General features: G+C 36.6%; 477 protein-coding genes, 1 other RNA gene, 11 pseudogenes, 3 riboswitches and 4 other annotated features (2 of these 496 cut by a window edge). Of the genes and pseudogenes, 103 read left to right on the forward strand and 386 right to left on the reverse strand.

What is annotated here, in order from left to right:
• From AB9L17_RS15110 to AB9L17_RS15150, 9 genes are all read right to left on the reverse strand, one after another.
• On the reverse strand, window positions 1-258 hold the 5' portion of the coding sequence (locus AB9L17_RS15110) for a BrxA/BrxB family bacilliredoxin (RefSeq protein ID WP_068984744.1). Its footprint begins 183 nt before the window's first position; 258 of the gene's 441 nt are visible here — the first part of the coding sequence; the start codon lies at window positions 256-258; the stop codon falls past the left edge of the window.
• A 190-nt stretch (window positions 259-448) separates the two neighbouring features.
• On the reverse strand, window positions 449-1546 hold the full coding sequence (meaB, locus tag AB9L17_RS15115) for a methylmalonyl Co-A mutase-associated GTPase MeaB (protein ID WP_223553382.1): 1098 nt from the start codon (window positions 1544-1546) through the stop codon (window positions 449-451).
• The gene (gene scpA, locus AB9L17_RS15120) at window positions 1546-3699 is read right to left on the reverse strand and encodes a methylmalonyl-CoA mutase (protein ID WP_375199353.1); all 2154 of its coding nucleotides are present in this window, start codon (window positions 3697-3699) and stop codon (window positions 1546-1548) included. The genes meaB and scpA overlap by 1 nt, the downstream gene beginning before the upstream one ends.
• Window positions 3696-5387: a methylmalonyl-CoA mutase family protein gene (locus AB9L17_RS15125; protein ID WP_375199354.1), complete on the reverse strand. Its 1692-nt coding sequence runs from the start codon at window positions 5385-5387 to the stop codon at window positions 3696-3698. The genes scpA and AB9L17_RS15125 overlap by 4 nt, the downstream gene beginning before the upstream one ends.
• Before the next feature lie 132 nt (window positions 5388-5519).
• Window positions 5520-6863 (reverse strand): dihydrolipoamide acetyltransferase family protein, encoded by a 1344-nt coding sequence (locus AB9L17_RS15130; RefSeq protein WP_223553385.1) that lies wholly within the window; start codon window positions 6861-6863, stop codon window positions 5520-5522.
• Window positions 6864-7163: 300 nt separating this feature from the next.
• Window positions 7164-8147, reverse strand: coding sequence for an alpha-ketoacid dehydrogenase subunit beta (locus AB9L17_RS15135; protein ID WP_068984749.1), 984 nt, complete (start codon window positions 8145-8147; stop codon window positions 7164-7166).
• Window positions 8147-9163, reverse strand: coding sequence for a thiamine pyrophosphate-dependent dehydrogenase E1 component subunit alpha (locus tag AB9L17_RS15140; protein ID WP_068984750.1), 1017 nt, complete (start codon window positions 9161-9163; stop codon window positions 8147-8149). The genes AB9L17_RS15135 and AB9L17_RS15140 overlap by 1 nt, the downstream gene beginning before the upstream one ends.
• Before the next feature lie 83 nt (window positions 9164-9246).
• Window positions 9247-10674 (reverse strand): dihydrolipoyl dehydrogenase, encoded by a 1428-nt coding sequence (gene lpdA / locus AB9L17_RS15145; protein WP_223553389.1) that lies wholly within the window; start codon window positions 10672-10674, stop codon window positions 9247-9249.
• A gap of 161 nt (window positions 10675-10835) precedes the next feature.
• Window positions 10836-11930, reverse strand: a complete 1095-nt coding sequence (locus AB9L17_RS15150; RefSeq protein WP_068984875.1) for a Leu/Phe/Val dehydrogenase — start codon at window positions 11928-11930, stop codon at window positions 10836-10838.
• Window positions 11931-12229: 299 nt separating this feature from the next.
• On the opposite strand from AB9L17_RS15150, the gene AB9L17_RS15155 reads away from it, so the two are divergent.
• The gene (locus AB9L17_RS15155) at window positions 12230-12466 is read left to right on the forward strand and encodes a DUF2627 domain-containing protein (RefSeq protein WP_068984752.1); all 237 of its coding nucleotides are present in this window, start codon (window positions 12230-12232) and stop codon (window positions 12464-12466) included.
• A gap of 184 nt (window positions 12467-12650) precedes the next feature.
• On the opposite strand, the gene AB9L17_RS15160 is transcribed toward AB9L17_RS15155, so the two are convergent.
• The 17 genes from AB9L17_RS15160 to nusB form a co-directional block, all read right to left on the reverse strand.
• On the reverse strand, window positions 12651-13376 hold the full coding sequence (locus AB9L17_RS15160; protein WP_068984753.1) for a glycerophosphodiester phosphodiesterase: 726 nt from the start codon (window positions 13374-13376) through the stop codon (window positions 12651-12653).
• Window positions 13369-14940, reverse strand: a complete 1572-nt coding sequence (locus tag AB9L17_RS15165) for a DUF342 domain-containing protein (RefSeq protein ID WP_068984754.1) — start codon at window positions 14938-14940, stop codon at window positions 13369-13371. The genes AB9L17_RS15160 and AB9L17_RS15165 overlap by 8 nt, the downstream gene beginning before the upstream one ends.
• A gap of 423 nt (window positions 14941-15363) precedes the next feature.
• The gene (locus AB9L17_RS15170) at window positions 15364-15558 is read right to left on the reverse strand and encodes a hypothetical protein (protein ID WP_223553393.1); all 195 of its coding nucleotides are present in this window, start codon (window positions 15556-15558) and stop codon (window positions 15364-15366) included.
• A gap of 91 nt (window positions 15559-15649) precedes the next feature.
• On the reverse strand, window positions 15650-16027 hold the full coding sequence (locus AB9L17_RS15175; RefSeq protein WP_068984756.1) for a PH domain-containing protein: 378 nt from the start codon (window positions 16025-16027) through the stop codon (window positions 15650-15652).
• A gap of 144 nt (window positions 16028-16171) precedes the next feature.
• Window positions 16172-16312, reverse strand: a complete 141-nt coding sequence (locus tag AB9L17_RS15180) for a hypothetical protein (protein WP_375199355.1) — start codon at window positions 16310-16312, stop codon at window positions 16172-16174.
• A 114-nt stretch (window positions 16313-16426) separates the two neighbouring features.
• The gene (locus AB9L17_RS15185) at window positions 16427-16633 is read right to left on the reverse strand and encodes a hypothetical protein (protein ID WP_375199356.1); all 207 of its coding nucleotides are present in this window, start codon (window positions 16631-16633) and stop codon (window positions 16427-16429) included.
• 477 nt (window positions 16634-17110) lie between these two features.
• A complete protein-coding gene (spo0A, locus tag AB9L17_RS15190) occupies window positions 17111-17902 on the reverse strand; it encodes a sporulation transcription factor Spo0A (protein ID WP_068984758.1) in 792 nt (263 codons plus the stop codon).
• A 356-nt stretch (window positions 17903-18258) separates the two neighbouring features.
• Window positions 18259-19206 (reverse strand): SpoIVB peptidase S55 domain-containing protein, encoded by a 948-nt coding sequence (locus tag AB9L17_RS15195; RefSeq protein ID WP_068984759.1) that lies wholly within the window; start codon window positions 19204-19206, stop codon window positions 18259-18261.
• Window positions 19207-19328: 122 nt separating this feature from the next.
• Entirely contained in the window at window positions 19329-21020 is a 1692-nt protein-coding gene (recN, locus tag AB9L17_RS15200; RefSeq protein ID WP_375199357.1) for a DNA repair protein RecN, read from the reverse strand.
• Between the two features lie 35 nt (window positions 21021-21055).
• Entirely contained in the window at window positions 21056-21505 is a 450-nt protein-coding gene (ahrC, locus tag AB9L17_RS15205; protein WP_054612951.1) for a transcriptional regulator AhrC/ArgR, read from the reverse strand.
• Window positions 21506-21605: 100 nt separating this feature from the next.
• The gene (locus AB9L17_RS15210; protein WP_375199358.1) at window positions 21606-22424 is read right to left on the reverse strand and encodes a TlyA family RNA methyltransferase; all 819 of its coding nucleotides are present in this window, start codon (window positions 22422-22424) and stop codon (window positions 21606-21608) included.
• Window positions 22424-24325: a 1-deoxy-D-xylulose-5-phosphate synthase gene (gene dxs, locus AB9L17_RS15215; protein WP_068984762.1), complete on the reverse strand. Its 1902-nt coding sequence runs from the start codon at window positions 24323-24325 to the stop codon at window positions 22424-22426. Before dxs ends, AB9L17_RS15210 begins: the two co-directional genes overlap by 1 nt.
• A 164-nt stretch (window positions 24326-24489) precedes the next feature.
• Window positions 24490-25371, reverse strand: coding sequence for a polyprenyl synthetase family protein (locus AB9L17_RS15220; protein WP_223553428.1), 882 nt, complete (start codon window positions 25369-25371; stop codon window positions 24490-24492).
• A gap of 3 nt (window positions 25372-25374) precedes the next feature.
• Window positions 25375-25608 (reverse strand): exodeoxyribonuclease VII small subunit, encoded by a 234-nt coding sequence (xseB, locus tag AB9L17_RS15225; protein ID WP_053597070.1) that lies wholly within the window; start codon window positions 25606-25608, stop codon window positions 25375-25377.
• Window positions 25609-25610: 2 nt separating this feature from the next.
• Window positions 25611-26963 carry an exodeoxyribonuclease VII large subunit gene (xseA, locus tag AB9L17_RS15230; protein WP_375199359.1) on the reverse strand — a complete coding sequence of 451 codons (1353 nt, stop codon included), beginning with the start codon at window positions 26961-26963 and terminating at the stop codon, window positions 25611-25613.
• Between the two features lie 455 nt (window positions 26964-27418).
• Complete coding sequence (folD, locus tag AB9L17_RS15235; protein ID WP_068984765.1) at window positions 27419-28285, reverse strand: bifunctional methylenetetrahydrofolate dehydrogenase/methenyltetrahydrofolate cyclohydrolase FolD; 867 nt, start codon at window positions 28283-28285, stop codon at window positions 27419-27421.
• Window positions 28286-28319: 34 nt separating this feature from the next.
• Complete coding sequence (nusB, locus tag AB9L17_RS15240) at window positions 28320-28700, reverse strand: transcription antitermination factor NusB (protein WP_068984766.1); 381 nt, start codon at window positions 28698-28700, stop codon at window positions 28320-28322.
• A gap of 419 nt (window positions 28701-29119) precedes the next feature.
• On the opposite strand from nusB, the gene AB9L17_RS15245 reads away from it, so the two are divergent.
• Both AB9L17_RS15245 and norA read left to right on the forward strand, forming a co-directional pair.
• Window positions 29120-29959: a MerR family transcriptional regulator gene (locus AB9L17_RS15245; protein WP_375199360.1), complete on the forward strand. Its 840-nt coding sequence runs from the start codon at window positions 29120-29122 to the stop codon at window positions 29957-29959.
• A gap of 181 nt (window positions 29960-30140) precedes the next feature.
• Complete coding sequence (gene norA, locus AB9L17_RS15250) at window positions 30141-31310, forward strand: multidrug efflux MFS transporter NorA (RefSeq protein WP_068984768.1); 1170 nt, start codon at window positions 30141-30143, stop codon at window positions 31308-31310.
• A gap of 87 nt (window positions 31311-31397) precedes the next feature.
• Here the strand turns inward: norA and AB9L17_RS15255 are convergent, their stop codons facing one another.
• The 20 genes from AB9L17_RS15255 to AB9L17_RS15350 all read right to left on the reverse strand — a co-directional run bounded on the left by AB9L17_RS15255 (window position 31398) and on the right by AB9L17_RS15350 (window position 46741).
• The gene (locus AB9L17_RS15255) at window positions 31398-31808 is read right to left on the reverse strand and encodes an Asp23/Gls24 family envelope stress response protein (protein ID WP_068984769.1); all 411 of its coding nucleotides are present in this window, start codon (window positions 31806-31808) and stop codon (window positions 31398-31400) included.
• Between the two features lie 528 nt (window positions 31809-32336).
• The gene (locus tag AB9L17_RS15260; protein ID WP_375199361.1) at window positions 32337-33776 is read right to left on the reverse strand and encodes an MDR family MFS transporter; all 1440 of its coding nucleotides are present in this window, start codon (window positions 33774-33776) and stop codon (window positions 32337-32339) included.
• 40 nt (window positions 33777-33816) lie between these two features.
• On the reverse strand, window positions 33817-34227 hold the full coding sequence (locus AB9L17_RS15265; protein ID WP_375199362.1) for a hypothetical protein: 411 nt from the start codon (window positions 34225-34227) through the stop codon (window positions 33817-33819).
• The gene (locus tag AB9L17_RS15270; protein WP_375199363.1) at window positions 34191-34316 is read right to left on the reverse strand and encodes a hypothetical protein; all 126 of its coding nucleotides are present in this window, start codon (window positions 34314-34316) and stop codon (window positions 34191-34193) included. The genes AB9L17_RS15265 and AB9L17_RS15270 overlap by 37 nt, the downstream gene beginning before the upstream one ends.
• Window positions 34317-34885: 569 nt before the next feature.
• Window positions 34886-35122: a small acid-soluble spore protein Tlp gene (gene tlp / locus AB9L17_RS15275; RefSeq protein WP_053595505.1), complete on the reverse strand. Its 237-nt coding sequence runs from the start codon at window positions 35120-35122 to the stop codon at window positions 34886-34888.
• A 655-nt stretch (window positions 35123-35777) separates the two neighbouring features.
• A complete protein-coding gene (locus AB9L17_RS15280; RefSeq protein ID WP_254660159.1) occupies window positions 35778-36278 on the reverse strand; it encodes an NUDIX domain-containing protein in 501 nt (166 codons plus the stop codon).
• Window positions 36279-37305: 1027 nt separating this feature from the next.
• A complete protein-coding gene (locus AB9L17_RS15285) occupies window positions 37306-37497 on the reverse strand; it encodes a hypothetical protein (RefSeq protein WP_375199364.1) in 192 nt (63 codons plus the stop codon).
• 216 nt (window positions 37498-37713) lie between these two features.
• Window positions 37714-37932, reverse strand: a complete 219-nt coding sequence (locus AB9L17_RS15290; protein ID WP_068984772.1) for a hypothetical protein — start codon at window positions 37930-37932, stop codon at window positions 37714-37716.
• A 76-nt stretch (window positions 37933-38008) separates the two neighbouring features.
• Entirely contained in the window at window positions 38009-39367 is a 1359-nt protein-coding gene (gene accC, locus AB9L17_RS15295; RefSeq protein WP_068984773.1) for an acetyl-CoA carboxylase biotin carboxylase subunit, read from the reverse strand.
• 12 nt (window positions 39368-39379) lie between these two features.
• Window positions 39380-39880, reverse strand: a complete 501-nt coding sequence (gene accB / locus AB9L17_RS15300) for an acetyl-CoA carboxylase biotin carboxyl carrier protein (RefSeq protein WP_068984774.1) — start codon at window positions 39878-39880, stop codon at window positions 39380-39382.
• A 199-nt stretch (window positions 39881-40079) separates the two neighbouring features.
• On the reverse strand, window positions 40080-40640 hold the full coding sequence (locus AB9L17_RS15305) for a SpoIIIAH-like family protein (protein WP_068984775.1): 561 nt from the start codon (window positions 40638-40640) through the stop codon (window positions 40080-40082).
• Complete coding sequence (locus AB9L17_RS15310) at window positions 40641-41060, reverse strand: hypothetical protein (RefSeq protein ID WP_068984776.1); 420 nt, start codon at window positions 41058-41060, stop codon at window positions 40641-40643. It lies immediately after the preceding gene.
• Window positions 41061-41267: 207 nt separating this feature from the next.
• Window positions 41268-42179 carry a stage III sporulation protein AE gene (locus tag AB9L17_RS15315; protein WP_068984777.1) on the reverse strand — a complete coding sequence of 304 codons (912 nt, stop codon included), beginning with the start codon at window positions 42177-42179 and terminating at the stop codon, window positions 41268-41270.
• 12 nt (window positions 42180-42191) lie between these two features.
• Window positions 42192-42569: a hypothetical protein gene (locus tag AB9L17_RS15320; RefSeq protein WP_068984778.1), complete on the reverse strand. Its 378-nt coding sequence runs from the start codon at window positions 42567-42569 to the stop codon at window positions 42192-42194.
• A gap of 5 nt (window positions 42570-42574) precedes the next feature.
• Window positions 42575-42784 carry a hypothetical protein gene (locus AB9L17_RS15325; RefSeq protein WP_008179863.1) on the reverse strand — a complete coding sequence of 70 codons (210 nt, stop codon included), beginning with the start codon at window positions 42782-42784 and terminating at the stop codon, window positions 42575-42577.
• Between the two features lie 90 nt (window positions 42785-42874).
• The gene (locus AB9L17_RS15330) at window positions 42875-43882 is read right to left on the reverse strand and encodes an NAD(P)H-dependent flavin oxidoreductase (RefSeq protein WP_068984779.1); all 1008 of its coding nucleotides are present in this window, start codon (window positions 43880-43882) and stop codon (window positions 42875-42877) included.
• A gap of 299 nt (window positions 43883-44181) precedes the next feature.
• On the reverse strand, window positions 44182-44739 hold the full coding sequence (gene efp, locus AB9L17_RS15335) for an elongation factor P (protein WP_068984780.1): 558 nt from the start codon (window positions 44737-44739) through the stop codon (window positions 44182-44184).
• A 17-nt stretch (window positions 44740-44756) separates the two neighbouring features.
• Window positions 44757-45818, reverse strand: coding sequence for a M24 family metallopeptidase (locus tag AB9L17_RS15340; protein WP_068984781.1), 1062 nt, complete (start codon window positions 45816-45818; stop codon window positions 44757-44759).
• A 2-nt stretch (window positions 45819-45820) separates the two neighbouring features.
• Window positions 45821-46255 (reverse strand): type II 3-dehydroquinate dehydratase, encoded by a 435-nt coding sequence (gene aroQ / locus AB9L17_RS15345; RefSeq protein ID WP_068984782.1) that lies wholly within the window; start codon window positions 46253-46255, stop codon window positions 45821-45823.
• 66 nt (window positions 46256-46321) lie between these two features.
• On the reverse strand, window positions 46322-46741 hold the full coding sequence (locus AB9L17_RS15350; protein ID WP_223553531.1) for a hypothetical protein: 420 nt from the start codon (window positions 46739-46741) through the stop codon (window positions 46322-46324).
• Window positions 46742-46910: 169 nt separating this feature from the next.
• Here AB9L17_RS15350 and AB9L17_RS15355 point away from each other — a divergent pair, with 169 nt between their 5' ends.
• Window positions 46911-47843, forward strand: a complete 933-nt coding sequence (locus tag AB9L17_RS15355; protein WP_083227002.1) for a DUF1385 domain-containing protein — start codon at window positions 46911-46913, stop codon at window positions 47841-47843.
• Between the two features lie 121 nt (window positions 47844-47964).
• Here the strand turns inward: AB9L17_RS15355 and AB9L17_RS15360 are convergent, their stop codons facing one another.
• From AB9L17_RS15360 to AB9L17_RS15415, 12 genes and pseudogenes are all read right to left on the reverse strand, one after another.
• Entirely contained in the window at window positions 47965-48696 is a 732-nt protein-coding gene (locus AB9L17_RS15360; RefSeq protein WP_375199365.1) for an ABC transporter permease, read from the reverse strand.
• Window positions 48693-49418, reverse strand: a complete 726-nt coding sequence (locus AB9L17_RS15365; RefSeq protein ID WP_375199366.1) for an ABC transporter ATP-binding protein — start codon at window positions 49416-49418, stop codon at window positions 48693-48695. The genes AB9L17_RS15360 and AB9L17_RS15365 overlap by 4 nt, the downstream gene beginning before the upstream one ends.
• Window positions 49408-49884 carry a DUF3021 domain-containing protein gene (locus AB9L17_RS15370; RefSeq protein WP_375199367.1) on the reverse strand — a complete coding sequence of 159 codons (477 nt, stop codon included), beginning with the start codon at window positions 49882-49884 and terminating at the stop codon, window positions 49408-49410. Before AB9L17_RS15370 ends, AB9L17_RS15365 begins: the two co-directional genes overlap by 11 nt.
• Window position 49885: 1 nt before the next feature.
• Window positions 49886-50326, reverse strand: coding sequence for a LytTR family DNA-binding domain-containing protein (locus AB9L17_RS15375; protein WP_068984786.1), 441 nt, complete (start codon window positions 50324-50326; stop codon window positions 49886-49888).
• 430 nt (window positions 50327-50756) lie between these two features.
• Window positions 50757-51683 (reverse strand): alpha/beta hydrolase fold domain-containing protein, encoded by a 927-nt coding sequence (locus AB9L17_RS15380; RefSeq protein ID WP_375199368.1) that lies wholly within the window; start codon window positions 51681-51683, stop codon window positions 50757-50759.
• 678 nt (window positions 51684-52361) lie between these two features.
• Complete coding sequence (locus AB9L17_RS15385; RefSeq protein ID WP_375199369.1) at window positions 52362-52751, reverse strand: hypothetical protein; 390 nt, start codon at window positions 52749-52751, stop codon at window positions 52362-52364.
• 309 nt (window positions 52752-53060) lie between these two features.
• Window positions 53061-54232, reverse strand: a protein-coding gene (locus AB9L17_RS15390) for an IS3 family transposase (protein WP_375199370.1) whose coding sequence is annotated in 2 segments (ribosomal slippage) — window positions 53061-53971 and window positions 53971-54232 — 1173 coding nt in all. Because the reading frame shifts where the segments join, the coding sequence is not laid out codon by codon here.
• 478 nt (window positions 54233-54710) lie between these two features.
• Window positions 54711-55838: pseudogene (locus tag AB9L17_RS15395) on the reverse strand (ribonucleoside-diphosphate reductase); the annotation flags it as partial.
• Window positions 55839-56083: 245 nt separating this feature from the next.
• Window positions 56084-56758: pseudogene (locus tag AB9L17_RS15400) on the reverse strand (hypothetical protein); the annotation flags it as partial.
• Window positions 56759-56965: 207 nt separating this feature from the next.
• Window positions 56966-57847: an endonuclease domain-containing protein gene (locus AB9L17_RS15405; RefSeq protein WP_068984790.1), complete on the reverse strand. Its 882-nt coding sequence runs from the start codon at window positions 57845-57847 to the stop codon at window positions 56966-56968.
• A gap of 93 nt (window positions 57848-57940) precedes the next feature.
• Window positions 57941-58735: pseudogene (locus AB9L17_RS15410) on the reverse strand (ribonucleotide reductase N-terminal alpha domain-containing protein); the annotation flags it as partial.
• 202 nt (window positions 58736-58937) lie between these two features.
• On the reverse strand, window positions 58938-59768 hold the full coding sequence (locus AB9L17_RS15415; RefSeq protein ID WP_068984791.1) for a lipoate--protein ligase family protein: 831 nt from the start codon (window positions 59766-59768) through the stop codon (window positions 58938-58940).
• A gap of 397 nt (window positions 59769-60165) precedes the next feature.
• Here AB9L17_RS15415 and AB9L17_RS15420 point away from each other — a divergent pair, with 397 nt between their 5' ends.
• Window positions 60166-60552: a rhodanese-like domain-containing protein gene (locus AB9L17_RS15420; protein ID WP_068984792.1), complete on the forward strand. Its 387-nt coding sequence runs from the start codon at window positions 60166-60168 to the stop codon at window positions 60550-60552.
• Between the two features lie 599 nt (window positions 60553-61151).
• A riboswitch (glycine riboswitch) is annotated at window positions 61152-61228 on the forward strand.
• A 161-nt stretch (window positions 61229-61389) separates the two neighbouring features.
• Entirely contained in the window at window positions 61390-62730 is a 1341-nt protein-coding gene (locus AB9L17_RS15425) for an amino acid permease (protein ID WP_375199371.1), read from the forward strand.
• Between the two features lie 423 nt (window positions 62731-63153).
• Here the strand turns inward: AB9L17_RS15425 and AB9L17_RS15430 are convergent, their stop codons facing one another.
• Entirely contained in the window at window positions 63154-64122 is a 969-nt protein-coding gene (locus AB9L17_RS15430; RefSeq protein WP_375199372.1) for a glutaminase, read from the reverse strand.
• 298 nt (window positions 64123-64420) lie between these two features.
• On the reverse strand, window positions 64421-67276 hold the full coding sequence (locus AB9L17_RS15435) for a hypothetical protein (protein ID WP_375199373.1): 2856 nt from the start codon (window positions 67274-67276) through the stop codon (window positions 64421-64423).
• 335 nt (window positions 67277-67611) lie between these two features.
• On the opposite strand from AB9L17_RS15435, the gene AB9L17_RS15440 reads away from it, so the two are divergent.
• The 3 genes from AB9L17_RS15440 to AB9L17_RS15450 are packed head-to-tail and all read left to right on the forward strand — an operon-like array spanning window position 67612 to window position 70274.
• Window positions 67612-68061, forward strand: coding sequence for a hypothetical protein (locus AB9L17_RS15440; RefSeq protein ID WP_375199374.1), 450 nt, complete (start codon window positions 67612-67614; stop codon window positions 68059-68061).
• A 19-nt stretch (window positions 68062-68080) separates the two neighbouring features.
• Window positions 68081-68983, forward strand: a complete 903-nt coding sequence (locus AB9L17_RS15445; protein WP_375199375.1) for a tetratricopeptide repeat protein — start codon at window positions 68081-68083, stop codon at window positions 68981-68983.
• Complete coding sequence (locus AB9L17_RS15450; RefSeq protein WP_375199376.1) at window positions 68976-70274, forward strand: AAA family ATPase; 1299 nt, start codon at window positions 68976-68978, stop codon at window positions 70272-70274. The genes AB9L17_RS15445 and AB9L17_RS15450 overlap by 8 nt, the downstream gene beginning before the upstream one ends.
• 166 nt (window positions 70275-70440) lie before the next feature.
• On the opposite strand, the gene AB9L17_RS15455 is transcribed toward AB9L17_RS15450, so the two are convergent.
• From AB9L17_RS15455 to AB9L17_RS15555, 21 genes are all read right to left on the reverse strand, one after another.
• Entirely contained in the window at window positions 70441-71133 is a 693-nt protein-coding gene (locus AB9L17_RS15455) for an endonuclease V (protein WP_375199377.1), read from the reverse strand.
• 78 nt (window positions 71134-71211) lie between these two features.
• A complete protein-coding gene (locus AB9L17_RS15460) occupies window positions 71212-71358 on the reverse strand; it encodes a hypothetical protein (protein WP_375199378.1) in 147 nt (48 codons plus the stop codon).
• 125 nt (window positions 71359-71483) lie between these two features.
• Window positions 71484-73817 carry an ATP-binding protein gene (locus tag AB9L17_RS15465; RefSeq protein WP_375199379.1) on the reverse strand — a complete coding sequence of 778 codons (2334 nt, stop codon included), beginning with the start codon at window positions 73815-73817 and terminating at the stop codon, window positions 71484-71486.
• Window positions 73805-73966, reverse strand: a complete 162-nt coding sequence (comX, locus tag AB9L17_RS15470; RefSeq protein WP_068984800.1) for a competence pheromone ComX — start codon at window positions 73964-73966, stop codon at window positions 73805-73807. Before comX ends, AB9L17_RS15465 begins: the two co-directional genes overlap by 13 nt.
• 328 nt (window positions 73967-74294) lie before the next feature.
• Window positions 74295-74948 (reverse strand): SMI1/KNR4 family protein, encoded by a 654-nt coding sequence (locus AB9L17_RS15475; protein ID WP_375199380.1) that lies wholly within the window; start codon window positions 74946-74948, stop codon window positions 74295-74297.
• A gap of 55 nt (window positions 74949-75003) precedes the next feature.
• Window positions 75004-75552, reverse strand: a complete 549-nt coding sequence (locus AB9L17_RS15480) for an RNA 2'-phosphotransferase (RefSeq protein ID WP_375199381.1) — start codon at window positions 75550-75552, stop codon at window positions 75004-75006.
• Window positions 75553-75793: 241 nt separating this feature from the next.
• Window positions 75794-76216, reverse strand: coding sequence for a hypothetical protein (locus AB9L17_RS15485; RefSeq protein ID WP_375199382.1), 423 nt, complete (start codon window positions 76214-76216; stop codon window positions 75794-75796).
• A 127-nt stretch (window positions 76217-76343) separates the two neighbouring features.
• A complete protein-coding gene (locus AB9L17_RS15490; RefSeq protein WP_375199383.1) occupies window positions 76344-76913 on the reverse strand; it encodes a suppressor of fused domain protein in 570 nt (189 codons plus the stop codon).
• 37 nt (window positions 76914-76950) lie between these two features.
• On the reverse strand, window positions 76951-77331 hold the full coding sequence (locus AB9L17_RS15495) for a hypothetical protein (RefSeq protein WP_375199384.1): 381 nt from the start codon (window positions 77329-77331) through the stop codon (window positions 76951-76953).
• Between the two features lie 223 nt (window positions 77332-77554).
• Window positions 77555-77944 carry an SMI1/KNR4 family protein gene (locus AB9L17_RS15500; RefSeq protein ID WP_375199385.1) on the reverse strand — a complete coding sequence of 130 codons (390 nt, stop codon included), beginning with the start codon at window positions 77942-77944 and terminating at the stop codon, window positions 77555-77557.
• 121 nt (window positions 77945-78065) lie between these two features.
• On the reverse strand, window positions 78066-78776 hold the full coding sequence (locus tag AB9L17_RS15505) for an Imm3 family immunity protein (RefSeq protein ID WP_375200801.1): 711 nt from the start codon (window positions 78774-78776) through the stop codon (window positions 78066-78068).
• Window positions 78777-78998: 222 nt separating this feature from the next.
• On the reverse strand, window positions 78999-79445 hold the full coding sequence (locus AB9L17_RS15510) for an SUKH-3 domain-containing protein (RefSeq protein ID WP_375199386.1): 447 nt from the start codon (window positions 79443-79445) through the stop codon (window positions 78999-79001).
• Window positions 79446-79589: 144 nt separating this feature from the next.
• The gene (locus AB9L17_RS15515) at window positions 79590-79886 is read right to left on the reverse strand and encodes a hypothetical protein (RefSeq protein ID WP_375199387.1); all 297 of its coding nucleotides are present in this window, start codon (window positions 79884-79886) and stop codon (window positions 79590-79592) included.
• 1 nt (window position 79887) lies between these two features.
• Window positions 79888-80319: a hypothetical protein gene (locus tag AB9L17_RS15520; protein WP_375199388.1), complete on the reverse strand. Its 432-nt coding sequence runs from the start codon at window positions 80317-80319 to the stop codon at window positions 79888-79890.
• Window positions 80320-80355: 36 nt separating this feature from the next.
• Entirely contained in the window at window positions 80356-80805 is a 450-nt protein-coding gene (locus AB9L17_RS15525; RefSeq protein WP_375199389.1) for an SUKH-3 domain-containing protein, read from the reverse strand.
• Between the two features lie 270 nt (window positions 80806-81075).
• Complete coding sequence (locus AB9L17_RS15530; protein WP_375199390.1) at window positions 81076-81510, reverse strand: SMI1/KNR4 family protein; 435 nt, start codon at window positions 81508-81510, stop codon at window positions 81076-81078.
• A gap of 41 nt (window positions 81511-81551) precedes the next feature.
• Entirely contained in the window at window positions 81552-81818 is a 267-nt protein-coding gene (locus AB9L17_RS15535; RefSeq protein ID WP_375200802.1) for an SUKH-3 domain-containing protein, read from the reverse strand.
• Complete coding sequence (locus AB9L17_RS15540) at window positions 81757-81996, reverse strand: SUKH-3 domain-containing protein (protein WP_375199391.1); 240 nt, start codon at window positions 81994-81996, stop codon at window positions 81757-81759. Before AB9L17_RS15540 ends, AB9L17_RS15535 begins: the two co-directional genes overlap by 62 nt.
• Window positions 81997-82119: 123 nt before the next feature.
• A complete protein-coding gene (locus tag AB9L17_RS15545; RefSeq protein WP_375199392.1) occupies window positions 82120-82566 on the reverse strand; it encodes an SUKH-3 domain-containing protein in 447 nt (148 codons plus the stop codon).
• Window positions 82567-82757: 191 nt separating this feature from the next.
• Window positions 82758-83195 carry an SMI1/KNR4 family protein gene (locus AB9L17_RS15550; RefSeq protein ID WP_375199393.1) on the reverse strand — a complete coding sequence of 146 codons (438 nt, stop codon included), beginning with the start codon at window positions 83193-83195 and terminating at the stop codon, window positions 82758-82760.
• 5 nt (window positions 83196-83200) lie between these two features.
• The gene (locus tag AB9L17_RS15555; RefSeq protein WP_375199394.1) at window positions 83201-83347 is read right to left on the reverse strand and encodes a hypothetical protein; all 147 of its coding nucleotides are present in this window, start codon (window positions 83345-83347) and stop codon (window positions 83201-83203) included.
• Window positions 83348-83637: 290 nt separating this feature from the next.
• On the opposite strand from AB9L17_RS15555, the gene AB9L17_RS15560 reads away from it, so the two are divergent.
• A complete protein-coding gene (locus tag AB9L17_RS15560) occupies window positions 83638-84858 on the forward strand; it encodes a DUF418 domain-containing protein (RefSeq protein WP_375199395.1) in 1221 nt (406 codons plus the stop codon).
• A 93-nt stretch (window positions 84859-84951) separates the two neighbouring features.
• On the opposite strand, the gene AB9L17_RS15565 is transcribed toward AB9L17_RS15560, so the two are convergent.
• The 9 genes and pseudogenes from AB9L17_RS15565 to AB9L17_RS15605 all read right to left on the reverse strand — a co-directional run bounded on the left by AB9L17_RS15565 (window position 84952) and on the right by AB9L17_RS15605 (window position 91181).
• The gene (locus AB9L17_RS15565) at window positions 84952-85146 is read right to left on the reverse strand and encodes a hypothetical protein (RefSeq protein ID WP_375199396.1); all 195 of its coding nucleotides are present in this window, start codon (window positions 85144-85146) and stop codon (window positions 84952-84954) included.
• A gap of 42 nt (window positions 85147-85188) precedes the next feature.
• A complete protein-coding gene (locus AB9L17_RS15570; protein ID WP_375199397.1) occupies window positions 85189-85329 on the reverse strand; it encodes a hypothetical protein in 141 nt (46 codons plus the stop codon).
• Window positions 85330-85415: 86 nt separating this feature from the next.
• Window positions 85416-86096, reverse strand: a complete 681-nt coding sequence (locus tag AB9L17_RS15575) for an Imm3 family immunity protein (protein WP_375199398.1) — start codon at window positions 86094-86096, stop codon at window positions 85416-85418.
• Window positions 86097-86475: 379 nt separating this feature from the next.
• Complete coding sequence (locus AB9L17_RS15580; protein ID WP_375199399.1) at window positions 86476-86619, reverse strand: hypothetical protein; 144 nt, start codon at window positions 86617-86619, stop codon at window positions 86476-86478.
• 37 nt (window positions 86620-86656) lie between these two features.
• On the reverse strand, window positions 86657-87154 hold the full coding sequence (locus AB9L17_RS15585) for a hypothetical protein (RefSeq protein ID WP_375199400.1): 498 nt from the start codon (window positions 87152-87154) through the stop codon (window positions 86657-86659).
• A gap of 161 nt (window positions 87155-87315) precedes the next feature.
• Entirely contained in the window at window positions 87316-88155 is an 840-nt protein-coding gene (locus tag AB9L17_RS15590; protein WP_375199401.1) for a pentapeptide repeat-containing protein, read from the reverse strand.
• Window positions 88156-88270: 115 nt separating this feature from the next.
• Window positions 88271-88642 (reverse strand): hypothetical protein, encoded by a 372-nt coding sequence (locus AB9L17_RS15595; RefSeq protein WP_223556321.1) that lies wholly within the window; start codon window positions 88640-88642, stop codon window positions 88271-88273.
• A gap of 369 nt (window positions 88643-89011) precedes the next feature.
• Window positions 89012-90250, reverse strand: a pseudogene (locus AB9L17_RS15600) (IS110 family transposase).
• Window positions 90251-90398: 148 nt separating this feature from the next.
• Window positions 90399-91181, reverse strand: a complete 783-nt coding sequence (locus tag AB9L17_RS15605; protein ID WP_375200803.1) for a recombinase family protein — start codon at window positions 91179-91181, stop codon at window positions 90399-90401.
• Window positions 91182-91387: 206 nt separating this feature from the next.
• On the opposite strand from AB9L17_RS15605, the gene AB9L17_RS15610 reads away from it, so the two are divergent.
• Complete coding sequence (locus tag AB9L17_RS15610) at window positions 91388-91603, forward strand: helix-turn-helix domain-containing protein (RefSeq protein WP_375199402.1); 216 nt, start codon at window positions 91388-91390, stop codon at window positions 91601-91603.
• On the opposite strand, the gene AB9L17_RS15615 is transcribed toward AB9L17_RS15610, so the two are convergent.
• The 8 genes from AB9L17_RS15615 to AB9L17_RS15650 form a co-directional block, all read right to left on the reverse strand.
• Window positions 91600-92421: a replication initiation protein gene (locus AB9L17_RS15615; RefSeq protein WP_375199403.1), complete on the reverse strand. Its 822-nt coding sequence runs from the start codon at window positions 92419-92421 to the stop codon at window positions 91600-91602. The two genes, AB9L17_RS15610 and AB9L17_RS15615, sit on opposite strands and share 4 nt — an antisense overlap.
• 595 nt (window positions 92422-93016) lie before the next feature.
• Window positions 93017-93436, reverse strand: a complete 420-nt coding sequence (locus AB9L17_RS15620; RefSeq protein ID WP_375199404.1) for a hypothetical protein — start codon at window positions 93434-93436, stop codon at window positions 93017-93019.
• 13 nt (window positions 93437-93449) lie between these two features.
• Window positions 93450-93779 carry a hypothetical protein gene (locus tag AB9L17_RS15625; protein ID WP_375199405.1) on the reverse strand — a complete coding sequence of 110 codons (330 nt, stop codon included), beginning with the start codon at window positions 93777-93779 and terminating at the stop codon, window positions 93450-93452.
• Window positions 93780-93816: 37 nt separating this feature from the next.
• Window positions 93817-94119, reverse strand: a complete 303-nt coding sequence (locus AB9L17_RS15630; RefSeq protein WP_375199406.1) for a hypothetical protein — start codon at window positions 94117-94119, stop codon at window positions 93817-93819.
• Window positions 94120-94141: 22 nt separating this feature from the next.
• Entirely contained in the window at window positions 94142-94543 is a 402-nt protein-coding gene (locus AB9L17_RS15635) for an EndoU domain-containing protein (protein WP_375199407.1), read from the reverse strand.
• 207 nt (window positions 94544-94750) lie between these two features.
• Window positions 94751-95194 carry an SMI1/KNR4 family protein gene (locus tag AB9L17_RS15640; RefSeq protein ID WP_223556327.1) on the reverse strand — a complete coding sequence of 148 codons (444 nt, stop codon included), beginning with the start codon at window positions 95192-95194 and terminating at the stop codon, window positions 94751-94753.
• Between the two features lie 390 nt (window positions 95195-95584).
• A complete protein-coding gene (locus AB9L17_RS15645; RefSeq protein WP_375199408.1) occupies window positions 95585-96019 on the reverse strand; it encodes an SMI1/KNR4 family protein in 435 nt (144 codons plus the stop codon).
• 772 nt (window positions 96020-96791) lie between these two features.
• The gene (locus AB9L17_RS15650) at window positions 96792-97070 is read right to left on the reverse strand and encodes a hypothetical protein (protein ID WP_375199409.1); all 279 of its coding nucleotides are present in this window, start codon (window positions 97068-97070) and stop codon (window positions 96792-96794) included.
• A 760-nt stretch (window positions 97071-97830) separates the two neighbouring features.
• Between AB9L17_RS15650 and AB9L17_RS15655 the strand changes: the two genes are divergently transcribed.
• Entirely contained in the window at window positions 97831-98328 is a 498-nt protein-coding gene (locus AB9L17_RS15655) for a YfbM family protein (RefSeq protein WP_375199410.1), read from the forward strand.
• A 138-nt stretch (window positions 98329-98466) separates the two neighbouring features.
• Here AB9L17_RS15655 and AB9L17_RS15660 read toward each other — a convergent pair whose 3' ends face one another.
• The 7 genes from AB9L17_RS15660 to AB9L17_RS15690 all read right to left on the reverse strand — a co-directional run bounded on the left by AB9L17_RS15660 (window position 98467) and on the right by AB9L17_RS15690 (window position 101539).
• Window positions 98467-98910: a hypothetical protein gene (locus tag AB9L17_RS15660; protein WP_375199411.1), complete on the reverse strand. Its 444-nt coding sequence runs from the start codon at window positions 98908-98910 to the stop codon at window positions 98467-98469.
• Window positions 98911-99121: 211 nt separating this feature from the next.
• Window positions 99122-99562, reverse strand: coding sequence for a hypothetical protein (locus tag AB9L17_RS15665; RefSeq protein ID WP_375199412.1), 441 nt, complete (start codon window positions 99560-99562; stop codon window positions 99122-99124).
• Window positions 99563-99784: 222 nt separating this feature from the next.
• Complete coding sequence (locus tag AB9L17_RS15670; RefSeq protein WP_375199413.1) at window positions 99785-100192, reverse strand: immunity 22 family protein; 408 nt, start codon at window positions 100190-100192, stop codon at window positions 99785-99787.
• A 95-nt stretch (window positions 100193-100287) separates the two neighbouring features.
• Window positions 100288-100410 (reverse strand): hypothetical protein, encoded by a 123-nt coding sequence (locus AB9L17_RS15675; RefSeq protein WP_375199414.1) that lies wholly within the window; start codon window positions 100408-100410, stop codon window positions 100288-100290.
• Window positions 100404-100715, reverse strand: coding sequence for an RHS repeat domain-containing protein (locus tag AB9L17_RS15680; protein WP_375200804.1), 312 nt, complete (start codon window positions 100713-100715; stop codon window positions 100404-100406). The genes AB9L17_RS15675 and AB9L17_RS15680 overlap by 7 nt, the downstream gene beginning before the upstream one ends.
• 6 nt (window positions 100716-100721) lie before the next feature.
• The gene (locus AB9L17_RS15685) at window positions 100722-100946 is read right to left on the reverse strand and encodes a hypothetical protein (RefSeq protein ID WP_223556336.1); all 225 of its coding nucleotides are present in this window, start codon (window positions 100944-100946) and stop codon (window positions 100722-100724) included.
• Window positions 100947-101299: 353 nt separating this feature from the next.
• Window positions 101300-101539 (reverse strand): hypothetical protein, encoded by a 240-nt coding sequence (locus tag AB9L17_RS15690; RefSeq protein ID WP_375199415.1) that lies wholly within the window; start codon window positions 101537-101539, stop codon window positions 101300-101302.
• Between the two features lie 215 nt (window positions 101540-101754).
• Between AB9L17_RS15690 and AB9L17_RS15695 the strand changes: the two genes are divergently transcribed.
• Window positions 101755-101928: a hypothetical protein gene (locus AB9L17_RS15695; RefSeq protein WP_223556347.1), complete on the forward strand. Its 174-nt coding sequence runs from the start codon at window positions 101755-101757 to the stop codon at window positions 101926-101928.
• Window positions 101929-102407: 479 nt separating this feature from the next.
• Here AB9L17_RS15695 and AB9L17_RS15700 read toward each other — a convergent pair.
• The 5 genes and pseudogenes from AB9L17_RS15700 to AB9L17_RS15720 form a co-directional block, all read right to left on the reverse strand.
• Window positions 102408-102824, reverse strand: a pseudogene (locus AB9L17_RS15700) (hypothetical protein); the annotation flags it as partial.
• 137 nt (window positions 102825-102961) lie between these two features.
• Window positions 102962-103354 (reverse strand): hypothetical protein, encoded by a 393-nt coding sequence (locus AB9L17_RS15705; RefSeq protein ID WP_223556349.1) that lies wholly within the window; start codon window positions 103352-103354, stop codon window positions 102962-102964.
• On the reverse strand, window positions 103338-104228 hold the full coding sequence (locus AB9L17_RS15710; RefSeq protein WP_375199416.1) for an RHS repeat domain-containing protein: 891 nt from the start codon (window positions 104226-104228) through the stop codon (window positions 103338-103340). Before AB9L17_RS15710 ends, AB9L17_RS15705 begins: the two co-directional genes overlap by 17 nt.
• A gap of 29 nt (window positions 104229-104257) precedes the next feature.
• The gene (locus AB9L17_RS15715) at window positions 104258-104545 is read right to left on the reverse strand and encodes a hypothetical protein (RefSeq protein ID WP_375199417.1); all 288 of its coding nucleotides are present in this window, start codon (window positions 104543-104545) and stop codon (window positions 104258-104260) included.
• Between the two features lie 356 nt (window positions 104546-104901).
• On the reverse strand, window positions 104902-105729 hold the full coding sequence (locus tag AB9L17_RS15720; RefSeq protein ID WP_375199418.1) for a hypothetical protein: 828 nt from the start codon (window positions 105727-105729) through the stop codon (window positions 104902-104904).
• A 459-nt stretch (window positions 105730-106188) separates the two neighbouring features.
• On the opposite strand from AB9L17_RS15720, the gene AB9L17_RS15725 reads away from it, so the two are divergent.
• On the forward strand, window positions 106189-107007 hold the full coding sequence (locus AB9L17_RS15725) for an IS4 family transposase (protein WP_375199419.1): 819 nt from the start codon (window positions 106189-106191) through the stop codon (window positions 107005-107007).
• On the opposite strand, the gene AB9L17_RS15730 is transcribed toward AB9L17_RS15725, so the two are convergent.
• From AB9L17_RS15730 to AB9L17_RS15880, 31 genes and pseudogenes are all read right to left on the reverse strand, one after another.
• On the reverse strand, window positions 106900-107748 hold the full coding sequence (locus AB9L17_RS15730) for a hypothetical protein (protein WP_375199420.1): 849 nt from the start codon (window positions 107746-107748) through the stop codon (window positions 106900-106902). The genes AB9L17_RS15725 and AB9L17_RS15730 overlap by 108 nt on opposite strands.
• 127 nt (window positions 107749-107875) lie before the next feature.
• Entirely contained in the window at window positions 107876-108052 is a 177-nt protein-coding gene (locus tag AB9L17_RS15735) for a hypothetical protein (RefSeq protein WP_375199421.1), read from the reverse strand.
• A 371-nt stretch (window positions 108053-108423) separates the two neighbouring features.
• Window positions 108424-109047 (reverse strand): hypothetical protein, encoded by a 624-nt coding sequence (locus AB9L17_RS15740; RefSeq protein ID WP_375199422.1) that lies wholly within the window; start codon window positions 109045-109047, stop codon window positions 108424-108426.
• A gap of 130 nt (window positions 109048-109177) precedes the next feature.
• The gene (locus tag AB9L17_RS15745) at window positions 109178-109600 is read right to left on the reverse strand and encodes a hypothetical protein (RefSeq protein WP_375199423.1); all 423 of its coding nucleotides are present in this window, start codon (window positions 109598-109600) and stop codon (window positions 109178-109180) included.
• Between the two features lie 419 nt (window positions 109601-110019).
• Entirely contained in the window at window positions 110020-110487 is a 468-nt protein-coding gene (locus AB9L17_RS15750) for a hypothetical protein (protein WP_375199424.1), read from the reverse strand.
• Window positions 110488-110694: 207 nt separating this feature from the next.
• Window positions 110695-111069, reverse strand: a complete 375-nt coding sequence (locus tag AB9L17_RS15755) for an RHS repeat-associated core domain-containing protein (RefSeq protein ID WP_375199425.1) — start codon at window positions 111067-111069, stop codon at window positions 110695-110697.
• 647 nt (window positions 111070-111716) lie between these two features.
• Entirely contained in the window at window positions 111717-112064 is a 348-nt protein-coding gene (locus AB9L17_RS15760; protein WP_375199426.1) for a hypothetical protein, read from the reverse strand.
• Between the two features lie 259 nt (window positions 112065-112323).
• Window positions 112324-112521, reverse strand: a complete 198-nt coding sequence (locus AB9L17_RS15765) for a hypothetical protein (RefSeq protein WP_375199427.1) — start codon at window positions 112519-112521, stop codon at window positions 112324-112326.
• A gap of 194 nt (window positions 112522-112715) precedes the next feature.
• Window positions 112716-113357, reverse strand: a complete 642-nt coding sequence (locus tag AB9L17_RS15770; RefSeq protein WP_375199428.1) for a hypothetical protein — start codon at window positions 113355-113357, stop codon at window positions 112716-112718.
• A 251-nt stretch (window positions 113358-113608) separates the two neighbouring features.
• Window positions 113609-114067, reverse strand: a complete 459-nt coding sequence (locus AB9L17_RS15775) for a hypothetical protein (RefSeq protein WP_375199429.1) — start codon at window positions 114065-114067, stop codon at window positions 113609-113611.
• A 146-nt stretch (window positions 114068-114213) separates the two neighbouring features.
• Window positions 114214-114474, reverse strand: a pseudogene (locus tag AB9L17_RS15780) (RHS repeat-associated core domain-containing protein); the annotation flags it as partial.
• A 311-nt stretch (window positions 114475-114785) separates the two neighbouring features.
• Window positions 114786-115901 carry an ankyrin repeat domain-containing protein gene (locus tag AB9L17_RS15785; RefSeq protein ID WP_375199430.1) on the reverse strand — a complete coding sequence of 372 codons (1116 nt, stop codon included), beginning with the start codon at window positions 115899-115901 and terminating at the stop codon, window positions 114786-114788.
• Between the two features lie 738 nt (window positions 115902-116639).
• On the reverse strand, window positions 116640-117515 hold the full coding sequence (locus AB9L17_RS15790) for a hypothetical protein (RefSeq protein WP_068984824.1): 876 nt from the start codon (window positions 117513-117515) through the stop codon (window positions 116640-116642).
• A 12-nt stretch (window positions 117516-117527) separates the two neighbouring features.
• Window positions 117528-123020 carry a DUF6531 domain-containing protein gene (locus AB9L17_RS15795; protein WP_375199431.1) on the reverse strand — a complete coding sequence of 1831 codons (5493 nt, stop codon included), beginning with the start codon at window positions 123018-123020 and terminating at the stop codon, window positions 117528-117530.
• A 30-nt stretch (window positions 123021-123050) separates the two neighbouring features.
• On the reverse strand, window positions 123051-123449 hold the full coding sequence (locus AB9L17_RS15800; RefSeq protein WP_053596527.1) for a DUF4280 domain-containing protein: 399 nt from the start codon (window positions 123447-123449) through the stop codon (window positions 123051-123053).
• Window positions 123450-123526: 77 nt separating this feature from the next.
• Window positions 123527-124024 carry a hypothetical protein gene (locus AB9L17_RS15805; protein ID WP_375199432.1) on the reverse strand — a complete coding sequence of 166 codons (498 nt, stop codon included), beginning with the start codon at window positions 124022-124024 and terminating at the stop codon, window positions 123527-123529.
• A gap of 39 nt (window positions 124025-124063) precedes the next feature.
• Complete coding sequence (locus AB9L17_RS15810; RefSeq protein ID WP_068984837.1) at window positions 124064-125161, reverse strand: pentapeptide repeat-containing protein; 1098 nt, start codon at window positions 125159-125161, stop codon at window positions 124064-124066.
• A gap of 15 nt (window positions 125162-125176) precedes the next feature.
• Window positions 125177-126712 carry a phage baseplate assembly protein V gene (locus AB9L17_RS15815; RefSeq protein ID WP_068984838.1) on the reverse strand — a complete coding sequence of 512 codons (1536 nt, stop codon included), beginning with the start codon at window positions 126710-126712 and terminating at the stop codon, window positions 125177-125179.
• Complete coding sequence (locus tag AB9L17_RS15820; RefSeq protein ID WP_375199433.1) at window positions 126709-127353, reverse strand: hypothetical protein; 645 nt, start codon at window positions 127351-127353, stop codon at window positions 126709-126711. The genes AB9L17_RS15815 and AB9L17_RS15820 overlap by 4 nt, the downstream gene beginning before the upstream one ends.
• Before the next feature lie 289 nt (window positions 127354-127642).
• Window positions 127643-128416 (reverse strand): DNA and RNA helicase, encoded by a 774-nt coding sequence (locus tag AB9L17_RS15825; protein WP_375199434.1) that lies wholly within the window; start codon window positions 128414-128416, stop codon window positions 127643-127645.
• Window positions 128417-128450: 34 nt separating this feature from the next.
• Entirely contained in the window at window positions 128451-131099 is a 2649-nt protein-coding gene (locus AB9L17_RS15830) for a molecular chaperone (protein WP_375199435.1), read from the reverse strand.
• A 24-nt stretch (window positions 131100-131123) separates the two neighbouring features.
• On the reverse strand, window positions 131124-131819 hold the full coding sequence (locus tag AB9L17_RS15835) for an iron-dependent peroxidase (RefSeq protein ID WP_375199436.1): 696 nt from the start codon (window positions 131817-131819) through the stop codon (window positions 131124-131126).
• A complete protein-coding gene (locus AB9L17_RS15840) occupies window positions 131810-133087 on the reverse strand; it encodes a normocyte-binding protein (protein WP_375199437.1) in 1278 nt (425 codons plus the stop codon). Before AB9L17_RS15840 ends, AB9L17_RS15835 begins: the two co-directional genes overlap by 10 nt.
• Before the next feature lies 1 nt (window position 133088).
• Window positions 133089-134735: a serine/threonine protein phosphatase gene (locus tag AB9L17_RS15845; protein ID WP_254660160.1), complete on the reverse strand. Its 1647-nt coding sequence runs from the start codon at window positions 134733-134735 to the stop codon at window positions 133089-133091.
• A 51-nt stretch (window positions 134736-134786) separates the two neighbouring features.
• Window positions 134787-135623: a PP2C family protein-serine/threonine phosphatase gene (locus AB9L17_RS15850; RefSeq protein WP_068984843.1), complete on the reverse strand. Its 837-nt coding sequence runs from the start codon at window positions 135621-135623 to the stop codon at window positions 134787-134789.
• A 6-nt stretch (window positions 135624-135629) separates the two neighbouring features.
• A complete protein-coding gene (locus tag AB9L17_RS15855) occupies window positions 135630-136154 on the reverse strand; it encodes an FHA domain-containing protein (RefSeq protein WP_068984844.1) in 525 nt (174 codons plus the stop codon).
• Between the two features lie 40 nt (window positions 136155-136194).
• Entirely contained in the window at window positions 136195-136770 is a 576-nt protein-coding gene (locus tag AB9L17_RS15860; RefSeq protein ID WP_375199438.1) for an FHA domain-containing protein, read from the reverse strand.
• Between the two features lie 36 nt (window positions 136771-136806).
• A complete protein-coding gene (locus tag AB9L17_RS15865) occupies window positions 136807-137241 on the reverse strand; it encodes a J domain-containing protein (RefSeq protein WP_375199439.1) in 435 nt (144 codons plus the stop codon).
• A gap of 92 nt (window positions 137242-137333) precedes the next feature.
• A complete protein-coding gene (locus AB9L17_RS15870) occupies window positions 137334-137759 on the reverse strand; it encodes a membrane-associated protease 1 (protein WP_068984847.1) in 426 nt (141 codons plus the stop codon).
• Between the two features lie 223 nt (window positions 137760-137982).
• Window positions 137983-140151: a transcriptional regulator gene (locus AB9L17_RS15875; RefSeq protein WP_375199440.1), complete on the reverse strand. Its 2169-nt coding sequence runs from the start codon at window positions 140149-140151 to the stop codon at window positions 137983-137985.
• A gap of 445 nt (window positions 140152-140596) precedes the next feature.
• Window positions 140597-141520 carry a serine/threonine-protein kinase gene (locus tag AB9L17_RS15880; protein ID WP_068984849.1) on the reverse strand — a complete coding sequence of 308 codons (924 nt, stop codon included), beginning with the start codon at window positions 141518-141520 and terminating at the stop codon, window positions 140597-140599.
• A gap of 231 nt (window positions 141521-141751) precedes the next feature.
• On the opposite strand from AB9L17_RS15880, the gene AB9L17_RS15885 reads away from it, so the two are divergent.
• Both AB9L17_RS15885 and AB9L17_RS15890 read left to right on the forward strand, forming a co-directional pair.
• The gene (locus tag AB9L17_RS15885) at window positions 141752-142189 is read left to right on the forward strand and encodes a hypothetical protein (protein WP_375199441.1); all 438 of its coding nucleotides are present in this window, start codon (window positions 141752-141754) and stop codon (window positions 142187-142189) included.
• 2 nt (window positions 142190-142191) lie between these two features.
• Window positions 142192-142488, forward strand: a complete 297-nt coding sequence (locus AB9L17_RS15890; protein ID WP_375199442.1) for a hypothetical protein — start codon at window positions 142192-142194, stop codon at window positions 142486-142488.
• Between the two features lie 54 nt (window positions 142489-142542).
• On the opposite strand, the gene gcvPB is transcribed toward AB9L17_RS15890, so the two are convergent.
• The 12 genes and pseudogenes from gcvPB to AB9L17_RS15950 form a co-directional block, all read right to left on the reverse strand.
• Window positions 142543-144006, reverse strand: a complete 1464-nt coding sequence (gene gcvPB / locus AB9L17_RS15895; protein WP_068983510.1) for an aminomethyl-transferring glycine dehydrogenase subunit GcvPB — start codon at window positions 144004-144006, stop codon at window positions 142543-142545.
• A complete protein-coding gene (gene gcvPA / locus AB9L17_RS15900) occupies window positions 143999-145345 on the reverse strand; it encodes an aminomethyl-transferring glycine dehydrogenase subunit GcvPA (RefSeq protein ID WP_068983511.1) in 1347 nt (448 codons plus the stop codon). Before gcvPA ends, gcvPB begins: the two co-directional genes overlap by 8 nt.
• A 25-nt stretch (window positions 145346-145370) precedes the next feature.
• On the reverse strand, window positions 145371-146474 hold the full coding sequence (gcvT, locus tag AB9L17_RS15905) for a glycine cleavage system aminomethyltransferase GcvT (RefSeq protein WP_375199443.1): 1104 nt from the start codon (window positions 146472-146474) through the stop codon (window positions 145371-145373).
• A 259-nt stretch (window positions 146475-146733) separates the two neighbouring features.
• Window positions 146734-146826: riboswitch (glycine riboswitch) on the reverse strand.
• Between the two features lie 144 nt (window positions 146827-146970).
• Window positions 146971-147486 (reverse strand): shikimate kinase, encoded by a 516-nt coding sequence (locus tag AB9L17_RS15910; RefSeq protein WP_068983513.1) that lies wholly within the window; start codon window positions 147484-147486, stop codon window positions 146971-146973.
• Window positions 147487-147505: 19 nt separating this feature from the next.
• Window positions 147506-147706 (reverse strand): hypothetical protein, encoded by a 201-nt coding sequence (locus AB9L17_RS15915; protein ID WP_068983514.1) that lies wholly within the window; start codon window positions 147704-147706, stop codon window positions 147506-147508.
• Complete coding sequence (comGF, locus tag AB9L17_RS15920; RefSeq protein ID WP_068983515.1) at window positions 147684-148109, reverse strand: competence type IV pilus minor pilin ComGF; 426 nt, start codon at window positions 148107-148109, stop codon at window positions 147684-147686. The genes AB9L17_RS15915 and comGF overlap by 23 nt, the downstream gene beginning before the upstream one ends.
• Window positions 148102-148419, reverse strand: a complete 318-nt coding sequence (locus AB9L17_RS15925) for a type II secretion system protein (protein WP_068983516.1) — start codon at window positions 148417-148419, stop codon at window positions 148102-148104. The genes comGF and AB9L17_RS15925 overlap by 8 nt, the downstream gene beginning before the upstream one ends.
• Entirely contained in the window at window positions 148412-148852 is a 441-nt protein-coding gene (gene comGD, locus AB9L17_RS15930; protein WP_068983517.1) for a competence type IV pilus minor pilin ComGD, read from the reverse strand. Before comGD ends, AB9L17_RS15925 begins: the two co-directional genes overlap by 8 nt.
• The gene (comGC, locus tag AB9L17_RS15935; protein WP_068983518.1) at window positions 148852-149190 is read right to left on the reverse strand and encodes a competence type IV pilus major pilin ComGC; all 339 of its coding nucleotides are present in this window, start codon (window positions 149188-149190) and stop codon (window positions 148852-148854) included. Before comGC ends, comGD begins: the two co-directional genes overlap by 1 nt.
• A 10-nt stretch (window positions 149191-149200) precedes the next feature.
• Complete coding sequence (gene comGB / locus AB9L17_RS15940; protein ID WP_068983519.1) at window positions 149201-150274, reverse strand: competence type IV pilus assembly protein ComGB; 1074 nt, start codon at window positions 150272-150274, stop codon at window positions 149201-149203.
• Window positions 150252-151025 (reverse strand): annotated as a pseudogene (locus tag AB9L17_RS15945) (ATPase, T2SS/T4P/T4SS family); the annotation flags it as partial. The gene comGB and the pseudogene AB9L17_RS15945, both read right to left, overlap by 23 nt.
• A gap of 261 nt (window positions 151026-151286) precedes the next feature.
• On the reverse strand, window positions 151287-152387 hold the full coding sequence (locus AB9L17_RS15950) for a hypothetical protein (RefSeq protein ID WP_068983520.1): 1101 nt from the start codon (window positions 152385-152387) through the stop codon (window positions 151287-151289).
• A gap of 583 nt (window positions 152388-152970) precedes the next feature.
• Here AB9L17_RS15950 and AB9L17_RS15955 point away from each other — a divergent pair.
• Window positions 152971-153849, forward strand: a complete 879-nt coding sequence (locus AB9L17_RS15955; protein ID WP_254660116.1) for an excinuclease ABC subunit C — start codon at window positions 152971-152973, stop codon at window positions 153847-153849.
• 488 nt (window positions 153850-154337) lie between these two features.
• On the opposite strand, the gene AB9L17_RS15960 is transcribed toward AB9L17_RS15955, so the two are convergent.
• From AB9L17_RS15960 to AB9L17_RS15990, 7 genes are all read right to left on the reverse strand, one after another.
• Window positions 154338-156293 carry a hypothetical protein gene (locus AB9L17_RS15960; protein WP_068983521.1) on the reverse strand — a complete coding sequence of 652 codons (1956 nt, stop codon included), beginning with the start codon at window positions 156291-156293 and terminating at the stop codon, window positions 154338-154340.
• 288 nt (window positions 156294-156581) lie between these two features.
• Window positions 156582-158201 (reverse strand): hypothetical protein, encoded by a 1620-nt coding sequence (locus tag AB9L17_RS15965; RefSeq protein ID WP_068983522.1) that lies wholly within the window; start codon window positions 158199-158201, stop codon window positions 156582-156584.
• Complete coding sequence (locus tag AB9L17_RS15970) at window positions 158198-159226, reverse strand: hypothetical protein (protein WP_068983523.1); 1029 nt, start codon at window positions 159224-159226, stop codon at window positions 158198-158200. The genes AB9L17_RS15965 and AB9L17_RS15970 overlap by 4 nt, the downstream gene beginning before the upstream one ends.
• 596 nt (window positions 159227-159822) lie before the next feature.
• Window positions 159823-160299 carry a hypothetical protein gene (locus tag AB9L17_RS15975; RefSeq protein ID WP_083226911.1) on the reverse strand — a complete coding sequence of 159 codons (477 nt, stop codon included), beginning with the start codon at window positions 160297-160299 and terminating at the stop codon, window positions 159823-159825.
• Window positions 160265-162388 carry a site-specific integrase gene (locus AB9L17_RS15980; protein ID WP_068983524.1) on the reverse strand — a complete coding sequence of 708 codons (2124 nt, stop codon included), beginning with the start codon at window positions 162386-162388 and terminating at the stop codon, window positions 160265-160267. Before AB9L17_RS15980 ends, AB9L17_RS15975 begins: the two co-directional genes overlap by 35 nt.
• A 2-nt stretch (window positions 162389-162390) precedes the next feature.
• A complete protein-coding gene (locus AB9L17_RS15985; protein ID WP_375199444.1) occupies window positions 162391-163716 on the reverse strand; it encodes a tyrosine-type recombinase/integrase in 1326 nt (441 codons plus the stop codon).
• 178 nt (window positions 163717-163894) lie between these two features.
• Window positions 163895-164143, reverse strand: a complete 249-nt coding sequence (locus AB9L17_RS15990; RefSeq protein ID WP_068983526.1) for an ATPase, T2SS/T4P/T4SS family — start codon at window positions 164141-164143, stop codon at window positions 163895-163897.
• A gap of 699 nt (window positions 164144-164842) precedes the next feature.
• Between AB9L17_RS15990 and AB9L17_RS15995 the strand changes: the two genes are divergently transcribed.
• Entirely contained in the window at window positions 164843-165553 is a 711-nt protein-coding gene (locus tag AB9L17_RS15995) for a helix-turn-helix transcriptional regulator (protein WP_068983527.1), read from the forward strand.
• 118 nt (window positions 165554-165671) lie between these two features.
• Complete coding sequence (locus AB9L17_RS16000; protein WP_024361272.1) at window positions 165672-165914, forward strand: DUF2626 family protein; 243 nt, start codon at window positions 165672-165674, stop codon at window positions 165912-165914.
• Between the two features lie 189 nt (window positions 165915-166103).
• Here AB9L17_RS16000 and AB9L17_RS16005 read toward each other — a convergent pair whose 3' ends face one another.
• Window positions 166104-166748, reverse strand: a complete 645-nt coding sequence (locus tag AB9L17_RS16005; RefSeq protein ID WP_375199445.1) for an MBL fold metallo-hydrolase — start codon at window positions 166746-166748, stop codon at window positions 166104-166106.
• Window positions 166749-166917: 169 nt separating this feature from the next.
• Between AB9L17_RS16005 and AB9L17_RS16010 the strand changes: the two genes are divergently transcribed.
• A complete protein-coding gene (locus AB9L17_RS16010; protein WP_068983529.1) occupies window positions 166918-167097 on the forward strand; it encodes a DUF2759 domain-containing protein in 180 nt (59 codons plus the stop codon).
• A gap of 352 nt (window positions 167098-167449) precedes the next feature.
• Here AB9L17_RS16010 and AB9L17_RS16015 read toward each other — a convergent pair whose 3' ends face one another.
• The 4 genes from AB9L17_RS16015 to rpmG form a co-directional block, all read right to left on the reverse strand.
• Window positions 167450-169345, reverse strand: coding sequence for an LTA synthase family protein (locus tag AB9L17_RS16015; protein ID WP_068983530.1), 1896 nt, complete (start codon window positions 169343-169345; stop codon window positions 167450-167452).
• A 280-nt stretch (window positions 169346-169625) separates the two neighbouring features.
• Window positions 169626-169835 carry a YqgQ family protein gene (locus tag AB9L17_RS16020; protein ID WP_068983531.1) on the reverse strand — a complete coding sequence of 70 codons (210 nt, stop codon included), beginning with the start codon at window positions 169833-169835 and terminating at the stop codon, window positions 169626-169628.
• A 1-nt stretch (window position 169836) separates the two neighbouring features.
• A complete protein-coding gene (locus AB9L17_RS16025; RefSeq protein WP_068983532.1) occupies window positions 169837-170421 on the reverse strand; it encodes a 5-formyltetrahydrofolate cyclo-ligase in 585 nt (194 codons plus the stop codon).
• A 66-nt stretch (window positions 170422-170487) separates the two neighbouring features.
• Complete coding sequence (gene rpmG / locus AB9L17_RS16030) at window positions 170488-170637, reverse strand: 50S ribosomal protein L33 (RefSeq protein ID WP_008408521.1); 150 nt, start codon at window positions 170635-170637, stop codon at window positions 170488-170490.
• Window positions 170638-170797: 160 nt separating this feature from the next.
• Here rpmG and AB9L17_RS16035 point away from each other — a divergent pair, with 160 nt between their 5' ends.
• Both AB9L17_RS16035 and AB9L17_RS16040 read left to right on the forward strand, forming a co-directional pair.
• Window positions 170798-171238: a hypothetical protein gene (locus AB9L17_RS16035; protein WP_375199446.1), complete on the forward strand. Its 441-nt coding sequence runs from the start codon at window positions 170798-170800 to the stop codon at window positions 171236-171238.
• 3 nt (window positions 171239-171241) lie between these two features.
• Entirely contained in the window at window positions 171242-171739 is a 498-nt protein-coding gene (locus AB9L17_RS16040) for a hypothetical protein (protein WP_068983534.1), read from the forward strand.
• A gap of 112 nt (window positions 171740-171851) precedes the next feature.
• Here AB9L17_RS16040 and AB9L17_RS16045 read toward each other — a convergent pair whose 3' ends face one another.
• The 12 genes from AB9L17_RS16045 to AB9L17_RS16100 form a co-directional block, all read right to left on the reverse strand.
• A complete protein-coding gene (locus AB9L17_RS16045) occupies window positions 171852-172424 on the reverse strand; it encodes an anthranilate synthase component II (protein ID WP_068983535.1) in 573 nt (190 codons plus the stop codon).
• The gene (trpE, locus tag AB9L17_RS16050) at window positions 172421-173806 is read right to left on the reverse strand and encodes an anthranilate synthase component I (protein WP_375199447.1); all 1386 of its coding nucleotides are present in this window, start codon (window positions 173804-173806) and stop codon (window positions 172421-172423) included. Before trpE ends, AB9L17_RS16045 begins: the two co-directional genes overlap by 4 nt.
• 111 nt (window positions 173807-173917) lie before the next feature.
• Window positions 173918-174411 (reverse strand) — a binding site (T-box leader).
• 25 nt (window positions 174412-174436) lie between these two features.
• On the reverse strand, window positions 174437-175519 hold the full coding sequence (locus AB9L17_RS16055) for a mechanosensitive ion channel family protein (RefSeq protein WP_068983537.1): 1083 nt from the start codon (window positions 175517-175519) through the stop codon (window positions 174437-174439).
• A 71-nt stretch (window positions 175520-175590) separates the two neighbouring features.
• The gene (locus tag AB9L17_RS16060) at window positions 175591-176463 is read right to left on the reverse strand and encodes a hypothetical protein (protein ID WP_068983538.1); all 873 of its coding nucleotides are present in this window, start codon (window positions 176461-176463) and stop codon (window positions 175591-175593) included.
• A 186-nt stretch (window positions 176464-176649) separates the two neighbouring features.
• Entirely contained in the window at window positions 176650-177309 is a 660-nt protein-coding gene (gene phoU / locus AB9L17_RS16065; protein ID WP_375199448.1) for a phosphate signaling complex protein PhoU, read from the reverse strand.
• Window positions 177310-177322: 13 nt separating this feature from the next.
• On the reverse strand, window positions 177323-178108 hold the full coding sequence (gene pstB / locus AB9L17_RS16070) for a phosphate ABC transporter ATP-binding protein PstB (protein WP_068984056.1): 786 nt from the start codon (window positions 178106-178108) through the stop codon (window positions 177323-177325).
• A 60-nt stretch (window positions 178109-178168) separates the two neighbouring features.
• Window positions 178169-179047: a phosphate ABC transporter permease PstA gene (pstA, locus tag AB9L17_RS16075; RefSeq protein ID WP_068983540.1), complete on the reverse strand. Its 879-nt coding sequence runs from the start codon at window positions 179045-179047 to the stop codon at window positions 178169-178171.
• Window position 179048: 1 nt separating this feature from the next.
• Complete coding sequence (pstC, locus tag AB9L17_RS16080) at window positions 179049-179996, reverse strand: phosphate ABC transporter permease subunit PstC (protein WP_068983541.1); 948 nt, start codon at window positions 179994-179996, stop codon at window positions 179049-179051.
• Between the two features lie 64 nt (window positions 179997-180060).
• Window positions 180061-181035 carry a PstS family phosphate ABC transporter substrate-binding protein gene (locus AB9L17_RS16085; RefSeq protein WP_375200805.1) on the reverse strand — a complete coding sequence of 325 codons (975 nt, stop codon included), beginning with the start codon at window positions 181033-181035 and terminating at the stop codon, window positions 180061-180063.
• Window positions 181036-181361: 326 nt separating this feature from the next.
• A complete protein-coding gene (locus tag AB9L17_RS16090; protein ID WP_375199449.1) occupies window positions 181362-181730 on the reverse strand; it encodes a hypothetical protein in 369 nt (122 codons plus the stop codon).
• The gene (locus AB9L17_RS16095) at window positions 181730-181960 is read right to left on the reverse strand and encodes a hypothetical protein (RefSeq protein WP_375199450.1); all 231 of its coding nucleotides are present in this window, start codon (window positions 181958-181960) and stop codon (window positions 181730-181732) included. Before AB9L17_RS16095 ends, AB9L17_RS16090 begins: the two co-directional genes overlap by 1 nt.
• Entirely contained in the window at window positions 181960-182313 is a 354-nt protein-coding gene (locus AB9L17_RS16100) for a hypothetical protein (RefSeq protein WP_375199451.1), read from the reverse strand. Before AB9L17_RS16100 ends, AB9L17_RS16095 begins: the two co-directional genes overlap by 1 nt.
• A gap of 78 nt (window positions 182314-182391) precedes the next feature.
• Here AB9L17_RS16100 and AB9L17_RS16105 point away from each other — a divergent pair, with 78 nt between their 5' ends.
• Entirely contained in the window at window positions 182392-182586 is a 195-nt protein-coding gene (locus tag AB9L17_RS16105; protein WP_254660117.1) for a hypothetical protein, read from the forward strand.
• A gap of 130 nt (window positions 182587-182716) precedes the next feature.
• Here the strand turns inward: AB9L17_RS16105 and AB9L17_RS16110 are convergent, their stop codons facing one another.
• Entirely contained in the window at window positions 182717-184918 is a 2202-nt protein-coding gene (locus AB9L17_RS16110) for a peptidoglycan D,D-transpeptidase FtsI family protein (RefSeq protein ID WP_068983544.1), read from the reverse strand.
• Between the two features lie 170 nt (window positions 184919-185088).
• On the opposite strand from AB9L17_RS16110, the gene AB9L17_RS16115 reads away from it, so the two are divergent.
• The 9 genes from AB9L17_RS16115 to AB9L17_RS16155 all read left to right on the forward strand — a co-directional run bounded on the left by AB9L17_RS16115 (window position 185089) and on the right by AB9L17_RS16155 (window position 187026).
• Window positions 185089-185358: a hypothetical protein gene (locus AB9L17_RS16115; RefSeq protein ID WP_375199452.1), complete on the forward strand. Its 270-nt coding sequence runs from the start codon at window positions 185089-185091 to the stop codon at window positions 185356-185358.
• Window positions 185355-185501 carry a hypothetical protein gene (locus AB9L17_RS16120; RefSeq protein WP_375199453.1) on the forward strand — a complete coding sequence of 49 codons (147 nt, stop codon included), beginning with the start codon at window positions 185355-185357 and terminating at the stop codon, window positions 185499-185501. The genes AB9L17_RS16115 and AB9L17_RS16120 overlap by 4 nt, the downstream gene beginning before the upstream one ends.
• A complete protein-coding gene (locus AB9L17_RS16125) occupies window positions 185437-185604 on the forward strand; it encodes a hypothetical protein (RefSeq protein ID WP_375199454.1) in 168 nt (55 codons plus the stop codon). Before AB9L17_RS16120 ends, AB9L17_RS16125 begins: the two co-directional genes overlap by 65 nt.
• A complete protein-coding gene (locus tag AB9L17_RS16130) occupies window positions 185601-185936 on the forward strand; it encodes a hypothetical protein (RefSeq protein ID WP_375199455.1) in 336 nt (111 codons plus the stop codon). The genes AB9L17_RS16125 and AB9L17_RS16130 overlap by 4 nt, the downstream gene beginning before the upstream one ends.
• Complete coding sequence (locus AB9L17_RS16135) at window positions 185912-186079, forward strand: hypothetical protein (RefSeq protein ID WP_375199456.1); 168 nt, start codon at window positions 185912-185914, stop codon at window positions 186077-186079. The genes AB9L17_RS16130 and AB9L17_RS16135 overlap by 25 nt, the downstream gene beginning before the upstream one ends.
• 158 nt (window positions 186080-186237) lie before the next feature.
• Window positions 186238-186447, forward strand: coding sequence for a hypothetical protein (locus AB9L17_RS16140; protein ID WP_375199457.1), 210 nt, complete (start codon window positions 186238-186240; stop codon window positions 186445-186447).
• Window positions 186444-186611: a hypothetical protein gene (locus AB9L17_RS16145; RefSeq protein WP_375199458.1), complete on the forward strand. Its 168-nt coding sequence runs from the start codon at window positions 186444-186446 to the stop codon at window positions 186609-186611. Before AB9L17_RS16140 ends, AB9L17_RS16145 begins: the two co-directional genes overlap by 4 nt.
• Entirely contained in the window at window positions 186608-186775 is a 168-nt protein-coding gene (locus AB9L17_RS16150; RefSeq protein ID WP_375199459.1) for a hypothetical protein, read from the forward strand. Before AB9L17_RS16145 ends, AB9L17_RS16150 begins: the two co-directional genes overlap by 4 nt.
• Window positions 186772-187026, forward strand: coding sequence for a hypothetical protein (locus tag AB9L17_RS16155; protein ID WP_375199460.1), 255 nt, complete (start codon window positions 186772-186774; stop codon window positions 187024-187026). The genes AB9L17_RS16150 and AB9L17_RS16155 overlap by 4 nt, the downstream gene beginning before the upstream one ends.
• Window positions 187027-187106: 80 nt before the next feature.
• On the opposite strand, the gene AB9L17_RS16160 is transcribed toward AB9L17_RS16155, so the two are convergent.
• The 3 genes from AB9L17_RS16160 to AB9L17_RS16170 all read right to left on the reverse strand — a co-directional run bounded on the left by AB9L17_RS16160 (window position 187107) and on the right by AB9L17_RS16170 (window position 190069).
• On the reverse strand, window positions 187107-187712 hold the full coding sequence (locus AB9L17_RS16160; RefSeq protein WP_068983546.1) for a superoxide dismutase: 606 nt from the start codon (window positions 187710-187712) through the stop codon (window positions 187107-187109).
• A gap of 178 nt (window positions 187713-187890) precedes the next feature.
• Window positions 187891-188370, reverse strand: a complete 480-nt coding sequence (locus tag AB9L17_RS16165) for a DUF456 domain-containing protein (protein WP_375199461.1) — start codon at window positions 188368-188370, stop codon at window positions 187891-187893.
• Between the two features lie 67 nt (window positions 188371-188437).
• A complete protein-coding gene (locus AB9L17_RS16170; protein WP_068983548.1) occupies window positions 188438-190069 on the reverse strand; it encodes a Na/Pi cotransporter family protein in 1632 nt (543 codons plus the stop codon).
• A gap of 194 nt (window positions 190070-190263) precedes the next feature.
• Between AB9L17_RS16170 and AB9L17_RS16175 the strand changes: the two genes are divergently transcribed.
• From AB9L17_RS16175 to AB9L17_RS16190, 4 genes are all read left to right on the forward strand, one after another.
• Entirely contained in the window at window positions 190264-190782 is a 519-nt protein-coding gene (locus AB9L17_RS16175; RefSeq protein WP_068983549.1) for a DUF1189 family protein, read from the forward strand.
• Window positions 190783-190834: 52 nt separating this feature from the next.
• The gene (locus AB9L17_RS16180) at window positions 190835-191179 is read left to right on the forward strand and encodes a hypothetical protein (protein ID WP_068983550.1); all 345 of its coding nucleotides are present in this window, start codon (window positions 190835-190837) and stop codon (window positions 191177-191179) included.
• 95 nt (window positions 191180-191274) lie between these two features.
• On the forward strand, window positions 191275-192390 hold the full coding sequence (gene ispG, locus AB9L17_RS16185) for a flavodoxin-dependent (E)-4-hydroxy-3-methylbut-2-enyl-diphosphate synthase (RefSeq protein ID WP_068983551.1): 1116 nt from the start codon (window positions 191275-191277) through the stop codon (window positions 192388-192390).
• Between the two features lie 12 nt (window positions 192391-192402).
• Complete coding sequence (locus tag AB9L17_RS16190; RefSeq protein WP_068983552.1) at window positions 192403-192975, forward strand: 5' nucleotidase, NT5C type; 573 nt, start codon at window positions 192403-192405, stop codon at window positions 192973-192975.
• Between the two features lie 55 nt (window positions 192976-193030).
• Here the strand turns inward: AB9L17_RS16190 and AB9L17_RS16195 are convergent, their stop codons facing one another.
• On the reverse strand, window positions 193031-193162 hold the full coding sequence (locus tag AB9L17_RS16195) for a hypothetical protein (protein WP_263297627.1): 132 nt from the start codon (window positions 193160-193162) through the stop codon (window positions 193031-193033).
• Window positions 193163-193354: 192 nt separating this feature from the next.
• On the opposite strand from AB9L17_RS16195, the gene AB9L17_RS16200 reads away from it, so the two are divergent.
• Window positions 193355-193840 carry a hypothetical protein gene (locus tag AB9L17_RS16200; RefSeq protein WP_375200806.1) on the forward strand — a complete coding sequence of 162 codons (486 nt, stop codon included), beginning with the start codon at window positions 193355-193357 and terminating at the stop codon, window positions 193838-193840.
• 60 nt (window positions 193841-193900) lie between these two features.
• Here AB9L17_RS16200 and AB9L17_RS16205 read toward each other — a convergent pair whose 3' ends face one another.
• Window positions 193901-194050 carry a hypothetical protein gene (locus AB9L17_RS16205; RefSeq protein WP_375199462.1) on the reverse strand — a complete coding sequence of 50 codons (150 nt, stop codon included), beginning with the start codon at window positions 194048-194050 and terminating at the stop codon, window positions 193901-193903.
• Window positions 194051-194466: 416 nt separating this feature from the next.
• Window positions 194467-195051 (reverse strand): YdcF family protein, encoded by a 585-nt coding sequence (locus AB9L17_RS16210; RefSeq protein ID WP_068983554.1) that lies wholly within the window; start codon window positions 195049-195051, stop codon window positions 194467-194469.
• A gap of 278 nt (window positions 195052-195329) precedes the next feature.
• Here AB9L17_RS16210 and AB9L17_RS16215 point away from each other — a divergent pair, with 278 nt between their 5' ends.
• From AB9L17_RS16215 to AB9L17_RS16245, 7 genes are all read left to right on the forward strand, one after another.
• On the forward strand, window positions 195330-195713 hold the full coding sequence (locus AB9L17_RS16215; protein ID WP_068983555.1) for a MerR family transcriptional regulator: 384 nt from the start codon (window positions 195330-195332) through the stop codon (window positions 195711-195713).
• Between the two features lie 32 nt (window positions 195714-195745).
• Complete coding sequence (locus AB9L17_RS16220; RefSeq protein ID WP_068983556.1) at window positions 195746-197074, forward strand: hemolysin family protein; 1329 nt, start codon at window positions 195746-195748, stop codon at window positions 197072-197074.
• 155 nt (window positions 197075-197229) lie between these two features.
• Window positions 197230-197634 (forward strand): hypothetical protein, encoded by a 405-nt coding sequence (locus AB9L17_RS16225; RefSeq protein ID WP_375199463.1) that lies wholly within the window; start codon window positions 197230-197232, stop codon window positions 197632-197634.
• A gap of 205 nt (window positions 197635-197839) precedes the next feature.
• Complete coding sequence (locus AB9L17_RS16230) at window positions 197840-198289, forward strand: helix-turn-helix transcriptional regulator (protein WP_068983558.1); 450 nt, start codon at window positions 197840-197842, stop codon at window positions 198287-198289.
• A 41-nt stretch (window positions 198290-198330) separates the two neighbouring features.
• Entirely contained in the window at window positions 198331-198462 is a 132-nt protein-coding gene (locus AB9L17_RS16235) for a hypothetical protein (protein WP_263297625.1), read from the forward strand.
• Entirely contained in the window at window positions 198447-198647 is a 201-nt protein-coding gene (locus tag AB9L17_RS16240) for a hypothetical protein (RefSeq protein ID WP_375199464.1), read from the forward strand. The genes AB9L17_RS16235 and AB9L17_RS16240 overlap by 16 nt, the downstream gene beginning before the upstream one ends.
• Complete coding sequence (locus tag AB9L17_RS16245) at window positions 198632-198832, forward strand: hypothetical protein (RefSeq protein WP_375199465.1); 201 nt, start codon at window positions 198632-198634, stop codon at window positions 198830-198832. The genes AB9L17_RS16240 and AB9L17_RS16245 overlap by 16 nt, the downstream gene beginning before the upstream one ends.
• Window positions 198833-199138: 306 nt before the next feature.
• Here the strand turns inward: AB9L17_RS16245 and AB9L17_RS16250 are convergent, their stop codons facing one another.
• Entirely contained in the window at window positions 199139-199363 is a 225-nt protein-coding gene (locus AB9L17_RS16250; protein ID WP_375199466.1) for a hypothetical protein, read from the reverse strand.
• A 211-nt stretch (window positions 199364-199574) separates the two neighbouring features.
• Here AB9L17_RS16250 and AB9L17_RS16255 point away from each other — a divergent pair, with 211 nt between their 5' ends.
• Complete coding sequence (locus AB9L17_RS16255; protein ID WP_068983559.1) at window positions 199575-200309, forward strand: metallophosphoesterase; 735 nt, start codon at window positions 199575-199577, stop codon at window positions 200307-200309.
• A gap of 29 nt (window positions 200310-200338) precedes the next feature.
• On the opposite strand, the gene cyoE is transcribed toward AB9L17_RS16255, so the two are convergent.
• Complete coding sequence (cyoE, locus tag AB9L17_RS16260; RefSeq protein WP_068983560.1) at window positions 200339-201289, reverse strand: heme o synthase; 951 nt, start codon at window positions 201287-201289, stop codon at window positions 200339-200341.
• Between the two features lie 735 nt (window positions 201290-202024).
• Between cyoE and proC the strand changes: the two genes are divergently transcribed.
• The gene (gene proC, locus AB9L17_RS16265; RefSeq protein WP_068983561.1) at window positions 202025-202825 is read left to right on the forward strand and encodes a pyrroline-5-carboxylate reductase; all 801 of its coding nucleotides are present in this window, start codon (window positions 202025-202027) and stop codon (window positions 202823-202825) included.
• Between the two features lie 64 nt (window positions 202826-202889).
• Here the strand turns inward: proC and AB9L17_RS16270 are convergent, their stop codons facing one another.
• The 4 genes from AB9L17_RS16270 to AB9L17_RS16285 form a co-directional block, all read right to left on the reverse strand.
• On the reverse strand, window positions 202890-203543 hold the full coding sequence (locus AB9L17_RS16270; protein ID WP_068983562.1) for an alpha/beta hydrolase: 654 nt from the start codon (window positions 203541-203543) through the stop codon (window positions 202890-202892).
• Window positions 203544-203684: 141 nt separating this feature from the next.
• Window positions 203685-204239, reverse strand: a complete 555-nt coding sequence (locus AB9L17_RS16275; RefSeq protein ID WP_068983563.1) for a hypothetical protein — start codon at window positions 204237-204239, stop codon at window positions 203685-203687.
• A gap of 261 nt (window positions 204240-204500) precedes the next feature.
• The gene (locus AB9L17_RS16280; RefSeq protein WP_068983564.1) at window positions 204501-205202 is read right to left on the reverse strand and encodes a tetratricopeptide repeat protein; all 702 of its coding nucleotides are present in this window, start codon (window positions 205200-205202) and stop codon (window positions 204501-204503) included.
• Window positions 205203-205379: 177 nt separating this feature from the next.
• Window positions 205380-205853, reverse strand: coding sequence for a thioredoxin family protein (locus AB9L17_RS16285; RefSeq protein WP_068983565.1), 474 nt, complete (start codon window positions 205851-205853; stop codon window positions 205380-205382).
• Window positions 205854-206050: 197 nt separating this feature from the next.
• On the opposite strand from AB9L17_RS16285, the gene AB9L17_RS16290 reads away from it, so the two are divergent.
• Both AB9L17_RS16290 and AB9L17_RS16295 read left to right on the forward strand, forming a co-directional pair.
• Window positions 206051-208363 carry a YhgE/Pip family protein gene (locus tag AB9L17_RS16290; protein ID WP_375199467.1) on the forward strand — a complete coding sequence of 771 codons (2313 nt, stop codon included), beginning with the start codon at window positions 206051-206053 and terminating at the stop codon, window positions 208361-208363.
• An 80-nt stretch (window positions 208364-208443) separates the two neighbouring features.
• Window positions 208444-208953: a PCYCGC motif-containing (lipo)protein gene (locus tag AB9L17_RS16295; RefSeq protein ID WP_068983567.1), complete on the forward strand. Its 510-nt coding sequence runs from the start codon at window positions 208444-208446 to the stop codon at window positions 208951-208953.
• A 33-nt stretch (window positions 208954-208986) separates the two neighbouring features.
• On the opposite strand, the gene AB9L17_RS16300 is transcribed toward AB9L17_RS16295, so the two are convergent.
• Window positions 208987-209523 (reverse strand): hydrolase, encoded by a 537-nt coding sequence (locus AB9L17_RS16300; RefSeq protein WP_068983568.1) that lies wholly within the window; start codon window positions 209521-209523, stop codon window positions 208987-208989.
• Window positions 209524-210682: 1159 nt separating this feature from the next.
• On the opposite strand from AB9L17_RS16300, the gene serC reads away from it, so the two are divergent.
• The gene (gene serC / locus AB9L17_RS16305) at window positions 210683-211771 is read left to right on the forward strand and encodes a 3-phosphoserine/phosphohydroxythreonine transaminase (RefSeq protein WP_068983569.1); all 1089 of its coding nucleotides are present in this window, start codon (window positions 210683-210685) and stop codon (window positions 211769-211771) included.
• Window positions 211772-211847: 76 nt separating this feature from the next.
• On the opposite strand, the gene AB9L17_RS16310 is transcribed toward serC, so the two are convergent.
• The 3 genes from AB9L17_RS16310 to AB9L17_RS16320 are packed head-to-tail and all read right to left on the reverse strand — an operon-like array spanning window position 211848 to window position 213891.
• Window positions 211848-212270, reverse strand: a complete 423-nt coding sequence (locus tag AB9L17_RS16310) for a Fur family transcriptional regulator (protein ID WP_375199468.1) — start codon at window positions 212268-212270, stop codon at window positions 211848-211850.
• On the reverse strand, window positions 212267-213130 hold the full coding sequence (locus AB9L17_RS16315; RefSeq protein ID WP_068983571.1) for a metal ABC transporter permease: 864 nt from the start codon (window positions 213128-213130) through the stop codon (window positions 212267-212269). The genes AB9L17_RS16310 and AB9L17_RS16315 overlap by 4 nt, the downstream gene beginning before the upstream one ends.
• 14 nt (window positions 213131-213144) lie before the next feature.
• Window positions 213145-213891: a metal ABC transporter ATP-binding protein gene (locus tag AB9L17_RS16320; RefSeq protein ID WP_068983572.1), complete on the reverse strand. Its 747-nt coding sequence runs from the start codon at window positions 213889-213891 to the stop codon at window positions 213145-213147.
• A 308-nt stretch (window positions 213892-214199) separates the two neighbouring features.
• Here AB9L17_RS16320 and AB9L17_RS16325 point away from each other — a divergent pair, with 308 nt between their 5' ends.
• Window positions 214200-214436, forward strand: coding sequence for a Nif11 family protein (locus AB9L17_RS16325; RefSeq protein ID WP_068983573.1), 237 nt, complete (start codon window positions 214200-214202; stop codon window positions 214434-214436).
• A 56-nt stretch (window positions 214437-214492) separates the two neighbouring features.
• Here the strand turns inward: AB9L17_RS16325 and AB9L17_RS16330 are convergent, their stop codons facing one another.
• A complete protein-coding gene (locus AB9L17_RS16330; RefSeq protein ID WP_068983574.1) occupies window positions 214493-215386 on the reverse strand; it encodes a deoxyribonuclease IV in 894 nt (297 codons plus the stop codon).
• Window positions 215387-215398: 12 nt separating this feature from the next.
• Window positions 215399-216700, reverse strand: coding sequence for a DEAD/DEAH box helicase (locus tag AB9L17_RS16335; RefSeq protein ID WP_068983575.1), 1302 nt, complete (start codon window positions 216698-216700; stop codon window positions 215399-215401).
• A 291-nt stretch (window positions 216701-216991) separates the two neighbouring features.
• Here AB9L17_RS16335 and AB9L17_RS16340 point away from each other — a divergent pair, with 291 nt between their 5' ends.
• Entirely contained in the window at window positions 216992-218047 is a 1056-nt protein-coding gene (locus AB9L17_RS16340; RefSeq protein WP_223555973.1) for a 2,3-butanediol dehydrogenase, read from the forward strand.
• A 111-nt stretch (window positions 218048-218158) separates the two neighbouring features.
• On the opposite strand, the gene kdpC is transcribed toward AB9L17_RS16340, so the two are convergent.
• The 3 genes from kdpC to kdpA all read right to left on the reverse strand — a co-directional run bounded on the left by kdpC (window position 218159) and on the right by kdpA (window position 222970).
• Entirely contained in the window at window positions 218159-218809 is a 651-nt protein-coding gene (gene kdpC, locus AB9L17_RS16345) for a potassium-transporting ATPase subunit KdpC (protein WP_068983577.1), read from the reverse strand.
• 11 nt (window positions 218810-218820) lie between these two features.
• Window positions 218821-220884 carry a potassium-transporting ATPase subunit KdpB gene (gene kdpB / locus AB9L17_RS16350; RefSeq protein ID WP_223555979.1) on the reverse strand — a complete coding sequence of 688 codons (2064 nt, stop codon included), beginning with the start codon at window positions 220882-220884 and terminating at the stop codon, window positions 218821-218823.
• 382 nt (window positions 220885-221266) lie between these two features.
• Window positions 221267-222970 (reverse strand): potassium-transporting ATPase subunit KdpA, encoded by a 1704-nt coding sequence (gene kdpA, locus AB9L17_RS16355; protein ID WP_068983579.1) that lies wholly within the window; start codon window positions 222968-222970, stop codon window positions 221267-221269.
• Between the two features lie 374 nt (window positions 222971-223344).
• Between kdpA and AB9L17_RS16360 the strand changes: the two genes are divergently transcribed.
• From AB9L17_RS16360 to AB9L17_RS16395, 8 genes are all read left to right on the forward strand, one after another.
• On the forward strand, window positions 223345-226062 hold the full coding sequence (locus AB9L17_RS16360; protein WP_375199469.1) for a DUF4118 domain-containing protein: 2718 nt from the start codon (window positions 223345-223347) through the stop codon (window positions 226060-226062).
• Window positions 226063-226110: 48 nt separating this feature from the next.
• Window positions 226111-226293, forward strand: coding sequence for a hypothetical protein (locus AB9L17_RS16365; RefSeq protein WP_375199470.1), 183 nt, complete (start codon window positions 226111-226113; stop codon window positions 226291-226293).
• Window positions 226290-226994, forward strand: a complete 705-nt coding sequence (locus tag AB9L17_RS16370; RefSeq protein WP_068983582.1) for a response regulator transcription factor — start codon at window positions 226290-226292, stop codon at window positions 226992-226994. Before AB9L17_RS16365 ends, AB9L17_RS16370 begins: the two co-directional genes overlap by 4 nt.
• A gap of 151 nt (window positions 226995-227145) precedes the next feature.
• On the forward strand, window positions 227146-227373 hold the full coding sequence (locus tag AB9L17_RS16375) for a FeoA family protein (protein WP_375199471.1): 228 nt from the start codon (window positions 227146-227148) through the stop codon (window positions 227371-227373).
• Window positions 227370-229349, forward strand: coding sequence for a ferrous iron transport protein B (gene feoB, locus AB9L17_RS16380; RefSeq protein ID WP_375199472.1), 1980 nt, complete (start codon window positions 227370-227372; stop codon window positions 229347-229349). The genes AB9L17_RS16375 and feoB overlap by 4 nt, the downstream gene beginning before the upstream one ends.
• 10 nt (window positions 229350-229359) lie before the next feature.
• Window positions 229360-229539: a FeoB-associated Cys-rich membrane protein gene (locus tag AB9L17_RS16385; RefSeq protein WP_083226914.1), complete on the forward strand. Its 180-nt coding sequence runs from the start codon at window positions 229360-229362 to the stop codon at window positions 229537-229539.
• Window positions 229540-229805: 266 nt separating this feature from the next.
• Window positions 229806-230345, forward strand: a complete 540-nt coding sequence (vrrA, locus tag AB9L17_RS16390; RefSeq protein WP_068983585.1) for a VrrA/YqfQ family protein — start codon at window positions 229806-229808, stop codon at window positions 230343-230345.
• Window positions 230346-230418: 73 nt separating this feature from the next.
• Window positions 230419-231387, forward strand: coding sequence for a 4-hydroxy-3-methylbut-2-enyl diphosphate reductase (locus AB9L17_RS16395; RefSeq protein ID WP_068983586.1), 969 nt, complete (start codon window positions 230419-230421; stop codon window positions 231385-231387).
• 44 nt (window positions 231388-231431) lie between these two features.
• On the opposite strand, the gene AB9L17_RS16400 is transcribed toward AB9L17_RS16395, so the two are convergent.
• Window positions 231432-232133, reverse strand: coding sequence for a response regulator (locus tag AB9L17_RS16400; protein WP_083226915.1), 702 nt, complete (start codon window positions 232131-232133; stop codon window positions 231432-231434).
• A gap of 282 nt (window positions 232134-232415) precedes the next feature.
• Complete coding sequence (locus AB9L17_RS16405) at window positions 232416-233999, reverse strand: sensor histidine kinase (RefSeq protein ID WP_068984059.1); 1584 nt, start codon at window positions 233997-233999, stop codon at window positions 232416-232418.
• Window positions 234000-234111: 112 nt separating this feature from the next.
• Between AB9L17_RS16405 and AB9L17_RS16410 the strand changes: the two genes are divergently transcribed.
• From AB9L17_RS16410 to AB9L17_RS16425, 4 genes are all read left to right on the forward strand, one after another.
• Window positions 234112-235161: a TRAP transporter substrate-binding protein gene (locus AB9L17_RS16410; RefSeq protein ID WP_068983587.1), complete on the forward strand. Its 1050-nt coding sequence runs from the start codon at window positions 234112-234114 to the stop codon at window positions 235159-235161.
• Window positions 235162-235566: 405 nt separating this feature from the next.
• Window positions 235567-236829, forward strand: coding sequence for a dicarboxylate/amino acid:cation symporter (locus AB9L17_RS16415; protein ID WP_068983588.1), 1263 nt, complete (start codon window positions 235567-235569; stop codon window positions 236827-236829).
• Between the two features lie 122 nt (window positions 236830-236951).
• Window positions 236952-237491 (forward strand): tubby C-terminal domain-like protein, encoded by a 540-nt coding sequence (locus tag AB9L17_RS16420; RefSeq protein ID WP_375199473.1) that lies wholly within the window; start codon window positions 236952-236954, stop codon window positions 237489-237491.
• Between the two features lie 410 nt (window positions 237492-237901).
• The gene (locus AB9L17_RS16425; protein ID WP_049663817.1) at window positions 237902-238081 is read left to right on the forward strand and encodes a hypothetical protein; all 180 of its coding nucleotides are present in this window, start codon (window positions 237902-237904) and stop codon (window positions 238079-238081) included.
• A gap of 68 nt (window positions 238082-238149) precedes the next feature.
• Here AB9L17_RS16425 and AB9L17_RS16430 read toward each other — a convergent pair whose 3' ends face one another.
• The 20 genes from AB9L17_RS16430 to AB9L17_RS16525 all read right to left on the reverse strand — a co-directional run bounded on the left by AB9L17_RS16430 (window position 238150) and on the right by AB9L17_RS16525 (window position 254330).
• The gene (locus AB9L17_RS16430; protein ID WP_375199474.1) at window positions 238150-239043 is read right to left on the reverse strand and encodes a PhzF family phenazine biosynthesis isomerase; all 894 of its coding nucleotides are present in this window, start codon (window positions 239041-239043) and stop codon (window positions 238150-238152) included.
• A gap of 39 nt (window positions 239044-239082) precedes the next feature.
• Window positions 239083-239649, reverse strand: coding sequence for a signal peptidase I (lepB, locus tag AB9L17_RS16435; protein WP_068983592.1), 567 nt, complete (start codon window positions 239647-239649; stop codon window positions 239083-239085).
• A 222-nt stretch (window positions 239650-239871) separates the two neighbouring features.
• Complete coding sequence (locus tag AB9L17_RS16440) at window positions 239872-240405, reverse strand: NADPH-dependent FMN reductase (protein WP_375199475.1); 534 nt, start codon at window positions 240403-240405, stop codon at window positions 239872-239874.
• Window positions 240406-240745: 340 nt separating this feature from the next.
• Complete coding sequence (locus tag AB9L17_RS16445) at window positions 240746-240994, reverse strand: DUF2164 domain-containing protein (protein WP_068983594.1); 249 nt, start codon at window positions 240992-240994, stop codon at window positions 240746-240748.
• 161 nt (window positions 240995-241155) lie between these two features.
• Entirely contained in the window at window positions 241156-241299 is a 144-nt protein-coding gene (locus AB9L17_RS16450) for a hypothetical protein (RefSeq protein WP_375199476.1), read from the reverse strand.
• A gap of 513 nt (window positions 241300-241812) precedes the next feature.
• Complete coding sequence (locus tag AB9L17_RS16455) at window positions 241813-242037, reverse strand: hypothetical protein (protein ID WP_068983595.1); 225 nt, start codon at window positions 242035-242037, stop codon at window positions 241813-241815.
• A gap of 15 nt (window positions 242038-242052) precedes the next feature.
• Window positions 242053-243174 (reverse strand): Nif3-like dinuclear metal center hexameric protein, encoded by a 1122-nt coding sequence (locus AB9L17_RS16460; RefSeq protein WP_375199477.1) that lies wholly within the window; start codon window positions 243172-243174, stop codon window positions 242053-242055.
• 1 nt (window position 243175) lies between these two features.
• Window positions 243176-243868 (reverse strand): tRNA (adenine(22)-N(1))-methyltransferase, encoded by a 693-nt coding sequence (locus AB9L17_RS16465; RefSeq protein WP_068983597.1) that lies wholly within the window; start codon window positions 243866-243868, stop codon window positions 243176-243178.
• 231 nt (window positions 243869-244099) lie between these two features.
• Window positions 244100-244450, reverse strand: a complete 351-nt coding sequence (locus AB9L17_RS16470) for a c-type cytochrome (RefSeq protein WP_068983598.1) — start codon at window positions 244448-244450, stop codon at window positions 244100-244102.
• A 476-nt stretch (window positions 244451-244926) separates the two neighbouring features.
• On the reverse strand, window positions 244927-245490 hold the full coding sequence (locus tag AB9L17_RS16475; protein ID WP_068983599.1) for a hypothetical protein: 564 nt from the start codon (window positions 245488-245490) through the stop codon (window positions 244927-244929).
• Window positions 245491-245775: 285 nt separating this feature from the next.
• Window positions 245776-246903: an RNA polymerase sigma factor RpoD gene (gene rpoD / locus AB9L17_RS16480; RefSeq protein ID WP_068983600.1), complete on the reverse strand. Its 1128-nt coding sequence runs from the start codon at window positions 246901-246903 to the stop codon at window positions 245776-245778.
• A 32-nt stretch (window positions 246904-246935) separates the two neighbouring features.
• On the reverse strand, window positions 246936-248756 hold the full coding sequence (gene dnaG / locus AB9L17_RS16485) for a DNA primase (RefSeq protein ID WP_223555999.1): 1821 nt from the start codon (window positions 248754-248756) through the stop codon (window positions 246936-246938).
• Between the two features lie 218 nt (window positions 248757-248974).
• The gene (locus AB9L17_RS16490) at window positions 248975-249787 is read right to left on the reverse strand and encodes a pyruvate, water dikinase regulatory protein (protein ID WP_068983602.1); all 813 of its coding nucleotides are present in this window, start codon (window positions 249785-249787) and stop codon (window positions 248975-248977) included.
• Window positions 249788-249806: 19 nt separating this feature from the next.
• On the reverse strand, window positions 249807-250439 hold the full coding sequence (locus tag AB9L17_RS16495) for a helix-turn-helix transcriptional regulator (RefSeq protein WP_068983603.1): 633 nt from the start codon (window positions 250437-250439) through the stop codon (window positions 249807-249809).
• Between the two features lie 865 nt (window positions 250440-251304).
• Entirely contained in the window at window positions 251305-252159 is an 855-nt protein-coding gene (locus AB9L17_RS16500) for a malate synthase (protein WP_375199478.1), read from the reverse strand.
• A gap of 498 nt (window positions 252160-252657) precedes the next feature.
• Window positions 252658-252909 (reverse strand): hypothetical protein, encoded by a 252-nt coding sequence (locus tag AB9L17_RS16505; protein ID WP_375199479.1) that lies wholly within the window; start codon window positions 252907-252909, stop codon window positions 252658-252660.
• Window positions 252910-253063: 154 nt separating this feature from the next.
• Window positions 253064-253369, reverse strand: a complete 306-nt coding sequence (locus tag AB9L17_RS16510) for a hypothetical protein (RefSeq protein ID WP_375199480.1) — start codon at window positions 253367-253369, stop codon at window positions 253064-253066.
• Window positions 253362-253685 carry a hypothetical protein gene (locus tag AB9L17_RS16515; RefSeq protein WP_375199481.1) on the reverse strand — a complete coding sequence of 108 codons (324 nt, stop codon included), beginning with the start codon at window positions 253683-253685 and terminating at the stop codon, window positions 253362-253364. Before AB9L17_RS16515 ends, AB9L17_RS16510 begins: the two co-directional genes overlap by 8 nt.
• A gap of 4 nt (window positions 253686-253689) precedes the next feature.
• Window positions 253690-254007, reverse strand: a complete 318-nt coding sequence (locus AB9L17_RS16520) for a hypothetical protein (protein ID WP_375199482.1) — start codon at window positions 254005-254007, stop codon at window positions 253690-253692.
• A 143-nt stretch (window positions 254008-254150) separates the two neighbouring features.
• Window positions 254151-254330 (reverse strand): hypothetical protein, encoded by a 180-nt coding sequence (locus tag AB9L17_RS16525; RefSeq protein WP_375199483.1) that lies wholly within the window; start codon window positions 254328-254330, stop codon window positions 254151-254153.
• A 326-nt stretch (window positions 254331-254656) separates the two neighbouring features.
• Between AB9L17_RS16525 and AB9L17_RS16530 the strand changes: the two genes are divergently transcribed.
• Window positions 254657-254872, forward strand: a complete 216-nt coding sequence (locus tag AB9L17_RS16530; protein WP_374966278.1) for a helix-turn-helix transcriptional regulator — start codon at window positions 254657-254659, stop codon at window positions 254870-254872.
• Between the two features lie 1173 nt (window positions 254873-256045).
• On the opposite strand, the gene AB9L17_RS16535 is transcribed toward AB9L17_RS16530, so the two are convergent.
• The 3 genes from AB9L17_RS16535 to AB9L17_RS16545 all read right to left on the reverse strand — a co-directional run bounded on the left by AB9L17_RS16535 (window position 256046) and on the right by AB9L17_RS16545 (window position 258840).
• The gene (locus tag AB9L17_RS16535) at window positions 256046-257374 is read right to left on the reverse strand and encodes a histidine--tRNA ligase (RefSeq protein ID WP_375199484.1); all 1329 of its coding nucleotides are present in this window, start codon (window positions 257372-257374) and stop codon (window positions 256046-256048) included.
• Between the two features lie 37 nt (window positions 257375-257411).
• The gene (locus AB9L17_RS16540) at window positions 257412-258284 is read right to left on the reverse strand and encodes a DMT family transporter (RefSeq protein WP_374966275.1); all 873 of its coding nucleotides are present in this window, start codon (window positions 258282-258284) and stop codon (window positions 257412-257414) included.
• A 376-nt stretch (window positions 258285-258660) separates the two neighbouring features.
• A complete protein-coding gene (locus AB9L17_RS16545; RefSeq protein ID WP_375199485.1) occupies window positions 258661-258840 on the reverse strand; it encodes a hypothetical protein in 180 nt (59 codons plus the stop codon).
• A gap of 541 nt (window positions 258841-259381) precedes the next feature.
• Between AB9L17_RS16545 and AB9L17_RS16550 the strand changes: the two are divergent.
• Together AB9L17_RS16550 and AB9L17_RS16555 are read left to right on the forward strand one after the other, a co-directional pair.
• A pseudogene (locus AB9L17_RS16550) lies at window positions 259382-260161 on the forward strand (MCP four helix bundle domain-containing protein); the annotation flags it as partial.
• Between the two features lie 123 nt (window positions 260162-260284).
• Window positions 260285-261103, forward strand: coding sequence for a methyl-accepting chemotaxis protein (locus AB9L17_RS16555; RefSeq protein ID WP_375200807.1), 819 nt, complete (start codon window positions 260285-260287; stop codon window positions 261101-261103).
• Window positions 261104-261489: 386 nt separating this feature from the next.
• On the opposite strand, the gene AB9L17_RS16560 is transcribed toward AB9L17_RS16555, so the two are convergent.
• From AB9L17_RS16560 to AB9L17_RS16570, 3 genes are read right to left on the reverse strand one after another with little or no spacing between them, the layout of a single operon-like run.
• Window positions 261490-261696 carry a hypothetical protein gene (locus AB9L17_RS16560; RefSeq protein WP_375199486.1) on the reverse strand — a complete coding sequence of 69 codons (207 nt, stop codon included), beginning with the start codon at window positions 261694-261696 and terminating at the stop codon, window positions 261490-261492.
• A 14-nt stretch (window positions 261697-261710) separates the two neighbouring features.
• A complete protein-coding gene (locus AB9L17_RS16565; protein WP_068985171.1) occupies window positions 261711-261914 on the reverse strand; it encodes a helix-turn-helix transcriptional regulator in 204 nt (67 codons plus the stop codon).
• 18 nt (window positions 261915-261932) lie between these two features.
• Window positions 261933-262319, reverse strand: coding sequence for a hypothetical protein (locus AB9L17_RS16570; RefSeq protein WP_375199487.1), 387 nt, complete (start codon window positions 262317-262319; stop codon window positions 261933-261935).
• An 863-nt stretch (window positions 262320-263182) separates the two neighbouring features.
• Here AB9L17_RS16570 and AB9L17_RS16575 point away from each other — a divergent pair.
• Together AB9L17_RS16575 and AB9L17_RS16580 are read left to right on the forward strand one after the other, a co-directional pair.
• Window positions 263183-263602, forward strand: coding sequence for a DUF4183 domain-containing protein (locus AB9L17_RS16575; protein ID WP_375199488.1), 420 nt, complete (start codon window positions 263183-263185; stop codon window positions 263600-263602).
• Between the two features lie 50 nt (window positions 263603-263652).
• On the forward strand, window positions 263653-263973 hold the full coding sequence (locus AB9L17_RS16580) for a DUF4183 domain-containing protein (RefSeq protein ID WP_375199489.1): 321 nt from the start codon (window positions 263653-263655) through the stop codon (window positions 263971-263973).
• A 268-nt stretch (window positions 263974-264241) separates the two neighbouring features.
• On the opposite strand, the gene AB9L17_RS16585 is transcribed toward AB9L17_RS16580, so the two are convergent.
• From AB9L17_RS16585 to AB9L17_RS16640, 12 genes are all read right to left on the reverse strand, one after another.
• Entirely contained in the window at window positions 264242-265063 is an 822-nt protein-coding gene (locus AB9L17_RS16585; RefSeq protein ID WP_375199490.1) for a hypothetical protein, read from the reverse strand.
• Between the two features lie 54 nt (window positions 265064-265117).
• Window positions 265118-265747: a hypothetical protein gene (locus tag AB9L17_RS16590; RefSeq protein ID WP_375199491.1), complete on the reverse strand. Its 630-nt coding sequence runs from the start codon at window positions 265745-265747 to the stop codon at window positions 265118-265120.
• Window positions 265748-265751: 4 nt separating this feature from the next.
• Window positions 265752-266183, reverse strand: coding sequence for a hypothetical protein (locus AB9L17_RS16595; protein ID WP_375199492.1), 432 nt, complete (start codon window positions 266181-266183; stop codon window positions 265752-265754).
• A gap of 257 nt (window positions 266184-266440) precedes the next feature.
• On the reverse strand, window positions 266441-267049 hold the full coding sequence (locus tag AB9L17_RS16600; RefSeq protein WP_289416778.1) for a BRO-N domain-containing protein: 609 nt from the start codon (window positions 267047-267049) through the stop codon (window positions 266441-266443).
• 499 nt (window positions 267050-267548) lie between these two features.
• Window positions 267549-267845 carry a hypothetical protein gene (locus AB9L17_RS16605; protein ID WP_375199493.1) on the reverse strand — a complete coding sequence of 99 codons (297 nt, stop codon included), beginning with the start codon at window positions 267843-267845 and terminating at the stop codon, window positions 267549-267551.
• 111 nt (window positions 267846-267956) lie between these two features.
• Entirely contained in the window at window positions 267957-268328 is a 372-nt protein-coding gene (locus tag AB9L17_RS16610) for a hypothetical protein (protein ID WP_375199494.1), read from the reverse strand.
• 266 nt (window positions 268329-268594) lie between these two features.
• A complete protein-coding gene (locus tag AB9L17_RS16615; protein WP_375199495.1) occupies window positions 268595-269116 on the reverse strand; it encodes an ERCC4 domain-containing protein in 522 nt (173 codons plus the stop codon).
• The gene (locus AB9L17_RS16620) at window positions 269117-269368 is read right to left on the reverse strand and encodes a hypothetical protein (protein WP_375199496.1); all 252 of its coding nucleotides are present in this window, start codon (window positions 269366-269368) and stop codon (window positions 269117-269119) included. It abuts the gene before it with no gap.
• Window positions 269369-269494: 126 nt separating this feature from the next.
• Window positions 269495-270406, reverse strand: a complete 912-nt coding sequence (locus tag AB9L17_RS16625; protein WP_375199497.1) for a hypothetical protein — start codon at window positions 270404-270406, stop codon at window positions 269495-269497.
• Window positions 270407-270443: 37 nt separating this feature from the next.
• Complete coding sequence (locus AB9L17_RS16630) at window positions 270444-270761, reverse strand: hypothetical protein (RefSeq protein ID WP_375199498.1); 318 nt, start codon at window positions 270759-270761, stop codon at window positions 270444-270446.
• 56 nt (window positions 270762-270817) lie between these two features.
• A complete protein-coding gene (locus AB9L17_RS16635) occupies window positions 270818-271087 on the reverse strand; it encodes a hypothetical protein (RefSeq protein ID WP_375199499.1) in 270 nt (89 codons plus the stop codon).
• Between the two features lie 26 nt (window positions 271088-271113).
• Entirely contained in the window at window positions 271114-271305 is a 192-nt protein-coding gene (locus tag AB9L17_RS16640; protein WP_375199500.1) for a hypothetical protein, read from the reverse strand.
• Window positions 271306-271448: 143 nt separating this feature from the next.
• Between AB9L17_RS16640 and AB9L17_RS16645 the strand changes: the two genes are divergently transcribed.
• From AB9L17_RS16645 to AB9L17_RS16660, 4 genes are all read left to right on the forward strand, one after another.
• Window positions 271449-272699, forward strand: coding sequence for a hypothetical protein (locus AB9L17_RS16645; RefSeq protein ID WP_375199501.1), 1251 nt, complete (start codon window positions 271449-271451; stop codon window positions 272697-272699).
• A gap of 75 nt (window positions 272700-272774) precedes the next feature.
• Entirely contained in the window at window positions 272775-273956 is a 1182-nt protein-coding gene (locus tag AB9L17_RS16650) for a tyrosine-type recombinase/integrase (protein WP_375199502.1), read from the forward strand.
• 506 nt (window positions 273957-274462) lie between these two features.
• The gene (locus tag AB9L17_RS16655) at window positions 274463-275848 is read left to right on the forward strand and encodes a glycine--tRNA ligase (RefSeq protein ID WP_068983604.1); all 1386 of its coding nucleotides are present in this window, start codon (window positions 274463-274465) and stop codon (window positions 275846-275848) included.
• Between the two features lie 543 nt (window positions 275849-276391).
• Window positions 276392-277804 (forward strand): S-layer homology domain-containing protein, encoded by a 1413-nt coding sequence (locus AB9L17_RS16660; protein WP_068983605.1) that lies wholly within the window; start codon window positions 276392-276394, stop codon window positions 277802-277804.
• Window positions 277805-277827: 23 nt separating this feature from the next.
• Here the strand turns inward: AB9L17_RS16660 and recO are convergent, their stop codons facing one another.
• The 13 genes from recO to rpsU form a co-directional block, all read right to left on the reverse strand.
• A complete protein-coding gene (recO, locus tag AB9L17_RS16665; protein WP_068983606.1) occupies window positions 277828-278622 on the reverse strand; it encodes a DNA repair protein RecO in 795 nt (264 codons plus the stop codon).
• Window positions 278623-278753: 131 nt separating this feature from the next.
• Complete coding sequence (gene era / locus AB9L17_RS16670; protein WP_375199503.1) at window positions 278754-279671, reverse strand: GTPase Era; 918 nt, start codon at window positions 279669-279671, stop codon at window positions 278754-278756.
• Window positions 279658-280071 carry a cytidine deaminase gene (locus AB9L17_RS16675; RefSeq protein WP_083226917.1) on the reverse strand — a complete coding sequence of 138 codons (414 nt, stop codon included), beginning with the start codon at window positions 280069-280071 and terminating at the stop codon, window positions 279658-279660. The genes era and AB9L17_RS16675 overlap by 14 nt, the downstream gene beginning before the upstream one ends.
• A 333-nt stretch (window positions 280072-280404) precedes the next feature.
• Entirely contained in the window at window positions 280405-280755 is a 351-nt protein-coding gene (locus AB9L17_RS16680) for a diacylglycerol kinase family protein (RefSeq protein ID WP_068983608.1), read from the reverse strand.
• Window positions 280756-281229 carry an rRNA maturation RNase YbeY gene (ybeY, locus tag AB9L17_RS16685; RefSeq protein ID WP_068983609.1) on the reverse strand — a complete coding sequence of 158 codons (474 nt, stop codon included), beginning with the start codon at window positions 281227-281229 and terminating at the stop codon, window positions 280756-280758.
• An 8-nt stretch (window positions 281230-281237) separates the two neighbouring features.
• Window positions 281238-283358, reverse strand: coding sequence for an HD family phosphohydrolase (locus AB9L17_RS16690; RefSeq protein WP_068983610.1), 2121 nt, complete (start codon window positions 283356-283358; stop codon window positions 281238-281240).
• Window positions 283359-283800: 442 nt separating this feature from the next.
• Window positions 283801-284757, reverse strand: coding sequence for a PhoH family protein (locus AB9L17_RS16695; RefSeq protein WP_068983611.1), 957 nt, complete (start codon window positions 284755-284757; stop codon window positions 283801-283803).
• A gap of 2 nt (window positions 284758-284759) precedes the next feature.
• Complete coding sequence (locus tag AB9L17_RS16700) at window positions 284760-285872, reverse strand: sporulation protein YqfD (RefSeq protein WP_068983612.1); 1113 nt, start codon at window positions 285870-285872, stop codon at window positions 284760-284762.
• On the reverse strand, window positions 285862-286122 hold the full coding sequence (locus AB9L17_RS16705; RefSeq protein ID WP_068983613.1) for a hypothetical protein: 261 nt from the start codon (window positions 286120-286122) through the stop codon (window positions 285862-285864). Before AB9L17_RS16705 ends, AB9L17_RS16700 begins: the two co-directional genes overlap by 11 nt.
• Before the next feature lie 54 nt (window positions 286123-286176).
• The gene (locus tag AB9L17_RS16710; protein ID WP_068983614.1) at window positions 286177-286656 is read right to left on the reverse strand and encodes a hypothetical protein; all 480 of its coding nucleotides are present in this window, start codon (window positions 286654-286656) and stop codon (window positions 286177-286179) included.
• A 25-nt stretch (window positions 286657-286681) separates the two neighbouring features.
• Window positions 286682-287686 (reverse strand): flotillin-like protein FloA, encoded by a 1005-nt coding sequence (gene floA / locus AB9L17_RS16715; protein ID WP_068983615.1) that lies wholly within the window; start codon window positions 287684-287686, stop codon window positions 286682-286684.
• A 3-nt stretch (window positions 287687-287689) separates the two neighbouring features.
• Window positions 287690-289018: an NfeD family protein gene (locus tag AB9L17_RS16720; RefSeq protein WP_375199504.1), complete on the reverse strand. Its 1329-nt coding sequence runs from the start codon at window positions 289016-289018 to the stop codon at window positions 287690-287692.
• 332 nt (window positions 289019-289350) lie between these two features.
• Complete coding sequence (gene rpsU / locus AB9L17_RS16725; RefSeq protein WP_004227078.1) at window positions 289351-289524, reverse strand: 30S ribosomal protein S21; 174 nt, start codon at window positions 289522-289524, stop codon at window positions 289351-289353.
• Between the two features lie 354 nt (window positions 289525-289878).
• A riboswitch (cyclic di-AMP (ydaO/yuaA leader) is annotated at window positions 289879-290021 on the forward strand.
• Window positions 290022-290158: 137 nt separating this feature from the next.
• Here rpsU and AB9L17_RS16730 point away from each other — a divergent pair.
• Complete coding sequence (locus AB9L17_RS16730) at window positions 290159-291496, forward strand: TrkH family potassium uptake protein (protein ID WP_068983617.1); 1338 nt, start codon at window positions 290159-290161, stop codon at window positions 291494-291496.
• Between the two features lie 25 nt (window positions 291497-291521).
• A complete protein-coding gene (locus tag AB9L17_RS16735; RefSeq protein ID WP_068983618.1) occupies window positions 291522-292178 on the forward strand; it encodes a potassium channel family protein in 657 nt (218 codons plus the stop codon).
• A gap of 67 nt (window positions 292179-292245) precedes the next feature.
• On the opposite strand, the gene AB9L17_RS16740 is transcribed toward AB9L17_RS16735, so the two are convergent.
• From AB9L17_RS16740 to AB9L17_RS16765, 6 genes are all read right to left on the reverse strand, one after another.
• The gene (locus tag AB9L17_RS16740; RefSeq protein ID WP_068983619.1) at window positions 292246-292815 is read right to left on the reverse strand and encodes a manganese catalase family protein; all 570 of its coding nucleotides are present in this window, start codon (window positions 292813-292815) and stop codon (window positions 292246-292248) included.
• A 371-nt stretch (window positions 292816-293186) separates the two neighbouring features.
• Complete coding sequence (locus AB9L17_RS16745) at window positions 293187-293450, reverse strand: spore coat protein CotJB (RefSeq protein WP_068983620.1); 264 nt, start codon at window positions 293448-293450, stop codon at window positions 293187-293189.
• Window positions 293443-293670, reverse strand: a complete 228-nt coding sequence (locus AB9L17_RS16750; protein WP_068984061.1) for a spore coat associated protein CotJA — start codon at window positions 293668-293670, stop codon at window positions 293443-293445. The genes AB9L17_RS16745 and AB9L17_RS16750 overlap by 8 nt, the downstream gene beginning before the upstream one ends.
• A gap of 585 nt (window positions 293671-294255) precedes the next feature.
• A complete protein-coding gene (locus AB9L17_RS16755) occupies window positions 294256-295470 on the reverse strand; it encodes an MFS transporter (protein WP_068983622.1) in 1215 nt (404 codons plus the stop codon).
• Complete coding sequence (locus tag AB9L17_RS16760) at window positions 295445-295933, reverse strand: MarR family transcriptional regulator (RefSeq protein WP_068983623.1); 489 nt, start codon at window positions 295931-295933, stop codon at window positions 295445-295447. The genes AB9L17_RS16755 and AB9L17_RS16760 overlap by 26 nt, the downstream gene beginning before the upstream one ends.
• Before the next feature lie 294 nt (window positions 295934-296227).
• Complete coding sequence (locus AB9L17_RS16765) at window positions 296228-296851, reverse strand: CPBP family intramembrane glutamic endopeptidase (RefSeq protein ID WP_068983624.1); 624 nt, start codon at window positions 296849-296851, stop codon at window positions 296228-296230.
• Window positions 296852-297008: 157 nt separating this feature from the next.
• Here AB9L17_RS16765 and AB9L17_RS16770 point away from each other — a divergent pair, with 157 nt between their 5' ends.
• Window positions 297009-297461, forward strand: coding sequence for a LytTR family DNA-binding domain-containing protein (locus AB9L17_RS16770; RefSeq protein ID WP_223556019.1), 453 nt, complete (start codon window positions 297009-297011; stop codon window positions 297459-297461).
• A gap of 4 nt (window positions 297462-297465) precedes the next feature.
• Entirely contained in the window at window positions 297466-297906 is a 441-nt protein-coding gene (locus AB9L17_RS16775; RefSeq protein WP_375199505.1) for a DUF3021 domain-containing protein, read from the forward strand.
• A gap of 130 nt (window positions 297907-298036) precedes the next feature.
• Here AB9L17_RS16775 and AB9L17_RS16780 read toward each other — a convergent pair whose 3' ends face one another.
• Entirely contained in the window at window positions 298037-298804 is a 768-nt protein-coding gene (locus AB9L17_RS16780; RefSeq protein WP_068983626.1) for a sulfite exporter TauE/SafE family protein, read from the reverse strand.
• Window positions 298805-298901: 97 nt separating this feature from the next.
• On the opposite strand from AB9L17_RS16780, the gene AB9L17_RS16785 reads away from it, so the two are divergent.
• Window positions 298902-299783 carry a LysR family transcriptional regulator gene (locus tag AB9L17_RS16785; protein ID WP_068983627.1) on the forward strand — a complete coding sequence of 294 codons (882 nt, stop codon included), beginning with the start codon at window positions 298902-298904 and terminating at the stop codon, window positions 299781-299783.
• Window positions 299784-299811: 28 nt separating this feature from the next.
• Here the strand turns inward: AB9L17_RS16785 and AB9L17_RS16790 are convergent, their stop codons facing one another.
• The 4 genes from AB9L17_RS16790 to AB9L17_RS16805 all read right to left on the reverse strand — a co-directional run bounded on the left by AB9L17_RS16790 (window position 299812) and on the right by AB9L17_RS16805 (window position 303689).
• Window positions 299812-300021 (reverse strand): hypothetical protein, encoded by a 210-nt coding sequence (locus tag AB9L17_RS16790; protein ID WP_375199506.1) that lies wholly within the window; start codon window positions 300019-300021, stop codon window positions 299812-299814.
• A 181-nt stretch (window positions 300022-300202) separates the two neighbouring features.
• Window positions 300203-300874: a deoxyribose-phosphate aldolase gene (gene deoC, locus AB9L17_RS16795; RefSeq protein ID WP_068983628.1), complete on the reverse strand. Its 672-nt coding sequence runs from the start codon at window positions 300872-300874 to the stop codon at window positions 300203-300205.
• Window positions 300875-301095: 221 nt separating this feature from the next.
• Window positions 301096-302445, reverse strand: coding sequence for a tRNA (N(6)-L-threonylcarbamoyladenosine(37)-C(2))-methylthiotransferase MtaB (gene mtaB, locus AB9L17_RS16800; protein WP_068983629.1), 1350 nt, complete (start codon window positions 302443-302445; stop codon window positions 301096-301098).
• A 371-nt stretch (window positions 302446-302816) separates the two neighbouring features.
• Window positions 302817-303689: an alpha/beta fold hydrolase gene (locus tag AB9L17_RS16805; protein ID WP_375199507.1), complete on the reverse strand. Its 873-nt coding sequence runs from the start codon at window positions 303687-303689 to the stop codon at window positions 302817-302819.
• A gap of 249 nt (window positions 303690-303938) precedes the next feature.
• On the opposite strand from AB9L17_RS16805, the gene AB9L17_RS16810 reads away from it, so the two are divergent.
• On the forward strand, window positions 303939-304058 hold the full coding sequence (locus AB9L17_RS16810; RefSeq protein ID WP_083226918.1) for a YjcZ family sporulation protein: 120 nt from the start codon (window positions 303939-303941) through the stop codon (window positions 304056-304058).
• 213 nt (window positions 304059-304271) lie between these two features.
• Here AB9L17_RS16810 and AB9L17_RS16815 read toward each other — a convergent pair whose 3' ends face one another.
• The 15 genes from AB9L17_RS16815 to AB9L17_RS16885 all read right to left on the reverse strand — a co-directional run bounded on the left by AB9L17_RS16815 (window position 304272) and on the right by AB9L17_RS16885 (window position 323045).
• Window positions 304272-304337: a hypothetical protein gene (locus AB9L17_RS16815; RefSeq protein WP_368072737.1), complete on the reverse strand. Its 66-nt coding sequence runs from the start codon at window positions 304335-304337 to the stop codon at window positions 304272-304274.
• Window positions 304338-304964: 627 nt separating this feature from the next.
• Complete coding sequence (locus AB9L17_RS16820) at window positions 304965-305732, reverse strand: CsxC family protein (protein ID WP_223556036.1); 768 nt, start codon at window positions 305730-305732, stop codon at window positions 304965-304967.
• Window positions 305733-305956: 224 nt separating this feature from the next.
• Window positions 305957-308323, reverse strand: a complete 2367-nt coding sequence (locus AB9L17_RS16825) for a BC_2427 family protein (RefSeq protein WP_375199508.1) — start codon at window positions 308321-308323, stop codon at window positions 305957-305959.
• A gap of 672 nt (window positions 308324-308995) precedes the next feature.
• Window positions 308996-309781 (reverse strand): CsxC family protein, encoded by a 786-nt coding sequence (locus AB9L17_RS16830; RefSeq protein ID WP_223553660.1) that lies wholly within the window; start codon window positions 309779-309781, stop codon window positions 308996-308998.
• A gap of 698 nt (window positions 309782-310479) precedes the next feature.
• Window positions 310480-311217 carry a 16S rRNA (uracil(1498)-N(3))-methyltransferase gene (locus AB9L17_RS16835; protein WP_375199509.1) on the reverse strand — a complete coding sequence of 246 codons (738 nt, stop codon included), beginning with the start codon at window positions 311215-311217 and terminating at the stop codon, window positions 310480-310482.
• A gap of 81 nt (window positions 311218-311298) precedes the next feature.
• Complete coding sequence (gene prmA / locus AB9L17_RS16840; protein ID WP_068983633.1) at window positions 311299-312240, reverse strand: 50S ribosomal protein L11 methyltransferase; 942 nt, start codon at window positions 312238-312240, stop codon at window positions 311299-311301.
• Window positions 312241-312261: 21 nt separating this feature from the next.
• Complete coding sequence (gene dnaJ / locus AB9L17_RS16845; protein ID WP_068983634.1) at window positions 312262-313380, reverse strand: molecular chaperone DnaJ; 1119 nt, start codon at window positions 313378-313380, stop codon at window positions 312262-312264.
• 244 nt (window positions 313381-313624) lie between these two features.
• A complete protein-coding gene (gene dnaK / locus AB9L17_RS16850; RefSeq protein WP_068983635.1) occupies window positions 313625-315466 on the reverse strand; it encodes a molecular chaperone DnaK in 1842 nt (613 codons plus the stop codon).
• Window positions 315467-315540: 74 nt separating this feature from the next.
• Window positions 315541-316116 carry a nucleotide exchange factor GrpE gene (gene grpE, locus AB9L17_RS16855; protein ID WP_375199510.1) on the reverse strand — a complete coding sequence of 192 codons (576 nt, stop codon included), beginning with the start codon at window positions 316114-316116 and terminating at the stop codon, window positions 315541-315543.
• 2 nt (window positions 316117-316118) lie between these two features.
• Window positions 316119-317147, reverse strand: coding sequence for a heat-inducible transcriptional repressor HrcA (gene hrcA / locus AB9L17_RS16860; RefSeq protein WP_068983637.1), 1029 nt, complete (start codon window positions 317145-317147; stop codon window positions 316119-316121).
• Between the two features lie 89 nt (window positions 317148-317236).
• A complete protein-coding gene (gene hemW / locus AB9L17_RS16865; protein ID WP_068983638.1) occupies window positions 317237-318382 on the reverse strand; it encodes a radical SAM family heme chaperone HemW in 1146 nt (381 codons plus the stop codon).
• 505 nt (window positions 318383-318887) lie between these two features.
• Window positions 318888-320048 (reverse strand): chromate efflux transporter, encoded by a 1161-nt coding sequence (gene chrA, locus AB9L17_RS16870; RefSeq protein WP_375199511.1) that lies wholly within the window; start codon window positions 320046-320048, stop codon window positions 318888-318890.
• Between the two features lie 139 nt (window positions 320049-320187).
• Window positions 320188-320355 carry a hypothetical protein gene (locus AB9L17_RS16875; protein WP_375199512.1) on the reverse strand — a complete coding sequence of 56 codons (168 nt, stop codon included), beginning with the start codon at window positions 320353-320355 and terminating at the stop codon, window positions 320188-320190.
• 184 nt (window positions 320356-320539) lie between these two features.
• Complete coding sequence (locus AB9L17_RS16880) at window positions 320540-321385, reverse strand: DUF4179 domain-containing protein (RefSeq protein ID WP_375199513.1); 846 nt, start codon at window positions 321383-321385, stop codon at window positions 320540-320542.
• A 469-nt stretch (window positions 321386-321854) separates the two neighbouring features.
• The gene (locus AB9L17_RS16885) at window positions 321855-323045 is read right to left on the reverse strand and encodes a DHH family phosphoesterase (RefSeq protein ID WP_068983641.1); all 1191 of its coding nucleotides are present in this window, start codon (window positions 323043-323045) and stop codon (window positions 321855-321857) included.
• A gap of 525 nt (window positions 323046-323570) precedes the next feature.
• Here AB9L17_RS16885 and AB9L17_RS16890 point away from each other — a divergent pair.
• Together AB9L17_RS16890 and AB9L17_RS16895 are read left to right on the forward strand one after the other, a co-directional pair.
• Window positions 323571-325214, forward strand: coding sequence for a pyridoxal phosphate-dependent decarboxylase family protein (locus AB9L17_RS16890; protein WP_375199514.1), 1644 nt, complete (start codon window positions 323571-323573; stop codon window positions 325212-325214).
• A complete protein-coding gene (locus tag AB9L17_RS16895; protein WP_375199515.1) occupies window positions 325198-326895 on the forward strand; it encodes a methyl-accepting chemotaxis protein in 1698 nt (565 codons plus the stop codon). Before AB9L17_RS16890 ends, AB9L17_RS16895 begins: the two co-directional genes overlap by 17 nt.
• A 118-nt stretch (window positions 326896-327013) precedes the next feature.
• Here AB9L17_RS16895 and AB9L17_RS16900 read toward each other — a convergent pair whose 3' ends face one another.
• The 4 genes from AB9L17_RS16900 to AB9L17_RS16915 all read right to left on the reverse strand — a co-directional run bounded on the left by AB9L17_RS16900 (window position 327014) and on the right by AB9L17_RS16915 (window position 329703).
• A complete protein-coding gene (locus tag AB9L17_RS16900) occupies window positions 327014-327955 on the reverse strand; it encodes an SDR family NAD(P)-dependent oxidoreductase (protein ID WP_375199516.1) in 942 nt (313 codons plus the stop codon).
• Window positions 327956-328040: 85 nt separating this feature from the next.
• Entirely contained in the window at window positions 328041-328610 is a 570-nt protein-coding gene (locus tag AB9L17_RS16905) for a TetR/AcrR family transcriptional regulator (RefSeq protein WP_068983645.1), read from the reverse strand.
• A 171-nt stretch (window positions 328611-328781) separates the two neighbouring features.
• Window positions 328782-329210 (reverse strand): GatB/YqeY domain-containing protein, encoded by a 429-nt coding sequence (locus AB9L17_RS16910; RefSeq protein ID WP_375199517.1) that lies wholly within the window; start codon window positions 329208-329210, stop codon window positions 328782-328784.
• Window positions 329211-329367: 157 nt separating this feature from the next.
• Window positions 329368-329703, reverse strand: coding sequence for a hypothetical protein (locus AB9L17_RS16915; protein WP_068983647.1), 336 nt, complete (start codon window positions 329701-329703; stop codon window positions 329368-329370).
• 105 nt (window positions 329704-329808) lie between these two features.
• Between AB9L17_RS16915 and AB9L17_RS16920 the strand changes: the two genes are divergently transcribed.
• On the forward strand, window positions 329809-329967 hold the full coding sequence (locus AB9L17_RS16920; protein ID WP_375199518.1) for a hypothetical protein: 159 nt from the start codon (window positions 329809-329811) through the stop codon (window positions 329965-329967).
• Between the two features lie 219 nt (window positions 329968-330186).
• On the opposite strand, the gene AB9L17_RS16925 is transcribed toward AB9L17_RS16920, so the two are convergent.
• The 7 genes from AB9L17_RS16925 to AB9L17_RS16955 all read right to left on the reverse strand — a co-directional run bounded on the left by AB9L17_RS16925 (window position 330187) and on the right by AB9L17_RS16955 (window position 335092).
• On the reverse strand, window positions 330187-330945 hold the full coding sequence (locus tag AB9L17_RS16925; RefSeq protein ID WP_068983648.1) for a formate/nitrite transporter family protein: 759 nt from the start codon (window positions 330943-330945) through the stop codon (window positions 330187-330189).
• A 439-nt stretch (window positions 330946-331384) separates the two neighbouring features.
• Window positions 331385-332386: a zinc-dependent alcohol dehydrogenase family protein gene (locus AB9L17_RS16930; protein WP_375199519.1), complete on the reverse strand. Its 1002-nt coding sequence runs from the start codon at window positions 332384-332386 to the stop codon at window positions 331385-331387.
• A gap of 39 nt (window positions 332387-332425) precedes the next feature.
• Window positions 332426-332617, reverse strand: a complete 192-nt coding sequence (locus AB9L17_RS16935; RefSeq protein ID WP_254660120.1) for a GNAT family N-acetyltransferase — start codon at window positions 332615-332617, stop codon at window positions 332426-332428.
• A gap of 55 nt (window positions 332618-332672) precedes the next feature.
• Complete coding sequence (locus AB9L17_RS16940) at window positions 332673-332834, reverse strand: hypothetical protein (RefSeq protein ID WP_223553638.1); 162 nt, start codon at window positions 332832-332834, stop codon at window positions 332673-332675.
• A 72-nt stretch (window positions 332835-332906) separates the two neighbouring features.
• A complete protein-coding gene (locus tag AB9L17_RS16945) occupies window positions 332907-333590 on the reverse strand; it encodes a VOC family protein (RefSeq protein ID WP_068983650.1) in 684 nt (227 codons plus the stop codon).
• Between the two features lie 123 nt (window positions 333591-333713).
• A complete protein-coding gene (locus AB9L17_RS16950) occupies window positions 333714-334052 on the reverse strand; it encodes a cupin domain-containing protein (RefSeq protein WP_375199520.1) in 339 nt (112 codons plus the stop codon).
• 284 nt (window positions 334053-334336) lie between these two features.
• Window positions 334337-335092, reverse strand: a complete 756-nt coding sequence (locus tag AB9L17_RS16955; RefSeq protein WP_068983652.1) for an N-acetyltransferase — start codon at window positions 335090-335092, stop codon at window positions 334337-334339.
• Window positions 335093-335286: 194 nt separating this feature from the next.
• Here AB9L17_RS16955 and AB9L17_RS16960 point away from each other — a divergent pair, with 194 nt between their 5' ends.
• Together AB9L17_RS16960 and AB9L17_RS16965 are read left to right on the forward strand one after the other, a co-directional pair.
• The gene (locus AB9L17_RS16960; protein WP_375199521.1) at window positions 335287-335679 is read left to right on the forward strand and encodes a GNAT family N-acetyltransferase; all 393 of its coding nucleotides are present in this window, start codon (window positions 335287-335289) and stop codon (window positions 335677-335679) included.
• Between the two features lie 173 nt (window positions 335680-335852).
• Complete coding sequence (locus AB9L17_RS16965; protein ID WP_375199522.1) at window positions 335853-336278, forward strand: GNAT family N-acetyltransferase; 426 nt, start codon at window positions 335853-335855, stop codon at window positions 336276-336278.
• Window positions 336279-336920: 642 nt separating this feature from the next.
• On the opposite strand, the gene AB9L17_RS16970 is transcribed toward AB9L17_RS16965, so the two are convergent.
• From AB9L17_RS16970 to hpaI, 16 genes are all read right to left on the reverse strand, one after another.
• Window positions 336921-338300: an aspartate aminotransferase family protein gene (locus AB9L17_RS16970; RefSeq protein ID WP_068983654.1), complete on the reverse strand. Its 1380-nt coding sequence runs from the start codon at window positions 338298-338300 to the stop codon at window positions 336921-336923.
• A 50-nt stretch (window positions 338301-338350) separates the two neighbouring features.
• Window positions 338351-339742: an APC family permease gene (locus tag AB9L17_RS16975; protein WP_083226920.1), complete on the reverse strand. Its 1392-nt coding sequence runs from the start codon at window positions 339740-339742 to the stop codon at window positions 338351-338353.
• A 537-nt stretch (window positions 339743-340279) separates the two neighbouring features.
• On the reverse strand, window positions 340280-341092 hold the full coding sequence (locus tag AB9L17_RS16980; RefSeq protein ID WP_068983656.1) for a helix-turn-helix transcriptional regulator: 813 nt from the start codon (window positions 341090-341092) through the stop codon (window positions 340280-340282).
• Between the two features lie 238 nt (window positions 341093-341330).
• Entirely contained in the window at window positions 341331-342824 is a 1494-nt protein-coding gene (locus AB9L17_RS16985) for an aldehyde dehydrogenase family protein (RefSeq protein ID WP_139114382.1), read from the reverse strand.
• Window positions 342825-343070: 246 nt separating this feature from the next.
• Entirely contained in the window at window positions 343071-343457 is a 387-nt protein-coding gene (locus AB9L17_RS16990) for a 5-carboxymethyl-2-hydroxymuconate Delta-isomerase (protein WP_068983657.1), read from the reverse strand.
• A 13-nt stretch (window positions 343458-343470) separates the two neighbouring features.
• Window positions 343471-344259 (reverse strand): fumarylacetoacetate hydrolase family protein, encoded by a 789-nt coding sequence (locus tag AB9L17_RS16995; protein ID WP_068983658.1) that lies wholly within the window; start codon window positions 344257-344259, stop codon window positions 343471-343473.
• 34 nt (window positions 344260-344293) lie between these two features.
• Window positions 344294-345052 (reverse strand): fumarylacetoacetate hydrolase family protein, encoded by a 759-nt coding sequence (locus AB9L17_RS17000; RefSeq protein ID WP_068983659.1) that lies wholly within the window; start codon window positions 345050-345052, stop codon window positions 344294-344296.
• A gap of 53 nt (window positions 345053-345105) precedes the next feature.
• Window positions 345106-346662 (reverse strand): solute symporter family protein, encoded by a 1557-nt coding sequence (locus AB9L17_RS17005; RefSeq protein WP_068983660.1) that lies wholly within the window; start codon window positions 346660-346662, stop codon window positions 345106-345108.
• 4 nt (window positions 346663-346666) lie between these two features.
• Window positions 346667-347020 carry a DUF485 domain-containing protein gene (locus AB9L17_RS17010; RefSeq protein WP_175401687.1) on the reverse strand — a complete coding sequence of 118 codons (354 nt, stop codon included), beginning with the start codon at window positions 347018-347020 and terminating at the stop codon, window positions 346667-346669.
• Window positions 347021-347083: 63 nt separating this feature from the next.
• Window positions 347084-348526: an aldehyde dehydrogenase family protein gene (locus tag AB9L17_RS17015; RefSeq protein ID WP_068983661.1), complete on the reverse strand. Its 1443-nt coding sequence runs from the start codon at window positions 348524-348526 to the stop codon at window positions 347084-347086.
• Between the two features lie 33 nt (window positions 348527-348559).
• The gene (locus AB9L17_RS17020) at window positions 348560-349456 is read right to left on the reverse strand and encodes a cytidyltransferase (protein WP_375199523.1); all 897 of its coding nucleotides are present in this window, start codon (window positions 349454-349456) and stop codon (window positions 348560-348562) included.
• Between the two features lie 21 nt (window positions 349457-349477).
• Window positions 349478-349951, reverse strand: a complete 474-nt coding sequence (locus AB9L17_RS17025; protein ID WP_068983663.1) for a flavin reductase family protein — start codon at window positions 349949-349951, stop codon at window positions 349478-349480.
• A 23-nt stretch (window positions 349952-349974) separates the two neighbouring features.
• The gene (gene hpaD, locus AB9L17_RS17030; protein ID WP_375199524.1) at window positions 349975-350958 is read right to left on the reverse strand and encodes a 3,4-dihydroxyphenylacetate 2,3-dioxygenase; all 984 of its coding nucleotides are present in this window, start codon (window positions 350956-350958) and stop codon (window positions 349975-349977) included.
• A gap of 30 nt (window positions 350959-350988) precedes the next feature.
• The gene (gene hpaB, locus AB9L17_RS17035) at window positions 350989-352458 is read right to left on the reverse strand and encodes a 4-hydroxyphenylacetate 3-monooxygenase, oxygenase component (protein ID WP_068983665.1); all 1470 of its coding nucleotides are present in this window, start codon (window positions 352456-352458) and stop codon (window positions 350989-350991) included.
• 27 nt (window positions 352459-352485) lie between these two features.
• Complete coding sequence (hpaE, locus tag AB9L17_RS17040; RefSeq protein WP_375199525.1) at window positions 352486-354003, reverse strand: 5-carboxymethyl-2-hydroxymuconate semialdehyde dehydrogenase; 1518 nt, start codon at window positions 354001-354003, stop codon at window positions 352486-352488.
• 70 nt (window positions 354004-354073) lie between these two features.
• Entirely contained in the window at window positions 354074-355000 is a 927-nt protein-coding gene (gene hpaI, locus AB9L17_RS17045) for a 2,4-dihydroxyhept-2-ene-1,7-dioic acid aldolase (RefSeq protein ID WP_068983667.1), read from the reverse strand.
• A gap of 132 nt (window positions 355001-355132) precedes the next feature.
• Here hpaI and AB9L17_RS17050 point away from each other — a divergent pair, with 132 nt between their 5' ends.
• A complete protein-coding gene (locus AB9L17_RS17050; protein WP_375199526.1) occupies window positions 355133-356038 on the forward strand; it encodes a LysR family transcriptional regulator in 906 nt (301 codons plus the stop codon).
• A gap of 269 nt (window positions 356039-356307) precedes the next feature.
• On the forward strand, window positions 356308-356526 hold the full coding sequence (locus AB9L17_RS17055) for a hypothetical protein (protein ID WP_254660121.1): 219 nt from the start codon (window positions 356308-356310) through the stop codon (window positions 356524-356526).
• Between the two features lie 214 nt (window positions 356527-356740).
• Here the strand turns inward: AB9L17_RS17055 and AB9L17_RS17060 are convergent, their stop codons facing one another.
• Window positions 356741-356896: a hypothetical protein gene (locus AB9L17_RS17060; protein WP_175401688.1), complete on the reverse strand. Its 156-nt coding sequence runs from the start codon at window positions 356894-356896 to the stop codon at window positions 356741-356743.
• A 283-nt stretch (window positions 356897-357179) separates the two neighbouring features.
• On the reverse strand, window positions 357180-358271 hold the full coding sequence (locus AB9L17_RS17065) for an IS4 family transposase (RefSeq protein WP_068983669.1): 1092 nt from the start codon (window positions 358269-358271) through the stop codon (window positions 357180-357182).
• 477 nt (window positions 358272-358748) lie between these two features.
• Here AB9L17_RS17065 and AB9L17_RS17070 point away from each other — a divergent pair, with 477 nt between their 5' ends.
• Together AB9L17_RS17070 and AB9L17_RS17075 are read left to right on the forward strand one after the other, a co-directional pair.
• Window positions 358749-359354: a stalk domain-containing protein gene (locus AB9L17_RS17070; protein ID WP_068983670.1), complete on the forward strand. Its 606-nt coding sequence runs from the start codon at window positions 358749-358751 to the stop codon at window positions 359352-359354.
• A gap of 140 nt (window positions 359355-359494) precedes the next feature.
• Window positions 359495-360628 (forward strand): hypothetical protein, encoded by a 1134-nt coding sequence (locus AB9L17_RS17075; RefSeq protein ID WP_375199527.1) that lies wholly within the window; start codon window positions 359495-359497, stop codon window positions 360626-360628.
• Window positions 360629-360755: 127 nt separating this feature from the next.
• Here AB9L17_RS17075 and AB9L17_RS17080 read toward each other — a convergent pair whose 3' ends face one another.
• On the reverse strand, window positions 360756-361187 hold the full coding sequence (locus AB9L17_RS17080) for a hypothetical protein (RefSeq protein WP_068983672.1): 432 nt from the start codon (window positions 361185-361187) through the stop codon (window positions 360756-360758).
• 2 nt (window positions 361188-361189) lie between these two features.
• Window positions 361190-361735: pseudogene (locus AB9L17_RS17085) on the reverse strand (IS21 family transposase); the annotation flags it as partial.
• 194 nt (window positions 361736-361929) lie between these two features.
• Here AB9L17_RS17085 and AB9L17_RS17090 point away from each other — a divergent pair.
• Window positions 361930-362220, forward strand: a complete 291-nt coding sequence (locus tag AB9L17_RS17090; RefSeq protein WP_375200808.1) for a tyrosine-type recombinase/integrase — start codon at window positions 361930-361932, stop codon at window positions 362218-362220.
• A gap of 202 nt (window positions 362221-362422) precedes the next feature.
• Here the strand turns inward: AB9L17_RS17090 and lepA are convergent, their stop codons facing one another.
• The 5 genes from lepA to gpr form a co-directional block, all read right to left on the reverse strand.
• Window positions 362423-364249 (reverse strand): translation elongation factor 4, encoded by a 1827-nt coding sequence (gene lepA / locus AB9L17_RS17095; protein WP_068983673.1) that lies wholly within the window; start codon window positions 364247-364249, stop codon window positions 362423-362425.
• 260 nt (window positions 364250-364509) lie between these two features.
• Window positions 364510-366408, reverse strand: a complete 1899-nt coding sequence (locus tag AB9L17_RS17100) for an acyltransferase family protein (protein ID WP_068983674.1) — start codon at window positions 366406-366408, stop codon at window positions 364510-364512.
• Between the two features lie 35 nt (window positions 366409-366443).
• Complete coding sequence (locus AB9L17_RS17105; protein ID WP_263297420.1) at window positions 366444-366575, reverse strand: hypothetical protein; 132 nt, start codon at window positions 366573-366575, stop codon at window positions 366444-366446.
• 1162 nt (window positions 366576-367737) lie between these two features.
• Window positions 367738-368586, reverse strand: a complete 849-nt coding sequence (gene spoIIP, locus AB9L17_RS17110; RefSeq protein WP_223553625.1) for a stage II sporulation protein P — start codon at window positions 368584-368586, stop codon at window positions 367738-367740.
• 53 nt (window positions 368587-368639) lie between these two features.
• Window positions 368640-369656, reverse strand: coding sequence for a GPR endopeptidase (gpr, locus tag AB9L17_RS17115; RefSeq protein WP_068983676.1), 1017 nt, complete (start codon window positions 369654-369656; stop codon window positions 368640-368642).
• Between the two features lie 162 nt (window positions 369657-369818).
• On the opposite strand from gpr, the gene rpsT reads away from it, so the two are divergent.
• Window positions 369819-370067 (forward strand): 30S ribosomal protein S20, encoded by a 249-nt coding sequence (gene rpsT, locus AB9L17_RS17120; protein WP_068983677.1) that lies wholly within the window; start codon window positions 369819-369821, stop codon window positions 370065-370067.
• A gap of 186 nt (window positions 370068-370253) precedes the next feature.
• Here rpsT and holA read toward each other — a convergent pair whose 3' ends face one another.
• Window positions 370254-371264 carry a DNA polymerase III subunit delta gene (holA, locus tag AB9L17_RS17125; protein WP_068983678.1) on the reverse strand — a complete coding sequence of 337 codons (1011 nt, stop codon included), beginning with the start codon at window positions 371262-371264 and terminating at the stop codon, window positions 370254-370256.
• Between the two features lie 164 nt (window positions 371265-371428).
• On the opposite strand from holA, the gene AB9L17_RS17130 reads away from it, so the two are divergent.
• Complete coding sequence (locus AB9L17_RS17130) at window positions 371429-371566, forward strand: YqzM family protein (RefSeq protein ID WP_083226922.1); 138 nt, start codon at window positions 371429-371431, stop codon at window positions 371564-371566.
• 30 nt (window positions 371567-371596) lie between these two features.
• On the opposite strand, the gene AB9L17_RS17135 is transcribed toward AB9L17_RS17130, so the two are convergent.
• The 3 genes from AB9L17_RS17135 to AB9L17_RS17145 form a co-directional block, all read right to left on the reverse strand.
• Entirely contained in the window at window positions 371597-373504 is a 1908-nt protein-coding gene (locus tag AB9L17_RS17135; RefSeq protein WP_375199528.1) for a DNA internalization-related competence protein ComEC/Rec2, read from the reverse strand.
• Between the two features lie 380 nt (window positions 373505-373884).
• A complete protein-coding gene (locus AB9L17_RS17140; RefSeq protein WP_068983679.1) occupies window positions 373885-374454 on the reverse strand; it encodes a ComE operon protein 2 in 570 nt (189 codons plus the stop codon).
• 125 nt (window positions 374455-374579) lie between these two features.
• On the reverse strand, window positions 374580-375227 hold the full coding sequence (locus AB9L17_RS17145; protein ID WP_223553620.1) for a helix-hairpin-helix domain-containing protein: 648 nt from the start codon (window positions 375225-375227) through the stop codon (window positions 374580-374582).
• A 308-nt stretch (window positions 375228-375535) separates the two neighbouring features.
• On the opposite strand from AB9L17_RS17145, the gene AB9L17_RS17150 reads away from it, so the two are divergent.
• Both AB9L17_RS17150 and AB9L17_RS17155 read left to right on the forward strand, forming a co-directional pair.
• Entirely contained in the window at window positions 375536-376831 is a 1296-nt protein-coding gene (locus AB9L17_RS17150; RefSeq protein WP_375199529.1) for a methyltransferase domain-containing protein, read from the forward strand.
• Window positions 376828-379413: a polynucleotide kinase-phosphatase gene (locus AB9L17_RS17155; RefSeq protein WP_068983681.1), complete on the forward strand. Its 2586-nt coding sequence runs from the start codon at window positions 376828-376830 to the stop codon at window positions 379411-379413. Before AB9L17_RS17150 ends, AB9L17_RS17155 begins: the two co-directional genes overlap by 4 nt.
• Window positions 379414-379633: 220 nt before the next feature.
• Here the strand turns inward: AB9L17_RS17155 and AB9L17_RS17160 are convergent, their stop codons facing one another.
• The 9 genes from AB9L17_RS17160 to AB9L17_RS17200 are packed head-to-tail and all read right to left on the reverse strand — an operon-like array spanning window position 379634 to window position 385466.
• Window positions 379634-380374, reverse strand: coding sequence for a class I SAM-dependent DNA methyltransferase (locus tag AB9L17_RS17160; protein WP_068983682.1), 741 nt, complete (start codon window positions 380372-380374; stop codon window positions 379634-379636).
• On the reverse strand, window positions 380375-380719 hold the full coding sequence (gene rsfS / locus AB9L17_RS17165; RefSeq protein ID WP_068983683.1) for a ribosome silencing factor: 345 nt from the start codon (window positions 380717-380719) through the stop codon (window positions 380375-380377).
• On the reverse strand, window positions 380716-381288 hold the full coding sequence (gene yqeK, locus AB9L17_RS17170) for a bis(5'-nucleosyl)-tetraphosphatase (symmetrical) YqeK (protein WP_068983684.1): 573 nt from the start codon (window positions 381286-381288) through the stop codon (window positions 380716-380718). Before yqeK ends, rsfS begins: the two co-directional genes overlap by 4 nt.
• Window positions 381257-381847 (reverse strand): nicotinate-nucleotide adenylyltransferase, encoded by a 591-nt coding sequence (locus AB9L17_RS17175; protein ID WP_068983685.1) that lies wholly within the window; start codon window positions 381845-381847, stop codon window positions 381257-381259. The genes yqeK and AB9L17_RS17175 overlap by 32 nt, the downstream gene beginning before the upstream one ends.
• A gap of 9 nt (window positions 381848-381856) precedes the next feature.
• Window positions 381857-382159 (reverse strand): ribosome assembly RNA-binding protein YhbY, encoded by a 303-nt coding sequence (gene yhbY / locus AB9L17_RS17180; protein ID WP_375199530.1) that lies wholly within the window; start codon window positions 382157-382159, stop codon window positions 381857-381859.
• A gap of 5 nt (window positions 382160-382164) precedes the next feature.
• A complete protein-coding gene (gene aroE, locus AB9L17_RS17185; RefSeq protein ID WP_375199531.1) occupies window positions 382165-382995 on the reverse strand; it encodes a shikimate dehydrogenase in 831 nt (276 codons plus the stop codon).
• 30 nt (window positions 382996-383025) lie between these two features.
• Window positions 383026-384129 (reverse strand): ribosome biogenesis GTPase YqeH, encoded by a 1104-nt coding sequence (gene yqeH, locus AB9L17_RS17190; protein WP_068983688.1) that lies wholly within the window; start codon window positions 384127-384129, stop codon window positions 383026-383028.
• Complete coding sequence (locus AB9L17_RS17195) at window positions 384126-384650, reverse strand: YqeG family HAD IIIA-type phosphatase (protein ID WP_223553664.1); 525 nt, start codon at window positions 384648-384650, stop codon at window positions 384126-384128. The genes yqeH and AB9L17_RS17195 overlap by 4 nt, the downstream gene beginning before the upstream one ends.
• Window positions 384651-384683: 33 nt before the next feature.
• Entirely contained in the window at window positions 384684-385466 is a 783-nt protein-coding gene (locus tag AB9L17_RS17200) for a phosphatidylserine decarboxylase (RefSeq protein WP_068983690.1), read from the reverse strand.
• A gap of 94 nt (window positions 385467-385560) precedes the next feature.
• Here AB9L17_RS17200 and pssA point away from each other — a divergent pair, with 94 nt between their 5' ends.
• The gene (pssA, locus tag AB9L17_RS17205; protein WP_083226923.1) at window positions 385561-386103 is read left to right on the forward strand and encodes a CDP-diacylglycerol--serine O-phosphatidyltransferase; all 543 of its coding nucleotides are present in this window, start codon (window positions 385561-385563) and stop codon (window positions 386101-386103) included.
• Window positions 386104-386190: 87 nt separating this feature from the next.
• The gene (gene sigK, locus AB9L17_RS17210; RefSeq protein ID WP_068983691.1) at window positions 386191-386898 is read left to right on the forward strand and encodes an RNA polymerase sporulation sigma factor SigK; all 708 of its coding nucleotides are present in this window, start codon (window positions 386191-386193) and stop codon (window positions 386896-386898) included.
• A gap of 602 nt (window positions 386899-387500) precedes the next feature.
• Here the strand turns inward: sigK and mtnN are convergent.
• From mtnN to hpaB (AB9L17_RS17295), 17 genes and pseudogenes are all read right to left on the reverse strand, one after another.
• Entirely contained in the window at window positions 387501-388193 is a 693-nt protein-coding gene (gene mtnN / locus AB9L17_RS17215; protein ID WP_068983692.1) for a 5'-methylthioadenosine/S-adenosylhomocysteine nucleosidase, read from the reverse strand.
• A 61-nt stretch (window positions 388194-388254) separates the two neighbouring features.
• A complete protein-coding gene (locus AB9L17_RS17220) occupies window positions 388255-388908 on the reverse strand; it encodes a YrrS family protein (RefSeq protein WP_068983693.1) in 654 nt (217 codons plus the stop codon).
• A gap of 213 nt (window positions 388909-389121) precedes the next feature.
• Window positions 389122-389610, reverse strand: a complete 489-nt coding sequence (greA, locus tag AB9L17_RS17225) for a transcription elongation factor GreA (RefSeq protein ID WP_068983694.1) — start codon at window positions 389608-389610, stop codon at window positions 389122-389124.
• A 186-nt stretch (window positions 389611-389796) separates the two neighbouring features.
• Window positions 389797-390435 carry a uridine kinase gene (gene udk / locus AB9L17_RS17230; RefSeq protein WP_068983695.1) on the reverse strand — a complete coding sequence of 213 codons (639 nt, stop codon included), beginning with the start codon at window positions 390433-390435 and terminating at the stop codon, window positions 389797-389799.
• Window positions 390435-391715, reverse strand: coding sequence for a peptidase U32 family protein (locus tag AB9L17_RS17235; protein ID WP_068983696.1), 1281 nt, complete (start codon window positions 391713-391715; stop codon window positions 390435-390437). The genes udk and AB9L17_RS17235 overlap by 1 nt, the downstream gene beginning before the upstream one ends.
• Before the next feature lie 14 nt (window positions 391716-391729).
• Complete coding sequence (locus AB9L17_RS17240; RefSeq protein ID WP_068983697.1) at window positions 391730-392662, reverse strand: peptidase U32 family protein; 933 nt, start codon at window positions 392660-392662, stop codon at window positions 391730-391732.
• Window positions 392663-392667: 5 nt separating this feature from the next.
• Window positions 392668-393300 (reverse strand): O-methyltransferase, encoded by a 633-nt coding sequence (locus AB9L17_RS17245; protein ID WP_068983698.1) that lies wholly within the window; start codon window positions 393298-393300, stop codon window positions 392668-392670.
• A gap of 555 nt (window positions 393301-393855) precedes the next feature.
• The gene (mltG, locus tag AB9L17_RS17250) at window positions 393856-394983 is read right to left on the reverse strand and encodes an endolytic transglycosylase MltG (protein ID WP_068983699.1); all 1128 of its coding nucleotides are present in this window, start codon (window positions 394981-394983) and stop codon (window positions 393856-393858) included.
• A 127-nt stretch (window positions 394984-395110) separates the two neighbouring features.
• Window positions 395111-395425, reverse strand: a complete 315-nt coding sequence (locus AB9L17_RS17255; protein WP_375199532.1) for a DUF1292 domain-containing protein — start codon at window positions 395423-395425, stop codon at window positions 395111-395113.
• Window positions 395426-395727: 302 nt separating this feature from the next.
• Window positions 395728-395844, reverse strand: a pseudogene (locus tag AB9L17_RS17260) (zinc ribbon domain-containing protein); the annotation flags it as partial.
• A gap of 602 nt (window positions 395845-396446) precedes the next feature.
• Complete coding sequence (locus tag AB9L17_RS17265; RefSeq protein WP_068983700.1) at window positions 396447-396701, reverse strand: DUF1292 domain-containing protein; 255 nt, start codon at window positions 396699-396701, stop codon at window positions 396447-396449.
• 195 nt (window positions 396702-396896) lie between these two features.
• Window positions 396897-397205, reverse strand: a complete 309-nt coding sequence (locus tag AB9L17_RS17270; RefSeq protein WP_068983701.1) for a DUF1292 domain-containing protein — start codon at window positions 397203-397205, stop codon at window positions 396897-396899.
• 18 nt (window positions 397206-397223) lie between these two features.
• Entirely contained in the window at window positions 397224-397640 is a 417-nt protein-coding gene (gene ruvX, locus AB9L17_RS17275) for a Holliday junction resolvase RuvX (protein ID WP_223553605.1), read from the reverse strand.
• A gap of 2 nt (window positions 397641-397642) precedes the next feature.
• Complete coding sequence (locus AB9L17_RS17280; protein WP_004226839.1) at window positions 397643-397909, reverse strand: IreB family regulatory phosphoprotein; 267 nt, start codon at window positions 397907-397909, stop codon at window positions 397643-397645.
• Window positions 397910-398311: 402 nt separating this feature from the next.
• Window positions 398312-400972: an alanine--tRNA ligase gene (gene alaS, locus AB9L17_RS17285; RefSeq protein ID WP_068983703.1), complete on the reverse strand. Its 2661-nt coding sequence runs from the start codon at window positions 400970-400972 to the stop codon at window positions 398312-398314.
• A gap of 269 nt (window positions 400973-401241) precedes the next feature.
• Window positions 401242-401456: a binding site (T-box leader), on the reverse strand.
• A gap of 97 nt (window positions 401457-401553) precedes the next feature.
• Window positions 401554-401727 carry a CorA family divalent cation transporter gene (locus AB9L17_RS17290; RefSeq protein WP_223553596.1) on the reverse strand — a complete coding sequence of 58 codons (174 nt, stop codon included), beginning with the start codon at window positions 401725-401727 and terminating at the stop codon, window positions 401554-401556.
• 148 nt (window positions 401728-401875) lie between these two features.
• Complete coding sequence (gene hpaB / locus AB9L17_RS17295) at window positions 401876-403312, reverse strand: 4-hydroxyphenylacetate 3-monooxygenase, oxygenase component (protein WP_223553594.1); 1437 nt, start codon at window positions 403310-403312, stop codon at window positions 401876-401878.
• Window positions 403313-403659: 347 nt separating this feature from the next.
• Between hpaB (AB9L17_RS17295) and AB9L17_RS17300 the strand changes: the two genes are divergently transcribed.
• Entirely contained in the window at window positions 403660-403848 is a 189-nt protein-coding gene (locus AB9L17_RS17300; protein WP_068983705.1) for a hypothetical protein, read from the forward strand.
• Window positions 403849-403907: 59 nt separating this feature from the next.
• Here the strand turns inward: AB9L17_RS17300 and AB9L17_RS17305 are convergent, their stop codons facing one another.
• Together AB9L17_RS17305 and AB9L17_RS17310 are read right to left on the reverse strand one after the other, a co-directional pair.
• Window positions 403908-405632 (reverse strand): polysaccharide deacetylase family protein, encoded by a 1725-nt coding sequence (locus tag AB9L17_RS17305; protein WP_375199533.1) that lies wholly within the window; start codon window positions 405630-405632, stop codon window positions 403908-403910.
• 32 nt (window positions 405633-405664) lie between these two features.
• A complete protein-coding gene (locus tag AB9L17_RS17310; protein ID WP_375199534.1) occupies window positions 405665-408097 on the reverse strand; it encodes an ATP-dependent RecD-like DNA helicase in 2433 nt (810 codons plus the stop codon).
• 174 nt (window positions 408098-408271) lie between these two features.
• Here AB9L17_RS17310 and AB9L17_RS17315 point away from each other — a divergent pair, with 174 nt between their 5' ends.
• The 4 genes from AB9L17_RS17315 to AB9L17_RS17330 all read left to right on the forward strand — a co-directional run bounded on the left by AB9L17_RS17315 (window position 408272) and on the right by AB9L17_RS17330 (window position 411304).
• Window positions 408272-408790, forward strand: a complete 519-nt coding sequence (locus AB9L17_RS17315) for a hypothetical protein (RefSeq protein ID WP_375199535.1) — start codon at window positions 408272-408274, stop codon at window positions 408788-408790.
• 137 nt (window positions 408791-408927) lie between these two features.
• The gene (gene hisA / locus AB9L17_RS17320; protein WP_068983708.1) at window positions 408928-409695 is read left to right on the forward strand and encodes a phosphoribosylformimino-5-aminoimidazole carboxamide ribotide isomerase; all 768 of its coding nucleotides are present in this window, start codon (window positions 408928-408930) and stop codon (window positions 409693-409695) included.
• Complete coding sequence (locus AB9L17_RS17325; RefSeq protein WP_223553588.1) at window positions 409692-409979, forward strand: hypothetical protein; 288 nt, start codon at window positions 409692-409694, stop codon at window positions 409977-409979. Before hisA ends, AB9L17_RS17325 begins: the two co-directional genes overlap by 4 nt.
• A 584-nt stretch (window positions 409980-410563) precedes the next feature.
• Window positions 410564-411304, forward strand: a complete 741-nt coding sequence (locus tag AB9L17_RS17330) for a GTP pyrophosphokinase (protein ID WP_068983711.1) — start codon at window positions 410564-410566, stop codon at window positions 411302-411304.
• Window positions 411305-411363: 59 nt separating this feature from the next.
• Here AB9L17_RS17330 and AB9L17_RS17335 read toward each other — a convergent pair whose 3' ends face one another.
• From AB9L17_RS17335 to cymR, 4 genes are all read right to left on the reverse strand, one after another.
• Entirely contained in the window at window positions 411364-412023 is a 660-nt protein-coding gene (locus AB9L17_RS17335) for a tetratricopeptide repeat protein (RefSeq protein WP_068983712.1), read from the reverse strand.
• A gap of 84 nt (window positions 412024-412107) precedes the next feature.
• Window positions 412108-413232 carry a tRNA 2-thiouridine(34) synthase MnmA gene (gene mnmA / locus AB9L17_RS17340; RefSeq protein ID WP_068983713.1) on the reverse strand — a complete coding sequence of 375 codons (1125 nt, stop codon included), beginning with the start codon at window positions 413230-413232 and terminating at the stop codon, window positions 412108-412110.
• A 44-nt stretch (window positions 413233-413276) separates the two neighbouring features.
• A complete protein-coding gene (locus AB9L17_RS17345) occupies window positions 413277-414425 on the reverse strand; it encodes a cysteine desulfurase family protein (protein ID WP_223553585.1) in 1149 nt (382 codons plus the stop codon).
• A 95-nt stretch (window positions 414426-414520) separates the two neighbouring features.
• Window positions 414521-414940 carry a cysteine metabolism transcriptional regulator CymR gene (cymR, locus tag AB9L17_RS17350; protein ID WP_053484768.1) on the reverse strand — a complete coding sequence of 140 codons (420 nt, stop codon included), beginning with the start codon at window positions 414938-414940 and terminating at the stop codon, window positions 414521-414523.
• A 194-nt stretch (window positions 414941-415134) separates the two neighbouring features.
• Between cymR and AB9L17_RS17355 the strand changes: the two genes are divergently transcribed.
• The gene (locus AB9L17_RS17355) at window positions 415135-416424 is read left to right on the forward strand and encodes a replication-associated recombination protein A (protein ID WP_223553583.1); all 1290 of its coding nucleotides are present in this window, start codon (window positions 415135-415137) and stop codon (window positions 416422-416424) included.
• 268 nt (window positions 416425-416692) lie between these two features.
• Here the strand turns inward: AB9L17_RS17355 and AB9L17_RS17360 are convergent, their stop codons facing one another.
• The 18 genes and pseudogenes from AB9L17_RS17360 to hisS all read right to left on the reverse strand — a co-directional run bounded on the left by AB9L17_RS17360 (window position 416693) and on the right by hisS (window position 434665).
• The gene (locus AB9L17_RS17360; RefSeq protein ID WP_223553582.1) at window positions 416693-417412 is read right to left on the reverse strand and encodes a hypothetical protein; all 720 of its coding nucleotides are present in this window, start codon (window positions 417410-417412) and stop codon (window positions 416693-416695) included.
• 312 nt (window positions 417413-417724) lie between these two features.
• On the reverse strand, window positions 417725-418285 hold the full coding sequence (locus AB9L17_RS17365; RefSeq protein ID WP_223553580.1) for a hypothetical protein: 561 nt from the start codon (window positions 418283-418285) through the stop codon (window positions 417725-417727).
• Window positions 418286-418456: 171 nt separating this feature from the next.
• Window positions 418457-418843, reverse strand: a complete 387-nt coding sequence (locus AB9L17_RS17370) for a hypothetical protein (RefSeq protein WP_068983717.1) — start codon at window positions 418841-418843, stop codon at window positions 418457-418459.
• A gap of 305 nt (window positions 418844-419148) precedes the next feature.
• The gene (locus tag AB9L17_RS17375; RefSeq protein ID WP_068983718.1) at window positions 419149-419910 is read right to left on the reverse strand and encodes a tRNA threonylcarbamoyladenosine dehydratase; all 762 of its coding nucleotides are present in this window, start codon (window positions 419908-419910) and stop codon (window positions 419149-419151) included.
• Between the two features lie 365 nt (window positions 419911-420275).
• Window positions 420276-421271 carry an N-acetylglucosamine kinase gene (locus AB9L17_RS17380; protein ID WP_223553579.1) on the reverse strand — a complete coding sequence of 332 codons (996 nt, stop codon included), beginning with the start codon at window positions 421269-421271 and terminating at the stop codon, window positions 420276-420278.
• Between the two features lie 215 nt (window positions 421272-421486).
• Complete coding sequence (locus AB9L17_RS17385) at window positions 421487-422569, reverse strand: DUF871 domain-containing protein (RefSeq protein ID WP_223553577.1); 1083 nt, start codon at window positions 422567-422569, stop codon at window positions 421487-421489.
• 26 nt (window positions 422570-422595) lie between these two features.
• The gene (locus tag AB9L17_RS17390) at window positions 422596-423924 is read right to left on the reverse strand and encodes a PTS sugar transporter subunit IIC (RefSeq protein ID WP_223553575.1); all 1329 of its coding nucleotides are present in this window, start codon (window positions 423922-423924) and stop codon (window positions 422596-422598) included.
• Between the two features lie 45 nt (window positions 423925-423969).
• Window positions 423970-424291, reverse strand: a pseudogene (locus tag AB9L17_RS17395) (PTS lactose/cellobiose transporter subunit IIA).
• 11 nt (window positions 424292-424302) lie between these two features.
• Window positions 424303-424614, reverse strand: coding sequence for a PTS sugar transporter subunit IIB (locus AB9L17_RS17400; RefSeq protein WP_068983724.1), 312 nt, complete (start codon window positions 424612-424614; stop codon window positions 424303-424305).
• A gap of 279 nt (window positions 424615-424893) precedes the next feature.
• The gene (locus AB9L17_RS17405) at window positions 424894-426069 is read right to left on the reverse strand and encodes a GNAT family N-acetyltransferase (protein WP_223553573.1); all 1176 of its coding nucleotides are present in this window, start codon (window positions 426067-426069) and stop codon (window positions 424894-424896) included.
• A 42-nt stretch (window positions 426070-426111) separates the two neighbouring features.
• Window positions 426112-427824: a phosphoenolpyruvate--protein phosphotransferase gene (ptsP, locus tag AB9L17_RS17410; RefSeq protein WP_068983726.1), complete on the reverse strand. Its 1713-nt coding sequence runs from the start codon at window positions 427822-427824 to the stop codon at window positions 426112-426114.
• Window positions 427818-428087, reverse strand: coding sequence for an HPr family phosphocarrier protein (locus AB9L17_RS17415; protein ID WP_068983727.1), 270 nt, complete (start codon window positions 428085-428087; stop codon window positions 427818-427820). Before AB9L17_RS17415 ends, ptsP begins: the two co-directional genes overlap by 7 nt.
• A 17-nt stretch (window positions 428088-428104) precedes the next feature.
• The gene (locus tag AB9L17_RS17420) at window positions 428105-428824 is read right to left on the reverse strand and encodes a sugar isomerase domain-containing protein (protein ID WP_068984070.1); all 720 of its coding nucleotides are present in this window, start codon (window positions 428822-428824) and stop codon (window positions 428105-428107) included.
• 4 nt (window positions 428825-428828) lie between these two features.
• Window positions 428829-429551 carry a GntR family transcriptional regulator gene (locus AB9L17_RS17425; RefSeq protein WP_068984069.1) on the reverse strand — a complete coding sequence of 241 codons (723 nt, stop codon included), beginning with the start codon at window positions 429549-429551 and terminating at the stop codon, window positions 428829-428831.
• Window positions 429552-429582: 31 nt separating this feature from the next.
• Window positions 429583-430740 carry an N-acetylglucosamine-6-phosphate deacetylase gene (gene nagA / locus AB9L17_RS17430; RefSeq protein WP_223553571.1) on the reverse strand — a complete coding sequence of 386 codons (1158 nt, stop codon included), beginning with the start codon at window positions 430738-430740 and terminating at the stop codon, window positions 429583-429585.
• Window positions 430741-431023: 283 nt separating this feature from the next.
• Window positions 431024-431223, reverse strand: a non-coding RNA gene (gene ssrS / locus AB9L17_RS17435) — 6S RNA.
• 138 nt (window positions 431224-431361) lie between these two features.
• Window positions 431362-433131 (reverse strand): aspartate--tRNA ligase, encoded by a 1770-nt coding sequence (aspS, locus tag AB9L17_RS17440; protein ID WP_375199536.1) that lies wholly within the window; start codon window positions 433129-433131, stop codon window positions 431362-431364.
• Between the two features lie 271 nt (window positions 433132-433402).
• Window positions 433403-434665, reverse strand: coding sequence for a histidine--tRNA ligase (hisS, locus tag AB9L17_RS17445; protein ID WP_068983729.1), 1263 nt, complete (start codon window positions 434663-434665; stop codon window positions 433403-433405).
• Between the two features lie 136 nt (window positions 434666-434801).
• Window positions 434802-435042: a binding site (T-box leader), on the reverse strand.
• 164 nt (window positions 435043-435206) lie between these two features.
• Between hisS and AB9L17_RS17450 the strand changes: the two genes are divergently transcribed.
• A complete protein-coding gene (locus AB9L17_RS17450) occupies window positions 435207-436784 on the forward strand; it encodes an N-acetylmuramoyl-L-alanine amidase (RefSeq protein WP_375199537.1) in 1578 nt (525 codons plus the stop codon).
• Between the two features lie 70 nt (window positions 436785-436854).
• On the opposite strand, the gene AB9L17_RS17455 is transcribed toward AB9L17_RS17450, so the two are convergent.
• The 16 genes from AB9L17_RS17455 to AB9L17_RS17530 form a co-directional block, all read right to left on the reverse strand.
• A complete protein-coding gene (locus AB9L17_RS17455; protein ID WP_068983732.1) occupies window positions 436855-438261 on the reverse strand; it encodes a YfcC family protein in 1407 nt (468 codons plus the stop codon).
• Between the two features lie 200 nt (window positions 438262-438461).
• A complete protein-coding gene (locus tag AB9L17_RS17460) occupies window positions 438462-439769 on the reverse strand; it encodes a transcriptional regulator (RefSeq protein WP_068983733.1) in 1308 nt (435 codons plus the stop codon).
• A gap of 425 nt (window positions 439770-440194) precedes the next feature.
• Window positions 440195-440410, reverse strand: a complete 216-nt coding sequence (locus tag AB9L17_RS17465) for a DUF2642 domain-containing protein (RefSeq protein WP_068983734.1) — start codon at window positions 440408-440410, stop codon at window positions 440195-440197.
• 73 nt (window positions 440411-440483) lie between these two features.
• Window positions 440484-440924 (reverse strand): D-aminoacyl-tRNA deacylase, encoded by a 441-nt coding sequence (gene dtd, locus AB9L17_RS17470; RefSeq protein ID WP_068983735.1) that lies wholly within the window; start codon window positions 440922-440924, stop codon window positions 440484-440486.
• 105 nt (window positions 440925-441029) lie between these two features.
• Complete coding sequence (locus tag AB9L17_RS17475) at window positions 441030-443225, reverse strand: RelA/SpoT family protein (protein WP_068983736.1); 2196 nt, start codon at window positions 443223-443225, stop codon at window positions 441030-441032.
• 210 nt (window positions 443226-443435) lie between these two features.
• Complete coding sequence (locus AB9L17_RS17480; RefSeq protein WP_068983737.1) at window positions 443436-444350, reverse strand: pseudouridine-5'-phosphate glycosidase; 915 nt, start codon at window positions 444348-444350, stop codon at window positions 443436-443438.
• Window positions 444351-444354: 4 nt separating this feature from the next.
• Window positions 444355-445446: a carbohydrate kinase gene (locus tag AB9L17_RS17485; RefSeq protein ID WP_068983738.1), complete on the reverse strand. Its 1092-nt coding sequence runs from the start codon at window positions 445444-445446 to the stop codon at window positions 444355-444357.
• 113 nt (window positions 445447-445559) lie between these two features.
• Entirely contained in the window at window positions 445560-445997 is a 438-nt protein-coding gene (locus AB9L17_RS17490; RefSeq protein ID WP_139114383.1) for a hypothetical protein, read from the reverse strand.
• A 175-nt stretch (window positions 445998-446172) separates the two neighbouring features.
• The gene (locus AB9L17_RS17495; protein WP_068983739.1) at window positions 446173-446685 is read right to left on the reverse strand and encodes an adenine phosphoribosyltransferase; all 513 of its coding nucleotides are present in this window, start codon (window positions 446683-446685) and stop codon (window positions 446173-446175) included.
• A gap of 34 nt (window positions 446686-446719) precedes the next feature.
• A complete protein-coding gene (gene recJ, locus AB9L17_RS17500; RefSeq protein WP_375199538.1) occupies window positions 446720-449038 on the reverse strand; it encodes a single-stranded-DNA-specific exonuclease RecJ in 2319 nt (772 codons plus the stop codon).
• Window positions 449039-449183: 145 nt separating this feature from the next.
• Window positions 449184-449975 carry a tryptophan synthase subunit alpha gene (trpA, locus tag AB9L17_RS17505; RefSeq protein ID WP_375199539.1) on the reverse strand — a complete coding sequence of 264 codons (792 nt, stop codon included), beginning with the start codon at window positions 449973-449975 and terminating at the stop codon, window positions 449184-449186.
• Window positions 449975-451183, reverse strand: coding sequence for a tryptophan synthase subunit beta (gene trpB / locus AB9L17_RS17510; protein ID WP_068983742.1), 1209 nt, complete (start codon window positions 451181-451183; stop codon window positions 449975-449977). Before trpB ends, trpA begins: the two co-directional genes overlap by 1 nt.
• On the reverse strand, window positions 451183-451797 hold the full coding sequence (locus AB9L17_RS17515) for a phosphoribosylanthranilate isomerase (protein WP_068983743.1): 615 nt from the start codon (window positions 451795-451797) through the stop codon (window positions 451183-451185). Before AB9L17_RS17515 ends, trpB begins: the two co-directional genes overlap by 1 nt.
• Window positions 451794-452585, reverse strand: a complete 792-nt coding sequence (trpC, locus tag AB9L17_RS17520) for an indole-3-glycerol phosphate synthase TrpC (protein ID WP_068983744.1) — start codon at window positions 452583-452585, stop codon at window positions 451794-451796. The genes AB9L17_RS17515 and trpC overlap by 4 nt, the downstream gene beginning before the upstream one ends.
• Window positions 452582-453613: an anthranilate phosphoribosyltransferase gene (gene trpD, locus AB9L17_RS17525; protein WP_223553557.1), complete on the reverse strand. Its 1032-nt coding sequence runs from the start codon at window positions 453611-453613 to the stop codon at window positions 452582-452584. The genes trpC and trpD overlap by 4 nt, the downstream gene beginning before the upstream one ends.
• Window positions 453614-453615: 2 nt before the next feature.
• Window positions 453616-454962, reverse strand: coding sequence for a chorismate-binding protein (locus tag AB9L17_RS17530; protein WP_068983746.1), 1347 nt, complete (start codon window positions 454960-454962; stop codon window positions 453616-453618).
• Window positions 454963-455244: 282 nt separating this feature from the next.
• Window positions 455245-455553: a binding site (T-box leader), on the reverse strand.
• A gap of 319 nt (window positions 455554-455872) precedes the next feature.
• Between AB9L17_RS17530 and AB9L17_RS17535 the strand changes: the two genes are divergently transcribed.
• The gene (locus AB9L17_RS17535) at window positions 455873-457561 is read left to right on the forward strand and encodes a methyl-accepting chemotaxis protein (protein ID WP_068983747.1); all 1689 of its coding nucleotides are present in this window, start codon (window positions 455873-455875) and stop codon (window positions 457559-457561) included.
• A gap of 258 nt (window positions 457562-457819) precedes the next feature.
• Here AB9L17_RS17535 and secDF read toward each other — a convergent pair whose 3' ends face one another.
• Window positions 457820-460087 (reverse strand): protein translocase subunit SecDF, encoded by a 2268-nt coding sequence (secDF, locus tag AB9L17_RS17540; RefSeq protein WP_223553556.1) that lies wholly within the window; start codon window positions 460085-460087, stop codon window positions 457820-457822.
• Window positions 460088-460433: 346 nt separating this feature from the next.
• On the reverse strand, window positions 460434-460742 hold the full coding sequence (locus tag AB9L17_RS17545; RefSeq protein ID WP_068983749.1) for a post-transcriptional regulator: 309 nt from the start codon (window positions 460740-460742) through the stop codon (window positions 460434-460436).
• Between the two features lie 93 nt (window positions 460743-460835).
• Between AB9L17_RS17545 and AB9L17_RS17550 the strand changes: the two genes are divergently transcribed.
• On the forward strand, window positions 460836-461373 hold the beginning of the coding sequence (locus tag AB9L17_RS17550) for a putative polysaccharide biosynthesis protein (protein WP_068983750.1). 980 nt of this gene lie beyond the right edge of the window; the window shows 538 of its 1518 coding nt (coding positions 1-538); its start codon is at window positions 460836-460838; its stop codon lies off the right edge, out of view.

The raw sequence follows: 461373 nt of genomic DNA on the forward strand, positions 1-461373 counted from the left end.
TTCTTTGTCTTGACCAGCAAATACCGTTACAAGATGGTCTGGACGTTTATCGTAATGTACGCATTGTGCTGCTGCTGGACGTGCAATACCCCCTGCACAGCCACATACTGAGTTTACCATGACTAATGTTGTACCTGGACGAGCAAACGCCTCTTCAACAGCTTCTGGTGTGCGAAGCTGCTCATAACCAGCACTCTCAATTTCTGCTCGTGCTGTTTTTAAAATTTCTTGCATAAATAAATCGTAATCCATATTCATATAGCGATTAGCTCCTTTCAAGTTGCGTCATCTTCATCAATTATGTCTCGGCATAATTGCGTCCGGAGGCTTAAACTTCTTTCAGCTGAAAGAAGTTTAACTCTAGCTTTAGATATTCGACGCTCATCATCTCCTATCATAGCAGTTAGTGACGAATTTGTGCACCTACTTGCTCATATAAAAGATGATATTATTTCTGTGATTGTTCATCGCTAAACAAACGATCCACACCTTGTGTTACTGTCAGCTGTCCATTTAAAATTTGACGTTCGAGAAGCTGCACTTGTGCTTTACGCTCCGGATTACCATAAAACGAATCAATTAACTGGTCAATAATCATCGATTGGAACCAATCTTTCGTCTGATTTTGGCGTCTGATTGACCAGTAATTATTTTCTTCAACAATTTGTCTGAATTCCCCTATTGTACTCCATACTTTGTCGAGGCCACGTTTTTCCCACGAACTTACCGGCATTGCTGTCGACATCCATCCTGGAGTTGCAGGCTGTAAAAAATGTAAGATTTGCTTGTACTCGGATACAGTTTTTTTCGCCAGACGAACATTATCGCCATCAGCCTTATGGACAACGATAGCATCAGCTAATTCCATAATGCCCTTTTTCATGCCTTGGAGCTCGTCTCCTGCACCTGTTAATACTAACAGTAAGAAGAAATCAACCATACCACGGACATACGTTTCACTTTGTCCAACACCGACTGTTTCTATTAAAATGACATCATAGCCTGCTGCCTCACAAACAAGCATTGTTTCACGTGTCTTTTTATGAACACCCCCAAGGGTACCAGCTGATGGAGAGGGACGAACAAAGGCATTAGGCTTTTTCACGAGCTCTTCCATTCGAGTTTTATCGCCTAAAATGCTTCCTCCTGATAAAGAGGAGCTTGGATCAATCGCAAGGACTGCCACTTTTTTTCCCATCTCACAAAGCATCGTTCCGAAAGCCTCAATAAACGAACTTTTTCCTGCACCAGGAACGCCAGTAATCCCAATACGGACACTGTTTCCTGTATGTGGTAGAAGCTCTTGTAGAAGTTCTTGTGCTTGCACTTTATGCGTTACGTTTGAACTTTCAATGAGTGTAATAGCTTTTGACAAGTGTGTACGAGAGCCTGCACGTACTTCTCGTGCAAGCTCCTGTATGTTTAAATTGTCTGCTTTTTTCTTTCGGAATTTTTTCGGTGTACCATATTGCATTCCGTCGTGAGTTGCCTCTACTCCGTCCATAACAAATAGCGCACTTTCTGGCATTCCTTTGTTTTTGTCCATTATTCAGACACTTCCTCATAACCTAGACGTTTGTAGATTTCTTCAATAATTTTTTGTGCCGATACAGGAATAACTGTACCAGGACCAAAGATTGCTACTGCACCTGCGTTATATAGGAACTCATAATCTTGTGCTGGAATAACCCCTCCAACAATGATGATGATATCTTCACGACCTAGTTTTTCTAGCTCTGCTACTAATTCAGGAACTAGTGTTTTATGACCGGCTGCTAATGAAGATACACCAATGACATGAACATCGTTTTCTACCGCCATTTGAGCTGCCTCAGCAGGTGTCATGAATAACGGAGAAATATCAACGTCGAAGCCTAAGTCCGCGTAACCCGTTGCCACAACCTTCGCACCACGGTCATGTCCATCTTGTCCCATTTTCGCTACTAAAATACGTGGACGACGGCCTTCATTTTCAAGGAACTCCTCAGTCATTTGTTTCACTTCAGAAATTTGCTCTTCATCTGAGAAATTTGCAGAGTATACGCCAGAGATCGAACGGATTACTGCTTTATGACGACCAGAAACAACTTCAATTGCATCGGAAATTTCACCTAATGAAGCACGAGCGCGTGCTGCATCTACTGCTATTGCTAATAAGTTTTCTCCACCATCTTGTGCTGCTTTCGTTAATCGTGCTAGATGTTTTTGTACTTCTTCTTCATTTCGAGCTGCCTTCATTGCTTCTAGACGTTCGATTTGCTTTTGACGAACTAGCGTATTATCAATGTCTAGAATGTCGATAGGTTCTTCTTTTTCTAAACGATATTTGTTGACACCAACAATCGTTTCTGTTTTAGAGTCGATTTTCGCTTGACGTTTTGCTGCAGCTTCCTCGACTTTCATTTTTGGAAGACCTGTTTCAATCGCTTTCGCCATACCGCCAAGTTCTTCGATTTCTTCAATTAATGCCCATGCAGATTTTGTAATTTCATCTGTTAATTTTTCCACATAGTACGAACCACCCCATGGATCAATAACTTTTGTCATGGCTGTTTCTTCTTGTAAGAATAGCTGTGTATTACGTGCAATACGTGCAGAGAAATCCGTTGGTAGCGCAATCGCTTCATCAAGTGCATTGGTGTGAAGAGATTGCGTATGCCCCATTGATGACGCATTAGCTTCGATTAATGTACGTGTCACATTGTTAAATGGATCTTGCTCTGTTAAAGACCAGCCAGACGTTTGTGAGTGTGTACGAAGTGCTAATGTCTTAGGATTTTTCGGATTAAACGTTGACATCATTTGTGCCCAAATGCGACGAGCTGCACGCATTTTTGCCACTTCCATGTAATAGTTCATACCAATTGCCCAGAAGAATGATAGACGTGGCGCAAAGGCATCAATGTCGATTCCAGCTTTTAGCCCGGTACGAACATACTCCAGACCATCTGCTAATGTATAAGCCAGCTCGATGTCATTTGTTGCTCCTGCTTCTTGAATATGGTAACCAGAGATCGAAATTGAGTTAAATTTTGGCATATATTTCGCTGTAAACTCAAAAATATCCGCAATAATCTTCATAGACATTGCTGGTGGATAAATATATGTGTTACGAACCATATATTCTTTTAAAATATCGTTTTGAATCGTACCAGCTAACTTGTCTGGTGTAACTCCCTGTTCTTCAGCAGCAACGATATAGAATGCAAGAACTGGTAATACCGCTCCATTCATCGTCATAGAAACCGACATTTGATCTAAAGGAATTTGATCGAATAGGATTTTCATATCTTCTACAGAGTCAATCGCTACCCCAGCTTTACCAACATCCCCTGTTACACGTGGATGATCTGAGTCATAGCCGCGGTGGGTTGCTAAGTCAAAGGCAACGGAAAGACCTTTTTGACCCATTGCTAAGTTACGCTTGTAGAATGCATTTGATTCTTCAGCCGTTGAGAAACCAGCATATTGGCGAACAGTCCAAGGACGAGCTACATACATCGTAGGGTATGGACCACGTGTATTAGGCGCAATACCTGCAACATCATTTAAATGTTTTGCACCTTTAACATCTTCTTTTGAATATATATCTTTAATTTCAATACCTTCATTTGTCATGAATTTTTCATCTGATGCTTGAGGTGCTTCAGCTACTAAAACTTTTTCGATTTCAACTGCACTAAAATTTGGCTTGCTCATCGTTGGACCTCCTTCATGCTAGCGAACACTGAATTTAATTTTTCAATGATGTTCTGTCCTGCGAAAATAAAGCCGTTTAAGCCATTTGCTAACCAAGCTTCTTCTTCGTCTCTAAATTTACCTGCAACGTCAACAATTACGTTAGCTGGTTTACCTGCTAAAATTGCTGGTACTAACTCTTTTGCATCATCATCGTTACCAGCAATCACCACATACGTTGCTTCTGTTGCATTTAGCCAAGCTAATGCTTCTTCAGCTGTTGCTACTGGTTCACTTTTTTCTGGTACTAGACCTACAGTGTTTAAGAAACCTGACACAAAATCAGCACGTGGTTTTGAGCTTTTCAGTGTACCTAATGCTAAAATTCCTGTTTTTACATTTGCAGCTGTCATCTCCATACGTAATTGCTCGAAAGGTACAGCAACTCGTTTAACTTCTGCAAATTGAGGATTTGTTTCGCTTTCAAGCACATCAGCAGGGTTAGCATAAATATTTGTACCGATTAATGATTGCTTACGCGTTTGTGCCGACTTGATACGAGCTTGATAAGATTTTTCTAGTTCCTCCGTAAGCTTTCCTGATGCAATGAAAGCGTCAATGCCTCCAGCTGCTTCTATTTCTATAAATAAAGCCCAAGCTTCTTTAACAAAATCTGCCGTTAATGACTCAATAAAGTATGAGCCACCAGCTGGGTCAGTAACTTTTAAAACGTTTGTTTCTTCTTTTAAAATTAATGATACATTTCTTGCAATACGAATAGATTGATCTGTTGGTTTCGTTAATGCATCGTGAGGGTGAACTGTAAAGACATCCGCACCACCAATTAAGCCAGAAAGCGCTTCATTTGCTGCACGTAATAAGTTTACATAAACATCCAGCTTAGAGAAGCTTCTTAAAGATGTTTCTGCAAGAGTAGGGATTTTTACGTTTTCTGTTACACCGTATGCCGATGAGAACGCTTTCCAAAGTACTTTAAAAGCACGGAGTTTAGCAATTTCTGTAAAGAATTGCGTATCAACCGCAAAGGATACATAAAATTTCTTAGCGAATGCTTCAAAGCTTTCTTCTTGATTTGCGTATTTTGCCGCTAATGCAAGTGCATATGCTAATTCCTGCACAGCGTTAGCGCCTTCATTGTGATAAACCGTTGTGTCCGCGCCGATCGAGCGCACGCTCGGGAAATCATTTAAAGTGATAGGTTTTTTTGATACGATGAAACCTTTTACAGTTTCTCGCTGATCAACTGTTATTTTTTCGAATACTGCTAATAATGGGTCATTTGAATTCTCAACCGAAATTTTAAACGAATATTCTGAGAAATAATTCGCTAATTTTGCCAATACTTCTTTAGTCCATTCAAAATTTACACGGCTATCAATTGTTACTACTTCATTGCCTCGAGCTAAACTGTCATCAAGCTTTGCAAAAAATGCTTCGCTTGTATCAGCATATATTTGTTGAGCCACTCGAAATGCTTGATTATTTTGTAGGGAACGGATTGTGGCAACTTGTTTATCAAGTTCTTCACCAAGTTTTGCTACTAAACTTTCTTGAGTGTAAAGTGGTTCTAATGTAAGACCTTCACTTGTTTTCGTTAAAAGAGACTCGAATGGTTTCCCTTTTAAAGCCTTGATTGCTGCATCTTGCCATTCTGAATAGGACGGCTTTTCAAATTCAATATTTTTCATGTTGTTTGACATGCGGACGCTTAATCAGCTTCCCCCCTTAGTAGTTTCTATTTTTTATTCTACATGACAAATTGCGACTGGAAAAGCAAAAAAAATTCGGAAACCGTTATACAACAGGTTTCCGACAAGTCATCAGTAGACTGACGTTGAAGATTTATTTGTATTTTCGAGTATTTCTTTTACTCTATTTAGGAATTTACCACAAACAAGTCCATCGAGAACTCGATGATCTAAAGATAAACATAAATTCACAATATCTCGTGCAGCGAACATGCCACCAGGTAAAACAACCGGTTTTTTTACAATACTTTCCACTTGAAGGATTGCTGCTTGTGGATAATTAATGATGCCCATCGACTGAACAGAGCCGAATGCACCCGTATTATTTACCGTAAATGTACCACCTTTTATATCATCCATCGTCAGTTTTCCAGCACGCACTTTCGCTGCAAGCTCATGAATTTCCTTGGCAATACCTTTAATGGATTTTTCATCAGCGTGTTTTATAACAGGAACAAATAATGCATCATCTGTCGCGACTGCAATGGAAATATTTATGTCATGCTTTTGAATAATTTTGTCCTCTGCCCACATAGAATTCATCATTGGGAATTCCTTTAGAGCTTGCGCGACAGCTTTTACAAAGAAAGCAAAATACGTAATATTAAAGCCTTCTCTTTGCTTAAACTCCGTCTTCATGCTATCGCGATATGCTACTAAATCAGTAACGTCTACTTCCATCATCATCCATGCATGCGGCACTTCATGAACACTTCGCACCATATTATTCGCAATGGCACGGCGCACCTTTGTTACTGGAATTTCTATATCACCTGCTTGAAGAGGCTGTGCCGGTGTGGCTGGTTTAGCATTCTCCAGTGAAGCAGGTACAGCAACTGGTGTAGGCTGTTCAACAGCTGTATGGACCGTAGTCAAAGTTTCAACTTGGGAAGTTGGTATATTTCCTGCTTCAATCAGTTTCATGAGGTCTTTTCTTGTAATACGACCTCCTTCACCTGTTCCTGTGACTTGATCAAGTGCAATATCATGCTCTTGTGCAAGTCGAAGAACCGCTGGTGAATAGCGAACTTTATCTTGTCGAACTGTTTTTTGCGCTACTACCGAAGCTGTTGTTGGTGGCTGAACCTCTTGCTTCTTTTGTACACCAGCATTTAAAATTGCTGTGCTTACTGCTGATTTTTTCGGTGGAGGCGGAGGAGGTAGCTCGCTGTCACCTGCTATTTCAACGCAACAAACCACTGCTCCAACAGGTAATGTTTGCCCTTCCTCTGCAAGTAGTTCTGTAATAACTCCTTCAAAAGAAGACGGAATTTCAGCATTTACTTTATCAGTTACAACTTCTGCTAGTGGATCATATTTTTTTACTGTATCACCTGGCTTTACAAGCCACTTTTCAATCGTACCCTCTGTTACGCTTTCGCCAAGCTGAGGCATTGTAATATTTTGAATCGCCATCATCTATTCCTCCCATCAATTATGCCTAGGCGTAATTGCACCTGACGCACCGCTATAGCATTGACAACGACACTGTTTCACTTACGCGTAGATAAACAATTGTGCAGATTATGACTTATCATAAACAGCTACTAGTTTCATCTCCTATCGCACTTGCTTAGGTGGGTCATCGCAGAAACTAGTAAGCAACGTTCATTCCAGCCAAAATCTATTTATCCGTCCGAGGCTTTAACTGTTTCACTAAGTATCCCTGCCACTTAGTGAATAAAACCACCAATATACAGAAGTTTGCCCTTTGTTTTAAAAAGCAGCTAGTTCTCGCATCGCGCGTTCTACTTTTTCAGGGTTGATCATGAAATACTTTTCCATTGTTGGTGCATACGGCATCGCCGGAACATCTGGTCCTGCTAGGCGTTGAATTGGTGCATCAAGCTCAAATAAACAATGCTCTGCAATGATTGCTGCAACCTCACTCATAATGCTGCCCTCTTTATTATCCTCAGTAACTAGTAAAACTTTACCTGTTTTACTTGCCGCCTCAATGATTGCTTCTTTATCGAGTGGATATACCGTGCGTAGATCAAGAATATGCGCGGAAATCCCGTCTGCTGCTAGACGCTCAGCTGCCTGTAATGCAAAATGGACAGCTAAACCATACGTAATGACAGTAACATCTTCCCCTTCACGCTTAACATCTGCCTTACCAATCGGTAATGTGTAATCGTCCTCTGGCACTTCACCTTTTATGAGTCGATAAGCACGTTTATGTTCGAAAAATAGTACTGGATCCTCATCACGGATTGCTGCTTTTAACAAGCCTTTTGCATCATACGGTGTGGATGGAATAACAATTTTCAAGCCAGGTGTTCCTGCAAAAAGTGCCTCTACAGATTGCGAATGATAGAGTGCTCCGTGAATACCTCCGCCAAATGGTGCACGAATAACCATTGGGCAAGACCAATCATTATTCGAACGATAGCGGATTTTTGCTGCCTCAGAAACGATTTGGTTAACGGCAGGCATGATGAAATCAGCGAATTGCATCTCGGCAATCGGGCGCATACCATACATCGCAGCACCAATACCAACTCCAGCAATGGCACTCTCTGCAAGAGGCGTATCAAGCACACGATATTCACCAAATTGCTCGTAAAGGCCTGTTGTCGCTTTGAAAACCCCGCCTTTGCGACCAACGTCTTCTCCTAAAATGAAAACACGCTCATCACGTTCCATCTCTTCCTTCATCGCTAATGTAATCGCATCAATATAAGACATCACTGCCATTACACGTCACCTCCGTCCACTGGTGCATATACGTATTTCAAAGCGTGCTCTGGCATTGCATACGGAGCAGCTTCTGCATAATCTGTAGCTTCATTCACCTCAGCCATGATCCGGTCTTCTATTTCAGCACGTATTTTTTCTGTCATAACTCCAGCATCCAATAGATACTTTTCAAATAACAGCACGGGATCCTTTGCCTTTCCTTCTGCTATATCCTCCGCAGTTCGGTATTGACGATCATCATCATCCGAAGAATGTGCCGTTAAACGATAAGTCACTGTTTCTATTAGACTTGGCCCTTCACCATTACGTGCACGATCTGCCGCTTCTTTGACAACCTTATACACTTGTAACGGACATTTTCCATCAACCGTAACACCTGGCATCCCATAGCCAATACCACGATCTGACACTTTCGCACAGCCTAATTGACGTTCAACTGGCACAGAAATTGCATATTGATTATTTTCTACCATGATAATTACTGGAAGCTTATGAACCCCCGCGAAATTCGCACCTTCATGGAAATCACCTTGGTTTGAAGAACCTTCACCGAGTGTAACAAAAGTAATAAAATCTTCTTTTTGTAGACGTCCCGCAAGAGCTACCCCCACCGCGTGTGGAACTTGTGTAGTAACTGGTGAAGAACCTGTTAAAATACGATTTTTCTTTTGTCCAAAATGTCCTGGCATTTGACGGCCACCGGAGTTAGGATCCTCCGCTTTGGCAAACGCTGATAACATCAATTCTCTTGGAGTCATTCCAAAATGTAACACAACACCCATATCACGATAGTACGGTGCAATATAATCTTTGTTATTATCGAGTGCAAAGGCTGCTCCTACTTGTGCTGCCTCCTGTCCCTGACAAGAAATAACAAACGGAATTTTTCCCGAACGGTTTAATAACCACATACGTTCATCTAGTCTTCTTGCCATTAACATCGTTTCGAACATTGCAAGTACATCTTCATTTGATAAACCTAAATCCTCATGCTTGATTTGAACATCTTGCATACGAACACCCCTTTCGTATTAAAAAAATACCTAAAGCATTTAAGATCACTCATGATAATACTTTAGTGATGAAATGTAGAATTTTAAAAATGAATAGCACGATGATCAACTGCTAAAGCTGATTCTCCTAACACCTCATTAAGTGACGGATGCGGATGAATGGCCTGACTAACTTCCCACGGCGTAGCATCAAGTAATTTGGCAAGTGATGCTTCTCCAATTAACTCTGTTACATGTGGTCCTACCATATGAATACCCAAAATATCATTCGTTTCTTCATCAGCAACAATTTTTACAAAGCCATCTGTCTCTCCATTAACTAACGCTTTTCCAATCGCCTTGAATGGAACCTTACCAACCTTCAATGTATAACCTTGCGCTTGTGCAGCACTTTCTGTTAAGCCAATACTTGCAACCTCAGGGTACGAATAAACGCATTTTGGAACCTTTAGAACATCAAGTGGCTCTGTTTTACCCGTTGCAATATGCTCAATTGCAGATAACCCTTCGTGTGAAGCAACATGTGCTAATTGTAAGCCACCGATCACATCCCCTATGGCATACATATGTGATTCCTTTGTTTGATACGAATCTTTGACTTTAATAAACCCATTTTCAACTTCTATCTCTGTATTTTCTAATCCAATACCTTGTGTATTTGCTTCACGCCCTACACAAAGCAATAATTTGTCTGCCTCAAATAATTCTTCCTTATCATTGACTTTTGCAGAAATGAAAACGTTATCATTTTCAATTTTCAAGGTACTCGTATCTAAGCGAGCATTGGTCACGATACGGACTCCTCTTTTTTCCAGCTGCTTCGTTACTTCTTTTACAATATCTGTATCCTCCGCAGGTAAAATGGATGGTCCATATTCTATGACTGTTACGTAAACCCCAAAATCACAAAGCATCGAAGCCCACTCAATTCCAATAACTCCTCCGCCCACAATTAACAATGACTTTGGCAGTTCTTCCATTTGCAGTGCATGATCAGAGTTCATCACATATTTACCGTCAATTGTTAGCCCTGCCATTCCTCTTGGTTTAGAACCTGTGGCAATGACAACATTTGTTGGTACAAGCATTTCATTTTCATCACCATTCGCCATTTCAACTGAAATAGTGCCAGGCATTGGTGAGAAAATGGACGGTCCTAAAATTCGCCCTGTTCCCTGATAAACGTCTATCTTACCTTTTTTCATCAGTGTATTCACACCTTGGCTCAATTGCTCAACAATCGCTTGTTTCCTAGCCTGCACTTTGTCGAATTGTAATGTAACCCCTTCAATATTTACGCCATATTCAGCGGATGTTTTAGTTGCCGTTCGATACACTTCTGCACTTCGAAGTAAGGCCTTACTCGGTATACAACCTTTATGCAAGCATGTTCCACCTAGACGTTCACGTTCAACAATGGCTGTTTTCAAGCCCAACTGTGCAGCGCGAATCGCTGCAACATAGCCTCCTGTACCTCCGCCTAAAATGACAACATCATAATTTTGAGCCATATTGATTCCCCCTTATGAGAAAAATGCTAAAGCATCCTATTCGCTTCAATCACATTCAGATGTGGTCGAGCTTTAGCTTATCTTCATTGAAAGCTATTCATTTACCATTTTAAAGGTAGAAGAAGTCGACAATGCGACTTCTTTCAACGACTATACGGTTCTTAACGACCGTTTAAAATATTTTTTTCATTTTTCAGGAATTGGCTACGAGACTTTGATACTCGAGCAATACGTTCCTCTGCTAAACGGTTAGCCGCTACATATGTCGGGATGCCGTCACGTTTAGAGATAGTGAAGATTTTTTCGATGCTATCATAAATGCCTTCAACACGCTTCATCGCACGCTCACTATTATATCCATATAATTCATCAGCTACATTAATTACACCACCTGCATTGATCACATAATCAGGTGCATAAACTATTCCTAATTCATGTAAATAATCGCCATGACGAGAATCTTGTAATTGGTTATTGGCAGAACCAGCGACAACCTTTGCTTTTAGTTGCGGGATCGTTTCATCATTTAAAATGGCACCTAATGCACAAGGTGAGAAAATATCAACTTCCTGTGAATAGATTTCCTCTGGTGCCACAGCAGTCGCACCAAAATCATTCACAACTCGATCAATTGCCGCTTTATTAATATCTGTAACAACAAGTTTTGCCCCCTCATTATGTAAATACTCGCAAAGCTTGTAGGCAACATTTCCAAGCCCTTGTACAGAAATTGTACGTCCCTCCAGTGAATCAAATCCAAATGCTTCTTTTGCCGCTGCTTTCATACCACGGTAAACTCCATACGCCGTTACTGGAGATGGGTTTCCTGATGAACCAAATGCCGGAGAAATTCCCGTTACATAATTTGTTTCCTCATGAATTAAATCCATATCTGTCACTGTTGTACCAACATCTTCTGCTGTAATATAGCGACCATTTAGCCCTTGAATGAATCGTCCTAGTGCACGGAACATTTCTTCATTTTTATCTTTAAATGGGTCACCGATAATGACCGTTTTTCCACCGCCAAGGTTTAAACCAGCTGCAGCATTTTTATAGGTCATCCCTCGTGCTAAACGCAATGCATCCTCAATTGCATTTTCTTCTGATGCATATGTCCACATACGTGCCCCGCCTAGTGCTGGTCCAAGTGTTGTGTCATGGATCGCGATAATCGCTTTTAACCCTGATGCTTCATCTTGGCAAAATACCAATTGTTCATAATCATACTTTTCCATATACTTGAAGATTTCCATGAAAACTCGCCCCTTTGCTTTGGAAAGTGCATCCCCAAATGCCCATCCCAACTCAGTATAATAAATGTTTAACAATGGATAATATTGCTCCATTTATTTTTACAATACTCACAATTTCGCAATTTATCAACTATTATTACACTTTCTTGTTTAAGTAAGAATTTTCTAAACATTCAGTTACAGTTACTAGGTTTATATTTTACTTGCAGTAAGGTTCATCCGTTACATAGATTTACTAGCTTCCTTGACATTCCAATATCCACAGGTACAATTAAAGTTAGGTATAAGGAGGGACATGCATGGCTCGTTTTGCTGCATTTATTGTAATGCTTATTCCAGGCCTTATGGCTGCGGGTGGCATTAAATTCATGCGTGATACATTATTTGGTAAGCTCATCTCACCTTTCCCATTTTTATGGCTGCAATTCGTCGTTGGCATTATTTTCTTTGTTATTGGCTTTGGCTTTTTCGCAGGATTTTTACTTCATCGCGATCGAAAAAATGGAAAAGTGGCCCCGCGCTTCCAAAAAAAATAAAAATAGCTATCCAAATAAGTCACGACAGACTTACTGGATAGCTATTTTTTTCTTACATATTTTTTTGTAACGAAAGCATAGCGTTAGCACAAATATTTTCTGTAACAAAGCACAGCGGCAGCTACAAATGTTTTATCTGTGCGAAAGCGTAGCGGCAGCAACAATTACGTCAAGGTGAAATGGATTAACGTTGCTGTTTCGCAATTACTTTATCAGGATAATCAGTAATCCAACCTATTACGGCTGGATGCGGATTCGTTAAAAATGTTTCATTACCATCAATCGCATAAAAACGACATGCTTTATTACTTGCTACACACGCCTCTATAAACCTAGGTTTATAATACCTTTTATGCATATGCACGCTGTCAATAGCTTTATAATCACTGAGCAAATCCCATTTTAATTTCTTTGTTGCGATAAGTGCTGTTTCATATTCTGGCTTATATTGCTTTACAATCTCCAGTAGCTCGTAGTGAAATGATGAAAAATGGCTACCTACAGGAAAAGTAAGATCATGAAGTATTTGAATGAGTGCGCTTTTATTATCTAGGACTGTCGATTTTAATTCGATATTTAAGGGTAGTTGTTGCGAATTTGCCCATGCTAAAACTAGATCAAACGTTGGTATTTTATACGTTGAAAATAATCGCTTCCATGGCTTTCCAAGTTTAAAGCTTAGTAGCTCCTCTATCGTACATTCATTCACAAGTTTATTGATGCCAACCAATCTTGACAGCTGTGGATCATGATACACAACCGGAATTCCTTCTTTTGAAAGCTGGATATCTAATTCAATGCCATCTGCCCCTAGCTCTAATGCCTTTTCAAATGCCTTAAAGCTATTTTCAAGTGCATACGCTGAAGCCCCACGGTGTGCAAATACTGGAATGAACGATTCTTTAGACATTTAACTCACCAAATTCAATTAAGAATTTACCATTTGTCATTTTACTTAAAAAAGATGATTTTTTACCAATTTGAATAAAGGTACCAGGATGAGCTTCCTTTTTCACAATAATTTCCTCTTTCCCAGCATGACGCATTTCATCCATCGCTAGTTTAATCTCACGATCATGTGTGGCCGCTTCCGCCTTCAATTTGGCTAAGCCTTGTTTTGTTTCCTCAAATGTAGCTATCTGTTCCTTAGACATTTGGTTAAGGAATGGTAGTAAGTTTTTAATTTTCGTCTCGTGCTCTGAAATTTCTAATTGCAGTTGCTTCAGATGCGTTGCCTTCCCTTGTATAACGGAATAGCTTTCCTGTTTATTGATGCTTTCGATGATTAAATCAGTCCGACGCTCTAAACGATTCCCAGAGATGGCAGTGACGATTGTATTCTTGGCTACTGCACGACCACCAATTATTTTCCCTTTTCGTTCGTCCACATAGATAGAATGTGCAGAGAGCTGTGATCCCAATGCATATGATCCTATATGAATACTGTCAGCCGCAACTAAATTCGCCTCATTAACATGCTTCACGAAAATATTGCCGCCTGCCTCTACAAGAGTTGATCCTAGGCCAAAAATTCCTCCTCGAATGTAGACATCACCTTCAATGGATTTAATTAGTTTGGCACCGCTTACACCTTCAGCACCCTCAATGGAAATATCTCCAGTAGCAATGACTGTATAACCCGATATAACTGTTCCTTTTATGCTAAGAGAGCCATTAAATTCGAGATTCCCTGTTTCAACGCCAACATCTCCATGAATTGGCAAATGTCTATTAACACCAATCATGCCCTTAACATCATCTAATACTCCAGCTATTTTCGAACGGATTACAACTTTTCCATCCTCTTCCACTTCATAAGCTGATTTTTTATCGTACCGTATAGGAAAATCTCGACCTGGTACAGCAGCCATAATTTCACCTAGTACATTTTGTCCTGGTTTACCTAATGTCGCAGGGATTTTCTCGCCTAGCCATGAACCCTCGGAAATTTCAGAAATAAAGTTCATGTCATAATAATCAGCTTTCCCATCTTCGCTAATTAACGGCTTTCTCTCGGGTTTAGGTAAATATGTAATTTGTGCATCGGTTCCTGTTACAGGATGTGTTCCTTGAGCAATTAAAAATGCTTTTCCTGGCTCAATCTTTGAAATATCGAAATCTAAAATTCCGTGGACAATTCCTTCGTTTTCGAGTGTTTCCAAAATTTGCCGAGTCAAATTTTCTTTATTCTTTAAAATAAAATCATGTGTTTCATTTATAAATATAGAGGCAGACATTTTATCTCGTGCAATTTCTGCTTCAACATTCGGAAGCCAACGACCAATTTCAACAGGGTTTGTATTTGCTGTTGCTAAAACATTCTTTAATATTGAAAAATTAGACAATTTAAGTCGGGGATGACTTCGTAAAATACTATCAAATTCTTTTAATGGGAAACCAGCACTGTATGTAAGTATAAATACCTTGCCATTTTCTTCTGATAATTCGAAGTTATCATTTCGAACTAGTATCAAGCTACCTCCTCCTTTCTTCTAACTGTAAGTATATACAATCTATTTACATTTGTTTAGAGACAATTGTCACTACTGATGAAGAAAATATACCTACTTTATCAGTAAAACATGTACACACCCATTCCATTTTCCTCACCTTCATTAGTCAATACAGACTATAATAAAGGTATTTTTTTACTAAACGACAAATTTACACCTTTATTACAACAGGTAATCATTGTGAATAATAGGGATATTTACTAAATCACAAATTAATTCATACAATATGTAATCTTTCTATCATAATTTTTATAACCCTGCATACGTCTTCAATACTAGAAATACGTATTATAAACAGACTAAATGAAAGAATAATAAGGCTACGAGTTATTCCCTCTTGTCGTAAATGTAGTAAGTTTTTCACCATCAGTACTCGATGATTCATTATAAACCTGGAGGAAAAAAAGTCTCAATACGAATATGACCGCCTAGTTGTTCGACATCTAGAAGTTGATCTCGCGTCATATAGTAAATGCTCATGCTCCCGTTAATTCCTAGTCGGACTTCAAATAAATTATTCTCTACCTGCGTTATCTCTAACGAATTGTTATCGTCAAGTTGAAAGTTTACGCTTTTCATATATTATCACCTCGTTCAATTATAACGGATTACTAATCAATAAAAAGAATCAACAGCTTAGATTTAAACTGTTGACCATTAAAATTTATAACTAACCTAATACATATTCTGCTAATACACTTTGAACTTTATAGATGTTAGTCGATTTATTAAAATGTTTCTGTATTGGGATCTGACTACTTGAAACCCAAATTTTTAATTCAGCATCTAAATCGAATGTTCCCGCAGTTTCAACTGAAAAATGAAGAATATTCTTATATGGAATTGAATGATATTCTGTTTTCTTTCCTGTTACTCCTTGTTTATCGATTAAAATAAGTCTTTTATCCGTAAAAATAAAGGTATCCCTTATAATTTTATATGCATTTTTAATTGTCTCATTCGGTATTAATAAATCTTTCACTTCTTCTTGTAATTTTTCAAAATTTACTTCGCTTGCGTTACCTATAATTCCATCAAATAACCCCATTTCAATTCCCCCTTCAAATGTTCATTCTTTATTTAAAATATGAGATTAATTTTCCATACATTCAATACGTTACAGGTAATCTCCAAATGCTTAAAACTCGATCATAAGCAGGAAACATCGATAAGGAAAATAAAAATAAGCTCATCACCATAACGTGTGGTTGATTTCCGTTCCGACTGAGCGCTTTGTTGCTGTCGCTTCGCTTTCGCACAGATTAAACATTTGTTGCTGTCGCTTCGCTTTCGCACAGATTAAACATTTGTTGCTGTCGCTTCGCTTTCGCACAGATTAAACATTTGTTGCTGTCGCTTCGCTTTCGCACAGATTAAACATTTGTTGCTGTCGCTTCGCTTTCGCACAGATTAAACATTTGTTGCTGTCGCTTCGCTTTCGCACAGATTAAACATTTGTTGCTGTCGCTTCGCTTTCGCACAGATTAAACATTTGTTGCTGTCGCTTCGCTTTCGCACAGATTAAACATTTGTTGCTGTCGCTTCGCTTTCGCACAGATAATACATTTGCTGCTGACGCTTCGCTTTCGCGCAGAGCAGAGCTTCCTGGGGGCGTCTGATGAGCCGCTTCACTCGCGTTGCTCGCTCCAATCAACCTATATATATGACATACGTTTTAGCAAATATCATCCACAACTATTGGTGATGAGTAGAAAAGTAGGCGCTTTTAGATTCCAAGGAAAAATGCACCATATAATACTAAGTATTGATTTTTAGACATGAAAAAGGCAGTAATTTATCATATAGCCTTTTACATTCTAAATCTAAAGTATTTTTGTGGCAGTTTTGACATTTTCGATAATACTTTCAAATTCACCACATTCCTCAAAATCAGGAAATGCGCTGAGTTTTCAAAAACAATGAAATTTTTGACTGGTACTTTGATTAAATCGAAATACTTTCTTGATACATGCATTGAAACTTGAAGCATAAAAAAATACGCCCCCTCAAACAGTCGGCATAAAACTGTCTAAAAAGGCGTTACATAGTAGTAGTATAAGTGCAATAATTAATTAGCTTAACCATCATTCTCAGTAACGTCTGACATCTATAATTTCATTTAAAACAACGTTTAACTAGCCATCATGTCGATGCGAATCTTGTCCGCAATCATGGCGATAAATTCACTATTTGTCGGCTTCGACTTTAAATGATGTACGGTATAACCAAACATCGACGAAATCGATTCATAATTGCCACGATTCCATGCGACCTCAATGGCATGACGAATCGCGCGTTCAACTCGTGATGGAGTTGTATTGAATTTTTTAGCGATTTCTGGATATAAAATTTTCGTCACAGAGCCTAATAACTCGATATCTTCGAACACCATCTGAATAGCCTCTCGCAAATAAGAGTATCCTTTAATATGCGCAGGAACGCCGATTTCCTTAATAATAGCTGTGATCGTGCTATCCAATTGATGTTGATTTAATTTTTGAGGTGCTGCCGGTTGTAAAACACTTGTCTTTTTCGGAAGTGTTGCCTTCTGTCCTGCACAGTTTAAAATCTTTTGAACCAATTGATCAAATTCAAATGGCTTAAGCATAAAATAGGACGCACCTAAGTCTACAGCCTGTTTCATGACATCTTCTTGACCAAAAGCAGTTAACATTATTACTTGAACAGATGACATTTGTTCATTTTGATACATTGACTCCAATACAGCTAACCCGTCAAGATGCGGCATGATAATATCTAGCAGCAAAATATCTGGTTTAAATTCCTCCAACATTTGCAAACAAACTTTACCATTTGAAGCAGTTGCAATTATTTCAATTTCTGGATGCCCTTGAAAATACTGCTCCATCGTTTTCAATAACTCACGATTATCATCTGCAATTGCTACTTTTACCTTTGTCATTTCAATTCCTCCTTCTGAACTTTGCTTTGAATCACCACAAAGCGTCACACTACCCCTTATGCATTTTTTAGCACACTGTGGAAGTTTCGACATTTTTGTTTTAAAAACCTTTTCTATTTCCAAAAATGAGTATGTAGTCCGATAATTTCTTTTTTTATCGACAAGTTATGATAAATATTAACAAATCGTTGTTTGCTACTACTAATTATTTTAGTGAAAAAATTGAGATATAACTACAGTTTTTTTAAAGAATCGCTAATCCCTTCATAAATAAACGAAATACTTGGAGAACGAAATAATAAATAGCACTTTCATGAAAGAATGGAGCCGCCATATGGTATGGTAGCTCCATTCTTTCATGATGATTTTTTTAACATTTCTGCTACTGTAATTGCTGCGCCTTTTTTAGGTTCCTCCACAAACATATGTGTAACCGCACCTACAAAACGACCGTCTTGAATGATAGGACTGCCACTCATTCCCTGCAAAATACCACCTGTTTTTTTAATGAGCTTTTCATCAGATACTATGAATTCAAGGCGTTCATTTTCGACCTTTGTTATTTCAATTGTAAAAGTTTCCACCTTACTGCCCTCGATCGCGGTGTAAATTTCAGCTTTCCCTTTCTTTATATCCTTTTCATGCATAATTTCAATTGCTTTAGGCAAACTTTGTGGATAACCGTCTTCCCAACGGCCAAAAATTCCATAAACTGTATTTTTATCTATACTCCCTAATCGTTCCTGATGTTTTTTAATGGAGGATATTTTATAGCCGGGTTGACCAGGTATGCTTTTACGAATTTGTTGAATCGAAGCTAAGAAAATGGAACCAGCATGAAAAACAGGGGCTTCTTGTAAGGTTGAATCGACGATTTGATGGCCTAATGCACCGTAATTTTTTGTCTCTGGATCAATGTATGTCAATGTTCCTACTCCATCTGTTTCATCTTTTAAAAATGAAATAACATGTTTTGCTTCTTTCTCCTGTAAATCCAGCGTTATTTCTTTTCCTTCACTTTTTATCGTCCATTTCTGTTGTCCCTGCTGAGCAACAGCTTTTTTGGCGTCTGCAAGTGTTTTTACAGAAATATCATTTATTTTTTCAATAACAGCGCCTCCCTTCATCCATTGATTGGAAGCTAATAGCACATCATGCGCTACGAAAACATGTGATAACTGAAGTTGAATTCCAATTGCTTCGCCCATCGGAATAAGCTTTTTGGCGGCAAAAGCCTGTACGGGCATGAACAATAAAACGATGAGCATAGGCAAAATGACAAATTGACGCCAACGACGATACATACGACACCTCCTTTTCATTTTTGTCTTTTTACTATGTGTTGTTGTGGCATTCTTATAAGCGGTAAATATTTGTGCAAAAAGAAAAAAACCAGAAACAACGGAGCTGTTTCTGATTTTCTTCGCTATCTCATTTGTTTTTTTCGTTCATTAGCCATATTTAACAGCTCTGTAGCGTGCTGCAAAGTTAACTCTGTAATTTCTGCTCCAGATATCATCCGGCTTACTTCTTCAATACGTGCATCTGTATCTATTTCCAACAATGACGTAAATGTTCGATCATGTTCGACTTCTTTTTTAATAAAATAATGATGATCTGCCATCGCAGCCACTTGTGGTAAATGCGAAATACACAAAACTTGAGAGTTGATGGATATTGCTGCAATTTTTTCTGCAATTGCTTGCGCTACACGACCGCTTACACCTGTATCTACCTCATCAAAAATAATGGACGTTATGCCATTAGAGGAAGAGAAAATCGTCTTTAGTGCAAGCATCATTCGCGATAACTCTCCACCAGAAGCAATTTTCGGTAAAGATTTTGGTGGCTCTCCTACATTCGTTGAAATATAGAAAATTACTTGGTCTTTACCATTCGCATCAAAATAAGGCAACTCATCAAAATTAACAATAAATTTTGCTTTTTCCATATGTAATTCACGTAGTTCAGCCATAATAGCTTCACTTAAATTATGTGCAGCAGCCTTTCGAACAGTAGAAAGTTCTGCAGCAAGCTCATTTAGCACCGCTTCCATTTTCAGTAATTTTTGTTCTTTTACTTGCAAAATTTCATCGCGATTTAAGAGCTCATTTAGCTCTGTTTTAATTTTATCATAATACGCTAATATCTCTTCGATTGTTGAACCATATTTGCGCTTCAAATTTTGTAGTAAGGCTAAACGTTGCTCCACCTCATTTAAACGTGCTGGATCAAATTCTAATTCATCTAACACATTTTTAACTTGGTAAGCTGCATCCTGTAATGCATAAAATGCAGTAGTGACAGATTCTGAAGCCTCTTTAAATTGCTCGTCAACGTTTGCAGCATCTTCTAAGGCGCCCATTGCATTGCCAATCCAGTCAAGGCCCTTTGATTCACCTTGAATAGCTTCATATGCTGCATTTGAACGTTCAAAAATCTTATTGAAATTCATAAGACGACGACGTTCATCAAGAAGCTCATCTTCCTCGCCAAGCTTTAATTTGGCATCCTCTAGCTCTTTCATTTGGAACTGGTACAAATCAATACGCTGTGCCATTAACTGTTCATCAATCGAAATCGAAGCTAATTCTTTTTTAAGTGAACGATATTCATCATACTGGGAACCGTACAAGTCTTGAATTGGTGTAAGTTGTTCCTCGGCAAAGTGGTCAAGCAAATAGATATGCTGTTTCTCATCCATGAGTTCTTGGTTTTCATGCTGTCCATGAATATCGATGAGGCTAGCTCCAATCTCACGTAGTACAGACAATGGCACAAGCTTACCGTTTACACGACAAACACTTTTACCAGAATCATTTAAATCACGGCGCAAAATAATCGTATCTTCTTCAATTTCAATGCCTGCATCTTCAAGTTTCTTATAAACAGGATGCCCAGAACTCGAAATTTGAAATAAACCACCTAATTCAGCCTTTTTAGCTCCATGACGAATAAATTCAGAATTCCCTCGGCCGCCAGCAAGTAAATGCACTGCATCTATAATAATTGATTTTCCTGCACCTGTTTCACCTGTTAAAACAGTTAAACCACCTGAAAAGCTAACTGTTAAATCCTCAATAATGGCAAAGTTTCGAATACTAAGCTCTCTTAACACAAAATGTCACCTCTGTATCAAATTACCTTGCTATTTTATAGCATGTCTAATAAGCGATTTTTTGTATTTTCACGCTCATTTTCATCACGACAAATAATTAAAATAGTATCATCTCCAGAAATAGTACCTAAAATTTCTGGCCAATCTAAATGGTCAAGCAGTGACGCAATCGCATTGGCATTACCTGGAAGAGCCTTCATTACTAAAAAGTGAGATGCACCATCAATGCTGACAAAAGCATCAGCCAACGCACGATGTAATTTTTGTACAGGATTGAAACGTTGATCTGCGGGCAAACTATATTTATAGCGTCCATCTTGTAATGGCACTTTCACAAGATGAAGTTCTTTTATATCTCGTGATACCGTTGCTTGTGTCACATTATAGCCTGCATCCTTTAAAAAATCGACTAAATCATCTTGTGTTTCAATTTCATGATTGGCAATAATATCCCGAATTCGTATATGTCTTTGTCCTTTATTCATGTTGGTCACCTCTTATAAATAGTTAGTTATTTGTATATTCATACTACCATTTTATACAGCAAAGCACAAGAAAAAACACGGCTCAGTAAACGAGCACGTGTTATTTCAGTGCACTATGCGCTTCTTCAACGAGTGCATTAAAAGCTGTATATGCAGGGATTTCTTCATGATCAATAGAATTCACTAAATGGAATAAAAATTCAATATTCCCCTCTCCTCCTGTAATTGGAGAAAACGAAGCATCCTTAACGACAAAGCCAACCTCCGTTGCCATTGCAGCTGTTTTTTCTAAAACTTCTAGATGTACTTTTTTATCGCGGACAATACCTTTTTTACCGACATTCTCTTTTCCAGCTTCAAACTGGGGCTTTACTAGCGCCATTACATCGCCACCTGGCATTAACAGCGTTTTTAAGACAGGTAAAATCAGCGATAATGAAATAAAGCTGACATCAATTGTTGCAAAGTCTGGTAAGCCTTCTGTTAAATCTGGCGCTGTTGTATAACGGAAATTTGTTTTTTCCATTACGGTTACACGTTCATCAGAGCGAATTTTCCAAGCTAATTGGTTGGAACCAACATCTAATGCATAGCAGTGTCTTGCGCCATGCTGTAAAGCACAGTCTGTAAAACCGCCTGTAGAGGAGCCAATATCGAGCATTAGCTTCCCTTCTACAGAAATATCAAAAATTTGCAGTGCCTTTTCTAGCTTTAAGCCACCACGACTAACATATTTTAAATCAGAACCTTTTACTTGCAGTGGTGCGTCTATTGCTATTTTCTCCCCCGCCTTATCGATGCGAGTTTCATTAGAAAAAACAAGCCCTGCCATAATAGAGCGCTTTGCTTTTTCACGTGTTTCACATAGCCCACGCTCTACAAGTAAAATGTCTACACGTTCTTTCGGATTTTTTGTCATTATTTATTCAAACCTACTTGCTGTTTTTGTTGAAGTAACACTTGCATACGTGCCACTGTATCTTCAGCCGTCATATGAATTTCAGCGAGTAGCTGATCTACATTGCCATGCTCAATAAATTGATCTGGGATACCCATACGATCGATCAGTGCACCTAAATAGCCATGGTCATGGGCGAATTCTAATACTCCGCTACCAAAGCCACCTTGTAGAACTGCTTCTTCAATCGTTAATATTGGCTTACGACTAGATAATAAACGATGGAGCATATCCTCATCCATCGGTTTAATGAAACGAGCATTAACTACTTCTATCTCCACACCTTGCTGTGCTAGCATATTGGCCGCTTCCATTGCCATTGGAATCGTTGTACCAAAGGTTAAAATCGTTGCATCTTTACCTTCACGTAATACTTCCCAGCTGCCAATCGGTAAAGTTATTAGCTCATCATCTAACGGAACACCTACCCCATTACCTCGTGGATAACGTAACGCAATTGGACCGCCATCATAGTCAATAGCTGTTTTTACCATATGCTGACCTTCATTTTCATCCTTTGGCATCATAATTGTCATATTTGGGATATGACGAAGGAAAGCAATATCAAATACACCTTGATGTGTTTCACCATCTGCGCCAACTAAGCCAGCACGATCAATCCCGATAAAGACATTCATGTTTGGACGAGCGATATCATGCAGTACTTGATCATAGGCACGTTGAAGGAATGTTGAATAAATAGCTAAAAACGGCTTCATTTTTTGTGTTGCTAGACCGGCCGCCATCGTAGCTGCATGTTGTTCAGCAATCCCTACATCAAAGAAACGTTCTGGGAAATCCTTTTGAATTCCTTGTAATTTCGAGCCTACTGGCATTGCAGGAGTTATTGTGACTACTCGTTTATCCTCATGTGCAATTTTGCGGACAGTCTCAGCAATCAAACTACTCCATGCAGGACCTTTTGCTTCTGATTTTACAAAGGCACCATTGTCAATCTTATAAGGGCCTGTACCATGCCAATTACCAATTGTATCTTCTTCAGCAGGTTTATAACCTTTGCCTTTTTTCGTAATAACATGAACGAGCACTGGGCCTTTTACTTTTTTAGCTTGTGATAATGATGCCTCAAGAGCATCAAAATCATGTCCGTCAATCGGTCCTAGATATTTAAAACCTAACTCCTCAAAGAACACACCTGATACCACTAAATATTTTAAGCTATCTTTTAAGCGCTCAGCAGTTGAAGCAAGCTTACCACCAAGCAAAGGAATTTTATTAATTAGAGATTCCAGTTCTTCTTTTGCTTTTGAATATTCCTTGGCTGTACGAAGACGTCCTAGTACACCGTGTAACGCTCCGACGTTTGGAGCGATTGACATTTCATTATCATTTAAAATGACAATCATATTTGTTTTGGCGTGGCCAATATGGTTTAATGCCTCAAGCGCCATACCGCCAGTTAACGCTCCATCTCCAATAATTGGTATCACGAAATTCTTTTCATTTTTAATATCACGTGCTGCAGCCATACCCATGGCTCCTGACAAAGATGTCGAGCTATGACCTGTTTCCCACTCATCATGTTCACTCTCCACAAGCTTTGGAAAACCACAAAGCCCTTGAAACTGACGTAATGTGTCAAATTGACTCGCACGACCTGTCAAAATTTTGTGCACGTAAGCTTGGTGGCCTACATCCCATAAAAACTTATCTTGCGGACTGTCAAACATTTTATGGAGCATAATCGTTAACTCCACAACACCTAGGTTCGGCCCGATATGACCGCCTGTGACAGAACATTTTTCGATTAAGAAAGTACGAATTTCTTGTGCAAGTTGCTCAAGACCCTTCTTATCTAAGTTTTTTAAAAAGGATGGACTAGTAATTTTATTTAAATCCACCTTTCTCACACACCTTTTCAATAAATTATTCACCGTAATTGTGTTTCCACCATTATAACAGTGTTATCAATATGCTAAAAGTACGAACACTTTACTGTTTGCACATCGGCAAACGCCCTCACCTATTCTAGCATATTCTTTGCCCTAAACGCCTTGATTTTCTCCTAGTTTTTACGATGAACAATATAGGCTGCAAACTCACGTAATAAGCTGACATCTACTTGTAATTTCTCTAACGCGTTAATGGCGTGCTGATAATGCTCAGCAAGCTTTTCTTTTGCTCCATCTAAAGATAACAGGGCTGGGTACGTGCTTTTATCACTCGCTACATCCTTACCTGCAGTTTTACCTAGTTCTTCTGTAGTTCCCTCAATATCTAAAATATCATCTTGAATTTGGAAGGCCAGGCCAATATGATGCGCATATTCCTTTAAAATTGTGCGCTCTTCTTGCGTTACATCAGCTAATACAGCTCCAGCTTCAATACTAAATCGTAATAAAGCACCCGTTTTATTAACATGGACATGCTCTAGCTCAGCTAAGTTTAGCTGACGTTTTTCACCTTCCATATCGAGTACTTGACCTCCAACCATACCTTCTGCACCCGCTGCTTCACTTAAAAGATTGACAAGCTCAATACGTTTTTCAGCTGACACATCCATGCGTGCTAAAATGCCAAATGCAAGTGTATTCAAAGCATCCCCTGCAAGTGTCGCTAGTGCTTCACCATATACTTTATGATTTGTCGGCTTACCTCTACGGAAATCATCATTATCCATGCTTGGTAGATCATCATGAATTAACGAATACGTATGAATCATTTCAATAACTGATCCTACCGTTAACCCTGCCTTCAAATTCTTATTATATAGCTCAAGTACAGCCATTACGAAAAGAGGACGAATACGTTTTCCTCCAGCTTTTAATGAATACAGCATCGATTCTTTTAAATCGGCTGGTGCATCAATTTTCTCAACAAGTGCAAACATTTCAGCTTCAACTTGTGGTATGTTGCTTTCAATAAAATGTTTTAATTGCTCGTTCATTTCTTAGTTCTCTCCCTTTAGTGGATCAAATGCTGTAGTCTCACCTGTCTCTTGGACAATTGAAATTAACTGCTCCTCAGCATGTTGCAGCTTGCTATGGCAAAATTGTGATAGCTCCATTCCTTGTTTATATAAATCAATCGCGTTTTCCAATGGCACATCACCTTGCTCTAGCTGGCGGACAATTTCCTCAAGTGCCGTCATGGCTTCTGCGAATGTTTGTTGTTTCTCTGCCACAATTATTCCTCCTCATTATTTGGCAAAATCTTTACCACATCAGCAATAACCTTCCCATCATGGAAGGAAAGTGTTAATTGATCATGCGGCTTTACATCAGCGGATGATTTTAACATTTCATTTTCTTTATAAGCTACCGTAAAGCCCCTTGTTAAAATAGCAAGTGGATTCAATGCTTCTAAAGTTCTGACAGTTGCTTCAAATTGTTGTTTTTGCTTCGTTACATAATGTGTTGAAGCACGTGTCAATTGTTGGATGCGTGTTTCAAGCTCCCGTTGATAGAAAGTTAGTGCCTTTTTCGGTGAATGCTGCTCCACCGCACTATGTAATTGCTGGAGCTTTGCAGTTTTCTTCATCACATCAACTTGCATCGCTTTTTGTAACCCCGATTCAAGCTGTGCTAGCTTTTCCGTAAACGGTCGATATAGACGTTCTGGCATCGACAACGGATAAGATTGTTGGAGTTTATTTAGACGCTGCCGTTCAGCCATAAGTTGCGCCCTTACTATTTGATGGAGCTGTGATTTTTGTGTAAGTACACGCTGAAATAAATCCTGTTGATCAGGTACAGCCATTTCAGCGGCGGCTGTTGGTGTCGGTGCACGTAAATCAGCTACGTAATCAGCAATAGTTGTATCGGTTTCATGGCCTACCGCACTAATAATAGGTATTCGACTACCAAAAATAGCTCGCGCGACAATTTCCTCGTTAAATGCCCATAAATCCTCTATCGATCCACCACCTCGTCCAACGATAAGAACATCACAATTAGCATCAATATTTGCTCGTTCAATATTATGAACAATGTTTGGCGCTGCTTGTGCTCCCTGTACAAGTGTTGGATAAATTAATATTTCAGCAAGCGGATAGCGCCGCTTTAACGTTGTACAAATATCTCGAATGGCTGCTCCTGTTCTTGATGTTAACACACCAATTTTTTCAGGAAACCTAGGAATCGGTTGTTTCCAGTCTGGTTTAAAAAGCCCTTCTTTTTGTAACTGCTCTTTTAGTTGGTTAAAGGCAACGAACAAGCTACCAATTCCATCTGGCTGCATTTCCTGTACATATAACTGATATGTACCATAGCCTTCGTAAACGTTTACATCTCCACGGATAAATACTTGCATACCTTCCTTTGGTTCAAACGCTAATTTCGTAGCTGCTGTTTTAAACATCGTAGCCGCAATTCGCGCTCCATCATCCTTTAAAGTAAAGTAGATATGCCCTGATTGATGAATCTTGACATTCGAAAGTTCTCCCTTTACGTAGACTTCACGTAAATGCGGATCAGCATCAAATTTTCGTTTAATATATTTCGTTAATGCTTTCACTGTTAAATAAGAAGCGGATGTCATTTTTTCGGCTCCTTTACTAAAATCAAGTTTTTCACAAAACTACAACTATCATAACATTTTTTATTGCACCTGACGTGCCAAAATGCAGTTTTTGCTAGAAAATACGACTGTCTTTCATACTACTGAAAACCTTACTATAACATATCTATTGAATAGAGGCCTTACTATAACTTCTTTAAAACGGCTCATCACCATAACGTATGGTTGATTTTCGTTCCGACTGGTCGCTTTCCTGGGGGCAAAGTTATGAGACCTTCATGTTGTTATTAATACTATTATGTCAATGAAATTAAGCTGTCATAATTAAATAAAATATGAATCTCCGGCAAAATGAGGGGTTGATTTCACTTAACATGTATCTTCTGACATGACCCAAAAGTTCACAAATAGACAAATAAAAAAACCATCTCAATCAAAATTGAGATGGCTGTTAGCAAACTTATGAGTCTTTCAAATTATTGTTTAACTTTACTCGCAAGCTTATTTTCTGCTGCTTGAACTGTGTTGAAAAGTAACATAGTAATTGTCATTGGTCCCACACCGCCTGGTACAGGTGTAATATGAGACGCAATTCCATCAACCTCACTATAGTTTACGTCACCGCAAAGCTTGTTGTTTTCGTCGCGATTCATGCCGACATCAATAACAACTGCTCCTTCTTTAACATGCTCTTTCGTAATAAATTTTGCACGTCCAATTGCTACAATTAATATGTCCGCTTGTTTTGTGAATGATGGTAAATCCGGTGTTTTCGAATGCGTATATGTAACCGTTGCATCCTTTTGCAGTAGAAGTTGTCCCATTGGTTTACCAACGATATGACTACGTCCTACAATGACCGCATGTTTCCCTGAGATGTCAATCCCTGAATACTCAAGAAGCTTCATCACTCCAAACGGCGTACAAGGTAAAAATGTTTCTTGACCAAGCATCATTTTCCCAACACTTACTGGTGAGAAGCCGTCTACATCTTTTTCAACAGCGATTGTAGCAATAACAGTATCCTCATCAATATGTTTTGGGAGTGGTAATTGTACTAAAATACCATGAATATCTTCGCGATTATTTAATAATTCAATTTGTGCTAATAATTCTTCCTGTGTCGTTTCTTCTGCTAGTTTAATCAGCTCTGAAAACATACCAATGGCTTCACAAGATTTTTGTTTATTTCTCACATATGTAGCTGAGGCTTGGTTGTCTCCTACTAAAACAACCGCTAAGCCTGGTGTTAAGCCTTGCTCTTTTAAACGCGATACTCGCTCTGCTACTGAATTACGAATTTCTTGACCAATTTCTTTACCATTAATAATTGCACTTGACATAAACCTTAGTTACTCCTTCCAATTCCACACATTTTTATTGTTCTGTAAATTTAGAAAGTACGCCATTAACAAATTTTGACGAACTTTCGTCTCCAAATGTTTTGCATAACTCGATTGCTTCATTAAGTACTACTCTTTTTGGTGTTTCTGGCATGTATAAAAGCTCGTATACAGCTAGACGTAAAACCGTTCTTTCAATTTTGGGTAAACGGGCAAGTGACCACTTTTCAAGATGCTGTTCTAAAGTAGCATCGATTTCCTCCAAATGTTCAGCTGTTCCAGTAACAATCTTTTCGTAGAAGACATTTGTCGGTTGACCTTTAATATGCCCCATTGCTTCTTCGACTGTTAGATCGGTATTGTCTAGCTGAAACAAAACTTGCAACGCTTTTTCGCGTGCCTCATGTCGTTTCATGTAAAGCTCTCCTTCTTAAGTGGCATTAAGGTTTATAATAGCATAAATTCGTACAAGAAACACGAATTCAAGCAAGTTTTCAATAATCTGAAACCTTTTTCAAGCAACTTTGTGCTTATTTTAACACCCAACAATCAACTTTATGAGGTTTAATGTTGAAAATGATCATCTACCAATATTGTTTAAATATCAAAAATGTTATAATGAAGGAAATAAAATTTCATCTTCTGAGGTGTTCAATATGCATTATGAAGTTCAATGCACAAGCTGTAAAAGAGCATTCACATTATATGAATGCGAGGAGCAATAAAAGCAATTGTTAGAGCGAAAATCCCGTCTATTTTATTGCGAGGATCGTAAACATAATACACTTTGACGCCATACGAAATTTCTTTAGCCATTACTAGTGGAGGCAATATATGAAAGAACATTATTATACAATTGGTGAAGTTGCCAAGCTCTCTAATTTATCAGTGCAGACCTTGCGATACTATGACCAAATTGATTTATTTAAACCAGCATATATCGATACTTTGACGAATTATCGTTATTATCAAGATAACCAAATCTTTTATTTAGATATTATAAAATCTCTTAAGTATATTGGTATAGCCCTTGAAGATATAAAAAAGGCACTCGGATTAACCTCGGGAGAATTGCTAAGTTTTTTAGAGCAACAGGAACAACGTATAGAGGAAAAAATTTCACGTTTAAATGAAGCAAAATATACTTTGCATAAAACAAAAAAACAACTACAAGAGCAAATTGATATCCCTGTCTTCGGAGAGGTTTACGTTCAAGTAGAAGAAGAAATGTCCATTTTACAAGTGACTACTACAGAACTTACACCTATTTCTAACACGAATACTCACTATGCTACACTAATAAAAATCATTGAAAACGAAGGAAGTGTCTTAAATAGTCGTTACGGTTGTATTTATCCATTAGCCCCGTATTCAAATGTTAATGAAATTATTTATGATGCTATCTTTACACCGCTATTAACTGAGCGTACATTTTCTCAGCTTTCTCCAAATGTTAAGCAAACCATTAAACCTGCGGGCAAATATGCATGTATTGCCTTTATCTATCATCCTGATACATATTTTTCATTTTATGAAAAACTAAGAAAACACGTAGAGGTACAACAAAAAAACTTTGAATCAAAAGTATATGAACTCTACATGCCTGCGACATTAACTTCTGAGCATGAAAAGAAGTTTATTGTCGAATTAAAAGTTAGACAACAAACTCTCTAATCTAATCGTGCCCTCGCATAAATTTAATTGGATTAACTTGTATAACTGTTCATTGATTCTTCCACACTGAAATAAAACGAATAAAATAAAACAAATCTTTTGACCCTATAGTTACTATAGGGTTTATTGTATAACGTGGAAATATTTTAGTAGATTTAAGTGAAGTTTGAAGGAGAAATGTATGAGTAAGAAACAAAATTTAACATTAGCTATTTTATTATCTAATCTATTCATTGCTTTTTTAGGTATTGGATTAGTAATCCCTGTGTTACCAACTATTATGAATGAGCTAAATATTTCAGGCTCTGTTGTTGGTTATATGGTTGCAGCATTTGCCATCACACAACTTATCGTATCACCAATTGCAGGTAAGCTCGTAGATAAAATTGGCCGCAAAATTATGATTGTTGTTGGTCTTTTTATTTTTGGCCTTTCAGAACTGTTATTTGGTTTTGGTCGCTCTGTTGAAGTACTTTTTATTTCACGTATGCTAGGCGGTGTGAGTGCTGCCTTTATCATGCCAGCAGTGACAGCATATATTGCTGATATTACTACTTTGTCACAACGTCCAAAAGCACTGGGCTATATGAGTGCAGCGATTAGTACTGGTTTTATTATCGGTCCTGGAATCGGTGGATTTTTGGCAGAATTCGGAACACGCATACCATTTTACTCTGCCGGTATACTTGGATTTTTGGCAGCTATCTTTTCAATTGTATTGTTAAAAGAACCGACACGTGCTTCAGATGATGAAGAGTCTGCACCATCAATGTTAGGCAGTGTGAAGCGTATTTTCAGCCCACTATACCTTATTCCATTCGTACTTATTTTCGTACTGTCGTTTGGTTTAGCTGCTTTTGAGTCGTTATTTAGTCTATTTGTAGATCATAAATTTGCCTTTACGCCTTCAGATATCGCAATTATTATTACGGGAAGTGGAATAGTCGGGGCCCTTGCTCAACTATTGCTATTCGATGGGCTTATTAAGAAAATGGGCGAAATCAATCTGATTCGTGTATCTCTCGTCCTATCTGCTGTTCTAACCTTCGCTATGACATTCGTTAGCCACTATTTCGCGATTTTATTTGTCACATTCTTTATTTTCGTCGGCTTCGATTTAATACGTCCAGCCGTTACCTCTTATTTATCAAAAATCGCTGGTAATGAACAAGGATTCGTTGGTGGTATGAACTCTATGTTCACAAGTCTTGGTAATATATTTGGACCTATTTTAGGCGGGATATTGTTCGATATTAATTTAAACTATCCTTATTACTTTGCGACAATTGTTTTAGCACTTGGCGTGATACTTGCTTTGTTCTGGAAAAAGCCAAAGCATATTGAAATCTAATAAAGTAGTGCTATTATTCACTACTGATAAAATAAAAAAAGGGGTTGCCTTTCGATGAATACATCATCATACAGGCAACCCCTTATTTTATTCTTGTACTGCTACCTCATCTTTTTCAAAGTGAATACCTGTAATGTGGACATTCACCTCAGCTGTTTCAAGAGCTGACATATTAAAAATAGCTTGGCGGATTTGAGTTTGCACTTCCTTCGCTACTTTTGGAATAGCAAAGCCATATTTCACAGAGCAAAATACATCAATCGAAATTTCACCAGTTTCAGTGACACCAGATTTAATGCCTTTATTGTGTACCTTTTTACCGAAGCGTTCTACTACGCCTGTTGCAATATTACCACGAGTTGCAGCAATTCCTTCCACTTCGTTCACTGCGATTCCCGCAACAACTTCAATTACTTCTGCTGCTACTTCAATTTTCCCAAGTTCTTCTTTTCCAGAAGGTGTTGGTTGTACGAAAGATTGTCCTACTTTCTCTGCCATACAAATATCATCCTTTCCCTTACACATCACAAACAAATGCTGTACTTACGCTTATTATACTATAAAAAGGAAAGTTTGGCTTCGTAAAGCCGCTTTAATTTATTTAGGGCAGGTTTATGTCGAAAAATATAAAAAGTTGGGCGATAAATCCAAAATTTTATTCGGTACATTATCAAAGTTTATCTTAAAAAATGAAAAGCGAAAAAATTGCAGATAAAATTGGATGATCACCATAACATGTGGTTGTTTGCCGTTCCGACTTATATACATGACATACGTTTTAACAAATGTCATCCACAAGTTCATTAAAAAAGAGTAAATAGTAAATATAAATATATCACAATTCCAAGAGAGCGACAGTAGCATGAATGTTCAATCGGGGAGTAACTATTATCTTAGTACACGTAAAAAAGATGCTCGAATCTTTTGGGTAAAGATAAAAAAACATATGAAATCAAATCATGTTTGAAATAAAAATAAACTATGAAGAAAAATTTCTTCACAGCTTATTTTTATATTAATTATTTTTTATTGTTCACTAGTTTGTGTGGATGGCTTTAATAAGAACCAAACAATTACTAAAGTTACTAGTGCTAATATAAAAGTACCCATATATATGAAATGTACACTTGAAGCTAATGCCTCTTGCGATTTGGTTACTACGTTTGCTGTAGTTGTTTCATGTCCACCAGAAGATACAAGATCAAGGTTTTTAATACCATGTGCATGAATCATCGTGTTAAAAATTGCCCCGAATACTGCCGCTCCTAATGTTTGACTAAACGTATTGATAAATGTGTTTAAGCCAATTGCCGTCCCGCGCGTATGAGTAGGAACAGCTGCTTGAATTGTTACCATGTAGATAGGTGTAACAAGCCCCATTCCTAAACCTAATAATCCAACTGCAACATAAATAAGAAATGCTGGTGAATCTATTGACAATGTAAATAATGAAAAGGCAGCAACTGAATTAACACTAGTTCCAAGTAGAATGATTTGTTTCGTATTTAAGTTACCAACTAGTTTACCAGAAAAAATAGTGCCAAATGTCCACATAACAGGAAGTGGCATTAAAATGAGTCCAGCAGCTGTCGCATTTTTTCCTGAAACCCCTTGGCTCCAAATTGGAAGATACATTGTAATACTAATAAGCATTGCACCAGAAATAAGAGTTAGTATATTTATAATAGATAATGTACGGTTAGAGAACAGTGCTAGCGGAATTAATGGTTCCGGCGATTTTTTCTCAATGAATAAGAAAATAATGAATGAAACAGCTGCAAAGATCAGGAGACCTATAATTGTCATGTCCCCCCAGTTGTGCTTACTGCTACCTGTTAATAACGCATATAGTAGAGCGATTGTACTTAATGAGAATACTGTTGCACCAAGATAGTCGATATGATGCTTAGCAGGCTTAATAGATTCTTTATAATAAATTACGATCATTAAACAAGCGATAATTCCAAATGGAATGTTTAAGAAGAAGATGTAGCGCCAAGAAAGAGAATCAACTAAAAGCCCGCCAACTAATGGTCCGATAACACCAGAGACGCCCCAAACAGCACTAATCAAGCCCTGAGCTTTTGCACGGTCTTTCACTTCGCTATATAAGTCACCGATGATTGTCATTGTTATTGGCATAATAGCACCAGCACCTAGACCTTGAAGAGCACGAAAGACAATGAGCTGTTCCATCGATGTAACGACACCGCAAAGTGCAGAGCCGACTAAAAATATTGTAGCTCCGATAAGTAAAACTTTTTTACGACCGAATAAATCAGCCAATTTCCCGTATATTGGAGTCGAAACAGCTGCGGCAAGCATATAAATTGCATATACCCAACTAACAAGTTCGACGCCTGACAAATCATTCGTTATACGTGGGATTGCTGTACTAATAATTGTTCCTTCTACAGCAGAAAGAAATGTCATTAACATTAATGATAAAATAACTTTTTTTCTCATATTTTCCCCTTCACTTTTATCTAGTTAAAATTATGGCTCTTCACCAAAACGTGTGGTTGATTTCCGTTCCGACTGGGTGCTTTGTTGCTGCCGCTTCGCTTTCGCACAGACAAAACATTTGTTGCTGCCGCTTCGCTTTCGCACAGACAAAACATTTGTTGCTGACGCTTCGCTTTCGCACAGATAAAACATTTGTTGCTGTCGCTTCGCTTTCGCACAGATAAAACATTTGTTGCTGTCGCTTCGCTTTCGAACAGATAAAACATTTGCCGCTGACGCTTCGCTTTCGCACAGACAAAACATTTGCCGCTGTCGCTTCGCTTTCGCGCAGATAAAACATTTGTTGCTGTCGCTTCGCTTTCGCACAGATAAAACATTTGCCGCTGTCGCTTCGCTTTCGCGCAGATAAAACATTTACCGCTGACGCTTCGCTTTCGCACAGACAAAACATTTGCCGCTGTCACTTCGCTTTCGCGCAGATAAAATATTTGTTGCTGACGCTTCGCTTTCGCACAGATAAAACATTTGGTGATGAGTCAAAACGAGTCAAAATTACCCAATATATAACTATGTACCTTTCACTATTTACCAACCAACAACTGTCAAAGCGAATATCTCCACCATTGGAACTGATATCAATAAAAACAATTATAATTAGACTCCATGAATTTTTCCCTCATAAACAATCGTAACAATAATCAGGAACAAGCCATTTATAACCCATTGGAAGTTCATCATGATACTACCGCACATTTACATAAATAACCTTCTTGATCATAGTTCAATATAATACTCCACAAGTCAAACATATATTTTAACACAAATACCCATCAAAAAACCACCTCAAAGAAAACTAAAGAGGTGATTTTTATCAAACTTTATTCATTCTTTATTATAAATGATCAATCTTTCTTAAAGAGCCACATCACAAATGTTTAGTGACAAAAAGTCTGGTACTACAATTTTTTAAAACCCGCATTCTTACGTTATGCAAAAACATTCGCGAAAAAGAAGCTAGTGGTTTAACAGTTCTAATACTTATTGAACCTTGAGGATAGATATTTATCTCTGCATTATCAAATAAGTCCCCATCTTTTGAAAGACAAGTTCTACACTTCACCTTTTTTACGTGCTGCCATTTCATCTTTCATTTCTTCTTTTAATCCTTCAATTGACTTTTGACGTCGCTTATTTTTTTCTTTAATCATTTCACTTTGCATAGGGTCTGCAAATTCCAAACTAATTTCCGCTTCATGAAGTTTTTCTTCAGTGTTCTTAACGATATCACGAATACGTTCAACGTTATTGGATCTATCATCTGGTTTCGAGTGTCTTGAATTAGCCATGGTAACCTCCTAAAATTTCGACATTAAAATTAGTTTGTATTTTTTTTATGTTTATATGTACACTAATTTTTACTAAGAAAGGTGCTTTTGTCCTTTAAAGCATTGGACGGTGTACTTGCCACGTGAAGAGACTCTAAATGTAACCAGCCGCTGAAGCGAATACCATAACATCATGAAAATTATAACTTTCTTATCTAAAAAGCCCTAAAGAAAGTAGTAATCCCTTAAAAGCTTTTTACTCAAAATCAAATACCCTGTTCTCTATTTATTTTTATACAAAAAAAACTCCTAACCAATAAAAGTTAGAAGGTAATAGAATTACAAGCTGCTTTGATAGATGTTCCCTCCTTAAGTCCGCGAAAATAATTACTTGCTTGTCCCTAGAACATCACTCTCTTTTAGAGGGCCAACTATCCGATTCAACGATTCTCGATGCTTCTGACAGCGTTGAATATCACAGTTTTCGATTGACCGCCCGAGTTAAAAAAATTATAGCGAAATTTTCCGAAATCAAAGTGATTTTTAATGAGATTACTATTTCGGTTGTTTTCTCAAAGTTGTTGCTAAACATATTAAACGGACAAAAAATAGCTTAAATATTAAACTAAAGTCCCCCCTTTGTTTGGTTTCAAATCACAGTTAAGATGATAAATAACTAAAAACCTACAGTCTCTTTGATAGCTGACCATTGTATTTCAGATTTAGATTCATTGTTAGTCATCATCGTTCCAACAAAAATGTCATCACTATTTTTATTATTCAAATAGTGTTCAATAGTTAAATTGATAATTTTTGAGGTATATAAATCTGATAATTCATTCTTAGGAACCCAAAATAACTCTCCTTCTTCAGATGGAATAAAGTTCATATGTTTTGTTTCTCCGAAGTAAACATATTGTTGACGTATTTCTCCGCTATTTTTTTCAAGCAAAATATATTTAAGCCTAAAGTTTTTGATTTCGTCTTTTTTAAAGCCTGTCTCTTCTTCGATCTCCCTATAACTAGCCTCCATTGGTGAATTAATTTCATTGGATTCCATATGACCTCCAATTCCACCCCAAAATTCAAAATTAAAGATTTTACTATTTTCCTTTTTCATCATTAATACACTTCCTTGATGAATCAGAAATGCAGTTGCCATTTGTCGGACTTCCAATAATTCCATCTCCTCTATAATTTCCACGTATTTTATTAACCTATACCGTTAGTTAAATAGTAACAATTTGCTGGTTCATCACCAAAACGTGTGGTTGATTTCCGTTCCGACTGGGCGCTTTCCTGGGGGCGTCCGATGAGCCGCTTCACTCGCGTTGCTCGCTCCAGGGTCTCGGGCCAACACGATGTTGGTCACGAAGGCGTTATCACAGGACGTGATGGTTTTAGCCTTCGTTCCTCTATTGCTGATCCCCAAGGAGTCACCCAGCCTCCACTCCAATCAACTTATTTACATAGTATATGTTTTAACAAATGTCATCCACAACTTTTGGTGATGATCCAATTTTCTTCAAAAACATCCATTATTTCCCTAAATGAAAAAGTTGTATGTAATGCCTGAACAACAGAAAGCGCCTGCCAGAACCGAGGGCTTTGGGGTCACGCACTTTAAGCCGTCTAATAGTATGTGAATTAATATCTTTTAGTCGATATTTACTAGAATAATAAGACAAACGTTTTGTAATTGCGCAAGGCTTAGATTCAACGTCTAACGAGTCTCCAAATTTACTGATAAAAATATATTTATTACGTTTTTTTAGTGATTTCGGATAATATCGTTTTGTTTAATTAACCTTTTCAAATACATTTCTAATTCATCATCGAATGGTAGTTTTAAAACATCTCTCCCTTTCATAATGTCTCCCTCGATAATATAGTATCGGTCTCCTTTTGGTTATTATTTTGTTATACGTGAACGCCGATTGCTCGACGGAATTGCCTCATACTACATACTCCTCGGTAAAATTTAATTTCGTTAACACTTCCGGTAAAAAATTTGCCTCCTACTTTGTATACCCGAACGAAAAACCAGTTTCGGACATGTTTCGGAAAACTTCTTCCTTTACAATACATAGGGGAGTAAAATTAGAAATCGATATCGCTTTTTATAAAATTTTCGTTCTACTCTATACTGCACACTAAAACGATAGATTTTGGGACAACTTTTAGGAAAAATTTATTCCTCCTCATTAAATTGCGTTCATTATTAATTCCATTTCAGACACTGCATAAATAACGTTCTGCACCGTCAAGGCGTCTCCCATGAATACGTACAAAGCGCCTTGACCTTCGCTGTAATATACATCAGTTTTACGTCCAGTCTGCTCGAGTATCTTCCGTTGAATATCTAAGATACCTATTGTGATGTTCACTTCGTTCAATCCTCCTTATAATTCCGTTTGGTTTAGCGTCAAAACGCTTTAGATGGTAATTACACCAACTTATGATTTAAAACCGTTTTTAGCAACGGCTATAGAGGTGAAATGAAGGCGCTACGCTTTACTCTTCCGAAACCCGACGAGAACTTTTGATAAGGAGATAAAGAAAAACGGCTACTCTGCAAAGTAAACGTTTTATAATCGCAGTTGGCGCTACGATTATGATACTAGTCGCTTGTTGGCGCAAGCCCTAGCGAATATTTGCCGATTCTGTTGGCGTTGGCGAAGGATCAGCATTGTATATGACTCTACTAGTTGAGCGTTTAACTCTTGGCAATGGATCTTTAATTGCGATAATTGAGCGTCAAAATTAAGATTAATATCGCCTTTCCTATCTATTAAATCAAATAAGCCTGAACGCTGATTAATTTTAGACAAATAAAAAACCTCCTGACAGTAAAGTCAGAAGGTATAAGAAATAGACGTTAACATTCTATTCCGTTGTTAATAAAAATTACTTGCTTGTCCCCAATACATCATTCTCTTCTAGGAATTTCGTATTGAATTGCGCTGATTTGAAAACGTCATTGTTCATCAATGCTTGGTGGAATGGAATTGTTGTATTGATCCCAGGACCAGATACTTCAAATTCGCTAAGCGCACGATTCATTTTCGCAATCGCTTCTTCACGTGTATTGGCATGAACAATTAGTTTAGCAACCATTGAATCATAGTATGGAGGGATTGTATAGCCTGCGTAAACAGCAGAGTCAATACGTACACCATAGCCACCAGGAGTTACATAAGTATCTACTGTACCAGCTGATGGCATGAAGTTTTTATAAGCATTTTCTGCGTTAATACGGCATTCAATAGCCCATCCGTTTAATTTAATATCATCTTGAGTGAAAGGAAGTTTTTCACCAGATGCAATTTTTAATTGTTGTTGTACAAGATCTACACCAGAAATCATTTCAGTTACTGGGTGTTCTACTTGGATACGAGTATTCATTTCCATGAAGTAGAATTTATCTTCTCGATAGTCATAAATAAACTCGATTGTTCCAGCACCTTCATAGTTACAAGCTTCTGCAGCTTTAACAGCAGCTGCACCCATTTCAGCACGGCGCTCAGAAGATAGCGCTGGAGATGGAGCTTCCTCTACTAATTTCTGCATACGGCGTTGAACTGTACAGTCACGTTCACCTAAATGTACAACGTTACCATGGCCATCCGCTAATACTTGGATTTCACAGTGACGGAAGTACTCGATGAATTTTTCTAAATATACGCCCGGGTTACCGAATGCTGCAGCAGCCTCTTTTTGCGTAATTTCAATGCCTTTTACAAGGTCTTCTTCTGTACGAGCTACACGGATACCTTTACCGCCGCCACCAGCAGTTGCTTTGATGATTACTGGGTAACCAATTTTAGCAGCCCATTCTTTACCTGTTTCGATATCTGGAACAATACCAGTACCCGGGACAAGTGGAACACCCGCTGCTTCCATTGTTGTACGTGCAACGTCTTTAATACCCATAATTTTAATAGAATCAGATGAAGGCCCAATGAACTTAATGCCTGCGTTTTCACAAGCCTCAGCGAAGTCAGCGTTTTCAGATACAAAGCCGTAACCTGGATGGATACCGTCTGCACCAGTTTTTTCTGCTACGCTAAGTAAAGCCGGGAAGCTAAGATATGAATCTTTCGATAGCTTTGGCCCGATGCAGTATGCTTCGTCTGCTAATTTCACATGTAATGCGTCTGCGTCTGCTTCTGAGTATACGGCAACAGATTGAATACCTAACTCTTTACAAGCGCGAATGATACGCACAGCGATTTCGCCGCGGTTTGCAATTAATACTTTTTTCATGGTTTGCACTCCTTACTCAGCTTTTACAAGGAATAATGGTTGACCGTATTCTACTAATTCACCGTCTTTAACAAGTATTTCAACGATTTCCCCTTGAACTTCTGCTTCAATTTCGTTGAATAGTTTCATAGCTTCTACGATACATACAATTGTTTCATTACCAACTTTGTCCCCCACTTTAACGTAAGCTGGTGAATCTGGGTTTGGAGATTGATAAAAAGTACCAACCATCGGCGACACAATTTTATGTAACGATGGGTCGTTATTTGCTGGCGCTGCAGCTGGTGCTTCTTCAGCTTTTACTGGCGCTGCCACTGGTGCAACAGGTGCTGCTGGTGCAGATTGTTGTACAACAGGTGCTGCTACTTCTTTTTTAGGTGCTACAGTTTCAGTAACAACAACACCATTCTTTTTTAACTTAACTTTTGCGCCATCTACTTCATAAACGAACTCGTCAATTGAAGAAGAATCTACCAATTTAATGATTTCACGAATTTCTTGAATTTTGAACATTTCTAACTCTCCTTATGAAATAAAATCTACTACAAGCACTATTTTATATTTATTTGAAACAATTTGAAATAGTTTAATGAAAATTAAGTAAATATGCACAAAATAAAAGGCTTTCCTTTACTAAACGAAAGCCTTTTCATTACGCTGATATATAACAATGTTATTAAATAAACAGAATCTTCATCTTTTTCTTTATCTTTTAATAGTTATTATTTGCACTGAATTTTACTTGGACGTCATTTGCGCCTTCCATCTCTGTTCTTACCAAATAAATAATTTCATTTGCTTGAGATTTTGATAGCTCCTCCGCCATAACCGTTACGGATACCTTATCACCATCAGCTTTCACAAAGGCATCTGAGTAACCTAAAGATTTAATAAGCATTTCTAGCATTGCTTCTGCGGATTCTTGTTTAATAAGACTATCCATATCATTATATGCCTTATTTTTTTCTTCAGCTGAGGCTTCTTGTGAACCGATTTTCTGCGTTAATTGTTGACGAAGCTGGCTTCTTTCATCACTAACTTGCATGCGCATTTCTTCAAATAAGTGACTTGGAGAAGATACTTCCTTCGTCTCACCCTCTTTTGTTGCTTCTTGATCTGTCACACCCGTTACTGCAGTTTGCTGTAATGTATCATCTGTGAAAATAGTTAGTCCATTGAATTGTTTTGCTGGATCAACCAAATAATACACTGAAATAACCGCTACTAGACTTAATAATGTCATAAACCAAACTGTTCTTCTACGTACGCGCATTTACTTTTCCTCCTTATTTTCCATTGGAACGATAATTATTCGATGAATCGGCAATTGCATTACTTGACTAACGACAGCACGAATTTCATTTTTTACAAAGATATCTGATGCTCCTTCTGAAACAATTAACATCCCTGTTACCTCTTTCGTGCTTTGTTCAGTCCCTCGAAAATATTGACTGAATAGTTTATTTTCATCCTTCTCATCTGTCATCTCTCCGTAATAAAAATATACTTTGACCTCCCCAACACCTTGCATAGCCTTAAGTGTCTGCTCAAGTTTTACTTCATTGGTTACTGGTGTTTCTTGCTCATTCATTGAATTCGTTTGATACATTGGTAAAATGATAAAAATTCCCATGGAGGCAGCAATAAGCACTAAGATTAAAAATGACGTTGTTTTTTTTCGTGTCTTTTCCACATCACTTGTACATTGCCTCCTTTCATCTTCTCTTTTTCAAGTGTATGTACGCTTGTTTCCTCCTATGAATTGATAAATGGAATCTTTAATAACAATTGCAAAAATAGCAACGTAATGACAAGCTTTGTGAGTGAAATTATTTCTTTATCATCTGTTAGAAACACAAATATCTGACAGATAAAGAGCATTGCCAATAAAAGAATCAATTTATCTCCCCCCGGCCATAACTTGTACAAAAACGATGAGGAAAAAACAAGTAAACATAAATGAAAAAGCAATTAGAAATGATACAGCACATAATGTAAATAGAGATTTACTAACATGATCTAGTAGTTTACAAATATCATCGAAGGCAACTGGTTCTAAAATGGCGGCTAACAGTTTCAATGAATACGCACTGACAACAAGCTGAACTGTTGGAATGAACGCTACTGTAATTACCGCTATAAACGCAGTAATACTACTAACAGAAGAAGTAAATTGCGTCATATGCTGAAACATCGAAAAACTATCCACTATAAAGGAACCAACAACAGGGATATTTTCCTCTATTAATTTCTTCACAGGCTCTGCAACAGCTGCGTTGACACTAAAGGCCACAACACCACTTGCTGACATTAAGATGATGTAACAAATAACAGATGCAGAGACGACACTCATAATCGTAAAACGAATCAATTCGGCAATTCTCGTAAACGAAATTTCTTTGACAATAACACTGCAAACATCAAAAACAATGGCAAAAAGCACTCCTGGAATAAGCCACTTACTACTAATAATCGTTAAGACTTGTACGAAGAATAGTAAAAAAGGCTGCCATGAAGCAATGGCTGTAATACTGCTTGATAAAAGAAAGCTTGAAGTAAGAATGGGGTAAAATGCAGTGAATATATGGGCCAGTCCCTGTGCTATTTTGTCAATCAAATTAAATGAATCCACAACGACAGGTCCTATTGTTGCAAGTACAATAAGAAAAAAAAGTAATCTTGTCCCTTTTTCAAATTCTGGTAATATCATATTGACAATCAAAATAATGATGACGTAGCCACATAAAATAAGTGTCATCTTTAGCAATAGAAAAAATGGATCAATTAAAAACGAAAATATTTGCTCTTGCAATGTCTTCGCCCCTTAGTTTAGCCGTTGTAAAATGGCCGACACCTCCTGTAAGACAGCCAAAAATTCCTTAAACCAATACCCCAAAATGACAATCTTGACCCCATCATTGACAATGTTCCCGAGTACTTTATAGTTTTGTTCTATAAGTAACATAGACACCCACTGCCCAATATAAAAAAGACTGGCACTCACCACAACGGCTTTTGCATAAGGCAAGAAAGCTAACGTCTCAAGTAATTGCTTGATGAATGGCAAGAGGAGTGCCGAGAACAACATACCGAACAGCAAAAACGAAAACATCACACTAATTAGCGCATGGAGTGGCTGTATGACTTCTTTTATAAGCATTAATAAAAGCAGCATGACAACAGCTACGATGACAATTTCCATTTACACTACCCGGAAGAGGTCAGCCATTGGAAGAATGTAAGGATTTCAGTGAAAAATAGACGCAAAAATCGCAGTAATTCCGCTGTCATATATAAGTAGGCAATGAAAAAAAGGAAAAATGAAAATTCTTTTTTTCCTGTTTGATCAAAGAAAACATGAAGAAGCGCAACTACTAGTCCCACTCCAGCGACCCTTAATACGTCTTGTAATTCCATTCATACGCCCCCTCGTGTACAGCAATATATGTTGCAAGCAAAAAAAAAAGACCTCCATACATACGTATAGAGATCTAAGATATTTATGATTTAAAGTAATTTTTCAACAATGCTTTTCACGGATCCAGTTTGTTTCACTAAATAACTATTTTCACCCATCCACATTGATAAATATTCAGCATTTCCTTGTTTTGCACTTTCTTTACGAATAGCTGTAGTTAAATCATTTTGCAAAGGATATGGTGCCACAACAGCATCCTTCATACGTTCCGTAAAAGCATTCGCTAAGCCTCTTGCTGGTTTACCCGAAAAAGCACGAGTAACGGTCGTCTGCTGTGCTTGTGATTGAAGCACAGCATTTTTATAAAGCGAGGAAATTTCACACTCATCTGCCACTAATAAAGCTGTACCAATTTGAACTGCCTGTGCACCTATTGCTAATGCTTGTTCGACAGCTTCTTTTGTGACAATACCTCCTGCTGCGATAATCGGAATGGAAATTTGTCCTATTACCTGCTGCAGTAAATCGTGCAAATGGATGAACTGCATCGGCTCAGTGAAGGAACCACGATGACCACCAGCCTCACCACCCTGAAGGACAACAGCATGCATTCCCGCTTGTTCTACATGCTTCGCTTCCTCTAATGTAGTAGCTGTACCAATAACATAAACGTCATTGTCCTTTAAGCGCTGAATGACATCTGCTGAAGGAATGCCAAATGTAAAGGAACATATAGCTACATTTTCATCAAGAACGGCTTGTACTTGTCCTTCAAATACTTCCTTGGACATAACACTTTGCACAGGCGAAAGGCCAAGTTCGTCGTAAAACGGTTGTAAAGCCATTCGAGCCTTCTGAAGAACATCAATATCAATACGTGGCTCTTCCTGTACAAATAAGTTTACTGCAAACGGTTTTTTCGTCAGCTGTTTAACTTCCTGAATAAAGCTTTTCGTTTGTTCTCCATCTAAATAACCCGCTCCAATCGAACCTAAAATACCTGCCTCTGCGCAGGCAGCAACAAATTTTGGCGATGTTACACCAGCCATTGGTGCTTGAATCATCGGGGTTGGTATTTCAAAAATTGTTTGTAGCATAGCATTCACTCCTTACTTTTATTGTAAACGCTTCTTCCATATATGACCATCAGATAATTATAAAAATCTTCTCTTCATAACTTTCTATCTATGCATTGCTTCGGTAACTCTACCTTCACTTTGGCTCTTCTATGGCTCATCAGCATAACGTGTGGTTGATTTCCGTTCCGACTTATATACAAGGCATTCACCTTAACAAATGTCATCCACAACTTTTGGTGGAGAGCCTTTTCAATCGTGATATGTATAAAAAAACCTACTCTTTTGTTAGAAAAGAGTAGGCTGCATGTTGTTATTCATTACGCACGAGAAACGTAAGAAGCTTCTTCTGTATTGATGATTAATTTGTCACCTTGGTTAACGAAGAATGGCACTTGTACAATAAGACCTGTTTCAAGAGTTGCAGGTTTTGTACCACCAGAAGCTGTATCACCTTTAATACCAGGCTCAGTTTCTGCTACTTCTAGCTCAACAGTGTTTGGTAATTCAATACCTAGCATTTCACTTTGGTATGATTGAATATGAACTTCCATGTTTTCTTTTAAGAATTTTAATTCATATTCAATTGCAGCTGAAGCAAGTTCAGTTTGCTCATATGATTCTAGATCCATGAAAACATGCTCGTCACCTTGTGCATAAAGGTATTGCATTTTACGGTTATCAATTTGTGCTTTTTCAACTTTCTCACCTGCACGGAAAGTTTTTTCATTTACTGAACCGTTACGTAGGTTACGTAATTTAGAACGTACGAACGCTGCACCTTTACCTGGTTTAACGTGTTGGAAATCTAACACGCGGTATAATTGGCCATCAACAATAATTGTTAGACCTGTACGGAAATCGTTTACTGAAATCATTTGTGTTCCTCCATAGATTATAAAATAATGAGTTCTTTTGACGAATGCGTTAGTAGTTCATTACCTGTCTCTGTGATTAAAATATCGTCCTCGATACGTACACCACCGATTCCTGGTAAATAAACTCCTGGTTCAATCGTTACGGCCATACCTGGCTCTAGCACCGTATTTGAACGCATCGATAAGCCAGGGCCTTCATGTACTTCAAGACCAATACCGTGTCCTAACGAATGACCAAATGCCTCGCCATAGCCTTTTTCTTTTAAGTAGTCACGTGCAATCGCATCTGCTTGAACCCCTGTTAATCCAGGACCTACTTTTTCAAGTGCTAGAAGCTGGGAAGCAAGTACTGCGTTGTACATATCCACTAATTTTTCAGATGGTTCGCCAACTGCCACAGTACGTGTAATATCCGAGATATAGCCATTGTACAGCGCTCCAAAGTCTAATGTGACAAAGTCGCCTTTTTCAATCACTTTATTCGTTGCAACGCCATGTGGTAGCGCTGAGCGAAGACCAGACGCAACAATTGTATCGAATGAGGACTGGGTTGCTCCTTGTTTACGCATGAAGAATTCTAATTCATTCGAAACTTCAAGCTCTGTTTTACCTGGCTTGATGAAGTCTAAAATATGTGTAAATGCGTGATCAGCAATTTCACACGCAACCTTAATAATATTAATCTCTTGTTGCGTCTTAATCAAGCGAATTTTTTCAATTAGCCCAGAAATCGGTACTAAATCTGCTTGAATTATATTTTTATATAGCTCATATGTGCCATAGCTAACAGTATCTTTCTCAAAGCCCAATAATTTGATACCCATGTTATTTACTTGCGTTCCAATTTCCTCAAGGATTGTTGCCTCATGCTGTACAATTCGGAAGTCCTGTACTTGTGCAGCAGCTTGCTCTGTATAACGAAAATCCGTGATAAACACAGCATCATTTTGAGACACAATCGCTACGCCCGCTGTTCCTGTAAAACCAGTCATATAACGACGATTATACCCGTTCGTAATTAAAATGCCATCGATATTTTGTTCTTGAAGTGCCTTACGTAGCTTTTGCAATTTCAACATAATCAATTCTCCCTCTCGATAAATGTGCGTAGTGCCAGTTCATAGCCTTTCGTACCTAGTCCACAGATTTGACCAAGGCATGCCGGAGCAAGATAGGAATGATGACGAAAAGCCTCACGTTTGTGGATATTTGAAATATGTACTTCTATAACCGGCACAGAAATCCCTGCAATCGCGTCATGTAACGCTATACTTGTATGGGTATATGCACCGGGATTAAAGATAATACCATCATATTTTTCGTCTTCTGCTTCATGTATCCAATCAACAAGTACTCCCTCATGATTAGATTGACGAAACTCGACAGTGGCACCTAAAGACGCCGCAAGATTCTGAACATTTTTTTTCACATCTTCTAATGTTTCATAACCATAAATATGTGGCTCTCGTTTACCTAGTCGATTTAAATTAGGTCCATTCAAACATAATAACTTCACGCATATTCTCCTCTTTCTATGTACTTGCCATTTATTTTATCATACAGGGCAAGGCGCATACAGCAACTAATTTCCTTTTTGTGCTGTATGCTCTCTCTGATGAAAATTCGCTGTTTCAAGCAAGAACCGTAAAAGACAAATAACAACGACCATGAAAGGAATCGATAATTTTTTAAAGGATGAAAGTTGTAAAGGCAAATCAAGAGCAATCCATTCTAATGTGATGGTCAAAAAAAGTCCGAGCAAAAAAGAAGATAAAATAGCTGGAATAATATAAACATATCTCAATGTAATAAATAATAAAAATCCAATGATAAATAAAACTAGAATTAAAAAACTCCATTGAAAAAGTTTTGAGCTACCTTCAAACAGCTCCCACTTTTTATAAAAACCTATTGGATTCCATTTAATAAGATGCAAATATTGAAGACCCTTTAAACACAATGCTAAAAAAAGTGCACTGACGAGCGATGTTATACTAGCCACTTTCAAGCAAACCCCTCCTACCCTTAGTTAATTTTCTACCGTTAATCATTTCCTAACTTGTACAATTAGTGTAGCCATATAGAAATTTTACTATGCGTAACTCTAGAGGTTTTTCACTAAATTTAGTACAATGGTACAGTTGAAATAAATAAAGAGAGTGGTGTTAGCCTTGAGCAATTCACCTGTTTACGGGGGACAAGCACAATTAGAGGGTGTAATGTTCGGAGGAAAGGAACATACGATTACTGCCATTCGCCGTAACGATGATTCCATTGATTATTATCATTATAAAAAGGTTCAAAATCCTATCTTACAAAAGCTAAAAAAAATTCCATTGATTCGAGGCGTTGTCGCACTAATTGAATCTGCTGGTTTAGGCTCACGCCATATGCAATTTTCAGGGGATCGTTACGACATTACACCTGGCGAAGAAGAGGAACATAAAGAAGAAGGTTCGAAACTTCAAATGATGTTAGGAGTTGCAGTTGTAGGTATTCTTTCCTTTTTATTTGGTAAATTTGCCTTTACATTAATTCCAGTATTTATTGCGGATTTTTTCTCTAGTTGGATAGAGAGTAAGACCGGTCAAATTTTACTTGAGAGTGGTATTAAGCTACTTTTATTACTAACCTATTTATATTTTATATCTTTAACACCTATTATTAAACGAGTATTCCAATATCATGGTGCAGAACATAAGGTTATAAATTGCTATGAGGCAGGAATGGAAATAACAGTGAAAAATGTACAAGCACAATCACGCTTACACTATCGATGCGGTAGTAGTTTTATGCTATTCACTGTCTTTGTCGGCATGTTTTTATATTTCTTTGTGCCAACTGATCCACTATGGTTACGTCTTTTGGACCGTATTTTATTAATCCCAGTTGTTCTTGGTCTATCTTTTGAAGTACTTCAAGCGACAAATGCGTGTCGTAATATTCCTGTGTTACGATTCCTTGGCTATCCAGGTTTATGGCTACAATTACTGACAACACGTGAACCGAAAGATGACCAAGTGGAAGTAGCCATCGCATCTTTCAATATGTTACTTCAAGTTGAGCAACAACCAGAGATCGCAGCTACTTTGAATCATGACTAAAAAAATCAGCTAGGCTTCGGCATAATTGCGTCCGGAATCGGCTGAAAGAAATTAAAGGTGCAGGTCCAACTGATGAATCATCTGTTTGGACCTGCCCTCATTATTAAACTATTTAAAGTTTTTAGTACAGGCCTCGCATCTTTCGTTTAAATAAGAGAGTCGCAATAATAAAAATAAAGACCGTATAACCTATAACGATAGAGAGTGGTAGGCAAACATCTAAGTAAGCTCCACTTAGTGCTGCACGTGCTGCATTAACAGCATGAACAAACGGCAATAATTGTGCAATAGATTGAAATGTACCACCGATCATCTCAGGCTCAAACCACGTACCGCTTAACCATGTTGATAAATTGACAAATATCGCAAAGATGCCTCCTACCTGCTTATCCGTAAAAATTGTTCCAAATAATAAACCGAATCCAATATACAGCAAAGAAATGACAATAAGTACGCCTACCATTAAAAGGACAGATATATTGAATGACAAACCTAAAAATAGAGCGGTGAGCAAACAGAAAATAATTTGTAATAATGCAATTGGCAGCAAAGGCAATACATAGCCTAAAATATAATCACCTGCTGACATAGGAGAGGCAAAAATCCGCATTAAAAAGGATGAGCTTTTATCCTTACCTAGTAACATGCCAGAAAAAAGAGTAAGAAACGAAAAACTAAAAACAATCACGCCGGGTGCTAGATTACTAATTTCAAATAATCCAAACGGCATATTTTTTTGCATGACTGAAAATAGAGCCATAATTAGAACCGGTAAGCCCATGCCAAAAATTAGTGTTACTGGATCCCGTACTATTTCCTTATGATTTCTTGTTGCAAATACACTTGCCTTCAAAGTGAATCCTCCTCTGTAAGCTCTAAAAATACTTCTTCTAAAGAATGTTTTTTTGTTTCATGCATTAATTGCTGAATTGTACCAAGAGCTCGCATTTTCCCACGATGCATAATCCCTACACGATCTGCCAGCATCTCTACCTCTTCTAAATAGTGAGTTGTTAAAACAATCGTTACCTCACCTTTTAATTGGCTCAGTATTTTCCATAAATCACGACGTGCACGTACATCCATCCCTAATGTCGGTTCATCTAGAAAGAGTATTTTCGGATTAGACATCATAGCCATTGCAACACTTAATCGACGCATATAACCACCCGATAACGTTTTAGCTTTACTAGACTGGCGAGGAGTTAAACCAAACAAATTCATCTGTGCATTTGCTCGTTTTTTTGCCTCTATTTTTGAGCAACCATAAATCTGGCCCATAAATAGCAAATTTTCTAATACAGTTAAATTAGGTGCAACAGCCGTTTCCTGTGGAGAAATATTTATTTTCTTTTTAGCAGCGACCTGATGGTGAACTATACTTTCCCCATCCAAAATGGCATCTCCATCTGTTGGTGGTAATAGTCCGCAAAGCATTTTAATCGTTGTCGTCTTGCCAGCTGCATTTTGACCAAGAAGTGCAAAAAATTCTCCCTTTTCTATACATAAAGATAACTGATCCACTACCACAATTTCCTTATAATGCTTCGTTAGGCCCTTTATTTCAATTGTCATGAAAGTCACCTCTCTCGATTAGCATGGCATTAATCTTTTCAATTTCGCGCTTCGAAAGCTTATATTGCAATAGCCATGTCACAACATAAGTTCCTAAGAAACTTGCAAATAAGGAGAAAATATTGGCCATCGTTTTCGGCATCCATAAAACCATGACAATTGGTATCCAAATTATGGCCGTTACAAAAAAGTGCACAATATATTGCTTCAACATACCCCATCTCGCAATTTCAAAGAATAGTGCAGCTAGAGCAAATGTGACCCCAATCAAACCCGTCAACACAACTTGAGTCATAATTGCCATTGTTTCACTTTCAAATAAAGCTTGAAATTCAGGAACTACCCAAACGTAGCTTTCTTGTGATATCCCAAGCGATACAAAAAATTGTACGATTTGTCCAAATACCGCACCTATAATAAACCCACCTAAAATCCGAATTAGTATGTCTTTTCGCACCTCTTTCACCTCATATCCCCAATTGCTTCTTAATTTTTGTTACATAACGCCTTGACGCGTATGTTTTAATCCCACCTGTTAGCTCAACACCGATCGTTCCTGTTCTGCTAATATCCATATGTTTAATCATGTTACGATTAACAATTTCAGCATTTGAAATACGTACAAACAGCTGTGTATCCAGCTTTTCTTCAAGCTCATACAAGCGAAGGCGCGCAATGTAAATACCAACCATTGTTTGCACGAAAACCTTCTTTTGCTCCGTATAAATGCGCACAATGTCCCCACAGCTAATAAACTCGACACCTCTATCTGAGAAGACCAATAATGTATTGACTTCAGCGGAAGCGATACTCTGCATGAGATGCTCTATTTCATCGGTCATCTTATCAGTGTGAATAATAACTTTTGGCTCTTTGCATGTCGGATCAATCGACACTTCTACCTTCATTTCATCAGTCCTTTCATTCGTTTTCACTATAATTTTTTTTACTAATTATGTAAATGGATTTTGGACGACTGGTCGTTTACATGGGATAAGTGGTTTAAAAATCAATTTCTCCTTGCATAATTGCGAGTAGCCCGTAGCGGAAATCAGAGCCTTCAAATTAATCAAGATGGATAAAAATGATTAATCAGAAATAAAGTTTGATCAAATAGCTACTTATAATATTGATAAATGAACAAAAAGAAAAAGCATGTTTTGAAAAAAAGATTGATTCAAACACGCTTTTTCTATCCTCAATTGTTATAAAAAATTTGATGTTTTTTGTGAACCTTGCGTATTTAAATCGCCTTTTTATAGAACAAACATATTGCAATAATCCTTTGATCAGCTCATGCTTCTTAAAGTAACGCAACCTTTCGTTTAGCTAATCTATCTAGTTACTAATTATATTAATAATTTTATGTTGAGCATCTATGGCTTCAGGGATGGGCATCACAACAAACACATGATTCATTTTAGGATAAACTAAGGTATTGATTTCAATCCCTTGTTCCGTTAGTTTTTCATCAAATTTGATTGCATCTGGATATAAACATTCGTGTGTTCCAATAAAATGAGTAATTTTACCAAGTGCTCTGAAGTCACCGTAAATAGGACTAATCAATGGGTCATTTAAATGTTTATCAGCTGCCCATATCTTTGTAATGACTTCCATTCCCTCACTAGCTAACATCGGGTCCTTTTCCTCATATTCAGCTATAAGAGGGTTTTCAAAACCCATATCAACACATGCAGATAATAAAATAATATCTTTCGGTTGAGGCAAATGGTTCATCTTCAAAAGAAGGGCCAGACCAAGTGTTATATTACCGCCTGCAGAATCTCCCATGATCGTTAATTGATTGGAACTGTCAACACTTCCAAGAATTTCTTTATATAAGTTAAGGAGTTTTGGATAGGTATCTTGATAGTTAAAATGAGGTACTTTAGGATAAATGGGCGCAATAATTTTCACATTTAAAGATTGTGCCATTTTATCCATGAACAACCAGTGTAAATTTAAAGGTTGATTTGTCCAAGCACCACCATGTAAATAGAGAATAACTTTTTGTTTCAAAGACTTTTGGTCATTTAAAGTGATAACCTGCATACCCTCGAATGCCTGCTCCTTCATATCACTTAAAAAATTAACATCATCCCCAATAACATAGGGCTGAATATTTTCTGTTCCCCTCTGCTTAATGAACTGTTTTGTATTTTCAATACTAGAAAAACTCTTTTTATTGCTTTGGAAAATTAACCATTTTTCAAATTGAACACTTTCTTCAGAACGTTCTCCGTTAAAAATTTCTACACTCATTTTATTCTCTCCTTTAAACATTTTTATTGTTCATCCTTTTCATAACACGAAATGATTTATAATAGCCATGTATCAGAAGTCTTAACAAACTCGATAGAAGATCTTGAATTGAACGGAGACTTTCGTTTTCTTTCAATTCTAGTATAATACTAAATTTCACCAGGCAATCTTCTATATATAAACTATACCGTTAGAACTTCGTTTTAGAAGAGGTAAAATGTTATTTTCTACATAGAAACGAAACTGCCCCGTTACTTTAAGTGTAAACCTTCACAATCTCTTATTTTAACCTTGATGTCACGGTGTCGTTCAACAATATTGCCGATGGTTGAACAAAGAAGGCTCTTCTATATAGCTCTCTATATCAGATTTTTTTATAAATGATCGAATTTCATTTTAATTCCATATTTTGAATTATACTCCTTCAAAATCCATGACATTTACCGAGTGAAATAAAAAATGCCTATCCCCCCCTGTTGGTGAGTTAGGCTGTGATACTTAAAATTCCATGTTGTATTTGCAAAACTTTTATTATCTATTTTGGAGGATCATTTCGTACGAAGTTGGTTGGCCATAGCAAAAAGCTATGATGTTGGTTTTGAATAAAGTTTGATTATTTTAGATCTCCTTATTCCACTTAAGCACTCTGTTAGTTCAATAATTACTGAATTATCTTTCTCACTTTAAAGTCCCTATCCAAACATCTCCTTTGTCGATACTATATTGCAGGAAACTTCCAAGTTCATTTTCAAATTTTATGGTTTCATAGGCTTTTCCCTTAATTTTTGATACTTCTTTTTCAGCTAAACTTCCTTCTTCTAACCATTCATTCAAGTCGTTTTCATCGTAATAATCAGTCTCTATGTGCAACTCCCATTGAAATTGTTCTAACTTTTCCCTCAAGGAATGAAATTTATAGAAAGGGAATTCCTTGTTTTCTCCCCTTACTTTGAAGGTTTTATTATAGAAATCAAGACAATCACTATATGCAACGACAATTTGTGAATTGATAAAATTAGGGTCATAAAGCCAGATTTTCAAATAAAACTCTTTATTTTCATCCATCATTTTTTGATGCCACTCCTGGTAAACTTCAATCATTGCATCAAGTAAAAGCCGATTATACCAATTAGGAGGGTTTTTGCGTACCAATGCATAAAAGGGGTGAATCCATAATTTTTCGTATTGTCTTTGGTAATTCCTTAAATAGTCCATATCTAAATTTATTGCACTTTGCTTCCATTGATACTATGTCAAGAAAATGGACAGGGAAAATTGAGATTTTGCTTTAAATCTAAGCGCGCTATCGCTTGCTCGCCTCACAAACAATTTAAGGGGCGTAACCCTTAAATTATTTGTAAGGTTAAAGGGGTTTAATTATATGACCTTAGTTTTCTGTGAAGTTTTGAAATATTGCTTTTCGTATGCAATGGGCGACATATAATTTGTAAAAGAATGGATACGCTTGTAGTTATAAAAACTAACGATGTATTCAATGATACTTTTCTTGGCTTGATCTCTCGTTTTATACTTTTCATGAAAAACTAACTCTCTTTTGATGACGCTATGAAATGACTCGATACATGCATTATCGTAACAGTTTCCTTTTCTGCTCATACTTGTAATCATTTTGTTAGTTCGTAATACTTGTTGGTATTCCTTCGACGCATACTGGCTCCCACGATCTGAATGATGAATGAGCTCAGGCGTTGGAGTCTGAGTTCTGATTGCTCGTTTTAAGGCGAGGATCACTAATTCCTTTGTCATTCTCTCATCCATTGCCCAACCGATGATTCGTCTTGAAAACAACTCCATAATCGTTGCTAGATAGAGCCAACCTTCACTGGTCCATATATACGTAATGTCAGCTACCCACGCTTGTCCAGGGCGTTCTACTTTAAATTGTTGGTCTAATAGATTTGGATATACCGGTAGATTATGTTTTGAATTCGTCGTCGCTTTGTATTTTTTCACTGTTTTTGAGCGAATGCCTTCTTCTTTCATAATTCGCGATACTGTTTTTTGCGATACAGAGACTCCTTCTGAATTCAATTGTTTTGTGATTTTCGGACTACCATAATTTCTTCTTGAGTCCAAATACACTCGTTTTATTTGGCTTGTTAACTTTTCTTTCCGTTCTTTTTGATTACTCTTTGATCGGTTCAGCCACTCGTAGTAACCACTTCTTGAAACACCTAATACTTCGCACATCTTTGCCACACGGAATTCATGTCGGTGCTGTTGAATAAAGTTGTAAACTACTTCCGGTCTTTTGCAAAGATGCCCATAGCCTTTTTTAAGATGGCATTTTCCTCTTCTAGGTCACGTATTCTTTTTTCTAATTCTTTATTTTCCTTATCCTCAGGCTTTAAATTCCCACTACCAACAAATGCAGCTTCGCCATCTTTACTAAATTTCTTTACCCAATTGTGTAATGTCTGTTCTGCAAGATCCAGCTCACGTGCAACCTCGGCAACCCTCTTGCCACTTTCAACTAATTGTACTGCCTCTAATTTAAATTCTTTGTCATAACTTTTTCGTTTTGTCATCTTAGACACTCCTCGTAAATTGTTAAGATTATTATACTTTATAAACTCCCAATTCTCTGTGTCCATTATTTAGACTAACATCACATCTCTCAATTTTTCTCTTATATCTTTTCCAACCTCGTATTTTCTTCTTTTTTGAGTAATAAAACACTTGTACACTTCCTTTGTAGTTTAAATAACTCAATAATATCTTATATTCTTGTTGAACTAACCTCCCCCGTTAGCCAAACCAGCGCTACATCACAAAAAATGAAAGATGATTAAGTTCTTTCATGGGAGTTTAAGTACAATTCTTCACAAGATAAACATCGTTTTTAACATTCATGCCCAATAAAAAACCATCTCAAAGAATAACAAAAGAGGTGATTTTTATCAATCTTTATTACAAATGACCAATCTATATTATAAACGATTAATCTTTTTTACAAAGCATACAATAAAAAAAGTGCCTATCCGAGATAGACACTTTTTCATTATTTTATAGGCCACATTTTAATTGTGCAGCACAGTTTGTACATGTATTACAGCCGCCGATTTCTTCAACAGTTCCTTTACGGCATACTGGGCAAGTATTTCCTACATCTGAACCAATTACTGTTGTCGATTCTAAAGCTTGAATCGTATCTACTAACACAACAGGACGTTTTGTTGGCTCTTCTACAAATTCTTCTTCAAATGATAATTGATCCATATCATTTTCTTCTGCTTTCAATGTAAGTACTTGTGAATCACGGCTACCATCTACATAGACCGTACCACCTTTAGCGCCACCTTTATATAAACGCTCGTACACTTTTTCAACTTGTTGTACTGTATAACCTTTTGGTGCATTTACAGTTTTTGAAATCGATGAATCGATCCATTTTTGGATGATACATTGTACATCCGCGTGAGCCTCTGGTTTTAACTCCATCGCTGTAACAAACCATTCAGGAAGGTCATTTTCATTTACTTCAGGATGACGTTCTAAATATTCTTGGACGATCTCCGCTTTTACTTCGATGAACTTACCTAGACGACCTGAGCGGTAATATGTGAACGAGAAGTATGGCTCAAGACCCGTTGCTACACCTACCATCGTACCAGTAGAACCAGTTGGAGCTACTGTTAGTAAATGCGAGTTGCGAATACCTGTTGCTAAAATTTGCTCTTTAATGTGTGCAGGCATTTTTTGCATAAAGCCTGTTTCAGTAAATGCTTTACGTAAACGTGCTGTCTCTTCCTCAGTTGCTCCTACAAGGAATGGGAAGCTACCGCGTTCTTTCGCAAGTTCTGTTGACGTCTCATACGCAGTTTCAGCAATCGTCTTAAAGATTTCATCAACTAGCTCATTACCAGCTTCTGAGCCATATTCTTTCTCACAATAAATTAGTAAGTCCGCTAAGCCCATTACGCCTAAGCCAACACGACGCTCTCCAAGAGCTTGTACACGGTTTTCTTCTAAGAAGTATGGTGTTGCATCAATTACATTATCCTGCATACGAACACCAACACGAACTGTTTCACGTAGTGCTTCGAAATCAATTGTTTGATCTTCTTTATTTGCAAACTGCGCTAAATTCACAGCTGCTAAGTTACACACAGAATATGGTGCAAGTGGTTGTTCCAATTATTGTTATCCTAAAGGCTTTTTATCCTCTAGTTCTTACAGTTCAATTCCTGTAAGTTCAGCATACATTTTCATTACAAAACTTCTGTAATGTTGCGGTCTCGTGCCCGGGTTATAGTCTACTAAGTAGGATCACCGGGTATGCGTTGCCCCTGACTGAAGTTTTACCTTTAGCCTTCGGTTCGGATTAGCATCTCAGCCTTCCCGCTTTATCCCGCAATTTTTAACGTGAGGCGAAGTCCACCACACGGATTTGTCGCTACAACACTTTGACCATAAGCTTTTGCGTTTGTCATGTCATTAGCATTGTCGATGAAGAAAATACCTGGCTCTGCAGAGTACGTCGCACAAACGTTGATTAAATTCCATAATTCTTTCGCTTTAATCGTACGGTATGTGCGTACTTTATAGCCCATTTTTTCCCATTCACGTACGTCGCCAACTTTATGCCATTCCGTGTTGTAAACGTTCATTTCTTCTTTTGTATATTCTTCAACCGCTGGGAAGCGAAGCTCGAAGTCAGCGTCATTTTCCACAGCTTGCATAAATTCTTTTGTTAATGTTACAGAAATATTTGCACCCGTTAAAAACTCTTGATTGTGAACAGTATACGTACCACCATCACGTAATTTGTTCTCCGCTTCACGAATAATAGCCGTATCAAAACCGCCTAAGCCTTCAATCCCTTTATAGTTTACAATGCCTTGATACATAGCTTCTTCTTGGAATGAAAGAGGTTTGAAGTTTAACTTTTCTTTTGCTAGACGAATAATTGATTCATCTGTTGTATTTTCGATTAGGTATCGTAGAATACGTGGATTTTGCATTTTTGATATAATAAATTCCACGATATCAGGATGCCAATCTGCCAGCATAATCATTTGTGCCGATTCCTTACGCGGGTTCGCTACACCCACTCTCTATGTCACCATAGAAGTTGAGACCATATCTTACATCTTATTAGATGTCCTCGCACTTCGGAGTGGCTTCACTCCTACTCTACTCACTTCCGCTAACTTAGCGTGCTTTCGATGGTCGTTGAACCTTCCTCTCTGAAAGAGGCTTGGCTGCTGATTGTCTTTATCCCACTGCTATTTTCAAGCATTCACGCTTACCATTTCCAGTTACGTTGTAGCTAGCAGTGCATTTATAATGCGTTGTTTAACATTTTCAAAATCATTTTTTATCTCATCTTCCCAGAAACGGAGTAAGGTGTAACCGTGAGCTGCTGCAATTTGATTTTTTTCAACATCCCTGGCTTTTATCCTCTTTTGGACTTCATAAAAAGAGGAATAAAATTTTGGATTCCCATGCCAAAAATCGCCATCACATTCAATTAGAATTTTTGTCCCTAATAGTAAAAAATCAAATTGTGCTCCTTCAAAGATGAAGGAATATTTGTAGGGGATTGATTGTTCAACTAAGAAATGCTCTAAAGCTCTTTCAATACTAGTTTTTCTAAATGTTTCTCTCTCTAATTGTTTTAATGCAGCTTGTCGAATTTTTTCGATTGTTTCTTTACTATAAACCCCTGTCTTACCACTATTCCACGAAGGAGTTCCATTTATTTTTCTAGTTTTTGCTGTTTTCGAAATGATATTTTCAAAATGAACCTTTTTTTGTTCATCTGGCATTTCATTGTGCCACTTTCCTGTATTTTGTGATCGAAGTCTACTCGCACACTCTTTACTACAAGTTTTAGTCTGCCGATGTTTTTCATCGAATAGTTTTCCACAAATTACACAAGTTAAAGGCTCACCTTTTCCGCGACAGCTTCTACTACAAAATTGATTGGGAATACCTCGCCTCAATTTAACCTTTTTATTACATAAAATATATTGGCAGGTCACCATTTCTATTGGGTAAAAATAAGATATTAAATAATTATCTAATGTTAAGTTATGCTCATTTTTTAAATGAGTCGTAAACCACCCTTGCTTATTATGATTTATTGTAAAACCACATATTAAACAAGTTTGTGGCTGTTTCGCATCATAAACATCCATATTTCCCACCTCGATTAAAGTGACAATATTTCTGTTAAAGAGTTCCCAGCAATTCACGAGGTTTGTTTACGCAGAAGCACCTAGATTATGTTGACCTCTGCGGCTTCCACCTTGTTCGACAAGATGAGTCAGCTTCGCAATATCATCTAACCATGACACAGAACCAGATGATTTACCATTTACACCACGTGCTAAAGTGTTACGCGGACGCAATGTTGAACCATTTGTCCCTACACCACCGCCGCGGCTCATAATTTCCATTACTTGCTTACGGTGATCACTGATTCCTTCACGTGAATCTGCTACAAATGGCATTACGTAACAGTTGAAGAAGGTTACATCTGTTTCAGAACCCGCTCCGTATATAACTCGTCCAGCTGGAATGAATTTTAATGATACTAACTGCTCATAAAACTTCTCAAACCATTCTTGGCGTTTCTCTTGTGTTTTTTCAACAGAAGCAAGCCCTGTTGCATTTCGTTTTGCGATTTGTTCATAAAAAATTTCAAGAGGCTTTTCTAGCACGTCAATTGAACGCGTAATCACACCCGTTTCTTGCTCTTTCGGATCATCTAAAGCACTACGATAATCTTCCTCAATCAAAATATCTGCTGTTTTTGTAGACATATCAAGCTTTTGGATTGTCCCTAAACCACGTGCAGGGAATTTTGGATCTGCCTTCACTGTTAAGACGACGAAATCACCGGCTTTTAACGTTTTCTTCTCCGTATCCTTAAACGAGTAGCGATCGATCATTACAAGTCTTGATACACCTTTATGCGTAATGTGCATATCAGGCGTTACAGGATGCACCTGTGGAAATTGTTCAATATCTTTGTTTAACTGTTTAAATTTGTTTACTTCGGGTTGATGATTTGTGAGTACCATCGTTTTGCCTCCCTTATTTTCTGCCTTACAAATATAAATACACAATATCATGTGTCGCTAAACACTACATATTGTGTATTAATCTTTAAAAAAGATACTATATATAGTTTTTTAATTCAACTCTTGCAATTTCGAGTAGCATCCGAAATGCTCGTCCTCACAAGGTTTGAACGATAAAAAAATATTTTTCTTATACCATTTTTTATTTTTTGAAGTTCCAATCATCACATGCATATTTTTTTTCTTCAAGTGCATGCACATATTCTAATTGCTCCTCAGAAAGTGTAAATGGTTTTAAATCAATTTGCAACGATTTTGCAAAACCATCTCTAAAAGCTGTCACACATTGTTCAATAGTCACTGGTTCTTTCACAAGGTTATTGATAGCAACCGCTTTCTCTGGCATCTTTCTACGCATACGTGCTCTCGCCTCTTCACTTGAAAAATTGAAGACAGACAATAATTTTTCTTGATCTAAATCAAGTAAAATAGCTCCGTGCTGTAAAATAACACCTTTTTGACGAGTTTGTGCACTACCAGCTACTTTTTTACCTTCTACGACAAGCTCATACCAGCTTGGCGCATCAAAGCAAACTGCACTTTTAGGTTTCTTTAAGTCAGCTCTTTGTTCCTCTGTATTAGGCACACTAAAATAAGCATCCATACCTAAATTATGAAAACCTTGCAATATCCCTTCACTTAACACTCGATATGCCTCTGTCACTGACTCAGGCATATCTGGATAGCTTTCTGAAACAATGACGCTATATGTCAACTCATGCTCATGTAAAACAGCTCTACCGCCTGTTGGACGACGAACAAAGCCTAGTCCTTGTTCACGCACCGCTTCTAAATTGATATCTCTTTTCGCCTGCTGAAAATAGCCAATCGAAAGAGTTGCTGGCTCCCACTCATAAAAACGAATAACCGGCGGAATTAAACCTTCACTGTGCCAATCAAGTAATGCTTCGTCTAATGCCATATTAAAAGAAGGACTACATTTCCCTGAATTTAGAAAATACCAAGTTGTCATATATTCATCTCCTACAAGTATTAAATTAAACCTTCGCGAACGTGTACAAAATAAGTCGGGTTGATCTCCGTTCCGGCAGGGTGCTTTCCTGGAGTCGCCCCGCCTTCACTCCAATCAACTTATATATGGCATACGTTTTAACAATGTCATCCAACTATTAATGATAGCCCAAAATAGTGCTTCTCAAAATTTTGACACTCTGCGTTTAGTTCTATTCTTTATTGAAGTAATCCCCCACCCTAATCCAAGAATGGGGTGGAATGATTCTGTGGCCTTTCACTCATAACATTCAATAGATTAATTCTAGCCACAATGTAATTAATTTTATCAAACTCATTGGACTATCGCTAGCGCATCTTTTATAATAATAAAGAAGATAGAAAGGGGTAAGAAAATTTTGGACATACTTATCACAATCGGTATAATGTTAGTAGTCGTAATTGCATATATCGTCATTAATTCTATGCGACTAAAAAAAGCCGTAACAAACCTAACACAAGAACAATTTATTGAAGGTTATCGTAAAGCTCAACTGATCGATGTACGTGAGCAAAAAGAATTTGAAGCTGGTCACATTCTTGGTGCACGTAATGTTCCTTCAACTACACTACGTCAACGTTACAAAGAAATCCGCCCAGATTTACCAGTATATTTATACTGCCAAAATACAGGCCGTAGCTCTCGAGCTGCACTGTTTCTTAAAAAACGTGGCTACAACCAAATTTACCAACTTCAAGGTGGCTTCCGTACTTGGACAGGTAAAATAAAGTCCAAAAAACAGTAATGAAACAAAATAGATAAGACAATAGCGACTTATATAAATAATTCACTCTTTGAAACTAAGTAAATTTATATATATTTACCTATATCGCTTTGTTTCACACCGAAAGAACCATCTCAAATGACTATGAGATGGTTTCTTTTTTTGCAAAAAATTCTGAGTTTCTACTATATTATACTTATTGTTTAACGTCTAACAAGTTACTTCATGTTCACTAAGCACCTAATCATGCATTGGACGAAATAAGGAAAAGCAACGCGAGGCAATGTTCTGCTCGTTGTCATTGGAGATTCTTTGTTGTGGATAGGCGATCGGACAAACTGAGGAAAGCGGCTGGCCGGAAGAAAAATCAACCTTACATTATCATGGCAGCTTTACTTTATAGCAAATATTCAACATCATCCACCTATTAACATATGCCTAAAAATACTATTTTTCGTAAAGTATTTCGCTAGACGGACCATAATCTTCTTTTTTTCTGAAAATAGCTGAAATTCCCCCTTGAATAATTATGTAAGCACTGATAGGATGTATAGTATCTTAAAATAATGTCATCAAGACAACACAATACAAGCTATGAATGCTATGGATCACACTATAGCAGGAGCAGTTCTGGAGAGAACGCATTTTGCGTCGCCGAAGGGTTCACTATCTCAGGCAAAAGGACAGAGGAGTAATATCTACTTTCATCATGAAAGCTATACCACATGAATGTTTATTTTTTCATATCCAGCATTCTCAATTGGTATTTGTTATTCTGACGTTTACGAGACTAGTGTCAATACTAGTCTCTTTTTATTTTCCAGTCAAAATTTTTATGCATCTTTGAGGGGGATTAACGTGGAACAACATCAATTAAAACGTGATTTAAAAAATCGCCATGTGCAGCTCATTGCTATTGGCGGAACAATAGGCACTGGTTTATTTTTAGGTTCAGGCAAAGCCATTGCTTTAGCAGGACCTTCCATCATCTTAGCCTATTTAATCGTCGGAACTGCCCTATTTTTTGTTATGCGTGCATTAGGTGAATTATTATTATCGAACGCAGGCTATACATCATTTACTGATTTTGCATCAGAATACATAGGTCCTTGGGCAGGCTACGTCACTGGCTGGACTTACTGGTTCTGCTGGGTCATGACCGCTATGGCAGATATTATTGCTGTCGGTGTTTATGCACAATATTGGTTTGATATACCTCAATGGGTACCAGCGATTGGCTGTTTAGTACTGTTATTATTTTTAAACTTATTAACTGTAAAACTATTTGGTGAGCTAGAATTTTGGTTTGCCCTTATCAAGGTCATCACAATTGTTGCGCTGATCGTTATTGGACTAATCATGTTATTTACAGGCTTTCAAACAAGTTCTGGCACAGTTGCAGTTGAAAATCTTTGGGCACATGGCGGGATGTTCCCGAATGGCCTATACGGCTTCCTAATGGCCTTCCAAATGGTTGTTTTCGCTTTTGTAGGTGTCGAATTAGTAGGTGTTTCTGCTGCTGAAACGAACGACCCTAGAAAAAATATTCCTTCTGCCATTAACAAAATTCCATTTCGTATTTTATTATTCTATGTAGGTGCATTATTTGTTATTTTATGCATTAATCCTTGGTATGAAATGTCTGCCGCAAGCAGTCCATTTGTACAAGTATTTACACTAGCTGGTATCCCTATTGCTGCAGGGATTATTAATTTTGTTGTTCTAACATCCGCTGCTTCAGCAGGTAATAGTGGTTTATTCTCTACAAGCCGCATGCTTTATAATCTTGGGAACAATAAGCAAGCTTCACCATCGTTCGCCAAGCTTAATAAAAACAGTGTACCAAGTAACGCACTTGTTGTTTCCGCAATTGTTGTATCTGCAGGAGCATTACTAAGTAAACTAATGCCTGAAAGCGCCTTTAGTGTTGTTACAACGATCAGTGCTATTTGCTTCATTTGGGTGTGGAGTATTATTTTAATTTCTCATATCATTTATAAACGGAAAAATCGTGCACTTCATGAGGCATCAATTTTCAAGGCACCATTTACTCCATTCGTGAACTATTTAGTACTTGCCTTCTTCGCATTTCTATTAGTTATTATGTTCATTTCAGAGGAAACACGTACGGCATTACTGTTAACACCAATTTGGTTTATCATACTAATGATGATTTACAAAGTGAAAAGAAAGAAATAACTACGTTAAGAGGCATTAAAAATAACTGTCCTGAATAGTGACCCTTCAAAGAAAGTGAATCTATTCAGGATTTTTCTATTTTTCTCAAAGTAATAATCCCTAACAAATTAACGATAGTATGAATAAAAGGGAGTTAAAAAAAAGAGGGTTTTTATTAAAAATAAGATCGTTATTTCTATTACGCTATTGTTTACCATTATTCTGATTTTAATATTATTGTGGTTTAGTATTGTCTACGAGAAAAATCCAGACAATATAATAATAGAACGGATTTGCTTTAACAAGGCGAGAGAGAACGGGTTAAGAGAATTAACAACTAAAGATCTTACAATGAAAAGGATTCCCGTAAACGAAACTAATTACCATATATACTTATGAACAAAAAAGATGACCTCAGCACAGAAGTCATCTTTTTTTCATTGTTTAAAAAATCGTCATATTCCACTCGGTCGCGATATGCTTTAGTAAATTCACTCCTGCTACACTATTCCCAATGGTATCAATTGCTGGTCCGTAAATGCCAATACCGCAGCCAGCAGGAAAAGGTGAATCTAAGCCTGCATGACTTGGTACAGCCACCAAAATTGCACCAGAGACACCACTTTTAGCGGGTAACCCGATAAATGCAGCAAATTTACCAGAAGCATTATACATACCGCATGTAACCATTAATGCCTTCGCTAATTTAGCCACTTGCTTTGGAAAGAGTTGCGTTTTTAATAGAGGATGATAGCCATCATTGGCGATTACTAAACCAATCATCGCTAAATCCGAAACATTGACTTCAATAGCACATTGTTTCAAATAAACCTCCAATGCCTCCTCTACAGGGCAATCTAAAAAGCCAGAATCCATTAAATAGTATGCTAATGATCGATTACGATTAGCTGTTTGCCATTCAGATTGAAAAACCTCTTCATTTACCCTTATTTTTTTGCCAACGATTTGTTCTAAAAAATGTAGGATTTTTGTAACCTTCTCTTGTGGTGAATTTCCGTCAAGCATAGAGGATACTGTAATCGCTCCTGCATTAATCATTGGGTTAAAAGGTTTTCCAGGTTGATGGCTTTCAAGACGAATGATTGAATTGAAGGTATCACCTGTAGGTTCAACATCTACTCGCTCTAAAACATAGGGTAATCCCCGTTCCATACACGCTAAAATAAATGTCACAACTTTTGAAACACTTTGCAGGGTAAACAGTTCAGCTGTCTCTCCTGCTTTGATTTCGTCACGATTTGGTCCGATAATCGAAATAGCTAATTGATTTGGATCTTTTTCTGATAAAGCAGGAATATAGCTTGCGCATTGTCCCTCTTTCGCATAAGGACGAAACTTTTTGACCCATTCTGATACAAGTTCATGATGATTGTTGATATGATTTGTCGGCAATTTTGTGTTCTCCTTCCAAAAAAATACATCTTCATTGCTCTTCCGTACACTTCACTAAAAAAATTTAATGCTAGGCAAAAACAGAGCCTCCCTAGTTTACACTATGAAGACTCTATCCGATATAATTTTTTAAAACTTTGATGGCATCATACCTTCTGGAATTAACGATTAACTGTAAATAGTATAGCGAAGATTTGATATTCTACACAAATGAAAAAAATAAATTTATCAAGAGACTTTTTCGCTACAGAAAAACCCCAAATAAATTCGTTATTCGGGGCTAGTACTAATTAAAATATTATGGCTGCATTTGTTTATAAAGAAGTTCAAGCTTTTTCGAAAGCTTGCCATAAGCAGTTTGCCACGTTTTATATGCAGCTGGCTTCTTTTCTTCTGTTGCCGCTTCGTAAGTTTTATATAACTCATATACTTCCGTAACTTTTTTCAAATCACTTTCTGCCTGCGTTAGCTTCGAGTAATTTTTCACTAATTTTTTCTCAGTAGAACTAAGCTTGTCATACGATATACGAATTTTCGTAACTTCAGTATCTAAATTGGCAATATATTCTCCATTTTTCTCAAGCCCATTGATCATTTCCACCAAATTTAAAGCAGATTCGTTTGCAGCTTGTTGTTTTGCTTCTGCTTCAACAATTTTTTTCCGAACACTTTCATTTATTAAACTCGTCTGTTTTGACGTCAATTTTGAAAATGCTTTAATAACAGTTGCTGGATTTTTTTCGAATGATTTGTCATACTGCTTCATGAATGACTCTACTTTTTTCACATCAGAGACAGCCGTAGTTAAGATAGAAGCATTGGTAACACGTTTTTTATCACTAGAGCTTAACTTATTATATTGAGTGAATAGCTCTTTAATTTTTTCTATAGACACTGTGTACATATCATTGTTTATCATTGCAGCGATTTCACTCTCTAATTTTGATACGTCTGGAACATTGCCATCTAATAGTTTAAGTAATTTTTCATACTCATCTTTAGCTAAATGCTGTTGGTTTGCAGGTAACTTTGCATAAGCTGTTTGCACTGATTGAATTTTCTTAACCTGCTTCGTAACATCTGTTTCTTCTTTAGCATCCTGTACTTTTTTAAGGAACGATTTGGCGCCTGAAATATCTTTACTTGCTGCTGTTAGTAGGTCGTAATTCGTCACATATTTACGGGCATCGGATGATAATTTTTTATATTCCGCTGTAGCATTCGCTACTTCTGTTTCTAATTGTTGCAGAGAATAGTTGGTGATGTTTGCAAAAGAATCGATTTTTGTTTTTAAAGCTAGGGCTGCTGCTTTATCTTGTGGTTCCTTACCACCGTTACCAACAGTCACATCTGGTGAATTATTTAAAAATTCTTTTGCATTATACACAAGTGATTGCTGTAAACTTGTTAGCTTATTATAGGCTTTTAGTGTACTGCTATAGCTTGATTTTAACTTACTCTCTGAGACCCCCGGTGTTTTCTTAAGTTTTAGATAGGCATCCATATCCTTAATAACTTTTTCAGCCGTCTTAAGATCTTTTTGCAATGTTAAAATACGATCATAGTCTTTAATTTGGGCCGCTGAAGTCTTTGTTAAGTTTTTATAATCACTGATTATTTTATTGACATTATCTACGTTCTCTTTCCATGTCTCTCTTGTTGGATTAATTGGATACTGCTTGTCCCCAACATACGATTGAATTAATGCGTTTAATTTCATAATTTGAATTTGTTCTGCATTTTCCGCATTCTGCAATTTTTCTTTATACGTATTTGGAACTAATAGCATTTGCTTGTAAGTTAACTTTTCGTAAGTAGAGCGGATCGATTTTGCAGTAGTCACTTGCTTGCTCGGTGTATCATTCGGCGACAATTTATCAAATGATTTTAAGTACTGCTCAATTTTCTTTATATCTTGCTTCGCTTCTTTTAATATTGTTTGGTTTTGTACGATTGCTTGGTAATCTTTTGACAGTTTTGATATACGCGTTTCAATTTGGTTCACTGCCGCTTGTAAAGACTCTAAGCTAGAAGGAACATACTTGATATAAGAATTTTCGTAGGATATTAATGCAGAAATTTGTTTATTAATCTCTCGTACTTCCGTAAGCTCGTCAATTTTGGATGGGTTATGCAATGCCATTTTTATCGCATTGTATATTTCATCATTAACATCTAAACTGCGCTGTAAATAGTCCAGCTTATTATAGTCCGCTTCAAGATTTTTCAAAAACTGAGGTAAATCCTTTTTATCAACATTGCCCATTTTATTCAATTTTTCTTTTAATGCATCGACAGCTGCAATATCTGCAAGTGCTCTTTTCAATACTTCATAATTAGTAACATTCGCTTTAGCAGTAGATGATAGAGCTTGATATTTTTTATCTAAGTCTTTCGCAAGTGCCTGAAATTCTCCAAAGGTTGTTGTCATATTATATTTGTTGCCATCCTTCAGTAAATCTTTAATATTCTTCGTTAATGTCTCTGTCGGCTGTTTAGATACTGTAAGTACTTTTGAGGGATCCGATTCAAGTGTATGTGAACCTACTTTCGCAGTTACTTTCACAACAATATCTTTCGGTTCCTTGTCTAAGGCATCCGTAGGGATCGTAAATGTTGCTCCTGTTGCCCCATTAATAATGGAAAAGACTTCTCCTACTTTATAAAACCATTGATAGCTGTATGTAATTTGGTTACTTTCTAATTTCGTACCGTTTGCATCAATTACATTGGCGCCTACCACTTTAACAGTATCACCTGGTGTCACAAAGTTAGTTGATGAGTAACCTTCAAAAACTGGTTCTTCAATGCTTAATTGCAATGGCTTTATCGTACATGTATTACTTTTATAAGTATCACTTGAAGTGATCGCTTTTACGATAATTGTTTTCTTTTCTGCTTCAGCAGGAACTTTAAAGGATATGCCTGTAGCACCAGGAATCAGTTTTTCAGAACCATCCGCTTCAATATAGTACCATTGATAACTGTTTACATATGTATTAGACGGTAAATTTTTCACATCCGCTGTGATTATGTCATTGACCTTCGCATCTGCGTTTATTTTAATAGTTGATGTTTCTTCTGCCCCTACTACTGCTGGTGCAACAATGACTGCAGGTATTGCTGCAACTGATAATAAAAACTTTTTATTCAAGACGTTTGTCCTCCTTTATACCTTCTAAATTTTATATCGGTCTGAATCTAAAAATTTCCCTATAATTTAGCAATCTATCCAAAAAGGTAGATAATACTTATCTTTTTCAATATAAATATTACTTATTTGATATCTCCACTATTATATTTGCGGTTACGTTCTTCAAAATATATAATCCATTTAACTATATGATATAAAAAAATAGGTCTAAGTGCTTTTCATTACAACAGGAAATACAGGAAGAAATAACACCTTCTTAACTCCACTCAACAAACGGTTTCCAGTATTAATAAATATATGTATAATACAACTGTTATTAGGAGGTCGATGGTAATATGGAAAATCTTTATAAACCTAGCTTAACAAGCCATGATGTAGACAGGACTAGAAGTTACGAAGTTAGTAATTTATTTTTTGTTGCTATGTTTGGTGGTATTTTTGCCATTGTAGCATTAGGTATCCAAAACGCAAAATGGCTAAAAATTGAGAAAAAATACATACAGCTACTAACGATCATTAGTATTGTACTCATTATTGCGAAACTGGCAATCGTTTATGCAATCGGACAACAAATACTACCAATTGAAGAGAAATATATAAAATTTATTGGACGATTATTTGGGGCGGCTTGTTTTTTCATCTTCTTTACATTTCTAAACGAACCCTATAAAGAGCATTTAGCAGTTGATGGTGAAGCAGAATCATTATGGAGGCCAGGGTTTATCGTTTGTATGATCTCGGGCTTAATTGAGGCTGTTACTACTTTGTTCATACTAGCACTTTAGGAAAGGAGATAAATAGAATATGAGTGAATACGAAGAATATGATGAATATGAAGAACCATCTTTTGAAGTCATAGAGCATTATTTCGATATAGGAAAATATACCCAAGTAATCGAACTTATCAATGAGGAACTACCTGACCATTTTGAAAACAGCAGGCTTTGGTATATGTTAGGATACAGTAATTATGCAATAAACGAATTTGACGAGGCAGAAGAACAGTTTCACGAAGCAATGAGATTAGGCTATGATGAGGATATCATATTTTATTTTCTCGGCCATCTTTACATGCAAACCGAGCGATGGCAAGAAGCAGAGGAAGCTTTTCTTGAAGCACTTCGCTTAAATCCAAATGATGCCGAAACACATGCTGCCTATGCTGTTTTAATGAAAAAGACAGGCCATCGTAAAAAAGCAAAGTTATTAATAAATAAAGCATTAGAATTAGATCCAGAAAATTCATATGTGTTACGTATGAACTTTATTTTAGAAGGCGTGCATGGAAATAAAGAGCAACAAATCCTTGCATTAGAACAATATATGAATTCAGCAGATAGTGAAATGGCTAAATTATTGCACCTTGGCATAAATGCCTCATTCCGAAATAATGAAAAAGAAGCGAAAGAATATTACAGACAAGCCTTTCTTTTAAATCCTGAAGATCAAACATTGCTCTCTATATTAGAAGAAATGGAAATTACAGCCCATCCGCTGTTAGCACCTAACCGTTTTATCGAGCGTTTAGGAGGTCCCTCTATTATTTGGTTAGTTGGTATTGGGATGACTTTCTTATTACTTGCAATAGGAGTCGACAATATTGCAATGGTATTTTTACAATGCTATGTAGTACTTGCACTATACACATGGATTTCAGTTCCATTAGTAAAAGGACTAAGAAAAATAAGGGGCCATCGATATGGATAAAGTAAAATGGTTACAACAAATGGTAGAACAAAGCCCAGCCGATCCTCAAGCACACTACTGGCTTGGAAAAGAACTTGCAGATAATGGGCGTTGGCTAGAAGCCGTGCAAGCATATTCTACAGGCATTTCTCTCTGTACAGATGATACATTGCGTATGGAAATCATAAATGAATTAACAAAAGCGAGTGTTCAAATTCAACAAACAACTTCAATAGATTTCCATTCACTAGTTGTTGAACATGAAGGTCATGATAATGATGAGATGATTGAGACTGAGGAAGCCATTGCCGCTTCTGCAGAAGAATTGCTTGAAAGAGAAGTCGAAAGTGACGAAACCGAGTCGGATCAAGACAACAGACAAATAAATCTTGGACCTAAGTTAAAAATTATTAACGGTGAAGTCCCTCAAAAAACCGTAAAAAAAGGTAAGGAACAAATCACTTTTGCGGATGTTGCTGGCCTTGATGACTTAAAAAAGACGATTAATCTTCGTATAATTAGCCCGTTTTACAACAAGGGTTTGTTTGCTAAATTTCGAAAAAAAGTAGGCGGTGGCGTTCTCCTCTATGGTCCGCCTGGATGCGGAAAAACATTTATCGCCAAGGCAACTGCTGGTGAATGCAAGGCAAATTTCTACCCTATTCATATTACAGATATATTAAGAGCATATACTGGAGAAAGTGAACTAAATTTAAAAAGCTTTTTTGATAAAGCACGCTTTCAAAGACCAAGCATTATGTTCTTTGATGAAGTAGACACACTTGGTTATAGCCGTTCACAGTCTTCAGAGCGTTCTAGAAGCTTAATCAATACATTTCTTACAGAGATGGAAGGAATCGATACAAGTACAGATGAAGTACTTGTCATGGCAGCTACGAATACCCCATGGGATGTTGATAATGCCTTAAAACGTCCTGGTCGGTTCGATCGCCTCATCTTTGTCGCTCCACCAGATATAAAAGCTAGAGAGCAAATTTTTAAATTGAAGCTAGCGGGAAGATATGCTGAAGAAATCGATGTAGCAACACTTGCCGCTCAAACTGAATTTTTCTCAGGTGCAGACATCGAAAATGTGATTGAATTAGCTATTGAAAATGTACTTGCAGAAATTTTAACAACTGGTAATGAACGTCCAATTACGACTAATGATTTATTACACACTTTAGAAGAGTTACAACCCTCTACATTAGATTGGTTACGGACCGCTAAAAACTACGTAAAGTACTCAAACCAATCAGGATTATATAATGATGTTGAAAAATATCTGCGGGCCCACGCTAAACGCATATAATAAATAAAATCAAAGAGGCATCTCAATTTGGGATGCCTCTTTTACATGTATGTTAATTTAGATTTTATGGGTATCTAAATACTGATGCCAGACTTGATCTTCCACACCTGTCCTTTAGCTTGCGTATTCATTTGTAACCTCCACTCTACAATATACTGACATTTTTTCACACATCATCTTGATGCAATTTCCTTGCCTGATGAGTTGCCAAGTCCGCATATCTTGTAGGGATTGGTAATCGGCTATCCTTTTCAATAAAATGCATCGTGATTTTAGTTGCTGTATCTAAATCAATTTCGTTTCCACATGAAACAAAAATTGGTTTAACATCCCTTCTACTCCTCAGAGCACGACCATATACTTCCCCTTCAATGACAATATCAGTAAACGCTCCTGTTCTATTTTCCGGCATGATAAAATCCGTATTTTCAATTTTATAATACGTTTTCGCTACACCAATTGTCGGTTTTTCTAAGTAGAATGAAGCATGTGTTGCAACGCCCATATTGCGCTTATGTAAATAACCATTTCCATCAAACATATAAAGGTTTGGATTCGTTTTCAACTTTTTAACAGCTTCTAAAATAAGAGGCAATTCACGAAAAGCTAAAAACCCGGAAATATAAGGAGTTGTAATTTCATCCATGTAATCAACTTGTTCCACTAATTTTTTTGAACAAAAATCAAAAACTTGAATGCAACAAACTCCATATTCTTTATTATTTTCACCCCAATAGGCAATATCCACTCCTGCAACAAGTTTAATTTGATCTTCAGAAAAATTGTTTTGTAGAGATATACGCTTTCTTAATTCATTTTGTTGAGATGTATAGTTTAGGATCATTTTTTCTATTTCCATGAAGATGATCATCTCCTCTTTATATAAATATACTATTACTATACGAAAATAATGGCATTTATCATAAAGATTGGCTCATCACCATAACGTGTGGTTGATTTCCGTTCCGGCTGGGCGCTTTGTTGCTGTCGCTTCGCTTTCGCACAGATAAAACATTTGCCGCTGACGCTTCGCTTTCGCGCAGAGCAGAGCTTCCTGGGGGCGTCCAGCCTCCACTTCAATCAACTTATATACATGGCATACGTTTTAACAAATGAATGGTGCAACTCAAAGCAAAACCTCCTAATCCATATTAGTACTGTGAAATCTACACAATACGAAAGGTTAGGAGGTGTGAAATTATTTATCTATTAGCCTCTACTATGAATTGGCCTTCTATTATAGGTGTCATGGTCAAAGTAATGGGTATGATTTCCTTCATCTACTTTAATTCGAATGGACATGCCTTCTCCTACATTGGTGTTAATAGAAAACTGACCATTAAAGGCCTGTACCCGCTCCTGCATACCCCTTATCCCCATTGAATCAGCTAGAATGATATCATCCTTTTTACATCCTACACCATCATCAGAATAATTGATTTCAAAACCATTTTCTGTTTCTAATAGGTGAATTTCAACAGTATTGGCATAAGAATGCTTCAAGGCATTGTTCAATAACTCTTGGAATAGCCGATAAATCATCAAGTTTAAACGCTCATCCTCTAAGTAAAGACGATCGATTGTGTAAATTAAAACAAAATCCGCACGCCTATGTATTTTTTGAATAAGCTTCTCAAGCGCAGCATTTAATCCCAATGTATCTAGTAAAGGTGGCTTCAAATTTTCACAGTAGCCTCTTAAATCATTCACCGATGTAATCATATGATTATGAATCTTAGTAAGGTTCGATTGAATATCCGCCTTTTTGTTTGCATGTATACATACATCCATTTCTCTAGCAATATGGAGTTGCTCTTGTAAAATCGTATCATGAAGTTCTTGAGCTAACTGATATTTTTCTTCTTCAAATCGTAACCAAAGTAACTTATTTAGCCAAGGCAGCTGACTTTTATCAGCTTCCTTCATATGCTTTAACTGTTCGAGAAGCTCCTCGACCATTTTTGTATTTTCTATAAAATTATTTAAATATAGAAGTAGTAATTCAAGCCATAATAATTCCTCATCCTTTAGATAAATGGATTTATGATGGTCTACAACTAGTATTCTTTTATAATTAACATCTTGGTGGATAAAGGCAATATAAAAATGATCCGTTTTCTTGATATCTCCCAAGCGGAGTTTCTCAAGTAAGTCTTCGTCAATTTGATTTTGTGTATGTTCTTTTGATTTGCCAGTTGAAATAACTTGGTGTGTTTGTAAATCATAGGTTAATACGTAAACATTATTCATCTCAAGATGTAAAGCAACTTCCTGAACAAATTTCTCAAGTAAGTCCTCAATTTTTACGACCCTTCCGATACTTTCAACTGTCTTATACAAGCGATGGATATAATCTCCTTTTGTTGAAAAAAGAATTTTTCGCTTTCGATAATCTACTTTCTCTTTAATATAGAAAAGTGCTATTAATGATAAGAAGGCAAAAAAGAATATTTCCGTCATTTTTGAAATAGATAAATCAGTAATCGAATAAAGGCCCATTAATAGCCAAATCGTAAAAGCAAATGAAAAATTAAAATAATGGCGCAAACGCGTAATAAAATATTCCATATCAAATATACGTTCAGTAAGCTGTGTAAATAGAAAACTATAAGGTATAAGCATTAAGAATAAGGAGCATACATCTGCTGAAACTATTTCTTTATGAAAGAATATAAAAGGCAACGCATAAAGAAAAAGAAATGGTAGAAAAGGAATAACAATACTTGATAATAATACTTTTAATTGCGGTGTTTTGTATTTGAAATAACAAATTATTAATGTACCAATAATTAAAATAAGCAATACAAAAAATAACCATAAAATTGTATTAGAGATTATTGGTCTTGCAAATGGATAAATAATACTAAAAATACTTAGAATGACCGCAATCAATGGTATTGTATAAAACACTTGAATTTTTTTAAATAAAGCCCACTTTATTTCTAAAAAACTAAAATAATTTCTTAAAAAGTGTATTAAAAACACTAAACATAATAGCAAGCTACCACTATTAACAATTATTCCGATGTTATTTAATTTGCTAGATGCTCCGATGCTAACATATGCCAATGAAACAGTGAGTATAAACATATTAAGCAAGTTCAATAGCACATCTTTTTTTTGTTTGTAATATAAATAAATCGAGATAATTAGAGTTAGGAAATAGTAACAAGCAGGGACTATTAACAAATAATATAATTGTTGTGGAATGTCTAAGTGATTTATTTGTATTTCAATCGTTCTTCCATCAGCTTTTAGAATCGTTAAAACCTTAGCAGATAGTATAACCGAGTCGTACATAATACTAGGTAAATCATTAATTTGAGTATGATCTACTTCTAAAACAATATCTCCAGCTTCTATGTCTTGTTTATTTGCCCACTCTTTATAATAAGGATCGATAATAAGCCATTGTCCATTTTCATCATCTATTTCAATACTTAAAAAAGGCGCGCTATAAGTGACATAGAGCAAATATAACCCTAATAAAAGATAGACACTTATAGCAAGCCAGTAATACTTAAAATTTTTTAACTTTGCCAAATTCGACTTTTCATGCATAAATTTTCATCGAAAGATTCTATTATTGCCTTTTGTTCAAGCTCTGAAACACCAACTAGAGAAGCCTTTTTTTCTTTTAACAATGTTACCAACGACGGATTTTGTTCTAAAAATTGAATCATGTTCATCATTAAAATCTCCTCATTTCATTAGTTATTTTCTTGCGTTTGCTGTAGCCACATTTTTCCTAAAGTTTTTTACCAATTATTTCCCAAGGAATAAATAACCAAATGCGTTACTACAACTTCATTATACAACCTTATTTTATACATTCAACAATTTTTTCTATAAAATACTAAAAAATATTAGATAATGTAGTATTTTTGCTCAATAGATATTTTTCGATTTTAAATTGTCAGATTATTATTGCAAATCTCCATTTACGCCATCATTACAAAATAAAAAGCTTATTCCTTCTCACCCTTTTGGTTGGAATAAGCCAATGTAATATATAATGTTTTACTCTTTTTTACTTAAAGGAACTACTTTTAGTGTTTGTCCAATGGCCCCCAATGATTCAATAAGCTTTATAGCCTGATCGTAAGGATAGTCCTTAACAAGTTCACAAGGAAGATTTTTAGAACACTTTAGTAAATCAAAAGCAGCGATCTTTATGTGCAGAACATTTTTTATTTCAACTAAATCTTTTAATCCCCCATTTGGTGAAGCTGTTAACACAATATTACAAGTAACAATAGGTTCACCTAACTCTTCTTCCTCTGACTTACTTAAACAACCACTATTAATCCAACTGCTAAAATCTACGGCAATGATAGATGCATTTTGTGGATTCATATCTCCGCAACCCACTGCGAAAACCGTACTCCCTGCTATATCGAGTCCCATTAAAAAGACAGTACCGCCTCCATCATCACCGATTGCAACATAGCCCTTTGCATATTCATTCACTTCCCAAGTTTCGTTTCTCTCTATTATTTCTTCTGTCCCGTAAATCAACACACCACCCGTAGTAGAGAGACCATTAGTGTATTTGAGGAAAGTTCTATATTCAGCGGGTAGCTTAAGATTCATCATGTCTTCAATGGCAAGTATTTCTTTTTCGCTTGCAGGTTCATATTTAGTTAAGTCTGTAATATTTTTTAATTCAAACATTTTTCACCATCCTGTGTATGTACCAAACGAACCTATTATCATCCCAAAAATTAATTTATTGATTACTATTTTCAATATACTTAGCATCAATCGAATCCACTAGCCAAACATTATCGTTTCCATAGTAAAATTTAACACCCTGGTCGTAGGCTTCTTTTGCTTTGATCTTCAATATTCGCGGGTCATGATCTCTTCTTTTTCCAACGAGAATTGCTGTCTCCATATCGACTGATAAATGTACATACTGTCGTGCTTGTGGAAGTAGTCCCTCTATCTTGATTTTCTCCAAAAATCTCTTAGCTGTACCATGATACAATACATTTGGTGGTACTCTTTCTTCTTTTGCTATCTTATGAATACTATTGGAATGTCCATATAACGCTCTGATTTTATTTCCATATATCTCATGACGCTTCTTTTCAGCCATATTGACCATTTCAATAAAATCATTAACCTCTAATTTGCTCCACTTCGGAGTGGCTAAAAAAGCGTCTCTTAATTGTTCAAGAGAAACCCATCCTTCATCATCTATTTCTAATTCATATTCCCATGGCGCGTGTCGCAGGGCATATGAAACTTCCTTGCTTAACTCTTCATAAGCCATAATTATTACCTCTCCCTTGTCAATTTAAGACGTTTCAATACCGGAACTATTCTTTTGTAACCAATGTCTTACCTCTTCGCCTACTAGAATTATTGGATGTTCATGTGACATTGATACTTTCTATAAAGGCATCCCTCAGTCCTCAAATCCCTGTTAATTTGGTTCCTTTTAGCAATGCTCTGTCAAACGATGCTAAACTTATATTAGCATTATGTGTTGCTTCACGAAAATCCCCTTACATCTATTTAAACTTTTCTAAACTATAATATGGATTAGAAATAGTATCTCCTACTTCTTCGATTGTCTCTATTATTTCAGCTAGTATTACTTGATCTATCCGTTTATTCATGTTTATAGATTCTTTTATTTTTTGAAAACTTTTTACTAGTCCAAGATTTACAACTATGGAAAGCATGATATCAACATCTTCATAAGAATCTGTATTCCATATTTTAGAAATCATTAAATCCAATTTATCTCTTGTATTATTTTCTAATAATTCGTATGTCATAACTTGTCTATCAGTTAATTGACTAAGGATAAGTAAAAACTCACCCTTTTCAATCTTACTTTTTTCAAATTGAATTAAAGTTTTTTGAAAAATTAATGCTATCGTATCTGTTGCTAATATATCTGGTAAATTTTCAACTTCTTTTAGTTTCATATATCAATTTCCTACTCCTCCAATCCAAAACTAAAATGAAAGAAAGTAGTTTTTAATTTTTACCCATGTCTAATTCATGATTAATTACATAATATTTAAGTCTATCACTCTATTAAGCGGGCAGCCTTCAAACCACTGATGATCTGCTAACGTTAAATGGATCAACGTTCTCTTCTTCTAACAAATCCTCAAATTTCTCTGCCCCATATGTTGCAAAATAATCATATTCTGACTGTGAAATGAAAAATGCTAACAGTAATTTTCCATCCTTTTCGTTAGAGTCTGTACAGGTAATACTATATTCTTCCGGAAAAGCATATAACTCAGTAAAATAGACAGCGCTTTTATTATATTTTTGAACAAAAGCAGCATCAATATTCTCTACACCACTTATCGCTAAGCCTCTCCCAATATGCATTTGATTATGGATACAGTAAAATAACGTATTTGCGAGAATGTAGCCTGGGCTATTAAATGCTCCATCAACTACCATGGAAATCTCAATATAATCGCCCATTATTTCTGTATATTTACTCAAACCAAGTGTGGTATAAACCAAGCATTCTTCAAAAACATTGTCATACTTCAAAATTTGGATACTAGGCATTTCTTCACTATATTTATACACCTCTCGATCGATTGGCTCCCCTAAAAATTTAGTGTAATGATCGAAGTAAAGTGCTCCATAGTTAATCATCTAATTTCTCCTCGAGTTCCTTCTATATTATTTCTACTTAAATTTCAACTAAAGACAGCACTTCAAAACTAGCACAGTAAAATTTAATAATCCCGTTTTCATAATCTTCTACTAAATATTTATTACTTGATTCAAAACCACTATTACTTAAATTATTTATTGTAAAGCCCATCAATTGATTGTATCTATTTCCAAATCCTAATAAATCGAGGCAAGAAATATTATTAAATTTCATCTTCAACATATACTTTCTTCTATCCACTTCTACTAAAAAATCTACTTCTAAATAGGAAACTTCATCATAATATGAATTGTATCCTATAAAATAATGGAAACCTGTAATATAATGAACACTCGTTGTATTGAAATTAGGAATCTTTTTAGGTATTTCTGTATCTTCATACCACTCTTTTGTCATTCTATTAATACTCCTTCGGCCATTGTTTATGATTAAAGTTTCCTTATAGCACTTTCATCTGAAATAAAGACCGCATTCCCGATTAGCCCCAGGTTTAAATACATGGTGGAAACGAAATACCAGACAATTCTGTTCCTTCAGCCTTCAAAACTTCAGTTTTATTATGAAATATATCGACTATCACTGTTATTTCAATTTTTTTCACGGAAAATATCCCTATCTTTTAAATATATTCTTTTTTCTTATTTGATTCAGAAAATACGTAAACTGGTGGGTTCTCTCCCTCATTCATTTTAAAAAAGCAAAACATACAGCCCTGACACATCCAAAAAACAAATTCATTTTCAGTAAGCTTTAAAGCTACATTATTTTCTTCTAACAGTTCTGCTCCCCAAGTATTCAATTCTAACAATTCATCAATATAACAGGATTCTCCACGAAAAAAAGTGTTCTCAGTGCCTCTCCCCATTGTTTCCAGAAATTCAATGTAAGCAATCGGTAAATAATGATTACCTATGAATTTCTTAACTTCATGAATTTCTTGCGTTGTACAAGGGTGCATCGGTATATTGTCTTTTTGAAATTGTGTAACTAATTCATTCAAGTATTTCATGGTCATTCATTCTCCTTTATTAGGACACAAAATCTATACAATCAGACAATGAATAGTTCATAGAAGTCACCAGTAGTTGGATAAGAATATATCCCATATCCTTTAGAAAAGAGGACTTCAGTTAGTGATATTGCTCATACTCCTTAATTTTTAGTAACACTTTGCTAATTCGAACTGCTAATTTTTCTTGTTCATCTTTTGTTAATTGTTCATCACTAACATCCTTTATGCTGAACACTTGCAGCTCATATTTAACATCTTGAAAACCTTTCACTCCTAATAATTCCTGATTCAATAAGTTTTCAGCAAGTGTAGTATAAACAATGAATTTTTCACTTTGTGTATTCCTACAATCTCTATCAAATCGTTGTAATACAGTAGGAACTAACGAATCTACATTTTTATTTTCTAACTCAAAATTGTTTATAAATTTATGGACTTCATCTATTAATTCATCATAATACCAACAAACACTTGAATAATAATCTAGCGGCATTTTTTTCAGCTCTTGTAAAACACGTTTTTGTCTAGAAAACAATTCATTAAATTGTTCCAACGTTAATTTATTTTCTTGTTTAATTACTGTAAAATCCAATTCCTGTACTGCTTGTTCAATATAATTCTTAAAAGTAAAAAGAACTTTTAGATGAGTAATTATTATTTCTGAAAATACTACAAAAACCATGGCTTTATCTGTTTCACTTTCTTTCGCCAACATATCATATTCATAAAAAGTTCTTGCTATTGCCTCTCGTCTACTCATTTTTTCTTCTTCTACTAATTCATCATAATCTTCGTATATATAATTTTTATATTCTTCGTAACTAAACACCAAATCTAACTCCTCCTCCCACTTTACAAAGCCAGGCAATAATTAGATTATAACTTCCAAATAAGTTTTTTCCAGTAAATAAATGATACATAGTCTGTTTCACCGTAATCTTTTAATCCTTCAATCTATTAATACAAAAAAGCACTTGATGCCTAAAATCAAGTACTTAAACTTCAACAATATTTCATAAGCCTATGTTCTCTTCTATTACCAACACCTATTTTAATTGATTTCTTCCGGTATTTTAAATAAACAAAGAGTATCTAATGCTTCAAAAATGTTGTCGCCGAATTTATATAATGCACTTGCATTTTTGCCAAATACCCTACCCGATTGAGCGATCAACATAATTAAATAACCACGATATGCTTCACCAACTACAATAAGAGGCTCATTTATCCGCGCCTCAAATTCCTCAAAGTCTTCTTTTTCATAATAATCCCCTACTGTTTCTTCAGGACAAAAATGAAATGTTTCTATACTTCCGTCAGGGTGCTTAAATTTATATGTCATCCCACCAAAAACGGTTAATACATCACTCACACAATCATACACTTGATATCCCATCGCTTCCAAAAACATTACGGTTTTTGTTACGTCCATCTTATTATTTGGATCCCAGCCTGCCTGTAGTAGTATATCTCTCGTTTTTACCGACAATTTCTCCATAAGCACTCGTTACCAATACCCTCTCTCAAAATCATCATTATCTATTTCTTTAACAAATACCGATATCCACAATACTGTATGCTCAACTGGATCAGTTTCGATATATATACCCTTTGAACTAACGTAGACTTATTCAAAATCATCCTATTCAAAACTCGGCTCAACTTGGAGTACCTCATCAATATTCATCCCAATATGTATCTTGTTAGATAATAACCCTTTGTAATCTTTCAATGCCGTAATCTTAAAGAGCTTCCCATTCATCAAATTGAACCACAAGTCTACAGATTCTTTAATTTCATATCTTATAAAAAACGTTGTAAACAACCTTGACTTCTCATCCATATTAGCAATTAAATCGTAGAACTGGCTTATATGACTATAAAGCTTAACCCCTCCAAGTCCTTCCCAAGGAACAATTGGTGAATTGTTATCAATCACTCTACTCACTTCCTTTACGAATATAGTTCCAAGCCGTCTCGAGATCTTTAAATATCCATCCAATTTTATCGATTGATTCTTTACTATCAACTCCTAATAATAATGTTCTAACTGCTTCCTCACAGCCCAATCCGACAATAACAGCTAATGGTAATGTGTCATCTGTACTAATATTAAAAGCATATTCTAGCATATCTCCCCACTCGTAATGTAAATCTTGTAGATCAATAATAACGGCACCTGGATCCCATGCTTCCATTGCTGCCCTTCCCATAGCGTTCATATAAATAGCATCAGTATCTCCAACAGATCCGTACGCGTATTTACCAGAATACTTTATTACTAATATTTCGATTTCTTCTGAAGCCCCAAAATAATAATCAACTTTTATATCACTTAATTGAGAGAGTTCGACTTTTTTTAGATTTTTCATATTAACTCCTTTCTATTAAAATTAATTACATAGGAGCTATTCTATTTCTTCTCCTGGAAGTGCTTGGCATAATAGTTCTAATGCTTCGAAGATGTTATCACCCAATTTCACTAAGCAATAACCCATTTCTCCAAATACTTTTCCCGACCTAGACATAAACATTATCATATAATCGTTTCGTGCTTTGCCAATTGCGATTATTGGTTCATTTAATCTCCTTTCAATTTCTTCAAAATCCTCTTTTTCAAAGTAAGCACCATAAGCCTCTTCTGTAATTATATGAAATGAATCTCTATCTCCATTAGGACGTTGGAAATTACATTTTAATCCATCAAATTCACTTAACATTTTTAGAACACAGTGAAATGGTTGGTAACCTTTTGACTCTAAAAAATCTACTGTTTTCTTAATATCAACCACTCTTTCAGGAAACCATCCCGAATTGGTTAAGATTTGTGTTATAGTTTCAGAAAAGTTATTATGCAATTAAACATCCACCTTATTTATTTTTATCTCGTATAATTCTAGTCTTGATTTTAATGAGACTACATCCTCTTAAAAGTGAGTACGATGCTAAATTAGTTTTGACTTCTTGCATTTTTGAGAAAGATTGTTGATTTCATCAGTCTTTCAACTATTTATAAAATATCAATTTTTTCTATTTCTAAGTGAGATGATTGTCTCTTTTATGTCATACAAATAATTCTTAGCAAAAGAAAAAAAACTCAATGAAACTTTTATCGAGGCTATCAATATTCATCCATTTAAAAACTGAGGCAAGTTGTTTATCCATTCTTCAAAGCTTGTATTATATTCTTCAATAGTAAAATCTTCACTAGAATAGTAATATACAGGTGATATAGAGCCATATTTTGCATTTATACAAAAATAATCACCGTTACCAATCTCGAAGAATGGAATCATATTTGCAATCCAATTGCCATTATTAACCTCATAATCATACACAAACCTAATTAAATCATTCCCATTATTTTTTCCGGTTGATACGTTTAACATGCCTGGTAATACATATTTAGAAATTAAGATAAAAAGATATGTAAATTCATCCCCAAATTTGCAATTAAATTTTCTTTCTGCTTTTTCCCAATCATTCATAGAAGGTGGATCTAAATCATCCCATTCTTTTTCCAACACTTGAGATAAAACGGCTTCCACTTCATCGTATGTCATATTACATTACCTCGCTTATTTTTAATTAGAATCTTGTTCCTCTATCCCTCTTCAACAAGAATAACTTCCAATTCTGCTCCACTCACTATATTATATAGTGCATGATAAAAATCATCTCCTAAACAGATAAGAAAATCATCATAGCCTCCATAAAATTTACCGGATGAAGCAATATACAAAGTCATCTCCATTTTTGGAATATCTCCGATGATAACAAATGACTCTCTACAATATCGCTCGTAGTTTTCAGATACTTCCCGAAATATCAAAATTTGCTGCATCAATTGGGTTAATAGTAAGCGCAACATAGCTATCCGATCTTTCAAATTGAATTACCAAATCACCATATTCCTCCAGAAAATCAAATGCTCTTTTAAAGACAATATATTCTTCATTAATTAAAGCAGATACATATTTACTTATATCAACTTTACGTCCCTTAAACCAACCTGCTTTCTGAAGTAAAACCAGAACTTTTTCTTCCAAAATTCCACGTCCTTTGATTAAGGCCTTAGCCCTTATCATAAAGAAACTTCTTAACTTTAGAGTTTAATCACCAAAAATTAAAATGAATTACCTTCATGAAGAGAAAACTAGTTGTTTATGTATCTATTCTATTTCCTCTCCTTGTTTAAACAAACAAAGATTCTCCAATGCCTCATAAATATTATCCCCGAATTTTTCTAAATAATAGCCAGTTTCCCCATATATTTTACCGGTTTCAGATAAAAACATTATCATATTTCCACGACAAGCTTCACCAATGGGAATTAAAGTCTCATTCACCCTCCTTTCGATCTCTTCAAAATCTTCTTTCTCATAGTAATCTCCTAAAGCCATTTTAGGTATCATATGAAAAGACTCTATTCTACCATTTGGATGATCGAATTTATATTCAATTTCACTAAATTCACTAAGTATCTTTATTAAATGCGGAAATAAAGTGTATCTTTTTGATAGTAAAAAATCGATAGTTTCTTGTATATCAATATTCCTTCCTGGATACCAACCAGACTGTTTTAATATTTTAATTGTTTCTTCAGATAATGGTTTCATAAATAGTTTCCTCTTAAATTCATTAATAAAATCTGTCCTACATCAGAAGCTGGGGTAAAGCACAATAAAGTTTACCTAAACGGCTGCAGACTAACTGCCAAGCCTCCTCGATTTGTTGGCACAAATAATATGGAGGCTTTGCTAGTTTTTCTACTGGATTATATCTGCCCTACGTATAGCTTTCCAAATAATTATTCATATCCACTCATTACTTGATCTAAACCGAAATTATTTACTAATAAATCCGTAAGAGAAGGCGCGATTAACACTGCATCAACTATATCCAAATTTCCAAAACCAACCATATAAAGACCAAAGCCTCTTTTACCTTCAAAATATATCAGAGCATTTCCCCCTTCATCAACCCCAATTGCAAGTGAGTTAGGAATATATTTTTGGATATAATACGCTTCATTCATTTCAATACTGTCTGCTGGCCCCCAAATACGTATGTACATTTCATTCTTCACATTAATCTCAACTTCTGTTGCAACCTTTATAAACTCAATATAGTCAGCAGGAACTTCTATTGTAGAGAAATCCATAAGTTCTTTAATCTGCCTCTCTGATGCAGGTGACTCTTTAGACGCTATCGAAAACATCGTACTGATTTCATCAAAAATGCTCATTTAAATCATCCTTTTTTAAGATTAAGAGGTCTGGATGGTAAACGCATATCAGGATAGAACTCCGCAGCTCCATCTTCAATATCGACAAAACCAACTAAGTAAATATCTTGAACGGAATTATTCTTAAAAATATCTGTAAGTTTTTCCTGCATAAAAACTCCCCTTTATTTCGTGAAAAATTAAATACCTATGTCTATATGTTTTATGTACTTTTTACTATAGTATCAACAATAGTTCGTTGTAAATAAATTTCCAATCTCACTATATTTGGACCATCCAATTCAACGGCAAATTTTTCCTTTGAGATATTTTATAAAAATTAGGATATCCTAGTTTTCCTTATAAAATCTTGATAATTATCACTTAAAGTTTCATTAGTAAAAGTTTTCAGCAATAACCTATTTGTTGAAGGAACAAAATAACAATCAAAAGGATGATGTACATGAAACAAAAGCTTTCACCTATATCGGCCAAAGAGCGGATAGAAACAATCGATGTATTAAGGGGTTTCGCATTATTTGGAATCATACTAGCAAATATTGTTTGGTTTCTTTATCCTGTCTACATGCAGGAAGATCCAAGTTTTAAAAATGAATGGACTTCTTTTTGGAATCAAGCCGATTACACAGTCAAATCTCTTCTTACTATGTTTGTCGATGGTAAATTTATTATGCTCTTTTCCATGCTGTTCGGTTTTGGAATGGTCATCATGCAGGAAAGAGCAGCCACAAAGCAATTAAACTTCTGGGGAATTTATTCTCGACGACTTATTGCGTTATTTATTTTCGGTTGTCTCCATGCCTATTTCATCTGGTTTGGTGATATTTTAACAGACTACGCAATTTTAGGATTATTACTCCTTCTCATGCATAAGTTAAAACCTAATGCCATGTTAATCATTAGCATTACTTTATATAGCTTACTTTTTGGGGTTTTAACGCTAGGAGCTCTGTCTTCCAATCCTACTATGACCATGACTATGTCAGAGGAAAGTCGCCAGCTCATGCAAGTTACAATAGATGCCCACCAAAATGGAAGCATTCAAGAATTAATGGATGCCAACCTTATGGAAAGAACTTTTTATACAATGCGTAATGGATTATATATCCTTTTTTTAGGCAACCCTATTTTTTATTTATTCTCAAATCTTCCGTTCTTACTAATGTTCCTATTCGGGGCAGCCGTTGCGAAGAAAAAATGGATTCAGCGTTTTGAAGACTATCGAAAAGGCTTTTTCATTACTTGGTTACTGACATTTATTACTGGTGGCACATTGAGCTGGATACTACCTTTCTTTTTAGAAAATGCATCAGCTGCTCAATTAATTCAACATATGAGCTCGCCACTCCTAACAATCTTTTATGCTATTAGCTTGATCTTCATCTATCAAACGGTTAAAGGGAAGAAAGTTTTACAGTGGTTAGCTTTCCCTGGAAGAATGGCATTCACAAACTATATCGGCCAATCTATCATTTGTACATTTTTATTTGGGCCATTTGCGTTTGGCGTATATGGAAAACTTCACTTAACGACAGCCATCATCATTGCCATTGTCATTTTTGTGCTACAAATGATTTTTAGTAAGCTATGGTTATCCAAATTCCGCTTCGGACCATTAGAATATGTTTGGAGATCAATCACTTATTTAGGCATAAAAAAATAATTATTCAGTAAGCACGAAATATAAAAAAATAAGCGCACCTTCTCAGTACGCACGACTAATGGCCATCTACCCTGAATTTTTTCGGATAGATGGCTATTTTGCACATGTGGCTTGGATTTTTTTCGACCAAGGCATGTAATTCTTTAAAATCTCTGGCTGCTGATGAATCGGTAAATTTGGCAATTCTGTCATTAACGTCACTAGGTATTGATAGAAATCGATGCCGTTTGCTAACACGACGGTTAGCTCGCATTGTGGTGTTGTCGTTCTACTATAAAACCATTCCAAGAATAGTTGCAACAAATGGATAAATATAGTTCTTATTGTTTTCTACAAATCTGTTTCATAGTCTTCTATTAAATGTGACCAGAATCCTTCAACGTCTTTCATTGCTACTGGATCAATTTGGTCAAACATCTTGTGGAGTTCATGTGCATATTTTTGTGTACTATATTCATTTTCTTGTTTCATTTTCATTGCCAATTCATTTTTTATTAAATGCTATCCGTTCAACATGATTGAAATTTAGTTTAATTTCTCCTATTTTCTTTAAATTTTTAGTTTTTTATTAGATTGCTGATTCGGTACGATAAATCTTCTTTTTCTGTTTCCGATAACTGTTGCCCTACATCATCTATATTGAACTGCTCAAGTTCAAATTTTATATTTTTAAGTTCTCCTTGATCTTGCAGTCCTTTATTCATTAGTAGCTCAGCTAATGTGACTTTAATAGTAATATTCTCACTAAGCGTATTTTTACAGTCTCTTTCAAAACGTTTCAGCACTTTATCAGCGACTTCTTCTAAGGGGATTATACTAATAATATTATCAAAATAAACTTTTACTTCCTTTGTCATCTCATGATAGTACCAGCGTGCCCTAGGGTCGTGATTTAATGAAATCGTTGCATCATTATATTGACATAATACGTAATCTTTTCTTTCCAATAAATCCTCTACTTCTTCTGTACTTAACTGCTCTCTGATTCTTTTAATGTCTAGATTTGTTAACACTTCCCACGTTAATTCCTTAGCACGTACAGATAATTTTGAATGTGTTAGAGCGATTCTAGCTAAAGCAACACGGATAGTTGCTTTCTCAGCTTCTCCATCATTCATAGAAACTTCAAAATCATAAGTTGTTCTCGCTAACGCTTCATAATCACTGAATTTTTCACCTTTGTATTCTAAGTATGTATCATAAACTGAGGTTAACAGCTCGTAATAATTCCAATCCAAATTCTTCACACTCCAGTAGACTTTATTTAGCTTAAGCTCCGACTATTACTACGGATAATTATTGTCATTAGCCTTCCACTTAAAACAATAAAAGACTCTAATTCAATAGATCAAGATGACTTTTATCATTTAGTTAATTTTATTAAATAGTTCATTTAACAAAGTAATTAATATGTAGTGACTATTAGTTTAATATAAAAAGTATTACCAAGTTATCATTAATGCCGTGCTTACAATAAAAAAACTTAATCCATCTCGTAAATTGAGTCGAAATAAGCCTTCAATGGATTACAAAATTGTATCTTTATGTACTTTGCTAACAAGGAATTTCTATTTGAATTTACAATTTCAATTTTGTCATAAGAAGACTCACCCTTTATCATATATACCAATAGTAATTGTTTGGTGTAGTGACAACCATCGTATAAGTCATCCCATCTTCCATCCTTACAAACACATCTATGTCATTATTTTTATCTATCGTTTCAAAATAAGTTGGAAACTCTATATCTATAATCTTCAATGTGGTTATCTCCTAAGGTTAATTATTGACTAGTACATCAATTATCTATTTCAGATAGCGAATCATCACTTATATCATTCCTCGGGACATCTAAATTCCTCCAATACCTAAGAGGATAAGCTGAATTCCCTACAATCAATTCACCTTGCCGTATCCAAAAAGTACCACCTCTTTCAAAAAATTTAATCATTGGTTCATATAAGTCTATATAATCAATCGCTTCATCTACTCCCTCATCTGCTAGTTGGGAAATTTCTAAATAACAATAACAAATTGCTCGTATGTAAAGGTTATTAATCTTATCAAGTTTTGGACAAATCTTAAAAATGTTACTATCAATAGACTTTCCAAGAGCCTTAGAAATACTGATTATAGGATACTTATCTACATCAATTTCTAAATTATCCAAAAATACATTAACTCTTCTAAGATACTCTCTAATTAATACATGGTGAGATTCTTTTATTTTATCATCGATATTCTCGAATTGAATTGTTGATAAGCGTTCTAAAGCAATATTTAGTAAATCCCCCATAATCTATACCTCACTTATAAAAAACTATGCCAAATAGAGCAGACAACTTTTAATAAACTTGACACCCAAAAGCTTCAAGGTAACGGAATGTACGTCTTCCATTCTAATCTGTTTTAGTTAATATGTTCGTAGTATAATTCATCTTACTTACATACAATTTTCTATGATATCCATCTTTTAGCTTCATCTTCTCTTAAGTTTATTGGTTCCTCTGTTGTTCCTATATTTATACTTAAAATCTTAGCATTATCAAGGCCCAAAACACCTTTGAAATTTGCACCTTTCACTAAAACATTCTCAAAAAAAAAAGAATCTTCAATATTTGCATTTTTAAAATTTGAATTTCTAAAATCCACATAATCAAAATAACATGTATTTAATTGTGAATCTGATAAATCTGAACCAAAAAAAATCGTCTCAGTACTCTCGCAATCTGTAAATATCGAATTTCTAAGATCGGAATAAGTAAAGTCCACATATGAAATATATCCTTTATAGAAGTTTGCTCCCTGTAAACAAGCATTCCTAAAAATTGAAGAATAAAGCCAAGCTAAAATAAAATTTCCTTTTTCCAAATTCATGCTGCCAAATCCTATTAATCTAGCCTCCTTAAAGGAGAAATTGGACAAGTTCAGACTTTCTAATTTTCTTTCGTCAAGTACTAACTTTTCTCCCTTATCCCCTACTGACTCTAGCCATAATTGATGCAATTCAAATAGATGTATTATTCTTTTTTCATTCATCATTTTAATCGTCCTTTTTATGGATACCAGATAACTCTTCTCTTGTTCTTCCTCCATACTTTTATCATATAATTGAGCTTTGTTATCAGGCTTATTAGGATCTTTATTTGGGTTAAGCTGACTTGAATCTGGTATTATACCGTTATTAGAACTCGGAATATTCGCTACATTAATCAGCACCTTTTTTACCATTAAACCCTTTGACCATACCAAGTGTTGTTTTAGTTTCTCAAAATACTCGTGAATATGCATTACCATTAGTATAATCTTTCTCAATAGAATCTATTACTGAATCTTTTATTACAGTAGTTGTTTGAACTGGGTAAAGAACGTGATTGTTTATCATCCATGGTTTGGGATTGTAAAAACCTAACTATTGTTCACTCTCTGGTTTTATTTCAATCCATTCTACTTCATTAGAATGAATGTATAGTACAATTACATCGACTAAACCATTAAGAACTATTTTAATAGACTCACCGTCTCCAGCAAATGGGAGTACGTCTACCTCTAATATTTCACTACTATCCAGATTGAATAATTCAGGTTCAGTTTTGTAGATTGTCACATCAGAGAATATTAATATTCCAAGCTGCATTTCTGGTTCGATTTCAACATAGTAAGATTGCTTCCACTGACACAACTCTAACATTATCTTTAATTGCTTATTAACTTTATCATACTCTAATTCCTCAACAAGACTATCAAAAAGGTTATGAGCTTTAATAAATTCTGATGGTTTCATATTTCTCCTCCCAAGCTACGGTTCAATGTGAGATGCCTTCGAACCTTTTGGTACTGGGTTACCATTAATATCAAGGTAATAATCCTTTTTACCTGTGCTGGGTTGTGCACTTGATAATGATTTTTACCTCGAAAACCATTTCCTCCTGGTTTTTCAGGATCAAATCTAACCTTCATTCTAGTTTCCGATCAATATTCTCTCGTAATTTAGTATTTTTCGCCATTCTTTCTGGTGTTACATCCTTCCATCTGTTGTTGATTAATTATTTAGGATCCTTTGGCAAGTTATTAGTAGAGTATTTAACTTTACCCGTACCCTATGTTGTAATCTTAAAATCCACTAATAAAAAAACATCTATCTTCAACCTTATTAAACTACTACTTCTTCCTCTTTTATTATCGGCAATTTATAGGCTGTTTTGTGCTTCATCATGCCGTAAATAATGTTTACAAGCCGTCTCATTATACAAACCAATGCTTGTCCCTTTGTTTTGCCTTCTTTTAGTTTCCGTTGATAGTATGCATGAAATACTGGGTTCCTAGGCAGTTTACTTCCTTTCGCCACTTGTACTTGTTGGACGGCTAAGTTGTAAAATAAAGCGTGTAGCGCCCGGTTTCCTTGCTTGCTTTTTTGTTCCCTTCCTTTCCCACCAGAGCCAAAGTAAACAGGCGCAATACCCGCAAATCGTGCTAATTTATTGGCATTCGGAAAACGGCGTACGTCGCCTATTTCTTCAATTAAAGCTGAAGCTGTCACGAGATCTATGCCTGGCATTGTGTCTAATTGAAAGTCTAGTAAACTCATTAACCCTTTTAATTCTCGTTCCACATAGCGCATTTCCTGCTTCTTAAATGAAATGTCTCGGACGATGCTCTTTACTAGAAAGTCTCGTGTTTCTTAGTGTTCTCTTATTGTGTTTCCATCCTCTTTCACCAACTTTAAAATTTCACTCGCTTTTTTCACCGAACATGTATTGCTACTGGCTTCTAATAAAAATATGGTCAATTGCTTTACACTTACCCCATCTAAACACGGTGGAGACGGGTATCGTTCCCAAAATGCCAATGCTGTTTTTCCATCTACTTCTGAAAAAAACTTTTTATAGCTTGGATAGTGGTGACTTAATTGAATATGCAGTTGGTTCTTTAAAGCACCTTGTGCCTTTACTAATGCATTTCTTCTAGTGACCAGTTGTTGTATCGACCAGTATAAATCATGTGGTTTAGCATCTGGTAACTGGTCTAGTTTGTTCACCAAAATTCTGGCTACACATTCTGCATCCCAACTATCGCTTTTTTGTGTGGTCATATTACTTTTTCGTTCAGCGTATGAAAGAGCTGGATTCACTTCTTTTACAACTTGTCCGTGCTCATCCAAAAACTGCGCTAATGCTCGTCCATAGCCCCCAACATCTTCTAAACCAAAAATAGGTGTCAAACCATCATCCATATGTTTATAAATATCCAGTAAAAAAGTTGAAAAAGCAGAAGGCTTATTTTCAAACTTTATTTCATCTAGTTTTTCTTGCCAACAATTAATAATAACCGCCACATGGTGTTGCTTATGTAAATCTACTCCCACATAAAAATGCTTCTGTCTTTCGTGCATTAACTTATCCTCCTATTCAATGGAATGAAAATGCCGGCAACCTTAGTTCGAGCGTTCACCAACTGGTGCGCATTGGTACGAAAGCCTATCCATTTTCACCGTTATATGAAGATATATAAGTAAATGAGCACCTTTTTTAAGTAGCTCTTCAAATTATTGCAGGGTGTTGCCCATTTGCTTGTATTTGTCCATATGTATAAATCCCCCGATAAAAGCTTTCACGGTCTAAAATGCGCTTCACTTGTACTTTTGTAAATCGTTTCCCTTTCTCTGTTCGATGGCCTTCTATGTTGAGCTGTTCTGCCAATTGAGATAGTGACCAATGTTTTAAAAAATGTCTTAATTCAAATAGCCTCCGTACAACGATCGCTTTCTCTGTATCCACTTCTAATACTTTTCGCCCTTTCTGTACTGTATAACCAAACATGACACCGCCACCTGCATAGCCACCTTGTTCAGCTTTTTTCTTTCTGCCCCTACTTAGTTTCAATGCAATCTCTAATCGTTGATATTGGTCTAACAGCTCTAACATGCCATTCACTAAAAAATCATTTGGTTCATGTGTGTAGATGCTGTAATTTGGCTGCTCAATCGCTTTAACATCTACGTTATATTTTTTCAACTCTCGTTGTATCAATACTTTTGCCATATCAGAGCGCCACAAACGAGAGGTATTCAGTACAATTACTCGACTTACTTGATGGTATTCTATATCTGCTAATAACTCTTGCAAGCCTTCTCGCTCAATTGTTAATCCATCTTCATCAACTGTCGCTCCGCTGAGTCCTCTATCTTCATATATGTGAAGCAATTGTAGCTTATTTTCATCACAATACCTTTCAATTTCTTCTACTTGATACGCTAAACTATATCCTTCACGTACTTGCCCTTCTGTTGAAACTCGTACATAACCAACTACTTTCTCTTTCATAATGCCCCTTCCCGTTACAGCAATTAAAGTCCCTGTAACGCTTACCCGTTTTTTGCGGATAACTTGTGTGTAACGTCTATCCGTTACAACATACTGTACGACCTTACCCAAATTTTGCACAACCCTTTATTTTACAGTCGTTTTTTCTCTAGTATGGTCGTACACTATACATAACCGTTACAATCTAACAAAGAGGTGTTTTTATTATGTCTTCTACTATTCGTTTACGTCTCAATGAAATTTTAATTGAAAAACAAATGAGCCGTCGGCAATTGGCCAAGCAAACCTCATTACGTCCAAATACCGTCAATGATTTATGTACACAACCCATACAACGCCTGCATATAAGTACCCTTTCAGTTTTGTGCGACACATTACATGTCTCTATCCAAGACCTACTTGTATTGGAGATAAACGATTAACTCACTCGAAGAACAATTGAACTTGGTTCTTCTATCAACCTTTTCCATTCCACCCTTGCTAATTCGTCGAAGTCCAATCGATACTGATTCGTAAGGGTCTTTTTTATTTCCCTCCGTATATACTGCGTATACATATCTATTCCATCTCGCATGCTAGCTACCCGTTCTCGTTGCTTCTTCTTAAGTATTTGCCACTCTGTTACTACAGCCGCAAAATAATGTTCATTCTGTTTTGGTGGATGTTTCATTAGGTCTTTAAGCAACACTTGCTCATTTACCTTGTACACCACTTCTATTCGGCTTAATTCATGTGCTAAATAAATTCCTTTATTCCTTGCTAGTTCTAGCCGTTTATCATAAATCCTACAGTAACCATTCCGTTTACGTTGGTCGCTTCTACCAAAATATCGTGTTGTATCAAAGTGTGTCATATTCCTCCGTGCGTCTGTCGGTAACACCACTATATTTTCCAAGCCTGTTTGTATATCATACGCTACATCACAGCTCACAAATTCTACTCGGCTTGCCCGCTTCCCTATCATCTCTAGTATCTCTTTAAAATGTGAGTAATGCTCTGGTCTTGTTTCAATCCTTAGGGTATGTATGTGTCCTTCCGTTTCTCTAAAGTTTTTAAAATATATATGAATGTATACATCGTCACTTTTCCGTATGTGCAGTTCATAGCTATATGTTCCACTATAAATCTTCATTTTCACTTTATATTTCTGCACTGCCACCATAAAAACACGTAAAAATGCTGAATGTGGTACATCCTTATAATCTATAACGAACTTATCTATCGAAACCTCTATTTCCATCGCATTTTCTTCCCCTTGTATGCAAGTACTTGTATAAAATTTAATACTTAGTACACTAATTAAATAATCGTAATCCGTATTTAAACATGCAAAAAAAGCACTGGTCGCCTGTTATAGACAATCAAGTGCTTTAAGTTTATAAATTTTCTAAGTTTATTAATATTTGCAAGTTTTATAAGTTAGTTTAGTATTGACAGTATGACATCTTTTTTACCACATGGCAAGTGTAACGTTTAAACCCTTTAGCTTGTTTAATCTCGTGTGTTTGTTGCTTATGCCATCCATAAGTGGTCCTTGTAAGTAAAATGTCAACTCGCCTATTCTCGCTCTTATTGCTTAATTGTTAAAATAACACTCCTTGATGGTCTAGCCTTCATGAGTTATTAATTCGAATTCAAGGAATCTTTAACTGTATACAATTAAAAAACTATTATTTCCTTGTTTATCACCACGAGCTTTGTCATTCTCGTTAGTTTGTTAGTTATTCCATATTTATACTACCCTTTCCATTTAAAAGGTCTCGCCCAATTTTCGTTCTTTTCTCGCTATCCCTATTCTTATTGCTCAATAAATCCTCCAGATTAAACTTGATATGTTATTTTAACTCATTAGTCTGCTTATCAAGCAATAGACAGGAGATTTTTTTCGCTCCAACAAAGTAATATTTTTCACTATCGAAACCTTCAGCAATGAACTTAAAAATATAATTACCTTTATCCACTTCAAATTTATCTGTTAAATTCTCTATTTCTTCCTCAGTAGCTAATCTAATTACGGGATATGATGTATCTGTTTTCCAGCCAAAAGGCAGAGAAACAAAGTGGACTTGCTCAAAATTAATCTCAATATTAACCTTCTTTGTGGTATTATCCAACCGACCTATAATTGTTAAATCCCATCCATTTGATAAAGCAACATCAAAATCCATCCATAGCTCTTGAGAAGCATATTCATTGATTAGCGTTATTACTTGAAGTACTTCATTTTCATTCATAAAAAATCTTTGTTCACTCAATAGTATCACTTCCTTATCTATTAAACTGAATATGCGTATCTCTTGCAGCCTCTTCATTAAATAAAGGGTTCGGCCGCCCATCTTTATGCGTTTCCTTTAATGTACTTTCATGGTGCCATTTCCCATTAGAATCCATATATTCTGTTCCGTTACCAGGCTTCTGTCTCCCCACTCTATAAATACTTCCCGATTTTCCATACTGAGTTTCAGCTTCGTGAGCTCTTATCTCGTATTTATAATCACCATCAACCCACTTTTCTTTGAATCTTCCAGGTAATTCATCTAGCCCTTGTCGCTTCATTACTTCATCTAAGAAATCTTCAGGGTTAGTTGTTTTAGTCAAATCAACTTTACCCGTACCCTATGTTGTAATCATAAATTTAATCCATGTACTCCTCAGCAATTTGTATACTTCTCTTTAAGTTTAAGTCTGGGTATCTTTGATCTAGGCAATATAGTAATTCAATATACTTTTTACTTTGTAAATTATACGCCACTTCTTCAAAAACCTCACTTAAAAATGAAAGTTCTGTTTTTGTACAAACTTGTAAGAAATTCAGAGTCAAGTTTTCAACTTCACTTAGTAAAACAATTAGCTCTTCCCATTTTTGCTCAATTCTTGGATCATTATCATCTAGTAATGCTCGTGCACCTAAGACTGCTCTAACTTTTTCCTCAAACATTGTTAATACCCCCCCTTTATAACTACGGTTGTAACATACTATCTTGAAAAATCGTTCCTATCTCTCCATTTGTTTTGATTACACCTACCCTAACACCATTGTAATCACCGAATACTGTTACACCATCAGCAATATTCTTGAATTCAGGCATATTCGTTACATATTCTCCAGCTTTCCTAATATCTTCCTTAGTCCAATTTTCAGGAAACCGTGCTTGACTAGTACCTGTTCGCTTCCCTTTAGACTTGTGGTCTGGTACATTACCAACCCTTACCCCATTAGGATAAGTTTTTTCAATATTGTACTCGATGCCATTCTGTTTAAGAAACTCTATATTATCTTGACTATGCACACCGCCACTCATTTTAGAAACTTCTCCTGTTCTAGGATTTCTAGTAAAGTCGCCTTCATTTGCATGATTCAAGGATTTTTCACTAAATGTGACAGTTTTACCCGTACCCTATGTTGTAATCTTAAAAACCGCTAATAAAAACAATCTATCTTAAACCCTATTTCTAATACAGAAATACAAAAAGCTTATTCCTTTTTATCGTTCGAGTTGGAATAAGATTTTTGCGAGATTATCAAATAATTGTCTAGTTAAGATCATTATTTGATTTAGCCTCTTCTATCAGTTGTATAGGGATATTAAGAAAGCTGATAAAGTATCACTAACTTTATTAAAATCATCTAATTCTACACCTTCATCATAACTATATACTGCAGGATCGTCCCCTTCATTCAGATTAAAAAACCAGAACATATATCCTTGATGCATCATAAATATAAACTGATTATCTGTGAGCTTTTTTATGAAATTATTTTCCTCCAAAAGTTCAATAGCCCACTCTTTTAAATCAAAAATATAATTCATGGAATAATCCGTACCAACTAAAAATTCAATTCCATTACCAGCTTTATTCATAAAATCCAAATAAGTTTGAGGGAGTGTTCGAGTTGGCGATATATTGATTAATTTTGATATATCGTCCTTACTGCAAGGTTTCATGGGATAAGAGTCCTTCTCTAAGGATGTTAAGAAAGCCTTTATATTACTACCTTTAAAAAAGTTCATACTAAATCCTCCATTTTCTACTCGTCTAATATCTGCACTCTCGTAATTTTAATATTAAAAAGTTCCTTTTGAAATTGATCAATACTTCGACAAATCTCCTTATGAGAAATGATTTCAATATTACCATTATCATTTGGAGTATCTTTGTACTTTTCCCTACGAGCTCAATCATTTTCTGCTCCGAATCATTTAACCTGCGATTCTTAATAGAACCACTGTATTTATAATAGTTTTCTGAAGGTTTACTAAAATTATCTTTATCCTTTAGATTCGGTTTCGCTGGTTCTATTTTTTCCACTTACTGATTCCAAATAAATCGTTTCACTTCTAAATTAAATCCAATTTTCTTTAAGGTCACAATTGCCAAATCATCAACTAGGTTTTTACCTATTAACTCAAAAAAATCGGCAACTGATTTAACCATTCTTCAAAGTTATCAGCTTCTTTCTCAATGTTATTTTCCTCATGTGAATAATAATAGACTCCTGTGTTGGGGCACTCGTTTGAAAGAAGGCAAAAGTAGTCACCATTACCTACACTATAAAATGGGATTAATTCTTTCTCCCATCCCCCCTGTTTCATTTCATAGTCATAAGTAAATTCAATAGTGTCATTTCCATTTGTTTTAACATTAGAAACATTTAAGATGTCCCCTGGAAAAGAATATTCAGACATTAATTCAATAAAAAATCTAAATTCCATTGGAAATTGACACTTGAACTTTTTCTCTATTCTTTCCCAATCACTTACCGAAGGAATATCTAAATTCTCCAATTCTTTATCTAAAATACCATCTAATAAATTTGCAATCTCATCTCTTGTCACTAACTTTTCCTCCTTTTAAATTCCTTCTCCTGGTAGTATATACTCTTTTCCTCTTTCTTTATAATGTTCTCTAATTTCCTTGGTTCTTTGAGAAGAAGTTAGTTGCGAAGGCTTACCATGACGTAAAGTGGCTATAGAAGCCGCTATGGATGTGGTGACTTGTATTACCTGGTGCCCATCTCTAGTTAAATATTCAGTACCGTTATCTATTGCCTCTTGACAATATCTATACATTTGTTAATTTTTCTCTTCGTCTTTTTAAAGGCTTTCTAGCTTTTTTGCTTCGATGATCGTAATGAACCTTCTCCCCAGAGACCCGTGATTCCCCCTGTTCAAATTAAGGAAAAAAAATCCATCACATAACGATCTAAATAACAAAGAGTAGCAATATAATCCAATTTCTAAAGGATTTTGCTACTCTTTAAATTCGGTAAAAATTTACAAGGGCCGACACTAATTTTATTTTATTTCTTACCTTACTAAACTATCTCAAACTAGAATTTTCTACTTTTTATTTTCTCAATTATCCTATAATAACATCCAGACACTGTTAGGATTTATTTTTTCGTATACTATCAGTTTACCAACTGAAACTTGAAGAGAAAATTTTTCAAACACAGTATCTATATCTGATATTTTGCAGTTATTTACTATTTGAATTTCATCTTGTAAAAAAAGAATGATTAGCGAACGGAATCCATCAATATCAGATAAATAAATTCCTAATAACTCATTATAACCAGGATTAAAGTATAGTCTGATACATTCTGTTTTAAAAAGGGTTAAAATTTTTCTCTTCATATTCAATTAATTCATCATAAGTTGCATATAGATTAAAATCATCCAAACTATATACTTTATTTACAGAAATCAACGGATTATTTCCTCTGATGTAAAAACCTACGACATCCTCGTTATTCTTTTTTAAAAAAATAACTTGGTCTAATCGTTCATTGTCTTCCTTATCATGTAAATAGATTAAATTTGTAAATTCCTCTTTCCATAATAATTCATCCATTTTTTTCGTAAAAGATTTTATATAATTATTCACATCCATCACCTCAGTAAATCTAATTCCTCTAGTAATTTACCCGATAATCGGTCTCCTCTTTTATTTAAGAACGTAAAAATTTCATTTGATTGTACATTTACTAAAACAACAGCATCCCCTTTAACATATGCATTTACAGATTCAATTGCCCACCCCCTTTAAAAAACTTGAAAGGCATATTGCCAATCAAGGTTATTAAAGGAAAACTTTCATTTAATCATTAGTGATTATATAGCATACATTAAACAATATTTTTTTATTTTTTAAATGGTGAATAAAATTACTACGTGATATAGTTCCTTGAATAATCTCATAGTCACCACCTTGATATCTAGCTAAGAGCATTAAGGGTTTTCTAGGAAAACAAACATATAGTCATTATAAACAACTCCCAAAACATTATCATAACAAGAAAATAATAGATGTTTGTAGGGAGAGTGGCCAGATGTATCAATGGTTGCAGCTTGTTCTACCGTAAAGTGTGCCTTGAAAACTACCAAAATTACCTAAAAAATGGTAATCTGATATAGAAAAACAATACGTTTCCATCGATGCTGAATAGCTAGCAGTGGGGAACAAATTTTTACGCGTTTCCCTTTTACTTGATGTTGAGAATAGTATGATCGACTAAGGAAACCGCGAAATTGGCGGGTTACATCGTCAATATAGGCATAAAGCGGATCAGACGCCCACAACATGGAAGAGGTTTGCCGTTTTGGTTTATGTATAAAATGATAGAAAATAAAGGAGCGGATACACGATGGGAATCATGGCTTGTTACTTATCATTAAACGATGCTTTAGCGGATGAAATTGCCCAATTAGACAATTCCCATATCGTTGAGAAGATTGAGGAGCTTATGGAAAAACTACGCTGTCCCGTATATGAAATGGATAAATTATGGGACGGATTGCATTGTTTGCTAACAGGGATCTCTGCCTCGCAGCCGATCGAGGACCACCCATTAAGCGAGGCCATTGTCGGAGTCAACGTGCTGGATACTGAAGAATTCGTCAGCGTCATTGGCTCTGAAGAGCTTCCCCACATTTTAGAAGCTCTTCATTCTATGGATAGGACCGTCTTGCAGCAACAATTCAAGCCAGCCGATTTTAGAGCGAAACAGATTTATCCGGATATTTGGGCAGACGATGAAGCTGAGGAACTTTTCGCAGAACTTATAGCGGAACTCGATCAGTTAATCGATTTTTATGAACAAAGCCTTACCCGGGGTCATGACATATTAATCAGCATTTATTAAAACTGCATCAATATTAAACTGTACCTTATCGAGAGACTTTTTTAAGTGTCTACTCGACAGGGTACAGTTTAAGGTTGCCTAGCTTTTTTTTCAAAATGTCCTTTACAAAGGGTACACTTTACTCCCCCTTCTTCCCCATTAAGCAGTGATATAATGCGATAACTCTTCCGTATGTTTAGAAATCCAGTTTCTTTTCTTTAATTCAATTAACAATTCTTTAGTTGCAGCTTTTAAGGATTTTTCAAATTCTATCAAGTCGCATTCACATTCAGTCATTGATATTATTGTACTCTGTTTTGTTTGCACGAATTGAAATTTTAATAAACCATTTTTATTTACTACATCAGCTATAAATGGTCCGTCAAAAAAACTTAATTGGAAGGTAGTCTCATCTGAATTGTTTTTTATTTTTTCAAAAGCTCGATTCCAATCAATCAAGACATCAACAATATAATCTATCCAATTTACTTTTTTTATTTTTTGAAAAACATTATTCCCGTAGGAAAAATACATCTCTCCAACAATCACATCCTGTTGATACTTTACTAAACTTGAAAGATTAATATTTACAATAGCCCCCATCTAATACACCTCAGTGAAAATTTTTGAATATTATCAACGACATTTTAGACTTTGGACTCCATTTTCATAATCATATTTCTTAAAACCTTCACTTGGTGTGCCTAAATAAGATGTGTGACCACTATCGAACCTTCCGACTGCACTGTCATGAACTCTGAAATCTGAAGTAATATCCACTTTTTTAGGATTGATCCAATCTCAAAATGGCGAATCAAACAGTGATATAATGCGATAACTCTTCGGTTTGTTTGGAAATCCAGTTTCTTTTCTCTAATTCGATTAACAATTCTTTTGTAGCATCTTTTAAAGACTTTTCAAATTCTAACAAGTCGCATTCACATTCACATACTATTTTTGTTTTATCATATATTTCTTGCAAGAATTGGAATTTTAACAAACCATTTATATTTATTACATTTGCACTAAATGGTCCATTAAAAAATTTTAATTGAAAAGCAGTCTCATCTGAACTATTTTTCATTTTTTCAAGAGCCTCATTCCAATTAGTTAAGACCCAAACAATAAAATCTGACCATTTTTCTTTTTTTATTTTCGGAAAAACTGTATCTTTGAAAGAAAAATACACCTCTCCACCAATCAAGTCCTGGTACTTTACCAAACTAGATGTGTTAATATTTACATTAATCATCATATTAAATACCTTTCTATAGATACCTACAGTGTATTATAGGTTTACAATAATCCAATCAACCTAGGCAAGTAGTCTTACCGTCTTTATATAGGTGTACCCAAATATGAAGTGAAATCACTATTTATATGCTAGGTTGCCGAATTATGAAAGTCAATATCTGCAGGTGTCTTACCGTATAACCCAATTATTTTAAATTATTTTTGATTTATTCCGACTTAAATACTAAATAGCATCAAACATTCCAATATAAGGTAGCTTATTATAAAGCTTTTCTTTATCTTTTATCATGATATCACCATCATAATACCAAAACACTGCATTCGCTTTTTCAACGCCCTTCTTTATACAAATCTCTCTAATTTTTGTTATAGTTTCTTCCGTAACTGATAATTCATCTTGGTTTATCAGAATATCTAAGTCTATCTCTTGTGAGTGCTGGGTATATCCAATCCAGTCCTCATCGTAAAATACTTTCCCTATATCTTTACAAAAAACACAGATTTTATAATCCAAATCTCCTATTTCTACATCTTCTCTATAGTCTAATTCAAAATACTCATCATAATCCTTCTCAAAATTATTTCCTACCCAAATATGCACTTTAGATGTGTTTTGTTCTCCATAATTCATTTGTTATTTACACCTCATCTTCATATGATTATCATGATTTTTATTGATTATTCCAAGTGCTTCTTCCTTCGTTATAGCACTCTTTAACTGTTTAATTAATATGTCATGGAATCTCTTACTTGCACTACTACTGTGATGTTACCTGATATAATATTACCATCTCCATCAAATATATCTTCAAAAAATACTTTTTTATTACCATTTAAAGGAACTACCATTTAAATCCACCGTTTTTCCAAGGTGCTAGTCCGAATAAGTATACCTCAGCATTAGGATTACTAACATATGTATACAATGTAGGATTATTTCCCACCAATCCTATTGGATCAATCTGCGTGTACATTCCATCGGCTGGTGAATAATAACGGAATCGGTTATAGTACAATCTTGTTTCAATATCTTCATACTGTCCTTGATATCTAAATGGAATAAAATCTTTTACATCTGTAAATTCTTTTACCCTGCCGAATATATCAAGCTCCGCTGACCAAACCTTATTACCTTCTTCATCATAAGCTTCGATAGGCGTTCAAAGATAATCACTAATAATACTGTAATTACCTTCATTCGTAATTTTAGCTGAAGGTACAAACCCATCCTTAAATATCCATGTAACTAGATTATCTACTATTTTGGAGTCAGTCTTTAAAGAAGACATATCTCCCATTTCATTGCGAGCGACATCGATTCTTGCACCTAAGCTACTTGTAATCTGTGAACGATTGCCTAATTCATCGTAACACTCGTAACCCAATGATCATTTTGCTATTACTTGTCAGAATGGGTCTCGCTTTAGCTTATGGCCACATTCTCATTCAACCCAACGTTTAAGCAAAACAGGAAATTTATGTAGTTTGTTCTTTTTCGCAATCTCTACATTTGAACCATTTTTCTCCTTTACGCTATTAGCAAATTTTTCTCCTGTGTAACCGCCATCACATAGGCGGGAAAAGTAGTCCCTGACTTAAAAAAACCTATGAAAAAAAGGGTTTTGTAACTCTTCATACGTAGGTTCTAAAGTTATATTTCCTCAGAAATATTACCATTAATTATCAATTATTATATGAAGTTCATCGAATACTACTCACTAAGATTTTCCTTACACCTTTAGGTTTTGATAAATTCAGCCCAGCCATAACTAATCACCTCATCTTCAGTTGGAAAATCATATTTTGCATATGTGTTAAATGGCAAACATTGTTCCTGAGTTATTTCAAATGGACTTTTCCATTCAGAATCACATTCTTTACAACACACATACAAATTTAATGTTTGAATATCTTTTACAATTATGACCCAGCCTTGATCACACAATGGGCACCAATCAACTTTATATTCATTTATCATTTTACTCTCTTCTTTCATCGTTAGTTATTTTGAAGGAAATGCGGTAACAATTTTATTTGTTCCACCTTCTGTAATAATCGTAAGGTTATTTAAAATATCACCTGATTCTCTATATCCAGCTTTTGGAGAAGAGAGTGGCAAAATGCTAGTGGTTTGCGAATAGCTATCTCACAACGCTCAAAGCGGACAGCTGAGATGATATGGATATCTTAAAGATGACGAATCATTTATTGGAAAATATCAGTCCTGCAAATGAAAACGACTACCTTGAATATACTCTTTTTAACGAATTAGAAGATCTATATATCGCTTATGGGGATAGAAAAGGAACTGCAATAACATTTGTTCATATTGATAGAGAAAATCAAGAAAAGAAAAACGCACACTAATGTCAACAAAACATAAAGCTAAACGTTTTGGTATTTTCTCATTTTCTTTGTATGAGTCTATCAAAATATTCATCTTTTTTAGTTGAGAAAATTTCTCTCATCCAACCCTTGTCTATTTATCACTTCAATTCATTTAAAGAATATAAAGAAATGTTACAAAATATAGTCACCCTACATTAATTTTATGCATTTAACATTCTAAATTTAGATATACTAACTGCAACAACCTCTTAGAACACTAGATGAGGTCGTATAGTAAGAAGAGACGATACTCATCTTGACCCTTTTTTCATCATTAAGTGATTTTTATATTTTCTAAATACATACTCTTTACCTAAGTGCGTCTTGAATTTCTACTAGACCTTGCACAAAATCTTGAGAATGGTATTTAAATGAGCAACCGGTACGACAATTATAAGATGAAGGTAAATGTTCGAATCTTCTTAGGATCGAACGGAAAAAATTCCATAATACAAATCTCACTCGACACAAAAATTAACCTCTTTTGATATAATTTCAATTAATGTTTCCCTGTTCCAGGCCAGTAATATCTTAAATAGTTTGTAATCGCTTGCTGTTTCCTTTAATTTGTTACATGTTTCTTGTATTTTAATATTGTCAATTTCAACAATAAAGTCTCCTACCTCCTCACCTATAGCATCAAGTGCTTTTACACTTATCGTATCTATACAGTCGATACCTATTCCCCATATTTTATCGAATGGAATTTGTCTGCTGCGTCCTAGCATCTTACATTCGTCTGGTGTTTGCGCTCTTATAATTTGTAATGCAATTTTATCAGCACCAAACAATTTAGCTTTACGATACATTACAGCTTGTTCACTCCATTTAAAAAGTTGTCCTTGATGCTTAAATGGAGAGTAATAAAAGTTAGAAAATACATCTTGCTTTCCCTAGAAAAATACAAAGTCTTTAGCTTCTTTCATAATTAATGCTCCTTTTTTGAACTTAATTGACAATCCTTTTTTATTTGGTTTTAAATCCTCAAAACCTGGCTTGAATTTGGTCTCACTCAAGATTTAATCCAATTGAGTATTAGGCTTTCAATCTCTATTAAGTTTTTTTCATTTAACACACAATTGATTACTAATTCATCATTATGATTATCCATCGTACTATTTATCCAATGAGAAAGTTCTTGTTGGTCTCCCATATCTGTCTGAAGTATTCTGATAATCTTTTCATTTTTCAATGATTTTGCAGAAAAAATGGGATTTGCATTCATCATACTTTTCCCGTTCGAAAATTTAGTGTTGTAAAAAGGAGAAATCCATTCATTTTTATTTTTACTGTTTTTATCTAAAATGCTTAGAAAAAAATCAAGCCAGAATTGCTCTAACTCAGCATAAACATATTCATCTTCTAAATAAGTATTGAATTTCTGAAATTTATGATGTGGAATCATTTACACCCCCCTTCCCTTTTGCAGGTGATGGATCAGGAACAATCGGGTCTGGCTGTGTATACATCCCCTCTTGTGGTGAGTAGTACCTATATCGATTATAGTAAAATCTTATTTCTTCATCCGCATACTGACCTTGATACCTAAATGGGATGAAGTCTTTCTCACCTGTAAATTCTTTCACTCGTCCATAAATATCAAGCTCAGCTGACCAAACCTTATTACCTTGTTCATCATAAGATTCTACAGGCGTTCCTAGATAATCACTAATAATACTGTAGTTACCTTCACTCGTGATTTTAACTGAAGGTACGAACCCATCATTAAACACCCATGTGACTAGATTATCTGGTATTTCTGAGTCGTTCTGTGATGGATGCTCATCTATATTTTCAAATATATCTGAATTATTATGCAAGAAATACTCATGTAGGATAGTATTCCCATCCCAAACGAAACTTGTTGTTTTCTCGTCAGAACACTTTTCTATTCGTCTACCAAGCGAGTCATACTTGAAAGTAACTTCTGTGTAGTCTGGTTTGATGACCTTCGACATCATGCCATTGCCGTTATATTCGTACTTCCATGTATCACCGTTCTTCTCAACTTTCTTAATCAGATTCCCTTCATCATCATAAGAGAATATTGCCTCTCTCGTTTCAAGCAATCTGCTGCCGGGACCATAAACACGATCTGTCTTTTCTTTTGTTTCATATAAATTCCCGACATCATCGACAATACGATGTAAGAAGTCAAATTGATCACCTTGATTGGACCAGACGAGGTTACTGAATTCATCGTAACCATAGGTAACTTTTACACCGGTTAACTCTTTTACCATGCTTCGTAATTGATGATTGACATCCCAATTATACACGCGTCTTCGTGTATCGCGATTTTGACTACTTATTCGGTGGTGTGTTGGTCTACCTGTCGGATCATATTGCCATTTGCTAATGACATCCCTGGTAGGGTTCTCTCAATCTCTTGACCAAGTTCATTGTACTGCATGGATGCTGTCCACTGTTCTTGCTCTGAGCGAGAGGCTGTGATTTGTGACACATTGCCCATTTCATTACGAGCGACATCGATTTTTGCACCTAAGCTACTTGTAATCTGTGAACGATTGCCTAATTCATCATAGCTACTCGCAATCCAATGAAACAGGCATAAATGAGATTCCTGTTTGGACATTAATAAAACTATCAGATTATTATGGTGTCAGTGTTAATTATATTTTAGGGAAAATAAATGAGAGACAGACCTCACCCAAAAGGGGAATAATAAAAAAGAGTAGCAATCCCCAAAGAATTTTTGCTACTCTTTTGATGTAAATATAAATATTTTCACAAGTAAATCCACTGAATTTTTAATTTGTACGAATCATATTGTTCTGTGAAAAGTTGCAACATTTCTTCTCTTTTATTTCATAGAGATTGCTGATTTCACTACAGTGTAAGATCTTTAATTACGCTCCGGTATAAGATGCTTTAGCGTATTAGCATCTGCCGAAAATCGAACCAATGTACTTTTGCCATATACATTTTCAATTATATATATTCAATAACCTTTAAAAATACAGGATCTGTATCAACCTCTATTAAACCTTCAATTACTGGAAACAAATCTTTAATAAGTGGATGTTCAATATTTTCCACATCTAAACCCATTCCTTTTCTCAGCAAAAGGGGAGCTAATATTTCTGAAGGTAAAAGCATTTTGTCTTCTCTATCAAATTCTTGGTACATTTTTGTTCTACTTAAATGAAATTCACAGGCTTGATTCACAGAAGCATTAATGTCTTTCTTTGTTTCATCCGTCAAATCGTTTAACAAATTAGAATATATGTCATTAAGCGGTTTTGGGAATTCATGAGGAATTTCTTTATCCTTATAAAATATTGAAAACATTTTGTTAACAAACTGGCAAACTGATTCAGGTGGCTCTACAGTAAAATCTATTTTCTCAGGAGAGGTATACTGCAACAATTTATGTGCTTTATCTACTTCTTGTAAAATTAATAGATTACAAGCAGACAAACATACATCAACAAACCAAATTGGTTTAATATCTCCCATTTTTTCTGATGCATATAATAGATGATCTATTGTTCCCCATAACATACTTTGTTTAAGTGAATATGAATACTCCCCCGTATTATTAAAATAGCGTTCTAAAAAGTCAGCACAATACCATGTGGAAAGTGTATTACCTGCAATGCCTAAGGAAATAAAATCATTTTTTTCTTTAGGGCTTTTCAAAAATTTCTCTATAATCGTATAGCTTTCCTCATACATATAAGGTCGTTCTTTATCTGCAAACCCTTTGCTCCATCTTTTAACTTTATTCTGTATTTTTTTATGAAGACTGCTTTCCAACCCTAATCCTCTCCTTACGGGCACCATTTTTTACCTCTCACCTTTATAACATTACGATTTGCATCCACAAAAACATTTATTTTAGTCCCTTTTTTTATTCCACCTTGTGCTCGAATTTCACCTAATATTCTTCTTGCATCTGCCTTTTTAGAAGCAGGAAGAATTCGGCAATGACCACTCCCCGTACCTGCACGGTTAAGGCGATCTTGAGTATACTTATTTGCACCTAATGATCTCTGAGCAGGTGAAAGACTAGGATTTCAATTAGTTTTTGTCGTTTTTATTTCATAAGCACTCCACTCGCCATTGTATTTATTCTTTGCCAGTATATCAACACCATCACCAGAATTACACACGTGTCGATTATCTAGTTTCTTCCAATAAAAATTAAATAAAAAGAGAGATTCTCATGTAAAATGTTAGTTACGACACAAACAATTACGAAATGAGGAATCTCTCTTGAACAAGAATAACACGATTCTTACGCTCATTCAAAACTTTCTTTCAGAGGAAGAATGGCAATCAATCTTAAGCGAATTCGGTTATGTAGAAACAGCACGAAAATGTACGGTTCCTATTCTTATTTCTTATTTAATTGGTGCTGCAACGAACGAGTGGAAAAGTTTACGCCACGCAGCGGATGTGGGTCCAAGTAACGGTCTTGTTTCGGTGAATCATTCATCGCTTTCTAAACATTTAAAGGCACTCGATTACGGCATCATCAAACGTATTTTTGAAGTGATTGTCAGGAAACTCAATCGTGCAGCTCGTCGTCAGTTGAAGATGCCAAAAACGTTATTAGCCGTTGATTCAACTACAATTACAGTAGGCAAAACACGTTTACATAGGGCTGTCTATCACGGCGAACGTTCAGGTATCAAATTACATGTTAGTTTTACTAATGAAACTTCGATGCCCTTAAAAGTTGTAGAAACAACCGTTTTAAAACATGATGGTCCCATTGGAGAATTCCTTGAAGATAAAAGGTTTATCCTCGTTTGTGACCGTGCCTACTTTTCTATTGATAAAGTCGATCGTTACTTGAAAGAACATCAACATTTCGTGTTGCGTTTAAAAGACAATGTGCAATTAAATCGCAAAAAATCGCTCCAAGGTAGTCGTACCAACGATTCCAATGTGACAGCTGATTTTACTTGCACGCTTGGAACATCACAAAAACAAACGAAAAAGCGCCATCGTGTCGTTCAATTCAAGGCTGGCTACTTGCGTATGGTTATCTTTCGCAAAAACAACATCATCATAGGCATTGTATTTTAATTGAACGTCATTACCATCTGAAAGGTTTGCCCGTACAAGACGATTCAAGTTATCATAATGGAACTTTTCTGTGGCCCCTAGCGGATTGGTCGTTGTGGCACAATTACCATGACGGTCGTACGTCCATGTCGAACTTGTGCCGTCTTGCAACGTCACTTGGCATAAGTTCAGATCGGCGTCATATGCTAATCTTACCATATGGTCTTGCGCATTCGTCACCGTTTTAATTAAATATTGTTCATTATATGAAAATTCAGTCTTCGCGCCATCTTCTAAAATATTTTCCTGTAACGTCCCATCTTCATTATAAATCCATTGACGACTTCCGCCCTCTGCATTTACAACTTGAATCAACCTATCTTTCTCATCATACTGAGAGCATAAGATACTGCCGTCTACAAGAGTAATCGTCGCCGGATTTGCCCACTCATCATAGCTAAACGTCGTCATATGTTCATCTTCATCTACTACTTGGAGTAATTCAAAATCCTCATTATATTGATAACTAACATCACTACCATCTGGATGAACAATTTTCGTACAGAGATTATCTTCGTTGAAATAATAATAATAACTCTTATGACCTAAGCTATTCGTAATTTCGTTATAGCCCTCATGATACGAAAGCTCACCTGCAAGGACATTGCCGTCTCCCCAAGTTTTGATGACTCGTGCACCTGTCGTTGGGCCATCATAGCGCCAGAAGAAGCTATTTTTATTACGATCTATATTTTGCATCATTAAATGATTGTTATATTTTAAATGCGTACTTTTGCCCTAACGCATCTTGGATTTCGATTAAATCTTGTTGATCATTGTAAACATAACGAACTAAGACTTCACGGCTCATCTGATTACGTAAGGCAACCTATGTCATTCTACCTACCTCATTAGTAGTAACTTCGAGCACTCTACCAACACTGTCTGTTACTTGACATAGGAACCCTTTAAGGTTATACGCAAATTGAATATGATAGGCTTGCTCATTTCTTACTTCTTTTAATCGGTATTTTGTTTCTGTTGTTTGTTCAAATACATATATCAATCGTGTATCATGCTCAAATAAATGATACTCCTTGCCTGTATTTGTTAGAAAAGGCTTTAGAGTGCCTATTTCTCACTAACCGCTTGCAGATTTGGATTACATTTGAAATATTTTTGTTCATTTTTCGTAAAATATCTTTTGGGTCATTATACTCTACCCCAACTTCTTTTTTCTCATTATAAACAAAAGTACCCTATAGGATAGACTTTTTTCAAAGTGTCTATCTTATAGGATACAGTTTCAATTGATACGTCTATCAGTACCAGAGGTGCCTAGTTGTTTAAATGCGTTATTTGATTACGGGCTTACAGTATAACTGCTAAATATTCTCTTTCTTGATATCCAGAAAGTAAACCCGTGTCAATAAAGCTTTATGAAGAAATAATATCAATATATTCTTTATATTCTAAAGGGATTGGTCTATCAAAAATCAAATCTTTTAAAGGATCTACGTTTTTCCCAAACTTATAACAAAGATATAATCGTTCATTAAGTTCTGCATACACCCGGACGTTGGTTAATTCATATTTATCTATGGTCTCGCTATCAGTTTCAGGAATAGAAGGCATAATTATTTGTGTTTTATAATTACCGGTAGACATATCTTCTTCTATTAATCTACCTCCACCTTGCCCCAGTATTAATACATTCCGTTCATTTGTTGTTCCTTTCCATACAGTAACATGTCTACTTCCCATACCTAAAGATTCTATTTTATATTTTGGAAGTTCGAAATTTGTAAGGGGTTTTATGCTTTGTTTATAAATATTACTATTCTTAATAAACTGTCTTGTTACTGTCGTACTAAATAAAATAGGAACTTCGTTTAAATTAACATCCCCCCAATTATTATTTTCACTGTATATATCAAAAATCAGTAATTGAGCATTATTTATCATTTGAGCTAAAACATAAATATTATTCTTCCTGTCTTCATCTTTGCTTCTTGTTTCAATACTAATCACTTGATTAGCTTTCCATAAAATTTTGGCCATAATCCCCAAACCCTCTTTTTTTGTTATTTACAACTTGTAGTTTTTAGATACTTATCTGCTGCATTCAGATATTTTTTTCTATTTTAGTTTCCTGCTCCTACTGGATTTTGTTTATTAGCAACTTTTTGTTTTATATATCAGAATTATTCTGTGAGAAATACTCATGTAGAATAGTATTCCCATCCCAAACAAATTTCGTTATCTTTTCGTTTGAACACTTCTCTATTCGTCTACCTAGCGAGTCATACTTGAAAGTAACTTCTGTGTTGTCTGGTCTGATGACCTTCGACATCATGCCATTGCCATTATACTCGTACTTCCACGTATCACCATTCTTTTCGACTTTTTGAACCAGATTTCCTTCCTCGTCATAAAAGAATGTTGCCTCTTTCGTTTCAAGTAATCTACTTCCGGCACCATAAATACGATCTGTCTTTTCTTTCGTTTCATACAAATTCCTGACATCATCAACACTACGATATAAGAAGTCAAATTGACGACTATCTTGATTTGCCCACACGAGGTTACTAAATTCATCATAATCATAGGTCACTCTTATACCCGTTAACTCGTTTACCATGCTTCATAAGCGATGATTGACATCCCAATTATATACTCGTCTTCGTGTGTCGCGGTTTTGACTATTTATTCGGTGGTGTATCGGTCTACCTGTTGTATCATATTGTGATATTTTGTTTTCTTGTATCAAAAAAACAGTAAATCAATACACGAAAAAACAAGTCCATATCTAACAAAAAAACATATGTAAAGAAAGAGCTTATTGATGTCTTCTTTACATATGTTTCGGTATTTAATAACAATCATTTATATCAAGTGATTAATAGGAACAGACTGTTGTACAAACTGTTTTAATCTTAGCAGTTTGCGGTATCAACAATATCAAATTCCATGGATAAACACAATGGAATGAAGCCATTCTCTTCGATGAACTCTTTCACTCTGCCATATACATCAAATTATGATTGATTTATGATATAATTCTCTGAATAAATTTGCCTCTTCTTTAGCTTTTGGTATTCGTACTGCTTTTAAATAAGATTGTAGTTCATTGGATTTATTTTTGATGACAAAATATTCGATAAAAAAAGAAAGTAGGAATTCTTTATTTGGAGGAAGAATGGCAACAATTTCATCCTTATCATCGGGATCAGGTTCTTCATTTTCTGGATATTCTTGTTCAAAGTTAATTTCCCCCATAGATCTAAGTAGAGCATATTTGGTTAATTCTTCTTTGTCTGTCTCCATTAAATTAAGTAGTTCTTTTGCTGACAACCCAGCTTTATATAGTCGCCTAATGTTTTGGTCTAATCCCCCAGTCCAAATTTCTTCATCTACTTCCTTATATTTTCTTACTTTTTCTAAAATTACATTATATGCTTGTGATTGAACTAATTCTTTTACGCTCTGTAAATTTTCCATAATAACCCTCCATTAATTAAGGACATTTTCCGAATGTTCCTGTACCTTTTATAATCCTCTTTAATTGTGAACCAGTGTGCCTAAACTCATCCATTGTCTCATGTGCCCAAGGTGTAACAGGAGTTAAATTCCAAAATTTATGTGCTAATTTACTACCTGATCTTTGTGATATATAAGTATGATGTAATTTCATTGAAACTTTCTTTATTACCCCACAATTTCAACCAAAATTTGAGGAGCTTTTCCTTTTGCCATCCTAGCTAAATTAGCAGGAGAATATTTGTAAATTTTACCATTAGAACCTTGAACAAATGGATTTTTTAATGCTTCTTCTTTCCAGAAGTTCTTTCTAGCAGTATTCCAAGTTATTAATCCAAATGGATCAATCCATATATTTGGGTCACTTACATACCCATAAATCGTCGGATTTCCACCCTCAAGCCCTAGTGGATCCAGCTGCGTATACATTCCCTCAATCGGAGAGTAGTATCGGAATCGATTATAATACAATCCTATTTCTATATCTTCATACTGCCCCTGATACCTAAACGGAATGAAATCCTGCTCTCCAGTGAACTCCATCACTCGTCCATAAATATCACGCTCAGCTGACTTTAAGACAATGTTTATCTTTGTTTTCTCTTCTAAAATGAAATGTAATTTATTTTTATTTTACATTTTTCATCACCATGTAGCACCAAAGTGATGTAAACTTATTTGCAATATTGATGTATGTCCTCTTGACAGCCAATAATTGCACGAGAAAATAAATCCGTAATAATGGATTCATCTTCACATGTATTTTTAAATGAAATAGCAAACTTCTCTAATGCTTTTTATCTGAGGAATAAGCACAAAACATACCGGCTCGGAATCAAAATTGACAATATCTTTTAAATCGGGCATTTTTTCTTAAAGAAAAACAAGTGCTAAAGAATTCCAATCATAGCCATTCCCCTCAAATCCCTCTTCAGATCGTATATCAAAAAGCTATTGCTTATATTCACCAACATCTAAACATATCGACGTAAGGACGTAGATCCTCCATCATGTTCTAACTAAAAAAACGGAGCTATTATCTGTTTATCATTAATAAAATTTATCTTAATTCACCACCAAGGATGAATATTTTTGCATCTCGTAACATCTATCACCGATACATAATAACTTACTCACAATACATTAGATTCATTTTTACCCAGTTTTATTGACGGAATTTACAACATGTATTAATGACCATATTCACTCAATTCATTAAATAACTCTTCAGCGTTTTCTTTAATCCCATTTCTATATTTTGAAGGGATTTTTTGACCGCACCTAGTAAACCATGCGTCAAAAGTATTTTTCCATTCTAAAACCCTGTCTTGCTTAATACTTAAGTTTGCATCTGATTTATACTTTCTAGAAAGCATCAATAGAATATCTATATGAACTAACATAACCTGATATGCCTTTTCAGTTTTCTTCAACCACTCATTGCTTTCTTCAATTTTTTTAATTGCCAAATTAAAATAATGAGCATTTTCTAGCTCTGCGGCTTCATTACCCTCTGGTGCGGTACTAAATATTCTCATATAATTCCCTCCTGTTATCCTTTACATTTAATTTTTTTAGGTTTAACATACATTTTATCTTTTATGTGTAAGATTTCAGACAATACTTTCTTATTAAAGCATCTCTACTTGTTATTCCACAATAAATAACATTGCCATTTTTATCAAGTAATTGGTAAACGAGTTCTCCACTTAATCCCCAGATATCAACGATTGTATTAGGGTCTTTTACGTAACCATATAAAGTAGGGTTATTCCCCACTAGTCCTATTGGGTCTTGTTATAAATATATACCATCTACTGGTGAATAATAACGGAATCTATTGTAATTCAATCCAATTTCTATATCTTCATACTGCCCCTGAATCCAATGGTCATTTTGCCACTCCTTGATCACTTGTCCAGATGGGTCTCGTTCCATTTTTACTTTCACATGCTCATTTTCAGTTTCAATTAAAAGCCTACTTTTTAAAGCCAAAACCCTTTCATGAACATATGATCTTAATACTTCTTTGTACTGTTTTTTGGTTTGATTCCTGGTTCTTGTTGTGTATACACGCTTTCCATATTAGAAGTTCAGTAATAAAGTATTAAAAAGAGCAAAAACCCTAAATCAAGGATTTATTGCCTTTATAAAAAATTCTTTGAAAAAGGTAAATATTTTTTGCAAATTTAGACACCCTCTAAAAAATTATCATCTAACTGAATAATTATTTCTTTATAGAGTTTTTGAGTATCAATATCTAAATTTATCTCATAAAGATACTCTTTTAATATTTTGCAAATAGGATATTTAAATTCATTTGGTATATTTTTTATATTACCTTTCACAACCCACCTAAATAATCTCATAGACTTTATTTTGGGAGGAATGCTTGCTATTGATATAATATAGTTCCATTTATTTGAATATTCCTCGAATTGAGGTAATTTAACAAGTCCTGCCGCTACTGCAAGTCTAATTTTATTATTTTTATGATTTACAAATTGTAGAAAGAAATTATAAATATTTTGGGTATCCGCTTCAAATTCAGCATAAAGCTGGCGCATAGACCAAAAAACTCTATCAGATATTTGACCTAATGACCATAGTACCTGTTCTACAACCTTTTCATCTGATTCATATCGATACCCAACATTAATTAATTTTTGTATAAAATCTGGATTAGATAAAAATTCCGAAATTGGTGATCCAGTCTCTAATCTAGTTGCTTTTTCAATAGTCTTAATTAATGATAATGGATTTTCTGGAGTCGAATTGCACAAATCTTCAAGTGCTTTTGTCACTGCTTCTAATTTTTTTATGTTGGACATTTTATTTTACCTCCTCTATCAACATTTACCGTTTTGTCCTAAACCATCATGTTAGTACTAAATTCTTGAAGTTTTTAGTTTCTCGTATCAAAAAAATATGTCCCAATTAAAGATAATAAATAAATATATGAAAAAACATATATAAAGGAAGGTCAACTTCTTCTTTACATATGTTTTTAATTTCTTTATTTGGTCAAATGAAATTTAATTTAGATTCTTTGTGAAAATGTTAAGCCAACATAAAGCTATCTTTATTTATCAAGATCTACAGACCAATCAATCTCTTCATTAAACCAATTACACAATTTAGTTGAACCATTATCCATTTTCAAAGGGATTTCTCTTGCCCACATTTTAATGTCACTTATGAACATCTCTTTTTCAAGCCCTTCAAAGTTGTGTTTTTCTAACGCCTTGTTTAGAAACTCTAAAAATAGATTCCCCAAATGATACCTTTGCTCTACTTTATACATTTTTTCATATTCTTCTACCGTAACTGCCATATCGATTGTCAGATAGTTATCTTTTTTAGTATATCGAATAAAAGACTTTCTTCCATAGGATTCAGGTAAGCATCTAATGGCTATCCCGATTGAAACATCGACATTCTTATATTTTGTATTTATATTAGATACCAATGCGTTTCTTAATTCACTAGCTAATTCACCAACTCTCGCACCCGCAGTGTCTGTAACTATTGAAAAATCCATACAACTCACTCCTTCTTAAACTTATTTAGTGTCTACACTTATTGCCTGGAGGTAAAAATCCTTTCCATTGTTCATAACCTCTAATTTTCATATTTTCATGATATTTTACAGTTGCATTTGATACGTTTGAATGCAAAACTTTCATCTCAACACCCTTGCTTTAAATACATTTGACCAACCGGATTTTTCTTACCCCATTCCATTACATCGTACCAACCATCCTGCATTGCAATTAATGCATATAGATCATCCAGTCCAAACGGGTCTATTTTTACATTTGGATTATTCACATATGCGTACAAGGTAGGATTTCCACCCGCAAGTCCAATCGGGTCTATTTGAGTATAATTCCCTTGTTCTGGGTCATAGTATCGGAATCTGTTGTAATACAATCCGATCTCTATGTCATCATATTGCCCCTAATACCTAAACGGAATGAAATCCTGCCCACCAGTGAACTCATTCACTCGCCCAAAGATATCAAGCTTAGCTGACCAAACCCAAGTGTCATCATAATAATCAGCTCGAATGACATCTTCCCTATACCGTCGTGTTGATACGCTTCAAAATATTACCTGGACGATGAATCATAAGATAATAATTTTATTGATTGTTCAAATTAAAACACCCCCTGAAAATTAGACTTCTGATCTAACTTTCAGGAGGTAGTAAACCCCTTTTTTTGGCACACACTCAAAATATTACCCTTAAAGTTATACTATACCTTTAAGGAGACTTTCCCCCATTTCGCTGTTCGATGTTTCCCTAACCAATTTTCCATTTTACTTCCCTTAGGGCAACCTGTTTTCGGATATTTAATAGGAATGAGTAGCAACAAACTAACTTCATCATCAACTTCATCAATTTGCTCTAAATCGGGATTAAATTGATAATCAGTTAGAATAAATGCATCAGTGCTTTTTGGCCATTCAAGTTGATTCCATTCAGTATCAGTCTTTTCAATAACCATCCCTTCACGAAGTTCATTTCCATCTAACCTATATTGACCCAACAAAAACATTAATTGTGCAGGAAAAGATTCAACGCACTTTTCGTCAACTAGTTGACGATTTACCGGCCAATCATACGGGACACTCATCATTAATTCAATTCTTGGTAAGGATTCAAAAACACCAATAGTAAATATTAACTTGAATTTCTTGTCATTTTTTATTAAAGCTGTTCTTAAGTCTATAGTATTTTTTGTTAGCACTGTAGATAATATTGAACCAACTTTATTATCAATGTGCGCTAAAATTCCATCCCCTCTTTCATTCATTAAATCAATTTGTTCATGTGCAGATAAACCTCCTTTTGACTTTAATAATTCAATAATATTTTGATGATCGTATACAGAAGCTAAATCTAGTGCTGTTTGGTTAAATCGCCTATGTAAACGATTTATATCAGCCCCACTGTCCAGAAGGTACTTAACATTTTCTATATGTCCCTCAATTACCGCAGACATTAATGGTGTAATAATTCCTCTACTATCTCCATCCACCCATGCACCAATTGAAATAAATTCTTTTACCCACTCTATGTCACCCTGTCCAGCAACATATTCTAGTGATGAACAGTACCAAGAGTCAACAACATTCACATTAATTCCTTTTTTAATTAAATATGAACAAGTATTTTTCTTTGCGCGCGATGAAGCAAAATGTAATAAACTCTTATTTTTCTCAACATTTCCATATACAGGAATATTAATAAATTCAGGATATTTAATAAGAATACTATCAAGTAATTTTACATCGTCTTCGCGAATTGAATCATAAATCTTATAAAAAATATCAGTATTATCCTCAAATATTTTTTTAATATCTTCCATTTAGAAAAATTTTCCTTTCTTAGCATTTTTACCTAATAACTTCAGAGCTTCTTCAACAGCTGTCTTTCCTTCTTTATTTGCTTCTACCAGTGTATCATGTACATACTTCGCAGCTTTTTTAGTATGTGCGCCACCACCATTTTGCGCCCAAGTAAAGTTTCGAATGTCATCATTAAGCCCTATATTGTGTTGTTTTAAAATATCTTGAGAATCTGTAATGTAAAAGGTTACTTGCGTATGGTTATCTTTCGCGAAAATGACATCATCATAGGCATTGTACTTTAATTAAACGTCGTTACCATCTGATAGATTTGCCAGTACAAGTCGATTTAAGTTATCATAACGGAACTTTTCTGTGGCCGGTATTCTTTAACTATTCTTTGCTCTTACTTATTTGTTCAAGTGCTAGATTTAGACATCAATCGTTTCCTAAAAATCATTTTTAAAAAAAGAGTTGCAATAAAACCCGATCAGGATTTATGCCACTCTTTTGATGTAAGTATAAATATCTTTACAATATTCACCAAGGTTTTAATTTGTACGAATCATATTGTGATGTTTAAAACATGTAACATTTCTTTTCTTTTATTCATAGAGAATGATGATTTACACAACAGTGTAAGAACTTAAATTACATCCCAGAATAAAAGGCAATAGCGTATTAGCATCATCGAAAAACCAAACTATTTAGATATTTCTGTTTCTTTTATACTTTTTCTCTACACAAGTTAAAAATTGTCAATTGTTTCTTATCCCAAAAGTATTAAATTTACTGAGGGTTTCAAGGCTAATATCATAGTGATTTTCAATTGGCGTATTAAAATATTTCATACTTTCTTTATCAATCAACCATGACAATTTTCCGTCTTCTATAAATGTATTTGAAACTAATCTTATAGATTCAAGAAATTCTAACTTATCTAAAAATTTCAAAGACGGTATATTCCCGCATGCTTCTATAGTTAAGACTCTCAAATTTGATAATGTTCCGAGAACCTCCCAATCATTAACCTTTTTACAATTTTGAATCCATAACTCTTTAACCGAAGAGTTGTTTTTAATTCCATCAATTGACTCTAATTTTGACAGATATCGTAATTTCAGTTGCTCTATTTCTTTTAAATCCTTTAATCCATCTATATTTTGAATAGGTGACGACCAAATCCCTAATATTTTTAATTTTTCTAATTTTACAAACTCGTCAACATTCTTCTTTTTATAATGATGAATTATTAAACGTTTTAAATTCACACAGTCAAAAATGTTTTCAATTTTTTTGTTGTACAAAACAAAGAAATCTTGTAATTTTATTAGTTTTGATAAGTCTAAGCTTTCTTCACAGCTTCCTTCTAAACTGAGATATTCTAAGTTCACTAACTTTTCGACGGCTTTCAAATTCCCATAACTTTTTCTACCTAAATCTAAGAATTCTAACTGAGTTATTTCACTTAAAAAATCTACATTCGGTAAAATCTTCTCTTCCATCTCTAAAGATATTCCATTCACGTTATTATTCTTCAAAAAATTTATTACATCTTTATCTATGGATTTCGATTCTTGGATAAACACATTATAATTTTTAAAATCAGTCTTTGAAGTAACTATATCATACATTTAATTTCCCCCTTAAGGTTTACATTTAGTACTTATTTTAATGTTTTTTCCAGGGCTGTTAATTTTATTCGATAGTTCTATTTTATCAGGATTAAATTTCTTTGTTTTGTATTTCTCTATTAAATCATCTTCTAGTTTAAATAAGTCTTTATCTGTTAAAGCATTAGGATCATGGATAAAGCCAACTTTATCTAAAACAGCTGGATCTAGTTTTCCTTTGTTTAGATGTTGATACAACCTCTTATAAAGATTTTTTGCTTTCCCGACATACATTTCATTTCCTTCTGGGAAGAAATAAACGCCACCTTTTTTTGCAAAAGGACCTAATAACTCTTTTAAGTACAATCTATCCCCATATTTAGTTGGCTTAAATCCAACTAAATCAAACTCTGTCAGAGGATCATAAACATATCCATACAACGTAGGATTCCCACCAGCAAGCCCAATTGGATCTTGTTGTAAATACATCCCCTCACTTGGAGAGTAGTAACGGAATCTGTTGTAATATAATCCGATTTCTCTGTCCTCATACTGCCCCTGATACCTAGACGGAATGAAATCCTGCCCCCCAGTGAATTCCACCATTCGTCCATAAATATCAAGCTCAGCTGACCAAACCTTATTACCTTCTTCATCAAAGGCTTCAACAGGCGTTCCTAGATAGTCACTAATAATACTGTAATTACCTTCATTCGTAATTTTAGCTGAAGTGATAAACCCATCATTAAACACCCATGTGACTAGATTATCTGGTATTTCTGAGTCGTTCTGTGATGAATACTCATCTGTATTTTCAAATATATCTGAATTATTATGCAAGAAATACTCATGTAGGATTGTATTCCCATCCCATACGAATTTCATTGTCTTTTCGTCAGAACACTTCTCTATCCGTCTACCTAGCGAGTCATACTTGAAAATAACTTCTGTATTATCTGGTTTGATAACCTTCGACATCATGCCATTGCCATAGTACTCGTACTTCCACGTATCACCGTTCTTCTCTGCCTTTTGAACAAGATTACCCTCTTCATCATAAGAGAATGTTGCCTCTCTTGTTTCAAGCAATCTGCTACCGGCACCATAGACACGATCTGTCTTTTCCTTCGTTTCATATAAATTCCCAACATCATCGACACTGCGGTGAAAGAAGTCAAATTGACCGCCTTGATTAGACCAAACGAGGTTACTGAATTCATCGTAACCATAGGAAACTCGTATTCCCGTTAATTCGTTTACCATGCTTCGTAATCGATGATTGACGTCCCAATTATACACGCGTCTTCGTGTGTCACGGTTTTGACTATTTATTCGATGGTGTGTCGGTCTACCTGTTACATCATACTGCCATTTGCTGATGACATCACCTGGTAAGATTCTTTCAATCTCTTGGCCAAGTTCATTGTACTGCATTGACGCTGTCCATTTTTCTTGCTCTAAGCGAGAAGCTGTGATTTGCGACACATTTCCCATTTCATTACGAGCGACATCGATTTTTGCACCTAAGCTACTCGTAATCTGTGAACGATTGCCTAATTCATCATAACTACTCGCAATCCAATGGTCATTCTGCCACTCTTTGATCACTTGTCCAGATGGGTCTCGATCCAGCTTTACTTTCACATGCCCATTTTCAGTCTCAATTAAGGAACCATTTTTGTCATAGCCAAACGTTTCCCAGGTATCATCATAATAATCAGCTCGAATGACATTCCCTATACCATCATGTTGATATGCTGTCCAACGATCACCTGGACGTTGAATTCTCTGAACCAATCCCGCCAGACTTCGTTCATATGTTCTTTCAATGTCATCAAAGCCGATTTCCTTGATTATATTTCCTTTCGTATCGCGTTCAAACTGATACGCTTCGCCTTTTTCATTTATGACAGCGTTTAACCGCTCTTCTGTATCATAGGTGAAATTAACTTTCTTTCCACCTTGTTCTCGAGATATTAAACTGCCAAGAATGGTGTAATCAAAGGCTACTTGTGTATGGTTATCTTTCGCAAAAACAACATCATCATAGGCATTGTACTTTAATTGAACGTCATTACCATCTGAAAGATTTGCACGTACAAGACGATTCAAGTTATCGTAACGGAATTTCTCTGTGGCCCCTAGCGGATTTGTCGTTGTTGTGCAGTTACCACGACGGTCATACGTCCAGGTTGAACTTGTCCCGTCTGGCAATGTTACTTGGCTCAAATTCAGATCAGCATCATAAGCTAAGCTTACCACATGGCCTTGCGCATTTGTCACCGTTTTTATTAAATATTGTTCATTATATGAAAATTCAGTTTTTGTTCCATCTTCTAAAACATTTGCCTGTAATGTACTATCTTCATTATAAATCCATTGACGACTTCCGCCCTCTGCGTTAACTGCCTGAACCAGCCTATCCTTCTCATCATACTGAGAAGATAAGGTACTGCCATCTGCGCGAGTAATCGTCACTGGATTTGCCCATTCATCATAACTATATGCCGTCACACGTCCATCTTCATCTACTTCTTGCAGTAATTCAAAGTCTTCGTTATATTGATAGCTAACTTCACTACCATCTGGATGAACAATTTTCGTACAGAGGTTATCTTCGTTAAAATGGTAATAACTCTTATGGCCTAAACTATTCGTAATTTCATTATAGCCCTCGTGATATGCAAGCTCCCCTGCAAGGACATTGCCATCTCCCCACGTTTTGATGACTCGTGCACCTGTCGTTGGGCCATCATAGCGCCAGAAGAAGCTATTTTTATTGCGATCTATTTTTTGCATCATTAAGTGATTGTTATATTTTATATGCGTACTTTGCCCTAACGCATCTTGGATTTCGATTAAATCTTGTCCGTCATTATAATCATAGCGAACTAAGACTTCACGACTCATTTGATTACGTAAGGCGACTTCCGTCATTCTGCCTGCCTCATTAGTAGTAACCTCTAGCACTCTACCAACACTGTCGGTTACTTGACATAGGAACCCTTTAAGGTTATACGCAAATTGAATATGATGGTCTTGCTCATTTCTTACTTCTTTTAATCGGTATTTTGTTTCTGTTGTTTGTTCAAATACATAAATCAATCGTGTATCATGTTCAAACAAATGATACTCCTCACCTGTATTTGTCAGGGTCATTCTTTCTCGCTTGTTAAAATACGGCAAGTTTATTGGTAAAATTGGAAAACCTACTGCGCGACCATCCGTCACAACAATCCCAATCAGGTCATCTTCTTCAAAAATCTCTAAGGCTAGATCGTATGTAAAGTGCATACCATGACCTGTTAAGCCAATACGGCTACTATCACTGTACCAAGCGCGTTCCCATGAAAGGGGGATAGGTCCAGGTAGTTCAAAGTCGACACCTTCATAAATCATACGTCCTGTAATTAAATCAACGGGTTCAAAACCTCTTTTACAGAATTTTTTACTTAGCCCTTGTGTACAATTAAATTTCTTTAATACCCCATGATTAAATTTTGTTAGCCCAGCTTTGGCCATATCCTTCATACCTTCTACTGCCTTCGATGCAGCGAGCAATTCATCCATCGATGAAATGACTTTATCTGCGGCCGTCTTCACGGCCTTAGTTGCTTTGTTAGCTAGTTCCGCTAGTCCCTTTACTGCATCTAAGGTTTTAGATACTTTCGGATAAGCTGCCTTCATCCCTTTTGCTACAGCTTTTGAAGCATCTATTGCCTTATCAGCACCTTTTGCAGCATCAGCAGCTTTATCTAAGAGTTTTGCCCCTTTTTTGACCTTGTAGGCTCCCTTGGCGGCATCACCAACTAATGGGACCGCACCTACTAAGTTCATGGCTGCATCCATGTAATTCCCTCTTGCCAAGCTGATTCCTGCATTCGCAATATCTGCAAATGTACCGATGACAGGAATAAATCCAGCAACATCCAATGCTGCACTTACGCCATCTACTAAACTACTAAACCAGCCTTTCTTCTCTTTCTTCTCTTCTGCCTTTTGCGGGAAGATTAAGTCAACTTTACTCATTGCTTCGATTGCTTCTTCATTTAGCTTCGGTGGCTGGCTCTTCTTCTCTATACCTTCTTGTTCAATAAGCGTACTAATTAATTGTGTGTCAGCGGCCATAATCACATGACTTTGTTCCTTCGCTGATATCGCAATCCATTCTTCCGCCTCTACGGCTAGCTCTTTCATCCCACTAATTTCGAGAGTTTCATCCGCCGCTAGCATGATGGTACTGTTACTTTGAAATGTTACACCATCTCCATCATCCATCTTTAAGTCCAAGACACCATCTACAGCACTAAAGGTAATATCCCCTACACCTAATGTCACATCTTTCCCAACATTAGTCGCCAAGGATTTAACGGTAGTGTCCGCCATTTTCTTCGTCTGCTTTTGCCCGCCCTCTGGTGTGACTGGATTCACACGCACAGAGCTGATAACGATGGCTTCTTCTTCGACTGCACTTGGAAAATGCAATTGAGCACGTGCGCCTATTTGAGGCATTAAATACATAACACCATTGGCATCTGCTGAATAAGCAAACCAATGTGCTTTTGCTTGATCCTGGCTTTTATCGATATCTAAATGAATTTTAACGGTGTTTTGCGTGACATCAATGATCTTTCCTGTAAACGCTGCGCCAATGAGGTCTAAATTGCGTACTAATCGCTGACGAATACTTTTCTCTGGTTGGGCAGTATATTGAAACTTCAACACACCTTCATCAAGATGGGTTTCTCTAGCCGTTACGATATAGGAGCTTCCCTTGAATTGCACCAACGTGCCCAGCTCATGGGGTTCCGTGCTTTCAAACTCACAAAATGTATAATCGGCTTCACTCACATCCGTGCCATCGTTTTCAGTAATCAACCGGTACGCATCGACATCCATTCGTACTATAGAAGGCAGATGGTCGATCGTTATGCTTTTTCTACTTTGAGGTGTACCAAGCCAGAACCGAGCTCCCTTTCCTTTTAAATCAGGAAAAACAACGGCGTGCAAACGGGAGGCCATTCTTTTAATAAATTCCCAATCTGTTTCTAAGTATTGAATCGCGATACTACCAATGGCTTGACCGTTAGAAGCTTGGTCAATGTAATCCCCGTTAGGATAGGCTTTCACGATGTTATTTATTAATTGCACATACGTCATATTGGCATCTTGAAAAGAACGTGAGCGCTTTGCAATATCCATATTTGCTGTAAAGGATACAGCCTCAACGGAGACATAGTGCACCCCTTGTGCTGCCTGCAACTCCGCATTTTCAATTCTTCCCGAGAACAATATGGCACTGTCTCGTCCAAATTTCACAACCACTTCATCTGTATGATTGACCCGCTGAATATACTTTTGCGCTTGCTCTTCAGCAATCATTCCCGTAAAGTACAATCTTGCATGATCATTGGCCTTATGTTTAATAGTTAGTTTATCTAAATGAATAAGTGGATAAGGCCATTCGAGCACAAGATCCTCATACGTACTAACCATGTGTACTTCCTTTTCTTCTAGCGATTTCATTACTTACCTCCTTTCAATTAACCTCGTCTTTTAAAAACCTTGTTTCGGTATTTCTACTTCCTCTTGTCCGTCATGAATAATTTCGATTTTGCCTCCACCTGCTGAGCATTGGGTATGGCAGCGGCTTAATAACGCTTGCTTCCCCTCGATGTTGACATTTTCCATTCCTTCCATCCAATCAATGGAGCAAGTTGGTGTACATGGCTTTTGCAACTGTAAACAAACACCAAAAGTTGGAATGTTGTCAGGGTTTCGATCCCCTACATTCATGACGGCTTTCTCTTTAATATAAACGCCATGATCTTGCGGCAAATTTAAATAATTGAGGTGGCTACCATGTTCACATGAAATGATTGCTCCATGTACGACATAACTAAATTGCTCCTGTTCTGAACCTTCTGTTTCCAAACTTTCTACAACTTGAGCCATTAAATATCCTTCCTTTCGTATCGATTGAACACTGTTTCAAATTACGACAGTGTTTTGGAATGATTTATTAGAATGATCTATCGTCCTTGTAGTTTTACTCGTTGCAACTGAATCCCGAGATATGGTCGTCGCAGCATACTTTCTGCCACATCTAGATTGACGATGGTGAACGATTCCTTTTTGCCGTCGACTTGAAAAATACAATCCAGTTCCACTTTCTTCGGGTCAATCACGAGTTCCTTTATTTGTCCGTCTGGATAATAAATCGTGTCATCGGAAATACAGTTCTTCTTTACAATGTCCATAAGCCAATGCACACGCTGTGTTCCTTTCTTCACATCCGTGAAGACAATGGCTGTAAATTCTAAGTTATCCTCATATTTCACCAATAACCCTTTTAAATCATCCGACACGATTCTACGAGGCTTCTCTAAATAATCCAGATATACCGCATTCTCTTTTTCTATTACTTCCCCGAATACAGATGAACAGATAAAGTTATCATCGAGGTCTGTCTTGAAAGGAATGATTGGATTTGTAATGCTTTGATCTTGCCGAACAATAAAATACTCCATCTTTTCCTCCTGTAACTATCATTTCTATTAATTTCAACGTTAATGAATCCAATGAATGTCTTTTATCTGGTCTGGGCTAAATAGACACTTCTCTTGATCGCGTTTAAAGAAGGTAGCTCCTTTTAAATTGGCACCTGTAAAATTGGCGCCTGCAATTTGTGCAAACTCAAACCGTGCATTTTCCAAATTCGCATGACTAAAATCAGTACCTAAGTAACACGCAACCTCGTTATCGGGAAGCATCAGCGTTTTCCCCTGTGCATGTGTAAAATTAGCACCTGCTAAATTAGCATTTCGAAAATCAGCATCTTGGATGGCTGCATAGGAAAAATCAACATTCGCTAAGCTACAATCTACAAAACTAGTCCCGACGCAAACACTTTGTTTCAATGAAGCCCCTTCTAAGTCACTGCCATTGAAGTTTGCATAGGAAAAGTCCATTTCGTTGAAGTGTTTTTGCTGTAATGGTAGACTTGAAAAGTTTTCAAACGTATACGATTTGTCCATCTCGTTTTTCTCTAACCATGAGACAAGATTTTCCTCCACCCGTTCTCGTTCGTCGATGATCGCAACATCTTCACTAAATCCTTTATATTCACCGACACGAAATCGTAAACACGCGGCTCGTTGAAAGTCTATTTCAGGTACGCTGTCTTTTTGATAACGGAAAAGATAGCGTACCAATTGAATAATATACTGGTGAAACAGAATCACTGTCTGTTGAATAATTCCTCGAACGTCAGCTGCTTGGATGGAGAGATATGGCTTTCTTTCTTTTTCAAGCGTTTTGTGTAAATCTATAATCGCCTCACTAAGCCAATCCGCTTCATACTGTGCCGTGCATTCTCCCCATTCGTAGTACCATTTTTCTCCATACGCTTCTAGCAAATACGTACACTTGTTATCTAGTAATGATGTTCGCAGCAATGAAAAATGAATAAAGGCAACTGGCGCTAACCTTCCCTGCTCTTGCTGATCTCTAATATTTGCAAACAGCTGTTCAAGCGAGTGAATGATTGGTTTTAGTAAGATTTCCTTCTCTTGGCGAAACTGTCGATCAACCTTCTCTTGTAATCGGCTGATATGAACTGACACGCATTCATCCATAAAATGCTGTAATGCTTCTTCTCGTTTCATGCGTTCACATCCTCACTAATTTGCTCGTACTTCTGTTCCTTTGATCTCCATTTTGTCTTCCATCTTGATTGAACTGTCTTTACAAGTCATCTCTATTTTCTCGGTCGCATTAATCATAATTTGCTTCGCATTGATGGCGACTTTATCTGTTGCTTGTAAGGTAATATTTTTATCACTTATGATAGAAATCCCATTATCATCCATAAGCGAAATCATTAATCCTCCACCAGATATGACAATACGATCGGGTGCAAGTAGAATTTGTTTACCGTGCTTCGTTCTAAGTGTTTTGACATCTGGATCAGCCATCCGTGCTGGGTCTTGGCGGCTATCCTCTGGTGGTGCAGGTCTTGAGCCACCTCCTCCACCTCCGCCACTAGCACTGGCACTTCCACCACCGCTTGGACTAGGCGGGTTCGTCGCTGCTAACATTGAACTAGATTGTGGAGGCGCTTTTGATACAGAACTAATCGCAATCCCTTCATCCTCACGATTGCCTGGGAAATAGATTCTAACGTTATCAGATAGCTCCGGCATGAAGTACCAGCCTGTATTATCTTCTGATGCATAGATCGTTGAATACGGAAACCAATACGCTGTATCTTTTTCTTGACCCTCATCGAAATCGACATGAATACGAATTTTGTCCCCCGCAACATCAATTACTTTCCCTTGAATAGAGGCGCCAATAATAGCTTGATTATAAGTAGTGTGGACACTGAAGCCGTTCTGAGGTGTTAACGTATAGATATGCTTGAACAAGCCATCTTTTAAAGTTGAGTAGATTTTATAGACATACAAATTCTTTGATTGGAACGTCACTTCATTGCCTATTTTGAATGGTTGGAACGATTCTACTTCATAGTACATATAGTCACTATCAGTAATACCGTCAAGATGATTTTTACTGGACACAAGGAAATTGCCAATCGCCTTTTTAACTCGATAATTAATGGCCTCCATTTTCTGCGTGCCTCCAGCTTGAAACGGTACACCGAAGTAAAACTTGGCGGCCGGATGAACCGTATCTGGCACCAGGCCTGTATGGAATCGTGATGCCATTCGTTTAAGAAACTCCCAATCTGTCTCTATATACTGCATCGTGAAACGACCAATACTAGCGCCTTTAGTGGCATAATCCATAAAATCTGCACCTTTTTGATCGGCAATACATGCATCTATTAATTCACTATAGGGCATACTCGCATTTTGATAAGTTTGGTTTTTCTTCTTCACATCTAACACATACGTATGCGAAACTGCTTTAACCTCCAAATAATAGGTGCCCAAAACCGATTTCACTTGTACATCTAACGCAAGCCCATTAAAAATAGGAATAGTTTGTCCACCACTGCCGATTTGCAATACTTCAATAGCTGTTTCGGCATCCGTCATATACACATAGGAATCTTCGAATTCATCTGGAATCACGCCTGTTAAATGCAATGTAGCATGCTCATTCATTTGTTGCGTAATTTCGATTTGATCGACGCGAATATTATAGGGCATCACGATGATATCTTTATACGTCAAGGCCGTTTCCTTACTCATTCGACAACACCTTCCCGATCTAATAATTTGTTTTCAACAACGATAGATTCCATCATGCCGTAAGCAATGGGCTTCCAAATATCCATCTCTTTTTTCAAACAATTAACCGAGCCCATCGTCACATTCTCGCCTACTATAAACAAAAACATTAAATTATAAATCTTGTTATCTAGTGCTGGCGAAATGAAGTCAAAGTAACCAATTTGTAGACCGTTAACTTCAATCATGGCGGTATCCAACATTTTTGTAGTTGGCTGCGTTTTTTGAAGGATGTTCCTCATGGCCTCTGTGAAGTCTTCTAATTCCTCTTCTTTTACCTGTTGTTCCATGATTTTCAGCGTGACATTGATGGACGTACTTTCGCTTGTATAAATATAATCGGGTCTACGACTGGATGGATATTTAATATCCATTAATTCAGGCTCCATCACATCAAATGTTGCAGGCATGCACATCCGGATTTGATCCTCATAAAAACTCATCTCTTTAAACTCAATCGTTTCATCTTCAATCATGAGCTGACCATCTTTAATCGCCTTCACAATATCAGTATGTAATAATTGGTTTTCGATGTTCTCCATTCGTTTCTTCTGCCTTGCATGTTTCGTCATCTCAATAACTTCTTCATCCATGAAATTCATTTTTTTCGCTCCTTTGTTTCGATTAGTCTTTCTATCTCATGACCTTGTATTTTTTCGCTTTCCTATTAAAGGTTAACTCAGCTGTCATGTTCGAAAATAGCTTCGGCATTCAGAACGGAATCTTTCCTTCCATGACAAGCTGAATCAATGACCGACATATTCTGCTCATCTATATTGACAAAGTCCTTGGAGGGCTCCTCATCCGGTGTATATCCTTCTTATTAATCCGCTTCCCGCTGAGCTAATTCACGTAGTCCGTTCATGAAATTCTTCATCTGCAGACTATCAGCTAGTCAACAATCATGCGCTTTGGTCGCCCTTGGCTATGCCCTGTCATACGACCACCGCGCTTTGATTCCAATAAAATACGGTTCAAGTATTTATGAATTTGACTATTAGAAAATGTTTGGTAGTCAAGCTCTAGCCGATTGCAAATATAAAAATCAATCGCATCTCGTTGAACCCGCTCCTGATTTATGCACTCTAAAGCAAAAGCTATATCATACGGATTCGCTGGGCGATTTTTTAACAGCTCTCGTGCAAAATAGTGCAAAATGATTGGATGGTATGTGCTTTTTTGAAAACCTGCAAATTGACTGTGAAGATAATTAACCGTATTGTATTCAGTCGCAATATCGGAAAAATCAATATACTCCGAGCGCAGTTTTGCACCCGATTTTAATTTAAAGCGCGCTAACTCTAGCTCATTATTTGCAAGTTCTAATGAATCATCTAGGACTATTTCTGTTGTGAAGTTTCTAAAATCTAATTCATTCACTTCTTCAGCAAACCGCACTTTTAGAATCGTTTCGCTTCCTGTTGCCTCATAAGGAAGCTCATAGCTACTATGTAGCATATAGAGCTTTCCGTTATGCTTAATAATGCCTTTCCCTATAATGAGGCTTGTATCTGCTACGATAATATTGGCACCAGCAATAATGCCATTAGAATAATCTTGGAAATATAAATCTAAAAATTCTCTTGGGAAATCTCGCAAATTTTCCAGCATTTCTCGCTTTAAAATGCGGCCCTTTTGAAAATGTGGATATTGATTGGCAAACAAGCTGTCACCCACCTCTTTTCTTGTTTTTCACTATTTACTTTAATCCATCAAAGAAATCCAGCTCAGACAAATCGGTTTCAAAGGCAAAGAATTCCTTGCTTCCGATAAACAGCTGCTCGTCTTTCCTCGCTACCGGCACTACGTGGAAGCCCCAATGATCTTCTCCTGCGAAGACAAAGAACTTTACTTCTCCATTAACGATGGAATCTGTCTCGTCTTGTGGAATTTTATCTTGATAATACGCCGCGATATTCTCATAAAGGACAGGCACAAAATCCTCTTGACGATTAAAGTAAGTGTATTTATACGATAAGTTATCATCACTACCCGTCAGGAAGAATTCAACCTCTGTTACACCCCACGGACGAGAAATTGTACCGTGAATTTGATTCAGCCTTTCTAAGCTACTGATGAGTAATTTTTCCTGACGATTATGTGTAAAGGCGCTAACCGTATAAGGTACTACTGGTGCATGATTCGTCACTTCCGTTTCGATCATGCCAATCTTTTTCGCATTTAAATAACGAAGGGCTCCTCTTAGGCAGGCAAGTTTTAGTTCAGGTACTTTGCCGACATTTTCAGCCTTTTGTCTAAATTCAATGCTGCGTCCTGGTACAAATTCCTTTAATGCTTCGCGGAACGCATCGATTTTACAAGATTGTCCAGTTAGTTTGATAATGGAATATTCTCCTAGAATTCCACTCTCATAAAACTCCTCTAAAAACTCTCGCACAATATCATAAATATCAGCCTTAATAAGATGATTGATTTCCTTAATGTTGAAGAAGACATTTGGATAATCATAAACTTCCTTAAATTGATTGTTTTCTAGCATGGAAAGACACCAGCGGTCCACAGCTGTGACATTTAAATCACTATCCTGCTGCATATCACTATCCGAGTAAAAACGACTTCTTAAAATGCCTGTTTTTCGGAAAAATTCCTTCTTCATTTCCTCTGCCATTTCCCATAAGAAATAATAATTATTGCGGACACGTAGGTATTCATCACGTGTTCGGTTTTCATACTCCTTAAAACGAGTAGGGATAATGTACTCGGCATCTAAAAAGGCTTTTTCGAATTGCTCGTACACTGCTTCTGTGCCGTAATCGTCTACATATCGATAAATATCCTTACCAGGGATATCAATTAATGCGTCAATATCATAAGCATTTTTCCCTCGACTATAGTAATTCGCAAAGACAATTTTCATAAATTGAAAAATACGATATGTAATATTGTTGCCACCAAAATTCGTATCGCCATTTTCATACGTTGTATGAATATCAATTTTGTATGAAATACGCCCATCCTCTATTCGAAACTTACAGGAGGAAAGGTCTGTAGTTCCACCTCCACAATCGATTACGAGTGCTTTATATAGCTTGCCATCTAGAAAGCTATTATTCTCTATTTGATTGGCGATTGTATTATAAAGAACCGCCATGCCTTCATCGAGGGCATGCTCCGTTTCGATTTGGTATTCAGGTAAAATCGCGTGAAACATATCTAAAAATTGCGTTTTCAGCTTAACCGGACTGGAAATATGCAAATGCTTGAAGCGACATTTAAATTGATGCTCCGCCATTCGAATAATATAAAGCAAAAACTCTCTTAAAATTTGGCTTCGTGGCACAAGTGCCGTATTTCCGTTGGCATCCATCACCTCTTCCAATTTGGCATAATTACTAACCCAGCGTTTAATGCCTTGGAATTTCGTCGCCAATGATGTATAGCTATTTTTTTTCATCATTTTTAACGCTTCATAGCCGAAGTGATAGCTTACTTGTTCTGTATCCGAGCAATCTGCTACTGTCATGACGGTCGGTACTACTTCGATCCATTCGTTTTGATGAAGTGGATCTGGAAATTGGACAAAATTGATGCTATTTAGCTGAATTCTTTCATTTAATAAATCATGACTGCAAGGGGAAGAGACATAATCACTCTCTAAATAGACACCAGCTGTTGTATTTGTTGTTCCAAAATCAATAGCAAGAATGGCATTGGTTGTTTCTAGCTGTTTAATCTCTAAATCTGGTATTGGCACCTTATAGTAGTGAAGATTTGTAGGCGGAAGTGGGGATTCCTGATAGTACGTCTTATAGATATACTCAGAATCTTGCTTTCTTAAAAAAATAAAGCTATAGTTTTTATTTTTTGTTTTTCGGATCCCAATCGCTTCATCAGCAGCGAAGAAGTACTGATTTGGGACTTGGTCGTCTTTTAGGACATTTAAAATACCGCACAGCTCCAATTGCTCATTTACTAGCAGTACATTGGATTCAACGAGAAAGCCGCCTGTTTCTACGAAATACTGATCAGGTTTATCCATCTTCATCCCACTATACAAGCTCATTTTGGCTGGAATTTTAATATCACCATTGTCAGACATAGGTGTTTTTAAATACTTTTGCATGGCCGCTTCGACTCTTTCAAAGCCCCCATCCTTGCTTTCTTTAATAAGAGGATTTTCTTCAGTACCACGATATCTTAATATCTTGTCGATTAACTCGTCTCTTGTCAGTGTATTAATAAGCCCTGTCACAAGTTTTTCCTTATAACAAATATTTCTAAGCTGGAAGGTTGTCATTTCCATTAATTCTACCCGTGTATAGGTCATATATTTCTTTTCTGTATAACGCTTATTGGCATATAGCTTATATGAATATTTAGTCGTCATTCAAAAATCCCTCCTCTGCCCTGTTCAGTAAAGAACTATTCGATCTAGCTTCATTGTTTCCTCTGCACCCATAATACCGAAGTGATATTGCCAATAAACCTCTATATGAAAGCCAATTGGCAGAAAAATTTCTTGTACAAGCTGTACCTTTCGCTGATTTTGTTCTGTCTGCTTCTGAGGTATGTATAAAAGCAGCTCATCCTGCTCCTCCGATTTCACATAAATGATGCAATGCTTAAAGAGCCTTTTCAGCGTATCCTTTAATAAGTAGATTTCCTCCCCTGTCTGGTAAAGCCTTAGCATATTCAGGACAACTATTTCTTGCTCCTTTTTCGTAAAAGCATGAATATTGTCACGTACCAAATTGCCAAAGACATTTGCTTCGATTTCTTTAAGAATAAAGCGAATAAAGAACTCTCTTTTATTCATGCCCTGCATACGATCGATTTCAGCTAAGAAATGCAAGGCGATGTCAAAAAGATAGTCCCTAAACTCTATATTTGTAGTATTGTCCGGATGGAAAAGATTGTTGAAAATCTCGTAATAGCGATAATAAGGATTTACTTCAACATGCTGTTCAACATACTGTGCGTTTAATAGTTGTGGGCTAAGTTCCATATAGGGCGAATAGGTTTTGGCAAGGTTAAAATAAATATCCTTTTTAGAAAGGCCTTCATCTTCAGCTTTAATAAGCAAATCCCAAATATAGTTCATAGCCAAACACCTTCACATTTATATTCGAAAAAATGTCGTTGCACTTCCGACACGAGGAAGCTCAAAATATCATTTGAAATAAAGTTTCTTTCCTCTTTCGCCTTAAACTTTAATAGCATTGTTTTTTTATGACCATGATCTCCTATTATTTCCGTTAAGAAAGGGTTCGCAGAGTGACTAAAGCTTGTTCCTGAAAATGAGTCCAAGATGTCAACATCTACAAGCTCAAGTCTAGTGGCTACCTCGAAGGAATTAATCATACGAGTAATTTCGCCCTTCGTTTTAACACTAGCCGTATACGTATTAGCAAATTTGTTCATAAAATGCTCTATTCGTCGGTTCGATACAAGCTCGTAATTTAATTTCCCGATCTTCTCATCTTCCATTTTTACAATTTTTATGAGCTCCCAAACCCCTGATTTATCTTGCGGTGAAACAACTGTCAATTCATTGTCTGAACGTTTAACGTAGCGAACATTTTGCTCATCAGCTTCAACAAGATAGCCATGTTGATTTCCGAGCTTTCGTATGGAAAGGACATGCTCAAAATTCACCTTATCAACGGCTGGCACGGGAAATCCAACATTTTTAAGCGAATGCCGTTCAATGTTCCAAAGCGGCACCATATTCAGTCGTTTTTGCGGCTCATACTCCTCTAAATCAATGATTATTTCAGTGATTTCAGCATCCTCGTTTAAAGAAGGACAATCGACCAAATTCACATCAAAAAATTTATAAGCGAATGGATGATTGATTGTCCTCCATGGTAAGCCATTTATTTGGAAGATTGGATATAGCCTGTCGATTTCCTGCAAATAGCTGGTGTTTCTTGTAAGACTGACCTTAATCTCTACTTGTCCTTCTGTCGTGACTAGCTTTCCACTGAAATGTCGCTGCTCAGCAAGTAACTGTCGAATTTGCATGGAATCACACTCTAAAAATAATGGGAACAGTACGGACGGTTCATTTTTTTTATACGATTCAAGCAGTTTTTTTATATTGATAGGTTTACTTTCTAAATCAGCTGGCCGCATCGGGAATAAGCATTCATGAATGGGATCAATATCTTCCTTAGAACTAAGCGTCACATAAATGTCAAACCTGTCCTCTACATCATCTATTTCGTTGAATATGCGCTCCTCAAGTCTTTTGTTCATTTCATCCTGATAGTCGATTAAATTTACAAAAACGCCACTGACAATATCCTTTAGTAGCTGACGTTGTTCTAGATCCTCTATTTTACGTAACCGTTCAAACATGAGCTCTTTAATCAATTTATTTTCCCTCTTTCATCAACTCAGAATCAGATGGCTGATTGGCAGCTGTCCCTTCATCCATAGGTGGAATTTCTTCCTCAGGTACTGCTTTACCAGCAGCTGGTCCTTGAGGAACAGGATTTAATTTATCATTGGCGTTCATAACCTTTCGCTCTAGACCTAAAACCTTTGATAGGAGCTCTGTTTCCTGATAAATTTCCTGTGCAAGTGTATAATATTCAATTGCTTTTCCGTACTCTTGGCGTGCATAGCTTTGATCCCCGCTTTTTTCTAAGCCTTCAGCCTTTAATTCCTTCTGGGTCTTTTTCAATTCGGCTATTTTAGCCTCGGTCTCTTCTATTTTCGTCTTTATTTGAGGTTCACCAGTATAGGCAATCGGAAGCGCTTTTTTTCTTGCCTTTTGATAGCTTTCAAGAGCTCCATTGTAATCCTCAGCCTCAAATCGATAATCTCCATCTTTTACTGCTTCAGCAATTTGTACAATGGTATCCATATTAGCGATCTTTTGTTCAGTTGCTTCTTTTCCAAAATCATCAATGAGCTTGCCTTCCTTTTTAGCCTTTTCATATTGCTTAAGCGCATCATCAAATTTTCCTGCTTCTGCTGATTTATCCCCGTTAATGATCAACTCAGTAATTCTTAATTTTTTAGCTAGCAAATTCCTATGTATTGGGTCGTGCAATTTCTTTGCTGCATTTCTACCCTGGCTATATTCAAGAAGCGCCTTTTCATAATTTCCATCTTGAAAATAAAGGTTTCCGCTCTTTTCATGATCTTTCATTTCTACGGTTAATTCAGCCATTTTTTTCCCTTGCTTTGCTTGATAATAAATTGCGCCTCCACCTACGATTAAAGTGACGATTAATGCAGCTGCAATCATTTTGATGTATTTCATTTTTTTCTTGTTTGTTTCCTGGTAAACCTTGTTAACAAATATAGCAGCGATTGTGTAATTATTAACAACTTTTCTTTGCCTGCTTAAAAGTACCTCTTCCAATAAATCAGTATATTGCTCTGGCTCTTTTACATCTTCCAGCGCGTCTGCCATCTCAATTTCTCCGACATCTTCCCAAAAGCCGGCTGTACAAAGCACTAATACATCGCCATCCATTAACTTCATTTTCTTAGAGACAAAAGGCTGAAAATCATTTGGTTTGCCAAGATAATTTAGCAGATTGGTTCTTTCTTCATGCTGACTAATATCTAGCGAACGTTCCCTATTACTCACTAGCTCCTGTGCCAAGCTTTGATCAGTGCTTTTAAACGATAAAGTACCATTCCGGAAATGATACAGTCTCGAGTTTCCTGCCACTGCAACAATCATTTTCGAGTAATCTGATACGACTATAACGATACTAGCTTTTAATCTCACTCGTAGGCTCTGATTCTGAAGGATGTTCTGCGCATATCTTATATATTTTTTAATGCTTCTTCTGGACATGGATGGCTTTTCCATAAATTTTTCTAAAATCGCCTTCACAGCAAGCTCTGCACTACTTATTTCCTGATCTGAATCTAACCCCTTCACAGCTACCCAGCAGGCTACATCGTCCAGCTCTGTATAGGCAAAGTAATCTTTATTTTGCAAAAATGAGCCCGCTTCGGATAAAAAGCTTGTTTTAAAGTTGCTATTTTCCTTTCTCATGATTCCCCTCCTCAATATTAGTAGTAAGAGCTCTGACCGATAAAAAGATGATCATGTTTTTTCTAGGATAATGATTGTTGCATTATCTTGATTTTTCAAGCGTTTTTGTTCAACAGCTTTAATGATATTTTGCGCAGTATCATAGGTTGGCGCATGCTGAGAGAGAATTTTTTCCATTTCAACCTCTGTTATGGTATCGTAGACGCCATCACTAAATAGACATACCTTGTCCCCTCTATGAAGTTGAATCGGGCTTTTTCCTATATCTAGATTTTTAAAACCTTCATATCCTAAATAATTTATAAGTCTCTTTTTTAAAGGGTTTTCCTGCACTTCAAGCTGCGATATTTCACCAGCTATATAACGCTCTGTTAACACGGATTCAAAAATATGCTTTTGATTGATCGCGATAAATTCTCCGTTTCGAAAAATTGTTATGACACTATCTCCAACGGCTCCCCAATGAAGGAATCCATTGTTATCAATAACGACCGCCACTAATGTAGTACCACCATTAGAGCCATTTAAATTTTCGAGAATCATATGGTTACTCGCTAAAGCCGTTTCCTTAAAAAATTTCTCCAGATTACTTAGGCCACTTAGCTTTTTGAATTCTTGTATAAATGTCGTGACAGCAACCGTACTTGCCATCCTACCGTTTGCTAATCCACTGATGCCATCTGCCAGAACTGCAATGGTTCCATAATTCGTTTCAGATGTAGAGAAATAGTCATCCTGCTCATCACGTCTACCAATTGTTTGACCATTTCCAATTTCAATCCTGCTTGTTTCATTTTTTTGCGTAAGCATGCTTCTAATCATTAGTAATGTAATGAGTACAATTATAAATACTAGCGCAATTATGTACGGCAGTAGTTCCAGTCCCATTTATCATCATTCCTCGCTCTGGTTGTTTTCCCATTCAAAGTGAACGCCACATAAAGGAATGAAAAGGAACATACTTCCACCTAATTGGATCACATCATATGCCGCTAACTCTGTTGGTGTATAAATTGCTTCATTGTTAAGATAGGCTAATCCCGATGCATCTCCAGGAAGTAAATAGAAATTCCTTTTTTTAGGATCATAAACGATGACAGCATGGTTACGCTTAGAAATTGAATTATCTCCAACGATACGAATATGCATATCTTCAGCTCTACCTATAAAGTTCTTTTCCGATAAAATCCGATAGTCTCGCCCCATCTGAGGTCCTTCAATACAAACTAACCATCCCGTTACCGGATCGATTCCATCCATTTCTCCGAGATATGGCATTGTCTTATCATCAACATCTACTGTTGTTTGCTGACCGTTTGATCTTTGCTCCTGTTCCACCATTACATTGCAATACGGACAAACATTTCTATGTCTTCTTGAACTAAACATGTGACCATTTGTACATCTAATCAAACTCATTTTCGCTATCCCCCGTCTATGTTACGAATTTTATTTTTCTCTATTTCACTAAAATTCGTGTATTTGCTATGTATATCGTATCTCCATTACCTATTGGGTAAGGACTTTCGTGCTTTAATCTATTTTTAACGCGCTTATGAGCTTTTTTAATACCAACACCATTGACAGAATCAATGTCCTCTATGTACCATACTCCAGATACACAATTTAATACGGCATGCTCATAGTTGATGAGTGATTCATATTCTGTACCACTTAAGTCGATATCTACCTTATTGTCAGTTGAACTTTTTCCAATTAATAATGAAGATTGGTCATCTATCACCCATTCCTCGATTTCCACTCCCCGATCATTAAGGAGAACTAGCTTTTGAATGTCCGTTATGGTCACATCGTTTTTTGTTACTCTTGTTTCATATTTAATAGAGCCAAAAATAATAGCGAGTATGACCATTACTGTTCCAATAATCGTTTTCAACAGAACATCCTGATTCATGACAAATACATATAGAATAAAAAAGAAGGCAATTGTAACAATAATGATATCGATAATTTTTATAATCATTTGTTTTTTTGTGTTTTCACTGTATACATCCATTGAATTTTGGTCATACATGATATCACACTCCTTCATACTTGCTATGGCTTTATATTACTTGTTAAAAAACCGTTCAAATAAATCCGTTGTATCTATCGGATTCTTCTTTGTATTCTTGGTAAGGGTTGATGACGTTTCCTTTGTTTTAGGATTAAAGCCAAAAAAATGCTCAAAGTTCTTTTCAAAATTGTCCATATTAAAATCTGGTTTTTTTTCAGTAGACTGTTGGCGTGAAGATTGTTTTTCATTTGTCTGTCCTCTACTCCAACTTTGACCCACTCCATCTAGTCGCGCGTCATATGCCTCTCTTGAAGCCTGATCCTTCAGTACTTTGTATGCCTCTGTCACTTCTAAAAAAATCTTTTCAGATTCTTTGTTTCCACCACTCACATCTGGATGATGTTTTTTTGATAGCTTTCGATAAGCGAGTTTTATTTGATCGTGTGTGGCGTCTCTACTGACACCTAAAGTTTCATAATGCGTTTTCATGTTTTTCATCCCCAGTATTAGGATTATTCAAAATTATCTAAGGAGCTATAAAAGCCCCTTAGATAATGTGGAATGTCTATCAAGCAGCAATCTTAGACAGCGTAGCCGCCTTCGATTTTCGCCAAGTCTGTTTTGTCTTTCTTTTGCTTAACGTATAAGTAGAATTCACCGATACCTTCTGTGTCGCCATATTTTTCTGTGTAGTCAACAACAAAGGCATTTGGGAAATGAATTTTTCTTACTACTTGATCAGCAGAAATAACTTCTAATGTTACTTTACGGTAGCAGTCAGCCTTTTCAGCTGGTACTAATGACCATAATCCTAATTTCATCGTATCATCTGAATTGTCACCATCAGTTGCCGTAAGGATTTTACCTCTAATTTTTAATGTTGCGCCTACATCTGTAGAACGTGCGTTAGAGTCATTTGGAGTATCTGTATCATACTCAACAGACATAATGCTATCTAACCCTAGTTCAATTGCTTCTGATCCTTCTACTTTTAATACAAAACCCATTCTTATTACCTCCTAAAATTTGTTGAATCGACTCGTTAAACTGCCGTAGATGAAATTTATAATGTTTTCAATTTCTCAAGCCTACTGCAAGTGCATAAAGCATTGAGAAATATGTAATCATTTCACCTTGCAATTTATGGTAGATTCATATTTATGTTAAAAGATTTATGAATAAATCTTAAACACCCTACTTAAAAAGTTGATCATTGTATGTTTAAACTTGTTAGGCCTTAACAGCGCTTGATGCCTTTGTAATCATAACTTCCAGGTTCTTCACATTACCGTTGAACACGAGGTCAATCTGGCATAGGCTTGTTTTTTCATCGATAAAGAAGCCGATATCGTCTCCATCTTGAATAATGGAGTTTACAAAGCCTTTATCATTAAGCCACTTGCTTTTTTGACTACTTGGATTATTACTAAAGAATCGAACGATATTTTCGTGCTTAAAGTCACCTGATTGGAATCGTAGAATTCTTTCAATATACGTACTAACTTGTGTTTTGTAGATTGAATCAAATCCATCTTCTTCCATCGCTAAGCTTCTTGCTTTATACACGGTAATACGTTTAATATCCTTATCTTGAAGCTGTGCATTTTCTGAAGAGAATACAAAGCCAAAGCTTCTGCTGTTAATAGCATCTTTAATATTATTAGTAAACCCTGAGATTTCTTTTGCCATTGTTGTAACGGCTCTAAGTGAGTTATCTCCGGCTTCAATATCGAATCGCACACCAGGGTAATTTCTCTGAACACTTCTGAATGATTCTTTCAAATATTCTGGACATTGATAAGCTGAGACGATACCTGCAGCTACATAACTTGCACCAACATAGACGCCCTCTATCCAAAGCTTTAAGATATCCTCTTTTTCTTTAGACAGTCGCGCTCCATTTTCTGTTGTTTGCATTCTTGTATCAATGATTACACCTGATTTATCTTTTGGAATAATGGTGAAGTTCGGTAGACATGGTATTGCGAACTCACTATAGTCTTTTCGAACAAGCACTGAGCATTTTTCGATCAGTCGATCAATACCTGCTGTTGCAATGCCATTGAATGTTGTTTCTTCTTCTGCCATGAAGTTAAAGAAGATTTGAATCTTATAATCTTTCACTGTATCTAGAAGAATAGATAACGATTCCATTGTATTTCCTTCTTGCTTAGCAACTTTATCGTTCCCTTTAAATCTAGATCTGCTAACTTTCATTTTTCCAGATGCCTCTAGTTCTAGAGCAGGGACAATCCCGTACCAAACTGTATCTGTAAAGTCATTTTTAGAGTTAACAGTGTTTAAATACGTACGTAATCGTGGTACGTTATTACTTTTAACAAGCATATCTAACTTCGTATTTGTTACAAGTAACGAAGGCTGCATACCTTTGTTTTTAGTCGCATACTGATCAAAGTACATTTTTACGCCTAATAGTTTTTCCACTAATGGCTTCACTGTTTTTACAAATTCATCCTTAGCATTCTTATAGAATTCTAAGTAGGTATTGTAGTTTTGTACCTCAGTTTCTACATCAAATTCAGCCTTCACAGCTGGCAATGGAGAGAACGTTCTTACGACTAAATCTTTGACATAAGAGGATGGTGATTCTGTAATCGCCTCATAGTCCTCTTCAAAAACTGTACTTAAACCATAGTTACTATTTTCTTCAATAACCATCAGTTCAGAGCTATTATTTTGCGGTGCCTCGATGATTTTTAATTCACCATTGTCACCTATAGAAAGTGTGCCAATTTGTAATTTTTCGGACTCATCTTCATCCTGATTAACGCCCAACAAAAGTCTTGTTTTAATATCTTCGATCGCTAATGGAAGCATCGCCATGACATTGTTGTAATTTCTACTTGCTACTTCAAACATCAGGTTTAGCTTGTCCCCTGTATCCAATTTTTTTGGATCGTCGTCATCTAATTTGTCATATTCACCGTATAGGTAATGGATTTCTTTTCGGACTTGTCGAATGTCGTCCATAACCTTTTTAGGAGAGATCATATCGAGCAGATTTTCAAATTTAAAATCTACATTCGCAATACCCTGACTTCTTTTCGTATCAATGAGGGTGAATAGCATCTTTAAAAAATCATTATTTTGATCAATGGCTATTTCAGAAATACAGTCGTCTTGAATTCCCTCAGGTTTTTTAAGTGTATACATTACCTTTTGGTTAGCAGCATTGTAGAATGAGTAAACCGTTGGAGAAAACTTATCTAAAAATTCGTCGAAGCTTTTGACAAGTAGATATTGATTGATTTCTTTAATCTTTTCATCACTAAGACTGTCAATCCCTTTTACATCTCCAACAAGCGTGATTAAATCCATTTTTTCCGGATTAATTTCCTCAAAGAGCATGGTTCTGTTTGTTTGACTAATAATCTCCATTCAGTCGGCCGTATGATTATACAGCCATCCCTCCTTTTATAACGAATTTCGAGTAAGCATAATCATTAGTGCGCTAGGTAATTAAATTAAAAAAGAGAATCTTCAGTTATTATTTAGCAGATTAAGAAACATACATGATTCTCTACTATTTAACATCACATCACTGATGATAATATGTATCACAAAGTAACTATATACAATATCTAATTTTACTGTCAATATTTACAATAGAATATTCTGTAAAATAAGAATATTGTTTCATGTTTAGTGAAAATTAGATAAAGTTAATTTTTTTGATATTTTTAACAAAAAACATTATTAAATATCCATTTTTTATTATAAAAACAGCTTATGGCGTAGTTATTTCTAGTCCATAAGCTGTTCGGTAAGTACTTATTTATTTTTGTAAAATGAGAATATAGCATCAAATTTGTGAAATAATTGGTCATTTAGAATTATTTACCTTTAAATAGGTCCTTATCCTGTTGATATTATGTTCCAAAGAAATAATCAACTCCATATATTTAAGTGAAGGGCATCTTCTTTTCGCATGCACAGATAGCCCCCACATTATGGTTTGTGACAACAGAATACTCACTTTTTTATTATAATATCTGACATTCTCAATCCTATCCTCGATTAGTCGCTGGGATATATCCATTGGAATTACATTTGTTAGTGAAAAATAAAATGTTGCAGCTAAACTATAGATATCAGTATAGACACCCTGCTCCGACTTATAGGAATATTGTTCAAGAGGAGAATAGCCCGAACTTGTAAAAATTTGATAATTTTCAGCTGTTTTATAAAAAATCGCTGAGCCGAAATCTAGTAAATATGGATTACCCTCTGAATCTATCATAATATTACTTGGTTTAATGTCACGATGGAGTATGCCCTTTTTATGTAAATAGCACAAAGCTTTCATTAAAGGGAGAAATATATCCGAATATAAATGATCTCTTTCATGAATTTGAAACTTATTTAAATACTGATCTAATAACATCCCTTCATAATAATCCATTACGATATAAATCGATTCATTCTCCTCAAAATGTTCGATATATTTGACGATATTGGGATGATCGATTTGCTGCATAATGAACGCTTCATTCTGAAAAATCTCTTTTAAATCTTTAAATTTCTGCTTCGTTGAAGGTAAACGGTTAACTACAGTCTTATTATCTAAATCCCGTAAAGCGATATCATGTGGAAAAAACTCTTTAATAATTACCTTGTCCCCACCATTGTTATTTTCAGCAATATAGACGATGGATAATTTACTAGTAGCCATAACTTTTTGAATTTTATATGTATCATTTAAAACACTGTTTGTTGGTAAACTCAACTCAACTTGAATCGTTTGCATCTTCAATCTACCATCCCTTTCATGATATTTCGTCGTAAATATGTACAATTCGTGACAAAATAAGTAAAAATATATGTAATTATTTTAATTAAAATACAAATTAATGTAATTATATCAATATATACTTTTATATTAAATAGTGATCTTTAACAGTTCGGTTCTACATTAGATACTGGGATTGACACAATGCGAAACCTCCTAAAATAATCCGGTGACGCCTCCTCTTTATTTATGAACGTTCTATTCGTCGCTCTGCTCTTTCCTTCCGTCGCTCTGCTTTCTATCCGTCGCTTTTCCCTTTCTTTCCGTCGCTCCGCCTTTTCTTTCCGTCACTCTGCTCTTTCTTTCCGTCGCTCTGCCTTCTTTCCGTCGCGCTGCTCTTTCTTTCCGTCGTTCTGCTCTTTCCGTCGCTCTGCTCTTTCTTTCCGTCGCTCCGCCTTTTCTTTCCGTCACTCTGCTCTTTCTTTCCGTCGCTTTTCCCTTTCTTTCCGTCACTCCGCCTTTTCTTTCCGTCGCTCTGCCGTCGCTCTGCCTTCTTTCCGTCACTCTGCTCTTTCTTTCCGTCACTCCGCCTTTTCTTTCCGTCACTCCGCCTTTTCTTTCCGTCACTCCGCCTTTTCTTTCCATCACTCTGCTCTTTCTTTCCGTCGCTCTGCCCTCTATCCGTAACTTTGCCCTTTCTATCCGTCACTCTGCTCTTTCTTTCCGTCGCTCTGCCTTCTTTCCGTCACTCTGCTCTTTCTTTCCGTCACTCCGCCTTTTCTTTCCGTCACTCCGCCCTTTCTTTCCGTCGCTTTGCCTTCTTTCCGTCGCTCTGCTCTTTCTTTCCGTCACTTTGCCTTTTCTTTCCGTCGCTCTGCTCTTTCTTTCCGTCGCTTTGCTCTTTCTTTCCGTCGCTTTGCCCTTTCTTTCCGCTGCCTTACTTTTGCTATCCGTCTCTTTTCCTTTTAAAAACCTATCTAAAATAAAAAAAGACGTCCAACAAGTACGAAAATACTTATCGGACGTCTTAATTCTATTAATTATGCTTTTTGATAGCGCAGCACTGGTGTACGAGCAGCGCGTGTTTCGTCTAGGCGAGATACGACTGTTGTATGTGGTGCTTCTTGAACGATTGATGGATTTTCTTCTGCTTCTTTTGCAATTTGAATCATCACATCGCAGAATGCATCTAACGTTTCTTTAGATTCTGTTTCTGTTGGCTCAATCATTAACGCCTCTTCCACATTTAATGGGAAGTACGTTGTTGGTGGATGGTAGCCAAAGTCCAACAGACGTTTTGCTATATCTAGAGTACGAACGCCAAGTTTCTTTTGACGACGACCTGATAATACAAATTCATGCTTACAATGACGGTTATATGGTAGATCATAGAATGGCTCTAGGCGACGCATCATATAGTTTGCGTTTAGTACAGCGTATTCTGTTACAGCTTTTAAGCCATCTGGACCCATTGTACGGATATATGTGTATGCACGTACATTGATGCCAAAGTTACCATAATAAGGTTTAACACGTCCGATTGATTGTGGACGTTCGTAATCGAAGTGGTATGTTCCTTCTTCTGTTCTTACTAAAACTGGTTTTGGAAGGAATGGAATTAAGTCCGCTTTTACACCAACTGGACCTGAACCTGGGCCACCGCCACCGTGAGGGCCAGTAAATGTTTTGTGTAGATTTAAGTGTACGCAGTCAAAGCCCATATCACCAGGACGCGCTTTACTCATAACTGCGTTTAAGTTTGCTCCATCATAGTATACTTTACCGCCAACAGAGTGAATTAGCTCTGCCATTTCGATAATGTTTTCTTCAAATAGACCAAGTGTATTTGGATTTGTCAGCATCAATGCCGCTGTGTCAGGACCAACTACTTTGCGTAAATCTTCAATATCTACTAAACCATCTTCATCTGATTTAACAGTGATAGTTTCAAAGCCTGCAACTGTTGCCGATGCTGGGTTTGTACCGTGAGCTGAGTCAGGAACAATGACTTTATTACGGTGACCTTCACCATTTGCTTCGTGGAATGCGCGGATCATCATTAATGCTGTCCATTCACCATGAGCACCTGCTGCAGGTTGTAATGTCACTTCATCCATACCTGTAATTTCAACTAATGACGTTTGTAGATCATAAAGAAGCTCCATCGCACCTTGAGTTGTTGATTCGTCCTGTAATGGGTGAACATTAGCAAAACCTGAAATTCGTGCAACGGCCTCGTTAATTTTAGGATTATATTTCATTGTACAAGAACCAAGAGGATAGAAACCAGAGTCTACACCGTGGTTGCGACGAGAAAGTGCTGTATAGTGACGCATAATATCAAGTTCAGAAACCTCTGGTAATTCTGCCGCTTCCGCACGTACTAAGTTCGCAGGAAGTAAATCTGCAAGATCAACCTCTGGTACATCAAGTGCTTCTAAGCTATAGCCTACGCGACCTTCTTTGGAAATTTCAAAAATGAGTGATTGATTTTCGTTATGCATTAAGAGCCCCCATTTCTGCAACAAGTGCATCAATTTCTTCCTTCGTGCGTAATTCTGTTACTGCGATTAGCACGTGATTTTTAAGAGATTCATATGTTTGACCTAAAGGATATCCACCAATGATACCTTTTTCAATTAAGCCTTTATTAATTTCTTTCACACATTTATTTGTTTTCACAACGATTTCGTTAAAGTGTGCACCTTGGAATGCAACTGTAAAGCCTGCCGCTTCAAAAGCATTTTTAGCATAGCGTGTTTTCGCAATATTTTGAGTAGCCATTTCACGAACACCTTGTTTACCTAGAGCAGTCATTGCTGCAGATGCTGCAAGTGCAAGAAGCGCTTGGTTAGAACAAATATTAGAAGTTGCTTTATCACGACGGATATGCTGTTCACGCGCTTGTAATGTTAATACATAACCACGACGACCTTCCCCATCCACTGTTTCACCAACCAGACGGCCTGGAACTTTACGCATAAGCTTAGTTGTTACGGCAAAGAAACCACAGTGTGGACCACCGAATGCTTCAGCAATACCAAAGACCTGTGCATCCCCTACACAAATATCAGCACCCAGCTTACCAGGTGGTGTTAAAATACCTAGTGCAAGCGGATTTGAAGATACAACAAATAAACTTTTTGCCTCATGTGCAATGTCGCCAATTACTTGTAGGTCCTCTATTTGACCAAAGAAGTTTGGATATTGTGTGATTACAGCTGCTGTATTATCATCGATTAGTTCTTTTAAAGCTGCTACATCTGTCACACCATCTTTTTGAGGAACTGTAACAATTTCAATGGATTGGCCGTATGCATATGTAGCAACAACATCTCTATACTCAGGGTGAACCGTTTCAGATACTAAAATTTTCTTACGGCGTGTATGTCCAGCTGCAAGCATGCCTGCCTCAGCTAGTGCTGTTCCCCCATCATACATAGAAGAGTTTGCTAGATCCATACCTGTAAGCTCTGCAATCATCGTTTGGAATTCAAAAATTGCTTGTAATTCCCCTTGCGAAATTTCTGGTTGATACGGAGTATACGCTGTGTAGAACTCTGAACGAGAAATAACATGGTCCACGATAATTGGTTTATAGTGATTGTATACGCCTGCACCTAAAAACGATACGTTAGCATTTGTATCCTTATTTTTTGCAGCAAGTGCCGATAATTCTTTTAATAAAGCTGACTCTGATTTTGCATCTTTAATATCATATAGGCCTTTAAAACGTACTTTTTCTGGAATATCCTCAAATAACTCATCAACTGAAGATACACCAATTACGTCTAACATTTCTTGTTTATCTTGCTCCGTCATAGGTAAATAACGATGTTTCATAAATGTAGCTCCCTCTTTTCAAATATTATTTTGAACGCTTGTAAAACGGTGTTTCTACTGTCACTACCTTTAAGTGCTTACCACGAATTTCGATTTCTAATTCAGTTCCGATAGTTGCGAATTGGCTGTCAATTAATGCGTTACCAACATTACGTTTAGAAGAAGGAAGTTGAGTACCTGTTGTCACTTCACCGATTTCCTTACCGTCCTTAAATACTTTATAGCCATGTCGAGGAATTCCTTTATCGATCATTTCAATGCCCACAATTTTACGTGACAGTCCATTCTCTTTTTGTGTCACTAATGCATCATGACCAAGAAAGTCTTCTTTATTTAATTTCACAGCAAAGCCAATACCCGCTTCAAGAGGTGAAATTGTCGCTGATAGCTCTTGCCCATATAATGGAAGACCTGCTTCAAAACGAAGTGTATCACGGCATCCTAAACCAGCTGGCACAACGCCTTTGTCTTTTCCAGCCTCTAAGATTTTATCCCATAACGCTTTAATATCTTCTGGAGAGCCGTATAATTCAAAACCATCTTCTCCTGTGTACCCACTACGAGAGACTAATGCTTTATGACCAGCAACTTCAACATCTGCTTGGAAGCGGAAGTATTTAATGGCACTTACATCAGTAGCTGTTAATGATTGAAGTACCTCTTCTGCTAATGGACCTTGAAGGGCAATTTGTGCATAAGCAGAAGATTGATTGTCGATTGTGACATCAAATTGATGTTGATTTTCCATCATCCAATCATAATCTTTTTCGATATTTGCAGCATTGACGCACAATAAATAATTTTCATCGGCTAATTTATATGTTAGTAAGTCATCGACAACACCACCATCTTCATAGCACATTGCATTGTATTGCGCTTGACCTACTGCAATCTTCGAAATATCATTTGTCAAAAGATTTTGTAAAAAATTTAGAGAATCAGGACCAGTTACTAAAATTTCACCCATATGTGATACATCAAATAAACCTGCACGATTACGTACTGCATCATGCTCTTCCTTAATAGAAGAAAATTGTACTGGTAATTCCCATCCACCGAAGTCAATTGTTTTACCACCATATTTTGCGTATTCGTCAAATAGAGGTGTACGTTGTAATTCGTTCGTCATTCTTTTTGCCCCCTTATTGTTAGTTCCATTTTTACTGGTAGTAGTTCGTCTGTTTTTGTATTAGTACAATGAATGTTCTGCCAATTCATTTAAATGCTTAAACAAAACATTTTGACATAAAAAAAGACAGACGAACCCCTTTTCGGGATTCTCTGTCCTTGCACCTGAAAGTTACACCAGACTGGCTCGCATTGTTACAATGCCAATCAGCCGGCTTTCTCCTTCGGTGGCTGTTGTAATACAGCTCTCTCCAGAGTTGCGTCTTGTACGAGTCCTTTTACCTGAGAGATTCATAACCTTTGCTACTTGCTCCTTCGGTGACGTCTACAACGTTCTCTCCCCGCACAATCATCCGCCCAAGATTTATCTTGGTACTATTTAGTATTCAATGAACTTTTAGTTACTTATTTGTCTATATCCTAACATTAATTGCATTGAAAAGGCAATCATTTTTTAAATTATAATAAAACACGAACATTAAATTTAATTTAAAATGTTATCGTTCGCCTTTCAACCTTTTAACTTGGAATACTAAATACTCAAGAATTTGACGGATTGTCCTACTCTCTGTTAACACCTGTATATGTCCTGCCTCACGATAGAACTTTCTTCTGTAATGATACAGATTCTCTAGCTCCTCTTTTGTTGAACTCTGTACGATTGGTCTATTTGGATCATGCTGTATTCGTTTGTAAATATCTTCGAATGTCGCATCTAAAAAAAACACGAGTCCGCTGCGTCTCATTATTTTTCGATTTTCAGCATTGACTGCAACCCCACCACCTGTTGAAATAATACAAGCTTCGTCTCGAAAATTTTCTAAAAATTCTGTTTCTATTTCTCGAAAACGTACTTCTCCGTATTTTTCAAATATTTGTGGGATTGTCATACCTTGCTGCCTAACAATTTCACGATCCATATCATAATATGGCATCTTTAGCAAATAGCTTAAACGTCTTCCTAACGCACTTTTCCCGCAGCCCATAAAGCCAACTAAATATATTTTTCGCATTCGAATCACCTTCTTATAACTACGATTCTACACTGTCTGACAAAATTTGTCCCAATAAATTTATCGTAGCTCGAACATTCATCTTTTCTAGCCCTTCATATGTTCGAAACTGAATTTCATAAGACGTATAATACGTAAGAACAAAAGTAGTTACAAAAAATAATAATGCAATTGCGATTAAAAAAATAGCCCCTCTGTCATTTTTCAATAATTGGTACATAGAAGGTTCGCTCCTTTTGGATACCGCTTGGAAATTCAACAGCTACCGTTAACATATTTTTTTCATATTTGAACTGGCATTTATTTATACCAATTAACATTGGCACATGACCACCCTTTACTTGATCACGAATTAGATTGCTATAACAATCAATATTATGAATGGTATCTGCCGTTTGAAAAGTTATTCTCTTTTGATCTTTTCGAATCGTAAATGATGAAATATCCTCTAAATATATATTCAAATCATAAGCAAATAGCTCCCACTTCGATTGTTCATCAGAAAGTACCGTTGTTTTCATTTCTGCGAACCAAAGCATAATGAAAACAACAAGATGAGCAATAAGCACAAAAACAACTAATTGAAACAACGCTTCTAATAATGTATAGCCCCGCTCATTCATCGACTTCACCTGTCAACTGGATGCATTTTTTACGCAATTCTCGTGTATTTTGAAAGCTTACACATATCCCCTGCCCATCAAAAGCCCAATTATATTCTACATTTTCGATTGTTTTAGAGCCTTCCACTTGCTGTAAAGAGCGATAGTGCTTTAAGCCCTCATAGGCCGTTTCAGCTGCTATAACCTCTAGCTTCTTGTTGTAAAGAGTTGTTTTCATAGTGTAGCTAATGGGTATTAATGTCGTGCATAAAAACATGACAATGACCACTGATAGAATCGTTTCAACAAATGAATAACCAGATTCATTCAACTCTCGACCTCCCTCGCCCTAACGTAATCACAACTTTTTTAATGCCCTGGGGTGTATTAAAATAAATAGACCCTGGAGTCATGATGTTCCCATAGTAGTTAAATATAATCGTGTGCACCGAACTCGAATCAGGAATGAATTCAACCCCTTTCGGAAAAGGGCGTGCATATAATTCGGTATAAAAATCTTTTTTAATGATATATCTTTTTGATGAACTCTCAAACTTCATCGAAATATATTCTCTTTGATGCATACTATAAGTTTGTATATATTGAATATCTAATTGAATTTGTGAAAAAAATTGTTCAAGCTCCCGATTTTCCGCTGCTTTTAACGAATACTTTACGACAATTACTGACAAACACATAACGATAAACAATACCATTAGCATTTCAACAAACGTAAAGCCACGCTCACTTTTTATAACAACCATTATCCACCAGAACCTGTTTCAGCAGAGGTCTTTGCTAATCGTACTTCCCCTTCATTAGTGATCATAATCTCTTCCTTATTAGGACAGGTCGTTTCATTTTTCTTTAAATAGCCTTTTGCTACTAAATCTTCAATAGTTGGATAAACCATAAAATCTACTCGATACGCCTCTACCTGCCCCTGCACCATGCTAATATATGCTTTACAGCCCTTCTCATCGATCGTAGCAAAATGTTTCGTAACGTTTGGAATTGTGATTAAAATTAATATTGATATAATCAACAAGACTATTAGCATTTCGATCAAAGTAAATCCGGCTTGCTGCTTTATACGTTTCATTATTATCCTCCTAAACTAGTTCAATCATGTTATATATTGGTAATAATAAACTGACATATGCGGCAACTATGCACAGTGCAATAATGATAAAAAAGCTCGGCTGCACAAACGCAAGGATTTTATGCAATAGCTGCTCCTGCTTTTCTGTCAATAATTCGCTATACAATATTAGCTCTTTCCCTAAATAGCCACTGTTTTCTCCATGCTCAACAAATGTCGAGAAATCCTTCTGCCAAACTGCCATCAAATTTACAGCTTGTGTTAACGTATCACCGAAAACAACACGTTCCTTTATACATCGAGCCAGATATTGGAGAAATGGTTGAAGTCGCTGCTCCTCTAAAATTTGTAGACTTGCCTGTAAAGAAAATCCACTTTGTAGCAGACTTCCTAAATACGCAGCAAATTGTCTCGTCAAAGATATTCTTACCCAAATCCGAATAAATGGGGTTTTTAGGATCATATTTAGCTGGTGAGCAATTGGTTGTCGTTTGAGATAAAGCTGAAAAATCAAAATGCTACAAATTACTGCTATCGCTACGACAATTAGAGCATCAGGAAAATGTAACAGTATTTTTGACAAAGCAACGCTCGTCTCCTCTGTGCCGGTAGTTCGATTTGCCACCATTTTTTCTATATTGGGAAAAAATACGGTGCGAAATACTAAAAACAACAGCAACAAAAATAGTATGAGTACCATTGGATACAAGAGTAGCTTCATTAATTTTTTCTTTGTGGACTCACTCAAAGCCATTTGCTTAGCCACACCTTTTAGCGTCTCAATCATATGGCCATTGTTTTCTGCAACTGTAATAGCCACTAAATGCTGTTTTGAAATATGCAACGCTTCAAGAACTCCCGAAACACCGACTCCTTGCCTCAGCTTCTCATTGATTAGCTTTTGTATTTCTTCATGTGCTTTAATATGATGGGGCAATAGAATAGAAATAGCTTGCGGGAATAAATAGCCTTCCTGCATTAGCACGCTTAATCGACTAAAAAAACGAGCTTGTTCCTTTACTTGCCAAATTGTCGCCTTTTTATATTCAAAACGAATTCTCTCAATAAACTTTTGTATTCGCATAGTTCTGGCTCTCGATTAATTCTCTTTGACCTGTAAGCGTTACATCATGTGGTAGCTCAAAGCTAGTTTTTTGCTTAATTGCCTGAAGGGCACTTTGAAGATGAGCGTTGCTTAATATTTCAAACAATGCGCGACGTTCTTCCTGGTTAATTGGCGATTGGAAAAGTGTTTGAGCAACAACACCTACCACAGTTTGACGAAGTTCTTCTACTGAAACGCCTAAGTCCATGAATCGATAAAGGCAATTGACTGAATCCTTGGCATGAATCGTCGTTACCACTAAATGACCTGTTAACGAAGCCTCGATTGCGATTTTCGCTGTCTCTTTATCACGTATTTCTCCAATCATAATAATGTCAGGTGAGTGGCGTAAAATAGCCTTTAAGCCTGTCGCATATGTAACACCAGCTCGTTCATTCACCTGAATCTGAAGTAGATTAGCCTGATTATTTTCTACAGGATCCTCTAATGAAATGACGTGTCTATTTAACTCTGAAGAACAATAATGGATCAAAGAATACAAAGAGGTTGACTTACCAGAGCCTGTTGCACCAGTGAAACATAATAGCCCTTGTCGGTGTTTCACAAGTTCCATTAACATCTCTGCCGCATGCTTGGAATAAGATAGGGAAGTAAGTGGGAAAGTATGATTTTGCAAAAGAAGCCGGATAATTAGACTTTCTTTTAAAAATACTGAGGGAAGTGTAGAGACACGGAAGGCATATTGATCTTGTTCCATAGCTTTATGGAAGGCGCCACTTTGGTTTTATTAAAAGTCAAGAAATTAATTAAAGTACCCGATAACTAGATATCCAATTATAATGTCACACATTATATAGGTATTAAGAAAAGGATAGATGAACAGGAATTATACCTGTTTGTATCTATCCTTTTTGCGCACCATATGACCACATTAACTACTACAACATTAAATTTCCCTCCACTAATACCACAACAAATAATCATTTGTTTCTTCAATAATCGCGCTCTTGAATTGAATAACTAATATATACTAGTAGATAATTTCTTTAATTAACTTTTCAACAATATTCATTTCCTTATAAACGGTGGTTAACAGGTTTTCTAAAGATTCAGATGTTAGTGTTTCTACCATAATTTCGAAATAGTTTTTGCTCAATGAAGGAGTAATCTCCTGAGAAAGCCTATAATGAAACAGATTATTTCTAAAAGTACTGCAATTAAATATTCTATTATGAGTCTCTATTACTGCGGTAATCGTTTCTTGTTGTTCTTCTAGAGCTTCGAAATAGCCTGATTCAGAAGCAAAACCTATTGCTTGGACAGAGTAATAGTAAATCAATAATTGAATTCTGTATTTCAGTGGATGTTCGTCTATTAGTAAATCTAAAATATAAAGGGCGAAATTTAATTGACATTGCATATTCATTAAATATAATGAAACTCTTTCATCCATAAAATTATTAAAAATATTTCTACGTTTTTCTGCGCTGTAGATATAATCTTGGTAAATGAAGTCTTCACAATCTAAATTAGTAATGTAATCCTCTCGCTTCAAATGTGGTGACGTGTATCCTTCTAGCACAGAACAAAACTCGTTTATGTACATAGCGACCTGTGTACTAAATTTGAATACATCCTTCCCAACTTCCCCTACACTTGAATTAAATGGTTTAATATATAAATTTATTTGACTGCTGTTAGCATACGGCTTATTTTTATAATAGAAAACACCTAAATCGTCTTGTCCGAATGCTTTTACATATGCTAATTGTTCTTCAGTATATCCTTTTATTAACTCTTGATGAAATTTTTTTATATCACTATCTAGCATCTCTATTGAAGTTCTTAGTTTTTTTTTATCAGTAAGTAATTTGGAACTTACTCTTATTTTTTTGATAAGCTTCGTAAAACTCTCTCCATTTATATCTTCAAATTTACTAGAAAGTACAACAGTATCTTCAATCAGAAAAAGACTATCAATTCCATCAACAATCAATGAAAGATACGGTAATAGTGAATTTGAGATATTTGATTGAATATTTTTTGGTAAGTTTATTAATCTGTAAATCATTTTTTTACATTCGTATACTTCACTGATTAACTGGCTTCTAGAGACTTGCAATAAATCCATATCTACCACCTCGGTTAATATCTACTTTCTTTATTCTCTTACGTTAAACGGCTCTCTAGTCCGAAAGGTACTATCACTGGCTCAAAACTATGCATACATGGCTCAATTCACTAACAATAATAAAGAGACAAAGATTCTGTTTAACTATGCTGTCATATAGTTTAAGTAAAATATCTCACAAAGTCCATACTAGCGATATCAAAAGAATTCATATCTCTGGGTACTATACTCCATTGAATGGCCCGTTTTTACTATAGGAAACAGACCTATAGCGAAAAGTGTTGATTTAAAATAAAGATTGATAATTTATAAAAAAGACACGATGTTTTGAATAAAGTCGCGACGTTTATAAAAAAGTTGCGATGTTTCGCCTCTTTGGATAGGAATATTCTAAAGGGGGTGTTTTTATAGTTAAAGGGAAAAGAACATCTGAAGTTGAAAAGTGGATTAAGTAAATGTTGGGTGACAATAGAGTTGTTCCGTTAAAGGATTATTAAAAGGAAGAAATTTCTTGTGGGAATTATGAGGATTTGAAATAATGGAATTCTTAGAATTATAAACAAAAAAGCGAGGGTGACAATAGATGGACAATGAAAAGTCCCTAGAAATACTTCGAGTAATCACAGAAAGAGAAATAGCTTATCAAAGAGCAGTAGCACTATCAGTTCAAGCACTTACAGAAGATGAACGAAGTTGGATAAGGCAGGTTGTTAGTGGTTACGATGCTGATTCTCTTACAATATCGCCATCCTATGTCCATCTAAAAAAAATACAGTTTGAACGTAATGCAAATAAAGAAATTGTGAGAAAAGAGTTAGATGCTCTAAGTAAAGAAATAGAAAAATTTACTCCACAAGAGTTGATTAAACTTGGTAATAAAAAAGAAAGAGATAGCCGAGGTATTGAGGATTTCGAAGGTATTTATATCATACATAATCTAGTAAAAGATATTTATTACGTTGGACAATCAATAGGAGTATTCGGCAGGGCTTATAAGCACTTTGTTACAAATCCAGCAGAAAATAGGGCTAGGTATTCACTAAGCGTTGAATTCAATCTTCCTGAAATATATGAGGATTATCGTTTAGGAGAAAAATTTAGTATTAGTTTAATCCCTTTAGAGAATACATCATTTTCAACTCTAGACGAGTTTGAGTATAATGCTATAAGTGCATATAATGCATCAGTTGAATATGGTGGTTATAATCGAACACATGGTAATGTAATAAATAAAGGTTTTTTCAAAAATGATGACCTCGAAAAAGCTGCGAGCTTAATATTAAATAAGATAAAAGGAACGGAAATTTTTTCAACCCTTACAAATGATAAACTAAGGATGAAGTACACCAAGACTTTATCCTCAGAACTTGTATTGCCAAGCAATCCACCTTTTCTCCTTAACTTTGTTAGGATGATAAAAGAGTATCAAAAGGCTAATAAAAAAAGAATTTATAAGAAATGATCAAACTTTATTATAAAAAATTGATAATAAAATTCAAATAAACCATCCTTTTGATCAATCTTTTTTTCAAAAGGATGGTTTTTATTTGCAATAAAATAGGGATTACAGGGAACTTTTTAATCAAACTTTATTCAAAAGCTACAAAAAGTAAATAAATGAGGTCATTTAAGAGGTCAAATAAATAAAAAGTACACCACTAATATATAAGTGATGCACTAATTTTTATATTATGTGTGACATTAAAGACAAGTTATTATTTTCATAATAAAAACATACACTCACTTATCTTTAATTTACATAGTAGGACGGGGTAAAAATATTATTATCTAATTTTATAACAGGCTTTAATAAGTGTTTTTTTATCATTAGACTTTCACTTAGACCAATTAATCAAAATTAAGACTCCCTACGATTAGAAAATGACTTGATTTTCTCAACCATGTCAAACTACAACTACCCTCAATCAATCTCCATTATTTAAGTTAGTATTATCTAAAGTGCTTTTTAATGAGCTTCGATTCTGATTCAGATAAATTAACCCCAACATGAATTGTTTGATTTATTTTGAACTGCCTTACAAGATTAAAAATTTCAAAAGAATGTTCTGTTTTACGATATAAGTCCTTTGTAATCTCTATTTGAGGTGGAGAACTCAAATACTGATAAAATTTTTCATTATCTAATGGCCCTCTATAGATATCAAATTTAGTACTTGGAATTTCAATATATTTACCTTTATCAAAATACTTTAGTAAAGGTGGTTTTCGACTAATAAACTTCACTAAAGAAGATTCATCAACCATATATACGCCATTAACAAAAATTGGAGCTCCCATCATCGATGTAGTTAGTAATATTCGGTGTACTTTCTTAGGTTTAAAATTCGCTTCTAATTCTAACTGCTCAATTACAAAATTAATATTTTCTTCGTAAAAATCCGCTATTCGGTTTAATTGATAGGTTTCTTCATATAATTTATATAAATGATTAGCATGTTGTCTGACTGTAAAAGGTTGAATGTGAGCTTTACATTCTATAAAGTACAACTCATCATCCAATACAAAAGCAATGTCACACTCATATTCTTGATTTGTTTTTTTATACAAGGACGAGTTTTTCAGATGTTTTAAATCTAGGGAAGCCTTCATTCTTTCCTCAAATTCAGGTCCTCTGAAAGCCAAATTAATATTTCGGTTAAGAAAGTTAGAAGCCAGTGCTCTAGAGGGATCAGCATTAGAAGTTAAGGAAGGTATTAAAACTAAATTTTCATCAAATTTTATCAAGGGACAATCTATTAAATCTTGACTTTTATCTTCAAATGTAAACATTCGAATTATTTCCTTCGACTCTACTCTAGTAAATCCATTCTGTTGAAAAAGCTTTTCCCATTTACTGTTAGGCTTACAAATACAAACCTTATCCAAATTAAAAATCGATAATTTCCCTCTTCCCTTCAAGAATTTTTTAGATTCTGAAGTTAATAATCTGTATGCACGGATCCAATCAATTAATTTAATATCATTAACTTTCTTTTCTAAAAAAGGATCGCCAAAATATTGTACTGCAAATAAATAGTCTAATTGGTGGTCTATATTATTTAGAGTGTCATCAGTAATTTTCTCTCTCGTTTCCAATACATTTTGTAGTTGTCCTAATTTCCCCATCTGCCACCCTTGACGAAGATTTAAAAATCTCTCATTAGAGACAACGTTATTTAGTTCAAAATTTTCATCCATAATTTCAAATTGTATTTTTCCTTGATTATCTCTTTTAACACTTACATCTGAATACTGCCAGTACTCCAAAATTTCATTAATAGTGTTCCAGAACTCACTAAAAAATATATGATACCAAGATGATTTTAATGTTTTAGGAGATATATTTCTTTTAATTCCTTTAAAGCCGTACTGTTTAAATTTAAAGTATTTTAAAATCATTCCTGATGATTCAATTGCCGAGTTAAATAACGCTTCTCTAGTATTAATATCTGTAAGCTCTACCTGAGAAGAAATATCTAATTCATCACTGTAATGAGATTCCTTAAATGAACTTAAATATAATTCTAGTGAAATTAAATAAGCTGCCACTTTGTAACTATCGTGGATTTGTTCAAATTCTTTAAAAAACCCTTCTCTTTCCTCAGTCAAACTTTCAAATAAATATTCTATAGATTCTATTTCCGATAATAAATTACTGATTTTTTCTATATCTGAACCTTCAATTTGCATAATAATATGCTCAATAACTTCTTTGAACTGTTGCCTTCTTTTAGAATTGTTAAAGATATTCACAGCCAATCCAGATGCCTTAAGTATATTTAAAACCTGTTCTATATCTTTTTCTTTCAAAGTCTTATCCAATAAAACTTTAAAGCTATCTATACCTTTTTTTAATTCATTTTCATATTTATAAAAATTAAATCTTTCAATATTTGTAAGAGCCAATTTAGTTTACTCCCCACTGTTCCGCACCTAATTAATCGGAGTTTTCTGTTGATTCAAAATCTATTACGAATATAATTTTTAATAATCGAACTAATTCTTTTTTCCTTCCGCAAAATTATGGTCTTATTCAGGAAAGAGGCTATGTTAATTTAAATAGAGTCTATACAAATTAATTAGAGAAAAACCCTAACTTTGTCAATATGACCCGATTATCACTCTACAAAAAAACTTAACCAATAGATCATTATAAAATCTATTTAAACTATGATTAAGACTTATAATCATATATTAGGTAGTCAATGTAATTGCAAATTCTGATAGCATAAGTTTAAAGGCATTTACGTATTTTTCATCTAAAATTTTACTGGGTTTATGGCTGGTATAATCAATATGATTTATATTGTCAAAATCTAGGGTATCATACTTGCCAGATTCTTCTTTCTTTAATGTCGTAGTCAGTATTATTTGGTTATTAAGCTCACTAAATAAATCTATAACCTTTTGTTCTTTGTCTGACGATAAATCTTCTGCTCGGAAAGAATCAACAATAATTGGATAGTCATGTTTTAGTTCGCTTGCTAAAGAATAAATCTTTACTAACTGAAAAATTGTTTCTTCACTACCAGAAAATACTTCATCTTGTTTAGTGAAGAGGCTTATAAATTCCAAGTTTCCTTCTGGATCTATAAATTTATATTTTTCATTCATTATTTTTAGAATTGATTCAATCAACGCAACTTGATTAGCTTTATCAGTTTCCTCCAATTCCGTAGAAGCTGTTAAATCCGAGCTTAAATCGGAAATCTCTCGCTCAATTTCAAGAATTTTCTTCTCCGTATCTGCTGCGCTAAAAATGTCTTCTTTGTATATTAACAAAGCCTCTAAAGAGACATTCTCAACAGCTAGCAGATCATTTATTTTTGTTTGTTGAAATGCTATTAACTCTGTAATGCGTTCAATTTCTTCTTTGTAATCTTCTATTTTATTTTTAATTGAATTCATTATATCTGCTCTAATTTTTGGAGTAGATACATCAAAAGTATATGATTTTTCCCCACTTAACTTGTAACCTATTTGAATAGAGCCACAATCTAAGCATACTACTTTACCACTCTCCATTTCACGGTTAAGAGAGTTTAATTCCTTTATTGTACCTTCACATTTCGACATCCTATTAAATATTAAATTCCGTTCCTTTTGAAGCTCTGTTAATGTTTCTTTTATTGTTTCTATTTTCTGGATATTCTTCTTAAAGTTTTCTCTATCATTCACGCTGCTTAAATAAGAAATTGGTTTTTTTTCTGATTTTAAAATTTTATTTTGTTTTAATAACAGCTTTTTTTCTTCTTTCAATTTAGCTATTACTTTTTTCTTTCCTTTTATTTCCTCAATTGATAAAAATGATGCCTCTGATCCCTGTAGATTATATAAAGCTTTAATAAAGTCTTCTTTGTTATATTGCCCTTTATTAACTATATTTGAGGTTTCTTTTTTATCTTGCCCCACAAAAAATATTTGTAAATATAAAACTGGATCTACAATTTTTTTAGCACCATTTTTTTCGATTATTGGCAATGGAAAAATATTTTGATGCCAATATCTTTTAAATTCCGATGTATTTTCAAAAATAAAGAATCCCTTACGACTTTTTATAATAAATGTATTCTTAAATCTACATATGTCATAACTTTCACCTTTGTAGCTAAAATTTATTATGTAATGATAATGTTGATAATCAAAACTTGTAGGAAATGTTGGTTTGTTTCCAAGAGCATACATCATTCCTTGTATCAGTATCGTTTTTCCTTTGTTATTATCATTACTTGAAATTATATTCATTCCTTCATTAAATCTATCTTCAATAAACGCTTCTTTATCGTTTCCAATCGCCACTAAGTTAATTTTCATAATTCTATTCCATCCTTAATCAAAGATATAAAGTACTTCAGTGATATAACATCAAAATCCATACATCTTTCTAAAAGGTCCAGATCCAACTTAGAATAAAGCTTATTAACATCTGTATTAGGATTTATCATTATCACATGGTAGACATTTTCAAACAACTTCCAAAAATTATCCGCATTATTCTTATTGTATAAGGCTTTAGATAATGCGAGTTGGCTTTCTAAAATAATATCTTTTTGTCTTTCCCCATCAAGCTTACTAATTATGCTATAGAAGGCTAAAGGAACTCCTTTTTCAAATGGATCTCTGTTAATAATCCTAGCAATAGCTAATAGTCTAATTTCTCCTGTGGTTAAATGACGGCCATAGTTTAATGCTTCATGACATGTTTCAATAGTGATGTTTTCAACTACCGAATTTTTTTTATTCGACTGTTTGTCTCTTATTTCATTAAATATTGAATTAAGGATTTCTTGGCTAGGTATTAATTTTACATGTGTCTTTATTATAGACTTCACATAGTCACTATTGGGCTTATCATCAACAACAAATTGCACTAAACTTAGAAAATCATTAATTTTTTGTTCATCTATATCCTTATTATCTATATAGGTTTTGGCTTGGCATTCTTCAATAAGACCTTCTCGGATTTTTACTACTGCACTTTCTTTTATATTTTTCAATTCAAAAACATTTAAATCTGGATTAATTCGAACTGAATTTGAAATTCCACCCATGAATAATATAAAGCAGTTAAATTCAAATTCACTTAAATAATTTTTATACAATGTGACTAGTTCTTTACCTATAGCTTTAGGAGGTGAATTTTTAGCCCCCTTTGATTGAATATCCCACATTTTTTGTCCTATTCGAGACATCCCGGTTAAATCATTAAAAAAGTCAACTATGTAATAGTGTACATCATCACTATCTTCTCTAAAGTTCATTAAATATAACAATGCTTTGGTTTCATATTCAGCCCCAGCAGCTCTTAATTTTTCAGATGACTTTACAGTATAAACCATAATTCCTCCTAACCTCAGATAAAAAATTTAGTATCCAAAATAAATTTACAAAAATAAGATAAAATCATCTCAATTGTTATAACTGAGATGATTTTTATAAAACTAATTATTCATCGTTTGTAGAAGATGAATTTTGTAAATACTAAAATGTTTTAGCCTCAAAATTCTCTCGTTTGTAATACCATTTTCTTGGAAGAAAATTTGCTGTCTCACATCTAGTTAGATCTATACCTATCTAAATATAATACCCCTCAACACCCTTTATTACAATATATTACATTCATAAGAATACAAAAAGGTAAAATAAAGATTTTTTTATTATTAATTTCATATATGTATAAAATAATAAAAGTAAGAGGCAGTAAGGATATCCTCTTAACTACTTCTTACTTTTACTTTTTCTTATTCCGTTCTCTTAACAGTTTACTGATTCTTCCTTCTTCAATTTTAACCACATCTTGTTTCTCATGCCGATTATTTAAAATTATAATTTTAATATAGCTTCTTAGTTCATTTTCTAAATTACAAACCTCCATTATAGCTCTAACTAATATCTTTAACTAATTAGGATGGAATAGAAACCTATCCATCCTATTTTATTTGAACTCCTCAAACTGATTCGTTATCCAACGATTCTGATTTTTAGCAACATATTGTTCAACTTCAATTAACCTATTTACCAATTCATCCTTTGACATCTTCATATATTTCTTTTTTACAACCTTTAAATCTCTTTCTAATGAGATGCACCTTAGTGACGTTTCATCGAATTTAGATGGCAGTGTAGTTTTTTTACGAATGCTATTTACTTTATATGTATTGCTACATTTTTTGTACTTCTCATACAATACTTTATTTTCACTAACAGTATTTTGATGAATGCCTTTCCCTTCAGGGTCAATATTTTTCGAGTATTTATGAATATTGTTATAAGTTACTGCTATGCCTTCCCTAACCAAAAAATCAATTGTTTCAATACCTATCTTGATAGAACGTTCTTTACGTTTATTATGGACATCTTTCAACCAATGATAATCTTTATCTAAACGGGTTAAGTTTGTATTGTGTTTCAATTTTTCTTTCCTCACGATATTTTTTTATTAAATCAATTTCTTGTAACTCTATCCTTGCTTGTTTCATCATTTCTTTTGCTTTACGAGCTTCAATTTCTAATCCCATTTTATTAAATCTCTTTTGCATATCTGTTGATAGTTTTATAACATCTAACAATTCATCCTCCTGATCCGGTTCTGGAATCTTAGCTTTACAACCTAAACATTGCATTTTTGTTGGGCAAACAAACTCAGTCACACAAGTACCACCTAAAACTTTATTAAAAACACCAACTTTTTCTGTGTATTCATCTAGTTCCCTTTGAAGTGATTCTGGACTTCTTAGGTATATATCATCTATGTCAACATAGCTCGATATAATGTCGTGATATTCATTTAATGACTCTATAATCTGTGTGTCAGTTGGAGCCGAGTAATAAGCCGTAGTATTAAAATTTTTATGATGTAGGAGTTTTGCTACAATATCTATAGGGATTTTTTGTCTTTGAAGTGCTTCTGTTGCGAAAGCATGCCTTAATAAATGTGATTTTATCGTGACAGGCTCTCCATTTTTCGTTTCAAAATACAATCCATGCAACAAGAAACGGATACATTGGGTTGTACTTTCCTCACGCATAGCTCTATTATTACATTGAAAATAATATGGCTTTACTTCTTTAAACAGATATTTCCTTGTTCCTCTATATTCAACATAGGGGATAATATTACTTTCGTTTTGTCCTTTTAACATCTTTGCAACTATTTGTAATATGCTCATTGTTTGTTTAGAAATATAATATTCTTCAGGTAAATCTCTTCCTTTCGGAATAGCCATAAAAGAATAACATATCTTATCTTTGACTTTTTTCATTTTAATACATTCTTTTGTATTATTTATTTGTAACAACTCATTAATCCTTGCACCTGTTGTAGTTAAAATATCAATTGCTAATAGCCCGAAGGTACAACTTACATATAAGGGTTCAATATCTAATAAGTATCCATCTGCTTTACATTGCCAACTCGAAATTAGTCTAGGTGGTGCTAAAACTCCTTCATGCAACGAACGATATGGATTTGAATATCCACCGTTCTCTAAATATCCAATAGATTTTAAAAAAGTTAAAGATTCTTCATAACCTTCATCATCAAGTTTTAGTCTCTTATGTGCAAATAACCTATAATCCAACAATTCTTGAAACCAAAAACCTTCAATTTCTCCAGTAGAATTTGTAGACTTAGTTTCAAGGTATTCTACAAAATAACTATCTTTTTCAGCAGAATAACAATCTAGTCCTAATCTTACTGAAGTTAAAACACTACGACTAAACTTTTCTGAATTATTAAGTATAAAGGAACGCTTACTCCATAATCTAAAATAATGAGTTTCGTTTATATGTTCTGGTTCGTCATATGAAAATTCAACTGGAAAAGATAGTTCCGTTTCTAAAGCATTTGAAAGTACTTTTTTATAAGTTTGATATAAACGATTAATTTGATTCCATCTAAAATTAGCTTTGACACGTAATTGTGGTAAGTAGGGTACAATTGCATCTGTTTCTGCTTTTCTTTTTGTTCTTGCTTTTTGCTCGGCTTTACCTCTAATTTTAAATTCTGTTCTCCTATAGTAAAAAACAGGTAGCATATAGTTTTGAAATTCTTTTAATTTCTCTGAATCAAACTTACTTTCAACCCATTTTTTCATTAATAATGAAGATGAAGTATAAGCTTTTAGGAAATCCGTTCTCTTATTAGAAGTATGATCTAAATAAATTTCTTCGCTATAATATTTATAAAGGGTTTGCTCAAACTTTTCATCATTAAAACTCTCTAGATTTAGGTCAGAGAAAAACAATTTAAAATTACGATGTAACATTTTTAATCTTTCTAATATTGTTCTCTCAACAGTATTTTTATCTAATCTAATTAATGCCATTAAAATAAGATGATGACTCCATTTTACTTGTAAACAATTTTTTGTAATGAATTTTACTACCGAATCACCTAATTTATCAATTAAAAATTCATTATTAAGATTTTTTAAATGTAAAATATTTTTATCAATATATTTTTCCCAGTCTATATACCATTCTGATTGCGGATATTTCATATTTAATCTAGCCCTTCTAATAAATCTTTTAAATCCTCGTCCAATTCAACTGTCATTGGAGTTAAATGTTCAATTAATTTAGCAGCTTTAATATTTGGATTTTTATTAAATTCTCTTTCTTTATTTTGCATATCTTCAAGCATCTTATCATGTGCTTCCCGATGCCTTAACTCATCAAAATAATGTTCATATACATAAATAGTATCTTTGTTACGCCATTTCATATAGTTAATCAATTCGTTCTTTCTTATGTCAATCTCAGCGTCGTTTTTAGAAATACTATAAATCTCCCTCAAACGTGTTGTAACAAACCAATGGCGTGTTTTATGTGGATTTATAGCTAATTTATTTTCTTTCAAAGATTTGGTCCAATGGTAATACCAAGTATGATATTTTAAAGGACAACCCTTAGAATTTAAAAACATTGGAGCATTGTCTGGTAAAGTTTCAAATCCTAAACTATTTTTATCTAGTGTTTTTCGTTGTCCTTCAACATATTGTTTTAATAGCTTTACAGTTTCTTTACTAAATCTAATAAATTTAATTCTTTTTCCGAAGCTACCCTTGTTAAAGGTAACTGCCTCCTGAAAACTTCTTCTTGCTCTAAAATCACCTATAGTTAATTCAATAATTTCACTAACTCTCGCCCCTGTTTCAAACAACATTCTTGTTACGATAACAATAACCAACGGAACATTTGAATTCTTTAAAGCATTATATACTTGATATGGTAAAGTAGAATCATCTATAATCTGAGGCTCCCATTCTTCATTAACAACTTTAAAATATGAGTTTGTAAGCCTACGGTACTTAATTTCTTCTTCTGTACCCGATATTTCTGGTAACCTAGGTTTATTTTCACGTACTCCTTCGCTATAGTTAGGATTTAATTTTGCAAAACTATCTATTAAAGGATTTGTGTATTTATAATACTCTAATCGAATTAAACAGTTATAGAAGGATTTAAAAGCTGATAGAAAGACCTTTATAGTATTTGGGCTTTTTTTTGTTAAATTTACAATATTAAAACTCTCTTTCTCCCTAACTTTACAAAACATTTCATGTGTTAAATAATCTTCTATTACCGCTCTTAATCCGTCTGGTTCTGAATCCCATTTTACTTTTTCTCCCCGATACATACCTTTTTCAATTAGCCAGTTAAAAAAGGGTATTAACTTATTCAAATATGTATTTGCAGAACTTTTTGAATTTTTTTTTGATATATAATCAAAATATATTGTCAATGGCATAAAAACTATATCGTTTTTAAATACTAACAATTCATATTTGCTCTTAACACCTTTGGGTTTTAATGCGTACCAATACATAAAGTATCACCTCATAAAGAACGTAAGTTCTAGCTCTATTTATTAAACTATAAGGTATTTTGCTCAAATTAAAAACATTACTTTGATTACAAAGAAATGTTTTTTGTTTTTTGATATATAATGTTGCACATCTTATTAAATCCTTTATATTACGTATATTAACTTTAAATAGTATATTTTAATTATACAGATGAGGTTTACGACGCTCGCTAATATCTAATGCCGCTAAAAATTTATAGAAGGAAATCATTCGTTCCGCAAGATCGTGCGGTAACTCACCTGCATGGAGTAACCGATCATATTTTCGAAAATAAATACGATAATGTACACTTTCCGGAACTAATAATATATCTGATGCACCAAAGTTATAGGCCTTTAGTAAAAGTTGCTCGCATTTTTGTTCAACAACCGTTTCAAAATTCTGCATATTCGCACCCCTCTTCTAGTTCAATCGAATATGACCGCTCTATTCGTTATTTCCTAGTATAGATACGAAACTGTCACGAGAAAAGCCCTTTTCTTAAAATAAAAATTTACTATAGATTCCCCTATTATTTATGATTTTTGCTATCAAAATGTGGATAACATGTATTTTTCCCTAAAAACGAACATAATCCGAATTCGAAAAACTAATGAACGAGACGAATCAATAATTTTGTTATGCTGGCGCAAACTTTAAAGCTTCTGGAACATAATGATTGTTTTCATCTTTAATATTCCTTTCTTACTCATCTGCTCCTTCACTCAATTATACTACTATATTCTATGCAAAAAAATTTGTTCAACAGCAGTTTCAAAATTCTGCATCCCCCCTTCTAGTTCATCTAAATTTGACCAATCTATTCTTAATTTCCTATTTTCTCGTATGAATACGCCACGAAAAAAGACCTTTTCTTTCGAAAAAAATTGCTGTTAAATTTCCTATGAAATAGGAATTTTTCTATAAAAACATGAATAACGTGCAAAATTTCACTAAAAATGAACATAATCCTATGAAAAAGTTAAGATTTATGTCAAAAGGAACTGTTTCTTTTTCAATAATACAATATAATAGAATCAACATGAATTTTTTCCTAACACTTGGTAGAGGAGCTATTATTTAAAAAATTATCTTGAGGTGAAGCAAATGATCCATCCATTAAAAATTACTAGTACTTTAGCTGATGAAACTAGATACTCTATTTACGAGTACATCCTGAAAGAGAAAAAAACTGTAACGGTCCAAAATATCGCTGATGAATTCGGCATACATCCAAATGTTGCACGCCTACACTTAACAAAGCTCACGGAAATTAATATTATAATAGCTGATTTTGCTAAGACTGGAAAAGGTGGCCGACCTGGTCGTGTTTATAAAGCCTCTGACAAAGGCTTAACATTAACGTTTCCAAGACGTGATGAAGATCGACTATTAAAATGGACAATCCAATTAATTCAAGAATTTGGACCATCTGCATTAGAAAAATGCCAGGACATTAGTTATCAAGATGGTTACCAACAAATGAAGAACTATGTAAATGCTGAGTTAACATTAAATAATACCCTTACCTTCGAACAAAAACTTCAGCTATTAACTGACAATGCTGCATTAATTGGTTATATTCCACAAGTACAGCAAACGGAGCATGGTAAAAAAGTGATATTCTCCATTTATAATTGTCCATTCCAGGAGCAGCTTACTTCCCATTCAGAAATTGTTTGTTCTTTACATGAATCCTATTTAAAAGGACAATTAGATGCATTATTTTCAAGTAATGAATTCATACAGATTGAAAGCATGATACATAATTGCGATTTATGTAAATATGAAATAAACGTGACAGAAATCGATCGCTAATTTAAAAATCCATTTGTTTGTCACAAAGAAGAGGAAGTTCCAGTTTACAGATACCTTTCATATCATTTATAATGAGTAAGAGATTATTGTGTCGTGGGCAAAAGGAGGGGAAATCTTCATGGATAATATGTATAAAGTTATGGCATTCTGGACAGGTATTTTCGCCGTTATGTTCTACCTTGGTGGTATGAACGAAGTATCGCTATTATTCGTAGGTAATACAGGTTTATTCTTATTATTAGGCTTCTTAAACCTTTCAGAACGTATGTACATGTACATTTTCGGAGCATATTTAACTGTATTCTTCGCTGGCTTCACGTACTATACAACATTCATTCACGTGCCTGGTGGCGGTCATTAATACAAAGAAAAAGCGTATCTCACCGAATGTGAGACACGCTTTTTTATGTGAATTTATTCATTAGATACAGAAGCTATAGATGAGCATAGTAAAATCCCCTTTGCGATTATATAGATTAGAATTTAGTTTATTCTATCTATCCAACGAATTGCTAAGGGGATTTTTGCATTTTATGAAGTTACTGTAGGCTTAAAAACCATTTAAAAAAGGATTTGTCTCCATTTCTGCACCGACCGTTGTATAATTACCATGGCCTGGGTAAATAATAGTATCCTCAGGTAGTGTTAATAACTTATCATGAATGGATGCAAGCAATATTTTCGTTGAGCCTCCAAGTAAGTCTGTACGTCCAACACCCTGCTCAAATAGCGTATCCCCCACAATAGCAAAGCCATCATTTTCAAATATATACGAAATACTACCTGGTGAATGTCCTGGTGTAAAGATCGCTTTAAAACTAAAATTACTTATTTCAAATAGCTGTTCTTCTTTAATAATATTTTCTTCAGCCGGTGCAGCGACAATATAATCTGGTAATGCTGCGTATTTACTAGAGCCATTTTTTGTTGGATCTCCTAACCAGCTAACTTCCTTTTCATGAATCCATACTGGAACATTAAAAGCTTCTCGGACAGCATCTACAGCACCAATATGATCAAAATGTGCATGTGTCAAAAAAATGGCTGATGGCTTCAAACCGTTACTACGAATAGTCTTGATGATTCGATCTGCTTCCTCTCCGGGATCAAATATTAAACATTCCTTTTCTTTATTCGATACGATATAACAATTCGTTTGGATAGGTCCAAGCGAATAACTTCGTACGTTCATCATTGACATCACCTCAATTTTATATTATACAGCCTTTGCCACAATTTGACGATAAATGTTCATAGTTTTCGCTATATTAGTTCTCGACAAAAACAGGTGGAACGTTTACAATTAAGGAGGAATATTGTTTACGACATTCATTTTCTGATGTCGAAAGGAGTGTCAATTTTTAATGAACTTATTAATGGTTATTTTTGGTCTAGTAGCGATTTTAGCTGTAATTGGTACATTCCAAGCAATTAAAGAAAAGAACCTTTTAAGTGTTGTTTTCAACTTGTTAAGTGCGGCTGTCTTCGGTTGGTTTGTAATTATGACAGTCATTAATAGTGGATACCCACCAAAATTACACTAAGATTTAGACAGAAACAAGAGCAGTCTGCATTCCGAGACTGCTCTTTTTCTTTCTGTCGTATTGTCTATTTTGATTTAAATTCTCCTATTTTAACCCTAAGCGATAACGACTTCCCTCTGAGCTGTTTTATTAGGCTCTCTGAACGCATTAAACTTCAATTTGACGTATACTCCTGTTACATGCAAATCTTTTCCATATACTCCTCTTTAGGGGTAAACAAGAGGGTTCTATAGGATACCCGTAATATGACGGATTGTACCCTTTAAACGATGATAGAACATTTTGCCTCACTCCAACATTTGATATAGAACCATAAAAAAGAGATCTCATGTTTAGTGAGATCTCTTTTTTATTATTCGACTGCTTCTTGCTTCAAGTTACCTGTCTTTTCATCATAGAAGCGAAGCAAATCACCGTTAATGATAGCATCGGAATTTTCTAATTCTGTCGTCGCCCGATCAGCGTATGGCTGACATGGCTCGCCATCAATTTCTTCACCAGTAGCTTTGTCATAGCAAGCTTCACCAGCATAAACATATTTATCTGTTACAAAACGACCGTCACGGAAAATAACGAAATCTTCATGCTCTGGTGAGAATAAGTCAGCACCAAGTTGCATATCTTTTGAAGTTTCAATACCAAGAAGGTGTAGAATTGTTGGACGTAAATCCATTTGTCCAGACACTTCTGTCATTTCTTTACCATCACCCGCTCCTGGAATATGGATGAATAAAGGTACTTCTTGTAGCATTGCATTATCAAATGGTGTAATGCTTTCTTTTCCTAAATATTGAGCCATCGCTTTGTTGTGGTTTTCTGAAATACCATAATGGTCACCATACATTACGATAATTGAGTTATCATAAACTCCTTGATCCTTTAAACTTTGGAAGAAGTCTTTAAGTGCTTCATCCATATAACGAACTGTTTGGAAGTAACGATTTAATGTACCTGAGTTTGAAGTGTATTCAGGAATCATGACATCTTCAGGATCCAAAGTAAATGGATAGTGGTTCGTTAATGTAATTAGACGAGAATAGAATGGCTGTGGCATATCTTTCATTAAAGCTGCTGATTGCTCTAAGAATGGAGTATCTTTCATACCCCAGTTAACAGCTTCGCCTTCGTTAACTTTATATGAATCTACATCATAGAATTTATCAACTTTTAATGATTGATACATCATGTCACGATTCCAGAATGATTTATTATTCGGGTGCATGACATTCGTATAGTAACCATTTTCTCCAAGGCGCTCAGCCATTGAGTTATACGTATTTCCACCGTGTGTGAAGAATACCGCACCACGACCTAAGCCAAACAATGAGTTTTCTACAATAAACTCTGAGTCAGAAGTTTTCCCTAATCCAGTTTGGTGATAGAAGTTGCTGAAATAAAACGTATCTTTATCTTTTGTTAAAGAGTTTAAGAATGGTGTAATTTCATGACCATCCATCTGGTTATTAATCACAAAGTTTTGTAACGATTCCATTGACACAACAATTAAATTACGATCCTTGTACTTTCCAAACATTTCAGGGTTAACCGCTGCTTGATTAGATCGAATATAGTTGTTCACTTCTACTAATTCACTGCCGTCCGCTAATGCACGTTGAGCAGAAGATTTAGATTGAATATAAATATCATACAGATGGTAGTTATAAGTCCCAATGTTTTTCACAAGTAATTCACGGTCAAAGCTTCGAGTCAACAATTGTGGACGTTCAATTTCTGCTAATCCTAAGTTTAAGAAAGTCATAGCAACTGCTAATACGAAGTACGCACGACGGAATTCCACGTTAACTTTCACTATTGTTTTCATTCTTGGCCAATATTTATTAGCTAAAATTAAAATAAGTACGTCGATGAAATATAATACATCCCAAGGGTTTACAATCGCTGAAACGGAAGTTCCTAAATCACTAAAGTTACTTGTTTGGAATAATACCGGTAGCGTAATAAAGTCATTGTAGAAACGATAGAATGCCACATTTCCGTATAAGACAATTGATAAAAGAACACTGACTGTAATAATATAACGGTTTTTAGCTTTTGAAGATTTAAAGAATAACGCTAAACCATAAGCAAACAGCAAGAAGCTCAATGGATTAATAAACAAAATAAATTGTTGCATTGCATTTTCGATTTTCATATCAAAGCTTGTGTGATAAACAATGACCGTTTTTATCCAAGTTGCTACAATTGCTAGTATCATAAATGAATGTTTAGGCCACTTAATTGATTTCATTCCTAACATCCTCCCTACTTTTTAAAACGAAAAAATAATAATGTTAATAATTTGTTACTGAAACAACATATATCTTAATCTTTTTTTTACAGATGCGCAACAGATATATTTTGGAAAGCCATTCTGCTTGCTCGTCTACACGTTAGATATTTATATATACGTCTTTGTTTGTAAAAAGTTTCGCAAAATCATAAAAACAGTGGAAACCCACTGTCTCTTAGAATATTACATACATGTTACATTATTTTTACAATACCCCAAAGGAATTATATTTAAAACATTATTGATTATTCTCTTTCATACGAAGTTTTGTTGTTTCTTGTCGAATTAGTAACAATGCCATTTGGTAATCTTTAATATCTAGTACATTCGCTTTATACAACTCACGAATTTCATCCTCCATTAACATCAAATCACCAATAGGATCTCTTGTATAAATAAAAGTGCCATATGTTTTTAATAATTCATAAATATCTAACATCTTATCCATTTTAGTTCGCTCCTCGTTGTGTTACACAGTCAATACGTTTAGTCGGTGTCACAATGATATCTACTGGGCAATCGTGTGCGTCTGTAGGTACTTGTTCATATAGCTGCTCATCAAATAACAGCGATACTAGCTTACCTTTGCTATAGTTTAATACATAGCGATCATAATAACCACCGCCATAACCTATGCGATAGCCAAACTTATCAAAAACAACTCCCGGAACAAGTATGACATCCATTTCATTTGCGTCAACAAACTCACATTTTTCTGGAATTGGCTCACGCAAATGCATATAAACAGTTTCTAGCTGTGCAAACGAATCAATAGCATAAAATGTCATTTCTCTTGTTTTTGGGTTGCATTTAGGAACAGCGACTTTTTTACCAAGTTGCCACAATTCTTCAATTAAATGAATTGTGTCGACTTCTGGCTTATTAGAAATGGTAATGCCGATTGTATTTGCTTCTATTATATATGGTTCTTGTAGCACATTTTTTGCGACAATAAAAGATCGGTCTTGGTAAGCCGCTTCACTCATTTTTGCGAGAGCTCCCCTTACCTCGTTTCGTAAAGTTGTTTTATCCATACCAAGCTATCCTCCTATCAATATGTAAAAAGCCAAAACCACTTGTGGTTTTGGCTTAATGAGCGATTACTTAGTTTCACGGTGAAGAGTGTATTTCTTCTCGCGAGAGCAATATTTTTTAAGTTCAAGACGCTCTGGATTGTTACGCTTGTTCTTTTTAGAAATGTAGTTACGTTCGCCGCAATCTGTGCAAGCTAAAGTAATGTTTACGCGCATCATTAACCCTCCCACTCTATATCAAGAATTTAAATTTTGAGCATGATTTATACGACTTACCTATTATAACACAAACTAAAAAAAAATCCACCTTCATTTCATATTAAGTTTGCTTATGGTAAAATACCTTATAATTACATAACTTAATGAGGTGAAACTTTTGGATTTATCCATCATACTTATGATTGTTGGAATTCTTCTAATCATCGTGTCGTTCTTTTTCAAAAATAACGCGAAAAAAGTCGAACAAGATGTAGAAGAGCTTTCCATCTCTATTTTTCAAGAAACAAATAATTTAAAACGTCGTCTAAAAATTGTTGAGGAGGAGCTGTTATTAGAGCCTGAATTCCAGGTTAAATCAAATTCAGTCCAAAATAACATGCCAGATCCAAAGGTGCAACAAGTGATACAGGCCGTACAACAAGCCGCTCAAGCATCAAAAGCTGGACAAGGAGCACCACAAACAAAAAATATTCATCAAATTATCGTTAGTCAGGTGCTTGAATTAAATAAGCAAGGTCTTTCGGTAGCCGATATAAGTATTCGCTCAAATTTATCAGAAGAGCAAGTGCAACAAGTGATTGCAAATGGAGGTCGGTAATACATGAATAATTCCTCTATTCGTGCATTTGGCATTGCACTTTTTCTTGTAGGAGCAATACTTGCTTTAGCAACTCGTTTCGATCTTCAAATTGGTCTACCAACTAAAGCTTCCTCAGGCGAGGAAAATGTAGAGGAGCTGCAAAAAAAGCTCGAACAGGCAAATAAAGAAATTGCATTGTTAAAGGAACAAGTAAAGCAAGCTCCAAAGGAAAACACTCAGAAGACAGATGCACCTGAAACAAAAGCTAAAGACAATCATGAATCAGCAGACGCCCCGGCAACCAACGTTACCACTATGACACTTCAAATTTACAGCGGCATTACACCATATATTGTGGCGCAAAAGCTTGAAGATGGTGACATTATTGCCAATAGTGTTGAAATGGAACTGATACTTGCAAACCCTAAATATGCTCGAAGCTTACAAATTGGTTCCTACGAAGTCAATTCTTCAATGTCTTTAGAGGAAATTGCAAAATTGATTACAGGGAAAAAGTGATAACATGATCTCTTAGTGAAAGAGAGCTTAAATATTACTATTCTTCATAATAAATGGCTGTCATCCAAAAATCACAACTCCTGATTTTTGATGACAGCCTATTTTGTTTAGTTTATGAAATTTGTTCTAAGAAGGCTTGCATCATCTTGCTGCCCTCTTTCGTTCCAATGGATTCTGGATGAAATTGTAGCCCAAAAAGTGGATAATATTTATGTCGAATCGCCATAATTTCACCATCATCACTGGAGGTTGCTAAAATAGTGAAATCCTCATGTAACGTGCTTTGCTCAATGATGAGAGAATGATAGCGCATTACTTCGATTTTACCGTCTAACTGAGCAAATAAATCTGTTTTTTTATATTGAATTGTAGATAATTTCCCATGCATAATATGGTTAGCTTGAACGATGCTGCTGCCAAAAGCCTGCCCTATCGATTGGTGCCCAAGACAAATGCCCAAAATTGGAAATTTCGTGTAAAGCTCTTTGACAACATCCACTGTTATCCCTGCATCAGTTGGCGTACCTGGGCCAGGCGATAAAATAATAGCTTCTGGTTGCATTTTTTTAATTTCCTCTATTGAAATTTCATCATTACGTACTACTTCTACGTCTTTCCCTAGCATACTTATTTGCTGAAATAAATTATATGTGAATGAATCATAGTTATCGATCAGTAAAATCATTTTTTCACCTCCAATAACGCGCGAGCTTTATTGAGTGTTTCCTCATATTCAGACCATGGCACAGAATCATACACAATACCAGCCCCTGCCTGAACATGTGCACGATGATCCTTAATAACCATGGTACGAATGGCTAGAGCTAAATCCATATCCCCTGTAGTGGAAATATAGCCTACTGCTCCTGCATAGACACCACGTTTTACGGGTTCTAGCTCATTGATTAGCTGCATAGCACGAATTTTTGGTGCACCTGATACTGTACCTGCAGGCAAGCAGGCTCTGAGGACATCCAAAACATGTACATCATCACGTAATTCACCGATAACCTCTGATACAATATGCATAACATGTTTATAACGCTCAATATTCATATATTTTACAAGCTTCACTGTACCGACTTTTGCAATTCGTCCAAGATCATTACGACCTAAATCCACTAACATCCGATGTTCAGCAATTTCTTTTTCATCATTGAGTAAACCTTCCGCAATCGCTTTATCCTGTTCCACTGTTTTGCCTCTAGGCTTTGTTCCTGCGATTGGATTTGTCGTGACCATTCGCTCCTTCACCTTCACAAGACTTTCAGGAGACGTTCCTAAAATGATATACGTTCCAAAATCCATATAGAACATATATGGTGACGGATTTGATGTACGCAACTGACGGTATAAATCAAAAGGATTCCCTGTAAATGGTGAGGTGAAACGTTGTGATAAGACAATTTGGAAAATGTCACCCTTACGAATATACTGTTTAGCGCGGTCAACCATTGCTACAAAATCTTCTTTTTCAATCATCGGCTTGAAATTGAGCTCTCCCAGTGACATGGCGTCGAATGTTTTACCAGCATAAAGCTGTTCCTCCATCTTAGAAATAACCACTTCCATTGCGTCAAGAGAGCGCTCTTCATCAAATAAATCAATGGCCGCTAACGTCACATCTTGCTTTACATGATCAAAAACAACAAATGTATCATAGAAGAAGACATGAACATCTGGCATTTCTAAATCATCCTGCAAAAATTCTCCTATTTTCTCTGCATAAAAGGCCGTTTCGTATCCAAAGAAACCAATCGCTCCTCCAAAAAAGGCGAAAGGATATTGGTCCTCATGGAATGGCATAACCTGCTTTAATTTAGTGAGTACATTTTCACTCGCTTTTTCACTTTCTCCATCTTTGGTAAAAGTATATCCACCCTTATCTCCCATCAATTCCGCAACTGGATTGACGGCAATAAATGAATAACGTCCACTTTCTTCATGTTTGGCAGACGATTCAAAAAGCATCTTATGTTTCCCTTCAAGCGATTGATAGACGGAAATTGGCGTCATCATATCACCCTGTAATACCTTCATAGCAAACTTTCTAAGCTCAACTGTCATTCTCTTCTCTCCTTCTCTATGCTCTGCTCTACTACACCAAATCTTTATTCTATAGGGTAGAAACATTACTATTGAATAAAGAAATAAAAAAATAAAAAGACCTTCCCATCACAAAAGGACGGAAAAGCCGTGGTGCCACCTTCATTGGTCTTAATCAATTATGCCCGGTATAATTGCGTCCGCAATCGGCTTTGTGCTGAGGCCTGCAAATGTTTTTTGTGCGAAAGCGTAGTGCTAACGTAGCGGCAGCAACAAATGTTTTTTGTGCGAAAGCGTAGCGGCAGCGGCAACACAGCACTGATGCAGGCCAGTTAGCCGTTATCGCATGGATGCGATGATTTTAGACTAACATCCTTTATTAACTACTGTCCGATTATGTGACATCCACCAGAGGCATAAACTTCTTTCATCAGATGTTTAAACATCCACTAAAAAAAGCTAAAAGACCCACTTTGTACCTTATAACGTAGGCAAACGCTAATCCATACTCTTTTTCAGGATTAGAGCTCCGAAGTCCATTCACCATTCATTTGTACTAGTTTCCACCTGCCACTAGCTCTCTATAACAAAAAATAATAGCTACTACTCTTCATCTAAGCTGATTACTATTTTCATTGTAAAATAAATAAATTAACAATTCAAATTTTTTTTACTATGAAGCCATTCATCTTCAGCCGGAGCTGCTAGCTCAATATTTAGTTCCTCAAATATTTGACGAATAGCAAATAATATATCCTGTTTCGTACTTAACATCACTGCAGTATCATTTGTCGCCACATAAAAACGCACAAGAATACGATAAGAGGTTGGATAAAATTCATCTATAAATACATGGATCAACTCTTTTTCTGTAGCTGTATGCAAATATATTTCCTTTTGAATAGCACTTAAAGCACTCCGTAATTTTTCTTCTTTATTTTCAGCAGCTACGAATAAAAATTGTTCACATTTTCGTTTTTCTCGTCTAGATAAATTATAGATTGGCCGATTGACTAAATAGGAGTTCGGGACATAAACAAGTCCTTTATCACCCGTTTGAATTAAGGTACTTCGAAGATTAATATCTTCAATAGTTCCATCAATTTTTTGATCTTCTGTCGCTATCCAGTCGCCAATCTGAAACGGATTATCTAATGCAACTGACATCCCACCAAAAACATGTGCTAAAGTATCACGTATACCAAAGGCGATGGCTACTCCCGTTAAGCCAATCCCTGTTAAAAAGCCATTCAAGTTAAAATTCCAGAAAGAAGCAATCGTAAACATCGCCGCTATCATAATAAGCACTTTTCCTACGCGTAGAAAAAACGGTAATAGGACGTTTGGTTCTTCTTCACTATTCAACTGCAAAGGCTGTTTTGTATAAAAATGTAAAACATCATATACACCTTTAAAGGCAAAGAAAACAATAATGGACAATACAAAATTCTTTGTCACTGCATTTGTAAATAAATTTTCTTCTAATAATATGGTTAAGCTGAGTACAATGACAGCTGACATAAATGCATAGCGAATCTCTTTATTAAATTGTTCTAGCACTATTGCCTGAAACTCTCGCTGACGATTTCTTAAAAATGCAACAAGACGATTAATAATTTTCTTTATAACAAGTTGCTGAAAAAGCCAACCAACGACGCAAATAGCAACTGCAATAATAACGTCCATCCACGTTGGTGCTGAAATATTTGGTAGTAACCATTTCAATGAATCCATGTTTTTCTCCTTTAACTACTATGTATACTCACAGAAAAGGAGCCGATCAACAATGATGATCAACTCCTTTTTTATTGAATAGCATCATCCGCAAAAAAAGCCTTGTTGGCAAACCAAAACTGCTGTTCATTAAATTTTTGTTCATGCATGGCAATCACCAAAAATTCAGCATAATACTTACGCTTCATCTCATCAAGTATGGTTTTCGCTTGCTTTCCAACGAGATGCTGACCATCAATAGGAGTTCCTTCTGTAAAAATGATAATATCCGCTTCTGTACAATGTTGATTTTCTTGTAGCAAGCCTTTTACAAAATGAAGCACGGGCAGAATTGCTGCTTCTCCCTTTGCTTTGTATTCAATAAAATCCTTAAAATCACATAAATTTAAATGACCGTTTTCAAATCGATAATGTACATGAATTTGACAGTCATATGGAACGATATATAAATCTCGCCCTTCACGGTGCGCAATCATGAAAAATGGTAAAATCATACTTTTGCAAAGATCCGAATATGCTGCCATACCCGTAGTTTGTTCAAGACATATAATGATTGGACCTAGTTCTTTTTTGTATTCATCAAACGGAACATACAGGATATTTCCTTTTTTAGTTATTTGATACTTTAGCTTTTGTCGTCTAGCTATCTGCCACTTTCGCTCATAATACAAACGCTGCTCTTTTCCGTTGATCAATCGTTCAGCTTGCTCAATAGCTGGTATGTTTTCACACATTTCACGCATGATATCTTCCAATTCAAGTGCAAATGCTGCCATGTTTCGCAATGTTTCACTCTTGTAAAAATAATCAATAAAGATACGTTGTTCCTTGTCATTTAATTCTTCAAGATGTAAGTGATCATAGAGAAAACGTAAAAAGTCATGTTGTTCTGACGTGAGTGCCAGAGCAAATTTCTCTATAAGTGATTCTACAGCGTCTTTCACGAAGCAACACCTCCAAAGCACGTTTTTTTGGATAATGTCTATAGTATAACCAAAATTTTTTTTTGACAATACAATTATGCCTGTAGTATTTGACGCTATTTTCATCAACAATGTTGCTGTTATCCTATACCTTTACATCATCATGACAGTAAAAAAGAGAAGAGCTTGTCAACGGCTCTTCTCCTACTAATTATTCAATTCGTAATGTTTGCCTTTGATTAAGTAGAATAAGTGTTCAGCAATATTTGTTGCATGGTCAGCTGAGCGTTCTAAATAGCGGCAAACAAATGTTAAGTGTGTTATTTGAGAAATATGTGCTGGATTTTCAGCACCTGCACGAAGCAATAGCGTTACTGTCGCTCCATATAAATCATCGACGTAATCATCTAGTTCTGCAATTTCCTTGGCACGAGCCGTATCTTCATCCGTAAAGGCTTTTAAAATACTTTCTAACATTTCTATCGTCTTGTTACACATCGTTTGCAAATTTGTTATAGGAAAGACAAGTGGTTCTTTTCCAATACGAATCGTCTCTTTGGCAATATTAACCGCATAGTCCCCTACTCTTTCCATATCCGATGCCGCTTTGACAAGCACCATGAGACGACGTAAATCTGTAGCTACAGGTTGCTGCTTAGCGATTATTAAAATAACATGATCATTGATTTCTTCTTCAAGACGATTAATGATTAAGTCGTCTTCAAGAATCTTTAAGGATTTCTCTAAATCCTGCTCTACTAATGCTTCAAATGCCAATTTAAGAGCATTGATACTACTAGTAGCAATGTCGATAAATTGCGCTTGAACTTCTTTTAATTCCTGTTCAAAACGTTCACGTACAACCATCTTCTGCTCCTCCTTAGCCGAATCGACCTGAAATATAATCTTCAGTACGTTGATCCGCTGGTGTTTGGAAGATAACGTCTGTTTTATCGTATTCAACAACCTCTCCGCTTAGGAAAAATGCTGTACGGTCGGAAATTCGTGCTGCTTGTTGCATATTATGTGTCACGATAATAATTGAATAATCTTTTTTCAGCTCTTGTACAAGCTCCTCGACTTTTAATGTAGAAATTGGATCAAGTGCGGATGTTGGCTCATCCATTAAAATAACATCTGGTTCAATCGCTAAACAACGCGCGATACAAATACGTTGTTGCTGACCACCTGATAAACCGTATGCATTTTGATTTAAGCGATCCTTTACTTCATCCCAAATGGCTGCACCGCGTAAAGATTTTTCAACAATTTCATCAAGAATCTTCTTATTTTTTATGCCATGGATACGTGGACCATAAGCAATATTATCGTAAATAGACTTCGGGAATGGATTTGGCTTCTGGAATACCATCCCTACACGAGTACGTAATTCCTCAACAGTATAGCTTTTATCTAAAATATTGCGCTCACGATATATTATTTCTCCTGATGTTCGAACACTTGGTACAAGCTCTACCATTCGATTTAACGTTTTTAAATAGGTAGATTTCCCACAGCCAGAAGGGCCAATTATAGCTGTTACTTCATTTTCATAGATGCTTAAATTAATATCTTTTAAACCATGATGATCGCCATACCATAAATTTAAATTACGTGTATCATATACAACTTTTTTAGCAACATCAGCTGAAGGCTTTGTCGCCATATGATTCGTTTTGACAACTGATTTTTCCTGTTTAAAATCTAGTACCATAAGGTCACCTCATTAATAACGTTTTTGGAATTTATTTCGAATAAAGATGGCAATAGAGTTCATCAGTAAAAGTACTGTCATAAGTACTAAAATACCGGCTGCCGCTACATGTTGAAATTCCTCTTGCGGGCGTTTTGCCCAATCATATATTTGCATTGGTAAAGCAGTGAATTGGCTTAATAAACCATTAGGTAAAAACTGTAAAATAACTGGAATCCCAATCACAACAAGTGGTGCCGTTTCACCAATTGCACGAGACAAGGCTAATATACTCCCCGTTAAAATCCCTGGAATGGCCGCTGGTAACACCACATGCACAATCGTTTGCCATTTCGTCGCGCCCATACCATAAGAAGCTTCTCGTTGTTCATTCGGTACTGCACGAATTGCCTCCTGTGCCGCAACGATAATAACTGGCAAAATTAATAAACTCATTGTTAAGCCAGCTGCTAAAACACTTTTTCCTAGTCCCATCATTCGAACGAAAATTGTTAACCCCAGTAAACCAAAAACAATGGAAGGCACACCTGCTAAGTTAGAAATATTCAAACGAATAAAGTCATTTAGTTTATTTTTCTTCGCATATTCCTCTAAATAAATTGCTGTTCCTACACCTAAAATAATGGACACTGGTGCAACAACTGCCATCAGCCAAAGTGAACCTACTAGAGCCGCTTTTATGCCCGCTTTATCTGCAAAACGCGAAGCAAAATTTGTTAAAAAATCGATTGTTAAATAGTCGACACCCTGCGTCACAATACGATAAAGCAAAACAGCTAGTGTCACTAATGCAAAGGTCGTTGCTAGGAAAAATAAAGCTTTCCAAATTTTATTGAATGTAATACGCTTTGTCATTCTTTTCATGACGACCGTGTCATCAATATAGCGCATGCTAGTAAACCTCCCTGAAGCGTTTCGAAATATATTGAGCGAGTAAATTCATCACTAAAGTAAAGATAAATAATGTGAAGCCAACTGAATAAATAGAATAATAAATTGTTGTACCATAACCAGCATCGCCTGTTGCAACTTGTACAATATACGCAGTCATCGTTTGAATCGAGTCTGTCACATTTAAATCAAGTTTAGGTGTAGCGCCTCCTGCCAATGATACGATCATCGTTTCTCCTATTGCCCGGGAAATGGCGAGAACAACTGAAGCGACAATGCCCGATAAAGCGGCTGGTAATACTACTTTTATAGCAACCTCAAACTTTGTTGCACCAAGAGCTAGAGCTCCTTCACGCATACTATTTGGAACAGATGACATAGCATCCTCGGAAAGTGACGTAATCATCGGTAAAATCATAATACCAACAACAATACCTGGACTAAGTGCATTAAAAAGTTTTAGTTCTGGAATAATTTGCTGTAACAACGGTGTTACGAACGTTAATGCAAAGAAGCCATAAACGATTGTTGGTACACCTGCTAATATCTCTAATATAGGCTTAACAATACGTCTTACTTTTTCGCTTGCATACTCACTTAAATATATTGCTGAAGCAATCCCAAATGGTACTGCAACGACAACAGCAATTAAGGTAACTTTCAATGTTCCCGCAATTAATGGTAAAATCCCGAACAATGGTTCATTTCCTGAAAATGGTAACCATTCTGTACCAAATAGGAAATCCGTAATCGGAACACGTTTGAAAAATTCAAACGTTTCAAAAATAAGGGTGAAAACAATGCCAAATGTCGTCAAGATAGAGATAAGAGCTGCAGAAAATAATAGAGCTGGCATTGCTTTTTCCACTATTTTCTTTGATTTATGATTGCGCGAATTTGCAATTAATTGCTGCACAGATGTTGTCTTGTTTTCTTTTTGAGAAACCATTGGGTACTCCTTTCAAATAAGTGAGGGAAAGAGCATACATCTCTTCCCCTCTATGCATGTCTACTTATTTTAAGCCTTCTAAAGTTTTTAAAGCTTCTGTATATTTTTCTTCAGGTAGACTGACATAACCAACTGCTTCTGCCATATCTCCCGCGTGTTCAAGTGTGAATTTGACGAAATCATATGCGGCTGCGTTATCTTTCATCGCACTATTTTTCACATATGTGTATAATTCGCGTGAAAGTGGCGAATATTCACCAGCTTCGATTGTTTCATTTGTTGGCTCAACACCATTTACTTTCACAACGCTTAATTTATCTTTATTTTCTAGGTAGTAAGCATAGCCGAAGAAGCCGATTGCATTTTTGTCACCTGCTACACCTTGAACTAGCATATTATCATCCTCTGATAATGTTGCTGATTTTGCTAGATCCGCACCGTCTAAAATCACTTCATCAAAGTAATCGTACGTGCCTGAGTCAGTACCTGGTGAGTAATACACGATTTTTTCATCTGGCCAAGATGGATCGATATCAGACCATTTTTTCTCTTTACCATCCTCAACCCAAATTTTCTTTAATTGTTCGACTGTTAAATCCTTCGCCCAATCGTTTTCAGGATTCACGACTACGGATAAGCCATCATATGCTATAGGAAGCTGTGTAAAATCAATTCCTGCTTCATCTAGTTTTGCTTTCTCTTCATCTTTTACTGGACGAGATGCATTAGAAAAGTCTGTCTCACCTGCGATGAATTTTTCAAAACCACCACCAGTACCAGAAACACCTACCGATACTTTGACATCTGGTTGAGTTCCTGCATACTCTTCAACAACTGCTTCAATAATTGGTGCTACTGTTGATGAACCATCTCCAGCTACAGCTCCTTGCAGTTTTTCGTCAGCAGCGTCTTGTCCTGAGCTCGCTGGTGCGTTTGTTTCTGCATTGTTACCATTTTGCGCTGAGTCGCTTCCGCATGCACCAAGCATTAATGCTGAACCCATTACCGCTGTCATCGTTAAGTACTTCCACTTTTTCATCTCATTTGCCTCCGTCACTAACATTTTTATAGTTATTTGTCTTACAACCTTTACTATAATGACTGATTGTTGAAGTCGTATAAACGGTTCGTAAAAGAGACGTAAAGGAATGTAATGCTTTGTAAACGATTGTAAAGATGAATTTACAATTGCAATCAATTTTCGCCTTGGCGTAATTGCCTCTGACGCTTTGCTTTCGCACAGAAAACATTTGTTGCTGTCGCTGCGTTTGCACTGCGCTTTCGCACAGAAAACATTTGCTGCTGTCGCTGCGTTTGCACTACGCTTTCGCACAGAAAACATTTGTTGCTGTCGCTGCCTTTGCACTACGCTTTCGCACAGAAAACATTTGCTGCTGTCGCTGCGTTTGCACTACGCTTTCGCACAGAAAACATTTGCTGCTGTCGCTGCGTTTGCACTGCGCTTTCGCACAGAAGACATTTGCTGCTGTCGCTGCGTTTGCACTGCGCTTTCGCACAGAAGACATTTGTTGCTGTCGCTGCGTTTGCACTACGCTTTCGCACAGAAGACATTTGCTGCTGTCGCTGCCTTTGCACTACGCTTTCGCACAGAAAACATTTGCTGCTGTCGCTGCCTTTGCACTGCGCTTTCGCACAGAAAACATTTGTTGCTGTCGCTGCGTTTGCACTGCGCTTTCGCACAGAAAACATTTGCTGCTGTCGCTGCGTTTGCACTACGCTTTCGCACAGAAAACATTTGTTGCTGTCGCTGCCTTTGCACTACGCTTTCGCACAGAAAACATTTGCTGCTGTCGCTGCGTTTGCACTACGCTTTCGCACAGAAAACATTTGCTGCTGTCGCTGCGTTTGCACTGCGCTTTCGCACAGAAGACATTTGCTGCTGTCGCTGCGTTTGCACTGCGCTTTCGCACAGAAGACATTTGTTGCTGTCGCTGCGTTTGCACTACGCTTTCGCACAGAAGACATTTGCTGCTGTCGCTGCCTTTGCACTACGCTTTCGCACAGAAAACATTTGCTGCTGTCGCTGCCTTTGCACTGCGCTTTCGCACAGAAAACATTTGTTGCTGTCGCTGCGTTTGCACTGCGCTTTCGCACAGAAAACATTTGCTGCTGTCGCTGCGTTTGCACTGCGCTTTCGCACAGAAGACATTTGCTGCTGTCGCTGCCTTTGCACTACGCTTTCGCACAGAAAACATTTGCTGCTGTCGCTGCCTTTGCACTGCGCTTTCGCACAGAAGACATTTGCTGCTGTCGCTGCGTTTACACTACGCTTTCGCACAGAAAACATTTGTTGCATGAATAAACTTGCTTCCTATTGGAAAGATGCTATAATAAGCAATTGTGTCAGGAAATATTCTAAGAGGAGTTTGACTTTGTGATTAAGCATGCAAAAGTACAAAATGCCGATTACTTTAAAACGTATTTAACACTTGTTATGGATCATCGGGAATTTACTCTGCAGGAAGCCATTGATTTTATGGTAGAGTCTTATTTCTGTAATAATATAGAGCTATATGGAGAAAAACCGAAGCAACAATTTGAAATTGCTATTCAACAATTATCTGTATAATAAGTCTTCTATTATATAGAAATACAAAAAACACGGTATGAAATTGATTTCATACCGTGTTTTTTGTTCTCGGGTATTCTCTGAAACTGTAAAAAAACCGCTAGGCATTTTCATGCACTAGCGGTTTCTATTATTTTTGCTCATCTTCACCAATTTTTTCTTTTGTGATTGCTGGTAAAATTGGTTGTTTTACATTACTCTCTGTTACTTTCTCAGTTTCATATTTTGCTTTTAACTCAAAATATTTATCGACAGAACGTCTAGCGATAACGTTATTATTTGTCAAATGCCCACGTGTTGTTGTTGCCCATGGAATGACAACAGCATAGGCAATTTCAGGATTTTCATAAGGAGCAAAACCAACATGTGTAAGAGTAAGTGCTTCCGTACCATAATACTCTTTTAACGGTCCGAAATACACTACCTCAGCTGTTCCTGTTTTCCCTGCCGCTGTATATGGAGCATTTGCAAATTCATGTCGTGCAGTACCTTTTGAACCTGTATAAACTCGACGCAATCCTCGTTTCACATAGTCGATTTCTTCCGGTGTATTATCAATTTGATTTAAAACAGTTGGACCTATTTCAGTTACTAATTGTCCTAACTGTTGCCCATCTTTTGATGGCTCACGCACCTCTTTGACAACATGTGGCTGAATGCGATAGCCACCATTGGCGATTGTTGAGATATACTGTGCCAATTGTAATGGTGTATACGTATCATATTGTCCAATCGCTAAGTCAAGTACTTTCCCCCCATAAGTTGGACCAGATGGACCTTGCACGCCGCTAAATTCATTTGGTAAATCAATCCCTGTATTTACACCTAACCCGAATTGTGCATAAGAATTACGCATTTTTGGGAATGTATCGTCCTTTAGACGTAATGGCATCTTGTAGCTATACGGTGTCCCATTAATTAGCAAAGCTGTTTTAAACATATAAACATTTGAAGATCGCTCAAGTGCGCTTAAACCATCCATTGAAATATAACCACCATGATTAAAAATGGATTGTTTCACTGGCGTATTTAATAAATGGATTGGTTCATCTCCTAGTACAGTGTTTGGTGTTATGGCTCCTAATTGATAACCAGTTAGTAAGGTTGCTGCTTTAACTGCAGAACCTGACTCATAAGCTGTGGTAAAGGTACCATACGAAAAATCGACGACTTCATTTTTCCCTGTTTCAGGATTTTTTTCAATCTTCTTACCAGTCATTGATAAAACATCGCCTGTATTTGGGTTCATCATGACTAAAAAGGCACGATCTAATAATTGTGAGCCAGAACGTGCTTTTAATTTAAGCAACTCTTCTTCGACAATTTTTTCTGTTTCAGCCTGTAATTCACTATCCAGTGTTAAAACTAAATCCTTACCAGGCTCACCTTCATATGTCGTAACGGTGTCAACTACTTGCCCTTTTTTATTCGTAATATTTTTTACAACCGCTTTTTGTCCTTGTAGTAATTCTTCATATTGCGCTTCAATATAACTTTCGCCAACACGATCATTTCGTGAATAATCACGAGCTAAATAATAATTCAGGTTTTCCTTTGGAATACCTTTTGTTGGTACGGTTGTGCGCCCTAAAATACCGAGTGATGATAATTTCACACGCTTCCAGTCTGTCGTTGTGTTGACACCTGGTAATTCAGATAATCGCTCAGAGACACGTGCAAATTCGTCGGCAGAAACATTTTCACTCTTAATAATTTGCGGTGATAAGTTATAGCCTGATACCATCTCTCGATAGATTGCTAATACTTCTAAATCAGCCTCTGTCAATTGCGTTATTTCTTCGTGTGTAATTCGTTCACGTACAAGCTTATCAATCTGTGCATTGGTTTCACTTGTCGTAATATTTTCTTGTGCTCCAATTTTCTTTTTCTCTGCCTCTGTTACCTTTGCATAGGCAGCATCATGATTTTTTAAAATCCAAAAATCCTGTTTATCACGTAAAGTGACACGGTTTGTTGGCTGTTCAATCAATTGTGCCAGCTTTTGAGCTATATCCAGCATTTCCTCCGTTGTTGTAGACTGCATTTTCGTATATGTAATCGCATTTTCTGGTTGGTTATCCACTAAAATACGTCCGTTACGATCATACATTCTTCCCCTTGGCACACTTGTATTGACAGGTACTTCTTCTGTACGCTCTAAAACACGTACATAGTCTTCCCCTTTTACGATTTGCATATAGCCAAGCCTGAAAATTAACATCGAAAATAAGATAAATATTGCAAAGAAAAGGACATTCATACGAAATGTTAAATTAGAGTGATGTTTTGCTTTAACACTCGTCGCGCGATTTTTCCCTGGTGCTTTGCGCATATGTATTCCCCTCCTCATCTAATTACATTTTAAATACACGATACTTAGTATACCATTCGAAGGTACGACAGGAAAGCATGCACTTGCGAATTCATGATTGAAAACACCATTTATTTGACGGCACTTTACGATAAAAAGTTTCTGTTTCTTATCAATAGCTCGAAAAAGATATGCTTCCCCATCGTTTTTGGGGTTCTATCTGTCGCTCTGACCTTTCTTTCCGTCGCTCTGTCGCGGCTATCCACGTTTTTGGCTGTTCTATCCACGACTTTGACGGTTCTATCCACGACTTTGTCTATTCTATCCGTCGCTTTGCCGGTTCTATCCTTCACTTTGACCTTTCTTTCCGTCGCTTTGGCCTTTCTTTCCGTCGATCTGACTTCTATCCGTCACTTCGCCTCTTCTTTCTGTCGCTTCGCCGGTTCTTTCCGTCACTTTGACCTTTCTTTCCGTCGCTCTGACTTCTATCCGTCACTTCGCCTCTTCTTTCCGTCGCTTTGCCGGTTCTATCCGTCACTTTGACCTTTCTTTCCGTCACTCTGATTTCCATCCGTCGCTTCGGCTCTTCTTTCCGTCGCTTTGACGGTTCTATCCGTCACTTTGACCTTTCTTTCCATCGCTCTGACTTCTATCCGTCACTTCGCCTCTTCTTTCCGTCGCTTCGCCGGTTCTATCCGTCACTTTGACCTTTCTTTCCATCGCTCTGACTTCTATCCGTCACTTCGCCTCTTCTTTCCGTCGCTTCGGCTCTTCTTTCCGTCACTTTGACCTTTCTTTCCGTCACTTTGCCGCGGCTATCCACGTTTTTGGCTGTTCTATCCACGACTTTGACGGTTCTATCCACGACTTTGTCTATTCTATCCGTCACTTCGCCTCTTCTTTCCGTCACTTTGCCGGTTCTATCCGTCGCTTTGACCTTTCTTTCCGTCTCTTTGCTGGTTCTATCCGTCGCTTTGACTTCTATCCGTCACTTCGGCTCTTCTTTCCGTCACTTTGGCCTTTCTTTCCTTCGATCTGACTTCTATCCGTCACTTCGCCTCTTCTTTCCGTCGCTTTGCCGGTTCTATCCGTCACTTTGACCTTTCTTTCCGTCGCTCTGATTTCCATCCATCACTTCGCCTCTTCTTTCCGTCGCTTCGGCCTTTCTTTCCGTCGCTCTGACTTCTATCCGTCACTTCGGCTCTTCTTTCCGTCGCTTTGGCCTTTCTTTCCTTCGATCTGACTTCTATCCGTCACTTCGCCTCTTCTTTCCGTCGCTCTGACTTCTATCCGTCGCTTCGGCTCTTCTTTCCGTCGCTTTGACGGTTCTATCCGTCACTTTGACCTTTCTTTCCGTCGCTCTGGCTTCTTTCCGTCGCTTTGCCGGTTCTATCCGTCACTTTGCCTCTTCTTTCCGTCGCTTCGCCGGTTCTATCCGTCACTTTGACCTTTCTTTCCGTCGCTTTGGCCTTTCTTTCCGTCGATCTGACTTCTATCCGTCACTTCGCCTCTTCTTTCTGTCGCTTCGCCGGTTCTTTCCGTCACTTTGACCTTTCTTTCCGTCGCTCTGACTTCTATCCGTCACTTCGCCTCTTCTTTCCGTCGCTTTGCCGGTTCTATCCGTCACTTTGACCTTTCTTTCCGTCACTCTGATTTCCATCCGTCGCTTCGGCTCTTCTTTCCGTCGCTTTGCCGGTTCTATCCGTCACTTTGACCTTTCTTTCCATCGCTCTGACTTCTATCCGTCACTTCGCCTCTTCTTTCCGTCGCTTCGCCGGTTCTATCCGTCACTTTGACCTTTCTTTCCATCGCTCTGACTTCTATCCGTCACTTCGCCTCTTCTTTCCGTCGCTTCGGCTCTTCTTTCCGTCACTTTGACCTTTCTTTCCATCGCTCTGACTTCTATCCGTCACTTCGCCTCTTCTTTCCGTCACTTTGACCTTTCTTTCCGTCACTTTGCCGCGGCTATCCACGTTTTTTGCTGTTCTATCCACGACTTTGACGCTTCTATCCACGACTTTGACTATTCTATCCGTCTCTTCGGAGGGTCTTATCCGTCACTTTTTCTACTACTCCTAAAAGAAAACAGTAAAAAAGGCTATGCCGAGGTGATTCATCACCTGACATAGCCTTTTTCGGCATAATTGCGTCCGGATAACGCTTGTGGTTGCACAAAGCCGAATCCGTGACATTTGCCGGAGAATATAAATTATTTTGCAGCTTGGAATTTAGCTTCTACTACATCCCAGTTTACTACGTTCCAGAATGCACCGATGTAATCTGGACGACGGTTTTGGTAGTTTAAGTAGTAAGCATGCTCCCAAACGTCTAATCCTAGGATTGGCGTTTTACCTTCCATAATTGGTGAGTCTTGGTTTGGAGTAGATGTAACAGCAACTGAGTCACCATCAACGATTAACCAAGCCCAACCTGAACCGAAGCGAGTTGTAGCAGCTTTTGCAAATTCTTCTTTGAAAGCATCGAAAGAACCGAATTTAGCATCGATTGCTTTTGCAACTTCGCCAACTGGAGTATTTGAACCTTCTGGAGCGATTACTTCCCAGAATAATGTATGGTTAGCATGTCCACCACCATTGTTACGTACTGCAGTTTGTTTGTCAGCTGGAAGAGCATCAATGTTTGCAATAAGATCGTTAATACCTTTTTCAGCAAATTCAGTGCCTTCTACTGCTGCGTTTAAATTTGTTACATAAGTATTGTGGTGTTTTGAGTGGTGAATTTCCATTGTTTTTGCATCGATATGTGGTTCTAATGCGTCATAAGCGTAAGTTAATTGTGGTAATTCATAAGCCATTATTAAGTTCCTCCCTAAAATAAAGAAATAATTAGTACATCCTTAGATTATCAAAATTGGTCAAACCATTCAACGAAAAATACTTCATATTGAAGATTTCAGCCTTTTGACCGAAAAAACAATACGATTATTATCCTGCCCACATTTTTAAATGACTAAACTTTCATAAGGGTGGAAATCATATCGCGATAAAGAACACAACAATCATAACGATTTGAATGACAGCCTTCGCTATTGTTGATGTTAAAAAGCCGACTAGAGAACCAATACCGCTTTTCACGGCCTCTTTCAATATACGGCGCTCTACGATTAACTCTGCAATCACCGCTCCTAAAAATGGGCCAACTAATATCCCTGCGACTGGAATAACGAATGGTCCAATTAACAAACCAATAGTACTGCCCCACATACCAGCATTAGAGCCACCGAATTTTTTTATACCAAAGGCATTTGCCACAGTATCAGCACCAAATAATAAAACTACAAACAAAATTTCAATCGCCCAGAACCACCAGCTTAACTCTGCAAATGAGAAAAATAACCCATATACGATAAAACCACCGATTATAAATAACATACCTGGAATTATCGGGTATACTAATCCAACAAATGAAACGATAAAGCAGGCAATCACTAAAATCCAGCCAACAACTTCCATAAAAATTCTCTCCTTTTGTCGTGCATTGCCTTTAATACGAAATCACAAAGTAAAAAGTTTCATTCGCTTAATGTCGAATTCCTAATATGGAGTCCGCTATATTAACTGCATGATCTCCTATACGCTCTAAATTGCTAACGATATCCGTATAGACGATTCCTGCCGCTCCATTACATTCATTTGTATTTAAGCGTGCAATATGCTTTTGTCTTAGTTTATCTTCCATGTCATCTATCAAACTTTCGAGCTCTGTTACTTCCTGTGCCAAGCTTAAACTTCCCGTATCTAGAGCCTCTATGCTCTTACGAACAGCTTCAATGGCTAAACTAAACATACCTATTAAATCTTGTCGTGCTGACTTACTTAAATTTACCTCATGATGATCTTTATATTGTAAAAGCTCTAAAATATTTTCAAAATGATCACCTATACGTTCAATGTCTCGAACATTTGTTAAGAGTGTATGATGTCTTACTGAGTCTGCACGAGAAAGTGGCTGCTTAGACACCATTACTAAATAATTCGTGATTTCCTCGTCTAAATGATTGAGCGCCACTTCTAACTGTAAAACTGTAGGTATGAGTGTAGCTTCACCTGTTTTCATATATAAAAATGTTTCTTCTAGACCACGGAGTGCATGCTCACCCATTCGTAACACTTCCTCTTTTGCTTGACCAAGTGCAATCGCTGGAGAGGAATCAATAAATGATGGATCTAAATGCTTCGTTGTTACATCAATATTTCCGTCATGTCCAGGAACTATCTTCGTGACAAGCGCAGTCAATCCTGCAATAAATGGTAGCTGAATCATCATATTAATAACATTAAACGAGCCATGCGCTATCGCTATTTGCATTTTCGCTTCTAAATGGAATAGCTCACTAACCCACTGAACATAGTGCATAAATGGTGTAAAGAACACCATGAAAATAATAGTACCTATCACATTAAATAGTACATGTGCCATCGCTGCACGCTTAGCATATATAGAAGCACCGAGCGAAGCTAAAACTGCTGTAATCGTTGTGCCTATATTTTCTCCAAACAAAATGGGTAATGCACTATCTAGACCAATTAAATGCTCAGCATATAAGCCCTGTAGCACACCGACAGTCGCTGTTGAGCTTTGTACAAGCAATGTGAATATTGTCCCAAGAAAAATTCCTAGAATGGGCTGATTACTTAGATGCAGCGTTAATGATTCAAAGTCAGCTAATTGATGAAGCGACTGCATGCTTGCACTCATAAGCTCTAATCCTAAAAATAATCCACCAAAGCCAAATACTATTTGCCCAATATGCTGGTATGTGGCTTTCTTAAAGAAAAATAACAACCCAGCACCAAGCGCTAGTAACGGATAAAAATAAATGCCAATATCAATACCAATAATAAATGCGGTTATTGTCGTGCCAATATTCGCACCCATGATGACGCCGATTGCTTGACGCAATGTTAAAAAGCCTGCACTCACTAACCCAACCGTAATCACTGTCGTTGCAGAGCTCGACTGTATACAAATCGTCACAAAAATGCCCACTAATACACCCATTAAAGGATTTGTTGTAAAACGATTTAACCACTCACGCAGCCGATCATCTGCTGATTTTTGGAGCCCATCCCCCATAAACTTAATGGAAAATAAAAAGACTCCTAAACCGCCTAAAAATTGAAACAGTATGCTTTGCCAATCTATTGTCAATTGTATTCGCTCCAATTCCTACGTCTATACTACTCTATCCCTAATCTTTAAATGATAGTGTACAAAAAGTAAAGAAAACCTTTAACTTTTTTACACAATGTTAACATTTCAATAGCGTATTCTCAGTTATTATTACTTATTTCATATCTTGTCAAAGTTGAACATGATAGAATAGCGATTGGAGGAGATATGTTATGAAACACTCACAACTATTGATCGATAGCTTAATTCATCCAAAAAAACTTGCTGCCTATCGATTATTACCTATCGGAAAAGTCATTCAATATACCTTTCTTCTAATTACTATTGTTACAGTTTTCTCTTTTGGTCGTTTTACGGCTGGTATTTCTGTTGATACATTTGATATGAATAGTGTAAATGGTATAACTGAATACATAGAAGACATTAAATGGTTATTGTATCCCGTCACATTCATCATGCTATTTGTTTTTACAACGATGCTTATTTTTACACAAATTGCTCTCTATGCTTTGGCGGGTCTATTTATTTTAAAAGTCATGAAGCGTCGCGGTGAATACCGTCATATTTGGCGTACTACAACATTTGCCATGACATGGGCTGTTCTTTTAAGTATGTTATCAGATTATTTATCAATTAACAGTACAATTATCTCTGTTTTTTCTTTACTTTTAACGGTAACTCTATTAATTGTAGCCCTCATAAAATATCCAAAACAACCAATTGCAAAATAATGTGCATGATTCCCCTCTCTTCTAAATATAGTGTAGAAAAGGAGGGGATTTTTTGCGTGCATTAGTGTTAACAGCCATCATCATTATTTTTGCTTTTGTCATAAAAGTAGATTTAACAGAGGGATCATTACAGCTCGCTGCCTTTTATCCGAAAGATACAGAAAATGCTATTTGTGAAAAGCAGCGAGAACCAAACTATATCACCGTACAAACTATCCCAGGCGATACTATTCACAGCTTATTTGCACTACATCCTGCAAAAGTACCCATGACCTTTCCTGAACGCTTACAATTATTTTATGAATTGAATCCACACTTACAATTACAAGCACTCGTCCCTGGTGAAAATATTAAGCTTCCTCTGTCATTTGAATTTGAAAACAAATGTGGAAAATGAAAAGTTAGCGTTTCTTCCTTGTCCTTATTTTCTTACACTGCTAAAATAAATGTCAGTGACGGTCGAAAGTATGGCCCGAAAAGGAGAGAAAGTTAATGAGTGAAATTTGTCACCGTACAAATACACGCCCTGTGCGTGTCGGTAATTTAACAATAGGTGGTAGTAATGAATTATTCATTCAAAGTATGTGTACAACAAAAACACATGATGTCGAAGCAACAGTAGCAGAAATTCTTCGTCTTGAAGAAGCAGGTTGTCAAATTGTTCGTGTTGCAGTACCAGATGAGCGTGCAGCAGATGCGATTGCAGAAATCAAAAAACGTATCAATATTCCATTAGTAGCTGATATTCACTTTGACTATAAATTAGCTTTAAAAGCAATTGAAAATGGTATCGATAAAGTTCGTATTAACCCAGGTAATATTGGGCGTAAGGAAAAAGTAGAAGCTGTTGTGAATGCAGCTAAGGCTAAAGGTATTCCAATCCGCATCGGGGTAAACGCTGGTTCATTAGAACGTCATATTCTAGAAAAATATGGTTATCCTACTGCGGACGGTATGGTAGAATCTGCCCTTCACCATATTAAAATTTTAGAAGACTTGGACTTCCACGATATTATCGTATCCATGAAGGCATCAGACGTAAATCTTGCGGTAGAAGCCTATGAGAAAGCAGCTAAAGCCTTTAATTATCCTTTACATTTAGGGATTACTGAATCAGGTACACTATTTGCTGGTACTGTAAAATCAGCAGCTGGCCTTGGAGCAATCCTTTCAAAAGGTATTGGTAATACTTTACGTATTTCTCTATCTGCTGACCCTGTTGAAGAAGTAAAAGTAGCACGTGAGCTATTAAAATCATTCGGTCTTGCTTCTAATATGGCAACGCTTATTTCATGTCCAACATGTGGTCGCATCGAAATTGATTTAATTACCATTGCTAATGAAGTAGAAGAATATATTTCTACACTTAATGTACCATTAAAAGTAGCTGTTCTTGGCTGTGCGGTAAATGGACCTGGTGAAGCACGTGAAGCAGACATCGGTATTGCAGGTGCACGTGGTGAAGGTTTACTATTTATGAAAGGCAAAACAGTTCGTAAAGTGCCTGAAGAAACAATGGTTGAAGAGCTGAAAAAGGAAATCGATAAATTAGCAGCTGAAATGGCAGAAAAACGCGCTGCTGAAGAAGCAGAAAAAGCGAACGCCTAAGGAGGTGCTAGCATGAATAAGCCCCGCTTTGGAATTGATATTGATGGGACAGTGACATGTCCGAGTACACTCATTCCACATATCAATAAACAATATAATGTAAATATTACGCTTGACGATGTGTGCGAATATGATTTTTTATCAGCATTTCCTCACCCCGTTGATCGTGTTGCATTTAATACATGGTTTAAAGAAAATGAACCCTATATGTATGAGGTATCTGAAGCGGCTAAAGATGCGAAAGATATTTTACATGCATGGAAAGATAACTACGAGCTTTATTACATCTCTGCTCGTGGTGAGAATGTATCTGATGTTACAGTAAATTGGTTTAAAGCTCAGTCAATTCCGTACGATCATATCGAGCTCATCGGTAGCCATGATAAGGTTTCCGTAGCTAAAAAACATGGTGTTGAGGCATTTTTTGAGGATAAGCATGATAATGCGGTCATACTTGCAGAGGAATTAAAAATACCCGTCGTATTATTTGACACTCCGTATAACCGTCTTGCTGTTCCTGACAATGTCGTACGAGTTTATAACTGGCAAGAAGCCAATCAATTTATTACTAATTATTTCAAATAATGCAGTAAAGAGTCGTGTTCAAGTGCTGAACACGACTCTTCTTATTCCTGTCTCTTTATACTTCAAGTATTCCTCGTAACCAACGCTCAACAAAATTTTCAAAGGTAATACCATAGTTTTCATAAACACTATGGTATACAAAATAAGTCCCTAATCGCTCAAGTAATTCATCATTAATCTTCATCACAAACCGCTCCTTTTTTATGATTTTACTGAATTTTCAGATACCTAAACTTCCGATTTTCTTGACATTCGAGTGGAGTTCGCATCGTTGCAAAACCGTCACAATCTGCCTCCTTCATGCCCTTTCTTCGTATTTTTCTTTTCGTTAATATAGTAGTAACAACTTGCAAAACTGGAGGGACTACTTGTGAAATGGATGACAAAGGTAGCTAGTATAACATGTCTCTGTGCGTTGCTAGCTGGTTGTGGAGATCGGCTTTCTGAAATTAAAGATGCAGCATCTGGCATAAATTCAGCAGCAAACTCCGCAGCTAGTGCAGTTAGTCGCGATGTACATGCTATACGAGCAATTGACATTAACTATAAAGATACATCCTTTACAGTTAATGACCTATTTAAAACTATTTTACGTGACGTACGCTGGGATTATGACGCTAAAAAAAATGAGCTTCATGTGAAGGGGACATGGCAGGCACCACTATTTTCAGAGCAAACGTGGGATGATACTATGAAAAAACAACTCTCGGAAACTGGTATAGTAAGGGTTACATGCACTTTAACAGACAATATGATTGAAAGTGCTTCTACAAATGTAACACTTGTTTTTAATGATGAAACAATTCTAGAAATGACTGGTGAAAATGCGCTTCACCACTTATATGATACATATTTACAAAAATAAACTCTGTGGCTTTTAAACAAGGCTGTTTCCCCAAAAATTGTTACTATAAAAAAAGGCTCATCACCATAACGTATGGTTGATTTCCGTTCCGACTGAGCGCTTTGTAGCTGCCGCTTTGCTCTCGCTACAGAAAACATTTGTAGCTGCCGCTTTGCTCTCGCTACAGAAAACATTTGTAGCTGCCGCTTCGCTTTCGCACAGATAAAACATTGCCGCTGACGCTTCGCTTTCGCGCAGAGCAGAGGTTCCTGGGGGGCGTCCGATGAGCCGCTTGGGGCAACAGATGTTTTTTGCGCGAAAGCGTAGTGCTAACGTAGCGGCAGCAGCACGATGTTGGTCACGAAGGCGTTATCACAGGACGTGATGCTTTTAGCCTTCGTTCCTCAGCCTGCTCGCTCCAGAGCCCCATCTGTGACGCTAATCTCTAAGGAGTCGCCCAGTATCCACTTCAATCAACTAATATACAGGGCATATAATTTAAAAAATGTCATCCACACCTTTTGGTGATAAACCAAAAAAGGCAGATTTAATCTACAAAACGTGTAGAATATATCTGCCTTTTTTGATATTTCGTGAATCGAATTTTTAACTAAAGAACCCCATTTATCGCAGCCCCTTCTAGACTGTTATTCTGTAGAGAGGATATGTATTTTTTCTAAATAATACTTCACGATAGCTAAATATTCTCTGGTGTAGTACTTAATACGAAATTCAGGTGGTGTTGCAGCTGGTAAGCCGGTAACGTTAAGTCCTAAATCTTCAGCAATGGATTCGGCTCGATAGAGATGGAATCGGTTTGTCACAACTACGACTGTGGAATCTTTGTCTATGTAATCCAATGAATACTGAAAGTTTTCAAGTGTGCGAGTAGAATTGGATTCGGTGATGATTCGTTGTTCATCAATACCTAATTGTATTAATGATTCTTTAATTACAGAAGCTTCAGACACAATTTCGTCCTGCCCCTGGCCACCAGATGCGATTGCAATTGTATTTGGATTCTCTTTTAAGTATGTAGCTGCGGTCGTGATGCGCTCGAGCAGCAGACTAGACGGTTGATCCCCCGATAAACGTGTACCTAAAATAATGAGGTAATCTGCATCTTCTATCGCAGTATCTTTGCCTTGAGACACGATAAGTAAGTGTAAGCAAAGAAAAAAAACAAGTACTGCCGCGAGCAATATAGTGATAAGCTTGAATATCTTCTTCATAATAATCTCCTTTTTACATTGTAACGATTGACATTATATAAATTTTCGGTAGCAAATTTCAATTTATATTGTTGATGTCCAAAATATAACTATAACATCTTCACCTAAAACAATCTCGCTCGGTGGCAGTTCTTTAGTAAATAAATCCATCCCCTGAAGAAGTCTTACAATTTAGAAATATTGTGCCCTATTATTTGAAATTCATAAAAGCATCACGTTATAATCAAAGTATCACGTGATGGTTCGGAGGTGTTTGCATTGGGACAGAGAAATTAAAAATTGGCGAGCTTGCAGAAAAAACTGGCATTACAAAAAGAACAATTGATTATTATACAAACATAGGCCTATTAGCAGCTGAACGATCTGCATCAAATTATCGCTACTACGCCCCTGCAATGATTGAACGACTTCATTATATTGAGCAACGCAAACAAGAGGGTCTTTCACTCATAGACATACAACATGAACTTAACATCACGCCGTACGAAGAAATCGATGTACAAATATTACGTATAAAAATGCAAGATTTAGAGCATGATGTAACTTCTTTACTTGAAAAAATGAACAAACAAGACAATAAAGATATTGAAAAGATAAAAAAAAACGTTTCACCCGAAAGCATTGCACTTATGCAATCTTTACTATTACTTATTCATAATTAGGAGGTGACGTTCTGTTCATACAGAACGACTATTTGGAGACCATACTTAACTTATCGATTTTCACTATTTTATTAGCTTTAACTGGCTTTTTCGTGGCAACAGAATTTGCCATTGTAAAAGTGCGTTCCTCAAGACTTGACCAATTGATTGCAGAGGGCAATAAAAGAGCTATTTCTGCTAAGCATGTTGTCAATCATTTAGACGAGTATCTTTCTGCCTGTCAGCTTGGTATAACTGTAACAGCACTTGGTATCGGGATGGTCGGTGAAAAAACTTTTGAATTTATGCTACACCCCCTTTTCGACATGATTGGCATTTCAGATAAATATATGACGATTTTTACAATTGGTAGCGCTTTTGCCATTGCAACATTTTTACACGTTGTTGTCGGTGAGTTAGCACCCAAAACTGCTGCCATTCAAAAGGCTGAAAAGATTACACTTCTTTTTGCCAAACCTATTATGTTGTTCTATAAGGTGATGTATCCATTTATCTGGTTCTTGAACGGCTCAGCTCGAGTGTTAGTTGGCATATTTGGTATGAAGCCTGCATCTGAGCATGAGTTATCCCATACAGAGGAAGAATTGCGCTTACTGCTATCTGAAAGTTTTAAAAGTGGTGAAATCAATAAAACAGAGCTAAAGTTTGTAAATAATGTCTTTGAATTCGATCAACTTATTGCTCGTGAAATTATGGTACCTCGAACAGAAATTGTTGGAATTGAAAAAAATGATTCTTTTACAAAGATCATTCATTTTATCGCGGATGAGAAATATACTCGATATCCTGTTTATGATGGTGATCGTGATAATATTTTAGGCTTTATAAATGCCAAAGAATTGTTTACACACGGTTTGCTTGAGCAATTAACAGATGACTCTTTAATTCTTGAAAATTTCATTAATCCTGTAATCCGAGTAATTGAAACGATTCCAATTCAAGAACTACTTGTGCGTATGCAAAAAGAGCGAATTCATATGGCCATATTAATGGATGAATACGGTGGAACATCAGGGCTTGTTACAGTCGAAGATATTTTAGAAGAAATTGTTGGTGAAATTCGCGATGAATTTGACGATGATGAAATTGCAGAAATCCGAAAAGTAAGTGACAATCACTATATTTTAAATGCAAAAATGCTCATTGAGGATGTTGAAAATCTATTAAATGTAACACTTGAAGCAGAAGAAGTTGAAACATTGGGCGGTTGGTTTTTAACATTGAATAATGGCATTAAAGCAACTCGAAATATCGAATTAGCTCCATATGTATTTAGTATCTTTGAGCAGCATGGCCATCAGATTCATTTTATCGAGGTTCGTCCCCTTCGTAAAATTATATCTGCTGTAACAGAAGCATAAGACAACCGGTACATTTTTCATACATTTAACTTTACCAGCATCACCCAATAGGTCTATACTAGTTTTTCTAGATACTTTCGTCTTATTCCATTATTAGGTATATACGTATATAATAGAAACATGAATATGATTCTATTTTCAGGGGGCATCACATAATGAAATTATTTAAGCTATATCATACGGACGGTATTCATATCATTACCGACGTCAAAAAACACAAAACGAACATTGAATTAAAAACGATCACAGGTGAGGTATTATATATTATCGTTGTGACAGACGAAAACTATACAGTATACGATGATCGCTTTGCTGGTGCTTCAAAGCAATTAAACTCAGTGGAGGCATTTGATATTGACGGCAACTTCCGTAGCTTGGATTTTGATAATATGCGTTCACTTTTCAAAGAGGCATTTACGAGGCTAATGCAAGAAATCGCAGAATGTGTCAATGATAATAGTGAGCTAGTAGATATTGATACACTACGTCATAAAATAAGCGATCAAATTAAAGGTATCCATTTCCGCGTTATTTCTGATACGAAAAAATACGAGATGTAAGCATTTAACAGACTGTCCAACATTCTATTTTTGGACAGTCTGTTTTTTACGTTACAAAATGCATCGACACACTCGCCATTCATCAAAAAATATCCTCGCCCCCTCATTTCCCACGATTTAACCACAATTACTAGCGAAACAGAAAACACAGTTTACCACTTTCATGTATAATGGTACTTAACTATCTGAAAGGAAGGGTGTTTGGATGAATCGTGAACAATTAATCACACTTATTTCAGAAAAACTGAAATTAATCCGTACTGAAAAAGATTTAACGCAGGATCAGATGAGTGATTTACTAGGACTTTCTAAAAAAACACTTGTTCAAATTGAAAAAGGTCGTATTCAGACTGCCTGGACTACAACTGTTGCGGTTTGCGCATTATGCCGAGAAAGCTCAATTTTACAGCATGAGCTCGGTGGTGATCCACTTGAAATTGTTGACTTAATCGCTAATAATGGAACATTACAACCTAAAGAAAAAACGATGGGTGGATACATATGGTGGAAAAATCTTAGAGAATACAATGGTTATCGCTTACAACAAAACGCCATTAGTCAGCATTTTCGAATTCTAGATACAAACAACTATCGACTACTATCAACATTTGATGAATCATTGGCCGAGCAAGAATGGGAAAAGATTACAGTATAAATCAATTATGCCTCGGCATAATTGCATCCGGAATCGGCTTTATGCTTAGGCCTGCAGATGTTTTTTTGTGCGAAAGCGTAGTGCTAACGCAGCGGCAGCAACAAATGTTTTTTGTGCGAAAGCGTAGTGCTAACGCAGCGGCAGCAACAGATGTTTTTTGTGCGAAAGCGTAGTGCTAACGCAGCGGCAGCAACAGATGTTTTTTGTGCGAAAGCGTAGTGCTAACGCAGCGGCAGCAACAGATGTTTTTTTGTGCGAAAGCGTAGTGCTAACGCAGCGGCAGCAACAGATGTTTTTTGTGCGAAAGCGTAGTGCTAACGCAGCGGCAGCAACAGATGTTTTTTGTGCGAAAGTGTAGTGCTAACGCAGCGGCAGCAACAAATGTTTTTTGTGCGAAAGCGTAGTGCTAACGCAGCGGCAGCAACAGATGTTTTTTTGTGCGAAAGCGTAGTGCTAACGCAGCGGCAGCAACAAATGTTTTTTGTGCGAAAGCGTAGTGCTAACGCAGCGGCAGCAACAGATGTTTTTTGTGCTAAAGCGTAGCGGCAGCGGCACCGATGCAGGTCAGTTAGCCGTTTTCGCATGAATGCGATGATTTTAGGTTAACATCCTTTGTGAACTCCTTTACGATACCGTTACATCCGCCAGAGGCTTTAACTTCTTTCAGTGGATGTTTGGACACCCGCTGAAAAGTTACTTAATACCGCATTCATCTCACCATCTATAGAAGCGGGTGACTTCTGTAACTGACGCTTTGCTTTCGCTACAAAAGCCATTTGCTGAAAGAAGTTAAATTTTGTTCGCGTTTAACGTAAAAGCACAATGTTTCTACGTTAAGTGCGAGTAGTACTACAATCCCCTCCACCATTCAGTTACGGAAGACTCAGCGTGGTCGAAGCCTCCTCGTCGCTCATACTTCGCTCTATGTACTTTCATATCATACCTACTTTTTAAATCAAGAACAGATTTTAGCCAAAAAAAAATTAGTTTAGCATCTATTACTATCACACCAATAGATGTATTTGCAATGGCGTCATTATATTTTTCATAGCCTCGTTGAATTTGCTGTAGCAAATAAATCTTCGTATGATCTAGCGAACACTATAGACAAATGAATATGAAAATGAAATCACCTCTTCATATGATAAAGTATAAATAGATACTAGTGGTATGGAGTGATAACTTTACAATCAATCTTTTGGTGTAATGTTAGAGCAGTTGAATTATGCAAAACTATTCTTGATACTTAATAGTAATTGCTTTAATACTGGAGAGGATGCGCTTTATGGATCGAATACTAGCAATTAGTGATATACATGGAGAATTGGACCTTTTTGAAGAATTATTATTAAAAGCTAAGTATGATACTATGCAAGATCAGCTATTTTTACTTGGCGATTATATTGATCGCGGGCCTTCATCTAGTGGCGTTTTAAACTTAGTGGGTGAATTGCAAACAAAAGGTGCACGTGTTCTACTAGGAAATCATGAAGCCCTTATGTTAAAAGCTTGTCGCTCCGGGCACCCCAAATCTTGGAATCATTGGGTGAAACTTTGCGGTGGTCATGCAACTCTTGCAAGCTATGGTTATCAGTTAGACGATTTTAAGGAAGCCATTGAAAACGATACATTACCTAGCTTTATCCAGACCTTACCAAAGCTCGAAGAACATTTACAGCTTATTGAAACCTTTGATATTTATATCGAATTAGAGGATGTCATTTTTGTACATGGTGGTGTTGTTCCTGGAGTAGCTATGACAGAGACAGATCCGATGCAATTTTTATGGATTCGTGAAAATTTCCATGCTGGTTATCAAGGAGAAAAAGCTGTAATCTTTGGCCATACACCTACCTACAAACTTCACCAAAATCCAACAGAGCACAGTGTCTTTTTTGGTGAAAATAATATCATTGGAATAGATGGTGGGGCTGTTTTTGGAGGTCAGTTACACGCTATAGAATGGCCAAGTCGTCAAATAATCTCAGTGGAAAGGAAAAAGCCAACAAGTGTAGAATAACCTGTTGGCTTTTCGTGCTGAATGAAGCTTTAATACAATTTAAAAATAACACCTACTACAGAGTAAACAATAACCGTTGAAAATAAAATTGTCATATGGATAAGTGAGAAAACAAACATTTTGGTTGCCCACTTCGTTTGATCTTTATTACTACGATAGCCATAAATACTCATTACAAGCCATGCGATGCTTAGTAAAAGTGCAACAAGCATAATACCAACACTTAAAGTGCCAAATAAGAAGCTTGAAAAAATCAATAATATTAAATAAAAGTTCGTTTGATAATAAGTACGGCGCATCCCTTTTACAACTGGCAGCATAGGAACTTTAGCCGCTTCATAGTCAGCATGCTTACGAATAGCAATGGCATAAAAATGGGGCATCTGCCAAATGACCATCACGAAAAATAGACCAAGTATCGCAGGATGTGTAATATCATTAGAAACAGTAGCCCAACCAATTAAAGGTGGAATTGCCCCTCCGATACTCCCAATTTCCGTGTTATAAATTGTGCGTCGTTTTGTCCACATTGTATAGGGTACTACATATAAAAACACCCCTAAGAGACCGAATGCCGCAGCTAATGGTGAAGCAAGTCCTAGCAAAGCTACCCCGGTAATGAGCATGGCAAAAGCTAATATCAACGTAGATTTCGCTGACATTTCACCTGTTACAGTTGGTCGACTTTGCGTACGAGGCATAATAGCGTCAATGTCACGGTCGTATACATTATTAAATGCTCCAGCAGCCCCAATAACAAGTGCAGAACCAATCGTAGCAAAAATAATTTCAGGTATATTCTCTACAAATGTCATTTTATTTTTGTAAATACCTAACGTTAAACCAGCCCACATAGGAATTAAATTTGATTTAATGATTCCTGTTTTAACTGTCTGCGCTAAAATAGTAGAGCGTGAGGACTTCCCTGATGATTTCTTAGAAGATTGTAGCTTATGCTCCGTTTTTAGATTTTGTTCCATTCATCTTAATTCCTTTTCTCTCAAAATTTCTACACGCTTTACTCGATCGAAAGCGACAAAATTTCCAATCAATTATGCCTCGGCATAATTGCGTCCGGGATCGGCTTTGTGCTTAGGCCTGCACGAGGGCCGACACGATGTCGGTCATTTCGGTAATGCCACAGGACGTGGCGTTTTTACCGATGCAGGTCAGTTAGCCGTTATCGCATGGATGCGATGATTTTAGGCTAACATCCTTTAAGAACTCCTTTCCGATTCCGTGACATCCGCCGGAGGCTTTGGGCCAACGTGATGTTGGTCACTCAGTCGTTGCCACAGGACGTGGCGTTCTTAGACTGAGTTCCTCTATTTCAGTGGGTGTTTGAACACCCGCTGAAAGAAGTTAAACGTATCAAATTTTAATTTTACCTCTTTTAGATAGAGTCTGTCTCTATGTTCACATAAAGTACATGATTTTCTTTTCTGATGTATAAAAATCAATTACGCTTTGGTGTATTTACCACTTTCGTTTGAAGACCCACTGCATGGGAGGTACAATTGCATTCATCTCACCAATTGGTCTTCTACTGAATGAAAATAAAGATACACGTCCCATTCACAACATCTTCTATGATACCACCGACTGACGTGAATTTGAACCTAATTAGCTTGATTCTTAGCATATTACTATTCAAGTAAAACAATCTACTCTATACTAATGTGTATGTTTTAACTTTATGAAGGAGTGTCTACCACGTGAAATACGGATTTATCGGCCTTGGAAATATGACTACAGCTATTATTAAAGGAATGTGCAAAAGCGGAGATTTTGATTCCACTTTTATTTATGGCTATAATCGTACCAAAGCAAAAACAACAAAATTAGCAACCTCTTTCGGTATTCAAGCCGCAAGCTCTATTGAAGATATTATGTCAAATTGTGACGTCATTATCCTTGGTGTTAAACCCCAAATGTTACCTGATGTTTTACCTGAGGTGAAAAAGCATTTACAAGACAACCATGTCATTGTATCCATTGCTGCTGGTAAAAATATTACATACTTCCAAGGTTATCTATCTGAAGTTACCCCTATTATTCGTGTAATGCCAAATATCAATGCGCTTATCGGTGCCTCTACAAGCTGCTATACAACAAGTGAGCAAGTATCAGATATACAGCTTCAACATGTCATTTCACTGTTTGAAACAGTTGGAACAATTATCGAGATCCCTGAACACCTATTTTCGATATTTACAACGATTGGTGGTGCTTCACCAGCATTTACTTATATGTATATTGACGCTTTAGCACGTGCTGCTGTACGTGAAGGGATGCCAAAAAGCATGGCTCTTGATATTGCAGCAAATGCAGTACTCGGTAGTGCAAAAATGATTTTACAATCACAGGAACACCCATGGGCACTTGTAGACCAGGTATGTTCACCAGGCGGGACAACAATTCAAGGTGTATCCTCATTACAAAGTAATCATTTTGAAACAACCATTCACGATGCAGTAGCTGCCGTTACTGACAAGGATCGCAGCTTATCGAAATAGCTCTTAATTGATCTACTAAAGAATAAAAGTGAAACCGAGACATCCTACATGCCTCGGTTTCACTTTATTGAATATTATCTTGTAATTCCTGCGCTAAAAATGCAGTTAGATCACGTAAATTTTCTGGTGTAACACCGTGGCCATCTGGATACTGTTTAAATGTCACAGTAGCACCAAATTGCTCAAAGATTTCTTTACTTTCAGCGCCCCATTGCGACGGGATAATATAATCATAATCACCATGAGAAATAAATGCATGTAAATGATTAACTGGTCGAATTGCATATTCCTCTGTAACGAATTTTGGCGTGTAGCCACTTAACGCTACAATTCCCGTAATTAAATTCCCCATTGCAAAAGCAAGTGATTGTGCCAAAACAGCTCCTTGACTGAATCCAAGCACGTACACTTTATGTAGATCAACTTGATATTCTTCAATTGCCTCTAATATAAATCGTTGTAATGCCACTAACACTTTATCAAAAATTTCACGGTCTGGGTTTCCGACCTCTTGGATCGTGAAAAAAGCATAGCCCGGCTTTTGCGTAATAGGTCCACGTAAACTAAAAATATGGCATTGTTCTTTAAAATCCTGTACTAATTGTGGTAAATCATCTTCATTACTACCCATTCCATGCAATAAAAAGATTGCCGGGTATTTTTTATTCGGGTCCATATTCGTAGGTTGTGTATGTTTAAATGTAAATGGTGTATTCATTGAAAAAATTCCTTTCTGATGTCCTTACTATCTCCTTATTATACTGCATAAGGTAATTAGACAAGAACAGGATTGCCTCATTATCATTTTAATAAATGACATGCAAAATTTTAGTTATGAGTATAAATACTGCCCTACCGATTAAAGTTTAACTTTATTAATAATCCCATCGGTGTGATAAGCAATATAGCCGTTAATAATACGAATTGTTTCTTGTGGATCTGCGTTAAAAAGTACTTTTGATTGCTCAGGTGTTGAGACAAGCACTGTTAATAAATCTATGCGCATTGAATGTCCAGCAGAGCTATAAGCATAATCGTAGACAATATCTTCCTCTGTCATACCTTCTGTCTCATATTGCTTATGGAACAATTCTTTAGCGGCATCCATTTGTTCCGCTACCTGCTGACGAATACGCATTTGATGCATCAAAAGCTCTTCTTCTAACACAGTAGTCTTTAACCACTCTTTCTTGTCGAGCATTCCCAAAAATTCTTTTTCCCAAACTTGCTCATTTTCAGTAAAATACAACATATTGACCATCAGCCTATCCCAAAAATCAATTTGTGTTGCTGCCGATTTACGGTATATTGCAATTGTCTCTTTAAAGTGCTCCTCAACTTTCGTAATATTCATATTGCGCACTAAATGATTACAGACATCTTCAATAAATTTATTTGCCACTTCTTGTGCCATCCAAAAACCCGTCCTTTATCTTACAAATCATTTCCCCACTATCATACCATGATTGGAGAATATAAAGAAACGGGCAACGTATACCGCCTTCCATGTAGGCTGTTGAAATAGTTTTCATCATTGACATAGCTTCAGAAACAAAAAGGAACATCTTCGCCATATAAATGAAACGAAGATGTTCTCGATTGTCACTTTATTCATTTCGCCTTGGCATAATTGTAGCTGTCGCTACAGATAAACAATACGTCCGGAGGCTTTATCTTATGAAAACACATAGCTATCCATATTATCTATTGTATTTTGAATAGCATCCTTTAATGATCGCTGATGCTCGCCGCAAACAGCCAGCGCCTGCTCTAATGTCATCGCTGCATTTGCCATAAACGGCGCCATCTGTAAATCCTTCGCTAATTGAATCAGAACAAGTGCTTTATTCCATAGCCAACGCGCATTTTTTGCATCTAAATTAATCGCTTGCTCCAAGTAGCCTAGGGCGTCGAATGGCATCCAACCGAAGCGGTGCATCGTTTGCCCTGTAATCCCCCAGTATAAAGCTTTATTAGGGTTTTCTTTTACAGCTTGTTTAAAACAATGGACACTCTCATTGTAGTGATGTGCAAACAAAAACAGTTCACCCTGCGTAAAGAATGATTGTGCCTTTTCATTTGGAGTACCTGTTTTCGCTACATCCTCTAGCTCCTTAATACGCTGAGAAAACTGTGCTTCATCTTTTATCGCACGAATTTCCACGACGACATCCGATTCAGGATAGCTTTCATCTGTTCGTTCTTCATGCTGAGTTTCCACAAACAACGTAGCCTTTGGATAGCTAGCAAAATCATACTCTTCCAATAATTTAATATATTGATCAGCTAACGCTTTCTCGCTGTCATCTGTAACTTGCTTAGCTACCTCATAGCATTTCATTAGCTCGCCATTATAAAAATAATCATCCATTGTCATTCAATATTCCTCCAATGTACAGCTCGTCAGTATATTCAGTATACACTACAAAAATCAATTTCGCCTTGGGCTAATTACCTTAAGATTTCGAATTGTTCTCAGGTATGTACAAGCATTTACTGAATGAAGATAAAAAAAGACTGCTCAAAATAACTTTTGAGACAGTCGTAGCCTTCCTTATTTTTTTAATACTTCTAAATAAGCACGTAACTCTTCTTCTGGTAATGCACCGACAAAGCGGTCAACCTCTTTACCATCTTCAAAGTGAATGAATGTTGGCGTCGCTTTAAAATTGTATTGATCAAATAAATCCCCGTATTCATAAGTGTTTAATTGAACAATATCAACACCCAGCTCCTTAGCAATCGGCATTAATACTGGTGTGAAGGCTTGACAATGTACACATGTCGGACTGAAGAAATAAGCATTGACATCTTCACCAGCTTTTATTTTTTTCTCAAGTTCTTCAGGTAACATTATGTTTTGGTAATTTTCATCATCTAATTGATCAATTGTTTCTTGTTTTAGTACTTTGTCGCCATAAGGATTCTTTGCACTTGTTAACTTACTTTCGTTCGATACTTTTGTTAGCATAACAATTGCTATAAATAACACAACAATAACTGACCCAATAATTAGTAGTTTTTTCACTAGAATGTGTTCCTCCTTTTCTACACTAAAAAATCCTAGTTTTAGTGTATTCGCGATTGATTATAAAGTTTTTTTAAACCCTAGTAAACTAATTTGTCTTTTAAAAATAAGTTTTTCTACAATCCAAACATAATTCCGCCCATTTTTGGGACCATAAATAGTACAAAGCTTAATATAAAGGTGGAGTGGTTAATAATATGAAACACACTATCCAACAAGTTTTTCAAATATATAAAAGTGATATCCATAATATCTTAACAAACTGGGTAGTTGCTGTCATTATTGGTGGACTTATCTTTTTACCTTCTCTTTATGCGTGGCTCAATATTTATGCCTCTATGGATCCTTATGCCCATACAGCCAATATGAAAATTGCTATTGTCAACGAAGACACAGGAGCGAATGTTAGAGGAGAAGATATACATGTCGGTAACGATGTAATCGCTAATTTAAGCACAAATACAAGCTTTTCTTGGCAATTTACAACTCGTGAAAAAGCCATGGATCGTTTAAAAAACGGTGACTATTTTGCGGTTATCGTAATCCCTAGTGACTTTTCACAAAAACTAACCTCCATACTGTCAAATCAGCCTACTAAAGCGCATATCGATTATTATGTAAATGAAAAAATAAATGCAGTCTCACCCAAAATTACAATTAAAGGTGCTAGTGGCCTAACTCAACAAGTTTCTAGTGAATTTATCTCAACTGTCAATGGAACACTTTTCGCTATTTTTAATACGATCGGTGTTGAGATGGAACGGGAAATTCCAAACTTAAGAACGTTTGAAAATTATATTTTTACAATTGAACAACATCTTCCTGGTATTGAGACCTTTTTAGCACAAACCGCTAAAGGTGGCAAAGAAGCTGAGACATTACTGAACCACACGATGACCCAAGTTCCTGAGGTTGAAAAATTAACGAATGAAGGTCTTACAACTATTCAACAAGGTTTAAAATTGATTAATGAAGCTGACACACTGTTCACCGAGCTATCCCCTATCATTAAAAAGGATTTAGAAGCTGTCCAAAATATTGCGCAACGATTTACAGAGCTAGTAGGGAAGCTAGAAAATGCTAATGTGGATACAGCAACCATTGCCCAAACAAAGGATGCGATTAAGAAACAGCTGGATGCATCTCACGAAAAAATAAATTCTAGCATACAAACACTTGAAGCACTGCAAAAATTAACACAAGCTGATGCTTCAACTCGTAAACAGCTTGAAAACAAAGTACAAAACATCCTGACAGCACTACAGCAAAGCAATTCTGAAGAGGTTAAAACTTTACTAACTAATAAAAAAATCATTGAACAACTTGAAGCTATACGCGGAGATTTACAGGCAAATCCTAGTTTAACTGATTATTCATTAAGCTCTCTAACAGCATTAAATCAGCTAAATACGTTACTAACTGACGTCTCAAATAAAGTTCAGCAGTTAAATAATATTGATGGAGAAAAGATCAAAAAAGATCTCGCTGATGTTCAAAGTGTTGCGCAAAATGCTTCGAACAATCTGAATCAATTCCTTACTCATTATAACGATCATCTAGAACCACAAATTCGCACGACCCTGACTTCTGCGAAAAATACATTAACAAATGCATCATCCATGTTAACGGATGTAAAAAGTTTTCTTCCTCAAGTATCAGATCGTTTAACAAATGCAAAAAATACGTTAGCGACAGCTAATAAAACAATTGCTACAGTACAATCGAATTTCCCTGCTTTAAGTACAAAAATTAAGAATTTAGCGGAGAAGCTAAGAACATTAGAAAGCGAAGCAGATATTTCTGAAATTGTTCAATTATTGAAAAACGATGTCAATGCCGAGCGGGATTTCTTTGAGGAGCCTATTAAGCTTCAGGAACATAGGATGTTTCCGATTGCTAATTACGGAACAGCTATGACACCATTTTACACTGTACTTTCCATCTGGGTTGGCTGTTTATTATTAATTTCACTTTTATCTGTTGATATTCACGATAATCATCAATACAGTATTCGAGAAATATACTTTGGACGTTTATTAACATTTGCGACTTTTTCATTTATCCAAACGCTCATTATTACAATAGGAGATATCGTTCTTTTAGATGGATCCATTAGTGCGCCTTATTACTTTATACCATTTGGGCTATTGATTAGCTTAGTGTTTGTTACAGTTGTCTATACACTAGTTTCGGTATTCGGAAATGTTGGGAAAGCGTTAGCCATTGTCATGTTAGTGTTACAAATTGCAGGTTCTGGCGGCACATATCCAGTAGAATTATTACCAAAGTTTTTCCAAATAATAAACCCATTTTTACCTTTTACTTATGCAATTGAAATGATGCGAGAGGCTGTTGGTGGTATTATTTGGTCCAAGGTATTGGTGGATCTCGCCTTTTTATCTTGCTTCTGGCTCATTTTTATTCTATTTGGTTTCTTCATGAAAAAATTATTGAGTGAGAAAATGGAACTTTTAATGAACAAAACACGTGGATTAGATATTTTTCATTGATTTTCACCTGCGCTTCCTGTCAATGTTTAAGCGAACGATGGTATAATGGCAGTATTGTAAACATGTGGGAGGCGCTTTTATTGAAAAAACTACTATCTATTTTTGCTATATCGTTATTAGTGTTAAGTGCTTGTGGTGAGGAGAAAAAAGTTGCTGAAAAAAATCAAAACGAAACGCCAAAAGAAGCTTCACACGAAGAACATGCACATGCTACTGGAGATATTCAGGAGGAAACTGCATCTGCAGAAGTGCTACCATCCTTTTTAAATAATCAAACTGAAAATATTCGCTTAGTGTATCAAATTGCTGGTCAGTCTACAGAAATTCTAGAATGGATGCCATGCTATTGTGGATGTGGCGATTCAGTTGGACATAAAAGCAATCTAAACTGCTTTATTCAAGAAAAACGCGAGGATGGAACAATTGTCTGGGATGATCACGGTACGCGTTGTAACGTTTGCCTAGAAATCGCTGTACAGTCTGCAAAAATGCATAAAGATGGCATGAGTCTCAAAGAAATTCGTCAAACAATTGATGACACATATAAAGAAGGCTACGCAAAACCAACACCGACGGACATGCCTGCTTAATAAAAAAACTCATCGTTATGATGAGTTTTTTTATTATTTAACTAGCTGTAGCACCGTTTTAAAATGTGGATGATCAGCACGTTGTAGTAGCTCATATAAAATCATTTCTGTGCTTGTGGGTAAAATTCCAAGTGCCTTCATCTTCTCTAGCCCTAACTCTTTATTGGCCTTTGTACGAGAGGACACGGCATCTACAACAACTTCGACCTCAAACCCTTGCTCTTTTAGCTGTCTTGCTGTTTGGTAGACACAAATATGTGTTTCGATCCCTGTCACGATAAATTGAGTACGACCACTTGCCTTCAATGCATCGACAAATTCTTGCTCCTGGCAAGCACTGAATGCCATTTTAGCAATAGCTTGCCCTTGAAGATGCTGAGCAATATTTAATGCAGTCCCACCTAAACGACTAGGATTTTGTTCAAGCCATAAAATAGGTACTTCCAATGCCTTCATAGCTTGTACCAGCTTTGACACATTGTCAATCACCGCTTCACTTTCATCAACAATTGTCGCTAACTTACCTTGTACATCAACGACAACTAAACACGCTTCCTCTATTGTAAACATTTAAAACACCCCTTACTTCATTTTCACAGTTCATTATACCGAAAGATACTTGGTTTATGGAGAAAGTTAAAAAAATTTCCGTCCATCCTATATTAACGGCAAATATCATCAATATTACACCTTAACCTCCATCGAACCAGTGCATATAACGGTAATATGGGCAACTTAGGCATATCTAAACAAGATGCTTAATATCATGCACTTCTATGGGCTCTTGTTGTCATAGAAGAATTTCACTAAATGAAGGCTAAAACAATTACCATAAAACTTCTTTTTTTCAAACCCGAACATTTTATAACACCAATGATTAACCAATGCGCAAATCACGAAATATAATCTCATATATGCACATCTAAATTTTCATTTGTTCGTATTTAAAGAAAAATACTTTTAAGAATTTATCTCAATTGTGTACATTTTGTTGCAAGCCTGTCGCAATTTTGCTCGAATAGTGAGAATTTTATTTTTTCTCTTGAAAATTGAGTTATAATCCAGTAAAGTGCTTTTATCCCGCTTTAACGGTCAGTACAATACTTTACATTGTATATGAAAGAGATGACTTTGAACTGACCGTAAAAGCCCGATTGGTTCAACTAACAACCAGCAGAGGATGAAAACCCCTGCTGATTGAAGTTTCACTTTATCCCGCTTTAACGGTCAGTACTATGCTCTACATTTATATGAAATAGATGACTTTGAACTGACCGTAAAAGCCCGATTGGTTCAACTAACAACCAGCAGAGGATGAAAACCCCTGCTGATTGAAGTTTCACTTTATCCCGCTTTAACGGTCAGTACTATGCTCTACATTTATATGAAATAGATGACTTTGAACTGACCGTAAAAGCCCGATTGGTTCAACTAACAACCAGCAGAGGATGAAAACCCCTGCTGATTGAAGTTTCACTTTATCCCGCTTTAACGGTCAGTACAATACTTTACATTGTATATGAAATAGATGACTTTGAACTGACCGTAAAAGCCCGATTGGTTCAACTAACAACCAGCAGAGGATGAAACCCCCTGCTGATTGAAGTTTCACTTTATCTCGCTTTAACGGTCAGTACAATACTTTACATTGTATATGAAATAGATGACTTTGAACTGACCTTAAAAGCCCGAAATTCACCTTATTAAACAACACAAGGAGTGTACCACATTGACACAACGTGCATACAATTTTAACGCAGGCCCATCTGCACTACCAGTAGAAGTATTAGAAAAAGCCCAACAGCAATTAGTAAACTTCCGTGAGTCAGGTATGTCAATTATGGAAATGAGCCATCGTAGCGCCATTTTCGATGAAGTACATAATGAGGCAATTGCTTTATTGAAAAAGCTTTATGCTATCCCAGAAAACTATGAAGTCCTTTTCCTACAAGGTGGAGCTAGTCTTCAATTTACGATGATTCCAATGAACTTCCTACAGGCCGATCAAAAGGCAAGCTATGTTTTATCAGGCTCATGGTCTGAAAAAGCATTCAAAGAAGCGAAATTTTTTGGTATGCCTGTTGAAGCTGCTAGCACAAAGGAAAATCAATATCGCAATATCCCAGCTTTAGCAGACATTCAATTCAATGCGGATGATGCATATGTGCATATCACTTCAAACAATACAATTTACGGCACACAATGGACGGAATTCCCTGAAACAGGAAATGTACCGTTAGTTGCAGATATGTCTAGTGATATTCTTTCTAAGCCAGTTGATGTAAGTAAATTTGGTCTAATCTATGCAGGGGCTCAAAAAAATCTTGGTCCTTCTGGTGTAACAGTAGTTATTATTCGCAAAGATTTGCTAGAAAAAGCGAATAAAAATATTCCAACAATGCTGAAATACACAACGCATGCTGACAGCAACTCTTTATACAATACACCACCAACTTTTGGCATCTATATGCTAGGTGAAGTATTAAAATGGGTTGAATCTAAAGGTGGCGTTGCTGAAATTGCGAAGCATAATGAGTTAAAAGCGAAAGTAATTTATGATGCCATTGACAATAGCAATGGATTCTATAAAGGTCATGCAACACCTGAAAGCCGTTCTTTAATGAACATTACTTTCCGTGTTGCTGATGAAGAGCTTGAAAAACAATTCCTTGCTGAAGCAAAAGCAGCAGGATTTGTTGGACTAAATGGACACCGTTCTGTAGGTGGCTGCCGTGCTTCTACTTATAATGCTGTCCCATTAGAAGCTTGTGAAGCATTACGTGACTTTATGGTAGCTTTCCAACAAAAACACCAATAATCATAAACGACGAATAAATACTATAAATTTAAAGGGGTAGCGCCAAGTGATGTTTCACTTGGCGCTACCCCTTTTTTTACACAGTTTCATGCTTACAATCCGGACACTTACCATAGATCTCAAATTTATGATTTTCAATTTCGTAGTTTGGTAGTTTCTCTCCAAGCATTTCCATAGGACAAAGATTTAACTCCTTGACATTGCCACAATCCAAACAAATAAAATGGTGGTGATGATGTTCAGACTCACAATGCATGCGGAAATTTCGCTCCCCAGATAGCTCAGTTTCTTCCAGTATTCCAAGCTTCACAAATGTTGCTAAGTTACGATAAATTGTATCAAAACTCATACCTGGAAAATCTTTTTTTAAAACATCCAATAAGTCACGAGCTGTTAGATATTTATCTGTTGCTGCAAACATAACTAATATTAACTCCCGCTTATCTGTTTTTTTATAGCCGTTCTCTTTTAAAATTTCCCACGCTCTAGAAACATTCACTGTGCTACCTCCTCTTGTTTTGCAGCCATCTTAAATACTACTTTCTTCGCTAGAATAACTAGTAACAAAATGAAGATGGAAGTGACAACAATTGTACCACCAGGCGCTAGATCCAAATAAAAAGCACTGACAAGGCCGATTAACACAGCTGCTTCCCCAAAGACAATCGAGTAGATGATCGTTTGCTTAAAGCCCTTTGCTAAACGCATTGCAGCAGCCACTGGTAATGTCATAAGTGATGACACAAGCAAAATACCGACTATGCGCATACTTGCAGCAATAACTAGTGCTGTCACAATCATAAATAACAGATGAATCCAACGAGCAGGTAGACCACTAGCTTTTGCATATTCCTCGTCAAAAGATAAAACAAAAAGCTCCTTAAAAAATAACAACAAAAAGATAATAACAACGACAGCGATTCCCACCACTACCCATAAATCCTGACGTGAAACAGCTGATACTGAACCAAATAAATAGCTCATTAAATCTGTGCTAAAGCCACTGGCAAGGGAGATGAAAATAGCACTAATCCCTATCCCACCTGACATAATAATAGGAATGGCAAGCTCCTCATAGTGCTTATATAAACGTCTTAGTCGCTCAATTAAAATTGAACCGCTAACAGAGGCAAGTATACCGAGATAAATTGGATTTAGCATAGCCAAGGCTGGAACAGATTGACTGAGATATAAGCTTCCTGCTATACCTGCAAGTGTCACATGTGACAAGGCATCTGCAATAAGCGACAGCCTGCGAACAACAATAAAAACACCTAGCAGCGGTGCCAATATGCCAATTAATATCCCCGAGAAAAAGGCATTTTGTAAAAATTCATAGTTAAAAATTGCTTCAATCATTGAGCCTTCTCCTTCTAGTGAATCTTTCTCACAGAATGACCATACCAAGCTTCAAGCGCATCCTGAGAAATTGTATCAAATTCATTTTTGTAACCATGGAAGTGGATAGTTTGATTTAAACATGCTACATGGCTGATACGGTTCGACACTGTATCGACATCATGAGTGACAAGAATCATTGTAATTCCCTGTTCCCGATTCAATTTGACCAGCATATCATAAAATGACTGTACATTCTCATGATCAATGCCGACAGTTGGTTCATCTAATATTAGTAGTCTCGGTTCGCTAACTAAGGCTCGTGCAATAAAGACACGCTGCTGTTGCCCACCGGATAATTCACCAATATTACGATTCATAAAAGCTTCCATTCCAACAGCTTTTAATGCTTCTAGTACTTTTTCTTTTGCATCTCGTCCAGGTCTTTTAAATAGCCCTAATTTTTTTGTTAATCCGCTTTTTACTACCTCTTGGACGGTTGCTGGAAATCCTGAATTGAAGGCATTGGATTTTTGTGACACATATCCTATCCATTCACGATGCTTAAAAGTTGCACTTGGTTCACCAAATAACTTTATTTCTCCAGTCATTGGTTTTAATAATCCTAAAATAATTTTTAATAATGTCGATTTCCCAGAACCATTTGGACCGAGAAGTGCTAAAAAATCTCCCTCTTCTACACGGAAAGAGATATTTTTTAATACTTGTGTATAGTCATATTGAAATGACAAGTTTTCAATATCAATAAGTGATTTTTTCATGCATGACCGCTTCTTTCTAATTCAAAATCATTACGATTTACAAATTGTAAGTATAAATGAAATCACTGTTTTTGTAAAGGAAATTAGTTTACTAATAGGCTGTCTCATGTTGTCGAAAAAAGTTTAAATACATTTAGATGTCACTTTTCGCTTTAACAAAGACTTTTTTACTTGAATCACGCTCAAATTACGTTGTAATAGGCATTGATTCTAAAACTTTTAAAGTAAGGGTTTTCAGAGTTGGCACGTCGTTCACAAGAAGGATTTCGTTTCAAAGAAACTAAAAAACTTTAAAAGGGGGATTGGCTTTGAGTATTCAATTTTTACAGCAATTAGCACAAAGTAGTGATAAAGAAGTCGTTGCCATTGCTCGTGCTGAAGGGTTTGAAATTACAACTTCTGAAGTAAAAAAACTACGACCTTATTTGGAGCAATTCTCATTTACTTGGCTCTTTTTAGGTATTCCGAAAGATATACTTGTAGAGGTTGAAGCTGTTTTAGGTAGAAAGCGTTCTAGACAGCTGATCGCACTATTTACAAAATAATAGAAAATAGCCCGAAAATCAGGACTTATGCTAGCTGATTTCGGGCTATTTATTTTCTATCCTCTTAGAGCATCGATTAACTCAGGTTTAAACTCTCCACTACGTAACATCTCAATTTCATGTTTATATGGAGCCGATTTTGATTTGGCATCACTATTTAATGCGACAAAAGGTGTTTCTAAGATTTTAGGAATCTCTTTTAATTGTGGGTGATGTACAACATAATTTAATGCGTCAAAGCCAATATGACCAAAGCCAATATTTTCGTGACGGTCTTTTCCAGCACCGCGAACATTTTTTGAATCATTAATATGCAAGACTTTAATACGATCTACACCTATTAATTTATCAAACTCATTTAATACGCCATCAAAATCCTCGACAATATTGTAACCGGCGTCATGTGTATGGCAAGTATCAAAGCACACTGACAGACGCTCATTATGTGTCACACCATCAATAATTTTGGCAAGCTCTTCAAAGGAACGACCACATTCAGTTCCCTTCCCTGCCATCGTTTCTAATGCGATTTGTACAGGATAATCCTGTGCTAATACTTCATTTAAGCCCTCAATAATTTTAGCAATCCCTGCATCAGCACCAGCGCCTACATGGGCACCAGGATGCAACACAATCTGTGTAGCTTCCAAAGCAGCTGTACGTTCAATCTCAGTCTGTAAGAAATCTACACCAAGACGGAAAGTTTCAGGCTTTTCTGTGTTTGCAATATTGATAATGTATGGAGCATGTACAACAATATTTGTCATGCCATGCTCTTTCATGTGTAGTAAACCGTTCATAATATTAAGGTCAGCAATTGCCTTACGACGAGTATTTTGAGGTGCTCCTGTATAAATCATAAAGGTATTTGCCCCATATGAAAGAGCTTCTTTACTTGACCCGAGGAGCATTTCTTTTCCACTCATTGAAACATGTGATCCAAGTAGCATTTGAATACCTCCTTATTTTTTCCCGCGAGCTTTTATGCGACGTTCACGTTTTTTAATTTTTTCCATTTCCCATTTCATATTACGTTTGTAGCCTGGTTTTACTTTTTTCGGCTTACGTACTAATGCTTTAGCTTTCGCATCGATTTCATTTTCTTGCTTCACACGATTTTTACGTGCATGGCGCTCTTTTAGTTCAGACCATTCGCCATCTTTTACATCTTTTTGAACAAATGGAATGCCCATTTTTTCAACACGTACTACTGCATCCTCATCTGATGGCTCAAACAACGTGATAGCCGTTCCTTTATTCCCTGCACGTGCTGTACGTCCCACACGATGAATAAAGAACTCTAAGTCCTCTGGAATTTCGTAGTTAATGACATGTGAAATTCCTTGAATATCGATACCACGTGCTGCAAGGTCTGTTGCAACGATATATTGATAGTCCAATTCTCGAATTTGCTTCATCATCTTCTTACGATCACGCGGACTTAAGTCACCATGAATTTGACCACAGCGAATCCCATTTTCATTTAAGTAGCCAGCAACGTGCTCTGCTGTTTTACGTGTGTTAGTGAAAATTACCGCTAAAAATGGATTGATTCCTTCAATAACTTCCAACAAACGTTTGTTACGAGATTTAGAACGCACTGGGACAAGCACAAAGTCAATTCCTTCTGCGACCGGGCGTTTATCGTTCATATGGATATGAACAGGTGCTTCCATATATTTTTTCAAGAAAGGCTGAAGCTTTTCTGGAATTGTCGCTGAGAATACAAACATTTCCAGGTTATCTGGCATTTGAGAAGCAAAGCCGTCAATCTCCTCTATAAAGCCCATATCGAATGCTAAATCTGCCTCGTCGACAACTAACATTGGCGCCGTATGCACAAATAACGCTTGCTCTGAAACGAGATCACGAATACGTCCTGGCGTTCCAACAACAATTTGTGGTTGCGTTTTTAACTTATCAATGGAGCGTTGTTTGTCCGTACCCCCAATAAATAGTTTCGCTTGAATAGTTGTTCCTTCTATTAATTGATTTAACGCATCAAAAATCTGTTGAGCAAGCTCACGTGTAGGTGACGTAATAACAGCTTGTACTTCCTGCTTGTCGGGATTAATGCGTTGCACAATCGGAATTAAAAAACTATGTGTTTTTCCCGTCCCTGTATGTGCTTGTCCGATTGCACTCTTCCCTTTTAGTATTAGCGGAATAATTTCCTTTTGAATCGGCGTTGGTTCTGTGAAGCCAAGTTCTGCAATTGCGTCCTGCAAAAATGGCTGAAAATTATAATCAGTATATTTTGACATAATTCGTTCCTCCTAACATCTTTCCCATTGTATCATGATTCAACTTTTAGGTATATTAACGTCCTATTATCTTAAGCATGAACATTATTTTCTACTTTAATCATAGCTGTAGAGAAGCCCTTATCAAAGTTACTCGAAATGCTGTTAATATGCAATAAAAAAAGCACTGAACTGCTGTTGAAAAAAGCTAAGAATTAGTATATTTTATGTCAATTTATTGATAACTAATGATTTGAAGAATTACCATATGCTACGATAAAAATGTAAGATATTAGAGGAGGTTGACTTATCATGAAAGCAGCAAGATGGTATAAAGCAAAAGACATCCGAGTAGAAAACATTGAAGAACCAGTAATTGCATCTGGAAAAGTAAAGATCAAAGTACATTGGACAGGAATTTGTGGAAGTGATTTACATGAATACGCAGCTGGCCCAATCTTCATTCCAGTGGAACAACCTCACTATGTAAGTAAAGATATTGCGCCAATTGTTATGGGACATGAGTTCTCTGGTGAAGTAGTAGAAGTTGGTGAAGGTGTTACAAAAGTACAAGTTGGTGATCCCGTAGTTGTAGAACCTATTCTTGCATGTGGCGAATGTGCTGCTTGTAAAAAAGGTAAATATAATATTTGTAAGCATCTAGGTTTCCACGGTCTTTCTGGCGGGGGCGGAGGATTCTCTGAATATACAATGGTAGATGAAAAAATGGTACATAAAATGCCAGAAGGGCTTTCCTATGAACAAGGTGCACTAGTTGAACCAGCAGCAGTAGCATTACATTCAGTTCGTCAAAGTAAATTAAAAGCTGGTGATAAAGCAGCAGTCTTTGGTACAGGTCCAATCGGTCTTCTTGTGATCGAAGCATTGCGTGCTGCTGGAGCAGCTGAAATATACGCAGTAGAACTTTCAGCAGAGCGTGCTGCCAAGGCTTTAGAGTTAGGCGCAACAGCAGTTATTAATCCTAAAGATGAGGATGCAGTAGCCCGCCTTCATGAATTAACTAATGGTGGTGTAGATGTTGCATTTGAAGTAACAGGTGTCCCTGTAGTATTACAACAAGCAATTGATTCCACAACATTCGAAGGTGAAACAATTATCGTTTCCATTTGGGAATCTGCGGCTTCCATTCAGCCTAACAATATCGTTCTAACAGAGCGTTCTGTTAAAGGTATTATTGCTTATCGCGATATTTTCCCAGCAGTTATGGAATTAATGAAACAAGGTTACTTCCCTGCTGAAAAACTTGTGACGAAACGAATTGCTCTTGATGAAGTCGTAACAGAAGGCTTCGAAGCCCTAATGAAAGAGCGAAACCATATTAAAATCCTTGTAAATTCACAAGCATAAAATAGAGTCAGGTAGAGAAAATAAAGAAACTTTTCTCTACCTGTTTTTGCATATCACCATAACGCGGGGTTGATTTTCGTTCCGACTGGGCGACTCCACTCCAAGCAACTTTTAGTGATGAGCCTCATTTCCCTTCATTTTTTTCATAATATCTAGATTGGCCATTAGGAAGTTCACCTTATTTTCTCCAAAAACCCCAAATGACCGTTTTTCCGTATTTGCCTCTATAATTTTTTCAATCTCTTCCTCAGATAGCCCACTTGCTTGGGCAATACGTTCAACTTGTATTTGTGCAGCTTTTACACTGATATGGGGATCTAACCCTGAACCTGAAGCAGTCATTAAATCAGCAGGTATGTCTTGTCGTTTTACGGTTGGGTTTGCTAGTAAAAACTTCTCGATATCTGCTTCTATTCGCTTCTTCAATTCTGGATTAGATGGTGCATAGTTAAAAGTTCCAGAGCTAACGCCGCTATAATTCACCTGGCCATTTTCATCTGATATCGTATCCTCTTCCGTATAAACATTGTAATTGACGGATGAAACACGTCCCCAGAAGTACTCAGGTGCTGTAAAAGCTTGACCTATTAATTCTGAGCCAACAACTTCACCGTCCATTTCGATTAAACTGCCATTTGCTTTATGAGGAAATAACCCTTGCGCTAATGCAGTCACAGCAAACGGGTATATAAAACCACATAGAACGAACATCGTCATTGTGATCAATAATGCTTGCTTTGAGTTCTCAAAAATTTTTCGCATGTATCTTCCTCCTATAACCCAAACGTATGGAATAGTGGTCCAACTAGTAAATCAATCAACTTAATGCCAATAAAAGGAGCTATAATTCCGCCTACGCCATAAACAAGTAAGTTTCTATTTAATAATTTTGCAGCACTCATCGGCTTATATTTTACGCCTTTCATTGCAATTGGAATTAACAATGGAATGATGACCGCATTAAAAATTAAGGCAGAAATAATCGCACTTGAAGGTGAATTGAGATTCATAATGTTTAGTGCGCTCATCTCAGGTACAGCGACCATTAGCATAGCTGGGATAATGGCAAAATACTTTGCAATATCATTGGCAATACTGAAGGTCGTTAGTGCACCCCGAGTCATTAGCAATTGTTTCCCAATCTCTACAACTTCAATAATTTTAGTTGGATTTGAATCTAAATCGACCATGTTAGCAGCTTCCTTCGCTGCATTCGTACCTGAATTCATAGCAAGCCCTACATTTGCCTGTGCCAGTGCTGGCGCATCATTCGTTCCATCACCAGTCATAGCTACCACTTTCCCTTGTGCCTGCTCATCTTTAATGACTTGAATTTTGTCTTCCGGCTTACTTTCTGCAATAAAGCTATCCACTCCAGCTTCCTTTGCGATAGATGCTGCAGTAAGTGGGTTATCTCCTGTACACATGATCGTTTTAATGCCCATTGCACGAAGTTGTTCAAAGCGTTCCTTAAGTCCGGCCTTTACAACATCCTTTAAGTAAATAACACCTAAAATTTTATCGTTTAACGTTACTACAAGCGGTGTCCCACCAACAGAAGATACTTGATGAATCAGCTGTTCTAAATTTGCAGGAATGTTATAACCTGCTTTCATACTTTCATTTTTTATCGTATCATAGGCTCCTTTTCGAATTTTTGTGCCATCCTTCATATCCAACCCGCTCATTCGTGTCTGTGCAGTAAATGGAATATGTTCACTTGACTTGATAATATTTTCTTCACCGTCTGTTTTTACTCCTAATTCGCAAGCAAGTGACAAAATAGACTTTCCTTCAGGTGTATCATCTGTTAAGGAACTAAGCCATGCAGCTCGGATTAAATCTTTACTTTCCACACCTGTTACTGGCAGAAATTCGGCAGCCATACGATTTCCATAAGTAATCGTTCCTGTTTTATCTAAGATTAATGTATCCACGTCTCCACATGCCTCTACAGCTCTTCCAGACATTGCAATAACATTAAACTGTGTAACCCTATCCATTCCTGCAATTCCAATCGCCGACAATAATCCACCAATCGTTGTAGGAATTAAACAAACTGTCAGGGCAATTAATGTTGCGATAGAAATCGGCACATTTAAATAAGCCGTCATTGGATAGAGTGTCACAACAACTAATAAGAAAATAATTGTTAAACTTACTAAAAGTGTATTGAGCGCTACTTCATTTGGCGTTTTTTTACGACTAGCTCCTTCGATGAGCGATATCATTTTATCTAAAAATGATTCACCAGGCATCGAGGTAATTTCGATCATCAGCCAATCACTCGTAACTGTCGTGCCACCTGTAACTGATGAAAAATCACCACCCCGCTCCTTTACAACTGGTGCGGATTCACCAGTGATTGCCGATTCATCTACAGTAGCAATTCCATCAATGACTTCTCCATCATTTGGAATAACCTCTCCTGCCTGAACTAAAACGATATCGCCCTTTTTTAACTCATGTGCCTGTTTAACTATTTCAGAGCCATCACTAAGCAGAACACGAGCCTGTGTCACTGTTTTCGTCTTTTTTAACGTTTGAACCTGTGCCTTCCCTCGCCCCTCAGCAATCGACTCTGCAAAATTAGCAAATAGAATGGTAACAAAAAGAATAACGGCGACGATCGCATTATACAATCGGTCATGTTCTCCTACTTCGTTACCAAATATATTCGGAAAAAGGGTTAATAACAGGACAAACATAAACCCTATCTCTACTACAAACATAACTGGATTTTTCACCATATATACTGGACTAAACTTCTTTAAAGCGTCTATCATCGAGCTTTTAAACATTTTGCCCGTAATAAAACTTTTTCTTGCAGTTTCCATAAGTGTCTCTCCTTACTAAAATCAATTTCGCCTTGGCGTAATTGCCGCTGACGCTTCGCTTTCGCGCAGAATACATTTGTAGCTGTCGCTGCGTTTTCGCTACAGATAAACAATGCGTCCGGATTTTGAATTGTGCCCAGGCCTGTACGAGGGCCGACACGATGTCAGTCATTTCGGTAATGCCACAGGACGTGGCATTTTTACCGATGCAGGTCAGTTAGCCGTTTTCGCAGGATGCGAAGGTTTTAGGCTAACATCCTTTCATTCATTCCTTTCAAAATCCGTGACATCCGCCGGAGGCTCTTCATTCAATAGGTATTTGGATACCCACTAAAAAGGAATCACATCCGCATTCACCTCATCACATTAAAAGGTGGGCGTCTTAAGCTGAATGAAAATAAAGTTGTAAGTGCTCTGTGATTGGTCCAAGAGCTAATGCTGGTAAAAATGTAAGAGCACCAATCATTAAAACAATCGCAACAAGTAACAATGTAAAAACAGTATTATCCGTTTTCAATGTTCCCACCGAATCGCTGTAAAACATTTTTTTAGCAAGTAGAGACGCTATAGCTAGTTGAATAATAATCGTCAAATAACGTCCAAAGAACATGGCAAGCCCTGTCGTTACATTCCAAAATGTTGAATTGTCAGCTAACCCTTCAAAACCCGAGCCGTTGTTAGCAGAGGCAGATGCAAATTCATATAAAACCTGCGATAAACCATGTGCACCCGGATTCGTTATGCCCGCTACCCCTGCTGTTGTTGCAACTGCAAGTGCTGAAAATAGTAGAATAATAGCAGGATGAATCAAAATACAAAGAGCGATCAGTTTCATTTCCTTCTCTTCAATTTTCTTGCCTAAAAACTGAGGTGTTCGACCAATCATTAAACAGGCGATGAATATCGTTAGCAACACATACATCATCATGTTCATTAGGCCGACTCCCTTGCCTCCAAACACAACATTTAGCATCATATTAAACATCGGTACAAGACCACCAAGCGGCGTCAATGTATCGTGCATATTGTTAACAGATCCCGTTGTAAAAGCAGTAGTCACTGTTGTAAATAGTGCTGATTGTGCTACCCCAAAGCGCATCTCTTTTCCTTCCATACTGCCAAGCTCCTGCGAAATTCCGAGCTCACTAATAATTGGATTACCCGCTTTCTCCGCTACATACACAGTTACAAGTCCAACTAGGAACAGCATACTCATTGCCGCAAAAATGGATAGCCCTTGTTTCCCAAATATAGTTTTCTTTTTTCTATATGCGACCATTAAACTAAATGCAACTACACAAGCACCTGGTAATAACATCATAGATAGCATTTCCACAATATTAGAAATGACCGTTGGATTTTCAAATGGTGTCGTTGAATTCGCTCCATTAAAACCACCACCATTAGTACCTATATGCTTGATGGATTCAAGAGAAGCTACAGGTCCAAGGGCAATATCTTGTAATTTACCTTCTATTGTTTGGACAGTTTTATTCGCACTAAAGGTTTGCGGAGAACCTTGTGCTACTAAAATCATGGCAACAACAATAGATAAAGGCATTAACACACGTGTAATAACACGAACGAAATCCACAAAGAAATTCCCTATAGTGTCAGTTTTAGCAACTAGACGACGGCAGAACGCCATACAAGCTGCATAACCAGTAGCTGCAGATGTAAACATCATAAAGATAATGACTAGCATTTGTGATAAATAACTGAGTCCTGATTCGCCACTATAATGTTGAAGATTCGTATTCGTCATAAATGAAATAATGGTATTAAATGAAAGTGTTGATTCCATATTGTCAATATCGTTTGGGTTTAAAAACAGCATCGCTTGAATGCGTAAAAGAACGTATCCAATAAACACCATAAAGGCGTTCGACAAAATTAACGAAAGCACATACTGTTTACCCGTCATATCGCCTTGTTTAATGCCGCATAATTTATAAATAACAGCATCAAATCTATCCATAATTGGATCAAGCCATGTTTTTTGGTGCATTGTCACCCGAAATAGATAGTGCCCAGTTAAAATCACGAGCGGTAAATAAATGATTAATACAATGGCGATTTGCCACATACTGTAGTACCTCCTACCAGCCTATTAATAGTTTTCAGGATATAGTAATGCATGCCCTAGATAACCGAAAAGGAACACAAGTACAATCCCCATAAAGATCCACATTTTCATTCCTCCTTACTTCTCTTCCACTAGCTTGAAGCACCAAGCGGTTAACGCATAAAGACATGCAAAGCTTATAATTAGTAAGCCAATCATATAAAAGTCCATCAATCGAAACACCCCTCCTCCAATTAGGATGCTCTCATCATACTGACTTTCAAATTAATGTAGTGTTAGGAAATCACTTTTTCCATTAAGAAACTATAAAGAGCGAAAATCTTAATACTTTCTTAATGGCAGATAACGCTATAATACAAATGAGGTGAAAGAGGATGGAAAATGCACGTCCAACTCCAGAGACGTTTTTAGCGAGGCTTCAGCAAGAGGAACAACTCGTAGGAAAGCTCAAAATTTTTCTTGGTTATGCTGCTGGAGTCGGTAAAACTTATGCCATGCTGGATGCAGCACATCAGGCAAAAAAACTAGGTAAAGATGTGGTAATTGGTTATGTAGAGCCACATCCTCGTCCAGAGACGTTAGCTCTACTCGAAGGGCTTGAGCAAATCCCTACGAAAAAAATAAATTACAAAGGGAAAACTTTTCAGGAATTAGATATTGATGCGGTACTGCAGCGCAAGCCGGAAATTGTCCTTATTGATGAATTGGCACACACTAATGTTCCAACGATGCGGCACAAGAAACGTTTTGGAGATGTAGAGGAATTACTTGCAAAGGGTATTCATGTCTATACAACTGTAAATATTCAACATATTGAAAGTCTTCATGATTTAGTAGAAGAAATAACTGGCATTAAGGTACGAGAACGTATTCCAGATTATTTAATTGATCAAGCGGCACAAATAAAGATTGTCGATATTGAACCAGACGAGTTAATCCAACGCCTACAAGAAGGCAAAATCTATGTAAAACAACAAGTAGAAAAAGCACTGCAATCTTTTTTTCGCAAACAAAATTTAGTATCCCTGCGAGAAATTGCACTACGGAGAGCTGCAGATACGATAAACTATAAGCAGTTAAACAGCAACGAATCTTCAAAACATCATGTACAAATCGAGGAGCATTTACTTGTTGGTATTAGTAGTTCTCCTACGAATGCCAAAGTTATTCGAACTACCGCAAGACTTGCACAAGCATTACATGGCAAATTTACAGCTCTTTACGTACAAAACGTACAGGAGCATGATCGAAATAACGCAAATTCAGAACGACTTCAGCAGCATATAAAGCTTGTTGAACAGCTAGGTGGGCATGTCGTAATAGTTCAAGAAGACGATGTAGCCGCTGCCCTTGCCAACTATGCACAAATTAGTGGCGTCACTAAATTAGTCATCGGTAGAACGAGCATGAGAAAAAAATGGTGGCGACCAAGCTCAAAAATCAGCGATCGACTCAACGAATTTGTACCGAATTTAGCCATACACATAGTGCCAGATCAAGAAAATGAACAATTCTACTTTCCTAATGTAAAAAATAAGCTGTCATTTGAATGGCTTGATTTATTTAAAATGGTCATCGTGTTTGGCATAGTTTCAATTGTCGGGCTCTCTTTCTACACAATTGGTGTAAGTGAATCGAACATCATTACGATCTATATTTTAGGCGTTTTAATTCTTGCCATTTGGTCATCAGGGTGGATGATGAGCATCATTAGCTCCACCATAGCAGTACTCCTGTTTAATTATTTATTTACAGAACCACGTTTTTCTTTTGAAGCCTATCATCGCGACTATCCGATGACCTTTATGATCATGTTTCTTTCAGGAGTAATTACAAGTAGCTTAACAAAAAAAATAAAGGAGCAAACCATTGTAGCAGTTCGTAAATCTTATCGAATGGAGGTGCTCCTTGATACAAATCGTAGGCTTCAACATGCCAAATCTTTAGAAGAAATTATTACTGAAGGCATGTCACAAATCGTTAAGTTAGTAGAAAAACCAGTACAATTCTTTGAAATTGAAAATAATTTAATTGTGAAAACTACTTTTTTCCGTGCAGAGGGCATGACTAGCCTTGAAAATAATAAGATTGCATCCCTTTTTGACAATCCAAATGAGCATGGTGTAGTAAGTTGGGTCATAAATAATAAACATGTAGCAGGAGTGTCCACTGATATATTTCCTGAAGTGAACGCCTACTATTTACCAGTTATATCTAACGGGAGTGTTAAGGGCGTGATTGGCATTGCACTGTCAAAGCAATCACTATTACCTGCATTTGAGCGTAATATTCTGCATGCCATTATCAATGATTTTTCATTCGCACTTGATAAGTGGTATTTACAGAAACTCAATGAAGAAGTGGCCAGAGAAGCCGAACTGGAACAGATGCGAGCTAACCTTTTACGTGCAATCTCTCATGATTTAAGAACACCGCTTACTGCTATTTCCGGAAATGCAGATATATTACTGACCAACGCATCGCAAATTCGGGATGATGAAAAAAATAAAATATATGAGGATATTTATAAAAATTCTAAATGGCTTGTACAAATGGTAGAAAACTTACTTGCCGTTTCTAAGTTGGAAGATGGACACCTTGCTTTAGAGATGCAATTAGAGCTTGTAGAGGATATTATTCAAGAGGCATTAACCCATGTCGTTCGTCTAAACAATACACACACAATATCCTATCATATTGAACCAGAATTTTTATTCGCTTTAATGGATGCACGACTTATTATTCAAGTACTGATTAATATGATCGATAATGCACTGACTTACACACCATCAGGTAGTGCTATTACTATAATGGTTAAAGAAGCTGATGGCTTAGCACAATTTAGCATTTCTGATGATGGACCTGGTATCGATGATGCAATCAAATGCAATCTTTTCGAGCCATTTACAACTGGAAAAGTACAACGTAGCGATAGTCGAAGAGGCCTAGGATTAGGCTTAGCGCTCTGTCAAACTATTTTAAAATTACATGACAGTGAAATAACTGTTTCAGACAATAAACCTAAAGGAACGATTTTTAACTTTTCACTGAAAAAAAGTCCATTACCAAAAGTGAGGGATGACATTTATTAAAAATATGTCGTGTATATAAGTTGATTGGAGTGGAGAATGGGCGACTCCTTGGGGATCAGCGTCACAGATGGGACCCTGGAGCGAGCAACGCGAGTGAAGCGGCTCATCGGACGCCCCCAGGAAGCTCTGCTCTGCGCGAAAGCGAAGCGTCAGCGGCAAAGCGCCCAGTCGGAACGGAAATCAACCTCACGTTATGGTGATGCGCCAAAAAGGAGAAATGACATTCGATGAATAAACGAATTCTAGTAGTAGAAGATGACGTAGCCATTGGCAATCTAATTAAAATGACATTAGCTACACAACAATATGAATTCGAAATTGTAAGAGATGGTAACAGCGCACTACAAAAGGCTCTTGCCATGAAACCAGATGTTTTTATATTGGATTTAGGACTACCTGACATAGACGGCGTAGAGCTAATAACGAAAATTAGAAGCTGGACTCAAACACCGATTATCGTTGTTAGTGCACGTGGAGAAGAACACGATAAAATCAATGCATTAGATGCTGGCGCGGACGATTATGTCACAAAGCCTTTCAGTGTTGAAGAACTATTAGCCCGTATTCGAGTAGCCTTAAGAAGATTGACGTATGAACATCAGCTAGAAAATGAACCCTCTGTCTTTGTCAATGGTCATTTACAAATAAACTACTTAGCAAATACGGTGTTTGTGAATGAAAAAGAAGTTCATTTGACACCTATTGAGTATAAGCTATTGGTTATTTTATCAAAGCATGTCGGTAAAGTTTTAACGCATAACTTTATTTTAAAGGAAATTTGGCACAACGTACTTCAGTCGGATGTTCCAAGTCTTAGAGTTTTCATGGCCACGCTTCGAAAGAAAATAGAGGACAATCCAGCTAATCCAAAATTAATCCAGACACATGTCCGCGTTGGGTACAGAATGCTTCGTTGTCATGACGAAGAATAAGGGTCAGATCATGCTTCAACTTCCTAATATGCTATAGTTTTCCTAAACTTTAAACTGCAAGCTTTTTATTGATAGAGTTGATAAAAAATGATACTATACTATAGTATTTATTTGATAATGATTATCACTCACAAGGAAGTAGGTAGATCTTATGAACCTTCATTCGGTTCAATTGGGTGAAATAGTTGAAGTGAAAGATCTTCAGCAAATTGACTCTCTTTTATCTAAACGTTTAAATGCTTTTGGCATTAAGGAAGGCTGCCAAATTTGTATGATTCAAAAAGGATGGTTTTCTGGAGCATGTATATTGGAATGCCAGGGGCAGAAAATCGGGCTTAGAAAAAAAGATTTAATGAATATAAAGGTTGAGCAATTATGAGTAGATTAGCTTTAATAGGAAACCCAAATATCGGTAAAACATCATTATTCAATACGTTGACAAATTCATATGAATATGTTGGCAATTGGAGTGGTGTAACCGTTGAAAAAAAAGTAGGACAAGTAAAAAAACTACAAAAGGAAATTATTGATCTACCTGGTGTCTATACGCTGAACCCGATTTCAAGAGATGAAAGTGTTGTTACTGCATTTTTACTTGAAGATCAGGTAGATGGAATTTTAAATATTATCGATGCCTCTAATTTCGAACGAAATATGCAATTAACAATAGATATACTTGAACTTAGGAAGCCTGTTTTTATCTGTTTAAATATGATTGACGTAGCGAAAAAGAAAGGCATTTCAATTGATGTCGAAAAATTACAGCGTTTTTTAGGAGTACCTGTTATTCCAATAAGCGCTCGTACCGGTAAAGGTGTCGAAGGCATTTATGCTGCTATCCAAGACTCCGATCGTACTCAACAACGTTTTACATTAACCTATGATGACTTAATTGAAGAAGGCATCTCAAAAATTGAAGCCTTATTACAGCATGTTCCTGAAGAACAAAGAAGATGGTGTACGATTCAATTTTTATTAGGAAATGAAGCCGTTGACGCTTATTTGAAGGAAAAGGAATACTTTGAAAAGCTAGTTGCAATGCGAGATGCTTTAGAGATGAAAATTGGTGAACCAGTAAATAAAGCTATTGCTAAAAAACGTGATTTATACATTTCTAACATCTACAGCGAAGTAATTATACAAGAGAAAAGTGAAACACAATTGTCTGATAAAGTTGATAAAATTCTAACACATCCAATTTTAGGTGTTCCGATTTTCTTAGCGCTTATGTTTTTAATGTTTCAAGCAACATTTGCATGGATTGGTACCCCACTTTCGGATTTACTGGATGGCTTTGTAAGTGGAACACTTACAGAGACAGTTACAAATGGCTTAAAAGCTATTGGTGCTGCCCCTTTTATTATTAATTTAATATGTGATGGGATCATTGCAGGTGTTGGCGGTGTCTTAGTTTTCATTCCGCAAATCTTTGTTCTATTTTTCTTTATTTCACTATTAGAAGATTCCGGTTATATGGCGAGAATTGCTGTTGTCATGGATCGTCTTATGGAATTTTTCGGCTTAAACGGCAAAGCCTTTATTCCGATGATTGTAAGTTTCGGATGTAATGTTCCTGGTGTAATGGCTGCAAGAACAATTGAACAGCCAAGAGAGAGGCTATTAACTATTCTAGTAGCTCCGTTTATGAGCTGTTCAGCAAGGTTACCTGTGTATGCTTTGTTTGGAGCAGCATTCTTTACTGAACATCAATCTTTAGTAGTATTCTCCTTATATATAATGGGCATCGTGATTGCACTTATTGTAACAAAAATTTTATCTATGACGATTTTGAAAAATGAAACTTCAGTTTTTATTGTTGAATTACCAGCCTATCATGTACCACAGCTTAAAACACTTTGGCGTTCTACTTGGGAAAAAGGAAAAGGATTTTTCCGTAAAGCTGGTACTATTATCTTTGCTGGTTCCGTTATCATTTGGCTCCTTTCTTATCTAGGACCACATGGCGCTAATGTCAACATGGACGAAAGTTTCTTAGCCATGATCGGAGGCGCTTTTGGCGTATTGTTTATCCCGCTTGGATTTGGAACGTGGCAAGCTGGGGCATCCCTTATCGCTGGATTCCTGGCGAAAGAAGTAATTGTTTCGACAATGGCGATTATTTATGGCGTAAGTGAGGGTGTCTTATCCTCTACAATGACAACTCATTTTACCGCTTTAAGTGCCTATACATTCTTGGCCTTTGTTTTACTTTATATGCCTTGTTTAGCAACAGTAGGTGCAATAAAAAGGGAGACACAGTCTGTAAAATGGACTTTATTTGCAACACTTTATCCATTTGTTGTTGCTTATATTATTGCTCTTATCATTTATGGTATTGGGAATTTATTGATGTGAGGTGCTAAGAATGACTTTATTGGTTAATATCTTGATCGGTAGTATTATCTTTGGCTATGCTGGTATTACCTTATATAAGAGCATTAAGAAGCAGAAGAAAGGTAAATGCGCCGCATGCTCATTACAGAAGAGTTGTTCTACTAACACTTGTGCACCTCCTTCTAAATTGAAAGATTTTACTCAAAAATAATACAGTGAGGTAGTTCTCTTTGGAGACTACCTCACTTTTTTTGTATGCTTCAGAAAGCTCAAGTATTTAGAAACGTACTAGCTAAGAGTAAAAAATTCCTCTTACTGATTGACACTACATATTTAATAAGTAAAATTCTGTGGTTTTTAGAGGGTTCATGCAATATTGCCCTAGTTATTTATTGTGTATGTCGAACGCTAACATCCCCCACTGCATATCATATTTATAATCAGGTATGTCATCAATGTTAAAGAAAGGAGATCGTTATGGTATTTAGACCACCTTATCAGTTTCCAATGTATCCTGGTGGCATGAGGATGCCCATGCAAATGCCGATGCCCATGCAAATGCAAATGCCTATGCAAATGCCAACACCAATGTCACCGCAGTCCTTTTTCACGCCTGGAGGCTTCCCAAACCAACCACGAATTCCAGGTGGCTTTCCAATGTCTAGTGGAATAGGTACATTCGGAGGACAAATGCCAATGCCACCAGTGCAGGATGCTTCAAAAATCGGTTCATTTTTACAAAATGCGAATAACATATTCAACACTGCTAAAACATATACACCTTACATTCAGCAAGCAATGCCGATGGTAAAAAATCTCCCATCACTTTTAAAATTGTATAAAGGATTTCAAGGTCTACCTTCTCTAGGAACTAAAGCAGGGGCTGGAGCAACGGATGCTGCGGCAAGTAATGAAACAGGTTCTACTAAAAGTCGAAGTGCGTCACGGCAAAATGCATCATTTACCCCTCCTGACCCACTTCCATCCAAGCCGCGTATTTTTCAGCCACCTATGTAGATGAACGTTTCTTTGTATTCACCGTCTCAGTCCGTTATAATGTAGATAGGTAAGCTTGAAAGGAGTCACAACCATGCAAGTATTAAAAATTAATCCACGTGGCTATTGCTACGGTGTTGTTGATGCGATGGTCATCGCTCGAAACGCCGCACTCGATAAATCATTACCAAGACCTATCTACATTTTAGGTATGATTGTGCATAATAAACATGTCACAGATGCCTTTGAAGAGGATGGTATCATCACATTAGATGGAGATAATCGTTTAGAAATTATTCAACAAGTTGAAACTGGCACTGTTATTTTCACAGCGCATGGTGTTTCACCTGAAATTCGTGAAATTGCGAAGCGCAAAGGCTTAGTATCCATTGATGCTACATGTCCTGACGTTACAGTTACACACGATTTAATTCGTGAAAAATCAGCAGATGGCTATGATATTATTTATATCGGTAAAAAAGGCCATCCCGAGCCAGAGGGAGCAATTGGGGTTGCACCAGATCACGTGCATTTAGTGCAATCATCTACTGATATTGACACATTAAATTTAACAAATGATAAATTACTAGTAACGAATCAAACGACGATGAGTCAATGGGATGTCGCTCATTTAATGGATAGTTTAAAAGAGAAATTCCCACATATTGAAGTGCATAAAGAGATTTGTTTGGCAACTCAGGTACGTCAAGAGGCAGTTGCTCAGCAAGCTGGGGAAGCCGAATTACTTATTGTTGTTGGTGACCCTAAATCCAATAACTCGAATCGTTTAACGCAAGTGTCTGTTGAAATAGCAGGGACACCATCCTATCGAATCGCAGACGTTTCCGAGCTGAAAATTGAATGGTTAAAAGGAATTAATTCCGTTGCTGTCACTGCAGGTGCTTCCACACCAACGCCTATTGTAAAAGAGGTTATTTCATTCCTCGAGCAATTTGATGAGAATGATGAATCAACACATATTATTAAACGTACCGTTACATTAGATAAAATTTTACCTAAAATTAAAACACCCAAGCCTGTCGAAAAAATTATGCCTTACTAACATAAAAAAATCCTGATTGCCTATTTGACAATCAGGATTTTTCGTTATTTGCTAAAATAATAATTGACTGGACGGCCAATACCACCATAATGCACATCCATCGTAATTTCCTCTTGTTTCTCTAAATAATCTAAGTATCGCCTTGCTGTTACGCGCGCAATACCAACACCACTCGCAACTTCTTCCGCCGATGCTCCTTCTACAGATTGCAAATAATGCACAACTTTCTCAAGTGTTGCACGATTAAAGCCCTTAGGTAAACTTTTTTCTGACCGTAAGACATTCGATTGCTGAACCTCATTATGCCCACCATGATAATGGAATAACTGATCAAGCTCCCCTTGCGTTAGCTCACGCTCTGTTTGCATTTGCTTTTTAAAGCGCAAATAATTTTCAAGTGTTCCTTGCACTCGTTCAAATGAAAAAGGCTTCATAATATAATCAAAGACGCCAAGATGCAGGACCTGTTTTACCGTTTCCATATCATTAGCAGCAGTTACCGTAATGACATCTACAGGTAATTTGAGTTCACGAATTTTTCGTAAGCTTGTCACTCCATCCTGCTCCGGCATGAAAATATCCATAAATACTAGTTCTGGTTTAAGTTTGTGAATTTGCGCAATCCCCTCAACTCCATTTGAGGCTTGTCCAATTACTTCGAATCCAGCTATCTTTTCAATAAATTGGCGATTAACCTCTCGCACCATTGGATCATCCTCAATTAATAAAACCCTCATCTGTGTCACTGTCAGTCCTCCATACACTCTGTTCTATCTCTATATGTGTAAAATTTCACCTAAGGAAGCAAACTAAAGGAGCGCGTCACACTGTTCCTATAGAATTTCTCGCTTCTACTTCAAAATCAACTCAGGTGTGTCGATTAACCGTTTTAAACCATTCGAATTAATTCGAAGAGCTGTTTTCCGCTACAGGCTACTCGCTTTCCTGTGGGCGAGCTTCGAGCCGTATCCTCCGCTACGCTAAACCTATTTTTTCCTAATTAACACACCTGAAATCAACTACGACTATTAAGTATGGTAAAAAGTTATTAAAAAGCTTGTTCCCTTATTTGGTTCACTTATGACCTCTACTTCACCTTGCCCTTTTTGCACAATTTCATTTATTAAATAAAGTCCAATACCTCGACCCTTTTTCTCTTTTGTTGAATAGCCATTATCAAAAATATGTGCCTTTACTTCATCTGACATACCTATACCATTATCTGTTACTAAGATTGCCAGTACATCCTCATCCTCATCAACAGAGACATGGATAATTTTTTCGTCCATTTGTACATCCCTCAATGCATCGAAAGCATTTTCTATTAAGTTACCAAATAAAATGACGAAATCATGATGATCTAAATTTTTCGGAAAAATTGTCAAACGACTTTCCCGATCAATCTCCAAGCGAATTCCCTGTTCTTTTGCATAGGAAATTTTACTAAGTAATAGCCCAGAAATATTTTCATTTTTAATCCGTTCATTTAAAAAATTTGTAATTTCATCATGTTCTTCCTTTACTTGTGTTAAATAAGAAAGTGCTTGTTCATGATGTCCAAGCTGTAAAAGACCAGCAATAGTATGCAATTTATTTTTATGTTCATGTGTTTGAACACGTAATGCCTGTACAAATGCCTTAACACCCGTTAATTCCTCTGCAAGCTTTTTCACTTCTGTACGATCCTTAAACATTGCCACAGCTCCAACCGTTTTTCCGTTTACTTGTATAGGAATTCGATTACTCATAATATTGTGTCCATTAATATAGAGCTCACGATTGAAAATAGGTTGATCTAACTCCAAAATCTCTGGTAATCGTGTATCAGGTAACACGTCAAAGATTTTCTTTCCTATTAATGTTGACGGTTGTTTGTGAACATCTAATATTTCACATGCTTTTTCATTAAATATAGTGATTGTCAATTTGTTATCGATCGCAATAATCCCTTCATGCATGGCGTTAAAGGTTTCTGTTCGTTCTACATACATTTTAGCAATTTCATGAGGCTCTAGACCAAACATTTGCTTTTTCATATGCAGCCCCAAAGTATGTGCACCCCATGCACTAAAGAGAAGTGATATTAAAATTGTAATAATGAGTTCTGTTTGAATAGATTGTAGTAACTCCGCAACAGTTAAAACACTATAACCTACTACTACTACACCTATTTGCTTTCCTTCATTACTCATGACCGGGACGAATGCTCGTACCATATCTCCATGTTCGCCATGTGCAACGGATGTATAATAATGCTCAGCAAACGCCGCGTTTAGATCTGCTGACTGCGAAACTTGACCAATCTCTTTTGTATTTGGATGTGAGTATTTGCGCCTATTCATATCAAGTACAACAATATACTGTGCACCATTTATATCACGTATTTCTTCCACTATAGGATTAATGTGTTGAGTAGCCTCGGTAAAATCATTATTATTTGAAATGTAGGTTTTAAGTTCAGGAAGCTGTGATACGGTTTTTGCCACAAGCAAAGCCTGATTTTCGAGCTTATCCTTCTGCTCATTCATGACAAACCCTAGCAAAAATGTACCACCTATACTAAAGGAGAGCATGAGAATAAAAAAAGTCAAAGACATGATTTTTCTCTTCATCGATAATTTTTGAAATTTCAAGATGTTCGCCTCCCTCTTACTATATTTTAGCGTACTCCATATGTTAGAATAACAAAAACATCAGAAAATACGAATTAATTGGGTGTAATAGATGAAAAAATTTATTATTGGAACAATCGTAACCGTTTTACTGTTAACAATCGCAATAGGCGTCCAACAAGGTTTACTATTTGCAAAGCCACTTCCCTATGATGATGAGCAAAAAGGCTTGGACACACAAATCACAATTCATTTAAGTCACGTTGTAGCTGAAAATACGCCAAAAGGACAGGCCGCAAGCAAATTCGCAGAGCTTGTGGAGGAAAAAACAAATGGCGAAGTGAAGGTACACGTCTACCCGAACTCCTCCTTGTTTAATGATGAAAATGAGTTTCAGGCTTTGCAAAATGGAGAAGTAGAAATGATTATCCCTACATTTTCAAAGATGACATCCTATCTACCAAATTGGCAGGTTCTTGATCTACCTTACCTTTTTAATACGGATGATGAAGTTCATGAGGTTCTTACTGGATCGATTGGTGAACAATTGTTAAGTGAGCTTGATCCTTTTAAAATAAAGGGGCTGGGCTTTTGGCATAATGGCTTTAAACATTTAACCTCTGTCGATCACCCTATTCATACATTCGAGGATTTGAAAAACTTGCGTGTTCGGACAATGCCAAGTAAAACGCTTGAAAAGCAATTCGAGGCTGTTGGAGCAACACCCATCCCGATTTCCTTTAGCGAGGTTTTTACTGACTTAGAATCGCACGCCATTGATGCGCAGGAAAATACTGCATCAAATATTTATTCTAAAGGTTTTTACAAAGTACAGAAGCATATGACATTAACAAAGCATGGGATTTTAGGATACGCTGTTTTAATTAACGAGAATTTTTGGAATTCCTTACCTCCTAAAATTCAAAAGCAAATTATGGCCGCTATGAAAGAAACAACAGACTGGCAGTTTGAGCAAGCTGTACAAATGAATGAAAAAGATTTGCAAAAACTAGCGCAACAAGATAACTTTGAAATTTATACGATGAGTGATCAGGAACGCCAACGCTTTAAAGAAAAGCTAGCACCTGTCTATGACTTTTATAGAAACAATGTACAAAATAATGATGTTTTATCGGAAATTGAAGAAATTGTTTCCCCGTAAGTATTTTGGGATCATCACCATAACGTGTGATTGATCCGTTCTGACTGGGCGCTTTCCAGGGGGCATCCAGCCTTCACTCCAATCAACTTATATACAAAGCATACGTCTTTAAAAATGTCATCCACCATTTTTGGTGATGAGCCGTATTTTTGTTCATTTATGATAAATCCTCACATTACATGGGGATTTTCTTTTTGTATTATAATAGATTTTAAAATCACAAAATTACTATAAAACAGCTTAAGCCCTTGCTATCACTACGTTTAATCACCCTTCCACTAAAAATGACCAAAATGAACAATAGAAACATTACGGTCATAAAAACTATTTTCGGAAAATTTCAGCTATGATAACGTCATGAAAGCGTTCACAAAATTTTCATTAATAGTGTAAGGGGAGAACTTTATGCGTATAAATTTTAAAAACTTAACTGTACAAGTACTGATTGCTATTGTACTAGGTATCATTGTCGGTGCTTTGTTCCCTGAGTTCGGGGCGAAGTTAAAAATATTAGCTGATATTTTTATTAAATTAATTAAAATGTTAATAGCTCCTATCATCTTCTTAACGGTTGTTATTGGTATTGGTAGCATGGGCGATGTAAAAAAAGTTGGTAAAATTGGCGGGAAGGCATTACTTTATTTTGAAATCGTCTCTACTTTCGCACTAGCGATTGGCTTAATCGTTGTCAATATTGTACAGCCAGGTAAAGGCTTTAATACAGAGGCTGCAAACGGTGCAGATGTTTCTCAATATACACAGGCTGCTGCTCAAACAGAGCATGGTTTTGGCGCATTTATTATGAATATCATTCCTGAAAATGTTGTCGGAGCACTTGCCAACGGAGAGTTATTACCTGTTTTATTCTCAGCTGTGTTATTTGGGATAGCGGCGGCTGCTATTGGTGAACCAGCTAAACCAGTTATTACATTTTTCGAACAAGTAGCGGATATATTCTTTAAAATTGTTAATATGGTCATGAAGGTTTCCCCGATTGGTGCATTTGGTGCAATGAGCTACACAATCGGAAATTTCGGTCTTAAATCACTTGGAAACTTAGGATTTTTAATGCTATCCGTTTATGTTACAATGTTTATTTTTATCGCGGTCATCCTTGGCCTAATTACGCGTTACTTTGGGTTCAATATCTTTAAGTTCATTAAATATATGAAAGATGAAATTTTTATTGTAATCGGGACATCATCATCAGAATCTGCACTCCCTTCGATGATGCGCAAATTAGAAAACTATGGTTGCTCTAAACAGGTGGTTGGTCTTGTAGTCCCTACAGGATACTCCTTCAACTTAGATGGTACGTCTATTTACTTATCCATGGCAGCTATGTTTATCGCACAAGCTTATGGGGTTGATTTAGATATTTGGCATCAAATTACATTACTTGCTATTCTAATGCTGACATCCAAAGGAGCTGCAGGTGTTACAGGCTCAGGCTTTATTACACTCGCGGCAACACTAGCGGCATTCCCTATGATTCCAGTAGAGGGAATCGCACTTTTAATTGGTGTCGACCGATTTATGTCAGAGGCTCGCGCCGTTACAAACTTAATTGGTAATGGTGTCGCAACGGTTGTCGTTTCAAAAATGGAAAAAGAATTCGATCCAGAGCAGGAAAAACGTGCTCTTGCAGGAGAAGCTATCATCAAATAATAAAATGAAAGGCTGTCCGAAAGTGAAATCTTCACATGATCGGTCAGCCTTTTATTTTCCCTTTTCAATATGAAACCTCATGTACCACTTACCCGTATAGTAAGTAAATTGGAGGTTTACATATGACTACATTTACTCTTACCTACCCAAAAGCATTCGAAAGCTTTTCAAATATTCCTATTGTGAATGAACAAAATGAGACAGTTTGTGTGCTGCAAAAAGTTGAGCGTTCATCCGTAGGAAAAGTATTGAACGCTGTTATGCTAGTTGCTGCACAGCAATCATTACCACATCGCTATGAAACACGTTCTACTTTAGGTGCACCACTTTTTCAGGTGCAATCTACACTATTAACAAAGGGTGTCAGCCATCAGCTTATTATGCCAGATGGATACATTTTACCAATACAACGAAAGACGGTTCAATTACTTGAATCCTCCTACTCTTTTACAATGGATGGACTCGCGTTTCGCTTTGAAAAAGATTTTACATCTACCGCCTATTTATATTGCAATGATGAAAAAATAGCAAGTGCTAGTAATATCGAAACTGAACTCGTGCTTACTGGTATATCTTTTAAGCTTTTTAACTCCGATGATACGCTTTTTGTAGCCTTGCTAGCAACTTTGTATCAGGCATTATTTTCAATGAGTAATAAGTAGGTTCATCACCATAACGTGGAGTTGATTTACATTCCGGCGAAGTGGACGGCTTTAGCGGCGGAAAAAGCAGTTTTAGCGGCGAAGTGGACGGCTCTAGCAACGGAAATCAAAGTTCTATCAACGGTGAGTAAGCTCCTAATTAACATAAATACACACCGGTTTAAATAGATAATTAAAAAAAACTCCTATTGTTAGGAGTTTTTTGATATAGAAATTATTAATTACTTTATTGCATTTACAATTATTTGTCGCTAATTTCTAGCTATTACTTGTCTTCCACTACTGCTAGAATCATTCAATATATTCCGGGACACGAAATAAATTCGCTTTGTTTTGACCATTATACGCCATTCTTCTAAAAAAGGAGTACACTAAAGAGGTAGAAATACTATACTTTGGAGGCATTTAAAATGGATACAAAAGCAGCAGATATTAAAAATTTAATGACGTTAGATTTACTTGTTCAAATTTTAGAAGAACGTGGTATTATGACAGATCGAGAATTAAAAGAACGTCTTACAAATAACGTTAAGCTTTCATCTATGGATGCAGATTTAAAAGAAAAAGTTATTGAAGAAATTAAACATTAATGGAATGAAATCGCATTTTAAAAAGGGGCCGCTTCCTAGTTAAAAAAATACTATAAGCGGCTTCCTTTTTATATTTGCACCTTTAGTTCCTTCACATGCACAGCAGTTCCTGTAATTGAAATATTCAATTTCCCCTCATCATTTTTTACATGAACATGCACACGACCATCTTTCCCAAGTTCCTGACCTTGTTCAACGATTAGCGTTTTTGGCAATTGTACTTGTCGATCAATATACTCTGCAAAATAAGCTCCCATAACACCTGAGGCAGTGCCTGTAGCAATATCTTCAATTGTTCCAGAGTATGGAGATGAAAAATGCCTTGCGTGCATATCAGCATTCTTATCAATTGCCTCTAAACAAAAAGGATGTAGGGATGCTTTTGGCATTTCTTCTAGGATGGCTGGAAAATCTGCAGATTGCGGCGTCATTTTTTCAAAGTATGTTAAATTTTTAATTGGTATGAGCAATGTCCAAATTCCTGTACTTCCATAAACTATAGGTAATTCAGGATGTATCGCTTCCTCTAGTAGGCCAATTGATTGGACAAGTTTAGATTTTGAACCGTTAAAGGCTTCAAACTGAGGCATTGCATGTTGCATAGTAATGTAAATTTGTCCTGCTTGTTGTTCTTTGATCTCAATTGGAAGAATTCCTGCTTTCGTCTCAATAGTTAGTTGTGACTTATCTTCTAGTAAACCTTTTGTTTTTAGTGCATATAGCGTCGCCATCGTAGCATGTCCACATAAATTCACCTCATGCCCTGGCGTGAAATAACGTATACGTAAATCTGCTTTATCCGATTTTAGCGCAAAGGCTGTTTCATTAAAGCTTAATTGCTTAGCAATATCCTGCATTTCTACTTCACTATATTGGTCTCCCTCTACTACGACACCTGCTGGGTTCCCCTTATTTGGTATCGTGCTAAACGCATCATAATGATGCACAGTAACAATTTTCATATGCTTTTCCTTTCCCTTTATACTTAAAGTCTACTTCAACTAGCGTGTACTACCAAGTCTTTCAAATGGCCACAATACAAAGTCTGCCGTTCCTAAAATTTGATCCTGCGAAACAAAACCGACTTCCGACTTTCGGCTATCTATGCTTCTACGACGATTATCTCCAAGAACGAAAAAATGCCCCTCTGGTACAGTCATTTCACCTAATTGTTCCTCAAGAGTGAAATCATAAGTAAAATCACCTTTATCATGTAATGCTTCTTTATATTCAGTTAAATAGGGCTCATCATAAGCTTTTCCGTTTATATATAAAACATCATCTTTATAGGCTATATGATCACCTGGTAAACCAATGATTCTTTTAATAAAATTCTCATCATCTTTTGCCTCAAAAACAATAATATCGAAGCGGTCATAATTTGAAATTCGTGGCCCGACTTTATTAACAATTACTTTATCTCCATTTTCAAAAGTTGGCTCCATTGAAGCACCTTGTACAGCTACAGGAGATAAAATAAAATAACGTACGCACATTGTGAAAATGATTGCTAGTCCAATCGCTTTAAACCATGCCCAAAATTCATTCTTAGTTTGTTTTTGTGTCACACTTTACACTCCAATTCTTCTATATTATCCAATTTACTTACATTAATGGATACGAACTCTCCACTAAAAAGTTTCATAAATTTCTAAGCTTTGAAAGCGGAGGCTGTGCACGTAAAAAAACCTAAGGATTCTAAACATTTTCCTTTTAAAAGTGAAAGAGGGGGTGTGTTTCCGCATAAAAAAAGCAATATGTACTTGTACTGTACATACTGCTTAAGGATATTATCGAATTGTTTTTAATGCTGTTGCCCAAGGAATAAGTTGATCTAACATTTGATTGACTGAATCTGTTTGTACATCCTTTGGTTTAATCGTACCGTTTTCGAAGTCTGTAAATAAGGATAAAGCAGGATGTACGCGAACATCTGCTACTAATAATTCACCAAGAATACCCCGTAAATGTTCAGCTGCTCTTGCACCACCAACAGAACCGTAAGAAACAATACCTGCTGCTTTATTATTCCATTCGTTACGTAAATAATCTAACGCATTTTTTAATGCCCCCGTAATGGAATGGTTATATTCTGCAGCGATAAATACAAAACCATCACAGGCAGCGATTTTTTCTGACCAAGCAGCTACTCCTGAAGTATCTCCTCCTGGCTCACCTAGAAATGGTAATTTAAAATCAGCGATATCAATTATTTCATATGCTGCATCACCGCGTTTTTCAGCTACTCCCTGTACCCATTCTCCAACTTGTGGACTTACACGACCTTCACGTGTACTACCTAAAATAATCCCAATTTTCAACATACTACTCCTCCTTCATTCATCCCTCAAATTGTGACCGAAGCATTCATTTGAATTTAAAAACGGTTCTCCTAGCCATGTTGTACAGGAATCCATCTCTTTATTCAATGCACAGGTAATTACTTAAACCACTTTTTACTTCGAATCAAATTATCTTCAATTCAAAATAAAAATATCATAAATTTATAAAAATTGCCAATTGTTTGATTCCGTGACATCCACCAGAGGCTTTAGGCCAACAGATGTTTTTTGCGCGAAAGCGTAGTGCTAACGCAGCGGCAGCAGCACGATGTTGGTCACTCAGGCATTTTCACAGGATGTGGAGTTCTTAGCCTGAGTTCCTTTATTTTATCTTAATTGGTCTTTCTAATGCTGCAAGCTCATCTTCAATCGATGCGTATTGTCTTTCTACAACATATTTTGCATCCGAAATAGCCGCATTATAAATATGTGGAGCTATATTTTCCTTAATAAAGTCCAATACTCGCTCTGCTTCAAATTCTGTAATATCCTCATCTCGATTATTATAAAAAAATCGTTGAATATCAGCTATGATCGTTTCCTGTTGTTCTTTTGTAAAACGAATATACAAACCAAAACTCCCCTTTCATTCCAAAGTATACTTACCTATCATAACACTGTGAAATTCATCTATGCATACACAAAAAGACTGAATTATACTAATTCAGCCTTCACGATGTTGAAACTATTATGTCAATGAATTTAAGGAAAGCCTATAAATTAAGTATGGTTCTAGCAAAAAGAGAGGTTGATTTCCGTTCCGACTGAGCGCTTTGTTGCTGTCGCTTCGCTTTCGCACAGATAAAACATTTGCCGCTGACGCTTCGCTTTCGCCCAGAGCAGAGCTTCCTGGGGGCGTCCGATGAGCCGCTTCACTCGCGAAGCTCGCTACAGGGTCTCGGGCCTACACGATGTAGGTCACGAAGGCGTTATCACAGGACGTGACGCTCTTAGCCTTCGTTCCTCTATCGCTGATCCCCAAGGAGTCGCTCAGTCTCCACTTCAATCAACCATTTTACATAGCATGTATCTTCTAGCATGTTACTCTAATTTATAGTGATAATATGTGAAAACATAGGCGAAAACAACTGTTTTATATGCAAAAACGCAGCGTCAGCAGATGTACAATTAGCGAATGTTATAAGTCTATTCAGTTCGATTATGGTATGTAGGCATAGCCTTCACTTTTGAATGCATAAAACATTTAAAATTTTTACACTATTGTTGATTGGAGTGGAAGCCTACATGACGCTCGCCCACAGGAAAGCGAATAGTCTGGAATCAAAATCTCCCTCATTAAACAGCATTCACAAAATTACCTTGACCTTTTTGTTTTTATCACTATGAAGACTGAATTATAGTAACTTCTATAATTCAGTCTTGTTATTATTACTGGTTACATTTAAATGAATAGTTTGTTGATAAAAACTTCTTTTCCTTTGAGACAATGGCTTCTCCGCCGTCTTTTTCACACTGCTCTGTCATGGCGTCAATTTTTTGGGCATTTATCTTATTTGTCATAAATGTCATACCTAGCCCAAACACAGCAATCATTAAACCAATTATAAGCCATAACTTACCGGCTTTATTGCCAGCAGGTCTTTCACTCGCCACATCTATTCCCCTCTCTTACACGAATAAAAACGGTTCTGTATGAATAGTAGATTGTACAAATTCAACCGTATATTTTTTATCCTCACTCATTTTTGCCATCTTTTTAGCTACACCTGCAATCATCACTTTTTCAACATGATGACCCGGATCCACGATTTGTAGACCAATTGCTTGTGCGTCCTGTGCAGTATGGAAATACATATCTCCTGTTAAAAATACATCTGCTCCTGCACGCTTTGCAGAATAGATATATTTATTGCCGTCTCCACCGACAAGCGCAATTTTTTTCACCTTCGACTGTAAATCGCCAACAACTCGGACAGCCGGTACATCTAGCTGCTGCTTTACAAATTGAGTAAATTCATGAAGAGTCATTTCTTGTGGTAAGAAACCAACACGTCCTAAGCCCATTACATTTGTTTGCTGATCTAAACGAATGATATCATAGGCAGGTTCTTCATATGGATGTGCAAGTAACATTGCCTTTAATATACGGTTTCGAATAGACTCCGGAAATACTACTTCTACCTTCACTTCTTCTTCAACATGTAATTCACCAATAGAACCTACATGTGGATTTGCACCTGCTAGTGCACGGAAACGTCCTTCACCTAATGTAGTATAGCTACACGCTTCGTAATCGCCGATACGACCTGCTCCCGCCTTTGCTAATGCCTCACGTAAATCATTGGCATTTACAGTTGGTATAAAAACAGCCAACTTCAACATATTTTCCGCATATGTTTCTTCTAAAATAGAACGATTTTCAAGCTGTAGAGCATCTGCCAATAAATCGTTGACACCACCTTCAGCCACATCTAAATTTGTATGTGCTGCATAAACGGCAATATCATTTTTTATAAGCTTTTCATATAAGCGTCCAGCTGGATTATCAGTACGAATATTCGCTAACCGTCTGAAGATTGGTGGATGATGTGCGATTATTAGCTCGCAGCCTTGCTGTATTGCCTCTTCTGCTACCGCTTCGTTAACATCTAATGTGACTAATACTTTACTTACAGGCTTGTTTAATGTGCCAATAGCAAGCCCAATTGGATCATTTTCCATACAGGCAAGCTTTTTGGGTGACCATGATTCGAATAATTGGATAATTTCCTGACCGTTTACTGTCTTCATCTCACAAAACTCCTTCCACTAAATCGAGTAGTGCTCCTAACTCTGCACGTTTTTCTTCAATTTCAGGTGTTTGATCTGCAACTTCAATGGACTTTAACACACGTTGCCAATTTTCTTTTTCACGTAACCATTTTTCTATAAATGCTGGTGATTTTCGCAGCATTAATTTTGGTCCAAATAAAATTTCTGATTCCGTTAACGTCATTGGACCTCTTTGTAATACAAGAATTTCGTAAATTTTTTCATCTTCCTCTAATATCTCTTCGTCGAGAATAGCCCAATTATGTGCTAAAGCCCACTCACGAATCACTTTTGCATGAATATTCGGTTGTAAAACAAGTCGTGTTACCCCTTGCAGTTTTTCTGGATGCTTTTCTAAAATTGATACAATAAGAGGTCCACCCATCCCCGCAATCGTAACCGTATCTACGTGATCATCTGCTTCTACTGCCGCTAAACCACTTGCAAGTCGTACCGTAATTTTTTCTGTTAAACCTTCTTTTTTCACTTGTCCAACTGCTGATTCAAAAGGTCCTTTCACAACTTCCCCTGCTATCGCATAAGAAGCAATGCCTTTATGAATTAAGTAGCATGGTAAATATGCATGGTCACTGCCAATATCAGCTACAACTGCACCTGAGGGAACAAATTTTGCTACTGTTTCTAATCGCTTTGATAATTTTTGTGCGTTCATTTTTTTACCGCCTACCTTATATAGAGTCCATTATTAGTATGTATGATGTCGTGAAAAAAAACAAATGGAGTTGCCTCAAATTTTGAGCAACTCCATTTTCCATTAAATAAATGAAGATAAATAAATTATAGCTGTACCAATCACGCTTAAACGCTTTCAGTACAGCTACTTTTGCCTTGGCATAATTGAGTCTGGAACCGAATGTTTAGACATCCGATGAAAGAAGTTAAACTATTTCAGAGTAGCAATGTACTCAGCGATTGCTTTTGCTTCCGCTTCAGTTTTCATTCCAGGTTGCATTGGAGTTCCTTCGATACCATTAGTTAAAACGTCAACGATACGAGCTTCATCCAAGCCATGTAAGTTTGGTCCTACAGCACCAGTTAAGTCAGCAGCGTGACAGCCAATACAAGATTGTACTAAAGCTGAACCGTCATCAGTAGCTTCTGTTTTTTCACCGCCGCCTTCTTTTTCAGCAGCAATTTCTTTTTTGTCTCCTGCACCTGTTAAAGACATGAAGAAAATAAGTCCAATACCAAATGCCAGAATTAAGATGTAAGGAACGACTGGATTGTTTTTCATATGTTTTCCCTCCTCATTGTAAATCTACTTCTATTATAATATAGAATCAGTCAACACCTAATATTGTACTTCATTAACCATGAAACGAAAAGCCCTATTCGCTAAGTTTTCCTTTGTTTGTAACAATTTCGACATTTCTGTATCTATTGGATAAAATATGTCTTGTTTTCTCCAATATTTGGACTATCTATTACCTTTTAGCAATTTGAAACTAACTTTTCACACGCAGTTATCTTTCCATTATTTACGCTTTCGTATACCATGAAAATCAAAAATTTCTTATAACCCTATTGCAAACAATTAATTAGCTAAATAAGTTATCCTAATATCTTAAATCTGTATTTTCAAAAACTCATTCTGTAAATGTTTCCTAAAAATCATACTACTTTTGCAGAAAAAATAAATTTTGATGATACAAAAAAAGAATCTGTAAGCTAGTTGAAAGCAAACAGATTCCTGATAGACAAAGTGGGTTCTTAAGATAAGTTTATGATATAGTAGCCAATCAGTGCTAGTAATCCTAGAACACCTGAGATCGTGAAATAAAATAACTTCATTTTTATACCTGACCAAAGCCAAACCCCACAATTTGCTGCAATCAAGCAAAACAATGCAATATTATCTCCATTAAAATATGTAGTGTAAATTCGAATAGTCATACTGAACAATAAAACTGCAGCTAATAAATGAAAAATAGGAGCTAATAAATCATTTCTCCGTGCCACTCGAAACGCTGTAATAAATAATGTTAGTGCGGCTATTCCAACGATTACCGTTAAAATTAACATTAAAGAGGTTATTGTAAAATACACAAACAGAAGAGCAATCATAGCGATACATATACCTACTATTAAAAATACCAACTTTCTCTTTTCAGAAGGTAATATAGCTTGCTTATGATGTACTGGGTTCAACTCTTCAAGATCAGCTCCTTCTGCGTAAAGAGTCGCTAAAAAATCACAGTAGTGCTCTGGTAATAGCTTATTCTGCTTCCAAAACAATATCTCATTTAAGATTATTTTTTTTCGAGGATTTGTCATAGTAGTTACTCCAAACATTGCTTGATAATGGTTGTTATTACAATTTTATCTCAAAATCTTCAAAAACACATCTGTATAAAGTAGCAAAAATAGCAAAATTGTCTCATTCTAATTACTCGATATCAGTATTTTTCGAAACAATATTTAAAGTTGATGTAAGTAATTAGTCACTTCTCTTTCGCAGTTATTCTCTCGGGGCGCGGATATTTCCTTCTCTTCCCCGGATATTAAAAAAGGGCTATCCGATTAGTCATTACTAATCCAAATAGCCCAACTTGATTTATTCTATTCTAAGAAATCTTTTAAACGTTTGCTGCGAGAAGGGTGGCGTAGTTTTCTAAGCGCCTTCGCTTCAATTTGGCGAATACGTTCACGTGTAACACCAAATACTTTTCCTACTTCTTCTAATGTACGTGTGCGACCATCATCTAAACCAAAACGTAGGCGAAGGACATTTTCTTCACGGTCAGTTAATGTATCTAACACGTCTTCTAATTGTTCTTTTAACAATTCATATGCTGCATGGTCAGATGGAGATTGAGCTTCAGAATCCTCGATAAAGTCTCCTAAATGTGAATCATCTTCTTCTCCAATTGGTGTTTCAAGAGATACTGGTTCTTGTGCAATTTTTAAAATTTCACGTACTTTTTCTGGTGTTAAATCCATTTCTTCACCAATTTCTTCTGGAGATGGCTCGCGGCCTAAGTCCTGTAATAATTGGCGCTGTACACGAATTAATTTATTAATGGTTTCTACCATATGCACCGGAATACGGATTGTACGTGCTTGGTCCGCAATTGCACGTGTAATTGCTTGGCGAATCCACCATGTTGCATAAGTGGAAAATTTAAAGCCTTTACGGTAGTCAAATTTCTCAACAGCCTTGATAAGCCCCATATTCCCCTCTTGAATTAAATCAAGGAATAGCATCCCACGACCAACATATCGCTTCGCAATCGATACAACAAGACGTAAATTTGCTTCTGCTAGACGTTTACGTGCTTCCTCGTCACCTTGCTCAATACGTTCCGCTAATGCGATTTCTTGGTTGGCAGAAAGTAAGTCAACTCGACCAATTTCTTTTAAATACATGCGTACAGGGTCATTTATTTTTACACCTGGTGGTACACTCAAATCATTTAAATCGAACGTCTCTTCGCTTGCTTCTTCTTTCATTAAGCTCTCTTCTTCAAATTCTTCTTTTCCGATGATTTGAATGTCTTTATTCTTTTCAAGATCCTCAGCAAAGTGGAAAATCTCTTCATTCTCCAATTCATAAGGCGCTAATTTCTCTGAAATTTCTTTCATCGAAATTTCACCTTCTGTTTTTGCTTTTTCTTGTAGTATTTTTTTTGCTTCATCTAATGTAATTTCAACTTCTACCTCTTTTGAACGTTCTGACTTGTCCGCCATAAACCTTCCTCCTTCTAAACAACCGAATCGGGTTAAATCGCCGATAACGATTTTCTTAAATGAATAATCTGTTGGGCGATTTCAAGTGCACGCGCATACTCATGCATCTTCTCCGCTTCCTTTGACTCATGCATCTTTTGTTGAATTTCTTGCTCAATTCTATATTTTTGCAGCTGTCGTATTGAGTCTGTGACCTCCGCCTCTGCTTGGTCGGGATCTCGCTCTGCTAAAGCCGCTTCCATAACAATCTTTCGTAATTCCGAGTCATCTAATATCTCAACAAAACGCTGATAATCAGGATGACCATATTCCTCATAAAATCCTACTAAGCGAACAAAAACTGCCATATAGGCATCTCGTACAAATGGCTCTTTTTGCTCACTACGTAATACCTTGTCCACTACATCTATATTATGAAGCATATGAGCCAGTAATAAACGTTCGGCACGTTCAGCTGCGTCCATAGGCTTATTTTGTTGAGTGACCGGCATCGAAGGCGTCTGAACAGGCATTTCTACTTTTGCAGAACGCACCTGATTTGCCTCTAGCTTTCGGAATTGAGCATAAATCGCTTCTTCCGAGATATTGGTTTCATTCGATAGCTGTCTTATATACAAATCTCGTTCAACAGGTGAGGATCTACCTACCAGTTGTTCAAGAACCTCTTGAATATATTGAAGCGTATCATTTTCAAATTGAAAGTTTTTATTTCGTCTAGCATGCATCATCATAAAAGCAATATACGCATGAGGGTTTTCCAAAATTTGTTCTTTAAATGCTTGTCCACCTAAACTACGAATGTATTCATCAGGATCTAGCTTATCTGGTAACACCGCAATATTGACTTTCATACGTTCTGTTTGAAGTAATTGTGCCGCTCTTTTTGCCGCATCGAAACCAGCATTATCACCGTCATAGCAAATCGTAATCTGCTCTACTAAGCGCTTTAGCTTCGTGATATGCTGATTCGTAAGCGAAGTACCCATTGTTGCTACGGCATTCGTTACACCAACAGAAGTTGCTGCTAAAACATCCATAAATCCTTCCATCAATACTACTTGACGATTTTTTCTAATTGAGGTTCGTGCTTTATCTAGGTTATATAGCACTTCACTCTTTTGAAATATTGGTGATTCTGGACTATTTAAATATTTTGCCTCTTCACCAGTTGATGAAAGGATTCGTCCTGAGAATGCAATAATCTTACCGTTCTCATCACGAATAGGAAACATAATACGCCCTCTAAAACGGTCAAAATAGCGCTCTTCCCCTTCTCGCTTGATGATTAAACCACTTTCTGCGATTTCTTGTAAGTTATAACCTTTTCTTTCAAGCAATATTGTTAATGCATCAAAGCTTGGAAGAGACCATCCAATGCTATTAGATTCTATAAGTTCCCTTGTAAATCCTCTTTCTAGTAAATAATTTAAAGGTTCTTCACCATCTTCCGTATTTAACAGTAAATGATGAAAAAAATCTGCTGCAAAAGCGTGTGCTTCTTTCATCCTTTCTTCTGCTTTAGATACCTTTTTCGTTACTTCAGGTAAACTAGGTCCAACATCTAATTGTATGCCAACACGTTCACCAAGTTTCACAACTGCGTCAGGAAAAGAAACACCTTCTATATCCATGACAAAAGTAATAGCGTTACCACCTGCACCACAACCAAAGCAATGAAAAATTTGTTTGTCTGTTGACACAGAAAAAGATGGCGTTTGTTCTCCATGAAATGGACAGAGACCAAACCAATTGCGTCCACGCTTTGTAAGCTGCATATATTCGCTTATGACATCAACAATATCCGATTGTGTACGAATCTGTTCAATCACTTCTTCTGGAATTTTCCCTGCCAAATCATCACCATCTTTAAATTACGTTCTAAAACACAATTCGCTATCCGATTTAAAAATCCTTTATTTCTCGACAAAAAAATAGGATTTTTCTCTTTAGCAATATTTTTACCACAATTTTATTATTATAAAACAAAAATTAGTTTTTATCTATACTATTTTCAAAACCTACTCAAAAAAACCGCCTCTTACAACCGAGGTGGTTTATCGAAATTCGTTTCTTATTTACAGGTCGAGATATGCTCAATAATGACATTTGCTGTTTCTTCTACAGCCTTATTTGTCACATCAATAACTTTACAACCAATTTTACCGACAATTTTTTCAAAATGCTGAATTTCTTCTAATATACGCTTATGTTGCGCGTAGATAGCATCATCATTCAATCCAAGAGTCATTAATCTTTCTTTTCTAATTGAGTTTAATTTATCAGGAGAAATAATTAAACCAAAACATTTTTTTGGATCAATCATAAATAGTTCTTCAGGTGGCTCCACTTCTGGTACTAAAGGGACATTCGCCACCTTATAGCGTTTATGTGCTAAGTACTGTGATAATGGTGTTTTAGAAGTACGTGAAACACCAACAAGTACGATATCAGCCTGCAATAAACCACGTGGATCTCTTCCATCATCATATTTTACTGCAAATTCAATAGCCTCAATTTTTTTAAAGTAATCATCATCTAGCTTATGAACGATTCCTGGTGCTTCTAATGGGATCTCTTCCATAAATGTTGCCATTGTTTTTAAAGCAGGTCCTAAAATATCGATTGCATATACTTTTTCTTGTTCACACAGTTCATGTAATAACGATCGCATCTCCTGCCGAACAAGCGTGTACACAATAAATGCCTGCTGTTTCGCTGCAAGGCAAACAATTTTTCGGATGAGCTCCTCTGACTGAATATGAGGAAAACGCCGAATCACCGTGTTTTCCAAACCAGGTCGAAACTGGCTAATAACTGCTTTCGCTACTTGGTCACCAGTTTCCCCGACTGAATCAGATATAACAAAAACACGTAGTCTTTTCATGCTGTTCTCCTTCAAATATTTAGACATTCTGTACAAGCGATAAGAAAGCTCGTGTAATCGTCGTTTTTGTAAGACGACCGACGATTGTCAATCCGCCTTCCTGTGGCTCTACTACTGGTAACGAATCAACTTCTCGTTCAATTAGTTTATTTGCTGCGACAACTAAAGAATCTGATCTCTCACAATACGAAATGTTTGGCATGCGTGTCATAATGATATGTACAGGGATTTTATTTAAATCCTGAGTACCAATACTTGTACGTAGTAAATCCTTGCGAGAAAGTACTCCTGTCAAAAACTCATTCTTATCCACGACAAAAAGTGTTCCAACATCCTCAGAAAACATGAAGCAAATCGCATCATATACAGTCATTGTTTCTGGTACTACAACCGGTCCCGAATGAAAATCTTTCACCTTTAAATTGTGAATACTATCCGTCAATGTAACGGATGTTTTTTTACCTGAATAGAAATAGCCAACACGAGGTCTAGCATCTAAAAAGCCCGCCATTGTGAGTATAGCTAAATCTGGTCTTAAAGTCGCTCTTGTCAGATTGAGACGTTCTGCAATATGTTCGCCTGTAATTGGGCCGTTTTCTTTCACAATTTGTAAAATGTCTTCCTGACGTTTATTGAGTTCGATTGGACTCACCGCCTCAAATCTAATAGTGTTATACTTATGCTCAATTATTATATACTATAGGATGATAGGTATGCAAAGTATTACACTAATCCTATATAAATGTTGTTATAACAAGGGTTTAGATGATTGAAGCAGTATATCCAAAATGCAAGATAAGGCATAAAAAAGCATGAATCTGTGGCAAGTTGTGGCAGAGTGTGGCTAATAAATGGCGAGCGTGTGTATAGGAATGTGTGAGTGATTTAGATTGGGGCTAACTGCTTCAATCTTTTTTTGTTATGTAAATAGACCATTTAAGGCTCTTCAGGATTATTTGCTTTTTCCTATAAAGAATCGGGCCAATAATTGAACGAATTACTTACAACAACAACATTAATTTAATATTCTTCCATACAAGTTAAAAATAAAAGCCATATCTCAATTGAGAAATGGCTAAAATAATGTTAGTGTCTTTCCTATTATAAATCCTAATTTACTACATCTACAAGATGAATATTTTGATCAATCTTTATCTGTTATTAAAGTTTTATATAACGCTTCCATAAAAGTGTAAATTTACAACATCTAAAAAGAATGACTGTTCCCGTATTACCTTCTGGTTAATCTAGGTACTTTAATCTTTGGTAATGTCCTACCTCAAGTGGACAACCCATTTTACACCCTCAGAATAATTTGTATTATATGGCCACCCCATAAACATGGCTACAATTGAATCTAAGTTTGATAAAATTGGTGCCTTTGAAACAACAGCATACCTTATATTTTAATTCCAAATCAGGTTAGCTATGACACGAACAATCCCAGCAGTTACAATCAAACATACTGCTAAAAAGAAAGTAGGTGTTAGTCATTCTTATAATCTTTGGGTTAACTTCTAAATACGCATTAATGCACCATTAGGCTTTGGTAACTCTTGAGCTGTTATCATATTCATTTTACAAAAATGTTTAAAAAATTGTTGTGCCAGCTCTCGTTCATTTGGGTCACTTTTCAACGAAACTATATCAAGCAAAATTTGAGCCATCCATAAATTTTCAAAATAACGATATTTACCTGTCTTCCATGTCATTTTTTCAGGGAATTTTTCATTTATATAATATTGCCAGAAAAGCAGCTGATCCGACTCCTGTTCTGTAAGTTGAATTCTGTATTTTAAATGAGCAGGAATATATCCATCTTCACAAAGCTTACCGACAAAATCTTCATTCACCATATAGACACCTAAGATACGTCTGTCTTTTTCAGGCATGCCGGAATCTATTGCTGTTAATAGGACAGCGCTATTTTGGTGCAAGCGGCTCGGCTTGTTTGGCTTTCCTTTGTTATTACCACTTTTTAATACGCCTGAAAAAACTTTCCGCTCTGAAAAAGAACTATTCTGTTCTTCTGTGTCACACCAAAAAACCATTTGTGATTCGGGATGAAGTTTATGGTTTTTCATAAGTTTTTCGTGTTCCAAGCGAAGTACCAGTTTTTTTCGTTGTAGTTTTTTTTCCTCTTCCTTCTTCCATTCTTCCTCTTTTCGTTCGTTTTCCTTTTTTTTCAAAATTTCTTCAAGTGACTTAGCATCACTTTTATCATGTAGTTTTAGGTGCTTTCCAAATACATCAGGGAAAACAAACATTTTATTTTCCGATGCGAAATGTATTTCAATACGAGAATCATTATGTTTAACTATACTACCCATGCCAAAACGCTTGTGTGTAACTTTCTTATTGATTAGATTCATTATTCTAGTCCTCCTTATGAAATAAAAAATCGGTTACTATTAGATAGTAAATTAATAATTTTATTCAACTAACTTCCTTTAAAGCTCACATAACTGTTTTAATTTTTTCTTCGGCTTAAAAAGGATATTAAAAAAACGTATCCAAATTCTATCTGCAAAAAGGACAGCGGAATTCGAAATACGATTTTAAAAAATAATTGTAAGACTATTATAACATTTTTTTATAAATTTACAAATTTATTATTGACAACATAATTTATCATGAAGTAAAATGAAAATTTATTCTCTAAATCCCCTTGAAATAGCTATGAAATAAAGGCCTCCAAAAAGTCGCGAAACTTCTGGAAAGCGCCCCTATAAATTAACCACTTGATTACGTGATAAGCATAGGAGGGCTTCATGATATAAAACCAATACAAGTAATTCCTTTCCTGGAAAAGAAATGGATGGATTAATCCGTGTACTAATCATAAATGCTGAATACGAGATATTTTCCAATTATGTTCCATATAAAAAGACCCCAATTTCGCAAAGGTTATTTGCAAAAAAAAACAGGGTCGGGATTGAATGTTCAGTTAGAGAAGGTCCCATTTTGTGTAAATGAGCTCTATGATCTGCCCTAAAAAATCCGGATAGATAGTTTTCTCTAGACAAAAAACCTAGAGCTGCACCAAAATCATTTTCCGTTAAAGGTAAATTATTCGAATCTATTTCTTTTAAAATTGCATATTTTAATTTTTCCTTATTCATATAATCGCCTCCTGATTCTATAATAAGTCATAGGATGGAAATTATATAATATATAAATGATACAAAAAAGCCTTACAATGTACTGTAAAGCTTTTCTAATTGGCATATACTAAATCTATATGCTAAACTATTTCTGCACTTCAAAGGGCATTAATCAATAGGCTGTAGCGTCTGCAAACGCTGCGGCTTTTTCTTTTCCTTCGAAACTTCTTTCAATCACCTTACCAATAATCTTCACCTGATGTTCTCGCACTACATGGATATGTTCACCTAGCAACATAATTTGATTCCCGAAGCGGGTAAAGGCACTAACAAAACGCACCCCATCCGCTTCAAAAACCGCTAAATCCTTTCCGTTACTTCGAGGCTGTTCCACTGTTGAAACTAGTACCTCATCACCTTCTAATAGTCCTAGAAACTCGTTGTCATTTGATACTTCAAGAATAAATGTATTAGTCATTACTTAGTTCTCCCCTATTCTTTAATTCTTGTATTTTTAAATTAATAAGCTTTGCCACTTCATTAGCTGATTCCCTTGTGTAATCAACCTCAAAGAAATCGGCAAACCCCTCTAATGCGTAATAAAATGCATTGTTTTCTTCTAATAGATGCCTTTTATATCGATCAATCCATTCTGGTACCTTTTGTGCATCCCTTACCGTTCTTTCAAATTCACACAAAACCATATCTGTTTCCTTATAAACAAGTTGTAAAGTCAATAGGCTGTCTACGTATGTGCTGTGAATTGAGAATATATCTTTTGCAAGCCTTTGCATTCCCCTACCTCCCTAACTGTACATTGAATTGTTCTTTCGCCTTCTGGGTAATCAATTCCATTAATTCTTCAAAACTAGTTTTTCTGTAGTCGATACTAAAAAGATCAGATAGTTCCTTAATCATCAAAATAATTGCTCGTTCTTCAACCAACATGTATTGTCTGTAAGATTCAATCAAGAAAGCCGCTTCATCTTTATTTTTAAGAACCTGTTCATACTTATGCAATACATGACCTGTGCTGTTGTGTACAGTTTCTAACATTAACAAGTTTTCTTTTATTGTACTTTGGATATAGTACATGTCTTGTAGGTTCAATTTCATAAGTACACCTCCGCTTTCTATTGCTATTTAATTCGCTGTATTAGTTGCTGTATATAACCGTTAAGCATGGCTCTGACTAATTGCTGGCGTTTCTGGTCTGTTAGTTGCTTTAAGGGTTCACCTACCTTTGTACACTCTTATTTTTAAATACAATCAGTAATTACAGTAATACGCTGGTCATACAAATAAACCTCAATCGCATTGATAGCCGCTACTAACGCATTCAACTCTGTCAGCAACTCACTATCCCTCGTTTCCTTCCATTCGGCTCCAGCTGCATGGAATTGTTCTTTGAGATAATCAAGTGTGTTTTGTAAACGCATATCGCTTCTCCTCTTTTCTGAGTCGCTTTTATATTTGCTGTGTGAGCAACTTCATATAGCCTTTTAGCATGGCTCGTGTTATTTTCTGGCGTTCTTGTGATGATAGTACCTTCATACATTCACCTACCTTTGTTGCATGTCGGCTATTTCTAGTCCATTCACCGACTGACTGTCGATAGCCAACTTGTAAAAGTTTATATTTCCACTGTAAATCATAAGATTGTCTAAATCAAGCATTTTGTAAAAATAAATATTGCTAACGACAATGTTTCAGTTGTCAAAAGCAATATAATACATGGTATAATAACATTGTAGGAGGTGTTAGAATGTCTTTAACGATGGGAGAAAAAATTAAAGTTCTTTTGAATCGAAAAGATATGTCTGTTCAAGATTTAGCCGAACTACTGGGGCAATCAAGACAGAATATTAATACGAAATTGAAGAAGGATAATTTCAGCGAACAAGACTTACGAAAAATTGCTAACGTGTTAGAGGTTGAATTTGAAGGCTTTTTCTTCTTAAAAAATGGAGACAAAATCTAATAGCAACACAAAAAGCATCTACTCTTCTGGAGCGGATGCTTTTTGTGATTATGGGGGCTATTATTTGTCACGTACTATAGAAATAATCAATAGTAGTGGTATTTCAACGCCAGTCTTTGAGACAGGAAATCAACCAGTGCCAATCTGGTACCTACTCTATATAGATACCTCAACTTCCCCAATATGACGATAATTGTCAGATTGATTACTACTAGGCAAGGATTAAAAATGGACATTAGTATTAGGTAACGCCAAAGTTGGCGACACTTGGCATTTCTCCACTTGTGGGGAAAAAGGGGGTGTCCTTTCGGATATGTGTGGTGAGGGTTGTCGAACTTTTAAAAAAATGTCTGAAATTTCATGGACGGATTTATTTCGGCTTTTTGTGACTGATTATGCTTTTTCGGTAAATATTACGAGAATGGATTTGGCGGTTGATAATTTTGAGGGATACTCTAAAATTCCAACCTTGATAGTAACAGTATTATTATTAAAACTGGTGAGGAAATCGGTCATACTTTGTATTTCGGTTCTTGGCAGAACGATATACAAATTCGATTTCATGAGAAAAATATAGAGCAGATTATGAAAGGGAATGAAATCCCTAAGTTCAAGAAAACAGATATTCAAATTTGTTTAAATATAATAAAGTTCTAAACTGAATAATAAAGTTGTAAACTGAATAATTAAGTTCTGAACTGAATAATAAAGTTGTATACTATTGAGGATATTTGTTTATAATAGTAACCTTAAATACGATTTTTTTATTTTTTGTAGCTTTGTAAAAAAGATTGATCGTTTATAATAAAGATTGATAATTTGTAATAAAGTTTGATAAAAATCATCTCTTTAGTTGTTATTCTTTGAGATGATTTTTTTATTGGACATTTATGTACAACCCAAATAACAACGACGGTGAAAATTCCCCCTGTGCTTGCTATTCTGTATGCATTAACACTCAAAGTGTCATTCAAATAAGATTTCTTGTCGTATAATAGAATAGAGCATTTCTCCAATCTGTTAATTTGTGTGTAGTAACACTCATTATACAGGATTTGGGGAGGTGCTCTATTTTCTTGTCATTTTAAGCTTAGAGCGGTATGGCCTCAAAATTATGAAATTAACTCACTCAATAATATGAAAATAAATTATTCATCGAGAATTAATTAATCGTTATATAAAATCCGAATTATTTAAAATATCTGTTACTTCCAACTTGAATGTCTCATTCTCTATTACAGAGTGAATTAATGGACGGTCCCCAATAAGTTCTATAATAATTTGATGCTTATTTTCCTGAGCAAAATGGATTATTTCATCAAATTGAGTGTGATTATAATAAATGTCAACATCATAGTATTTTCTTAATTCACGAGCTATAAGAAAAATCTTAGGATGGAACTCTACGTTAGCATCAGCTAATAGTATTTTATGAGGCAGTAATTTATCTTTGTTAATATAATCTAGGCTTTTCAAAACTGATAATAATCTTTCTAAACCAAAGGCTAAGCCAACTCCTGGTTCATTTAAATTGCCGACAGCAGAAACTAAATTATTGTATCGTCCACCACCTAAAATTGCTCCGATTTCAGAGTCAATAACCAAACCCTCTAATATATAACCTGTATAATAATCTGCTCCTCTTGCTAATGTTAAATCAATTTTGATGTTGGATTGAACATTTTTTGGTAAATAAGAGAGTATAAATTTCAAATCTGCTGTCGCCTTTGTAGAAGAGAGACAGTTATTAAAGAACTTTTCAATTTGACTTATTTGATTTTGTAAATCCTCATATTGAGCTAAAAGGGTAGAAAAACACTCAATTTCAATCAGTATTTGATTAGCAATATCTAATGGAATTTTATTTTCTATTAGTTTATTTTTTATACCTTGTAATCCGTCTTTTGAAACTTTATCTGCATAATCTAAGGCTCTTTGCAATCCGAGGTGTTCTTCTTTGGTACTCAAACCAACTTTAAGTGCTAAGGCTTGAATAAGTAGTCTATGATTTATTTTCAAAACAAAGTTTTTTATTCCTAATTTATTAATCAATTCATGTGCCATTATTGTAATATCGATTTCAGCTAATAAACTGTCTGAGCCAATAATATCAGCGTCGCATTGTGTAAATTCTCTAAAATGACTTTTTCCAGGTTCGTCATCTCTAAAAGAGGGACCAATTTGAAATCTTTTATAAGGTCTCGGTATATTTGGATACATACTTACTACTCTAGCCAGCGGTACAGTTAGATCATAGCGAGGGATAAGATATTTGTCATTTTTATCTTTTATATGAAAAAATAACTTTTCTCCTTCCCCGTGGTGTCCGTTAAATGTGTCTAAGTATTCTAAAATAGGTGTTTTATGTGGATTGAAACCATAGTTTTCATAAACGCCTTTAATTATATTGATTATATGTTCTCGATATCTCATGTCAATTCCTAAAACATCTTCGGTTCCCTCAGGAATTGATAAAGTCTTTTCATTTAGGTTTAAAATCATCTTTGAATCTTCCTTTCGTTGAGTACTTTGAATCGTATTAATTTTTATTTTGAAAATAGATCAAGAAAGTTAATCCTATTAAGATGAAAATGCCTCCCAATAGTTGAAGCGGTTCCAATACTTCCTGCAAAAATAGTAAGCCAAAAATAGAGGTGAATATAGGTTCTACCATACTTATCATAGAAACATTTGTTGAATTAAGAATCTGTAGTGATTTAAATAAAGTTATTTCACCTATAATCGTGGAAATAAGAACAATGCCGAATATATATATCCATGCATTTGAATCAAAATTCCAATGTAGTTCATTGGTTATTAGGCCTATGAAAATTACACCCAATGCAGCAAATGAGGTAACAAATGTACTTGTTACAACGGGGGAATTATTGTCGGTGACTTTTTTTCCAAGAATCATATATAGTGCATATACAATAGCTGCTAATATCGCTAAAAATACGCCTTTCATATTTACACCTTGAAAAGAAACGCCTAATAAAAAAATCATACTAATAAAGGTGAAAAATAAAGCTATGATTGATTTTATCTTTAACTTTTCTTTGTAGATTAAAAAGGAAAAGATTGAAACAAATATAGGAAATGAAAATAATAATAAAACGGCCATAGAAGATGATAGATATTTTAATGATTCAAAATGTAGTACAGATAACAGTGTAAATAAAACACCACCCAATAGAAAAAGTAACTTTAAATCCATTTTACCTATTTTTAAAGGTGTTTTTTTCCATAAAAGAAACAAAAAAAATAGTAAAGAACTTATTGAAAATCTTAAAACCAGTAATGTATAAACTGAAATCCCATAGCTATAAGCTTTTTTTGCGAAAATAGGCATAATACCAAAACAAATAGCTGAGATTATTGCATAAATAGTGCCCTTTTTTAAATCTCTCACACTAACCTTCCTTCACAAATTTATGGAAAGATGAAAAAAATAATAGTAAACCGAATTCTTCACTCTTCGCTAAATTCCGTATATCTGATAAATATAAGTTGCTACAGCAATTGATGCACCCTCGAGTTAATTTAATCCTAACATTACAAATACTTACATTTCAATGGTGTATTTACGACATTTTTGTGTCGGACACCGCCACTTCTAGACCAATGAGAGAGGGTTTTTCCAAAGTTTATCAATGAAGAGTAATCATTTGCATAAATGATCTCTAGCATAAGGATACGCATGTCGTATTTCCAAAATAAAAAACGGCGGTTCTGAAATTATTCAAAACCGCCGTTTAGGTATATAGGATATACGCTACAATTTAAAATTAATTCATATCATCACGAAGTGCATCGACGATATTTTCTTTTTTAATCATGCTAAGTGCGTACATTGTTGTAATAAATATCACAAGGAACACACCAAGTACGCTAATGCCAATACTGCTCCAAGGGAATGTGAATTCGACTTCAGCTCCGCCCATGAACGTACCTTTATATTTAGCCAAGCTAAAATACCTGAGATAGGGAGTCCAAATAGTAATGTTTGGAACCCATAAAGGGCACATTCAAAACCCGTTTTTTCACTCATCCCCTACTGTTCATAGCGATTTACCATTCCAGCCAATTTTCTAACGATGGTTCACACTGCACTATTGATTGTGGAAGACTATCACGTTCATTTAACCAATTGTAGAAAGGCACTGGACGTTCTCTATACGCTTTGTCCTCCATAAATGATGATTTAGTCGACTTATTCCACAAACGCTCAACAAGGGGGTGCCTACGTTTTGTGGGTACTTTAAGATATTCTTTGTATAGGTGTTTTGTATAGTTTTTCATTAATTTCAATTAAGGATTTTTTTCGTCAGTAAACTCGATTGCAATAAGCTGTAACCTTTTATTTTTCAGAAAAGCCCCATAATTCTCTCTTCTCTTATCAAAGACTTGGATGTGGTATATTATTACCGAATCTAAATTACTCAATATATCCAAAGTTATTAGTAATTACCATTTTTCTTACAATAGCTTTTGAAGAAAGTTGAGCCAATGGGGGAAATATTTTTGAAAAACTTATCAATTAGAAAGAAAATTCTAACTCTCATTACGTCCGCTGTTATTTTTTTGCTAATTATTTCAGGTGGTGGTTTTTATAACATTAACGATATGGCAAAAAGATCTAGTGAAATGTACGACGAATCACTTTTGCCAATTCAATATATCGGTCAAATCCGAACTGACAATCGTGCGATGGATGCTTTCGTTTTAGAACTCATGATTACTTTGGATCCTAAACGTAATGCCGAGCTACAGGCAAACATCACAGAAAGAGCTCAAAGTATTAAAGAATCAATCGTAAAATTCGAAGACTCTTACAATGGACAAGAAGATGAACGAAAACTATTAGAGTCTCTTAAATCTAACCTCGACGGTTATATGAGTGCCATGACGGATGTCATTGATTTGGCTGGTAAGAACCAAAACGAGGATGCTTATTCTATATACTCTACAACTTTAGATGCCTTTCTTGAGAAAGCTGCAGCTGATGCACGCAATCTTATGACTCTATGTTCTGAAGATGCCAATAAGCTGAATGAAGAAAATAAACAAAGTCTATTCACTACTATGATTATTTCTGCCATTCTCTCTGTTGTGGCCATTATTTTCTTTATTACATTGGCAACATGGATTGGACGTTTAATTGTAAATCCAGTTAAAGAGTTGCAGGCTAATATGTTAAAAGCAGGCGACGGTGATTTGACTGTGCAAGGTACCTATTCATCCAAGGACGAAATCGGTCAATTAACCCAATCATTTAATTCGATGATTAATAATATTCGTAATACAGTAACAAAAGTCACTGAAACTGCTAATCATGTAGCCGCAGCATCTGAAGAATTGAATGTTAATGCAGCAGAAACTACAAAAGCAACAGAGATGGTTGCAAGTACGATGGAAACTATCGCTCATGGATCAGTAGAGCAACTAAATAATGTCTCTAACACCGTCAATACTGTCAATGAGCTTTCAACAGGTGTGCAACAAGTAGCTGGAAATGCTCAAGCTGTAACCGAACTTTCAGGTGACTCTTTATCCCTTGTGATAAATGGTATAAATGCCGCAAATCAAATGAATCAACAAATGATAGACATCACAGATCGAGTAAAAGGCTTATCCGAAGTTGTCGACTTGTTAGGAAAACGTTCTAATGAAATTGGTCAAATTATTGATTCGATTACAGCGATTGCTGAACAAACAAATCTTCTTGCCCTGAACGCCGCAATTGAAGCTGCACGTGCTGGCGAGCATGGGAAGGGCTTTGCCGTCGTTGCAGATGAGGTTAGAAAATTAGCAGAACAGTCTGCTGTTTCTTCAAACCAAATTGAAGTGTTGATTTCAGAGACACAGAAAGATACTCACAAAGCTGTTGAATCAATGAAGTTAGTAACAGCGGAAGTCACAGAAGGGATTAAAACAACAGAAAATACACGTACAACTTTCGCTTCCATTCAAGGTGCCATTCAAAGTGTTACGATGCAAGTAGAAGAAGTATCTGCAGCGGTCGAGCAAATGGCAGCAGGAACTGAAGAAATTGTTGGTAGTATGAATACAATCCATTCCATAACTAAATCTACTACAGCTGGTACAGAGAGTATTTCTGCTACAACTGAAGAACAAATGGCATCTATGGAGGAAATTTCATCATCTGCTTATGCACTTGCAAACTTGGCAGAAGAGTTAAGAGACATGGCAGCTCAATTCCGAGTTTAATATGATTATCACTGGCAGCACCACTTTTTTAACATTTAAATATGACTTTTCACATTATCCAAGGAATAACAACATCATTCATATAAAAAAGAAGCGGTTAGATCATTTTTTGATCTAAACCGCTTCTTCTATTACGTTTAGTAGTTTATTTAAAATCGATAAATGGCGGATCGTAACATCAGCCGAATTATAACTATTAAATCTTTCTATTTAGCAACAAAACCCTTCAACAATATTAGGAGAAGTAGAAAACGAAGTAGCTGAGGCACTTTATACAAAATACAAACCTTAAAGAATAAGCACAAAATGACCAGGTACTCATTATTGAATTGAGTCCTGGTCATTTGCCTAAATGTATTAAATTAAACGGTTGGTAGCTTTTTGGATTACCCGAACAATAAAATGGCTACCCCTATAATTACACAAGCAATTCCACTTAAAAATTGACCAATTCCGGATGCCTGCCCAGTTAAAAACAGATTAAAAATATTCTTGCTTTTTTGATTCTTTCCAAAAAGACCATCATCTGTTTTCATTCGATAAATTCCCCAAGCAGTTAAAGCAATCCCAAAAATAATAAAAATACCTACCATATTAAATAATCTCCTTATTTGTCATTTTCATCAAAAATAAAAACTTCCTCTATCGATTGATTAAAAATCGATGCAATTTTATAGGCAAGTAATACAGAAGGATTATACTTCTGATTCTCAAGTGAAATAATCGTCCTTGAAGATACACTTACACGATCAGCCAATTCTTGTTGAGTTAAATTATGCTGTTTTCTTAAATCTCGCACTCTATTTTCCATATTCATCCTCCATTAGAATTAAAGGACTCGTTCATAGAAAAACTTAGTTACAGTATTGAGGATGAAAAGAGCTAGTATTAATAGTAAAAGAACCGCTTTTACAGATAATACAATAAAATTACTCAAAAACAGCAAAACTATTATTAATGAAGCTATACATTGCATAGTTATATTTGAAGCTTGTCCTTCAATAAGAGCATCTCTTTCATCATATTCTTTCGATAAATCATCCTCTTTTTCTGATTTTCTCAAATAGATTGTAATCGATACAATCAAAATAATACTACCAGCAATGAAAAGATAAATTGCTGAATTTTTGTCTGTTGGATCCATCAAAAGACTAATAACACCTAACATTATTGCAAGGAACGATATTAATAATCTTTGAAATAGCTTTCGTTTCAATACAATACTCCCCTCTAAAATATGAAGCTTACTTCACATGAAGTTTATTTCATATTACATACTTTTCAAAACTGAGTCAAGTTAAATATTTGCCAAATAACGAAATTTATATTACAAATACCAAAAAACTTACTAAGTTGGCTGTGTATCATGTTTAACATTCAACGTCAAAAGGAGAAAATAACACTGAGTTTTCTGTCGTTTTCGAATGTAAATCAGAATAAGTACATAAACAAAAAAATACCAAGTTCTCGTTTTATAGTGAGTACTTGGCACTTGATTATAAAGCTGGTTACTACAAAATTGCTGTAATTTAGTTATTTTAACATCTTATGCATACCATCATTGGTAGGGAAGATGAAATTTCGTTTCCCTTTCATTTAAAGCTCCCACTGCTCTCTTAACTTTGTTAAGAATTTCATTTTGCTCCCATCATCACCGCACGCATCAGGATGCATCTTCTTTTCATTATCGTTGTAGGTACTAGATGAAGCAGTTGAGTAACTACTACCGCCACTTAAATATTTGTTATAATTACGCTCGAAACTGTCTACTAATTACTAGCATATCCATACCCTATCAATCCCCCTTCCATAACCCATTCTGCACTGTAGCGTCTGCAAAACGCTACGGCTTTTTTTATTTCCTCATCAATTAACAGGCAACCGAAACTCTTCTTCATTATATTAAACAATGAATTCCTAGATATTCTGCTATAAACAATCTTTTTATTAAAAAATTCATTTAATAGACGTATTACTAATCACGTTTCAACGTGAAAACATAACCTATTAGTGTGAGGCTTAGAATATTTCGAAAAAAAAGTTATGGGGTCAGAAATATAAAAGGGAGGTGACACAATAATGAACAACAAAAATCTCCAAAGTTTTATTTGCAATGATTGTTGTGAAGGTAATAATTTTTTTTGGCCCCGTATAAAAGCTATAGACATATCTTCTATTCAATCTCCTCCAGTCTTTATCCCTGAAGGAACTATTATTCCAACGATAAATAGATACTTCTATATTGTTACAGAAGATATTGATCTAACAAACGGAGCAACCCTTCCAGCTAATTTATTTACAGATGATAATGGCGATCCAGTAACAGAATTCAAACTTTTTAATCCCAATGGATATGTCAATCTTTACATCAATGCTGTGATGCAAGAGGGCGGTGCCTATAAAGTAACCCCAGATTCGTTAACTCTTAACCCATTTAATGCAACTATTTTTGCTGGAACTCCAATCATTATAGAATCATTGGGATTCCAACAAATGTGATATAAAAATTTTTTAAATTATGCTTCTTCCCTTGAAAGGAGGTGAAAAAAATGGCACTTTCAATTATTAATATCCATGTAAATGTTACAGGTACTTCGACTAGATTCTTTAATGTATTAGCAGCAAGTTTGGCGGTCGCTGATGGTACCACTATCCCTGCAACTGCCTTTCTAAATGATAGTGGGACTGCTGCTACTGCTTTTCCAATAGTAACGAACGGCTACTATAATTTCTATATCAACGGTGTATTGCAAGAAGGTGGATCGTATACAATTTCTGCAACAGAGTTAACTTTTAACGGTGTTACTGGCACAATCACAGCAGGAACTCCATTAGTAGTAGAAGCTGTAGAATTAGTTACACAAACTTAATGATTTATTTTTTAATTAATCACTAAACTAATAAAACTCTAATTCTTAGGCAATGAACTGACAAGTTATAATAGGTTGAAGCTTTCTAGCCTTTCTTCTATTTTGGTGCTTAGGGTCACTTTTATCCCAAGTGGCCCTTTTATAATGGTACCCATACATCTTAATAGGTAAGTTTAAAGAGTACCTTGGTACCAATACATATTTGAGTTGAATTTACGTCAGTTTGGTGACAGTTGAAAAAGGAGAACGAAAATCTCGTCCTCCTCGCTTATAGACCCCACTGATCTTTTAATTTGGTTAGAAGCTTCATCTTGCTACCATCATCACCGCATGCATCAGGATGAAACTTCTTAGATGCCATTCTATAGATTTCATGTAGCATCTTCATTTCGTCATCGTTGTAGTTACTAGTCGAAGCGGTTGAGTAACTACTACCGCCGCCGCTTCCACTATAATACTTTTCGTAGTTACGCTCGAATGCTTCCTCACTACGTCTTCTATATTCTTCGTGTACCTTTTTCTTAACCTTTAGCTCCTCTAAGTAAGCTGGATTTTGCAACGTACCAAATACGTCATAGCAATACCTGTATTCGCCCTGACCATATTCTTTTTCAAATGCTGCCTCTGCTTCTCTATGTGCCCTAAGAATCGCTTCTTGTTCTTTCTTAACCCTATATTCTTCTGTCTGTTGAAACTCCAATTCAATTTGTTCAATGAGTGGTTCCAACTTAGCGTTAATAAGTTCATGAAAGGTATCTTCATCAATGCCCATTTCATTTAATTTCTCCTCTAAAGTCCGACTAACATAATGATCGCCGTACCAGGAATCTATGAAATCATAGTAACTCATTGTGCAGATAACCCATTGTTTCTTTTTCACTTCACCTTTTTCTCGGTAGCTGTGATGAATACTAATTTTATAGGCATCTAAAATTGGTCTTTCAAATCGTTCATCGCTGTATGTGTAACTGTATGACGTCTTAGGTTCTTCACCAGCAAAGCAAAATGTTGTCTCACTAACAATGATTTCTTTACGTGTGCCATACGGATCCTGCTTCTTCTTTTGTATTTTCTGAATGACACAAAACATGTATCTTCTCCTTTCTATGTAGTTACTTTCAAAATGTCTAGAGTACCTACACAACTAATAACACGCTGCTGTCTTTTGGAAGCGGTCTTTGATCGTAAACTTATCAGCAAAGTTTTGTAACGCTCTTTCAGATAAATCGACTCGGCCATACTGTTTTTCTTTTTCTCGCCGCTTCTTAATCTCCTCGTCAAATAAACCATCACGATCCCAGTAATCTGAAAGCAACTCATCTTCTTTCATTTTCTCTACCTGAGCATCCCATTCAGTAACCGACAATTCATGAGCATCTTCTTTTATTTGGTCACGTTCTAAAACAAAGCTCACACACTCTCTCAGCGTTTTTAATACATCAGGGTATAAATCAACAGGATTTGCTTTCCAAGTCTCATATTGTGCTCGCTCGTCATCATAGAGAAGGGAAACTGCTTCTTCTAATACTTCAATACGCTTTTTCACTTTTTCCATGCGTTGATTTCTTTTTTCATAAAGCTCCACCAGATAAATAGCATACTCTTCAACATGACACGCCAATTTGTAAATGCGCCCGCTACCATAATCGAAACCTGTTATCGTTGGAGCAATACCTCCATAAGCTTCTTGTCGCTCCGCTTGATATACTCGTTCGATTTCTTCTATTTCTTGTTGCGCATGTAAGTACGCCCAAAATTGGCTGTCTTTTATCATACTGTCACCCTTTCATTCGTTCTTCCCTTGCTTTTAAGCGGTCAGCCATACTTTGTTGCCTTTTGTTTGATATATTCTCTGAATTGACTTCCTGAGAGCTTAGAAGCTTATGCATTTTTTTATACGCTAAATCTTCTAATGCTTTTAAGTTATTTATAGCCCTTGTAGGCTCGGTTTGAACGTAATCGTAGAAAACCATAGCTGTACGCTCTCTTGGCACATTATCGAGTCTATGGACTAAAATAAGCTCGTCCTTAAACTTCAATTCATCCCAGCAACTCGAGAGTACATCTTGAGCCTTTTCAATCACCTCGATAGCTGCCGATATTTTATATCGTTTCACCTCACCTTCTGGCATTGTTTCTGCTTCTTTTAGCGATTCATAAGCAGCTGGTATTTGCTTTTTAAATAGGCGTTTTAATTCATCTAAAGTCAATATCTTTCACCATCCCGTATATACAGTACACCTACATTTTCCAACATCTTAGTGGGTTGCCGACAAAAGCCAACATCTTCGAAGCGGTTATTAGCCTCCTACAAGAGACATACCTTGGCATTTCTTAGCATCCTTAATACGGAAATATGTTAGCAAAAGTTAGCATGGTTGCATTCTAGATGCACACTATTTTTTTGAATTCATGTATGTGTTCAGTTCGGAATTTTTAATCACATATTCATAAGCTTTACTGCCTGTTAATGCACATACTTTTCATACACTTTCTTACTGACTGACAAATCAAGTCGGAATTTCTCTTTTGCGATCATTAAATCAACTGTATCGGCTAAGATTGGCTCTCGTTCAATTAACATCTCAGGTGTCATCTGATTTTTCTTTAGAGATTTCACGTGTCCATGACGACTAGAAACTGCTTTGTTAGCAATTGTATTTGCTTTTATAAAGCTCACCGTTGTTGGTTCTAGTAATGATTGTTGCAACTTAGCCATTGTTTCCTTTTGATGCACTTTGTCTAGCATCCTAAAGATTTGAAAACCTTCTAACCCTGACGACTGGCGAAGTGTTTTAACTACTTCAAATAGCCAATCTTCAAATGCTTCTGCTTCAGGTCTTTGTGAACGAGTTATCGCTTTGTAAATCCCTTGTTCGGATATTGCTGTAAACTTCTGATTCATACCAGTCAATTTGACATGTGTAAGAAATTTACTTTTTAAGTGTCTTGTCATAGCAGCTGTACTACTGTAACAAAGGGCATCGGCTATATCTTTAGCAATTCCCCACCACTCACCTTCAATTTCCACAAAACGAATTTCATAATCGAGCCATTTCTCTGTTTTGATGTCCACTATGTTTTCCTCCTCTCATTTTTCAAACATTGCAACCATCGCACGAAAAGGTTGCATCCTTTTTTCTTGGATATGCACACTTTTGGATGCATACTTTTTGTTCTAATTCATGGGTTTTCTTGGGGTTTGTTTGTTTTGGAAAAGTATTTGTGTTGTGTTTTGGAACGTTCCAATCAACTCTCAAAATAACGCTATGAAACGACTGCTTTCCCTTAGTTAAATCAATGTAGTACTACTGGCAAACGATTGGAGTACTACAATGGAGTACTCCGTAAAATGTTAGGTTTTGCAAGGCTCTAAAATCACTAATACCTTACGTTTTCTTACTGTCCTGTTCCGTTTGGGAAGTGAATTGAGTTCCGTTTTGGAAACGTTGCAACCTTAACATTTCTTAACATGTCCAGTGCATCAAAAACGTAATTTTTCTGAGCTTTTGTAGCATTTCAAAAGGAACGCTGTTTAGTAACGTTACCAATCAAAACTCCATCATTTGTAGCCTTCAAAACCAATCATCGAATCGTTGCATTTCTTCCAATTCCTTATAATTCCGATGTGCTAGCGGTTTAGCCAATTTGAAATATTGTTCCTGGTATTCAGTATCTGGAAAATACTCAATCAATTCAGCGCATCTACATACAGCTACACCGCCTATCCAGTTTTCTTTCGCTGCTATTCTCCTAACAGTTTGATAAGGTACCCCAAAGAGCTTGGAAACATCCTTTAACGATGTACGGCTATTCTGTTGTGAACGTACATAGTATTCTCTCATCCAATCCCAATCGTATTTCATGTTCAAATACCATCACCCCTAAAACACGTTTTACAGCCCTTTTAAGAACATTCGTTTCATGCTTGTACTTTTTCTCATAAATTAGATTCAAAACGCTCCTGTCGCTCCTTGTGCGCTCTAAGCTATATCTCCACCGAACGTCTCTATTACTTCTACTTGTCGAAGCTCCTCATAATAGATTCGTTCATTTTCATTTAGCATTGATCGTTTTTTATAAAACTGAATGAGCTTTACAACCTGTTCTACAGCTTGTTCCTTATGGATTACCTTTATGTCGCTGGCCCATATAACGAGTGCTTTATCTTTTCTACTACGTCGAGCGTTGAATAATAACCGCTCTGCTAACATCCTTTCGTCAATCCCACGTCTTACGTTGCGACTGAAATATTGGAAGACTTTTGCCATATTATTACGCCCGTTCGCTTTTAATATTGGGCGTATCACTTCTACAAACGCTTTGTGTAATGCTTCAACTTTTACTTTATCCATGTAGTTCCGCTCCTTTACTAGCATTTCAGGTTTTATCAGGTTCCTAAGTACGCTCAAACGTCAAATTTTGTCATGTATTGCGTTAGCCTTTCCCTTTCAAACATGCTGAAATTGCATAATTTCTTTTTAGGTGTCCGATTTGTCCGATCACTACCTTTTTATGGCTGCCGAAAGTTCCTTTACACACAGGAACGTTAACATTAGTTAACACCCAGCCCTTTTAGTGAGGGTCAAATTTGACACCCAATGTTTCAGTACTAAACTAGCTATCCTTTCAATACTGCTCGAACATGATAATAAAGATGGTTGTATATCCAGTTACCACTTATTTGCCTATCATTCAAAAAGGTTGTAGAGAAGTTGTAACGTGCCTCAAACGTTTTGATTCGTGCAAGTAATGCTTTGGCATTGTATTGGCTTCTGTAGTTACCATGTACCAAGTCCGAGTAACTACCTTCAACCAAAAGCGTAAAGTTTGACTTTTGAGATCGAATCAACTCATGTTCGAACCGTTCCTCTTTGATGCTGCTGGCTAATTCGTCAATGCTGTTCTTACGTTCCACAGTGAACGGAAAGTAGGTGTCTCGGTATATCCCCAGCTCGAAATTGTGGGGAATCATAGCACTATAATCCCCTGTATCTAGCTTTATAGCTGTATATAGGATATTATGAAGTTGAAAATAGTTTGTAATGTGCTGATTCACTTGCTCCCTCGTATCAATGAGTATGACCATTGACGAGAGGAGCTTTTTTAGTTCAGTGTCTGTATATTTGAATTTAGTGATCATTTATAGATCACCTTCATTCCCTTGATATTCGCTAAATTCATGGCCCATACTAAAACCTTGTAAAAAAGCCCCCTGTTCTGCTTCCTTTACATGTTTCACCATTAACTCCACTAGTTTATCGTTATCAACGTTGTTCAAAGGTAAGGCTTTTAAGAATGTGCTTAATTCATTTGCAGTCTGTATAAAAGCCTCTGTACGTTCAATTTCAATAAATGCGTTATCTAAATTAGGAAAATCTATAATGTCCCCCATACTCCTACCACCCTTTCTAATATCGTTTAGATAGCCCTAGAGGTGGTTTCAACTTTTAACCTTATATTCTTATCAAATCTAAAGCTAAAACACTTCTACGAGATTGCTATACGTTTTTAACCTACTTTATCCACTCATTGCTGTAGGACCTTGCTTTTTCCTCTCAATCAACATGTTCAATATATGGCTGCTAAACTTATTTGGGATTTCCTCGAGCTGTGCTGTCTCTTGCAGTACAGTCATGATTGAATCGTAATCGGAATATGCAAGCCATCCAGGGATTTCTTTATAGACTTGATCGTCAACATTATCGAATGTGAATTGTATTGCTTTTTCAATACTTACAATTTGCTCATTTCGAGAAAGAGACCGACCGACGACTGTTTTTTCTTTTTTCTTTTCTTCTTTTTCTACGCTATTAGATACACTAGAGGCGTTAAAAGAGTCTTTAAGATCTTTGTCAGTCGGTCTTTCTCTTTTATTAGCATTATTTTCATAGTTATCATTGTTGTCGTTGTTATCATTATTTAAATTATTATCATGGTTAACATTATTAAAATTATTAACATTATTGTTTGTGTTCATCTGTTGTTCATTTGCTGTTCGTTTGTTGTTCACTTGCTGTTCATCTGTTGTTCTACTGCTGTTCATTTGTTGTTCATCTGCTGTCCACTTGCTGTTCATCTGTTGTTCAATCCCTTGATACTCACACCAGTTAACTACAGTAATCACGCTGTATTTCGTCGTTTTTTTGATGTTCAACATTTGCAATTGTTCAAACAATAACATCCATCTCCACAACGTACTTTCTGAAATAATATGAGTATCTTTAGCGCCTTTGTTAAACTCATTCGCAAGTGCTTTTCTGCCGGTTATGAATTGTCCGACTTCTAGATTCACCACCTGATTTCCCACCAGTTGATTTCGTTCTTTATGGGATGCTTTTAGTAAACAATGGATCCATAATTTCAACATATAAGGATCAGCGTATATTTCATGTTCTTGCAATTTCCTGTGTAAACTAATCCAACCTAACATTCATTAATGCACCCCCTTCCCTTTTCAAGTATTGAAGCTAAAATATCGTTTCTGCAGCACCTCTCATTGCTTCGATAATTTTTCTGTGAGTTGCTATATATAGTTCCTTATCTTGTAAATAAGATGCAAGTTCGTCCCTATTCCGAGCTACCCAATAACCCGAATGGCTTCCGTTCTTAATACTTACAACTGGTAGACCTTTCGTTCGTAAATTATAAATAAGCTGGTGAAAATAGCGGCGATCTTTAATCATCACTCGCTCCATAATTTGTGAACCTGTTAAACTCTCTGAATCTCCCAACCCTTCTAAAATACGATAGATACGTAATTCGTCATTTGTTAGATTTTCATACATTCTCTTTCCTCCGTTCTTTCACCTATTTCATACACACGCCGCCAAGTTGTGTAGTTTCACCATTCACTCGTAATTTCATTTATAATTTCAAAGGCTTGGTGATATGGCCACCATCTTTTCCTTGCTTTTTTAATTTCGATTGCTCGCATACGAACATCACATACAATGTCACTTTCTAAAAAGCGCGGTGACATATTGGTTAATTCAGACATTCTCTTGAGATCAATAAACCATAAAGACTCTCTAACTTCTTCATCGAGCCGCTTCTCTATGTACTGTTTAATAGCGACTTTATCGAGTTGTAATTCAACGTTCGCAGGAATCATGGTTATTCCCCTCCTCTGCTAAATATCTAACTTCTTTTTAATGCATATACCACTTGTGCAGCTTCGATTGCTTCTATTACTTTTTTTCCTTTTTCAGGCGGAAGATCCTTTCTTAACAAACGACTGAAATTACTTTCATTCAATCCGTAAAATTCGGCTACTTGCCACTGCTTTAAGCCTTTTTCTTTAATCATTTTTTTAAAATCAGTAACTTTCATTTCCCGCGCTCCCTCCAATAAGCATTTTGTTGTTGTTTTATGCTTACTTTGATATAATCTACTCAAAGAATAACAACAACAAATACAAAAATCAACATAAAATATTTATTTTATGCTTATTTTTTACGAAAGGAACCATATTTATGAATTCAAATATCATTGGAAATACGATGATTTATGTAATTAACCCCTACGAGATCTATGAACACGGTTTTCACTTCCAAAATTTAAGTAATTTTATATCTAAAGTTGAAATTGAACATTCAATTCTGGAAAGTTTCTATGATAAAAATTCTTCAAGGGGCTATACTTCGTACTTCTTTGCAAAAAACATTTTAGAAAGTATAAATGATGACACAATAACAAAATGGGCTGATTTTTCAGATAAATATTACGATACTAATTTAGAGGATTACTTAATGAAATTAGTTTCCAAATATTGGAACGATAGTCCGCGAGACATCTTAGATGAAATTCCATTAAATAATTCACCTATCATTACCCTTTCAAAAGAAGCTATTTCAAACTATGTTTTTGGGAAAGAGGATAACGCGGTAAAGTCATTTCGTTTTCCAGAGGAAGGTATTGGTCTATTCACCGAATTAGCAAAGTTAGAACTATTTGAAATATCTAGTTTGAAGAAGTTTACAAAGAGCTTCGGTATTCCAATAGGAGTAGACCTTTCTAAAAAGTCTGAATATAGCACTCTCATGGATTTTAAACAATATAATACATTTCTTTATTTCGGAGCTGCTCCAACCGCACTTATTTATAAAGAATTGGTTGAATATCAAAATATATTCAATATGTTTGTAGCAGTAAAAACTAATGATGAGCAATTAGCTAATAAGATATATGAAAGAAAAAGATTTATTCAAGCCGTATCAGAATTAAGTAGCATTAGCGTAAATAGATCTTCAGAAATACAAACTTTTAAGAGGGAGTATGAAAAAAATATTTTAGATAATAAGAATAAATTTTCATTAGCTCAATGTAGAAAATATCTAACAGAAGCTATAACAGAGAAGGTTGCGATAAATACAAAAATAACGGATTCAGTTGATGGGGATTTTTTCGAAGTCAAACTATATAACAATTTATTTGAAGTTGCCTATAATCAAATTAAGGACTCCTTGTTAAATAATACTGAATTAAAACGTTGTGAAAATTGTGGTCATATTTTTGAATCAACTCATGGAAAACAACGATTTTGTTCACCATTACCATTTAAAAAAAGAAGTAGCTGTGAAAATAATTATAACCAACGACTTAAAAGAAATAAGGAAAAAGCGCTATCGTTAGTTGAATTAGGAAATAGTATTGAAGAAATATCACAAATTATTAATGAATCACCAGAAACGATTCAGCAGTGGATAATCAATAAAGTAAACTGAAAGAAATAAGCTTTAAATATTTTGGAGTATTTCAACTCACCTATTCCTGTACACACGCCGCCAAGCATGAAAGGAATGGTTAGAGTGGCAAAGGTAGAGTATTTTAAATCATCTAAAGAGAAGGAAATATTTTATTATTACAACGCTAAAAAAGAACAATTGTGGATGTATCGTCACACTTATTATGATTCATTAGGGAAACGTCGCGAGAAGAAGAAAAGCAGTTTCAAAACAGAAAAAGCAGCCCTTCGCTCATTGTTAGAGGTAAAGGCTGCAACTGTGGACGGTGCAACGAAACGCATCGAGAATGACAATCTAACTGTTGGGGAATGGTTAGATATGTGGTTTGAAATGAATCAAAAGAAATGGAAGGTTAGCACACGTGCTCAATATGAGTTATCCGTTCGTCTACATTTGAAGCCATTACTTGGTAAGTATAAGCTGCAAAAGCTGGATAAGCCCACATATCAACGGGAATTCATCGATAAGCTCGAAAAGAAATATAAATCAGGTACTGTGCGATTAGCGCATAATATTTTCAAAATTGCCATTAATGCAGCCATTGAAGAAGAGTTATTGACACGTAACCGCTTCAATAAAATAACCTTCACTCTTGACGAGGACACGGATAACGAAAATTTCCTCTCGATCGACCAGTTAAAGGTATTGTTATTTGATGCAAAGCAAAATGAAAATATAACCGTTTATACTTTTTTGTTAGTGATTGCTTACACTGGTATGCGCCGCGGTGAGGCATTAGGCATCCAGTGGAGAAACATCGATTTTGAAAATAATACAATTACCATCGAGCGTACACGTGACCATGCTGGATCACGTACACCTAAAACTAAAAATAGTTATAGAACTATTTTAGTGGATGAAGCAGTAATGAAGCAACTAGCAGCATATAGAACACATTGTAAATCATTGTTGTTATCTTTCGGAAAAAAGTTAAAAGACGATATTACAAAAGATGACACCTATGTGTTTTTATCAGAAGCAGCCGAGCCTTATTCACCTGATACAATCTTTAGTATCTTTCGCCGAATTATAAAAAGAACCAAGCTACCAAAAGTGACAATCCACGGGCTACGTCATACACACTGTACTATCCTATTAAGCCGTCGTGTCAATGTAGAGGTAATTGCCGAACGTCTAGGAAACACCCCTAAGATGATTTATGATGTTTATGGGCATGTATTAAAAGAAATGGAACTTGAATCTGTAGCGGTATTTAGTCAAAGTTTACAAGGCTAGTGTGGCAAAATTTGTGGCAAATCATTGGTGAAAATGGCTATAAAGCTTGATATATAAAGGTTTATTAAACACCACACGTAATATATACTATTTTAATAATTATTGCGAAGAAAAGAACTACATGCTACAATATTGACACATACGCTTGCTCTAAATGTATTTTCGAGCGATTTGCGTTATACAGGCGATGATAGGAAAAGAGTATCTGTTCCATTTTAAAGCGAGTAGAAGATGGTGAAAGTCTACATAGTAACAGAGAAAAGGCACTCCTTGAGCTAACTTTTTAAAAAGAGGTTTTAAACATCACGTTTAAAACAATCAGGGTGGAACCGCGGGTTTTAGCACTCGTCCCTGGGCATTTAATGTGCCCGGAGACGGGTGCTATTTTTAATTTAGTTCTTACTAAATTGAAAAATTTCTTTTGCGAATTTATAGATCAGTTTTATAAATTCGCTAAAACAAAATTACTGTTCACTCTGTGAAAACTATGAAGGAGGCTATTTTTTATGGCTAACAAATCAATGGAAACAATCGTATCATTAGCGAAGCATCGCGGCTTTGTCTTCCCTGGTTCTGAAATCTACGGAGGCTTAGCAAACACATGGGATTACGGTCCACTAGGTGTTGAATTAAAAAACAATGTTAAAAAAGCATGGTGGCAAAAATTTGTTCAAGAGTCAGAGCACAACGTTGGGCTAGACGCTGCAATTTTAATGAATCCAAAAGCTTGGGTGGCTTCTGGTCACGTTGGTAACTTTAATGACCCAATGATTGATTGTAAGGCATGTAAAGCGCGCCATCGTGCTGATAAAATCATCGAAGACGCTGCACTAGCTAAAGGCGATGAAATTATTGTCGATGGTATGACATTTGACCAAATGAAAGAAACGATGGTTAAGTATGACGTAGTGTGCCCAGATTGCGGTAAGGCTGATTTCACAGATATCCGTCAATTCAATTTAATGTTCAAGACATTCCAAGGTGTAACAGAATCTTCTACTAACGAAATTTATTTACGCCCAGAAACAGCACAAGGTATTTTCGTAAACTTTAAAAACGTTCAACGTTCTATGCGTAAACGTACACCATTCGGTATTGCACAAATTGGTAAATCATTCCGTAACGAAATTACACCAGGTAACTTCACATTCCGCACACGTGAATTCGAACAAATGGAGCTTGAGTTTTTCTGCAAGCCAGGTGAAGATCTTGAATGGCACGCATACTGGAGAGAATTTTGTAAAAACTGGTTGTTAAACTTAGGAATGAATGAAGAGTCTATGCGTCTTCGCGATCACGAAGAAGATGAATTGTCTCACTACTCAAATGCTACAACTGATATCGAATTCAAATTCCCATTCGGCTGGGGCGAGCTTTGGGGCGTAGCGGATCGTACAGATTACGATCTAAAACAACATATGGAACATTCTGGTGAAGATTTTACTTACATCGACCCAGTTACAAACGAACGCTATGTTCCATATTGTATCGAGCCTTCTTTAGGTGCAGACCGTGTAACATTAGCATTCTTATGCGATGCTTATGATGAAGAAGAGCTTGAAGGCGATGATAAGCGTACAGTTTTACGCTTCCACCCTGCTCTAGCACCATTTAAAGCTGCAGTCTTACCACTTTCTAAAAAGCTTTCGGATGAGGCTACTACTGTTTGGGCAGAGCTTCGCAAAGCATTCCCAGTTGACTTTGACGAGTCACAATCAATCGGTAAACGTTATCGTCGACAAGATGAAATCGGTACACCATTCTGTATTACTTACGACTTCGACTCACAAGAGGATGGTCAAGTAACAGTGCGTCATCGTGATTCAATGTCTCAAGTTCGTATGCCAATTACAGATGTTAAAGCATACATTGAAAAACACCTTCAATTCTAATTTAAGACGTATATAAAGAGGGAGTCGCATGATCAGCGACTCCTTTTTATATGCATGACGCTCAGCTTTCACACTTTTGCTCCAACCGACTCATCGGATGTGCCCAGTCGAAACAGAGATCAACTCCACATTACGGCGATAGACAAATTTATACATGTATTCAATAGTTTTTCAGGATATAATTCCCTCTATTATCCCCTTCATCATTTTGATATAAATAAAGTATTATAGTTACTCTTTAAATAACAACAATTCACTACAATCCCAATCTATTAAGATTCAATCTCCCGGGATCAATACTAAAAGCTTGTACATATGAAGCAGAGGGAGACGAGTACTCATGTTTTTGAGACACTACAGGCGTGAATTATGCATGACAAGGATGCTTAGACCACACCCACAGAGAGCGCCCTCCAGCAATAAAAAGTGCAGGCAAGTACATATTTTGGTGAAGAGTCTTCATCCTGAAGGTTGAAATTGTGGGAGGATTCTAGCAAAAGGCAACACTATAAAATTTTTTTGAATTACTTTGGAGGAAATAATTTGAAGACTAATCGTTTTTATCAAATCGCAATGGCCTCGGCATTAGCAACAAGTGCTATTGTCATTACACCCTCGGCACATGCCGCATCGGTATTCCCCGATATAAATGCGTCAACAGAGGAAGGCAAAGCAATTATTAACTTAGCCGAACGAGGCATTATTTCAGGCTACCCAGATGGCACATTTAAACCCGCGAACCCAATTACTCGTACACAAGCAGCAAAAATTTTAGCTGGTATTTTAAAGCTCGATACGGTTCATGTAAAAAACCCCAATTTTAAGGATGTAAAACCTGGCGATGAGAATTATGGTGCTATCGCAGCATTAGCAAACGCTGGCATTATTAGTGGCTCAAATGGCTATTTCAACCCAACAAAAAATATTACTCGTGGACAAATGTCAAAAATGATTGTGAAAGGCTTTAATTTAACGATTACAAACGATATTGACATTCCTTTCAACGATGTCAAGGCGGGCAGTGAATACGAACCATATATAAAAACACTATTTGCCAACAGCATAACAAAAGGTACAACCCCTACTACCTTTGGGCCTCAAAGCAATGTAAAACGCTCGCAATTAGCGTCTTTCGTTGTACGCGCGGAAAATGTTCAAGGCAATGTTACTGTTTACGCTAGTCAATTCAATCAGGACTATATCTTTGCTTCATATGGCGGTATTAACCCAGCTGAAGATATTTTCACATGGGACGAAGAAGAAGATATGACGGAATCGATCACCCTTAAGCCGCTAAAAGAGGGCACAGGCAAATTAGTGCTTACGGGCTTTAACGAAGAAACTGAAGAATTTAAGGATATCTTTTATGTAGTTCATGTGAAAAATGTAGATGGAAAGCTGCAAACAACTCTTCAAGAAGTAAATGAGGCGGATCACGTAGAAAACTTACCGCTCAACTTATTGGAAACTGATTTGAAATTTATCCCTACAGAAGTGAGTATTCAAACAGCAGATGGTCAAGCCTTATCTCCTGAATTATATAGTTTTACATCAACTAATAATACAGCTACACTTGCTATCTATAAAAACGGGCAATATATGCTGACATTCTCCAATGGTACACAACAACAAATGATGGCTGCAGATGTCGATACGTATGATTTCGTGCGCAGTATTGACATGTATCAGATTACAGATGAGTTAGCGTTTTCTAGTGATGATCTATCGTTCGAGCCAACAAGTGTTGCTTTAGAACAGTTAAATTATGAGCCAGCAGCTGTGAAAGCTTCAATAAAGGAAAACAAAGTAAATGTTACACCACTAGCAGAAGGCACTTCTATTTTGCATATTACAGGTAAAAATGGTGAAACTGCTTATTTATATATTGAATTTCTAAAAATCGCTAATAAATGGGCTACTAATTACGAATTCATGGATGATCAAGAAGAAATTTAAAGTAAAATGCCAGAAGATCAATATTATTGGTCTTCTGGCGTTTTTTCTTGATCAGCATTTGTTCTTAGCTTTAATTCAGGCGTTCGCTCAAGCTGCTCAATAAATTTTTTAGTCTTAAAACGAATTCCTGTTTGCTCCTCATAAATTGTTGAAATTATTTTTTTGATAAAATATTTAGTTTCTTTTTTTAATTCTAATTTCCCAATCTGGTCAATCGGTACAGTATAAAACATTCGAATAAGCTTAAGCTGGGTCGGTGTTAATCGAATGATATAAGGATCATGATGATAGCAGCGATGACATAAAAAGCCTCCCTGCGCAAAGGAGAATGCAAATTCACCATCAACTGAACCACAAGCAGCACACGTATGTAAAATAGGCTGCACACCTGTATAGGGTAGCATTTTCCATTCTACGAATAACGTAATAGCCTCTGGATCATAGCCTTCCTCAATTGCCTGTAATGCTTGTAGGAGCACATCGAATGCAAATGGCTCAGCTTTTCCTTCTTCTACTACACGCTCGACAAGTTCCATTATATAACTTGCATATGCCGTTGCCATTATATCCTCACGAATATGGCGCATTGAATTAAGATGCTCACCTTGTTGCATTGTCCCCATACCCGTATGATGCTGCACCATAAACATGCCATACGTGAATGGCTGTGTCACAGATGCTAATCTACTAGAAGGCTTCTTGGCACCTCGAGCCATCGTAGCAACCTTTCCAGCTTCTCTTGTTAGTAAGGTGACAATTTTATTTGATTCTCCATAGGCTCGTACCTTTAGAACAATCCCTTCCCATTTATAAAGCACTAGTCCTCCTCCTTTCTACAAGCTTCGCATGAAAATAGAGCTCTCCAAAAGACTTTTGGACAGCTCCATTCAAATTTTAGACATACATAGTAATGCTGTAGAATTATTTCACAATTTCACAACAGGATTTATTAATATTCATCTTCACGGAAACCGAAGTCGCGTAAATGTGTTGATTTATTTCGCCAATCCTTCTGCACTTTTACCCAAAGCTCTAAGTACACTTTTGACCCAAGAAGCATCTCAATATCTTTTCGTGCACGTGTCCCCACTTCTTTTAATAGCGCCCCACGTTTACCAATCACAATCCCTTTTTGAGAATCTCTTTCCACCATAATTGTCGCTGCTACACGAATTTTACCTTCATTTTCTTCATCTCGGCGAATTTTATCAATGACAACTGCGATGGAATGAGGGATTTCTTCACGCGTTAAATGTAACACTTTTTCACGAATCAACTCTGAAATAATAAATCGCTCTGGATGATCCGTAACTTGGTCTGCTGGATAGTATTGCGGACCTTCTCGTAAGTATTTCGTTACTGTCTCCAATAGATTTTCAACGTTATTCCCTTGTAAAGCTGAAATAGGCACTATTTCAGCAAAATCATAACGCTCTTTGTAGCTTTCAATTATTCCGATTAATTCGTCAGGATGAATTTGGTCGATTTTATTGATGACAAGGAATACAGGGGTTGGATTACCCGCCAACATTTCAAGGATGAATTCGTCACCCTTTCCAAGCTTCTGCTCTGCATTTACCATGAACATAATAATATCCACTTCACGCAATGTATTTTTGGAAACCTTGAGCATAAAATCCCCTAGCTTATGTTTCGGCTTGTGGATTCCAGGTGTATCAATAAAAATCATTTGGCTATCATTTGTTGTAAGTACACCTTGTACTTTATTTCGTGTTGTTTGTGGTTTATCACTCATAATCGCGATTTTCTGACCAATGACACGGTTTAAAAATGTTGATTTCCCTACATTCGGTCGACCGATTATGGAGATAAAGCCTGACTTGTAGCCATTGTTAGTTTCCAGCATTCTCTAAATCCTCCGTTGTAAATGCAAACGGTAGTAATTCGCCTACAGACGTTACCGTGACATCACCTTTTAAATTTGTTAAATATACAGGCATAGATGGCGCACAAAATTCCATCATCACTTGACGACAAGCTCCGCATGGCGCACAAGGTCCTTCTGTATCAGCTACAATAGCGATCGCCTCAAAGTCATAAATGCCCTCGGACACAGCTTTGAAAAATGCTGTACGCTCAGCACAATTGGTCATACTATAGCCAGCATTTTCAACGTTACAGCCATGAATAACTTCTCCATCTTTCGTTAAAAGCGCCGCACCAACTTTAAATTTTGAATAAGGTACATAAGCCTTTTCACGCGCTTTTTTTGATTCTTCTAGTAATGCATGCATATCAATTGTCATTAATGTTCACCTCTAAATAATAAATAGCTCATCACCATAATGTGGGTTGATTTCCATTCCAGCTGTGCGTTTCCTTGGGGCGTTCGATGAGCCGCTTGGGCCAAAAGGATGTTGTTCACGAACGCGCTATCATAGGACAGGATGCTCTTAGCCTTCGCTCCTCTATCGCTAATCCCTAAGAAGTCACCTAGCCTCCACTCCAATCAACTTATATAAATGGTATACATTTTAACAAATGTCATACCAAACTTTTGGTGATGAGTCTAATACATCATAAATTCTCCAGCACAATTGCTACTACTTCATGACCGATTAATAATAGTTTTAGTAATGTTAAAACCATTTCGGTATAAAGATGAGTAATCCGATTATAGCACTGAATATCGCAAATACAAGCACTGCACCCGCTGCAAGATCTTTAGCCTGCTTAGCGAGTGGGTGCATTTTTGGTGAAACTAGATCCACTACTCGTTCAATAGCAGTATTAACTATTTCAAGTGCAAACATTAGTGCTATTAATATTAGCACTATATACCATTCCACACGTGATAAACCTGTAAAATAGCCAGCAATTAAAACAATTCCTGCACTTAGCAAGTGAGACTTAAAGTTTTGCTCTTTACAGGCTGTAACGATACCTTCAAAGGCATAACCAAAAGATCGGATATATTTGCGAACATTCATTTAATCTCGCCCTAAGCCAAAAGATTGTAAAATTTCATCCTGCTTACCGAACATAACCTTTTCATCTTCTGGTACCATATGATCGTAACCAAGAAGATGTAAAAAACCATGAACCGCTAAAAAACCTAATTCTCGTTCAAAAGTATGGCCATATTCATCCGCTTGTTCTTTCGTGCGATCCGTTGAAATAATAATATCGCCTAAAATGCGGGGCATCCCTTCGAATGTTACTTCCATTTCTCCCTCGCCTAATTCCTCCAAGGCAAACGAGATAACATCTGTAGGTTGGTCCTTATCACGATATTCTCGGTTTATTTCTTGAATCGCTTCATTTGTCACAAACGTCACTGACACTTCTGTTTCCGGCTCAATATTCTCTACCTTCGCAGCATGCTGTAAAAGCTTTTCAACAAGCTCCATATGCTCTGCAGCTACTTCATTTGTTTCATCTGTAAAATCAATTGTTAAAATCATAGATCCTCCTACTTATCTGCCTTTGGGTATTCAATACGTGAGTGGAAAATTCCATTCAACGTTCCACAAAGTACTCGCTCTATACATTTTAACTCTTTTATTGAAATATCGCATTCATCAAACTGATTGTCTTGTACTCGATCATCAATAATTGAGCGTACCAACTTTTGAATTTTCTCTGCATTCGGTTCTTTCATCGACCGAACCGCTGCCTCCACACTGTCAGCAACACTAATAACTGCCGCTTCCTTTGTTTGTGGTTTTGGTCCTGGATATCTGTACTTTGTTTCATCAATACATTTTCCTTCTTCCTTCGCTTTAAAGTAGAAGTATTTCAACAGACTAGTCCCATGATGTTGCAAGGCAATATCAATAATTTCCTGTGGCATCTTATAACGATTTAGCATTTCAGCCCCATCAGTTGTATGTGCGATTATAATTTCCGCACTTGTTTCCGGGGACAATGAATCATGCGGATTTATACCAGACATCTGATTCTCGATGAAAAAGGCAGGACGTTTCGTTTTGCCAATATCATGATAATAGCATCCTACACGTGCCAGTAATCCATCTGCTCCAATTTCCTCACATGCTGCCTCTGCTAAGTTCGCCACCATTACACTATGATGATATGTTCCTGGAGACTCCATTAGTAATTTTTTCAGCAATGGATGGTTTGGGTTAGAAAGTTCAATTAAACGCAACGATGACAACAAACTAAATGCTGATTCAAAGAATGGTAAGAGACCCATTGTAAGAGCCCCTGATAGAAGGGCCGATACCAATGCAGCGATAAAGTAAAACAGCCACTCTGGCAAACCATAGGAAGACTGTGTCATCAGTAAATAAAATGCGATAAACGACATATTTACTAGCCCTATGACCCCAACTGCATGTAGAATATGCGATCGCTTTTCCATACTACTTAAAAAGAATAAGCTCGCAAAGCCTCCAAAAATTATATACAGTGTAATTTCCATCTGCATGACAGATGAATAACCCTCTTGAAAAATAACACCAGCAGATGCCGCTGTCATTACTGTAATAAGAACGGCAGCACGATCATTCACTAATAGCCGTACAAGCATCGTTGTCAACGCTGTTGGGAAAAGGAATGCAACAGTAACATCGAAGCCCCCTGCGACCAGGCTAATAAATTTCATTAGCAGGATGGATAAACTATAAACAATTACTGTCACCAATAAAGCCTTACGTTTCTTGTTTTCATCCTCAACCGAACGTTCAAATAAAATAAATATGAACACCATTTGTAAAAGTATTAAAATGATAAGACCTGCAATCGGCTTCATCGATACTTTATTACTCACCATACCTAGAAGCTCTAATTGACGAAACGCCTCATTATCAATAATTTGACCTTCCTGTACGATGATTTGACCTTGAAGAATTCGAGTGGGTTCAACCGATTCCTTTGCCTGCTCTTTTCGAATTTTCGTTTGTTCATCGTTAATCGTTTCGTTTTCGATAATACTTGTACGTCCAATTAAAACTACCGTATTAAATATTTTATCTGGATAGCCTCGTTGTCCGCGAATTTTTGTTTCAAAATCATTTTGAGCCGCAAACAAATTTTCTGAACGAATGGATTTTTGTAAATATTCCTGCACGAGTTTTGATAGTTGCGTACTTGTTCTTTTTAAATCTTCTTCACTTTGTACTAACAAACCTTCTAGCTGTGAATCAGTAAAAATAATGGGCATTTGATCTGAATCTATGGATTCAAATTTTTTTCGGAGTTGCGCCACTTGATCGCCAATTGGAACTGGTTCTTTTTTGCTCGCAACATCCTCCTTTACTTCAAGAACATAGTCAAATAAAGAAGTTACAATCGCAGCTCGCTGCTTGGCGACATCCTCGGAAAATTCATAAACTGGTTCTACAGCGTTTGCTGCTTTTTCTCGCTCCTGTTGGGTTTTATAAGTATCTTCAATCGTTTTAGTAGATCGAACTGTTTCAGGCGCTAGTTGTAAAGGTTTAAAATTATATGTAACACCTTTAACATTGCCATACATAAAAACAAATTGTAGGGCTCCTGTTAAGATGAGAACGACAATTAAAAAGTAGCGGAAACCAATAAGTTTTATGAATTTTTGTAATTGTTTCTCCATCTGGCACCTCCTCTATCTACCTACTATCATACCAATTCAAAAAACATTTTTCCCGAAAAATGTATAAGAAAGTAAAAAAACAGCTATACAAATTGTATAGCTGTCACATTTTTTTCCATTTTAAAGATCCTTCACCATAAGTGTGGTTGATTTCCGTTTTATGTCATCCACAATTTTTGGTGATAAGCCTTTTTCCAACTAATTGCATGTAAATCGATATTGATAACGAATTTTGAGGTTACACTTCAATAGTTTTTTAGTATGAACTATTTGCATCTAGTGAAACTTTAAATTCGTTACACCTGTCCTCACTTTCGGTACAGACTTTAATTCGTTGCACCTACCGTTCAGTTTCACTCCACTTTCGATGCAGACTTTAATTCGTTGCACCTGTCGCTTCGCTTTCGGTGCAGACTTTAATATGACCGCTTTAGCGGTCATATTAAAGTTGCTGTTCTTCGTAGGCTTTGATGATTTTGGCTACGATTGGATGACGTACTACATCACCTTGCTCTAAAATTTGGAAATCTATAGACTTTACATATTTTAGTGTTCGCTCTGCCACAATTAATCCCGATTCTGTATTTTTAGGTAGGTCGATTTGTGTTTTATCGCCCGTAATGACCATTTTTGAGCCAAAGCCTAGTCGCGTTAGAAACATCTTCATTTGTTGATGTGTCGTATTTTGGGCTTCATCTAAAATGACAAAAGCATCGTCTAGCGTACGACCACGCATATACGCTAAAGGTGCAATTTCGATTGTGCCTCGTTCAATAAGTCGTTGAGTTTGTTCTGTCCCGTAAATATCGTTTAGAGCGTCATAAAGAGGGCGTAAATACGGATCTACCTTTTCCTTCAAATCACCTGGAAGAAAGCCTAAAGATTCCCCTGCCTCTACTGCAGGGCGTGTTAAAATAATACGCTTAACGTGCCCATTTTTTAGCGCCTGTGTTGCCATGACTACCGCTAAATACGTTTTCCCAGTACCAGCTGGACCGATACCAAAAACAACGTCTTTATGACGGATTGCTTGTATGTATTCTCGTTGACCGATTGTTTTTGCACGGATAGGCTTTCCTTTCGTCGTGCGTGCTATTTCTTCATCATATAGTTCTGCAAAATATTCGATTGTTCCTTTTTGTGTCATTTCAATAGCTGTTGCAACATCACGTTGATCAATATTAATTCCTTTGCGAATGACCTTTAAAAGAGCATGTAAAAGGAATGTCGCTTGTTCCTTCGCATCTTCTTCACCAGCAAGCTGAATTTGTTCACCACGCGTAATAATGTGGACATGTAGAGCCTCTTCGATTAACTTCATATTGGCATCGGAAATTCCGAGTAGCATGACTGCCTCGTTTGGATTATCCACTTGTAATACAGTTAAATGTTCTGACATAATCATTCTCCTTGTAGGCCTTGTATTGGACTGGCAATGTTTTCATTGACTAAAAATAGAACTTTCCCTTCAACTGTACCATTCCCCCACTTTACCTGTAAAAGGTTTTCTTTTTTTATAACCGTTTTCGTAGGTAATGAACGCAGCACCTTTTCATGTAGTAATGGTATGAGCAATGAATCTATTTTGGATTCATCAAGCTCAACTTGCATTTTTTTAGTGTACTGTTCCTCAACAATCGAAATATATGGATCGAGCCAATTAGGTAGATCTTTCTTTTGCACATAGTCAACTTTTTCTTTATGAATGCCTTTCACTAGTACACGCCACCGCTTCTGTTGTAGCGTTTCCATCGTGAGCTTTGTTGGAATTTTAAACGAACATTCAAGCCAATAATCAGCGTAAACCTCTCCCTTTGCCCCAACAAAAACATCGTCTTCACCACTTTCAATTACTCCACTTACGAGCGTATCACCTTCGTACGCTGTATCATTCACTGAAATTTTACGTTCACCATTCTGAATATTAAAGTGAGTAATTACACCACTTTTTGTTGCTACTAAATGCGTAGCAAGTTTTTCATTCGTTTGTTTAGTTTGTTTCGGGGACTCCTGAGGCCGTAAAATTACACGTCCGCCATACTTTTCAATATGCACCCACGAAAGATCTCGATGCTCTTCTAAAAGCTTCTGACGAATGACAGCGTCTGAAGGTAATACTTTTTTAGTCATGGGCGTTTCTAATTGAAATGTATTTTGAAAGGTCTTGCCTAGACGTTGCTCTAACTCTGGTGATGCCGCTTCTATGTCTACACGCCAAATAACCTGTGCACATAGTAATGGAATTAATATCATCATCGCTAGGCCAAGTAAGGTCCAAAGCTGTGCCCGAAAAACATGAAGCTCATCAGCATAATAGACAGCCATTTTAAGTCGATAATGACTTCGTTCACGACGAATTTTGGATAGATAGTGCATAGTTGTTTCAAAAGCAACCTCTTGCTCACGAAAGACAACACGCTTTAATGGTACATGTTGTGCGTGCAATGCTTGAATAAAAGGATGAACATTTTCGTGGCGCTTTATACGTATGATAATTGGTCGATTATTCCACATTATCGCTCACACCCATATCCTTTGTCATTTTCATATGAAGCTCCTGCAAATCCTCTACAGAAAGATGAAGCATTTCTTCTTTAAGAGCATTAATTTCTACTGATTTTCCACGCACAGTAATATGATAGTCTGCATAGATAAAAGAGCATGACGAAGCATCAGCATGTAGGAAACGGTATGGGCCAATGATTTTTAATGTTTCATATTGGAATAATTCAAGTAGTGGCGTTAATTGAAATAGTTTTCTCATAAAAAATGCCTCCTTCTTCGGCAATATATGCATCGAAAAAGGAGGACATGCTGATTATTTTCTTTTTGCTTTCGGTGGACCTAAAACTTCTGCCATTACAACAGCCTGCATGAATGATTTTTTTGAATTTGGTAATTGAAAAGCCGACTGTGATCCAGCTACTTTCACCTCTTTTTTCCCAGCTGCCAAACGACCAATACTTTCTCTTTTCGTGGTACGACTAATTGTCTCAGTTGGGATTAACGGTGGTGCTATATAACTTGGCATTTCCTCTTTCACTGCTTCTTCGACATTTTTCTTTGACTTTTCCACTTTAGGCTGCTCATTGTTCCAATCTCCTAAAAATTCACGTGTAAAATCCTCAAAGCTTTGCGCTTTAGCAGTAGGACGTTGTTGTTGAACCTCCTCAACTGGAGGCTCAACATATGAATCCTTATTAAAAGGTGGCATTGTTTTTTGTTCTTTCTTATTTTTGGATTTCCCGAAAATAGAGCTGACTATGGCAATTATCGCAATTATAATTAATTGTTCCATTTATTAGTACCGCTCCTTTCCGTTTCTATGCGTTAGATTCATTGGTTTCTGGCTTATCTGAGCTTACTTTAGAAATGGAGTCTCGCATAGCTGTATCCGCTTGAATATTACGGTAGTTCATGTAATCCATAATACCAAGATTACCTGAACGTAGAGCCTCTGCCATTGCCTGTGGTACCTCAGCTTCTGCTTCTACTACTTTTGCTTTCATCTCTTGTACACGCGCAATCATTTCTTGCTCGTTCGCTACGGCCATTGCACGACGTTCCTCTGCTTTCGCTTGGGCAATGTTTTTATCTGCCTGCGCTTGTTCAATTTGTAATTCTGCACCGATGTTTTTGCCGATATCAACGTCTGCAATATCGATCGATAAGATTTCAAATGCTGTCCCAGAATCTAGACCTTTTGATAATACAGTTTGAGAAATCATATCAGGATTTTCAAGAACTGTCGTATGACTAGAGGCACTACCGATTGTAGAAACGATCCCCTCACCTACACGGGCAATAACTGTTTCTTCACCAGCACCACCGACTAAACGTTCAATGTTTGCGCGCACTGTAATACGTGCCTTCGCTTTTACTTCAATCCCGTTCATAGCAACACCTGCAATAAATGGTGTTTCAATAACTTTCGGGTTAACAGACATTTGTACAGCTTCTAATACATCACGACCTGCTAAATCAATTGCCGCACAACGTTCAAATGTTAACTCGATATTTGCACGATGAGCTGCGATTAACGCATTGACTACTCGGTCAACATTACCACCTGCTAAATAGTGACTTTCAAGTTGATTAATCGTAACAGGTAATCCCGCTTTATGTGCTTTAATTAACGGGTTCACGATTCGTGATGGGATTACACGACGTAAACGCATCCCGATTAACGTGAAAATACTAACACGGACACCTGCTGCAAGTGCAGAAATCCACAGCGCCACTGGCACAAAGGTAAAGAATACCGCGAGCACAATAAACAATACGACTAGCCCTGCAATTGGACCTATTAAAGCTAAATCAAAACCCATTTGCTATTCCTCCATCTCTTTTTCTGTTGGTCTCACAACAATACGCGAGCCTTCTACTTTAATAATTTCTACATGTTCCTCTGCATCAACGTAGCCACCTTCTGATACTACGTCAATACGTTCACTACCAAATAGCATTGTACCTGCCGGACGGAGTGGTGTAATTGTTTTACCCACTTTTCCGAGCAACTCTGTGCGATTAACGTTAGACACATAGCCTTCTTCCGTTGTTGTCGCATCCAACAAGACTAGCTTGTTTAAAACATGCAATTTTTTACCGAAAAATTTCATCAGAATCACCATTCCTATTATCGCTACAACAAGAGCAATGAAAATCGCTAAAATCATTTGCATCATGTTTGCACCTGCCAGTATTAGACTTAGTAATATAAGTACACCACCTAAAACACCAACAATACCTCCGGGGACAAAAAACTCCGCAATGACAAGAGCTAAACCTACAATAAATAAAAGTAATGTTTCATACCCAGCCAAGCCTGCTACCATATGACCGAAGAAAAATAATCCAAGAGCTGACAATCCCATTACACCCGGAACACCAAAACCTGGCGAAAACAGCTCCATGACAAGCCCTAAGCTAGCAATCGACAACAGTATTGGTATTATTATTGGATTCGTAATAAAACGAGCAATTTTTTCTGAAAAAGTAGGTTCAATCTGTACGACATCACTACCTTTTAATTGCGTTTTTTCTAAAAGGTCTTGGAAATTCGAAACGGTTTCTTCAGAATAACCAACTTCTTTTGCCTCTGAAGCAGATAAAGTTAATAATCTCCCTTTTTCTGCCCGATATTGTGGTAAATTAATGGATGCATCAGCCATTGCTCGTGCATATTTTGGATTGCGATTTGACGATTCCGCAGCTGCCTCCATTTGAGCAAGCCACGCACTATGAGCCTTTAAATCTGCCATATTCCCTGCTGAGTCGATTACTGCAGCCGCACCGATTGTTCCATTTGGCACCATATAGATTTCATCCGCATGTAAGGCTAAAAAGGCACCTGCAGAATGCGCGTCTTTGTTAATATACGCAATCGTACGTATGTCCGTTGCATCCATAAGCATAGCAATTTCACCCGCTGCATTCACGAAACCTCCAGGCGTATGAATGTCTAGAATTATTGCTGTTGCACTGTTTTCTTCCGCCTCTTTAAAAGCTCGTTCTAAAAATGCGTGAAGCCCTCGTTCTACTTCATTATGAATAGGTATGTGGTAGACCTTGCTACTTGCAAAAGCCGACGTTAATGGAAACGCTAACAAAAAAGTCATCCAAATAACTAATAAATAGCTGAGGAACCTCCGTCTTCGCATCTTTTTCCCTCCCTTCTAACATGCTTCTCTACTGTATATACGACTGACCATGTAAAAAGTTTCACAAATCCTAATAATTTTATTATACAGTGATTATTACATCTGTGGGACTTTATTAGTCGATATAGTTACCAATGTATCAACGGTAACATAAAAAGCCGAATGGATCGCAATGATCACATTCGGCTTCTTCGATATGTACGTAAATTTGAGCACAAAGTAAAATACCCGAAATTAACCAAAAAATGATTAATTTCAGGTATATTTTTGTCTGCTCAGTGAATCATACAATTGCGTGTTATGAACGTAGGGATTTTTAATGGGAAATTAAATTACCACTTACGTTTACGTGCAGCTTCTGATTTCTTTTTACGTTTAACGCTAGGTTTTTCGTAGAACTCGCGCTTTCTAACTTCTTGAATTGTACCACTTTTTGATACAGTACGTTTGAAGCGGCGAAGAGCATCTTCAAGCGATTCGTTTTTGCGAACGACAGTTTTTGACATCTCTCTTTCCCTCCCTCCGAACACACGTCAGTACACAAATAGGCAAATAACCTTCTGCTGTGTACTAAAGAATTATAACGTATTGTCTAAAAATGGTCAATAGAAAGTGTAAGAATTAATATGGTGAATTTTTAATTTTATTTCTTGAGGAATTTCAGGTTGATTTTTTGACCACAATAAATTGAATCTTTTCATCTTCGGAGGTATCTTTATCCCCGCTGATTATTAGGGCAGATAGACCCCACCTTGTTTGCCCTTGGCGTTCTCGTGCCCGTTAATGAGGGATAATTATGTATTTCAAAAAAATTTATGGTTTACAAAAAATAGAATATAGGCGTAGAATAATCACATTCAATTGCATAACAGCCTAATCTCAATAATGTTTGAGAACGGAGGAACCAGTATTTTGGGGTTAATTCTGCATGAGCAGAAGGAATGAGAAACTCTTTCGCCATTCTACCCGTCAGCTAACTTCGTCGGCTCCAGCGAAGGGGGTCATGTTAGACCACTATTATGAGTATGTTTATTTTTTAAGCCTTTATAATCTTGAAACATACAAAACAGTTGGTCTTTTTATTATGTAAATTTTTTTAATGATTTTAAAAATCTTTATCCAAACATTGAGGAGATTAAAATGAAAACAGTTAAAAATAAATTAAATCCTCCTAAAATACTGGTGTTGGGCTTTGCAACTATTATCCTGATTGGAACACTTTTGTTAACTCTTCCTATTTCGACAGAGAATGGTCAGGGACTTTCTTTTTTAGACGCATTATTTACGGCGACTTCTGCAACGTGTGTAACTGGCTTGGTTGTTGTGGATACTGGCGATACATTTTCAGTATTTGGAGAACTAGTCATTTTATTTCTTATCCAAATTGGTGGATTAGGCTTTATGACGTTTGCAACATTATTATTTTTACTATTAGGAAAAAAAATTTCCTTAAAAGAAAGACTTTTATTAAAAGAGGCCTTCAATAATATTACAATGGCTGGTCTTGTCAAATTGGTTAGACGGATATTACTTTTTACTGCAGTAATTGAAATAATAGGTGGTTTAATTTTATCTATCCGTTTTTCGTTCGATATGCCTGTAGGTAAAGCTATATATTATGGTTTTTTCCATTCCATCTCGAATTTTAATAATGCTGGATTTGATTTAATGGGGGGCTTTAATGGGTTGACCGAATATGTAGACGACCCGTTTATCGTTTTAACTATTTGCGCTCTTATTACAATTGGGGGCTTAGGGTTTATCGTCATAAATGAACTATATGAATATCGGGAAACAAAACGCCTTTCCGTGCATTCAAAAATTGTATTAACCACAACGCTTATTTTAACAGTTGGCTCGACGTTTTTAATTTTCTTATTTGAATATGGAAATAGCAAAACTATTGGACCATTGTCTGAATGGGGCAAATTTCTTGGTTCATTATACCAAGCTGTTACCCCAAGGACTGCTGGTTCTAATACTCTTCCTATAGGAGACTTAACACAATCCACACTATTTTTAATCATCTTACTAATGTTCATTGGTGCAGGTTCTGGTTCCACTGCTGGCGGAATAAAAATAACAACCTTCGCGCTTTTAGTTGCCACGATGTGGTCACAAATTAGAGGGAAAGAAGATGTTGTCCTCTTTAGACGTAGAATAGTTAACGAAACCATATTAAAAGCTTTAACAGTCACAATGTGCGGAATGATGATTGTTATACTCGTCACGTTTGTCTTAAGTATTACCGAGCAAGGACATAGTTTTATGATGTATTTATTTGAGGCAACCTCTGCGTTTGCTACAGTTGGACTTTCAATGGGTCTAACTCCAGAGCTATCACCTGGTGGCCGACTCGTCATCATATTGACAATGTTTGCAGGTAGATTAGGTCCATTAACAATTGCTTTTGCCATAACAAAACGACGGAAATCTGAGGCATTCCGTCATCCTAAGGGAAATATTATGATTGGGTAATCACGATAAAGGAGTGTAGAGTGCAATGTCTATTAAACAATATGCTGTAATTGGCCTAGGTAGATTTGGAACAAGTGTAGCTCGCAGATTACATGAAGCTGGGCAGGAAGTTTTAGGAATCGACATTAATGAGGAAAGAGTCGAAGATGCCGAACTATATGTGACACATGCAGTAGTCGCTGACACGACAGAAGAAAAAGCTCTTACCTCTTTAGGAATAGGCAATTTCGATTATGTCATCGTTGCAATAGGCAATGATATGCAATCGAGCATTTTAACCGTATCGTTATTAAAAGAACTTGGCATCAAAAAAGTGATTGCAAAGGCTCTTGGAAAAAGACACGGGCAAGTTTTAGATAAAGTAGGAGCTGACTGGATTATCTATCCTGAAAGAGATATGGGAGAGCGAGTTGCCAATCAGCTTCTCTCACCCAATATGCTAAACTATATTGAATTATCAAAAGAATACAGTATAGAAGAAATTATGATTCCTTCAAAGATGGCTGGACAAAATATGCGAGATTTAGACCTTCGCGCGAAATATAATGTAAGTGTCATTGCCATTGTTCGAGAAGGAGACATTATCATTTCTCCCTCACCTGAGCAGATTATTGAAAAAGAAGATTTATTAGTAATGATTGGTCACCGGAAGGATCTTGCTTTATTCGCAAATATCGAATAAGCAATCAAATAGGGTATATCAAAAGGAGTTTTCTTTTGATATACCCTATTTCTTTTTCTTATTTGCTTTAAAAGAATTTCTTTCGATCTCTATCATCTTTTAAAATCTCTACAGCTTCTCTGAAACGTTGAGAATGGACAACTTCTCGTTCACGTAAAAATTTCAAGCTATCATTTAAATCCGTGTCATCTGATAAATCAATAATCCATTGATATGTGGCACGTGCTTTTTCTTCAGCTGCAATATCCTCATATAAATCAGCAATCGGATCCCCTTTAGCCTGAATATATGTTGCAGTAAACGGTGATCCAGCCGCATTTTGATAAAACAATGCTCGATCATGATTGGCATAGTGCTCGCCAAGGCCCGCTTCTTTTAGCATCTCAGGAGTAGCATCCTTAGTGAGTTTATAAATCATTGTTGCAATCATTTCTAAGTGGGAAAATTCCTCGGTCGCTATATCGGTTAACAACCCCACCACTTTATCAGGAATAGTATAGCGCTGATTCATATACCGAAGTGCTGCTGCTAATTCTCCATCTGCACCACCATATTGCTCAATTAAATACTTTGCTAGCGTCGGATTACATGTACTCACCTTTACAGGATATTGGAGCTTCTTTTCATAATACCACAAAAATAATTCCTCCTAGTTACTCATAATCAATTATGCCTCTGCATAATTGCGTCCGAATTCCGTGACATATACCGGAGACTTTAGACCAACAGATATTTTTTGTGCGAAAGCGCAGTGCTAACGTAGCGGCAGCACAAGGGTTTCGTCTGTGCAAAAGCGTAGCGGCAACAACAACAACAACAACAACAACAACAACATAACGTTGGTCACTCAGGCGTTTTCACAGGATGTGAAGTTCTTAGCCTGAGTTCCTTTATTTCAGCGGATGTTTAGGCATCTGATGAAAGTAACCCACCCCCGCATTCATTTCAACACCTTTAGGGGTGGTGGACTTCTGCATCTGCCGTTTCACTTTCGTTACAAAAAAGAAGTTAGACTTGCCATGGCCATGGTGTATCAATCCAAGTAAAAGGATACTGCGAATAACTTCTGCCAAAATTCATCAGCGGTCCAAATTTTTGCTCGAACTCAACCTTAAGTTTCATACTTTTTTCTGTGTTTTCATTAAATTGTTGAATGGCATCATAATCGTGAGGATGCGTATCTAAATAAAGATTTAATTCCACTATTACAAAATCTATTGCTTGTAATTCCTCCAGGAGCTTATAAAATTCGGGTGGCATTTCTTTACTCATGCTTCATCCCTCCTTTTTGAGGATCTGGATAAGGGCTAAATAGTTGGGGCCAAAGCGTTCCTGATTTAAGAGCTTCTTTAGGGGTTGGGTATTGAGGTAGCCCAGGTGGTTGAAAACCCATATACAGCTGAGGTGGTGTAGAATAGCTTTTCACTTTAATAGGCTTACAAGGATCGAATGGGCTAATATAAGGCTTCCAATACTTAAATTGTGTAAACATTGTATCCTCCCTTCCGCAATCAATTGCATCAGTGGAGTATATGAGGCAGTTCAAGGTTTTATTCTGGTGGAAATTAAAGGATACTTCACCAGATGAGCGGTTCATCACCAAAACATGTGGTTGATTTCCATTCCGACTGGGCGCTTTGCCGCTGACGCTTCGCTTTCGCGCAGATAAAACATTTGTTGCTGTCGCTTCGCTTTCGCACAGATAAAACATTTGCCGCTGACGCTTCGCTTTCGCGCAGAGCAGAGCTTCCTGGGGGCGTCCGATGAGCCGCTTCACTCGCGTTGCTCGCTCTAGGGTCTCGGGCCTACACGATGTAGGTTACGAAGGCGTTATCACAGGACGTGATGCTCTTAGCCTTCGTTCCTCTACCGCTGATCCCCAAGGAGTCACCCAGCCTCCACTCCAATCAACTTATTTATATAGTATATGTTTTAACAAATGTCATCCACAACTTTTGGTGATGAGCCAGATGAGCACTAATCAAAATAACGAAAAGTCACATGTACAAAGTAGCATACGCAATGAATTGGATGATGAATCTGGAATCAAGGTTAAAAAGCCACCTAAATGGTAGCCTTAAGCTTGAGCTGCTGCTTTATTTAATATCCGATATTGTACTATTGCAATAAGATATAGTAGAATCCCTAAAATTATAAATAAAAGAGATACTGACATCACTTTGTAGAGTCCAGCAATTATTGAGCCTATAGCCATTCCTGAATAACGGATAAAATTAAAAAGTCCAAGTGCAGCCCCTCTGTTGTCGCAATACTCATTACTTATAATAGTTGAGAAAAGAGGAGGAGCAAAACCGACAGTTATTCCATAGCAGAATAGCACAATACTCAATCCAGCTATTGAACTTGCTTGTAACAAGCCAAATAGAATCACTTGCAATGGCATTAAAACTAAAATAGCGAGAAGTAATTTTTTTAGTGCTATTTTTTTCTGTAGACGTTTGTATAATACACTTCCTATAATCATGCTAACCGTTAAAGGTAAATACAGTATACCAATTATTTGCAATGAGACATGGTAATAATCACTGAGGAGTACTGGTAGGTAGACAAGAATAGAAAAGTATATAAAAAATACAAAAAAACCTAAAATGAACGAAGTTACCCCTGTACGATTAGATAGAACGGTAATGTATATATTTAAAATACCTTTATTATTAGATGGACGACTTTCCGCTCTATCACCAGGAAGTAAATACCAAAAAAGCATTAGTAGGATAATTGAAATAGTAAAAAGAAATAAAAAAACACCTGAATATCCAGAATAATGCCCAAGTAATCCACCTAAAATTGGCGAAATGGCAGGAGCAAGAGTGAGAAGTATTTGATATGTTCCCATTGCACTTCCTCTTGCCTCTCCTTCAAACAACTGCGCAATCATATTAATCGCCACTAAAGGGATGATTGCAGTACCAACGGATTGAAACATCCTAAAAATCATAAATATCGTAAAATTCGTAGAGAATGCACAAACTATTGAGGAAACACTAGTAATCACTAAACTAGTAATTAACAACTCTTTTTGGCTTCTTGAATCAATATATGTCCCTAAAACAATCTGCATAATTGCTGTAACAAATATAAAACCACCAACAGTGAAATTTACCCAATTAATACTCACTCCAAATGAATCCCGAATAAGGGGAATTGTTGGGGTGTATATATTCTGAAATAAAGAAGCACAAAAAGCACTGATACTCAACAAATACAAAACAAGTACTTTATTTTTGAATATTCGACCGCGCAATTTAATCACATCCACTTTGTTCTTCATTATCTTTCAAGCTTCCTGTAACAACATTCAAAAATTTAGTAATAGCATCTAATTCTGTATCACTAAATTTTTTTAGTAAACTTAAATATTTATTTCTTGCTTTTTGATGTAATTGTTCGTGAACAAGGGCTAATCTTTTACCTGACTCGGTTAATACATAATGAATCTCTTTTTTATTCCTCTCAAGCTGAGTTTTCGCAATCATGTTGTTTTGTAATAACTTTCTTACAGCTTTTGTAATAGCAGGCTTGGAAACATTCAACTTACTAGATAACTCACTATTATTAGCTGATCCACATTCCTTAACCATTGCAACAATATGTAATTGAGTAAGTGTCCAATCTAATACAATTGCATCACTTTCTTCCTCTCCCCTGCTAGCAACACTTCTTTTCTTTTGCGAAGCTTCTCTTTCAGTAATAAAGTTTTGCAAAGCATCTATTACTTGTTCCTTCTTATCCATTTATACTTCTCCTTTACCACGTAATTATTGTTAACCAGTTAACTATAATTCAAAAATACAGCAATCTTTTTATTATGTCAATTCTCAGTAACTTTCTTCTGTGACATAAAACACCCCATAAATGTTAATTATTTTTTCTAACATTTACGGGGCAATTCTTTTTAGTAGATGCTTTTCACGATTTTTGAAGAATAACCTAGCATTAGGGTAGTTTATTGCCTCTCCCTACAATTTTAGTTTTTCTAAGAAGTTACTCTTATAAAACTGACGACCAATAATTTAACAATAGTACAACTACTTTATTTTACTATCCCATTTCCCAGAAACGGCAGATAACATTAACCAGGGCTCGATCACTAAATTAATGAAAATATGAGCTACGATTGGAGCAAAGGTACTTCTTCCAGCCATAATATATAATATTGCGAGAAGACTTCCTAAAATTGTAGTACATATAATCACAGGTAGTGCAATCTTCCACTCTCCTCTCAAAAGTATCCATGCACCGTGAGCCATTCCAAATAGTAGTCCAGAAATTAGTATTTGCAATATATCTGAAAATGCAATAGATAATAAATATTCCATAAGTAAATGTCTAAAAATCACTTCTTCAACTATTCCAGTCACAATAGCAGCCCATATACCGATTATTTTAAGCCAGGAAAAGGTAAATAAATGTGCTCTTACGAAAGGTAATGCAATGATTGTATAGGCGATGTAACCTATTACAATCAAAAGTATAAAAATCCAAATATATAAATGTGAAATTACTTCTCTCCTATAGCCAATTCCTTGTTCAATAAAACCTACTGGATTATTCACAAACCAAAAAATTATACTGGCCGTGAGAATAATCGCAATAATCGTCAATATCCAACCTGTTTTAATTCTTTCTTTTGAAGTAGTTAATGCCCCCATACGATAAATCAACCTCCTTTTTGAGCTCAATATATCGAATGAAAAGCACGCAAACAATGCGTTTGGAGTAACATGTTGCCACGATTGTGTAACATGCCTTTTTCAAAGAATAACCTGCATTTTCCCAAACACTGGGTATGCTATAATTTTTTGAGAGGTGATAATTCTGAAAATAGAGATAAAAATTGATACAGAGTATGAAGAACCACACATTACAATTTGTACAGCAAAACTTACTCCAACGATTCAAGCTGCTATTTCATTATTACAACAAGAGAATGAAGAACAAATTTTAACAGGAATAGCCAATAATAAAACATATATCATTAATCCAAATTCAATTATTGTTATTCGAACTGAAGGCAGAGAATTAGCTTTATACGATGAGGATGATCATCGTCTTATTTTAAGTAAACCTTTATATGAATTAGAGCAACTATTGGGGAATAATTTTATACGGATTTCTAAATCTGCAATTATAAACCTATCAAAAATTAAAAATATTGAGGCTTCATTTAATGGCACAATGGAAATTGAGCTTGTTTTAGGCATTAAAGAAGTAATTTCTCGTAATTATCGTAAGCAATTTAAAAAGCGTTTGGGGGTTTAAATAGATGCATTTTATTAAGAATGTAGGATTTGGTATAAGTATGGGATGTACAGTTTTTGTTGTTATTAATCTTTTTGGTTATTGGATTTTTGGAGACAATTTTTTAGAAGCTGTTATGGCTGATTTCATACATCAGGTTTTAGGTTCAATAATTGTAGGCGTTGCTTGTGTATTACCATCATCTATTTATAAAGTAGAGCGTTTAACGTTTTTACAACAAACGGCTATCCATTTTACCATTTCTATAGGAATATTTTTAGTTGTTGCGTTACTTTTAAATTGGATTCCAGCATCATCTCTAGGATCGATTCTGTTAATGTTATTTTTCAGTATTTTACTTTTTACTATTTCTTGGCTGCTATTTTATTTATATAACCAAACTGAAGCGAAAAAAATGAATAGAAAGATTGATGAGCTAATCAATAAGCACCATAACAACCTATAATAATTTTATACAAAAAAATGATGTGAAATTTCAACTCACATCATTTTTAGAATGGATGATTTGGTCTATAGTTTAAGGTTTTTAGGTAAAACAGGTAAGCGCAAAAAGGCTTCGAGATGCCTGAAAGTTACTAGAATAACAAATCAGAAACTACTTGTACAATTAACAAGAAAAAGATAATAGGTAAAAGCGTTTGAATCCATTTGCCTTTCATATAAGGTAAAATTTTCAATCCAATAAACGATCCGAAAATTGAGCCAACAGTTACAGGTATAGCAATTCCCCAATTCATAATGCCTAAAAAGTAGTAAAAGACAAATGCTCCTGAACAACTTGAAAATGATATGATTCGTGTAAATTCAACTGCTTTTATATAAAGATAATGCTTTTTCAAATAATACGTTATATTCATCAATGCTGATCCTGGTCCAAAACCCCCATCATACATACTAATAAGAAATGGAATAGCCAATGATGTCGGCTGTACTTCCGTTTCTTTTTCATCAGCTGCTAGAAATTTATTGCTCTTTACTACAATGAAAAAGGCAAAAATAAGTATGATACAAGCGATAACATTCATTATTTGCTCGGATAATCGAGTAGCAAAAAATGCACCCATTACACCGCCAAAACTAGAAATTATAATAAGGGGTATAACGGTTTGAATTGAAATATTTCTTTTTACAATAAATGTTATAACATTTGATAAAGCTGAAACGCCTGTTGCAAATTTATTGATCGCAACAGTTGTGTGTATTGGAACTCCAACTAATAACATAGCAGGCAATAAAATAAATCCAGCTGCACCAAACATAACACCTATAATTGCGGCAATTACCCCAATAATAAATAGTTGCAATCCATTTATTGAAATCCACTCACTTAATAAAACTCCCATAAAATCACCTCTACCTTAAAAATACTGATATAATCCATATAAAACAATTTAATATTTTTAGCGAATTCATAATTTTTTTTTATGAAAGAGGTGTTTTATGAACTTACATGCATTACGAATTTTTACTAGTGTAGCTAAGCTAGGAAGTATTACGGCAGCTGCAAATGAACTACGCTTAAGTCAACCTGCTGTCACAATTCAAATACGTAATTTAGAAAGAGAATTAAATCTAAAATTAATCAAAAATAAAGGGCGTGGTATTCAACTTACAACAGAAGGACAATACATTTACGAACAAGGTCAACGCTTATTTTATTTAGAAGAACAAATGACTGAGAAAATAAAAACATTTATAACAAAAGAAGAAAAAATACAAATTGCCTCATCCTATATTCCGATTAATTATGTTTTGCCTCCGTATATTGCGGAATATAAATTGATGAAGCCAAACGTAAAATTTTTTATTTCATTAGGAAATGTTAAGAATGTAGAAGAACAATTACTAAATTATCAAGCTGACTTTGGATTTGTGGTTCAAGGCAATCTAGAACGAGAGGATTTAAAGTTCGAAAAAATAGTAGACATAGACTTTTATTTTGTCGCACATCCATTGCATAAACTGGCGAACCAAACGGTACCGCTGAAGACTTTATCAAAAGAGGAAATAGTTTATCGAGAAAAAGGTAGCGCCACGCTAGATTTACTTGAAGCTATATTTTACACAAATGATTGTCCTTTACCTAAAGTAGGCGTCCAAATGCAAGGCTTACATGAATCGATCAAGGTTGTTGAAGCAGGTTATGGCTTTATGCTTGCCCCTTCTTTTAGTGTGACAAATAGCATTGAAAGCCAAAAGTTAGCTCGGATTTATATTGATGGAGTTGATATTAAACAAAGCTTATTTATTTGCACGAGGAAAAATGAAACAATTGAACACCCCTTTATACAATTTCTAAAAGAAAACTTAGATATAAAGTGATAATTAGGTTATTTAACTGGTGTAATGATTAACCATCTGTATTAGAGGCTCGTTCATCACCATATCGTGTGGTTGATTTCCGTTCCGACTGGGCCGCTTTGTTGCTGACGCTTCGCTTTCGCGCAGATAAAACATTTGTCGCTGACGCTTCGCTTTCGCGCAGATAAAACATTGTTGCTGACGCTTCGCTTTCGCACAGAGCAAAGCTTCCTGGGGGCGTCCGATGAGCGTAGGGCAAGGCTAGTACCTGGACACAATAACGTACAGAACCTCCCTTTTATCGCAGAGGATCTAAAAAACCTATCTAGGTGCATTATATAGATGGACTGCAGCAGCGGCATGAAGTCCAAGTTTCAATAAAAGTGGGGCTAGTTCGTAAAGAACAACCCCACCACCTACTATATTTGATTTAAGTAACCTTAATAATTAGAATCTGCAATTAGCCCATTCATAATGGCTACACCAGAACTTGCTCCAATACGAGTTGCTCCAGCATCAATCATTTTTTTCATGTCCTCTAAGCTTCTAACACCGCCAGACGCTTTTACACCTAGCTCTGGACCTACTGTTTTACGCATTAAAGCAATATCCTCTGCTGTAGCGCCACCTGTAGAGAAGCCTGTTGATGTTTTCACATAATCCGTCCCTGCTGCGACCGCTAGCTCACATGCTTTCACTTTTTCTTCCTCTGTTAGTAAGCAAGTTTCAATAATAACTTTCACTAGCGCACTGCCTTTTGCCGCTTCAACAACTGCAGCAATATCCGCTTGTACAAGGTCATAGTTTTTATCTTTTAAAGCAGCGATATTAATGACCATATCTACTTCTTTAGCGCCGTTAGCAATCGCATCTTTTGCCTCAAATGCTTTAACTGCTGGAGTATTAGCACCTAGAGGGAAGCCAATTACAGTACAAACTAAAACATCTGAGCCTTGTAAAAGCTCACTACTATATTTTACCCAAGTTGGATTTACACAAACAGAAGCAAAGCTAAATTGTTTTGCCTCGGCACAAAGTTTTTCGATTTGTTCTTTTGTTGCTTCTGCCTTTAATAATGTATGATCAATCATACGCGCAAAATTATGTTCCATTATTAGACTCTCCTTCTATCAACAAGTTGTACGTACCTCTTTGGCATCATACCATTTTTTCACGTTGTCGTCTAATTTCTTTCTTTTTATTAGATGACAATTTTGGTAACTCTTAGAAATCTCACTTGATTCACTCCCACAAAGTTACTGCTCAGCATGTAGATTTTTTAAAAGAAACAAAAAAGGATTGTCCTATCAAAAAATGATAGGCAATCCTTTTACTATTTAACTGTTTCTAATACACGCACAAATTGTCCTTTAGAATGAGGATAGCCAGCTTGGGTAATTTTCACCTTCACAAGCTGACCGATTAGGCTTTCCGGACCTTCAAATACTACTTTCAAGTAGTTATCTGTATAACCTGTTAAAAGTCCTTCCTCATCACTTCCATCATGCACGAATTCTTCTGGAATTACTTCTAGTACTTGATCCTCAAAGCGAGAAGCATATTCCTTCGCCAATTGGTCATTTAAAGCGATTAAGCGGTGAACACGTTCGTTTTTAATATCCTCGTCAATTTGGTCCTCCATACGTGCAGCTGGTGTGCCTGTACGTGGAGAGAACGGGAATACGTGTAATTCAGAAAACTTATGATCACGAATAAAGTTATACGTTTCCATGAACTCTTCTTCAGTTTCTCCTGGGAAACCTACAATTACGTCAGATGTAACTGCTAAGTCTGGTAAAGCTTCATGTAGTTTAGTTAAGCGTTCACCGAAAAACTCCATCGTATACTTACGACGCATACGTTTTAAAACAGTGTCAGAGCCAGATTGGATTGGAATGTGTAAATGGTTAACTACGATTTTTGATTCACGTAACACTTCAATCACTTCGTCTGTTAATTGACTTGCTTCAATCGAAGAAATACGGAGACGTTTTAAACCTTTAACATTCGCCTCTATATCACGTAGTAATTGTGCTAGGTTGTAATCTTTTAAGTCTTGTCCATAACCGCCTGTGTGAATACCAGTTAAGACAATTTCAAGATACCCTGCATCCACTAGTTGTTGTGCTTGGCTTAATACTTCCTTAGGGTCTCGAGAACGCATTAACCCGCGAGCCCACGGAATAATACAAAAAGTACAGAAATTATTACAGCCCTCTTGTATTTTTAAAGATGCACGTGTACGGTCTGTAAATGCTGGTACATCTAGTTCTTCATACACACGATTTTTCATAATGTTGCGTACAGCATTAATCGGTTGACGCTCATTAAGATATTGCTCAATATAACCAAGCAATTTTGTACGATCCTGTGTTCCAACAACAATATCAACGCCAGGTATCGCCATAATTTCTGCTGGAGACGTTTGAGCATAGCATCCTGTTACACAAATAACAGCATCTGGATTTTGACGAACAGCACGTCGAATGACCTGACGTGATTTTTTATCCCCTGTATTTGTTACAGTACACGTATTAATGACATAAACGTCGGCTTGCTTATCAAACTCCGTACGTTCATAGCCTTCTTCTTTAAATAACTGCCAAATTGCTTCTGTTTCATAATGATTTACTTTACAACCTAGAGTATGGAAACTCACGATTTTTGATCGCTCGTTACTCATAATATATATCATCCTTTCAAGAGTGCACTACAATAAATTAAATTATCAACGTGTCTTATAATAGCACAAATAAATATAATGAGCCTAGCTTTTTGGCTATGCTTATTATATTTCATCAAAAACAGGCACCATTTTTAATACCTGTCATTTGTTTCTATGACTTAAAAGTAGTCTTCCCTTAGAACTTAATCTTCGCCTGGGTGTTGATAACGTCACAAATTCACTAGTGCAGGACCACCAGTAAAAAGGTGATCTTTCTACTATTATAGGTATCATGCTTTTGACAAAAATTAAGACCGCCCATCACGGAATGGTCTTTTTCTGGTTATATAAGTATAGTTTACCATTAACTTAATCTTGCTCACAGTACGTCAGTCGCGACCTGCCTCGTAAAGCTTCTGTGCCACCATAGCAGGCCTTGTACGCTCTGTAAAGTGGTCTCCGTCCCCTACGATCAGCCGGAACTGACCGAGTCGTCTGGACATATTCGGATGCCAGCCGTAGCCCTCTCCTTGTGGCAATGCGTTGTCTTGATAAAAATAGACATAACTTTTGGGCGTAGATAGCGAGTAGAACGCTTTAAGATCCAGTTTCTCGAAAAGTGGCTTTGCCGGTTCGGGAGTGACGCCTTCATACATCCATTTAGCTTCCTCAAAAGTGGCCGTATTGACGAACGAATCTCGAAACAAGGGAAACGGGAGCATAATAGTATCGTCCGTTGAGCTAGCTCTGAGCTGTTCAAAACCTTGTCTCATTTGGGGCGGGAACTCGTCAGCAACCGATTCTCCGTCTTTCAGTACGAACGCGTCCCAGAAGACAAGTCGCTTTATGCGTTCAGGTACTTGCTCTGCAACCTTTTGGATGACTGTTCCTCCGAAACTGTGCCCAACAAGAACAAAGTTACGTAGGTTCCATTTTGTTATAAAATCAACGATGGACTTCGTGATCATTGCATGTGTGACATTTTTGTTCGGATTTTTGCCGTGACCTGCATATTCAGGTGTATAGACGATATGCCCTCGACTGCGCAATTCTGCAGCTACACCGTCCCAGAAGTGCGCATCGGCCCAAGAACCATGAACAAGCACGAAGGTAAGTCGTTGCTGCGATGGTAAACGGTGTCTTTCATCAAATTCAGGAGCACCATTGTTCCTGATCGACCATCCTTCAGAATAAGGGGAGTAATAAAAATCGCTTGGCATCAACCTATAATCACGATAGGGAAATTGAAGATAAGGATACATGAACAAGACACCCTTTCAATTCGATATTCATTATCAGCTTATGCCTACTGCCTTTGAGAGGTTCTAACACTCTAATCACCAAGAAACACAAGAAAGAGCTGAAGCCCTATTACCCTGTTCTTCTTTGAACTCCCAATGTCTTAACATTTATTTCAATTTATATGTCTTTATTTTTGTAAAATAGATGAATATCGCAATTCACTTTAACGACTATTCATACTATAGATTATAGGAAGGAGGGAATTAATTATGTCTCAAGATTATGGTAATGGTGGTTATGGATCTGGCTCATCATTTGCTCTAATTGTCGTTCTATTCATTCTTCTTATTATTGTCGGTGCTGGTTTCATGATGTCAAAATATTATTAATACTCGACATTGTCTCTAATGCTCATAACTATTAGGATAATGAAATTTATCCTTTACACCTTCAAATTAGTAAGGGTCACTATCCTCCGCGTGACCCTTTTAATTTTGCCTCTTTCAAAGTCATACTCTACCTCTCAAGGTATAATTAAAGCCACGCTCAAAAGAACGTGACCTCGATAACTTATTTAGAAAGCTTATAAACAACATATTGATTTAATGATACATCTCGTCTTCTACTTCTTGTACCAGCTGCTTATGCAATGTCTTAGGAACACGCACATTAAATTTACCACTGTATTCGTGATCAATGGGTTCAGGTAATCCTGCAATGCTTAAATAGGGAATTTTACTAAAAAATCAAACCTATTCCAACGAGTTTATGTGGACTATGTATTTTAGCCGATTCAAATTTTTTTGAATCGGCTCTTATGTTAGAATTACTCATTGAGTAGGGGTTTTTCCTACTCCTTCAAGCCTTACCACGACTGCATTTATTCGCAATCATAATGACGTTTACTCAGGCACAACCTAGAGATGGCAACTCACAATTTTTGACCGCTCGTTACTTTGGTAAATTAATTATACCTTGGGATAATTGCGTCCGAATTCGCCTTTATGCTTACACAAAGTACTTGTTACAAAAAATATTTGCTAAAAGAAGATAAATTATAAAAAGCAGTTGAAAATTAGATTGACCGAATTTTCAACTGTCAACTCAATTCTTGGATTTTTGTCTATGGCCATTAAATATTTCAGGGCTTTTTTTATGATTACAATTTTTTATGATTACATTTTTTTATTGAACAGCCCTTTTTATCATTTCCAGACAGAAGACTCCCACTTCAATCGTTAGCTACGCAGTGGGTAGTCAGTTCATGTATTATAATCCTCTAAAACTAGTGATTATCATTGACCAGCAGGAGGAGTAAGTCCTAAAAGAACAGGAGTTATTATTTGACTTCCAGGTCCAAGGCGAACTTGTTGAACTTGCACTACTTTCACAGTAAGTTCCAGCACAATTTTTTCACGTAATGTGCTGAAAGTACCTTCTGGTTCTGCCATAACTGGTGAAAAATCAAGTTCAAAGAAGTTTGCAGCTATTAACTCGCCAAATGGTTGTTCATTATATTTAACAAGATTTTGGAAGAAAGCCTTATCCAATCGAGCATCCATTTGAGTGTTTTCATTTAGGAAGTTTACTTCTGCAAACTCGGAAATTCCAAAGATCGGAGTAGGACCTTCCGGTGTTTGTGGGAAAGTAAGATCTGTAAATCCAGAAAACTGAACATCGGCAATTCTATCTCGAAGTGCCCCATTACATGCTGCTGAAGCATATTCTATATTTTTACGAATATGCCCTGCTACAAATAATTTAGCCCTTGTTACCTTAAAAAAGTCAGTGGTACCAATACGTGCAAAGCTAACCGGTACTAGTTTAACTTGATTTAGGAATACATTTTTTTTCACTCTTTTGATTTCAGTTGCTGCTGGAGTAAGCGTAATATCCGACTCCACAACTATTTGAAGTGTCGGTTCTGCAAGTACAACTGGTACTTTAATAATTGGACCCGTAACTGGTGTAGCGTGTATTGGAGTAACTTCACTAGCTAATGGTATTTGTTCAGTCGATGACACTGGACAAGGAAGGCATTGATTTTCTAATTGTTCACTCAAACAAATTCCTCTTTTCATTTTTTTTAGTATTAGAGAGCGCTCTCTATATTGCTAGAATATGTAGTAATTAGCTATATGCATAGACGTATATACTAGTTATTTAACTGATAATCAATTATGCCTCGTCAGAATTGTAGCTGTCGCTTTGCTTTCGCTACAAAAGGCATTTGCTGAAAGAAGTTAAAAAAAGATTTTTGACGTGAACAATAAGTTTCAATTATCCTCTAGACCCTCAACACTCGAATTTGCTGTACTTGTAGCATATGAACGACTAATTCTAATACCATATTTTGGCACAGTTGATTTGAATGAAGTAATGACTCATTTTCTGCAAGAACTTCACTCATAGTGTGTAATGCCGTATACTCAATATTTTGATTTATAAAGCCTTCAATAAATAAATTTCCCTTTAACGCTGTACAAGTCCCATTACCTAATGATTGAGAAAACTGATTAGGTACAAATCTACTATTGGTTAATACTATCTCATTCGAGATGTCTTTAACTCCTGCAATCCCATTGTCAAATACAAAATATTCTTCCAGGCATATTTCAATTTTGTACTCTCCTACTACAACCGGAACTCTAATATTCATAAAGTCATCTGAAGTGCAAGAGTGATTATTTGTCTCTCCTTTTTTAATTGATTGTGTATTATGTAAGGGAACTGCAACTGATTTAAACGGATTATTCTTCTGATTATTGTTATCAAAAGTATCATTTTTCATTAAAAATATACATTCATTTATTTTAGAACGAACCAAACGACAATTAGGCTGTTCAGGATAATCCATCGTTGTATTAATTAGTTTGGTTTCAAATTGAGGAGAAAGGAGATTGTTTTGATCAAAAAATTCAAATGTATTTTTAGCGATCTCACCACAGATAGGCGCATGGAGAAAATCATCAATTTCTACATGGGTAGAAATTAGGATTTTTTTGGTTAGAGAACATACTTTTCCTTGTATTGAATCGGGAAATGCACTGACATGACCTGCAGGATTGGTTTTCCCCATATCTTCTGTATCTGTAAGACTCATAATTTTATCCTCACCAGCGGTTTCAGAAAAACTTATAAATGCACGATCAGAGTCTGGTTGAGCTGCAAAATCTTGTTCTTCCATAGGATTGGTTCCTTCTGACTCTTCTGTTTTAAGAAAATCATTCATTCCATCCTCAATTTTAATTTCAGAAGTAAAGAGCAGTTCACGTGTGGAATCTAGATGTGCTGCTACATCCTGTTCTTCTACAGGATTCGTTTCATCTTCCTCTTCTGTTTTAAAAAAATCATTCATTCCATCCTCAATTTTAATTTCAGAAGCAATGAGTAGTTCACGTGTGGAATCTAGATGTGATATTACATCTTGTTCTTCTACAGGATTCGTTTCATCTTCCTCTTCTGTTTTAAGAAAATCATTCATTCCATCCTCAACTTTAATTTCAGAAGCAATGAGCCGTTCACGTGTGGAATCTAGATGTGCTGCTACATCCTGTTCTTCTACAGAATTCGTTTCATCTTCCTCTTCTTTTTCAAGGAGATTATTTATTTCATCCTCAATTTTAACTTCAGAAGCAATGAGTAGTTCACGTGTGGAATCTAGATGTGCTGCTACATCCTGTTCTTCTACAGAATTCGTTTCATCTTCCTCTCCTTTTTCAAGGAGATTATTTATTTCATCCTCAATTTTAACTTCAGAAGCAATGAGTAGTTCACGTGTGGAATCTAGATGTGCTATTACATCCTGTTCTTCTACAGAATTCGTTTCATCTGCCTCTTCTGTTTTAAGGAGATCAATCATACCATCCTCAATTTTTATTTCAGAAGCAATGAGCAGTTCACGTGTGGAATCTAGATGTGCTGCTACATCCTGTTCTTCTATAGGATTCGTTTCATCTACCTCTTCTTTTTCAAGGAGATCATTCATTCCATCCTCAATTTTAATTTCAGAAGCAATGAGCAGTTCACGTGTGGAATCTAGATGTGCTACTACATCCTGTTCTTCTATAGGATTCGTTTCATCTACCTCTTCTTTTTCAAGGAGATCATTCATTCCATCCTCAATTTTAATTTCAGAAGCAATGAGCAGTTCACGTGTGGAATCTAGATGTGCTGCTACATCCTGTTCTTCTACAGAATTCGTTTCATCTACTTCTTCTTTTTCAAGGAGATCATTCATTCCATCCTCAATTTTAACTTCAGAAGCAATGAGTAGTTCACGTGTGGAATCTAGATGTGCTATTACATCCTGTTCTTCTACAGGATTCGTTTCATCTGCCTCTTCTGTTTTAAGAAAATCATTCATTCCATCCTCAATTTTAATTTCAGAAGCAATGAGCCGTTCTCGATTGGAATCTAGATGTGCTGCAAGATTCGCTACCTCTACAGGGCTACTTTTATCTTCTTTTTCTATATCAAGGAGATCATTTACAAAATCGGAATCAGGAGAATTTAACATTTCACATGTAGAATTAAGTTCAGATGTATAATCTTGTCTTTTTGGAGGCTTAATTTGACTCTTACAAATGATGAAAACTTGTTGCTTAGAAGAAATTCCCTTCATCTCACTATAGTTAATCCATGGAGTTTTCATTAATTCACTCCTCGTAATAAAGTTTTAAGAAATAAAGTGCAACAGTTAATTCTTAAAATATTCCTACGCTTTTTTTCAACTAAGACATCTTCTTGATCGATTTTTCGTTTAAACTTTTGAGTTCTTCTAGGAAACATGATCAAAATTCGTTTTCTTCAAGAAAAACTCACGTAATAACCCATTTTATTACAAATGCCTAAAAACAAGCACTTTTCTATTGTTCCCCGGAGATATGTAGAAGTGTTTAGCTTATAAAGATGCCCATATTACGAATGTCAGCAGGTACAATTTAAACAACAAAATTATAAGCTATTTTTATTTTGAACTAAGTGTTGCACTTATCATTAAAACCATTTTATGCTTTACTTTTACTTTTGTCACAGAGCATTCCAAATTTTAGTAACAATTGAGAGGCGCTGACATAGCAAAAAATTGTGCATTACTCCAAAAAACAGTCATAGAAAAAACATAAATTGTTAGTAAGTTTTTCCATAGCAGAATATTATAATAAGGCAACATGTCAGTGAATTCTAATCGTTATCTATCACAAAAAAGGCAGTTGAAAGTTCGATTCAACCGAGCTTTCAACTACCAAGTTAAATATTGAATTTTTTTCAGGGCCCCTTGAAATGCCCTTTTTTATCTCCGTTGCTCCTCTATAACGCTAAAGATTTAACAAGGATTAGAAGGAGACTCATTAACTGGTGGAGTCAATCCTAAAAGATCAGGAGTTATTACAGAACCACCAGAATCAAGGCGGATTTGTTGAACTTGCACTACTTTCACAGTAAGATCTAGTACAATTTTTTCACGCAATGTGCAGAAAGTACCTTCAGGTCTTGCCATAGTTGGTGAAAAATCAAGTTCAAAGAAGTTTGCTGCTACTAACTCGCCAAATGGTTGTTCATTGTATTTAACGAGATTTTGGAAGAATGCTTTATCCAATCGAGCATCCGTTTGCGTAGTTTCATTAAGGAAGTTCGCTTCGGCAAACTCGGAAATTCCTAAGATTGGAGTAGGGCCCCCACCAGTTGCTGGGAAAGTAAGGTCTGCAAAACCAGAAAACGGAACATCAGCAATTCTATCTCGAAGTGCCCCATTACATTCTGCTGCAGCATACTCAATATTTTTGCGAATATGCCCTGCTACAAATAATTTAGCTCTTGTTACTCTAAAAAAGTCAGTGTTATCAATACGTGCAAATCTAACCGGTACTAGTTTAATCTGATTTAGGAATACATTTTTTTTCACTCTTTTGATTTCAGTTGCTGCAGGAGTAAGCGTAATATCCGACTCCACAACTATTTGAAGTGTTGGTTCTGCAAGTACTACTGGTACTTTAATAATTGGACGCACAACTGGTGTAGCGACTACTGGAGTAGCTTCACTATTTAATGGTATTTGTTCAGTTGATGTTACCGGACAAGGTTGGATTTGATTATTTGATTGATTATTCAAAAAAATCTCCTCATTTCATTTTGTATTTTTTGAGAGCTCTCCATACCAGAATATGCAGCAATTGAATCTATGAATAGACGTGTATACTAGTTTTTTATTTTAAAAAAGGATTTTTGAGCTGAGAGATAAAAATGAACACAAAATGCCAGGTACTCACCGTTGTCGGCACCTGGTCTAATTGTTACTATCAATTATAATAATTTTTAACTTCTGTTTTAAAGTTTTCCAATACTTGTTCCTTGCCTGATCGCTGGGACTTACCTTTTCCCATTTTATGCTTTTATTTATTTTCTCGTAGTGTAAAATACCGAATCCAAAACCTATACACAAAGCTAATATTGAAATTGTAATTGGTATTTTACCTATTTCAAACAAACGAATATTAGATATTTCAGGAAAAGAATTGGTATATAAGCCTGTAGCAATTAATGAAGATTTGAATCTATTCTACATTCACTAATTACACTTGTTATTAATTGATCCTATTCTAACTAGTTTTTTGTATTACACAATGAAAAAGAGCCGATTCAAGTTTTTGAATCGGCTCACATTGTTAGGATTACTTATATTAGCAGTATTATGGTGATTTCTATCTCTTCAAAACTTGTCACAACTGCATTTATACTCAATTATACTGACGTTTACTCTTGCACAGCTAAGTGTGTGAAAAGCCTCATTTGACAAGTTTAATAGCTATGTCATTCAAATTCATAAGATATTGCAGAAAGTGCATAAAGCGGCGCTGTTTCTGCTCGTAATATTCTGGGTCCTAAAGACATCGTTTGAGCACCAGCTTGAAGCAGAGTATCTGCTTCTTTCCTTGCTATGCCACCTTCTGGACCAAAGATAATAAGAATTGATTTCGACTTCTTCTCATGCACGTTTTTTAGCTTCTCCGCAAACCTTGTACGTAGTTCTGCTTTTGCATCCTCTTCATCCGCTATAAAAACTGCGTCGAAATTGCCCATTTGTTCAACTAGCTGTTTAAAAGAGATGGGCTCATAAATTTCAGGGATCTGTGTACGATGTGATTGTTCAGCTGCTTCTTTTGCAATTTTTTGCAAACGTTCTTGCTTTTTTGCGCCCTTCTTTTTATCCCATTTAACGATGGAACGCTCAGCTTCAAATGGCAGTAGGGCAAACATTCCAAGCTCTGTTGCCTTTTGTGTAATAAGCTCTAGTTTATCGCCCTTGGGCAAACCACATGCCACGGTTACATGGATAGGTAACTCAGGAGAAGGAATCGTCTGTCCTATAGATTGGACAAGTACCTCTTCTTCTTCAAAGGCAGTAATTGTGCAAATATGGGCGATATTTTGTGCAACTACAACGATTTTGTCTTCCTCTTTCATACGCATTACTCGTTCAATATGTCGCGCGTCTTCTCCGCTAATACGCGCTTCCTCTATGGTCGTCTCAATAAAATAACGCTGCATGTTAAACACTCCTTTATAACAAGAAGAGAAAACGCCAAATCACAAGCACTCGGCTCACGATTTGGCGCTTCCTCAGTCAATTTATTGTGGACGACGGGCAATGATAGCTACCCAATCTTCCATTAGTAATACTTCTTCGATCACAAAGCCTGAAGCTTCTAGTTTTGCTTTTACATCATCACGTTTTGCGCCGATGATGCCTGAAGTGACATATAATCCGCCCGGTTTAACAATTGAAAATGCATCGTCAGTAAAGGACATAATAATTTCAGCTAAAATATTGGCTACAACGACATCTGCAGGTTCCTTTACTGTATCCAGTAAGTTCCCATGGAATACAGATACTTTATCATCAACTTTGTTTAACACAATATTTTCTTGTGCTGAACGTACAGCTACTTCATCTAAATCAAGCGCGTGTACGCTTTTAGCTCCTAATAAGGCTGCACCAATGGATAGAACACCTGACCCTGTTCCGATATCGATAACCGTATCTCCCTCTTTTACAACCTTCTCAAGCCCTTGTAAGCACATAACAGTTGTTGGGTGTGTTCCCGTACCAAAGGCCATACCAGGATCTAATTCAATTATTAATTCATCTGTTGATACTGGTGCATATTCTTCCCATGTTGGTACGATTGTAAAGCGTTCAGAAATTTTTACAGGATGATAGTATTGCTTCCACGCTGTTGCCCAGTCTTCTTCGTTTACTTCCACAATCGATACAACATTTTCACCAATATCGATATTGAAGTTCGTTAGATTTGTTATAGCCGCTTTAATTTCTTCGACTGTTTCGTTTAAAAAACTAGATTCTGATAAGTAGGCTTTAACAATAACACCATCTTTCGGAAAATCCGCTTCATTTAGTGCATAAATCTCACCATATTGATCTTCACGTGGCTTAGCAAATTCAGCAGAATCCTCTATAACAACACCACTTGCCCCAGCTTCATGCAAAATATTCGAAATTGCTTCTACCGCTTCATTTTTTGTATGAATGGATAATTCTGACCACTTCACGTAGCTCTTCAGCTCCTCTAATTATTCACCTTGGAATTTTTTCTTAAATTTATCAAAAAGTGAACTTCCTTGTTCTTCAGGAATATCGCCACTAATTTCCGCAAATTCACGTAGTATTTGTTTTTGTCTTTCTGTTAACTTTTCTGGCGTTACAACTTTTACTGTTACATATTGATTCCCTGTGCCATAGCCATGTACATTTTTGACACCTTTGTCTTTTAGACGGAATTGCGCACCTGACTGTGTCCCCGCAGGAATACGTAATTTTACTTTCCCGTGAACAGTAGGAACTTCAATTTCATCACCAAGAGCTGCTTGTGGGAATGTCAGTCTCAGTTCGAAATAAATATCATCGCCATCACGTTCAAACTCTTGGTGTCCTTGAACGCGGAACATAATATATAAATCTCCTGCTGGCCCTCCATTTATACCTGGTTCACCTTGACCAGACACACGAATTTGCTGACCATCATCAACACCTGCTGGGATTGTTACTTTGATTTTCTTACGTTGTTGGATTTTTCCTTCGCCACGACAAGATGAACATTTTTCTTTAATGATTTTACCTGCACCCTGACATGTCGAACAAGTACGACGATTCATCATACGGCCGAATGGTGTATCCACTGCCTGATTTACTTGACCAGCACCTTTACATGTTGAACATGTTTCAGGGTTAGTTCCTGGTTTTGCACCAGAACCGTGGCAAGTATCACATACTTCATCTTTAGGAATTTCGATTTCTGTTTCTTTCCCAAAAATCGCTTCCTCAAATTTAATATTCATACGATATTGTAAGTCATCACCTTTGCGTGGTGCATTCGGGTCTTGTCGGCGACCGCCACCACCAAAGAACGAACTGAAAATATCCTCGAAGCCGCCAAAGCCGCCGCCTCCGAAGCCACCACCAAAGCCTGCATTTGGATCTTCGTGACCAAATTGATCATAGCGCGCCTTTTTTTGATCGTCACTTAATACTTCATAAGCTTCAGCGATTTCTTTGAATTTTTCATCTGCACCTGGCTCTTTATTAAGGTCAGGATGGTATTGTTTTGATAATTTACGGTAGGCTTTTTTAATTTCATCTTTAGAAGCCGATTTCGTTAAACCAAGCACCTCGTAGTAATCGCGTTTATCCATGATTCACACTCCGCTCTTTTTGCATAAAATCTATTGTATCATGCAGTTAAAAAAACTGCCTCTATTTTTATTATTAAATATTCATTAAAAATGTAACAATATATGTTTTTTCACTTTTCCCTACACATAACCTATAGAACTAGACAATTAAAGTGCAGTTTGTTGAATGAAATATATAAAAATAAAGAGAAAAGCCAAAGCCGCAAGCGGTCTTTGGCTTTTTCACTTAACTAGCTACTAATTATTATTTATCGTCTTTAACTTCTTCAAAGTCAGCGTCTACGATACCGTCGTCTTTTTTACCAGCGGCCGCATCTGGACCTGCTTCGCCACCTTGAGCTGCTTGAGCAGCTGCTGCAGCTTGTTCATATACTTTCATAACTAATGGCTGTAATACGCCTTCTAGTTTTTCTTTAGCAGATTTAATGCCTTCTAATTCGCCAGCTTCAAGCGCTTTTTTCAGTTCATCACGAGCATCTTCAACAGATTTTTTCTCTTCTTCTGAAATTTGTTCGCCTAAGTCAGCAATTGTTTTGTCAACTTGGAACACTAATTGGTCTGCTTCGTTGCGAAGATCTGCTTCCTCTTTACGTTTAGTATCCGCCTCAGCATTTGCTTCAGCATCTTTTACCATACGTTCGATTTCTTCCTCAGATAAACCAGAATCAGATTGGATAACAATTGTTTGTTCTTTGTTAGTACCAAGGTCTTTCGCTTTAACAGATACGATACCGTTTTTATCAATATCGAAAGTTACTTCGATTTGTGGTACACCACGTGGTGCTGGTGGAATATCCGATAATTGGAAGCGACCTAATGTTTTGTTATCTGCTGCCATTGAACGTTCACCTTGCAGTACGTGAATGTCTACTGCTGGTTGGTTGTCAGCTGCTGTTGAGAATACTTGTGATTTAGATGTTGGGATCGTAGTGTTACGGTCAATTAATTTTGTGAATACGCCACCCATAGTTTCGATACCTAATGAAAGTGGAGTTACGTCAAGTAAAACTACGTCTTTTACATCACCAGTTAATACGCCACCTTGAACAGCAGCACCCATTGCTACAACTTCGTCAGGGTTTACACCGCGGTGTGGCTCTTTATTAGTTTCTTTACGTACAGCTTCTTGTACGGCTGGAATACGAGTAGAACCACCAACTAAGATTACTTGGTCAATTTCAGATGTTGATAGACCTGCATCAGATAATGCTTGACGTACTGGACCTACTGTACGGTTTACTAATGGTAATGTAATTTCGTCAAATTTTGCACGAGTTAAAGAAATTTCTAAGTGTAATGGACCCGCTTCACCTGCAGTGATGAATGGTAAAGAAATTTGAGTAGATGTTACACCAGATAAATCTTTTTTCGCTTTTTCAGCTGCATCTTTTAAACGTTGCATAGCCATTTTATCTTTTGAAAGGTCAATGCCATTTTCTTTTTTGAATTCTGCTACAAGATACTCAATGATAGCGTCGTCGAAATCGTCCCCACCTAGTTTATTATCACCAGCTGTTGCTAATACTTCAAATACTCCATCACCTAATTCAAGAATAGATACGTCAAATGTACCACCACCAAGGTCAAATACTAATACTTTTTGATCTTGATCTTGTTTATCTAAACCATAAGCAAGTGCAGCAGCTGTTGGTTCGTTGATAATACGCTCTACTTCTAGACCAGCGATTTTACCAGCGTCTTTTGTAGCTTGACGTTGAGCATCATTGAAGTAAGCAGGTACTGTAATAACCGCTTTTGTTACTTTTTCACCTAAGTAATCTTCCGCATAACCTTTTAAGTATTGTAGAATCATTGCAGATACTTCTTGTGGAGTATATTCTTTATCTTCCACTTTAACTTTTTCAGATGTACCCATTTTAGATTTAATAGAAATAATTGTGTTAGGGTTTGTTACTGATTGACGTTTTGCTACTTCACCAACTTGACGTTCACCATTTTTGAATGCAACAACAGATGGTGTTGTACGGTTTCCTTCTGGGTTTGGAATTACTTTCGGTTCCCCACCTTCAAGTACAGAAACGCAAGAGTTTGTTGTTCCTAAGTCAATACCAATAATTTTGCTCATTAAAATTTCCTCCTATTAATTAAACGCAAAGGATGCGTTTTCTACTAAATGTAATTGACTAAATAGTGCTATGACTATTCGTTTACAGATACCATTGTTGGGCGTAATACACGATCCTTTAACATATAGCCTTTTTGTAGCTCGCGTAAGACAACACCCGTTTCTTTTTCACTATCTTGCTCCTGTATGACAGCTTGGTGAACATTCGGATCAAATTGCTCACCTTCTGCTTTAATAATTTGTAAGCCTTCCTTCTCAGTTGCTTCTAGTAGAGAGCGGTACACCATTTCGATACCTTTTACGATAGAAGCAGTTTCTTCTGAAGTTGCTTCAACTTGTAAAGCACGCTCAAAATTATCGATCACCGGCAATAAATCTGAGAGTAAGCTCTGAGCACGGTACTTTTCAGCAGCCTCTCGATCGAGTTGACTGCGACGACGTATATTATCGAAGTCAGCACGTAAGCGTAGATGACGATTTTCCTCATCGTCTAGCTTTGCTTGTAACTCAGCTAGCTTTGCTTCGTACTGTTCTTCGATTGTTAATTCAGTTTCTTGTCCTACTTCTACTTCATTTTCAGCTTGTACATTCTTTTCTTCTTGTACAAGGTCTTTGTTTTCAGTTGTTTCCGTCACTTGAATCCTCCTCATTATCAATCACTACGATTCTTCGTAAAGGCTAGTGTTAAATCCATGCGCATTACGTCTAGTAAAGCAACAACACGTTTATAATCCATACGTGTAGGACCAATAATTGCGATAGCCCCCTGCTGGTCTTCACCAATAGAATAAGTGGTCGTAATGACACTACAGTTTTCCATTTCTAACTGTTTATTTTCCGAGCCAATACGAATTTGAATGCCCGATTCATTGGGATGGAAGAGCGACTGCACTTGGCTAGTCGTTTCCATTAAGTCCAAAATCATACGGACTTTATTTAAATCGTGGAATTCCGGTTGGTTGAACATATTTGTTTTACCACCATAGTAAATTTTACTTTCCGAATTATGCATCGTCGCTGTAACGAGAGCGTGAACAAAATCATCCGCTGATCGAACATGCTGCTGTAATACTGCTAGCACTTCAGCTTCGAGTTTTATATGAATATCCTCTAATGACACACCAACTAGGCGATCATTTAAGATATTAACCATTTTCTCTAATTCAGAAGCGGTAAAATTAGGCGGTAAATTAAACATCCGATTTTCAACATGTCCGTTATTCGTTACGATAATCGCTACTGCTGTATCGCTAGAGAGTGGCACAATTGAAAATCGTTTAACAAGATGTCTGTGAACATCAGGTCCTAAAAGAATCGATGTATACGATGTCAGCTCTGATAAAATATTGGCAGACTTTCGGATAATATGCTCCACTTCTACTAAACGATCGTTGAAAATTGATTGGATTTGCTGAATGTCCCTTGAATTAATGCCCTGTGGGTTCAACAAATGATCTACATAAAATCTATAACCCTTTTCCGAAGGCACTCGACCAGAGGAAGTGTGCGTTTTTTCTAAAAAGCCTAATTCCTCTAAATCCGCCATTTCATTTCGAATCGTGGCTGGACTAAATGTAATCTCTTGCTTTTTGGAGATTTGGCGAGAACCTACCGGCTGTGCAAACATAATAAAGTCGTCTACAATGGCTTGCAATATTTGTAATTGCCGATTTGTTAGCATGATTATCACCTCTGTTAGCACTCAATCAAGAGGAGTGCTAATACTATTAATAAGTTATCAAATCCCACATTTTATGTCAACGATATCGCTCAATCTTCTAGCAAAAATTGTTGAAATACTTCATTACCTACAAAACGACCTTTTCGCGTAAGACGAATTCCTTTTGGATCATCTTCCAATAGACCTTCTGAGACTAGTTTTTCAATGACATGTCGATAACGCACATGCATCGATTCCTTAAATTTTTCTTCATATATAGTGTGTGTAATTCCTTCTATTTTACGCAGACCTAAAAACATTTGCTCCTCTCGTTTTTCATTCTCTGTTACAACATGTTCATACACAATTGGTAGTTCCCCTGCATTCACTGTCTCCATATACTTTTTCAACGGTCCGTGATTTGAATAACGCACACCAGCTAGATATCCATGTGCACCAGCACCAAAGCCTGCATACTCATCGTTTTCCCAGTAAATTTTGTTATGTTTAGAACTGAAACCAGCTTGTGCAAAATTGCTAATTTCGTATTGTTGAAGTCCATGTGCCTCCATCTGGTTCATTAGCACATCATACATATCCGCTTCAAGATCTTCAGTCGGTAAATGTAGCTTACCTTTTGTGTATTGATTATAAAAAATCGTTTTTGGCTCAACGATTAGTGAATACGCTGAAAAATGTGGTAAATCAAGCGCAAATGCTTTTTCTAAGGTGTCCTTCCATTGAGCCATCGTCTGCCCCGGCAAACCATACATTAAATCTAGACTAATATTTCTGAAACCAACCTTTTTAGCCAAGGCAATTGTTTCATAGACGTGATTGTTGCTATGTGTACGACCAATTTTCTTTAACAACTCTTGATCAAAAGATTGCACACCCATACTTAAGCGATTTACACCACCATCAAACAATGCACGCATTTTTGCCTCTGACAGCTCGTCCGGATTGGCCTCTGATGTAAATTCTGTCACACTGCTCATCGGAATATACGTACGAATAAGCTCAAGAAGTTTCACTAATTGTTGAGGCGATAAGGCTGTTGGTGTTCCGCCTCCAAGAAATATCGTTTCGATTTGTGTAAAGCTCTCGGGATATTTTTTTGTAGCAAGCTCCATCTCCTTGCCCAGCGCTTCTATATATTCATCCACAGGTTGATTTTTAAAATAAAATTTATTGAAATCGCAATAATTACAAATTTGATGACAAAAAGGAATATGAATGTAAACACCTCGTGCCATAGCTATCCCTTCTTTCTCGTTAAGTCTTTTTCCATTTCCTCATTATAAACAAACACTCAGGAGAACGCTATGAATCAAACCATTTAGAATGACACGTTTAAGTTGAACTTGTTACTAAATACATGAACTTGATATGTATTTCAGCAACAGCTGCTACTATAACCGTCGAGGAAATTACACTGAATTGCGTCACATTAATTCGAATGCACAGATTTAACGAAAAATCTCGGAAATTTCGCCAGGGTCACTGAATTTTTTGGCTATGTATTCCTTTGAAATTATTAATTTTTTTCAAATGAATAAGCGTATTCGATTGTTAAGTTCGAATACGCTCGTATGTTCGATGGCAAATAAGTTACTACTATCAAAGTGTTTTGATAGTATAATAAAAATCTAATGTTTGAGACTGATTCACAATTTCAATGGCAAGCACTCATGCACTAGTATCTCGACGTTGAACCTTTACGGGAGTAAGCTATTCGATGCAACTATAATTACATTGAGCTTAGTTAAAAATAACACCTACTACAACACCTATTAGCACAAGTAAATAAGGTGGAATTCTCCAGCGTATTAAAAGCAATAAAAATACTGAAGCTATTAGTATATCTGTTCCATCTTGAATAGTTTGCGTTACTATAGGTTGAATAAAAGCAGCAGCTAAAATCCCAACAACCGCAGCATTTGCTCCGGCAATCGCTCCCCTTAATCCAGCGATTCGGTTAAGTGCGAGCCAAAAAGGCATTGCCCCTACTATTAGTAAAAAAGCTGGTAAAAAGATAGCTACTGTAGCTATGATGGCCCCTGGTACTCCAGCAATGACCATACCTATATAGGAGGCAAACGTAAATAATGGGCCAGGGACCGCCTGTGTCATTCCGTAGCCAGCTAAAAAATCCGAAGAACTCATTAATCCACCTTGAACAAACTGTGCCTCTAGTAAAGGCAACACGACATGACCTCCACCAAACACTAATGCACCTGATAGATAAAACTTTTCAATCATCGTAAACCATTCATATTGAATAAATGGGCTAGCTACTGGTAAACCAACAAGCAATATGACAAACAGCGCTAAAAAACATACACCAGTCGTTTTTGAAATAGGTATAACCGCTTCTTTTAAGTCATCCCTCTCAGCCGTTTTCTTAAAAAATTGATAGCCTATGACAGAAGCAAAGAAAATAGCAGTTACCTGTGCAAGTGGATGCATCCATAAAAGCACTACTACAAGTGCTAACAAAGCGATTATAAAATGGCGAATACTAGGGATTAATTTTTTTGACATATCAAAAATAGCTTGTGCAACAATAGCAACCGCTACTAATTTTAAGCCATGAACCCACCCCATCTCCAACTCAGTCTGTGTAGAAAAATAGGCAAATGCCATAAGCAGCAAAACTGACGGTAATGTAAAACCAAGAAATGACACAATACTACCAAAAATTCCGCCTCTTAATAAGCCGATCCCCATCCCTACCTGGCTCGATGCTGGTCCGGGTAAAAATTGACTGAGTGCAACAAGCTGACTGTAGTCATGACCAGATAACCATTTACGCTTTTGAACATATTCATTTTGAAAATACCCTAAATGTGCAGTGGGACCCCCAAAGGATGTACAACCTAATTTAAGCGAAACTAAAAAAATTTCCCATAACCTACGCAATATCTTCAACTACTTTCCATATCATCTATATTTATATTACGCGGGGGAAACCTCCTCTTGGATTAAGATATTGTAAAATTTTTTTGGTATGTTGATTATCTATTTTTATCCATATTAATTTAGAAGGCTCTGATTTCTGCTACAGGCTACAAAATAGGGATATATTAACAAAATAGCAACAAAAAGGATCATCAACATAACGTGTGGTTGATTTCCGTTCCGACTGGGCGCTTTCCTGGGGGCGTCCGATGAGCCGCTTCACTCGCGTTGCTCGCTCCAGGGTCTCATCTGTGACGCTAATCCCCAAGGAGTCGCCCAGTCTCCACTCCAATCAACTAATATACGAAGCATACGTTTTAACAAATGTCATCCACAACTTTTGGTGATGAGCCAACAAAAAACAAAAAACCCTTTTATCACTCAATAGTAAATCTATTATTTCCTAATCAACACGCCTGGTTTTTAATAAAATTAAGGTTAATCAAGGATAGTTATTTTTCCCTAATCTTAACAGCAGAACCGAGTTCACTTCCATCTACAGCAACAGGAATTAGCTCATAGCCCTTCCCTGTTAAATATACTGCATCGAGGCGAACACCCCACTTCGTATAATCTTCGTTTAAAGGATACGCAGTGTTGAAGTCCCAAGATTCTCCTGATGCTGATTGGATTTTAAAATGTATCGCTTCATTTAACAGGCTATTCTCAGAATGAAAGTAAATCGTTGTTGATATTGGTGTAGAAATAACCTTCTCTATCGTTATCTCTTGACCATCTAATAGCTTCACTTTTTTCGCAACAGTGAACGTCTTCCTATCTTCTTGTAATTGCTTTTGTGAAGCTTCCACTTGAAATTCCCACGGCTCGTCAATCTTTTTTTCCCCGTTCCAGTCGTTATAGCGAATATCTAAATTTAATATTTTGTCCTTTGGTAGTTCACTCAATTTCACACTACTATAGATGGTAAAAACCTTATCGGATTGTGCGATGGACTGTCCTCCATTTCTAACCGTGAATTCTTTCCCATTCACAAAAACTTGTGGAAAGAGATAAATTTGATCATCGAAATTTACATCCTTTACTGGCTTAAAGGTAGCATTCAATAAGATCTGATTATCGTCAATTATTATTTCATTTAATGTTAAACGTCCAAGTTTATTTTCGGTAGTTTTACCAACAACTGTTTTGTATGCTTCAAAATTCAATTCCTTATAAAACAAAAAATAAAAAACAAATACACAAGTAACTACCAAGAAAAGCAATACTACAATAAACCATGCTTTACGTCCTCGATTTTCCTTAGGCTGACCCTCGACTATCAAATCATTGGACATCATGTACACCTCATTCTAAGAAAGTATGTCTACACAAATGCTTTTTATTTATTGTAGTTTTCAGTTGAACATTATATAACCTCTAACAATGTCAAGGCGTGACGGATTTCACTATGTATCAAAAGGAATAATTTATATTCCTTTAATGCGTTGAAAAACTTGAAGAACAAAATGGTAAGGAAATCTTTGTGATTGTTGCAAAATGAGGGTGATTCAGTTTCAGGCCTCGCGTTCATATGAGCTAGCGTCAAACCGCTTTCTTCACTTACATTGTTGCTGTCGCTTCGCTTTCGCACAGTCAAAACCATATTGTTGCTGTCGCTACGTTAGCACTACGCTTTCGCACAGTCAAAACAAAGCGCTCAGTCGGAACGGAAATCAACCACTCGTTTTACCGAAGAGCCATGCTTTGTCTGACACCTTAATCATTTCATTCACACAATAACACTATGAAAGGAATAATCTATATCCCTTACTCTTGCTGTCGAATCTTTCTAGCCTCTCCCATTAAATAATCTACAAATACCTCATCTTTCACTAACCATGCTTGATAATTTCTTTTTAAAAACCATTCCGCTTCATAAAAGCTTGTAAAGTTTTGATCTAATGGAAGTTTATTTTTTTCAATTACCCAATCAAAATCACTTATTGAATATAGGAGGAAAATTTCTTTCTTGAGGTTTTTATACAATGTCCCAAAAGAAGAAAACCTTAAATTATAGCTATTTCGTTTCGCATCCTCTGGTATTGGTTCTATATGAAATGTTTGTGCCACGTACTGCTTATAAGCTTCATCTGTTAAAGAACAACCAGCTGCCTTTTGATGGCCTCCCCCTCCGAATTCTCCTGCAATTGCCGAAACATCTATATGATCATGAATCGTTCGAAAGGAAATCTTTTTGCCTCCCATATTTAAGATAGCTATAAAATCAAGGTGTACATTTTCTTTTCCTAATTCATTACCAAGCTCGGAATGATAAGATTCTGCATAAACCACACCTGTAAAGAATTCTCCCATTGCTGTTTGCACTAGTTCCCTTTTTTTCCGGCGGATATAACGTTTTATTTTCTCTTCTTCCATGTTTAAAATTTTCTTTTCAAATTCATCAAAATCAAATTGCTCACTTGATTTTAAACGTTCAAGCATTTTTTCTTCAAATTCCTCGATGGACACCAAATAAAAAAGTGTATTTAATCGATGTGCTTGGTGATTTTCATTCTTTTCCCATTCCCATGTATCGTACTGTCTCACTAACTCTACAAATTCTGTGATGGAATTCGTTTTTTCTATTAACCCCTGTGTGATAAGATACTGATAAAATAAGGATGTTGCTGATGTTAAATATCCGTTTTCATCTTCGACTACTACTTTACCCCATTCATACTCGTTCAAATGGTGAGCCGTTTTATGATGATCAAGCAGTTGAACATTGCCAGTTGCGTTATAATAATCATTCAATCTTTTTTCAATTTTCTCATTCGGAGATAAATCGGTAATAAATAAAAAAGTATCTTGCTGGTTATTATCTAAAAAGTACTCAATCTCTCGGTCAAGCGACGCAATTGAATTGTATCTTACTTTTACTTGATCATGAAAAGCTAGCTTGGCTAAAATTCCGCAACCTACGCCATCTAAATCATTATGTGATAGCAATTTATACATTTTTTCACCTCAATAAATAGTATGGTTTATCGTTGAAAAAATTATTGGTATGCGAAACAAGAAAAAACTTTATGTGAGTTTTGGGAATGCTGTTGCAATAATTCGAATAAAGCGACCATAGAACAGAATTTGCATCTATGCAGATTCTGTTTTGACTAAAGTAGTACTCTCTCCAATAGTCATAAAGTATTAAAACTTTCACTTTATTGTTAAATCAAAAATTATTAATTACATAGTATTTATCATTAAGTATTTATTTTCTACAATGCTTAACATTCACTATTTTTTACAATAATTCTCTCATAATTGTCACAAAAACCCTCTTCAACACAACCTTTGTACAAATATCCTATTAGCAAATCTCCCTTTTCAATTAATTAGATTATTTAAAAATGTCAAAAATTAATTTTTTAAGAAAATATAAATTCATTTTTTGTTATAATATGCTATTATATTTTTAGTAAAACGACCTATTTTTATGCAATAAAAAAATAGAGGAAAAATGAACTATAAAGGATGATAAACATGAAAAAAATCCAACAATTATTCCAAAGCGAAGACGGAAATATCGAACAAAGAGAGAATTTTTTATCTCTGTTAGAGAAAATTGTTTCATCATTAGATGAGTTAAAGAATCCAAAAATAACAACTCTTGGACCGATGAAAGAGCGTTCTGACAATTTTTACAAAGAGCTAATGCAAGATCATCAAGTACCAACTTCAGGTGTAGGACTTGATCAGGTTGTGGATGGATTAACACAATTGATGCAAGGACATCCTTACCATACACGCAACTTTGTAACAAATGTTTTACCAATGGCCAGCATTCCTGGCATTTTAGGTCAATTTACAAGTGCCTTACTTAACGGTAACAATCTATGGGATGTATACGGACCAGCTGCCGCAGAATGTGAGGTAAAGGTTGTAGCAATGATGTCGAAGTTAGTTGGTTACGACTATACGCAAAGCTTTGGCTACACAACATGGGGAGGACAAGGGGCTGTTTTCAGTGGGCTACGTCTTGCTATCGCTAAACAATTCCCTAACGCAAAGGAAGATGGCGTACCAAATAATTTATATTGCTTCGCTTCAGAAAATGCGCATTACAGCTTATTAAAATCAATCGAAGCAGTGGGCATCGGGAGCAAACATTTAATTCGTGTTAAAGCTGGAAAAGATCATTCAATGGATATCGAAGACTTACAAGCTCGCATGACGGAAGTTATAGAAAACGGTGGCATTCCGGTGTATGTAGTAGCTACAACTGGTGCTACAGATCAATTTGCCATCGATGATGTACAAGCGATCAAAAACGTTACAACTAACCTTGAACAAAAATATTCCTTAAAACCAATACATATTCATGCTGATTCAGCTTTAGGTGGTTTTTATGCCTTTTTCAATGATTATGATTTTAAGGCAAATCCACTTCAGTTCGAGTCTGATGTTTTACAAGGATTAGAACAAATTAAAGAACGTATGCAATATCTGCCTATCGCTGATAGCCTTTGCTTTGACTTCCAAAAGCTTGGTCAAACGCCGTATTTAACTAGCCTATTCTTAATAAAAGAAGGTAAACATTTGCAGTTGTTAGATATTGAGGACTTCGACACACCTTATGTAGGCAATAGAGGCTATGGTTCTTATCACACAGGCTATACATTAGAGTGCTCTCGTATGGGTAGTTCAATTGCTATTTATGCAGCATTACAAGCCTTTGGTAAAGAAGGCTACCAACAAATATTAGCAAATTATGTGCGTGTCAATTTAGCATTCCGTGCGCAGTTAGCTGAAAAGACTCCAATGTTACAAGTAGTCAATGAGGATAATATTGGACCAGTCACAGCATTTCGTTTGTATCCTGAAGGCTTTAATTGGAAATCTGAACAGTCAGGTAGCTATACACAAGATCAGATTGAATATATTAATGGCCTTAACGCTTCTTTATTTGAGATTATAGGTGAAGGTCGTGACGAAGTATTTTTCGGTGATACAACACGAGTTTGCACTGTCATCACGAGTGATACAAAACAACAGATGCCAGTCGCTGCTGCAAAATTCTTCTCTATTTCTCCTTATACTAAGACGGAGCATATTGGTGATATGATTCATTTCTTACAACAAAAGTTAAAAGTTTTGGAGGATGCTAAAGTTGAATATAGTAACTAAGCTAAAGAGTTCTTTACTTTATAAATATATTGCTAGCTTTACTATTCCTATTACTATTATTTCAATTTTATTTAGCGTCGTATTATTTATTGCGTCCAATCAAATTATCAATAATTTCGTTATTACACAATTTGAGTCATCTTTAGATGTTATTTCTAAAACTATTTTTGAAGATATAGACATAAACGACGTCAAAGCTGCAGATGACGGTGATAAGGATAAATATGAAGAACTATTAAATCAATTAAATGAAACACTTAAAAAGTTTAATATTGAAAATGCCTACGTCCTTTCACGTGCAAATGGCAAGGAACATATTGTTGCATTAAGCAATAAAGATAATCAACAAGAAGACTATGTTTTTAGTAAAGACATGCATGAAGCGTTAGATTCTGAAACCGTTAAATCTAGTGAAATTTATAAAGATGAATACGGTATTCATAAATCCATTTTTATACCATTTAAAGATACTGATATGCTTTTTGGTATAGATATGGACGCTTCCTTCATTTCTAAACTTCAAACACAGGCTATTTGGATTTGTATCGTTATGACCTTAATTTTTGTGATATTCGGTGGTATCGTGGCTTATTTCATTAGTAAAGGCATTATAAAACCAATTAAAAATATGACTGGCTATGTGAGTAAGGTGGCAAAAGGAGACTTAGCCGTGGAACCACTTCATATTCAGGGTTCTCATGAAATTGCACAGCTTTCTGAAGGCATTGAAAATATGACTGCAGACTTACGCTCGCTTATTCAGCAAATTGCTGAAAATGCTGAGCAAGTGGCTGCTATGTCTGAAGAGTTAACAGCAAGCTCTGAGCAAACAAGTGCATCTATTCAACAAATTACTTCTTCTATGCAAGAAGTAGCTGCGGGATCAGAAAAACAAACTTCCTCTATTGAAGAAGTAGAACATCATATTACAACAATCTCTACAAAGATGTCAGAAGTTGTAACGAGCGTTAATGATGTCACTACTAAGGCATTTAGTGCATCTTCTATTTCAGAGAAAGGCAATTCGACGATTCAAAATGCTACTGAAAAGATGGCTGTAACATCTGATGCAATTCAAGAAACTTCGGTAGTTGTGGAACGTTTAAGCACATACACAAATGAGATCGGTGACATCGTGACATTAATTAATGAAATTACTGATCAAACAAATTTACTTGCTTTAAATGCATCGATTGAAGCGGCTCGTGCTGGTGAGCATGGTAAAGGCTTCGCAGTTGTAGCAGAAGAAGTACGTAAGCTGGCTGACCAATCATTAGCTGCAACGAATAGTATTCGAACACGTATTGAAACAATTAAGGAAGAGTCTGCCCAAGCCGTAAAATCAATGGCAATAAGCAGTAATAATCTGGCTGAAAGCTCTACTACTTTTAATGCATCAGGTGAAGCTTTTAAAGAAATCAATGCACATATTACTGAACTAACTCAAGAAATGGATCAAGTTAACAACATCATTACTACAATGAACGAAGGCGTTAATAGCATCGCCATTTCTGTAGAGGAGGTTGGTGTAGTAGCCGTTCAAGCATCTGGAAACATTCAAAATGTAGCAGCTGCTTCTGAAGAACAATCAGCAAGTATTGAAGAGATTACTGCGTCGTCCAATAATTTAGCTGAGATGGCACAGCAACTTCGCAATATCATTCAAAAATTTCAGTTATAAGAAAAACTAAGCAATAATATTCTTCTTTCTGATCACAAAAATCCGCTATACTTTTTGTGGGTAAGTTTCTCCCAACAGAAGTCTATGCGGATTTTTGTTATGCTTTTTAAAAGTACTTCTATTTTAATACCCTCTTGTTCATCCATTTAATCGTTTCTTCTAGCCCTACTCTATATGAAGTACCCGGTAACATGCCTATTTCCTTTTCGTATTTTTCCCCGCTTAAAATGACCGGTTTTTCTGTTAAATACAACATCTCAACTACTTCTTTCATAGAAGGAGAAAAAATTCCGATAAGACGTATCATCCCTTTAGAGACTGTACGAATACCTTTTTTGTAGCCTGTGATGTCCCGTAAAATTTTTACTAGTTCTTCCCCTGTAATTGTATGAACAGCTGGCACGTTCCAATTCTGATTATATGTGTCATCTCGTAAAGCAAGCTCAACCATAGCCTTTGCCCCATCAACTGTATAAAGGAATTCCCTTTTCACCTGCATATTTCCGACAAAATTAGCTTTTTTACCTTGTGCAACTTTTTTTAACGTTTCATAGAGTATTGTATTCTCTGCATTCGGTCCATATAAATCAGGCAAATGAACGATTAACGAGGGTATATTACTTTCCTTCAATTTGTTTTCCATTGCTAAACGAATTTTCCCCTTCTTTGTCTGGGGTTCTTTTCTCGTCTCCTCTGTAATTCGATTTGTGGATTGTCTCCCATATGCATAAATATTATCAACAAGCGCAATCTTTGCTCCTTGCTTTTCGGCTATTTTAATGACCATATCTAAGCATCGATTATGTTGCTTTGCCCAATCCTGATACGGAAAACTAATAGCATGAAAAATAACATCCACACCATTTGAAGCCTTCATCATTTCCTGTTCATTAAATGCGTCGCCAGAAATGATTTCGACATTTTTGTGATGCTGAAAAAGTGCCACTAATTTTTCTTTATTTCTAGCAAATGCCTTTACATGTATATTTCGGCTTACTAATTCATTTACAAGAGCATAGCCCATCCCACCAGACGCACCAACAACTAATGCAGTTTTCAAACAGAATACCCCCTTTTATTAACCACTGGTCAAATCACTGTAAAAAGTAAGCTCTAGATTATTTGTAACCTAGAACTACATTTCCTTATGTTAAGGCCTTAAAAAGAAATTTTGCATGAACATCTACCGCCTCTTTCGCTTCCTCATAATTTTTTACATAGTGACGATAATGAGCGACAAAACCATGTAGAGCAATAAATGTAGAATGTATATCTGAAATTAACAGTTCAGTCTTTGATAAGGACTGTACAGATTGTGCAAATTTTTCATAACTAAGATTTGCTGCCTCTTGTGAAAGTCCATCAATTTCACTGTCCCTTATCATAAACATTAATTCATATTGGCTTTGATTATTTAAACCAAACGCCATAAAGCCTACAAAAACATTGAGCAGTTTTGTGTTATTATCTTCAGGGCCATTTACAGTTTCATCTAAAGTATTATTTAGTTCCGAAAAATAATTACCTAAAATTGCGTAAAAAATTTCAGCTTTATTTTTAAAATGATAGTAAATAGCCCCATGACTACAGCTAAGTTCTTTAGCAATACTGCGCATCGATACTTGGTAAAAATTCTTCGTAATAAATTGCTTATGCGCCTCATTTATTATCATTTCTTTCGTCAGATCTTTTGTTGACGGCTTACGTGGTGACATAACGTCCTCCTTATTTGACCAGTGGTTAATTAATAGTATATGGATAATTTTCGCATTTAGCAATAGTTACTAAAAGGAAATTTACTTCTTGGATATCAGCAAAGTAAAAAGACGAATATTAACCAAAATAATCGGATCACCTACATGGAAGGCGATCCGATTAAACTATAATTATGAAATTAAACTTTTCACAACTTTTGAGATAATAGCACCTTCTGCTTGACAAGTTAATAAAGGTTTTGCAATTTTCATCGCTTCTCCCATATTCATCCCTTTGACAACGCCAGCTGCCACAAGTTTTTCTACAATTTCTTCTTCAGATAATTGCTTTGGCAAAAATGATTTTAATAGTACTAATTTCGCTTCCTCTTTTTCAATTAAGTCAGCTCGTCCTGCATTTTGAGCACCCTCTAATGCCTGATTTGTTTGCTTAACCTCACGATTAACGATAGCAATTTCCTCTTCAGTCGATAAAGTTTCTCCCTTTTCCTTTTCAGCTAAATCTAGGGCAGATTTCAAAAGCGATAGTACGCCTTTTGCTAATACGTCCTTTTCTTTCATTGCCTTTTTTAATTGTTCAAATACCTCTGTTTTTAACAATCTTTTCACTCCTTCTAGCCATTTATTTCAAATAATATTATACCATCAAATACACCTTAGCGTAATTGTGACTGTCGCATTGCTTGCTCCACATAAGACATTTCTGAATAAAGAAAAAAACACCGTACCCCTTTAGGTTACGGTAAGTTAACTTATACTATTTTGTTTGTTGAAGAACAGATACTTCAGCTTTTGTCTCTAATAAATCAAGTGATACAATTCCAATTTTTGAATCTAAAACATCAATTTTTTTGCTTAAATTTTGTTCAACCTTATCTAACTTTGCTTCCACTACTTCGATTTTTTCATCTAATCTTCTTTCGACTGTATCGAGTTTCTCTTCTAATCTTCTTTCGACCGCTTCAATTTTCTCCTCTAAACTTCCTTTAACCGCTCCAATTTGTTGCTGAAGATCTAATTTCATTTCTTGCATTTGCTTAGAAAGCTCCAAAATTGCTTGAAGGATGGTATGTTGATTCACTTCTTGTTTCATGATCGTCTTCCTCCTCACTTTTATATAATCTATTAATCTATCTATTAAATTCACGAAATTAATTATATTGACATCCACCAGAGGCTTTAGGCTAACAGATATTTTTTGTGCGAAAGCGCAGCGTCAGCAACAGATGTTTTTTGTGCGAAAGCGCAGCATCAGCAACAGATGTTTTTTGTGCGAAAGCGCAGTGCTAACGTAGCGTCAATAACAGGGTTTTATCTGCACGAAAGCGAAGCGGCAGCCGCAACAACACGACGTTAAAAAAGTAGAGTTACACATAAGTAACTCTACTTGTCATTCTATCTATGATTTATCTCAAAGTCAAAGTATTAATAGATGGGATTTGTCAAGTATTCATCCGTTAATTTTACTTCAAATAATCTCATGATTTACCCTTTGTATGTAAAACTGCTATAACACATAATATGTTATTAATTCTCCTAATAAGTAAAGATACTAATTGCAAGAGTCATTCAAATATTACTCTTTTGCATTTACCCAATAGACAAAACCAATAACCGCTCCCCCAATAATATTACCTAGTGTTACAGGTAATAAATTTGAAAAGGCTCCAGCAAACGATACTAGTTCACCATGAGGTACTAAAAGAGCAAGTGAAAACAATGTCATATTTGCTATACAGTGCTCAAATCCGATTGTAACAAAAGGAAAAATACAACAGAAAATCATCACTATTTTCCCAGTCTCTGTCTTTAATTTATAGGTACACCATACTGCCAAGCATACAAGCAAATTACATAAAATACCTCGACATAAAAGTTCAATGAAACTACCACTCATCTTAGCTGTAGCCAGTTTTTCAATGTAAGCTGCTGTGTCTCCTGCTGCTAGCCCCGAGTAAAAAAATAATGCCGCTCCTAAAAGAGCACCAAAGAAATTTCCTATGTAACTAGACATCCAAATGCCTAACATTTCTAACGGAGAGGATTTTTTTGATAGTGTACTAACCGTTAAAACTAAATTATCACCCGTAAATAAATTTGCCCCAGCCATCATGACCATACTAAGGGCCACACCAAATGCTAATCCTTGTACGATTTTCATACTTGGTACCCCAGCAGGACTCAATAAGCCTCCAATAGTAACGATGAGCAAAATGCCAAAGCCAACAAAAAGCCCTCCAAAAATTGCCTGCAGTAAATAATTCACAGGTCTATGCTTCATCATTCTAATTTTGGTTTCAGCTGTTAAACAAACAGCAGAAATTGTTTCTTTCATACTTTCATCTCCTAAAAAACATCAAACTAATTTATATCTCATTTTTAACGCTGATCACAAGTGGTCACCCCATTTTCACTCTAATCAACTTATAAACAAGAGTTTCATTTTATCAAATAATATCCCGAAATAATGGTTATTAGCAGATTTAAAGTAAATTGCATCAAATTAACATATATTCATGTATTTTATAAGGGAAGAGCGTATAAAAGTAGTAAGATATATAGTACGAAGGTTGTACTTTTTCATATGTGCCAGAAATGGTAGCACTTTTGAGGAAACTGATTGATCATGATGCCACCCAACTATTGCATCACTAACAACTGGTCAAATCAAGTGCTAGAGATCGAATACCTATCCAAAGCTAAAAAAACGAAGGGTAGATTAGATTCCCCTTCGTATCTCTATAGGCTGTCAATAGCTTGATCCTTCCGAGGCTTTAACTACTGCTGAAAGAAGTCAAAAAAATCTTCCCTTTAGTGGCTTTAGAAGATTCAACGGCCATTATCGCCTTTTTAATGTCTAACAAATCATAATAAGAATCAACTGCCATCATTTTTAACGCACCACTATTAACTAGATCAATTAAGTGATTAAATGTATTTTGCCATCTTTCAATCGAGACTTGCTTATTCCAATGACGTAAATGGAACATATTTGCCTTTACATTTGCCTCTTTAACGATACTTTGCCAATTCACTTGTACACCTGATAAAAGACCAATTGCTAAAAAATTGCCTCCAGGTTTCAAACTGAAAGCAAGTTCATTACCTGCTGCCCCTCCAACGGAATCAATAGCTGCATCAGCACCTTTACCATTTGTTAGTTCCATTACTGTCTCATAGAGCGGTTCTATTGAGGTATTTATCACATAAGAAGCGCCAAGCTGAATCAAAACGTCAGTATGACTATTATTTCTCGTGACCGCGATTAGATGAAAACCTAACAATTTTGCAAGTTGAGCAAAAATATGTCCAATTGCGGACCCACAAGCATTCACTACTAATACATCATTTGGTCGCAATTGTAATATGTCTGTACAAGTTACCCACGCCGTCATTGGGTTGATATACATTTGGGCTGCAGTAAAATCATCTATTGAATCAGGAATTGGAATAGCAAATTCTGCGCTAGTCCTTACAATTTCCTGCCAAGTCCCTTCTCCTCGTAACGGTAATACACGCTTTCCGATAAGATTTTGAGAAACAAACGGGCCTACATCCTCTACAATCCCCACTCCTTCGTAGCCAGGGATAGTTGGTAAAGAAATGCGATGAGCATACTTTCCCCATATTGGTATTAAATCAGAAGGATTAATAGGTCGTGCCAGCATCCGAACAAGAATTTCATGTTCTTGAGGAGGTGCAATCGTTCTATTTTCAAACTTCACAACGTCCTTAGGGCTTCCAAATTCATATAATTTAATGCATTTTGCTTTCAAACAACTGTAACTCCTTTATGATTAATAGTATTATTAAAACTACTCATTAAATAACATCATTCCTGGAGCATCGGGATCACGTACTTTGAATCCAAGTTTTTGATAAAAAGGTTGTTTACCCTTTGCACATGAAAGCTGAATCCATTTTATATTTTCTTTTTGACAATGCTCTAACAAGACCTCCATAACCATTGTGCCAACCCCTTTTCGTCGATAATCATGGTGCACCATGACATCACAAATAAAGGTTTGATAAATGCCATCAGAAATAATTCTTCCATAGCCATTAATGTCCTATCATCATAAATAGAAGCGCTATACCAACTGTTAGAAATTGCTTGATATTGTTGATCATACGTATAAAGTCCTTTCGCATCCAGCCTGTTGTTTGATGTAAAGCTTTATATGCCCCAATCGTTGGGTTTTCTTCACTAATTACGTACTTCATAAATATCCCCCTTCCAATTTCGAATAAATATACAATACAGAATCTATGATTTAATTAACTGATGAATATTTTTTATAACTGCGAAATGGTAAAATCACCATTCTCTGTCATACATAGCTGCAAATTTTTATTGATTTCTATCTTAATGGGACTAACAATCGCTTTTTTATCAGAAAAATACCAAATACGTTCACTTGGTCCTAAAAGCAAATTTACACCATCCTCATAATTCCCCATAAATGTGAGAGCTTCTGAACGAATTTCGTTATTATTCATTGGCGTTATACCGTATGCTTTTAAACTATTAGCTACTGAATCAATAGCATCCGACGTTAAATTCATTTCACCAATATTTAGTACATGTTCGGGTGAAAAAGAGTCGGCATCTTGTTTTGGATTTACTTCCTGCCTTGAAATGAGCTCTATAATATTTCCTTCTGGATCGTAAAAATAACATGAATGAGCCTTTAATCTGTCAAAATATACTTCATCCTGTCCTTCTGAAAATAATAATTCTGCATGATCTTTCACCCAAATTTTCCCTTGTTGAAACAAATTACATGGAATATTTAATGCAAAGTGATATTGTTTTTTAACATAAGAAGGTATTTTTTCAAAAGTGATAATACTTTCACCAACAGCTATATCAACAAAATTATCCGTATTCGTTATTAATGCAAATCCTAAATGATTGCAGTAAAATTCCTTCATTTTATCTACATCATACGCGTATAGCTTCACTTTTGTAATCCTCATTGTCTAGCATCTCCTTTGCAATTTATTGTATTTACTATATCTACTAATAATAAATGAATACCTCATGCAAAAGAATGAAGATTATAATTTAAGCATTTCAACGAAAGAAAAACCAAAGTTACTTTATAGTTGTAGACGATCGCCTCTACTATTTGGTTGTGAAATGACTAAAAACTCTACATCTTCCTCTGAATCATTTCGCATCTGATGTGGTTTAAGGGGCGGCACTTTAATTCCTTCATTCTTCTGTAGGACGATACATTTTCCGTCAATATCAATTGTTGCTGTTCCAGATAGCACAAAGAAAAATTGTTGTGCATGATGATGATAATGATTTACCTCTGCTGTTTTAGCGGGCATACGCTCATGAATGATACTGAGATCATTATTCTTAACTAAATGCCAACCATCACATTGATCTCCCCATATATAATGTTCTGCACACTGTTTGCTAATTTTCAAACCTAATGACCACCTTCCCTTAATCTTCATTCACATGGATATTCACCCAATATTTGTATAAAATATAAATAAAGAATATTAACTTTTAAAAATTTCACACAGGAGTGAGAACGATGAATATTAAAAAGCAATTGCTAGGCTCAGCAATAGGCTATATGTTTGCAATATTAATCGCATACTTCTTTTTCGATTATTTTTCTTGGTCGTTTACTATAGGTTCCTTATTAGGTATCTGTTTATTTGCTCTAATTTTAAAGTCTATGAGAAGGAGATAGATCCCCCACTCATAATGTATTTAATAACTTGTCAAACTTGTTTGCACTCATGATTTCATGTGTAATAAACTGACCATTGTAAAGCAGCCCAAAGGTAGTCCATATGATAGGTGCATTCTGTGCCTCATCTTTCGTCATTAGTTGATAGGCATGGAAAGGAATGCACCTTTTTTTCTCTGCTATATTTTTCAAATCACCTATAACACTTACTGCAAAAGGACATTGAGTAGTGAAGTATATCTCAATACCACTGTTATTAGATATAGGATTTTTCACCTGTAATTTAAATGAAGGATCCTCGACACAATCGTTAAATTTATAGACAGCCAGCTGAAAATAAGGCGCTGCTTGATCTACAACTTTAAATCCTAAATGCTCAAAAAAACGCTTATCACTTAGGAATGGAAGCTTTTTCTTTCCAACTATATGTACGATGCCATCCATACCTTGCGCTAGTGCATCTTCCTTACACTTTTCAAACAATCGTCTAGCGTGATTTTGATTTTTGTATTTCCCTGAAACCCATAGGCAATTAATATACATATAATTCGGTGCATCAATAGGAATCCAAGCTTGATTTGCGGGTAAATATTCAATAAACACCTTTGCCCGATCATTTAGACGATAAAAAACCAATCCTTCATCCATGCGGTTCATTAGCCATTCTTTCTTTTCTTTTACCGCTTGCTCGTATTGCTTCGCACCAAGTGCACAACATATATGCTCCTGTTCAATATTGTTCCTAGTAATTTGAATATATTCCACTTTACCATCCACCTCTTTATTTACCAAAAATGGTAACCACATTTACCTATATACTATCGGTAATAGAAAATGGTTAGCAATGCCCCTTCCTCTTATCTTACAACTTTTCGGTAATTGGCTATCATAATCCACTTAACTTTTTCGTTCAATAAATTTACAATAATATTACAGCCACTTGGAATGGAGGATGACATTTGGAGAGAATTATTATTAGACGCCCCCAATCAACAGACACTGAAGAGTTGCATAAGTTTTTTTTACTTGTTATTGCCTATACATATACAAAGGAAGGTCTTGCAGAGCTATATGACGAGCAAAAAAATGAATGGGAAATAAAAAAACATTATTTAAAATTAGATTGTGATAGCCAAGGTGAGGAACGATTTTTCTGGTTAGCCATTCACGCAGAAACAAAGAAAATTGTAGGAACCATAGAGTATGGTATCGCGAATGAATTAATTCAAAAAAACGTCCAGGAAGATTTAACAGACTTTCCTGAGATCGGGACGGTTTTTGTGCACCCTAACTATCAAAATCGAGGTATAGGAACGATGTTACTTCAACAAATGTTAACTACGCTACGCTAGAGAGTAAAAATAGTAGAGGCTTTTGTTTAGATAGTGGTTATAAACAGGCACAATTGATTTGGCAGAAAAAATTTGGCAAGCCAGATTTTTTACTTGAGCATTATTGGGGTGAAAACAGTCACCATATGATTTGGAAGCAAACATTTCCAAATATAAAAGAGGAGGAATAATTTATGCAATACAAAATTTCACAAGAACTAGATGCAGGCAAAAAATATTATATTAATAACAAGCTATATGAATATAATCTAAAGCATTTTCCAAATGATTTAAGGGGCAAATATCAAGAAATCAACTTATTTCTTACAGATGAAGAAGGTCAAATTTGTGGAGGCATTCTGGGAGAAATTTGCTGGAATTGGTTAGAGATACATACACTTATGATTGATGAGTATCTTCGCGGATTAGGGTATGGGTCTAAATTATTGTTAGAAATTGAACAAATTGCTATAAATAACGATTGTGATTTCATAAAGGTAGATACTTTAAGTTTTCAGGCTTTAGATTTTTATCAAAATCATGGATATGAAATCTATGGTACATTGGACAATGTCGGAAGAGATTATAAGCATTACTATTTAAAAAAGGATCTTTCATAGGATTAGCAAATGTCCTCTATGCTTTGAACAAAAAATCAAGCTCTCGTCATGGTGCATGTAGCTATCCAACTACTATGAAAACCTTATATAGATACAAAGTGCTAGGTTAGGACAATTATTATCATCATTTAATTCTCTTACTATTCATCTTTTCATTTCTATATTTATTAATATTGTACCCTCACTGAATGAGTAAGTTAACATTCCACATATTTGTGGTAGAATTTTTTAACACATGTACTATTAACAATATTTTTTAAGAATTATGTAAGGTTTAAATAAAAAGGACGTCATGTCACTAATTTAAGCTAACATGTAGGAGCTAAATCGAACAAACAATAATATATAGTCGAGGTGCATGACCTTTATGTATTTTGGAATCATTCCAAACACACTAACAAGCCTTGCAATATTATTCCTAATATTGCAAGGCCTATAAGAAACAAAGAAATAAAAAACGCCCCTTTGGATTTACCAAAAGGACGATTCATCTCGTATTACCACCTTTAATCTATAAGAAACTCACATTGCTCACCTAAAGTAAAGTAGTTTTACGATACTGCACCACAGAATTACGGGTGCTTAAACGAGAGAGCCTAATAAAGAAATCCTATTCGGTACATATCATTTTGCTAGCGTAAATTAAATTTGTTTTTCAAACCTTTTAAAAGCCTCAGACATTCTGTTAATAATCTCTTCAACCTGTTGGCTTGTAATAATTAGCGGTGGGGCAAGAGCAACCGTATTTGTTCCCTTCCAATCGAAGTAACGTAATTGCAGCCCTAAGTCCATGCATATATCTGTATACAGAGCTGCGGCGTGTATCGACGGATCAAATGAGATGCCGTTTTCAGGATCTTTAACTAGCTCAATACCGGCAAGTAGACCAAGTCCTCTTACATGCGTTATATGTTTATGACTGCTTTCAAGATACTTAAGTCCTTTTAATAATTCTTCACCGCGAAGTCTACTATTCTCAACAATTTGATCCCTTTCTAATATCTCAAGTGTCTTCAAGCCAACTGCGCAAGCCATTGGATGTCCACTATATGTGAAGCCATGGAACATCATTTCATCGGATTGAATAAATGCTTCTCTTACCTGCTCTCTCATAATTACGGCACCTAGGTGTGCGTACCCACTTGAGATTCCTTTTGCAACACAAAGAAAATCAGGTACAATGTTCCAATTATCAACACCAAAGGTCTTTCCGGTTCTACCAAACCCACAAATCACCTCATCTGCAATAAGCAAAATGTTGTGTTCGTCGCAAAGTTCGCGAACAGCTTGAAGATATCCGTCAGGTGGGAACCTTACCCCGCCTGCGCCTTGAATTGGCTCCAGAATGACAGCAGCTATGGTGTCGGATCCTTCTGATTCAATTATCCCACGAATAGAACGCGCGTAATTTGGATCAGTTTTGTCACCAAGTTCTGCATTTAGAACATGCGCTGCAGCAGTAAGGAAGTTCGGAGCATTGGAAGTCGTAAATTTGTTGAATCCCTCAATTCCGGTAGCACTTGTAGCTCCTACTGTAACCCCATGGAATGATTGTTCAAGGGAAATAATTTTAGTTTTCTCTGGCTGACCTTTTACTTTCCAATAAAAACGCGCTAGTTTAAATGCAGTATCATTAGATTCCGAGCCTCCCGATGTGAAGAAGCAAACATTCAAATCACCAGGTGCTAATGAGGCCACTTTCTGTGCTAAAAGGATAGCGGGCTCGTTGGATTGTCCGCTGAATGAAGAGCTGTATGAAAGTTTTAACATCTGCTGTTTTGCTACCTCAGCAAGCTCTTCATTCCCGTAGCCAAGGTTAACATTCCAAAGCATCGAAACCCCATCAATACGCTCTTTCCCCTCTATGTCTTTCAGATAAATTCCTTTGCCTTCTGTAAAGATTGTTGAAGGCCCCGATAAATAATGAGCTCTTGGTGGTGTTGTTGGATGCAAATAATGTTTTTTATCAAGTTCTGATAATTCTAATTTACTTAGGTTTTTCCTCTTTGTAACGAATTGCATATTTTATTCCTCCTTTATTAGACAAATACTATTAAGCATTGTTCGTTTATTTAACTAATTTTCTGCCCTTCTATATCTGTTAAGAGTTTCTTTGATTCTTTTGAATACAAGGATCGAATCGCGAAATAACAAGCACCAATCCCCATCCAGGTAAATCCAACTATTTTTCCGGTTGTTGAAAGCCCCCATAAAATATAAAGACAAACCAACATCCCTATTAACGGAATAATCAAATATTTAACGATATTTTTTTGCTTATTTTTTAAATAGTAATGATTAATTACACAAACATTCACGAAAGCAAATCCTAATAATCCACCAAATGCAACTAAGTCGGATACAATTTGCAGATTCAAAGATACTGCACCAATAATTCCGATGATTGACATTAATAAAATATTATTAACCGGTGTTTTATATTTTGGATGAATATAGCTAAAAAATTTTCGAGGGATGACATTGTCACGCCCCATCCCCAAGAGCAGACGACTTGAAGCTGATTGGCTTGCTAAGGCACTCGCAATTCCAGATGCGATAATCGTAAGTGTAATATAATTCTGGAGGAACCCGCCCCCTATAGTCTCTAAAACGTTGAAGAAGGCTGTGTCGGGATTATCAATAGCTAAATAGTTTCCTACAAGAATCACTGCTAAATAAGTTACGGAAACATAAAATACTGTTTGAATGACACAGGTAAACAAAATGGCCAAACCAATTTTATTCCCCCCTACGTTCGTCTCTTCGGCCAAGGTTGTTATAGCATCAAAACCTAGGTAAGCGACAATCACAATAGCTGCCCCACCAATAACCGCTCCTATTGAAAATGAATCACCATCATAAATTGCCTTATAGTTTATAAAAGCTAAATCGCCTGTTATAATAAAGTGACTTGCGCTGAAAACAAAGGCAATCACCGCGATAATCATGAGGAGCACTAAAACTAAGTTCAACTTAGCTGCTATATCAATTCCAATCATATTTACAATCGTGATTGGGATAGCGAAAATGAGCACCCAGCCCCAAACTGGAATGCTTGGTACAAGAGCGTTTGCAAAACTTGCACTGATTAAAAAAGTTAACATGGGTATCAACAGATAATCAAGGAGCATTCCCCATCCAGCTATAAAACCTATTTTAGGGTGTAGCGCTTTATGGGCGTAGGTATAGGTTGAGCCCGCAACTGGGTAAGCTTCAACCATTTTACCGAAACTGTTCGCCGTAAATAACATTGCAACAAAACCAAGAACATATGAGAGGACAGAATGGCCCTGAGATACCAATGTGATAATTCCAAACATTGACATCGCTGCAACTGGTGCCATAAAGCCAAGACCAAAAATAACTAAATCACGCATCTTTAAACTTCTTTTTAGGCTTTGTCCATCTGATAAAATTTGAATGTTCGCTATTGATTTTTGTGTTTCTATAATCCCTACCCCCATTGGCGTTATTGTATTTTTTTGTATTTACACAAAGCGTTATCCTCCATATTCAAACCATTTCATTCAAGTCAACCTAGGCATGCTTAGTCTAACTGTACATTTCAGATTTTGAGTTAATAGACTCAAACGTTCTGCCTAACATAGCCTCAACCCAATCACCATTAATAAACAGTTGTTATTTCGTCATTCATCTGACCCCCCTCTTTTGTTAATTGCCATTTTTTCCTTCAAACTGTAGTAGGAACAATAAGCATTCTTTATATTAATTTCAGATTATCAGTTTAAGATTATTTAATATTGTAAAAATCGGAACATTCTAAATTTTACACCAAAACTATTCCAATATACTCATGCCAGGCGCACGTAAAAAGAGGCTGGGACAGAACTCGATTATTTTGAAAAATAGCGAAAACAGATAATAACTTTTTCGCTTCAATGAGTAGAGTGTTCCTTCCTAAATCAAAAAAATGTTAGACCAATGCAATCGGTCTAACATTTTTTCTTTTTGTCCCAGCCTCTTTGCTATACAAATATTATTTAGCTGGTTTTCAGGCAGCTTTTTTGCCCAGTTAATTGATAAGGTGTCATGTTTCCGAAATTCCGAAACTCATGAATCAAATGGGCTTGGTCATAATAACCATTCTCATAAATAACATCATTTAACGTATAATGGGTTGTCCTTAGAAGCATATTTAGTGATGATTGGAACCTTACTATTTGGCTAAATAATTTTGGGGAAATTCCAATATGGTCTTCAAATAGTTTTCTTAAATATCTAGTTGAATATCCTACTTCTTCTGCAAGTTGAGCTATGGTAATATTACCTCTTTTCTCGTATATATTATATAATGCTTGTTTTATTAGCTTTGATGATTTGTCAATTTCAAAAATTTGACTTCTCAATATTTCATTGAATATATTGACTCTCTCCGTAAAACTTTCGTCGGTTACTACCTTTTCTATGATATTCGTATTTACAGGAAACATTTCATTTAAGGAAACTTCTTTATCTGTAAGGTCTTTTATACCGAATTTCTTAATATCTAGGCATGGTAGAAAACGAATCCCAAAGTATGTACTGTTTGGGAGAAGGTTAATCACTCTACTTTTAGTAACGCTTCCACAAATATTACCGTAGTGCTGATCACAATTAATGAGAATATCGATACACCCATCTGGGATAACGGAAATTTGACTACTTTCCTCTCCCATTTTAAATTGGTAAAACAGAATAGATGGTTGTTTTGGTTTAATTCTTACTTTTTGTTCAGTATAGTAATCTGTCTGAAATTCAAAGTCAGGCTGAGACGGCAAGTAACTAATTATTTTGGAATTTAAAGAACTAATCACTTTATACCCCCTTCACCACAAATTAGTAAACGCTTACAAATTAATGCTTAATATTTGATTATTTCCTCGATTAATCAAATAACAGCTAAATCAACAGTTTACTACTTTTCTTACATTAAGGGTTGATCCTTATCTACTTCTACTCTCTGGCTCTCTGTTTACAGATTTTCCGAACGAGGAAGCCCATTCTAGATGAAACCAAGTTCGGAAAATCTGTAATTTAAATTTCGCTACAATCCTAAAACGGATAATCTAATTTACTCGTCTGTACAGATACCCATTTCACAACAGTAAACTCCTCTACAATCCACTCATATCCAAAACGCCCAATCCCACTTTGTTTCACTCCACCAAATGGAACATTTCCTTCTAGCACTGCAGGCATATCATTTATATGTGTTGTACCAGATTCAATCTCAAGGGCTAATCTTTCCCCTCTTTCTAAGTCACTAGTAATAATGGAAGAGGATAATCCATATTCCGTGTCATTAGCAAAACGAATGGCCTCTTCATCACTTTCAGCCGGAATAATTTGTGCCACAGGACCGAAGATTTCACAAGTAGCAAGACTTGAATCATTAGGTACATCAACAAATACAAACGGAGAAATAACATTCCCTGTACGGACACCTTCTACGGCAACTTTTAATCCACATTCCTTTGCTTTATTAACTAAGTCCATGATTTTATCAGCTTGTTTTTCACTTATAACAGGTCCAATAATTGTGTTAGGATCCTTAGGGTCTCCTACTGTTAACCCCTTTACTTTTTCTACGTATTTAGTAACAAATTCATCATAAATATCTCTATTAACAATAATTCGGTTTGTAATCGCACAGATTTGGCCACTATGCAAAAACTTCCCAAAGATAGCGGCTTTCACTGCTTGTTCAACGTCGGCATCTCTTAAAACTATTAAAGGATTATTGCCTCCAAGTTCCAATGCCATTTGTTTTAATGTTCCGCCTGTTACCTTATTAATATGTTTTCCTACAGCCGTTGATCCTGTAAAACTGATAAACGAAGAATTCGTATTTAACAGGAATTCATCTCCTGACTCTTGAAGGTCAGTTAAAATTGAATTAAACACTCCAGCAGGAAGTCCTGCTTCTTCGAAAGCCTTTGCAAAAACTTGTCCACCAACTATTCCAACTTGGAGATCTGGCTTATGAACAACACTGTTCCCGAGAGCAATGGCAGGGAAAATTGTTCTTGTTGCCATGTTAAATGGAAAGTTAAAAGGTGTGATGGACGTAATAACACCTAAAGGTAATCGATATACACGGCTAACCTTTCCTGGTGTTGTAGATGCATAATTTTTGGGTGTATATATTTCATCAACCATATTAATAGCATCTTTTATGTCACTAACCCCAAAGCCAAACTCAATATGAGCTTTAAGTAGTGTTCCACCTGTTTCACGTGTAATTAATTCCAAAATATGCTCTTTATTTTTCTCTAAGTAATCTAATGCTTTCGTTAAAACCTCTTTTCTTTGTTCTGGGGTAGATTTAGCCCATTCCTTTTGTGCTACTTTAGCTTTGTGATAAGCATCTTTTATTTGCTCTACATTCGCTAACTCTACAGTTGTAATTGTTGACTGATCATATGGATCTTTTATTGCATAAGTTCTTTTACTACTCCCCTCTACCCATTGACCTCCAATATAACTTTTATTTATTTTACTTGCCCATTCAATGCAGTTCACATCTAAAGCCAGATTCTTTGTCATTTAAAGTCCCCTTCCTGAAATGAACATCTATACTTAACGCGTTGTAAGCTAAATTGTAAGCGGTATGAATTATTTTTTATTGTAAAAAGCGGACCTACCCTTATAAAACAGATTCAATCATTGTTTCTTATTTATCCTATGCAAATGCAAAAGTTCTGATCAATAACATAGATGGCGCTTCTATAACTTCTGTTATTTTTTCACAATCAATCTATTACCTTAAACGCAGATTGACTTTCAGCCCTCTTACTTTTTAAAACGCTTATGAATATTGTTATACTTGTAAGTACCTTCCTCACTGAATTCAATCAATTCCATAGATAATGCCAAATATCGCCTAGTAAATAGATCAGTAAAATGATCCTTGATTACTTCGAATAGTTCGTCACAAGTTTCTTTCTTATTTTTAGGCGATCTTCCCGCCCCAATTTTTAATATAGCATGAACAAACGCATCATCTTCTGCTCCATCTGCTACTCGGTAATCTTGAAGTTCAATGGCTCTTGATCGAATTCCTCCAATCGGAAAAAGATGACTACGGCTAATCAAAACATCATTCACTTTTTTAAGTAAATTCGGAATGTCTGCTTCTTTCTTTATGTTATCGGTATACTCAACAATAAAATGCGGCATGTTTTCATCCCTTTCATTGACTAAAAATAGCGTTATCACTTTCAATTCTTAAGAAATGTTTTTCACTAATAACGGTATTTACTAGTCGTCCCACTCCTTCAATTTCAGTAATAACTTCATCTCCTTCCTTTGTATCAACTAGGCCCTCAGGCGTACCAGTAAGGATAATGTCGTTTTTATTTAATGTCATAAAACTACTTAAATATTCAATTAAATGTGGAATACTAAAAATCATATCTTTCGTTGTGCCTTCCTGAGTAACTTTTCCATTTACATAAGTACGCAATGTAAGATTCATAGGATCTTCAATATCTTTTGCATCGACCAGCCATGGACCGATTGGTGTACAAGTATCTCTATTCTTTACTTTTAAGTTCGGACGATAATAGTTTTCTAAATAATCACGGATGGCATAATCATTTGCAACGGTATATCCTGCTACATAATCATAAGCATCTTCACGTTTAATGTTAGTCCCGGAACGCCCAATGACAACTGCAAGTTCACATTCATAATGCATATTGGTAGCCTCAGCCGGTCGGTAAGTCAGACCTCGATGACCAATAAAAGTATTCGGACCTTTTAGAAAAACTAAAGGTTCTGTTGGTGCTTCAAAAGCAAGTTCCTTTGCATGATTTGCATAATTTAATCCTAAAGCAAAAACGGTTCTAGGTTGGACAGGTGGTAGCCAGACCACTTCCTCCTCAGAAACAATTTGTCCATTATCTAGTTTCAGGTGACCATCATTTGTTTCAATTGCATGATGAATGACGTCCTGAAATACTACACGTGCATGTTTCATAATAATTGCGCTCCTTTACAAAACAATAAGATTCTCATTTAACTGTATTTTCTAAATAACCGATTCCATCAATTTCAATTCGTACCCGATCTCCCTCTTTAACAAGCGGGGGATTTTCAGGTACTCCAACGAGTAAAACATCTCCCTCATACAGCGTCATAAATCCAGAAATTTCAGAAATCAATTTTGATACAGGACGAATTAAATTGGTCGTTGTATTCTTTTGTTTTAATTCGTCGTTAACGAATACAGTAATCGCCAACTTATTAGGGTCAGAGATTGCATCACGTTCAATAATCCATGGACCTACAGGGCAAAAGTTATCTCTCGCTTTTTGTTTAATAGCTGGACGATAAAAATTCTCATGTGGAATACTCACATCATTTACAATGGTGTATCCTAATACATGATCTAAAGCTTTTTCTTCTGTTATACGCGTAGCATTTTTCCCAATGACAATGCCTAATGAGGCACCTATTTGCAGATGAGATGTATCCTCGGGTAATGGAATTGAAGAGTTAAATCCAGTAATGGTGTTCACCGGTTTTATATATAAGACAGGCGCTTTGGGAGGCTGTTTATAAGGTTCTTTCGTTAAAGAGGAACCTAATGCCTTAAGCTCGCCACTATAATTTAATAAAGTTCCATATACTGTTCCCGAAATTGGCGCCTCCAAAGAGGACTGCTCTACTGTTAAATTTCTATCATCAAGAATGATTGTATTGCTTTGAGGATCTACCTCCACTTCTTCTGTGTGAAGGGTTTCACTATATTTAATGATTGCCTTACTCATAACTATTCACTCCTCTTATAAACTCGTAAATTCAACTGATGATTACTTAAACACTAATGATTAACTACACCTTTAACATCATTACCTATAGTCGACTTAACGATGATTTCTGGAAAATTATCCTCTACATTTTTTGTCTTACGGGCCCCTATAAATGTACCAATATAGCAGCCTAAGAAACCTAACGGTATAGAAACAATTCCTGGTGATGCAAGAGGGAAAATAGGATTACCAGTAAATAAGGCTACACCTGGTTCCAGATTCCAAACATTTGGACTTAACATAACCAGACCAATTGTGCTAATTAATCCTATAAGCATCCCAAAGATTGCTCCAGTTTTGTTGAATTTTCTCCAAAAAATAGTTAATAAAATAACCGGTAAATTCGAACTCGCTGCTAATGTTAGAGCGATGGATGATAGAAAGGCAACATTAAAATTTTGAAGAAATAGTGATAAGGCAATGGCGATAACAGTGATGAAAATCGATGCAAGACGTACCATAAACATTTGCTGTTTTTCGGTTGCTTTCCCGTCTTTTAAAATTTCGTTATAAATGTCATGGGAAAATGCTGTTGCTCCCGTAACCACAATTCCAGCAACTACTGCGAGAATAGTAGCAAAAGAAACCGCAGAAATGAAAGCAAACATAAAATCTCCGCCAATAAACTTTGCTAATAATGGCGCTGCCATATTGCCTGCTGGGTTAGCCTCTATAATATTCGAAGTTCCAACTAGTTTTGCTGCTCCAAACCCAAGGAAGATGACCATAATGTGGAAGAGTCCCATGATCCACATAAGCCAAACAACTGACTTTCTGGCAACCTGAGCATTAGGTACAGTTAAAAAGCGAACTAATACATGGGGTAGACCCGCTGTTCCAAGAATGAGCCCAAGTGTTACAGAAGCTGCATCCCAGCCGTTTTTATATTTTAAACCTGGGTTTAAGAAATCGATTCCAAAAGGAGTGGCTGTTTTCATATCAGTAAAAATGCCAATAAAATTAAAATTAAATTTCCACATAACCATTACAAACATAATAAAGGTTCCACCTACTAAAAGAATGGCTTTAATAATTTGAACCCAGCTTGTTGCGGTCATTCCTCCAAACAAAACAAAAGCTAACATAGCAATACCAACAATAAGGACTGAAGTATTATACGGAATACCTAATAATAATTTGAATAACGCTCCTGCAGCAACAAGCTGTCCAAGCATATAAAAAACGGAGATGATTATTGTATTGAAGGCAGTTACACCTCGTACTTGTTTAAACCTAAATCGAGCAGTAATCATATCACCTAACGTATATTTCCCAAGATTCCTTAATGGTTCTGCTACTAAAAATAAAATGACAAGAAAAGAAACAAGAGCACCGTACATGAGGAAAAATCCGTCATACCCCGTTAAAGAAAAGGCTCCAATTAATCCCAAAAAGGTAGATGCAGACATAAAGTCTCCAGCTAAAGCAAGACCATTTTGCCTAGCAGTCAGACCACCTCCAGCTGTGTAAAAAGAACCTGCCGTTTTTGTTTTTTTGGAGGCATAGTACGTAATGAAAAGTACCCCTATTGACATGAGTACAAAAAGAAGAATAATATCCCACCCCATATTTCTACAGCCCCTCTTTTACTAAGATTTGCTTTACCTTTTCGTCAAGTTCAGCAGACTTCTTTACATAAACACTACATACCGCAAATGACATAAAGATAATTGAAATACCGTAAACCCACGCCAACGTAATGTCTCCTATTACTTGGACATTTAGTATATTTGTAAACAAGGCTAGGAATGGTAAAGCTAGTGAATAAACCAAATAAAAAATTGTATATGGAATAATAAACTTTTTCTTATATAAAAGTAGTTGTTTAAAATCCTCCGAAGCGAAAATTTTGTCATAATCTATTTGTTTGTTGTCTTGTTGTTCGATGTCTTTTTTTACACTACTCTGTTCTTTTACTAGCTCCAAATTGATAGCACCTCTTTCCTAATAATTTAATAGGGTTCTTAAATGCTTCTAATTCTTCGATTTTTAATTTCTATTAAAAACCACTAGTTTTAGCTCTGTCATTTCCTCTACAGCATATTTTATTCCTTCTCTTCCAACTCCACTTTCCTTCACACCTCCATAAGGCATGTTGTCTACACGAAACGTTGGAATGTCATTAATCATTACGCCTCCAACCTGAAGGTTTTCAGCTGCAGTTAACGCTGTATGAACATTATCCGTGTAGATTCCCGCTTGGAGACCATATCGTGAATCATTTACTTGCTCAATTGCTTCCTCTACAGCTTGAACTTTATTGATGATAACAATTGGAGCAAACACTTCTTGACACGAAACTTTTAAAGAAGACTCTGCATTTAATAATACCGTTGGCAGTAGAATATTCCCTTTTGCGATCCCCCCAGTTGCTACTTCTGCTCCATGTTGTTTCGCCTCATGAATCCAATCTAAAGTACGTTCCACATCTTCTTTTGAAATAAGCGCTGAAACATCCGTACGTGGATCTAACGGGTCACCAATTTTGAGTTGTTCAGTTGCTTCAACGAATTTTTGCACAAATGTTTCGTACAAACTCTCATGAATATAAATTCGTTGTACTGATATACATACTTGACCTTGGAAAGAAAAGGCTCCCTTCACACAACGATTAATAATTGAATCAATATCGATTCCTTTATCAATAATAACGGCAGCATTTGAACCCAGTTCTAATGTCACACGCTTCAGCCCTGCTTTGTTTCGAATACCAATTCCAACAGCTGGGCTCCCCGTAAATGTAATAGCTGCAATTCTATCATCGGTCACGATTTTATCCCCTACGACTCTTCCGCTTCCAGTAATAACATTAAGTGCTCCATTAGGTATACCAGCCTCCTGTAACAACTCTGCTAAAAAGAAAGAAGATAGTGGAGTTTGACTTGCTGGTTTTAATACAATTGTATTTCCTGCGGCAATGGCAGGCCCTACTTTATGGGCTACTAAATTCATCGGGAAATTAAATGGAGTAATCGCTCCAATAACCCCAATAGGTTCACATACCGTATATGCTACTCGTTTTTCTCCACCTGGTGCAGCATCCAATGGAAGTGTTTCTCCGTGAATTCGCTTTGCTTCTTCAGCTGCAAACTTATACGTTTGTATTGTCCGTTTCACTTCATCGATTGCAGTGGCAATTGGTTTAGCTGCTTCTAAAGCGATAATTTCTGCAGCTTCATTTAAACGCTTCTCAAACAAAGCTACCAAACGTTCCAAAATCGCTGCACGTTCGTGAGCTGGCATTTTAGCCATTACAGTTTTTGCACGAAATGCAGCTTCAATTGCCTCATTCACTTCTTTTTCATTAGCCTTAGGAATATATGCAATAACATCTCCAGAGTATGGAGATGTTAGAGATGCATGTTCAGTGGCTTCTTTCCATTTACCATCAATGAATAAGTTTTTCTTTCTTGCTTGCACTTTTAAATTCATATTCTACTCCTTTCTGTTATAGCCCACTATTATTTAGATTACTAGCTCATCATTTTTCATGTATTCATTCATTCCGTATGACTCATTCTGCTTGCCATATTTATAATCTAGCCACTTTACCTTAATGCGCTTCTTGTATGGGTCTACAGAACAATCTTTTAGTTGTATTAATAATGAAGTGTGTTGCTCATTTATAGATATTTGGTGGCAGGTTCCATCATAATTATGACCGTCTATTTCAACTTGAATATGGTAAATACCAAGTTTAGGCATTCGGTAGCTGTTTTTTACTATTAATTTAAGAAATTGATGATTTTTATAAAAAAGGGAACTTTGATTCACTTCTCCACTAACTTCATAAAAATCACCAAGGTACATAGGAATCTTTTGCACATGACCTTCATCAAGCAATTTTCGGATTGCTGTTGAGCTAATTTTTTCATCATCATGTTGGATCTTTGGAACAGTCGTTACTTCCAAATTTCCGGGGATATACTCCGATAACGTTTTCATATTACCGAGTCCTTTATAGCCATATTGATAATCAAAGCCCGCTACAACATGTATACATCCAAGTCCTAAAATGTATTGTTCAACAAAATCATTAGGAGAAAGACGGGCAAACTCAGGGCTAAACTCAACAACAAATAACTTCTCAACACCCAACTTTTCAAATCGATCTTCTTTCAAAGGAAGCGGAGTTAAATAAGTCATTGGCTCCATATGAGGAAAGAGTATATCTTTTGGGTGCGGATAAAAGGTCATAACACCAAAGGCGCATTGTTTTTGCATAGCAATTCGTTTTGCTGTTTCAAGAATTCTTTGATGACCGATGTGAACGCCATCAAAAAAACCAAGAGCCAAAACACAAGCTTCCATTTCAGTGAACGTTGATTTATCAATTGAACTTTTGATAGTAATTGTCTCCATCGTTTGCCCTCTCCTTTTATGTTAAGTTAACTGCGGTGCAGCGATCTGGCCATATTTTCCTGCAAAGAATGTCAGAGGATTTCCTTCACGAAGGACAATATCTTCTACTTCTCCAAGGAACAGCGTATGGTCACCAGCTACTTGCTTTCCATATACATTACATACAATGTTAGCCAGTGCATCCTTTACTACAGAGATTTCGTTTAGCTGATCAAATTCTGTTTCACGCTTTTCTTTGATCTGGCCAGCGAATAACATCGAAACTTCTTGCTGATCTTCCGATAAAATATTCACCGCAAATTTACCGGAGCGGTTAATTTTATCCAACATCTTTGCATTTTCTTTAATCGATATTAGTACGAGTTTCGGGTTTAGCGACACTGACATGAAGGCATTTGCTGTCATGCCATGAGGCTCTCCATCAATGTCCGTTGTAATAACTGTTACGCCGGTTGCAAATTTACCCATCGCATCTCGAAATGTACGATCATCCATTGAAATTCCTCCATTCTCTTTATTTAAATAACAAGTTCTGGTTTGCGCTGTGCAAGGTTTGGTGCCTTTGATTGAATTTGTTCATTCGTTTCAATATCTAAAAACGGAGATGTTTCATTAAACCAACTGTCCGGTGCTTTTGCACCCCACAATGTTTGACGACGTGGGTCATTTAAATCCCATCGAATTGGTTCGAAGTCATTGTCACTTGTTAAGTAATCTCCGTTATACAGCTCAATGCGATATCCATCTGGATCTCTTAAATACAAGAAGAACGCGTTGGATAAGCCGTGGCGTGCTGGACCTCTTTCAATGTTCTCTGAATAGCCAAGAGAAGCTAAAACATCGCAGCAGTGGATTAGAGCAAGTGGATCCGGTAGCCAGTAAGCAAAGTGATGAAGACGCGGACCATCTCCGTTCATAAAGGCTTGATCATGCACGGTCTGTTTGCGGTGGAGCCACGCAGCCCAGATACTTCCATCTTCTATAGTTGTATATTCAGAACACGCAAAGCCTAATTCGTTGATAAAAAAGTTGTAAGCTTTTTCTACATCCGGTACAGCACAGTTTACGTGGTCAATCCTCTGAATTCGTGCCCCGCTGTATAGATCGTAGCGCTGAAGTAAGCGCTCTGCTTTTTCAATCTTGCAGAAAAATTCAAGAGGCATCCCTGAAATATCATGTACATGCAGTGCACGCCCAAGAGCATGCTGAGTTCCTTCCTTAAGCCACTTTGTTTTTAAGCCTTTTGCTTGAAACAATTCAGCCAGACGGTCAAGATCTTCTTCTTTTCCTACTTTATAACCGAGTGCGTGTACCCCGAACGTCTCGGACTTTTTGAGAACCAAGCTGTGGTGTGTATGCTCTTCAAGCCCTCTTAAATAAACACAGTTGTCCTTTGTTTCTGTTTCAATCATGCCGAGCGCTTTTACATAAAAATCTTTTGAACGGTCTAAATCCTTCACATTAATAACAGTTCTGGCAATACGAATGATATTGAAATCCATACTCGTCCTCTCCCTTAGTCAATTAATTAGTTATTTTTTAACTAACGCTTCTGATCGATTCAAAAATTCTTTTACACGATCAACATATTCCTGTTTGTCATACCCGTTATAAAGCGTACTTGCCATTCTAACTGGATCACCGAAGAAGAAGCGCTCATAAAGTGTTTGTCGAGTACCGAATGAACTTATACATACATCCCATGCCAAACGATAAAGTTTCACACGATCATAGGCATCCCCTGTGGCTGATTGTAAATACTTATCAAGATCCGGACGAATTTCAGAATTGAAGTCTGATTCTGATGGAATCGCCATTAAGCCACTTGCACCCATTAATTGCATAATTTCTGTAAAGCGAGGGTAAATTTTCGGGAAGTAATGACGTGCTGCATTTAACGGTGAAAATTCAGGTGTCATAGTTCCCCATCTATCCACTTTTGCATTTGCTTCGGAAGCAACGACATATGCTTTCATCGTTTCAAGTGCAAGAATTACCTCAGAGATTTTCTCCTGTATATGTTGGTATTGGCCAATATTAATTGTCTCTGCCATTAATTGAAGAATACCAAGTACAAACTCTGTTTTCGCGATATTTTTTGATACAACTTGATGTGTCATATGAACAACTGCATTACTTTCATTGTAAGCCTGGTTACACACACTAACATCACCAAGGGCAAAGACCCGATTCCACGGAACGACAACATCATCAAACACAACAATGGTATCCATTTCTTCAAAGCGAGATCCTAGCGGATGGTCGAAATGAGACTTCCCATAATCAAAAGATTCTCGACAAATAAATTTTAAGCCCGGTGTGTTATTAGGAATAGAAAATGCAAATGCATATGGATTTTCTTCAGCTGATTGTTTTAACAAAGTAGATGGGAATACCATGATTTCATCCGTAATACCACCTTGAGTAGCCAGTAATCTTGCCCCTTTAATAACGACCCCTTCAGATGTTTTCTCTTTAATCCGTGCTGCAATATATGGATCTGGAAGCTGTGCTGAATTTACTCCTCTATTGACTTGAGGCTGAATCAACGTATGTGTTAAAGATAAATCATTTTCACGGCAATACTCGTAGTAGTTGGCCATGTTTTCGGCATAGATGGAGTCTTGCTTTCCAAACATTTCTGCAGCTGAACCATACGCCATCATCCCGACATTAATGTAATCAGGGGAACGTCCCATCATGCCACCATTATATTTCGCCCATTCTTGCATCATTTTGCGACGTGTCACCAATTCTTCTTTTGTTTTTGGCTGAATAAAAGATGTACCTACCCGTTCTCCAGTTGTTGGAGATACATATGTCATGTAATCCTTTTTGTCTGGATCATGTTGCAAATCGTAAAGTTCTGCCTGAGTTTTCATAACTCCTTTAAAAGCTGGATGTTCAGAAATCTTTCCTTCTACTTGTTTGCCATCAATCCATATATTTGCCTGTGCATTATCAACTCTTTTAATATATTGCTCTCCTGTTTTTGCTGGCATTATTGTTTCCCCCTTAGAAAATAGTTTTTACTTCCCAAATTGCGGAATATGATGGTCACCTATAGCAACATGGACTACTTTTGGTTCTGTATAGAATTCAAAGATTGCGTAATGGCCACCCTCTCTTCCAATTCCACTATCTTTCATACCGCCAAATGGAATTCGAAGATCTCGTACGTTTTGAGCGTTTATCCAAAGCATACCTGCTTCAATAGCATCCGCCATACGATGTGCTCGTTTTAAATCTTTTGTCCATACAAAACCAGCTAGTCCGTAAGATACGTTATTTGCCATATGAAGTACTTCTTCATCTGTTTCAAATTCGATTACGGCCATAACGGGACCAAAGATTTCTTCCTGACATACTCTCATATCATTTTTTGCATTTAATAAAAGTGTCGGTGGGACAAAATTACCTGCCTTTACATTCTCCGGAACCACTCCCTGAACTACTTCACAACCTTCTTGTTTAGCGATTTCTATATATTTTTTTACTTTGTTGTAGTGACCTTTTTCAATGAGCGGACCAAGCTCAGTTGATGCATCCATTGGGTCACCGATTTTAATGTTTGCGACACGTGCTTTTAATTTTCCAACAAATTGATCTTTAATATTTTTATGCAAGAATACTCGAGAATTGGATGTGCAACGTTCCCCGTTAAAAGAGAAAATCCCCCATATTGCTGCATCTAGAGCACGTTCAAGATCTGCATCATCAAATACAATTAAAGGTGATTTCCCACCAAGCTCCATCGATGTTTTCTTTAAAGTATCCGCAGAGTTTTTAATAATAGTGGAACCTGTAGTCGTTTCACCTGTAAATGAAATCGCTTTCACATTTGGGTGAGCAACAAGAGTAGCACCTGCTGTTTCTCCAAAGCCATGAACGACATTAAAGACTCCATCCGGAACTTTAGCTTTATGAATAATTTCAGCTAATTTATTTGCAGTCAATGGTGAAAGTTCAGCTGGTTTTAGAACAACAGTATTTCCAGTTGCTAATGCAGGCGCTACTTTCCAAGTCTCTAACATGAATGGGGCATTCCATGGAGTAATTAACCCTATAACGCCTAATGGTTTATAAACTGTATAATTAATGAATTCATCATCCATTGGATAAGATTCGCCATGCAATTTTGTCTCAACCATTCGTGCGTAGAAACGGAAATTTTCTGCAGCACGTGCGGTTTGATTTCTTGTTTGGCTAATTGGCAGACCTGTATCTAGTGATTCTAAGAATGCAATTTCTTCAATCTCCTCATCGATGAGATCTGCAATTCTATTAATATATTTCATTCTTTCTTTCAATTTCATCTTGCCCCAAGGACCATTCTCAAAGGCTTCTTTTGCTGAAAGAACTGCTTGATTTATATCCGCTTCACGCCCCTCGGCGATATAGTTGTTTATTTCATTGGTAAATGGATTTTTATTTTCAAAAGAAGCACCTGATTTACTGTCGACAAACTGTCCATTAATATAGAGTTTTACATTTGCTACTTGCTTGTGTAAGTGATTTTTTTGAGTCTCAGTTACTTGAACCTGCATGTTATTACACTCCTCATCCTTCTCTTACTCCTGTAACAAGGAGTAAGAGAATTTTTTAGATTTTGAATGATTATTTAGTTACAATCTCATTTGATAAAATTCCATATTGATTTAAAACTTCACGAATCTCGTTTTGAAGTGCCTCAGATGGTAAATCCATTGGCTTGCGTAAAACTGGCGTAATTTTACCCATCATACCCAGCGCTGCTTTTACTGGTCCAGGGTTAGTTTCTTTGAATAACACATCATTTAATTTCATTAATTCATAATGAAGATTTAAAGCCTTTTCAGCGTCGCCTTCCTCCCAAGCATTGTGCATTTCCGCTACTTTCGCTGGTGCAACGTTTGCTGTGGCGCTAATAGAACCTTTTCCACCGATTGTTAACATTGGGTAGCAAAGAAGTTCAATTCCTGAGAATAGACTAAAATCTCTCCCACAATTTAATAGCACACGATTGACATGTTCAAAATCTTTATTTGACTCTTTGGCACCAATAATGTTCGGGCAATCTTCAACAAGTCGAGCCATTGTTGTTACTTCCATATTCACACCTGTTCTTCCAGGTATATTATATACAAGAATTGGAATATCCACGGCATCTGCAATAGCTTTATAGTGTTTATATAATGCTTGCTGGGAAGGCTTGTTATAGTATGGAACAATGACCATCGCGGCATCTGCTCCCATTTCTTGAGCAACCTTTGTTAACCGTAGCGCTTCATTATGATTAACTGATCCCGTTGCTGGTATAAATGGAACTCGTCCGTTAATCGTTTTACTTGCTGTTTCCATCACAAGCTCTCTCTCTTCGATCGTTAGAGAACTAGGTTCTCCAGAAGTCCCGGTTACCGAAATGCCATGGCTCCCACTCTCTATTTGCCAGTTAATTAAATTTTCAAATGTCTGTAAATCTAAACCTTCATCTTCCTTGAAGGGTGTAATAACTGGTGCAATCGAACCTTTTATACTTTCTTTAGCTTTTCGAATTCTAGACATTTTATCGTCTCCTTTTCTACCTTTTCATGGAATTATTTTCAAGATTAATGTATCATTAAGTTTGTAATATTTAAAATATTTAAAATGTTCGCAACGTATATAAAATAAATATGCTTTCTAAGGAGGATTTTCATGGATATAAGACAATTGCGATACTTTACCACTATTGTTGAAGAAGGCCAAATTACTAGAGCAGCAAAAAAGTTACATATGGCCCAACCCCCCCTTAGTCAACAGCTAAAAGCGCTGGAAGAAGAGCTTAGTACTCTTTTGATAGTACGAAATGGAAAAAATATAGAACTTACAGCAGCAGGAAAAGTGTTATATAAGAGAGCTATCAATCTTTTAAGTCAGATTGATGAAACAATTATGGAAGTGAAAGAAGTAGGGGAAGGTCTTAAGGGTACATTATCAATTGGATCTGTAAAAACATGCTTTTCTTACTTACCTGAACGCATTCGTTTTTTCCGAGAAAAGTATTCAAACGTTACATTTCGTTTATACGAAGGGGATACCTATCGATTATTACAAGATTTAAGAAATAGGCATATTGAGGTTGCTATAGTCCGGTTACCTTTAGAGGCAGAATCAGATGACTTGTCCTCACTGCCATTGCCTCCGGACCATTTTGTAGCCGTTATCCCTGAGACGTGGAATTATGAAAATACATTAAGACTAGATGAACTTTCAAGTATGCCACTAATGTTGCTACAACGTTTTAAGGGTGTTGGTCAATACGAACTCGTTTTAGAAGCTTGTAGAAAATATCACTATGAACCAAAAATTGTCTGTCAATGTTCAGACGCTGCTATGATTATGTCCCTAGTTAGAGAAGGTGTCGGTGCTTCCTTACTCCCAAGGTCTGTCTTACGTTCATTTTCTATGAATGGCCTGAAAATATTGGAGCTTGAAGAACTTAGTATTCAATCAGATTCCGCCGTGATCTGGTTGAAGGACCGTTACCTTTCAAAAAGTGCTGTTAAATTTATTGAAACTTTTGAGAGGGAATACAGTTTAAGTATCTCACCAGTAGAATGACTCGAATAATTTTATGATTTTATAAATCATAAGTGTTGAATCAGTTTTTCGGACATTGACGGTGAGATATTGTGCTGCCATATAATTCTCAACAGCTGTGAAAAATATGAACAGAGTAAGCTATCCAATTGCTACAGATGTGATACCACGATACTAGGATCACCAAGATTCTGAGAGGTTTACTTTGAAGACATCCTGTAAGACTAGTAAGTAAAAAAGCTTTGAATGAGGCTACTGAGATAAACCTATAAAAATTAGATTTGAGTATAATGTTAACGATCCTTCAAGGTGCTTATGAATATAAAGGTTTTACTGAACAAGTTGGCGAGAATATGTATAAGGCTGATTTGAAAGCTTTTCAAAAAACAATAGAAAATGCAAAAGAACCAATTGACGCTAGTAAAGTTTCAGAGTTATCATCTAATCAAGTTAAAACATTACAAGGTGCTCCAAGTGGTAGTTGGTTAGTTCCTTTATTGCAAGAATAGGACAATTAGGGATGATGGATTTACAAGAGGGTCTAGTAAACCCTAAATTATTTCAATATACTTCAACAGTAAATGCTTATAAACGATCGATTTAAGACATTTTAACGGAAACACAAAAAGCTTAGGACTCAAAATTAATTGAGTACCTAGGCTTTGTTTTTTAAGCATTTGCTATGAATTTAGGTACATTAATGTCTAACTTCCCTACTACGAATTAAACGCCTAAAGATTCTCTTATTTTGATTACTGCATCTTCTATTTCATAAGATGTTTCAAGTACCTCAGAATTCTCACGGTGATTCGATTGAATGTACCGAATGATTGTATATAATTCATCAATCATTTCGTCATCATTTATATATATTTTCATTTTGTTCCCTCCTTGATGTTATTTAATCATAACAAAAAGGTGGATGAAGGTATAAAAATAACGCTAGCCTATGCTGTGTTACTCGTTTACTGTTACATGATAATGTCACTAACGTCGCATGAATTTTAATTGAATTTTCTGTTTTCTAATTCTTCCGTTTTTGAAGAAAATGAAAGACGCTTAAGTAGAGATAGTAAACATCCATTTTTTTACTATAACCTTTGACTAGGGCAACTGCAGTTCAAAATCCTTAGGGTACCGTATTTCCTTCGATTTTTCGAAGCTAAATACGTGCTGGTTTCCATAGTGTTGCTTTTAAGTACCTACTAATTTGTAAATATGTCCGTGAACTGTTTGTGTGAAGCTGTGCTAGCACGTTTAAGCAGTAAACGATCATTGCGATGTATACCTGATTATGCACAGCTTGCTCGCTTTGCCCGTAGAACTTTTTAATGTTCAGATGCTGTTTCATCCATTTGAAAAACAGTTCGATTGCCCAGCGTGACTTATACAGTTCAGCGATCTCATCTGCACTTAAATCAAAACGATTCGTCATCAGATGTAGTTCTTTACCGTTTGGATCCAGTACTTCGATACGGCGAAATACATTTTCAGCGCGATTTTGCGTGTTGCCAATCAGAATCATTTCATCCGATAACACCGATGACTGTTCAGGTACTTCAAATGATTCAACCACACGTGTTACAGCGTTTTTTCGTAAGCGTGAGACAAAGAAAAATCCGTCATCTGTCATGCGATCAAAGCGCTCATAATCTAAGTAACCTCGGTCAAACACGTACATGCACTCCGTGTCATCAATGAGAATTTCAAGCTGACCACGATCATGTTCTTTCGCATTCGTCAACACCGCTTTATCAGGGTAGGAACAACCTTTTTCTAGGTAAACAAGGCGCAAATGTAACTTCACACCTGATTTTGTTTTACGGAATTCAGCCCATCTATGGTTGTTTAAGTTTAATGGCAGTGTGCTGGAATCAATGATTTTCAGTGGTGTTGTGGTTTTTCGCCTATGCTCAAAATTCATTTTCTCATGAATTTGCTCGACTAAGTCTAGAAAAATTCGTTGGAAAAACTCAGTTGGCACTTGGTTTAATCGCCGACCTAACTGCGAAAAGCTGATGGACTCTAAATACGTTGCTTTTTGTAAGTCGTCTGATAATAGCGCGTCACTAATGGCACGTAGACTTTCGGTTTCATTCAGTTGCGCAAACAGTAATAATTTCAAGAATGAAGCGATGTGAAGCTTCTTTGTATAGTAATTTAATTGATGAATTTCAACTAATTTCTCCATTTGTGTAGAAGAAATAGGTGAAAACCATTGTTCAAATGATGTTTTTCGTGTAAACTTATCCATGCTTATGTCCTTTATTTTGGATTTGGATGGTTTACTATCACCCAACCATTATAAAGGCTTTTTTTATGTATGGATAATATTACAGAAAATTCGGTTTTTAAAAATGCGTTGAATTATATTAATGCGACGCTAGTGTGATAATGTATGTAAAAAAAGAAAATGGCGAACATTGTACGCCAAGTGTCTTCAAATATAATACTAGAGAAATTAATTATCAGTTTTAACTATCATTCCATGCGGGTTGAGCAACAAGCTAGATTCCGAGGGGCGGTACCACCGCATACAAATATTGAATACCTAAAACTTAATTCTTAATCCCCTTTTTCTTTTGAGATGAAAGCCCTACGAAGATATGTACCAATTTTAATTGAGATTATTGTCAACAAAAACAGATAACTAATATTGGCTGTCTGTTTTTTTATACTGTACAAATCTCATTAAATTTCCTATTATAGTTAAAAAAGGAGGAATTTAAATTTGAAAAAATCAACAGTTATATTTAGTGTATTTATTTTACTTTTAACTTTTAGTATGGGCGCTTACGCTGCAACTAAATACAATTTTACTTTTGACGGAAAAAAACAATCTATTGATGTACAGTTAATTAATAATACGGCATATGTACCGTTAAATGCTGTTACAGAGCTTTTTGGTGGGAAAGTAACTTATGATAGCAAATCAAAAACATATGCTGTTACATCAAATACTACTGAATCTACTACTCAATCTGAATTGTCAAAAACAATTGATAAAGTAACAGTTAAAATTGATAAAGTTGTGCAAGATTCTGATTCATTAAAAATTTATGTTACATATGTAAATAACTCTAATGATAAAATTAGCAATGGAAGCGATCTATCTAAGATTGTCGCAAATGGAAAACAGTACAGTTATGACTCTAAATTCAATTTTGAAAGATGGTATAAAAAAGAAAATGTTCCTCACGCTGATACCTATCTTGAGCCTGGTGTAACTGCTGAAGATGTTATTTTCTATGCTCCTATTGATGCTGATTCAATAAATATTTTAATTCGTGCTAACTGGACAGATTACAGATTCAATAATGTAAAGATTACAAAATAAACTTTCTTTTATAAAACACGTTTATAGTAATTTTAATTGTTTTAATTATAAAACAGATAACTAATCATGGTTGTCTGTTTTTTATATGTACAATTACCTACCATTTCCTTTATGGTAATATACGAAAGGATTTGATATATATGGGTTATGTATTAGTGTTATTAGGTTTCTTAGGTGTTTTTGTAGGTCTTGCGTTATTAATAATCGGAGTAATAAAAAAGAAAAAGATGAAAGGCGGTCTTGTATTAGGTATCTCCGTTGCGGCGTTCATTGTCGGGTTTATTATGGTGCCTACAAACAGCACCGATTCAACTAATGACTCAAATGAAAAAGATAAAGTGGAAACAGTAGCAAAATCAAATGATGATAAACCTGCTACAGTTACACCAGACGAATTTAACAAATTAAAAAATGGAATGAGTTTGGAAGAAGTAGAAAAAATAGTGGGTGGCAAACCGAAAAATCCAGATGCAAAAGAAAATGATAATCTAATATTAATTTGGGAGTATGACGGGGAAAATGGAATAGAAAAAGATTCTCCTGTATCACTTATCTTTAAAGATGGGAAATTAAACACTATTCAGCAACTTGGTTTAATAATAGAAAAAGAAACAGAGGAAGAAAAAGCTGCACGTGAAGCTAAAGATGCTGAGGAAAATAAACTTGATTACACTATTCAAGAAGAAAAAATTAGCGGAAGTATTTGGTATGTAACTTTATTGACTTCTTTAACAGAAGAAAATGACCTACGCAAATTAGTCGAATTGACTAGTGATTTAGCTAAATCGAAAAAAGAAAAAATTGATTCAATTTTCGTAAAAGTGAACATAAAGAACAGTTTGGCAAAATCATATGCTGCGACAGGGAAAGTCGCCTTAAGTGATATGGGTTTAATACAAACAAAATTAAAAATAATTAATAATTATGAATTTAAATACTTAGTAACAGAAGAACACTTAACTTCTAAAGACGATTTAAAACAATCAAACGAATCTTATTCTGCAGAAGACATCCTAAAAGCATTTCAGGATGCAGGCCTTCCAACAACAGATTCACGAGACAATAGTCATAACTGCGTTGATTTAGAATGCACAACTCTAATTACAACCGAGGATGTTAGTATTTATGAATGGCCAAGTGTTGAAAAAGCTCAAGAGGTTAGAGCAAAAAATTTTGGAGATGCACAAGTTGGAACAATTATTATTAGAATGAATAACAAATCACTTGATATTCAAAAATATATTGATGTAATGAACAATGTTGTAAATAAATAACCTCAGTCAACTCAAATGAGTGGCTTTTATTTTTGCCATAAAAAAAGCCCAAGCTCAAAATTAATTGAGTACCTGGGCTTTACTGTAATTAAACTTTTTGATTTAGTATAAGACTCTAAAAGCAAAATCAAAGGATCCTGACCCACCATTTTTTGTAATTACGGAGAATGTACATTTCCCTTTTGGCATATAATGGCAACTTTTTTTCTATAGTAACAGTATCATTCTCTCCTGAAGCTAAAGTACCACTTGCAAATATCTTACCATCCGGTCTGAAAATTTTATAATCAAATGTATTAGATCCATTGTTTTTGAAATTATATCTTACACTATAATCATCTGCAGTATTACTAATAGAAAATGAGTTGTGATACTCTCCATTAGTGAAAGAAGTACCTCTGTAATCAGCTTCTCGAGCATACAGAATTATTTCATCTTCTGGTGCTTGTTCTGGTGCTTGATAAATTGTTTCATCTACACCAGTATTGACTGGTTCTGCTGCTTTAGCAGTCCCAAAACTAGTTCCAGCTAAAGCTAAAGTTAAAGCAGATGCAGCCATGTAAAGACACGGAATCGTGAATATCCAAGTACAAGTACACCTACGTTTACTTCTACTTTTTCACCATCACTTGTTTCAAACGGAATACTTTCTTTCCAGTCAAATTGAGCCTGTTGACCAGGTGGTGTTTCAAATCTTGTCGTTCCTTTTGGTGAAGGGATACGTACTTGATCTGTAAAATAAGCTGCGAACTCAGGCGTTTTTGCAATATAGCGACGGAATGTAGAACTACCACACTCTAAGCCATGATTATCCTTCAAATATTGCCAAAGTACACGACGATAATAAAAGACTTGCTTCGAATCTTCTGATAGTAAAGCTGCAATCACTTCATAATAATCATCTATAATAGATGTCTTTTCTTTTGTTCCTTTTGGTGTAAATCCATTTAAGTATTTATCAACAGTACGTCGATCTACACCCATTTCTCTTGCCAACTGACTCTTATTAATTTTCATCTTTAAATTCTCCATTAGCTGTTTGAATTTTGGTAAGTCTGAAAGACTGTTAATCTCAAAATTCGTTTGAACATCTAGCGTTATGTACACACTAATCACCTCATGATTAGTATGCGAGAAAGTGAATCAAAAGTGTACATCTTTAAGTGAGTGCGTTTGTACATGTAGATCTTAGCATTTGTAGACACATTAGAAGTTGAGCAACAACTAGTTGGTATCAAAGATGAAAACAAAAAATACAGTGGCAACCTAGACCACCAAAAACAAAAGCTGGTTATCGAACAATTCCATTTGGTAATGCGCTTGCCGAAATCCTAAGACGTGCTAAAAAAAGACAACTTGATAATCGTTTGAAGTTTGGTGAGTTTTATAAACAGGATTCAGAACATGATTATGTATGTAAAAAAGAAAATGGAGAACATTGTACACCGAGTGTCGTCAAATATAATACTAGAAAAACTAGCGAAAAATTAAATATTAAATTTAATTATCACTCATTACGCCACACACATGCAACAACATTAATAGAGAATGGCTCCCCCGTTAAAGCTGTACAAAAAAAGATTAGGACATAGCAGAGCTGCCGTAACAGAAGATCGCTATGTCCACCTCACTGAGAAAATGGCCAGAGATGCTGCGAACATCTTTGATTCATTCGCTCAAGATATATAAGAATTGCTAACGTATTTTTTTATGGTGGGGAATTGGTGGGGAGCCCCACCATTTAACCCTTTTATAAATTAACTAAATACATCGCAAACCCTTGATATTACTAAATTACTTCGAATCATCCATCTTCAGAACAGCCATGAACGCTTCTTGTGGTACTTCGACTGAACCTACTTGTTTCATACGTTTTTTACCTTCTTTTTGTTTATCAAGAAGTTTTCGTTTACGAGAAATATCTCCACCGTAACATTTCGCTAATACGTTTTTACGCATGGCTTTAATTGTTGAACGTGCCACAATTTTTTGACCAACTGCTGCTTGAATTGGCACTTCAAATTGTTGACGTGGGATTAATTCTTTCAACTTTTCAACGATGACTTTCCCACGTTCATACGCAAAGTCACGGTGTACGATAAAGCTTAGTGCATCGACTTGCTCGCCATTTAGTAAAATATCCATCTTCACTAATTTTGAAGCTTGATAGCCAATGAGTTCATAGTCAAATGAAGCGTAGCCCTTCGTATTAGATTTTAAATAGTCGAAGAAATCATATACGATCTCTGATAGTGGCATTTCATAAATAATGCTGACACGTGATGTATCAATATAATCCATCGTCATGAAATTACCACGCTTCAATTGACAAAGTTCCATAACTGCCCCTACATAATCGTTCGGCACCATAATTGTTGCTTTGACATATGGCTCTTCCACTCGATCAATTTTTTGTGGATCAGGCATAAATGAAGGGTTGTCAACCTTTATTGATGTACCATCCGTCATATGAACATTGTAAATAACGGAAGGCGCTGTTGTAATTAAATCAATGTTAAATTCTCGCTCAATACGCTCTTGAATAATTTCCATATGTAGAAGCCCTAAGAAGCCACAACGGAAACCGAAGCCAAGCGCTTGTGATGTCTCTGGTTCATATTGTAATGCAGAGTCATTCAGCTCTAGCTTTTCTAACGCTTCACGTAAGTCATTGTATTTTGCCGTATCGATTGGGTATAATCCGCAATAAACCATTGGATTTAATCGGCGGTAACCTGCTAATGCTTCAGCCGCAGGGCGATTCGCAAATGTAACTGTATCCCCGACACGAGTATCACCAACGTTTTTAATGGACGCTGTTAAATAGCCTACGTCACCAACTGTTAGTTCATCCTGTGGTACAACTTTTGGTGTATGTACCCCTACCTCAATAACTTCAAATTCTGCTCCAGTAGCCATCATACGAATTTTATCGCCTGGTTTTACTGTACCATTGATAATTCGAATGGAAATAATAACACCTTTGTAGGCATCATAGACAGAGTCAAAAATAAGGGCTTGTAGTGGTGCTTCTGGATCTCCGGTTGGTGCAGGTACCTTCTCTACAATTTGCTCTAAAATATCTTCAATACCGATACCGGCCTTAGCAGAAGCTAGTACCGCTTCAGAAGCATCTAACCCAATTACGTCTTCAACTTCTTGACGTACGCGTTCTGGATCTGCTGCTGGTAAATCGATTTTATTGATAACAGGTAAAATTTCTAGGTCGTTATCAAGCGCTAAATAAACGTTTGCTAGTGTTTGTGCTTCAATGCCTTGTGCTGCGTCGACAACTAAAATTGCGCCCTCACAAGCAGCTAAACTACGTGATACTTCATATGTGAAATCGACGTGTCCTGGTGTGTCGATTAAATGGAATGTATACACTTCGCCATCTCTAGCTTCATACTTCAATTGTACCGCATTTAATTTAATCGTTATGCCTCGCTCACGCTCTAAATCCATTGAGTCAAGGAGCTGTGCTTTCATTTCACGAGATGTTAATGACTTCGTTTGCTCTAAAATACGGTCAGCAAGCGTTGATTTCCCGTGGTCAATATGTGCAATAATAGAGAAATTTCGTATATTCTCTTGTCTTTTTAAACGTGCTTCTCGGTTCATCTTTTCCACTCCTAATTAAACTATAATGAATTATACTATGAACCTTATACAAACCACAACATTAGAACGGTATAAAGACAGTCAAATCAATGGTTATTCTGATTGATGTGCCATTTCCTCTGCAAAAACATGTTGAAAAGCGAAAAAGCGTTAGTAATGAGAACTGAGAAAAATGCAAGAGGTTTTCCTTTATTCTTAACATAAAAATAGCCAGCTACACCTATAGTAAGGTACATGCTGACTATTTTTTACTTAATTGATTATTTGTCTATCGATTGTTGAATAAGGTTCGTTAACGTATCAATACCTTCTTGTTCTAAATGTACTCCATCTGGAGCAAAATACTCTGGATGGTTAATAGCAGCCGAATGCCAATCAATCAATGTAATATTATCATGCTCTTGCGCTTTTTGTTGTAAAGAATAATTCACTTTACCTTCCCAAGAACGCGGTACCCGAGTATTTACTAAATAAATATCGGCATTGGAGAAAGCTGCAAGTAGTGCATCAATCTGATCACTCGAAAAGTAACCATTTGTGCCAAGTTGAATAATAACTGCTTTATCTGGCTGATTAAAGCTTGCATAATTTGGTGCCAGCTTGACCGCTTGTGAAACTTGACGACCAATTTTTCCATCAATTGTAATGTTAGGATAGACCTGATGTAAGCTTGTAGCAATATCTATCATGACAGAATCCCCAATGGCTAATATTCCAGTATAAGATTCATTCGTTTCGTCAGCAGTTGAATCATTTTCCTCCTGTTCAGACTCTTTTATGTCCGGTTGAGCACTAGTTTCACCTTTCTCATCCTCAACATTCGATGAATCACTTTCTGTTGTTCCTTTTTCCGATACGGTATCATCTCGCTTTGCAGCTTGTTCTGCACCATTAATTTTAACTTCTGTTATCTGGGACTCTTTTGGTTCCGTTTGTTCTTTTCCTACGACACCTGTCATTCCAGTCAAAAATACTAATAGGACTAGAGGAGTGAGCACCGTTGAAATTTTTCTAGTAACCGAAAAGCTTCCCCATTTATTTTTATTAAATTTAAGATACTGTCGGTAATAAGAACGGAATCCGTCCTTACGTATGGGCATTTCGATAAAACGATACGATAATTCAGCAATTATCAAAATAAGAACTAGTTGTAAAGCAACTCGCCAGAAAACAGGATTACCTATTTCGTGGACTGGCGTACCTAACACGATAATCGGATAATGCCATAAATAAATTCCATACGATCTTGAACCAATCCAACGCAGAGGCTTCATAGAAAGCACTTTCCCTAAAAAGCTAATAGGATGACAAACACATGCTATCAATACAGCTGCATTCAAACAAAATAGGAACATCCCACCTCTATATAAGAAAGTTTGATATTCATCTACAAAAATAATACTTAAAATGAATATAGTAAAAGCAACCAGGCTTATAATATCTAGTTTCTTGGCATGCTCCATAGATAGTTTTTGTGACGATAATCTTTTCATCGGCCAAACGAGAGCTAGCCAACAGCCAATTAATAATTCAAAGCAACGCGTATCTGTCCCATAATATACACGACTCGGGTCAGCTCCTGGCTCATATAGTATGCCCATTAACGTAGCTGAACATAATGCACCGATAAAAATGAAAATGGCTAATTTACTCTGTTTTTTAACAATATAAAGCCCAAGCATTAACAGAATCGGCCAAATAAGATAAAATTGTTCCTCAATAGCTAAAGACCATAGATTTTTTAAAGGTGAAGGGGATCCAAAACTATCAAAATAAGAAAGTTCATGAAAAATGAACCACCAATTACTTGAGTAAAAAATAGAGGATATTGCATCTCCGCGCAACGTATTGAGAAGTTCCTGATGAAACAGGGTCGCCCAAGCGAATGAAGTAATAATCATTACGTACGCAGCAGGTAGTAAACGTCGAAATCGTCCAATCCAAAATTTCCCTAATCCTACTGTTAACTGATTTCCTTTTAAAGGTAAAATGGTAGAGGTTATTAAGTAACCTGATAAAACAAAAAAGATATCAACTCCTAGGAACCCACCACTGGCCCAACTGAAGTTAAAATGATAAGCAATAACAGCTAGTACTGCTAAAGCCCGAATCCCATCAAGCCCCGGGATATAACGATGATTGAACGTCTTGCCTGACATAATATTCCTTCCTCTTCTTAAAATAATCTAGTTCATCACCATAACGTGTGGTTGATTTCCGTTCCGACTGGGCGCTTTGTCCCTGTCGCTTCGCTTTCGCACAGATAAAACATTTGGCGCTGTCGCTTCGCTTTCGCACAGAGCTTCCTGGGGCGTCCAGTCTTCACTCCAATCAACCCATATCAATTTCGCCTTGGCGTAATTGCGTCCGGATTTTGAATTGTGCCCAGGCCTGCATATGTTTTTTGTGCGAAAGCGTAGTGTTAACGTAGCGGCAGCAACAGATGTTTTTTGTGCGAAAGCGTAGTGTTAACGTAGCGGCAGCAACAGATGTTTTTTGTGCGAAAGCGTAGTGTTAACGTAGCGGCAGCAACAGATGTTTTTTGCTCGAAAGCGTAGCGACAGCAGCACCGATGCAGGTCAGTTAGCCGTTTTCGCAGGATGCGAAGATTTTAGGCTAACATCCTAAATTCATTCCTTTGAAAATCCGTGACATCCGCCGGAGGCTTTATCTTCATTCAGTAGGGGGTATGGAACCTATTGACAGGGAACCACATCCGTATTTATCTCACTACCTTCAGAGGTGGGAGTCTTCTACTGAATGAAGATAAAAGGCATACGTTTTACAAATGTCACCCTCAATTTTTGGTGTGAGCCAATTATCTATAAATATTTTACATTTTTTAATAGCGCAAACTTTAGTATAAAGCCAAACATCGTCCCCTTTTAACTAAATTCAGTGCACTCACTTATGAATGACGGGTGAGTAACTATAAAAGTTTATATAAAATGATATCTTAGAAAATTTTTGTCCCTTTCAGACAGCTAATAGTTCTAGAAAAATAACTTGGTTCTTCACAACTAACACCCCAATATTTCCCCAATCAATTCGCATGAATATTTTAAATCTTCCTTCGATAACATAAACAACACAATTAAGCTCTTCATATGTATAGTTGTACTTTATTCCATTTAAAATAATCGCTTATCTTCCCACATTCTTTCCGTCAAAAAAGCATCTCCAAAAATGGTAGATGCTTTAAAAGCGTGTTTCGCCTATTGCATATGCCGTTGTTCAAATCAAATCTTTATAAACTGCCTTGAAAATTATAAGCCAAGAAATGAACAATTTAAAGGTCTAACAACTATTTTTTTTAAAAAAATTCATGGTAATTTTACTAACAATAGGCATCATAATTCCGCATGACATTTTGTAAAAAAAATGGGCAAAAAGATGGTCATCTTAAACAGTCCATCTTTTTGCCAATTCCAATATATAATTTATAGTAATCTTTTACTAGTTTTAAAATAAGAGATCTACGAGATCTACTATTCTTGTTTTTCTGTAATAAAGGATTTTGCAATGGCTTTTCCTATGACGGCAATTGAACGATTCAATTCTTCTTCTGTATTATCAATTCCACCTAATTCGATTAAAATCATTTCTTTTGTTAAATCCTGATTATAGCGTCCATCTACATTGTCTCCACTTTTAGAGATAACACCTCTAGAAATCTTTGGCACAATTTCATTCATAGAAGCAGATAAACTTTCTGCATAAGCCGTATTCCAACGATAATTCTTATGCTCTGCACCCACGACAATGGCAATCCGTGCATAGGATTCGTTGTTATGTGTGATCGTTGTTGCATTTCTCTTAGCAGAATCTCGATGCAAATCAATAACTAAGTCATAGGACTGCTCTTGTAAACGTTTTGATAAATAAGGACGTACAGTATTGTATGAATCCGGAAAACTTTTTCCCTTAAGTTTCAGTTCCTTCATAACATCAACCTCTAATACATCCGTCTGTATACCGTTCATGCTAAAATGCTTAGAAATTGCATCTTGTAAATTATAAATATTTGTTTTTTCATCATAATTGGCTGCTTTCCCGCTAACAGCTTTTACCATCGGTTGATATGATTCTTGTGAATGCGTAAATAATAATAATACTTTAAATGGATCTTTTGTCTCCTCTTTTGTTTCCTCTTTTGTCTCCTCGAGCACACTTTGTTCAGTTAAATTAGTAGCGGCATACACGACTGGTTGATCCTCTGGTTGTTTAATCGGAGTCGATGCTTGCTTGTTGAACGGAAGTTGCCCAGCAATGACAGGTAATACGAAGAAGAACAATAATAAACCAAATGACCACTGTAGTTTTTTTAGCAAAGTCACACCCTCCTCCCCTTATCGTATGGAGGGGATGTGCCTTTTAGAACGAAAAAAAATTACAGATTATTTGCCCATTTCATAAGCATAGATGATACGATTTTAGCATATTTATCTATCCAGTAATCGGCTTCCTTTGGCGTAACCATCAGCTGTGTATGCGAGCCCGAAAATGTTTCAGCAAACAATTGCTGACGTTCTTCTTTGGTCCAGGTAGCCCATTCACCGAATATTGGTTTTATTAAAGACATATCAAGCTCTTTATTTATATCTGGTTGCCAAGATGATAATGACAATTTTGATGAAGGCTTACTCCGTTCTGCAACTCGTGCCGCTAAAGAACGTAGCATGAACTCTACAGCATCTGCAATTAATACAGGGGCATCAACTACTGTTGGGATACCAATTGCGGTAACAGGAATGCCAAGCATCTCATATGAAATTTCCTTACGCTGATTTCCTACGCCTGAACCGGGATGTATCCCTGTATTCGTTAATTGAATTGTTTTACATAAACGATCACTAGCCCTTGTTGCAAGTGCGTCTACGACAATAATTAATTTTGGCTGCAGTCGTTCAGCCAATGCCGCAACAAAATCACCAGTTTCATATCCTGTTTGTCCTGTTACACCAGGCGCATACATGACAAATTTTTCATTAATTACATCTAAACTATGCAAATGATCAATAAGATACGGTCCTATAGCATCGGGTGTAATGGTACGATTACCTAGACCAATAATTAAAATTTTGTCATCCTCATTCCACGACATTGCTTCATGCATTTTATTAAAATTTGCAAGCAACTCTTTCTCAAGTTGTTCAAATCCATCCTGATCATCAAGCGTCAAAGTAGGTACGGAAAGTGTAATGTACTGTCCTTTCTTCTTACCAATCTGCTTCTCACCTTCTGCATTAACGAGCACATCAGTGATTTTTACCCGACCAGTATTCCGATCTTCAATTTGGATACCACTCTTTTCTTCAAGCGTTTCCTTTTGCTCTTTCGTTTGATGTAAAACAACTTCTTCCGACTCATCGATTAAATCCGTACGTTGCCAATTTAAATTTTGCATACAGTTCACCTCAAAAGTAGTTTGTTCAAACTGTCAAGTAAATATTCTTTGCATTTATCTATTGCAATTTAGCCTAGCGTTTGTTAAAATGATTTTTGTTGTATTGACACAAGAAATCAATGAGAAGATATCATCTCGTACCTATTTTAGGAGGTGAAACATATGCCAAACATTAAATCTGCGATTAAACGCGTAAAAGTTAACGAAAAAGCTAACGCTGCTAACACTCAAGCTAAATCTGCAATGCGTACTACAGTGAAAAAAGCTGAAAACGCTGTTGCTGCTAATGCTGAGAACGCACAAGAACTTTTACAAGCAGCTTTCAAATCTTTAGATAAAGCAGCTTCAAAAGGACTTATTCACAAAAACGCGGCGGCTCGTAAAAAGTCTCGCCTTGCTAAAAAAGCATAATTGTTATAAAGGATCAGTATACTCTATTCAGAGTAGCTGATCTTTTTATTTTTCAAAGATCATTAATTATGACCTTAATTGCTGTGCTATCGCACAACATGCGTCTTGTTTTTGATTGTGCTAACTGTATAAAGATAAAGAGCTGCCCATATTGCTTAGGACAGCTCACCAAAAGTTGATTTCTTATTAAAATTGACGCAGTAAAAAGAGTTCTAAATAACGCTCACGATTGCCACCCGCTGTTTTCAGCTGTAAATCGACCTTTGCTAGTTGATACAACGCCTTCAATAAACTTTCCTCTGATGGACGATTACGCTGCTCAACCATCAATTTGACACGATAAGGATGTACTTTTAAATTTTTGGCAATTTGCTGTGGATGGTAGCCTTTTTTTAATAAATAAAACACATTAGACATCGTACGAACATTGGATGCAAGCAATCCAACAAGCATGATGGGCTCTTGCTTTTGACGTAGTAAATCGTGATAAATAGACAATGCCCCTACTGAGTCATTCGCAAAATAAGCATTTAACATTTTAAAGGCATCCTGCTCTAATGTTTTTGCCACTAAATCCTCAACTAACGTAGCAGTAATCTCGCCTCCATCACCTAAATAGAGAGTTAGCTTCTCAATTTCCATTTGCAACTGTAACATATTCGGCCCAACCATTGCGACAAGCTGCTCAATCGCATTTTGCGTAATACTGTTACCCTCTGCTTTAACAACACTTTGAATCCAGACAGCTAAATCCTGCTCTTTGGGCGTTTCAGTTTGGACTAATAATGCATGCTCCTTCATTATCTTTGTCACTTTTTTACGCTCGTCTAATTTCTCATAAGGTGCGATAAAAACGGTTACTGAAAAATCGGAAGGGTTCGCAAGCCATGCCTCAAGGCGTTTTACATCATGGTCGATTTTCTCTTTACCCTTTTCAGTTGCCTTTAAAAAAGATGCGTTTTTTGCAATGATCAGCTTCCGCTCAGAGAAAAAAGGAATTGTATCCGCTTCATCCATAACAACATCTACTGGCAATTCTTCTAAATCAAATGTTGACATTTCTATCTCTTCTTCAGGTCCTATAGCCTCTTTTAAACGTTTAACTGTTTCATCTATAAAATAGCTTTCCTCACCAACAAGTAAATAAACTGGTGCAAGCTCTCCTCTTTTGATATTATTCCAAACCGTTGAAATCATAATTTCCCCTCCATCTAGCAATACTACTAGTATACATGATTTGAATTCCTTTGTGACTTTGACCGAATTGTGTCGATTCCTTGCCACAGGGCGAATTCTTCTTTTCGATATAGCTTTTATGAAAATGATGTCTTATAATAAATAACAGAATTGGAGGGATAACAATGAATCCATTTGAAGGAAAAAACATACAATGTCGCCGTAACGATGCAATCGATTCTGGAGTTGGTTTCGGTGTATCATTTGGAGCTTTCACAGTTATGTTTTTCATCGCAATTATAGTAGAATTCGTATCTAGATAATTATTAATGTACGATTGAAAAGGACCTTGCTCATTGGACAAGGTCTTTTTCGATTTGCACTGACCATGTTTCCCCCCGAATTCGCACCTCAATCGTGCCGTCTATTCCAGTTGTTACTGTCGGTAAATTGCGACTTGCGAAACGCTCCACTACCTCATCATGCGGATGACGATAGCGATTATTGAGCCCCGCGCTAAAAATGGTTAATTCAGGCCGTAACAGCTCTACAAAAGGCTCAATACTTGATGTTTTACTGCCATGGTGTCCAGCCTTCAACAATGTCATCTCCGCTAATTGTTTGTTGTAAAGACGAATAATCTCCTGTTCACCATGCTCCTCTAAGTCACCCGTTAACAATGCTCGAAATGCCCCCTGTTGTAAATACAAAACAATTGAATCATTATTCCCCTCATAAACGGTCTCAAGGGGCCATAAATATTGAAAGCTTGTCTCTCCTATACGCCACGTTGTACCATGCATCTTTTCTTTCACTTGAACCATTTGCTTCTTCGCTTCCATCAGTAAATCTTGCATAATAGGTTTATCCATTGAGCCCGGAGTGAGATGAATTTCATGCATATTAATCTCCTGCAAAATCTCCTCAGCTCCCTCAACATGATCAGCGTCTGCATGGGTGACGATAAAAATATCAATGTCTCGAATCCCTTTTCCTTTTAAAAACGGTACAACAACCTGTCTTCCAACCTCATAGGGGCTTTCTGAAGTCTTCCATAGTTCCTGCTCAAAGCGCAGTAAGCCTCCTGAATCAATAACGTATACGGCCCTTCTAAACGGCAGTTCAATAACTGTACAATCACCTTGACCAACGTTTAAAAACGTAAGCTTCGTTTCATTAAATAACATCGGCAATAAATGAATACAGATTGCAGGAATGAAAATCACAACTGCAAATTTACCATAATGTTTGATTTCTATAAAATAGAAGCCCGCTAACACACTTATCAACGCCACGCAAATAAGCCAAATAGCAGGTTTTCCCGGCGACCACAGCTGAAAAGGCAATTCCTGGACATATAAAATGAATGTCGTAAGCCAAATACGAAGCGGCTCGTATCCAGCAAATAAAACCTTTGCTACCGGCATCGATATAATCGTTATGACAAACATAGCAATATTTAAGGGCAAAATAACAAAGGAAAACAGTGGTACGAAAATAATATTTGCCAAAAATGATGAAATAGAAATTTCATAAAAATGATGGAGTAATAATGGATAAACAAGAAGCTGGCATACAAATGTAATGAGAAATGAACGGATTAACCAGTTCGTGGATAGTCTTAAAATGACGCCAGAATAGACAAGACTAACCGTTGCTAAATATGACAATTGAAAACCAATCTGATAAATGACACCTGGTTCTAGTAAGACAAAGCAAAGAAAGCTAATTGCTAGGGCATCATCAATCGATATTTGCCACCTAGCGTAACGCATCAGCATGATTAATTCTACGACAGATACCGCACGCCATACGGACGGAGCACCGCCAGCTAGCACTCCATAGATAGGTAAGATGATGAGTAAAACTATAGTCGCCATTTCCTTCCGTACGCCTATACGTAGAAGACCTTCAAAAAACAACCATGAGACAAGTGCCACATGCAGACCAGAGATAGCAAATAGATGTGTGATGCCAAGCTTTTGATAGGCTCTTTGAAGCTCATGATCGACTTGATCCTGTGATCCTATTAGAAGTGCTTGTGCTTCTGCAACTAGTGACTCCGGGAATGTTGTTTCAATATGTTTTTTCATAGAGTGTCTCTGTTTAGCAAGAAACGAACGAATAGATTTTTTCTCTTCTATAAAGGTCCAGTTTGTAACTTCAAATATTCCTCTTGCACCTTTACTGATCAAATATTTTTCCATAGAAAATGCATACGCATGTGCAGATGGAAGAGGTGCTATAAGTTCTCCATGCACTAGATAGGTCCTCCCAGTCAATGAAGTAGTTTCATAAAAGCTTTTCTCTTGTTCTGAGGAGAAAGTATATACGACATATAACTTCTCACCTGTTTCAGTTTTTACAAAGCCTCTGAGTTTTTGACCATTTATTTTATATTCACTCGACCAAGTTATTTGGAATGTTGACGGTAGAGGGGGAGATTCCGTCAATTGAAATGTAATGATGAAGAAATAGGAAAGAAATCCACTGACGATAACAAGCGCTGAAATTAAACGTGTTTCATCTTTCAATTTAAGCCATAATGCGACAAGCAGAAGAATAGCGAGTAGCCAAGCTGACTTGTGTGCCGCTATTGAAGCAACAAGTACAGCTAGTGCTACGTATATCCATTTATGCTTTAAAGCTTTTTGCCAAATAATGCACTCACCTTCTGTTCATATGGGAGCAATTTTTCTGCAGGCATACCACTCTCGCGAAGCTCATTTAGCATGTCTATGTACAAGGCTAATTTGTCGTCGCTTAAAAAGTCGATTTTACGTTCATCAAACGGAACGTGTACAACCTCCACACCTGCTTTTTCGAATAATTCTTGTGCATAAGGATTATTTTTATAATCAGTGGCGTAATAAACGCGTTCGATACCTGCTTGAATAATAGATTTCGTACATGGTAGACACGGGAAATGTGTAACATATAAGTCTGCACCTTTTGTAGGTGTACCATATTTAGCACATTGTAGAAGTGCATTCATCTCAGCATGCACTGTACGCACACAATGATTATCAACAACATAGCAGCCTTTTTCAATACAATGTTCATCACCTGTAATTGAACCATTATAGCCACCTGCAATAATTCGCTTATCCCTAACGACAGTTGCTCCTACTGCCAGTCTTGTACATGTACTACGTAATGCGAGTAAATGGCTTTGCGCCATGAAAAATTGATCCCAAGTAATTCGCTCCATATGACTACCTCCAAAAAAATTCGATGACAATTTTTTATAAACTGTGCCTACATTGCAACAGTCAATTTTCTACTATAGTGTAGCCCTTTTTGAAAAGGGTCGTCAATATCACAAAACTTGCCGCCTCACTTTACTGTAATAGAATCTTTCAGTTTTTCATACGTCTTTTCACCAATACCGGTCACTTTTTTTAAATCCTCAATTGTTTTAAAGCCTCCATTTTCCTCACGATAGGAGATAATACTTTGAGCCTTTGATGGACCAATACCTGACAATGTCGTTAGTGCAGCTTCATCCGCTTTATTTAAATTGACCTTTTGATCCTCCATGCCATTGTTGCCTTGTGAAGTACCACTAGTAGGCATCGTCAACATATTAGAGGTGATTTCGTCTAGCTTTTCATCCTTTCTAGGGATATAAATAACCATTTCATCCTGAACTTTTTGGGCATGATTAATAAGTTGCGTATTAGCATCTTGCGTATAGCCACCCGCAAGCTGTACGGCATCTATAATTCGTTGGTCTGGCTGTAACTCATAAACACCTGGATACAGTACAGCACCCTTTATATCAACAAACACCTGTTGTATGACCGCTTCATCCACAGGCTCTTTCATTTCTAGTTGTTCAATAGGTTGGATTGTTTCGATGAGCTCTTCTTGGGGAGGTGAAGAGTCAGAACTCGAAAAAAAGAAGTAACAAAGTCCACCGATTACAAGTATGCCGGGAAGCAACATACTTTTTTTGTACTTTTGCCAAAAAGATTGGATCATTCATAACATCCTTTCTTTGCAAAAGGTAATCATATGGAGTCTCCTTCATCTTACAATATCATTCTTACATTGAAAAGATAATTTATCTATTAAAACAAAAAGACATCCCTGGCTTTGCTTTTATGACACTGACATAATGATGTAAAATTATGTTATGCTTTGAATAATAGCCCATCACCGTATCTTGTGGTTGATCCCCATGAGTCGCCCAGTCGGAACGAAGATCAACCTATATACATAGCATACGTTTTAACAATTGTCATCTACAACTACTCATTATGCCTTTGTGTACTGATTGGAGGAAGAATATGCAGCTAACAATACAGGCAAAGGGAGAAAATGTGAAAGCTATCTCCTACTTACTATCAAAAAATCCGAATAATTTATATGAACGGCGTGTAAAAGATCATTTAGTTCGACTTGTCTATCACGAGCTTTCTGAAACAAGTCTTGCTGTGACAATATTTGTTACACCAAATGCACTCGCACTTGTTCAAAATGACAACGCGCTTGATATTACACACTATATTAATGACCGTGAATTCGCCGCTAGTAGTATTTTTTTATCCCTAATCCGTTCTGCTTTAGGTACAGCGTTAAATGGCAAACCAAAAGAGCAGTATTTAGAATGGGTAGCTCAGACATTTTCATTCTCATTTGAAGTCGGTCCTGTTGCTTCAGCTATGACAAATGATGAGATAAATGGATTGTTTGAGCCACTCGGTTACGCTGTTACCATCGAAGCTATGAATAACCATAATCGTGCCCGTTTTCTAACATTATCAGCGGACATTACGCTCCAACGAGCACTACAGCATCTTTTTGTACTCATCCCTGTTTTAGATGATTATAAGCATTACTTTATCGATGAGTTGGAAGTTGATAAACTCAAACGATACGGTGGAGGCTGGTTAGATACACATCCTATGAAGGAGTATATTTATAAAAAAGCCCTTCGCTTTTCCCATTTATATGATGGTACTACTACGATACAAAATACAACACGTTCACTCAATACATTACGCTACGAAAAAATTGTTGAAACGATTAAAGATCTACCTCGAAAATCAACTATTGTTGATCTTGGTTCTGGTGAAGGAAAGCTTTCAAGTTTACTTGCCTACGTTAAAGGAATTGACGAGCTGCTTGCGGTTGAACCTAGTGAAGCTGCCATGAAAAAGGCGATAAAACGTTTTGAAACATTAGAGAAAGCATATGTAATACCCAAACCTACATGGGGCTCCCTTTTCTATTATGATGCACGATTACAGCATAAGGATGTCATCGTTTTATGTGAAGTCATTGAACATATTAATGAGGAACGACTTCCTAAAATAATGTCATTACTATTATCTCAATATAGTCCTCAAACATTAATCGTGACAACACCTAATGCTGAATACAACGCCGTATACGAATTAGATGAAATGCGGCACGATGACCACCGCTTTGAATGGACACGGAGTCAATTTCAAAAATGGTGTCATGTAATGAATAGCCATGAACAATATGAGCTTTTATTTACAGGCATCGGTAATGAACATAATCTTTATGGACAACCTACCCAAATGTGCGTCTTTACAAAAAAGGAGGTAAGTGTATGAACATAACAGTTCCACACACAGGGATTGTTCTGCTAATTGGTCCATCCAATAGTGGGAAATCTACGCTTTTACAAAATTGGGTTAATGTAGGTATGCTTTCTCCTTCTGAAATCATTAGCTCTGATAGTTATCGCACACTTGTTGCTGATACGAATTATATTGATTTTCAAAACTATTCAAAGGAAGTAGCAGATTTATTGTATGATGAATATTTCGCTATCTCTGCACAAGCCTTCGCTGTTATGGAACGCGTCTTAGAGGCCAGATGTACATTAAATAAGTGTACATTTGTCGACGCTACTCATTTACAATCCGAAGAACGTCAAAAATACATCTTGCTTGGGAAGAAACTACATGTTCCTGTAAGTGCGATCGTATTGGACGTTCCTCTTGAAGAATTGTTACGACGAGATACTTTACGCCAAGATCCAAGAGGAAGTAAACGTATCAAACAACAGGCACGCCTATTGAAAACAGAAAAACGATTGATTAAAAAAGAGGCATTTACTAAAACCTATATGGTGAAAGAAACAGAGGAGCTAACATTATCAAGACAGAAATCATCATTACACTTAGATGTAGATGCTGGGCTTGATGTTATTGGAGATATCCACGCTTGCTTTGATGAATTTATCGAATTACTGGGTAAGCTAGGCTACGAAGAAAACAAGGAAGGTTACTATATTCATCCACAAGGTCGACGTTTTGTTTCAGTTGGTGATATTATGAGCCGAGGACCAAAATCTATTGAAACGATGGCCTTTTTTGAACGTCATATAGAGCGCGGACTTGCCTATATGACCGATAGTAATCATGGTTGGAAAATCGCTCGTTGGCTAGATGGACGTAAAGTAACGCTACATCATGGAGATGAGCTAGTTGAAGCTGAATTTATCGATTATGAAAATGTTTATGGGGTGGAGCAAACAAAAGAATTTAAAGCTCGTCTCGCCAAATGTTTACTGGCCGCTCCATCTCACTATATTTTAATGAACAACGGCATTTCTTCCGCTGTTGTTACACATGCTGGTATCCGTGACCGTTATATAGGCAAACAATCGGCAAGAATTTCTGATTTTTGTCGATATGGTGATGTACTGGGACAAGATCCATCCGGAAAACCTATTCGTAATGATTGGTTTACAGAGCATCAATCATCACAGCTTATTATTTGGGGACATGATCCTAAATTATATCCCTTAAAGCAAAATAATACGCTGAATATTGACCAAGGGGTTGTTTTTGGTGGTCAGCTAACTGCCTTTCGTTATCCTGAAAAGACCATTGAGTTTGTGAAAGCTTATAAAAACTATGCAGGTATTGAACGGAATCCTTTACTTGAAGCGAAAGCTCAACGTTTTGACCCGCCAAATATCGGTGCATTTTTAGAAGGTTTCACAGTGGAAACTGCTTACTTTGGCAATGTACAAATAGGTGGTGCTCATGCAAAGGCTGCCATAGACAGTGTTTCTCATTATGCATTGCCATTAGAGCAGCTCGTTTATATTCCACCAACGATGAGCCCAACTCCTAAAACATCTGCTTTAGAAAACACATTAGAGCACCCTACAGAGGCATTTGCCTATTATAAAAAGAATGGTGTCCAAACAATGATTGCCGAAAAGAAACATATGGGCAGTCGTGCTGTACTGCTGCTGTTTAAAGATTCACTCATTGCAAAAGAATATATCGATATAGAAACACTTGGCATTATGACATCTAGAACAGGAAGACGTTTTTTCGATCAAGAGACAGAGCAAAAAATTCTTCAACAACTTCATTGTGAATTAACGGAGAAAAACTATTTCGAACAGTTTAATACAAATTTCGTACTACTTGATGCCGAAATTTTACCTTGGAACTTAAAAGCGCAGCAGCTAATCGATCAGCAATATGCACATGTAGCTGAGCAAGCATTAATGGACCGTACAAAGCTTATGGAGAAACTATGTGACACAACACAAATCGACGTTTCAGAATGGCTTCAGGAGTATAAGGGGTTACTTGAAAATGCACAACGATTTTCAACTGTTTTTCAAAACTATTGTTGGGATGTCCAGGATACTTCAGCTATTCAAATTGCCCCCTTCCATGTATTAGCACATAGTTCAGAAACTTTTTTCCATAAACCACATACATGGCATATGGAAATGAATCGACTGTTTGCAAAAAATTCAGCGCTATTCATTGAAACAGAATTTAAGGTAATTACAGATGAAGCTTCTGAACAGGAAGCCATTACATGGTGGGAGGAAATGACTGCAGCTGGTCATGAAGGAATTGTTATTAAACCTGAAACCTTTGTAACCAACTATCAGGGGAAACTACTTCAGCCTGCTATCAAAGTACGCGGACGCGAATATTTACGGATCATCTATGGTATGGACTACTTACAGCCTTCAAATTTAACGAAGCTAAAAGAACGCAATCCAAATAAAAAAATGAAGCATGCATTGCGTGAATTCGCACTCGGACTGGAAGGGATAGAACGTTTTGTAAAAGGTGAATCGACTGCTCGTATTCATGAATGTGTACTCGGCACACTAGCACTCGAAAGTGACCCTGTCGATCCTAGACTTTAGTAACGCAGGACATATATCAAAAAGTAGAGGTGAGCAAAATGTGTTGCTTCCTCAAACGTTTTTGCGACCGACCTTCCTTTTTGACATTCTATCCCTCGCTTCAATGAATCTATCCGTTACTGTGGCTTTCTATCCGCCACTTCGGTGATTCTATCCATTGCTTCGGCTCTCAAAAAGCAAAAACAGCTTGTTAGTTTTATTCTACTAACAAGCTGTTTTACTATTTCACCGCACGGATAAAAATGCGTTCACTTTCGTATTCAGGGGCTTCATCTGTAAAATCTGCCGTTACTTCCACATGTGTAAAGCCAATTGCACGAAGCCATGCCATATATTGCTCAATTGAGAATGTGCGCTGGATATGCTCCTCATCAAAGCGTTCATACAGCTCACTCACAGCGTCGCGCACATAAAACGTCATTTGATGAACAACGGAATGGTCAAAATCGCCTGGTTCCGTATGCCATACATAGCTAATGTCGCCATCGTCATACGTAAATGGTCCATCTAAAAAAATATCATTCATTTTAAATAACGAATGCACGTCAAAAAACAATTGACCTCCATCACGTAATGCATCAAAAATACGTTGTAACGTTGAATAAACTGCCTTTTCCTCCACTACATAATTCAGTGAATCAATAGCAATCGTTACAACGTCAAGTGCCTCAAAGCCTTCTAATTCATCCATTGACATACAATAGAGTGGCACTTGTAAATCAGCCTCAGCAAAGCGCTCAGCGGCAATTGAGAGCATATCTTCAGATAAATCAATTCCACTCACCTTATAACCAGCCTGCGCAAACAACAGGCCAAGTACACCTGTACCACAGCCGATATCTAAAAGATTTGGGAATTGACTGCTTGGTGCATGCTGCAAAACCCATTCCACATAAAGACTGTAAGGGATATCTGTTTGGAGCTCATCATACACATGTGCAAATCGTTCGTAACTACTCACTTAAGCCTCAGGCATGTCTAGTTGCGGTGCGTCACCCCATAGACGTTCTAAGTTATAATAAGCACGTTCATCTTTATGGAATACATGCGCCACAACATCTCCAAGGTCTACAAGAACCCAGCGTGCGGCATCGAAGCCTTCTACACGACGAATTTCATACCCCTCTTTTACTGCTACCTCTTGTAATTCACGCGCAATTGCTTGCACTTGGCGATCTGAATTACCATGAGAAATAATAAAGTAATCCGCTAAAAGTGAAATGCCCTGCATATTTAATACGACAATATCCTCACCGTGTTTGTCGTCAATTGCTTTGTAAGCTGCTTGTAATAAAGTTGAAGTCATCCTTCACTTTCCTCTCTTTTCATCGTATCGTTATAACATTCTATGGATAATGGATAAATTGGCTGCTTTGTGTCAATTAAAAATGCCAATGTATGGCGCACACAAGCACTCATCGCTTTATCCAAATTGTTCTTTGCTTTTTTTCGCAGATGCTCCACCCCATCAAATTTACGATTTGGTTCAATCATATCTGCAACAAAAATTATTTTTTCTAAACGACTCATACCCACGCGTCCTGTTGTATGAAAACGAATAGCATTTAACATATCCTCATCTGTAATGTAAAATTCACTTGCTGCAATATATGCACCTACTGGACCATGCAGTAATTCACTGCCCCAGCCGATTAGTCGAGCATCTAATTTTTCATCACGGACGATTTGCTCCATCCACTCAATATCTGCATATTTCGCAATATCATGGAGTATGGCTGCTGTCTCAGCTTTTTTTTCGTCTTCACCATATAATTTTGCTAGCTCAATGGCGGTTTCCATTACGCCATTGGTATGGATATAGCGTTTCTCTGGCATGCGTGGCTTAATCGCCGCTAAGTACTGTTCGCGTTCCATAAAGACCTTCCTTTCGTATGAACGTCTCTACCGCTTTAGGTAGTAAAAAAGTAACCGTTCCTCCAGTGGCCAGGCGTTCACGAATCAGTGTGGACGATAGATCGATTTGGGGAGCTTCCACCATTAGTATAGGATACTTTGTGAAGGCTTCTGTTCCTGGACGCTTTACTCCTACAAATTGCACAAGCTTCACTAATTCATCAATACAGTACCATGTATGAAGCGAATCAATCATATCGCCTCCAATGATAAAGTAAAATTTCACATTAGGTTCTCTTATACACATCGAAGTAAGCGTCTTATAAGAATAGGATACGCCACCCTTCTCTACCTCATACGACTCCACAGAAAAATGCGGATATGGACTTATTGCATGCTTTACCATTTCAAGGCGCTCCACGTCGCTAGCATCATGGCGTGCAAACTTATGTGGTGGTAAGGCATTTGGCATAAAGCGAACTTCATCTAAATCCAAGGCATGAAGTACTTCATTAGCCATCATTAAATGTCCATTATGTGGTGGATTAAATGTGCCTCCCAATAAACCGACCTTTTTCATCGTCTCACCTTACTTCGCTGCTTTTGGTAATACAATCTTTTTATGATTACGTGATTCTTTATATAAAACAACTGTCAGACCAATTAATTGAACGAGCTCTGCATGAGCACCCTTTGCAAGTGCTTCTGCCACTTCATACTTGTCCTCCTCACAGTTATCTAAAATACGTACCTTAATCAGCTCTCGTACTTCTAATGCTTCACGAATTTGCTTTGTCATCTCGTCATTAACGCCGCCTTTTCCTACTTGGAAAATCGGTGTTAAATGATGTGCTTCCGCACGTAAAAAACGTTTTTGTTTACCTGTTAACATAAAAATTAATATCCTCCTAATTGCACCTTCAGATGCGCAATCATTGAATTTGTATTTGGGTATTCACTAAGCCAGTGCTCAGAAGCAATGGCTCCTTGGTGAACGAACATTCCAAGACCCGTAACGACGGTTGCTCCTTTTTCTTCAGCCGCTTGTAGAAAAGGCGTCATTAATGGATTATACACAATATCGGCCACAATTGCGCCTTTTGCAAGTCTTTCTAATGAAAATGGCATTGAAAAATTGCCCGTAGCAAGTCCAGCCGATGTCATTTGCACTAAAATGCCGAAATCAGCTAATGATTCCTCAGCCTCTGTTAAAGAAATAGCGTTGCCTATACCCATTTCATCAACAATTGCTTGAGCATTTGCCACTGTGCGGTTTGCAATGGTTAAATTCGTATAACCTTGCTGTTGCATAGCAAAAGCAATACCACGAGCAGCACCGCCCGCACCAATAAGAAGAACTGGCTTGTCTTTATATGACTTACCAACCGCTTCTTCTAGCGAGCGGACAAAACCAACACCGTCCGTATTGTAGCCCTTTAATTTGCCTTCTTTTGTTCGGACAACCGTATTGACAGCTCCCATTTTTTCTGCCAACTCATCTAACTCATCTAAATAGGGAATGATTGCTGTTTTATGTGGAATTGTAATGTTCCAGCCACTTGCACCTAAAGTTTTCAAGCCCGCAACTGCCGACTCTAGATTTTCAGAAGATACATGTACAGGAATATAAGTAGCATCTATCGACATTTCCTCAAACCAAGCGTTATGCATCGCTGGGGATTTTGAATGCTCAATCGGATCGCCAATAACCGCAAACCATTTCTTCATTTCCTAGTCCCTCTTCTCTACTTGTACAACTTAAATTAGTGATGGGCGAATTGAAACTTGTACACCCTTTGGTGCATAAGCTGCTACAACTACATCAGCATGCTGCACTGTAATCCACCCAAGGCCTGAGAATACAACATCTGTTTTCGCTTCTTTGATGGAGAACTCATGACGCACTAATGGCGGTAGTTGTTCTATAAATTCAGCAGTTGGAGGTGCAAGCAACTCACCCTTATGTTCTGCATACAATGTATCTGCCTTCTCAAGCTTTGTACGGTGAATTGGTAAGTCATTTGCCACATGAACCGTAAATGCGGAACGATCTCCTTGAATAAAGTCAAAACGAGCAAGGGCACCAATAAATAATGTTTGTCCTGCATTTTGTTGATATACTTTTGGCTTTATTTCTTTTTTAGGCATAATATATTTTAATTCGCTAGCGTCAATATGGTGTGCCATCTGATGATGATTAATTATTCCTGGTGTGTCATATAATGCACTACCATCATCTAATGGAATTTCAATCATATCTAAAGTTGTACCTGGGAAATGAGAAGTTGTAATAACCTCACCTTCACCTGTAGCCTGCTTGATAATACGATTAATGAACGTGGATTTCCCAACATTTGTACAACCTACAACGTACACATTTTGTCCATTACGGTACTCATCAATGGCTTCCATCGCTTCAGCCATTCCTTTACCTTTATGGGCACTCACTAAAAGTACATCGACAGGTTGTAGACCAAGAGCCTTTGCTTCACGTTTTAGCCAATTAATTACTTTTTTCGGTTTCACAGATTTCGGTAATAAATCGGCTTTATTCGCAATTAATAACACTGGATTTTTACCAACGAAGCGGTGAAGCCCTGGTAACCAGCTCCCATTGAAGTCAAAAATATCAACAATTTTTACGATTAGGCCTTGCTGTGTTCCAAGACCGTTTAATATACGTAAAAAGTCATCATCTGTTAATGACACTGGTTGAATTTCATTATAATTTTTCAAACGGAAGCAACGTTGGCAAATGACCACGTCTTTTTCTAATGATGATGGGGGTGCATACCCAACTGCTGTTTTATCTTCTGTTTGAATTGTTGTACCACAGCCAATACAATTTGGCATTTCGTTCATTCTTTTTCCTCCCAAGTAATAATTCCTTTTCGTTCTAAATCACTGAACACACGACGTTCAATGAATCGATTAAATTTTGTTACGAATCCATCTGATTGCGCAACTGGTTTTACTAGTACCGTATGCAAGCCTAAGCGATTTGCCCCCATTACATCCGTTAGTAATTGGTCACCTACCATTACTACTTCGTGTGGTCGTAGCCCTAATTGAATAATTGCACTATAAAAGGCATTACGAAATGGCTTTCTAGCTTTATGAATATACGGAATACCTAGTGGATCGGCAAAATGCTTTACACGCGCTTCATTGTTATTCGACGCAATAATAACACGAATACCTGACTCTTTCATAATACGTAGCCAAATAATAAGCTCTTCTGTTGCATCTGCACGGTCCCATTCTACAAGCGTATTATCTAAATCCGTAATGATTCCTTTAATGCCTAAGTCTTGAAGCTTTTCCGGTGTAATTTCAAAAATACTCGTCACAAATTCATCTGGTAATAAAAAATTATACAAAATAGCGACCCCTAATCTAAATGTATTATTCGACCATTATAGCATATTTGCGAAGGCTTCACCCATTCGAATTGGGCTTCCTTGCACAACATTATCCGTAAATTTAATTGCATCCTTTTCAAATAGCATGACTACTGTTGAGCCGAATGAAAAATATCCGACTTCATCACCCTTACGCCACTGAGTTGTAGTATTAGTGAGTACGATCGAGTTAACAAATGTAGCCCCAACTTTAATAAACGCTACCTGCTGATTATTTGCCACTTTCAGCTCCGTTACTGAACGATAATTGTGTGAAATTGGTTTTTTACCATATGAAAGACCTAGCTGATTAACAGGGTATGATTTTTGACCAAGCGTATATTGTCTTAGTACTCTCCCATCAATCGGGCTATGAATTCGGTGATAATCTGCAGGACTCAAGTAAAACACGATAAAATGGCCATCTGCATATTGCGCAGCACGCTCTGAATTACCAAGTAAATCTTGTAATGCATAAGGCTTACCCTTTACAAGAAACGTCATATCCCATTCGATCCGTCCAAATGATTCCACTTTCGCATCCACTGGACTTACATAGGTAGTAGGATTTTGTTCAATTGGACGTGCGTTTTCTAAAAGCTCTCTTGTAAAAAAGTCATGTAAACTTGAAAATTGTTGTCGTTTTTTTGAAACCTCTTCAAGGTTAATATCGTATACCTTCATATAACTAGGAATCATACGTTTACTCCACTTTGCTTTTGCAATGGTTTGCAAAAGCTGGGAGGATTGCTTGCCATTTGTTAATTCAATCAAGCGTTGATATAGTTTTTCTTTCATAAAACAAAACCCCTATCGATTAATTTAGACTGTCAATTTTTTCGTATTCGAAGTATAATGGTACAATATCTTAAGTGCAAAGGAGTGATCCCCCTTGTTTCTATATCACAAGTTGGTGGATACCACGGTTAAGAAAATGAAATCGCAAGCAGCAAACTTCATTACAATCAGTAATATGTCCTTTGGTGGCGCGGCCATAATGGCTACACTACATGAATATTATAGCTACAGTGTCTTGTTTATCTTTATCGCAGCCCTTCTTGATCGCTATGACGGGAAGGTAGCTAGAGCCCTCGGACAAGTGTCTGATTTAGGTAAACAATTAGACTCTATGAGTGATATTATATCATTTGGTGTGGCACCTGCATTATTAATGTACAAAGTTGTTTTAGTCGACTTTGGTTTTGTCGGCATGACGATGACTGTACTGTATATCGTCTGTGGTGCAATGCGATTAGCTCGCTTCAATATTAGTGAAGCAAACGGCTACTTCACAGGGTTACCAATAACAGCGGCAGGTACGCTCTTAACTTTAACGTATTTCGCATCTAATACGTTCCACCCAGCGTTTTATCTTTTCCTATTCCCAATACTAGCATTACTAATGATTAGTACAATCACGTTAAAAAAAGTGTAACAGCACATTTGCTGTTGCACTTTTTTTCATTTAACGCAGCTTCTTAACATATACTGTCGAAAAATGGGGAAAGGATGAAATCATTCAATGAGCGGAATTTTCACATCCATGTTGCAGTTATGGCTTGAGATCCCTGCGTTACTTGGCTATTTAAAGGGGCAAACATTCCATAAACCCTTTTCAAAAGAAGAGGAAGCTGCTTGTATTGAACGATTTTTAGGCGGTGATGAGCAAGCGCGTCTTGATTTAATTGAGCGCAATATGCGACTCGTTGCACACGTTGTAAAAAAATTTCACCCGAAACACGAACAACTAGACGACTATATTTCCATTGGTACTATAGGGCTTATGAAAGCTGTAGAGAGTTACACTCCTGACAAAAAAACACGCCTTGCCACTTACGCTGCCCGCTGTATCGAAAATGAAATTTTAATGCATCTGCGTACTCAGAAAAAAGTGCAAAAAGATGTTTCCTTATTCGAGCCAATTGGTACAGATAAAGATGGTAACGCCTTACAGATCCGAGATCTCTTACAATGTGATGAAGAGAGCGCAACTGAAAAAATTGAACATAAAGAACATGTTGCACAACTATATCATTATTTGCATATGCTCGACGATCGTGAACTCGAAATAGTAACCCTTCGCTATGGTTTAAACCAACATGATGCCCTTACTCAAAAAGAAATCGCTGCTCGTTTAAATATTTCTCGTAGCTATGTTTCTCGCATTGAAAAGCGGGCACTTATTAAACTCTATCAATTATATAAACGAGACCAAAAGTCTACTGAGTAATATATTGTAAATTGATAATTGAAAAATTTCAATGGATCCTTAACATTAACATACCATGAATCACGCATTTTTTGTTACAAAAGGCTCTAAAGAAAGAATTCTCATCTACCGAAAGCTTTAGATAAATTATGTGTACAGCATAGTGAATACTATTCATTTTTCTTTTATTTGACGCACAAAATAGTAATTATCTTAATCCCACTAACTTTTAAAGAGATAAACGTAGTTGTTGATGAAGCAATGAAGCTATAAAAAAAGCTCCCTTGCGACCTGAATGTCGCAAAGGAGCGTTTCCCTCAATGAAATTCTACAGTTTCTGAAAGTTCTGCTGAAATGAGTGTACCGAGTAACGTCGTTATAATGACTACACCTGCTGTTAAAAATAGCATCATGAATGCCTCCCATCCAAATATGAAGAGATTTAATTAATAACAGTTTAGCATTAGCAAGACTTTTTAACTGTGATTTTTCTCACACTACAGATCACTCATTTTGACCATTCTGTGTACTTTATCCCTATTAACGGGCAGTAAAAGTACGATTGGTGAAAACTACTAATCAGCGAGGTGGTAAAAAAACTCCCCACCGATTATAGTTTTACTTTATAGCGTTTCAATAGCTTTTAATACTATTTGCGTCGAATGCTTTGCAGCTACTGGTAAAAACTCATCAAAACTAATATTCGATTCTTTCCCAGCAATATCTGATAAAGCACGAATAACAACAAACGGAGTACCAAATTGATAACATACTTGCGCAACTGCTGCCGCTTCCATCTCAACTGCCTTCATTTGTGGGAAATGTTGACGGACTGCTTCTACACGAACAGGATCATTCATAAAAGCATCTCCTGAGCAAATTAAACCAATACCAAATTGGTGCTCTCCAACAGCCTTCACTGCCTCTTCAGCCACTTTCATAAGTCTTTCATCTGATTTGTAAGCTGCTGGCATACCAGCCATCTGACCAATCTCATAACCGAAAATCGTAACATCTACATCATGATGACGGACTTCATCTGAAATAACAACTGCGCCTACTTCAAGTGTTTCGTCATAACCTCCGGCAGAGCCCGTATTAATAACTACATCAGGCTTAAATTCATGTAATAGAATGGTAGTTGACATTGCAGCATTTACTTTACCAATACCACTTTTTAATAAAACTACATCTTTCCCTTCATAAGTTCCAGTTGTATATTCACTGCCTGCGATTGTTGTGCTTTTTGCATTGTCTAATGCTGCTCGTAAAAGCTCTACTTCTTCTTCCATTGCGCCGATTACTGCAATTTTCATGTCTCTGTTACTTCCCTTCATTGTTTAACTCTATTAAAAATACTCAATCAAGTTATTTTCGTCAATAGGCGCCATTTAATGTATTTAGTTGCTCAAGTTTCACTGGTAACCAGCCCTCATTGTCAACCCACTCCATGTTGACGCGATACATTTTTGTCTTATCATTCGTTGAAACTGTCGCTACGGCCGTATTAGCACTGCCGTTATTTTGAATACGCCAAATAATCATATTGTCCTTTTCTATGCCTGTAACAGCTGTAACTGTTGCAACCTTTTCAGCCCAGTCAACTGATGTATCATCGTAAGAAGACACGTGCTGACCTGTTTGGGTTGTAGGCGTTGGCTTCCAATCTTTATTTGTTATAACCTTGTCAACAATTGGGTCATCGGATGTAGTTTCAATAGCAGCGTCCTTTTCAGATGATGGCTGTTCTTCTTTAGGCTCTTCTTTTGTAGATTCATTATCTTTTACTGAAACATCATTATTTTCCTCTTTAGAAGGCTTTTCTTTCCCATCTCCATCATCGTTCTTTTGCTCTTGTGCTGGTTCGTCTTTCACGGCATTTCCTACATCATCCTGCCATTTAAACACGTATGTTGCAGTTATAATAATCAATATCACGACAATACCAATTAAAACATTCAAAAGTTTATCTAGCTTTTTATTACGAGATGGCTGCAAATGACGACTGCTTCTAGTTTGTCGTTCACTCATGAATTCTCCCCCTCTCTAGCCAATATTCTATCAAGTTCAACGGGACTTGCAAAATAATTGTGCTCATGTATTTAATCAAAGATAAAATAAAAGCTCTCTTGACGTTCATTTCAATGGATGCTGTCCCTTGATGTAAAAACTTTCATAAAAGAGGAAATTAAGATAAAAGCAGCTAGCTCTCCTTAAAAAGATAAGCTAACTGCTTGTACAAAATTATTTGATTGAAATAATTTTAACTTTCATTTCGCCACCAGGTGTTTGTACGACAACCTCTTCGCCTTCAGCACGACCTAGCAAGCCTTTAGCAATTGGTGATTCATTAGAAATACGGAATTCCATTGGATCTGCCTCAGCAGAACCAACAATCGTATACGATTCCTCATCTGTTGATGGTTTACCATTAATAATTTCTACAAATGTAACCGTTTTCCCTAGTGAAACTACACTGTTGTCTGTTTCATCCTCAGAAATAATAACTGCGTTACGAATCATTGATTTTAATGTAGAAATACGACCTTCTAAAAAGGCTTGTTCTTCTTTAGCTGAATCATACTCAGCGTTTTCAGAAAGATCTCCGAAGTCGCGAGCGATTTTAATACGTTCAACAATTTCTTTACGTGTTTCTGTTTCTAATTTTACTAATTCTTCTTCTAATTTTCTTTTACCTTCAGCTGTCATTGGGTATTGTTTTTCGTTTGCCAAAGTCCTTCACTCCTTATTTCATCAATACAAAAACATAAAACTCGACCAAATGCCATGTGTGATGCATTTAATCGAATTTTATTGTTTTTAATCGGTTTCAAAATTCTCTTTGACCTAATAGTATGCATGCTTTTCAAAAATATGCAATGATTCGCATGTAAATATTGTCAATACCACTCTATCTTATTACAATACGTTGTCAGTTTCAAGAATAGTTTTAATTTTCGTGACCATCAAATCAATTGCAACTTCATTATCCCCACCCTCAGGGATAATAATATCAGCATATCGTTTCGTCGGCTCAATAAATAAGTTATGCATTGGACGCACTGCAGATAAATATTGTTCGATTACAGAATCTGTTGTACGTCCACGTTCTTTTATATCACGCATAATACGACGAATAATACGTAAATCTGAGTCCGTATCTACAAATAATTTAATGTCCATTAAATCACGTAAATCTGCATCCTCTAACACTAAAATACCTTCTAGTATAATAACATCTACAGGTTCTACATGAACAACTTCTTCTGCTCTTGTATGCTGTACATAATCATAGACAGGCTTGTCAATTGGTTGACGTACCAATAATTTTTTTATGTGCTTAATTAATAAATCATTATCAAACGCTAACGGATGGTCATAGTTTGTACCTAAACGCTCCTCAAACGTTAAATGACTTTGATCTTTATAGTAAAAATCTTGTTCAATTACAACTACTGAATGATCACGGAAAACATCATAAATAGCACGGGTCACACTCGTTTTTCCTGAGCATGAGCCACCAGCGATTCCGATGACAACTGGACGCTTCACTGCCATTAATTATTCTCCTTTCGCATCATGTTATGCGGTTTTAATAGTGTGTCGCATTTAAATTTAACAATTTGTAGTGGATGACGGGCAGCATCTAAGCTATTGCCATCCTCATCCCAAATTTCACCCATTGTAAAACGGAAATTTTCGATTTCTGGTCCAAAGAATTCTACCTCATCGCCAGGTTTAAAATAGTTACGTTGTTGCATTGTCACAATTTTCGTTTCTGGATCATGTTCTAAAATAAGTCCAGCAAACTCATACGTCGTTTTACGGCCATGTACACCAAACATTTGCTCCTCGTGGCCAGGTGCATCGTGGAAGAATGCTTCAGCCGTATCACGGTTAGCACATTTATCTAGTTCTTCAAGCCATTCACGTTTAATCTTGAAATTGTCAGGGTCAGCACAATAAGCATCAATCACTTTACGGTACACTGAAACAACTGTAGCAACATAGTGAATGGACTTCATACGCCCCTCTACTTTCAATGAATCAATACCAAGTTCAATCATATGTGGAATAGCTTCAATTAGCTTTAAGTCTTTTGGACTCATCGCAAAAGGTGCGTGATTATCATCGAAAAGTGCCTTTTCTTCATCATCTTCTAACTCATACAAATCATAGTCCCAGCGACAAGATTGACAGCAACCACCACGGTTAGAGTCACGAGCAGTCATGTGATTTGAAAGTACACAGCGACCAGAATAAGCGATACACATTGCTCCATGAACAAATGCTTCAATTTCAATATCGACTTTTTCCTTCATCAGCTTCATTTCTTCTCCGCCAACTTCGCGGGCCAACACTACACGATGTAACCCTTCTTCTTTCCAATACTGTACTGCCTTCCAGTTTGATAAAGATTGCTGTGTAGATAGGTGAATTTCAAGCTTCGGTGCAGCTGTACGGCATGTTTCGATGATCAGAGGGTCCGCTACAATAATGCCTGTAACACCTGCAGATTCAATATCTTTTAAGTATTGCTCTAAGCCGTCCATATTTTCATTGTGTGCGAAAATATTTGTCGTAACATAGATTTTTGCACCGTATTTATTGGCAAATTCAACACCTTCGCGCATTTCTTCAATTGAGAAGTTATCTGCGTTTGAACGTAGGCCGAACTCTTGTCCACCGATAAATACAGCATCTGCACCGTAATGAACGGCAACTTTTAATTTTTCTAAACTACCTGCAGGGGCAAGTAGCTCTGGTTTTTTTGTAATGACACGTTTACCGTCGACAATCTCACGGATTTTGTCATTTTGTTCTAATGCTAATGCCATGTTCTTGCCACCTCCTAGTAAACTGTTTCCTTGAAGATAAAGCCAGTATCAAGAGGTCTGATGGCAGGCTGAATGTCTTCAATTTTTGCTAATAAATCATCTTTAATATCTTCATACGCATCTTCTGATTCGTCAAAATATGTGTCAATTGCTTGACGATAAGCTTCTGTAACTGTGATTACATATTCTGGTGTTTGAAGGACACCCTCAATTTTCAATGCATCAATACCACCTTCGAATAATTCACCGAGCTCATCAATAATGCACATATCGTTTGGACTGAAAATATGCGTACCGTTAGCATCCTCATAAATTGGATATTTATTATTACGTTCATCATCATGAAGGAACATATTGCGATTTTCCTTACGATTCTCAATTTCCATTACTTTATCCTGATACAAGAAATAATGGCCAAGTAATGCACGCTTTGATTGGAACATACATGTCATCCCATGTACTTGAACTTCAATCTCTACTTCCGCATTTTCTTTAATTTCAAGCACTTCATCTAAAGAAAGTTCACGAGCAAGTACTGCGCGAGTTGCTCCACGTTTCCCCCAATAATTTACCGTAAACCAGTTTGTGGCAATCGTTTCTGGACTCCAATGTAACGGTATTGTTACACCTTGCTCACGACGGATGATTACTACTGCTGGATCACCGTAAATTAAACGGTCAACGCCAATACGTTGCATTTCTTTTAAATACTCGGCAAGTGCATCCAATTTTTCATTATGGAATAACGCATTTACCGCAACATAAACTTTTTTACCCGCTGCATGAATCAGCTTTGTAGCTTCTTCCACTTCATTAACAGAAAATTCTCCTGCTAGGCGAAGACCAAATTGTTGTTCACCAATGACAAAAGCATCTGCTCCAGCCTGTAAAAGTTCTTTTACATGGTCCACTGATTGCGGTGTAACAAGCAATTCAGGTTTTTTCATAATAGTCACCTCTTCAAACATAGTAATAAACCATCACCGACTGGTAAAAATGCACTTGTATAATCAGGGTGCTCCATAATCCATTCGGTAAAGTTTTTTAAATTGCGAATCATTGTACGCTTGCGACGTGGTACATCTTTTAAATCCAAATCTGATAAGCCATGCATATACATATTATCGATATACAGAACTCCACCAGATTTTACAAGAGGTGCATACTTTTCGAAAAAGCGTTGATATTGTCCTTTTGCAGCATCAATAAACACCGCATCGAATGTTGTATGAATGGCCTCATCGTTCACCTCTAAGGCATCTCCTTCAATGACCGTAATCCGATCTGATACTGTAGAACGTTCAATATAGGCCTTCGCTCTCGCAACACGCTCTGGATCTCGCTCGATTGTAACGATTTGCACATCCGGTAAAGCCTCCGCCATTCTTATTGCAGAATAACCAATTGCTGTACCAATCTCTAAAATTTTCGACGGATTTTGAATACGTAGCAGTTGGTTTAGTGCATCAATGCCTGCAAGTTGCATAATCGGCACATGATTCTCCTCCGCAAATGCTTCCATTTCTAAAAGCAAATCATTACGTGGTTGAATAAATGATTGTATATATGCATCTGATAATTCCATTTTTAAGTTCACCCTCATATCAATTATGCCTCGGCATAATTGCGTCCGGAACGGGCTTTGTGCTTGCACAAAGCCCATTCTGTGACATCCGCCAGAGGCTTCATCATTTAGCACCAAAAAGAAAAAGACCAAACGCGATGTCTTGGTACTTCGTCATATAAAAATGAGCAATTGTTTTTTATCAGCTCAAAACAATTGCCACCACGTATATTATCCCGCATTAACGGACTGCTTGAATTATTCCATGCGGATTGATTAAAAATCACATTTTATAATAGCACGAAAATAGAAGGAAAGCTATTTTTCTTTCCTTCTATCCACATTATTGCTATATATTTTTTAATAATTTCAATTATGCCTCGGCTAAATGCGTCTCGAAACGACTGAAAAATAACTTAAACTCGCATTCATGTCATCACCTATAAGATGGAGAACTTTTGTAACTGACGTTACAAAAAACATCTGTAGCTGTCGTTTCACTTTCGCTACAAAAAACATCTGTAATTGACGTTGCACTTTCGTACGTAAACATTTGTTGAAAGAAGTTAAAAGTAATTACTCTGCCTTACGCAAGTATTTTTCTACTTTCTGTAAATGTTCATCATATGTTTTCGAGAAGTGGTTGACACCTTGTTTATCCGCTAAGAAGTAGAGGTAATCTGTTTTACTTGGATTTAGCGTTGCTTCAATTGAAGATTTTCCAGCACCCGCAATCGGACCAGGTGGTAAGCCTTTATTTTTATAAGTATTGTAGACGTTATCTACTTCTAAATCTTTGTACATCACACGATCTTTATGAGAGCCAAGTGCATATAAAACGGTTGGGTCTGTTTGTAGTGGCATCCCTTGATCTATACGGTTATAGAATACGCTCGCAATCGTTTCTCGATCTGTTTGGGCAGTAGCTTCTTCTTCCAGTAATGAAGCAAATGTTAACAATTGATGGACGGATATTTTCTTTTCAGCTAAAACATCGCTGTAACTCTTCACAAGCTTGTCCATAGCCCCTACCATTTCGTCTACAATTGATTCTAATGAAGGTTTTTCTTCAAAGTAAGAATAAGTTGCAGGGAATAAATAGCCCTCTAAATCATAGCGAATATTATCAGCTAAAACTGCATCTGTCACAAGCTCAGGGTATTTAGCCTTCATTTTTTGCACAAATTCATCGCTTGTTACTAGGTCCATAAATTCTTTTTGAGTGTATGGCGTTTTCTTTTCCACAATATTACCAATTTGTTCAAGTGTTAAACCTTCAGGAATTGTCATTGTAAATACTGGCTTACGGTAGACTTTCCCAGTTTTCAAACTCTCTATGATCTCATCAAATGTCATCGCCTGTGTCAAATCATATTTCCCGGCTTGGAACTGGGATTCATTTTTAAACTTAGCGTAGTATTTAAAAACACGAGCATCTTTAATAATGCCCTCTTTTTCTAGTAAAGTCGAAATAGAGCTTAACCCAGAGCCAATTGGTACTTCAACCGCTATTGTTTTAGTCGCATCCGGATCGACTGGTTTTAAAGCACTCTTTACATAATTATAGCCAAATAAACCGATGACCCCTAATAGTAGAACAATAGAAATTGCAACAATAGCCACTATTTTTCTCACAATTTTTACCTCTGATTTTCTTTCTTGCATTTTTGAAAACATTTCTTGTTTTTTTGAACCGTTATTCACGGGTTTCCCCCCTATCACTTCATTATCATACTAGAAATCAACTATAACGACAAACAGAAATAGATAATTCAGTAAAAATAGCACACATAAAAAACTCTGAGTAGCAATTTACTACTCAGAGTTTTAATTATAAATCATTTAAGATATCTTCAACAAATTCCCATTCTTCATCTGTTTCAATTGGTAATAATTCTTCAATCGTTCCGTCATTTCCAGCTACATATTGGGCAGCAAAAATATCTCGTTCCTCCATTGACTCGTCCGTTGCCAAAACATATAGTACATAGGATTTACCAAATTGTTCTGATGAAAATGTATGAATAACCTCGCATACCTGATCTGTTCCATCCTCATCTGTTACTGTAATTAACTGTGGCCCCTCTTCAAATTCATCTAGAAGTGTTAGGACTACCTCGTTAATCATTTCCGATACGAAAAACATATACATTCTAAAAAAATGTAGACACTCTACTATGACACAACTTTTGACTTTCGTTTTGTGTCTTCCTTATTCTCCGAGTCTGGTTTCGCCGAAGCTACTGCCATTTTGTATGACTCTCCAAAGGCTTAAATTCCACAGTATCGTTGCGTACACATCTAAGGCTTAGTTTTTTGACATCCGCCGGAGGATTTAGGCCAGCACGATGCTGGTCACTCAGGCGTTTTCACAGGATGTGAAGTTCTTAGCCTGAGTTCCTCTATTTCAGTGGATGTTTAGACACCTGCTGAAAGAAGTTAAGCTCCTTAGATTGAATAATTTGCTAAGTTAATGCTTGTGTTCAAATCTCTATCCAACTTTAATCCGCAAGAGCAGATAAATAATCTGTCTTTCAGTCTCGAATCGGATTTGATTTGTCCACAACTAGAACAAGTTTAGCAAATTTCCCAATGGACATTAATTCCATGCGTACCATCTCTCTTTCACTAAGATAAAATACTTTACCCTATTTAGAGAGGTTGTTAACATTTTTATAGTTGTATATATTTTTCTTGTTCACACGAGGGCGCAACCCTTCATGCAGTCTTTCTCTCACGAGTAGACCTCTTATGCTTTCACATAAGCGCAGACTATATCTTCATCTTATCTTTTAATAAGAGCCACATTTTTCTTCCGCCATTCGCTTGCGGTTTTACTCTCCCTCAAGGAGATAGTCGTTGAACGTCTTCCTTGTCTCATAAGAGATTTAGGAGTTCGCTGCTAAACATCCATTGCCAAAGCACTTAGCGCTACCGTTTTCCGTTGTCACGATGATCCTTTACGGACACTGAGTAATTTTTTTCAGCCTATGCCATCCTTGTTGTTTTTTCTGCTTTCGCACCGTTACGTCTGCCGTTTCCAGCTCCGCTTTGGTCACAAGGCTTTAGGAGTTAAAAGCAATTAACGTGGAGTTCGCACCAATCGCTTGATACGAAGGGTATTCTGTTATAAATCTATACTTCTATACAGGTTTGTATAGTTTTATCTAAAATTTCTGCAACAGTTTAGTTACCCATTCCGCCTCTGTTTCAACAGGCTGCAAATTTGTCATTTCCCCATTATTATCATCATAATCGAAAGTCATAGCAGAAATGTCTCCAGGAATTTCATTACCATCTTCGTCGATTAACGAAAACAATACATATGATTTTTCTTCTGCATCAAAGGTGAAGACAACACGGCATTTTTGCTCCTTGCCATTCTCTCCAATGATCAGAAATTCTTGCGTTTCTTCGTTCATATAATCTCCTCCTTAATTAAGCTTAACTTTAATACGAGTCTTTAAATATCCAGTATCTTCCATCGATACTGAAACTATCTCAACATAGACTCTTCTTACAACCTCTTAGCTTCATTCTTCCTAAAGTAAAAAAGGAACAAGGAGTGCTTGTTGCCATCCTTGTTCCACACTTTTAAAGATTACGAATTACGATGATTATTCTTCGTTTTCATCTTCTAAAGCGTTTAATACGTCTTCTACCATATCCCACTCTGCTTCAGTTTCGATTGGTGTTAATTCACCATCTTCACCATTTTCAGATGGTACAAATGAAGATACGAAGATTTCTACTGAGCCATCTTCATCTTCTTCTGCGCCTATCATAGAGTAAAATACGTATGATTTACCAAATTCAGCTGATTCATGTACGTGAATCACTTCACAAAGCTGTTCATTTCCGTTCTCGTCAATCACTGTAATGTGTTGTACGTGTAGTTCTTCTTCATGGTTATGTTCGTGCGCCATGTCTTGTCACCTCATCAATTAATTTTTGCTATCCAAGTAGCCTTGTAAAATCATCACAGCAGCCATTTTATCTATGACTTGCTTACGCTTTTTGCGACTTACGTCCGCTTCGATTAGCATACGCTCGGCAGCCATCGTTGTTAAACGTTCATCCCAAAGTTTGACCGGTAGTGAAAATGTTTCTTCTAAAAGCTTTTTATAGTTTTCAGAAGCCTCTCCACGTGGTCCCACCGTATTATTCATGTTTTTTGGGTATCCTACGACAAATTCTGTTATAGCATACTCCTTCACTAGCTCGGCTATACGCTCAATGCCGAACTCGCCAATAGCTTCATCAATTTTTACGGTTTCAATACCTTGGGCTGTCCACCCTAGAGCATCACTTACAGCAACGCCCACGGTTTTAGACCCAACGTCTAATCCCATAATTCTCATTTCTAGTCCTCGTTATTCTTTTTAATATAAAACTTAACAAGCTCTTCTAGAATTTCGTCACGCTCAAGCTTGCGGATTAAATTACGAGCATCCTGATGGCGAGGAATATACGCCGGATCACCAGAAAGTAAATAACCGACAATCTGATTGATAGGGTTATATCCCTTTTCCTCTAATGAAGAATGTACTTTCAACATTACCTGCTTGACTTCCTGTTCCATTGATTCTTCTGGAAAATTAAATTTCATCGTTTGATCAAATGAACTCATGACCAGCACCTCGCTTTCAGAAATAAGGAGATGTGCAAAAAGCTCATCTCCAATTTCTCTTTATTATAACATGTTTTGGCGTATTATCAATTATGCCTCGGCATAATTGCGCCCGGAATCGGCTTTGTGTTTAGGCCTGCACGAGGGCCGACACGATGTCGGTCATTTCGGTAATGCCACAGGACGTGGCGTTTTTACCGATGCAGGTCAGTTAGCCGTTATCGCATGGATGCGATGATCTTAGGCTAATATCCCCTAAGAACTCCTTTTTCCGATACCGTGACATCCGCCGGAGGATTTAGGCCAGCACGATGCTGGTCACTCAGGCGTTTTCACAGGATGTGAAGTTCTTAGCCTGAGTTCCTCTATTTCAGCGGGTGTTTGGACACCCGCTGAAAGAAGTTAAATGGATTTAACATAATCATACACAGAAAGTAGTGCTTCATCAAGTTTTGACGCTTCTTTTGCACCCGCCATCGCCATATCTGGACGACCGCCACCTTTACCACCACATGCCTCTGCTACCATTTTTACGATATTTCCTGCATGGTAATTGCCACCAACTAAATCTTTCGTTACCCCAGCGCAAAGCATAACTTTGTCGCCATCGACAGCACCTAAAACAAGAACAGCTTTAGGCATTTTAACCTTCAAGTCATCCATCATTTGACGCAGTTGATTATTGTCCTTCGCCTCAACTTTAGTAGAAAGAACTGTTACATCACCAAAAGTCTGAGCAGCGTCTATAATAGCACCAGCTTGAGCATTAGCGATTTTTTGTGATAACGCCTCATTTTCACGTTGTAATTCTTTGTAGTCAGCTTGTAACGCATGTACTTTTGTCACAATATCTTTTGAATTTGCTTTTAATAAAGCTGCTGCATCGTTTAATAAAGCTTCTTCTTCTTTTACTGCTTCATATGCAACTTTACCTGTAACAGCCTCGATACGACGAGTACCTGCACCGATACCACCTTCTGAAACAATTTTGAAGAAGCCAATTTCAGAAGAACGTTTTACGTGAAGACCACCACAAAGCTCAATAGAATAGTCACCAATTGAAACAACGCGAACAACATCGCCATATTTCTCACCGAATAATGCCATTGCCCCCATAGCTTTCGCTTCATCGATGCCTTTTTCTTCAATTACGACCTCTATATCATCCCACACTTTTTCATTTACGATACGTTCAATTTGTTGTAATTCCTCTTTTGTCACTTGGCCGAAGTGAGAGAAGTCGAAACGTAAACGATCGGGTCCTACATATGAACCTGCTTGATTTACATGATCGCCCAGCACGTCTTTTAATGCACGTTGCATGATATGTGTAGCTGTATGGTTTTTAATAATCAAATTACGTTCATCACGGTTCACTACTGCCTTCACCGCATCTTCAACATGCATTTCGCCAGATTCTACAAGTACTGTATGAAGGGGTTGACCATTAGGTGCTTTTTGTACATCTTTTACAATAGCAGTAAAGCTATCATTTGAGATAACACCACTATCCGCAATTTGACCACCCATTTCAGCATAGAATGGTGTTTTAGCTAAAACAACTAGTGCTTCTTGACCTTCAGATGCTCCCTTTGATACTTGACCATTGACAATGATCGCCGCAATTTCTGTGTTTGTCGTCAATGTATCATAGCCTACAAATTCACTTGCAACAGTCAAGTTGGCTAGTACTTCATTTTGTACTTGCATAGAATCTACATCTTGACGGGCTGCACGTGCACGTTCACGTTGTTCTTCCATCGCTACTTCAAAACCTTTATGATCTACCTTCATGCCTACTTCTTCTGCATACTCTTCTGTTAATTCAATTGGGAAACCGTAAGTATCATATAAACGGAATGCATCTGCACCTGGAATATAGTCATGTCCAGCTGCTTTTTGGGCTTCTACTACTTCGTTAAAGATTGCAAGACCTCCGTCTAATGTTTCATGGAAGCGAAGTTCTTCATTTTTAATAACACGTTGGATAAATTCACATTTTTCCGTTACCTCTGGGTAGAAATCATTCATAATTTCACCAACAGTTGGTACTAATTCAAACATAAATGGCTTTTCAATGCCAATTTGTTTTGCATAACGCACAGCACGACGTAGTAAACGACGTAATACATAACCACGACCTTCATTTGAAGGAAGCGCGCCATCACCAATAGCAAACGCCACTGTACGGATATGGTCCGCGATAACTTTAAATGGTGTATTAACATCTTCTTCTGAACCAAAGATTTCGCTTAACGCTACTTCACCTGGACGTTTGTACTTACGATTTGCAAACTGTTCGATTTTTTCAATAATAGGCATGAACAAGTCAGTATCAAAGTTAGTTGGCACATTTTGAATAACTGATACGATACGCTCTAGACCCATACCTGTATCAATGTTTTGCTTTGGAAGTGGCGTATATGTGCCATCAGGATTATGATTGAATTGAGAGAACACTAAGTTCCAAATTTCAAGATAGCGTTCATTTTCACCACCTGGATACATTTCTGGATCATTTTCATCTGAACCGTATTCTTCCCCACGGTCATAGAAAATTTCCGAGTTAGGACCAGATGGACCCTCACCAATATCCCAGAAGTTCCCCTCTAGTCGGATTAAACGTTCTTCAGGAATACCAATTTCGTTATGCCAAACATCATATGCTTCTTGATCTTCAGGATGGATAGTAATCGATAAAAGCTCTGGATCAAAGCCCATCCATTTTTTATCCGTTAAGAACTCCCAAGCGTAATGAATAGCTTCTTTTTTGAAGTAATCCCCAATTGAGAAGTTCCCTAACATTTCAAAGAACGTATGGTGACGAGCTGTTTTACCTACGTTTTCAATATCATTTGTACGAATTGATTTTTGAGCATTTGTAATGCGTGGATTTTCAGGAATAATACGACCATCAAAATATGGTTTAAGTGTCGCTACACCTGAGTTGATCCAAAGTAATGACGGGTCATTAATTGGCACAAGTGGTGCTGATGGTTCATGGTGATGACCTTTTTCTTTAAAGAATTCTAAATACATGCGGCGAATTTCTACTGCTTTCATATGAAAAGTTCCTCCCTATATGTTTTGTAAAATTACGATATGAATCCACAAGTCAATTTCGCCTTGGCGTAATTACGTCCGGATTTTGAATTGTGCACGCACAATTCATTCCTTCGAAAATCCGTGACGTCCGCCGGAGGCATTATCTTCATTCAGTAGGTGTTTGGTACACCCATTGAAAAGGAACCTCAACCGCATTGAATCTCCTCTCCTTCAGGAGTGAGAGTCACTTGCTGAATGAAGATAAACAAAAAAAGCCCTCATCCCATAAAAGGGACGAGGACTTGTAATTGATCTCGCGGTACCACCCTAGTTGTAAGTAATAGTATACTTACCTCTTTAGCACTTGTAACGTCAGTGAACGGCAGTGATTAACTGCACTCTGGAGTAGCTTTCTGAATTTGCTATTGTGAGGATTTTTTCAGCCTAGAAATCCCTTTCTTTTACACGCACAAATACGTACTTGTTCCATCATCGTTTTTTACTATTTTCTAACGAGAATTATAAAAAAAATATTTTCTTCTGTCAATTACCACTATAATTACTAATCGCAACTAAGCAACCATTTTTTTGAAATAAACCTATATACCCCAAGAAATACGACTAAAAAATAAACTAATGGTCATTGTCGCAATTAGAAAATCTTGGTATGGCAATGGTACATTCATTCCGAAAAAGCTTGTAATCACTGATAATGGCAACATAATTGTTGAAATTACTGTTAATAGATTATGAAAGGTGTGTTGATTAACCATTTTATCCCTTCTAATTCATTGAGAAGGATTGAACAATACTGTAGTTATATACATACAAATCAGCGCATGACAAATCCACCGCATATGCAAAATAAAGAAACCGTCAAAAAAAGAATACTAACATTTTTAAACGATTTCTTTTTCAAAGCTAATTTTCATTTTTTAAAAAGGTTTCCACTCTATTAACTAGTGATTCCCTATCATAAGTTTTATAAAGTACAGTTGCTACACGAACTGGGTCACCAAAGAAAAAGCGCTCATACAGTGTTTGTCTTGTTCCAAAGCTACTCATCGTTAAATCCCAAGCTAAGCGGAATTTTTTGACGCGCGCCTCTCCACCCTCCTGAGAAGACTGTAAATAATGTTCAAGATCACCATCATCCGCTGCAAATGCTTTTTCACTCGGAATGGACATTAACCCACTCGCACCAAGTAACTGAATTATTTCTGTGAAGGTCGGATATACTTTAGGGAAAATCTGAATAGCTACTAGTAATGTTGGATGATCAGGTCTGATAAAGCCAAAAACATCTTTTTTTGCCTCAATCTCAGACTTTAACAGTAAAGCCTTCATCGTTTCAAGTGATACAATAATATCAACAACTTTTTGCTGCACATGTTGGTAATCGCCGATACTGATTGTATCAACAATTGATTGTACAACACCTAAGACAAATTCTGTTTTGGCAATTTGACGTGAAAGAACTTGATGTAAACCATATGTTTGAAATCCACTTACGTTCATAAAGTTATTGGCAACTTCTACATTCCCATAATAAAAAACGCGTTCCCATGGGACAACAACATTATCAAATACTACAATTGCATCCATTTCCTCGAAACGACTACTTAATGGATGGTCAAAAACTGATTCCCCTCCAACAAATGACTGTCTACATAAAAATTTTAAACCTTTCGTATTACTTGGTATCGAGAAACCAAAGCCTTTTCCTTCATCATAGCCATTCGTTGATAAAACAAGGAGCTCATCTGTTATTCCTCCCTGCGTCGCAAGTAGTCTTGCCCCTTTAATTACTAATCCCTCATTTGTATTATCTACAATTTTAGCGGCAATTGTAACTTCGTCATCCTCAAAATAAAATCGGTTGCGATTTACTTGTGGCTCTATGAAAGTATGTGTCATTGTCAAATCATTCTCACGTGCATACTCATAAAAATTCAGTAAATGGTTAGGAAAACAGTTTGGCTTATCTTTTAAAAAATCTGCTGCTGATGCTAAAGCCATTAATGTTGTATTCATGTAATCAGGACATCTTCCCATAAAACCTTGAGTGGATAATGCCCATTCCCGTGCTGCATTACGCCTTTTCACAAGATCTTCGACTGTCGCCACCTGAAGGAAAGACATACCTACACGCTTATTGCTTGTTGGCGACACATATGTCATTTTCTCAAGCAATTCCTTTTCATTTTGTAAATCAAAAAGCCTTGCTTGACTCTTCATAACTCCCTTAAATGCTGGATGCTCCGACACCTTCCCTGTGACAACTTTCCCATCAATATAAATATACGTTTGTAAAGCGTCAATACGATCAATATATTGCTGCCCTGTAATTACTGGCATGAAAGTCACCCCTAAACGTTACAAATGTTTTTATACTTATTTAGTATATGAAATTGCCTAATATTAGGTTCCTCCGCAGACAACTGTACTATATCAAATTATCGATTTCACCAAACTGTACTACTTTATAAATACAGATAGAAACCCTCCTTCATTGCACGATTTTTCAGTTATTTTAGATAAAAACGCTTTCAATTAGCACTTTTCTATCGAGTTCAATTTTATGTCACATTCATAAAAAAGCCTTCTTCGACTAGTACAGGATTGCTAGATTTTTCATATACGTAGGTGTAAGATAGCTTCGTAACCAAAACAAGTACATCTTTTTATTAAAGGAGAACATATATATGAATCATCAAATCATCTCGTACGTAGCGAAAATGGAAGCTGCTTTAATGAGTAAAATGGAAGATCATACTGAAGAAAATCTTTTATTTTCTATTGCTTCAGAAATGATTGCCAAAGAAAAAGATCAATTTAAAAATGTTTGCCAAGCATATGAAGTCGTTAAACATCACCTAGTTGGCATCCACTAATCAAAATAGGTATAATCAAGACAAAACCCGATCAATTCAAATTGATCGGGTTTTGTCTTTTATTGCGCATATGGTAGAACCATCTTTTGGAATTGCTCAAATGTTGTTGTTTGATTACTGGACAAGCGTTTAATTTGATACACATCATCGTACGGATTGTTATAGCCAAGCGCTGTTGAAAACGCCATTGTGAATCCCGCTTCCTTTACCGCATTAATGATGTTGGCATTATATTGCCCAAACGGATAAGCAAAAGCCTTTGCCTCAGGAATATATGATAAACTGCGCTGTAAATCCTGAGCAACCTCATGATATGGAATCAGGAGCATTTTGCCTTTATTCCCCACTAAATCGTGTAAATTGTAAGTGTGTGATCCATACGTATAGACATCTTGCATATTTGTCATATCCTGACGTGAAAGTGACTGTAAATCATTATAATTAAATATTTGGTCATCTTTAGAATTTTCATTGCGGTACGTAATTAAAAACTGTGTAGCTTTAAAGCCATTTTCTTTGAGCACCGGATATGCATATTCACGTGTCGATAATAAACCATCATCAAAAGTCAAAACAATTGAATAAGCAGGCAATGTAATTTCATCGCGCATGAAACGTAATAATTCGTCCGCACTAACAGTTTCATACTTCATACTTTTCAAAAACTGCATTTCTTTCGTAAATTGAACATCTGTCATTGTAGTACTTACATTTTTAAAACGTCCAAGCTCATCCTCTTTTAGAAAATGATGATACATCATTACTGGGACACCGCGATCTAGCGCTACTTTAGAGCTATGGATATATCCTTCACGGCCACCAAGCACCGTAACGTACCAACTACCTTCTTTGCGCAAAATCGGATAACGGCGATTTAAATCTAACTTGGCAAATGGCTTTAACGGTTTTGCTGTGTAATCATAAATCTCACTGTTCGCAGAAATAGGGATAAGATACTCATTTTTCATGGCATTGTCCTTACCCATATTTTTATAAGCAGGAGTATTTATAAATTTCACTTTTGATTTTTCTGCATAAATATATGATTTCCCCCAACGAACTTTTACATATGTTGGATCTTGTGCATCTACAACCTCTAACTGTTGCCCTTTCATCAACGTAGCAATAGCCATTGGTTTTTCACGGCGGAAATCATAAAGAGTTACGTTTTCTAAAGCTTCGATGTAACCATTTTGCTTACTAGGTGGCGGGGTTGGTTTTTCAGTAGGATTTGTAGGATTTGTAGGATTTGTAGGATTTGTAGGCTTTTCGGGCTTTGTATTTATTGGATCCTGGCCTGTTTCTTCTTTAACAAATTTACTATGTACAAATCCTAATCGTCCATTTACAGTAATACCGTACCAATTCCCCATTCTACTATAAATAGGAAAACGCACGCCTTCTGCCAATGTTGCAAATTGTACTAGCTCATCACCTGTATTATCATAAATTGGTGCATCACTTGTAGCGACAATATAATCCTTTATCTTTACAGTTGTTGGGACTGTATTTTTATAAGTTGTTACTGGTACAACCGTTGTGTAACGTTTATCAACATAACCGTAATAACCACCCCAACGAATTTGCCACCAATTTGCTCCGTAATCTTTTGTTACTTCAAAAGTTTGCTCTGCTGATAATGTTCCCACCGGTACTAGTGAGCCTGAACGATTATCAAAGACAGTTGCTTCCTCATTCACTTGGATGACGGTATTTTTTGCATATGCTTTTTCTGCAAAAGGTAATAGCATCATGAATAGAAGCAATAATAATATGCGTTTCAATATATTCACCTCATAAAAATTTTCATCACCATTTACTCATCTAAATAATCATACGGCGAGATACCATCCATTCCAATTAATGGATGGATATATGGTTCCGTTTCGACCGTTAGTTTACTGTCAATGGATGGTTTTTCTTTCTGTAAATCGTCTTTCAAAGGAATCGTTTCATCTTCCGCAACTTCCTCTGCTATATTCATTGGATTGAGTCTTGCACGTAAGGACGTAAAGCGCTGTAAATCATCCGTACGTTGTAAGCCATCTGCTAGCACATCTGACTCACCACATAAAATCAAGAAATTTTTTGCACGCGTAATACCTGTATATAATAAATTACGACGCAACATTTTAGAATAGCCTCGTACAACTGGCATAATAACTGTTTGGAACTCAGAGCCTTGCGATTTATGAATAGAGCAACAATAAGCAAGTGTCAATTGATTGAGATCACTACGCTGATAAGTTACTTCTATACCATCGAATGACACAACAAGCAAATCTTGTTTCTCAATTGTTTCCTTCGCCTTGATAATACTGATGACTTCACCCATATCACCATTAAAAACATTGCTTTCAGGTTGATTGACAAGTTGTAAGACTTTATCCTTTATGCGATATGTGACATCACCAAAGACAAGCTCTTTTCTAGTACCAGTATCGTTTGGATTAATTAGCTCCTGAATCATTTTATTTAAATTGTCAATTCCTGCTGGACCTTTGTACATTGGTGCTAACACTTGGATATTACGAATTTCTTGACCTTTCGCAACCGCACTTTTCACAACCTGTGTAACAACGCTTGCTACTTGATCTGAGGAGGCTTTAATAAATGAACGGTCAGTGGTTTTTACAGTTAAATCATTAGTGATCTGACCACGTTTAATTTGATGAGCAAGTTCAATAATTGTTGAGCCCTCTGCTTGTCGATAAACCTCTGTTAATTCCACAGTAGGTATTTGCTTGGAAGCTAACAAGTCCTTTAATACCTGCCCTGGACCTACTGGTGGGAGCTGATCCTGATCACCAACAAATACAACTTGCACATCCTCATGCAAGGATTTTAATAATTGATGCGCGAGCCAAGTATCGACCATCGACATTTCATCTACAATAATGAGTTTCCCTGTAACTTCACGTTCAGTTTCTTCCTCTTTCTCCTGACCAGTAAAGCCTAGCAGTCGATGAATTGTCATTGCTGGAAGTTCTGTTGATTCCGATAAACGCTTGGCAGCACGTCCTGTTGGAGCACATAAAATAATCGGAAATGGCTCTTCTTTTTGTGCGTATTCCTTCGGGTTTAATGATAGTCCATGTAACTTTGCATACACTTCTACTACACCCCGAACAACAGTTGTTTTACCAGTACCAGGACCACCAGTTAAAATCATAACAGCTGAGTTTAAAGCTTGCTCAATAGCATTCGCTTGTGTTTCAGCATATGTGACATTGAGCATTTCTTCTGTTTCGCCAATCGCTTTACGTATTTCGTCTTTGCTAAAATGTTCAGCCTTATTGTTACGTTCGATTAAAGCTAATATTTTTGATGCAATTCCGACTTCTGAGAAATATAGAGATGGTAAATATAATCTCGTCTCTTCCCCACAAATTTTACTTTCCTCACGCAATTCGATGCAAGCTTTAGAAATGGTCTCAAAAGGAATTTCTTCTCGTTGGCTTTGCTCAAGAATATCTTTTACTAGCGGTAAAACATGTTCTGCATCTAAATACACATGCCCGTCCGATAAAGCTGCTGTATTTAGAGTATGTAAAATCGCCGCTTTAATACGGTCTGGATGATTGCCAGTAATCCCTAATTTTGCACCTAGCTCGTCGGCACGAAAGAAACCCACACCCTCTACATCTTCAATAAGGCGGTATGGATTTTCAGTTAATAATTCAACTGCCTCTGTTCGATATGTTTGGTAAATTTTCATGCCGAGCTGTGGTCCGAAACCCCATTCATTAAGTTGAATCATCACTCGTTCTAAGCCTAGATTTTGTTCAATTGTACGATGGATAACCTCTTTTTTTTCAGCAGATAGTCGAGGTACAGCATCAAGCGCATTTGGATCCTCTAAAATAAGACGTAACGCATTCGCCCCGAGTTTCTCTACGATTGTTTCAGCAGTTTTTTTTCCTATCCCAACAAACAAATCACTCGATAAGTAATGAATAATCCCTTGCTCTGTTGCCGGCACTTCTTTTGTAAACGTCTCAATTTGAAATTGAACACCATATTTTGGATGTTGTTTCATTATACCTGTAAAACGATATTGTTCATCCATTTGTAACGGCGGAAAATATCCAACAACAATTATTTCCTTATCCTCATACTGTAAGTTGGTCTCTTGAATTTTCACACGAACTATCGAATACATATTTTGTGCATTATGAAAGATAGAGACGATTGGACGTCCGAGTATAAAAAATTTATTTAGTTCAAATAAATCAAGATTCTCTGCCATTTGCGATTCGTCCTTTCGTGTTCATTTCAATCATTATATTTTACCACAGCATAATGAGAAAAATCGTGTAAAAAGACAATTCACTATATTTAAATCAATAATGCCTCGGCATAATTGCGTACCGGGAACTCCTTTCCGATTCCGTGACATCTGGCAAAGGCTTTAGACCAACAAATGCTTTTTGTGCGAAAGCGCAGTGCCACCGTAGCGGCAGCAACACGGTTTTGTCTGTGCGAAAGCGTAGCGGCAGCAACACGGTTTTGTCTGTGCGAAAGCATAGCAGCAGCAACATGGTTTTGTCTGTGCGAAAGCGTAGCGGCAGCAACATGGTTTTGTCTGTGCGAAAGCGTAGCGGCAGCAACATGGTTTTGTCTGTGCGAAAGCGTAGCGGCAGCAACATGGTTTTGTCTGTGCGAAAGCGTAGCGGCAGCAACATGGTTTTGTCTGTGCGAAAGCGTAGCGGCAGCAACATGGTTTTGTCTGTGCGAAAGCGTAGCGGCAGCAACATGGTTTTGTCTGTGCGAAAGCGTAGCGACAGGTACAGATGTTTTTTGTACCGAAAGCGTAGCGACAGGTACAGATGTTTTTTGTACCGAAAGCGTAGCGACAGGTACAGATGTTTTTTGTACCGAAAGCGTAGCGACAGGTACAGATGTTTGGTTATTCGATGAAGAAGCGGCAGACTTCTATTAGCTGGCATTTTGCATTAGCTATCAGAATATTCGCTGAATGAATTCAACATTATTTTGACAAATGACATTTCGCCGCTATTATCAGCCTTTCCATGCTATGATATAGATAATTTGTTGCACGGAAGGATAGTGAAGCTATTGGAATTTAGACCTTGCATCGATTTACACGATGGCAAAGTAAAACAAATTGTTGGCAGCACTCTTGGTCATACTGATCAAGAAGTCATCGAAAACTTTATTTCAAACCATGACTCTAGTTATTATGCAAAAATGTTTGCCAAAGATCATTTAACAGGTGGTCACGTCATTATGCTAGGTGATGGAAACGAAGACGCCGCATTAGCAGCGCTTGCAGCATATCCTCAAGGTTTACAGGTTGGTGGCGGCATTACGACGGAAAATGCAAAAAAGTATATTGATGCGGGCGCTTCCCACGTTATTGTCACATCATTTATATTCTATGATGGTAAGCTCCATTTAGATCGACTAAAGCAATTAGTACAGACTATCGGTAAAGAGCATCTTGTCATCGACTTAAGCTGCCGTATGCGTGATGGAAAGTGGTTTGTTGTTACTGATAAATGGACAAAGTTTAGTGATTTTGAAGTAAATGCTGAGTCTGTTGCGTATATCGAAAATTTCTGTGACGAACTACTTATTCACGCTGTTGATGTAGAAGGAAAAAAAGGCGGTATGCAGGAAAGCTTAGTGCACGATTTAGCCGCTTGGACAACAATTCCAACAACATATGCTGGTGGCGTCCGATCTCTAGACGACTTAAAGAAATTTAAAAAAATCGCAAATGGTAAGCTTCATGTTACAATTGGTAGCGCTCTTTCAATTTTCGGTGGAGACTTGCCGTATTCAGAAGTGGTAAATCATTGTAAAAAAGGCGGGGTATTGTGAAATTAATATATAAAGATTTTGTATTTCCTTTTCGAGAAACAAATTTAGAGCGCATTGTAGATGGTAAATATTTCAAGGTAAATACAAAGGATGATTCACTTTCGTTGCATATACAGCTAGATAATGAACAAATGCTGCTTGAGTTTTCAAAATCTTTAAAGGCAACATGCGGCTTCCTACGAGATCAAGAAACAGAAGCGTATATTGGTACTTATATCGATTTACAAATATTTGTGGATGAATTTAATAAACGATACAACTTAAATGCTGAAATTATCGTTTAATAACTAAGGGGACTAAAAATCCCCTTTTTTAGTTGAAACAAGGCTCATCACCAAAAGTTGTGGATGACATTTGTTAAAACATATACTATGTAAATAAGTTGATTGGAGTGGAGGCTGGGTGACTCCTTGGGGATCAGCGGTAGAGGAACGAAAGCTAAGAGCATCACGTCCTGTGATAACGCCTTCGTAACCTACATCGGTGCTGTTGCTGTCGCTGCGCTTTCGCACAAACAAAACCCTCTGCTACCGCTTCGTTACACTACGCTTTCGCGCAAAAAACATCTGTAGGCCCGAGACCCTGGAGCGAGCAAACAGAGGAACGAAGGCTAAAAGCATCACGTCCTGTGATAACGCCTTCGTGACCAACATCGTGTTGCCCCAAGCGGCTCATCGGACGCCCTCAGGGAAGCGCCCAGTCGGAACGGAAATCAACCACACGTTTTGGTGATAAACCTGAAACAAGAATACTACACATAGTTTAGAGCACAAATTTCTATTTAGAAGCTATTTTTGCTATTATTAATGACATCACAACAAGAGAATTTCATTCATGTTACTTGGTAAAAGAAAGGATTCAATGAAGTATGAAAAATGAACTCGAAGCAACCACTTTAAAAAATCTACAAGCAGAATTAAAACGTTTCTTTTTATCCTATAGATTTGCCTTACAAGAAATTGAAACGAAAATAAATATTTTACAAGAAGAGTTTAAGTTAATTCATGAATATAACCCAATAGAACATATATCAACTCGAGTAAAATCACCAAAAAGTATATTGTTGAAGATCAAGAAAAAGAACCTTGAGCCTTCTGTCGAAGCGATTCGTGAAAACATTCGTGATATTGCAGGTGTGCGAATCACATGCTCCTTTGTAGAGGATATTTATAAAGTGAGTGCGATGCTACAGGCACAAAATGATATTGAAGTTGTGGATGTAAAGGATTATATTAAATTCCCAAAGGAAAACGGCTATCAAAGCTTGCATCTTATAATAAAAATCCCAATTTTCATGTCCGACCGTGTAGAGAATGTGTACACCGAAATTCAAATCCGTACAATCGCAATGGACTTCTGGGCTAGTCTTGAACATAAAATCTATTACAAATACAACAAGGAAGTACCTGAACATATCCGTTTCGAATTGAAAGAAGCTGCTCTTCAAGCAGCAGAACTGGATCGAAAAATGGAACGACTTAATGAAGAAATAAATATTTTAAAAGCGAACGAAGCAGAGGCGTCATTAGATGCAATGCCTATTGTACAATTAGCACAATATTTATCTCAACTACCACTTGATTTTTCTTCCGAAGATGATCGAGATTAATCTCACGATAAAAAAGGATGCCGAATTACTTCGGCATCCTTTTTCAACTATTCGCTATTTTAGTTAAATCTCTGTGCAATCATATCATAAATATAACGCGCTTGGTCGTATTCTGGCTGTAATGTAAAGGCTTGTTTCAAGTGGTACATGGCATCTTCTGATTGTTCAGTGGACACCGCATAAAGTACACCTAAATTATAATGTGCATCTGCGTTATTCCAATCCTGCTCGATTAAATAGTCTAATTCTTTCTTACCCTCTTCAAACATTTCTAACGCACATAGCACAATTGCATATGCTAAACGAATTTGTGTGTCTTCTGGGGCAAGCTCTGAAGCTCGTTGTAAATATGGCAGTGCAAGCTTGGGATTTTCCATTCGCTCAAAGCATTTGCCCATCATATAATAGACATCTGCACCCTCAATGTTATGCTTTAACGCTTGCTCATAAAGCTTTACTGCTTCCGCATATCGTTCCGCATTATAATATAAATTTGCTAAGCCATAATAAGCAGTTGCTGCTGTTTCATCAACAGTGATTGCTTTTTGAAAGAAACGCTCTGCACGTTCAGTATCCTCCAACACCGCCAAGAGATTTCCAAAATTCACATAACCAATTGCGTTTTCAGGCTCTGCTTCAATTGCTTGTGTAAAAAGTTGTGCAGCATCCTCATAACGCTTTTCTTGAAATGCTTGTATGCCCTGCTCGTTAAAATTCATTGTTTTTGTTCACCTCTATGTAGCGAAAGACTGCCTAAATTCTATACGCCTTAGGAAAGGCAATATAAGCAGTCTTTTCGCGAATTATCCTACATATGTTAGTTTTTCATTGTTTTTAAAGACTTCGTCGATTGTACCGCCACCTAAACATTCTTCACCGTCATATAATACAACAGCTTGTCCAGGTGTGATTGCACGTACTGGTTCAGCAAACGTAATATGTGTACGTCCATCCTCTAGAATTTCTACTTCCACTGGTGTATCTGTTTGACGATAACGGAATTTTGCTGTGCATGAAAATTTCCCGGGCAATTTTTTTGTCGAAGTATAGTTCATTTTCACAGCAGTCAATGATGTAGAATATAATGACTCATGATGGAAACCTTGTCCAACAAGTAACACATTGCGTTCCAAATCTTTCCCTAGCACGAACCAAGGCTCACCATCTCCACCAATTCCAAGACCATGACGTTGACCAAGTGTATAGTACATTAATCCGTCATGCTGGCCCATTACTACGCCATCCATCGTCTCCATCTTACCAGGTTGAGCAGGTAAATATTGACTTAGGAATTCTTTGAAATTACGCTCTCCAATAAAGCAAATTCCTGTTGAATCCTTTTTCTTTGCTGTAGCTAATCCAGCTTCCTCCGCAATTTTACGGACTTCCTTTTTCTCAATATGTCCAATTGGGAACATTACATGAGCTAATTGCTCCTGTGATAATTGGTTTAAGAAATACGTTTGATCTTTATTTTCATCTATACCGCGTAGCATTTTCACTTCGCCTTCACTACTACGATCGATTCGAGCATAGTGACCTGTCGCTAAATAATCAGCGCCAAGATTCATCGCATGCTCTAAAAATGCTTTAAACTTAATTTCCTTATTACACATAACATCAGGATTTGGCGTACGCCCTGCTTTATATTCTTCTAAAAAGTATGTGAAAACCTTATCCCAATATTGCTTTTCAAAATTTACTGCATAGTACGGAATCCCTATTTGATTACATACTTTAATAACATCATCATAGTCTTCTGTAGCTGTACAAACGCCATTTTCGTCTGTGTCATCCCAGTTCTTCATAAATATCCCGATTACTTCATATCCTTGTTGTTTTAGCAAATATGCAGCAACCGAAGAATCTACCCCACCCGACATGCCGACAACAACACGAATTTGTGAGGGGTCACGTGTTTCTTTCATTATGGTCACCTTTTCTTTTATTCAAATATACAATTTTTAACAAATTATTTTTTCGCTAGTCTTTTCACAATCGCTGCTGTTTTTTCAGCCGCATGTTGTACATCAGTTTCCGTTAAACCTTGACCGAAGCTAAAGCGGATCGAGTTACGTAATTCCTCTGTCCCTTGTCCAAACATCGCAACTAAAACATGTGATGGATCAATGGAGCCAGCAGTGCACGCCGAACCACTTGAAACGCAAATACCTGCCATATCAAGATTCACTAGAAATGACTCTACTTCCATACCAAAAAAACTTACATTTAAAACGTGTGGAAGTGTATTTTCTATATCTCCATTCACATGAAATGCTAGCTTTTCATGCATGAACACATCAAGCATTATTTTCTTAAAGCGATTGTATAGCGCACGCTTCTCTTCGCGCAACTCATTTGCAATTCGCACCGCAGTCGCAAAGCCAATCACTGCAGGTACATTTTCAGTACCAGCACGGCGCTTTTTCTCATGCGCTCCACCTAATGCATAACTAGTGAATGGTGTTCCTGCCTTTTGGTAAAGGAAGCCAATTCCCTTAGGACCATTAATTTTATGTGCGGAAACACTTAGTAAATCAACATGTAAATCAGTAACATTAATTGACTCTAAGCCATATGCCTGAACTGCATCCGTATGGAAAGTAGCCGTATGTTCACGTAATAAATCACCAATTTCAGCAATCGGTTGAATCGTACCAACTTCATTATTGCCGTACATAATCGTAACTAAAATCGTATCCTTACGTAATGCATTGCGCACATCTTCTACAGATACACGTCCATTTTCATCAACTGGCAAATATGTCACATCAAAGCCATCCCGTTCAAGCTTCTCACACGTATGTAACACTGCGTGATGTTCAATTTGTGTGGTAATTATGTGCTTTCCTTCAGCAGCACGTGCATATACAGTGCCAAAAATAGCCGTATTATCCGCCTCGGTTCCGCCACTTGTTATAATAATTTCCCCAGGTTGAGCACCAATTGATTTGGCTAATTCTTCACGAGCATCATCTAAATATTTGCGCGCCTCTCGACCTGCCCCATGAATACTTGAAGCATTTCCATAAACCTTTTGCATTGCGGTAGTCATAGCTTCTATTACTTGGTCATTCATTGGTGAAGACGCTGCATGATCGAGATAAATATATGAATTCATGTTGAAAACTCCTTTGTACGAAAAGCGCTAAAGATCCGTTTCCCTGCCATACGACATTGCGTTAACTTAGGTAGCGGTGCTTTAGCCTAAACATTTTAAATGTAGAACATATAGCCTTCTGCTACATTTTCCTCAGTATATTGTGCTAGATCCTCAATTGTCGTTGTATCCAATACATTTTTCACAGCATCACGAATGCGGAGCCACAACTCTCGCTGAGGTGCTTCTTCATTTTCAATTCCTTCTACTGGTTGAATTGGACCCTCTAACACACTAATAACATTAGCCGCTGAAATTTCACTTGGTGGATTCGCTAGCATATATCCACCATATGCACCGCGTACACTCTTCACTAAGCCTGAATTACGTAATGGTGATACTAATTGCTCTAAGTATGCTTCAGAAAGCTCCTTTTCAGCAGCAATTTTGCGTAATGGAATAGGTCCTTCTCCATAATGCTTTGCTAGTTCAATCATAATCGTTAGCCCATAGCGGCCCTTTGTAGAAATTTTCATTTTATCACCCTCAAATAGTCTAGTCAAAAATACTACAAACAGTATATCATAATCTCCTCTTGAAGAACTCGGAAATACTCTTAGGAGGTTATGATATACTATTAATTGCGCCTTGGTATAGTTAGGCAAAATACTATTATCGCTTCATTTTAGCGCAAAAAATCATTGAAAACTGTTGAAAGGGGGAATTATTCATGCAAAATGAACCACTCGCTTATCGCATGCGCCCTTTAACCCTTGATGAAGTTGTTGGACACCAAGATTTTATCGGTCCTACTACTGCTCTTTATAAAATGATTCAAAATGAACATATTCCATCTATGCTACTATACGGTGAGCCAGGTATTGGTAAAACGTCAATAGCGAATGCCATAGCAGGAAGCTCGAAGCTCCCCTTTTTCGCACTTAATGCTACTCGCGCTGGTAAAAAGGACGTTGAGGATATTGTTCAGGAAGCACGAATCTCAGGGAAAGTCCTACTTTTTTTGGATGAAATTCATCGTTTTAATAAATTACAGCAGGATACTTTGTTGCCACATGTTGAAAATGGCTCAATCGTATTAATTGGGGCAACAACAGAAAATCCGTACCATGATGTAAATCCCGCTATCCGCTCGCGTTGCGGAGAAATATATCAACTAAAACGTTTAACGAAAGAGAATTTAATCGAGCTTATTAGAAAAGCACTTTCTGATGAAAAACGTGGGCTAGGTAAACATCATTTTGTATTAACAGATGATCAAATTGATCAAATTGCTGGAGCCGCTAATGGAGATGCACGGAAAGCATTGACTTTGCTTGAATCGATTTATTATGCAAGTGATGAAGTTGACGGTCAAACAATTGCAGCTGATCATATCATTAAGCATCTTATCGGTAGAATTGGTGTTTACGGTGATAAAAAAGGGTCTCATTTTTATAATTTACTGTCTGCATTGCAAAAATCTGTTCGTGGAAGTGATACGAATGCAGCATTGTATTACCTAGCACATTTATTGGAAACAGGTGATCTAGTAGCTGTCAGCAGACGCTTACTAGTTATGGCTTATGAGGATATAGGCCTTGCCAATCCTGATGTAGGTCCGCATATGCTTGCAGCCGTACAAGCGGCAGAGCGTTTAGGGTTACCCGAGGCGCGAATTCCGCTTGCAGGTGCTGTTATTGAAATGTGTCTTGCATCTAAATCCAATTCTGCAATAGCAGCTATTGATGCCGCAATTGCCAGCATTCATGATGGAAAAACAGGCGATATTCCACATCATTTACGCGATGCTCATTATGAAGGGGCAAAAGATTTAGGTCATACAGGCTATCAATATCCCCACAACAGCCCGATTGGAACATTTGGTGGCTGGGTTGATCAGCAATATTTACCCAATGAGCTTGTCGGTACAGAATTTTATAAGCCTGTCATTGCAGGTGAAGAAAAACGAATGGCCGGAATCTACGAAAAGCTAAAATCTTTTCATAAAGATAAAAAATAATATCCTACAAGATTATATTACTGGAAAATATCCGCTATTAATTTTCATGAAAATAAGGCACTTCAAATTTTAAACAAGAAGCGCCTTATTTTAAATTAAATACTATATCTCTTACTGTTTAACGCATATCTCATCGTTTAATTAATTCTCCTTAAAGTGATACTTTAACCAGTGGGGTTTCTCCATCTACCATTGATTATAGTTTTACCAATCGGGCTTTTATGGGCTGTTAATATGGGATAAAAAAACAGGATAGACTGCTAGGCAATCATCCTGTAAAGGTTGCTTTATTCGTTGTATACCGCTTACTGTAAAAGAGGTTCAATGTCTCTTCCTCATTTCTCATCGATGGTAACTTAGTCGTTTCTTTCTCATCTGTTTCATTTTCTTTGTCATATAAATAATTAACAAAATTATAGGTTTGATTGAGTAAACTAGCAAACTCCTCGGAATTCTCCCGTACTTCAAAACGAATCGCTTTTACAGCTATTGCTTGGCCAATCGATCGCTCCCTTGATGGCGAGGTTTGATCATCATCTACATTATCATCTGTTGCTCTGTATAATACTTTTAATGCCTCATAAACTTCCTTGTTATCACTAAATCGTTCCTTTATCCACTGCAAGACAAATTGTAATAGGACAACGGCATAAATAAGTGACAACCATTCATCTTTAAAAGCTTTTTTCGACAAACGTTTAAAGTATTCCACTTGTGTCACGAGCTCGAATATGATTAAACGAATTGGATATAGGAGCGCATGTCCACTGTTGATATATAATTTTTCTTGATCTTTATACATTGCCAACCAAAAATCCCTTACGATCGAGATAGATTTTCTTGTCGAGAAAGCTAATGGACATTGGATAAGCCCCTGTTCAAGTGTTGGTTGTATAAGCCTAAGAAATAAAAGTTCTTCATCTTCACTTACTAATAAAAGTGGTTTTTCTAAGTTCGACAAATCAATATCGTTACCGTTTATTAACACTGCACAGCCTCCTTCCTACAAACCTTACTCATAGTTTTCAATTTTTTAACTATATTTCGACAAAAATCTATAAATACCTTTTAAGAAAAAAGTCCTTTTTTCATTTCCTTACAATAAAATTTTGACACTACCCTGACGATATTTCCATAATACCCCAATGAAATTCACAAAAAAAATCTGCAAAACTTTAAAAATGGAAACCCAACCATCCTCTCATCAAGCCCGAACGCTGTAAGGAATGGAGGTTAAACCACAAAAAGTAAGCAGATTCTAAATTGTTATTCTATTTTCTGAAAAGTGTTGAAAAATCAATTATACCGTAATTTCTTTATCAACAAATAGTTTAAATTGTTGCAAGCATTGTTTAACTGCACCTTTTTGTTCAAGTACTACATTTCGTAGTGATGTTGTTTTCTCTTCATCCTCTACTACTTCACTATAAAGTGTAAAAATAGCCAATAATAATTGTTCATTTTCTTCCTGTTCAATACTAGGTAAAGAAAAGGCAGCAATCGTTAATAATTGCTCAACTTTTTCAGGTGTTTTTTGTAGCGCGTTGGATGAATAATAAGTTGATGCCGCTAAAAAATAGCATAGCTTTGCACAACAATCTATAAACAAATGCCAATATGTATTGGCACTTGGTATTTCACCCGCCCTTTCATCAACATAATTTTTATAAAATGTTGTAACTTGCGTATATAAAGGATTTAGTTCCCTCATTGCCTTCGGATAATTATTAGATGTATCCAAATAGTCAAATACAATATTATTCATTTTCTCTTGAAGCTTCACAATATCTAAATGATCACGAATTACTTGAATTTCCATTTTACCACTCTCCGATGTTCTCATTTGTTTTCTAAACGTCATTCCTACTCCCCTAAGCAGTCCTGTACATTCCAAACAAACTGATTTATTACCTATTGGAATTATTCAAATTATAGCAATAAACCAAATAAAGAAGTGGTGACATGAACAAAATAAGGCAATTTCGTGAATTAATAGCATTTTGAGCACGTAAGGCGAACAATTTTGATAGAATTATATCCTTTGTACATAATTATCAAATAATGATTGCTCTTTCGTTCGATCAACAATTTCTGCAATACTTCCTTGTGCATATTTTTTTATTCTTTTTTGTGGTATATAAAAATAAGCGTTGTTTGAAATTAACCAATCACTAAGCGTTAGTTCACTACCTGGCTGTTGATTTGTCAATATACGTTTATGACGAAGTATATCCGCCATTTTGTAAAAACCCTCTGATAGTTCATAAGCAGAAACATCAAAATTAAAAATAGGGCTCACAACCTGTCCAACATCAAAAATGTGTATTGTATGCCCTTCCTCATCAATAGCTAATTCCACTGTGCTAATTTCATCGAATAGGTTTAAACCCCTATATTCCATTTGATAGATTTGCTCCATTAATTAAATGTCTCCTTTTATAGGTTCTACATTAAATGTTAGAGGGGGCACAAAAGTTGTAGACCCCTTTTTCACAACGCTCCTATTGTAACATAGAAAAAGTAGCTGTCTCCAAAGTCAATGGAGACAGCTACTTCTATAAACAGATATTTTTTGTGCGAAAGCAAAGCGACAGCAATCGAATTTTCTAGGATTTTTTCGCTTTTTAATTTTATCAAGAAATTATTTGAGTTTATCGATAAAAATATTGAATTTATCGCCTAACTTTTTATATTTATCGACATAACAGATTTTTTAAAGTTACTTTAACCTTGAACACGTGTAATTTTTACATCTTTTAAAATTGTATTCACTACCCAGCTTGCAGCAATTAAGCCTGCCACTGAAGGAACAAAAGCGTTAGAAGATGGAGGCATTTTCGCTTTGCGGATGGCTGCATCTGGTTTCCCAACATGCTCAACTACATCTGGACGAACGACAATGGGGCTCTCATCTGAGAATACAACCGTTACGCCTTTATGAATACCATCTTTACGTAGTTTCGTACGAATTACTTTTGCTAATGGATCTGTATGTGTTTTTGATATATCGGCAATTTTAAAACGAGTAGGATCCATTTTATTTGCTGCACCCATACTAGATATGATTGGAATATTACGCTTTAGACATTCCTTCATAAGATGAATTTTATACATCACTGTATCACTCGCATCAATGACATAATCTATGCCTTGCGAGAAAAATTCCTCATATGTCTCCTCCGTATAAAACATATGCATATCAATAACTTCACATTCTGGATTAATATCAGCAATACGCTCTTTCATGACACCTGACTTTGATTTACCGACCGTTGAAAGATAGGCAACTAATTGACGATTTACATTGGTAATATCTACATTATCCTTATCAACCAAAATAATGCGGCCAATACCACTTCGTGCACATGCCTCTGCAGCAAATGAACCTACACCGCCTACACCGAGAATGGCTACCGTTGTATTTTTTAATTTTTCGAGTCCCTCTGTTCCTATTGCGAGCTCGTTACGTGAAAATTGATGTAACATCCTTACACTCTCCGTCTATTGAATTTTTTATCCCGCTTTAACGGGCAGTAAAAGCCCGATTGGTGAAGACTAATAATCAGCGGTGGATGAAGACTCTCCTCTGATTAAAGTTTCACTTTATTAGTAAACCAAGTTATATACTAAGATAAAATCAAACCTATATTACATTTTATCATGATATTCATCAAGTAAAAATTATAACTAAAATAAATAAGTATTCCTAATCAAAATACTTATACGTATGTAAAAGTTTGACTTGGGTCGATCAGCGCAATGAATCCTCACTATTCAAAGTATGTAGTAGAAAATTTTAGGCAATTGAACTTACTTCAATTGCCTTTAGTCTCGTTACTTTCGTTTACTTCCTATCCGTTCATATTCTTTTGAAAAGCTTCGACAAAATCTGAACTGAGCTGTACATTTACTTGCTTAAAAGCAGCAATTACTGCCCCGCCGATTGGTTGTAAAACCGGTGTCATAAATTGCATTGGCTGCTCATCAGCTTTTGCGAGTTGCTGTAATTTAGGTGTAATGAAAGCTTCATTATTAAAAACGCCACCTACTAATACGACAGGTACATCCCCTTGCTCCCAAGCCATACAAGAGTAACACGCTTTAATTGCCACATAATATTTCTTACAAGCATCTTCAATAATGCTAATGGCAACGTCATCTCCCTTTTCAGCCACATCAAATAAATATTTACTTAACGGTGCAATCACTGTCCGAGGATGCTCTTCTCCATAAATACACTCTATTAATTGTGGTACATTTTTTACAGAAAAATAACGTAATACTACATCTGTCAATGCTGTTGGGGCACCTCGCCCATCATAGCTTTGAAAAATAGCCTTCAGCCCTTGAATACCTAAATCATAGCCACTGCCCTCATCATCAAAAAGATAACCCCAGCCACCTACTCTATGAAAATGTTGCTCACGATCGTAGCCCATTGTAATAGCGCCTGTCCCTGCAATTTGCACAATACCTGCCTGCCCAAGTGTGCCTGCATAAAGTGCAATTAGAGCATCATTTTCAACAATCACATGTGCTGTATTAGGAACATATTGACGTACTATCGATTCTACAACTTCTTCTGCTTGTAGCTCTTTAACTCCAGCCATTCCAGCAAAACAACTATCTATGGTTGCAAATACTTGCGGATTTTGCTGTTGCAAATTTTGTAGTATATCATGAATCGTTGACTTAAAATATTGAATACCCATAGCTGTTGGGTTACTCCGGGTCGTTACTACTTTAGCATAAACATTGCCCAGTTCATCACAAATCACTGCTGACGTTTTCGTTCCACCGCCGTCAATCGCTAATACATACATATCTCTTTGCTCTTTTCTTTTCAATCCATTTCACCCTGTCTTATTTGTAGTTGTTACTACAGAAAACATTGGTAAATCAAGATTAAAAAGGTTCATCATCAAAAGTTGTGGATGACTTTTGTTAAAACGTCTACTATGCAAATATGTTGATTGGAGTGGAGGCTGGGCGACTCCTTAGGGATCAGCGATTACAAGGGATTAAGCACTTACAACTAATGGCTTAATCCCTTCTTCTGTAATCATTTCGTAAAGCCAAATGATGCCCAAGGCTGAATATGTGCTAATAAAAATTGCTCTTCTTCTACAACTCTTGCCACAACATTTGTTGATCCGGCATTTGGCATTTCCTTTAAAACAATTTGGAGCTCACCCTTATAACGTACATCTAAATTATTATCGATTGTCACATCCCCCAATGTTAATGGATGATTATCATGTGCAGGGAAGTCATCATTTTTATATTTAACACGAGATTGAGTACTACGGATCACATACTCCGAAACATCTCCACGATTAAAATGTGGCTCTTTAAAAAGTATCGCTTCTTCTAAAATAGACGTTTCAACAGACTGTTCAACTTTCAGCTCTAGCTTATGGCGATTTAATTGGCCTAATGCACGTATTTCTTCCTCAGAAGCATACATATTGCCAATAATACAATCATCTATTAAACCAGTGTGCCATAAATCCTTTGCTTGCACAGTAATTGGCAGATGACGATGCTCTTCTAATGTTGGCAAGCCATGCTCAGTTTCCTCCCAAGGTCCAAACTGAGCATGCTGCGATGAAATCATAGCTGCTGTTCGAATATGATTCGCTTTAAATTGTTGAGATGTTTGTAAAAAATGTTGACGTGAAAGACCTGTAAAACGTCTCGGATAAAAATTATGACAGCCAATAATATTATCTTTATTCGGTTGATAGGATAATATAGTTTCTACATATTTCGTGCCGTTACTAATATTTAATTCTATTTTTAAGTTACTTGCATCGAGAGACATAAACGCTTCTTCCTGGCCAGTGAAACCCATGTCTAAGCGCAATGCAGCTAAATGATAATGCTCCTTAAAGTAACCAATATCTTTATAGGTTAAGCCTAAATCTTCAAAGACGGCTGGTGCAATATCAGCAGAAATTTCAAAGCCAAGCTGCTGCGCAAATTTATTGATTTGCTGTAATTTTTGTCTTTCCTGATCGTTATTTAACGACATAAGACATGTAAATATTCGATCAAAACCATTGTCATGAGCGAGCTGAACGTACCGCTTCATATCTTCTAATGTACTGTGCTGAGGATATAGTGAAATCCCTAATCTTCTCAATTCAAAGACCTCCGTTTAGTTTACAATTACACCTCTACTTTTTGACCTTCTGATTGTACTACGTGCTGTTCGTTGTGAGTTTCTGAGTCAGCAGCTTGCTGTTCATTCTGCTTTGCCATACGATTTGCCATCGAAACGAACGGTAAATAAATACACACAGCAACTATTAGTAAGACAATACTAAGTACAGCGCCTTGCCAAGATTGCGTTGCTAAGAACCCATTAATAATCGGTGGCGTTGTCCATGGCGGTGAAACTGTAGCTGCTGGCACAAAGCCCCACTTCGTTGCAAAGAAAGCAATAGTTACGTTAACCATTGGTGTCAAAATAAACGGTACAAATAACACTGGATTTAACACGATTGGAAGGCCGAAAAGTAATGGTTCATTAATATTGAAAAGCCCTGGTGCAGCCGACAATTTTCCGACGGTATTATATTGCTTATTCTTTCTAGCGAAAATGAAAATGGCAATAATAAGTGCTATTGTCGTACCGGAACCACCCATATTAATAAAAGCATCAAAGAATGGTTTATTTACGATGTATGGCGCTATTTCACCAGATGAAATCGCTTTTACATTCGCTTCTATAGCTGGTAAATTTATCGTTTGCATAAATGGTTCAATAATGTTGGCACCATGAACACCTAATGTCCATAAAAACGTAGGAATGAATGCTAAAAGTAAAGCCGCAATCCATGAATTTGTTAAGCCCATAAACGGCTCTTGGATGGCTGAGTAGAATGAACCGACAATGTCAGGAATATCAAAACCTGCCGAAATAATTGTACGAATTAGAGCAAATAAACCAATTGTAATAATAGCAGGTAATAATGCGGCGAAAGATTTTGAAACAGCCGGTGGTACTCCATTCGGCATTTTAATTAGCAGCTTAGGGTTGCCAGTCAATTTACAAAATAATTCAGTTGAGAGCAAAGCAATAATAATGGCTATAAATATACCACCTGTACCTGTTGTTAATCCTGTTAATCCACCTTCTCCAAAAGTACCAAACGTCAAATAACTCGAAAGGCTGATTACACCGGCTGAAAGTCCATCCTTGTCATAGCTTTTTGCAAGATTGTAAGCAATGGAAAAAGCTAATAACAGCGAGAGGATTCCGAATGTCGAGTTCCAAATATTCCCGCCCCACTGTGTCCAAGTTTCATGTTTCCAGATGGCATCGAGTGCATTTTGATAAAATTTGATAGGTAAATTATTTACAAGAACCGCAAGAGATCCAACAATTGTTAATGGCATGATCGTAATAAAACCATCTCGAATGGCAACTAAATGACGCTGATTCCCTACTCTAGCAGCAACCGGTACAAATTTTTCTTCTAAAAAACGGAACATTTCACACACTCCCTTTATTTTTTAATGTGACATCAAAGCTTGATGCTACTCCCCATTGATTCGCTCATACAATTCAATCATTTCCGTTGCCAAATCGCGAAAGGTAATGGCATTCATTAAATGATCCTGCGCGTGAATTAACAGCATCGACACTTCTACTTTTTCTCCCCTTGCCTCTTGTGACAGTAAAGCCGTCTGAGAATGATGTGCTTTAATCAATGCATCATTGGCTAATTGTATTTTTTCCTTTGCCTGCTGAATCTGCCCCCTTTTTTGCTAGCTGGATAGCCTCCATACACTCACTTTTCGTATTACCACTATGCACAATCAATCCCATAATGGATTCCATTAAAACTGTTTCCTCCATTTCCTTCCCCCTTAATCAATCAACTTTAGTGCCTGCTTTAAGACATTTTCGCCATTCATCATGCCGTAATCCGCCATATTAATAACATCAATTCGGAAATTCATTTCCTTGTATTTTGTTTCAAATGTCCCCTTTAAATAACGGACTTGAGGACCCAATAGCAGCACATCTGCCATTTTAGTAGTTAATACTTTGTCAACCTCACTTTCAGCAATCGCATAAATATCTGCCTCAATGTTTTGTTCCTGTGCCACTTTTTGCATTTTAGACACTAATAAACTAGTACTCATTCCAGCTACACACACAAGCATAATATTTTTCATCAAAACACCCCTCATGATTAATTTCGTCTTACAAGTAAACTTTAATTTTGTAATTCCCCTAACTTTGAAACCGCTTTCTTATTTTGAGAATAGCACCTATTGGTATATACCACAATACATATTTCACACCATTTCCCTCTTCAGAAAAGGTTTTCAAAATTGGGCTATATCTTTACCACAGACTATTGAAAGGATTCACCCAACTGGTATAGTCCAGAAAAAAATTCAAAAAAATTTTAGTTGCTAAACCTACCTATCGACATACAATTGTTTACAAGCCTAAAAATATTCATAGAAGGTTGGCTTATTCGAAGGTAATGCCAATTGCCAACGATTAATAACCTCTTCAGCCAGTTCTATATTTGCATACAAGACTGCATCCTTCACAGAAAGGTAGCCAACCATCATCGCTGAAAAAAGATTAATCGGTAATACTAACAAATGCATCTCCGGGATAAAATTTGTCTCCATTATCGAGACATCTCCACTTTTATTTATTTGATATACGTGATCATTCCAACTACAAAGCGCATCTTCAATTCGAATATACAATGGCTCTTGAATATCTCCCCAAAGATAATGTTGCATAAACCGTAAAGCATCTACTACTCTTATCATCACATCCTGAACGACCTTCTTTGTAAACTGCGGTTCTTTAAAATAGAAGCCAAATTGATGGTCGTTCGAAGTAACTCCTTTAATGCTACTTACACTCGCCGCATGTGACGTTATAAAACGCCAAATCGCTTGTTCTGCTTGTAAATCCTGCGCTATAAAATCATGAATCTCAAACGTTCCATCCTGAATACTATAACGAATATAGCCTGCAATTTTATCAGACTTAAAATATGCTGCAAAATGACTTTCAGGCGCCTTTCTCTCGATTCTTTTCCACCAAGCATCATCTCGTAGCATACTACCATTATTAATGAGCGCTTGCGCATTATGAAAATCCTTAATCACCTGAAAAAGAATAGAATCTGGCCATTCAAAGCTCATTCGTTTTACTATATCCAATCGCTTTCCGAAAGAAGGAAACATCGTTTGCGGAATGGTGTAATGTAGCTTCTCAAAGAACAATTCCCAGCCAAAGTAACGATAAAAGGATACAGAAAATGGTGCTAACACAGAAACGCTTTGCCCATTTTCTCGCATTTTCTTAAGTGCCTCTATCATAAGCCTCTTGATAATACCCTGCTGCCGATACTCAGGATAAGTTGCAACAAAGCCAATTCCACCCATATCATATTTTTCACCATGGATTGTCATATTAAGTGGCAATATTAATAGCTGACCGACTACTTTATGTTCATCGTAAGCACCAAATGTCGTACTATGCTCAACCCAATAATGAAAATCATCGCGCCGTGCACCCGTATACTTATTAGGAAAACAATAATCTCTTAATTGATGTACCTGTAGATAATCTTTCGGTGGAACTATCTTTATTTCCATTACAGATCACCCTCTTTGCACTGAATATTCTAAAATTTAAGATTAGCTTAATAGATTCTTTTTGACATACTCCTCAACCTCAGCAGATGTGGATAGCAATAAAATGCGTTCATTATGCGTCATTAACTGCTGTTTCGAAAGCTTAGCGATGTGTGCACGAGCTTTTAAAATCGAAGAAGCACTCATGGAAAATTCATTTAATCCAAATCCAAGTAAAATCGGTAATGCTATTTCATCTGCTGCCATTTCACCACACATACCTACCCATTTTCCTTGATGATGTGCCGCATCAATGACATTTTTTATAAGTCTTAAGACAGCAGGATGGTATGGTTGATATAAATAAGAAACATTTTCGTTCATGCGATCTGCCGCCAACGTGTATTGGATTAAATCATTTGTACCAATTGAGAAAAAATCTACTTCCTTTGCAAATAAATCTGCAATGATAGCGGCCGACGGAATTTCAATCATCATCCCTACTTCTATCGTTTCAGATACAGGACAACCACCGATTTCTAAATTTTGCTTTTCCTCCAATAAAATTGCCTTCGCCATTTTAAATTCATCCAATGTAGCAATCATCGGAAACATAATTTTTAAATTGCCGTAAGCGCTTGCTCTTAGCAATGCGCGAAGCTGTACACGAAACATTTCTTGTTGTGTTATACTGATTCGAATCGCTCGATAGCCAAGAAAAGGGTTCATTTCAGCAGCAAGCTTCATATACGGAAGATGCTTATCACCACCAATATCTAATGTTCGCACAATCGTTGGCTTGCCCTGCATTTTCTCAAGTACACTTTTATATGCTTGAAACTGCTCCTCCTCTGTAGGTAGCTCCTGACGTTCCATATATATAAATTCCGTACGAAAAAGGCCAATACCATCACCACCAGCATTTATAACATTTCCCACATCTTCAGGCTTTCCTATATTTCCAGCTATTTCTACAGAAAATCCATCCGCACTCAAACTTGGCAAAGTACGATATCGGAAAAGTTCTTCGTGCTCTTCAATGTGTAAACGTTGTTGTTGCAAATAAAATCTAGATACTTCAGATGTAGCGTTGACAATAATCTTGCCATTTGTTCCATCTATAATAATTGGTGCTCCGTGTTGGATATCTTGCGTGGCATTTTTCGTCCCTACTACTGCTGGAATCTCTAATGTTCGTGCGAGAATAGCAGAATGGGATGTTTTGCCACCAATATCCGTTATAAACCCCTTTACATATTTTGTATCTAGCATTGCAGTCATGGACGGCGATAAATCTTTAGCGACGATAATAACATCAGAGGCTACACGATTCATATCCACCATTTCAACCCCCAATAAATTGGCTAATACTCGTTTAGACACATCTCGAATATCGGCAACTCGCTCCTGCATATAGACATTGTCTAGCCCCTCAAACATAGCTATGAACATATTTGATACTTCATCTAATGCAAATTCTGCATTCACCCCAGTTCGAATTTTAGCTTCAATAGCTACTAGCATTTCAGGATCTTCTAGTACTAATAGGTGTGCCGCAAATATATCCGCCTTTTCTGCACCAAATTTCTCCTGAGCTATTTCATAGATTTCTTGAAGTTCTGCTTTCGTTTTCATAACTGCTACATTGAATCTTTCTAGCTCAGCATCTACATCAGCAACCTGTGTTTCTTCATAAGATAGATCAGTTTCCTTTAAACAATACGCATTTGCAAAGGCAATGCCCTGAGACACTGCAATTCCTTGTATTTCTAGCATTCTTCACCAATCCCTTTAGAAACAATTACTTCTGTTACTGTTTGGAAAAGCTTCTCAGCATCAGGTCCCTCTGCTGAAATTTCTACAATACTTCCTGGTGCAACTCCTTGTGCCATAACCCCCATTATTGATTTTAAATTGACCGATTTCTCTTTATAGGTTAACTGAACGGCACACTCAAATGGTGTTACAGCAGTTACAAGTAACGCTATTGGTCGAGCATGTAGTCCTTCTGGCGTTGTTATTTTAAACATTTTCTTCATCGCTATCCCTCCGCTTGTCATTTAAAGTTAATACGATGTTGATAATAGGCAATCATAGCCTCATTATGAGATAAATCTGAGTCAACGTTATTACTTTTAAAAACAGGTAATGCTTCAACAGATATTGCCATGATCTTAATGATTTCACTGAATAATGCATTTAAAATAATTGAACCTATAACTGTAGAGGCAGGTGCATACTGTATTTTATTGTGATATAGCAAACCATCCCCTACTGGTATATGGGTATTAATAACTAAATCCACTATATTCTCTAAGCGCTGTCCACTTCGATGGCGTGTCGGCTGTTCACAATAAGCAAGAGATTGTAAAGACATTACAAATACCCTTGATTCTTTCGCTAAAAATGCTACATCTATAGGGGCTTGATTCCTACCAGATGTTGAAATAACAATGCATACATCATTTTCACGAAAATCAAATTGATCTTTATACTGTTCAATTATCGTCGGGTCCTTCTCGTTTTTAGACGATGTCATTGCTCCTGCATGTAATGTCAAAGGTTCAATAATTATAGGACGTACAGGTACAAGCCCTCCAGCACGATAAAATGCATCCTGTGCTAAAAGTTGGGAATGACCACAACCAAATAATTGGACAATCCCTCCTCGTTGAAGCCGTTGTACAATTACTTGAGCAGCTCCTTTTATTTGAGCATATTCTTGCTCCTTCACGACCTGCATTAGCTTTTGAATTTCTATAAAATAAGCATCCATAAGATCACCTTTTAATTTCACTAATGAATTTGTATCGATCAGCTCGATAAGTACTTCGTACAAGCTCAAATGGGACTCCATCTGATAAGTAACTAGTACGTTTAATAATTAACACTGGTGCAGCATGATTAATTTGCAAAAATTTACTATCTTCTTTTGAAACAATTGCTGCCTCCATTTGCTGAATAGCATTTCCAATTTTTTGATGGGATTTTGCTTCGATTAAAGCATATAATGATCCGATTATCTTCTTTTCATCTAATTCAGGATATATTTTTACTGGAATATATGTTCTTTCAATTGCCATTGGTTTGGCATCTGCATTACGAATTCGTACAACAAAAAATACCTCTTCGCCCGGCTCTAACATTAAATCTCCTGCAACATCGACAGGTGGTACGATTTTCTCAAAGCGCAGAACTTTACTGCTCGGTTCCATCCCTCTAGCTCGCATATCCTCTGTGAAACTTGTTAATCCTTTTAGTGGTTGCTCTAATTTTGGATTAGCTACATATGTGCCTCGCCCTTTTTCACGATATAGTAATCCGCTATTGACTAAATTTGTGATCGATTGACGAACAGTCATTCTACTAACATCAAACTGTATAGAAAGCTCTCGCTCAGAAGGTATATTTTCACCAACTTTGTATTCTTCTAAAAAAATACGATGTTTAATGATCTCTTCTATTTGTATATAGATTGGTATATGAGAATTTTTATCTAACAAGTCTTGCACCATCCTTATCGCCTCTTTACTTTCATTTCTCATATACAACTTTACCCCGACAAATCGTTTTTTGTACATTCAAATTTTCATCAAGTATCACAAAATCTGCATCGTAGCCTTTTGCAATACGACCTTTAGTTGTAAGCTGTAATTGCTCAGCAGCATTCGTAGAGGACATTGCGACAATTTCCTGCAATGAGCAATTGGTGATTGCCTTTATATTTTTTACTGCCTGTTCCATCGTTAACACACTACCAGCTAAAGCTCCATTAGATAAATAAGCTCCATCCTTAGAAACATGAACGATTTGACCACCTAAATCATAATCACCATATTGTAATCCTTTTGCCCGCATCGCATCGGTAATTAAAATAATGCCCTTTGCACCTTTAATTCGATACGCAAGATTGACGGCTTGAGGATGGTTATGCACGAAATCTGCGATAATTTCAACCTTCACCTTATCCTCTAAAAACACTGCACCGACGACACCCGGATTGCGATGATGGAAAGGGCTCATTTGGTTATATAAATGGGTAGCCTGCCTTACTCCCAATGCTACTGAGCTATCTACCTCCTCAATTGTTGCGTCAGAATGGCCAATAGAAGCAATAACATTTAAATCCTTTAATGCTTCAATAAACGTAAAGCCTCCCTCAACCTCTGGTGCAATTGTTACTTGTTTAATGCGATGCTTACTTATTTTCTGCCAGGATACAAATTGCTTAATAGACGGTAAAATAATGTATTCTATTGGCTGAGCACCTGCCCGTTTTTTCGATAGATATGGCCCCTCTACATGTATACCTAATAAGCTTGCCTCATCATCACTATTTTCAAATTGTGCAACATTAGTTAGAGCGCTTTCAATTGCTTCTATAGATTGCGTCATGGTAGTAGCGAGGAAGCCTGTAACGCCTTCTTGTACTAAAGAGCGTGCCATTTGATGTAAAGCTAATTGCGTAGCATCCATCGTATCATGACCAGCAGAGCCATGAATGTGCATATCAATATAACCAGGTAGCAGTAACCAATTTTTATCTTTGCCATCTATATAATGCTCAGCCATATCAGATAAATCATAACCTATTTTCATAATCCTACCATTTTCAATGAATAAGTCACCCTTAGACGGCGTTTTATCATGATTGACGATCATAACATTGGAAATTAAAAGCGTATTCTTCAAAATATCACCCCCTATTCATTTTTGAGGAGCTTTGCATAAGTTAACAAGTTACCAATCAATTAGGTATAGTTGTCTATACCAATTATATGATGCTTTTCGAAAAATAAAAAGCATTTTTTTATATTTTCAAAATCTTTCTTCAACACTATGACATTCTACCGTCACTTTGATTGTCCTAACCATCGTTTCAGCTCTTCTATCCATCGCTTTTCCCTAGCTAATGTCTTTAAAATCAAACGCGAAAAAGGAGCGGTTAAACGCTCCTTTTAATCTTTATGTATGGACGAATCCCGAATGTGCCGTAATGCCAAGAAACATTCGTTTTGAACCCGCAATTTGCAGGGGGGTGCCTGCTTTGCAGTTTTAAACGTCCCGCTCCGCATGGGGCTTGTTTGCGACTACAAAATGAAGGCTCCCGATTCTATAGTGTTCGGTCAAAACTGTTAAGTAGAGCTAGCAGTTAAACGAACACTTCAGGATTCGTATTAATGTTATAATAACACGACATTTCCGATAATTCAAACTATTTTCTTTTAAAATATCTATTTTTTTCAAATACGCAAAAAATACCTAGATTCCCAACAGTTTTTGCTAGAGAATCCAGGTATTTAGAAATACTAATTATTTTCTGAATGGTTTGATTGCTAGACTTAACTCGCTCAATTGATCAGGAGATACTCCACTCGGTGCCTCTGTCATTAAGCAGCTAGCACTAGCTGTTTTTGGAAAGGCAATTGTGTCACGTAAGTTAGTGCGACCAGCAAGTAGCATTACGAAGCGGTCAAGACCAAATGCAAGACCTCCATGTGGTGGCACACCATATTCAAATGCTTCTAATAAGAAACCAAATTGTTCCTTAGCTTCTTCTTCTGTGAAGCCAAGTAATTTAAACATTTTTTCTTGTAAATCGCGCTCATAAATACGTAATGAACCTCCACCAAGCTCATAGCCGTTTAATACGATATCGTAAGCTTGTGCACGGACTGCTGAAGGATCAGTATCCATTAACTGAATATCTTCATCAAAAGGACGTGTGAATGGGTGATGTGCTGCATAATAACGGCCATCTTCCTCAGAGTACTCAAACAATGGCCAATCCGTAATCCATAAGAATGCAAATTGTGATTCGTCGATTAAGCCTAATTCTTGTCCTAATTTCGTACGAAGTGCACCTAGAGATGCTGCTACCACTGGCGCTTTATCAGCTACGAATACTAAAATATCGCCCACTTCAGCTTTCATACGTTCGATTAATGCCGCAGCTAATGCGTCGTCAAAGAATTTTGCAATCGGACCGTTCAAGCCTTCTTCAGTTACTTTTAACCAAGCAAGACCTTTTGCTCCGTAAATACCAACGAATTTTGTTAGTTCGTCCATGTCTTTACGAGAGTATTTATCTGCGGCACCTTTAATGTTGATACTTTTCACTTGCTTACCTTGTGCAACTGTATCAGCAAATACTTTGAAATCGCAGCCATCAAAAATATCGTTTAATGCGATTAGCTCTAAACCGAAACGTACGTCAGGTTTATCTGAGCCGTAACGATCCATCGCTTCCTGATATTTCATTCGTTGGAATGGAGCAGGGATATCGATACCTTTTACTTCTTTCATAACAGCTTGAATTAAGCGTTCGTTCATTTCTAAAACTTCTTCTTGTGTGAAGAAGCTCGTTTCAATATCAACTTGTGTAAACTCTGGCTGACGGTCAGCTCGTAAGTCTTCATCTCGGAAGCAACGTGCGATTTGGAAGTATTTTTCAAAACCAGACACCATTAATAATTGCTTAAATAGCTGTGGCGATTGTGGTAGTGCGTAAAATTCACCTTCATGAACACGTGATGGTACTAAATAGTCACGAGCACCTTCTGGAGTTGATTTTGTTAAAATTGGCGTCTCAACTTCTAAGAAACCTTCGTTCTGTAAGAAGTTACGAATTGTACGAGTAACGTCTGAACGCATTTTAAATGTATCAAACATAACAGGACGACGTAGGTCAAGATAACGATATTTTAAACGTAAATCTTCGGATACGTCCGTGCGATCTTCGATTTGGAACGGTGTTGTTTTTGCCGTATTAATAACGATTAATTTTGTTGCTTCTACCTCAATTTTACCGTTAGGTACATTTGGGTTAATTTGATCTTCTGAGCGAAGGATAACTGTCCCTTCCACTTCAATTACGTATTCACTACGTACTTTATCAGCTAAAGCATGTGCTTCTGCTACGTCAGGACTAAAAACGACCTGTGTGATTCCAGTACGGTCACGTAAATCAATGAAAATTAACCCACCTAAGTCACGGCGACGTTGTACCCAACCTTTTAATACGACTTTTTCGCCTTGTAACGTTTCTGAAAGCTCGTTACTAGCATGTGTTCTTGTTGCCATTTATTGATTCCTCCAAAATTTATTTGGCTAATCACCATAACTTATCCACATGACATACGTTTTTACAAAATGTCATCTCTAACTTTTTGGTGTTAGACCATTTATTTTACTTATGTAGCATACAGTTCCTACTTAGCGTAGTAAATTGATGCCAAGGAAAATTAGCAGTTCATTGTTAGCTGAATTATCTGTCCAAAATGACGTAGATAATTGAATCATTTGGACAGATAATCCTGTATTGATATAAACGATTGATGCTTGTGTTCGTTTATTATTTTAACAGGTAGTTGACTAATTCTGAGAATGCGACTTTTTGTTGTTCGCCTGTTTCCATATGTTTAACAGTAGCCGCTTGCTCTTCAAGCTCTGTTTCACCTAAAACAATCGTATATTTTGCACCTAAACGGTCTGCAGATTTCATTTGAGCTTTCATTTTGCGATCTAAATAATCCATCTCTGCAGAAATGCCCTTTGCACGGAAGGTACTTGTTAATTCTACTGTCTTTAGCTTCGCTTCATCGCCCATAGCAATCATATAAACATCGAGCCCTGATGCAGTGTCTAATTCAACACCCTCAGCTTCAAGTGCAAGTAACAAACGCTCAATACTTAATGCAAAACCGATTCCTGGTACATCTGGACCGCCGATTTCTTGAACAAGACCATTATAACGACCACCACCACAAAGCGTTGTAATTGCTCCGAAGCCAGAAGCCGTTGACATAATTTCAAAAGTCGTATGATTGTAATAATCAAGACCTCTCACAAGATTTGGATCGACCTCATACGTAATTCCTAATGTATCTAAATACGTTTTAACTTGAGCAAAATATGCCGCTGACTCCTCTGTTAGGAAATCAGTTAACGCAGGTGCGGATTTCATTAATGGATGTTCGCGATCTACCTTACAGTCTAAAATGCGCAGTGGATTTTTTTGCAAACGATTTTGACAATCTGAACAAAACTCATGAATATGTGGTTCGAAATGTTTTAGTAGTGCTGTACGGTGTGTATCGCGTGTTTCTTTGTCACCTAGTGAATTAATGACTAATTTTAAATCCTTTAAACCAGCTGATTCATAGACATCCATTGCTAGTGCAATTACTTCAGCATCAATAGCTGGATCCGCTGAACCAATCGCTTCTACACCAAATTGAACAAATTGACGGTAGCGGCCAGCTTGTTGACGTTCATAACGGAACATTGGTCCTAAATACGATAGCTTTACAGGCTGATCAGGTGCACCGAACATTTTGTGCTCAACATAAGCACGAACTACACCAGCTGTATTCTCCGGACGTAATGTTAACGAACGGCCACCACGATCCTCAAATGTATACATTTCTTTTTGAACAACATCTGTTGTTTCACCAACACCACGCGCAAATAAATCTGTTTGCTCAAAAATCGGTGTACGAATTTCGTTGTAGCGATATACACGACAAATATCTCGGATGATTGCTTCTACCTTCTGCCATTTTTCTGATTGACCAGGCAAAATATCTTGTGTTCCTCGTGGCACTTTAAAACTCATCTAAATACCTCCTTTATAGATTGCTTATGAATGAGCTTTTGGATTTTCCTTTTCAGCTTAAACGGACACACCTCAATTTTGAACAAGAATCTGCTTAAATTTGTCCAATAAAAAAGCTCTCGCCACCTTGCATATTGCAAGGGACGAGAGCTGTATAAGCTTCCGCGGTTCCACCCTAGTTGACGCATCAAATACATGCGTCCTCCTCCTAATCGGATAACGGCCGATTCCGTTTTTTCCTACTAAGCTTACCTTTCAGAAAAAAGCCTCTCAAGTGTTATTCACGTTATACATTTTTGTAGGAAAGATTGCAGCCTAGGTCTTTCCCTCTCTTCTCCAATAGAGGTATACGCTACTTGCTTGGTCATAAGCGGTTAATCATTTTTTGATTACCCTTTATGTTAGTCACAACGAAAGGTAATGTCAACTGTTTTTGTGTTTTTTACAATACAGTCGATAAAATTACAATTTCCATTACCTTTTTCCCACGAATTCTATTACAAAAGCATGGTAAAATAGCACAAGGAATAGGAGGAATCTGATGAGGACAAAACTTTTACATATTATAATCATCTTTGTACTAGTGTTAACAATTGCGATTCCAAGTATGAACAATGTTCAAAGTGCACTAGCCGACACCAGTGATTTAAAAGTAACTGGAACGATTCTTCATTTACGTGAGGGACCTGGACTGTCTTATCCAATCATTACCACTTTAGAAGAGGGTGATCCGTTAACTTCTATTGGTCGTGAAGGCGATTGGATTCAAGTAAAAGCAGGTAATTACGAAGGTTGGGTAGCATCCTGGCTAACAGCTCCAACAAACGCTAAACAAACGATTGATCAAACCGTGATTTCACAGGTCGATCGTCTCAATATCCGTACTGAGCCTGATATTTCTGCAGCAGTTCTTGGACAATTATCAACAGGTGAACAAGCAAATCTTATTGAAAAAAATGGCGAATGGGCGAAAGTAGATTGGAATGGGCTAGTCGGTTGGGTATCTACCGACTATGTTACGATTAATGACCTACCTGAAAAACAAGCTGAAGAAGATGAACCTAAAGTTGAAGTATCTACACAAAAAGTCAACAAAGATACAACATTTACAGTTTTAGTGGATACACTGAATGTTCGTAAAAAACCAGATTTAAATGCAAAAAAAATAGGTACTGTTTCAAAAGGACAATCCTTTAAGGTCCTAGTTCAAGAACATAACTGGGTTCAAATTCAATATAGTGATAAAACAACAGGCTGGGTTTATAGCTTTTATGGTACTTTTTCTAATGTAGAAAAAAAGACATCACAAGCTGCTTCTTCCTCAGAGCTTGAGTCTGTCACAATCATTTATAATGGGACAAACCTTCGGACAGATGCTACAACAGCTGCTGATGTTGTTGAACGTGTAGATGCTGGTGAAACTTACCCTATTGTAGGCGCTAAAGATGACTTTTATGAAATACAAGTAGGTGACAAAACGGCATTTGTGGCGAACTGGGTCGTTACTACTTCTTCGTCGAACAAAGCTGCTACTGCTACAAAAAAGGAACATTCTAAACCACGCAAGGAAGGCACTTTAAATGGACTAACTATTGTCGTAGATGCTGGACACGGTGGTAATGATCACGGCACAACCGGTCAACGAGGAACCGATGAGAAAGATATCACTCTGAAAACAGCCTCTCTACTCGCTTCAAAGCTAAGTGCAGCTGGTGCAAATGTTGTTATGACAAGAGAATCCGATGAATATGTAGCACTCCGTAAACGCGTTTCAATTGCACATCAGTATGAGGCAGATGCTTTTATCAGTCTTCATTACGATGCAACGGAAGATAGCTCTATTAATGGCTTCACCACATATTATATGAACAGTAACCAAAAAGACCTTGCAGAGGCGATCCATGATGGACTTACAAGTAAAATTGATTTAAAAGATCGCGGTACTCAACAAGGGAATTATTTAGTTCTACGAGAAAATCGTCAAAAAGCTGTCCTCATTGAGCTAGGCTATTTAAGTAATGCCAGTGAGGAACGTAATGTAACAACAGCAAAATTCCGAGAACAAGCAACTCTTGGCATCTATCAAGGGATATTAAATTACTTTGATGAAAACCAATAAATTTTCATTAAAAAAGCTGCGAAGGAAAGTAGAATTGTACTTTCCTCGCAGCTTTTTTACTTAAAATCTATTAAGAAATTCCTATAGCCACTGCAACAATTAATGCAATACATGCGATGACTAACCAGCCAAGAATCATCTTCCAAATAAATTTAATCCATTTCTCATAAGGTATACCTGCTACTGCTAGATATGCCATCAGTGCAGACGAAGTAGGAATGATGGAGTTCGTTAACGAATCACCATATTGAAATGCTAGTACAGCAATTTGACGCTCTAATCCTAATAAATCTGTAATTGGAATCATAATTGGCATTGTTGCAGCTGCTTGACCACTACCAGATGAAATGAATAAATTTAAAATTGCTTGAATAAATAACATTCCGATAGCACTTATCGCATGTGGTAAGTGACCAATTGTCTCTGATGCAGCATAAACGATCGTATCAATAATTTTCCCTTGTTCAAGTACAACTGTAATAGCTCGTGCGAAACCTACAATTAATGCACCAAAAGTAACTGCTTTCGCCCCTTCGATAAATGAATCGAACATGTTGCCAGGTTTTAACCCGCCTATTAAACCAGCAATTAACCCCATAATTAAAAAGGATGCTGTTAGTTGTGTTAAAAACCAACCCCAGTTGAAAACACCATAAATATTAAATCCGATACCGCAGGCCATAACAAGAAAAACTAGTTTATGTTTACCTGTTAAAGTAGGTATATCCGCCATCAGTTGATTCGTTTTTGCCTTTTGTTCAATGTCATAAATGACGCTTGCTTTTGGGTCCTTTTTCACTTTAAAGGCATAGCGTGACACATAGAAAATTGCAAAACTTAGTACAAAAATATACACTACCGCACGGAAAGCAATACCAGAAAATAAAGGTACCTCAGCTAAAGATTGGGCAACCCCAACTGTAAACGGGTTTAACATACCTCCGAAAAATCCACTCGCAGCACCAAGCGTGATCATTGCTGTCCCCGTTACAGCATCAAATCCCATTGCACGTGCAATAGCTACACCAATCGGTACAAAAATGATTGTTTCCTCTGCCATCCCCATCGTAAATCCACCAATAGAGAATAGAATCATAGACAATGGTATTAATAATTTTTCTCGCCCCTCTAATGCTTTAACCCCTTTATAAACACCTGCTTCAATTGCACCAGTGGCACGAATAATACCAAACACTCCACTAACTAAAAAAATGTAGAAAATGATTTGAGCCCCTTTCTCAAGGCCCATAGGAATGGCTGTAAACATCTCAAAAAATGATACGGGATCACTTTCAATATGATGATAACTACCATCTACAACTAGCATTCGTCCTTCTTCATCCTCTACACGGTCAAACTCACCAGCAGGAATGATATAGCTTGCAATACCTGCGAGAAAAATAATAGCAAAAATTATTGTATATGTATGAGGTACTTTAAGCCAACTTTTCTTTGTTCCAACTTGTTCTTTTTCCATCTATACACCCACTTCATCTCAGAATTCAGACATTAGCTTTTTTTTAAAAACGTAATTTCTCCCATTACCTCCATACCTAATAAAATATAAGTTCATCTCCTCCCTCATTATTAATTTTCAAAATTGTCGCTATATGTCGCTAATTGAAATTAAATATACAACACTTCAAATTTATTGTAAAGTGTTAATTTTCTATTAATTTAGATATTAAATTGAGTTGTTGCCTTATATACCTTTCTAGGTCTCCCCTGATTGTAAGGTTGCTCCTCACCTGAAAGTATTAAAAAATGATGATCTATTAATCGATTAATGATTCGTTCTGCAGATCTACGAGAAAGGTCCATATAATCAGCTAATTCAGCTGCTGAAAAAGCTCGGTTATTGTGTATTACAATAAACTGCTTGATGAGTTTTAAATTTTTTGCACTCATTTTTATTTCTTCGGCAATCTCTAAAATCTGCTTATCATTATTAAATAGTGGTATATTTTTGTCGTTTTCAAATATTGGACCGTGTAAACGACTTTCTTCATCTATAAGGCATAAAGTTGATTTTTGAAAATTATATTTATCCGTGAAAAACAAAGCTTGTGAAGAATGCATCTCAGCCTCTTGTAACGAATAGCCAATTCCTATTCCAATATTAAAAAATGTTTCAAATCGCTTTTCTAATTGTTGTAATAAGGAGTTGAAATGGGCAATATTTGTTTTATTCATCACTCCACGTGTAGCATAAATTATATATGGCTCGCTTTGTGATTGTGAAACCCTTGCATTGAAAGTTTTACAAATCTCCTCTATATTTTCTAAAAATAAATGGTTGTTTACAATATTATTTTCTCTACTACGAATGGATACTACAGTTATTTGTGATGCGGACAATAATGAATATTTATAAGCATCAATTGCTTTCGATAACGTTGTAACAAATGTATGTTTACTTTCAACCATGTAGCTTGAAGGAATCCCCAATTGTTTTAAAGCAACAAAAACAGCATGTAAACTAGTAAGTGCTAGCCTTGTTTTTCCTGCCTCATATAAATCCTTGTGAAAGCTAATATACTCATCTATTTGGAAGTCATCTATTTTTCGCTGTTGTTCGTACACCCATGAATAATCTTTTAAATGAATGGAGGCACACTGAATTCCCGCTTCCTTCATAACTTGATAAAAGCTATCTTCTTTTGGTAAATCAATTGAAACTTTAGATAGTTCGATATTTTGATTGTGTGTAATAGACAGTAATGACAGCGACAACATTAATTCATCAAAAGGCAAATACGTTGCTTGAATTTGCCGTGCTTGTATTATTTCGAAACAATAATAATACGGAATCGACCCAGCAAATAAAAGAATGTCTGATTGCGATGCTGCCTCATCTATTAAATCCATACTTTGCTTAGGAGCAGTGTAAGGAAAATGGATAAATTGTACTTGTGGAAACTCTATAAAATTCACTTTAATATTATTCCAAAAAAACAAAGAACCGATAATAGCTACTGTTTGCATTTTTTCCCCTCGCTTATATTTTAACTACATAATAGGTCTTTCTATGTATGTTACATATGAATGGCCCAATGTTCAAATAATTTAGTTTATTATCAAGCGTGTTGATTAACCGTTTTTATCCATTTAATATATTGCTCTGCGATGAAAGCGAAGCGACAAGAGCACTCGAGTAGCCCTATGCTACTATCATTTAGAAATGAGAATATATTTGCAAAGTAGCAACCAAAAAATTCTTTTACCGCTCAATAATAAACCTATTTTCCCTAATCAACATACTTTTATTATTTACATTTTTGTATTAAACCCTTCGCAATTTCTTTATTTCCCCTAGTTATATATTCTCTAACAAAATTTCTTTTTTTACACGCTGAAACAAAAAAGCACCTCCTATTCACATGACATGAATAAGTAGGTGCAGATTCCGCTTATTTTTTACTTCTTGCCAATGTAACCCATTCAATTTCGTCCGTACGAATGAAGAAAGGTGCACGGCTAACCTCTACAACAATATGGTCAGGTAATACAGAGACTAATTTACCTTGCTGAATATTTTTCTCCGTTTGCACTACAATTGCCTGACCAATCATCATATTAAGAGTTTCGTATAAATATGGATTCGATATGCTTCCCACCTGCGTCATATATAAGACACTTCCTTCCTACAAAAACTAACCATACTTAATAGTGTATGCAGGAATGATAGGAAATGTACCACTATTTTGAATCAAGAAGTATTGTAATCGGACCATCATTTGTTAGTGCAACATCCATCATCGCACCAAATATACCAGTCTCCACTCGTAAACCAGCTTCACGTAAGGCATTATTAAAAGCCTCCCATAACGGTTCCGCAATTTCTGGTCTTGCTGCACTTGTAAAACTTGGACGATTCCCCTTTTTTGCATCTCCATACAATGTAAATTGTGAGACGGATAGAATAGCCCCTCCATGCTCTAAAATGGAATGATTCATTTTCTTGTCAGCATCTTCCCAAAGGCGGAGATTAGCTACTTTTTTTGCTAAATATTCAACATCCTTTTGCGTATCCTCATGTGTAATACCAACAAGAAGAACATAGCCACTATCAATAGCTCCTGTTACTTTCCCGTCAACAGTAACAGAGGCTGCTTTACTACGTTGTAAAACTACTTTCATTTTTTAAAACCTCAATTCTGTCATTGCATGCGCCAGAAGATTCATTTCCGGCACATTACAAAGTTACTACTACCTCACGATATATATATTCAGCAACGCAATTAATTAGTTAATCACACGTTGCACTGAATATATATCAGGTGTTTGTTTAATACGTTCCACTACTTTATGCAAATGCGAAATATTTGAAATCGAAATCGTTAAATGGATCGTTGCCATTTTATCTCGATCAACACGACCACTCACTGCTAAAATATTCGTTTTCGTTTCGCTTACAATTTGCATAATTTCATTTAAAATGCCTGGTCTATCGAAGGCTGAAACTTCAATATCAACAGGGTATTCTTTTTTCTCAGGCGTAAGTCCGCGTTCCCATTCAACTTCTATCAAGCGCTCCTGCTCATCATCAACTTGAATATTAGGGCAGTCTGCACGGTGCACTGAAACACCTCTACCTTTCGTAATGAAACCTACAATATCATCTCCTGGAACTGGCGTACAGCAACGCGAAAGTCGAATAAGCATATTGTCGATATCTTTTACGATAACACCCGATTCCGTACGTTTTTGTGGAATAGGGTTTTTCATTTTTTGCTCAATTTTCTCGAGCGCCTCTTCCTGTTCACGCTCTTTGCGTCGTTTTTCCGCTAAACGATTAACAACTTGCTGTGCTGTAATACCATTCACACCAACAGCGGCATATAAATCTTCTTCATTTGTATAGTTAAATTTTTCACAAACGCGCTTTAAATTTTCCGCTGACATTGTTTCTTTTATGTCAAAACCTTGTGCACGGATTTCCTTTTCTATCATCTCTTTTCCTTTGATGATATTTTCCTCTCGAAGATGACGTTTGAAAAACTGCTTTATTTTATTTTTCGCCTGTGAGGATTGGGCTATTTTTAGCCAATCTCGACTCGGACCAAATGATTGCTTAGAAGTTAAAATTTCAATAATATCTCCCGTTTTCAACGGTGTATCAAGTGGTACCATTTTACCATTGATTTTCGCGCCAATTGTACGATTCCCAACTTCTGAGTGCACACGGTATGCGAAGTCGATAGGTACAGAGCCTGCTGGTAATTCAATGACATCTCCTTCTGGAGTAAATACATAAACCATATCAGAAAACAAATCAAATTTTAACGATTCCATAAATTCTTCAGCATTAGAAGATTCGTTTTGGAATTCTAAAATTTCTCGGAACCACGTTAATTTTTGGTCGACATTTTGTTTTTCATTATCAACTTTTTTACCTTCCTTATACGCCCAATGCGCAGCAATCCCGTACTCGGCAATTTTATGCATTTCCTTCGTACGAATTTGAACTTCTAATGGGTCACCATAAGGACCAATGACTGTTGTATGCAGTGATTGATATAGGTTTTGTTTTGGCATTGCAATATAATCTTTAAAGCGTCCAGGCATTGGCTTCCATAATGTATGCACAATCCCAAGTACGGCATAGCAATCTTTAATACTATCGACAAGTACACGAATGGCTAATAAATCATAAATTTCGTTGAATTGTTTTTTTTGTAACACCATTTTACGATATATACTGTAAATATGTTTCGGACGACCATATATATCGGCTTCAATTTCAACATCTGTAAGCTGTGATTTCATCTCAGTCATAACATTGTCGAGATATGCTTCACGCTCATCACGTTTTTTCTTCATAAGACTGACAATGCGATAATATTGTTGTGGATTTAAATAACGAAGTGCTGTATCCTCAAGCTCCCATTTAACAGTCGAAATCCCTAAACGGTGCGCAAGTGGTGCAAAAATTTCAAGCGTCTCTTTAGAAATACGGCGTTGTTTTTCTGCTGGCAAATGTTTTAACGTGCGCATATTATGTAGACGGTCTGCCAGTTTAATCAAAATGACACGAATATCCTGCGCCATAGCTACAAACATTTTTCGATGATTTTCTGCTTGTTGCGCTTCTTTCGATAAATATTTAATTTTCCCAAGCTTTGTTACACCGTCTACAAGTATTGCTACCTCTTCGCCGAATTCACGAACTAAATCGTCGCGCGTAAAATCCGTATCCTCGACAACATCATGTAAAAAACCAGCCGCAACTGTTTCAGGATCCATTTGTAATTCAGCTAAAATACCAGCTACTTGCACCGGGTGAATAATATACGGTTCACCTGAGCTTCGGAATTGCTCTATATGGGCATCCCTTGCTAATTCATATGCTTTTTTCACGAATGCGACATTTTCATCATTCATGTAGGATTTGACTAACTCAAAAACGTCCTCAGGAGTCAAAATTTGCTCTTTCGCCATAACATGTCCACCTTGCTCGTCAAATTTTTCAGATTAGATATAAATTCAATTGTATAAAATATTATGGGCTATTGTAAAGTAACTGTGTCATTTTGTTTAGTTAATCTCGTGAACAATGAAAAAAATGGAAAAAACATTATCCAAAATGAATAAAAAGACCCTTTGCGAATTTATTATTTCGCAAAGAGTCTCTCTTCTTATATTAATTGATTAGCCTAATTTATTATACGCTACAGCAATTTTCGCACCAACTACTGCATTATTTTTCACTAATGCAATATTGGCATCAAGGCTTTTACCTTCTGTTAGTTCTTTCACTTTTCCAAGTAAGAATGGTGTCACGTTTTTACCTTGAATACCGTTTTCTTCCGCTTCAACTAGAGCTTTTTCAATGATTTCTGTAATGAATGAGTGCTCAAGTGCTTCAGCCTCAGGAATTGGATTAGCAATCACAGCTCCACCTTTTAAGCCTAATTGCCATTTTGCACGTAGCATTTCTGCCACTTCCTCTGGTGTATCAATCTTGAAGTTAACATCAAAACCGCTTTGACGTGTATAGAATGCTGGTAGCTCATCTGTACCATATCCAACGACTGGTACACCTTTTGTTTCAAGATATTCTAAAGTTAAACCAATATCTAAAATTGACTTAGCACCCGCACAAATTACAGCTACATTTGTTTGTGCTAATTCTTCTAAGTCTGCTGAAATATCCATTGTTGTTTCAGCACCACGGTGTACACCACCGATACCGCCTGTTACGAAAATTTCAATGCCAGCTAGCTCTGCACAAATCATTGTTGCCGCTACAGTTGTCGCACCTAATTTTTTTGTTGCTAATAAATACCCTAGGTCACGACGAGATGTTTTAGCTACACCTTGTGCATTACCGAACATTTCAAGCTCTTCATCTGATAAACCAATTTTAATTTTACCGTCGATTAATGCAATAGTTGCTGGTACAGCACCATTATCACGAATAATTTGTTCCACTTCACGTGCTGTTTGTACATTTTGTGGATATGGCATTCCGTGAGAAATAATTGTTGATTCTAATGCTACGATTGGTAAACCTTGTGCTTGTCCTGCTTTTACTTCTTCTGATAATACGATGAATTCTTTCATGTTGTTATTCCTCCATTTCACTTTTTAACAAATCAACTGATAGCTCAGGTCTTACTGTATATGGAGATGCAAGCGTATTTTTGGCATTCGTTAAGCCTGCATCAATACATGTTGCAAAGGTTTGCCCAGTAAGCCAGCTATGGATCACGGCACTGACAAAGGCATCCCCCGCACCTGTTACATCTTCGATTTTTTCTATAGCCTTAGCTGAGAAATGACTTGGCTTCGTTGTAGTAGAAGCTGCATACACCCCATTACTACCAGCTGTAATAATTACATGCTCAGCACCTAGTTTAAGAAGTTGCTGTAAAGCTTTTTCATAATGTGCAGCGCCTTCAATTGCATGACCGATAATTGTTTCTGCTTCATCTGTGTTACAAATAAACCATGTTACACCTTGCAACGTATCCGGCAGTCGATTCATTTTTGGCGAAGACACAGGTACGATGACAAACGGAATTTCGCGGGCAATCGACACCTGCTGAATGTAAGCTACTGTTTCCTTTGGACAGTTTAAATCCATAATAAAGCAGCCTGCATTCATCAACATGGCCTCATGTTTTTTTAGCAAACTTGGCAACAGTAGTTCATATACTTCCATGTTTGCCACCGCTAATGCTAGCTCGCCCTGCTCATCCATAATCGCAGTATAGGAACCAGTCGAAGCATCAGGGAGCTGCTCCACATAACGTAAATTCATAAATGGCTCCGAAGCTTCTTGGATCACTTGCCAATCCGCATCTTTGCCGGCAGTAGTCAGTAATGTAACCTGATGATTTAATCTGCCTAAGTTTTCAGCAATGTTTCGACCAACACCACCTACACTAAATGAAGAGCTAGCAGGATTGGATGTACCGAACTGTACGTTCCCCTTTACATGAAATTTTCGATCAAGATTGGCTCCACCGATACAAACAATTTCATTTTCTTCAGGTAAAATATACGCACGACCGACAATTTTCCCCTGCTTCGTTAAGCTCGACACTAAATTAGCAAGGACTGGACGAGATAGATTCATCTTATCTGCCATCTCTTGCTGAGACATAAACGGATTCTGGCGAATTAATGCAAGGACTGCCTGTTCTCTTTCATTCATAGCATCACCTTTTATTATATTTGTTTATATTATAAACTTTTGTTTGAGTGATGTCAAAAATTTTTTATACAAAAAAGTTGAAGCCGATATGTTAAGGGCTTCAACTCCAACTATTACTTCAATGAAATTTGATGTCTTATTAAAAAAATATGTCTTTTCGGCAAAAACGAGAGGTTGAAAATGTTTTTTGCGCAAAAGCAAAGCGGCGGAAATTCGGGTTTTCGTGGCGCTCCTTGATTGGTTAGCGACGCATTTTTATGTTTTGGCGGCGTTCCTTGCTTAGTTAGCGGCGCATTTTTATGTTTTGGCGGCGTTCCTTGCTTAGTTAGCGGCGCATTTTTATGTTTTAGCGGCGTTCCTTGCTTAGTTAGCGGCGAATTCCATCTGTGCGAAAGCGAAACGACAACGGAAACAAAATCGGTGGAACGGCTCGATGTTCCAAAATGCCGATCGCTGATAAAATGCCCGAAATCGCTGATAACAACATGAAAATCGCTGATAAAATGCCGAAATCGCTGATAACAACATGAAAACTCGATAATCAACTCCACGTTATGATGTTAGCATCTTCTTTATTTAATAACTTCAAAATCGACTTTATCGCTAAATGATAAGCATTCCATTTTCATTATATTTTCTCAATAGTTTTTATCAATTAACAAATTCACGCACAAAAAAAGCGCCACAAGGATGTGACGCTTTTTGCTTTCTTTACTAGAAACGTTATTAATATTCAATAAGTGTTTTTATGTTAATGTCGCCAATTTTTGCACGACCGTTTAGCTCTGTTAACTCGATAAGGAAGGCACAGCCAACAACCTGACCACCTAATTGTTCAACTAAACGCACTGTTGCTTCAATTGTACCACCAGTTGCAAGTAAGTCATCACAGATTAATACTTTTTGACCTGGTTTAATCGCATCTTTGTGCATTGTTAACGTATCTTTACCATACTCAAGACCGTAGTCAGCACTTATTACTTCACGTGGTAATTTTCCTGGTTTACGAACAGGTGCAAAACCAATTTCAAGCGCATAAGCAACCGGGCATCCGATAATGAAGCCGCGAGCCTCTGGACCTACTACAATTTCAGCACCTAGTTCTTTTGCGTAATCTACGATTTGATCAGTTGCATATTTGTATGCAGGACCGTTATCCATAATTGTTGTAATATCTTTAAAACTGATGCCCTCTTTTGGCCAGTTTTCAACCGTTGTTACGTATTGCTTTAAATCCATGTTATTGCTCCTCCTACGAAACCTATTTCGTATATTAATGTAATCGTTCATCAAACCATTGTTTTAATTCTATATAAGGGGCATATACTAGCTTTTGCTCCATTTCAATCTGTTCTGAACGCTGTTTGTAAGACGGTGCCTCTGTGAGTGCTTGTTTTGGGGCATTCACGTTGACAGTCGTCAGTCCACTCTCCATTTTAACAAAATCAAGCTCAAAAAACACCTGTGTCATAAATTTTAATGCATCTAATGGCCAACCTGTATGCTTCGCTAAATCATCCAAATGCTTATTTAATGGAAAAGCAGGTCGATTTTTTAGAAACTTATAGTACCAAGAGAATTGCTCACGCGTTGGTAATCCATTGAAATACTGTGAATCCGGCATGTAAAAGTGTGCATAGATACGGGAAGGTGTTGTTTTCTGTAGTACATTTTCTAACATTCGAACATTTTGTGGCAAATCTAATAGTACGATATACTGGCTTTGATTTACATTTGAAAGCGTAGAATCAACTGCTAGAATCGGTACACCAATAAGTGACTGATAATAGGTAATCGTTTCTGGACGAAAGGCGATAAACGTTGCCTCTTCCTTTGGTACAGTATTTAACCAACGTGATGTTTGACGTATACCACGAATGTCAAATAATTGCCACTCTGTCGTTTGAACATCTTCTATCATAAATTGTGCCTTTTTACGTCCCTGCCATTCATTAATTTGTAAATCCCCTGTGAATGACACTTTTATTCCAAATGTTAGCTCGTCGTGTAGATGGCCCTTATTAAAACCGACACTATCTAATTTTTCATAGCCATCAGTTAGTTCCATTTTAATATGATTTTCAGCTGCTCCAATTTTACGCATGGAGGCGATTTCTACATCTTCAAGGACATAAACAGGCTTCGGAAAATCTGTACCAAATGGACCAAGTGTAGAAATCTCTTCAATCGCGTCTGCTGAGATTTCATCCATTTTTAGTGGTATATCAATATTAAGTACAGGTGTCAAATGCTCTTCTGATAAACAAGCCCTTGCTTGCGTATCTAAACGGGATCTCAATTCATCCACATGGTCAAGGGATAAGGTCATGCCGGCTGCCATAGGATGCCCACCAAAATGAGGTAATATATCGCGATTCTTCGCTAGTTCATTATACAAATGAAATCCTTCAATACTACGAGCAGAGCCTTTAGCTGTCCCTTTTTCATAATCTAGCGCTAATACAATTGTTGGTCGATAATATAACTCGACTAGACGAGATGCAACAATCCCAACTACTCCAGCATTCCAACCCTCTCCAGCAACAACTAAAACGAGTGATTCCCCAATTTTTTTGTCAGATTCAATGAGAGCAATCGCCTCATCTGTGATACTCTTTACAATATCTTTACGCTCGCTATTACATGCATTCAACTGTTTTGCTAATGCTATTGCCTTAGCATTATCCTCAGCCATTAATAGCTCTACACCCGGTGCTGCTTCTCCAAGTCGACCAACTGCATTTAAACGCGGTCCAAAATAAAAACCGATAGTTTCTTCGTTAATTTTAATTTGTTCTGCACTTGCCACTTCACACATTGCCTGTATCCAAGGGCTAAGTGATCGGCGCATTTCTTCTATTCCTCGTTTTACAAGGTAGCGGTTTTCATCAACTAATGGCACTAAATCCGCTACTGTTCCAACAGCAACAAATTCAATTAAGTGTGTTGGAAGTTCCCCGTATAGAGCGTGCGCTAACTTAAACGCTACACCCACACCTGCAAGCTCGCCAAATGGATAATGTCCTTCCGGTATACGCGGATGTAAAATTATATCTGCTGATGGTAGCTCATCACCCGGCTCATGATGATCTGTGACGATCACATCCATCCCTAGTTCCTTCGCTACACGAATCGGTTCAATACCTGAAATACCATTATCCACTGTAATAATTAGCTGAACACCTTCGTCATGTGCTTCGCGAAATAGCGCTTCATGTGGCCCATAGCCGTGAATAAATCGATTCGGTATTTTAAACGACACATCGGCACCTAGATCAAGCAGCACATTGAGCATTACTGTCGTGCTTGTGACACCATCCGCATCGTAATCTCCATAAATTAGGATTTTTTCTCCGTTTTCAAGTGCTTGCTCAATACGTGCCACAGCTTCTGCCATGCCATGCATTAAAAACGGATCATGAATACTTGCTTCTGTCATATTTAATAAGCTCTCTGCATGAGCAGTTGTTTCACAGCCTCGCGCTGCTAAAATTTTCGCTGCAATCGCAGAAAGTTGTAGGTCATTTTGTAATGTTTGTACAAGCATTGCGTCTGGACGCTCTACCTGCCATCTTTTTTTCGATAGAATCATCTTTTCACTTCCTTACGAAGGCTATTATACCGAAAATCTAGCTTGTCCGCACTATCCATCAGATTGATAGTTTTTCCCTTCCGATTCTAAATCCAATCCGTCATCAATACCTTTCTAACCGACTTACAAAAAAAAGCCTACTCCATTAAAGAGTAGACTTCTCAAGGTCACCTTTTGAAGCGGACACTAATGCCTCCACCTTCGTTAAATTACCTTCATGTAAAGCTGTTACAATCGCGCTGCCAACGATGACACCATCACCAAGCACCCCCATGCTTACCACCTGCTCAGGAGTCGATATTCCAAAGCCTGCAAGCACAGGTATATGACTAACTTCACGCAAGTGTGCAAAATGCCCCTTTAAATCATGAGCAAAGTTTGTGCGAGCCCCTGTAATTCCGTTTACTGTCACAGCATAGACAAAGCCTTGACTAGCAGCGGCAATACGTGCAATTCGTTCTGGAGGACTTGTTAACGATACAAGCTGGACAATATCGATACCATAAGGATTTAATGTTTCACGTAAAATGGTACTTTCCTCTAGTGGTACATCAGGGACGATTAACCCTTTGACGCCCCCCGCTACACAGGCTTCAGCAAATGCCTCTAACCCATAAGCTAAAACAGGATTAAAATAAGTCATAACAACTAATGGAACATGAATTTCTTCTTTAAATGAAGCAAGTGTTTCGAAAACTTTACGTAAAGTTACGCCAGCCGCTAAAGCTCGTTCTCCTGCCTGCTCTATTGTCGGACCGTCCGCAACAGGATCAGTGAATGGAATACCCACTTCGATCGCCGTTACATCCATTTGCTGCAGCTGCAGGATCGTTGGCTTCAAAGTCTCCAGCCCCCCATCACCTGCCATAATGTATGGTATAAATGCTTTATTACCAGTGACTGTCGTTTGTTCGATTGCTTGCTGTAATGTTGCCATTATCTATCTCCTCCTAACGCTTTACGGACAGTATGAACATCCTTATCTCCTCGGCCTGATAAACATACAACAATGATGTCATCTGTAGACATTGTTTTTGCGAGTTTTGCTGTATAGGCAATAGCATGAGAACTTTCTAGCGCCGGTAGTATACCTTCTGTTCTACTTAGTAACTGCAAGCCCTCAAGCGCTTCACTATCTGTAATTGACTGAAATTTAGCACGCCCAATATCATGTAAATAACAATGCTCAGGACCCTTCCCCGGATAATCTAGTCCTGCTGAAATAGAATGTGCCTCCTGCACAAAGCCATTTTCATCTTGTAATAAATACATGTATGCACCGTGTAAAACTCCTAGCTGTCCACCAGCAATTGCCGCTGCATGCTTCCCTGTCTCAATGCCACTTCCCGCAGCCTCTACTCCATATAGCGCCACAGTCTCATCGTCGACAAAAGGATGAAACATACCGATTGCATTACTGCCACCACCTATACAGGCTACGACTGCATCTGGTAAACGTCCTTCCTTTTCTAAAATTTGCTTTCTAGTTTCTTCACCAATTACACGCTGGAAATCCCTTACGATTTTTGGGAACGGATGGGGACCTAACGCTGATCCCAAAATATAATGAGTGTCCTCAACATTTGTTACCCAGTAGCGAAGAGCTGCATTGACTGCATCCTTCAATGTTTTTGATCCTGTTTCTACAGACTCCACTTTTGTTCCAAGCAATTCCATGCGAAACACATTTAACTGCTGGCGCTCTATATCCTCGGCCCCCATAAAGACGACACATTCAAGATTTAGTAATGCACAAGCAGTAGCCGTTGCTACCCCGTGTTGCCCTGCACCTGTTTCAGCCACAATTTTCTTTTTACCCATTCGTTTTGCAAGAAGCGCTTGACCAATCGCATTATTTATCTTATGGGCTCCAGTGTGATTTAAATCTTCACGCTTTAAATAAATCTTTGCTCCGTCAAGCTCTTTTGTTAAATTTTCAGCGTAGTACAATGGTGTTTCACGACCAACGTATTGTTGTAAATAATAGGTAAGCTCATCTGTGAATAATGGATCTTTCATTGCCTCATCATAAGCTGTCTCTAGTCCTAACAAAGCTGTCATTAATGTTTCTGGAACATATTGTCCACCAAATTTTCCGTAACGACCTTCCTTCGAAGGAACACTATTTGCAATTGAATTCCCCATTATGCTCTTCCCTTCTTGACTGCGTGAATAAATGCATTAATTTTTGTTAAATCTTTTACACCGTCTGTCTCCACACCACTCGAAACATCTACCATATATGGCGACACAAGTGACACTGCCTCTTCAATATTCTCAACCTTTAAACCACCAGCTAACATTAACTTATCTTGCGGAATCCCTACCAATTCAAGAAGGTTCCAATCAAACGTATGACCACTACCTCCTTTAAAATCCGTCCCTGGAGCATCGAATAAGTAATAGTCCACATCATAATTAGCAGCTACCTGAACATCTTCAGCACAACGTACGGACAATGCTTTGATTGCTGGATAGCCTTGTTCATGAATAAAATCTGGTGTTTCCTCCCCGTGATATTGCACGTAATCTAAAGGGACGCTCTCCACTGCAGTTCTTAATTCTTGTGCGCTTGGATTGACAAAAACACCGATTTTTAAAATCCCTGCTGGCACATGTTTTGCTAATTGCTGAGCTTGTTCAATTGTCACTTGACGCTTACTAGGAGCAAAGACAAAACCAATTGCATCCGCTCCTGCCTTTATAGCTGCTTGCACATGGTGTTGTTCCTGCAGTCCACAAATCTTTACCTTTGTCATACAGTTGCTCCCACCTTATTTACCTGTAAACTTTGTAAAGCAGCTCCAACATCACCACTACGCATTAATGCTTCACCGACAAGTACACCACTAGCTCCCATAGATGCCACTGCTTTCGCATCTTCTTGTGTCCAAATACCGCTTTCACTGATTAATACCCGCTCCTCTTTGAACGGGAAAGCCTCAGCAATTTCACGAGTCCGTTCTAAGCTCACCTCAAAAGTGCGTAAATCTCGGTTATTGACGCCAATTAGCTTAGCTCCTACTGCAATAGCACGTTCAAGCTCCTCAAGGTCATGCACTTCAACTAACACCTCTAAATCCAAGCTTTTTGCATAGCTATACAAGTCACGTAATGCCTCATCTGTTAACGCAGCTACAATTAATAAAATAATAGATGCACCTGATGCCTTAGCAAATCGAATTTGCACACGATCAATTATAAAATCCTTACAAAGAAGTGGCGTTTGAACTGCATTCGCAACTGCTTCCAAATCATCAAAGGAGCCTTTAAAAAACTTTTTATCTGTTAAAATAGAAATTGCCGCTGCCCCTGCTTGTGCATAAATTTTTGCTTGTGCAACTGGATCTGCTCCTTCTGCAATTAGCCCCTTTGAAGGTGAAGCACGTTTCATTTCTGAAATAACCTGCAATGTTTCAGCTTTTCGCAATAGCTCAAATAGTAATGGACGCGGTTTTTCTATAAAATTTGCTAATGGATCGGGCTGTTCAAGTAAAGCACTAACTTCGATTTTTTTTTGTTTGAGAATTTTATTTAAAATATTCATTGTTGGACCTCCACTTCTTTAATGTTCTCACTATAAGCAACGACTGCCTCTAATTTTCGGCGTGCACGCCCGCTAAAAATACTATCCTTCGCCATTTCTACACCCTCTTTAACAGTTTCAGCAACACCATAGCTGAACAGCCCTATACCAACATTCAACAAAACTGTATCAAAGTAAGCACTTTGTTCTCCGGCTAATAATTTACGCATAATAGCAGCATTTTCATCTGCATTGCCTCCTCGAATAGCCTCTAACGGTGCATAACTAAGACCTGCATCCTCTGCGGTTAATGAAAATGGAATTAAGTCTCCCTTATCTACTAAGACAAACGTATTTTGACCTGCTAATGACGCCTCATCTAAACCTTGAGGCCCTGAAACGACCATTGCACGTTTCCGCCCAAGCATTTGTAAGACGGAGGCATATTCCATGACAAAATTAGGACGATTAATGCCCGTAAATTGTGTTGATAAAGGCACTGGATTTGTAAGTGGACCGACGAGATTAAAGATAGTTGGCTTGCCTAGTGCTCGACGAACCTCTCCAATTCTCTTTAATTTCGGATGCACATTTGGAGCATATAAAAAAGCAATCCCTTCTTTCTCTAACAGATCAACAGTTTGTTCAATGGCAATATTCGTATGAATCCCAAGTGCTTCTAAAACATCCGCGCTTCCCGATGCTGAAGAAATTTTACGATTTCCGTGCTTCGCCATTTTGACACCAGCCCCGGCTAGTACAAAGGCGGAAGCAGTGCTAATATTAAATGTATTGAGCCCATCGCCACCAGTACCGCAATTATCCATATATACGCCCGCTTTTGCTGGTACATCTAGTGCAAACGAACGCATAATAGTTGCTAATGCCGCTACTTCATGTGCAGTCTCACCTTTCACTGATAATGCCGTTAAAAAGCTTGCGATTTCTTCCTTTGGTGTATCATCATGGAAGATCCATTTTGCTGCCTGTAGCATTTCCTCATACATTAAATGCTCTCGCTGTTGTACTTTTTGACGAATATCTTCCATTACTAGTGACCTCCTGCTTTTTCAACTAATTGTAAAAACCCCTGTTCGTCCTCTTCTACTTGTTTTAAAACTTCCTTAACATTTGTGTATTTGGTTACCATTACAGCTGACTGCATATGCATCGTTTCATTTTCAAAGACAATGGATTTCCCTAGTAAAGCAAAATCAAGATGACCGTTAAAACCAATAAATCCGATAGCTCCTCTTAATATCTCAACGGTTTGACGATATTTCTTTGGAAGCCCTGTTGATGGTAAGGATGGTAACGTCGCAGCTAATACATCCAAAGCATGAAGCATCGGTAAAATTTGACCCTCGACTCTCGATGTCATGTGTAATGAATGCTTTGAACGCTCAATTCTCATCTCCTCAATGACTTGAATGGAATCTCGGAAGCACACGGACTGAAGCTCCTGTTGAACAGCAGATACAAGTACAGCATGTGACTTCCTAATATCTGTGTTGTTATATAGCTTTCGTTCATTTTCCAAATCTTCACTTTTTACGGAACCTCTAGGAAATGACCCCTCTGTTGGTGTTGCAATTACACGCTCATCTTGTACTCGAATTAGACTTTCGGGAGATGTTCCCAAAACAATATGATCCTCAAATTCTACATAATACATATAGGGAGCAGGATGTTTTTTACGCAATTGACGATATAAAGTGAAAGCATCCCCTTGTAAATTCGCTAACAAACGCTGTGACAGTACGACCCTTGTAATATCTTTATCCAAGGAAGCTTTGATAGATGTAAGGGTTGTCGCAAATTGTTCATTCGTTGTCGTTTCGAGCGGCTGATAACTACATGTTTTATCCTCATCCTCTCTGCCCTTTAACAGTTGCTCAGCCAGCTCCTCTAAATTTGGTTCTTTCTTTTCTGCATCAATATTCGTATGAATTAATGTAACTTCGTCTGTTATATGATCAAACACAATGACTGTCTCATACACATGGAAGTGCACTTCTGGTAACTGCACTTTATCCTGCGCAGTAGTTAATACCGACGTTGCCCTCTTACCAACAAAGCCTACAGCTCCACCGGAAAACGGGAATTGTGTCGTATTGGAGATACGTGGCATTAATCTCTTCAGTAAGACGAAAAGGTCGCCTTTATGCGTATACGTTTTTCCAGTCTTATATGAATATTCCTGAATCTCATCTCCAAAGCCTATATATGTTTTTCTTGGATTCGCACCGATAAAAGAAAAGCGTCCTGCTCCCTCATGCTGTGCCGAACTCTCTAGCAAAAATTTGTAATTGCCTTGTAAGCGTCTAAAAATTAAAATCGGCGTTAAAGAATCAGCATTAATGGTTTTCATTGTTGTTCTTGAACTCGTCGATAACATAATTATCAAGCTCCTTCTTTAATATTCCTAAATAGAATGTAAGACTTTTAAAGGTTTAGCCGCTGAATAGACGTTTGTTGAATAAAAGGCCCTACTTCAAATGTGGAGCGAGGCACAATGTAGCTTTCTCAATCTTTCATGCACCTGCCTTTCCGCCGACTGACTATCAAAGCTCCTCAGTTTGTTGCCACAAACACTATTAGGTCTTAACTTGCCGTTTTTCGACAGGAGACTCTGAGAAAAAATAAAAAAAGTCCTCTGCAAAAAGGATTTTTCCTAATTGCAGAGGACGATCATGACCGCGTTGCCACCTCATATTAGAGCATATTTGCTCTCCCTTATGTGCTCAACCTTAGTTCGCCAGTTAAATTGACGTATCTTTTGGGTTAATGGCAAAAGATTTATCTAAGTGGAAGCACCTCCCTATAACGTGGGGAATCCGTTCGCTATCATCAATTTCGCCTTAGCGTAATTGCATCCTGATTAAGCGACTCTCATAAGTCCATTCACATAAGCTACAAATCAGTTTGCACCATCCACTGACTCTCTAAATTGCACACTTATGCTACTACTCTTATTCAACAATTTCTCAGCTATTCTCATCTAAACTCAGCTCATCTGTTCTAAGGCTGATCTCGCTCCCGAGACCTCCTAGCCTGTACCGAACAAAAAGTTAGCCTTATTTTATGCCATACTAGTAAAATTGTCAATTAATTCAGATAAAAATTGAGAATGTTAGAAAAATTCCATCGCTAACTACAGGAAAATTTAACCTTACTATTTTATGTAAAAGGGGATTAAAACTGCCTACTTTTGAGTATTTTTCAAGTATTGACCTAAAAAAAATATCAAGTTATATTAACTTTAGAACTTGGATTCTCTAATACAATTAAAGAAAGTAGGAACGAATATGTCCGTTCGTAAAAAACTAAATATTGGTTTTATTTCACTCACTTTTTTCCTTTTAGTGTCAAGTATTATTTCATTTATTCAATTTAAGTCGGTTGAAGGAGATATAGTAGAGGTACTTGATCACAGAATCGTGCAAATCCGATTAACAGAGAAAATACGACAGGAGCTTGCCTCACAAGGGCTATTTTTAAACGCTTATATTCTAAGTAATAAGGATGAAGAGACAAAAGAAACTTTAGATTATTATGAAAAAGTATTGCCCGAAACGATTAATGAACTTTCAGGCATTGTTCGTTCCGATTACACAAAAGATATTATGAAGCAAGTAACTGAATTACAGAAAGATTTACAAACAAGCTCTGATAAAGCTAGACAAGCATTCAATAATGGAAATACAGATTTAGCATTGTCATACATAAATAAAGAAGTTTCAAAAATCAGTGATGAAATTTACTTTCTAACTAGTGATTTATTAGATTATCATGATAAAAATCTTGAACAAGTCAAAACAAGTGTTGTTCAAACAGTTGCACGAGCTATTATTATTTCGATTGTCTTACTTTTTTTAAGTGCAATCGTTGGTTTTTATTTTATGCATTTTGTAAAAACTTCTATCACCACACCGCTTCTTAAAGTGATTGACGCAGCCGATACATTAGCAAAAGGCGATTTAACGATTGCTCAACTTGAACATAACGCTAAAGATGAAATTGGTACACTTGCAGTAGCAGTAAATAAATTAAAACAAAACTTATCTGTATTAATAAAAAATGTTCAGGACAACGCTATACATTTATCTGCTGCGTCTGAAGAGCTTTCCGCAAGCACAGAAGAAGTGACAGCAACTTCAAATGACATTACACATCGTGTACAAGATACGACAAATCATTTATCTTCAGCTGCTAGTGTCTCTCAGCAAAGTGCGATCGCTATGGATGAAACAGCTGCTGGTGTACAACGAATTGCTGAAGCTACACAAACTTTGCATCACAATGCCATGAATATGACACAACTTGCCCATACAGGAGGCAAAACGATTTCAACGGCTAAAGAACAGATGGATACAATTTCAGAGACTACTACTCAAATTGCCGATTTAACGCAGAAACTAAGTAAGCAATCTGAAGAAATTGGACAAATTACAAAAGTGATTACTACGATTACTGAACAAACAAATTTACTAGCACTGAATGCTGCCATCGAAGCAGCACGAGCTGGTGAGCATGGCAAAGGCTTCGCGGTTGTAGCAGATGAGGTACGAAAGCTTGCAGAGGAATCACATCAATCTGCTGGTCAAATTGTCGCTCTCACAAATGAAATTCAAACGGATACACGTAATGTGGCAGCTGCTGTTGATGCAGGATTAGCATCTGTCCAGGATGGCGTAGCGAAAATTCACGAAGCAGGAGATGCATTCTATTCCATTACAGAATCTGTTCAAACATTTACCGATCAAATCGAGGATATTTCAGCCACTTCCGAACAGATTTCAGCAAGTGCTGAAGAAGTAGCTGCCTCTGTAACAGAAATTGCAAATGGCTCGAGCGTTTCAGCGAGTAATGCACAAATCATCGCTGAAGCAGTAGATGAGCAGGCAGCAACCATGCAGCAAGTTAATGAGGTAGCGGAGGAGTTAAGCAGCAACGCTCAGCAGCTGCAGTCTTTACTACAACAATTTAAACTTTAATAGACCATTACAAAAGAAACTGTTGCTTTTCCGAAGAAAGCAAACAGTTTCTTTTTTTGTATTAAAAAGGTTCTGCATTAAATGTTGTGGATGAAGTAATCCGTCTGTTCAACTCTTCTATCCGTCACTTTGCCTTTTCTATCCGTCGCCTCGCCTTTTCTATCCGTCCATTTCAGCTCTTCATTCCCTCTCTATTATTTTCCATAAAAAAACAGGGAAAGAAATATTTCCTTCCCTGTTTCGTATTATAAGCTGATGTTAAACAGTAGGTTCATCAGTTCCCCATTGTTTTTTCTCTTTTTTGTGGATTTGTCCATCTGATTTTTTCATTTCACGAACTTTTAATGAATACCAGATTTGTGCAGCGATACATATTGAAGAATACATACCTGTGATCAAACCAACTAATAACGCAATTGAGAAGTTTTGAATCGATGGTGCACCTAGAATAAGAAGTGCCACTGTAACGATAATAACCGTTAACACCGTGTTAACAGATCGACCCATCGTTTGACGAAGTGATTTGTTAACGATATCCGCTAATACTTCGCGGTCCTTAATTATATCATATCGATTTAAGTTTTCACGCATTCGGTCAAATGTAACAATCGTATCATTAATAGAGTAACCGACAATCGTCAGTACAGCAGCAATGAACGTAATATCGACTTCTAAGCGCATAAAGCTAAATACAGCAACAATCAAGAATACGTCATGTATTAACGAGGCGATTGCCCCAACACCCATGCGCCACTCGAAACGAATTGCTACATAGATAATGATACCGATAGCCGCAATTGCTAATGCTTTTATCGCACTTTTCACAAGCTCTTTACCAACAGTTGGTGATACTGTACTTACACCAGGTTCAGAACCATATTTTTCGCCTGCTTCTTTTTTAATTTTTAAAACTTCTGCTTGCGATAGGTCCTCTTTATAACGGATAACCGCAGAGGTACTCTTTTCACCTGTAAGAACGATATCATCAGATGAGAAGCCGATACTATCAAGATATTTAGATACTTCTTCTTTAGTCAACGTATGGTCTGCTTCAATTTGTACACGAGTACCATTTGAGAAATCAATACCAAGGTTTAAGCGGAACATACCAAGGACCACTAAACCAGCCACTAAAATAGCTAATGAGAATGTATAGAATTTCTTACGGTTGTGCACAAAATCAAAACGATCAAATTTCGTTGATAAATCTAATGTATTGATATTTTCATCCAAGCTATGCTGTTTAGATTTCGCAATACCAAACCATGCTGGACTGTTGAAATATCCACTGTTGACAAGTAGTCCTAATAGTACTCGAGACCCCCAAACAGCTGTTAGGAAGCTGAGTAAAATACTGATAATTAAAGTTGTTGCAAACCCTTTAACTGAACTTGTCCCGAATTGGAATAGTACAGCTGCTGCTAATAATGTCGTTAGCTGTGCATCGATAATCGCTGATAGGGACTGCTTCGAACCAATTTGGAATGCTTGTTTCACCGAATAACCGACACGTAGTTCCTCACGAATACGTTCTGCAGCTAGAATATTAGCATCTACCGCCATCCCTATACCAAGCACAATTGCCGCAATACCTGGAAGTGTTAACACTGCATTAATCCAGCCAAACACAACTAATACTAGGAAAGTGAAAATAGAAAGTGTAATGATGGAAATAAAGCCAGGTAAACGATAGTAGAATAGCATAAATAAGAAGATAATGACTACGCCAACAATACCTGCGAAGACTGTACTCTTCAATGCTTCATCACCGAATTGTGCACCAACTGAAGTAGAATACATTTCTGTAAGCTTTACAGGAAGTGCCCCAGCATTTAAAATACCTGATAAATTTTTTGTTTCGTCAACTGAGAAGTTACCGCTAATCATTACATCAGTTGTATTTAATGTTTGAGTAACTTGTGCAGCCGATGCATAACGAGGCTTCGCTTTTTGTGACTCAGCTTTATATGAATCCACACCCTCTTCAAAGTCTAACCATATAACGAGTAAGTTTTCACCTGGTGGTTTCGCCGCAATCTTACTTGTAACATCAGCAAATTTTTTCGCATCCTTTAATGTTAGCGATACAATTGGACGATTTTGCTGATCAAATGAATCTTTAGCGCCACCTGGCTTTAAGTCATTACCATCTAGTAATATATTGTCATCTACATCACGAATTGTTAAATTCGCAGAAGTCGACAATAATTTACGTGCGGATTCCTGATCTTCGACACCAGCTAATTGCACACGAATACGGTTGTTGTCTTCAACCTGAATGCTCGGTTCACTTACCCCGATCGCATTTACACGTTCTTCAAGTGCAGTTGCAGTCGCTGTCATAACATCCTGTGTTATTTTTTGTCCTTCTTTTAATTCTGTAACCTCATAAAGAACCTCAAACCCGCCTTGTAAGTCAAGACCAAGCTTAATGTCCTTTAAGACGCCGCCTACAGTCGTACCAATGGTTGCTGTAAAGATCACCAAAAGCAGTACGAATGCAACTATACGACTTTTTAGTTTCATTTATAAATCCTCCTCGAATAGGTGTAAGAGCGTTCTTACACTACAAACAAGTATAATTGCAATTCCTTTTGAAACGTTTATTCCCCCTTTTCCTATAGAATAATGTAGCCTGTGCTTCAAAAGGATTACTCTACTTATTTCAATCGTTCATAACGCGCAAATTTATCCCTGTATGAATAGGTGTTAAGCCTCCAACTTCAGTTAAGAATCATAAGGAGGGTTTTCAGTAAAATTATTTTTACAAATAAAAAAAGCGCAACACACTCATTATGAAACACGTTGCGCTCGGTGTCAATTCAACACTTTTAGTATTCTATTATTATTTGACAAATTTCACATAGACTTCTCAAATTTTAACCGGCCCAAGCAGCATTTTTAACTCTTCCGTATTCAATTCTGTAAACCAATCATTACTTTGTAAAAATTCTACTTGATTAAATGAGACAATATCAGACGGTGATATCGCAAAAATAGTGGCGATAATTTCATGTAAACGTAATTGCTCAATATTTTTTTTGCGCCATTTTTTCTCCACACAATAGCGCCATAGTTCTTCAGCGGTAATCGCATCGTATTGATAATATTTACACTCTTCTATCTTACTATCAATTGCAGGACGAATTTTTTCAAATAGTTGCTCATGTTGGATACTCATTTTGAATCATCTCCAATCAAAGTTGTATCGTAAGCCATGTTTGCATACAAATAGTGTAAATGAATTTTTGCGGCTTGAGAAGGGACGGATGGCATGAGTTCTTTTGTACGAGGTACACTATTTTTAATGTTTGTAATTTTTTTATCGAAACTCTTCGGCTTCTTTTATAGAATGCAATTTATGCGTATCGCTGGTGAAGAGGCAGTCGGCATTTATATGACCGTCTATCCAGCGTTCATTTTCTTCATCTCACTCATTCAACTTGGACTACCTATCGCTGTGGCAAAAATTGTAGCAGAATTACTAGCTAAAAACAAACGTGAAAGCATCTTTGGTGTGATGCGTACGGCTATTCTTTGGTCATTTATTGGAATGATCATCTTTATGCCGATTGTTGCACTTACAATACCATATATATCGACTACACTTTTACATAATGAACAAACAACATTCACGCTATGGATTGCACTTTTTGCTGTGCCAGTGTCAGTTGGCTCTGGGTTATTACGTGCTTATTTACAAGGCATCGCAAAAATTACACCTACAGCTTGGGCTCAAATGATTGAACAATTTATCCGCATTTGTTTTATCACATTTTCGCTTCCTTTAGTGGCTGCCTATAATAATGCTG

It is taken from the genome of Lysinibacillus sp. RS11 (assembly GCF_042019215.1).
GTDB classification, from domain to species: domain Bacteria; phylum Bacillota; class Bacilli; order Bacillales_A; family Planococcaceae; genus Lysinibacillus; species Lysinibacillus xylanilyticus_A.

Bases quoted from the DNA above. Each gene is read 5' to 3' on its own strand.
- meaB (WP_223553382.1), bottom strand. From the start codon at position 1,546: ATGGACAAAAACAAAGGAATGCCAGAAAGTGCGCTATTTGTTATGGAC.
- scpA (WP_375199353.1), bottom strand. From the start codon at position 3,699: ATGAGCAAGCCAAATTTTAGTGCAGTTGAAATCGAAAAAGTTTTAGTA.
- AB9L17_RS15125 (WP_375199354.1), bottom strand. From the start codon at position 5,387: ATGAAAAATATTGAATTTGAAAAGCCGTCCTATTCAGAATGGCAAGAT.
- AB9L17_RS15130 (WP_223553385.1), bottom strand. From the start codon at position 6,863: ATGGCGATTCAAAATATTACAATGCCTCAGCTTGGCGAAAGCGTAACA.
- AB9L17_RS15135 (WP_068984749.1), bottom strand. From the start codon at position 8,147: ATGGCAGTGATGTCTTATATTGATGCGATTACATTAGCGATGAAGGAA.
- AB9L17_RS15140 (WP_068984750.1), bottom strand. From the start codon at position 9,163: ATGCAAGATGTTCAAATCAAGCATGAGGATTTAGGTTTATCAAATGAA.
- lpdA (WP_223553389.1), bottom strand. From the start codon at position 10,674: ATGGCTCAAAATTATGATGTTGTCATTTTAGGCGGAGGTACAGGAGGC.
- AB9L17_RS15150 (WP_068984875.1), bottom strand. From the start codon at position 11,930: ATGGAAATCTTCAAGTATATGGAAAAGTATGATTATGAACAATTGGTA.
- AB9L17_RS15155 (WP_068984752.1), top strand. From the start codon at position 12,230: ATGGCTCGTTTTGCTGCATTTATTGTAATGCTTATTCCAGGCCTTATG.
- AB9L17_RS15160 (WP_068984753.1), bottom strand. From the start codon at position 13,376: ATGTCTAAAGAATCGTTCATTCCAGTATTTGCACACCGTGGGGCTTCA.
- AB9L17_RS15170 (WP_223553393.1), bottom strand. From the start codon at position 15,558: ATGAAAAGCGTAAACTTTCAACTTGACGATAACAATTCGTTAGAGATA.
- AB9L17_RS15175 (WP_068984756.1), bottom strand. From the start codon at position 16,027: ATGGGGTTATTTGATGGAATTATAGGTAACGCAAGCGAAGTAAATTTT.
- spo0A (WP_068984758.1), bottom strand. From the start codon at position 17,902: ATGACAAAGGTAAAAGTAGCAATTGCAGATGATAATCGTGAGTTATTG.
- AB9L17_RS15195 (WP_068984759.1), bottom strand. From the start codon at position 19,206: ATGTATCGTCGTTGGCGTCAATTTGTCATTTTGCCTATGCTCATCGTT.
- ahrC (WP_054612951.1), bottom strand. From the start codon at position 21,505: ATGAATAAAGGACAAAGACATATACGAATTCGGGATATTATTGCCAAT.
- AB9L17_RS15210 (WP_375199358.1), bottom strand. From the start codon at position 22,424: ATGACAAAAAATCCGAAAGAACGTGTAGACATTTTACTTGTAGAGCGT.
- AB9L17_RS15220 (WP_223553428.1), bottom strand. From the start codon at position 25,371: ATGAACGAGCAATTAAAACATTTTATTGAAAGCAACATACCACAAGTT.
- xseA (WP_375199359.1), bottom strand. From the start codon at position 26,963: ATGACATCCGCTTCTTATTTAACAGTGAAAGCATTAACGAAATATATT.
- folD (WP_068984765.1), bottom strand. From the start codon at position 28,285: ATGTCAAGTGCAATTATTAATGGTAAAGAAATTGGTCAAGAAATTCGT.
- nusB (WP_068984766.1), bottom strand. From the start codon at position 28,700: ATGAAACGACATGAGGCACGCGAAAAAGCGTTGCAAGTTTTGTTTCAG.
- AB9L17_RS15245 (WP_375199360.1), top strand. From the start codon at position 29,120: ATGAAAGAACATTATTATACAATTGGTGAAGTTGCCAAGCTCTCTAAT.
- norA (WP_068984768.1), top strand. From the start codon at position 30,141: ATGAGTAAGAAACAAAATTTAACATTAGCTATTTTATTATCTAATCTA.
- AB9L17_RS15255 (WP_068984769.1), bottom strand. From the start codon at position 31,808: ATGGCAGAGAAAGTAGGACAATCTTTCGTACAACCAACACCTTCTGGA.
- AB9L17_RS15260 (WP_375199361.1), bottom strand. From the start codon at position 33,776: ATGAGAAAAAAAGTTATTTTATCATTAATGTTAATGACATTTCTTTCT.
- AB9L17_RS15265 (WP_375199362.1), bottom strand. From the start codon at position 34,227: ATGTTTTGTCTGTGCGAAAGCGAAGCGTCAGCGGTAAATGTTTTATCT.
- tlp (WP_053595505.1), bottom strand. From the start codon at position 35,122: ATGGCTAATTCAAGACACTCGAAACCAGATGATAGATCCAATAACGTT.
- accC (WP_068984773.1), bottom strand. From the start codon at position 39,367: ATGAAAAAAGTATTAATTGCAAACCGCGGCGAAATCGCTGTGCGTATC.
- accB (WP_068984774.1), bottom strand. From the start codon at position 39,880: ATGTTCAAAATTCAAGAAATTCGTGAAATCATTAAATTGGTAGATTCT.
- AB9L17_RS15305 (WP_068984775.1), bottom strand. From the start codon at position 40,640: ATGCGCGTACGTAGAAGAACAGTTTGGTTTATGACATTATTAAGTCTA.
- AB9L17_RS15320 (WP_068984778.1), bottom strand. From the start codon at position 42,569: ATGGAAATTGTCATCGTAGCTGTTGTCATGCTGCTTTTATTAATGCTT.
- AB9L17_RS15325 (WP_008179863.1), bottom strand. From the start codon at position 42,784: ATGGAATTACAAGACGTATTAAGGGTCGCTGGAGTGGGACTAGTAGTT.
- AB9L17_RS15330 (WP_068984779.1), bottom strand. From the start codon at position 43,882: ATGCTACAAACAATTTTTGAAATACCAACCCCGATGATTCAAGCACCA.
- efp (WP_068984780.1), bottom strand. From the start codon at position 44,739: ATGATTTCAGTAAACGATTTCCGTACAGGTCTAACAATTATTGTTGAT.
- AB9L17_RS15340 (WP_068984781.1), bottom strand. From the start codon at position 45,818: ATGTTGAAATTGCAAAAGCTACGTAAGGCACTTCAAGAACAAAATATC.
- AB9L17_RS15365 (WP_375199366.1), bottom strand. From the start codon at position 49,418: ATGACAATTGAAATAAAGGGCCTAACGAAGCATTATAAGGAAATTGTG.
- AB9L17_RS15375 (WP_068984786.1), bottom strand. From the start codon at position 50,326: ATGAAGGTAGAAGTGTCGATTGATCCGACATGCAAAGAGCCAAAAGTT.
- AB9L17_RS15380 (WP_375199368.1), bottom strand. From the start codon at position 51,683: ATGAGTGTAGAAATTTTTAACGGAGAACGTTCTGAAGAAAGTGTTCAA.
- AB9L17_RS15385 (WP_375199369.1), bottom strand. From the start codon at position 52,751: ATGATGGATGAAAATAAAGAGTTTTATTTGAAAATCTGGCTTTATGAC.
- AB9L17_RS15405 (WP_068984790.1), bottom strand. From the start codon at position 57,847: ATGGATGTTTATGATGCGAAACAGCCACAAACTTGTTTAATATGTGGT.
- AB9L17_RS15415 (WP_068984791.1), bottom strand. From the start codon at position 59,768: ATGACAACTTGGTATTTTCTAAATTCAGGGAAATGTAGTCCTTCTTTT.
- AB9L17_RS15440 (WP_375199374.1), top strand. From the start codon at position 67,612: ATGGAAAATCTTTATAAACCTAGCTTAACAAGCCATGATGTAGACAGG.
- AB9L17_RS15445 (WP_375199375.1), top strand. From the start codon at position 68,081: ATGAGTGAATACGAAGAATATGATGAATATGAAGAACCATCTTTTGAA.
- AB9L17_RS15450 (WP_375199376.1), top strand. From the start codon at position 68,976: ATGGATAAAGTAAAATGGTTACAACAAATGGTAGAACAAAGCCCAGCC.
- AB9L17_RS15455 (WP_375199377.1), bottom strand. From the start codon at position 71,133: ATGGAAATAGAAAAAATGATCCTAAACTATACATCTCAACAAAATGAA.
- comX (WP_068984800.1), bottom strand. From the start codon at position 73,966: ATGATGAACATGATTCAATTTTTAGAACAAAATCCGTCGTTGGTAACA.
- AB9L17_RS15475 (WP_375199380.1), bottom strand. From the start codon at position 74,948: ATGTTTGAATTAAAAAATATTACAGACTTAACTAAATATGAACCTGCA.
- AB9L17_RS15480 (WP_375199381.1), bottom strand. From the start codon at position 75,552: ATGGCTTATGAAGAGTTAAGCAAGGAAGTTTCATATGCCCTGCGACAC.
- AB9L17_RS15485 (WP_375199382.1), bottom strand. From the start codon at position 76,216: ATGAAACTAAAAGAAGTTGAAAATTTACCAGATATATTAGCAACAGAT.
- AB9L17_RS15490 (WP_375199383.1), bottom strand. From the start codon at position 76,913: ATGATTAACTATGGAGCACTTTACTTCGATCATTACACTAAATTTTTA.
- AB9L17_RS15495 (WP_375199384.1), bottom strand. From the start codon at position 77,331: ATGACAAAAGAGTGGTATGAAGATACAGAAATACCTAAAAAGATTCCT.
- AB9L17_RS15500 (WP_375199385.1), bottom strand. From the start codon at position 77,944: ATGAAATACTTGAATGAATTAGTTACACAATTTCAAAAAGACAATATA.
- AB9L17_RS15510 (WP_375199386.1), bottom strand. From the start codon at position 79,445: ATGGAGAAATTGTCGGTAAAAACGAGAGATATACTACTACAGGCAGGC.
- AB9L17_RS15520 (WP_375199388.1), bottom strand. From the start codon at position 80,319: ATGAAAAATCTAAAAAAAGTCGAACTCTCTCAATTAAGTGATATAAAA.
- AB9L17_RS15530 (WP_375199390.1), bottom strand. From the start codon at position 81,510: ATGACATACGATGAAGTGGAAGCCGTTTTATCTCAAGTGTTGGAAAAA.
- AB9L17_RS15535 (WP_375200802.1), bottom strand. From the start codon at position 81,818: ATGTTGCGCTTACTATTAACCCAATTGATGCAGCAAATTTTGATATTT.
- AB9L17_RS15545 (WP_375199392.1), bottom strand. From the start codon at position 82,566: ATGAAACCATTATCTGAAGAAACAATTAAAATATTAAAACAGTCTGGT.
- AB9L17_RS15550 (WP_375199393.1), bottom strand. From the start codon at position 83,195: ATGAGCATTTTTGATGAAATCAGTACGATGTTTTCGATAGCGTCTAAA.
- AB9L17_RS15555 (WP_375199394.1), bottom strand. From the start codon at position 83,347: ATGCAGGAAAAACTTACAGATATTTTTAAGAATAATTCCGTTCAAGAT.
- AB9L17_RS15560 (WP_375199395.1), top strand. From the start codon at position 83,638: ATGAAACAAAAGCTTTCACCTATATCGGCCAAAGAGCGGATAGAAACA.
- AB9L17_RS15570 (WP_375199397.1), bottom strand. From the start codon at position 85,329: ATGAAACAAGAAAATGAATATAGTACACAAAAATATGCACATGAACTC.
- AB9L17_RS15585 (WP_375199400.1), bottom strand. From the start codon at position 87,154: ATGGGGGATTTACTAAATATTGCTTTAGAACGCTTATCAACAATTCAA.
- AB9L17_RS15590 (WP_375199401.1), bottom strand. From the start codon at position 88,155: ATGGTAATGCATATTCACGAGTATTTTGAGAAACTAAAACAACACTTG.
- AB9L17_RS15595 (WP_223556321.1), bottom strand. From the start codon at position 88,642: ATGAAACCATCAGAATTTATTAAAGCTCATAACCTTTTTGATAGTCTT.
- AB9L17_RS15605 (WP_375200803.1), bottom strand. From the start codon at position 91,181: ATGAAAGAGAAAGTAGTTGGTTATGTACGAGTTTCAACAGAAGGGCAA.
- AB9L17_RS15610 (WP_375199402.1), top strand. From the start codon at position 91,388: ATGTCTTCTACTATTCGTTTACGTCTCAATGAAATTTTAATTGAAAAA.
- AB9L17_RS15615 (WP_375199403.1), bottom strand. From the start codon at position 92,421: ATGGAAATAGAGGTTTCGATAGATAAGTTCGTTATAGATTATAAGGAT.
- AB9L17_RS15630 (WP_375199406.1), bottom strand. From the start codon at position 94,119: ATGTTTGAGGAAAAAGTTAGAGCAGTCTTAGGTGCACGAGCATTACTA.
- AB9L17_RS15640 (WP_223556327.1), bottom strand. From the start codon at position 95,194: ATGAACTTTTTTAAAGGTAGTAATATAAAGGCTTTCTTAACATCCTTA.
- AB9L17_RS15655 (WP_375199410.1), top strand. From the start codon at position 97,831: ATGGGAATCATGGCTTGTTACTTATCATTAAACGATGCTTTAGCGGAT.
- AB9L17_RS15660 (WP_375199411.1), bottom strand. From the start codon at position 98,910: ATGGGGGCTATTGTAAATATTAATCTTTCAAGTTTAGTAAAGTATCAA.
- AB9L17_RS15665 (WP_375199412.1), bottom strand. From the start codon at position 99,562: ATGATGATTAATGTAAATATTAACACATCTAGTTTGGTAAAGTACCAG.
- AB9L17_RS15670 (WP_375199413.1), bottom strand. From the start codon at position 100,192: ATGAATTATGGAGAACAAAACACATCTAAAGTGCATATTTGGGTAGGA.
- AB9L17_RS15675 (WP_375199414.1), bottom strand. From the start codon at position 100,410: ATGGTAGTTCCTTTAAATGGTAATAAAAAAGTATTTTTTGAAGATATA.
- AB9L17_RS15690 (WP_375199415.1), bottom strand. From the start codon at position 101,539: ATGATAAATGAATATAAAGTTGATTGGTGCCCATTGTGTGATCAAGGC.
- AB9L17_RS15695 (WP_223556347.1), top strand. From the start codon at position 101,755: ATGACGAATCATTTATTGGAAAATATCAGTCCTGCAAATGAAAACGAC.
- AB9L17_RS15705 (WP_223556349.1), bottom strand. From the start codon at position 103,354: ATGATTCCACATCATAAATTTCAGAAATTCAATACTTATTTAGAAGAT.
- AB9L17_RS15715 (WP_375199417.1), bottom strand. From the start codon at position 104,545: ATGTCCAAACAGGAATCTCATTTATGCCTGTTTCATTGGATTGCGAGT.
- AB9L17_RS15730 (WP_375199420.1), bottom strand. From the start codon at position 107,748: ATGATGCAAAATATAGATCGTAATAAAAATAGCTTCTTCTGGCGCTAT.
- AB9L17_RS15740 (WP_375199422.1), bottom strand. From the start codon at position 109,047: ATGGCCAAAATTTTATGGAAAGCTAATCAAGTGATTAGTATTGAAACA.
- AB9L17_RS15750 (WP_375199424.1), bottom strand. From the start codon at position 110,487: ATGGAAAATTTACAGAGCGTAAAAGAATTAGTTCAATCACAAGCATAT.
- AB9L17_RS15755 (WP_375199425.1), bottom strand. From the start codon at position 111,069: ATGGAGTTCACTGGAGAGCAGGATTTCATTCCGTTTAGGTATCAGGGG.
- AB9L17_RS15760 (WP_375199426.1), bottom strand. From the start codon at position 112,064: ATGAGAATATTTAGTACCGCACCAGAGGGTAATGAAGCCGCAGAGCTA.
- AB9L17_RS15770 (WP_375199428.1), bottom strand. From the start codon at position 113,357: ATGTCCAACATAAAAAAATTAGAAGCAGTGACAAAAGCACTTGAAGAT.
- AB9L17_RS15775 (WP_375199429.1), bottom strand. From the start codon at position 114,067: ATGGATTTTTCAATAGTTACAGACACTGCGGGTGCGAGAGTTGGTGAA.
- AB9L17_RS15785 (WP_375199430.1), bottom strand. From the start codon at position 115,901: ATGGAAGATATTAAAAAAATATTTGAGGATAATACTGATATTTTTTAT.
- AB9L17_RS15790 (WP_068984824.1), bottom strand. From the start codon at position 117,515: ATGTATGATATAGTTACTTCAAAGACTGATTTTAAAAATTATAATGTG.
- AB9L17_RS15795 (WP_375199431.1), bottom strand. From the start codon at position 123,020: ATGAAATCGCTAGAAGAAAAGGAAGTACACATGGTTAGTACGTATGAG.
- AB9L17_RS15800 (WP_053596527.1), bottom strand. From the start codon at position 123,449: ATGGCTCAAGTTGTAGAAAGTTTGGAAACAGAAGGTTCAGAACAGGAG.
- AB9L17_RS15805 (WP_375199432.1), bottom strand. From the start codon at position 124,024: ATGGAGTATTTTATTGTTCGGCAAGATCAAAGCATTACAAATCCAATC.
- AB9L17_RS15810 (WP_068984837.1), bottom strand. From the start codon at position 125,161: ATGAAACGAGAAGAAGCATTACAGCATTTTATGGATGAATGCGTGTCA.
- AB9L17_RS15815 (WP_068984838.1), bottom strand. From the start codon at position 126,712: ATGAGTAAGGAAACGGCCTTGACGTATAAAGATATCATCGTGATGCCC.
- AB9L17_RS15820 (WP_375199433.1), bottom strand. From the start codon at position 127,353: ATGAATTTCATGGATGAAGAAGTTATTGAGATGACGAAACATGCAAGG.
- AB9L17_RS15830 (WP_375199435.1), bottom strand. From the start codon at position 131,099: ATGACGACTAAATATTCATATAAGCTATATGCCAATAAGCGTTATACA.
- AB9L17_RS15845 (WP_254660160.1), bottom strand. From the start codon at position 134,735: ATGAGAAAGGAAAATAGCAACTTTAAAACAAGCTTTTTATCCGAAGCG.
- AB9L17_RS15850 (WP_068984843.1), bottom strand. From the start codon at position 135,623: ATGGGACTGGAACTACTGCCGTACATAATTGCGCTAGTATTTATAATT.
- AB9L17_RS15855 (WP_068984844.1), bottom strand. From the start codon at position 136,154: ATGAGTTTGATTAGATGTACAAATGGTCACATGTTTAGTTCAAGAAGA.
- AB9L17_RS15860 (WP_375199438.1), bottom strand. From the start codon at position 136,770: ATGTATGACCAAAATTCAATGGATGTATACAGTGAAAACACAAAAAAA.
- AB9L17_RS15865 (WP_375199439.1), bottom strand. From the start codon at position 137,241: ATGAAAACGCATTATGAAACTTTAGGTGTCAGTAGAGACGCCACACAC.
- AB9L17_RS15870 (WP_068984847.1), bottom strand. From the start codon at position 137,759: ATGGGTTTTGTATTAAAAGTAGAAGGATCAGAAGCAATTGAACTAGGG.
- AB9L17_RS15875 (WP_375199440.1), bottom strand. From the start codon at position 140,151: ATGGAGATTATTAGTCAAACAAACAGAACCATGCTCTTTGAGGAAATT.
- AB9L17_RS15880 (WP_068984849.1), bottom strand. From the start codon at position 141,520: ATGCAAACGATTCAAGTTGAGTTGAGTTTACCAACAAACAGTGTTTTA.
- AB9L17_RS15885 (WP_375199441.1), top strand. From the start codon at position 141,752: ATGAACGTTCTATTCGTCGCTCTGCTCTTTCCTTCCGTCGCTCTGCTT.
- gcvPB (WP_068983510.1), bottom strand. From the start codon at position 144,006: ATGCATAACGAAAATCAATCACTCATTTTTGAAATTTCCAAAGAAGGT.
- gcvPA (WP_068983511.1), bottom strand. From the start codon at position 145,345: ATGAAACATCGTTATTTACCTATGACGGAGCAAGATAAACAAGAAATG.
- gcvT (WP_375199443.1), bottom strand. From the start codon at position 146,474: ATGACGAACGAATTACAACGTACACCTCTATTTGACGAATACGCAAAA.
- AB9L17_RS15910 (WP_068983513.1), bottom strand. From the start codon at position 147,486: ATGCGAAAAATATATTTAGTTGGCTTTATGGGCTGCGGGAAAAGTGCG.
- AB9L17_RS15915 (WP_068983514.1), bottom strand. From the start codon at position 147,706: ATGTACCAATTATTGAAAAATGACAGAGGGGCTATTTTTTTAATCGCA.
- comGF (WP_068983515.1), bottom strand. From the start codon at position 148,109: ATGAATGAGCGGGGCTATACATTATTAGAAGCGTTGTTTCAATTAGTT.
- comGD (WP_068983517.1), bottom strand. From the start codon at position 148,852: ATGGTTGTTATAAAAAGTGAGCGTGGCTTTACGTTTGTTGAAATGCTA.
- comGC (WP_068983518.1), bottom strand. From the start codon at position 149,190: ATGAAACGTATAAAGCAGCAAGCCGGATTTACTTTGATCGAAATGCTA.
- comGB (WP_068983519.1), bottom strand. From the start codon at position 150,274: ATGCGAATACAAAAGTTTATTGAGAGAATTCGTTTTGAATATAAAAAG.
- AB9L17_RS15950 (WP_068983520.1), bottom strand. From the start codon at position 152,387: ATGGATTTATTGCAAGTCTCTAGAAGCCAGTTAATCAGTGAAGTATAC.
- AB9L17_RS15955 (WP_254660116.1), top strand. From the start codon at position 152,971: ATGGACAATGAAAAGTCCCTAGAAATACTTCGAGTAATCACAGAAAGA.
- AB9L17_RS15965 (WP_068983522.1), bottom strand. From the start codon at position 158,201: ATGAAAATTAACTTAGTGGCGATTGGAAACGATAAAGAAGCGTTTATT.
- AB9L17_RS15970 (WP_068983523.1), bottom strand. From the start codon at position 159,226: ATGGTTTATACTGTAAAGTCATCTGAAAAATTAAGAGCTGCTGGGGCT.
- AB9L17_RS15980 (WP_068983524.1), bottom strand. From the start codon at position 162,388: ATGAAATATCCGCAATCAGAATGGTATATAGACTGGGAAAAATATATT.
- AB9L17_RS15985 (WP_375199444.1), bottom strand. From the start codon at position 163,716: ATGTATTGGTACGCATTAAAACCCAAAGGTGTTAAGAGCAAATATGAA.
- AB9L17_RS15990 (WP_068983526.1), bottom strand. From the start codon at position 164,143: ATGCAGAATTTTGAAACGGTTGTTGAACAAAAATGCGAGCAACTTTTA.
- AB9L17_RS15995 (WP_068983527.1), top strand. From the start codon at position 164,843: ATGATCCATCCATTAAAAATTACTAGTACTTTAGCTGATGAAACTAGA.
- AB9L17_RS16000 (WP_024361272.1), top strand. From the start codon at position 165,672: ATGGATAATATGTATAAAGTTATGGCATTCTGGACAGGTATTTTCGCC.
- AB9L17_RS16005 (WP_375199445.1), bottom strand. From the start codon at position 166,748: ATGATGAACGTACGAAGTTATTCGCTTGGACCTATCCAAACGAATTGT.
- AB9L17_RS16010 (WP_068983529.1), top strand. From the start codon at position 166,918: ATGAACTTATTAATGGTTATTTTTGGTCTAGTAGCGATTTTAGCTGTA.
- AB9L17_RS16015 (WP_068983530.1), bottom strand. From the start codon at position 169,345: ATGAAATCAATTAAGTGGCCTAAACATTCATTTATGATACTAGCAATT.
- AB9L17_RS16020 (WP_068983531.1), bottom strand. From the start codon at position 169,835: ATGGATAAGATGTTAGATATTTATGAATTATTAAAAACATATGGCACT.
- AB9L17_RS16025 (WP_068983532.1), bottom strand. From the start codon at position 170,421: ATGGATAAAACAACTTTACGAAACGAGGTAAGGGGAGCTCTCGCAAAA.
- rpmG (WP_008408521.1), bottom strand. From the start codon at position 170,637: ATGCGCGTAAACATTACTTTAGCTTGCACAGATTGCGGCGAACGTAAC.
- AB9L17_RS16040 (WP_068983534.1), top strand. From the start codon at position 171,242: ATGAATAATTCCTCTATTCGTGCATTTGGCATTGCACTTTTTCTTGTA.
- AB9L17_RS16045 (WP_068983535.1), bottom strand. From the start codon at position 172,424: ATGATTTTACTGATCGATAACTATGATTCATTCACATATAATTTATTT.
- trpE (WP_375199447.1), bottom strand. From the start codon at position 173,806: ATGACAGTTGAGCTTAGAAAGTTTGCTATGAAGGTATTACAGGGTGAT.
- AB9L17_RS16055 (WP_068983537.1), bottom strand. From the start codon at position 175,519: ATGGATTCATTGAAATGGTTACTACCAAATATTTCAGCACCAACGTGG.
- phoU (WP_375199448.1), bottom strand. From the start codon at position 177,309: ATGGTTGTACGTGAACGTTTTGAACAGGAATTAAAAGAAGTTCAAGCG.
- pstB (WP_068984056.1), bottom strand. From the start codon at position 178,108: ATGGCGACAAAGCCTTCAGCTGATGTTGCTAAAAAAGTTGTATATGAT.
- pstA (WP_068983540.1), bottom strand. From the start codon at position 179,047: ATGCGCTATATTGATGACACGGTCGTCATGAAAAGAATGACAAAGCGT.
- pstC (WP_068983541.1), bottom strand. From the start codon at position 179,996: ATGGTTTCTCAAAAAGAAAACAAGACAACATCTGTGCAGCAATTAATT.
- AB9L17_RS16085 (WP_375200805.1), bottom strand. From the start codon at position 181,035: ATGAAAAAGTGGAAGTACTTAACGATGACAGCGGTAATGGGTTCAGCA.
- AB9L17_RS16100 (WP_375199451.1), bottom strand. From the start codon at position 182,313: ATGCAACAAATGTTTTCTGTGCGAAAGCGTAGTGTAAACGCAGCGACA.
- AB9L17_RS16110 (WP_068983544.1), bottom strand. From the start codon at position 184,918: ATGCGCAAAGCACCAGGGAAAAATCGCGCGACGAGTGTTAAAGCAAAA.
- AB9L17_RS16115 (WP_375199452.1), top strand. From the start codon at position 185,089: ATGCTTCCCCATCGTTTTTGGGGTTCTATCTGTCGCTCTGACCTTTCT.
- AB9L17_RS16160 (WP_068983546.1), bottom strand. From the start codon at position 187,712: ATGGCTTATGAATTACCACAATTAACTTACGCTTATGACGCATTAGAA.
- AB9L17_RS16165 (WP_375199461.1), bottom strand. From the start codon at position 188,370: ATGGAAGTTGTTGGCTGGATTTTAGTGATTGCCTGCTTTATCGTTTCA.
- AB9L17_RS16175 (WP_068983549.1), top strand. From the start codon at position 190,264: ATGAAACACTCACAACTATTGATCGATAGCTTAATTCATCCAAAAAAA.
- ispG (WP_068983551.1), top strand. From the start codon at position 191,275: ATGAGTGAAATTTGTCACCGTACAAATACACGCCCTGTGCGTGTCGGT.
- AB9L17_RS16190 (WP_068983552.1), top strand. From the start codon at position 192,403: ATGAATAAGCCCCGCTTTGGAATTGATATTGATGGGACAGTGACATGT.
- AB9L17_RS16200 (WP_375200806.1), top strand. From the start codon at position 193,355: ATGACAAAGGTAGCTAGTATAACATGTCTCTGTGCGTTGCTAGCTGGT.
- AB9L17_RS16205 (WP_375199462.1), bottom strand. From the start codon at position 194,050: ATGTTTTATCTGTGCGAAAGCGAAGCGGCAGCTACAAATGTTTTCTGT.
- AB9L17_RS16210 (WP_068983554.1), bottom strand. From the start codon at position 195,051: ATGAAGAAGATATTCAAGCTTATCACTATATTGCTCGCGGCAGTACTT.
- AB9L17_RS16225 (WP_375199463.1), top strand. From the start codon at position 197,230: ATGAAATTATTTAAGCTATATCATACGGACGGTATTCATATCATTACC.
- AB9L17_RS16230 (WP_068983558.1), top strand. From the start codon at position 197,840: ATGAATCGTGAACAATTAATCACACTTATTTCAGAAAAACTGAAATTA.
- AB9L17_RS16235 (WP_263297625.1), top strand. From the start codon at position 198,331: ATGCTTAGGCCTGCAGATGTTTTTTTGTGCGAAAGCGTAGTGCTAACG.
- AB9L17_RS16255 (WP_068983559.1), top strand. From the start codon at position 199,575: ATGGATCGAATACTAGCAATTAGTGATATACATGGAGAATTGGACCTT.
- cyoE (WP_068983560.1), bottom strand. From the start codon at position 201,289: ATGGAACAAAATCTAAAAACGGAGCATAAGCTACAATCTTCTAAGAAA.
- AB9L17_RS16270 (WP_068983562.1), bottom strand. From the start codon at position 203,543: ATGAATACACCATTTACATTTAAACATACACAACCTACGAATATGGAC.
- AB9L17_RS16275 (WP_068983563.1), bottom strand. From the start codon at position 204,239: ATGGCACAAGAAGTGGCAAATAAATTTATTGAAGATGTCTGTAATCAT.
- AB9L17_RS16280 (WP_068983564.1), bottom strand. From the start codon at position 205,202: ATGACAATGGATGATTATTTTTATAATGGCGAGCTAATGAAATGCTAT.
- AB9L17_RS16290 (WP_375199467.1), top strand. From the start codon at position 206,051: ATGAAACACACTATCCAACAAGTTTTTCAAATATATAAAAGTGATATC.
- AB9L17_RS16300 (WP_068983568.1), bottom strand. From the start codon at position 209,523: ATGTTTACAATAGAGGAAGCGTGTTTAGTTGTCGTTGATGTACAAGGT.
- AB9L17_RS16315 (WP_068983571.1), bottom strand. From the start codon at position 213,130: ATGATTGAAGCAATTTTTAACTATGAATTTTTACAAAATGCCTTTTTC.
- AB9L17_RS16320 (WP_068983572.1), bottom strand. From the start codon at position 213,891: ATGAAAAAATCACTTATTGATATTGAAAACTTGTCATTTCAATATGAC.
- AB9L17_RS16330 (WP_068983574.1), bottom strand. From the start codon at position 215,386: ATGCTACTTGGATCACATGTTTCAATGAGTGGAAAAGAAATGCTCCTC.
- AB9L17_RS16335 (WP_068983575.1), bottom strand. From the start codon at position 216,700: ATGTCAAAATATACTGATTATAATTTTCAGCCATTTTTGCAGGACGCA.
- AB9L17_RS16340 (WP_223555973.1), top strand. From the start codon at position 216,992: ATGAAAGCAGCAAGATGGTATAAAGCAAAAGACATCCGAGTAGAAAAC.
- kdpC (WP_068983577.1), bottom strand. From the start codon at position 218,809: ATGCGAAAAATTTTTGAGAACTCAAAGCAAGCATTATTGATCACAATG.
- kdpB (WP_223555979.1), bottom strand. From the start codon at position 220,884: ATGGAAACTGCAAGAAAAAGTTTTATTACGGGCAAAATGTTTAAAAGC.
- kdpA (WP_068983579.1), bottom strand. From the start codon at position 222,970: ATGTGGCAAATCGCCATTGTATTAATCATTTATTTACCGCTCGTGATT.
- AB9L17_RS16360 (WP_375199469.1), top strand. From the start codon at position 223,345: ATGGAAAATGCACGTCCAACTCCAGAGACGTTTTTAGCGAGGCTTCAG.
- AB9L17_RS16370 (WP_068983582.1), top strand. From the start codon at position 226,290: ATGAATAAACGAATTCTAGTAGTAGAAGATGACGTAGCCATTGGCAAT.
- AB9L17_RS16375 (WP_375199471.1), top strand. From the start codon at position 227,146: ATGAACCTTCATTCGGTTCAATTGGGTGAAATAGTTGAAGTGAAAGAT.
- feoB (WP_375199472.1), top strand. From the start codon at position 227,370: ATGAGTAGATTAGCTTTAATAGGAAACCCAAATATCGGTAAAACATCA.
- AB9L17_RS16385 (WP_083226914.1), top strand. From the start codon at position 229,360: ATGACTTTATTGGTTAATATCTTGATCGGTAGTATTATCTTTGGCTAT.
- vrrA (WP_068983585.1), top strand. From the start codon at position 229,806: ATGGTATTTAGACCACCTTATCAGTTTCCAATGTATCCTGGTGGCATG.
- AB9L17_RS16395 (WP_068983586.1), top strand. From the start codon at position 230,419: ATGCAAGTATTAAAAATTAATCCACGTGGCTATTGCTACGGTGTTGTT.
- AB9L17_RS16405 (WP_068984059.1), bottom strand. From the start codon at position 233,999: ATGAAGAGAAAAATCATGTCTTTGACTTTTTTTATTCTCATGCTCTCC.
- AB9L17_RS16410 (WP_068983587.1), top strand. From the start codon at position 234,112: ATGAAAAAATTTATTATTGGAACAATCGTAACCGTTTTACTGTTAACA.
- AB9L17_RS16415 (WP_068983588.1), top strand. From the start codon at position 235,567: ATGCGTATAAATTTTAAAAACTTAACTGTACAAGTACTGATTGCTATT.
- AB9L17_RS16420 (WP_375199473.1), top strand. From the start codon at position 236,952: ATGACTACATTTACTCTTACCTACCCAAAAGCATTCGAAAGCTTTTCA.
- AB9L17_RS16425 (WP_049663817.1), top strand. From the start codon at position 237,902: ATGGATACAAAAGCAGCAGATATTAAAAATTTAATGACGTTAGATTTA.
- AB9L17_RS16430 (WP_375199474.1), bottom strand. From the start codon at position 239,043: ATGAAAATTGTTACTGTGCATCATTATGATGCGTTTAGCACGATACCA.
- AB9L17_RS16440 (WP_375199475.1), bottom strand. From the start codon at position 240,405: ATGTTGAAAATTGGGATTATTTTAGGTAGTACACGTGAAGGTCGTGTA.
- AB9L17_RS16460 (WP_375199477.1), bottom strand. From the start codon at position 243,174: ATGAAGACAGTAAACGGTCAGGAAATTATCCAATTATTCGAATCATGG.
- AB9L17_RS16465 (WP_068983597.1), bottom strand. From the start codon at position 243,868: ATGAACGCACAAAAATTATCAAAGCGATTAGAAACAGTAGCAAAATTT.
- AB9L17_RS16470 (WP_068983598.1), bottom strand. From the start codon at position 244,450: ATGAAAAACAATCCAGTCGTTCCTTACATCTTAATTCTGGCATTTGGT.
- AB9L17_RS16475 (WP_068983599.1), bottom strand. From the start codon at position 245,490: ATGACAAATCCTCGAAAAAAAATAATCTTAAATGAGATATTGTTTTGG.
- rpoD (WP_068983600.1), bottom strand. From the start codon at position 246,903: ATGGCGGACAAGTCAGAACGTTCAAAAGAGGTAGAAGTTGAAATTACA.
- AB9L17_RS16490 (WP_068983602.1), bottom strand. From the start codon at position 249,787: ATGAAAAGACTACGTGTTTTTGTTATATCTGATTCAGTCGGGGAAACT.
- AB9L17_RS16500 (WP_375199478.1), bottom strand. From the start codon at position 252,159: ATGAATCTAATCAATAAGAAAGTTACACACAAGCGTTTTGGCATGGGT.
- AB9L17_RS16505 (WP_375199479.1), bottom strand. From the start codon at position 252,909: ATGAATAAGGAAAAATTAAAATATGCAATTTTAAAAGAAATAGATTCG.
- AB9L17_RS16510 (WP_375199480.1), bottom strand. From the start codon at position 253,369: ATGACTAATACATTTATTCTTGAAGTATCAAATGACAACGAGTTTCTA.
- AB9L17_RS16515 (WP_375199481.1), bottom strand. From the start codon at position 253,685: ATGCAAAGGCTTGCAAAAGATATATTCTCAATTCACAGCACATACGTA.
- AB9L17_RS16520 (WP_375199482.1), bottom strand. From the start codon at position 254,007: ATGAAATTGAACCTACAAGACATGTACTATATCCAAAGTACAATAAAA.
- AB9L17_RS16525 (WP_375199483.1), bottom strand. From the start codon at position 254,330: ATGCGTTTACAAAACACACTTGATTATCTCAAAGAACAATTCCATGCA.
- AB9L17_RS16530 (WP_374966278.1), top strand. From the start codon at position 254,657: ATGTCTTTAACGATGGGAGAAAAAATTAAAGTTCTTTTGAATCGAAAA.
- AB9L17_RS16535 (WP_375199484.1), bottom strand. From the start codon at position 257,374: ATGATTTTAAACCTAAATGAAAAGACTTTATCAATTCCTGAGGGAACC.
- AB9L17_RS16555 (WP_375200807.1), top strand. From the start codon at position 260,285: ATGGAAACTATCGCTCATGGATCAGTAGAGCAACTAAATAATGTCTCT.
- AB9L17_RS16560 (WP_375199486.1), bottom strand. From the start codon at position 261,696: ATGGTAGGTATTTTTATTATTTTTGGGATTGCTTTAACTGCTTGGGGA.
- AB9L17_RS16565 (WP_068985171.1), bottom strand. From the start codon at position 261,914: ATGGAAAATAGAGTGCGAGATTTAAGAAAACAGCATAATTTAACTCAA.
- AB9L17_RS16575 (WP_375199488.1), top strand. From the start codon at position 263,183: ATGAACAACAAAAATCTCCAAAGTTTTATTTGCAATGATTGTTGTGAA.
- AB9L17_RS16580 (WP_375199489.1), top strand. From the start codon at position 263,653: ATGGCACTTTCAATTATTAATATCCATGTAAATGTTACAGGTACTTCG.
- AB9L17_RS16585 (WP_375199490.1), bottom strand. From the start codon at position 265,063: ATGTTTTGTGTCATTCAGAAAATACAAAAGAAGAAGCAGGATCCGTAT.
- AB9L17_RS16590 (WP_375199491.1), bottom strand. From the start codon at position 265,747: ATGATAAAAGACAGCCAATTTTGGGCGTACTTACATGCGCAACAAGAA.
- AB9L17_RS16610 (WP_375199494.1), bottom strand. From the start codon at position 268,328: ATGGATAAAGTAAAAGTTGAAGCATTACACAAAGCGTTTGTAGAAGTG.
- AB9L17_RS16615 (WP_375199495.1), bottom strand. From the start codon at position 269,116: ATGATCACTAAATTCAAATATACAGACACTGAACTAAAAAAGCTCCTC.
- AB9L17_RS16620 (WP_375199496.1), bottom strand. From the start codon at position 269,368: ATGGGGGACATTATAGATTTTCCTAATTTAGATAACGCATTTATTGAA.
- AB9L17_RS16625 (WP_375199497.1), bottom strand. From the start codon at position 270,406: ATGTTAGGTTGGATTAGTTTACACAGGAAATTGCAAGAACATGAAATA.
- AB9L17_RS16630 (WP_375199498.1), bottom strand. From the start codon at position 270,761: ATGTATGAAAATCTAACAAATGACGAATTACGTATCTATCGTATTTTA.
- AB9L17_RS16635 (WP_375199499.1), bottom strand. From the start codon at position 271,087: ATGATTCCTGCGAACGTTGAATTACAACTCGATAAAGTCGCTATTAAA.
- AB9L17_RS16640 (WP_375199500.1), bottom strand. From the start codon at position 271,305: ATGAAAGTTACTGATTTTAAAAAAATGATTAAAGAAAAAGGCTTAAAG.
- AB9L17_RS16645 (WP_375199501.1), top strand. From the start codon at position 271,449: ATGAATTCAAATATCATTGGAAATACGATGATTTATGTAATTAACCCC.
- AB9L17_RS16650 (WP_375199502.1), top strand. From the start codon at position 272,775: ATGGTTAGAGTGGCAAAGGTAGAGTATTTTAAATCATCTAAAGAGAAG.
- AB9L17_RS16655 (WP_068983604.1), top strand. From the start codon at position 274,463: ATGGCTAACAAATCAATGGAAACAATCGTATCATTAGCGAAGCATCGC.
- era (WP_375199503.1), bottom strand. From the start codon at position 279,671: ATGCTGGAAACTAACAATGGCTACAAGTCAGGCTTTATCTCCATAATC.
- AB9L17_RS16675 (WP_083226917.1), bottom strand. From the start codon at position 280,071: ATGACAATTGATATGCATGCATTACTAGAAGAATCAAAAAAAGCGCGT.
- AB9L17_RS16680 (WP_068983608.1), bottom strand. From the start codon at position 280,755: ATGAATGTTCGCAAATATATCCGATCTTTTGGTTATGCCTTTGAAGGT.
- ybeY (WP_068983609.1), bottom strand. From the start codon at position 281,229: ATGATTTTAACAATTGATTTTACAGATGAAACAAATGAAGTAGCTGCA.
- AB9L17_RS16690 (WP_068983610.1), bottom strand. From the start codon at position 283,358: ATGGAGAAACAATTACAAAAATTCATAAAACTTATTGGTTTCCGCTAC.
- AB9L17_RS16695 (WP_068983611.1), bottom strand. From the start codon at position 284,757: ATGTCAGAACATTTAACTGTATTACAAGTGGATAATCCAAACGAGGCA.
- AB9L17_RS16700 (WP_068983612.1), bottom strand. From the start codon at position 285,872: ATGTGGAATAATCGACCAATTATCATACGTATAAAGCGCCACGAAAAT.
- AB9L17_RS16705 (WP_068983613.1), bottom strand. From the start codon at position 286,122: ATGAGAAAACTATTTCAATTAACGCCACTACTTGAATTATTCCAATAT.
- AB9L17_RS16710 (WP_068983614.1), bottom strand. From the start codon at position 286,656: ATGGAACAATTAATTATAATTGCGATAATTGCCATAGTCAGCTCTATT.
- floA (WP_068983615.1), bottom strand. From the start codon at position 287,686: ATGGGTTTTGATTTAGCTTTAATAGGTCCAATTGCAGGGCTAGTCGTA.
- AB9L17_RS16720 (WP_375199504.1), bottom strand. From the start codon at position 289,018: ATGCGAAGACGGAGGTTCCTCAGCTATTTATTAGTTATTTGGATGACT.
- rpsU (WP_004227078.1), bottom strand. From the start codon at position 289,524: ATGTCAAAAACTGTCGTTCGCAAAAACGAATCGCTTGAAGATGCTCTT.
- AB9L17_RS16730 (WP_068983617.1), top strand. From the start codon at position 290,159: ATGAAAACAGTTAAAAATAAATTAAATCCTCCTAAAATACTGGTGTTG.
- AB9L17_RS16735 (WP_068983618.1), top strand. From the start codon at position 291,522: ATGTCTATTAAACAATATGCTGTAATTGGCCTAGGTAGATTTGGAACA.
- AB9L17_RS16745 (WP_068983620.1), bottom strand. From the start codon at position 293,450: ATGAGTAAAGAAATGCCACCCGAATTTTATAAGCTCCTGGAGGAATTA.
- AB9L17_RS16750 (WP_068984061.1), bottom strand. From the start codon at position 293,670: ATGTTTACACAATTTAAGTATTGGAAGCCTTATATTAGCCCATTCGAT.
- AB9L17_RS16755 (WP_068983622.1), bottom strand. From the start codon at position 295,470: ATGAAGAACAAAGTGGATGTGATTAAATTGCGCGGTCGAATATTCAAA.
- AB9L17_RS16760 (WP_068983623.1), bottom strand. From the start codon at position 295,933: ATGGATAAGAAGGAACAAGTAATAGATGCTTTGCAAAACTTTATTACT.
- AB9L17_RS16765 (WP_068983624.1), bottom strand. From the start codon at position 296,851: ATGGGGGCATTAACTACTTCAAAAGAAAGAATTAAAACAGGTTGGATA.
- AB9L17_RS16775 (WP_375199505.1), top strand. From the start codon at position 297,466: ATGCATTTTATTAAGAATGTAGGATTTGGTATAAGTATGGGATGTACA.
- AB9L17_RS16780 (WP_068983626.1), bottom strand. From the start codon at position 298,804: ATGGGAGTTTTATTAAGTGAGTGGATTTCAATAAATGGATTGCAACTA.
- AB9L17_RS16785 (WP_068983627.1), top strand. From the start codon at position 298,902: ATGAACTTACATGCATTACGAATTTTTACTAGTGTAGCTAAGCTAGGA.
- deoC (WP_068983628.1), bottom strand. From the start codon at position 300,874: ATGGAACATAATTTTGCGCGTATGATTGATCATACATTATTAAAGGCA.
- mtaB (WP_068983629.1), bottom strand. From the start codon at position 302,445: ATGAGTAACGAGCGATCAAAAATCGTGAGTTTCCATACTCTAGGTTGT.
- AB9L17_RS16805 (WP_375199507.1), bottom strand. From the start codon at position 303,689: ATGTATCCTTATCTTCAATTTCCCTATCGTGATTATAGGTTGATGCCA.
- AB9L17_RS16810 (WP_083226918.1), top strand. From the start codon at position 303,939: ATGTCTCAAGATTATGGTAATGGTGGTTATGGATCTGGCTCATCATTT.
- AB9L17_RS16825 (WP_375199508.1), bottom strand. From the start codon at position 308,323: ATGAAAACTCCATGGATTAACTATAGTGAGATGAAGGGAATTTCTTCT.
- AB9L17_RS16835 (WP_375199509.1), bottom strand. From the start codon at position 311,217: ATGCAGCGTTATTTTATTGAGACGACCATAGAGGAAGCGCGTATTAGC.
- dnaJ (WP_068983634.1), bottom strand. From the start codon at position 313,380: ATGGATAAACGCGATTACTACGAGGTGCTTGGTTTAACGAAATCGGCT.
- dnaK (WP_068983635.1), bottom strand. From the start codon at position 315,466: ATGAGCAAAATTATTGGTATTGACTTAGGAACAACAAACTCTTGCGTT.
- grpE (WP_375199510.1), bottom strand. From the start codon at position 316,116: ATGAGGAGGATTCAAGTGACGGAAACAACTGAAAACAAAGACCTTGTA.
- hrcA (WP_068983637.1), bottom strand. From the start codon at position 317,147: ATGCTAACAAATCGGCAATTACAAATATTGCAAGCCATTGTAGACGAC.
- hemW (WP_068983638.1), bottom strand. From the start codon at position 318,382: ATGGCACGAGGTGTTTACATTCATATTCCTTTTTGTCATCAAATTTGT.
- AB9L17_RS16880 (WP_375199513.1), bottom strand. From the start codon at position 321,385: ATGATGTCCAATGATTTGATAGTCGAGGGTCAGCCTAAGGAAAATCGA.
- AB9L17_RS16885 (WP_068983641.1), bottom strand. From the start codon at position 323,045: ATGTATAAATTGCTATCACATAATGATTTAGATGGCGTAGGTTGCGGA.
- AB9L17_RS16890 (WP_375199514.1), top strand. From the start codon at position 323,571: ATGAAAAAAATCCAACAATTATTCCAAAGCGAAGACGGAAATATCGAA.
- AB9L17_RS16905 (WP_068983645.1), bottom strand. From the start codon at position 328,610: ATGTCACCACGTAAGCCGTCAACAAAAGATCTGACGAAAGAAATGATA.
- AB9L17_RS16915 (WP_068983647.1), bottom strand. From the start codon at position 329,703: ATGAAACAAGAAGTGAATCAACATACCATCCTTCAAGCAATTTTGGAG.
- AB9L17_RS16925 (WP_068983648.1), bottom strand. From the start codon at position 330,945: ATGAAAGAAACAATTTCTGCTGTTTGTTTAACAGCTGAAACCAAAATT.
- AB9L17_RS16935 (WP_254660120.1), bottom strand. From the start codon at position 332,617: ATGGTGCACCATGATTATCGACGAAAAGGGGTTGGCACAATGGTTATG.
- AB9L17_RS16940 (WP_223553638.1), bottom strand. From the start codon at position 332,834: ATGAAGTACGTAATTAGTGAAGAAAACCCAACGATTGGGGCATATAAA.
- AB9L17_RS16945 (WP_068983650.1), bottom strand. From the start codon at position 333,590: ATGAGGATTACAAAAGTGAAGCTATACGCGTATGATGTAGATAAAATG.
- AB9L17_RS16965 (WP_375199522.1), top strand. From the start codon at position 335,853: ATGCAATACAAAATTTCACAAGAACTAGATGCAGGCAAAAAATATTAT.
- AB9L17_RS16970 (WP_068983654.1), bottom strand. From the start codon at position 338,300: ATGCAATTCGTTACAAAGAGGAAAAACCTAAGTAAATTAGAATTATCA.
- AB9L17_RS16975 (WP_083226920.1), bottom strand. From the start codon at position 339,742: ATGGGGGTAGGGATTATAGAAACACAAAAATCAATAGCGAACATTCAA.
- AB9L17_RS16985 (WP_139114382.1), bottom strand. From the start codon at position 342,824: ATGACAAAGAATCTGGCTTTAGATGTGAACTGCATTGAATGGGCAAGT.
- AB9L17_RS16990 (WP_068983657.1), bottom strand. From the start codon at position 343,457: ATGCCGCATTTTATTGTTGAGTATACCGATAACATAAAGAAAGAAGCA.
- AB9L17_RS16995 (WP_068983658.1), bottom strand. From the start codon at position 344,259: ATGAAACATGCACGTGTAGTATTTCAGGACGTCATTCATCATGCAATT.
- AB9L17_RS17000 (WP_068983659.1), bottom strand. From the start codon at position 345,052: ATGAGTAAGGCAATCATTAAATATAGTGAAACCCTTCACACAGAAGAA.
- AB9L17_RS17005 (WP_068983660.1), bottom strand. From the start codon at position 346,662: ATGGGGTGGGATATTATTCTTCTTTTTGTACTCATGTCAATAGGGGTA.
- AB9L17_RS17015 (WP_068983661.1), bottom strand. From the start codon at position 348,526: ATGAATTTAAAAGTGCAAGCAAGAAAGAAAAACTTATTCATTGATGGT.
- AB9L17_RS17020 (WP_375199523.1), bottom strand. From the start codon at position 349,456: ATGGAGACAATTACTATCAAAAGTTCAATTGATAAATCAACGTTCACT.
- AB9L17_RS17025 (WP_068983663.1), bottom strand. From the start codon at position 349,951: ATGGATGATCGTACATTTCGAGATGCGATGGGTAAATTTGCAACCGGC.
- hpaD (WP_375199524.1), bottom strand. From the start codon at position 350,958: ATGGATTTCAATATCATTCGTATTGCCAGAACTGTTATTAATGTGAAG.
- hpaB (WP_068983665.1), bottom strand. From the start codon at position 352,458: ATGCCAGCAAAAACAGGAGAGCAATATATTAAAAGAGTTGATAATGCA.
- hpaE (WP_375199525.1), bottom strand. From the start codon at position 354,003: ATGCAGGTTCAAGTAACTGAGACTCAAAAAAATCACTTACACAAGCAA.
- hpaI (WP_068983667.1), bottom strand. From the start codon at position 355,000: ATGTCTAGAATTCGAAAAGCTAAAGAAAGTATAAAAGGTTCGATTGCA.
- AB9L17_RS17050 (WP_375199526.1), top strand. From the start codon at position 355,133: ATGGATATAAGACAATTGCGATACTTTACCACTATTGTTGAAGAAGGC.
- AB9L17_RS17055 (WP_254660121.1), top strand. From the start codon at position 356,308: ATGTTAACGATCCTTCAAGGTGCTTATGAATATAAAGGTTTTACTGAA.
- AB9L17_RS17060 (WP_175401688.1), bottom strand. From the start codon at position 356,896: ATGAAAATATATATAAATGATGACGAAATGATTGATGAATTATATACA.
- AB9L17_RS17065 (WP_068983669.1), bottom strand. From the start codon at position 358,271: ATGGATAAGTTTACACGAAAAACATCATTTGAACAATGGTTTTCACCT.
- AB9L17_RS17075 (WP_375199527.1), top strand. From the start codon at position 359,495: ATGGGTTATGTATTAGTGTTATTAGGTTTCTTAGGTGTTTTTGTAGGT.
- AB9L17_RS17080 (WP_068983672.1), bottom strand. From the start codon at position 361,187: ATGGCTGCATCTGCTTTAACTTTAGCTTTAGCTGGAACTAGTTTTGGG.
- lepA (WP_068983673.1), bottom strand. From the start codon at position 364,249: ATGAACCGAGAAGCACGTTTAAAAAGACAAGAGAATATACGAAATTTC.
- AB9L17_RS17100 (WP_068983674.1), bottom strand. From the start codon at position 366,408: ATGTCAGGCAAGACGTTCAATCATCGTTATATCCCGGGGCTTGATGGG.
- gpr (WP_068983676.1), bottom strand. From the start codon at position 369,656: ATGCAAAATTTAAATTGGCAACGTACGGATTTAATCGATGAGTCGGAA.
- rpsT (WP_068983677.1), top strand. From the start codon at position 369,819: ATGCCAAACATTAAATCTGCGATTAAACGCGTAAAAGTTAACGAAAAA.
- holA (WP_068983678.1), bottom strand. From the start codon at position 371,264: ATGATTTCAACGGTTTGGAATAATATCAAAAGAGGAGAGCTTGCACCA.
- AB9L17_RS17130 (WP_083226922.1), top strand. From the start codon at position 371,429: ATGAATCCATTTGAAGGAAAAAACATACAATGTCGCCGTAACGATGCA.
- AB9L17_RS17140 (WP_068983679.1), bottom strand. From the start codon at position 374,454: ATGGAGCGAATTACTTGGGATCAATTTTTCATGGCGCAAAGCCATTTA.
- AB9L17_RS17145 (WP_223553620.1), bottom strand. From the start codon at position 375,227: ATGATCCAATCTTTTTGGCAAAAGTACAAAAAAAGTATGTTGCTTCCC.
- AB9L17_RS17150 (WP_375199529.1), top strand. From the start codon at position 375,536: ATGCAGCTAACAATACAGGCAAAGGGAGAAAATGTGAAAGCTATCTCC.
- AB9L17_RS17155 (WP_068983681.1), top strand. From the start codon at position 376,828: ATGAACATAACAGTTCCACACACAGGGATTGTTCTGCTAATTGGTCCA.
- rsfS (WP_068983683.1), bottom strand. From the start codon at position 380,719: ATGACTTCAACTTTATTACAAGCAGCTTACAAAGCAATTGACGACAAA.
- yqeK (WP_068983684.1), bottom strand. From the start codon at position 381,288: ATGGAACGCGAACAGTACTTAGCGGCGATTAAGCCACGCATGCCAGAG.
- AB9L17_RS17175 (WP_068983685.1), bottom strand. From the start codon at position 381,847: ATGAAAAAGGTCGGTTTATTGGGAGGCACATTTAATCCACCACATAAT.
- yhbY (WP_375199530.1), bottom strand. From the start codon at position 382,159: ATGTTAACAGGTAAACAAAAACGTTTTTTACGTGCGGAAGCACATCAT.
- aroE (WP_375199531.1), bottom strand. From the start codon at position 382,995: ATGAAGAAATGGTTTGCGGTTATTGGCGATCCGATTGAGCATTCAAAA.
- yqeH (WP_068983688.1), bottom strand. From the start codon at position 384,129: ATGAACGAAATGCCAAATTGTATTGGCTGTGGTACAACAATTCAAACA.
- AB9L17_RS17200 (WP_068983690.1), bottom strand. From the start codon at position 385,466: ATGAAAGAAAAACTATATCAACGCTTGATTGAATTAACAAATGGCAAG.
- sigK (WP_068983691.1), top strand. From the start codon at position 386,191: ATGAGCGGAATTTTCACATCCATGTTGCAGTTATGGCTTGAGATCCCT.
- mtnN (WP_068983692.1), bottom strand. From the start codon at position 388,193: ATGAAAATTGCAGTAATCGGCGCAATGGAAGAAGAAGTAGAGCTTTTA.
- AB9L17_RS17220 (WP_068983693.1), bottom strand. From the start codon at position 388,908: ATGAGTGAACGACAAACTAGAAGCAGTCGTCATTTGCAGCCATCTCGT.
- udk (WP_068983695.1), bottom strand. From the start codon at position 390,435: ATGGCAGTGAAGCGTCCAGTTGTCATCGGAATCGCTGGTGGCTCATGC.
- AB9L17_RS17235 (WP_068983696.1), bottom strand. From the start codon at position 391,715: ATGGCATTAGCATTAGAACAAAATGACAAAATCCGTGAGATTGTCGAC.
- AB9L17_RS17240 (WP_068983697.1), bottom strand. From the start codon at position 392,662: ATGAAAAAACCTGAATTGCTTGTTACACCGCAATCAGTGGACCATGTA.
- AB9L17_RS17245 (WP_068983698.1), bottom strand. From the start codon at position 393,300: ATGGAATTATCAGATGCATATATACAATCATTTATTCAACCACGTAAT.
- AB9L17_RS17255 (WP_375199532.1), bottom strand. From the start codon at position 395,425: ATGTTTTTCGTATCGGAAATGATTAACGAGGTAGTCCTAACACTTCTA.
- AB9L17_RS17265 (WP_068983700.1), bottom strand. From the start codon at position 396,701: ATGAACGAAGAAACGCAAGAATTTCTGATCATTGGAGAGAATGGCAAG.
- AB9L17_RS17270 (WP_068983701.1), bottom strand. From the start codon at position 397,205: ATGGCGCACGAACATAACCATGAAGAAGAACTACACGTACAACACATT.
- ruvX (WP_223553605.1), bottom strand. From the start codon at position 397,640: ATGAGAATTATGGGATTAGACGTTGGGTCTAAAACCGTGGGCGTTGCT.
- AB9L17_RS17280 (WP_004226839.1), bottom strand. From the start codon at position 397,909: ATGAGTTCATTTGATCAAACGATGAAATTTAATTTTCCAGAAGAATCA.
- alaS (WP_068983703.1), bottom strand. From the start codon at position 400,972: ATGAAAGCAGTAGAAATTCGCCGCATGTATTTAGAATTCTTTAAAGAA.
- AB9L17_RS17290 (WP_223553596.1), bottom strand. From the start codon at position 401,727: ATGGTTAATCAACACACCTTTCATAATCTATTAACAGTAATTTCAACA.
- hpaB (WP_223553594.1), bottom strand. From the start codon at position 403,312: ATGCCAGTAATTACAGGGCAGCAATATATTGATCGTATTGACGCTTTA.
- AB9L17_RS17300 (WP_068983705.1), top strand. From the start codon at position 403,660: ATGAATCATCAAATCATCTCGTACGTAGCGAAAATGGAAGCTGCTTTA.
- AB9L17_RS17310 (WP_375199534.1), bottom strand. From the start codon at position 408,097: ATGGCAGAGAATCTTGATTTATTTGAACTAAATAAATTTTTTATACTC.
- AB9L17_RS17315 (WP_375199535.1), top strand. From the start codon at position 408,272: ATGCTTTTTGTGCGAAAGCGCAGTGCCACCGTAGCGGCAGCAACACGG.
- AB9L17_RS17330 (WP_068983711.1), top strand. From the start codon at position 410,564: ATGAAAAATGAACTCGAAGCAACCACTTTAAAAAATCTACAAGCAGAA.
- AB9L17_RS17335 (WP_068983712.1), bottom strand. From the start codon at position 412,023: ATGAATTTTAACGAGCAGGGCATACAAGCATTTCAAGAAAAGCGTTAT.
- mnmA (WP_068983713.1), bottom strand. From the start codon at position 413,232: ATGAAAGAAACACGTGACCCCTCACAAATTCGTGTTGTTGTCGGCATG.
- AB9L17_RS17345 (WP_223553585.1), bottom strand. From the start codon at position 414,425: ATGAATTCATATATTTATCTCGATCATGCAGCGTCTTCACCAATGAAT.
- cymR (WP_053484768.1), bottom strand. From the start codon at position 414,940: ATGAAAATTTCTACAAAGGGCCGCTATGGGCTAACGATTATGATTGAA.
- AB9L17_RS17355 (WP_223553583.1), top strand. From the start codon at position 415,135: ATGCAAAATGAACCACTCGCTTATCGCATGCGCCCTTTAACCCTTGAT.
- AB9L17_RS17365 (WP_223553580.1), bottom strand. From the start codon at position 418,285: ATGACGTTTAGAAAACAAATGAGAACATCGGAGAGTGGTAAAATGGAA.
- AB9L17_RS17370 (WP_068983717.1), bottom strand. From the start codon at position 418,843: ATGGAGCAAATCTATCAAATGGAATATAGGGGTTTAAACCTATTCGAT.
- AB9L17_RS17375 (WP_068983718.1), bottom strand. From the start codon at position 419,910: ATGTTACATCAATTTTCACGTAACGAGCTCGCAATAGGAACAGAGGGA.
- AB9L17_RS17390 (WP_223553575.1), bottom strand. From the start codon at position 423,924: ATGTTCCGTTTTTTAGAAGAAAAATTTGTACCGGTTGCTGCTAGAGTA.
- AB9L17_RS17400 (WP_068983724.1), bottom strand. From the start codon at position 424,614: ATGAAAAATATTATGCTTGTGTGTGTAGCTGGAATGAGTACTAGTTTA.
- AB9L17_RS17405 (WP_223553573.1), bottom strand. From the start codon at position 426,069: ATGGAAATAAAGATAGTTCCACCGAAAGATTATCTACAGGTACATCAA.
- ptsP (WP_068983726.1), bottom strand. From the start codon at position 427,824: ATGCTAGAAATACAAGGAATTGCAGTGTCTCAGGGCATTGCCTTTGCA.
- AB9L17_RS17415 (WP_068983727.1), bottom strand. From the start codon at position 428,087: ATGAAGAAAATGTTTAAAATAACAACGCCAGAAGGACTACATGCTCGA.
- AB9L17_RS17420 (WP_068984070.1), bottom strand. From the start codon at position 428,824: ATGGATGCTTATTTTATAGAAATTCAAAAGCTAATGCAGGTCGTGAAG.
- aspS (WP_375199536.1), bottom strand. From the start codon at position 433,131: ATGGCAACAAGAACACATGCTAGTAACGAGCTTTCAGAAACGTTACAA.
- hisS (WP_068983729.1), bottom strand. From the start codon at position 434,665: ATGAGTTTTAAAGTGCCACGAGGAACACAAGATATTTTGCCTGGTCAA.
- AB9L17_RS17450 (WP_375199537.1), top strand. From the start codon at position 435,207: ATGAGGACAAAACTTTTACATATTATAATCATCTTTGTACTAGTGTTA.
- AB9L17_RS17455 (WP_068983732.1), bottom strand. From the start codon at position 438,261: ATGGAAAAAGAACAAGTTGGAACAAAGAAAAGTTGGCTTAAAGTACCT.
- AB9L17_RS17460 (WP_068983733.1), bottom strand. From the start codon at position 439,769: ATGCAAACAGTAGCTATTATCGGTTCTTTGTTTTTTTGGAATAATATT.
- AB9L17_RS17465 (WP_068983734.1), bottom strand. From the start codon at position 440,410: ATGACGCAGGTGGGAAGCATATCGAATCCATATTTATACGAAACTCTT.
- dtd (WP_068983735.1), bottom strand. From the start codon at position 440,924: ATGAAAGTAGTTTTACAACGTAGTAAAGCAGCCTCTGTTACTGTTGAC.
- AB9L17_RS17475 (WP_068983736.1), bottom strand. From the start codon at position 443,225: ATGGCGAAAGAGCAAATTTTGACTCCTGAGGACGTTTTTGAGTTAGTC.
- AB9L17_RS17480 (WP_068983737.1), bottom strand. From the start codon at position 444,350: ATGAAAGAATTCATCGTATTATCAGAAGAAGTAAAAGCAGGACAAGCA.
- AB9L17_RS17485 (WP_068983738.1), bottom strand. From the start codon at position 445,446: ATGAATGAAAGAGAACAGGCAGTCCTTGCATTAATTCGCCAGAATCCG.
- AB9L17_RS17495 (WP_068983739.1), bottom strand. From the start codon at position 446,685: ATGGATTTAAAGCAATACGTAACAACGGTTGAAAACTGGCCAAAAGAG.
- recJ (WP_375199538.1), bottom strand. From the start codon at position 449,038: ATGATTCTATCGAAAAAAAGATGGCAGGTAGAGCGTCCAGACGCAATG.
- trpA (WP_375199539.1), bottom strand. From the start codon at position 449,975: ATGGCAACATTACAGCAAGCAATCGAACAAACGACAGTCACTGGTAAT.
- trpB (WP_068983742.1), bottom strand. From the start codon at position 451,183: ATGGGGAATTCAATTGCAAATAGTGTTCCTTCGAAGGAAGGTCGTTAC.
- AB9L17_RS17515 (WP_068983743.1), bottom strand. From the start codon at position 451,797: ATGACAAAGGTAAAGATTTGTGGACTGCAGGAACAACACCATGTGCAA.
- trpC (WP_068983744.1), bottom strand. From the start codon at position 452,585: ATGAATATTTTAAATAAAATTCTCAAACAAAAAAAAATCGAAGTTAGT.
- trpD (WP_223553557.1), bottom strand. From the start codon at position 453,613: ATGGAAGATATTCGTCAAAAAGTACAACAGCGAGAGCATTTAATGTAT.
- AB9L17_RS17530 (WP_068983746.1), bottom strand. From the start codon at position 454,962: ATGTTATCGACGAGTTCAAGAACAACAATGAAAACCATTAATGCTGAT.
- AB9L17_RS17535 (WP_068983747.1), top strand. From the start codon at position 455,873: ATGTCCGTTCGTAAAAAACTAAATATTGGTTTTATTTCACTCACTTTT.
- secDF (WP_223553556.1), bottom strand. From the start codon at position 460,087: ATGAAACTAAAAAGTCGTATAGTTGCATTCGTACTGCTTTTGGTGATC.
- AB9L17_RS17545 (WP_068983749.1), bottom strand. From the start codon at position 460,742: ATGAGTATCCAACATGAGCAACTATTTGAAAAAATTCGTCCTGCAATT.